Annotated in this window: 405 protein-coding genes, 2 tRNA genes, 1 pseudogene and 1 riboswitch (2 of these 409 cut by a window edge); of the genes and pseudogenes, 220 read left to right on the forward strand and 188 right to left on the reverse strand. The window is 65.8% G+C overall.

Annotated features, from left to right (window positions below):
* Both ACYQ4T_RS00510 and ACYQ4T_RS00515 read left to right on the forward strand, forming a co-directional pair.
* A protein-coding gene (locus ACYQ4T_RS00510) for a GcvT family protein (RefSeq protein ID WP_459849852.1) crosses the window boundary here: on the forward strand, window positions 1-682 show its 3' end. It extends 1754 nt beyond the left edge of the window; the window shows 682 of its 2436 coding nt (coding positions 1755-2436); its start codon lies beyond the left edge, outside the window; its stop codon occupies window positions 680-682.
* 112 nt (window positions 683-794) lie between these two features.
* On the forward strand, window positions 795-1169 hold the full coding sequence (locus ACYQ4T_RS00515; protein ID WP_459849854.1) for a lipocalin-like domain-containing protein: 375 nt from the start codon (window positions 795-797) through the stop codon (window positions 1167-1169).
* Window positions 1170-1454: 285 nt separating this feature from the next.
* Here the strand turns inward: ACYQ4T_RS00515 and ACYQ4T_RS00520 are convergent, their stop codons facing one another.
* Genes ACYQ4T_RS00520 through ACYQ4T_RS00535 form a run of 4 tightly spaced genes read right to left on the reverse strand, consistent with a single transcriptional unit; the run spans window position 1455 to window position 6397 of the window.
* Window positions 1455-1982 (reverse strand): sarcosine oxidase subunit gamma, encoded by a 528-nt coding sequence (locus ACYQ4T_RS00520; RefSeq protein ID WP_459849856.1) that lies wholly within the window; start codon window positions 1980-1982, stop codon window positions 1455-1457.
* Window positions 1975-4905: a sarcosine oxidase subunit alpha family protein gene (locus ACYQ4T_RS00525; RefSeq protein ID WP_459849858.1), complete on the reverse strand. Its 2931-nt coding sequence runs from the start codon at window positions 4903-4905 to the stop codon at window positions 1975-1977. The genes ACYQ4T_RS00520 and ACYQ4T_RS00525 overlap by 8 nt, the downstream gene beginning before the upstream one ends.
* Window positions 4902-5144, reverse strand: a complete 243-nt coding sequence (locus ACYQ4T_RS00530; protein WP_459849860.1) for a sarcosine oxidase subunit delta — start codon at window positions 5142-5144, stop codon at window positions 4902-4904. Before ACYQ4T_RS00530 ends, ACYQ4T_RS00525 begins: the two co-directional genes overlap by 4 nt.
* Window positions 5141-6397 carry a sarcosine oxidase subunit beta family protein gene (locus tag ACYQ4T_RS00535; protein WP_459849862.1) on the reverse strand — a complete coding sequence of 419 codons (1257 nt, stop codon included), beginning with the start codon at window positions 6395-6397 and terminating at the stop codon, window positions 5141-5143. The genes ACYQ4T_RS00530 and ACYQ4T_RS00535 overlap by 4 nt, the downstream gene beginning before the upstream one ends.
* 159 nt (window positions 6398-6556) lie before the next feature.
* On the opposite strand from ACYQ4T_RS00535, the gene ACYQ4T_RS00540 reads away from it, so the two are divergent.
* The 5 genes from ACYQ4T_RS00540 (at window position 6557) to ACYQ4T_RS00560 (ending at window position 12402) form a co-directional block, all read left to right on the forward strand.
* A complete protein-coding gene (locus ACYQ4T_RS00540; RefSeq protein ID WP_459849864.1) occupies window positions 6557-7639 on the forward strand; it encodes an extracellular solute-binding protein in 1083 nt (360 codons plus the stop codon).
* A 92-nt stretch (window positions 7640-7731) separates the two neighbouring features.
* Window positions 7732-9636 carry an ATP-binding protein gene (locus ACYQ4T_RS00545; protein ID WP_459849866.1) on the forward strand — a complete coding sequence of 635 codons (1905 nt, stop codon included), beginning with the start codon at window positions 7732-7734 and terminating at the stop codon, window positions 9634-9636.
* A gap of 183 nt (window positions 9637-9819) precedes the next feature.
* The gene (locus ACYQ4T_RS00550; protein ID WP_459849868.1) at window positions 9820-10464 is read left to right on the forward strand and encodes a response regulator; all 645 of its coding nucleotides are present in this window, start codon (window positions 9820-9822) and stop codon (window positions 10462-10464) included.
* A gap of 283 nt (window positions 10465-10747) precedes the next feature.
* The gene (locus tag ACYQ4T_RS00555; RefSeq protein WP_459849870.1) at window positions 10748-11668 is read left to right on the forward strand and encodes a sensor histidine kinase; all 921 of its coding nucleotides are present in this window, start codon (window positions 10748-10750) and stop codon (window positions 11666-11668) included.
* Between the two features lie 89 nt (window positions 11669-11757).
* Window positions 11758-12402, forward strand: coding sequence for a response regulator transcription factor (locus ACYQ4T_RS00560; RefSeq protein ID WP_459849872.1), 645 nt, complete (start codon window positions 11758-11760; stop codon window positions 12400-12402).
* A gap of 25 nt (window positions 12403-12427) precedes the next feature.
* On the opposite strand, the gene ACYQ4T_RS00565 is transcribed toward ACYQ4T_RS00560, so the two are convergent.
* A complete protein-coding gene (locus ACYQ4T_RS00565) occupies window positions 12428-13294 on the reverse strand; it encodes a nitrilase-related carbon-nitrogen hydrolase (protein WP_459849873.1) in 867 nt (288 codons plus the stop codon).
* Between the two features lie 137 nt (window positions 13295-13431).
* Here ACYQ4T_RS00565 and ACYQ4T_RS00570 point away from each other — a divergent pair, with 137 nt between their 5' ends.
* Window positions 13432-14394 (forward strand): S1C family serine protease, encoded by a 963-nt coding sequence (locus ACYQ4T_RS00570; protein WP_459849875.1) that lies wholly within the window; start codon window positions 13432-13434, stop codon window positions 14392-14394.
* A gap of 145 nt (window positions 14395-14539) precedes the next feature.
* Window positions 14540-14755, forward strand: a complete 216-nt coding sequence (locus ACYQ4T_RS00575; RefSeq protein ID WP_459849877.1) for a con-10 family general stress protein — start codon at window positions 14540-14542, stop codon at window positions 14753-14755.
* 101 nt (window positions 14756-14856) lie between these two features.
* On the opposite strand, the gene ACYQ4T_RS00580 is transcribed toward ACYQ4T_RS00575, so the two are convergent.
* The 3 genes from ACYQ4T_RS00580 to ACYQ4T_RS00590 form a co-directional block, all read right to left on the reverse strand.
* Window positions 14857-15780 carry a carbohydrate ABC transporter permease gene (locus ACYQ4T_RS00580; protein WP_459852008.1) on the reverse strand — a complete coding sequence of 308 codons (924 nt, stop codon included), beginning with the start codon at window positions 15778-15780 and terminating at the stop codon, window positions 14857-14859.
* Window positions 15780-16871 carry a carbohydrate ABC transporter permease gene (locus ACYQ4T_RS00585; protein ID WP_459849879.1) on the reverse strand — a complete coding sequence of 364 codons (1092 nt, stop codon included), beginning with the start codon at window positions 16869-16871 and terminating at the stop codon, window positions 15780-15782. Before ACYQ4T_RS00585 ends, ACYQ4T_RS00580 begins: the two co-directional genes overlap by 1 nt.
* 195 nt (window positions 16872-17066) lie before the next feature.
* Entirely contained in the window at window positions 17067-18716 is a 1650-nt protein-coding gene (locus tag ACYQ4T_RS00590) for a type 2 periplasmic-binding domain-containing protein (protein ID WP_459849881.1), read from the reverse strand.
* Between the two features lie 368 nt (window positions 18717-19084).
* Between ACYQ4T_RS00590 and ACYQ4T_RS00595 the strand changes: the two genes are divergently transcribed.
* The 3 genes from ACYQ4T_RS00595 (at window position 19085) to rbsK (ending at window position 21606) form a co-directional block, all read left to right on the forward strand.
* Window positions 19085-20137 carry an ABC transporter ATP-binding protein gene (locus ACYQ4T_RS00595; protein WP_459849883.1) on the forward strand — a complete coding sequence of 351 codons (1053 nt, stop codon included), beginning with the start codon at window positions 19085-19087 and terminating at the stop codon, window positions 20135-20137.
* Between the two features lie 74 nt (window positions 20138-20211).
* Entirely contained in the window at window positions 20212-20670 is a 459-nt protein-coding gene (locus ACYQ4T_RS00600; RefSeq protein WP_459849884.1) for an RbsD/FucU family protein, read from the forward strand.
* A gap of 9 nt (window positions 20671-20679) precedes the next feature.
* Entirely contained in the window at window positions 20680-21606 is a 927-nt protein-coding gene (rbsK, locus tag ACYQ4T_RS00605; protein ID WP_459849885.1) for a ribokinase, read from the forward strand.
* Window positions 21607-21624: 18 nt separating this feature from the next.
* Here the strand turns inward: rbsK and ACYQ4T_RS00610 are convergent, their stop codons facing one another.
* The 3 genes from ACYQ4T_RS00610 to gnd are packed head-to-tail and all read right to left on the reverse strand — an operon-like array spanning window position 21625 to window position 24937.
* Window positions 21625-22344, reverse strand: coding sequence for a dienelactone hydrolase family protein (locus ACYQ4T_RS00610; RefSeq protein WP_459849887.1), 720 nt, complete (start codon window positions 22342-22344; stop codon window positions 21625-21627).
* Between the two features lie 22 nt (window positions 22345-22366).
* The gene (gene zwf, locus ACYQ4T_RS00615) at window positions 22367-23944 is read right to left on the reverse strand and encodes a glucose-6-phosphate dehydrogenase (RefSeq protein WP_459849889.1); all 1578 of its coding nucleotides are present in this window, start codon (window positions 23942-23944) and stop codon (window positions 22367-22369) included.
* Between the two features lie 9 nt (window positions 23945-23953).
* Window positions 23954-24937: a phosphogluconate dehydrogenase (NAD(+)-dependent, decarboxylating) gene (gene gnd / locus ACYQ4T_RS00620; RefSeq protein WP_459849891.1), complete on the reverse strand. Its 984-nt coding sequence runs from the start codon at window positions 24935-24937 to the stop codon at window positions 23954-23956.
* Window positions 24938-25051: 114 nt separating this feature from the next.
* Between gnd and ACYQ4T_RS00625 the strand changes: the two genes are divergently transcribed.
* The gene (locus tag ACYQ4T_RS00625; RefSeq protein WP_459849892.1) at window positions 25052-25939 is read left to right on the forward strand and encodes an SMP-30/gluconolactonase/LRE family protein; all 888 of its coding nucleotides are present in this window, start codon (window positions 25052-25054) and stop codon (window positions 25937-25939) included.
* Window positions 25940-25942: 3 nt separating this feature from the next.
* On the opposite strand, the gene ACYQ4T_RS00630 is transcribed toward ACYQ4T_RS00625, so the two are convergent.
* The 5 genes from ACYQ4T_RS00630 to ACYQ4T_RS00650 form a co-directional block, all read right to left on the reverse strand.
* Window positions 25943-26116, reverse strand: coding sequence for a hypothetical protein (locus tag ACYQ4T_RS00630; protein WP_459849893.1), 174 nt, complete (start codon window positions 26114-26116; stop codon window positions 25943-25945).
* A 130-nt stretch (window positions 26117-26246) separates the two neighbouring features.
* Window positions 26247-27791 carry a tripartite tricarboxylate transporter permease gene (locus ACYQ4T_RS00635; RefSeq protein ID WP_459849894.1) on the reverse strand — a complete coding sequence of 515 codons (1545 nt, stop codon included), beginning with the start codon at window positions 27789-27791 and terminating at the stop codon, window positions 26247-26249.
* A complete protein-coding gene (locus ACYQ4T_RS00640) occupies window positions 27791-28276 on the reverse strand; it encodes a tripartite tricarboxylate transporter TctB family protein (RefSeq protein WP_459849896.1) in 486 nt (161 codons plus the stop codon). The genes ACYQ4T_RS00635 and ACYQ4T_RS00640 overlap by 1 nt, the downstream gene beginning before the upstream one ends.
* Complete coding sequence (locus tag ACYQ4T_RS00645; protein WP_459849898.1) at window positions 28273-29217, reverse strand: Bug family tripartite tricarboxylate transporter substrate binding protein; 945 nt, start codon at window positions 29215-29217, stop codon at window positions 28273-28275. Before ACYQ4T_RS00645 ends, ACYQ4T_RS00640 begins: the two co-directional genes overlap by 4 nt.
* A gap of 159 nt (window positions 29218-29376) precedes the next feature.
* Complete coding sequence (locus ACYQ4T_RS00650; protein WP_459849900.1) at window positions 29377-30273, reverse strand: DMT family transporter; 897 nt, start codon at window positions 30271-30273, stop codon at window positions 29377-29379.
* Window positions 30274-30488: 215 nt separating this feature from the next.
* Here ACYQ4T_RS00650 and gcvA point away from each other — a divergent pair, with 215 nt between their 5' ends.
* Together gcvA and ACYQ4T_RS00660 are read left to right on the forward strand one after the other, a co-directional pair.
* Window positions 30489-31442 carry a transcriptional regulator GcvA gene (gcvA, locus tag ACYQ4T_RS00655; protein ID WP_459849902.1) on the forward strand — a complete coding sequence of 318 codons (954 nt, stop codon included), beginning with the start codon at window positions 30489-30491 and terminating at the stop codon, window positions 31440-31442.
* A gap of 80 nt (window positions 31443-31522) precedes the next feature.
* A complete protein-coding gene (locus ACYQ4T_RS00660) occupies window positions 31523-32002 on the forward strand; it encodes a CreA family protein (protein WP_459849904.1) in 480 nt (159 codons plus the stop codon).
* Here ACYQ4T_RS00660 and ACYQ4T_RS00665 read toward each other — a convergent pair.
* The 6 genes from ACYQ4T_RS00665 to msrB (ACYQ4T_RS00690) form a co-directional block, all read right to left on the reverse strand.
* The gene (locus ACYQ4T_RS00665) at window positions 31992-32399 is read right to left on the reverse strand and encodes a response regulator (protein WP_459849906.1); all 408 of its coding nucleotides are present in this window, start codon (window positions 32397-32399) and stop codon (window positions 31992-31994) included. The two genes, ACYQ4T_RS00660 and ACYQ4T_RS00665, sit on opposite strands and share 11 nt — an antisense overlap.
* Window positions 32400-32483: 84 nt before the next feature.
* Complete coding sequence (gene msrA / locus ACYQ4T_RS00670; RefSeq protein ID WP_459849908.1) at window positions 32484-33014, reverse strand: peptide-methionine (S)-S-oxide reductase MsrA; 531 nt, start codon at window positions 33012-33014, stop codon at window positions 32484-32486.
* Entirely contained in the window at window positions 33011-33460 is a 450-nt protein-coding gene (msrB, locus tag ACYQ4T_RS00675) for a peptide-methionine (R)-S-oxide reductase MsrB (RefSeq protein WP_459849910.1), read from the reverse strand. Before msrB (ACYQ4T_RS00675) ends, msrA (ACYQ4T_RS00670) begins: the two co-directional genes overlap by 4 nt.
* A gap of 110 nt (window positions 33461-33570) precedes the next feature.
* On the reverse strand, window positions 33571-34542 hold the full coding sequence (locus tag ACYQ4T_RS00680; RefSeq protein ID WP_459849911.1) for a S1C family serine protease: 972 nt from the start codon (window positions 34540-34542) through the stop codon (window positions 33571-33573).
* A 121-nt stretch (window positions 34543-34663) separates the two neighbouring features.
* Complete coding sequence (gene msrA / locus ACYQ4T_RS00685; RefSeq protein WP_459849913.1) at window positions 34664-35392, reverse strand: peptide-methionine (S)-S-oxide reductase MsrA; 729 nt, start codon at window positions 35390-35392, stop codon at window positions 34664-34666.
* Between the two features lie 10 nt (window positions 35393-35402).
* Entirely contained in the window at window positions 35403-35897 is a 495-nt protein-coding gene (gene msrB, locus ACYQ4T_RS00690; RefSeq protein ID WP_459849914.1) for a peptide-methionine (R)-S-oxide reductase MsrB, read from the reverse strand.
* Between the two features lie 270 nt (window positions 35898-36167).
* On the opposite strand from msrB (ACYQ4T_RS00690), the gene ACYQ4T_RS00695 reads away from it, so the two are divergent.
* Window positions 36168-37013, forward strand: a complete 846-nt coding sequence (locus ACYQ4T_RS00695) for a dienelactone hydrolase family protein (protein WP_459849915.1) — start codon at window positions 36168-36170, stop codon at window positions 37011-37013.
* A 100-nt stretch (window positions 37014-37113) separates the two neighbouring features.
* On the opposite strand, the gene ku is transcribed toward ACYQ4T_RS00695, so the two are convergent.
* Window positions 37114-37971, reverse strand: coding sequence for a non-homologous end joining protein Ku (ku, locus tag ACYQ4T_RS00700; protein ID WP_459849916.1), 858 nt, complete (start codon window positions 37969-37971; stop codon window positions 37114-37116).
* 2 nt (window positions 37972-37973) lie between these two features.
* The gene (ligD, locus tag ACYQ4T_RS00705) at window positions 37974-40610 is read right to left on the reverse strand and encodes a DNA ligase D (protein WP_459849917.1); all 2637 of its coding nucleotides are present in this window, start codon (window positions 40608-40610) and stop codon (window positions 37974-37976) included.
* Window positions 40611-40816: 206 nt separating this feature from the next.
* Here ligD and ACYQ4T_RS00710 point away from each other — a divergent pair, with 206 nt between their 5' ends.
* From ACYQ4T_RS00710 to ACYQ4T_RS00725, 4 genes are read left to right on the forward strand one after another with little or no spacing between them, the layout of a single operon-like run.
* The gene (locus ACYQ4T_RS00710) at window positions 40817-41677 is read left to right on the forward strand and encodes an FAD binding domain-containing protein (RefSeq protein ID WP_459849919.1); all 861 of its coding nucleotides are present in this window, start codon (window positions 40817-40819) and stop codon (window positions 41675-41677) included.
* A 2-nt stretch (window positions 41678-41679) separates the two neighbouring features.
* Complete coding sequence (locus ACYQ4T_RS00715; RefSeq protein WP_459849921.1) at window positions 41680-42156, forward strand: (2Fe-2S)-binding protein; 477 nt, start codon at window positions 41680-41682, stop codon at window positions 42154-42156.
* 2 nt (window positions 42157-42158) lie between these two features.
* Window positions 42159-44441, forward strand: coding sequence for a xanthine dehydrogenase family protein molybdopterin-binding subunit (locus tag ACYQ4T_RS00720; RefSeq protein WP_459849923.1), 2283 nt, complete (start codon window positions 42159-42161; stop codon window positions 44439-44441).
* 7 nt (window positions 44442-44448) lie between these two features.
* On the forward strand, window positions 44449-44694 hold the full coding sequence (locus ACYQ4T_RS00725; protein WP_459849925.1) for a MoaD/ThiS family protein: 246 nt from the start codon (window positions 44449-44451) through the stop codon (window positions 44692-44694).
* Between the two features lie 6 nt (window positions 44695-44700).
* On the opposite strand, the gene ACYQ4T_RS00730 is transcribed toward ACYQ4T_RS00725, so the two are convergent.
* From ACYQ4T_RS00730 to ACYQ4T_RS00760, 7 genes are all read right to left on the reverse strand, one after another.
* On the reverse strand, window positions 44701-45981 hold the full coding sequence (locus tag ACYQ4T_RS00730) for a hypothetical protein (protein ID WP_459849927.1): 1281 nt from the start codon (window positions 45979-45981) through the stop codon (window positions 44701-44703).
* A gap of 96 nt (window positions 45982-46077) precedes the next feature.
* Window positions 46078-47193 carry an ABC transporter ATP-binding protein gene (locus ACYQ4T_RS00735; protein WP_459849929.1) on the reverse strand — a complete coding sequence of 372 codons (1116 nt, stop codon included), beginning with the start codon at window positions 47191-47193 and terminating at the stop codon, window positions 46078-46080.
* Window positions 47186-47704 (reverse strand): GNAT family N-acetyltransferase, encoded by a 519-nt coding sequence (locus ACYQ4T_RS00740; protein WP_459852010.1) that lies wholly within the window; start codon window positions 47702-47704, stop codon window positions 47186-47188. The genes ACYQ4T_RS00735 and ACYQ4T_RS00740 overlap by 8 nt, the downstream gene beginning before the upstream one ends.
* 166 nt (window positions 47705-47870) lie before the next feature.
* On the reverse strand, window positions 47871-49226 hold the full coding sequence (locus ACYQ4T_RS00745) for a beta-N-acetylglucosaminidase domain-containing protein (RefSeq protein ID WP_459849931.1): 1356 nt from the start codon (window positions 49224-49226) through the stop codon (window positions 47871-47873).
* Between the two features lie 2 nt (window positions 49227-49228).
* Window positions 49229-50065, reverse strand: coding sequence for a carbohydrate ABC transporter permease (locus ACYQ4T_RS00750; protein WP_459849933.1), 837 nt, complete (start codon window positions 50063-50065; stop codon window positions 49229-49231).
* Between the two features lie 99 nt (window positions 50066-50164).
* On the reverse strand, window positions 50165-51088 hold the full coding sequence (locus tag ACYQ4T_RS00755; RefSeq protein ID WP_459849934.1) for a carbohydrate ABC transporter permease: 924 nt from the start codon (window positions 51086-51088) through the stop codon (window positions 50165-50167).
* Between the two features lie 2 nt (window positions 51089-51090).
* Entirely contained in the window at window positions 51091-52356 is a 1266-nt protein-coding gene (locus ACYQ4T_RS00760; RefSeq protein ID WP_459849936.1) for an ABC transporter substrate-binding protein, read from the reverse strand.
* Window positions 52357-52538: 182 nt separating this feature from the next.
* On the opposite strand from ACYQ4T_RS00760, the gene ACYQ4T_RS00765 reads away from it, so the two are divergent.
* From ACYQ4T_RS00765 to ACYQ4T_RS00805, 9 genes and pseudogenes are all read left to right on the forward strand, one after another.
* The gene (locus ACYQ4T_RS00765; RefSeq protein WP_459849938.1) at window positions 52539-53273 is read left to right on the forward strand and encodes a GntR family transcriptional regulator; all 735 of its coding nucleotides are present in this window, start codon (window positions 52539-52541) and stop codon (window positions 53271-53273) included.
* Window positions 53273-54010, forward strand: coding sequence for an SIS domain-containing protein (locus tag ACYQ4T_RS00770; RefSeq protein ID WP_459849940.1), 738 nt, complete (start codon window positions 53273-53275; stop codon window positions 54008-54010). Before ACYQ4T_RS00765 ends, ACYQ4T_RS00770 begins: the two co-directional genes overlap by 1 nt.
* 449 nt (window positions 54011-54459) lie before the next feature.
* Window positions 54460-54551, forward strand: a tRNA-Pro gene (locus ACYQ4T_RS00775).
* A 141-nt stretch (window positions 54552-54692) separates the two neighbouring features.
* Window positions 54693-54746: pseudogene (locus ACYQ4T_RS00780) on the forward strand (SEC-C metal-binding domain-containing protein); the annotation flags it as partial.
* 81 nt (window positions 54747-54827) lie between these two features.
* Complete coding sequence (locus ACYQ4T_RS00785; RefSeq protein WP_459852012.1) at window positions 54828-56027, forward strand: RtcB family protein; 1200 nt, start codon at window positions 54828-54830, stop codon at window positions 56025-56027.
* Window positions 56028-56092: 65 nt separating this feature from the next.
* Entirely contained in the window at window positions 56093-56434 is a 342-nt protein-coding gene (locus tag ACYQ4T_RS00790; protein WP_459849942.1) for a DUF6717 family protein, read from the forward strand.
* A gap of 204 nt (window positions 56435-56638) precedes the next feature.
* A complete protein-coding gene (gene ahpC, locus ACYQ4T_RS00795; RefSeq protein ID WP_459849943.1) occupies window positions 56639-57202 on the forward strand; it encodes an alkyl hydroperoxide reductase subunit C in 564 nt (187 codons plus the stop codon).
* A gap of 91 nt (window positions 57203-57293) precedes the next feature.
* Window positions 57294-58877 (forward strand): alkyl hydroperoxide reductase subunit F, encoded by a 1584-nt coding sequence (gene ahpF / locus ACYQ4T_RS00800; RefSeq protein ID WP_459849945.1) that lies wholly within the window; start codon window positions 57294-57296, stop codon window positions 58875-58877.
* Window positions 58878-58978: 101 nt separating this feature from the next.
* Complete coding sequence (locus ACYQ4T_RS00805; protein ID WP_459849947.1) at window positions 58979-60055, forward strand: enoyl-CoA hydratase/isomerase family protein; 1077 nt, start codon at window positions 58979-58981, stop codon at window positions 60053-60055.
* On the opposite strand, the gene ACYQ4T_RS00810 is transcribed toward ACYQ4T_RS00805, so the two are convergent.
* From ACYQ4T_RS00810 to ACYQ4T_RS00820, 3 genes are read right to left on the reverse strand one after another with little or no spacing between them, the layout of a single operon-like run.
* On the reverse strand, window positions 60048-60692 hold the full coding sequence (locus ACYQ4T_RS00810; protein WP_459849949.1) for a cysteine hydrolase family protein: 645 nt from the start codon (window positions 60690-60692) through the stop codon (window positions 60048-60050). The two genes, ACYQ4T_RS00805 and ACYQ4T_RS00810, sit on opposite strands and share 8 nt — an antisense overlap.
* A gap of 8 nt (window positions 60693-60700) precedes the next feature.
* Window positions 60701-61855: an amidohydrolase family protein gene (locus ACYQ4T_RS00815; RefSeq protein ID WP_459849951.1), complete on the reverse strand. Its 1155-nt coding sequence runs from the start codon at window positions 61853-61855 to the stop codon at window positions 60701-60703.
* Window positions 61842-63155 (reverse strand): glutamine synthetase family protein, encoded by a 1314-nt coding sequence (locus ACYQ4T_RS00820; RefSeq protein WP_459849953.1) that lies wholly within the window; start codon window positions 63153-63155, stop codon window positions 61842-61844. Before ACYQ4T_RS00820 ends, ACYQ4T_RS00815 begins: the two co-directional genes overlap by 14 nt.
* Before the next feature lie 121 nt (window positions 63156-63276).
* On the opposite strand from ACYQ4T_RS00820, the gene ACYQ4T_RS00825 reads away from it, so the two are divergent.
* On the forward strand, window positions 63277-64038 hold the full coding sequence (locus ACYQ4T_RS00825) for an N-formylglutamate amidohydrolase (RefSeq protein ID WP_459849955.1): 762 nt from the start codon (window positions 63277-63279) through the stop codon (window positions 64036-64038).
* Between the two features lie 27 nt (window positions 64039-64065).
* On the opposite strand, the gene ACYQ4T_RS00830 is transcribed toward ACYQ4T_RS00825, so the two are convergent.
* Window positions 64066-64563 (reverse strand): hypothetical protein, encoded by a 498-nt coding sequence (locus ACYQ4T_RS00830; protein ID WP_459849957.1) that lies wholly within the window; start codon window positions 64561-64563, stop codon window positions 64066-64068.
* Window positions 64564-65041: 478 nt separating this feature from the next.
* On the opposite strand from ACYQ4T_RS00830, the gene ACYQ4T_RS00835 reads away from it, so the two are divergent.
* Window positions 65042-65677 (forward strand): PRC-barrel domain-containing protein, encoded by a 636-nt coding sequence (locus tag ACYQ4T_RS00835; protein ID WP_459849959.1) that lies wholly within the window; start codon window positions 65042-65044, stop codon window positions 65675-65677.
* A 66-nt stretch (window positions 65678-65743) separates the two neighbouring features.
* On the opposite strand, the gene ACYQ4T_RS00840 is transcribed toward ACYQ4T_RS00835, so the two are convergent.
* Complete coding sequence (locus tag ACYQ4T_RS00840) at window positions 65744-67417, reverse strand: methyl-accepting chemotaxis protein (protein WP_459849961.1); 1674 nt, start codon at window positions 67415-67417, stop codon at window positions 65744-65746.
* A gap of 392 nt (window positions 67418-67809) precedes the next feature.
* Here ACYQ4T_RS00840 and ACYQ4T_RS00845 point away from each other — a divergent pair, with 392 nt between their 5' ends.
* The 5 genes from ACYQ4T_RS00845 to ACYQ4T_RS00865 are packed head-to-tail and all read left to right on the forward strand — an operon-like array spanning window position 67810 to window position 73962.
* Window positions 67810-68337 carry a formate dehydrogenase subunit gamma gene (locus ACYQ4T_RS00845; RefSeq protein ID WP_459849963.1) on the forward strand — a complete coding sequence of 176 codons (528 nt, stop codon included), beginning with the start codon at window positions 67810-67812 and terminating at the stop codon, window positions 68335-68337.
* Window positions 68334-69893 carry a formate dehydrogenase beta subunit gene (locus ACYQ4T_RS00850; RefSeq protein WP_459849965.1) on the forward strand — a complete coding sequence of 520 codons (1560 nt, stop codon included), beginning with the start codon at window positions 68334-68336 and terminating at the stop codon, window positions 69891-69893. Before ACYQ4T_RS00845 ends, ACYQ4T_RS00850 begins: the two co-directional genes overlap by 4 nt.
* A gap of 25 nt (window positions 69894-69918) precedes the next feature.
* A complete protein-coding gene (gene fdhF / locus ACYQ4T_RS00855) occupies window positions 69919-72804 on the forward strand; it encodes a formate dehydrogenase subunit alpha (protein ID WP_459849967.1) in 2886 nt (961 codons plus the stop codon).
* Window positions 72801-73691, forward strand: a complete 891-nt coding sequence (gene fdhD / locus ACYQ4T_RS00860; protein ID WP_459849969.1) for a formate dehydrogenase accessory sulfurtransferase FdhD — start codon at window positions 72801-72803, stop codon at window positions 73689-73691. The genes fdhF and fdhD overlap by 4 nt, the downstream gene beginning before the upstream one ends.
* A gap of 16 nt (window positions 73692-73707) precedes the next feature.
* A complete protein-coding gene (locus ACYQ4T_RS00865; protein WP_459849970.1) occupies window positions 73708-73962 on the forward strand; it encodes a formate dehydrogenase subunit delta in 255 nt (84 codons plus the stop codon).
* A gap of 10 nt (window positions 73963-73972) precedes the next feature.
* Here ACYQ4T_RS00865 and ACYQ4T_RS00870 read toward each other — a convergent pair whose 3' ends face one another.
* Genes ACYQ4T_RS00870 through ACYQ4T_RS00880 form a run of 3 tightly spaced genes read right to left on the reverse strand, consistent with a single transcriptional unit; the run spans window position 73973 to window position 75856 of the window.
* On the reverse strand, window positions 73973-74332 hold the full coding sequence (locus ACYQ4T_RS00870) for a carboxymuconolactone decarboxylase family protein (RefSeq protein WP_459849972.1): 360 nt from the start codon (window positions 74330-74332) through the stop codon (window positions 73973-73975).
* 25 nt (window positions 74333-74357) lie between these two features.
* On the reverse strand, window positions 74358-74561 hold the full coding sequence (locus ACYQ4T_RS00875) for a YgaP family membrane protein (protein WP_459849973.1): 204 nt from the start codon (window positions 74559-74561) through the stop codon (window positions 74358-74360).
* Between the two features lie 14 nt (window positions 74562-74575).
* Complete coding sequence (locus tag ACYQ4T_RS00880) at window positions 74576-75856, reverse strand: NAD(P)/FAD-dependent oxidoreductase (RefSeq protein WP_459849975.1); 1281 nt, start codon at window positions 75854-75856, stop codon at window positions 74576-74578.
* A gap of 201 nt (window positions 75857-76057) precedes the next feature.
* Between ACYQ4T_RS00880 and ACYQ4T_RS00885 the strand changes: the two genes are divergently transcribed.
* From ACYQ4T_RS00885 to ACYQ4T_RS00900, 4 genes are read left to right on the forward strand one after another with little or no spacing between them, the layout of a single operon-like run.
* Window positions 76058-76399, forward strand: coding sequence for an ArsR/SmtB family transcription factor (locus tag ACYQ4T_RS00885; RefSeq protein ID WP_459849977.1), 342 nt, complete (start codon window positions 76058-76060; stop codon window positions 76397-76399).
* Window positions 76396-76740: a rhodanese-like domain-containing protein gene (locus ACYQ4T_RS00890; RefSeq protein ID WP_459849979.1), complete on the forward strand. Its 345-nt coding sequence runs from the start codon at window positions 76396-76398 to the stop codon at window positions 76738-76740. The genes ACYQ4T_RS00885 and ACYQ4T_RS00890 overlap by 4 nt, the downstream gene beginning before the upstream one ends.
* Before the next feature lie 9 nt (window positions 76741-76749).
* Window positions 76750-77751, forward strand: a complete 1002-nt coding sequence (locus ACYQ4T_RS00895; protein WP_459849981.1) for an efflux RND transporter periplasmic adaptor subunit — start codon at window positions 76750-76752, stop codon at window positions 77749-77751.
* Entirely contained in the window at window positions 77748-80993 is a 3246-nt protein-coding gene (locus ACYQ4T_RS00900) for an efflux RND transporter permease subunit (protein ID WP_459849983.1), read from the forward strand. Before ACYQ4T_RS00895 ends, ACYQ4T_RS00900 begins: the two co-directional genes overlap by 4 nt.
* Here ACYQ4T_RS00900 and ACYQ4T_RS00905 read toward each other — a convergent pair.
* From ACYQ4T_RS00905 to speB, 3 genes are all read right to left on the reverse strand, one after another.
* Window positions 80990-81466, reverse strand: a complete 477-nt coding sequence (locus ACYQ4T_RS00905) for a hypothetical protein (RefSeq protein WP_459849985.1) — start codon at window positions 81464-81466, stop codon at window positions 80990-80992. The genes ACYQ4T_RS00900 and ACYQ4T_RS00905 overlap by 4 nt on opposite strands.
* Before the next feature lie 83 nt (window positions 81467-81549).
* Complete coding sequence (locus ACYQ4T_RS00910; RefSeq protein WP_459849987.1) at window positions 81550-82410, reverse strand: hypothetical protein; 861 nt, start codon at window positions 82408-82410, stop codon at window positions 81550-81552.
* A 4-nt stretch (window positions 82411-82414) separates the two neighbouring features.
* Complete coding sequence (gene speB / locus ACYQ4T_RS00915) at window positions 82415-83386, reverse strand: agmatinase (protein ID WP_459849989.1); 972 nt, start codon at window positions 83384-83386, stop codon at window positions 82415-82417.
* Between the two features lie 96 nt (window positions 83387-83482).
* On the opposite strand from speB, the gene ACYQ4T_RS00920 reads away from it, so the two are divergent.
* Window positions 83483-83977 carry a hypothetical protein gene (locus ACYQ4T_RS00920; protein ID WP_459849991.1) on the forward strand — a complete coding sequence of 165 codons (495 nt, stop codon included), beginning with the start codon at window positions 83483-83485 and terminating at the stop codon, window positions 83975-83977.
* Window positions 83978-84123: 146 nt separating this feature from the next.
* Window positions 84124-84648 (forward strand): PAS domain-containing protein, encoded by a 525-nt coding sequence (locus tag ACYQ4T_RS00925; protein ID WP_459849993.1) that lies wholly within the window; start codon window positions 84124-84126, stop codon window positions 84646-84648.
* Between the two features lie 3 nt (window positions 84649-84651).
* On the opposite strand, the gene ACYQ4T_RS00930 is transcribed toward ACYQ4T_RS00925, so the two are convergent.
* Window positions 84652-85566, reverse strand: coding sequence for an isocitrate lyase/PEP mutase family protein (locus ACYQ4T_RS00930; RefSeq protein ID WP_459849995.1), 915 nt, complete (start codon window positions 85564-85566; stop codon window positions 84652-84654).
* Between the two features lie 242 nt (window positions 85567-85808).
* Between ACYQ4T_RS00930 and ACYQ4T_RS00935 the strand changes: the two genes are divergently transcribed.
* On the forward strand, window positions 85809-86168 hold the full coding sequence (locus ACYQ4T_RS00935) for a hypothetical protein (RefSeq protein ID WP_459849997.1): 360 nt from the start codon (window positions 85809-85811) through the stop codon (window positions 86166-86168).
* Between the two features lie 78 nt (window positions 86169-86246).
* Window positions 86247-86609 carry a hypothetical protein gene (locus ACYQ4T_RS00940; RefSeq protein ID WP_459849999.1) on the forward strand — a complete coding sequence of 121 codons (363 nt, stop codon included), beginning with the start codon at window positions 86247-86249 and terminating at the stop codon, window positions 86607-86609.
* Between the two features lie 19 nt (window positions 86610-86628).
* Here the strand turns inward: ACYQ4T_RS00940 and ACYQ4T_RS00945 are convergent, their stop codons facing one another.
* Genes ACYQ4T_RS00945 through ACYQ4T_RS00960 form a run of 4 tightly spaced genes read right to left on the reverse strand, consistent with a single transcriptional unit; the run spans window position 86629 to window position 93408 of the window.
* A complete protein-coding gene (locus ACYQ4T_RS00945; protein ID WP_459850001.1) occupies window positions 86629-88746 on the reverse strand; it encodes a hypothetical protein in 2118 nt (705 codons plus the stop codon).
* Between the two features lie 10 nt (window positions 88747-88756).
* Window positions 88757-91492 carry a DUF4159 domain-containing protein gene (locus ACYQ4T_RS00950; RefSeq protein ID WP_459850003.1) on the reverse strand — a complete coding sequence of 912 codons (2736 nt, stop codon included), beginning with the start codon at window positions 91490-91492 and terminating at the stop codon, window positions 88757-88759.
* 22 nt (window positions 91493-91514) lie between these two features.
* Entirely contained in the window at window positions 91515-92429 is a 915-nt protein-coding gene (locus ACYQ4T_RS00955; RefSeq protein WP_459850005.1) for a DUF58 domain-containing protein, read from the reverse strand.
* A 22-nt stretch (window positions 92430-92451) separates the two neighbouring features.
* Window positions 92452-93408, reverse strand: a complete 957-nt coding sequence (locus ACYQ4T_RS00960; RefSeq protein WP_459852014.1) for an AAA family ATPase — start codon at window positions 93406-93408, stop codon at window positions 92452-92454.
* A gap of 239 nt (window positions 93409-93647) precedes the next feature.
* On the opposite strand from ACYQ4T_RS00960, the gene ACYQ4T_RS00965 reads away from it, so the two are divergent.
* From ACYQ4T_RS00965 to ACYQ4T_RS00990, 6 genes are all read left to right on the forward strand, one after another.
* A complete protein-coding gene (locus ACYQ4T_RS00965; RefSeq protein ID WP_459850007.1) occupies window positions 93648-94130 on the forward strand; it encodes a DUF1285 domain-containing protein in 483 nt (160 codons plus the stop codon).
* A gap of 8 nt (window positions 94131-94138) precedes the next feature.
* Window positions 94139-94792, forward strand: a complete 654-nt coding sequence (locus ACYQ4T_RS00970; protein WP_459850009.1) for a CoA pyrophosphatase — start codon at window positions 94139-94141, stop codon at window positions 94790-94792.
* The gene (locus ACYQ4T_RS00975; RefSeq protein WP_459850011.1) at window positions 94789-96009 is read left to right on the forward strand and encodes a CCA tRNA nucleotidyltransferase; all 1221 of its coding nucleotides are present in this window, start codon (window positions 94789-94791) and stop codon (window positions 96007-96009) included. The genes ACYQ4T_RS00970 and ACYQ4T_RS00975 overlap by 4 nt, the downstream gene beginning before the upstream one ends.
* Window positions 96006-96725, forward strand: a complete 720-nt coding sequence (locus ACYQ4T_RS00980; RefSeq protein ID WP_459850013.1) for a hypothetical protein — start codon at window positions 96006-96008, stop codon at window positions 96723-96725. Before ACYQ4T_RS00975 ends, ACYQ4T_RS00980 begins: the two co-directional genes overlap by 4 nt.
* 11 nt (window positions 96726-96736) lie before the next feature.
* Complete coding sequence (locus ACYQ4T_RS00985) at window positions 96737-99118, forward strand: transketolase (RefSeq protein WP_459850015.1); 2382 nt, start codon at window positions 96737-96739, stop codon at window positions 99116-99118.
* Window positions 99119-99354: 236 nt separating this feature from the next.
* The gene (locus ACYQ4T_RS00990) at window positions 99355-101730 is read left to right on the forward strand and encodes a cadherin-like domain-containing protein (protein WP_459850017.1); all 2376 of its coding nucleotides are present in this window, start codon (window positions 99355-99357) and stop codon (window positions 101728-101730) included.
* A 57-nt stretch (window positions 101731-101787) separates the two neighbouring features.
* On the opposite strand, the gene hemF is transcribed toward ACYQ4T_RS00990, so the two are convergent.
* Both hemF and ACYQ4T_RS01000 read right to left on the reverse strand, forming a co-directional pair.
* Window positions 101788-102648, reverse strand: a complete 861-nt coding sequence (gene hemF, locus ACYQ4T_RS00995) for an oxygen-dependent coproporphyrinogen oxidase (RefSeq protein ID WP_459850018.1) — start codon at window positions 102646-102648, stop codon at window positions 101788-101790.
* On the reverse strand, window positions 102645-103118 hold the full coding sequence (locus ACYQ4T_RS01000; RefSeq protein WP_459850020.1) for a tRNA (cytidine(34)-2'-O)-methyltransferase: 474 nt from the start codon (window positions 103116-103118) through the stop codon (window positions 102645-102647). Before ACYQ4T_RS01000 ends, hemF begins: the two co-directional genes overlap by 4 nt.
* Before the next feature lie 304 nt (window positions 103119-103422).
* Between ACYQ4T_RS01000 and petA the strand changes: the two genes are divergently transcribed.
* The 5 genes from petA (at window position 103423) to ACYQ4T_RS01025 (ending at window position 107881) form a co-directional block, all read left to right on the forward strand.
* Window positions 103423-104010, forward strand: a complete 588-nt coding sequence (petA, locus tag ACYQ4T_RS01005) for a ubiquinol-cytochrome c reductase iron-sulfur subunit (protein ID WP_459850022.1) — start codon at window positions 103423-103425, stop codon at window positions 104008-104010.
* A 13-nt stretch (window positions 104011-104023) separates the two neighbouring features.
* A complete protein-coding gene (locus tag ACYQ4T_RS01010; RefSeq protein WP_459850023.1) occupies window positions 104024-105397 on the forward strand; it encodes a cytochrome b in 1374 nt (457 codons plus the stop codon).
* A gap of 4 nt (window positions 105398-105401) precedes the next feature.
* Entirely contained in the window at window positions 105402-106196 is a 795-nt protein-coding gene (locus ACYQ4T_RS01015) for a cytochrome c1 (protein ID WP_459850025.1), read from the forward strand.
* Window positions 106197-106277: 81 nt separating this feature from the next.
* Window positions 106278-107141 (forward strand): VOC family protein, encoded by an 864-nt coding sequence (locus ACYQ4T_RS01020; RefSeq protein ID WP_459850027.1) that lies wholly within the window; start codon window positions 106278-106280, stop codon window positions 107139-107141.
* Entirely contained in the window at window positions 107138-107881 is a 744-nt protein-coding gene (locus ACYQ4T_RS01025) for a class I SAM-dependent methyltransferase (protein ID WP_459850029.1), read from the forward strand. Before ACYQ4T_RS01020 ends, ACYQ4T_RS01025 begins: the two co-directional genes overlap by 4 nt.
* A 3-nt stretch (window positions 107882-107884) precedes the next feature.
* Here the strand turns inward: ACYQ4T_RS01025 and ACYQ4T_RS01030 are convergent, their stop codons facing one another.
* From ACYQ4T_RS01030 to ACYQ4T_RS01040, 3 genes are all read right to left on the reverse strand, one after another.
* The gene (locus tag ACYQ4T_RS01030; protein WP_459850031.1) at window positions 107885-108838 is read right to left on the reverse strand and encodes a DUF4253 domain-containing protein; all 954 of its coding nucleotides are present in this window, start codon (window positions 108836-108838) and stop codon (window positions 107885-107887) included.
* A 17-nt stretch (window positions 108839-108855) separates the two neighbouring features.
* Window positions 108856-109287, reverse strand: coding sequence for a hypothetical protein (locus ACYQ4T_RS01035; protein ID WP_459850033.1), 432 nt, complete (start codon window positions 109285-109287; stop codon window positions 108856-108858).
* A gap of 80 nt (window positions 109288-109367) precedes the next feature.
* Window positions 109368-109961 carry a LysE family translocator gene (locus tag ACYQ4T_RS01040; RefSeq protein ID WP_459850035.1) on the reverse strand — a complete coding sequence of 198 codons (594 nt, stop codon included), beginning with the start codon at window positions 109959-109961 and terminating at the stop codon, window positions 109368-109370.
* A gap of 81 nt (window positions 109962-110042) precedes the next feature.
* On the opposite strand from ACYQ4T_RS01040, the gene ACYQ4T_RS01045 reads away from it, so the two are divergent.
* Window positions 110043-110921, forward strand: coding sequence for a LysR family transcriptional regulator (locus tag ACYQ4T_RS01045; RefSeq protein WP_459850037.1), 879 nt, complete (start codon window positions 110043-110045; stop codon window positions 110919-110921).
* A 139-nt stretch (window positions 110922-111060) separates the two neighbouring features.
* Here ACYQ4T_RS01045 and ychF read toward each other — a convergent pair whose 3' ends face one another.
* The 8 genes from ychF to lgt all read right to left on the reverse strand — a co-directional run bounded on the left by ychF (window position 111061) and on the right by lgt (window position 118807).
* Window positions 111061-112164 (reverse strand): redox-regulated ATPase YchF, encoded by a 1104-nt coding sequence (gene ychF / locus ACYQ4T_RS01050; RefSeq protein ID WP_459850039.1) that lies wholly within the window; start codon window positions 112162-112164, stop codon window positions 111061-111063.
* A gap of 143 nt (window positions 112165-112307) precedes the next feature.
* Window positions 112308-112919, reverse strand: coding sequence for an aminoacyl-tRNA hydrolase (gene pth / locus ACYQ4T_RS01055; RefSeq protein WP_459850040.1), 612 nt, complete (start codon window positions 112917-112919; stop codon window positions 112308-112310).
* Between the two features lie 6 nt (window positions 112920-112925).
* Window positions 112926-113681, reverse strand: coding sequence for a 50S ribosomal protein L25/general stress protein Ctc (locus tag ACYQ4T_RS01060; protein WP_459850042.1), 756 nt, complete (start codon window positions 113679-113681; stop codon window positions 112926-112928).
* A 179-nt stretch (window positions 113682-113860) separates the two neighbouring features.
* Window positions 113861-114793 carry a ribose-phosphate pyrophosphokinase gene (locus ACYQ4T_RS01065; protein WP_395020495.1) on the reverse strand — a complete coding sequence of 311 codons (933 nt, stop codon included), beginning with the start codon at window positions 114791-114793 and terminating at the stop codon, window positions 113861-113863.
* Between the two features lie 209 nt (window positions 114794-115002).
* Window positions 115003-116154 carry a M24 family metallopeptidase gene (locus tag ACYQ4T_RS01070; RefSeq protein WP_459850044.1) on the reverse strand — a complete coding sequence of 384 codons (1152 nt, stop codon included), beginning with the start codon at window positions 116152-116154 and terminating at the stop codon, window positions 115003-115005.
* A 3-nt stretch (window positions 116155-116157) separates the two neighbouring features.
* The gene (gene pgeF, locus ACYQ4T_RS01075) at window positions 116158-116922 is read right to left on the reverse strand and encodes a peptidoglycan editing factor PgeF (protein ID WP_459850046.1); all 765 of its coding nucleotides are present in this window, start codon (window positions 116920-116922) and stop codon (window positions 116158-116160) included.
* Entirely contained in the window at window positions 116919-117995 is a 1077-nt protein-coding gene (locus tag ACYQ4T_RS01080) for a class I SAM-dependent methyltransferase (protein ID WP_459850048.1), read from the reverse strand. Before ACYQ4T_RS01080 ends, pgeF begins: the two co-directional genes overlap by 4 nt.
* Window positions 117992-118807, reverse strand: a complete 816-nt coding sequence (gene lgt, locus ACYQ4T_RS01085) for a prolipoprotein diacylglyceryl transferase (protein ID WP_459850050.1) — start codon at window positions 118805-118807, stop codon at window positions 117992-117994. Before lgt ends, ACYQ4T_RS01080 begins: the two co-directional genes overlap by 4 nt.
* A 128-nt stretch (window positions 118808-118935) precedes the next feature.
* Here lgt and ACYQ4T_RS01090 point away from each other — a divergent pair, with 128 nt between their 5' ends.
* The 3 genes from ACYQ4T_RS01090 to ACYQ4T_RS01100 all read left to right on the forward strand — a co-directional run bounded on the left by ACYQ4T_RS01090 (window position 118936) and on the right by ACYQ4T_RS01100 (window position 120025).
* Window positions 118936-119268, forward strand: a complete 333-nt coding sequence (locus tag ACYQ4T_RS01090) for an accessory factor UbiK family protein (RefSeq protein ID WP_459850052.1) — start codon at window positions 118936-118938, stop codon at window positions 119266-119268.
* A gap of 105 nt (window positions 119269-119373) precedes the next feature.
* Window positions 119374-119634, forward strand: coding sequence for a hypothetical protein (locus ACYQ4T_RS01095; protein ID WP_459850054.1), 261 nt, complete (start codon window positions 119374-119376; stop codon window positions 119632-119634).
* Window positions 119624-120025, forward strand: coding sequence for a hypothetical protein (locus tag ACYQ4T_RS01100; RefSeq protein ID WP_459850056.1), 402 nt, complete (start codon window positions 119624-119626; stop codon window positions 120023-120025). The genes ACYQ4T_RS01095 and ACYQ4T_RS01100 overlap by 11 nt, the downstream gene beginning before the upstream one ends.
* Here ACYQ4T_RS01100 and ACYQ4T_RS01105 read toward each other — a convergent pair.
* Together ACYQ4T_RS01105 and ACYQ4T_RS01110 are read right to left on the reverse strand one after the other, a co-directional pair.
* Window positions 120022-120792, reverse strand: a complete 771-nt coding sequence (locus ACYQ4T_RS01105) for an SDR family NAD(P)-dependent oxidoreductase (protein WP_459850058.1) — start codon at window positions 120790-120792, stop codon at window positions 120022-120024. The genes ACYQ4T_RS01100 and ACYQ4T_RS01105 overlap by 4 nt on opposite strands.
* A 75-nt stretch (window positions 120793-120867) precedes the next feature.
* Window positions 120868-122415, reverse strand: coding sequence for an amino acid permease (locus ACYQ4T_RS01110; protein WP_459850060.1), 1548 nt, complete (start codon window positions 122413-122415; stop codon window positions 120868-120870).
* Between the two features lie 144 nt (window positions 122416-122559).
* Between ACYQ4T_RS01110 and ACYQ4T_RS01115 the strand changes: the two genes are divergently transcribed.
* The 9 genes from ACYQ4T_RS01115 to ACYQ4T_RS01155 all read left to right on the forward strand — a co-directional run bounded on the left by ACYQ4T_RS01115 (window position 122560) and on the right by ACYQ4T_RS01155 (window position 128635).
* Window positions 122560-123417, forward strand: a complete 858-nt coding sequence (locus ACYQ4T_RS01115; protein ID WP_459850062.1) for a LuxR C-terminal-related transcriptional regulator — start codon at window positions 122560-122562, stop codon at window positions 123415-123417.
* Window positions 123418-123680: 263 nt separating this feature from the next.
* The gene (locus ACYQ4T_RS01120) at window positions 123681-124190 is read left to right on the forward strand and encodes a type III secretion system chaperone family protein (RefSeq protein WP_395020484.1); all 510 of its coding nucleotides are present in this window, start codon (window positions 123681-123683) and stop codon (window positions 124188-124190) included.
* A 12-nt stretch (window positions 124191-124202) separates the two neighbouring features.
* Entirely contained in the window at window positions 124203-125057 is an 855-nt protein-coding gene (gene proC, locus ACYQ4T_RS01125) for a pyrroline-5-carboxylate reductase (RefSeq protein WP_459850064.1), read from the forward strand.
* Window positions 125058-125062: 5 nt separating this feature from the next.
* Window positions 125063-125530, forward strand: coding sequence for a YbaK/EbsC family protein (locus ACYQ4T_RS01130; protein WP_459850066.1), 468 nt, complete (start codon window positions 125063-125065; stop codon window positions 125528-125530).
* A gap of 85 nt (window positions 125531-125615) precedes the next feature.
* Window positions 125616-126287: a hypothetical protein gene (locus ACYQ4T_RS01135; protein WP_459850068.1), complete on the forward strand. Its 672-nt coding sequence runs from the start codon at window positions 125616-125618 to the stop codon at window positions 126285-126287.
* 112 nt (window positions 126288-126399) lie between these two features.
* The gene (locus ACYQ4T_RS01140) at window positions 126400-126624 is read left to right on the forward strand and encodes a DUF2934 domain-containing protein (protein ID WP_459850070.1); all 225 of its coding nucleotides are present in this window, start codon (window positions 126400-126402) and stop codon (window positions 126622-126624) included.
* 137 nt (window positions 126625-126761) lie between these two features.
* On the forward strand, window positions 126762-127760 hold the full coding sequence (locus ACYQ4T_RS01145; RefSeq protein WP_459850072.1) for a DUF808 domain-containing protein: 999 nt from the start codon (window positions 126762-126764) through the stop codon (window positions 127758-127760).
* A gap of 67 nt (window positions 127761-127827) precedes the next feature.
* Complete coding sequence (locus ACYQ4T_RS01150) at window positions 127828-128313, forward strand: PAS domain-containing protein (RefSeq protein WP_459850074.1); 486 nt, start codon at window positions 127828-127830, stop codon at window positions 128311-128313.
* A 22-nt stretch (window positions 128314-128335) separates the two neighbouring features.
* The gene (locus tag ACYQ4T_RS01155; protein ID WP_459850076.1) at window positions 128336-128635 is read left to right on the forward strand and encodes a hypothetical protein; all 300 of its coding nucleotides are present in this window, start codon (window positions 128336-128338) and stop codon (window positions 128633-128635) included.
* An 89-nt stretch (window positions 128636-128724) separates the two neighbouring features.
* Here ACYQ4T_RS01155 and ACYQ4T_RS01160 read toward each other — a convergent pair whose 3' ends face one another.
* A complete protein-coding gene (locus ACYQ4T_RS01160; RefSeq protein ID WP_459850078.1) occupies window positions 128725-130803 on the reverse strand; it encodes a VWD domain-containing protein in 2079 nt (692 codons plus the stop codon).
* Between the two features lie 1002 nt (window positions 130804-131805).
* Between ACYQ4T_RS01160 and ACYQ4T_RS01165 the strand changes: the two genes are divergently transcribed.
* From ACYQ4T_RS01165 to ACYQ4T_RS01195, 7 genes are all read left to right on the forward strand, one after another.
* Entirely contained in the window at window positions 131806-132933 is a 1128-nt protein-coding gene (locus tag ACYQ4T_RS01165) for an ABC transporter ATP-binding protein (RefSeq protein ID WP_459850080.1), read from the forward strand.
* A gap of 39 nt (window positions 132934-132972) precedes the next feature.
* Window positions 132973-133779, forward strand: a complete 807-nt coding sequence (locus ACYQ4T_RS01170; RefSeq protein ID WP_459850082.1) for a carbohydrate ABC transporter permease — start codon at window positions 132973-132975, stop codon at window positions 133777-133779.
* Window positions 133776-134687, forward strand: a complete 912-nt coding sequence (locus tag ACYQ4T_RS01175) for a carbohydrate ABC transporter permease (RefSeq protein WP_459850084.1) — start codon at window positions 133776-133778, stop codon at window positions 134685-134687. Before ACYQ4T_RS01170 ends, ACYQ4T_RS01175 begins: the two co-directional genes overlap by 4 nt.
* Window positions 134688-134881: 194 nt before the next feature.
* Window positions 134882-135388 carry a phasin family protein gene (locus ACYQ4T_RS01180; protein WP_459850086.1) on the forward strand — a complete coding sequence of 169 codons (507 nt, stop codon included), beginning with the start codon at window positions 134882-134884 and terminating at the stop codon, window positions 135386-135388.
* Between the two features lie 128 nt (window positions 135389-135516).
* Entirely contained in the window at window positions 135517-135879 is a 363-nt protein-coding gene (locus tag ACYQ4T_RS01185; RefSeq protein ID WP_459850088.1) for a tRNA-binding protein, read from the forward strand.
* A 93-nt stretch (window positions 135880-135972) separates the two neighbouring features.
* The gene (locus tag ACYQ4T_RS01190) at window positions 135973-136743 is read left to right on the forward strand and encodes an Hpt domain-containing protein (RefSeq protein WP_459850090.1); all 771 of its coding nucleotides are present in this window, start codon (window positions 135973-135975) and stop codon (window positions 136741-136743) included.
* 227 nt (window positions 136744-136970) lie between these two features.
* Window positions 136971-138620, forward strand: coding sequence for a calcium-binding protein (locus tag ACYQ4T_RS01195; protein WP_459850092.1), 1650 nt, complete (start codon window positions 136971-136973; stop codon window positions 138618-138620).
* A gap of 6 nt (window positions 138621-138626) precedes the next feature.
* On the opposite strand, the gene ACYQ4T_RS01200 is transcribed toward ACYQ4T_RS01195, so the two are convergent.
* The 3 genes from ACYQ4T_RS01200 to ACYQ4T_RS01210 are packed head-to-tail and all read right to left on the reverse strand — an operon-like array spanning window position 138627 to window position 141185.
* Complete coding sequence (locus tag ACYQ4T_RS01200; protein WP_459850094.1) at window positions 138627-139967, reverse strand: ATP-binding protein; 1341 nt, start codon at window positions 139965-139967, stop codon at window positions 138627-138629.
* Complete coding sequence (locus tag ACYQ4T_RS01205; RefSeq protein ID WP_459850095.1) at window positions 139967-140683, reverse strand: response regulator; 717 nt, start codon at window positions 140681-140683, stop codon at window positions 139967-139969. The genes ACYQ4T_RS01200 and ACYQ4T_RS01205 overlap by 1 nt, the downstream gene beginning before the upstream one ends.
* 10 nt (window positions 140684-140693) lie before the next feature.
* On the reverse strand, window positions 140694-141185 hold the full coding sequence (locus ACYQ4T_RS01210; RefSeq protein WP_459850097.1) for a MarR family winged helix-turn-helix transcriptional regulator: 492 nt from the start codon (window positions 141183-141185) through the stop codon (window positions 140694-140696).
* A gap of 100 nt (window positions 141186-141285) precedes the next feature.
* Between ACYQ4T_RS01210 and ACYQ4T_RS01215 the strand changes: the two genes are divergently transcribed.
* Window positions 141286-142179, forward strand: a complete 894-nt coding sequence (locus ACYQ4T_RS01215) for a branched-chain amino acid aminotransferase (protein WP_459850099.1) — start codon at window positions 141286-141288, stop codon at window positions 142177-142179.
* Window positions 142180-142235: 56 nt separating this feature from the next.
* Here ACYQ4T_RS01215 and ACYQ4T_RS01220 read toward each other — a convergent pair whose 3' ends face one another.
* The 3 genes from ACYQ4T_RS01220 to moaD all read right to left on the reverse strand — a co-directional run bounded on the left by ACYQ4T_RS01220 (window position 142236) and on the right by moaD (window position 143798).
* A complete protein-coding gene (locus ACYQ4T_RS01220; protein WP_459850101.1) occupies window positions 142236-143000 on the reverse strand; it encodes a TerC family protein in 765 nt (254 codons plus the stop codon).
* 80 nt (window positions 143001-143080) lie between these two features.
* A complete protein-coding gene (locus ACYQ4T_RS01225) occupies window positions 143081-143542 on the reverse strand; it encodes a molybdenum cofactor biosynthesis protein MoaE (protein ID WP_459850103.1) in 462 nt (153 codons plus the stop codon).
* Between the two features lie 4 nt (window positions 143543-143546).
* A complete protein-coding gene (gene moaD / locus ACYQ4T_RS01230) occupies window positions 143547-143798 on the reverse strand; it encodes a molybdopterin converting factor subunit 1 (RefSeq protein WP_459850105.1) in 252 nt (83 codons plus the stop codon).
* A gap of 33 nt (window positions 143799-143831) precedes the next feature.
* Between moaD and arsC the strand changes: the two genes are divergently transcribed.
* The 6 genes from arsC (at window position 143832) to ACYQ4T_RS01260 (ending at window position 151864) form a co-directional block, all read left to right on the forward strand.
* The gene (gene arsC, locus ACYQ4T_RS01235; protein ID WP_459850107.1) at window positions 143832-144176 is read left to right on the forward strand and encodes an arsenate reductase (glutaredoxin); all 345 of its coding nucleotides are present in this window, start codon (window positions 143832-143834) and stop codon (window positions 144174-144176) included.
* Window positions 144177-144248: 72 nt separating this feature from the next.
* Window positions 144249-144393: riboswitch (cobalamin riboswitch) on the forward strand.
* A gap of 52 nt (window positions 144394-144445) precedes the next feature.
* Window positions 144446-145012, forward strand: a complete 567-nt coding sequence (gene cobU / locus ACYQ4T_RS01240) for a bifunctional adenosylcobinamide kinase/adenosylcobinamide-phosphate guanylyltransferase (RefSeq protein ID WP_459850109.1) — start codon at window positions 144446-144448, stop codon at window positions 145010-145012.
* 13 nt (window positions 145013-145025) lie between these two features.
* Entirely contained in the window at window positions 145026-146057 is a 1032-nt protein-coding gene (gene cobW / locus ACYQ4T_RS01245; protein ID WP_459850111.1) for a cobalamin biosynthesis protein CobW, read from the forward strand.
* Window position 146058: 1 nt separating this feature from the next.
* A complete protein-coding gene (gene cobN, locus ACYQ4T_RS01250; RefSeq protein WP_459850113.1) occupies window positions 146059-149772 on the forward strand; it encodes a cobaltochelatase subunit CobN in 3714 nt (1237 codons plus the stop codon).
* A complete protein-coding gene (gene cobO, locus ACYQ4T_RS01255; RefSeq protein WP_459850115.1) occupies window positions 149769-150380 on the forward strand; it encodes a cob(I)yrinic acid a,c-diamide adenosyltransferase in 612 nt (203 codons plus the stop codon). Before cobN ends, cobO begins: the two co-directional genes overlap by 4 nt.
* A 2-nt stretch (window positions 150381-150382) precedes the next feature.
* Window positions 150383-151864, forward strand: coding sequence for a cobyric acid synthase (locus ACYQ4T_RS01260; RefSeq protein WP_459850117.1), 1482 nt, complete (start codon window positions 150383-150385; stop codon window positions 151862-151864).
* On the opposite strand, the gene cbiB is transcribed toward ACYQ4T_RS01260, so the two are convergent.
* On the reverse strand, window positions 151851-152837 hold the full coding sequence (gene cbiB / locus ACYQ4T_RS01265; protein WP_459850119.1) for an adenosylcobinamide-phosphate synthase CbiB: 987 nt from the start codon (window positions 152835-152837) through the stop codon (window positions 151851-151853). The two genes, ACYQ4T_RS01260 and cbiB, sit on opposite strands and share 14 nt — an antisense overlap.
* A gap of 73 nt (window positions 152838-152910) precedes the next feature.
* Here cbiB and ACYQ4T_RS01270 point away from each other — a divergent pair, with 73 nt between their 5' ends.
* The 8 genes from ACYQ4T_RS01270 to ACYQ4T_RS01305 all read left to right on the forward strand — a co-directional run bounded on the left by ACYQ4T_RS01270 (window position 152911) and on the right by ACYQ4T_RS01305 (window position 175120).
* Window positions 152911-154131 (forward strand): MFS transporter, encoded by a 1221-nt coding sequence (locus tag ACYQ4T_RS01270; protein WP_459850121.1) that lies wholly within the window; start codon window positions 152911-152913, stop codon window positions 154129-154131.
* A gap of 88 nt (window positions 154132-154219) precedes the next feature.
* Window positions 154220-155062 carry a uroporphyrinogen-III C-methyltransferase gene (gene cobA / locus ACYQ4T_RS01275; RefSeq protein WP_459850122.1) on the forward strand — a complete coding sequence of 281 codons (843 nt, stop codon included), beginning with the start codon at window positions 154220-154222 and terminating at the stop codon, window positions 155060-155062.
* A gap of 4 nt (window positions 155063-155066) precedes the next feature.
* Entirely contained in the window at window positions 155067-156386 is a 1320-nt protein-coding gene (locus tag ACYQ4T_RS01280; RefSeq protein WP_459850124.1) for a cobyrinate a,c-diamide synthase, read from the forward strand.
* 164 nt (window positions 156387-156550) lie between these two features.
* The gene (locus tag ACYQ4T_RS01285) at window positions 156551-157663 is read left to right on the forward strand and encodes an MFS transporter (RefSeq protein WP_459850125.1); all 1113 of its coding nucleotides are present in this window, start codon (window positions 156551-156553) and stop codon (window positions 157661-157663) included.
* Window positions 157664-157889: 226 nt separating this feature from the next.
* Complete coding sequence (locus tag ACYQ4T_RS01290; protein ID WP_459850126.1) at window positions 157890-159191, forward strand: caspase family protein; 1302 nt, start codon at window positions 157890-157892, stop codon at window positions 159189-159191.
* Between the two features lie 85 nt (window positions 159192-159276).
* Window positions 159277-160614 (forward strand): caspase family protein, encoded by a 1338-nt coding sequence (locus tag ACYQ4T_RS01295; protein ID WP_459850128.1) that lies wholly within the window; start codon window positions 159277-159279, stop codon window positions 160612-160614.
* A 404-nt stretch (window positions 160615-161018) separates the two neighbouring features.
* Window positions 161019-167837 (forward strand): choice-of-anchor C family protein, encoded by a 6819-nt coding sequence (locus tag ACYQ4T_RS01300; RefSeq protein WP_459850130.1) that lies wholly within the window; start codon window positions 161019-161021, stop codon window positions 167835-167837.
* Window positions 167838-168190: 353 nt separating this feature from the next.
* On the forward strand, window positions 168191-175120 hold the full coding sequence (locus tag ACYQ4T_RS01305; protein WP_459850132.1) for a VCBS domain-containing protein: 6930 nt from the start codon (window positions 168191-168193) through the stop codon (window positions 175118-175120).
* A 151-nt stretch (window positions 175121-175271) separates the two neighbouring features.
* On the opposite strand, the gene pgmG is transcribed toward ACYQ4T_RS01305, so the two are convergent.
* Both pgmG and ACYQ4T_RS01315 read right to left on the reverse strand, forming a co-directional pair.
* Window positions 175272-176669, reverse strand: coding sequence for a phosphoglucomutase/phosphomannomutase PgmG (pgmG, locus tag ACYQ4T_RS01310; RefSeq protein ID WP_459850133.1), 1398 nt, complete (start codon window positions 176667-176669; stop codon window positions 175272-175274).
* 98 nt (window positions 176670-176767) lie between these two features.
* Window positions 176768-180040: an adenylate/guanylate cyclase domain-containing protein gene (locus tag ACYQ4T_RS01315; protein WP_459850135.1), complete on the reverse strand. Its 3273-nt coding sequence runs from the start codon at window positions 180038-180040 to the stop codon at window positions 176768-176770.
* 171 nt (window positions 180041-180211) lie between these two features.
* Between ACYQ4T_RS01315 and ACYQ4T_RS01320 the strand changes: the two genes are divergently transcribed.
* The gene (locus tag ACYQ4T_RS01320) at window positions 180212-181162 is read left to right on the forward strand and encodes a carbohydrate kinase family protein (RefSeq protein WP_459852016.1); all 951 of its coding nucleotides are present in this window, start codon (window positions 180212-180214) and stop codon (window positions 181160-181162) included.
* On the opposite strand, the gene ACYQ4T_RS01325 is transcribed toward ACYQ4T_RS01320, so the two are convergent.
* The 4 genes from ACYQ4T_RS01325 to ACYQ4T_RS01340 all read right to left on the reverse strand — a co-directional run bounded on the left by ACYQ4T_RS01325 (window position 181159) and on the right by ACYQ4T_RS01340 (window position 184601).
* Window positions 181159-181791 (reverse strand): TetR/AcrR family transcriptional regulator, encoded by a 633-nt coding sequence (locus ACYQ4T_RS01325; RefSeq protein WP_459850137.1) that lies wholly within the window; start codon window positions 181789-181791, stop codon window positions 181159-181161. The genes ACYQ4T_RS01320 and ACYQ4T_RS01325 overlap by 4 nt on opposite strands.
* Before the next feature lie 170 nt (window positions 181792-181961).
* On the reverse strand, window positions 181962-182810 hold the full coding sequence (locus tag ACYQ4T_RS01330) for a fumarylacetoacetate hydrolase family protein (protein WP_459850139.1): 849 nt from the start codon (window positions 182808-182810) through the stop codon (window positions 181962-181964).
* A gap of 13 nt (window positions 182811-182823) precedes the next feature.
* Window positions 182824-183579 carry an SDR family oxidoreductase gene (locus ACYQ4T_RS01335; RefSeq protein WP_459850140.1) on the reverse strand — a complete coding sequence of 252 codons (756 nt, stop codon included), beginning with the start codon at window positions 183577-183579 and terminating at the stop codon, window positions 182824-182826.
* 8 nt (window positions 183580-183587) lie between these two features.
* On the reverse strand, window positions 183588-184601 hold the full coding sequence (locus tag ACYQ4T_RS01340; RefSeq protein WP_459850142.1) for an aldo/keto reductase: 1014 nt from the start codon (window positions 184599-184601) through the stop codon (window positions 183588-183590).
* Between the two features lie 98 nt (window positions 184602-184699).
* On the opposite strand from ACYQ4T_RS01340, the gene ACYQ4T_RS01345 reads away from it, so the two are divergent.
* The 4 genes from ACYQ4T_RS01345 (at window position 184700) to ACYQ4T_RS01360 (ending at window position 189693) form a co-directional block, all read left to right on the forward strand.
* Complete coding sequence (locus ACYQ4T_RS01345; RefSeq protein WP_459850144.1) at window positions 184700-185911, forward strand: fumarylacetoacetate hydrolase family protein; 1212 nt, start codon at window positions 184700-184702, stop codon at window positions 185909-185911.
* Window positions 185908-187038: an NAD(P)/FAD-dependent oxidoreductase gene (locus ACYQ4T_RS01350; RefSeq protein ID WP_459850146.1), complete on the forward strand. Its 1131-nt coding sequence runs from the start codon at window positions 185908-185910 to the stop codon at window positions 187036-187038. The genes ACYQ4T_RS01345 and ACYQ4T_RS01350 overlap by 4 nt, the downstream gene beginning before the upstream one ends.
* Window positions 187039-187049: 11 nt before the next feature.
* Entirely contained in the window at window positions 187050-187814 is a 765-nt protein-coding gene (locus tag ACYQ4T_RS01355) for an SDR family NAD(P)-dependent oxidoreductase (protein WP_459850147.1), read from the forward strand.
* 181 nt (window positions 187815-187995) lie between these two features.
* Entirely contained in the window at window positions 187996-189693 is a 1698-nt protein-coding gene (locus ACYQ4T_RS01360) for an ABC transporter substrate-binding protein (protein ID WP_459850149.1), read from the forward strand.
* 60 nt (window positions 189694-189753) lie between these two features.
* On the opposite strand, the gene ACYQ4T_RS01365 is transcribed toward ACYQ4T_RS01360, so the two are convergent.
* The 6 genes from ACYQ4T_RS01365 to ACYQ4T_RS01390 form a co-directional block, all read right to left on the reverse strand.
* Entirely contained in the window at window positions 189754-190785 is a 1032-nt protein-coding gene (locus ACYQ4T_RS01365; RefSeq protein ID WP_459850151.1) for an isopenicillin N synthase family dioxygenase, read from the reverse strand.
* 55 nt (window positions 190786-190840) lie between these two features.
* Window positions 190841-192952, reverse strand: coding sequence for a dipeptide ABC transporter ATP-binding protein (locus tag ACYQ4T_RS01370; protein WP_459850153.1), 2112 nt, complete (start codon window positions 192950-192952; stop codon window positions 190841-190843).
* Window positions 192953-192960: 8 nt separating this feature from the next.
* Window positions 192961-193833 (reverse strand): ABC transporter permease, encoded by an 873-nt coding sequence (locus ACYQ4T_RS01375; RefSeq protein WP_459850155.1) that lies wholly within the window; start codon window positions 193831-193833, stop codon window positions 192961-192963.
* Window positions 193830-194771 (reverse strand): ABC transporter permease, encoded by a 942-nt coding sequence (locus tag ACYQ4T_RS01380; RefSeq protein ID WP_459850156.1) that lies wholly within the window; start codon window positions 194769-194771, stop codon window positions 193830-193832. The genes ACYQ4T_RS01375 and ACYQ4T_RS01380 overlap by 4 nt, the downstream gene beginning before the upstream one ends.
* 147 nt (window positions 194772-194918) lie before the next feature.
* Window positions 194919-196097: an endo-1,4-beta-xylanase gene (locus ACYQ4T_RS01385; protein ID WP_459850158.1), complete on the reverse strand. Its 1179-nt coding sequence runs from the start codon at window positions 196095-196097 to the stop codon at window positions 194919-194921.
* A complete protein-coding gene (locus ACYQ4T_RS01390) occupies window positions 196094-197521 on the reverse strand; it encodes an O-antigen ligase family protein (protein WP_459850160.1) in 1428 nt (475 codons plus the stop codon). Before ACYQ4T_RS01390 ends, ACYQ4T_RS01385 begins: the two co-directional genes overlap by 4 nt.
* Window positions 197522-197895: 374 nt before the next feature.
* Here ACYQ4T_RS01390 and ACYQ4T_RS01395 point away from each other — a divergent pair, with 374 nt between their 5' ends.
* Genes ACYQ4T_RS01395 through ACYQ4T_RS01410 form a run of 4 tightly spaced genes read left to right on the forward strand, consistent with a single transcriptional unit; the run spans window position 197896 to window position 202863 of the window.
* Window positions 197896-198696, forward strand: coding sequence for a sulfite exporter TauE/SafE family protein (locus tag ACYQ4T_RS01395; protein ID WP_459850162.1), 801 nt, complete (start codon window positions 197896-197898; stop codon window positions 198694-198696).
* 47 nt (window positions 198697-198743) lie between these two features.
* Window positions 198744-199640, forward strand: coding sequence for a sulfate adenylyltransferase subunit CysD (gene cysD, locus ACYQ4T_RS01400; RefSeq protein WP_459852018.1), 897 nt, complete (start codon window positions 198744-198746; stop codon window positions 199638-199640).
* Window positions 199640-201526: a sulfate adenylyltransferase subunit CysN gene (gene cysN / locus ACYQ4T_RS01405; protein ID WP_459850163.1), complete on the forward strand. Its 1887-nt coding sequence runs from the start codon at window positions 199640-199642 to the stop codon at window positions 201524-201526. The genes cysD and cysN overlap by 1 nt, the downstream gene beginning before the upstream one ends.
* Window positions 201523-202863, forward strand: a complete 1341-nt coding sequence (locus ACYQ4T_RS01410) for a nucleotide sugar dehydrogenase (RefSeq protein ID WP_459850165.1) — start codon at window positions 201523-201525, stop codon at window positions 202861-202863. The genes cysN and ACYQ4T_RS01410 overlap by 4 nt, the downstream gene beginning before the upstream one ends.
* A 57-nt stretch (window positions 202864-202920) precedes the next feature.
* On the opposite strand, the gene ACYQ4T_RS01415 is transcribed toward ACYQ4T_RS01410, so the two are convergent.
* Together ACYQ4T_RS01415 and ACYQ4T_RS01420 are read right to left on the reverse strand one after the other, a co-directional pair.
* Window positions 202921-203727 carry a TylF/MycF/NovP-related O-methyltransferase gene (locus tag ACYQ4T_RS01415; RefSeq protein WP_459850167.1) on the reverse strand — a complete coding sequence of 269 codons (807 nt, stop codon included), beginning with the start codon at window positions 203725-203727 and terminating at the stop codon, window positions 202921-202923.
* A 113-nt stretch (window positions 203728-203840) separates the two neighbouring features.
* Window positions 203841-205316, reverse strand: coding sequence for an undecaprenyl-phosphate glucose phosphotransferase (locus ACYQ4T_RS01420; RefSeq protein ID WP_459850169.1), 1476 nt, complete (start codon window positions 205314-205316; stop codon window positions 203841-203843).
* A 509-nt stretch (window positions 205317-205825) separates the two neighbouring features.
* Here ACYQ4T_RS01420 and ACYQ4T_RS01425 point away from each other — a divergent pair.
* Genes ACYQ4T_RS01425 through ACYQ4T_RS01435 form a run of 3 tightly spaced genes read left to right on the forward strand, consistent with a single transcriptional unit; the run spans window position 205826 to window position 209660 of the window.
* A complete protein-coding gene (locus ACYQ4T_RS01425) occupies window positions 205826-206629 on the forward strand; it encodes a polysaccharide biosynthesis/export family protein (RefSeq protein ID WP_459850171.1) in 804 nt (267 codons plus the stop codon).
* A 27-nt stretch (window positions 206630-206656) separates the two neighbouring features.
* Entirely contained in the window at window positions 206657-207883 is a 1227-nt protein-coding gene (locus ACYQ4T_RS01430) for a DUF481 domain-containing protein (RefSeq protein ID WP_459850173.1), read from the forward strand.
* A 1-nt stretch (window position 207884) separates the two neighbouring features.
* Window positions 207885-209660, forward strand: coding sequence for a GumC family protein (locus ACYQ4T_RS01435; RefSeq protein WP_459850174.1), 1776 nt, complete (start codon window positions 207885-207887; stop codon window positions 209658-209660).
* 69 nt (window positions 209661-209729) lie between these two features.
* Here ACYQ4T_RS01435 and ACYQ4T_RS01440 read toward each other — a convergent pair whose 3' ends face one another.
* The 4 genes from ACYQ4T_RS01440 to ACYQ4T_RS01455 form a co-directional block, all read right to left on the reverse strand.
* Window positions 209730-212117: a tetratricopeptide repeat protein gene (locus tag ACYQ4T_RS01440; RefSeq protein ID WP_459850176.1), complete on the reverse strand. Its 2388-nt coding sequence runs from the start codon at window positions 212115-212117 to the stop codon at window positions 209730-209732.
* 235 nt (window positions 212118-212352) lie between these two features.
* Window positions 212353-213846, reverse strand: coding sequence for an undecaprenyl-phosphate glucose phosphotransferase (locus ACYQ4T_RS01445; RefSeq protein WP_459850178.1), 1494 nt, complete (start codon window positions 213844-213846; stop codon window positions 212353-212355).
* 176 nt (window positions 213847-214022) lie between these two features.
* Window positions 214023-215627, reverse strand: coding sequence for an ExeA family protein (locus ACYQ4T_RS01450; RefSeq protein ID WP_459850180.1), 1605 nt, complete (start codon window positions 215625-215627; stop codon window positions 214023-214025).
* A 62-nt stretch (window positions 215628-215689) separates the two neighbouring features.
* The gene (locus ACYQ4T_RS01455; protein ID WP_459850182.1) at window positions 215690-216487 is read right to left on the reverse strand and encodes a CpsD/CapB family tyrosine-protein kinase; all 798 of its coding nucleotides are present in this window, start codon (window positions 216485-216487) and stop codon (window positions 215690-215692) included.
* A gap of 559 nt (window positions 216488-217046) precedes the next feature.
* On the opposite strand from ACYQ4T_RS01455, the gene ACYQ4T_RS01460 reads away from it, so the two are divergent.
* The 3 genes from ACYQ4T_RS01460 to ACYQ4T_RS01470 all read left to right on the forward strand — a co-directional run bounded on the left by ACYQ4T_RS01460 (window position 217047) and on the right by ACYQ4T_RS01470 (window position 219806).
* Window positions 217047-217676 (forward strand): hypothetical protein, encoded by a 630-nt coding sequence (locus ACYQ4T_RS01460; protein ID WP_459850184.1) that lies wholly within the window; start codon window positions 217047-217049, stop codon window positions 217674-217676.
* A 166-nt stretch (window positions 217677-217842) separates the two neighbouring features.
* Window positions 217843-218358 carry a hypothetical protein gene (locus tag ACYQ4T_RS01465; protein WP_459850186.1) on the forward strand — a complete coding sequence of 172 codons (516 nt, stop codon included), beginning with the start codon at window positions 217843-217845 and terminating at the stop codon, window positions 218356-218358.
* Between the two features lie 215 nt (window positions 218359-218573).
* Window positions 218574-219806 (forward strand): acyltransferase family protein, encoded by a 1233-nt coding sequence (locus tag ACYQ4T_RS01470; protein WP_459850188.1) that lies wholly within the window; start codon window positions 218574-218576, stop codon window positions 219804-219806.
* 1 nt (window position 219807) lies between these two features.
* Here the strand turns inward: ACYQ4T_RS01470 and ACYQ4T_RS01475 are convergent, their stop codons facing one another.
* A complete protein-coding gene (locus ACYQ4T_RS01475; protein ID WP_459850189.1) occupies window positions 219808-220812 on the reverse strand; it encodes a sulfotransferase family protein in 1005 nt (334 codons plus the stop codon).
* 474 nt (window positions 220813-221286) lie between these two features.
* On the opposite strand from ACYQ4T_RS01475, the gene ACYQ4T_RS01480 reads away from it, so the two are divergent.
* Together ACYQ4T_RS01480 and ACYQ4T_RS01485 are read left to right on the forward strand one after the other, a co-directional pair.
* Entirely contained in the window at window positions 221287-222654 is a 1368-nt protein-coding gene (locus ACYQ4T_RS01480) for a hypothetical protein (protein ID WP_459850190.1), read from the forward strand.
* Window positions 222651-223709: a glycosyltransferase family 2 protein gene (locus tag ACYQ4T_RS01485; RefSeq protein WP_459850191.1), complete on the forward strand. Its 1059-nt coding sequence runs from the start codon at window positions 222651-222653 to the stop codon at window positions 223707-223709. The genes ACYQ4T_RS01480 and ACYQ4T_RS01485 overlap by 4 nt, the downstream gene beginning before the upstream one ends.
* A gap of 6 nt (window positions 223710-223715) precedes the next feature.
* Here ACYQ4T_RS01485 and ACYQ4T_RS01490 read toward each other — a convergent pair whose 3' ends face one another.
* From ACYQ4T_RS01490 to ACYQ4T_RS01500, 3 genes are all read right to left on the reverse strand, one after another.
* Window positions 223716-224891, reverse strand: coding sequence for an acyltransferase family protein (locus tag ACYQ4T_RS01490; RefSeq protein WP_459850192.1), 1176 nt, complete (start codon window positions 224889-224891; stop codon window positions 223716-223718).
* Between the two features lie 106 nt (window positions 224892-224997).
* A complete protein-coding gene (locus ACYQ4T_RS01495; RefSeq protein ID WP_459850194.1) occupies window positions 224998-225915 on the reverse strand; it encodes a glycoside hydrolase family 16 protein in 918 nt (305 codons plus the stop codon).
* 142 nt (window positions 225916-226057) lie between these two features.
* The gene (locus ACYQ4T_RS01500) at window positions 226058-227041 is read right to left on the reverse strand and encodes an NAD-dependent epimerase/dehydratase family protein (protein ID WP_459850196.1); all 984 of its coding nucleotides are present in this window, start codon (window positions 227039-227041) and stop codon (window positions 226058-226060) included.
* A 366-nt stretch (window positions 227042-227407) separates the two neighbouring features.
* On the opposite strand from ACYQ4T_RS01500, the gene xrtD reads away from it, so the two are divergent.
* Window positions 227408-228976 carry a VPLPA-CTERM-specific exosortase XrtD gene (gene xrtD / locus ACYQ4T_RS01505; RefSeq protein WP_459850197.1) on the forward strand — a complete coding sequence of 523 codons (1569 nt, stop codon included), beginning with the start codon at window positions 227408-227410 and terminating at the stop codon, window positions 228974-228976.
* A gap of 9 nt (window positions 228977-228985) precedes the next feature.
* Here xrtD and ACYQ4T_RS01510 read toward each other — a convergent pair whose 3' ends face one another.
* The gene (locus tag ACYQ4T_RS01510; protein ID WP_459850199.1) at window positions 228986-229891 is read right to left on the reverse strand and encodes a glycoside hydrolase family 16 protein; all 906 of its coding nucleotides are present in this window, start codon (window positions 229889-229891) and stop codon (window positions 228986-228988) included.
* A 201-nt stretch (window positions 229892-230092) separates the two neighbouring features.
* Between ACYQ4T_RS01510 and ACYQ4T_RS01515 the strand changes: the two genes are divergently transcribed.
* On the forward strand, window positions 230093-231133 hold the full coding sequence (locus ACYQ4T_RS01515) for a glycosyltransferase family 2 protein (protein WP_459850201.1): 1041 nt from the start codon (window positions 230093-230095) through the stop codon (window positions 231131-231133).
* Between the two features lie 338 nt (window positions 231134-231471).
* On the opposite strand, the gene ACYQ4T_RS01520 is transcribed toward ACYQ4T_RS01515, so the two are convergent.
* Together ACYQ4T_RS01520 and ACYQ4T_RS01525 are read right to left on the reverse strand one after the other, a co-directional pair.
* On the reverse strand, window positions 231472-232734 hold the full coding sequence (locus tag ACYQ4T_RS01520) for a glycosyltransferase family 4 protein (RefSeq protein ID WP_459850202.1): 1263 nt from the start codon (window positions 232732-232734) through the stop codon (window positions 231472-231474).
* On the reverse strand, window positions 232731-234035 hold the full coding sequence (locus ACYQ4T_RS01525; protein WP_459850204.1) for a UDP-glucose dehydrogenase family protein: 1305 nt from the start codon (window positions 234033-234035) through the stop codon (window positions 232731-232733). The genes ACYQ4T_RS01520 and ACYQ4T_RS01525 overlap by 4 nt, the downstream gene beginning before the upstream one ends.
* 217 nt (window positions 234036-234252) lie before the next feature.
* On the opposite strand from ACYQ4T_RS01525, the gene ACYQ4T_RS01530 reads away from it, so the two are divergent.
* Window positions 234253-235122, forward strand: a complete 870-nt coding sequence (locus ACYQ4T_RS01530; protein WP_459850206.1) for a glycosyltransferase — start codon at window positions 234253-234255, stop codon at window positions 235120-235122.
* A 100-nt stretch (window positions 235123-235222) separates the two neighbouring features.
* Entirely contained in the window at window positions 235223-235759 is a 537-nt protein-coding gene (locus ACYQ4T_RS01535) for a DapH/DapD/GlmU-related protein (RefSeq protein WP_459850208.1), read from the forward strand.
* A gap of 19 nt (window positions 235760-235778) precedes the next feature.
* Here ACYQ4T_RS01535 and ACYQ4T_RS01540 read toward each other — a convergent pair whose 3' ends face one another.
* From ACYQ4T_RS01540 to ACYQ4T_RS01590, 11 genes are all read right to left on the reverse strand, one after another.
* Window positions 235779-236864 carry a glycosyltransferase family protein gene (locus ACYQ4T_RS01540; protein WP_459850210.1) on the reverse strand — a complete coding sequence of 362 codons (1086 nt, stop codon included), beginning with the start codon at window positions 236862-236864 and terminating at the stop codon, window positions 235779-235781.
* A 15-nt stretch (window positions 236865-236879) separates the two neighbouring features.
* Window positions 236880-237482, reverse strand: coding sequence for a class I SAM-dependent methyltransferase (locus tag ACYQ4T_RS01545; RefSeq protein ID WP_459850212.1), 603 nt, complete (start codon window positions 237480-237482; stop codon window positions 236880-236882).
* A gap of 230 nt (window positions 237483-237712) precedes the next feature.
* A complete protein-coding gene (locus ACYQ4T_RS01550) occupies window positions 237713-238456 on the reverse strand; it encodes a class I SAM-dependent methyltransferase (protein WP_459850214.1) in 744 nt (247 codons plus the stop codon).
* 18 nt (window positions 238457-238474) lie between these two features.
* Window positions 238475-239929, reverse strand: a complete 1455-nt coding sequence (locus tag ACYQ4T_RS01555; RefSeq protein ID WP_459850216.1) for a lipopolysaccharide biosynthesis protein — start codon at window positions 239927-239929, stop codon at window positions 238475-238477.
* A gap of 15 nt (window positions 239930-239944) precedes the next feature.
* Entirely contained in the window at window positions 239945-241090 is a 1146-nt protein-coding gene (locus ACYQ4T_RS01560; protein WP_459850218.1) for a glycosyltransferase, read from the reverse strand.
* A gap of 45 nt (window positions 241091-241135) precedes the next feature.
* Window positions 241136-241804, reverse strand: a complete 669-nt coding sequence (locus tag ACYQ4T_RS01565) for a hypothetical protein (RefSeq protein ID WP_459850219.1) — start codon at window positions 241802-241804, stop codon at window positions 241136-241138.
* A 45-nt stretch (window positions 241805-241849) separates the two neighbouring features.
* Window positions 241850-242806, reverse strand: coding sequence for a GDP-L-fucose synthase (fcl, locus tag ACYQ4T_RS01570; protein WP_459850221.1), 957 nt, complete (start codon window positions 242804-242806; stop codon window positions 241850-241852).
* 1 nt (window position 242807) lies between these two features.
* Entirely contained in the window at window positions 242808-243878 is a 1071-nt protein-coding gene (gene gmd, locus ACYQ4T_RS01575; protein ID WP_459850223.1) for a GDP-mannose 4,6-dehydratase, read from the reverse strand.
* A 220-nt stretch (window positions 243879-244098) separates the two neighbouring features.
* Entirely contained in the window at window positions 244099-245307 is a 1209-nt protein-coding gene (locus ACYQ4T_RS01580) for a glycosyltransferase (protein ID WP_459850225.1), read from the reverse strand.
* 29 nt (window positions 245308-245336) lie between these two features.
* Complete coding sequence (locus ACYQ4T_RS01585; RefSeq protein WP_459850227.1) at window positions 245337-246650, reverse strand: Gfo/Idh/MocA family protein; 1314 nt, start codon at window positions 246648-246650, stop codon at window positions 245337-245339.
* Complete coding sequence (locus ACYQ4T_RS01590; protein ID WP_459850229.1) at window positions 246647-247732, reverse strand: Gfo/Idh/MocA family protein; 1086 nt, start codon at window positions 247730-247732, stop codon at window positions 246647-246649. Before ACYQ4T_RS01590 ends, ACYQ4T_RS01585 begins: the two co-directional genes overlap by 4 nt.
* A gap of 509 nt (window positions 247733-248241) precedes the next feature.
* Here ACYQ4T_RS01590 and sciP point away from each other — a divergent pair.
* From sciP to fixJ, 6 genes are all read left to right on the forward strand, one after another.
* Window positions 248242-248601 carry a CtrA inhibitor SciP gene (gene sciP, locus ACYQ4T_RS01595; protein WP_459850231.1) on the forward strand — a complete coding sequence of 120 codons (360 nt, stop codon included), beginning with the start codon at window positions 248242-248244 and terminating at the stop codon, window positions 248599-248601.
* Window positions 248602-248734: 133 nt separating this feature from the next.
* Complete coding sequence (locus ACYQ4T_RS01600; RefSeq protein WP_459850233.1) at window positions 248735-249082, forward strand: hypothetical protein; 348 nt, start codon at window positions 248735-248737, stop codon at window positions 249080-249082.
* 614 nt (window positions 249083-249696) lie between these two features.
* Complete coding sequence (locus ACYQ4T_RS01605; RefSeq protein WP_459850235.1) at window positions 249697-261777, forward strand: VCBS domain-containing protein; 12081 nt, start codon at window positions 249697-249699, stop codon at window positions 261775-261777.
* Window positions 261778-262074: 297 nt separating this feature from the next.
* The gene (locus ACYQ4T_RS01610; RefSeq protein ID WP_459850236.1) at window positions 262075-263211 is read left to right on the forward strand and encodes a helix-turn-helix transcriptional regulator; all 1137 of its coding nucleotides are present in this window, start codon (window positions 262075-262077) and stop codon (window positions 263209-263211) included.
* 95 nt (window positions 263212-263306) lie between these two features.
* A complete protein-coding gene (locus tag ACYQ4T_RS01615) occupies window positions 263307-264491 on the forward strand; it encodes a sensor histidine kinase (protein WP_459850238.1) in 1185 nt (394 codons plus the stop codon).
* Window positions 264478-265083 (forward strand): response regulator FixJ, encoded by a 606-nt coding sequence (gene fixJ / locus ACYQ4T_RS01620; RefSeq protein WP_459850239.1) that lies wholly within the window; start codon window positions 264478-264480, stop codon window positions 265081-265083. Before ACYQ4T_RS01615 ends, fixJ begins: the two co-directional genes overlap by 14 nt.
* Window positions 265084-265097: 14 nt before the next feature.
* Here fixJ and ACYQ4T_RS01625 read toward each other — a convergent pair whose 3' ends face one another.
* Window positions 265098-265499 (reverse strand): response regulator, encoded by a 402-nt coding sequence (locus ACYQ4T_RS01625; protein WP_459850241.1) that lies wholly within the window; start codon window positions 265497-265499, stop codon window positions 265098-265100.
* A gap of 102 nt (window positions 265500-265601) precedes the next feature.
* Window positions 265602-266135, reverse strand: coding sequence for a hemerythrin domain-containing protein (locus ACYQ4T_RS01630; RefSeq protein ID WP_459850242.1), 534 nt, complete (start codon window positions 266133-266135; stop codon window positions 265602-265604).
* Window positions 266136-266586: 451 nt separating this feature from the next.
* On the opposite strand from ACYQ4T_RS01630, the gene ACYQ4T_RS01635 reads away from it, so the two are divergent.
* From ACYQ4T_RS01635 to ACYQ4T_RS01670, 8 genes are read left to right on the forward strand one after another with little or no spacing between them, the layout of a single operon-like run.
* A complete protein-coding gene (locus ACYQ4T_RS01635; protein WP_459850243.1) occupies window positions 266587-267525 on the forward strand; it encodes a ferritin-like domain-containing protein in 939 nt (312 codons plus the stop codon).
* A complete protein-coding gene (locus ACYQ4T_RS01640; RefSeq protein ID WP_459850245.1) occupies window positions 267522-269765 on the forward strand; it encodes a 4Fe-4S binding protein in 2244 nt (747 codons plus the stop codon). Before ACYQ4T_RS01635 ends, ACYQ4T_RS01640 begins: the two co-directional genes overlap by 4 nt.
* Window positions 269762-271693 (forward strand): TAT-dependent nitrous-oxide reductase, encoded by a 1932-nt coding sequence (gene nosZ, locus ACYQ4T_RS01645; protein WP_459850247.1) that lies wholly within the window; start codon window positions 269762-269764, stop codon window positions 271691-271693. The genes ACYQ4T_RS01640 and nosZ overlap by 4 nt, the downstream gene beginning before the upstream one ends.
* A gap of 2 nt (window positions 271694-271695) precedes the next feature.
* Window positions 271696-272982: a nitrous oxide reductase family maturation protein NosD gene (locus ACYQ4T_RS01650; RefSeq protein ID WP_459850249.1), complete on the forward strand. Its 1287-nt coding sequence runs from the start codon at window positions 271696-271698 to the stop codon at window positions 272980-272982.
* Window positions 272979-273896, forward strand: coding sequence for an ABC transporter ATP-binding protein (locus ACYQ4T_RS01655; protein ID WP_459850251.1), 918 nt, complete (start codon window positions 272979-272981; stop codon window positions 273894-273896). The genes ACYQ4T_RS01650 and ACYQ4T_RS01655 overlap by 4 nt, the downstream gene beginning before the upstream one ends.
* Complete coding sequence (locus ACYQ4T_RS01660) at window positions 273893-274717, forward strand: ABC transporter permease subunit (protein ID WP_459850253.1); 825 nt, start codon at window positions 273893-273895, stop codon at window positions 274715-274717. The genes ACYQ4T_RS01655 and ACYQ4T_RS01660 overlap by 4 nt, the downstream gene beginning before the upstream one ends.
* The gene (locus ACYQ4T_RS01665; RefSeq protein ID WP_459850255.1) at window positions 274714-275211 is read left to right on the forward strand and encodes a nitrous oxide reductase accessory protein NosL; all 498 of its coding nucleotides are present in this window, start codon (window positions 274714-274716) and stop codon (window positions 275209-275211) included. The genes ACYQ4T_RS01660 and ACYQ4T_RS01665 overlap by 4 nt, the downstream gene beginning before the upstream one ends.
* Before the next feature lie 8 nt (window positions 275212-275219).
* Window positions 275220-276221 carry an FAD:protein FMN transferase gene (locus ACYQ4T_RS01670; RefSeq protein WP_459850257.1) on the forward strand — a complete coding sequence of 334 codons (1002 nt, stop codon included), beginning with the start codon at window positions 275220-275222 and terminating at the stop codon, window positions 276219-276221.
* Window positions 276222-276224: 3 nt separating this feature from the next.
* Here the strand turns inward: ACYQ4T_RS01670 and ACYQ4T_RS01675 are convergent, their stop codons facing one another.
* The 3 genes from ACYQ4T_RS01675 to ACYQ4T_RS01685 are packed head-to-tail and all read right to left on the reverse strand — an operon-like array spanning window position 276225 to window position 277982.
* Window positions 276225-276905, reverse strand: coding sequence for a B3/B4 domain-containing protein (locus ACYQ4T_RS01675; RefSeq protein ID WP_459850259.1), 681 nt, complete (start codon window positions 276903-276905; stop codon window positions 276225-276227).
* A gap of 20 nt (window positions 276906-276925) precedes the next feature.
* Window positions 276926-277351, reverse strand: a complete 426-nt coding sequence (locus ACYQ4T_RS01680; protein WP_459850261.1) for an EamA family transporter — start codon at window positions 277349-277351, stop codon at window positions 276926-276928.
* Between the two features lie 25 nt (window positions 277352-277376).
* Window positions 277377-277982 carry a helix-turn-helix domain-containing protein gene (locus ACYQ4T_RS01685; RefSeq protein ID WP_459850263.1) on the reverse strand — a complete coding sequence of 202 codons (606 nt, stop codon included), beginning with the start codon at window positions 277980-277982 and terminating at the stop codon, window positions 277377-277379.
* A gap of 82 nt (window positions 277983-278064) precedes the next feature.
* Between ACYQ4T_RS01685 and ACYQ4T_RS01690 the strand changes: the two genes are divergently transcribed.
* Together ACYQ4T_RS01690 and ACYQ4T_RS01695 are read left to right on the forward strand one after the other, a co-directional pair.
* Window positions 278065-278706, forward strand: a complete 642-nt coding sequence (locus ACYQ4T_RS01690; protein WP_459850265.1) for an FMN-binding negative transcriptional regulator — start codon at window positions 278065-278067, stop codon at window positions 278704-278706.
* 143 nt (window positions 278707-278849) lie between these two features.
* Entirely contained in the window at window positions 278850-279440 is a 591-nt protein-coding gene (locus ACYQ4T_RS01695) for a hypothetical protein (protein ID WP_459850267.1), read from the forward strand.
* A 118-nt stretch (window positions 279441-279558) separates the two neighbouring features.
* Here ACYQ4T_RS01695 and ACYQ4T_RS01700 read toward each other — a convergent pair.
* A tRNA-Val gene (locus ACYQ4T_RS01700) sits at window positions 279559-279633 on the reverse strand.
* Between the two features lie 259 nt (window positions 279634-279892).
* Here ACYQ4T_RS01700 and ACYQ4T_RS01705 point away from each other — a divergent pair.
* Window positions 279893-280693 (forward strand): DUF3108 domain-containing protein, encoded by an 801-nt coding sequence (locus ACYQ4T_RS01705; protein ID WP_459850268.1) that lies wholly within the window; start codon window positions 279893-279895, stop codon window positions 280691-280693.
* Between the two features lie 10 nt (window positions 280694-280703).
* On the opposite strand, the gene ACYQ4T_RS01710 is transcribed toward ACYQ4T_RS01705, so the two are convergent.
* The gene (locus ACYQ4T_RS01710; protein WP_459850269.1) at window positions 280704-281264 is read right to left on the reverse strand and encodes a hypothetical protein; all 561 of its coding nucleotides are present in this window, start codon (window positions 281262-281264) and stop codon (window positions 280704-280706) included.
* A 129-nt stretch (window positions 281265-281393) separates the two neighbouring features.
* Window positions 281394-282056, reverse strand: a complete 663-nt coding sequence (gene gph, locus ACYQ4T_RS01715) for a phosphoglycolate phosphatase (RefSeq protein ID WP_459850271.1) — start codon at window positions 282054-282056, stop codon at window positions 281394-281396.
* A 113-nt stretch (window positions 282057-282169) separates the two neighbouring features.
* Between gph and glmU the strand changes: the two genes are divergently transcribed.
* Both glmU and glmS read left to right on the forward strand, forming a co-directional pair.
* Window positions 282170-283516 (forward strand): bifunctional UDP-N-acetylglucosamine diphosphorylase/glucosamine-1-phosphate N-acetyltransferase GlmU, encoded by a 1347-nt coding sequence (gene glmU / locus ACYQ4T_RS01720; RefSeq protein WP_459850273.1) that lies wholly within the window; start codon window positions 282170-282172, stop codon window positions 283514-283516.
* A 20-nt stretch (window positions 283517-283536) separates the two neighbouring features.
* On the forward strand, window positions 283537-285357 hold the full coding sequence (gene glmS, locus ACYQ4T_RS01725) for a glutamine--fructose-6-phosphate transaminase (isomerizing) (protein WP_459850275.1): 1821 nt from the start codon (window positions 283537-283539) through the stop codon (window positions 285355-285357).
* On the opposite strand, the gene ACYQ4T_RS01730 is transcribed toward glmS, so the two are convergent.
* Window positions 285358-285852 (reverse strand): hypothetical protein, encoded by a 495-nt coding sequence (locus ACYQ4T_RS01730; protein ID WP_459850277.1) that lies wholly within the window; start codon window positions 285850-285852, stop codon window positions 285358-285360.
* Between the two features lie 40 nt (window positions 285853-285892).
* Here ACYQ4T_RS01730 and ACYQ4T_RS01735 point away from each other — a divergent pair, with 40 nt between their 5' ends.
* Window positions 285893-286768, forward strand: a complete 876-nt coding sequence (locus ACYQ4T_RS01735) for a fatty acid desaturase (protein ID WP_459850278.1) — start codon at window positions 285893-285895, stop codon at window positions 286766-286768.
* A 60-nt stretch (window positions 286769-286828) separates the two neighbouring features.
* On the forward strand, window positions 286829-288751 hold the full coding sequence (locus tag ACYQ4T_RS01740; RefSeq protein WP_459850280.1) for an alpha/beta fold hydrolase: 1923 nt from the start codon (window positions 286829-286831) through the stop codon (window positions 288749-288751).
* Here ACYQ4T_RS01740 and ACYQ4T_RS01745 read toward each other — a convergent pair.
* Both ACYQ4T_RS01745 and ACYQ4T_RS01750 read right to left on the reverse strand, forming a co-directional pair.
* A complete protein-coding gene (locus ACYQ4T_RS01745) occupies window positions 288748-289209 on the reverse strand; it encodes a hypothetical protein (RefSeq protein ID WP_459850282.1) in 462 nt (153 codons plus the stop codon). The two genes, ACYQ4T_RS01740 and ACYQ4T_RS01745, sit on opposite strands and share 4 nt — an antisense overlap.
* 4 nt (window positions 289210-289213) lie before the next feature.
* Window positions 289214-289756 carry a hypothetical protein gene (locus ACYQ4T_RS01750; RefSeq protein ID WP_459850284.1) on the reverse strand — a complete coding sequence of 181 codons (543 nt, stop codon included), beginning with the start codon at window positions 289754-289756 and terminating at the stop codon, window positions 289214-289216.
* A 220-nt stretch (window positions 289757-289976) separates the two neighbouring features.
* Between ACYQ4T_RS01750 and ACYQ4T_RS01755 the strand changes: the two genes are divergently transcribed.
* The 6 genes from ACYQ4T_RS01755 to ACYQ4T_RS01780 all read left to right on the forward strand — a co-directional run bounded on the left by ACYQ4T_RS01755 (window position 289977) and on the right by ACYQ4T_RS01780 (window position 295553).
* Window positions 289977-290447 (forward strand): Lrp/AsnC family transcriptional regulator, encoded by a 471-nt coding sequence (locus ACYQ4T_RS01755; protein WP_459850286.1) that lies wholly within the window; start codon window positions 289977-289979, stop codon window positions 290445-290447.
* Window positions 290444-291091 (forward strand): LysE family translocator, encoded by a 648-nt coding sequence (locus tag ACYQ4T_RS01760; protein WP_459850288.1) that lies wholly within the window; start codon window positions 290444-290446, stop codon window positions 291089-291091. The genes ACYQ4T_RS01755 and ACYQ4T_RS01760 overlap by 4 nt, the downstream gene beginning before the upstream one ends.
* Window positions 291092-291150: 59 nt before the next feature.
* Window positions 291151-291438: an Asp-tRNA(Asn)/Glu-tRNA(Gln) amidotransferase subunit GatC gene (gene gatC / locus ACYQ4T_RS01765; protein WP_459850290.1), complete on the forward strand. Its 288-nt coding sequence runs from the start codon at window positions 291151-291153 to the stop codon at window positions 291436-291438.
* On the forward strand, window positions 291438-292910 hold the full coding sequence (gene gatA / locus ACYQ4T_RS01770) for an Asp-tRNA(Asn)/Glu-tRNA(Gln) amidotransferase subunit GatA (protein WP_459850292.1): 1473 nt from the start codon (window positions 291438-291440) through the stop codon (window positions 292908-292910). Before gatC ends, gatA begins: the two co-directional genes overlap by 1 nt.
* Window positions 292910-294385 (forward strand): Asp-tRNA(Asn)/Glu-tRNA(Gln) amidotransferase subunit GatB, encoded by a 1476-nt coding sequence (gene gatB / locus ACYQ4T_RS01775; protein WP_459850294.1) that lies wholly within the window; start codon window positions 292910-292912, stop codon window positions 294383-294385. Before gatA ends, gatB begins: the two co-directional genes overlap by 1 nt.
* Window positions 294386-294566: 181 nt before the next feature.
* On the forward strand, window positions 294567-295553 hold the full coding sequence (locus ACYQ4T_RS01780; RefSeq protein ID WP_459850296.1) for an aldo/keto reductase: 987 nt from the start codon (window positions 294567-294569) through the stop codon (window positions 295551-295553).
* A 103-nt stretch (window positions 295554-295656) separates the two neighbouring features.
* On the opposite strand, the gene ACYQ4T_RS01785 is transcribed toward ACYQ4T_RS01780, so the two are convergent.
* From ACYQ4T_RS01785 to ACYQ4T_RS01795, 3 genes are all read right to left on the reverse strand, one after another.
* On the reverse strand, window positions 295657-295944 hold the full coding sequence (locus ACYQ4T_RS01785) for a GIY-YIG nuclease family protein (protein ID WP_459850298.1): 288 nt from the start codon (window positions 295942-295944) through the stop codon (window positions 295657-295659).
* Between the two features lie 79 nt (window positions 295945-296023).
* Complete coding sequence (locus tag ACYQ4T_RS01790) at window positions 296024-296398, reverse strand: hypothetical protein (protein ID WP_459850299.1); 375 nt, start codon at window positions 296396-296398, stop codon at window positions 296024-296026.
* A 74-nt stretch (window positions 296399-296472) separates the two neighbouring features.
* Window positions 296473-297486, reverse strand: coding sequence for a LacI family DNA-binding transcriptional regulator (locus ACYQ4T_RS01795; RefSeq protein ID WP_459850301.1), 1014 nt, complete (start codon window positions 297484-297486; stop codon window positions 296473-296475).
* A 116-nt stretch (window positions 297487-297602) separates the two neighbouring features.
* Here ACYQ4T_RS01795 and ACYQ4T_RS01800 point away from each other — a divergent pair, with 116 nt between their 5' ends.
* The 12 genes from ACYQ4T_RS01800 (at window position 297603) to ACYQ4T_RS01855 (ending at window position 309783) form a co-directional block, all read left to right on the forward strand.
* Window positions 297603-298463, forward strand: coding sequence for a phytanoyl-CoA dioxygenase family protein (locus ACYQ4T_RS01800; protein ID WP_459850302.1), 861 nt, complete (start codon window positions 297603-297605; stop codon window positions 298461-298463).
* A 25-nt stretch (window positions 298464-298488) separates the two neighbouring features.
* Window positions 298489-299268, forward strand: a complete 780-nt coding sequence (locus ACYQ4T_RS01805) for an SDR family oxidoreductase (RefSeq protein ID WP_459850304.1) — start codon at window positions 298489-298491, stop codon at window positions 299266-299268.
* Between the two features lie 83 nt (window positions 299269-299351).
* Window positions 299352-300083 (forward strand): ArsR/SmtB family transcription factor, encoded by a 732-nt coding sequence (locus tag ACYQ4T_RS01810; protein WP_459850306.1) that lies wholly within the window; start codon window positions 299352-299354, stop codon window positions 300081-300083.
* A 95-nt stretch (window positions 300084-300178) separates the two neighbouring features.
* The gene (locus ACYQ4T_RS01815) at window positions 300179-301165 is read left to right on the forward strand and encodes a sterol desaturase family protein (protein ID WP_459850308.1); all 987 of its coding nucleotides are present in this window, start codon (window positions 300179-300181) and stop codon (window positions 301163-301165) included.
* On the forward strand, window positions 301162-301986 hold the full coding sequence (locus ACYQ4T_RS01820; RefSeq protein WP_459850310.1) for a creatininase family protein: 825 nt from the start codon (window positions 301162-301164) through the stop codon (window positions 301984-301986). Before ACYQ4T_RS01815 ends, ACYQ4T_RS01820 begins: the two co-directional genes overlap by 4 nt.
* Before the next feature lie 121 nt (window positions 301987-302107).
* Window positions 302108-302434, forward strand: coding sequence for a hypothetical protein (locus ACYQ4T_RS01825; protein ID WP_459850312.1), 327 nt, complete (start codon window positions 302108-302110; stop codon window positions 302432-302434).
* 22 nt (window positions 302435-302456) lie between these two features.
* Window positions 302457-302816, forward strand: a complete 360-nt coding sequence (locus tag ACYQ4T_RS01830; RefSeq protein ID WP_459850314.1) for a hypothetical protein — start codon at window positions 302457-302459, stop codon at window positions 302814-302816.
* Between the two features lie 237 nt (window positions 302817-303053).
* Entirely contained in the window at window positions 303054-303779 is a 726-nt protein-coding gene (locus ACYQ4T_RS01835) for a hypothetical protein (protein ID WP_459850316.1), read from the forward strand.
* Window positions 303780-303803: 24 nt separating this feature from the next.
* Complete coding sequence (locus tag ACYQ4T_RS01840) at window positions 303804-305489, forward strand: methyl-accepting chemotaxis protein (RefSeq protein ID WP_459850319.1); 1686 nt, start codon at window positions 303804-303806, stop codon at window positions 305487-305489.
* Between the two features lie 216 nt (window positions 305490-305705).
* Entirely contained in the window at window positions 305706-308864 is a 3159-nt protein-coding gene (gene putA, locus ACYQ4T_RS01845) for a bifunctional proline dehydrogenase/L-glutamate gamma-semialdehyde dehydrogenase PutA (protein WP_459850321.1), read from the forward strand.
* A gap of 29 nt (window positions 308865-308893) precedes the next feature.
* Window positions 308894-309262 (forward strand): hypothetical protein, encoded by a 369-nt coding sequence (locus ACYQ4T_RS01850; RefSeq protein ID WP_459850323.1) that lies wholly within the window; start codon window positions 308894-308896, stop codon window positions 309260-309262.
* A complete protein-coding gene (locus tag ACYQ4T_RS01855; protein ID WP_459850325.1) occupies window positions 309259-309783 on the forward strand; it encodes a YceI family protein in 525 nt (174 codons plus the stop codon). The genes ACYQ4T_RS01850 and ACYQ4T_RS01855 overlap by 4 nt, the downstream gene beginning before the upstream one ends.
* On the opposite strand, the gene ACYQ4T_RS01860 is transcribed toward ACYQ4T_RS01855, so the two are convergent.
* From ACYQ4T_RS01860 to ACYQ4T_RS01870, 3 genes are read right to left on the reverse strand one after another with little or no spacing between them, the layout of a single operon-like run.
* A complete protein-coding gene (locus ACYQ4T_RS01860) occupies window positions 309784-310578 on the reverse strand; it encodes an ABC transporter ATP-binding protein (RefSeq protein WP_459850327.1) in 795 nt (264 codons plus the stop codon). It lies immediately after the preceding gene.
* Complete coding sequence (locus ACYQ4T_RS01865) at window positions 310575-311477, reverse strand: ABC transporter permease (RefSeq protein WP_459850329.1); 903 nt, start codon at window positions 311475-311477, stop codon at window positions 310575-310577. The genes ACYQ4T_RS01860 and ACYQ4T_RS01865 overlap by 4 nt, the downstream gene beginning before the upstream one ends.
* A 41-nt stretch (window positions 311478-311518) precedes the next feature.
* On the reverse strand, window positions 311519-312493 hold the full coding sequence (locus ACYQ4T_RS01870) for an ABC transporter substrate-binding protein (RefSeq protein ID WP_459850331.1): 975 nt from the start codon (window positions 312491-312493) through the stop codon (window positions 311519-311521).
* Between the two features lie 159 nt (window positions 312494-312652).
* Between ACYQ4T_RS01870 and ACYQ4T_RS01875 the strand changes: the two genes are divergently transcribed.
* Both ACYQ4T_RS01875 and ACYQ4T_RS01880 read left to right on the forward strand, forming a co-directional pair.
* The gene (locus ACYQ4T_RS01875) at window positions 312653-314740 is read left to right on the forward strand and encodes an oxidoreductase (RefSeq protein ID WP_459850333.1); all 2088 of its coding nucleotides are present in this window, start codon (window positions 312653-312655) and stop codon (window positions 314738-314740) included.
* Between the two features lie 6 nt (window positions 314741-314746).
* Window positions 314747-315382, forward strand: coding sequence for a DUF1194 domain-containing protein (locus tag ACYQ4T_RS01880; protein ID WP_459850334.1), 636 nt, complete (start codon window positions 314747-314749; stop codon window positions 315380-315382).
* A 79-nt stretch (window positions 315383-315461) separates the two neighbouring features.
* Here ACYQ4T_RS01880 and ACYQ4T_RS01885 read toward each other — a convergent pair whose 3' ends face one another.
* The 9 genes from ACYQ4T_RS01885 to ACYQ4T_RS01925 form a co-directional block, all read right to left on the reverse strand.
* Window positions 315462-316643: an iron-containing alcohol dehydrogenase gene (locus ACYQ4T_RS01885; protein WP_459850336.1), complete on the reverse strand. Its 1182-nt coding sequence runs from the start codon at window positions 316641-316643 to the stop codon at window positions 315462-315464.
* 69 nt (window positions 316644-316712) lie between these two features.
* Entirely contained in the window at window positions 316713-317300 is a 588-nt protein-coding gene (locus tag ACYQ4T_RS01890; RefSeq protein WP_459850339.1) for a DUF1287 domain-containing protein, read from the reverse strand.
* Between the two features lie 40 nt (window positions 317301-317340).
* Complete coding sequence (locus tag ACYQ4T_RS01895; protein ID WP_459850341.1) at window positions 317341-318765, reverse strand: FGGY family carbohydrate kinase; 1425 nt, start codon at window positions 318763-318765, stop codon at window positions 317341-317343.
* Window positions 318762-319982 (reverse strand): FAD-dependent oxidoreductase, encoded by a 1221-nt coding sequence (locus ACYQ4T_RS01900; protein ID WP_459850343.1) that lies wholly within the window; start codon window positions 319980-319982, stop codon window positions 318762-318764. The genes ACYQ4T_RS01895 and ACYQ4T_RS01900 overlap by 4 nt, the downstream gene beginning before the upstream one ends.
* Entirely contained in the window at window positions 319979-321328 is a 1350-nt protein-coding gene (locus ACYQ4T_RS01905; RefSeq protein WP_459850345.1) for an FAD-dependent oxidoreductase, read from the reverse strand. The genes ACYQ4T_RS01900 and ACYQ4T_RS01905 overlap by 4 nt, the downstream gene beginning before the upstream one ends.
* 16 nt (window positions 321329-321344) lie before the next feature.
* Window positions 321345-322736, reverse strand: a complete 1392-nt coding sequence (locus ACYQ4T_RS01910; protein WP_459850347.1) for an aldehyde dehydrogenase family protein — start codon at window positions 322734-322736, stop codon at window positions 321345-321347.
* Between the two features lie 21 nt (window positions 322737-322757).
* Complete coding sequence (locus tag ACYQ4T_RS01915; RefSeq protein ID WP_459850349.1) at window positions 322758-324131, reverse strand: glutamine synthetase family protein; 1374 nt, start codon at window positions 324129-324131, stop codon at window positions 322758-322760.
* 149 nt (window positions 324132-324280) lie between these two features.
* Entirely contained in the window at window positions 324281-325834 is a 1554-nt protein-coding gene (locus ACYQ4T_RS01920) for an amino acid permease (RefSeq protein ID WP_459850351.1), read from the reverse strand.
* 234 nt (window positions 325835-326068) lie between these two features.
* On the reverse strand, window positions 326069-327046 hold the full coding sequence (locus tag ACYQ4T_RS01925; protein ID WP_459850353.1) for a LysR family transcriptional regulator: 978 nt from the start codon (window positions 327044-327046) through the stop codon (window positions 326069-326071).
* A 91-nt stretch (window positions 327047-327137) separates the two neighbouring features.
* Between ACYQ4T_RS01925 and ACYQ4T_RS01930 the strand changes: the two genes are divergently transcribed.
* The 3 genes from ACYQ4T_RS01930 to ACYQ4T_RS01940 are packed head-to-tail and all read left to right on the forward strand — an operon-like array spanning window position 327138 to window position 329803.
* Window positions 327138-328598 carry a 4-hydroxyphenylacetate 3-hydroxylase family protein gene (locus ACYQ4T_RS01930; RefSeq protein ID WP_459850355.1) on the forward strand — a complete coding sequence of 487 codons (1461 nt, stop codon included), beginning with the start codon at window positions 327138-327140 and terminating at the stop codon, window positions 328596-328598.
* The gene (locus tag ACYQ4T_RS01935) at window positions 328599-329123 is read left to right on the forward strand and encodes a RidA family protein (RefSeq protein ID WP_459850357.1); all 525 of its coding nucleotides are present in this window, start codon (window positions 328599-328601) and stop codon (window positions 329121-329123) included. It begins immediately after the preceding gene.
* Window positions 329120-329803, forward strand: a complete 684-nt coding sequence (locus ACYQ4T_RS01940) for a DUF1028 domain-containing protein (RefSeq protein WP_459850359.1) — start codon at window positions 329120-329122, stop codon at window positions 329801-329803. The genes ACYQ4T_RS01935 and ACYQ4T_RS01940 overlap by 4 nt, the downstream gene beginning before the upstream one ends.
* On the opposite strand, the gene ACYQ4T_RS01945 is transcribed toward ACYQ4T_RS01940, so the two are convergent.
* A complete protein-coding gene (locus ACYQ4T_RS01945) occupies window positions 329800-330777 on the reverse strand; it encodes a DMT family transporter (RefSeq protein WP_459850361.1) in 978 nt (325 codons plus the stop codon). The genes ACYQ4T_RS01940 and ACYQ4T_RS01945 overlap by 4 nt on opposite strands.
* 73 nt (window positions 330778-330850) lie before the next feature.
* On the opposite strand from ACYQ4T_RS01945, the gene ACYQ4T_RS01950 reads away from it, so the two are divergent.
* From ACYQ4T_RS01950 to ACYQ4T_RS01965, 4 genes are all read left to right on the forward strand, one after another.
* Window positions 330851-332914, forward strand: a complete 2064-nt coding sequence (locus tag ACYQ4T_RS01950; protein WP_459850363.1) for a molybdopterin oxidoreductase family protein — start codon at window positions 330851-330853, stop codon at window positions 332912-332914.
* Between the two features lie 69 nt (window positions 332915-332983).
* Window positions 332984-333808, forward strand: a complete 825-nt coding sequence (locus ACYQ4T_RS01955; protein ID WP_459850365.1) for a division plane positioning ATPase MipZ — start codon at window positions 332984-332986, stop codon at window positions 333806-333808.
* A 64-nt stretch (window positions 333809-333872) separates the two neighbouring features.
* A complete protein-coding gene (gene galU / locus ACYQ4T_RS01960; RefSeq protein ID WP_459850367.1) occupies window positions 333873-334757 on the forward strand; it encodes a UTP--glucose-1-phosphate uridylyltransferase GalU in 885 nt (294 codons plus the stop codon).
* Window positions 334758-334817: 60 nt separating this feature from the next.
* Window positions 334818-336233 carry a pyridoxal phosphate-dependent decarboxylase family protein gene (locus ACYQ4T_RS01965; RefSeq protein WP_459850368.1) on the forward strand — a complete coding sequence of 472 codons (1416 nt, stop codon included), beginning with the start codon at window positions 334818-334820 and terminating at the stop codon, window positions 336231-336233.
* A gap of 38 nt (window positions 336234-336271) precedes the next feature.
* Here ACYQ4T_RS01965 and ACYQ4T_RS01970 read toward each other — a convergent pair whose 3' ends face one another.
* Window positions 336272-336715: a MarR family winged helix-turn-helix transcriptional regulator gene (locus tag ACYQ4T_RS01970; protein ID WP_459850369.1), complete on the reverse strand. Its 444-nt coding sequence runs from the start codon at window positions 336713-336715 to the stop codon at window positions 336272-336274.
* Between the two features lie 70 nt (window positions 336716-336785).
* On the opposite strand from ACYQ4T_RS01970, the gene ACYQ4T_RS01975 reads away from it, so the two are divergent.
* The 3 genes from ACYQ4T_RS01975 to mak are packed head-to-tail and all read left to right on the forward strand — an operon-like array spanning window position 336786 to window position 339887.
* Window positions 336786-337943 carry a homogentisate 1,2-dioxygenase gene (locus tag ACYQ4T_RS01975; protein ID WP_459850371.1) on the forward strand — a complete coding sequence of 386 codons (1158 nt, stop codon included), beginning with the start codon at window positions 336786-336788 and terminating at the stop codon, window positions 337941-337943.
* Complete coding sequence (locus ACYQ4T_RS01980) at window positions 337940-338950, forward strand: fumarylacetoacetate hydrolase family protein (protein WP_459850372.1); 1011 nt, start codon at window positions 337940-337942, stop codon at window positions 338948-338950. Before ACYQ4T_RS01975 ends, ACYQ4T_RS01980 begins: the two co-directional genes overlap by 4 nt.
* 25 nt (window positions 338951-338975) lie before the next feature.
* Window positions 338976-339887 (forward strand): fructokinase, encoded by a 912-nt coding sequence (gene mak / locus ACYQ4T_RS01985; RefSeq protein WP_459850374.1) that lies wholly within the window; start codon window positions 338976-338978, stop codon window positions 339885-339887.
* On the opposite strand, the gene ACYQ4T_RS01990 is transcribed toward mak, so the two are convergent.
* Genes ACYQ4T_RS01990 through ACYQ4T_RS02005 form a run of 4 tightly spaced genes read right to left on the reverse strand, consistent with a single transcriptional unit; the run spans window position 339781 to window position 343242 of the window.
* The gene (locus ACYQ4T_RS01990) at window positions 339781-340824 is read right to left on the reverse strand and encodes a branched-chain amino acid ABC transporter permease (protein WP_459850376.1); all 1044 of its coding nucleotides are present in this window, start codon (window positions 340822-340824) and stop codon (window positions 339781-339783) included. The genes mak and ACYQ4T_RS01990 overlap by 107 nt on opposite strands.
* 2 nt (window positions 340825-340826) lie before the next feature.
* Window positions 340827-341738 carry a branched-chain amino acid ABC transporter permease gene (locus tag ACYQ4T_RS01995; protein ID WP_459850377.1) on the reverse strand — a complete coding sequence of 304 codons (912 nt, stop codon included), beginning with the start codon at window positions 341736-341738 and terminating at the stop codon, window positions 340827-340829.
* Window positions 341735-342475 (reverse strand): ABC transporter ATP-binding protein, encoded by a 741-nt coding sequence (locus tag ACYQ4T_RS02000; RefSeq protein ID WP_459850379.1) that lies wholly within the window; start codon window positions 342473-342475, stop codon window positions 341735-341737. Before ACYQ4T_RS02000 ends, ACYQ4T_RS01995 begins: the two co-directional genes overlap by 4 nt.
* Window positions 342472-343242 (reverse strand): ABC transporter ATP-binding protein, encoded by a 771-nt coding sequence (locus ACYQ4T_RS02005; RefSeq protein ID WP_459850381.1) that lies wholly within the window; start codon window positions 343240-343242, stop codon window positions 342472-342474. The genes ACYQ4T_RS02000 and ACYQ4T_RS02005 overlap by 4 nt, the downstream gene beginning before the upstream one ends.
* Window positions 343243-343371: 129 nt before the next feature.
* Between ACYQ4T_RS02005 and ACYQ4T_RS02010 the strand changes: the two genes are divergently transcribed.
* The 8 genes from ACYQ4T_RS02010 to ACYQ4T_RS02045 all read left to right on the forward strand — a co-directional run bounded on the left by ACYQ4T_RS02010 (window position 343372) and on the right by ACYQ4T_RS02045 (window position 353977).
* On the forward strand, window positions 343372-343749 hold the full coding sequence (locus ACYQ4T_RS02010; RefSeq protein ID WP_459850382.1) for a TIGR04076 family protein: 378 nt from the start codon (window positions 343372-343374) through the stop codon (window positions 343747-343749).
* Window positions 343749-344798: an aldo/keto reductase gene (locus ACYQ4T_RS02015; protein WP_459850384.1), complete on the forward strand. Its 1050-nt coding sequence runs from the start codon at window positions 343749-343751 to the stop codon at window positions 344796-344798. Before ACYQ4T_RS02010 ends, ACYQ4T_RS02015 begins: the two co-directional genes overlap by 1 nt.
* Window positions 344795-345214, forward strand: coding sequence for a DUF4440 domain-containing protein (locus ACYQ4T_RS02020; RefSeq protein ID WP_459850385.1), 420 nt, complete (start codon window positions 344795-344797; stop codon window positions 345212-345214). The genes ACYQ4T_RS02015 and ACYQ4T_RS02020 overlap by 4 nt, the downstream gene beginning before the upstream one ends.
* A gap of 31 nt (window positions 345215-345245) precedes the next feature.
* The gene (locus ACYQ4T_RS02025; protein ID WP_459850387.1) at window positions 345246-346511 is read left to right on the forward strand and encodes an ABC transporter substrate-binding protein; all 1266 of its coding nucleotides are present in this window, start codon (window positions 345246-345248) and stop codon (window positions 346509-346511) included.
* A gap of 156 nt (window positions 346512-346667) precedes the next feature.
* Window positions 346668-348140 (forward strand): aldo/keto reductase, encoded by a 1473-nt coding sequence (locus ACYQ4T_RS02030; RefSeq protein WP_459850388.1) that lies wholly within the window; start codon window positions 346668-346670, stop codon window positions 348138-348140.
* Between the two features lie 175 nt (window positions 348141-348315).
* Window positions 348316-349566 (forward strand): efflux RND transporter periplasmic adaptor subunit, encoded by a 1251-nt coding sequence (locus tag ACYQ4T_RS02035; protein WP_459850390.1) that lies wholly within the window; start codon window positions 348316-348318, stop codon window positions 349564-349566.
* 28 nt (window positions 349567-349594) lie between these two features.
* Window positions 349595-352780 carry an efflux RND transporter permease subunit gene (locus tag ACYQ4T_RS02040; protein ID WP_459850391.1) on the forward strand — a complete coding sequence of 1062 codons (3186 nt, stop codon included), beginning with the start codon at window positions 349595-349597 and terminating at the stop codon, window positions 352778-352780.
* A 60-nt stretch (window positions 352781-352840) separates the two neighbouring features.
* Complete coding sequence (locus tag ACYQ4T_RS02045; protein ID WP_459850392.1) at window positions 352841-353977, forward strand: Gfo/Idh/MocA family protein; 1137 nt, start codon at window positions 352841-352843, stop codon at window positions 353975-353977.
* Window positions 353978-354005: 28 nt separating this feature from the next.
* Here the strand turns inward: ACYQ4T_RS02045 and rhaI are convergent, their stop codons facing one another.
* The 4 genes from rhaI to ACYQ4T_RS02065 all read right to left on the reverse strand — a co-directional run bounded on the left by rhaI (window position 354006) and on the right by ACYQ4T_RS02065 (window position 359008).
* Window positions 354006-355304 (reverse strand): L-rhamnose catabolism isomerase, encoded by a 1299-nt coding sequence (gene rhaI, locus ACYQ4T_RS02050; RefSeq protein ID WP_459850394.1) that lies wholly within the window; start codon window positions 355302-355304, stop codon window positions 354006-354008.
* 35 nt (window positions 355305-355339) lie between these two features.
* Window positions 355340-356032, reverse strand: a complete 693-nt coding sequence (locus ACYQ4T_RS02055; RefSeq protein ID WP_459850395.1) for a hypothetical protein — start codon at window positions 356030-356032, stop codon at window positions 355340-355342.
* Window positions 356029-356781 carry a FecR family protein gene (locus ACYQ4T_RS02060; protein ID WP_459850396.1) on the reverse strand — a complete coding sequence of 251 codons (753 nt, stop codon included), beginning with the start codon at window positions 356779-356781 and terminating at the stop codon, window positions 356029-356031. Before ACYQ4T_RS02060 ends, ACYQ4T_RS02055 begins: the two co-directional genes overlap by 4 nt.
* 154 nt (window positions 356782-356935) lie before the next feature.
* Window positions 356936-359008, reverse strand: a complete 2073-nt coding sequence (locus ACYQ4T_RS02065) for a bifunctional rhamnulose-1-phosphate aldolase/short-chain dehydrogenase (RefSeq protein WP_459850397.1) — start codon at window positions 359006-359008, stop codon at window positions 356936-356938.
* A 154-nt stretch (window positions 359009-359162) separates the two neighbouring features.
* Here ACYQ4T_RS02065 and ACYQ4T_RS02070 point away from each other — a divergent pair, with 154 nt between their 5' ends.
* From ACYQ4T_RS02070 to ACYQ4T_RS02100, 7 genes are all read left to right on the forward strand, one after another.
* Window positions 359163-360011 carry a DeoR/GlpR family DNA-binding transcription regulator gene (locus ACYQ4T_RS02070; RefSeq protein WP_459850398.1) on the forward strand — a complete coding sequence of 283 codons (849 nt, stop codon included), beginning with the start codon at window positions 359163-359165 and terminating at the stop codon, window positions 360009-360011.
* Between the two features lie 103 nt (window positions 360012-360114).
* On the forward strand, window positions 360115-361458 hold the full coding sequence (locus tag ACYQ4T_RS02075; protein WP_459850400.1) for an FGGY-family carbohydrate kinase: 1344 nt from the start codon (window positions 360115-360117) through the stop codon (window positions 361456-361458).
* Window positions 361455-362984 (forward strand): sugar ABC transporter ATP-binding protein, encoded by a 1530-nt coding sequence (locus ACYQ4T_RS02080; protein WP_459850401.1) that lies wholly within the window; start codon window positions 361455-361457, stop codon window positions 362982-362984. Before ACYQ4T_RS02075 ends, ACYQ4T_RS02080 begins: the two co-directional genes overlap by 4 nt.
* Complete coding sequence (locus ACYQ4T_RS02085; RefSeq protein ID WP_459850402.1) at window positions 362981-363961, forward strand: ABC transporter permease; 981 nt, start codon at window positions 362981-362983, stop codon at window positions 363959-363961. Before ACYQ4T_RS02080 ends, ACYQ4T_RS02085 begins: the two co-directional genes overlap by 4 nt.
* Before the next feature lie 2 nt (window positions 363962-363963).
* The gene (locus tag ACYQ4T_RS02090) at window positions 363964-364914 is read left to right on the forward strand and encodes an ABC transporter permease (RefSeq protein WP_459850403.1); all 951 of its coding nucleotides are present in this window, start codon (window positions 363964-363966) and stop codon (window positions 364912-364914) included.
* A 60-nt stretch (window positions 364915-364974) separates the two neighbouring features.
* The gene (locus ACYQ4T_RS02095; protein WP_459850405.1) at window positions 364975-366087 is read left to right on the forward strand and encodes an autoinducer 2 ABC transporter substrate-binding protein; all 1113 of its coding nucleotides are present in this window, start codon (window positions 364975-364977) and stop codon (window positions 366085-366087) included.
* Window positions 366088-366207: 120 nt separating this feature from the next.
* Window positions 366208-367368, forward strand: a complete 1161-nt coding sequence (locus ACYQ4T_RS02100; RefSeq protein WP_459850406.1) for a mandelate racemase/muconate lactonizing enzyme family protein — start codon at window positions 366208-366210, stop codon at window positions 367366-367368.
* Window positions 367369-367441: 73 nt separating this feature from the next.
* Here ACYQ4T_RS02100 and ACYQ4T_RS02105 read toward each other — a convergent pair whose 3' ends face one another.
* A complete protein-coding gene (locus tag ACYQ4T_RS02105; RefSeq protein ID WP_459850408.1) occupies window positions 367442-368002 on the reverse strand; it encodes a hypothetical protein in 561 nt (186 codons plus the stop codon).
* A 299-nt stretch (window positions 368003-368301) separates the two neighbouring features.
* Here ACYQ4T_RS02105 and ACYQ4T_RS02110 point away from each other — a divergent pair, with 299 nt between their 5' ends.
* The 3 genes from ACYQ4T_RS02110 to ACYQ4T_RS02120 are packed head-to-tail and all read left to right on the forward strand — an operon-like array spanning window position 368302 to window position 369988.
* Window positions 368302-368826, forward strand: a complete 525-nt coding sequence (locus tag ACYQ4T_RS02110) for a phage tail protein (RefSeq protein WP_459850409.1) — start codon at window positions 368302-368304, stop codon at window positions 368824-368826.
* A gap of 30 nt (window positions 368827-368856) precedes the next feature.
* Window positions 368857-369390 (forward strand): phage tail protein, encoded by a 534-nt coding sequence (locus ACYQ4T_RS02115; protein ID WP_459850411.1) that lies wholly within the window; start codon window positions 368857-368859, stop codon window positions 369388-369390.
* Window positions 369391-369448: 58 nt separating this feature from the next.
* Window positions 369449-369988, forward strand: a complete 540-nt coding sequence (locus ACYQ4T_RS02120) for a phage tail protein (protein WP_459850413.1) — start codon at window positions 369449-369451, stop codon at window positions 369986-369988.
* Window positions 369989-370069: 81 nt separating this feature from the next.
* Here the strand turns inward: ACYQ4T_RS02120 and ACYQ4T_RS02125 are convergent, their stop codons facing one another.
* Window positions 370070-371443 carry a D-alanyl-D-alanine carboxypeptidase gene (locus ACYQ4T_RS02125; protein WP_459850414.1) on the reverse strand — a complete coding sequence of 458 codons (1374 nt, stop codon included), beginning with the start codon at window positions 371441-371443 and terminating at the stop codon, window positions 370070-370072.
* A 230-nt stretch (window positions 371444-371673) separates the two neighbouring features.
* Between ACYQ4T_RS02125 and ACYQ4T_RS02130 the strand changes: the two genes are divergently transcribed.
* The 9 genes from ACYQ4T_RS02130 to ACYQ4T_RS02170 all read left to right on the forward strand — a co-directional run bounded on the left by ACYQ4T_RS02130 (window position 371674) and on the right by ACYQ4T_RS02170 (window position 377904).
* On the forward strand, window positions 371674-372402 hold the full coding sequence (locus ACYQ4T_RS02130; RefSeq protein ID WP_459850416.1) for a hypothetical protein: 729 nt from the start codon (window positions 371674-371676) through the stop codon (window positions 372400-372402).
* A 245-nt stretch (window positions 372403-372647) separates the two neighbouring features.
* Window positions 372648-373013 carry an ATP-dependent Clp protease adapter ClpS gene (gene clpS / locus ACYQ4T_RS02135; protein ID WP_459850418.1) on the forward strand — a complete coding sequence of 122 codons (366 nt, stop codon included), beginning with the start codon at window positions 372648-372650 and terminating at the stop codon, window positions 373011-373013.
* A 58-nt stretch (window positions 373014-373071) separates the two neighbouring features.
* A complete protein-coding gene (gene clpA / locus ACYQ4T_RS02140; protein WP_459850419.1) occupies window positions 373072-375393 on the forward strand; it encodes an ATP-dependent Clp protease ATP-binding subunit ClpA in 2322 nt (773 codons plus the stop codon).
* Window positions 375394-375396: 3 nt separating this feature from the next.
* On the forward strand, window positions 375397-375519 hold the full coding sequence (locus ACYQ4T_RS02145; protein WP_459850421.1) for a hypothetical protein: 123 nt from the start codon (window positions 375397-375399) through the stop codon (window positions 375517-375519).
* A 245-nt stretch (window positions 375520-375764) separates the two neighbouring features.
* Window positions 375765-376064, forward strand: a complete 300-nt coding sequence (locus tag ACYQ4T_RS02150) for a hypothetical protein (protein ID WP_459850423.1) — start codon at window positions 375765-375767, stop codon at window positions 376062-376064.
* 77 nt (window positions 376065-376141) lie between these two features.
* Window positions 376142-376756 carry a hypothetical protein gene (locus ACYQ4T_RS02155; protein ID WP_459850425.1) on the forward strand — a complete coding sequence of 205 codons (615 nt, stop codon included), beginning with the start codon at window positions 376142-376144 and terminating at the stop codon, window positions 376754-376756.
* Window positions 376757-377113 carry a hypothetical protein gene (locus ACYQ4T_RS02160; RefSeq protein WP_459850427.1) on the forward strand — a complete coding sequence of 119 codons (357 nt, stop codon included), beginning with the start codon at window positions 376757-376759 and terminating at the stop codon, window positions 377111-377113. It begins immediately after the preceding gene.
* Window positions 377114-377159: 46 nt separating this feature from the next.
* Window positions 377160-377474: a hypothetical protein gene (locus ACYQ4T_RS02165; RefSeq protein WP_459850429.1), complete on the forward strand. Its 315-nt coding sequence runs from the start codon at window positions 377160-377162 to the stop codon at window positions 377472-377474.
* A gap of 67 nt (window positions 377475-377541) precedes the next feature.
* Window positions 377542-377904 (forward strand): hypothetical protein, encoded by a 363-nt coding sequence (locus ACYQ4T_RS02170; RefSeq protein WP_459850430.1) that lies wholly within the window; start codon window positions 377542-377544, stop codon window positions 377902-377904.
* A gap of 254 nt (window positions 377905-378158) precedes the next feature.
* On the opposite strand, the gene ACYQ4T_RS02175 is transcribed toward ACYQ4T_RS02170, so the two are convergent.
* The 4 genes from ACYQ4T_RS02175 to ACYQ4T_RS02190 form a co-directional block, all read right to left on the reverse strand.
* The gene (locus tag ACYQ4T_RS02175) at window positions 378159-378983 is read right to left on the reverse strand and encodes a class I SAM-dependent methyltransferase (protein WP_459850431.1); all 825 of its coding nucleotides are present in this window, start codon (window positions 378981-378983) and stop codon (window positions 378159-378161) included.
* Between the two features lie 123 nt (window positions 378984-379106).
* The gene (locus ACYQ4T_RS02180) at window positions 379107-380267 is read right to left on the reverse strand and encodes a GNAT family N-acetyltransferase (protein ID WP_459850433.1); all 1161 of its coding nucleotides are present in this window, start codon (window positions 380265-380267) and stop codon (window positions 379107-379109) included.
* A 151-nt stretch (window positions 380268-380418) separates the two neighbouring features.
* On the reverse strand, window positions 380419-380883 hold the full coding sequence (locus tag ACYQ4T_RS02185; protein ID WP_459850434.1) for a RidA family protein: 465 nt from the start codon (window positions 380881-380883) through the stop codon (window positions 380419-380421).
* Between the two features lie 71 nt (window positions 380884-380954).
* Window positions 380955-381833 carry a DMT family transporter gene (locus tag ACYQ4T_RS02190; protein WP_459850436.1) on the reverse strand — a complete coding sequence of 293 codons (879 nt, stop codon included), beginning with the start codon at window positions 381831-381833 and terminating at the stop codon, window positions 380955-380957.
* Between the two features lie 105 nt (window positions 381834-381938).
* Between ACYQ4T_RS02190 and ACYQ4T_RS02195 the strand changes: the two genes are divergently transcribed.
* A complete protein-coding gene (locus tag ACYQ4T_RS02195; RefSeq protein ID WP_459850437.1) occupies window positions 381939-382616 on the forward strand; it encodes a helix-turn-helix transcriptional regulator in 678 nt (225 codons plus the stop codon).
* On the opposite strand, the gene ACYQ4T_RS02200 is transcribed toward ACYQ4T_RS02195, so the two are convergent.
* The gene (locus ACYQ4T_RS02200) at window positions 382613-383263 is read right to left on the reverse strand and encodes a response regulator transcription factor (RefSeq protein WP_459850439.1); all 651 of its coding nucleotides are present in this window, start codon (window positions 383261-383263) and stop codon (window positions 382613-382615) included. The genes ACYQ4T_RS02195 and ACYQ4T_RS02200 overlap by 4 nt on opposite strands.
* A gap of 195 nt (window positions 383264-383458) precedes the next feature.
* Between ACYQ4T_RS02200 and ACYQ4T_RS02205 the strand changes: the two genes are divergently transcribed.
* The 3 genes from ACYQ4T_RS02205 to sucD are packed head-to-tail and all read left to right on the forward strand — an operon-like array spanning window position 383459 to window position 386763.
* Window positions 383459-384652, forward strand: a complete 1194-nt coding sequence (locus tag ACYQ4T_RS02205; protein ID WP_459850441.1) for an aminotransferase class V-fold PLP-dependent enzyme — start codon at window positions 383459-383461, stop codon at window positions 384650-384652.
* 25 nt (window positions 384653-384677) lie between these two features.
* A complete protein-coding gene (locus tag ACYQ4T_RS02210; protein ID WP_459850443.1) occupies window positions 384678-385871 on the forward strand; it encodes a malate--CoA ligase subunit beta in 1194 nt (397 codons plus the stop codon).
* A 1-nt stretch (window position 385872) separates the two neighbouring features.
* On the forward strand, window positions 385873-386763 hold the full coding sequence (gene sucD / locus ACYQ4T_RS02215; protein ID WP_459850445.1) for a succinate--CoA ligase subunit alpha: 891 nt from the start codon (window positions 385873-385875) through the stop codon (window positions 386761-386763).
* Between the two features lie 120 nt (window positions 386764-386883).
* Here the strand turns inward: sucD and ACYQ4T_RS02220 are convergent, their stop codons facing one another.
* Both ACYQ4T_RS02220 and amaB read right to left on the reverse strand, forming a co-directional pair.
* Window positions 386884-387636 (reverse strand): copper homeostasis protein CutC, encoded by a 753-nt coding sequence (locus tag ACYQ4T_RS02220; RefSeq protein ID WP_459850447.1) that lies wholly within the window; start codon window positions 387634-387636, stop codon window positions 386884-386886.
* Window positions 387629-389176 (reverse strand): L-piperidine-6-carboxylate dehydrogenase, encoded by a 1548-nt coding sequence (amaB, locus tag ACYQ4T_RS02225; protein WP_459850449.1) that lies wholly within the window; start codon window positions 389174-389176, stop codon window positions 387629-387631. Before amaB ends, ACYQ4T_RS02220 begins: the two co-directional genes overlap by 8 nt.
* A 217-nt stretch (window positions 389177-389393) precedes the next feature.
* Here amaB and ACYQ4T_RS02230 point away from each other — a divergent pair, with 217 nt between their 5' ends.
* Window positions 389394-389654 (forward strand): DUF3303 domain-containing protein, encoded by a 261-nt coding sequence (locus ACYQ4T_RS02230; protein WP_459852020.1) that lies wholly within the window; start codon window positions 389394-389396, stop codon window positions 389652-389654.
* 16 nt (window positions 389655-389670) lie between these two features.
* Here the strand turns inward: ACYQ4T_RS02230 and ACYQ4T_RS02235 are convergent, their stop codons facing one another.
* The 16 genes from ACYQ4T_RS02235 to ACYQ4T_RS02310 all read right to left on the reverse strand — a co-directional run bounded on the left by ACYQ4T_RS02235 (window position 389671) and on the right by ACYQ4T_RS02310 (window position 405613).
* Window positions 389671-390657, reverse strand: coding sequence for an inorganic phosphate transporter (locus tag ACYQ4T_RS02235; protein ID WP_459850451.1), 987 nt, complete (start codon window positions 390655-390657; stop codon window positions 389671-389673).
* 25 nt (window positions 390658-390682) lie between these two features.
* A complete protein-coding gene (locus ACYQ4T_RS02240; protein WP_459850453.1) occupies window positions 390683-391318 on the reverse strand; it encodes a DUF47 domain-containing protein in 636 nt (211 codons plus the stop codon).
* A 60-nt stretch (window positions 391319-391378) separates the two neighbouring features.
* On the reverse strand, window positions 391379-391567 hold the full coding sequence (locus tag ACYQ4T_RS02245; RefSeq protein WP_459850455.1) for a hypothetical protein: 189 nt from the start codon (window positions 391565-391567) through the stop codon (window positions 391379-391381).
* Window positions 391568-391569: 2 nt separating this feature from the next.
* Window positions 391570-392358, reverse strand: coding sequence for a S1 family peptidase (locus ACYQ4T_RS02250; RefSeq protein ID WP_459850457.1), 789 nt, complete (start codon window positions 392356-392358; stop codon window positions 391570-391572).
* 189 nt (window positions 392359-392547) lie between these two features.
* Window positions 392548-393354 (reverse strand): putative RNA methyltransferase, encoded by an 807-nt coding sequence (locus ACYQ4T_RS02255; RefSeq protein ID WP_459850459.1) that lies wholly within the window; start codon window positions 393352-393354, stop codon window positions 392548-392550.
* 5 nt (window positions 393355-393359) lie between these two features.
* Complete coding sequence (locus tag ACYQ4T_RS02260) at window positions 393360-393890, reverse strand: YciI family protein (protein ID WP_459850461.1); 531 nt, start codon at window positions 393888-393890, stop codon at window positions 393360-393362.
* Window positions 393891-393895: 5 nt separating this feature from the next.
* Window positions 393896-394831 (reverse strand): SMP-30/gluconolactonase/LRE family protein, encoded by a 936-nt coding sequence (locus ACYQ4T_RS02265; protein ID WP_459850463.1) that lies wholly within the window; start codon window positions 394829-394831, stop codon window positions 393896-393898.
* 86 nt (window positions 394832-394917) lie between these two features.
* On the reverse strand, window positions 394918-395784 hold the full coding sequence (locus tag ACYQ4T_RS02270) for a FecR family protein (RefSeq protein ID WP_459850465.1): 867 nt from the start codon (window positions 395782-395784) through the stop codon (window positions 394918-394920).
* Between the two features lie 101 nt (window positions 395785-395885).
* The gene (gene aac(3) / locus ACYQ4T_RS02275) at window positions 395886-396698 is read right to left on the reverse strand and encodes an aminoglycoside 3-N-acetyltransferase (protein WP_459850467.1); all 813 of its coding nucleotides are present in this window, start codon (window positions 396696-396698) and stop codon (window positions 395886-395888) included.
* A gap of 12 nt (window positions 396699-396710) precedes the next feature.
* Window positions 396711-397469 carry a S1 family peptidase gene (locus ACYQ4T_RS02280; RefSeq protein WP_459850469.1) on the reverse strand — a complete coding sequence of 253 codons (759 nt, stop codon included), beginning with the start codon at window positions 397467-397469 and terminating at the stop codon, window positions 396711-396713.
* A gap of 128 nt (window positions 397470-397597) precedes the next feature.
* Window positions 397598-398368: a hypothetical protein gene (locus tag ACYQ4T_RS02285; protein ID WP_459850470.1), complete on the reverse strand. Its 771-nt coding sequence runs from the start codon at window positions 398366-398368 to the stop codon at window positions 397598-397600.
* A gap of 169 nt (window positions 398369-398537) precedes the next feature.
* Window positions 398538-399095 carry an isochorismatase family protein gene (locus tag ACYQ4T_RS02290; RefSeq protein WP_459850472.1) on the reverse strand — a complete coding sequence of 186 codons (558 nt, stop codon included), beginning with the start codon at window positions 399093-399095 and terminating at the stop codon, window positions 398538-398540.
* Window positions 399096-399119: 24 nt separating this feature from the next.
* Complete coding sequence (locus ACYQ4T_RS02295; RefSeq protein ID WP_459850474.1) at window positions 399120-399503, reverse strand: hypothetical protein; 384 nt, start codon at window positions 399501-399503, stop codon at window positions 399120-399122.
* Between the two features lie 92 nt (window positions 399504-399595).
* On the reverse strand, window positions 399596-400513 hold the full coding sequence (locus ACYQ4T_RS02300) for a diacylglycerol/lipid kinase family protein (RefSeq protein ID WP_459850476.1): 918 nt from the start codon (window positions 400511-400513) through the stop codon (window positions 399596-399598).
* A 189-nt stretch (window positions 400514-400702) separates the two neighbouring features.
* Window positions 400703-404413, reverse strand: a complete 3711-nt coding sequence (locus tag ACYQ4T_RS02305) for a vitamin B12-dependent ribonucleotide reductase (protein ID WP_459850478.1) — start codon at window positions 404411-404413, stop codon at window positions 400703-400705.
* 309 nt (window positions 404414-404722) lie between these two features.
* Complete coding sequence (locus tag ACYQ4T_RS02310; protein WP_459852022.1) at window positions 404723-405613, reverse strand: DMT family transporter; 891 nt, start codon at window positions 405611-405613, stop codon at window positions 404723-404725.
* 54 nt (window positions 405614-405667) lie between these two features.
* On the opposite strand from ACYQ4T_RS02310, the gene ACYQ4T_RS02315 reads away from it, so the two are divergent.
* The 5 genes from ACYQ4T_RS02315 (at window position 405668) to ACYQ4T_RS02335 (ending at window position 407924) form a co-directional block, all read left to right on the forward strand.
* Complete coding sequence (locus tag ACYQ4T_RS02315; protein ID WP_459850480.1) at window positions 405668-406144, forward strand: GNAT family N-acetyltransferase; 477 nt, start codon at window positions 405668-405670, stop codon at window positions 406142-406144.
* Window positions 406145-406208: 64 nt separating this feature from the next.
* Window positions 406209-406604 (forward strand): NADH:ubiquinone oxidoreductase subunit NDUFA12, encoded by a 396-nt coding sequence (locus ACYQ4T_RS02320; RefSeq protein ID WP_459850482.1) that lies wholly within the window; start codon window positions 406209-406211, stop codon window positions 406602-406604.
* A gap of 86 nt (window positions 406605-406690) precedes the next feature.
* Window positions 406691-407158: an MlaD family protein gene (locus tag ACYQ4T_RS02325; protein WP_459850484.1), complete on the forward strand. Its 468-nt coding sequence runs from the start codon at window positions 406691-406693 to the stop codon at window positions 407156-407158.
* A 50-nt stretch (window positions 407159-407208) separates the two neighbouring features.
* Window positions 407209-407451: a hypothetical protein gene (locus ACYQ4T_RS02330; protein ID WP_459850486.1), complete on the forward strand. Its 243-nt coding sequence runs from the start codon at window positions 407209-407211 to the stop codon at window positions 407449-407451.
* Window positions 407448-407924 carry a DUF2155 domain-containing protein gene (locus ACYQ4T_RS02335; protein ID WP_459850487.1) on the forward strand — a complete coding sequence of 159 codons (477 nt, stop codon included), beginning with the start codon at window positions 407448-407450 and terminating at the stop codon, window positions 407922-407924. Before ACYQ4T_RS02330 ends, ACYQ4T_RS02335 begins: the two co-directional genes overlap by 4 nt.
* Window positions 407925-407927: 3 nt before the next feature.
* Here the strand turns inward: ACYQ4T_RS02335 and aat are convergent, their stop codons facing one another.
* The 6 genes from aat to ACYQ4T_RS02365 form a co-directional block, all read right to left on the reverse strand.
* Entirely contained in the window at window positions 407928-408584 is a 657-nt protein-coding gene (aat, locus tag ACYQ4T_RS02340) for a leucyl/phenylalanyl-tRNA--protein transferase (RefSeq protein WP_459850489.1), read from the reverse strand.
* 303 nt (window positions 408585-408887) lie between these two features.
* Window positions 408888-410231: an acetyl-CoA carboxylase biotin carboxylase subunit gene (gene accC / locus ACYQ4T_RS02345; protein ID WP_459850490.1), complete on the reverse strand. Its 1344-nt coding sequence runs from the start codon at window positions 410229-410231 to the stop codon at window positions 408888-408890.
* A 4-nt stretch (window positions 410232-410235) separates the two neighbouring features.
* Window positions 410236-410688, reverse strand: coding sequence for an acetyl-CoA carboxylase biotin carboxyl carrier protein (gene accB, locus ACYQ4T_RS02350; RefSeq protein ID WP_459850492.1), 453 nt, complete (start codon window positions 410686-410688; stop codon window positions 410236-410238).
* Window positions 410685-411206: a type II 3-dehydroquinate dehydratase gene (aroQ, locus tag ACYQ4T_RS02355; RefSeq protein ID WP_459850494.1), complete on the reverse strand. Its 522-nt coding sequence runs from the start codon at window positions 411204-411206 to the stop codon at window positions 410685-410687. The genes accB and aroQ overlap by 4 nt, the downstream gene beginning before the upstream one ends.
* Window positions 411207-411397: 191 nt before the next feature.
* A complete protein-coding gene (locus ACYQ4T_RS02360) occupies window positions 411398-412144 on the reverse strand; it encodes a DsbA family protein (RefSeq protein ID WP_459850496.1) in 747 nt (248 codons plus the stop codon).
* A 24-nt stretch (window positions 412145-412168) separates the two neighbouring features.
* Entirely contained in the window at window positions 412169-413533 is a 1365-nt protein-coding gene (locus tag ACYQ4T_RS02365; RefSeq protein WP_459850498.1) for a M48 family metalloprotease, read from the reverse strand.
* A 159-nt stretch (window positions 413534-413692) separates the two neighbouring features.
* Between ACYQ4T_RS02365 and ACYQ4T_RS02370 the strand changes: the two genes are divergently transcribed.
* Together ACYQ4T_RS02370 and ACYQ4T_RS02375 are read left to right on the forward strand one after the other, a co-directional pair.
* Window positions 413693-415417: a gamma-glutamyltransferase gene (locus ACYQ4T_RS02370; RefSeq protein ID WP_459850500.1), complete on the forward strand. Its 1725-nt coding sequence runs from the start codon at window positions 413693-413695 to the stop codon at window positions 415415-415417.
* A gap of 70 nt (window positions 415418-415487) precedes the next feature.
* Entirely contained in the window at window positions 415488-416624 is a 1137-nt protein-coding gene (locus ACYQ4T_RS02375; RefSeq protein ID WP_459852024.1) for a pyridoxal phosphate-dependent aminotransferase, read from the forward strand.
* 293 nt (window positions 416625-416917) lie between these two features.
* On the opposite strand, the gene ACYQ4T_RS02380 is transcribed toward ACYQ4T_RS02375, so the two are convergent.
* The 6 genes from ACYQ4T_RS02380 to ACYQ4T_RS02405 all read right to left on the reverse strand — a co-directional run bounded on the left by ACYQ4T_RS02380 (window position 416918) and on the right by ACYQ4T_RS02405 (window position 425536).
* Window positions 416918-418795 carry a UvrD-helicase domain-containing protein gene (locus tag ACYQ4T_RS02380; RefSeq protein ID WP_459850502.1) on the reverse strand — a complete coding sequence of 626 codons (1878 nt, stop codon included), beginning with the start codon at window positions 418793-418795 and terminating at the stop codon, window positions 416918-416920.
* Window positions 418792-421104 (reverse strand): AAA family ATPase, encoded by a 2313-nt coding sequence (locus ACYQ4T_RS02385; protein WP_459850504.1) that lies wholly within the window; start codon window positions 421102-421104, stop codon window positions 418792-418794. The genes ACYQ4T_RS02380 and ACYQ4T_RS02385 overlap by 4 nt, the downstream gene beginning before the upstream one ends.
* 69 nt (window positions 421105-421173) lie before the next feature.
* Window positions 421174-421359, reverse strand: a complete 186-nt coding sequence (locus ACYQ4T_RS02390) for a hypothetical protein (protein WP_459850505.1) — start codon at window positions 421357-421359, stop codon at window positions 421174-421176.
* 661 nt (window positions 421360-422020) lie between these two features.
* Window positions 422021-423235, reverse strand: coding sequence for a Bcr/CflA family multidrug efflux MFS transporter (locus ACYQ4T_RS02395; RefSeq protein WP_459850507.1), 1215 nt, complete (start codon window positions 423233-423235; stop codon window positions 422021-422023).
* 10 nt (window positions 423236-423245) lie between these two features.
* Window positions 423246-424235: a UDP-glucose 4-epimerase GalE gene (galE, locus tag ACYQ4T_RS02400; protein WP_459850509.1), complete on the reverse strand. Its 990-nt coding sequence runs from the start codon at window positions 424233-424235 to the stop codon at window positions 423246-423248.
* Window positions 424232-425536 carry a UDP-glucose dehydrogenase family protein gene (locus ACYQ4T_RS02405; RefSeq protein WP_459850511.1) on the reverse strand — a complete coding sequence of 435 codons (1305 nt, stop codon included), beginning with the start codon at window positions 425534-425536 and terminating at the stop codon, window positions 424232-424234. Before ACYQ4T_RS02405 ends, galE begins: the two co-directional genes overlap by 4 nt.
* A 181-nt stretch (window positions 425537-425717) precedes the next feature.
* Here ACYQ4T_RS02405 and ACYQ4T_RS02410 point away from each other — a divergent pair, with 181 nt between their 5' ends.
* The 7 genes from ACYQ4T_RS02410 (at window position 425718) to ACYQ4T_RS02440 (ending at window position 432139) form a co-directional block, all read left to right on the forward strand.
* Window positions 425718-426785 (forward strand): 2OG-Fe(II) oxygenase, encoded by a 1068-nt coding sequence (locus ACYQ4T_RS02410; RefSeq protein ID WP_459850512.1) that lies wholly within the window; start codon window positions 425718-425720, stop codon window positions 426783-426785.
* A gap of 36 nt (window positions 426786-426821) precedes the next feature.
* A complete protein-coding gene (locus tag ACYQ4T_RS02415) occupies window positions 426822-427250 on the forward strand; it encodes a bacteriohemerythrin (protein ID WP_459850513.1) in 429 nt (142 codons plus the stop codon).
* Between the two features lie 62 nt (window positions 427251-427312).
* Window positions 427313-428875: a trimethylamine methyltransferase family protein gene (locus ACYQ4T_RS02420; RefSeq protein ID WP_459850515.1), complete on the forward strand. Its 1563-nt coding sequence runs from the start codon at window positions 427313-427315 to the stop codon at window positions 428873-428875.
* 7 nt (window positions 428876-428882) lie between these two features.
* Window positions 428883-429818: a LysR family transcriptional regulator gene (locus ACYQ4T_RS02425; protein WP_459850517.1), complete on the forward strand. Its 936-nt coding sequence runs from the start codon at window positions 428883-428885 to the stop codon at window positions 429816-429818.
* Window positions 429819-429944: 126 nt separating this feature from the next.
* Window positions 429945-430655, forward strand: a complete 711-nt coding sequence (locus ACYQ4T_RS02430; protein ID WP_459850518.1) for an SDR family NAD(P)-dependent oxidoreductase — start codon at window positions 429945-429947, stop codon at window positions 430653-430655.
* 24 nt (window positions 430656-430679) lie between these two features.
* Complete coding sequence (locus tag ACYQ4T_RS02435; RefSeq protein WP_459850520.1) at window positions 430680-430916, forward strand: tautomerase family protein; 237 nt, start codon at window positions 430680-430682, stop codon at window positions 430914-430916.
* Window positions 430917-430972: 56 nt separating this feature from the next.
* Window positions 430973-432139 carry a YbfB/YjiJ family MFS transporter gene (locus ACYQ4T_RS02440; RefSeq protein ID WP_459850521.1) on the forward strand — a complete coding sequence of 389 codons (1167 nt, stop codon included), beginning with the start codon at window positions 430973-430975 and terminating at the stop codon, window positions 432137-432139.
* Between the two features lie 3 nt (window positions 432140-432142).
* Here ACYQ4T_RS02440 and ACYQ4T_RS02445 read toward each other — a convergent pair whose 3' ends face one another.
* The 6 genes from ACYQ4T_RS02445 to ACYQ4T_RS02470 all read right to left on the reverse strand — a co-directional run bounded on the left by ACYQ4T_RS02445 (window position 432143) and on the right by ACYQ4T_RS02470 (window position 438520).
* On the reverse strand, window positions 432143-433093 hold the full coding sequence (locus ACYQ4T_RS02445) for a dihydrodipicolinate synthase family protein (RefSeq protein WP_459850523.1): 951 nt from the start codon (window positions 433091-433093) through the stop codon (window positions 432143-432145).
* A gap of 160 nt (window positions 433094-433253) precedes the next feature.
* Entirely contained in the window at window positions 433254-434879 is a 1626-nt protein-coding gene (locus ACYQ4T_RS02450; RefSeq protein WP_459850525.1) for a GMC family oxidoreductase, read from the reverse strand.
* Between the two features lie 32 nt (window positions 434880-434911).
* Window positions 434912-435916 (reverse strand): ABC transporter substrate-binding protein, encoded by a 1005-nt coding sequence (locus tag ACYQ4T_RS02455; RefSeq protein WP_459850527.1) that lies wholly within the window; start codon window positions 435914-435916, stop codon window positions 434912-434914.
* Window positions 435917-435941: 25 nt separating this feature from the next.
* Window positions 435942-436727 (reverse strand): ABC transporter permease, encoded by a 786-nt coding sequence (locus ACYQ4T_RS02460; RefSeq protein WP_459850529.1) that lies wholly within the window; start codon window positions 436725-436727, stop codon window positions 435942-435944.
* Entirely contained in the window at window positions 436727-437575 is an 849-nt protein-coding gene (locus ACYQ4T_RS02465) for an ABC transporter ATP-binding protein (protein ID WP_459850531.1), read from the reverse strand. The genes ACYQ4T_RS02460 and ACYQ4T_RS02465 overlap by 1 nt, the downstream gene beginning before the upstream one ends.
* A 168-nt stretch (window positions 437576-437743) precedes the next feature.
* Window positions 437744-438520 (reverse strand): FadR/GntR family transcriptional regulator, encoded by a 777-nt coding sequence (locus tag ACYQ4T_RS02470; protein WP_459850532.1) that lies wholly within the window; start codon window positions 438518-438520, stop codon window positions 437744-437746.
* A 218-nt stretch (window positions 438521-438738) separates the two neighbouring features.
* On the opposite strand from ACYQ4T_RS02470, the gene ACYQ4T_RS02475 reads away from it, so the two are divergent.
* The 10 genes from ACYQ4T_RS02475 to pldA all read left to right on the forward strand — a co-directional run bounded on the left by ACYQ4T_RS02475 (window position 438739) and on the right by pldA (window position 448673).
* Window positions 438739-439881, forward strand: coding sequence for a cupin domain-containing protein (locus ACYQ4T_RS02475; RefSeq protein WP_459850534.1), 1143 nt, complete (start codon window positions 438739-438741; stop codon window positions 439879-439881).
* Window positions 439882-439889: 8 nt separating this feature from the next.
* Complete coding sequence (locus tag ACYQ4T_RS02480; RefSeq protein ID WP_459850535.1) at window positions 439890-441017, forward strand: LVIVD repeat-containing protein; 1128 nt, start codon at window positions 439890-439892, stop codon at window positions 441015-441017.
* A gap of 20 nt (window positions 441018-441037) precedes the next feature.
* Window positions 441038-441418, forward strand: coding sequence for a RidA family protein (locus ACYQ4T_RS02485; RefSeq protein ID WP_459850537.1), 381 nt, complete (start codon window positions 441038-441040; stop codon window positions 441416-441418).
* A 52-nt stretch (window positions 441419-441470) separates the two neighbouring features.
* Window positions 441471-442073 (forward strand): glutathione S-transferase family protein, encoded by a 603-nt coding sequence (locus ACYQ4T_RS02490; RefSeq protein WP_459850539.1) that lies wholly within the window; start codon window positions 441471-441473, stop codon window positions 442071-442073.
* Between the two features lie 7 nt (window positions 442074-442080).
* On the forward strand, window positions 442081-442995 hold the full coding sequence (locus ACYQ4T_RS02495; RefSeq protein WP_459850541.1) for a 3-hydroxyacyl-CoA dehydrogenase NAD-binding domain-containing protein: 915 nt from the start codon (window positions 442081-442083) through the stop codon (window positions 442993-442995).
* A gap of 121 nt (window positions 442996-443116) precedes the next feature.
* Window positions 443117-444163 carry a putative B6 ABC transporter substrate-binding protein gene (locus ACYQ4T_RS02500; protein WP_459850543.1) on the forward strand — a complete coding sequence of 349 codons (1047 nt, stop codon included), beginning with the start codon at window positions 443117-443119 and terminating at the stop codon, window positions 444161-444163.
* Window positions 444164-444225: 62 nt separating this feature from the next.
* Window positions 444226-445821 (forward strand): putative B6 ABC transporter ATP-binding protein, encoded by a 1596-nt coding sequence (locus tag ACYQ4T_RS02505; RefSeq protein WP_459850545.1) that lies wholly within the window; start codon window positions 444226-444228, stop codon window positions 445819-445821.
* Window positions 445818-446897: a putative B6 ABC transporter permease subunit 2 gene (locus ACYQ4T_RS02510; protein ID WP_459850547.1), complete on the forward strand. Its 1080-nt coding sequence runs from the start codon at window positions 445818-445820 to the stop codon at window positions 446895-446897. The genes ACYQ4T_RS02505 and ACYQ4T_RS02510 overlap by 4 nt, the downstream gene beginning before the upstream one ends.
* A 2-nt stretch (window positions 446898-446899) precedes the next feature.
* A complete protein-coding gene (locus ACYQ4T_RS02515; RefSeq protein ID WP_459850549.1) occupies window positions 446900-447838 on the forward strand; it encodes a putative B6 ABC transporter permease subunit 1 in 939 nt (312 codons plus the stop codon).
* Between the two features lie 28 nt (window positions 447839-447866).
* Entirely contained in the window at window positions 447867-448673 is an 807-nt protein-coding gene (pldA, locus tag ACYQ4T_RS02520) for a 4-pyridoxolactonase (protein ID WP_459850551.1), read from the forward strand.
* Between the two features lie 102 nt (window positions 448674-448775).
* Here pldA and pldH read toward each other — a convergent pair whose 3' ends face one another.
* Both pldH and ppaT read right to left on the reverse strand, forming a co-directional pair.
* A complete protein-coding gene (gene pldH, locus ACYQ4T_RS02525; protein WP_459850553.1) occupies window positions 448776-449516 on the reverse strand; it encodes a pyridoxal 4-dehydrogenase, SDR-type in 741 nt (246 codons plus the stop codon).
* A gap of 31 nt (window positions 449517-449547) precedes the next feature.
* Window positions 449548-450747 (reverse strand): pyridoxamine--pyruvate transaminase, encoded by a 1200-nt coding sequence (gene ppaT, locus ACYQ4T_RS02530; RefSeq protein ID WP_459850555.1) that lies wholly within the window; start codon window positions 450745-450747, stop codon window positions 449548-449550.
* 145 nt (window positions 450748-450892) lie between these two features.
* Here ppaT and ACYQ4T_RS02535 point away from each other — a divergent pair, with 145 nt between their 5' ends.
* Entirely contained in the window at window positions 450893-452455 is a 1563-nt protein-coding gene (locus tag ACYQ4T_RS02535) for a GMC family oxidoreductase (RefSeq protein WP_459850557.1), read from the forward strand.
* Window positions 452452-452889 (forward strand): hypothetical protein, encoded by a 438-nt coding sequence (locus ACYQ4T_RS02540; protein ID WP_459850559.1) that lies wholly within the window; start codon window positions 452452-452454, stop codon window positions 452887-452889. The genes ACYQ4T_RS02535 and ACYQ4T_RS02540 overlap by 4 nt, the downstream gene beginning before the upstream one ends.
* Here the strand turns inward: ACYQ4T_RS02540 and ACYQ4T_RS02545 are convergent, their stop codons facing one another.
* Window positions 452890-453043, reverse strand: partial view of an amino acid ABC transporter ATP-binding protein gene (locus tag ACYQ4T_RS02545; protein WP_459850561.1) — the end only. The gene runs 659 nt beyond the window's last position; only the last 154 of its 813 coding nucleotides appear in the window; its start codon lies beyond the right edge, outside the window; its stop codon occupies window positions 452890-452892.

Raw genomic sequence — 453043 nt, forward strand, 5'->3', positions numbered from 1 at the left:
CGCCGGGCCGAAGTCGCGCGACGTGCTGCAGGCGATGACCGACGAGGACGTCTCCAACGCCGCCTTCAAGTTCATGGACCACCGGTCGATGGATATCGGCAACGTCCCGGCGCTGATCAACCGCGTCACTTATACCGGCGACCTCGGCTACGAAATCTGGGTGGCGCCGGAATATCAGCGGCGGCTCTACCAGGCGATCATGAAGGCCGGCAAGCCGCATGGCATCGTCAATTTCGGCATGCGGGCGCTGCTGTCGATGCGCCTGGAGAAGAACTTCCCGACCTGGTATCGCGAGCTGCGGCCGATCTATGGCGTGTTCGAGGCCGGGCTCGACCGCTTCATCGACCTTAGCAAGAACGATTTCATCGGCCGCGAGGCCGCGACCGAGGAGAAGCGCAACGGCGGCAAACTGCGCCGGGTCTCGATGATCGTGGACGCCGGCGATTGCGACGTGCTCGGCGACGAGCCGATCTGGCACCAGGGCAAGGTGGTCGGCTGGGTCACCTCCGGCGGCTACGCGCATTATGTCGACAAGTCGATGGCGCAAGGATATGTGCCGAAGGAGCTTGCCGGCGAAACCGGGCAGGGCGCCTTCGAGATCGAGATCATCGGCGAGAATCGCAAGGCCACCATCATCATCGACCCGCCGTTCGACCCCGAGGGGAAGAGGATGCGGTCGTAGCAACAGTCGCAGAGAAATCGACATCCCCGGGCTTGACCCGGGGATCTCTCTCCACGCGGCACCAGATGGCCGGGTCAAGCCCGGCCATGACGAGACAGGAGGAGGCGGCGTCATGACCTCGATAAACAATCTCATCGGCACCTGGCGTGTCGTCTCCTTCACGCGCTTCAACAAGGATGGCGTCGCCGGCCAGCCGCTCGGCGCCGAGCCGACCGGCTATGCGGTGTTCGATGCGACCGGGCATGCCTTCATTCAGCTCGGCCGCAGCCCGAACGACGGGGGCTTTCCCGACGAGATCGCGAAATCGCTGATGTGCTATTTCGGCCCCTATTCAGTCAGCGGCGACAAGGTCAGCGTGACGGTCGAGTCCAGCAACATGGCCGACTATCTCGGCAGCGTGCAGGAGCGGAAGTTCGAGGTCGCCGGCGACACGATGACCATCGGTACGCCCGGCAAGTATCAGGCGAAGCTCAGTCGGGTGCTTTGATCTTCCCGCCGACACGGACGCCCCGCCGCTATTCTCTCACCGGAAGTATCTGACTCCACGAGAGTCTGGGCGGTCGTCTGCGTCGGTCCGAGGCCGTGTTTTGTCTGCGTCCGGTCTGCGATGCAGTGCAGCATAAACGCCCAGTGATCGGCGGCGGGTCGGAATCCGTCCATGCACTGTACATGCAAGCCCGCAAAGAGCTTCGCCGCAGCTGGCCGGCGATTCACACACTATTATATATGGATTGAGCCCGAAAGCCAAGCCCCAACGCCGGCCATCAGCGCGTCACTTGAATTCGAGCGCGGCGTCCTCGAGCCATTCCCAGACATCCAGCGCGAAGGTCCGCATCGCGTAGAGCTCGAAGCGCCGCGGCGCGGTGCAGTGGAGCAGAACCGGCGTGTGATGCAGGCCGGTCATCGCGAACCTGCCCGGCGTGAAGACGCTCTCGTGCAGGTCGGTCGGAATGCCCTTCCTGAGCACGTCGCGCGCGGCGCGGCCTTCGATCGAGATCCGGGTGCGGCTGGAGGAGAGCGGGGTGACGACGGCACTCCCCGCCAGCTTCGCCGCGAGAGCGTCGTTGGCGGGGCCCACGAACCAGAAGCTCTGCGGACCGGTGCGGAAGATGGTGCGGCCGTTGCTCTCGATCGCCTGATCGTTGGCTTGCGGCAGGGCGCCGGCGATCGCGGCAACATCCGCTTCGAAACCGCCGAACCCCGCGACCTGGGTGAGGGTGAAGTCGCGCACCTCGCCAAGCGTCAGAGCCGCCCAGGCGAAGGGATGCGCGGTGGCGAGCGCGGATCGCTTCTCAAGCATGGAGGCGCTTCCCTTCGGGGTCGATGAAATGCGGGCTGACGATCCGCGCGCGTGTCAGCTCATTCTTCAAGGGGAAGGCACAGACGATTTCTTCCCCGATATGCTTCTGGCCGCCGTTGTACAGCGCCAGCGCGATGGTCTTCTGCAATTCCACCGACCAGGTGACCGAGGTGATGTAGCCGCGGCCATGGCCCTTGATCTCGTCATCCTTGGCGAAGAGGATCGCGCCGCCGCGCAGCCGCTTTTCCGGCTCCAAGAGCTCGAGGCCGACCAGGCTCCAGCGCTCCGGCGCCTGGTAGAGCGGGCGCTGCCGGAGTTCCTTGCCGATATAGGGCTTCTCCTTGGCCGCCATCTTGCCGAGGCCGAGGTCGTCCAGCGTGTTGCGATGGTCGAGCTCGAGGCCGGCGACATGGCCCTTCTCGATGCGCAGGCTGGCCAGCGCCTCGAGGCCGTAAGGCTTCAGCCCGAGCGGCGCGCCGGTCTTCAGGAAATGCTCCCAGAGCGCGATGGCGAAATCCGCCGGCAGGTGCACCTCATAGGCCAGCTCGCCGGAGAAGGAGAGGCGCAGCAAACGGATTGGTGCGCCTTCGAAGCTGAAGTCGAGGCAGCCCATGTAGGGCAGCTTCGCGTCCGAGACATCGACGCCAGGGAAGGCGCGCTCGAGGGCGGCCCGCGATTTCGGCCCGGAGATCGCCATGCCGGCCCATTCGTCTGTCAGCGAGGCGACATGGACCTTCAAGTCGGTCCATTGGGTCTGCAGCAGGTATTCGAGCCAGGACATGACCTCGCCGGCCTGGGCCGTGGTCGTGGTCATGTAGAACTGGGTCTCGGAGATGCGCGTGGTGGTGCCGTCGTCGAGCACCACGCCGTCGTCGTTCAGCATCACGCCGTAGCGCGCCTTGCCGACGGGGAGCTTGGCGAAGCCGTTGACATAGACGCGGTTGAGGAACTCGGCGGCATCCGGTCCCTGCACGTCGATCTTGCCGAGGGTGGAGACGTCGGAGATGCCGACGCCGCGCCGCACCAGCTCCATCTCCTTGACGTAAGCCGTCTCCGGCGTATCGCCGGCCCAGGTGTAATACCAGGCGCGCTTCCACAAGCCCGCATCGATGAACACGCCGCCATTGGCCGCGTGCCAGTCGTGCAGCGGCGAGCGCCGGGTCGGGCGGAAATGGCCGCCGATGGTGCGGCCGGCGATGGCACCCAGGGAGACGCCGGTATAGGGCGGGCGGAAGGTGGTGGTGCCGGCCCGCTCCAGCGGCAGGCCGCGGAGTTCCGCCATCTCGGCCAGCGCGATGATGTTCGAGGTCTTGCCCTGGTCGGTGCCCATGCCGAGCGTGGTGTAGCGCTTCAGATGCTCTACCGAGTGATAGCCTTCCTGATGCGCGTTCTTGATGTCCTTGGCCGTCACGTCGTTCTGGAAATCGACGAAGGCCTTGCCCTTCCGTTTGGGTGGCATCCAGGTCGGTACGATCGCGTAGGGGCGGTCTTCACCGGCCGCTGCGGGCAGCATATGCGGCGCAATGCCGGCGGCCTTGGCGCCGGCTTCCATGCCTTCTCGGATCGCGGCGTTGAGGCCGAAGGTGCCGAGGACCGCGCCAGCGCCAAAATGACTGGGTGCAAAGCCGCCCGGCACGAAGCCGACGACGCCCGCGTCATAGCGCGGCTTGATTCCGTTATGGCTGGTCAGATGCACGACCGGCGACCAGCCGCCGGAGACGCCGACCACGTCGCAGGTGACGGTGCGCTCTTCCGCGCCTTGCAGCACGGCATGCAGGGTGCCTTTGCCCTTCACATCGACCACCGAAGTACCGGCCAGGATCTCGATGTCCTTGCGGCGCATGAGATCGGCGGCGACGGTCGCTCGGCTGTCGGCGACGATGACCTCGATGCCCTGGGCTGCGAGGTCGAAGGCGGCGGCATAGGCGGTGTCGTTGTTGGTCGCGATCACGGCGCGACCCGCGGGCGCGACGCCGAAGCGGTTCAGATAGGTGCGCACGGCGGAGGCCAGCATGACGCCCGGCCGATCGTTGTTGGCGAAGACCAGCGGCCGCTCGATGGCGCCGGTGGCAAAGACGATCGCCTTGGCCTGCAGCATGGTCAGCACCTGCCGCGCCTGGCCCTTGGCGGGATCGGGCTGCCGGTGATCGCGGCGCTCGACCAGCACGACCAGGTTGTCGTCATAGAGGCCGATGGCACTGGTATGCGTCAGCGCGCGGATGTTCGCGACCTGCTCAATCTCGGCAAGGCGTGCGCTCAGCCATTCCGCCTGCGCGGGATCGGACAGCAACCCGCCGCCGAGTGCGGAATCCTGCTCGACCAGCACCACGCGCGCACCGTCGCGGGCGGCGCTCAACGCCGCGGCGATTCCGGCGGCGCCCGAGCCGATCACCAGCACTTCGCAGAAATCGAAGCGGGTCTCGTAGCGGTCCGGATCGGCGGCTTCGGTCGCCGCACCCAGACCGGCGGCGCGGCGGATGAAGGGTTCGTAGAACATCCAGGCGCCCTTGGTCGGGCCCATGAAGGTCTTGTAGTAGAAGCCCGACTGGAAGAGCGGAGCCGCCAATTGGTTGACCGCCATGACGTCGAGCTCGACCGAGGGCCATGCATTTTGGGTCCGCGCCGTCAGCCCCTCGGTGAGATCGACCACGGTGCCGGGGATGTTGGCTTCGGTGCGCGCGCCGTCATGCAAGGTGAAGAGCGCGTTGGGCTCCTCGACGCCGGCGGACATGATGCCGCGCGGGCGGTGATACTTGAAGCTGCGGCCGAGCAGGGTGACGTCGTTCGCCAGCAGCGCCGAGCCGAGCGTGTCGCCCGCGAAGCCCTGGTAGGACTTGCCGTCGAGCGTGAAGCCGACCGGCTGGGTGCGGTCGATGCGTCCGCCGCCCAATAATTTGTCGGGGGGGAGGCGCCGGAAGGTCACTTGGCCTCTCCCACTTCATTCGTCGCGGTGTTTCGCGAGAGCGTGAACCAGCGCCGGCAGCCGAGCACATGCTGCCAGTATTCCCGGTGCGGGCCCTTCGGGTTGTCGAACAGGAAATAGTAATCGTGCCAGGCCTTGAGATCGCCGCTGCCGTGTTTCGGGCGCTGCTTCGAGGCGTCGCCGCCGTAGCGGAACTCCGAATAGTCGCGCAAGCCGCAATGGGGGCAGGGGAGTCTCATTGCTTATAAGTCCAGTTGCCGATGCCGAACTCGTCGAGCTCATTGCCCTGCTCGAAGCGGTCGAGGCTGAAGTCGCGGTTCAGCTCATGCGGCTCGTCATGGGCGATGGTGTGGGCAAAGGTCCAGCCGGAGGCCGGCGTCGCCTTGAAGCCCTGGTAGCACCAGCCGCCGTTGAGATAGAGATTCTTGACCGGCGTCTTGCAGATGAACGGGCTGCCGTCCGGGGTCATGTCCTGGATGCCGCCCCAATGCCGCAGCAGGCGAACCCTTGAGGCGAATGGCATGAGCGAGACGGCGCATTCGGCGACGTCGCGGATCTTCGCGAACTGGCCGCGCTGGGTATAGGTGTTGAAGCCGTCGATATGCCCGCCGAAGACCAGGCCGCCCTTGTCCGATTGCGAAAGATAGAACAGCTCGGCGCCCCAGGAGACGACGTGATGCACGATCGGTTTGATCGGCTCGGTCACGAAGGCTTGCAGAATATGACTCTCGACCGGCAGCCTGAGCCCGGCCATTTTCGCCACATGCGAGGTATGGCCGGCGACGGCGATCGCGACCTTGCCCGCATGGATGCGGCCGCGCGAGGTCTCGACCCCGGTCACTTGGCCGTTCTCGATCGAAAAGCCGGTGACTTCGCAATTCTCGATGATGTCGACGCCGGCCATATCGGCGGAGCGGGCATAGCCCCAGGCCACCGCATCGTGCCGCGCGGTGCCGGCGCGCGGCTGGTGGATCGCGCCGCAGATCGGCCAGCGCGCCTCCTTCGAATAGTCGAGATAGGGGAGGAGCTTCATCACCTCGCCGCGGTCGAGGAGCTCGGCGTCGATGCCGTTCAACCGCATGATGTTGCCGCGGCGGGCGAAGACATCCATCTGCACCGGGCTGATCGCCAGCACGACCTGGCCGCGCTGCGAGACCATGCAGTTGAAGTTGAGGTCGTGGCTGAGGCCCTCCCAGAGCTTCAGCGAATGCTCGAAAAAGCCGGTATTGGCGCCCATCATGTAGTTGGAGCGGATGATGGTGGTGTTCCGCCCGACATTGCCGGAGCCGATATAGGAACGCTCCAGGATCGCGACATTGCGGATGCCGTGATTCTTGGCGAGGTAATGGGCGGTCGCGAGGCCATGCCCGCCGCCGCCGACGATCACGACATCGTAGCTGCGTTTCGGCTCGGGCGAACGCCAGGCGCGCGGCCAGGGCAGGTCGGGATCGAGCGCGTGACGGAGGAGGGAAAAGGCGGAATACCTGGACACGGACCGGAAGGTATCAGACCGAAACGGTCGCAAACAACAGGCGCCGCGTGGTATTGTCGCGCGCGTTCATTCCTTTTTTTCATGCACCTTTTGAAACCTCCTGGCTGAATGTCCCATCGCGCGCTGATCGTTGCCCTGGTTGTCCCATTGGCCGTCCTGATGACGGCTTTCCAGAATCCCGTCCTGGCCCAGCAGAAGCTGGTCAAGCTCTATGCCTGGAACGGCTACCTGAGCCCGACCGTGCTCGAGTCGTTCTCGCGCGCGACCGGGACCAAGACGATGGTCGAGACCTATGAGACCCCGAGCGAGGCGGCGACCAAGCTGGCCGGCGGCAATACCGGCTATGACATCGTCGTCTTGAAGGCCGTGCCGCAGCTTTCCCAGGCGATCCAGGCGGGCAAGTTCCAGCCGCTGGATGCCGCCCGGCTGCCGGCGCTGGCCGGGCAGGACCCGGCCCTGACCAAGCTCCTCAGCAGCGCGGATTTTCCGACCGCTTCCGCCGGGATCTACCTCTGGGGCACCATCGGCCTGGCGTTCCGCACCGACCTGGTCAAGAAGCGGGCGGAGGACGCGCCGCTCAATTCCTATGCGTTGCTGTTCGATCCGCGCTTCGCCAAGAAGCTGCAGGGCTGCGGCATCGGACTGATCGACGACCCGATGGTGGTGTTGCCGATGGCCTTGCGCTACCTCGGCCTCGATCCCAACAAGGCCACGGAGCCGGAATGGGAGCGCGCCGCCGCGGTGGTGCAGAAGATCCGTCCCTATGTGCGGACCCTGGATTCGGCCAACCTGGTGAGCGGCCTCACGGCCAAGAAGCTCTGCCTCGCCACCGAATGGAACGGCGACGCCGTGCAGGCGGCCAACAAGCTCAAAGCCTCCGAGCCCGCGCCGAAAGCCGGCCAGGTGCCGGCGGTCATCGACTATGTGGTGCCACGGGAGGGCGGACTGGCCTTCATCGACGCCTTCGCCATCCCCAAGGATGCGCCGCATCCCGACGCCGCCTATGCCTTCCTCAACCACCTGCTGCAGCCGAAGATGATCGCCACCACGGCCGGCGAGATGGGCTACGCCAATGCCCAACCGGGCAGCTATGGTGCGGTCTATGCGCCGCTGGCGGCGGATGCGCGGATCTTTCCGACCGACGCGGTGAAGGCGAAGCTCACCCTGGTGAAGCCGCTGGCGCCCGAGCTGCAGCTGCTGGTCGATCAGCTCTGGGCGCAGATCAAGGCCGGCAGCCAGTAGGCCGCTGCTGCATATCCCGTTGCGATAGCGCCCAACTCGCCCTTGGTCTAGAATTCCCCAGGTGACCGAGGGAGTGACGGACACTGGTTGCCTTGCGGGAAAAGAGCACCGAAGCCGCCGAGCCGCGTCGCGGGATCGGCAGCCTGGTGCCGCGCCTGCTGCGGGGGCGTTCGGGGATCGGGCTTCGCCTGCTGGCCGTCGTGGTGCTGTTCAGCTCGGCCGTCACCCTGGTGCTGACCTCGATCGAGTTCTACCTGGATTACCGGCGCGGGGTCGACGCGGTCGACGCGCGCCTGGATGAGATCGGTGCGGGCTATACCGGCGCGTTGGCCGAGGGGCTCTGGAACGTCGACGCGCGCCAGATCCAGGCCGAGCTCGACGGCATCCTGCGCCTGCCCACCATCACCCATGCCGAGGTATCCGAGAGCGGCGTCGCCGCCTCTCCCCTGCGGATCGAGGCCGGACAGCGCGATTCCGGCGATGTGAAGACGCGCGAGTTTCCCATCATCTATCAGGTCGGCGGCACGCCGCGCCAGATCGGCACGCTGACCGTCGAAGCCAGCCTCAGCGACGTCCGCCAGGAGCTCATTCAGCGGCTGCTGGTGGTCGGCGTCGCCCAGGGCGCCAAGACCTTCATCGTCTCGGCGTTCATCCTGTTCATCGTGCATCAGCTGATCACCCGGCACCTGCAACGGATCGCCGCCTTCCTGCGTGGCTTGCGCGTCGACCATCCGCTGCAGACACTGCGGCTGCAGCGTGCCGCGCCGCCGGTGCCGGACGAGCTCGACGAAGTGACCCAGGCGATCAACACGGCCTCGGCCGATCTCGGCGCGGCCTACGAGGAGCTGCGCAAGGCCAACGCGCAGCTGAAGTCGGACATCGCCGCGCGGCGAGCCGCCGAGGACGCGCTCCAGGTCAGCGAGCAGCGCATGCGCGACTATGCCGAGACCGCCTATGACTGGTTCTGGGAAACCGATGTCGAGCACCGCTTCAGCGTGGTTCCCGCCGCGCTGTCGGATTGGGGGATCAATCCGGCCGCGCGGATCGGCAAGGGCCGGTGGGACTTCGCCACCGACATCGAGGAAGAGCCGGAGAAATGGCGGCAGCATTTTGAGATCCTGAAGGCACGCAAGCCCTTCCGCGATTTCCGCTACCGGACAAAGCGCGCCGACGGCACGGATGTCTGGGTGACCACCAGCGGCAAGCCGATCTTCGACGCGGAGGGCAAGTTTCTCGGCTATCGCGGCGTCAGCAGCGACATCACGCCGACGGTGCGGGCCGAGGCGGCTTTGCGCCGAGCCCAGGCGGCGCAGCTCTCGCTGCAGGCGCAGAAGATAGAAGCCGAGGAGGAGCGCCTGCGCCTGCTGCAGCGGATGATCGCCGCCCAGGAGCAGGAGCGGCTCAGGATCACCCGCGATCTCCACGACCAGACCGGCCAGGACCTGACCGGGCTTTCGCTCGGCTTGAAGAGCCTGGAGCCGGTGCTTGCCGACGAGCGCGGCCATGCGACCTTGCGCTGGCTGCAGGCGCTGACCGCGCAGATCGGCAGCAACCTGCACCGCACCGCCTGGGAACTGCGCCCGACCGCGCTCAACGACCTCGGGCTGCTGCGGGCGCTGGAGACCTATACCGGCGACTGGAGCGAGCGGTTCGGCATCCGGGTCGACTACCATGCCGGCGACCTCACCCGCCGCTTTGCCGATGACGTCGAGACCACGGTCTATCGCATCGTGCAGGAAAGCCTGACCAACGTGCTGCGCCACGCCGCGGCCAGCACGGTCAGCCTGGTGCTGGAACTGCATGACGGCACGCTGCAGGTGATCATCGAGGATGACGGCCGCGGCTTCGACGTCGAAGCGGTGGCGGCCCAGGGGCGGCTCGGCCTGCCGGGGATCGCCGAGCGGCTGGCCGTCGTCGGCGGCACGCTGTCGATCGACAGCAGCCCCGGCGCCGGCACGACGCTCTACATCCGCATCCCGGTGGCCGAATCGGCCTGAACGGCGCGCCGGGAAATCCCTTACAGCCGCGCAAGGTTTCGCCCGTCTATCGCTTGGCGGCGGCCGCTCCTTATCCTCATACCAAGATCCGTCGAGACGATAGACGCCGCGTGCCGGAGCCGGCGCCGCAAGCCCCCACCGACGGGAGGATGAAGACTTTGACCGCCTTCAACGGCAGCTAGCATGGCCAAGATCCGCGTCGTCCTGGCGGATGATCACCCGGTCGTTCTCGCCGGCATGAAAGCGCTGATCGATGCTTCCCCCGATATCGAGGTAGCCGGCGAGTCGAACAACGGGGCTGCGGCCTTGCAGGTGCTGAATGCCAAGGCGCCGGACATCGCGATCATCGACATCTCGATGCCGGAGATGGGCGGCATCACGCTCGCCAACCGGATCGCGCAGGATCATGCGGCGACCAAGGTGCTGGTGCTGACCGCCCAGGAGGACCGCGCCTATGTGCAGCAGCTGCTGAGCGCCGGCGCCCGCGGTTACGTGCTGAAGCGCTCGGCCGCCGACGAGCTCATCCGCGCGATCCGCACGGTCCATGCGGGCGGCGTCTACATCGACCCCGCGATCGCCGACAAGATGCTCGCCAAGAGGAACGCCGCCGAACCCGCCGCGCAGGGCATCGTGCTCAGCGAGCGCGAGGAGGAGGTGCTGAAGCTCGCGGCCCGGGGTTGGACCAACCGCGAGGCCGCCGAGAAGCTCGGTATCAGCGTGAAGACGGTCGAGACCTACAAGGCGCGCGCGGCCGAGAAACTCGACCTGCGGACCCGCGCCGAGGTCGTCCGCTACGGCAAGAGCCGCGGCTGGCTCGACGAAGCCTAGAGCCCAAACTCAAAACACGCCCTCTCCATCTTTGGTCGGTCGACCCTCCTCCTTTGGTCGGAGCGATTCGCGGCCCGAGGCGCGGTCGCGTGCCGTCTCGGGTATCGGCAGTTGTGGCGTGCCAGGATTTCACGGGCAGGCTTCCGGGTATTCTCCGTCTGGCTGGCCTGGGTATGCCCGCCTAACCTCGATGGTATCGATCAGGCTGCAGAGTGCCCGAGGTCTAACTTCGTTGCGATGCCGGTTGGCCCGCCATGATGGCGGAGACGATGGATGCCCAGAGATGCACGACACATTCCTTCCAAGGCGCAGCCGGATTCCGGCGCGCACGACCTCGCCGGGCAACGGCATGTCCGCCGCCGCTTCCTGGACCCAGGTCATGCACGCGTCCATGCGCAATGCCGGGCTGCCTGATCCCATGACCGAGGTTTTCACGCGCCAGCAGAAGGATCTGAAGCACGCCCTCGACCGCGCCGAGTTCGCCGAGCGGATCAAGTCGAACTTCCTCGCCCACATGTCGCATGAATTCCGCACGCCGCTGAACGCCATCATCGGCTTCTCGGCGCTGATCCGGAGCGGCGGCGCCGTGGACCCGCAGCGGGTGAAGGAATATGCCGGCGCGATCGAGCTCGCCGGACACCAGCTCTGCACCATGCTGAGCGGGATCCTCGAGCTCGCGGCGTTGGACACCGAGCAGGTCGCGCTGGCCGAGGACGTCATCGATCTCAACGCCATGCTCGGCTGCTGCATCGAGAATATCCGGCGCCAGGCCGCCGGCGCGGTCTCGGTCTCGGCCGATATCCCGGCGGACCTGCCGCGGCTGCGCGGCGACCGTCGCCGGATGCGGCAGGTCTTCGACCAGATCCTCTCCAACGCGGTCAAGTTCACGCCGACCGAGGGCGCGGTCCGCGTCTCGGTCGATTTCACCACGCATCTGGTGATCACGATCGCCGATACCGGGATCGGCATGGCGCCGGCGGAACTGGACAGGGCCATGAAGGCGTTCGAGTGCGTCGATGGCTTGCGGGCGCGCCTGCATGGCGGGGCCGGGATCGGGCTGCCGCTGGCCGCCCGCCTGGTCGAGCTGCATGACGGCGCGCTGTCGGTCGAAACGGCGCCCGGCCTCGGCACCAAGGTCTTGATCGCGCTGCCGATGGAGCGGCTGCTGCCGGCGGACCAGGACGGCGCATCGCGGGAGCCTTGAACCGGCCGCTTGGGCCTTTGGCCTAGGATTGCCTTCGGCTGCGGCTCCGATGTTAAATGAGCCGAGGCAGCTCGGGGCGGGACAACAACATGCCGAGGATCCGCGTCGCTCTGGCGGATGATCACCCGGTGGTTCTCGCGGGGGTGAAGGCGCTCATCCAGGCGGCGCCGGAAATGGAGCTGGTCGGCGAGGCCGCCGACGGCCATGCCGCCCTGGCGCTGATCCTGGAAGCGAAGCCGGATGTGGTCGTCATGGACATCTCGATGCCGGGCCTCTCCGGCCTCGACCTGGTGCAGCGCGTCGGCGGCGAGCGCGACGCGGCCAAGATCCTGGTCCTCACCGTTCACGAGGACCGCGCCTATGTGCAGAAGGTGTTGAGCGCGGGCGCCCGCGGCTATCTCCTGAAGCGCTCCGCCGCCGAGGAAATGGTGCGGGCGATCCGCGCGGTCCATGGCGGCGGGCTCTATGTCGATCCCGTGATCGCCGGCAAGTTCGTCCAGGCCGATGCCGGCCGGGGTGCAGCGGGCGAAGGCCTCGCCCTCAGCGAGCGGGAGGAGGCGGTGCTGAAGCTCGCCGCCCAGGGCCACACCAACAAGGAGGCCGCGGCCCGCCTGGGCTTGAGCATCAAGACCGTCGAAAGCTACAAGTCGCGCGCGATGGAGAAGCTCGGCCTGAAGACCCGCGCCGAGATCGTCCGCTACGGCCTCGCCCGCGACTGGCTGGGCGAGGCCTAGATCCCGCCCGCTCACTCCACCCTGGTTACTCTATGCGAGTCAGCGGCCCGTAGGTCTCCGGCCGGCGGTCGCGGAAGAACTGCCAGGTGTTCCTGACCTCGCGGATCAGGTCCCAGTTCATGTCATGGACGATGAGCTCGTCCTTGTCCCTGCTGGCAATGGCCTCGATCTGGCCCCGCGGGTTGACGAAATAGCTCTGGCCGTAGAACTCGCCGATATTCCAGGGCGCTTCCTTGCCCACCCGGTTGACCGCGCCGATATAGCAGCCGTTGGCCACCGCCGAAGCCGGCTGCTCCAGCTTCCAGAGATGCTCGGACAATCCCGCGACCGTGGCCGAGGGATTGACGATGTATTCGGCGCCGTTCAGGGCCAGCGCGCGCCAGCCTTCGGGGAAATGCCGGTCGTAGCAGATATAGACGCCGAGCTTGCAGTAGCGGGTCTTGTAGACCGGGTATTCGGTGTTGCCCGGCTTGAAGAAGAACTTCTCCCAGAAGCCGGCGACCTGCGGGATATGGGTCTTGCGGGTCTTGCCGAGGTAGGCACCGTCGGCGTCGATCACCGCGGCGGTGTTGTAATAGACGCCGGTCATCGCCTCCTCGTAGATCGGCACCACGATCACCATCTGGTGTTTCCGGGCGAGCTCCTGCATCAGCCGGGTGGTCGGGCCGTCGGGGATCGCCTCGGCGGCGGCATACCATTTGGCATCCTGGCTCGGGCAGAAATAGGGCTGGGTGAAGACCTCCTGGAAGCAGAGCACCTGCACGCCCTTTTTGCCCGCTTGCTCGATCAGCGGCAGATGCGCGTCCAGCATCGCCTTGCGGATCTCCTCCGGCGATTGGTCGGTGGAGGCCTTGAGGCTCATCTGGATGAGCCCGCCGCGGACGGTGGTCATGATCTCCCTCCCCATTGGAAATGGCGGCAAGCTTGGCCCGATCGGGCGGTTGCGGCAAGTGCAGTGCTGGCCCCGCCCATAGGCCGGACCTGGGGCGCGGGCTTGCGGCGGCCCGTTTCGACGCCCATCTAACCGTCATGCCCTACGATTCATTTGAACATGTCGGGTCCCGCCCTGATGAGGAACTGGACCCCTATTCGGCCCGGGTTTCCAGGACCTTCGAGACGGTCGGGCCCGCGGTCGTGCATATCCTCGCCCATCCCGGAGAGAAGAGCCGGGGCGGCACCGGCTCCGGCGTGCTGTTCGCGCCGGACGGCTATCTGCTGACCAATTCCCATGTGGTGAGCGGGGCGGCGAAGCTGTCCGGGAGCCTGACCGACGGGCGGCAGTTCGACGCCCAGCTGATCGGCGACGATCCGGCGACCGATCTCGCCGTCCTGCGGCTGCAGGGTGCCGGCCTGCCGCATGCCAGCTTCGGCAGCTCCGGCCGGCTCAAGGTCGGGCAACTGGTGATCGCGATCGGCAATCCGCTGGGCTTCCAGGCGACGGTCACCGCCGGCATCGTCAGCGCCCTCGGCCGGACGCTGCGGAGCCCGAGCGGGCGGCTGATCGAAAGCGTGATCCAGACCGACGCGCCTTTGAACCCCGGCAATTCCGGCGGCGCGCTGGCCGACGGCAACGGCCGGGTGGTCGGCATCAACACGGCGATGATCGGCCGCGCGCAAGGCCTGTGCTTCGCGATCGGCATCGACACCGCGATTGACGTGACCACGCGGCTGATGAAGGACGGCCGGGTGCGCCGCAGTCGGTTGGGCTTGAGCGCGCAGACCATCATGCTGGATGCGCGGCTGGCGCGACGCCTGCGCCGCGCCGAGGGCTCGGGCGTGCAGATTCTGGAAGTGCAATCCGGCGGCCCGGCGGCGGAAGCGGGCCTCAGCAAGGGCGACGTCATTCTCGATTTCGCCGGCAGCCCGGTCTTCACGGTGGATGACCTGCACCGGCTGCTGACCGCCGAGATCGCCGGCCGCTCGACGCCGCTCACGGCGATTCACGGCGCGGAGATCCGGACCGTCGCGCTGAAACCGGTACTCGACGCTTAGCGCAACGCGCTGTTCGCTCCGAGAATTTTCGGAGATTGGGCGGCCAATTTTCTGTCTCGCAAACCGGAACAATGCCGGATGGCCTTCATTTGGTTAAGAGCGGCGGACAACGTCGCTTGTCAGAACCCGAGTGAAGGAGAGTTGGATGGCGCAGACAGGAGGACGTGGTTTCGCCTCGATGGATGAAGACAAGCAACGCGCAATCGCAGCGAAGGGCGGCCATGAGAGCGGCGGCAACTTCCGCAACGATCCGCAGCGCGCAGCCGCAGCCGGCCACAAGGGCGGCCAAGTGAGCGGCGGCAACTTCAAGTTCAACCGCGAGCGGGCTGCCGAAGCCGGCCGGAAGGGTGGCCTGCGCTAGCGCAGCCGACGAGGTTCCACGCCGACCACCACCATCATCAGAGGAGGCGTGATCAGCGGAAGCGGAGAGGCCCATCCTCTCCGCTTTCTGCTTTCTGTCGTCTACTTCCCGGCGCCGGCGGTCAGGCCCTTGATGATGTAGCGCTCGAGCACGATGCCGATCACCACCAGCGGCGCGATCGCCGAGGTGGCGAGGGCCGCCATCGCCCACCAGCTGATGCCTTGCGATCCGGTCTGGCTGGCGACCATGACCGGCAGGGTCTTGGCATTGGTGCCGGTCAGCAGGGCGGCGAAGAAATATTCGTTCCAGCAGAGGATCAGCGAGAGGATGAAGGCCGCGACCATGCCGGGGAGCGCGATCGGCATCACGATCCGGAAGAACACGCCCCAGACCGAGAGGCCGTCGACCTGCGCCGCCTCGTCGAGCTCGACCGGGATGGTGTCGAACTGGTCGCGCATGATCCAGATGACGATCGGCAGCACCGTCAATGTATAGAGCAGGATGATGCCGATCCTTGTGTCGAGCAGCGCCAGCTCTTTGTAGAGAACGAGGAAGGGCAGGGCGAGCACGACCGGCGGCAGGATCAGCTGGGAGAGGAAGAAGAAGGAGATGTCCTTGTTCCGCATCCAGAGAAATTTGTACTGGAAGCGGGAGAGGCCGTAGGCGGCCAGCGAGCCGATCAGCACCGCCAGCAGCGAGGCGCCGACCGAGGCGAAGATGCTGTTCAGGAAGCGGCCGAGGAATTCGTCGCGCACGGTCGAGACCTGGTTGATCGTGTCCGGCGAGAGGCCGAGCGAGCGCCAGCCGATCCAGGCCGGCTGGAAATCGACGAAGGGCACGATGTTGCCCTGGGTCACGTCGCGCGCGGTCTTGAAGGTCGTGGTGATGGTCCAATAGACCGGGAACAGCGAGACGAAGGCCCAGAAGATGAGCGCGGCATAGATGCCGAAGCGTCCCAGCAGGCGCTTGTTGCGCTGGGCCGGCGTCTCGGCGGCGCCTTGGTAAGTCATCTCCGCGGCGGTCATCACGTCACCTTCTTCATGTGCTTGCTGACGAAGTTCAGCAGCAAGGTGACGAAGATGATGATCAGCACCAGGTAGAACATCGCCAGCATGGTGCCGTAGCCCACGTTCGAGCGGTCGCGGTACTGTCGGAAGATGTAGCTGGAGACGGTGTCGGTGGCGCCGCCGGGGCCGCCATAGGTCATGTTGATGACGATGTCGGCGAGTTTCAGCTTGAAGATGATCCTCAAGATCACCGCGGTCGCCGATACCGGGAGCATCAGCGGGAAGGTGATCTTCCAGAACGACTGCCAGGGCGTCGCGCCATCGACCCTTGCTGCTTCCTGCACGTCCTTCGGCATCGCCTGCAGGCCGGCCAGCAGCAGGATCATGATGAAGGGGATCGAGACCCAGGCATCCAGCGCCTCGATGCTGAAGCTCGCGGCCCAGCCCGAGCCGAAGAAGTTGGGCTGGCTCCAGCCGAGTTCCTTCGCGAGCCGGGCGAGCGGGCCGAAGCGGACCTCCATCAGCGACTTGCCCACCATCCAGGAGACGGCGACCGGGCTCAGCATGAAGGGGATCAGGAAGGCGACGCGCCAGAACTTGCGGGCGCGGATCTCGGCGTTCAGCAGCAGCGCCAAGCCGAAGGCGATCGCATACTCGACGAACACCATGATCACGTAGAAGACCATGTTGCCGAGCGCCTTCCAGTAGAAGGCGTCGTGGAACAGCTCGACCAGGTTGTCGATGCCGTTGAAGCGCCGGCCCTCGAAAGAGGAGAGGTTCCAGTCGGTGAAGGCGATGTAGAGGCCGAAGAAGGTCGGGAAGATCACCACCGCGACGGTGTAGAGCGCCGCCGGCAGCACGAACAGCGCGCGCTGCCCGGCCTCGCCTCGGATCATCACCTGCGCTGCCCCGAGCGCGATCGCCCAGACGATGTAGGCGTAGAGGGTGGGGCGCCAGGTCTCGAACTGCAGCGGGCCGCTGCCGGCGGCGTCCAGCGCCTGCAGCAGCACTACAAGGCCGAGGAGCAGCGTCGCGCCCCAGATCAGCGCGCGGCCGGCGGCCTTGCGCCCGGGCGCGATCGGATCGGTGAAGGTTTCGGCGCTCGCCATCAAGAAAGTCTCACGAGAACTGGAGGCATATCGTCATGCCCGGGCTTGACCCGGGCATCTGGTTCCGCCTGGCGCTAGATTGCCGGGTCAAGCCCGGCAATGACGACATAATTGACTCTAGATAAACGATCGGCCGGTGACGCCGCAAGCGCCACCGGCCGATACGATCCCTCTATCGACAAGGAAGACAGCGAACTACATGCCAAGCGAGGCCTTGTAGAGCGCCACCTGCTTGTCCCGGCCGATCTGGTCGGTGATCTTCTCCCAGGCCGCCGCGATGTTGTCGGCGCCCTGCTGGACCGGCACCTGGCCGGCGAAGATCTTCTGCAGCTCGTCCTCGGCGACGTTGTAGTACTGGAAGATGCCGGGGATGCGCGGCTCGATCGCGGCATTCGGGTGGTTGTAGGAGTCTCTCTCCGAGTTGAGGTAGCTGGTGATGAAGCCCTCGTCGTAGCCGGCCGCCATCCATTCCTGAACGTTGAAGTGGCTCTTGCGGTAGGGCTGGAAGCCGGAGGGATAGGCCGCGCACCAGAGCGACAGGTCCTTGCCGCCGAGATGGGCCGCCGCCGACCAGGCTGCCTTCTGCTTCTTGGAATCGCTGTCCACACGCGCCATCACATACACGCCCCAGCCGATATAGGCCATGTTGGGCGCGTAGTTCGGGCCGCTGGCGAGCTTGTCCCACTGGCCGGTCTTGGCGTTGTAAACGTCGTCCGAACCGGGCAGGATCGAGAAGCCGACCACGTCGCCGATGACCGAGGAGTCGCTGGTCTTGGCATTGGAACCGACATCGCCCCACCAGGAGACCATGCCGCCGACGCCGGCCAGGAACTGCTGGAAGGCGGTGGTGCCGGGATCGGCGTTGATCTGGTCGGCGGGCTCGAACGGCAGTACGTCCACGACGTCCTGGATCGCGCGGACCCAGGCCGGGTTGTTGATTCGGGGCTTCATCGTATCGACGTCGAACAGCCAGGCCTTGTCCTCCGGGTGCTTGGCATAGGCCGTGGCGCGCGAGCCGAGGAAGTAGAAGCCGTAGCCACCCCAGCCCTTGCAGGGATCGAGGTAGCCGAAGGCATCCTGGCCGCCGACCTGCTTGCCCTTGAGGAACTTGGTGACCGCCTGGACTTGCTGCCAGGTCTTGGGCACGCCCCATTCGCCCTGGCCGCCGCTCTCCTTCCACTGCTTCGCGAGATCGGCGTCGCTGAAATAGTCGGTGCGGTAGTTGAAGTTGTGGCAGTCGCCGTCGCAGGAGATGCGATAGGTCTTGCCGTCCCAGGTGCCGACCGGGGCCTTCAGGTAATCGACATAGTCGTCCATGTCGATCTGCTGCTTGACCCAGTCCGGCATCACCGAAGCGAGACCCTTGCCGCAGACATCGCCCTCGAACGGCGCGCCCATCTCGATGATGTCGAAATCGATCGTTCCGGTCGCAACCGACTGGAGGAGACGGGGGCTATAATCGGCCTGCGCGAGATCGATCCAGGTGATCTTGGCGCCAGTATAGGCCTCCCAGGGCTTCAGGAAGCCGCGATAGAGGAAGTTATGCTGGTTCTGGTTGTTCAGGCCCATGAACGTGAGCTCGACGCCCTTGAACTCGCCTTCCTTGACCGACTCCTTGGTGGCGCCCAGGCACATCTCGCCGACCTTCTGCCAATCGGCATCCGTGGGCGAGCCCTTGCCGACGCCGGGAATCTTCAGGAGATCGGCGCGGAAGTCGGCGCGCGCATCCTTCGGGAATCCACCGAGCGTGGTGGCGCCGGCGGCCAGCGCGGTCGCCCCGGCCATGCCCTTCAGCACCTGCCGGCGGCTCGCCTGCATGGCGAGTTCATAGATATGGCTTTTCATCGACGTCATCCTCCCCGGAAGAAATTCTGTTTTCGTGTTCCGCAGATCGCCGAGCTTTTTGGGCGCCCAGTCTTTATCGCGGGTCGAGACCACAAACGGAAATCGAGCGCTTCGGTCGAAACGCTCTGGTTATTCGCGATCCAGCCCTTTTTGGCCCATAAAATCGGTTTAAGCGGCCGTAGGAGTATTGAAGCAGTTGCGCAGAGTGTCAATAAACTCTCTATTCATCGGCAAAGAACATGGGCGTCTAACGCAGTTGCGAAATGAACCAATTGGGAGGAGGCCGGTGGGTCGGTTCCGGATAGACTTCGGCCCAGCGGTCGGGTAGTTCAGGTTTCAAATCAATCGATAGCGTATGGGGAGCGAGAATGGCCCAGGTAACCATCCGAGACGTGCGCAAGACCTTCGGCGCCGTCGATGTGATCCACGGCGTGGACCTCGACATCGCCGACGGCGAGTTCGTCGTGCTGGTCGGTCCCTCGGGCTGCGGCAAGTCCACGCTGCTCAGGATGATCGCCGGCCTCGAGACCATCAGCGCCGGAACGATCCAGATCGGCGACCGGGTGGTCAATCACCTGCCGCCGGCGCAGCGCGACATCGCGATGGTGTTCCAGAATTATGCGCTCTATCCGCATATGACGGTGGCCGACAACATGGCCTTCGCGCTGAAGCTCCGGAAGACCGACCAGAAGACGGTCGACGACCGGGTGCAGAAGGCGGCCGAGATCCTGGGGTTGAAGCCATATCTTAGCCGCTATCCGCGCCAGCTTTCCGGCGGCCAGCGCCAGCGCGTCGCCATGGGCCGCGCCATCGTGCGCGACCCGCAGGTGTTCCTGTTCGACGAGCCGCTCTCCAACCTCGATGCGAAGCTGCGGGTGCAGATGCGCACCGAGATCAAGGAGCTGCACCAGCGGCTGAAGACCACCACCATCTTCGTGACCCACGACCAGATCGAGGCCATGACCATGGCCGACCGGATCGTGGTCATGCATGACGGCATCATCGAGCAGATCGGCACGCCGCTGGAGCTCTATGACAGCCCGCGCAATCTGTTCGTCGCCGGCTTCATCGGTTCGCCGGCGATGAACTTCCTGAAAGGCGCGGCCAAGGGCGACGGCTCGGTCGAGGTCGGCGGCACACGCCTGCCGGTGGCGGGCAAGCACACGGTCGCCGACGGCCAGCCGGTGGTCTACGGCATCCGCCCGGAGCACCTCGAGCTCGCGCAGGACGGCTTCCCGGCAAAGGTGGCCGTGGTCGAGCCGACCGGCTCGGAGACCATGGTGGTCGTGCGCGTGGGCGAGGAGGAAGTGGTCGCCCTGTTCCGTGAGCGCCATCAATTCGCGCCCGGCCAGACCGTGCATCTCCGGCCGCGGGTCGAGCAGGTGCATCTGTTCGACAGCCAGTCGGGGCAAAGGGTCTAGCGCCTTTAGATGAAACAACGAGTGTGCGGGTGCGGCCAACTCGATCCAGCCAACGAAGACCAAAGGGGAGTCTGATGCTGAAGGGGATCCATCCGCTGTTGAACGCGGACGTGCTTTATGCGCTGCGTGCCATGGGCCATGGCGACTATCTGGTCCTGTCCGACACCAACTTTCCGTCGGACTCGATCGCGCGCCAAACCACGCTCGGCACGCTGCTGCGCATGGATAACTGCACCTCCGCAGAGGCTGCCGCCGCGGTGCTCTCCGTGATGCCGCTCGACAGCTTCATCGACGATGCGGCCGGCCGCATGGAAGTCGTGGGTAAGCCGAAGGAGATCCCGGCGGTGCAGAAGGAAGTGCAGAAGGCGATCGACGCCGCCGAAGGCAAGTCCTGGCCGCTGGTCGGCATCGAGCGTTTCGCCTTCTATGAGAAGGCCAAGAGCGCCTATTGCGTGATCCAGACCGGCGAGCGCCGCTTCTACGGCTGCTTCATCCTGACCAAGGGTGTGATCTCGCCGGACGTGAAGTACTAGCGCGCGACCATGTCCGGCAATTCCATCGTTATCCTCGGCGTCTTCGTCGCCGACACCGCCTATCGCGCGCCGCGGGCGCCGCGCATGGGCGAGACCATCCTCGGGACCAGCTTCGCGCTGGGGCCGGGCGGCAAGGGCTCGAACCAGGCGGTTGCGGCGGCCAAGGCCGGCGGCAACGTCACCTTCATCACCAAGCTCGGCAAGGATCCCTTCGCCGACATGGCGCTCGCCACCTGGAAGGCGGCGGGGGTGAAGCCGGCGGTGACGCAGATGAGCGACAGCTACACCGGTGCGGCCTATATCTTCATCGAGGAATCAACCGGCAACAACGCGATCATCGTCTGCCCGGGTGCAGCGACCACGATCGGCGCCGCCGACATGGACGCGCGGCGAGACCTGATCGCCTCGGCCAAGGTCTTCGTGACCCAGCTGGAGCAGCCGATGCCGGCCGCGGTCCGGGCGTTGGAGATCGCCCGCGGCGGCGGCGCGATCACGATCCTCAACCCGGCGCCAGCCGCACCGCTCGAGGACAAGGTCTTCGCCTTGTGCGACTACGTGACCCCGAACGAGACCGAGACCGAGGAGCTGACCGGCATCAAAGTCAACTCCGAGGACAGCGCCCGCAGGGCCGCCGATGCCCTGTTGAAGAAGGGCGCCAAGGCCGCGATCATCACGCTCGGTGAAATGGGCGCGCTCTACCACACCACGGCCAAGTCGGAGCTGGTGCCGGCGTTCAAGGTAGCGCCGGTGGTCGAGACCACAGGCGCCGGCGATGCCTTCAACGGCGGCTTCGCGGCGGCCCTGGCCCGCGGCATGGAGCCGCTCCAGGCCGTGCGCTTCGGCTGCGCCACGGCGGGAATCTCGGTCACCCGGCCCGGCACGGCGCCCTCGATGCCGACCCTCGCCGAGGTCGAGCTGGTGCTGAAGACGAAATAGCGCCTCAGGCCACCAAGCTCAGGCCATCAGGGTTGCGGTGAACAGTTCCTGCATCGAGGCCCAGCTCGCCTTGTCGGCGGCCTCGGAATAGCGCATCACCGGGTTGTTGCGCCGGTCGGCCTCGATGTTGGTGAAGCTGTGCACCACGCCGCCGTAGAGATGCATCTGCCAGTCGACTCCGCCATTGCGCATCTCCTCCTCGAAGGCGTTGCGCTCCTCCGGCTTGATGAGGGGATCGTCGGCGCCGATGCAGACCAGGATCCGGCCGCGATAGGCCTTGGCATCACTCTTCGGCGCCGTGGTCGAAAGCCCGCTGTGGAAGCCGACCACCGCCATGAGGTCGGCGCCGGAACGCGCCAGCTCCAGCGACATGGTTCCGCCGAAGCAGAAGCCGATCGAGGCCGTGCGGTCTTCCAGCACTTCCTCGCGCGCCTTCAGCATCTTCAAGGCGGCGAGGCCGCGCGCCCGCATCCGCTTGGTGTCGGCATAGAGCGGCTTCAGGAGGCCTAGCGCCTCGCCGAGATCCTCCACCAGCCGGCCAGCGCCATGGATATCGCAGGCGAGCGCCGCATAGCCGAGCTTCGCCAGGCCTTCGGCGCGATGCCGGGCATGATCGCCGAGCCCGAAGGCTTCGGGGAAGACCAGCACGCCCGGTTTCGGCTCGGTGCCGGCCTCGACGAAGAGCTCGCTCTTGAAATGGAGGCCGTCAGCCTCGTAGGTCACGGTCTCGGTTCGCATCGTCTCTCTCCAGCAGGATCCATCAGTCGCGCAATTCCGGCGGCAGCTCGACCGGGCGCCAGGCATGGCCGTTGCGCTCGAGCAGTTCGTCGGCGGCGGCCGGTCCCTGGCTGCCGGAAGGGTAGGTCGCGATCGGCCCTTCATCCGCGGCCCAGGCGTCGAGCAGAGGCTGCACGATTCGCCAGGCCTGCTCCACGGTATCGGCGCGCATGAACAGCGTCGGATCGCCGATCATCACGTCATAGAGCAGGGTCTCGTAGCCGACATTGGGCTCGCGCGGAAACCAGTCGTTGTAGTGGAAATCCATCTTCACCGCGGCGAGCTCGACCACCGGGCCGGGGCGCTTCACCTCGAACTGCAGCGAGATGCCTTCGTCCGGCTGGATCCGCAGCACCAGCCAGTTCGGCCGGAGCCCGCAATGCGGCATGTCGACGAAGGGCGCGGCCGGCGCCTGCTTGAAGCGGATCGCAATCTCGGTCTTGCGGTCGGAGAGATGCTTGCCGGTGCGGATGTAGAAGGGCACGCCGGCCCAGCGCCAGTTATCGACCTCGAGCTGCATGGCGACATAGGTCTCGACCTTGGAATCGGGCGCGACGTCCGGTTCCTTGCGGTAGGCGACCGCCGTCTCGCCGTTGACCTTGCCGCCGGAATACTGGCCGCGCACGGCATGCTCCGGCGTCACCGGGCGGATCGCGGCGAGCACCTCGGTCTTCTTGTTGCGGATCGAGGCGGCGTCGAAGCGCGCCGGCGGCTCCATGGCGACCAGGGACAGCAGCGACAGCACATGGTTCGGCATCATGTCCCGCAAGGCACCCGTCGCTTCGTAGAACTTGCCGCGCTTCTCGACGCCGACCGTCTCCGCCGCGGTGATCTGCACGTGGTCGACCCGGTCGCGGTTCCAGATCGGCTCGAACAGCCCGTTGGCGAAGCGGAAGGCCATGATGTTCTGCACCGTCTCCTTGCCGAGATAGTGGTCGATGCGGAAGACCTGGTTCTCCTTCAGGGTCTGCAGGATGTGGTCGTTGAGCGCGCGCGCCGAATCGACGCTGTTGCCGAATGGCTTCTCGATGACCACCCGGCGCCAGTAGCGCTTGCCCTCACCCTCGAGATTCTGGATCGTCAGCCCCGCTTCGCCCAGCCGCTCGACGATGGTCGCGAAGAAGCGGTCGGCAACCGCGAGGTAGAAGATCGCGTTGCCCTTGGTGCCGTGCTGCGCCTCGACCTCATTCAAGGCGACGCCTATCTTGTCGTAGAGCGCCGGGTCCTTGAGGTCGCCGCGCAGATACTGCATCTTCGCCGCCAGCCGTTCCCACGCCGCGTCATCGATCTCGCCGATCCGCGGATGCGCCGCCTTCAAGCCGGCATGGAGGTCGTTGCGCCAGCTCTCGGTCGAGCGGTCGGCGGTGCCGAGGCCGATCAGCGCGAAATTCTCCGGCAGCAGCCTGGTCTGCGCGAGATTGTAGAGTGCCGGCATCAGCAGGCGGTGCGTGAGGTCGCCGCCGGCGCCGAAGATCACCATGGCGCAGGGGTCGGCGGGATCGGGGACGCGGCGCGGCGGCGCATCGACCCGGGCGGTCGGCTTCTTGTGCATCTCGTTCATGCGGCGCGCCTATTTCTTCGGCCGTTCGAGATGCCCGCCGAAGCCGAAGCGCATCGCCGAGAGCAGCTTCTCGCCGAAGGTATGCTCCTGGCGCGAGCGGAAGCGGGCGAACAGCGAAGCCGCCAGCACCTCGGCCGGCACCGCTTCCTCGATCGCCGCCTCGATGGTCCAGCGGCCCTCGCCGGAATCCTGGACGAAGCCGGAGAAGCCGTCGAGCGCCGGGTCCTTCAGCAAGGCCGCGGCACTCAGGTCCAGCAGCCATGAAGTGACTACGCTGCCGCGCCGCCAGACCTCGGAAATGTCGGCGAGGTTCAGCTCCATCCGCTCGGCCTCGGGCAGGTCCTTGGAGTTCTTGTTGCGCAAGATGTCGAAGCCCTCGGCGAAGGCCTGCATCATCCCGTATTCGATGCCGTTGTGGATCATCTTCACGAAATGCCCCGCGCCCGCAGGACCGGCATGGATATAGCCGCGCTCAGCCTGGCTGGGCTCGCCTTCGCGGCCGAGCGTGCGCGGCACCTCGCCGATGCCGGGGGCCAGCGCCGACCAGATCGGGTCGAGATGCTGCACCACGTCCTTCTCGCCGCCGATCATCATGCAATAGCCGCGTTCCAGGCCCCAGACGCCGCCGGATGTGCCGCAGTCGATGTAGCGGATGCCTTTCTCGGCCAGCGCCTTCGCGCGGCGGAGATCGTCTTTGTAATAGGAATTGCCGCCGTCGATGATGATGTCGCCGGGTTGCATCAGTGCGGCGAGGCGGTTGACGGTGTCCTCGGTGATCTGGCCGGCCGGCAGCATGACCCAGACCGCGCGCGGCTTCTGCCTCAGGCCCTTGACCAGGGCTTCGAGCGAATCCGTGCCGACGGCGCCTTCCTTGGCCAGCGCGTCGCGGGTTTCCGTCTTGGTGTCGAACACCACGCATTGGTGTCCGGCGCGCATCAGGCGGCGGGCGATGTTGCCGCCCATATTGCCGAGGCCGATCAAGCCGAGTTCCATGGATGATCCTCATTGCAGGGGAAGCCCGCACGTTAGCCCGATGCGATCGGCGCTGGCAATTTTCCCGCCGCGCCCTAAGCTGTCGGCCCACCGCAAATCCCTCAGGAACAAAAGATGACAGCCTCGGTCGTGATCAGCGCCCCCGCCTTGTTCGGCACGCACCAGAACAAGCTGGGGGAAAGCCCTGTTTGGGACGCGGATAAGGGCCGGCTGCTCTGGTGCGACATCACCGAGGGCCTCATTCTCGCCGCCGATCCGAAAGGTGCGGTCACCGAGCGCTGGAGCTTTCCCGGCAAAGTCGGATCTTTCGGAATCTGCGCCAGCGGGCGGCTGGTGGTCGGCGTGGCGCGCGCCGTCTATTTCTTCAACACGGCCGACGGGAAGCTCACGCCGCTGGTCGCGCTCGACCATGAGCCGGCGGTCAATCGCCTGAACGACGGCAAGATTGGGCCCGACGGCGCCTATTGGGTCGGCACCATGGACGACCGGCCGGTGCGCGAGGCACAGGGCACGCTCTATCGCATCACCGCCGACGGCAAGGCCGAGATCAAGCTGAGCGGCATGACCGTGCCCAACGGCCTCGCCTGGGGCCCGGGCGGCACGGTGATGTATCACTCGGATTCGCGCGGCCGCTGGATCGATGCCTATGACTTCGCGCCGGCGACCGGCGCCTGGTCGAACCGCCGCCGCATCGTCGCCGAGATCGCCGAGGAAGCCGGCCGCCCGGATGGCGGCGCCTGCGACGTCGAAGGCTGCTACTGGAGCGCCGGCGTCTCCGCCGGCCTGCTCAATCGCTTCAGCCCCGAAGGGAAGCTGCTCGAGACCGTGACGCTGCCGTTCCCGGCCGCGACCATGCCCTGCTTCGGCGGCGAGGACATGAAGACCATGTTCGTCACCAGCCACGCCGACGGCAACGCGGCGTCGCACCCGCAATCCGGCCGCCTCGCCGTGCTGCGCCTGGCGGTCGCCGGCGTGCCGGTCGGCAAGTTCGCCGACCGCTAGGATCTAGCGGAAGCGCCAGACCCGGGTCGTGGTCCGGGAATTGGCGGGGCGAATGACCCAATGACCGAGGTTGGCGACAGCGGGTGCCGTTGCCAGTCCCGTCGCGGGCCGGACCTGCGACAGGTAATGCACCTCCAGCCCCGATTTGGAGGCTTTGAGGCGCTTGATGATCCGCATGGAATGCTCCGTGAACGGGTCGCCGGGATCGGCGGCCGCCCCTAAAGCTGGGATGTCGCACCCGCAGGATTCAAGGTGGTTCAGGAAGCTGACCTGTAAAGACGGCGTGAGGATCGCGGCCTCCAGCTCGCTAGTCCTCGTCGGTCGCGATCTGCTCCAGCAGCCTGGCCTTGCCCCGGGCGCGCAGATAAAGCGGCACCACGACCGCGGCGGCGGCGAGGAGCCAGAGCAGGATCGCGATCCAGGAATGGAACAGGGCCAGCCAGTCGCCCTGGCTGATCTGCAAGGCCTGGCGCAGGCTCTTCTCCGCCATCGGCCCGAGGATCAGGCCGACCACCACCGGCGCGATCGGATAATGGAAGCGGCGGAGCACATAGCCGAGAATGCCGAAGGCCAACAGCAGGCCGAGCCCGAAGGAGACCGGGACAGGCCCGAGCATCGCCGTCGAGCCATCGGCGCCGATCGTGCCCAGGGTCGCGAACAGCAGGATGCCGGCATAGAGCCAGGGCTGCGGGATGGTGAGCAGCTTCACCCAGAGCCCGATCAGCGGCAGGTTCAGGACCAGCAGCATCAGGTTCGCGACCAGCAGGCTGGCGATCAGGCCCCAGACCAGCGGCGCGTTGGTGGCGAAGAGCAGGGGCCCCGGCTGCAGCCCGAATTGCTGGAAGCCCGCCAGCATGATCGCCGCCGTCGCCGTCGTCGGCAGGCCGAGCGTCAGCAGCGGCACCAGGGTGCCGGCGGCGGAAGCGTTGTTGGCGGCCTCCGGCCCGGCCACGCCTTCGATGGCACCCTTGCCGAATTCCTGCGGGTCCTTGGCGAAATGCTTCTCGACCGAATAGGAGAGGAAGCTCGAGACATCGGCGCCGCCGGCGGGCATGGCGCCGATCGGAAAGCCGATCGCGGTGCCGCGCAGCCAGGACTTCCAGGACCGCTTCCAGTCCGAGCGATTCATCCAGACCGAGCCCTTGATCGCCTCGATCTTGCCGTCGCTCATGCGGTGCTGCGCCACCACCGCCAGCGCCTCGCCGACCGCGAACAGGGCCACCGCGAGCGTGGTTACCGAGATCCCGTCGAGCAGGTTCGGCAGGCCCATGCTGAGCCGCGCCTGGCCGGTGAGCTGGTCGATGCCGATCAGCCCGAGCGTCAAGCCGATCACCAGCGAGGTGAGACCGCGCAAGGTGGATTCGCCGAATGCCGCCGAGACGGTCATGAAGGCCAGCAGCATCAGCGCGAAATATTCCGACGGCCCGAACTTGAGGGCGAACTGCACCACCGAGGGCGCGATGAAGGCGAGTCCCAGCGTCGCCAGCAATCCGGCGATGAAGGATCCGATCGCCGCGGTTGCCAGCGCCGGCCCGCCGCGGCCCTGCTTGGCCATCTGGTTGCCGTCGATCGCGGTGATGATCGAGGCGCTCTCGCCCGGCGTGTTCAAGAGGATCGAGGTGGTCGAGCCGCCATACATGCCGCCGTAGTAGATGCCGGCGAACATGATCAGCGAACCCGCCGGATCGAGCTTGTAGGTCACGGGGAGCAGCAGCGCCACGGTCAGCGCCGGGCCGATCCCCGGCAGCACGCCGACCGCGGTGCCGAGCGTGACGCCGATCAGCGCGAACAGCAGATGCGACGGCTGGAACGCGGTCTGCAATCCCTGCCACAGCAGCTCGAAGGTCTCCATCAGAACAGCTTCTCGAGCGGGCCGGCGGGAAGCGTCAGCTGCAGTCCCTTGGCGAAAATGAACCAGACCACGAAGGAGAGGACGATGCCGATCGGGATCGTCATCCAGAGCGGACCGCGGCCGAAGCCGCGTGCCGCTGCCGCGAACAGCAGCCCGGTCGCGATCGAGAAGCCGACGGTCTTCATGGTCAGCAGTTGCACCGCCAGCCCGCCGACCAGCCAGAGCATCGGCGGGATGTCCTGCTTCTGCCGCTTCGGGAACGTGCCGCGGATTCCCGCGACCGCGGTGCACACACCCAACACCGCCAGCGCGCCCGCCATGATGAAGGGCACCGCCCGGGCGCCCACCGGGGAATAGCCCATCGTGGTCGGCTGATGCAGGGTCGCCCAGCCGACCGCTGCGCCGGCCAGCACCAGGATCGCCGCGATGACGAGGACCGCCCGGTCGGGTCCCGACCGGGCGGTCTCCTTGCTATCCGCGCTCACTTGACGAGGCCGATGTCCTTCAGGATCGCGCCGGTCGCCTCGACATCCTTCTTCAGCTGCGCCGAGAAGGCATCGCCGGCGAGATAGGTGTTGGCCCAGCCCTTGTCGGCCAAGGTCTTCTGCCAGGCCGGCGAGTTCACCATCTTCTCAATATCCGCGGTGATCGCCGCCTTCTGCTCGGCGCTGATGCCGGGCGCCGCCGCGACCATGCGCCAGTTCTGGATCGAGACATCGACGCCGGATTCCTTGAAGGTCGGGGCGTCGATACCGGCGACCCGCTCGTCCGAGGAGATGCCGATCAGCCGCAGCGCCCCCGCCTTGATCTGCTCGGCGAACTCGCCGTAGCCGGAGATGCCGACGGTGACCTGGTTGCCGAGGATCGCCGCCAGCGCTTCGCCGCCGCCGGAGAAGGCGACGTAGTTGACCTTGGTCGGATCGACGCCGACGGCTTTGGCGATCAGGCCCGCGGTGATGTGGTCGGTGCCACCGGCCGAGCCGCCGCCCCAGGAGACCGAGCCGGGATCGGCCTTCAGCTTCTCGACCAGGCCATTCATGTCCTTGATCTCGGAAGCGGCCGGCACGACGATGGCCTCATACTCGCCGGTCAAACGCGCGATCGGCGTGACCTGGTCGAGGGTCACCGGCGAATTGTTGGTGAGGATCGCGCCCACCATCACGTAGCCGCCGACGATCAGCTGCGAAGGATCGCCGCTGGTCTGGTTGACGAATTGCGCGAGGCCGATCGTGCCGCCGGCGCCGGGAACGTTGGTCACCTGCACGCTGGGCGAGATGCCGCCGTCCTGCAACGCCGCCTGCATGGCGCGGGCGGTCTGGTCCCAGCCGCCGCCCGGCGCCGCCGGGGCCATGATCTTGTAGTCTTCAGCCTGCGCCGGCAGGGCGAAAGCGGCGGCCAGTAGAGCTGCAGCGAAGAAATTTCTCACGAAGCTCCTCCCAAAATGACGCCCGCCGTCATCGCGGCAGGTCTGATTGCACGGACGGCGACCCGTCACGCTGTCAGCATTTTGTCAACTCGCGGATGGGGTCGCAAGGCTTTGGGGCCGTGCGGCAGCCGACGGAAACTCCGACTTTCGTCGGTGTCGTCAGGCCTTCTCCGCGCTGAGCACGGTTTGCGGCAGTCGCTCGCCGCGCGCGAGCCAGACTCCCGCCAGGCAGAGCAGCAGGCCGGCCCAGGTGTAGAGCGACATCGGCTCGCCGAACATCGCCCAGGCCCAGACCAGGGTCACCGGCGGGGTCAGGTAGATCAGGCTGCTGGTCCGCACTGTCCCTGAGCGCATCAGGCAGAGATAGTAGAAGCCATAGCCGCCCAAGGTGGAGAACAGGATCGCCCAGCCGACCGCGCCGGCGAAATGCCAGCTCGGCTCCGGCCAGAATACGCCCTGGTACAGCGCCACCGGCACGAACAGCACCGCCGTCACCGTGGTCTGCATGGCCAGCGCGGGGCCGAGATCCGAACCGTCCCACTTCGCCTTGGCGATGAGGGTGGTGACGACCATCGCCGCCATCGAGGCGAAGCTGCAGAGATAGCCGAGCAGCTGGTCGCTCCCCGTGAGGCCACCGACCGAGAACAACACGCCGACGAAGCCGATGGCGAGGCCGATCCACTGGATCCTGATGACGCGTTCGCCGAGCAGCGGCCCGGCCAGCACCGCGGCGGCCAGCGGCTGCAGCGCGGAGATGAGCGCGCCGGTTCCGGCGGGGAGGCCGAGGTTGATCGCCTGGATGCCGAGCCCGACGCAGGCGAACATGCCGATCACGCCAAGCAGGCTGTGCAGCGCGACCCAGCGCCAGGTGACGCCGCGGCTAAACGCGGCAATGAGGAACGGCGAGAACAGCAGCGCCACGCCGACGAAGCGCCAGAGCAGCACCCGCACGATCGATCCGGTATCCGCGGCGATGATCGCGCCGACATAGCCGGAGCTCCAGGCCAGGATCAGCCCGATCTGGAACACCAGCAAGGGAACGCGTGAAAACGGCATCGCGGACTTCAAGGCGCAAAAAAGGAGAGCGACCGCGCCAGGAGCCGATCGCTCTCCCAAGAGGTTGAGCAGCTGCAAGACTGCGATGCCGCGCCGGCGACTTCAAACGAATCCTTTTTGCAGGTGCCATGAATGCGATTTGGGCTCGAAGGCGCCGCTCTTCTGCGCCGCAAGCATTGCTGCTAGGTTCAGCCGCGCGGCAAAACGGTGAGAGCATGAGTCGGCCGATACGGGGATTTGGCGCGCTGCCTTCTTTCGCGGCGGCGGCGCGCTGGCAGAGCTTCACGGCGGCGGCCGACGAGCTCGGCGTGACGCAGGCGGCGGTCAGCCACCAGATCCGCGAGCTCGAGGAGCAGCTCGGCGTGAAGCTGTTCCACCGCACCGCCCGCGCGGTCCGGCTCACCGCCTCGGGCGAGATCCTGAAGAAGGCGGTCGATGGCGCCTTAGAGGACATCGCCGAGGCGATGGCCCAGCTGAAGCCCACCAAGCCGAGCCTCCGGGTCAGCGTCGCGCCGTCCTTCGCCTCGAAATGGCTGGTGCCGCGGCTCGATCGCTTCCTCGCCCAGGTGCCGGAGATCGACGTCTTCATCGACGTCCAGAACCGGATCGTCGAGCTCTCGGGCCGCGAGCACCATGTCGCAATCCAGTTCGGCGTCGGCACCTTTCCGGACTATCAGGTCGACCGGCTGGGCGACGAATATATCGTGCCGGTCTGCAGCCCGGCCTTGCTGCAGGGCGTGCGCCGCAAGCCCGACCCGCGCGAGCTGCTGCGCCACACCCTGCTGGAGGTGGATTGGCATTCCCAGGGCGCCAACTGGCCGAACTGGGAGACCTGGCTCGACGCCGCGAACCTCAAAGGCGTGCGGCGCGGACGCACCGTGCGCTTCGTCCATTCCGCGCTGGCGATCCAGGCGGCGATCGAGGGCCAGGGCATCGCGCTCGGCGATTCCACCCTGATCGGCGACGACCTCGCGGCCGGGCGCCTGATCAAGCCGTTCGACCTGGTGCTGCGCGGGCCGAAGCAGTTCGCCTATTTCCTGGTGAGCCGCCGCGGCCTCGCCAAGGGCTCGATCGAGGCGCAGTTCCGCGACTGGCTGCTGCGCGAGATCGCCGCGCCGCCCGCGGTCAAGCGCGGGCCTGGTTCCCGGTCGCGGAAACCGCGGCGATGATCTCTGCCTCTGGTCAGGACGCCGGCGGCACCTATCTATGTCGGCAACCACCCGACGCCATTTCGCCAAGGAGTCCCCGCGTGACCGCACACCGCCTGTCTTTCCTATTCGCCATCCTCGGCATGGCCCTGCTGATGGGTGCCGGTTCGGCCGCTGCGCAGGAGCGGATCGGCGCGACTTCGACCACCTTCCGCTGGGTCGGGCCGAACGACAAGGTGGTGGTGGACCGCTATGACGATCCCAAGGTGGAGAATGCCGCCTGCTACATCAGCCGCGCCGAGACCGGCGGCATCAGCGGGGCGGTGGGCCTGGCCGAGGACCCGAGCCGCTTCTCGATCGCCTGCCGCGCGGTCGGGCCGCTCAGGATCATCGGCAAGATCGACGAGAGCGAGGACGGCGAGGTGGTGTTCTCCGAGCGCACCTCGGCGGTCTTCAAGTCGCTGCAGGTGACGCGCTTCCACGACAGGACCAAGAACGTCCTGGTCTATCTCGTCACCTCGACCAAGATCGTCGAAGGCTCGCCCTTCAACTCGATCTCGGTGGTGCCGCTCAATCAGTAGCGCGCAAGGGTGCCGCTTCGAGGCAGCGGTCGATGGTGTCGACCAGATAGGCGGCGCTGAACGGCTTCTCAATCGTCGCACTGGCGCCGAGTTTCGCCGCCTGCGCCAGCACGTCGAAGCCGGCGCGACCGCCGGAGATGGCGATGATCGGCAGGTCGGAATTCCGGGCGCGAACCTGCTCGATCAGGGCAAAGCCGTCGCCGCCGCCGGCAAAGAAGATGTCGGTGACGATGATGTCGGGCCGGGATTCGGAGAAAGCGCGCAGCGCCGCATCGACGCTCTCGACCGGCTCCACCGTGTAGCCGGATGCGCCGAGGTAACGGACCATCACGCTCATGATGGCCTTGTCATCCTCGACGAACAGCACGCGCGGATTTGGGTCGGGTCTCGGATTCATTGATGCGTAAAGGCTCCACGACTTTCGCCACTATAGAGGAGGGGGCGGAAGCCGTGGAACCGCTTTTCGGCGGCCGTCGCGGACCTACTGCGCGGCCTGGGTCTTTTTCCGCTCGGGCAGCTTCCAGTCGGGGCGGATGAAGTGGCAGGTATAGCCGCTGGGATAGCGCTCCAGGTAGTCCTGGTGCTCGGGCTCGGCTTCCCAGAACGGTCCCACCGGGGCCACCTCGGTCACCACCTTGCCCGGCCAGAGGCCCGAGGCGTTGACGTCGGCTATGGTATCGTCGGCGACCTGCTTCTGCTCCGGGCTGGTGTAGTAGATCGCCGAGCGGTAGCTGGTGCCGCGGTCATTGCCCTGGCGGTTGAGCGTGGTCGGGTCATGGATCTGGAAGAAGAATTCCAGCAGCCGCCGGAAGCTGGTCTTCGCCGGATCAAAGACGATCTCGATCGCCTCGGCATGGCTGCCGTGGTTGCGGTAGGTGGCATTGGGCACGTCGCCGCCGGTATAGCCGACCCGCGTGCCGATGATACCCTCCTGGCGGCGGATGAGATCCTGCATGCCCCAGAAGCAGCCGCCGGCCAGAACCGCGCGTTCAGTCTTTCCAAGGTTGGTCATCGCACTTCCTCCACCTGGTTGAGATAGGCCCCGTAGCCCTCCGCCTCCATCCGGTCGCGATGGATGAAGCGCAGCGAAGCCGAATTGATGCAGTAGCGCAAGCCGCCGCGATCCCTAGGCCCGTCGTTGAAGACATGGCCAAGATGGCTGTCGCCGTGCTTGGAGCGCACCTCGGTTCGCACCATGCCATGGGTGGTGTCGCTGAGCTCCTGCACATTGGCCGGCTCGATCGGCTTGGTGAAGCTCGGCCAGCCGCAATGGGAATCGAACTTGTCCGCCGAGGCGAACAGCGGCTCGCCCGAGACGATATCCACATAGATTCCGGGTTCTTTATTGTGCAGCAGCGGTCCGGTCCCGGGATATTCGGTTCCGCTCTGCTGGGTCACCCGGTACTGCTCCGGGGTCAGTTTCGCAACGGCTTCCGCCGTCTTCCGGTATTCGGGCATGGATGGCTCCGAGGCTTGGGGTTCGCAAGATCATATGGCGCGCAGCCGGCCGGGGCGCAATGACCGATAGGTAGTACGCCGGGGACAAAGAAAGGTTACAGCGCGCCGTCCTAGTGCAGCTTCGGCGCCCGCATCATCTTCGCCCGGTCCACCGATTTCAGCGTGACGTCGAAGGTTACGCCGCGGCTCTTCAGGGTCAGCGGCACGTCCACCCCGGCGGTGCCCAGGGCCCAGAGCTTGTGGTAGAGCTCGAACAGGGTCGTCACCGCCTCACCCTTGACCGCGAGGATGACGTCGCCGACCTTGAGCTCGGCCTTGTCGGCGGGGCCTTTCGACGCCAGGCCGGCGACCACCACGTTGCCGTCGATCTCCGTCGCGTAGAGCCCGAGCCAGGGCCGGGCCGGTTTGTTGACGCGGCCATAGGCCGTCAAATCCGGCAGCGCCGGCTTCAGGAGGTCGATCGGCACCATCATGTTGAGATGGCGGGCCTTGCTGTTTGCGGCGCTGCTTTCGACCTGCAGCGAGCCGATGCCGATCAGGTCGCCCTGCTCCGAGATCAGCGCGGTGCCGCCCCAATTGGGGTGGGCGGGCGCCACGAAGAAGGCTTCGTCCAATGCGTATTCCCAATAGCCGGCGAAGGGCTCGCGGGCGATCAGGTTGCCGGCCAGCGAATGCGCGCGGCCGCCGGCGCCGCCGGTGACGACGCGGCTGCCGAGCTCGGTCGTTGCGGAGCTGCCGAGCTTGAGCGCCGGCAGGTCGAGCCGGCCGAGCGGCTGCACCAGGCCGAAGCCGGTCTCGTAATCGACGCCGAGCACATGGCCCTCGATCGCACTGCCGCCGTTGCGGTGGATCCAGACCGTCTCGGCCTCCATGACCAGGTAGCCGATGGTCAGGACCAGCCCGTTCTCGATCACGACGCCGTTGCCGGCGCGCTCGGTGCCGAGCGGCTCCGCCGTGAAGGCGTTGGCCGGCACCAGGGAATGCAGGCCGACCACCGCGTTGAGCGTGCGGTCGAGATCGAAAGCGTAGTCCGCGGGCTGCGGCTGCGCCGCGGCCGGGATCTTGTCTTCAGTGAGTGCCATGAACCCATGCCATATTGAAGCGGACGCCGGCAGCATATCACGTTGCCGGCGTCAAAATATGGTCAGCGGGCGGCGCGGCGGCAAGAGCCCGATGATTGCGGGCCGGGCGCGGTGGCTGAGATCACTGCCCCGCCATCACCAGCACCGGCTGCTCGCGCCAACGTTCGGGGTAGAGCCGCTCAAGGTCGCGGACCTTCGGCAGGTCGTTGATCACGATATAGGGCTGGTTCGGGTGCAGGGTCAGGTAGTCCTGGTGATAATCCTCGGCCGGATAGAAGGCCTTGCCTTCCTCGATCGTGGTGACGATGTCGTTGCCGAAGACCTTCGCCTCGTTCAGTTGCTTGATATAGGCCGCCGCGACCCTCGCCTGCTCGGGGCTGGCCGGGAAGATGGTCGAGCGGTATTGCGGCCCCATATCCGGACCCTGGTAGTTCAACTGCGTCGGGTCATGCGCCACCGAGAAGTAGATCTGCAGCAGGGCGCCATAGCTGATCTGGTGCGGGTCGTAGGTCACCTGCACCGATTCCGCATGGCCGGTCTCGCCGCTGCCCACCATCGCGTATTGCGCCGTCTCCGCGGCGCCGCCGGCATAGCCGGAGACCGCCCTGGTGACGCCTGCGACATGCTGGAACACACCCTGCACGCCCCAGAAGCAGCCACCCGCGAAGACCGCGGTCTCGGTCGCGACCGGCGACGCGCTGGCATCCACGTCGATGAGCGGCGCAGGTATCACCTTCGCTTCCTCGGCGCTGGATGGCGTCCCCTTCAGGCCGAGGGCCGCGGCGGCGATCGCGCCTGTCAGGAGCAGCACGGCGCCGGTCTGCGGCAGCAGCTTCTTCCAATGGGTCATCGTCGTTCTCCTAGGCGGCTGTCGGCGTGAAGGTCATAGCGACACCGTTCATGCAGTAGCGCAAGCCGGTCGGCGGCGGCCCGTCGTCGAAGACATGGCCGAGATGGCCGCCGCATTGCGCGCAGTGGACCGCGGTCCGCACCATCATGAAGCTGGTGTCGCTGGTTTCCCCGACCGCATGGTCGAGCGGCTTCCAGAAACTCGGCCAGCCGGTGCCGCTGTCGAACTTGGTCTCCGAGGCGAAGAGCTCGAGGCCGCAGCCGGCGCAGCCAAAGACGCCCTGGCGATGCTCCTCCAGCAGCGGGCTGGTGAAGGGCCGCTCGGTGCCCTCCTGGCGCAGCACGGCGTATTGCTCGGCGCTCAGCCGCGCCCGCCATTCGGCGTCGCTGTGCATGACCGCGAAGATCTCCTCGGCCTGCGGTGCGCCGGGCCGCAGGAAACGGTGCGCCGCCAGGGCCGCCGCGCCAAACACGCCGCCCGTCAGAAGCCATCGCCGGCTGAGCATGGGGAATTCTCCGATCCGTTTGGTGTCGCAGACAATTCGATCTTCGAGCGCACTTGGTTTCGCCTGCAGCGGCCCGTGCATCGGAGGCCGCGCCATTTGGAACCGTCGGGCTCTAACCACATGTTTCCGAAGGCGTGCCGGCGTTACCCGACCAATGCGCCGATTGATTTCATGGCGATGTCGAATCTCCCCATCACGCCAATGTGTTCGGTAGTTCGCGCCGCGCTTGGCAAGATACCTGTCTTCAGGGAATTTGTGGGAGTGCCGAGGATGAAGCAGACCATCATCGACCTCTATGACCGCTACACCCATGGTCATATCAGCCGCCGCAGCTTTCTCGATCGCTTGGCCGTGCTCGCCGGCGGCACGGCTGCGGCCTCCGCCATACTGCCGCTGCTGCAGAACAACTACGCGCTGGCGGAGACCGTCCCGGAGAGCGACAGCCGGATCAAGACCGAGACCGTCACCACCGCCGGCATCAGCACCTATGTCGCGAAACCCGCGACTGGCGACAAGTTCCCGACCGTGGTGGTGATCCACGAGAACCGCGGCCTCAACCCACATATCAAGGACGTGACCCGCCGGCTCGCCACCGAAGGCTATCTCGCGGTCGGCGTCGATATGCTGACTCCGCTGGGCGGCACCCCGGCGGACGAAGAGAAGGCGCGCGAGCTGATCGGCCAGCTGAAGCCCGAGGACGTCGCCGCGCAGTTGACTGCCGTGGTCGCCGCGGTGCGGGCCCGCCCGGATTCCAACGGCAAGGTCGGCGCGGTCGGCTTCTGCTGGGGTGGCGCGGCGACGAACAATCTCGCGGTCGCCGACCCGACACTCAACGCCGCCGTCGCCTATTACGGCCGCCAGCCGAGCGACGACAAGGCCGCGGCGATCCAGGCGCCGCTGCTGCTGCATTATGCCGGCATCGACGAGAACGTGAACAAGGGCATCGCGGGCTATGAAGCGGCGCTGAAGGCCAACGGCAAGAGCTTCGAGCTGCATATGTATGAAGGCGCCAACCACGCCTTCAACAACGACACCAACGAAGCCCGCTACAACAAAGACGCAGCCGACCTCGCCTGGGGCAGGACGTTGGCGTTCTTGAAGAAGAACCTGGGGTAGAAGGTTCGGCGAGAGACCCGCGGGTCAAGCCCGCGGGTGACGAATCTATCCAACTTCGTCATGCCCGGGCTTGGCCCGGGCATCTTTCCTCGGAGGCACCTCAAGCCCGCTTGCGCTGCGCCGTCTTCTTCGCCGCCGCCTTGGGCGCAGCCTTCTTGGCCGCGGCCTTGCCGCCGCCCTTCTCGGCGGCGACGCTGGCCTTCAGGGCTTCGAACAGGTTGACCACGTTGGAGGGCCGCTCGACCTCGGTGGGCGCGGTTATCTTCTTGCCCTTCATCTTGGCTTCGACCATGTCGCGGAGCGCGGCCTGGTAGCGGTCCTCGAACATCTTCAGGTCGAACTCACCCTCCATCCGCTCGACCAGGGTCTCGGCCAGGGCGAGGTTCTGCTTGTCGACCTTCACGTCCTTGATGTCGTCGAAGATTTCTTCCGGCAGGCGCACCTCGTCCGGATCGTGCAAGGTCACCAGCATGAAGCCCTTGCCGCGCGGCTGCACCATCACGGGATGCTCGCGCCGCGCCAGGACCAGGCGGCCGATCCCGACCACTTCCTTGGCTTTCAGTGCCTCACGAATGGTCGCGAAGATGTCGAGGCCGCTCTTGTCGTCCGGCTCGACGATGTACGGATTCTCCAGGAACAGCGGATCGACGTCGGCCGCCGGCACCACGCGCTCGATGGTGATGATCTCGGAGCTCTCGATCTTCAGCGCCTCGATCTCCTCGGGCTCGACCTTGACGTATTTACCCTTCTCGAACTCGTAGCCCATGATGGTCTCGTCGCGCTCGACCACCTTGCCGGTCTCGGCATCGATCATCTGCTGTCTGAGGCGGTTGCCGGTCTTCTTGTTCAGCTTGTGGAAGCGGATGTTCGAACTGCTGGTGGTGGCCGGCGTCAACCGCACCGGGCAGCTCACCAGAGCGAGACGCAAGTGCCCCCGCCACGTCGGTCTCAGCGCCATCGTTATCTCCCTCGACTCTTCTTCATGCGTTCCAGCGCGGTCTGCAGCGGCTTGGCACTCTTCGCATAGTCGCTCCAGGCCCTCGACTTCTTCAAGGCGGTCCAGGCCGTCTCGATCGTGTATTTCTTCGGGTCGAGCCCGGCCTTCACCTGCGGCCAATTGAGCGGCATCGCGACGGTCGCCCCCTCGCGCGCCCGGGTCGAGAGCGGTGCGACCGCGGTCGACATCCGGTCATTGCGCAGATAGTCCAGGAAGATCCGGCCCTTCCGCTTCGCCTTTGCCATGTTGACCACGTACTTGTCCGGTGCGTCGGCGGCGATCCGCTCGCAGAGCTCGCGGCAGAAGTCCTTCGCCTCCGGCCAGGTGACCTTGGTCTTGCCGGGCGCCAGGGGCACCACGACATGGAGGCCCTTGCCGCCGGTGGTCTTGCAGAAGGGCACCAGGCCCAGGGCCTCCAGCCATTCCTTGAACACCTTGGTCGCGGCGATGACCTCGGCGAAGTCGACATCCGGCCCCGGATCGAGGTCGAAGACCAGCCGCCCCGGCCGGTCCGGCTGGTCGGGCAGGCAGTTCCAGGGATGCAGCTCCAGCCCGCCGATCTGGGCTGCGGCGACCAGGCCCTCGACCCGGTTGATGACGACATAGGGCTTCCGGTCGCCGGAAACCTTCATCTCATCGATCAGTTTCGATTGGCCCATCATGGAATGGCGCTGAAAGAACTGCTCCTTCTTATAGCCGTCCGGCGCCCGGACGATGGAGCAGGGGATGCCCTTGATATGCGGCAGCAGCCAGGCGCCGACCTCCTCATAATAATGAGCCAGGTCCAGCTTGGTGACGCCAGGCCACATCTCCTTGTTCGGATTGCTGATCTTGACGCCCATGACTTCCGGCTTGCCGCTGGCCTTCCCGGTGGTTCTCTTGGACGTCGAACGGGGCTGGGGCATTTCGACATCCACCTCCTCGGGGTCGGCGGGTTTTTCGGCTTTGACTTCTACCGCGGGCTTGTCGGTCCGGAGGTCCTTAAAGGCGGCCTGGCGGACCATGCCGTCGGCGGTCCAGTTGGCGAACTCGATCTCGGCCACCAGCTCCGGCTTCACCCAGTTGATGCCGCTGGCATAGCGCGGCGCATTGGGCCCGGTGAACGGGCTCTGGTCGGTCTTCAGAGCCCGGATCTTCGGCAGGACGCGCTTTACCTTTGCGGCGCTGTAGCCGGTCCCCACTTTCCCGACATAGACCAGCTTGCCGCCCTTGCGGACACCGACCAGCAGCGAGCGGAGATGGGTCTGGTCGCCCCACCAGGCGCCGATCACCACCTCATGCCCGGGCCGCGCCTTGGATTTCACCCAGCCATGGCCGCGGCCGCCGCGATAGGGCGCGTTGGCGCGCTTCGAGATCAGCCCCTCGAGGCCCAGCTTCACGACCTGGTCCCAGACCGCCTTGCCATTACCCTCGACGTGATCGACATACTTGATGACGCCCGCGGCAGCGCCCTTCAATCCGGCCATTTCGTCCTTCAGCCGTGCCTTGCGTTCGAGCTGGCTCTCCTTGCGCAGGTCTTCACCGGCGATGAACAGGGCATCGAAGGCGAAGAAGATCAGCCGATCGGTCTTGCCGTCCGACAGCGCGGCCTGCAGCGCGGAGAAATTCGAAGCGCCACTCTCCTCGAGGGCACAGACCTCGCCGTCATAGATGCCGTCGCGCAAGCCCGCGGCCGCGGCTTCGGCGATTTCCGGAAACTTGTCGGTCCAGTCGAGGCCCTTGCGGGTGCGCAGCCGCGCCTCGCCGTCCTCGACCCGAAGCTGCATGCGATAGCCGTCGAACTTCAACTCGTGGATCCAGCCCTCGCCGCCCGGCGGATGGTCGATCACCTGCGCCAGCTGCGGCTCGACGAAATCCGGCATAGCTCCCGCTCGCCGCTTCGGCGCCGCCTTCGCGATCTTCTTCCTGAGCGCCTTCTCTTCCTTCTGATGCGAGCTGTCCCAGACCGCGGCGGCGGTGATCTTCAAGGCCTGGGTCTTCTTCAGCATGAAGGGCTTGGGCGCCTTGCCCTTGCCGGCGGCGATCTGCTCCAGCTTGCGGCCGGAGGCGATCGACTTGTCCAGCGCCAGCAGCTTCTCGGCGCCGCCTTCCTTGGCGTATTTGTCGCGGTGCTTGATCAAGAGCCAATTGGTGCGCTTGCCGCCGGTCCGGTCGAACTTCATCCGCACCAGCACCCAGGAGCCTTTCAGCCGCTCGCCGTCGAGCGTGAACTTGAAGTCGCCCTTCTTGATCATTTCTTCTGGCGACTTGTCGCCTTCCGGCGCCCAATAGCCGCGGTCCCAGAGCTGGACCGTGCCGCCGCCATACTGGCCCTTGGGGATAATCCCTTCGAAATCGCCGTATTCCAGCGGGTGGTCCTCGGTCTCGACCGCGAGGCGCTTGTCGGCCGGATCGTTGGAAGGCCCGCGGGTCACCGCCCAGGACTTGAAGACCCCGTCCAGCTCCAGCCGGAAGTCATAGTGCAGTCGGGTCGCGGCATGCTTCTGGATCACGTAGCGCAGCCGGTTCGACTTCGCGACCAGGCCCTCCGAGCCGCTCGGCTCGGCGGTTTTTTCGAAGTCCCGCATCTCGCGGTATTTCGTGAGCTTTTTCTGGGCCATGGACCGGATTTTGCGCGTTTCGAACCGAAATCAACCGGCTAAGGAAGCCTCGGTTGCCGCGACTTGTCCACAGGCCCCGGTCCAGGCCTTGGCCGAACCATTGCGAATGGGGCGCAGTTTCATGGAGCCACAATAGGTTGGGCTCTTGTGCTTAAGGTCCGGGAAGGTTTAGATCGGGACCGTTCCAAGGGAGTGGGAATGAAAAAATGAGATATGAGCGTCCGACCACGTTGCAGGCCGCATCGCAGCTGCTTGCCAAAGAAAAGGGCTCGGCCTACGTGCTGGCCGGCGGCACCGACCTCTTGGTCCGCCTCCGCACCGGCTTCATCGAGCCGGACCTGATCGTCGATATCAAGCGCATCGCCAGCACCAGGACCATCGCGAAGACCGCGACCGGCTTCAAGATCGGCGCGGCGGTGACCGGCGCCGAGCTGGGCGAGAATGCCGCCCTGAAGAAGGCCTGGCCCGGCGTGGTCGAGGCGGCGAACCTGATCGGCTCCAAGCAGGTCCAGGGCCGCTGCACCATGACCGGCAATCTCTGCAATGCCTCGCCGGCCGCCGACAGCGTCCCGGCCCTGGTCGCCGCGGCTGCCAAGGTGGTGATCGCCGGCCCGAAGGGCAAGCGGACGATCCCCGTCGAGCAGGTGCCGGTCGGACCCGGCAAGACCTCGCTGAAGAAGGGCGAGATCATCGAATCGATCCTGCTCCCGAAGCGGCCGCCGAAGTCCGGCGACGCCTATCTCCGCTTCATCCCCCGCACCGAGATGGACATCGCGGTGGTCGGCGTCGGGGTGAGCCTCACGTTGGATGCCAAGGGCGTGGTCAAGGCCGCGCGCGTGTCGCTCGGCGCGGTGGCGCCGACCGTGCTCCTGGTGCCGGAAGCCGCCAAGGCGATCATCGGCACGAAATTGGACGCCAAGGCGTTGGACGCGCTGGCCGCGGCCTGCTCGGCGGCCTGCAAGCCGATCGACGACAAGCGCGGCACCAAGGACTATCGCATCAAGGTGGCCGGCGTGCTGGCGAAGCGCGCGGCCAAGATCGCGCAGCAACGCGCGGGAGGGAAGTAAGAATGTCTGCCGTCAAAGTCTCCACCACGATCAACGGCGATCCCGTCGATTATGTCTGCGAGCCGGATGAGACCCTGCTCGACGTGCTGCGCAACCGCTTGGGCCTGACCGGCGCCAAGGAAGGCTGCAGCACCGGCGATTGCGGCGCCTGCAGCGTCACCATCGACGGTCGCCTGACCTGCTCCTGCCTGGTGCTCGGCGCCGAGGCCGACGGCCACAAGATCGATACGATCGAAGGCATGGCGCAGGGCGACAAGCTGCATCCCTTGCAGAAGAAGTTCATCGAGCATGCGGCACTCCAGTGCGGCATCTGCACGCCAGGCTTCCTGGTCGCCGCGAAGTCGCTGCTCGACCACAACCCGAAACCGACCGAGACCGAAGTCCGTTTCGCCCTGGCCGGCAATCTCTGCCGCTGCACGGGCTATGACAAGATCGTGCGCGCCGTGATGGATACGGCCGCCGAAATGCGGAGGGCCTGAACATGCCGCTCGATCACGCTGAATCCCAGACCCGCAAGTACAAAGTCGTCGGCACGCGGCCGAACCGGCCGGACGGTGTCGACAAGGTCACCGGCCGCGCCAAGTTCGGTGCCGATGCCGTGGCTCCGGGCATGCTGGTCGGGCGCATCCTGCGCTCGCCGCATGCTCATGCCAGGATCAAGAGCATCGACGCCTCCAAGGCGCTGAAGCTCGCCGGTGTCAAAGCCGTCGTCACCGCCGCCGACCTGCCGGACAAGACCGACGGCGACGCGATGCTCTATGACGTGCTGGTCAACGTCATGGCGCGCGAGAAGGCGCTCTACGAGGGCCATGCGGTCGCCGCGGTCGCCGCGACCAGCGCCTCGATCGCCAAGCAGGCGCTGAAGCTCATCAAGGTCGACTACGAGGTGCTGCCGCACGTCACCGACGTCGATGAGGCGATGAAGCCCAATGCGCCGCTGCTCTATCCGAAGATGATCACCGACGGCATGGATCCGAAGCCGAAGAAGCCCTCCAACATCGTGCGCCGCTACGAGTTCGGCCATGGCGATGTCGAGGCCGGCTTCAAGAAGGCCGACATCATCCTCGAGCGCAGCTTCAAGACCGAGGCGACGCATCAGGGCTATATCGAGCCGCATGCCTGCCTGGCCAATGTCGGTCCCGACGGCCAGGGCGAGCTCTGGGTCTGCACCCAGGGCCATTTCATGGTGCGTGACACCTGTGCGCGCCTGCTCGGCATGGACTTCTCCAAGCTGCGCGTCACCGCCTCCGAGATCGGCGGCGGCTTCGGCGGCAAGACCACGGTCTTCATCGAGCCGATCGCACTGGCGCTGTCACGCAAGGCGAACCGGCCGGTCAAGGTGGTGATGAGCCGCGAGGAAGTCTTCAAGGCCACCGGCCCCACCTCCAGCTCGTCGATCGACGTGAAGATCGGCTGCACCAAGGACGGCCGCATCGTGGCCGGCGACGCCACGCTCCGCTACCAGGGCGGTGCCTTCGCCGGCTCGCCGGTGGAGTTCGGCGCGATGACCGCCTTCGCGCAATACGATCTCGAAAACGTCCGCGCGGTCGGTTTCGACGTGGTCTGCAACCGGCCGAAGCAGGCGGCGTATCGGGCACCCGGTGCGCCGATGGCCAATTTCGCGGTCGAGAGCGTGATCGAGGAGCTGGCGCATAAGGTGGGCATGGAGCCGATCGACTTCCGCATCAAGAATGCGGCGCGCGAAGGCACCCATTCCTCCTACGGCCCGACCTATGGCCCGATCGGATTGCTGGCGACCTTGCAGAAGGCCCGCGAGCATCCGCATTTCAAGGCGCCCTTGGGCAAGAACCAGGGACGCGGCATGGCCTGCGGCTTCTGGTTCAACTTCGGCGGCCAGTCCTGCGTCACCATGAACATCGGTGTCGACGGGACCGTGGGCGTGACGGTGGGCTCGCCGGACATCGGCGGCTCGCGCGCGTCGATGTGCCTGATGACCGCGGAAGAGCTCGGCATTCCTTATGACAAGGTGCGCGCGGTGGTCGCCGACACCGGCACGCTCGGCTACAACGACGTGACCGACGGCAGCCGCACCACCTTCGCCACGGGCATGGCCTGCATCCTGGCCGCGCGCGACGCGATCAAGAAGCTCTGCGCCCGCGCGGCGCAGATCTGGGGCATCCCGGAGGACGCGGTCACCTGGGAGAACGGGCATGCGAAGCCCGCCGGCGGCAATGCCGGCAACTTCCCACCGATGTCCTTGAAGGAGATCGCGGCCCAGGCGCCCTCCACGGGCGGCCCGATCGCCGGCCACCACGAGTACAGCGCCGATGGTGCGGGCGTCAGCTTCGCCACGCATATCTGCGACAGCGAAGTCGATCCCGAGACCGGCTTCACCAAGATCCTGCGCTACACCGTGCTGCAGGACGCGGGCAAGGCGGTGCATCCCTCCTACGTCGAAGGCCAGTTCCAGGGCGGTGCCGTGCAGGGCATCGGCTGGGCCCTGAACGAGGAATATATCTACGGCAAGGACGGGCGGTTGCAGAATGCGGGTTTCCTCGACTACCGCATCCCGGTCTGTTCGGACCTGCCGATGATCGACACCGTCATCCTGGAAATCCCGAACCCAGGCCATCCCTATGGCGTCCGCGGCGTCGGCGAGACCTCGATCGTCCCGCCGCTCGCCGCCGTCGCCAACTCGGTCTCGGCCGCGGTCGGGGTGCGGATGTGCGAAACGCCGATCTCTCCGCCGAAGCTGCTCGCGGCTCTGGAGAAGCAGGCGGCGATGAAGAAGGCGGCGGAGTAACTGCCGAGTGGCCAAGGTCATCGTCTGGAGCTCGCTGAAACCCCATACGGGCGGCGAATCCAACCTCGAGATCGAGGCCACGAATGTGAAGGACCTGCTGGCCCGGCTAGGCGAGACCTATCCGGGCCTGCAGCCCCAATTGAAGCGCGGCGTCTCGGTCTCGGTCGACGGCATCATCTTCCGCGACGGCTGGCTCACCCCCTTGAAACCCGACAGCGAAGTCATCCTGCTGCCGAAGATGCAAGGCGGCTGACCCGCGCTACTTCGTCACGCAAGCCGGTCTTGGGGCCAGAGCCCACTTCTCGAAATCCCGGAGCGTCTGGTCCAGCACAGCGGCTTGCATTGTCGCGCTATGGGTCGTGGCCGCGGATATTTCGGCGGCCTCGACCCGGCCGAGCAGCCACTTCAAGTCGTTCCGTATCGAAGTCCCGACACCTCTCATCTCGCGTGCCAGCGGGCGGCCCTCGCGCAGCCTGATCTCCAGAGCGGCCTGTTTCGCCGCCTTATCGGCCTCATCCTTCGCCTTGGCGAGATCGGACCGCGCCGGGGCAGTCGCGATCGCCCATTCCACAGCCCGGTCGTGGCACTGCGCAAGTTGGTCCATGGCCATCTGAAGACGTGCTGCGGCCTTGAGGAAGAAGGCGTCGGAATACGCATCCCCTGGCGGCCAGCGACCGATGTGGCCGAGTTGATCCATGAAGTCACGCAGCGTGTCTCCAACCGACATCATCACCGGTTCGATCGCGCCGAGGGGGTCGTCGGGATCGTCCGCAACGTTGCGCTCGCCCTGGTTCATAGCGTCGCGCAGGCGGTCGACCTTCAGGAACGCCTTCACCAACTGATCGAGCCCTGGATCCTTGGCTATCTTCACCGAGGCGCTGAGTTCCTGCATCCCCGCGCCCAGGCTGCAGTCGGCGTGATAGGCGATTGCGTCCTTGACCGCCATCTCGATCGAATACTCCTCGCCGCCTTGGGGCTGCCGTTTCTGCAGGATCCCCTCGTAGTCGGTCTGGCGCCGGGACTGGATCCCTTCGAACACGATCGCCAGGAGCTGCGCATGCAGGTAATCCTGGTTGAATTCAGCACGCAGTCCGCTCGTGCTTGCGACGATGCCGGTTAGGCTCTGCGGCGCGCCGCCGGAAAGCAGCTCGCCTGCGTCCGTCGGGGCGAGCGCGCCGGCATTGAACTCGCGTGACGCCATCTGTTGCTGATACTCGAGACAAAGCTGGTTGGAAGCGCCGATCAGGCGTTCTTGGATCTGGTCACGCGCCGCCGCTTGCGCCTCGGGCGGCTTACCGTCGCTGATCGCGTGATATCGCTGGAAAGCCAAGTCGATCCGCTGCCCCTCGTCGAGCGTCGTGCCGTTCGCGCTGAACAATGGAGTGGTCCCGGCCGGATCGAGGAGGGCGACCAGATCAATCGGTTTGAACTCGGATTGAAACGGATGTGTCGCGGGCTCCTTCGACCAGGAGGAGCAGCCCGAGATGAGGGCGGAGAGGCTTGCTGCCGCCGGATATGCCGAAAATCGCACCGTGGACATACCGCCCTCCTTCAAGCTGTTCGACAACCGTAGGTTATGGTTGCGGAGGATGCAATGAGGTCGAAGTCCGCGCGTTGCGGGTCGGTATTGGGGAATCTAGGCGAGCGGATCGACCGAGCGGGTCAGCGCGCGCTCTTCGGCATCGAACACATGCACATGCTGCTCCGGGAGGCCGAGCGAGACGACATCGCCCCGCTTCAGCCGGGTCGCTCCGTCGGTGCGCATGACGATTGGCTCTTTCGTCTCGGCGCTATCGAGGTAGAGCAAGGTCGAATCGCCGAAGCGTTCGACATTGAGGATGCCGGCGGGGAGCGCGTCGCCGAACGTCACATGCTCCGGCCGAATGCCGAGGGTCACGGCATCGCCGGTCCTGACCCCGTCAGCGCAGACCGACGCGGCGACGCGCAGGCCGGATCCCGTTTCTGCAACCAAGCGATCGAAGAAGACCTCGACCACGCGCGCGGCAATGAAATTCATCCGCGGCGCGCCGATGAATCCGGCGACGAACAGCGTCTTCGGATGATGATAGAGCTCCATCGGCGGGCCGACCTGGGCGAGGCTGCCCTCGCGGGCGATCCGCTCGCCGCTGTTCAAGAGCACGATCTTGTCGGCGAGCGTCATGGCCTCGACCTGGTCATGGGTCACGTAAATCATGCTGCGGCCGGTATCCTGGTGCAGCCTGGCGATCTGCAACCGGGTATGCACCCGCAAGGCCGCGTCCAGGTTGGAGAGCGGCTCGTCGAACAGGAAGACCTGCGGATCGCGCAGCATGGCCCGGCCGATGGCGACGCGCTGGCGCTGGCCGCCGGAGAGCGCGCGCGGGTGCCGATCCAGCAGCGCGTCCAGCTCCAGGTCCTTGGCGACCGCCAGCACCTTGGCATCGCGCTCCGCTTTCGCCGCGCCGCGGACCTTGAGGCCGAAGCCGAGATTCTCCGCAACGGTCATATGCGGGAACAGCGCATAGGTCTGGAACACCAGGGCGGCGCCGCGCCTGGCCGGCGGGATGTCGTTGGCGCGCCGGCCGCCGATCCGGATCTCGCCCGCGGTGATGCTCTCGAGCCCGGCGACCATGCGGAGCAAGGTGGACTTGCCGCAGCCGGACGGGCCGACGAAGACGCAGAACTCGCCCTCCGCGATGGTCAGCGAGACGTCGCGCACCACCGGCCCCTGGCCGAAGTCCTTCGCCACCTTGTCGAACACGATCTCAGCCATGCAGCACCATGCCGGCGAGCGAATCGTTGGGCTCGATGTCGGCGAGGCTGCGCGCCATGAAATAGGTGTGCCGCGGCAGGTCGGGGGACGCCACGTGGTGAAAACCGAGCTTGTGATAGAAGGCCTGGCCGCCGGCGTTGCTGGGGGCGACGGAAAGGTGCAGGCCCTCGGCGCCGCGCGCGGCCATGCGGGCCATCAGGAACTGCATCATGCGGCGGCCGAAGCCGTGGCCGCGGGCCTCCGGCAGCAGGTCGATATGGGCATGGGCCGGAAAGGCGTGCAGCGCCGGCGGGTAGATGAAATCGGGCACGTGGATCAACCGCCGCACCCAGTCGCTGTCATGCCAGCTGGCGAGATCGTTGCCCGGGTTGCGCACGGCGTTGCGCAAGGGCTTCAGCCACTCTTCCTCGCAGCGCGCGTTGAAACCGGGTGTGTCCAGCGTCCCCAGCAGATAGCCGACGAATCCCGAGGGTCCCTCGAGGGTGAAGGCGAGATCCGGCTCCAGGACCACATAGGGGCCGACGTAATACTTGCCGAGCAGGGTCGGGTCGTCGTGGAGCTTCGTGCCGTCCTTGCCGGAATCTCCGGTCTTCAGGCAGACCGCGTAGAGGCCCGGCAGGTCGGCGCGCCGCGCCGGGCGCAGGCGATAGGCGTTGCGGCCGGTCCGCATGGTCGATTCAGAGGGCATGATTGAGATTGCCGTCGCGATCGCGGGGCAGCAAGGCTTGCAGCTCGGCCGCGAGGCCTTGGCGATAGGTGTTGGGCAGGCGGCCCGCTTCCGGGAAGGCGCTGTTCGCCGCCGGGCCGCTCGCCAGCCAGGCGAGATATTGCGTGAGGGTGTGCAGTTCCTCCCGCACTTCCCAGAGATGCGGCTGGAAGGTGTAGAAGAGGTCGCGGTTCTCGAGCTCGGTCATGCGGTCGAACAAGGACACGACGCGATCGTGATAGGCGCTGATCCGCGCCTGCCCTTCGCGCCAGGCGCGGGTTTCGGTGTTGGGCCATGCCTCGGTCAGCAGCGCACGGGCGGTCGCGACGATGGCCTCGGATTGCGGCCCGGCGCGAAACGGCTGATAGAGCAGGTCGATCAGCAGCGCCACTTCCTCCAGCTTCAGCGTCTCGCCGCCGGGGCTGTAGGCCAGGCGAAACCGATCCTGCCAGGCGCGCGCCGCGGCATCGGTTGCCGTGTTCTCCTCGTAGGCCGCGTCCTTGAGGAAAGCGCCGGTCGTGTGCACCGGCACGAAGTTGGCCTCGAGCTCGTTGTTCGGGTTGGTGATGAAGCCGGCGATCTCGTCGCGGATCGCCGACTCGCGCCCGCCCAGCGGCCCGGCATGGGTGCGGCGGATGTCGTAGTCGTTGGCGTGGAAGTTCTCCCAGATCACCGGCTTGCGGCGCAGCACCTTGGCCAGGCTGCGCAGCGAATCGGCGGTGATCCCCGGCGAGATGATCTCCGGCCCGGTCCAGCAGATGTCGATCTTTTTGCAGAGTTCGGCGCCGAGGGTCTGGAGGTAGGGCGACCGCTCGGGATCGCCGCCGGCCATCCGGCCGCAATACTCGGTCGGGCAGAAGAACAGCCGGGTGCCGTTTCTGGCGCAGAGATAGGCCCAGGCGGCGTTGGCGATGTGGCATTGCGCCGACGCAAACGAGGGAAACTGTGCCGCATCTTCCGGCCGGAGCTGGCTGGGGATGTCGTCGTAGAGCAAAGCGAAATGGGTGAGGCCGAGGGCGATGAACTGGTCGAGACGCCGCAGCAGATGCGCGAGCTCGGCAGGATCGCTGTAGGTGATGTCGAGGCAGGGCGCCAGCGCCGCCATCATGGTGAGGCCGCGTGCCTTGGTCGCTTCGACCAGGCGGGCGAGGGCGGCCATCTCGGCATCGGTATAGGGCTCGCGCCAGCGGGCGCGCAGCTTCACGTCGTCCTTCGGCGCATAGACATAGAGGTTCATGCCCGCAGCCTTGATCCAGTCCATCATCTCGATGCGCTGGGCCTCGCTCCAGGGGCGGCCGTAGAAGCCTTCGATGACGCCGCTGATCATGCCTATTCGGCTCTCGCTGCGGTGAGGCCGCGGATCACATGCCGCTGGCTGACGAAGTAGAAGATCATGATCGGAACCGTGGTGATGGTGAGGGCGGCGAAGACCAGGGCATAGTTGGTGGAATGGAATCCGCTGAAGCGCACGATGCCGGCGGGCAGGGTGCGGCTCGCATCGTCGCTGATGAACAGCAGCGCGAACATCAGCTCGTTCCAGATGTTGATGGTGTTGAGGATGGCGGTGGTGATCACCGCCGGCTTCACCATCGGCAAGATGACGGACCAGAAAACCTGGAAGGCGTTGGCGCCCTCCAGCCGGGCCGCTTCTTCCATCTCCCGCTTCACAGTCTTGAAGTAGCCGGTCATCAGATAGAGCGTGATCGAAAGCGCCCAGGCGGCATTGGCGAAGATCAGCGCCCAGAGCGTGTTCAGGAGTCCCATGTCGCGGAGCTGGGTGAAGAGCGCGATCGCGACCGCCGGGGGCGGCAGGAGCAGGCCGATCAGGAAGACGCGGTAGAGTGCGCGGCGGCCCGGGAACTCCAGCCGCGCGAAGGCATAGGCGGCCAGCGTTGCGGCACAGGCGCAGAGCGCAACCGCGCCGACGGTGACGATGATGCTGTTCAGATAGAGGCCGCCGAGCCCGCCGTCTTCCCAAGCCTTGGCGAGATTCTCCCATTGCCAGGTCTCGGGAAGCGCATAGGGCTTGCGGAAGATCTCGCGGTTGGTCTTCAGCGCGGAATAGGTCATCCAGACCGCTGGAAAGCACATGCCGGCGACGACGACGGCGCCGATGCCGAACTGCAGCCATTCCTGGGGTCTGCGCGGTGGTCGGGACGCTTTCATTCAGTCGTCATTGCCGGGCTTGACCCGGCAATCTCGCGCGCCACGGAGCCAGATGCCCGGGCCAAGCCCGGGCATGACGATCTAAGTTTGCGGGATGCCTTAATACTCGACCGCATGGCTCCGCTCGGCAAACCGCAGATAGAGGAGGGAGACCAGGGAGACCACCACGGTCAGGATCACCGTCAAGGCGATGCCATAGCCGAGCTGGTCGCTGTCGAAGCCCATCTTCACGATCCAGGTGACCGGCACCTCGGTCGCGTTGTAGGGCTGGCCGTTGGTCATGGTGAAGAAGAGGTCGAATCCGGCGAAGCCGCCGGTGACCGCCAGCAGCACGCAGATCAGCACATTCTGCTTCAAGAGCGGCAGGGTGATGCCGAAGAACTGGCGGATCGGCCCGGCGCCTTCCAGGGTCGCGGCCTCGTAGAGGCTGCGCGGGATGCGGCGAAGGGCGGCGAAGAACAGGATCATGTAGAAGCCGGCGAACTTCCAGCCCGAGACCAGCATCACGCAAACAAGGGCGGTGGCCGGCTGCGACAGCCAGGGCTGCGCGAGATCGCCGAGGCCCATGCCCTTCAGCATCGCGTTGACGAGGCCGGTGCGGTAGTCGAAGACGAAGGTCCAGAGCACGCCCGCCGCCGACATCGACAGCACAACCGGCGAGAAGAACAGCCCGCGCAACAGCGCGAAGCCCGGCCGGTCGCTGTTCAGCAGCACCGCCATGATCAGGCCGAAGCTCACCTCGAAGACCAGGGTGCCGAGGATGTAGAGCGTCACATGGAGGTAGGAGGCGAGGTGGATGTCGTCCTGGAAGGCGCGGGCGAAGTTCGCGAATCCGACCCAGCGCGGGGTGCCGATTCCGTCCCAATCGGTCAGCGAATAGTAGAGCGACGAGGCGAGCGGCAGCAGCACGAAGATCGCATAAAGCGTGAGCGCCGGGATCACGAAGAGGATATTCGCGATCCCGGCGCCCTCCCCCGGTCTTCCCCCACCGAGTCCGTCCTTTTGCGCGGCCACTCCTGCCACGATTACTTCATCGCCTTCACATGCTCGTCGAGCCAGATGAGCGCGTCCTTGGGCGACTTCTCGCCCCCGGCCACATAGGCGGCCGCCTGGTAATAGGATTCCGCCACGGCGACCGGATAGGTCGTGTCCGGCGGCGGCACCAGGCTGCCGGCAGAGGCCAGCATGTCGGCCATCTGCTTGGTCTTGTCATCGAGCTTGGCCTGCTCCATGGCGCCCTTGACCGAGCTGAAGCTGCCGGCCTCGGCCCATTTCACCTGGTTCTCGAGCTGGGTGAAGAACTTCAGGAAGGCGATCGCCTCCTTGGGATGCGCGCTCTTGGCATGGACCGCGAAGCCGGTGGCGGTGCCGATCACGCTGTCCTTGGTCGGGTTGGCGGGATCGATCAGCGGCGTGTTGAAGGCGCCGTAGTCGAAGTCCTTCTCCGCCATCTCGTTGGCCGACGGCACCAGCCAGGAGCCGATCGGATGCATGGCGGCGGCTTCCTGGAAGAAGGTGCTCATGGCCGGATCGGCGCCCAATCCGGCGATGTCCTTGTTGAAGGCGCCGGCCTTGCGCAAGTCGTCGATCAGGGTCAGCGCCTTCTCGAAGCCCGGCTGGCTGAACGGCTCTTTCAGCTCGAAAGCCGCGGTGTAATGCGCCGGCTCGACCACGCGCGAGGCGATATGCGAGGCCCAGTTGCCGAGCGGCCAGAGCTCCTGGTTGCCGACCACGATCGGCGTCTCGCCTTTCTCGGCGAGGGTCTTCACCACCGCCATGAACTCGTCCCAGGTCGCCGGCGCCTTCACGCCGTCCGCGGCGAAGATCTTCTTGTTGAACCAGATGACGTTGGTGACATCGAGGGTCATCGGCACCAGATAGGCCTTGCCCTCGTAGAGCATGCCCATCGACGGCGACCAGACCGAGGGCAGGAACGTGTCCTTCCAGCCGCCTTCGTTCAGCTCGGCGGTGATATCCTTGGCGAAGCCTTCCTTGGCGTCGCGCTGCATCGGGAAGCCGGCCCATTGGAAATAGATGTCGGGCGGAGAGTCGCTCTTCAGCTGGGTGATCAGGCCGGTGTCGGAATACTGGTCGTCGTCGAACACGACCTGCTTCACCTTGATCTCCGGATTGGCCTTCTCGAAATCGGCGATGATCCCGTCCAGCACCTCCTTCTGGGTGCCGCCGGTGATCGAATGGGTGATGCGGATCTCGACCGGTTCCGCGAAAGCTGCAGACGCATAGGCCACGGCCGCGATGAGGCCGCCCAGCAATCCTGTCCGCAAGACCATGACCCAGCCTCCTTGCCGTTCCGGTATCTGAAATTGGTATGTTTTGGGTATGGTATTGGAGTTTTCGCGGCCCGTCCAGCCGCTAAAATGCGGCAATTTCACACATGACCGAAATCATACCACGGTTGCGCCAGAGGGTCCGTCCGCTTATGCTCGGCGCCCTGGGAGTTATGAAGAATCGCATGAGTCTGGTCACCGAATTGCGCCAGCGTCTCCATCGCCAGCGCGGGCCCCTCGGCCTGCGGCTGACCAATGCGCTCACCTCGGCGATCGAGGACGACCTGATCGCGGCCGGCGAGGCGCTGCCGCCGGAACGCGAGCTGGCCGAGGACCTCGGCGTCTCGCGCTCCACTTTGCGGCAATGCCTGGAACAACTGGCCGAGAGCGGATTCATCGAGACGCGACGCGGCGCCGGGCATTTCGTGGCCCGGCGGATCCTGAAGCCCGTGACGCGCCTCACCGGCTTCACCGACGACATGGTGAGCCGCGGCATTCAGCCGGTCTCGAGGATCCTCGAGAAGACCATCATGCCGGTGCCGCCGGACACCGCCTTCCGCACCGCCTTGCCCTTGGGCACGCCGGTCTTCCTGCTGGTGCGCCTCAGGCTCGCCGGCGACGAGATCCTGGCCTATGAGCGCTCGATCGTGCCGGTGACCTCGGTCGGCGAGGATTATGACGGCACGGGCTCGCTCTACGGCCGGATGGACAAGCATGGCGGCCGGCCGAAGCGGATCCTGCAGAGCATGCGCGCGGTCGAGGCAGGGCCGGAGATTGCCGACCATCTGAAGGTGAAGCCAAGTACTGCGGTGCTGATGATCCGCCGCATCGGCTATGGCAGCCACGGCGTCGCGGTCGAGGACGCGATCTCCTGGTATCGCGGCGACCGCTACGACTATGTCGCGGAGATCAACGGCTGATGAGCCTGATCGAGACCTATCGCGACAAGGTGGTGGGCGTGCTCGACCGGCTGGTGGTCGAGCAGCGCGGCGCACTTGAGACTGCCCAGGCCTGGGTTGCGGAAACGCTGCGCGCCGACGGCCTGGTCTACGCCACCGGGAGCGGCCACTCGCATCTGATCGCCGCCGAGGTGTTCTACCGCGCCGGCGGCATCGCGCCGCTGCAGGCGATCTTCGACCCGCCGCTGATGCTGCACGAGGGCGCCCAGCGCTCGACCCAGCTGGAGCGGATCGAGGGCTATGCAGCCAGCGTGCTGGCCGCCTATCACATTGGCCCGAAGGACATCCTCTTCATCATCTCCAATTCCGGCCGCAATGCCTTTCCGGTGGAAGCGGCCCTCTATGCCAAGTCGCGCGGCACCCGGACCGTCGCGATCACCTCGATGGACCATGCCGGCAAGGTCACCTCCCGCCACAGCAGCGGCCGCAGCCTGCATGACGTCGCCGATCTGGTGATCGACAACACGGTGGCGCAGGGCGATGCCAGCCTGGAGATCGCCGGCACCGATCTCCGCATGGGCCCGCTCTCGACCATCGCCGGCGCCTTCATCATGAACGTGATCATGGCGGGCGCGGTCGAGCAGCTGGCGGCGCAAGGCGTCGCGGTCGATGTCTACAAGAGCGCCAATCTCGACAACGGCGACAGCGGCGCCGGCGCGATCGTCGAACGCTGGCGCGGCCGCATCAAGGGACTCTAGCGCCCGCGCTCCCGTCCTGAACTGCAATGCCGCTTGACGCGACGAAGCGACAGGCGTACATGATCGCCCTCCCGCAGCGGTTGCGGGTGAAGATTCAGAACCGAGAGAGAAGAGAATGCTGTTCGCGCAACTTCATGCAGAGCCAAGGATGGCGCCGGCGAAAGCCGCGACCGTCGACGCTCGCATTTTGCGCGCGCCGCGGCTGGAGAATCCCGCGATGGCGGGCTTGGAGGGTGCGATGACGCGCTAGAGCGTCGCCGCATAAGGGTCCATCTGGACCCCGCCGAGCTCCGCAGCAAGCGGAGACTCAGGCGGGGTTTTTTATTGCCTGAAACGCAACCTTGGATAGCAAGGTTGCGAAGGAAAGCGCTCGGCCTTCGCACCGCCGCGCGTGGAGCCGCGCCCGGCCCGTCACCCTCAGGACGGGCCGGGTGGGGACGTCGAGATGACGGGGTGTAGCTCAGTCAGGACGAGAGCGCCCGGTTCGGATCCGGGAGGTCCGCCAATGGACCACGGGGTTCAAGTCCTAGCACCCCGACCAAAGTGGAAGCGATGGAGGAGAAGATGAGACGGAAAGAGCGAGCGGTTCCACTCGAACCGATGAGCAAGCGCCGGAGGGGGTTTTAACTCCGAGACGCACGTCAAACGCGGGGACCGGATCGTCCACGGCGACAAGGAGCTCATGGAGAAGCTCGGCCGCAACGATCCTTGCCCCTGCGGCTCCGGCCGCCGGTTTCAAGGCCTGCTGCCTGAAATCGCGCCGGTTTCATCGAACGTGACTATTATGTCCGGTAAGTGTTCCCGGAAGGAGGGGACCATGTCTGCCCAGTACGACTACCTGAAGACCGACGGCAAGCCGATCAAGGCTTGGACCAAGGGCGTGCTGATCGAGGATGCGGCCCGGCGCCAGGTCGAGAATGTGGCGCGGCTGCCGTTCATCTATAAGCACGTTGCGGTGATGCCCGACGTCCATTTCGGGCGCGGCGCCACGGTCGGCAGCGTGATTCCGACCAAGGGTGCCATCATCCCGGCCGCGGTCGGGGTCGATATCGGCTGCGGCATGTGCGCGGTGAAGACCAGCCTCACCAGCCATGACCTGCCGGAGACGTTGAAGCCGTTGCGCTCCGCCATCGAGAAGGCGGTGCCGGTCGGGTTCGGCGACTATGGCGACCATGTGCCGAAGGCGTCGGAGAAGGCCTGGTTCCAGCGGCTGAAGCAGCGCTACGACCTGCTGCAGCAGAAGTACCCGGCGGTCTCCACCAAGAACAGCCCGGCGCGCCAGCTCGGCACGCTCGGCGGCGGCAACCATTTCATCGAGGTCTGCCTCGACGAGACGGATGCCGTCTGGGTGATGCTGCATTCCGGTTCGCGCGGCGTCGGGAACCGGATCGGCCAGCACTTCATCGCCGCGGCCAAGGCCGAGATGGAGCGGCTGTTCATCTCGCTGCCGGATCGCGACCTCGCGTATCTGGCGGAGGGGTCGGTCCTGTTCGCGGACTATGTCGATGCGGTTTCCTGGGCGCAGGGCTATGCGCACCTGAACCGCGCCGTCATGCTGGAGCGGGTCCTGGAGGTGATGAAGGCGTCGTTCAAGGACTTCGCCACCAGCGATGTCGCGGTGAACTGCCATCACAACTACATCGCCCAGGAGGTCCATTTCGGCGACAAGGTCTGGGTGACGCGCAAGGGTGCGGTCTCGGCGCAGTCCGGCGAGCTCGGGATCATCCCGGGCTCGATGGGGGCGAAGAGCTTCATCGTGCGCGGCAAGGGCAACGCCGAGAGCTTCTGCTCCTGCTCGCATGGGGCGGGACGGAAGATGTCGCGGGGCGCGGCCAAGGAACACTTTTCCCTGGCCGACCACGCGGAGGCCACCGCGCATGTCGAGTGCCGGAAGGACACCGGCGTCATCGACGAGACGCCGGGCGCCTACAAGGACATCGACGCCGTGATGGCGGCGCAGAGCGACCTGGTCGAGATCGTCGCCACGCTCCGCCAGGTGGTCTGCGTGAAGGGGTGAGACGGCGGCCGGTCCGGGAGACCCGGGCCGGCTGCCTCGCCTGCCGACGAACCGAGGAAACTGCCATGAACGCGATCAACATCATTGCGCCTTACCGTCATCTCGGCATGTGGGTGTTCGACGATCCCAAGGTCGGTTTGGTGCAGGAGCCGTTCGTCTCCGGCGCCGACACCATGATCGATCGCGTCGTCGCCGACCTCCCCGATGCGGCGCATGGCTTCTTGCTGGTTTTTTCCGCCGGTCCGTTTCCGGGATATCAGTTGAAGCTGGACTGGCGCCGCGCCGAAAGCGACGGCAACTGGTACCATGCGCCGGCCCTCGACCTGGAGGGTTGGCTTTGCCCGGCGCTGTTTCGCTATTTCGAGGCGGCGCCGCCGGAAATCTATGTGCAAGTGCGGCCGCGCTGACGGCGGCGGCGTGGAGGCGATCCAGCACCGTCCGGATCTGCGCGCCAAGTCCCTGAAACTCCGAGAGGATTCTATGATCGATTACATCGATCATAATGGCCACTTTTATCCATTTTACCAATGTTGAAATAATTCTATTTTGCATCTGCGAGGGCGCTTTGCCTTCGAACCTGCCTTCATTTCAAACCCTAGGGAAATTGCCAAATGTCTCTTGTGAATACCAAGGTTAAGCCGTTCAAGGCGCAGGCTTTCAAGAACGGGAAGTTCGTCGAAGTGACCGAAGCGAGCCTCGCCGGCAAGTGGGCCGTGTTCTTCTTCTATCCGGCCGATTTTACCTTCGTCTGCCCGACCGAACTCGGCGACGTGGCCGATCATTATGCCGAGCTGCAGAAGATGGGCGTCGAGGTCTACTCGGTCTCGACCGATACCCATTTCACCCACAAGGCCTGGCATGACGCGTCGGACACGATCGCCAAGGTCCAGTACTACATGATCGGCGACCCGACCCATGAGATCAGCACCAATTTCGAGGTGCTGCGTCCGGGCCAGGGCCTCGCCGACCGCGCGACCTTCATCATCGACCCGCAGGGCGTGATCCAGACCGTGGAAGTCACCGCCGAAGGCATCGGCCGCGATGCCAGCGACCTGCTCCGCAAGATCAAGGCCGCGCAGTATGTCGCGGCGCATCCGGGCGAGGTCTGCCCGGCGAAGTGGAAGGAAGGCGCCAAGACCCTGGCCCCCTCCCTCGAACTGGTCGGCAAGATCTAAGCCGCCTGCCTGGAACCGGCCTTCCCCTTCGCGGGGAAGGCCGCGTGCCTGAACGCCAAGAACCAAGAAAACTGATCGCCGGAGAAGACAGATGCTCGACGACACGATGAAGACGCAGCTGAAGGGCTACCTGGAGCGCGTGACGCGCCCGATCGAGATCGCCGCGCACGTCGATGGCGGCGAAAATTCGCGCGAGATGATGGCGCTGCTCAACGACATCGTCCCGCTCTCCGACAAGATCACCTTGACCGAGCATCGCGCCGCCGACAACGAGCGTGCGCCGTCCTTCTCGCTCTCGAGCCCGGGTCAGGCGATCCATCTTACTTTCGCCGGCCTGCCGATGGGCCATGAATTCACCTCGCTGGTGCTGGCGCTGCTGCAGGTCGGCGGCTATCCGCCGAAGGTCGAGCAGGCGCTGATCGAGCAGATCAAAGGGCTCGACGGCGACTTCACCTTCGAGACCTATTTCTCGCAGTCCTGCCAGAACTGCCCGGACGTGGTGCAGGCATTGAACCTGATGGCGGTGCTCAATCCCAATATCAAGCACGTCGCCATCGACGGCGCGCTGTTCCAGGGCGAGGTCGAATCCCGCCAGGTCATGTCGGTGCCGACCGTCTATCTGAACGGCGAGGTGTTCGGCCAGGGCCGGATGGATGCCGAGCAGATCGTCGCCAAGCTCGATACCGGCGCCAACGACCGCGCGGCCGAGCGCATCAAGACCATGGCGGCCTTCGACGTGCTGGTGGTCGGCGGCGGTCCGGCCGGCGCCGCGGCGGCGGTCTATGCCGCGCGCAAGGGCATCCGCACCGGCGTCGCCGCCGAGCGTTTCGGCGGCCAGGTGCTCGACACGATGGGGATCGAGAACTTCATCTCCGTGCCCTATACCGAAGGCCCGAAGCTGGCCGCGGCACTCGAGCAGCATGTGAAGGGCTATGACGTCGAGGTGATGAATCTTCAGCGTGCGGTAAATCTCGTTCCGGGTGACCTGGTCGAAGTGCAGCTCGCCAACGGCGCGTCGCTGCACTCCAAGACCGTGATCCTCTCGACCGGCGCCCGCTGGCGGCAGATGGGCGTGCCGGGCGAGGAGGCTTATCGCAACAAGGGCGTCGCCTATTGCCCGCATTGCGACGGCCCGCTGTTCAAGGGCAAGCGCGTGGCGGTGATCGGCGGCGGCAATTCCGGCGTCGAGGCGGCGATCGACCTCGCCGGCATCGTCGCCCATGTGACCTTGATCGAGTTCGACGCCAAGCTCCGGGCCGACGACGTCCTGCAGCGCAAATTGCGCAGCCTGCCCAACGTCACCGTCATCGTCTCGGCGAAGACCACCGAGGTGCTGGGCGACGGCCAGAAGGTGACCGGGTTGGTCTACGAAGACCGGGCCGGCGGCGAGGTGCACAGAATCGCGCTCGAAGGCATCTTCGTGCAGATCGGCCTGCTGCCCAACACCGAATGGCTGAAAGGCATCGTGGATCTCTCGCCGCGCGGCGAGATCGTCGTCGACGACCGCGGCCAGACCTCGGTGCCGGGCGTGTTCGCCGCGGGTGACTGCACGACGGTGCCCTATAAGCAGATCGTCATCGCCATGGGCCAGGGCTCGACCGCGGCGCTCGCCGCCTTCGATCACCTGATCCGCAGTTCGGCCCCGGCGGAAAGGGCCGAAGCCAAGGTGGCCTGAAGAACGCCGGGGCGCAACGCGCGTCCCGGCGTCCTCCTTTCCCCTTCGCGCGTCTTCCGCTATGACCCTGCCCGGGCATGACTGAAGCGAGCGCGATTCCTATGACGACGGTTCCGACCACCAGCGAAATTGCCGCGACGATCGAAGGCCGCTTGGGCGTGATCGTCCTCGACCGGCCGAAAGCGCTGAACGCACTCACCCTCGGAATGGTCCAGGCGCTGGAGATCGTGCTGAACGACTGGGCGGAAGACCCGGCGGTGGATGCGGTCCTGATCCGGAGCAGTTCGGAACGTGCCTTCTGCTCCGGCGGCGACGTCCGCGCGATCGGCATTCTGCCCGATCCCGCGGCCCGCGAGGCCCTGGGCCGCGCCTTCTTCGCGACCGAATATCGCGTCAACCACCGCATCAATACTTTCCCGAAGCCGTTCATCGCGCTTCTGAGCGGCGTCGCCATGGGCGGCGGTCTCGGCCTCTCGGTGCACGGCTCGCACCGCGTCGCCAGCGAGACCCTGCGCATGGCGATGCCGGAGACCGTGCTCGGCCTCTTTCCCGACGTGGGCGGCGCCTGGTTCCTCAACCGCTGCCCCGGCGCGATCGGCCGCTATCTCGCCTTGACGGGCCAGCATATCGGCACCGCCGATGCGCTCGCCGCCGGCCTCGCCACGCATCATGTCCCGGCGGCGGCGTTCGACGCGCTGATCGCGGCCCTGGTCGCGGCGCCGAGCCTCGACCCTGCGGCGGTCGATGCCGTCATCGCCGCGCATCAAGCCGAGGCCGGCACGGGTGCGCTGGCCGCGCGCCAGGCGGAGATCGACCGGCTGTTCTCCGGCGCGGACCTCGATGCCGTGATCGCTGCCGTCGACCAAGCCGCATCCGGCGCGGACTGGATCGCCGAGGCGCAGGCCGTGCTGCACCACGCCTCGCCGACCAGCCTGCGCGCCACCTGGCGCCGCATGGTCGATGCGCGCGGCCAGGACATCGCGCGCGTCCTCACTGACGACTACCGCATGGCGGTGCGAATCGTCGCCGGCCACGATTTCCCCGAGGGCGTGCGCGCGATCTTCGTGGACAAGGACCGCAACCCGCATTGGCGCCCGGCGACCCTGGAGGCGGTGACGGCGGCCGAGATCGACGCGCTGCTGGCGCCGCTACCCGGCGGCGAGCTCGCGCTCAGCTGAGTTCTGCGATCACCTGGTCGGTGGTGCGCTGGCGGCAATAGCCTTTGATCGCGCGGATCGAGAAGTCGTGGCGCTCCTGGGTGTAGGTTGCGCAGGCGTCGGTCACTTGCGTGACGAGATAGCCGAGGTCGCAGGCGTCGCGAATGGCACTCTCGACGCATTGGTCGGTGACGATCCCGCTGAGGATCAGCTGCTTCACCCCGAGATTGCGCAGGATATAGTCGATATGGGTGGAGACGAAGACGCTGCTCGAGGTCTTCGGCAGCCAGATCTCGTCGCCCTGCGGCGCCAGTTCGTCGATCACCTTGCCGTCCCAGGAGCCTTTCGGCACGTGGAAGCCGGTGATCTTATAGTCGAGGCTGCGGTCGCGGCCGTCCAGGGTCAGGCTCTCGATCGTGGTATACATGACCTCGACCCGGGCCTTGCGCGCCGCGGCTTGCAGGCGCTGCATGTTGGGAACGACCCGGGTTTCGAGCTGCCGGAAATACCAGCCGCATTTCTTCTCGAACTCCTCTTTCGACATCTCCTTGAACTCGGCGCCGTTGCGCTTGGCGGCGAAATTCTGGACGTCGATGAAGAGCAAAGCCGCCTGCTTGGCGACGATCGGGACTTCGCGGGAGAGGGATTCGGCGGTCATGGTCACGCTCACGTGTTCAATGGATAGATGCGGCGCGCATTCTCATACGCGACCAGCCGGACCAACTCCTCCGCGTCCTTCAGGGAGCAGAAGTCCTCGCGCAGCCAGCGGTCGAGCACCTGCTGCAGGCCGCGGCGGAACAGCAAGGCGCCGAGATAATAGAGCTCGCTCAGGCCGAAGGCGTCGCTGCTGTAGAGGAATTTCGAGAACTTGCCCATCTCCAGGGCCTCGCCCAGGATGTCGCGCGACATCGGCGCGGCGTAATTCAGGATCACGCCGACGTCGTAATAGACGTTCTGGAAGACTTCCGAGAGCCAGGCCGCCTCGCGCTGGAACGGGTAGTTGTGGAGGAGCGTGATCGGCACTTCCCACTTCTCCATGGCGGCGATGAAGTCGGTGAAATGCGTCGGGTCGCAGGCATGCATGTAGACGTCGGGATCGCCGAAGCCGACATGGACCTGCATCGGGAATTTGCGCTGCCGGCAGAGCTCGCCGCCGAGCCAGAGCCCATGCCGCACGATGGTGGGGTCTTCCAGCCGCCACTTCCCGGCGAAGGAAGCGGCCGCGAACCAGCGGTCGGCGGCACTCACGACCTCCGCGGCGGACGGTGCGGTCTGGTCGATCTTGAAAGTGCAGCGATAGGCGACGATGGTCTTCAACCCGACTGCGCCCTGCGCGCGCTCGGCCAGGCGATCGGCGAAGGCCTGCGGGAAGGCAGCACCGGAGCCGCAGCTCTGCGCGACTTCCTCGGCGACCGCTTCGATCCGCACCACTTCATGCGCCGGGCGGCCGGCGGATTCCGCCATGCCGGGAACGTCCAATATCTCGCTGCTCCTGAGGCCGGTATCGACCAGCAGCGAGTCCAACCCGCTGGCGCGCAGGAAGCGCCGGTTGACCTCCGTCGCGCCGAGCGCCTGGCGGCGCTCGACATAGGCTTCGGCCGGGCAGGAAGGTTCCAGATCCAGCACCGGCGCGCAGAAGCGGCGGATCGCGAGGCCGAGCGGTTTCTGGAACTCGGTCGTTCCCGGCGCCGGCGGGCGATAGCTTTCCGAGAACAGCGCCTGGAAGCGCTTGAAGTCGAGATCCGCCGGCGAGACGCCGTGGCAGTGGTGGTCGATCAGCGGCGTGGCGACAGCCCCCGCCAAGGCGTCAGTATGCGTCATGATAGCGCCTGCAAATTTCTGCGGGATCGACGCCGGAGAACATCTCGATCTCCTTGCGTTTCACCAAGGTGTAGGACTCGTACATCACCGGCGGCAGCCAGGCCTTGGCAACCGGATCGGCCTCGAGCGCGTCCAGCGCTTCCGCGAGGCTCGAGGGCAGCGGCACGACGCCGAGTGCCGCGCGTTCCGCGTCGGTGAGCTCTGCCGGGTCCTTGTCCAAGGCGGCGGGGAGCGGCAGCTTCGCGCGGATGCCTTCGAGCCCGGCGCGGACCAGACCGCCGATCACCATATAAGGACTGGCGGTACCGTCGGGTGCCCGGAGCTCCATGTTGAAGGCGCGGCCTCGTCTCTTCGGATCGCGCTCGGGCGAGGGGCAGATGCGGACCGCGGCCTCGCGGTTCTGGATGCCGAAGCTGGCATAGCCGCAGCTCCAATGATGCGGCCCGAGCCGGTAATAGGAGACCGGGCTCGGCGCCACCAGGGCGCAGAGCGCCGGCATATGCTTCACCACGCCGGCGATGAAATGCTGCGCTGCTTGTGAGGCGCCGCCGATGCCGTTGGGATCATAGGCGGCGTTGTTGCCCTGGCTGTCCAGGAAGCTGAAATGCACATGCGCGCCGTTGCCGACGGCATTGGGCGCCGGCTTCGGCGTGAAGCTGGCGCGATAGCCGCGCCGGCGCGCGGCCTCGCGGATCACCTCGCGGGTGATGATGGCCCGGTCGCCGGCCTGTGCGCCGACCCCCGGCGCACAGGAGACTTCGAACTGGCGCGAGCCATATTCCGGCTCGACGGTCTCGACGCCGCTGTCGGCCTGTTGCAGCGCATGGGTCAGCTCCTTCACGAAGGGCGCCACCATGCGCACCGCTTCGAGCGAGAAGGGAGTCATCTCCGGCAGGCTGGGTCCGCTCAGCAGGAATTCATGCTCGAAGGAGGCGATGAACTTGAGGCCGGTCTCGCGCTCGAAATCGGCCAGCGCCTTCAGCATGAAGCCGCGGGTGCAGCAATCCCAGTTGCTGCCGTCGGACATCTTCGAATCGCAGAGGAAGAAGTGGAAGGCGGGCGCATCGTCCCAGATGTCGATCCGCGTCTCGGTGTCCTTGACCGGGGTCTGGCGCACTTCCAGCATCGGGCCCCAGGGATTGGGCGCGATGTCGTCGAACGGCGTCAGCGCCTGGCCGGCGACCGCCCAGCCGAGGCCGTATTCCATGCGCTTGGCGACGTCGGTCGCCGGCACGCCCCGGCAGCGCGTCACGCCGACATAGTCGCTCCAGGCCAGATAGACGACCTCGCCTTCACCCATGCTTCCCCCGGCGGTGCCAATTCTCCCGGCCGCATGATTGCCGAACGGGGGATTCAATCAAAGCAGAATCCTGTAAGCTCCCCGAACCAATTGCAGCCGATCCGAGGATTCCAAGCGCATCATGTCTCATCCTGCCTCCGCCCCGGTGCCGTTTCCGCCCTTCGTCGCCAAGCCGGGCGATTACAACCGCGGCCTGGTCGTGATCTGCGACCATGCCAGCTTCGCAATCCCGCCCGAGCTCAAGGGGCTCGGCCTTTCCGCCGCGGATCTCAAACGCCACATCGCCTGGGATATCGGCGCGGCCGAGGTGGCGATCATCCTGGCGGCGCGGTTCCGGCTGCCGGCGGTATTCGGCGGCGTCTCGCGGCTGGTGATCGACTGCAACCGCGATCCGGCCGACAAGGCCTCGATCCCCGCCAAGGTCGACGGCACGCCGATCCCGGGGAACGCGAACCTCAAGCTCTGGGACCGGGCCGAACGGATGTCGCGCTGGTTCCAGCCCTACCACAACGCGGTCGAGGAGATGATGACCGCGGCGCTGGCGAGCGCGAAGGACCCGGTCCTGCTCTCGGTGCATTCGATGACGCCGCAGCTCAACGGCGAAGCAAGGCCCTGGCCGATCGCGCTCTCGTCGCATGAGGACCGGCGGCTCACGACCCCGATGCTCGCGGCTTTGCGGAGACGCACCGAGCTGCCGATCGGCGACAACCAGCCCTATGCGCTCGATCCGGCGGAGGATTACAGCGTCCCGCACCACGCCATGCGTCGCGGGCTGCGGCACCTGCAGGTCGAGTTCCGCCAGGACCTGATCGCCGAAACCCCCGGCGCGGTGCAATGGGCGAAGGTGTTCGGCGACGCCCTGGGCGAGGTGCTGGGGCTTTAGGCCGCGAACCTGTCGGGGCGGCTCTCTTCAGCGGCCCGGAAAGGCCAGGATCTGTGCCGGCGGACGCGGCGCCGGCAGCGCCGGCAGGAGGTCCTCCGCGGTCACCGTGATCCGCATTCCCGGCAAGGTCAGCGTCAACGCCGGCGTGGCACCGGAGCGCAGCGCCTCGAGTTCCGCCGAGGCGAGCTGGAGCGCATCGCCTTGGCCCGGCAGGTCGGTCAGCGCAAGGACACCATTGCCCTGCAGCGTCGCGGTCATCGGCATGCAGGCGGTGCGGCGGATTTCGAGCTCGCCGCGGCGCCAGCTCTCCCGGGCCGGGGCAATCCACTCGACCAGGCCGTAGATCTCGACGCCGAGCGCAGCGCGCTGCGGCTGCTGGGCGCGATGCGCCGCCAGGCTGGCGACGCCGAGCGGCAGGGCTTGAGCGGCGGCCAGCTTCGGCGCGGCTTTCTTGGCCGGGCTCTTCTTGGCCGTCGACTTCTTCGCGGTTCGCTTTTGGGGGAGTCGTGCGCGGGTAGCGTGCATCGGTTCCCGTCTCTCCTCGAGTCTCTCAGGCGCGGACGGGAAGCGAGTTGGGCGCCGCGCCGCGCACCATCTCGCAATCGCTATATGCGGCCATGCTTCCCGCGCTGCAAGAGTTTTTTTGCCACTGCAGCGTCCTCAAGTGTGCGTGATCGCACAAACTTGCATTGCGCGTTTCGCCGCCGCGGAATGTGGCGATAAAGCGGCGATCGCCCAGGCTCGGGAACCCAGGCGCATAGCCCCGGTTGACATCTGGCATCGGCCGCGGCGAAGCGGGGCGTGCTCGCGACGCGGACATGGTCGTTGCATGTCCATCGCGGCTTCGTGAGCGCCGGGGCTGATCTCCATCCTCGGAACAGTTTCAACCGGCGAGCCTTGTTCCAACAGCGCGGCCTCCTGGGGCGAGCCCTCTGCGGCGGGTTCCGGGAGCAAGCCCCGAGTGTTTGTCTGGGGCGCCGCAACGCCATAAAGGAGACAGGAAATGATGAAGCGCCTGTTAATGACGACCGCAGCGGCATCGCTTCTGGCGATCGGCGCGAGCGCCTATGCGCAGGACAATACCGGCGCCGCGGGCCAGAGCCAGCAGCCGCCGGTGGTCACGCCGCCGGCCTCCAACGAGAGCGGCGCCACCACCGACATGAACAACCCGGCTTCGTCGCCGGCCGCCGACCCGGCAGCTCCAGCGCCGGCGGCTGAAGCCGCTCCGGCCAACCCGCCGCCCAGCGACGCGGTGATTTCGGCCCAGAGCGACGGCGAGGTCACTGCCGACCAGATCATCGGCATGACCGTCTACAACGCCGAGGGTGAGAAGGTCGGCACCGTGCACGACATCCTGCTCGACAAGGAGGGAAAGGCGACCGGCGTCGTTCTCTCGGTCGGCGGCGTGCTCGGCGTCGGCGCCAAGTCGGTCGGCTTGACGTGGAAGGAAATCGACGTGAAGCCGGACCAGCAGCAGGTCCAGATCTCCTACACCAAGGACCAGCTGGAGGCGGCTCCGGACTTCAAGACCACGGGGCAGATCAACTCCGAGATGAATGCCCAGCAGCCGGCTGCGGCCCCGGCGCCGACTCCGGCCCCAGCCCCAGCCCCCGCGGGCGGCAACTCGACCAACCCGTAAACGCAGTAAGCAAAGACCGGCGGCGAGGTGACTCGCCGCCGGTTTTTCTTGGCGTCCGCCAATCGGCTAGGCGGCGCGCACCACCTCAATGAAGCGGCTGAGTTCGCCGCGCAGCAGCTCGGCCTGGTGCGACAGCTCCTCGGCGGAGCCGAGCACCTGGCTGGCCGCGGCCCCGGTGTCGTTGGCGGCCTGGCTGACGCTGACGATGTTCTCGGTCACCTCCGACGTGCCCTGAGCCGCCTGCTGGACGTTGCGGGCGATCTCTCTCGTCGCGGCGGTCTGCTCCTCGACCGCGGCGGCGATGGTGCCGGAGATGGTGCTGATCGAGCGGATGGTCTCGCCGATGCCGCTGATGGCGGCCACCGAATGCTGGGTGGCGTTCTGGACCGCGGCGATCTGGGTGCTGATCTCCTCGGTCGCCTTGCCGGTCTGGGTGGCGAGCGTCTTGACCTCCGAGGCGACCACGGCGAAGCCTTTGCCGGCCTCGCCGGCCCGGGCCGCCTCGATCGTCGCGTTGAGGGCGAGGAGGTTGGTCTGGCTGGCGATCTCCTCAATCAGGCGCACCACGTCGCCGATCTTCTGGGCGGCGCTGGCCAGCCCCGACACCTGGCTGTTGGTGGTTTCGGCCTGGTTGACTGCCTTCGCGGCGACGTCGTTGGACTGGGTGATCTGGCGGGAGATCTCATCGACCGACAGCGACAGCTCCTCTGCCGCGGCGGCCACGGTCTGGACGCTGGTCGCCGCCTCGTTCGAAGCCGAGGCGACCGCTTGAGCCTGCTTGTTGGTTTCCTCGGCGGTCGAGGACATGGACTGGGCGGAGCCGCGAAGCTCGGTTGCCGCCGACGCCACCGTCTTCACGATGCCGCCGACCGCCGCCTCGAACTGGTCGGCGAGGCGCGCCATGTCGGCCTTGCGCTGGGCAGCGGCTTCCGCCTTTTGCCGCTCCTGCTCCAGGCGCAGGCGCTCGGCCTCGACCATGCTGTCCTTGAAGACCCGGACCGCCTGAGACATTTCGCCGATCTCGTCCCGGCGCTCGGTGCCGGGGATCTCGGTACTCATGTCGCCGCGCGAGAGCCGGCCCATCGCGGCGGTCATGGCCTTCACAGGCCGGACGATCGCGCGGGCGAGCAGAAGGGCGATCGCCAGGCCGAGCACGATGGCGATGCCGCTCAGAATCATCGAATGCAGCGCGCCGGCGGCCCCGCGGGCGTCGAAGACGACGTCGCTTTGCTGGGCGTCGGCGATCTGGAGATCGCGGAATTTCTGCATGGCGGCGGCGAAGGCGGCGGCCTGCTCGTCGATCTTGCCGTCGAGGTCGCGCATTTCCGGGGTCAGCTCGGCCGTGGCCTTCAGCTTCGGCAGCATTTCGTCTTCGAAGGTGGTGACCAGCTCGTCGTGCGCGGTCTTGGCCTCGGCCATGGCCGCTTTCTCCGCCTCGGTGTTGGCCGTGGCGCCGACGCGCGCGAGATCCTGGGCCGCCTCCGCCTTTTTGTCGGCCCAGTCCTTGGCCGTCTGGTCGAGGGCCCGGTTGATCTCGGCATCGGCGATGATCTGGTACATCTCCGCGCCCAAAGCCGCCGCTTCCGTGGCCTCGACCGCCTTCTGATAGCTGGTCGCGCCCTCGTCCTGCATGCCGCGCATGTCGTCGATGGTCCACAGGGCCGTGCCCGCCAGCAGGAGAATGAGCGCGATGTTGGCGATGGATCCGCCGGAGAGCTTCGCGGAAATGGTGAGGTTCATGATCGGTCCCTTCTTCGTAGGCTGTAAAACCTACGGGCAAGACGTTTGACTTAGGTTAATTTCCCCCGGAGACCGGCCATGAGATTTCCGCTCTCATCCTTGAGATTGATTCGGGCCTGTAACCAGAAATTTCGGGGCTTCCGGATGGCATAAGCGCCCGGAAATTCCTATTTGTTAACCAGTCGCGGTGCAGATTCCCCGGAAGGGAGCGGTCTTGGCGGGACCGGCGGCGTTCGTGTCGCGCTCGGCCAAGTGCCGGAACGAAGGCGTCGGTTAGACTGGCTGCGACGCCCTTTGATAAATTTCATTTATCAAGCGATCGATGGGAGAATCTTGACCGCAAGCCTTTGCAGGTTCACGATTTTTCCCCGGAACACGGGAGTATCGGACGGATGACCACTGCCGGTCAGAGCGACGCCAAACTGGCCCCCAAAAGTTCAACATGGGATGCCGCCGAGGCCCGCCAGATTATCGAAACCTATCGCGGCCTCGACGGCGCCCTGATGCCGATCCTGCACGCCTTGCAGGAGCGGTTCGGCTATGTCGATGACGCCGCGGTGCCCGACCTTTCCGAGATGCTCAATCTGAGCCGCGCCGAAGTGCATGGCGTCATCACCTTCTACCACGACTTCCGCCGCACCCCGCCGGCCCGGCATGCGCTGCATATCTGCAGAGCGGAGGCCTGCCAGTCGGTGGGCGCCCGCGCGCTGGAAGCCCATGTGAAGAAGAAGCTGGGCGTCGACTACCACCATCAGACTCCCGACGGCCGCTGGTCGCTGGGTGCCATCTACTGCCTCGGCAACTGTGCGTGTGGTCCCTCGGCGCTGATCGACGGCGAGACCGTCGGCCGCCTCACGCCGGAGAAGCTCGACGCGCTGATGCGCGAGGCCGAAGCCGGTCGCCGGGAGGCCGCGGAATGAGCGCCGTGAAGGTCTATGTCCCGGGCGATTCCTCTGCCGTCGCCGTCGGCGCCAACCGGGTCGCCCAGGCGATCGAGCGCCTCGCCCGCGAGAAGAATCGCGAGATCGAGATCGTGCGCAACGGCTCGCGCGGCCTTTATTGGCTGGAGCCGATGGTCGAGGTGGCGACGCCGCAAGGCCGCATCGCCTATGGCCCGGTTTCTCCCGGCGACCTCGCCGGCCTGTTCGACGCCGATTTCCTGAGCGGCGGCGCACACGGTCTCTGCCTCGGCCGGCCCGAAGAGATCCCGTTCCTGAAGAACCAGGAGCGGCTGATGTTCGCCCGCTGCGGCATCACCGACCCGCTCTCGATCGAGGAATACCGCGCCAACAACGGCTATCGCGGTCTCGCCAAGGCGCTGCAGATGCAGCGCGCCGAGATCGTCGCCGAAGTGACGGAATCGGGCCTGCGCGGCCGCGGCGGGGCCGGCTTCCCGACCGGCATCAAGTGGAACACCGTCCTCAAGGCCGAGGCGGACCGGAAATACATCGTCTGCAACGCCGACGAGGGCGACAGCGGCACCTTCGCCGACCGCATGATCATGGAAGGCGATCCCTTCCTGCTGATCGAAGGCATGACCATCGCCGGCGTCGCCACCGGCGCGACCAAGGGCTTCATCTACATCCGCTCGGAATATCCCGACGCCTTCCGCCAGATGGGCCGGGCGATCGAGATCGCGCGCAATGCCGGCTATCTCGGCCCGAACGTGCTGGGTTCCGGCAAGGCCTTCGACCTCGAGACGCGGCTGGGCGCCGGCGCCTATATCTGCGGCGAGGAGACCTCGCTGCTGGAGAGCCTGGAAGGCAAGCGGGGCGTGATCCGCCCGAAGCCGCCGCTCCCGGCGCTCAAAGGCCTGTTCGGCAAGCCGACCGTCATCAACAACGTGCTCTCCTTCACCTCCGTGCCCGTCATCATCGACGACGGCGCCGCCTTCTATAAGAATTACGGCATGGGCCGCTCGCGCGGCACCCAGCCGTTCCAGCTCGCCGGCAACATCCGCCAGGGCGGCCTGGTCGAGAAGGCCTTCGGCGTCACGTTGAAGGAGCTGGTCTATGACTTCGGCGGCGGCACCCTGAGCGGCCGTCCGGTTCGCGCGGTCCAGGTCGGCGGCCCCTTGGGCGCCTATCTCCGCGGCGACCAGCTCGACATCCCGATGGACTACGAAGCCTTCGCCGCGGTGAAGGCGATGCTCGGCCACGGCGGCTTGGTCGTGTTCGACGACAGCGTGGACATGGCCCAGCAGGCGCGCTTCGCCATGGAATTCTGCGCCGTCGAATCCTGCGGCAAGTGCACGCCCTGCCGCATCGGCTCGACCCGCGGCGTCGAGGTGATCGACCGGATCATCGCCGGCTCCAACCGCGAGAAGAACCTGCAGCTGCTCGACGACCTCTGCGAGACCATGGTCGACGGCTCGCTGTGTGCGCTGGGCGGCCTGACACCGTTCCCGGTGCAAAGCGCCATCCGCAACTTCCCCGAAGATTTCGACAAACCCAGCCGCAAGGCCGCCGCCGAGTAAAGCGGTCGAGGCAAGGAAAGCCCCCATGAACGCACCCGTCGCCAACCCGATCATCGCTCCCGAGCCTCTCACGCTCATCAAGGAGCCGGATTACGGCACGCCCGAGCGAGTCTCCGAGAAGACGGTGACGCTGGAGATCGACGGCATCGTGGTCTCGGTGCCGGAAGGCACTTCGGTGATGCGCGCCGCCGCCGAGATGGGCTTCCAGATCCCGAAGCTCTGCGCTACCGATTCGATCGAGCCGTTCGGCTCCTGCCGTCTCTGCCTGGTGGAGATCGAAGGTCGCCGCGGGACCCCGGCCTCCTGCACCACGCCGGCCGAGAACGGCATGAAGGTGAAGACCCAGACGCCGAAGCTCGCCAAGCTCCGTCGCAACGTCATGGAGCTCTATATCTCCGACCATCCGCTCGACTGCCTGACCTGCGCCGCGAATGGAGATTGCGAGCTGCAGGACATGGCGGGCGCGGTGGGCCTGCGCGAAGTCCGCTATGGCTATGAGGGCGCGAACCATCTGGATGCGGTGAAGGACGAAACCAACCCCTATTTCACCTTCGATCCCTCGAAATGCATCGTCTGCTCGCGTTGTGTGCGGGCCTGCGAGGAAGTGCAGGGCACTTTCGCGCTGACCATCGACGGCCGCGGCTTCGCCAGCCATGTGGCGGCGAGCCAGGACGAGGATTTCCTCGCCTCCGAATGCGTCTCCTGCGGCGCCTGCGTCCAGGCCTGCCCGACCGCAACCCTGATCGAGAAGAGCGTCATTGAGGCCGGTCAGCCGGAGCACAGCGTCGTTACCACCTGTGCCTATTGCGGCGTCGGCTGCTCCTTCAAGGCCGAGATGCGCGGCACCGAGGTGGTGCGCATGATGCCCTACAAGGACGGTGGCGCGAACCACGGCCATTCCTGCGTCAAGGGCCGCTTCGCCTGGGGCTATGCCACCCACAAGGATCGCATCACCAAGCCGATGATCCGCGCCAAGATCACCGATCCCTGGCAGGAAGTCTCCTGGGAGCAGGCGATCAGCCACGCCGCCTCCGAGTTCAAGCGCATCCAGGCGAAATACGGCCGCGGTGCGGTGGGCGGCATCACCTCGTCGCGCTGCACCAACGAAGAGACCTACCTGGTCCAGAAGCTGGTCCGCGCCGCCTTCGGCAACAACAACGTCGATACCTGCGCCCGGGTCTGCCATTCGCCGACCGGCTACGGCCTCGGCACCACGCTCGGCACCTCGGCCGGCACCCAGACCTTCGACAGCGTCATGGAAGCCGACGTCATCCTGGTCATGGGCGCCAACCCGACCGACGCGCATCCGGTGTTCGGCAGCCGCATGAAGAAGCGGATCCGACAAGGTGCCCGCCTGATCGTCATCGATCCGCGCCGCATCGACCTGGTGAAGGACGCCCATGTCGAGGCCGACTACCACCTGGCGCTCCGTCCCGGCACCAATGTCGCCATCGTCAATGCGCTGGCGCATGTGATCGCGACCGAGGGCCTGATCAACGAGGCCTATGTGAAGGAGCGCTGCGAGCCGGCCGACTTCGAGCTCTGGCGCGCCTTCGTCTCGGAAGAGCGCAACTCGCCGGAAGCGACCGAGCATCTGACCGGCGTGCCGGCGGCCGACGTGCGCGCCGCGGCGCGGCTCTATGCCACCGGCGGCAACGCGGCGATCTACTACGGCCTCGGCGTCACCGAGCACAGCCAGGGCTCGACCGCCGTGATCGGCATCGCCAACCTCGCCATGGCGACCGGCAATATCGGCCGCATGGGCGTCGGCGTGAACCCGCTCAGGGGCCAGAACAACGTGCAGGGCTCCTGCGACATGGGCTCCTTCCCGCACGAATTCTCCGGCTACCGCCACGTCTCCAACGACGCGGTCCGGGAGAGCTTCGAATCGCTCTGGGGCGTGAAGCTCGAGAGCGAGCCGGGTTTGCGCATTCCCAACATGCTCGACGCCGCGATCGACGGCAGCTTCAAGGGCATCTACATCCAGGGTGAGGACATCGCCCAGTCCGACCCGGACATCAAGCACGTGACCGGCGGCCTCGAGGCGATGGAATGCGTCGTCGTGCAGGACCTGTTCCTGAACGAGACCGCGAACTTCGCGCACGTGTTCCTGCCGGGCACCACCTTCCTGGAGAAAGACGGCACCTTCACCAATGCCGAGCGCCGCATCAACCTGGTGCGCAAGGCCACCCCGCCGGTGCCGGGCTATGCCGACTGGGAAGTGACCATGCTGCTCAGCAACGCGCTGGGCTATCCGATGAACTACAAGCACCCCTCTGAGATCATGGACGAGATCGCGGCGATGACCCCGACCTTCAAGAACGTCTCGTTCAAGAAGATCGAGGAGATGGGCTCGGTGCAGTGGCCCTGCAACGACGCGGCGCCCGACGGCACGCCGATCATGCATATCGGCAAGTTCGTGCGCGGCAAGGGCCGCTTCGTGCTGACCGAATACGTGCCGACCGACGAGAAGAGCACGGCGAAATTCCCGCTGCTCTTGACCACCGGCCGCATCCTCTCGCAGTACAACGTCGGCGCCCAGACCCGGCGCACCGGCAACATCGCCTGGCATGACGAAGACGTGCTGGAGATCCACCCGCACGACGCCGAGCAGCGCGGCATCCATGACGGCGACATCGTCTCCGTGATGAGCCGCGCCGGCGAGACCGCGCTGGCGGCGCTGATCTCCGACCGCATGCAGCCGGGCGTGGTCTACACCACCTTCCACCATTTCGGCAGCGGCGTGAACGTGGTCACCACCGATTTCTCCGACTGGGCCACCAATTGCCCGGAATACAAGGTGACCGCGGTCGAGGTGCGTCCGACCAACCGTCCGTCCGAGTGGCAGCTGAAATACGCCAAGCTGCGCGACGACACCCGCCAGATCGCGGGCAAGACCGCGGCGGAATGACCGCCGCTCAGTCATTGAAGCGCGGGCCTCTGGAAACAAGCGCGACCGCTTCGCCTTCCCCTTGTGGGGAGAGCGAGGCGGCGAAGCTGCAAAAGCCGATTGCGGAAGCCGGCTATCAGTTGCTGCGCCGCGACGGCACCAGCGAAGCCCATGACGAGCCGGTGGCCGAGGAAGTCCCGGTCGCCATGGTCTACAACGGGTTGAGCCATGTCGTCATGATGGCGAGCCCGACCGACCTCGAGGATTTCGCGCTCGGCTTCTCGCTGACCGAGGGGATCATCGAATCCAAATCCGAGTTCGGCGGCTGCGAGATCGCGCGGGCCGGCGAGGGCATCGAGGCCAGGATCGAGATCAGTTCCCGCGCCTTCTTCCGCCTGAAGGAGCACCGTCGCGCGCTGCAGGGCCGAACGGGCTGCGGCCTTTGTGGCGTCGAGAGCCTGGACCAGGCGCTGCGTGACCTGCCGAAATTGAGTTCCGAGCTCCGTGTCAACCCGCAGGCGGTCCACCGCGCGCTCGACGCGCTGCCCGCCCTGCAGGGACTGAACCGCATCACCCATGCGCTGCACGCCGCCGCCTTCTGCGCGCCGGACGGCAGGATCGTCGGCGTGCGCGAGGATGTCGGCCGGCACAACGCCTTTGACAAGCTGATCGGCGCGCTGGCCAAGGACGGCGTCGATTGCGGCCAGGGATTTGCCATCATTACCAGCCGCTGCTCCTTCGAGATGGCGCAGAAGGCGATCTCCGCGGGCATCCCGGTGCTGGCCGCGGTCTCCGCGCCGACCCATCTTGCCATCAGGCTCGCCCGGCGCTACGACCTCACGCTGCTGGCGCTCGCGCGTGCGGACAGCATGAAGCTCTTCGCCGGCACTCGCCGGATCCAACCCTGAACCGACGGTCAGAAAAATGAAATCCACCGGCGAGAAGCTGGTCTACATGGCCAATCAGATCGGCGACTTCTTCAAGAGCTATCCGCACGACCAGGCGGTGAAGGGGATCAAGGAGCATATCGAGAAGTTCTGGGATCCCCGGATGCTGCACCAGATCTACGCGATTATGAAGCAGCCGGATCACGGCTTGAAGCCGAACTCCCTCGAGGCGCTCAAGATCCTGGAGGAGGAAGAGACGCACGCCCATTCCGACGTGGAAGCAAGCGGCTGACTTCCAGCGGCTACTCCGCCGCCTGCTTCTTGGCACTGAACTGATCGTAAGCCTCGACCGCCTGGGCCGCGTACATCACGCTCGGACCGGCGCCCATGTAGACCGCCATGCCCATCGTCTCCATCACTTCGTCGCGCGTGGCGCCCTGCTTGAGCGCGGCCTCGGCGTGGAAGGCGACGCAACCGTCGCAGCGGATCGCGACCGCGATGCCGAGCGCGATCAGCTCCTTGGTCTTGGTGTCGAGTGCCTTCGGTTCCAGCGCCGCCTTGGCCAGGGCCGAGAAGGCCTTCATCGGCTCGGGCGCGCCGGCCCGAAGCTCGCGGATCGCCTGCGAGAGGTCGGTCGTCATCTTCGGCCAGTCGTGATTCATGATCGGGCTCCTGCCGTGCGCGGGATCAGCGGAAGGCCTGGCCGGGCTTCACCCCCAGTGCCTTGAAGATCTTCGCCGCCGGGCAGAAGCCGGTGAAGCCGGCCTGCAGCATGTTGGCGCCGACGAAGGCGGTCAGCCAGAACCAGTAAGGACTCACCCAGAGGCCGAGGGCGAGGCTCGCCAGCACCATCACGCCGGCGAAAGAGAGGACGGCATTGTCGATCTTCATGTCTAAGCTCCTTATTACTCGGCGGGTTCTTTCAGTTTGCGGATCTTCAGCGTGTCGAGCAGGAAACGCTCGTAGAACGGATCGCTCTCGCCGCGACGGATCTTCCGGAGAAAGTATTTCTCGAAGCCGACCTTGGCGAGATGCACCCAGTCGCCCTTGGCCGACCAGTTGAGGTTGCGGGGCGGGATCTGCGGCTGGGCCACGAACACCACGCCGCCGTCGCCGAAGTCGGCGAGGCAGAAGGCGTTCCAGGTGGCCTGGGACTTCGGTTCGGTGCCGCGCAGCAGGGCGCCGATGTTGTGCGCCGTCGCGGTCACCATGGATTCGATCATGAACCCGGTCTTCGGCACGCCAACCGGGACCGGCGTCGGCCCGATCGGCGGGATGGCGACGCAGACGCCGATCGAGAAGATGTTGCGGAAGGTCGGGTTGCGCTGGTGCTTGTCCACCAGGATGAAGCCGCGCGGGTTGGTGAGATTCTCAATGCCGCGCACCGCCTCGACGCCGCGGAAGGCGGGCAGCATCATGGAATAGGCGAAGGGCAGTTCGTGGGTCTTCTTGAGCGCGCCGTCTTCGCCGAGCTCCTCGACCGTCATCTTGCCCTCGGCGACTTCCTTCACCTTGGCGTTGGTGACCCACTTGATGTGCCGTTCGCGGAACTCGCTCTCCAGCAGCCCCTTGGTGTCGCCGACCCCGTCGAGCCCGAGATGGCCGATATAGGGTTCCGAGGTGACGAAGGTCATCGGCACGCGGTCGCGCAGCTTCCGCTTCCGGAGCTCGGTTTCCAGGATCAGGATGAACTCATAGGCCGGCCCGAAGCAGGAGGCACCTTGTACCGCGCCGACCACGATCGGCCCGGGATTGGCGGCGAGCTTGTCGAAGGCTGCCTTGGCAGCGACCGCGTGGTCGACATGGCAGACCGACTGGGTGAAGCCCTTGGGGCCGAGGCCGGGGATCTCGTCGAAGGCGAGCTCGGGGCCGGTCGCGATGATGAGATAGTCGTAGGCGACCGATTGGCCGTCCATCAGCTCGACGCGGTTCTCGGCGGGATGCACCTTCTTCGCGCCGGTGCCGAGATAACGGATCTTCTTCTTCGCCATCACCTCGGGAAGCGCGACCTCGATCGACTCGCGGTCGCGCCAGCCGACCGCGACCCAGGGGTTCGAGGGCACGAAGTGATAGGTGTCGCCTTGGCCGATCAGGGTCAGGTGATCCTCCTTCCGGAGCTTGGCATTCATCTCGAAGGCCATCAGCGTTCCGCTGAGGCCGGCTCCGAGCACTACGATCTCCGCCATGGCATTCCCTCCAGGGATTTCCGGCGGCTTCTCGGCCGCCTTTGATTTCTCGCAACGATGCGACGCGCGGACCTTGCGATCCTCGGCGCCGCCGCCACCGGCCGCCTTGACCCTGCGCAAAACCGCGCAGGACGCTTTCGGCTCTTGACGATATATACGTATTATCGTAGATACGCAAATATGAAAGTAGATATCGAAACGATGCGAAATGCCGCAGGGGCGGCCAGCGAGCTCCTGAAGGCGCTGGCCAACCCGCACCGGCTGATGATCGTCTGTCAGTTGATCGAGGGCCCGCGCTCGGTCGGCCAGCTGGCGGAGTTCCTGGGCATCCGCGATTCGACGGTATCCCAGCACCTGGCGCTGCTACGGCGCGACGGCCTGCTCTCCGCGACCCGGGACGGCCAGACCATCTGGTACGCGATCAGCAGCCCGGAGGCCAAGGCGCTGCTGGAAACCTTGTATCGGCTCTATTGCGCCCCTTCGCCGCTCTGCGCGCCGGAAGGGAAACCGACCCCGAAGACCAAGAGGAGCACCCGGAAATGAGCAAGATCCACGACCTCACCCCGGTCGAAGTCGCAGCCCGCATGAAGATCGGCGGCGTCGAGGTGATCGATGTGCGCGAGCCCGGCGAGTATGCTGCCGAGCGCATCCACGGCGCGCTGCTGTTTCCGCTGTCGAGCTTCGACCCGCACGCCTTGCCGAAGAATGTCGATCTCATCTTCCAATGCGGCACCGGCAAGCGCTCGGCCATGGCGGTCGCGCGCTGCCAGGCCGCTGGCCTGAAGCACACCGCGCACCTCGCCGGCGGCCTGCAGGCCTGGAAGGCCGAGGGCCTGCCGACCATCAGCATCGACCCCGCGACCGGCAAGCCGCGGGAGAAATAGAGGCATCCGATGCGTCCGCTCCACATCGCCGCGCTGACCGCCTTTGCGCTCGCGCTCGGCTTCGCCGGCCGCGCCTTCGCGGCCGAGACCTTCACGGTCCAGCCGGTGACGTTGACGGACGAGAAGGCGGTCTTCGCCACGGTCGAAAGCGTCAACGTCGTGCCGGCGCGCGCCCGGATCGGCGGCACCATCGCCGAGCTGACCGTGAAACAGGGCGACCGGGTCGAGCGCGGCCAGGTGATCGGCAGCGTCGGCGACGAGAAGCTGGTCTTGCAGCTGCGCGCGCTCGATGCGCAGATCGCCGGGCTGAAGGCGCAGCTCGCCCAGGCCCAGATCGATCTCGAGCGGGCACAGCGGATCTACAAGACGGGTGCGATTCCGAAGCAGCAACTCGACCAGGCGCAGACCAACGTCGATGTGGCCAGCAACAGCCTCAAGGCCCAGACCGGCCAGCGGGCGGTGGTCGAGCAGCAGCTCGCCGAGGGCCAGGTTCTGGCGCCCTCCGCGGGGCGCGTGCTGACCGTCCCGGTGACGGCGGGCAGCGTCATCCTGGCGGGCGAGCCGCTCGCCACCATCGCCGAGCAGGATTTCGTGCTGCGGATCCGCGTGCCGGAGCGCCATGCGCGCTTCCTCAAGGCCGGCGATCCGATCCGCCTGGACGGCGAGGCGACCGGCCTGGCGCAGACCGACCGGGGCACGATCAGCCTGGTCTATCCCGAGATCGAGGACGGGCGCGTGGTCGCCGACGCCAAGGTCCAGGGCCTCAGCGACTATTTCGTCGGCGAACGTATCCGCGTCTGGGTCTCCGGCGGCGAGCGCCGGACCTTCGTCGTGCCGGCGGCCTTCATCGTCACCCGCTTCGGCACGGACTACGTGACCCTGCAGCAGGCGGACGGCAAGACCATCGACGTGCCGGTGCAGCGCGGCCGCGAAACGGCACTGCCCGACCTGCCGCAGGGCGTCGAGATTCTCTCCGGCATCGCCGCGGGTGACGTGCTGGTGCAGCCGTGAAGCTCGGGTTTTCCGGCCTGCTCACCCGGGCCTCGATCCGCTCGCCGCTGACGCCGCTCTTCCTGCTGGCCGCGCTGGCGGCCGGACTGATCGCGCTGCTCACCATCCCGCGCGAGGAGGAGCCGCAGATCAGCGTGCCGATGGTCGATATCCTGGTTCAGGCGGACGGTCTCAAGGGCCCGGACGCGGTCGAGCTCGTCACCAAGCCACTGGAAGAGATCGTCAAGAGCATCAACGGCGTCGAGCATGTCTACAGCCAGACGGTCGACGACCGGGTGATGGTGACGGCGCGCTTCCTGGTTGGCACCAGCGAGGATGACGCGATCCTCCGGGTGCATGAGAAGATCCGCGCCAACTACGACAAGATCCCGAACGGAATCCCTGAGCCGCTGATCGTCGGCCACGGCATCAACGACGTCGCGATCGTCGTGCTGACGCTGGCGCCGAAGGCCGAAGCGGCGGCGCGCTGGACCGCCAAGGACCTCTACGAGGTCGCCGACCAGCTGCGCGCCGAGCTCGTCAAGACCGACAATGTCGGCCTCACCTATATCGTCGGCGGCGATGCGCAGCAGATCCGGGTCGAGCCCGATCCCGAGAAGCTGGCGCTCTACGGCGTCACCCTGCAGCAGCTGATCGCCAAGGTGCAGGGCGCCAACCGCTCGTTCCTCGCGGGCGGGGTGCGCGAGGCGGGTACCACCTTCTCGGTCGCTGCCGGGCAGACCCTCGGCGGCGTGCCGGATATCGGCCTGCTGCTGGTCACCACCCGCGACGGCCGCCCGGTCTATGTGCGCGATCTCGCCGCCGTGGTGGTGGGGCCGAGCCCGCAGGAGCATCGGGTCTGGAACCTTGCGCCCGGCGCCAAGACTGCCGACGGGAGCTGGGCGCCGGTGCCGGCGGTCAGCCTCGCGATCGCCAAGCGCGCCGGCGCCAATGCGGTCGTGGTGGCACGCGACATCGTGGCCCGGGCCGAGACCCTGCAGGGCCGGCTGATCCCGGCCGACCTCCAGGTCGAGGTCACGCGCGACTACGGCAAGACCGCCGACGACAAGGCGAACGAACTGCTGTTCCACCTCGGGCTGGCCACGGTCTCGATCGTGGTGCTGATCGCACTCGCCATCGGCTGGCGGGAGGCGCTGGTGACGCTGATCGTCATCCCGACCACCATCCTACTGACTTTGTTCGCCGCCAACCTCATGGGCTACACCATCAACCGGGTGAGCCTGTTCGCCCTGATCTTCTCGATCGGCATCCTGGTCGATGACGCGATCGTCGTGGTCGAGAACATCGCCCGGCATTGGGCGATGGGCGATGGGCGGACCCGCCTGCAAGCCGCGATCGAGGCGGTGGCCGAGGTCGGCAACCCAACCATCGTCGCGACCTTGACGGTGATCGCCGCACTGCTGCCGATGCTGTTCGTCTCCGGCCTGATGGGCCCCTACATGGCGCCGATCCCGGCCAATGCCTCGGCGGCCATGCTGTTCTCCTTCGTGGTCGCCATGGTGGTGGCGCCCTGGCTGATGCTGAACCTGGCCCCGCACAAGGCGGCCAACGCGGCCGCCGCCAATACCAACCACCATCACGCCGTCGGCCGCCTCGGAAACCTCTATCTCAAGGTGGCGCGGCCGATCGTGCGCTCGCGCGCCACCGCCTGGGCCTTCCTGCTCTCGGTCGGGTTTGCGACCATCGCGGTCTGCGTGCTGTTCGCCACCAAGGACGTGACGGTGAAGCTGCTGCCCTTCGACAACAAGTCGGAGCTCTCGGTGGTGCTCGACCTGCCGGAAGGCGCCAGCCTTGAGGATACCGAGCGCCTGCTGCTGCAGGCCGCGCGCATCGTCGAGACCACGCCGGAGCTGCGCTCGATCCAGGCCTATGCCGGCACGGCGGCGCCGTTCAACTTCAACGGCCTGGTGCGGCACAGCTATTCTCGCCGCCTGCCCGAGCAAGGCGAGCTGCAGATCAACCTCGCCGACAAGGCAGAGCGCGACCGCACCAGCCATGCGATCGCCCTCGACATCCGCAAACAGCTCCAGGCGCTGCAGCTTCCTGCCGGCACCGCGCTCAAGGTGGTCGAGGTGCCGCCGGGACCGCCGGTGCTGGCGACGCTGCTGGCCGAGGTCTACGGGCCCGACGCCGCGACCCGCCGCGCGGTGATGGCCAAGCTGAAAGCTATCTTCGCCTCGGTCCCCTACATCGTCGATATCGACGATTCGGTCGGCGCGCCCCGGCCGCGGCTGCGGATCGCCATCGACCAGGACCAGCTCGAATTCTTCGGGGTCGAGCAGAGCGACGTATACGACACGATCCACGCGCTGCTGGGCGGCGTCACGGTCGGCTACTCGCACCGCGGCGAGGGCCGCAACCCGATCGAGATCGCGGTGCGCCTGCCGAAGCGCGCGCTCGCCTGGGACGCGCAGCTCGCCTCGACGCCGGTCCCCGCCAATGCGCAGCCCGGCAACAAGGCGGTGGTGGAACTGGGCGACGTGGTGCATGTGACAGAGGAGCAGGGGTCGCCCGCCATCTTCCGCCGCGACGGCCATTTCGCCGACATGGTGCAGGCCGAGCTCGCCGGCCAGTTCGAAGCGCCGATCTACGGCATGCTCGCGGTCAACCAGCTGGTCGATGAGGCCGACTGGGGCGACCTGCCGAAGCCGACGATCTCGATTCATGGTCAGCCGCTCGATGAATCGAAGCCGAGCCTGCTCTGGGACGGCGAATGGGAGATCACCTACGTGACCTTCCGCGACATGGGGGCCGCGTTCGGCGTCGCCATCCTCGGCATCTACATCCTGGTCGTGGCGCAGTTCAGGAGCTTCCGCCTGCCGCTGGTGATCCTGACGCCGATCCCGCTGACCCTGATCGGCATCCTGCTCGGCCACTGGCTGCTGGGTGCCGCCTTCACCGCGACCTCGATGATCGGTTTCATCGCCTTGGCCGGCATCATCGTCCGCAACTCGATCCTGCTGGTCGATTTCATCCGGCACGGCGCCGGGGCCGGCAAGACCCTGCGCGAGGTTATCCTCGAAGCCGGGGCGGTGCGCTTCAAGCCGATCCTGTTGACGGCGCTGGCGGCGATGATCGGCGCCGCGACGATCCTGCTCGACCCGATCTTCCAGGGCCTGGCGATCTCGCTGCTGTTCGGCCTCGCCTCATCGACCCTGCTGACCGTCCTGGTGATCCCGGCGATCTACGTCGTGCTGCGCGACGCCGACCAGCCGCTGGCGAAGCCGGCCGAGCCGGCCTAGCAGGGCAGCAGCACGCGGGTGCCGTGGATCTGGCAGAACCAGGCATCGCCCGGCCGGACGATCTGCATGTACTGCGCGACGGTCTTGAAGTCCTGCACCAGGCCGGCCTTGGCATCGGCGCTCAACCGGTCGCCGATATTCTGCTCGAGATTGGCCGCAAGTTGGGTGATCTGCACGGCGGTCGCGTCGGCGGCAGCGCGGTGCGCGGAGTCCCGCGCCATGGTCACCCCATTGGGATCATTCAGGGCGGCGCGGACTTCGGCCACCTTGGCCTTGTCCTGGTCGGGCGCCGACGAGGGCGGGGCGATATTTGTCGTGGCCGAGATCAGTTCGTTGAAATCGGCGACCAGCTCGGCGGCCGGGTCGGCCTTGGCCAGCGCCCGATCCAGCTCCGGCAGCCCTTGCGCCAGCGCGCCCTGACCGATTATCAGCGCGGCGATCGCCGCCACGCCCAGCAGTATCCGCTTCTGCATCAAATCCTCCATCACGATCGCCGGCCGTTAAGATTTCGCCCGCGCTGCAGTGTAGAACACCGAAGCGGGCCATTGGATGCGCCTTATCCGCTCACCCGCACCAGAACCGCGGAAGCGTCGTCGCTGCGCTTGTAGCGCGGGAACTGCAGCCCCTTGGGGTCGATGTCGCGCTCGATGCGGCGGATCTCGGCCAGCAGCGGCCCGAGCCCGTCCCGTTCCGCCCGCTCCATCAGCGCTGCCGCGCTGTGCAGCGCGTAATTGTCCACGATATCCGCGAATCCGTCGCTGCAAAGCAGGCCGAGCACAGGCATCCGCACCGCGGGCAACTCGATCCGGACATGGTCGCCGGCTTCCGGGTGGATGCCGAGGGTCCAGACCCCGCCTTCGGTGTTGTGCCTTGCCCGCGAGGCACGGAGCGCGGCGAGCGTCTCGGCGTCGCGAAAGCCCTCGCCCCCGGCATCGAGACCGCCGAGCCGGTTGAGCGCCATCCGCGCGCTGCTCTGCTCGCCGGAGCGGCCGGCGCGCAACCCGCTGTGCCGGGTGAGCATTCCGGCGCCGTCGCGCAGGAACAAGGTGCAGTCGCCCAGGCCCGCGCTCTCCAACCCAGCTTCGGTCAGGCGCAGCGACTGGAAACTGGCGCTCGGGTGGCGATAACGTTCGACATTCGGTTCGGCCGCGGCGAAGAATCGCGCGCGTGCCGCGGCGCTGAGATCGCGCACGACATCCCGCAGCGAACGATCCGGTGCCAGCTCAGCCGCCAGGCGCTGACGCGCCCATTCGGCGATCCAGGCGGCGTCGCTGGCCGGCGGCGCGATGACGGGATCGCCCAGCATCGTGGCGCCGTCGATCACGTAGGCGGCGGTTTCATTCCAACCGATGCGGTCTTCGTTCTCGCCGCCGGGCTTGGCCGGATCGCTCAGCGAGTCGAGGACTTCGAGCCGCACCGGGCTAGCGCTTCAGCTTCCCGGCGACCTTGCGGTTGCGCATCAGGCAGATCATGTCGACGGCGATATGGGCGGCGGCCAGCGCCGTAATCTCGGCATGGTCGAAGGGCGGCGAGACCTCGACCACGTCCATGCCGCAGATGTCGAGATCGCCGAAGCCGCGCAGGATCGCCAGCGCCTGAGCGCTGGAGAGGCCGCCGGAGACCGGCGTACCGGTGCCGGGCGCGAAAGCCGGATCCAGGCAGTCGATGTCGAAGGTGAGATAGGCGGTATGCTCGCCGACCACCCGCATCACCTCCTCGATCACCGCCTTGGTGCCGTGCTCGTGCACCCATTGGGCGTCGAGGATGCGGATCCCCATGAAATCGTCGTTCCAGGTGCGGATGCCGATCTGCACCGAGCGCTTGGGATCGATCAGCCCTTCCTTCACCGCCTTGTAGAACATGGTGCCGTGGTTGAGCGTGCCCGGGCTGTCATCCGCCCAGGTGTCGCAATGGGCGTCGAAATGGATGAGCGAGAGCGGCTTGCCGAACTTCTCGACATGCGCCTTGAGCAGCGGATAGGTGATGAAGTGATCGCCGCCGAGGGTCAGCATGCGGGCGCCGCTGGCGAGGATCTTGCGCGCATGGTTGGTGATCGCGTCGGGAATGGTCAGCGGGTTGTGCACGTCGAGGAAGCAGTCGCCGTAATCGCTGACCGCGAGATCCTGGAACGGATCGAAGCCCCAGGGATAGGGGAAGAGCGAGGCGACTTCGGCCGAGGCGGCGCGGATGCCGTTCGGCCCGAGGCGCGCGCCCGGCCGGTCGGTGACGGCGAGGTCGAAAGGCACGCCGCTCACCACCAGGTCGGCGCCGGAGAGGTCCTTGGTGAAGCTGCGGCGCATGAAGGAGAGCACGCCGCCGAAGGTCATCTCGTAGTTGGAGCCCAGCAGGCCCTTGCGCTGGATGGCGCCGTCGCCCTGGAAATCGTTGCTCATGGTCCCTCGATCCTTAAGGCAGCCCGGAACCCCCGGGACGATCGAGGCCGGATGCTATAGTTTCGCCGCGTCTTTTGCCATGGATTCGACGGATCGATGAAACTCCGGACCCGCATCGCCGGCAGCATCCTGATCGCGCTGCTGATTCTGATCGGCAGCGCGATTGTGACGATTCGCCTGCTGGCGCCGCCGGCCAGCCCCGACTTCGTCGACTTCACCGAGCTGAAACGCAGCCCCACCGGCAGCGACGCGCTCGCCTGCGCACCGGGCCTTTGCTCCACGAAGGTCGACCTCGTGCTGGCGCCGGTACCGCTCTCCGCCGCCGCGCTCGTCGAAAGAATCAAGGCGCTGCCGCGCCTCGAGCCGCGCACGGAAATCGTCGCCGCGGACGACGCGTCGCTCCGCTATGTGCTGGAGCAGCGCTCGGCCGTATTCAACTTCGCCGACACGATCAACATCGCGCTGCAGCCGCTCGATGCCAGCCACACGGCGCTCGTCCTCTACAGCCGCGCGCCGCAGGGGTCGGGCGATGTCCATATGAAGCGGGTGCAGCGCTGGCTCGACCGGCTCGGCGTCGCCGCCGTCGGCTAGCCGGCGGAAATTGAGCGGAAGGGGACGTTCCGTCTCATTCAGTGGCCTCTCGGCCGTTCTCTATCACCAGTTGTTAACAATCTTGGCGGAGACTCGGGTTCGACGCCATCCTGTGGCCACAACGCCCGAGTAAACGACGTCGAGCCATGGCCGACCGTCCCTATCACGATTTCGAACGCGCCGAACAAGCACAGAGCGAGAAGGCCCGGAAGCTGTTCGAGTATTGGCAGCGGCTGAAGCGCAACGGCCGGCCCGCGCCGCGCACCGCCTTCGATCCGACCGAAGTGCCGGCGCTGCTCTCTTCGCTGCTGCTCGGCGACATCGAGGCCGATCCGTTCCGGGTGTTCTTCCGGCTGGTCGGCACCAAGGTCGCCGCCTTCTCGCGGCTGGATTTCTCCGGCCGCTATCTCGACGCCCTGGACTACAAGGGGCGCGATTCGATCGAATGGCTGGAATGCTATCGCCGCATCCATGCAACGCAGAACGGCATCATCGGCTTCAACCGGGTGACCTGGCCGGACGAGGCGCCGATGGAATACGAGTTCGCGCTGCTGCCGCTCGAGCGCGACGGCGATCCTGCCGGCAGTTTCATTGCCATCGAAGTCTATGACTCGCTCGATCCGAACCTGATCGAGGACATGCCGGAAGTCCGGGTCTTTCCGAAGGGTTGAGTTCTATTCCGGCCGCGCGTCGGGTTCCGCCACGCGCTCCAGCAGGTCGCGGGCGAAGGCTTCGCAGCCCCGCTCGAACTCGCGCAGCCCGGCAAGCCCGACGATCTCGTGGAAGGCGGAGAAGCTCGACATGTCCTTCTGCAGGCTGGCCGTCTCGCCGGTCGCCTTCAGCGCGCCGTAGAATTTCGCCAGCGCATGGGCGATCACATAGGTCGCGGCGACCGGGAAGGCGACCACGGCATAGCCGATCTCCTGCAGGGCTTCGGCCGAGAGCAGGGGCGTCTTGCCGCCCTCGACGTTGTTCGCCATGCAGGGGGCCGGGACCTCGGAGCAGACCCGCGACATCTCATCGACGGTCAGCGGGGCCTCGACGAAGATGAGATCGGCGCCGGCCTCGCGGTAGATCTGCGCCCGCTCGATCGCGGCCTCGAGTCCCTCGGTCGCGCGGGCATCGGTGCGGGCCATGATGACAAGATCGTGATCCGTCCGGGCGTCCAGTGCCGCTTTCAGTTTCGCCACCATCTCGGCGACCGGAATGACGCGTTTCCCATCCATATGGCCGCAGCGTTTCGGCGCCACCTGGTCCTCGATGAACAGCGCGGCAACCCCGGCGCGTTCGAAGGCGCGCACCGTCCGGGCCACATTGATCGCATTGCCGTAGCCGGTATCGGCATCGGCCAGGATCGGCAGCCGGGTCGCATCGCCGAGTCGCGCGTACATCTCCGCCATCTCGGTCATGGAAAGCTGGGCGATGTCCGGCGCCCCCAGGAGACTTGCCGTCGCCGCATAGCCGCCGCAGGTCACGGCCGAAAAACCGGCGGCCTCCGCCAGCCGGGCGGAGAGCGCGTCATGGACGCCCGGCAGGACCAGAATCTCGTCGGCTTCGACCAGCTGCCGAAACAGGGTGGTGCGGCGCATGGGGACCTCGCTCGGGCGTTCCTTTAACGGATATCCCCAAGGATAACCCAGCGGCGCGCCCGACCGCGATGGAACGTCTTCGGGCTTGGTCCGTTAATGGATTGCCCCGGGATTGGGGTTGGGGGTGACGAAGGGCTTAGTTGCGTTGCGCAGCGAAATCCTGTTGAATTGTGGTATCGCTTGGCTCTCGGCCCCCCACCCGGCGAGGTCATTTGGGGAACATCCATAAAAGAGGCACAAAAATGCTGAAATCGAGCTTTATCGCCCTGTCCGCGGCTGGAATGCTGACCGGCGTCACCCTCGGCATGAGCGGACCCGCGATGGCCCAGGACATGGCGGCCACCTGGACCAAGTACCAGGAAGCGGTGCGCGTCGCGGAGCTCTGCCGCTACATGAAGCATGACGCGTCGCAGTGGGCGAAGATGGGCCCCTATATCGACGCCAAGGTCAATCATGAGATCGGCGGCGGCCAGCGCCTGACCTTGATCGAAGAGGCGAAGAGCGGCGCCTGGAAGGCCGCGCGCGTGAAGGGCTGCGAGAGCGACGATGCCAAGACCCTGCTCTCGCTCTATGACGCGGAGCTCGCGCCGCTGGCGAAGTAGTCGCTTTCGCGACGCCAGACCGATTGATTTGAGCGCCGGTCCCGGCAACGGGGCCGGCGCTGCCTTTTGGGGAGCAGCATGCGGCTTTTCGCCGGCGCCGGACTCGGCATCCTTTGCACCATTTCAACGGCCATGGCGGCGTCGATGACCAACGACATGGATCTGGTCTACGGCCGCTATCAGATGGCGATCTATGCCGCCCAACTTTGCCGCGGCGTTCCCGACAACGACGCGGTCTGGCGCAGGTGGGGGAGCTATCTGGACGCCAAGACCAACCACGAACTCGGCGCCGGCGAGCGCCTCTCGCTGATCGAGGGCGTGAAACGCGACGTCACCTACCTGGTGCGGCGCCAGGGCTGCGACAGCCCCTCGGTGAAGGACCTGCTGGCCCTCTACGACGCGGAGCTGGCGGGGTTGGTGAAGTCGCTCGTTGAGCCTTGAGACCGATCAGAGAGCGGCGCTACCGCCCCTCGCGCTTCCAGGCCAGCAGCACCGCGCCGAGCGAGAGCAGCAGCGCCGCCCAGGCCGGGATCAGCGGCGACTGGTCGATGCCGGTCACCACGTAATCCTGGTTCTGCTTCAACCCGAACCAGCCGCGGCCCGCCCGCTCGGACTTGGCCGAGACCTGGCGCAAGGTCGGCCAGCCGGCCGCCTCGTAGACCTGCACGCCGCCGCCGGTCGCGGAGATGAGCTGCGCCATCGGCTCGGCGCTGGCGCGCGGGTCGCGGTATTCCAGCGAGTTGAGCGCACCTGACGCCGCGAACGCCTCCTTCTGGCCGTCGGTCACGCGGTAAAGGCCCTGGTCCGGCGCCGGCATCTCGGCGGTGGCCTTGCCATGGCCGATATCGCCGAGCTTCAGCTTGGTCACCTTGCCGTCGGGCGCGGTGGCGTCGACCGTCGCCGGCTGGGCGCCGAGGCTGCGGCGCTGCACTTCCAGCTTGCCGTCGATCACGGTGGCGCGGAGATCCTCTTCCTCGAGATCCGGTTCCTGCATCAGCCAGTGGCCGATGCGGCGAATGAGCTCGGCCTGCGGCCCGCCGCCCTCGAAGCCCTTGGACCAGAGCCAGAGCTGGTCGGAGAAGAGCTCGGCGACCCGGCCCTTGCCGATCCGGTCCAGGACCAGCAGCGGCAGACCGTCGGCGCCGTTCATCAGCGTGTTGCCGCCGCGGGTGGTCGCCACGATCTGGCGGAACCAGCGGCCCCATTTCTGCTGGTCGGAGTCATTCTTGATGAGGTCGGCGGTCACCGGATGGCGCTTGCCGAGCTCGGTCAGGCTCGGTTTGTAGCCGCGGGTGATGATATCGCCGGTCGGCGCCGCCGAGAAGATCTCCTGCAGCGGCGTACGGTAGAGGCTGAACTGGCCGGCCGAGCTGGGACCGGCGGATTCCAGCACCGCGCCGCCGTTCTTCACGTAGTCGACGATGTGGAAGAAATACTCTTCCGGCAGGATCCCCAGATGCTGGAACCGGTCGAAGATGATCAGGTCGAACTGCTTCAGCTTGGTGTCGAACAGCTCGTCGATCGGGAAGGAGATCAGCGCCAGCTCGTTGATCGGCGTCGCATCCTGCTTGTTGGGCGGCCGCAGGATGGTGAAGTGGATGAGATCGACCGACGGATCCGACTTCAGGAGATTCCGCCAGACCCGCTCGCCGGGATAAGGCTCGCCGGAGATCAGCAGCACCTTCAGCCGGTCGCGCACGCCGTTGACCGAGAGCACGGCGGTGTTGTTGGCCTTGGTGATCTCCTGCGGTCCGTCTTCCGCGGTGATCTCGAACACGGTCTGTCCGCCATGCTCGAGCGGGAGCTGCAGGGTCTGCTCCTGGCCGACCGGCACCGAGACCGGCGGCAGCGCCTGGCCGTCGCGGCGGATCGTGACCTGCGCCGTGCCGCCGCCGTCGCTGCCGAGATCGTCGACCGTGAACTTCATCTCGACCGGCTTGCCCACCAGGCCGAAGCTCGGCGCCTCGGTCAGCATCAGGCGGCGGTCGCCCCGCTTCGGATCGCCGGTCATCAGCAGGTGGATCGGCGCGTCGAAGCCGAGCGCCGCCTTGGCGCCCCCCTGGCCATTGGCGTCGTCGGCGGCGATGGCGGGCAGGTCATGCACCTGGCCGTCGCTGATGGTGATGACGCCGGCCAGGCGGCGCAGCGGCACGTCGGCCAGGCCGCGCTGCAGCACGCCCATCAGCTCGGTACCCTTCTCGGCGGTATCCGGGCCGCCGCCGCCTTCGATCACCCGCACCTCGAGATCGGGCAGCAGGGCCAGCTGGCGCTTCACCTCGTTGAGCGCGTCGTTGGTCTCGCGGGCGCGATTGCCGAGATTCTGGCTGGGCGAGCGGTCGACCAGCACGACCGCGATATCCTTCTGGTAGTTGCGCTGCTCCTCGACCAGCGACGGGTCGAGCAGGGCGAAGACCAGCAGCAGGCCGGCGACCACGCGCCACGTGGTGCCGCGCGCACGGCGCGCCAGCGCGAACAGGATCAGCCCGCCGTAGAGCACGCCCAGCGCGATCAGCAGCGCCCAGGGCAGGATCGGGTTGAGCGCGATCGAATAGGCGCCGATGGTGATCAGGTCGTTCATCGGCGCACCATCATTGTCCGAGGCGCTCCAGAATCGCCGGCACGTGGACCTGGTCCGACTTGTAGTTGCCGGTCATCGCATACATCACGATGTTGACGCCGAAGCGGTAGGCCATCTCGCGCTGCCGCTCGCCGCCAGGCGTCACCGCATAGAGCGGCTGGCCGTAATCGTCGATCGCCCAGGCGCTGGCGTAGTCGTTGCTGCCGACCACCACGGTGGAGACGCCGTCGTTGATCCGACTGTTGCCGGATTCGACCCAGAGCGAGCCGCCGATCCAGCGGCCGGGGAAATCCTTCAGGAGATAGAAGGCGCGGGTCAGCACATGATCGGCCGGAACCGGCACCAGCGGCGGAATGTCCATGCCCTGGGTCAGCTCCTGCAGGCGCATCGCGCCCGGCCCCATGCTGCCGGCGAGGCCCGAGACGTTCTGGTCGGCGGTGTCGAAGAAGATCAGCCCGCCGCCCGCCAGATACTTGTTCAGCCGGTCGATGGCTGCCGGCGATGGCTGGCGCTGGCTGCCGCTGATCGGCCAGTAGAGCAGCGGATAGAAGGTGAGGTCGTCGGTCTCGAGGTCCACGCCGACCGGGTCGCCGACATCGGCCGAGGTTCGCTGCAGCAGCACCTCGGTCAAGCCCTTCAACCCGGCGCGGCTGGTGGCATCGACCTCGGGCGCGCCGGTGCGTACGTAGGCGAGATGCGCGGCATCGGTCGCCGCTATGATCTGCTCGTCGCTCTCCTGGGGCTGCGCCTGGACGTCGGGCGCGGCGGCGAGCATGACCGCGAGCAGAACGGCGGCGGCGCCGGCGGCACCGCGCAGGCTCGGCCGCAGCAGCAGGCCGCGCAAGGCCAGCGCGATCAGCAGGTCGCCAATCAGCAGCAGGAAAGCGGCGGCCAGCAGCCAGGGCTTGAAGTCGATGGTATGCGCGCGCGTGAGCGGCTGCGCGGCGATGCCGAGCGGCTTCAGGGCCTTCACCGCGCCGCTCAGGTTGAACGCGAGCCGCGCCTTGCGCTCGCCGTAGAAGCCCGGCGGATGCTGCGGCCCGATCTTGGCATTGTTGAGATCCTTGCCCGAGATCGGCAGCACGCCTGCCGGCACGCCGGCGAGGCGGCCGAAGCCGTCCAGCAGCGCGACCGGCGGTAGCGGCTTCTGCGCATCGACATCGGCGGCGGGAGCGCCGGCGGCAAGATCGACCAGCCGGTCCAGCATCTGCACGAACAGGCCCGAAAGCGCGAGGTCCGACCATTCCGCATTGGCGCTGACATGGAAGAGGACGAGATAGCCTTGCCCGGTCTTGGCACCGGTCACCAGCGGCGTGCCGTCGGCAAGACGCGCCCAGGTCTTGGAGCCGAGATCGATCGCCGGCTCGGCCAGGACCTGGCGCTGGACATGGATGTCCTTGGGCACCGCGAGGCCGGCGAAGGGCGAGCTCGACGGGAAGTCATCCAGCGTCGTCGGTTGCGACCAGGAGAGCGCGCCGCCCAGGATCCGGTCGCCTTGCCGCAGCCGCGCCGGGACCAGGGTGTCGTCCGGCGTGGAAGAGAGGCGCTCGCCCGCGAAGCGTACCAGCATGCCGCCGCGCTCGACCCATTTCTGCAGGCTGGCGCGGTTCTCCGGCGAGAGCGCGGTCTGGTCGGGCAGGATGATCATCGAGATCGGCTGCGCTGTCAGCGTCGCGAGATCGCCGATCCGGACCTCGTTGTTCGGGGCGAGGGCGCGCTGGATGTAATAGAGCTCGCCCAGCAGCGGCTGGCTGCCGAGCGTCGCGTTGTCGGTGACGACGCCGATCGGCTTGCGCCCGCCGGCATCGTCGAGCAGGGCGACCGACCCCGCCGACTGCCCGCCTTCCAGCGTGAGCTGGCTGGCGCGGCTCCGCAGCTCGATCGGCAGATCGACATTGGCCGACGCCACGAGGTCGGGCGCCTTGAAGTCCACCGTCACCAAACCCAGGCTGTGGTTCTCGCGGTCGAGCACGCGGACATTGACCCGCTGCGGTGCGCCCGCGACCGTGCGCATGGCGCGCAAGGTGATGCCCTGCGGGCGGAGCTCCGGTTCCTGCAACAGGATCGGCACCGCGCCCGGTCCGTCATCCATCACCTGCACCTGGCCGCGCTGTGCCAAACCGTCCTGCAGCGCGCGGTCGTTCGCCGGATTCGCATCGGCGAGCCCGTCGCTCAGCCAGATGGTGTTGAGGTCCTTGGCGAAATCGGCCGCCTTCAGCAGCTCGAGCGCCTTGGCGCGATCGACCGGCCAGGGCGAGGGCTGCAATGCCGCCAATTGTGCCGCGGCCTGATCCGCCGAGAGCAGCGAGATCGGGCGCAGCTGGCCGTTGGGCTGCGGCGCGGTGGTGAGCAGAATGACGCCGCGGTTCTCGCGCTCGGCCTCGGCGATCAGCTCCTGACCGAAGGCCTGGCGCTCGCCCCAGCCCGGGCCCGAGGCCCAGCCGTCGTCCAGCACCAGCATGAGCGGGCCCGAGCGCGGGAAGGGTTGTGCCGCGTTCCACAGCGGATGCGAGAGGCCGACGATCAGCAGCGCCGCGATCGCGAGGCGCAGCAGGATCAGCCACCAGGGCGTCCGGTGCGGCGTCTCTTCCTTCGGCAGCAGGCCGAAGAGGAGTCGAATGGCGGGGAAGGCGATACGCTTCGGCGCCGGTGGCGTGAGGCGCAGCAGCCACCACAGCACCGGCAAGGCGGCGAGCCCGACCAGCAGCCAGGGCGAGACGAAGGCGAGGCCGCCCAAGCCTAACATGACAGAGACCCCAGCATGCCCGTCATGCCCGGAACCTCTTATCGGCCGCGAGCCATTGATAGAGCGCCAGCAAGGCCGGTGCGCCGGGCGCATCGGTCACGTGAGTCGAGAAGCTCCACCCCGCATGGCGCGCCAGGGTGCGCAGCGCTTCGCGATGCGCGTCGAGCTTGTTCAGATACTGGTCGCGGATCGACTCGACCCGGCTCATCAGCAGTTCGCCTTCGCGTTCCAGACCCTTGAACCGCACCCGGCCGAGGAAGGGCATCGCGACTTCGGCGGGGTCAAGCACCTGCAGCAGATGGCCGCGCACGTCGCGCGCGGCGAAACGCTCGATCAGCGCTCGGAATTCCTCGATCGGCTGCAGGAAGTCGCTGATCATCACCGCATGCGCATGCGCGGGCAGGAGCACCGGCGGCGGCAGGCTGCGCTCGCTTTCGGCATTGTCCTGCGCCACTTGGCTGCGGTGCTGCAGCCGGTCGGCGAGGCGCTCGGCGACGGCGCGGCCGGAGATCGGCGGCTCGGGATCGCCGAGCAGCGCGACGCGTTCTCCCGCGCGCGCCAGCACATTCGAGAGCGCCAGCAACAGCACCAGGGAACGCTCGGCCTTGGTCGGCAGGTCCTTCTTGCTGGCATAGTCCATCGAGGGCGAGAGATCGCACCAGAGATAGACCGTCTGCGCCGCCGACCATTCCATTTGCCGGAGATAGATCTTGTCGGACTTGGCAGACTGGCGCCAATCGAGCTGCTTCAGCTCGTCGCCCGGATAATAGGGGCGGTGCTGCCAGAAGACATCGCCGCTGCCGACCCGGCGCCGCCCGTGCACGCCTTGCGTGACGGTAGCGGCGATGCGCTCGGCCGCGATCAAGAGCGGCGGCAGGCGGCCGGCGATTGCCGCTGATTCCGCCTTTGCCCGATCTGCCGTGATCGCCACTGACATTCCTTTGAAACCGAAGCCCCGATCAGCCGAGCAGGCCGACGAGCTTGTCGATGACCGCCGCCAGCGTCACGCCTTCGGCGCGCGCGCTGTAGGTGAGGGCGATGCGATGCCGCAGCACCGGATGCGCCAGCGCCACCACGTCGTCGATCGACGGGCTGAGGCGCCCCTGCAGCAGCGCGCGGGCGCGGGTCGCCAGCATCAGCGCCTGGCCGGCGCGCGGTCCCGGACCCCAGGCGAGATGCTTGGTGACGTCGGCCAGCTCGCCTTCGCCGGAACGGCCGGCACGCACCATCTTCAGAATCGCGTCCAGCACCTTGTCGCCGACGGGGATGCGCCGCACGATGCGCTGCGCCTTCATGAGCTCGTCGCCGTTCATCACCGCCTGCGGCTCCTGGTCCGCAGACCCGGTGGTGACGATCAGCATCTGCCGCTCGGCCGCGAGCGCTGGATAGTCGACGTCGATCTGCAGCAGGAAGCGGTCGAGCTGCGCCTCGGGCAGGGGATAGGTGCCTTCCTGTTCCAGCGGGTTCTGCGTCGCCAGCACATGGAAGGGCTGCGGCAGCTGGTGGGTCTGCCCGGCGACCGAGACCCGGTGCTCCTGCATCGCCTGCAGCAGCGCCGACTGGGTGCGCGGGCTGGCGCGGTTGATTTCGTCCGCCATCAGCAATTGGCAGAACACCGGGCCGGGGATGAAGCGGAAGGAACGGCGGCCGGATTCGCCCTCTTCGAGCACTTCCGAGCCGATGATGTCGGCCGGCATGAGGTCCGGCGTGCACTGCACCCGGCGGGTGTCGAGGCCGAGCACGCGGCCCAGGCAATCGACCAGCTTGGTCTTGGCCAGGCCGGGGACGCCGATCAAGAGGACATGGCCGCCGGCCAGGATCGAGATCAGCGATTGCTCGACGGTCTGCTCCTGTCCGAATATGACCTGGCCGATGTTGCGGCGCACCGCCTCCAGGCGTTTGTGGATCTGCTCCATTTCGCCGGCGAGGTCGGGGCTGGGCTGGGCTCCGGCTGCGGGTGATAACGGGGTCGCGCCGATGCTATTCTCCGTGATCGCCACCTGGGACATCCTTGGCTGTTGAAGCTTTGATAATGCAGCGTAATCCTACATCCGGCGGCCTGTCCATTTGGTTGTGCCCGAGGGCCTTGTGGGCCCCGCACACGGATGGGCCGGCTGACGGCGGCCGTTCCACCAACGCAGCCGATTTCTCCCAGTTGCCGAGCTGTGGGGACTTCGACATGCGAATCGCAAGCGACGGGACCTGGTTCTATCGGGGCTCGCCGATCGGACGGAAACCGCTGGTGAAGCTATTCTCCACGGTATTGCGGCGGGAAAATGGCGAGTTCTGGCTGGTGACGCCGGTCGAGCGCGGCCGCATCCTGGTGGACGACGCACCCTTCGTCGCCGTCGAGGTCGATGCCGTGGGCGAGGGGCCGGAGCGGCGTCTCACCTTTCGCACCAATGTCGATGACATTGTGACAGCCGACGAGTCGCATCCGATTCGTGTCGATCACGATCCGGCGAGCGGCGCGCCGCGGCCCTATATTACGGTGCGCAATGGGCTGGAGGCACGGATCCTGCGCCCGGTCTATTATCACCTGGTCGAATTGGGGGAATTCCGGACCGGCGACGGCGCCGAGCAGCTCGGCGTCTGGAGCTGCGGTCGCTTCTTCCCGCTGGGGCGGATCGACGCCTAATATCCGACATGCAACGCAGCGAAGTGATCCAACGCCTCGGGCAGGCGGCGCCCGGCATCCGTTCCGCACCCGGTACCACGCCGCCGGCGCCGCGCGTCTTCGACGTGGCGGCGCAGGCGCAACGCGGCGACCATGATCTCAATCCCGGCATGCACCCGGAACGCGCCCTGACCGCGGCCGCGGTTCTCGTTCCTTTGATCGACCGGGCAGACGGCCTCACCGTGCTGCTGACCAAGCGCACCGATCACCTCCACGACCATGCCGGCCAGGTCAGCTTTCCCGGCGGCCGAGTCGATCCCGAGGACCGCGATGCCGCCGCCGCCGCCTTGCGCGAGGCGAAGGAAGAGGTCGGGCTCGACCCGCAGCGCGTAGACCTGGTTGGGAGACTCGACACCTATGTGACCCGCACCGGCTTCGAGGTCATCCCTTGGGTCGGCCTGGTGATGCCGCCCATCGCCCTGGTGCCCGATCCCTTCGAGGTCGCCGAGGTCTTCGAGGTGCCGCTGGGCTTCTTCCTCGACGCCGGCAACCGCCGCACCGAGAGCCGGGTCTGGCAAGGGAAGGAGCGTTTCTTCTACGTCTATCCCTGGCCTGGCTATTACATCTGGGGCGCCACCGCCGGGATGCTCTCCAATCTCGCCGAGGTCCTGCGCGCGTCATGACCGCGACCCTCGGCACCTTCCCGCAGGACTGGATGACGGCCGGCCCGGCGCACAAGGTCTACCAGGCGCTGGAGCGCGCGGGCGGCGCCCCGCGTTTCGTCGGCGGCTGCGTGCGCGACGGCTTGCTCGGGCGCAAGATCCGCGACATCGACATCGCGACGCCGCTGGAACCGGCCGCCGTCATGAAGGCCGCCGAGGCCGCCGGCTTGAAACACGCGCCGACCGGGATCGACCACGGCACGGTGACGGTGATCGCCGACCATGTCGGCATCGAGGTGACGACACTCCGCCGCGACGTCGAGACCTTCGGCCGCCATGCGACGGTCGCCTTCACCGACGACTGGCGCGCGGACGCGGCGCGCCGCGATCTCACCATGAACGCGCTCTCGGCTGACGCCGGCGGCCAAGTCTACGACTATTTCGATGGGCTGGCCGATATGAAGGCCGGCCGGGTGCGCTTCGTTGGCTCAGCCGAGGACCGGATGCGCGAGGATTACTTGCGCATCCTGCGCTATTTCCGCTTCCACGCCGATTATGCGAGCGGCGGCTTCGATCCGCCGGCGCTCGCCGCCGCGCGCGCGCTGAAGGCCGAGTTGAAATCGCTTTCCGGCGAACGCCTCCGCCAGGAGACCTTGAAGCTGCTGGTGGCGCGGCGCGGGGTCGAGACCTGGCGCGCCATGCTCTCCGAGGGGATCGTCGCGGCCTTCCTGCCGCAAGCGACCACGATCGACCGCCTGGCCAAGGTCGCGGTGCTCGAATCCCGTCTGAAAATCCCGCAGGATCCGGTGCGCCGGCTGGCGGCGCTCACCGTGACCGGCGCCGGGCCCGCCGCCGCCGAGACCCTGAAGCTCTCCAATGCCGACCGTGACCGCGTCGTCGCGATCAGCGCCGCGCGCCCCGAATTCGCCATGGGCGATGCGCACCTGGTGCGGCGAGAGATCTACGGCCTCGGCAACGCGCTGGCGCTCGACCTGCTGCTCACCGATTGGGCCGAGCCGGAAGTCGATGCGCAGCGCGCCTTCGAAATCGTCCGCGACTGGCCGCGCCCGGAACTGCCGGTCAAGGGCCGCGACGTCTCGGCCCTCGGCGTGCCGAAGGGACCGGAGATCGGCCGCCTGCTGAAGGACCTGGAAGACTGGTGGATCGCCGGCGACTTCGCCGCCGATCGCGCGCAATGCATCGCGGAATTGAAGCGCCGCATCGGGGGAAAGAAATGAAACGGCTTTGGGCGTTGGCCCTGCTCCTTCTGCCGCAAGCGGCACTGGCGGATGACGGGGTGCTCGCGCGGGTGCCGGAAGCGCAGCGTCTCATCAAAGAGGTCGTGTTGGACCCGGCGATCCAGAAGATCACCATCGTCACCGCCAGGGACCTCGCCCGCGAGCCGAAGCTCCCGGCCGACGAGGCGAAGTACCGGAAGTTCTACGAGGAGGCCGGCGTCTACATGGCCTATCCGCTCGACGTGAAGCTGAAGGCCGACCAGGGCTTTCAGGTCCTGCGCTGCGATTCCGGCGGCAGCAACGATCCGCAATGCGTGTTCTCGGCCTTGCAAGACCCCGAGAAAGAAGGGGTGGCAATCCCAGGACTGCTCTTCGTGATCCCGGGCGACGGCTGCGTTTACAGCAGCGGCCATACCAACAACATGTTCTCCGCCCGCGCCCTGCACTGCCTGAAGGACGGCAAGCTGCAGCCGGTCGCACAGCCCTTCGCCTATGCCGGCTTCCAGTCCAAGGCGCTGCGCTCGCTGACGCTCTATGCGGACAAAGAGAAATCGGGCATCGTCACCACGATTGCGCCCGGCGGTTTCGTCGAGGTGGTGCTGCAGGACGGTGATTTCTTCCTCCTGCGCGACGGCTTCGGCCTCACCGGCTGGGCGGCGCTGGAGCAGGGCCAGCAGGCGACCGATATCGAGGGCTTCTTCTACAACGGCGATTGAAGGGGACAGGCGTGGCAGACGATCTCTTGGGCGAACTCGAGAAGAAGATTCTCTGGCTCGCCGCCTGGACCATCCACAACGCCAACCATATCCGCGAGAACGCGGATGGGATGAAGGTCGGCGGGCACCAGGCCTCCTCGGCCTCGCTCGCGACCATCATGGCGGCGCTCTACTTCGAGGTGCTGCGGCCGGAGGACCGGGTCGCGGTGAAGCCACATGCCTCGCCGATCTTCCACGCGATCCAGTATCTCCTCGGCAAGCAGACCCGCGAGAAGCTCGAGCAGTTCCGCGGCTACAAGGGCGCGCAGAGCTATCCCTCGCGCACCAAGGATACCGACGACGTCGATTTCTCCACCGGCTCGGTGGGTCTCGGCGTCGCGCAGACTCTCTTCTCCTCGATCGTGCAGGACTATGTGAAGGCCAAGGGCTGGGCGAAGGGCCGCCGCGAGGGCCGCATGATCGCGCTGGTCGGCGATGCCGAGCTCGACGAGGGCAATATCTTCGAAGCCCTGCTCGAAGGCTGGAAGCAGGGCCTGCGGAACACCTGGTGGATCGTCGATTACAATCGCCAATCCCTCGACGCCAACGTGCGCGAGGGTCTCTGGCAGCGCTTCGAGGAGATCTTCAAGACCTTCGGCTGGGACGTCGTTATCCTCAAATATGGCACGCTGCTCGAAGCCGCTTTCCAGGAGCCCGGCGGCGAGCGCCTGCGCGAATGGATCGACCGCTGCCCGAACCAGCTCTATTCGGCACTCACCTTCCAGGGCGGCGCCGGCTGGCGCAAACGCCTGGAGGACGAGCTCGGCGACCAGGGCGAGGTCACGCGCCTGATCGCCAAACGCTCCGACGCGGAGCTCGCGGCTTTGATGACCAATCTCGCCGGTCATGACCGGCCGAGCCTGCTCAGAGCCTTCGCCGAAGCCTCCAAGCATGATCGACCGACCTGCTTCATCGCCTACACCATCAAGGGCTTCGGCCTGCCGCTCGCGGGCCACAAGGACAACCATTCGGGCCTGATGACTCCGGCGCAGATGGAGAACTTCCGCACCGCCATGAACGTGCGCGAAGGCCATGAATGGGATCGCTTCGAAGGCCTCACCGCCTCGCATGCGGTGTTGCAGGCCTATCTCGACCGCACGCCCTTCGCGCAAGGCGGCGACCGCCGGCTCAGCAGCGCCGCCGTGCCGGTGCCGGAATTCGCCATCGCCGCGCAGCCTGTCACATCGACGCAAATGGGCTTCGGCCAGATCCTGAACGAGATCGGCCGCGAGGAGACGCCGCTCAGCCAGCGGATCGTCACCACCGCGCCGGACGTGACCGTCTCGACCAATCTCGGTCCCTGGGTCAACCGCCGCGGCTTGTTCGCCCGCGCCAACATGGCCGACACCTTCCGCGAGGAGCGCATCGCCTCGGCGCAGAAATGGGAGTTCGGGCCCTCGGGCCAGCATCTCGAGCTCGGCATCGCAGAGATGAATCTCTTCATCATGCTCTCGGCGCTCGGGCTCTCGCATTCGATCAACGGCGAGCGCTTGATCCCGATCGGCACGCTCTACGATCCCTTCATCAGCCGTGGCCTCGATGCCTTGAACTACGCCTGCTATCAGGATGCGCGCTTCATCCTGGTGGCGACACCGTCGGGCGTTACCTTGGCGCCCGAAGGCGGCGCGCATCAGTCGATCGGAACGCCGCTGATCGGCCTGGCGCAGGATGGCCTGGCGGCGTTCGAGCCGGCCTTCGTCGACGAGCTCGCGGTGATCATGAAATGGGCCTTCGCCTATATCCAGCGCGGCGGCGAGGGCGATCCCGACGAGCGCAACTGGCTGCGCGACGAGACCGGCGGCTCGGTCTATCTGCGCCTTTCAACCCGCCAGATCGAGCAGCCGACCCGGGCGATGACGCCCGACCTCGAGCGCGCGATCATCGATGGCGGCTATTGGCTGCGCGAGCCGGGGCCGAATTGCAGCGCGGTCATCGCCTATACCGGCGCGGTCGCACCGGAGGCGATCGAGGCAGTCGGGCGGATGGGCGAAGCCTGGCGCGACATCGGACTCCTGGCCGTGACATCGGCCGACCGTCTCAATGCCGGCTGGTCGGCCGCAGTGCGCGCGCGCCAGCGCGGGTTGCGCCACGCCGAATCGCATATCGAGCGCCTGCTGAAGGGCGTGCCCTCATACGCGGCCTTCGTCACCGTGATGGACGGGCATCCGGCGACGCTGTCCTGGCTCGGCGGCGTCTACGGCCATCGCGTGCATCCGCTGGGCGTCGAGCATTTCGGCCAGACCGGTACGGTCGCCGATCTCTATCGGCATTTCGGCATCGATTCGGGTTCGATCCGAAGCGCCGCCGAGCGGATTTCCAGCGACCAGAGGCTGCACTTCAAGCTCGTCCGGTGACCGATGCGGCAAAATCGCCGCAAAACTTCCTAAAATGCAAACGCTCACACTGAGGTGTGAACAAGCCTATCGGGGAAGCGGAGTCAAGTCCCCCAATTCGCTTCTGGTGTAAGCCCCGCGCGCTTTAAATTGACCTCTGTCAGGGGCGCGATCGATCCATCGATAAGGCGCTCTCATCTAAGGGTGAGTGGTGCGCCGCCCGCATACGGCCGCCGGTTTCAGCTGGAGGCTTTCGCATGGACAACGATCTGATTTTCGAGACCGAGACGAGCGATATGTTGGCCGGCTCGGCCACCGGCGACACACAGATCGCAGCCGTCCCATCCAGCGGGACGCCCTATGCCGATGCCCTGGTGCGCCCGTTCGACGCTGCCCAGGTGGTGATCCCCCAGGGCGAAAACATCGTCCGCATACCGGTGGCGCCGGGCGAGGTGGTGCAACTCCCGTTCCCCGCCGACGCGCAGTTCCTGGCGCGGATCGACAACGGCAACCTCGCGATCAAGGTCGGTGACGTCACCGTCATCCTGCAGGGCTATGTCGAAGCCGCCGGCCAGGCCGCGCCGGTGATCGAGGCCGCCAACGGCCAAACGCTCGACATCGCGACCATCCTCGCCTCGACCGACCCCAACATCGACATCCAGACCGCGGCCGGTCCGGCTGCCGGCCCGCAGGGGCAGGGCGCCGACAACACCGGCGGGTTCTTCTCGCTATTCGGTCCGGGCGGCGGGCTCGGCGGGTTCCAGGGCGCCGGCGCCCAGGACGGCACCGATGGCCTCGGCGGCGGCACCGTCGACCAGACCGGCACGCTGTTCAAGCTGTTCGGCCTCGCGCCGCTCAATGTCGCGCCGCTGACGAGCGACGACGCCTACAGCACCGACGAGGATGTGAAGCTCACCGTTCCCGCCGGCACCGGCGTCCTGAGCAACGACACCGATCCGGACGGCGACCCGCTGACGGTCACCGCCTTCACCCAGGGGGCGCATGGCAGCGTCGTGGTCAATCCCGACGGCAGCTTCACCTACACCCCGGACAAGGACTACAACGGCCCCGACAGCTTCACCTACGACGCCAGCGACGGCAAAGGCGGCACCACCACCGCGACCGTCAGCATCACCGTCAACCCGGTGAACGACGACCCGGTTGCGAACAACGACAGCTACCTCGCGATCAAGGATATGCCGCTGGTGGTGACCGCTGCCAACGGCGTCCTCAAGAACGACACCGACGTGGATGGCGACGCGCTGACGGCGTCGAAGGTCACGGATCCGGCCCATGGCACGGTGACCGTCAATGCCGACGGCAGCTTCACCTACACGCCGAATGCCGGCTACTTCGGCAAGGACTCCTTCACCTACGAGGCGGATGACGGCAACGGCGGCACCAGCACGGCGACGGTGAATCTCTATGTCGACGCCCTGCCGGAATGGACCACCGGCTTCTTCAAGACCAACTTCAACGAGGATACCCCGAACCACGGGGCGGAGCTGAACTGGGTCATCGCCGATCCCGATGACACCAAGTTCACGATCACGGTGGACCCGGACACGCTGCCGGATGGCGTGAGCTACGACCCGGTCCTCAAGAAGCTGCAGTTCGACACCGTCGGCAAGTACGACTATCTCTCGCCCGGCGAGATGGCGAGCTTCACCATCAAGTTCACCATCACCGACGAGCACGGCGGCACCAGCGGCAAGGACGTGGTCCTGGAGATCACCGGCAAGGCCGACGCGGTGGATGCGGTCAACGACGTCGTGCTCACCAATGTCGGCGAGAACGGGGCCTTCACCATTCCGGAATGGGCGGTGCTCGCCAACGACAAGGATGCCAGCACCGAGGACGTCTCGGACGCCACCAGCGGCACCGGATACTCGACGCTCACCCATGTCTTCGGCGCGGGCCAGGATGGCACCATCGAATTCAAGGACAATGCCACCCTCGGCGGCAGCTTCGACTACACCGTTACCGACGGCAGCAAGGCGACGGCCACAGTCAACAACCAGGACGGCGGCGATCTCACCGGCACCACGGCCCATGAGATCATCGTCAGCGGCGGCGCCGGCGACAAGATCGACGGCAAGGGCGGCAAGGACCTGATCTTCGGCGGCGACGGCGACGACACCGTGATCTACCACAACGGCGACGTCGTGCAGGGCGGCGGCGATTCGATCGCCAAGAGCAACGACCTCGCCACCGCCGCCACCCGCGGCGACGTCTTCGCCAGCGATCACAACGTCAACTTCGTCACCACCAACCTCACGCATTTCGACGGCATCGAGACCATCTCGACGGCGGCCGCCGACGGCGGCGCGGGCGCGCAAAAGGTGACCATCGGCGCGTCGCAGGTGAATGCGCTCTCCGACCACACGATCACGCCGGGCGGCCTGTTCACCAGCGAGAAGGATGCGGTTCGCATCGACGGCGACGCCGTGGACCAGCTCTATCTCTCGATCAGCAAGGACGGCGGTAGCTGGACTGATACCGGCGTCGACGTGAACGGTTATCACGTCTTCGCCCACGAGACGACCGGCGGCGACCCGACCACGACCGACGCCTATGTCATGGTCCAGGCCGCCAATGTCGCCAACGTCCACCTGAACCAGGACGCGCCGTAAGGCCGGCGACCTCGACGGCTTGCATCATCCCCGCGCCGCGAGGCGCGGGGATTTTGTTTACGGCCAGATCACTTCCGGCGGCAGGGACATCAAGATCGCTTCCGTATTGCCGCCGGTCTTCAGCCCGAACAAAGTGCCGCGGTCGTAGATCAGGTTGAACTCGACATAGCGGCCGCGCTTGATCAGCAACGCGTGGCGTTGCTCCGGCGTCCAAGGCTGCTGCATGTGCCGGCGCACGATCTTCGGATAGGCCGCGAGGAAGGCCTCGCCGACCGCCTTGGTGAGGCCGAGATCGGCCTGCCAAAATCCGGTGTTGAGGTTGTCGTAGAAGATGCCGCCGACCCCGCGCGGCTCGTCGCGATGCGGCAGGTAGAAATATTCGTCGCACCATTTCTTGAAGCGCGGATAGTCGCCCGCCGGGCTGGCTTCGCAGGCGCCTTTGAGCGCGGCGTGGAATGCGGCCGTGTCTTCCGCATCGGGAAAGGTCGGCGTCAAATCCGCGCCGCCGCCGAACCAGGCGGTCGAGGTCACGATATGCCGCGTGTTCATATGCACCGCCGGCACCAGCGGCGAATGCATATGCGCGACCAGGCTGATGCCGCTCGCCCAGAACTTCCCATCGCCCGAAGCACCGGGGATCGACTTGCGGAACTCCGGGCTGAAGGTGCCGTGCACGGTCGAGATGTTGACGCCCACTTTCTCGAACACGCGGCCGCGCATGATCGACATCTCGCCGCCGCCGCCTTCGCCCGCTTCCGGGTCGGGTCGCGTCCATTGCTTGCGCTCGAATCGCCCGGCCGGGCGATCGCTACCCGTCAGCTCGTCTTCCAGCCTTTCGAACTCTTTGCAGATGCCGTCGCGCAGGGCCCGAAACCAGCCCGCCGCCTGTTCGCGGTGATCGCCCGGATATTCGCTCATGATGCCCTGCGCGCCGTCTTAGTTTCGCGGAGTTGCCGCATCGCCTCGCCGGCCACGATCGCCGCCGCCATGGCGACGTTGAGGCTGCGCAAGCCCGGCCGCATCGGGATGACCAGCCGCGCATCGGCCGCCGCGGCCACCTCGGCCGGCACGCCGCTGCTCTCCCGCCCGACCAGCAGCGTGTCCTCGGGGCCGAAGGCGAAATCGGTATAGGCGCGCTCGCCCTTGGTGGTCAGCAGCACCAGCCTTCCGCTCGCATCGTTTCGCGACTCGAGATAGCTCTCCCAGGACGGGTGTCGGGCGATCTCCACCTGGTCGATATAGTCCATGCCCGCCCGTCGCATCCGCTTGTCGTCGAAGACGAAGCCGGCCGGCAGGATGACATCGACGCTGAGGCCGAAACAGGCGGCCAGCCGCAACATGGCGCCGGTGTTCTGCGGGATATCCGGCTGGTAGAGGGCAAGCCGCATGGGGGGTCCTTGTTGGGGCGGTTCGGGGCGCGATACCCCCTGGAAGTGGGAGAATGCCGCGCTTTGCAACCCGTCGGATTTCCTTTATACCCATGCCCGGGATCGGCGGGGAAGCGACCGGTTCCGCCTGCCTGAGTGGTTGATATTGCTAGCGATTTCTGCGGCGCTTTGTCGCAAATCCCGCGGCCATCCGGCGGTCGGACCGATGTTATAACCCTTCCAGATCTTTGGGTTTTTTGCAGGCCCGCACCGGTCGGCGTTTCGCCGTCATCGGCGATGCGGGTTCGGGACGAGGGCAGTGCATATGGCGGATCACGCGCAATCGGCGCAGGGCGCGGGTGGGACGCGCCGCGACTTCCTTTATCTGATGTCGGCATCGGCCGCGGCCTTCGGTGGCCTCGCGGTCGCCTGGCCCTTCATCAGCAGCTTGAACCCGTCGGGCGACGTGCTGGCCCTGTCCTCGATCGAGGTCGATATCTCCGGCGTCCAGGTCGGGCAGGCGATCACCGTCAAGTGGCGCGGCAAGCCGGTCTTCATCCGCCACCGCACCCCGGAGGAGATCGCCGCCGCGAAGAAGGACGACCCCGAGGTCGATCCCGCCAACCCGAAGACCATCCTTTCCAACCCGGCCGGCCTCAAGGATCCGCAGACCGACGCCAGCCGTGTCCAGAAGCCGGAATGGCTGATCCTGGTCGGCGTTTGCACCCACTTGGGCTGCGTGCCGCTGGGGCAGAAGGCGTCGGACCCGCGCGGCGAATACGGCGGCTGGTACTGCCCCTGCCACGGCTCGCAATACGACACGTCGGGCCGCATCCGGAAGGGCCCAGCGCCCCTCGACCTCGAAGTGCCGCTCTACGCTTTCACCAACGACACCAACGTGAAGATCGGCTGAGGGGACAGCGAACATGGCCGCCGTTTTCAAGAACCCCGTCATTCGCTGGATCGACCATCGCCTGCCGGTCTTCTCCTACCTGCAGCACGAGGCGAACGACTATCCGACCCCGAAGAACCTGAGCTATTGGTGGAATTTCGGCTCGATCGCCGGCTTCATGCTGATGGTCATGATCGCGACCGGCATCTTCCTCGCGATGCAATACACGCCGCACGTCGACCATGCCTTCAACTCGGTCGAGCGCATCATGCGCGACGTCAATTATGGATGGATGCTGCGCTATCTCCATATGAACGGCGCCTCGATGTTCTTCATCGCGGTCTATATCCACATCTTCCGCGGCATCTACTACGGATCCTACAAGGCGCCGCGCGAGCTGCTCTGGATCATCGGCGTGCTGATCCTGCTGCTCATGATGGCGACCGCCTTCATGGGCTATGTGCTGCCCTGGGGCCAGATGAGCTTCTGGGGCGCCACCGTCATCACCAACCTGTTCTCGGCGATACCGGTGGTCGGCGACAGCATCGTGACCCTGCTCTGGGGCGGCTTCGCGGTCGACAACCCGACCCTGAACCGCTTCTTCTCGCTGCACTATCTGCTGCCCTTCGTGATCCTGGGCGTAGTGGTGGTGCACGTGCTCGCGCTGCACCGCTTCGGCTCGAACAACCCGACCGGCATCGACATGAAGGGCCCGCAGGACTCGATCCCGTTCCACCCGTATTACACGGTGAAGGACATGTACGGGCTCGGCGTCTTCATGCTGTTCTATGCCTTCTGGGTGTTCTACGCGCCGATGGCGCTGGGCGACCCCGACAACTTCATCCCGGCGAATCCGCTCTCGACCCCGCAGCATATCGTCCCGGAATGGTACTTCCTGCCGTTCTACGCGATCCTGCGCTCGATCCCGGACAAGCTCACCGGCGTGCTCGCCATGGGCGCCTCGATCGCGGTGCTGTTCGTCCTGCCCTGGCTCGACCGCTCGCCGGTGCGCTCGGGCGCCTATCGGCCGGCCTTCAAGCGCTTCTTCTGGACCCTGGTCTTCGTCTGCGCGATCCTGATGTTCTGCGGCAAGTACGCGCCGGCGAACTTCTGGCGGCCGCTGGAGTTCACCATCGTGACGCCGGAAATCCAGGCGGCAGAGGGGCAGGTCGAATCGGTCGAGGCGCTCTGGCCGGTCAGCTTCGCGGGCGGCCACTTCGGCATCCAGATCATTTTCCTGGGACAGATCGCGACCGTCTACTATTTCGCCTTTTTCCTGGTGATCCTGCCGCTGCTCTCGATCTTCGAGCGCACGAAGCCGCTGCCGCTGTCGATCAGCCAGGCGGTACTGGAGGGCAAGAGCGAAGGCGCGTTGCAGCAACCGGCTGCGGCGAAGGGGAAGGCGTAAGATCATGAAGAAGCGTTCGATCCTTCTGAACGGCATGGCCGTCGTCGCGGCGGTGGTTGCCGTCCTCTTCATCGCCGCCTCGCCGCACGAGGAAATTGAGGTCGAGAAGGGGAACTGGTCGTTCCAGGGCTTCTTCGGCAAGTTCGACCAGGCGCAGTTGAAGCGCGGCTTCCAGGTCTACAAGGACGTCTGCTCGGCCTGCCACTCGATGAACCTGCTCGCCTATCGCAACCTTGAGACCATCGGGTTCTCCGAGGACGAGGTGAAGGAGATCGCGGCCTCGGTGCAGGTGATGGACGGGCCGAACGACGCCGGCGAGATGTTCGAGCGGCCGGGCAAGCCGTCGGATGCCTTCAAGGCGCCGTTCCCCAACGAGCAGGCCGCGCGTGCCGCCAACAACGGCGCGCTGCCGCCCGACCTCTCGCTGATCGCCCGCTCGCGCGCCGGCAAGGGCTTCCTCGGCTATGAGGGCGCCGACTACATCCATGGCATCCTGACGGGCTACAAGGAGCCGCCCGCCGACTTCAAGCTGCAGGAAGGGATGAACTATAACGAGGGCTTCATCGGCCATCAGATCGCGATGCCGCAGCCGATCTCCGACGGCGCCGTGACCTATGCCGACGGCGCGCCGAACGATCTCGAGCACCTGTCCGAAGACGTCGCCGTCTTCCTCACCTGGGCCGGAGAGCCGAACCTGGAATCGCGGCATCTCACGGGCCTGAAGGCGGTGCTGTTCCTGGTCGTGTTCACGCTGCTGTTCTACGCGGCCAAGCGGAAGATCTGGTCGAGAATCCACTGACCGGCCGGCGTTGCCCGTGCCATTGTTCCAGCCGCCCCCGATGCCGGACTGCTTCGGGGGCGGTTTCTTTTTGGGGGAAGCATGAAGTTCGATCATGCCGCTGACGTCATCACCGGCATCGATCACACGCTGGTCGGCGTGCGCGACCTCGAGGCGGCGCGCGGCGCCTGGGAAACGCTCGGTTTCACCTGCACCCCGCGCGGCCGCCATATCGGCTGGGGCACCGGCAACTACTGCATCATGCTGGAGAGCGGCTATATCGAACTCCTGGGGGTGGTCGATCCCAGCCAGTTCCTAAACAACCTGGACGGCTTCCTGAAGAAGCGCGAAGGCTTGATGGGCGTTGCCTTCGGTACCGACAACCCGCGCGAATGCGCCGAGGCGCTGAAAGACTCGGGCGTCGTCTTCGAAGGGCCGAAGGGCTTGAAGCGCAAGCTGGAGCTGCCCGAGGGCGAGGTGCTGCCGGAATTCGAGCTGCTCTATCTCGACCGCGAGACGACGCCCGGCCTCAACGCCTTCATCACCCATCATTTGACGCCGGGCCTGATCCGCCGTCCCGAATGGCTGCGCCATGCCAACCGCGCGCGGCGGCTGATCTCGGTCACGGTGGTGACCGAGGACCCGGTCCGCACCGTGATCGGCTACCTGCCGCTGTTCGGTCCCGACCGGATCCAGGTCTCCGACGCGATGACCGTGGTCGATACCGGTGCCGGCGCTTTGCGCTTCGTGACCCCGAAGTCGCTGCGCACGCTCTACGACGCGCTGCTGCCGCTGCCCGAGCATGATACGCCTTGGGTCGCCGCGATGAAGATCGAGGTCGCCGACAAGGCCCGCTGCCGCGATTTCCTCAAGGACCGCCACGTGCCGGTGGAGAAGACCGGCAAGGGCTGCCTGGTTCCGCCCGAAGTCGCCAACGGCTGCATCATCGAGTTCGTGCAGTTGTGAGCGACCACTACAACCAGCCGGAGCTCGCCGCCCTCTACGACGACGAGAATGTCTGGGACGCGAGCTCCGACTTCTACCGCGACCTCGCCTTGCGCAGCGGCGCGAAGACCTTGCTGGATCTCGGCTGCGGCACCGGCCTGCTGACCCGCGGCATCCTGCAGGCGATCGGCGGCAGCGGCGTCGGCGTGGATCCGGCGACTCCCATGCTGGACGTCGCCCGCCGCAAGACCCGCGACGAGCGGGTGGAATGGCGGGAGGGCGACGCACGCAGCGTCCGCCTCGACCGCAAATTCGACCTGGTCATCATGACCGGGAATGCCTTCCAGGCCTTTCTCAGCGATGCCGACCAGGTCGCCTTGTTCCGCACCGCCGCCGCGCATCTCGCGCCGGGCGGCCGGTTCGCCTTCGAGAGCCGCAACCCGGCGAAGCGGGAATGGTTGGAATGGGGACCGGACCAGTCTTTCCGTGTACAGGAGACCGTCGCATACGGCCCGGTCGAGATCTGGAACGACGCCCGCATGAATCCCGATCGCATCCTCGATGTCGAGGAGCATTACCGCATCCTCTCAAGCGGCAAGCGTCTGCGTTCGGATTTCCGGCTGCGCTTCTCTTCGACGGAGGAGATCTGGGACGCCATGATGCCGGCCGCCCTCGCGGTCGAGCATTGCTACGGCGACTACGCCTGCCAGCCCTTCACCCCGGACGCGCGCGAGATCGTCATCGTCGCGCGGCTGCCGTAGCGGCTAGTCCCACCAGAAGTACCACCAATCGCTCGCCATCAGCGCCGCGGCCAGGGCGGAAAGGTCGCCGGCACCCTGTTCCACCAGATCGTTGCAGTAGAGATACTGGCCCTGCGCGAGCGCCAGCGCTTCCTCGCGGCTCTTCGGCGGGCGGGCGCCGCGCAGGTTCAGCGTATCGAAGCTCATGCCGACCAGCTCGACACCGTAACAATCCCGCCACTGCCGGAACGCGGCGACGTGGAATTCCGGCGGCGGGCAGGCGTTCCAGGCGCCCCAGTTGAGATAGGCCGGGATCTCGGTCCAGTCCGAGGTCGGGATCAAGGCGATCGATACCACCGGCAGCGGTGCGCGGAGATCGGTCGCGACCGACAGCCCGGGCATTTCCGGCGCTTCCGCGGGCCATTTGCCGAGCGGGGCCACGGGCTCCCGATAGACCGTGTCCGGCGTGAGCTCGATCGTTGGTTTCTTCTTCTTGGCTTCCGCGATGGCGGCCATCGCCTTGTGCCACTGCGCCTCGTTATAGGCGCGCAGGTCCTCGGGAAAGCGAATGCCGGCGGCTGCCGACAGGATCTCCTGGGCCGGGCGCGGTCCCGGCCATGCTTCCGTCGCCGGCTCGAGCATTTGCATCATCGTGACGATCGAATCTTCGTCGCCGATGACGACCGGGGTCCCTTTGCCGGACCGCTTCAGCTCTTCCCAGCGGGCTTCGGCCTCAGCCCCGGGGCATTCGACCCGCGGATAAGGAAAACTCGCCAGAGCCAGTCGTCGCCATTCCTCGGCGCGGCGCTTCAATTCTTCTGGCGACGGCAATGCATTGTCTCCCGTGGCGCGATCAATCCGGTACCCCGCGGCGGCGATCGCGGCAAGGCCGGTGAGCAGCATTTCCCGTCGTCGCATGCAGAACGCCGCTGAAGGTTGCCAGGTGCCAGGGTATGCGGGAAGCGCGGCCCTGAACAAGCGCCGGAGGATGAAGCCTAGATTGGGTCGAACTGCGAGACCGAAGAGCTCGTGATCCGGCAGCGCGATCCGGCGATGACCTTCTCGACCGCAGCCTGGACCTCGCGCACCGTCTCGTCCTCGACGGCGTCATTGGCTTTATGCACCGCGATGAAGAGTTCCTGGCCGTAAGTTGACATGCGCACATCGACCGGCTGCGGGCCGTACCAGAACGAAGCGGGAGCCTTGTTCGGGACTCGGATGTTGAGCACCAGGCCCTCGGCGTCCTCGTGGAACGGCTGCACCGGCCGGCCGACCAGCCGCGAGATTCCCTCGGCATCGCGCCGCAACTCGGCGCGCAATTCGGCATCGGTCATCGGCGGACAGGCGATGTGGTTCTGCACGCTGTAGACATTGCCGAGCACGCTGCAGCCGCCCAGCAGGCCGGCGCCCAGCGCCAGGGGAATCATCGCTCTGCGCATCGCACCACGGATGAAGGAGAGGCTGCAGCCGGACGAACCTCGATTATGCTGCGGGCGCCGCGCCCGGTCTAGGCGAGCGCCGGGACCGCGGCGGCGAGAATCGTCGCGGCGAAGCCGATATTCATCGCCCGTTCGACCCGCGGCGGCAGGCTGGCGCGATGCAGCAGCGCGCCCAGCAGCACCCAGGCGATATCGACGACCAGAATCACGCCGACGATCAGCGCCCACTTCAGCACGGCGTCCGCCGCAGTCCCGCCGCCGACCAAAGTGGTCGAAGCCATCAGCGAGGCGAAGGCGAGATAGGCCTTGGGGTTGGTGATGCCCAGCAAGAACCCGCCCAGGGGTGAGGGCGAGACGGCGGCTTCGCCCGCCGCCGCGACCGGCGCCGAGCCGATCTTCCAGGCGAGCCAGATAAGATAAAGCACCGCCGCGACCGTCGCCGCCTTCAGCAGCACCGGGAAGGCGGCCAGCAGCGAGAACAGCCCGGCGGCGCTGATCCCCGCGGCCAAGGCGAGCCCCACTTGCAGCCCGGCGTAATAGCGCAGCCCCGCGCGCAAGCCTCCGCCGCGTGTCACCGCGAGCAAGGCCGCGATGCCGGGGCCCGGCGAGCCCAACAAAGCCACCGCCGCCACCAGGAAAAGACCGATCGCCGTCCAGTTCATCGCAGCTCCCCGTTCGATGCCGGGGGTTGAATAGCCTCGCGATCTCCATTAGAAAAACGAATTGTTCTGAATGATCCTATTATGGGTCTTAATATGGAAGCCTTGCGCGACATCGACGTGCGGCTGCTCCGCGCCTTTGTGGCGGTCGCGGATACCGGACGCATGACCACCGCCGCCCGAGTGGTGAACCTCAGCCAGGGTGCGGTCAGCCAGCAGATCAAGCGGCTGGAGACATTGTTCGACTGCCTGCTGTTCCGCCGCGACGCGGATCTCATGCGCTTGACCCGCGAGGGCGAGCGGCTGATGGTGCGGGCGCAGCGCCTGATCGCGCTCAACGACGAGATCGTCAACGAGATGCGCGCGGCGGAATTCTCCGGCGAGGTACGGCTCGGTGTGCCGCATGACCTCGTCGCCATGCTGATGCCGCCGATCCTGCGCGTCTTCCGCCAGGCCCATCCCAACGTGCTGGTGACCCTGGTCAGCGACACCAGCAAGAGCCTGGCCGCCCAGCTGCTCGACGGCGCGATCGATCTCACCCTGCTCACGGAATCGAAGCTCGGCGCCCGCGATCACCGCCTGCTGACCGACCGACTGGTCTGGGTCGGCGCCAAGGGCGGCGATGCGCAGAGCCGGCGCCCCCTGCCGGTGGCGCTCGGCAACGAGACCTGCGCCTTCCGTGCCTCGGCGGTGCAGGCCTTGACCAAGGCCGGGATCGAATGGCGGGCGATCTGCCAGGTGGGCAGCCTCGAGCCGGTCTTCGCCACGCTGGAAGCCGACATGGCGATCGCGGCTTTCTTGTCGCGTACCGTGCCGGAGCGGCTCGACGTGATTGACGATGGCAGCTTGCCGAAGCTCTCGCAGCACCTGATCAGCCTGCGAACGTCACCGAGCGGCATGAGCCCGGTCGCGCAGGAATTGGCGCGCCACATCCGAGAAGGCTTCGAGCGGCGGTATGCGTAGCTTCCAAGCTCGTCATGCCCGGGCCCCGTCCGCGAATGCGGACATGCGCTCCCGTGGACCCGGGCATCTGTCTCCGGGAAGTGCTCGAAGCGACCGCACGAGACCCGCGGATCAAGTCCGCGGGTGACGGTGCTGAAAATCAGACGTTGAACCTGAAATTGAAGATGTCGCCGTCCTGCACGACGTATTCCTTGCCCTCGGCCCGCATCTTGCCGGCTTCCTTGGCGGCGGTCTCGCCGCCGCAGGCGATGAAATCCTCGTAGGCGATGGTCTCGGCGCGGATGAAGCCGCGCTCGAAATCGGTGTGGATGACGCCGGCCGCTTCCGGCGCCTTCGCCCCGCGCCGCACGGTCCAGGCATGCGCCTCCTTCGGACCGACGGTGAAGAAGGTGATGAGGTCGAGGAGCTGGTAGCCGGCACGGATGACGCGGCTGAGGCCTGTCTCCTTGAGGCCGAGGGTCGAGAGGAACTCCGCCTGTTCCGCGGCATCGGTCAGCTGCGCCACTTCGGCCTCGATCGCGGCGGAGATCACCACGGTCGGTGCGCCCTGCGCCTTGGCCCAGGTGGCGACCTTCTCGGAAAGCGCATTGCCGGTCGCGGCCGCGCCCTCATCGACGTTGCAGGCATAGAGCACCGGCTTGCCGGTCAGCAGCTGCATCTGCTTCAGGACCGGCCGCTGCTCGGGGGTCAGGTTGGGGATGATGCTGCGGGCGGGCTTGCCGGCGCGCAAGGCTTCCAGCGCCGGCGTCATGACGTCGAGCAGCGCCTTCGCTTCCTTGTCGCCGCCCTTGGCCTTCTTGGCGGCGGCGTCCGCGCGCTTCTCCAGGCCTTCGAGGTCGGCCAGCATCAGCTCGGTCTCGACCGTCTCGGCGTCGCGGATGGGATCGACCGAACCTTCGACATGCGTGACCTCGCCCTCGAAGCAGCGCAGCACATGCACGATGGCATCGACCTCGCGGATGTTGGCGAGGAACTGGTTGCCGAGGCCTTCGCCCTTGGAGGCGCCGCGCACCAGGCCGGCGATATCGACGAATTCCAGCTGGGTGGCGATGATCTTCGCCGACTTCGCCGCCACGGCGAGCTTGTCCAGCCGCTCATCGGGCACCGCGACCCGCCCGACATTGGGCTCGATGGTGCAGAAGGGGTAATTCGCGGCCTGGGCGGCGGCGGTCGAGGTGAGCGCGTTGAACAGGGTCGACTTGCCGACATTCGGCAGGCCGACGATGCCGCAGTTGAAACCCATCGTCGTGAAGTCCCGGGAAAGCTTGAACAAATGCGCGGAACGCCGGGATCAAGCGACCCGCCGCGCGCCGCGCGGTGATGACAGAAAGCGGCCGCTCTGTCCAGGCGCGGCAAACCGGCGCCGTCCGGAACAAAACGGGGCCGCTAGGCTTCGGCCTTGGGATCCGCAGGGTTCTTCTTAGGGGGTGGCGGGTTGACGGCCAGGTTGACCTTGTTCATGAAGCGGCCGTCATCGCCGGCGATCATCAGCGGGATCGCCTCCGCGACGGCATCGAGCATCGCCTGGACCGTGGCTTGCTCTTCCTTGAAGAAGTCCATCAACACGTAGGACTTCACCAGCTCCTTCTGGCCGGGGTGATCGACCCCCATCCGGACCCGCCAGTAATCCGCGCCGATATGCGCGTCGATCGAGCGGATGCCGTTATGCCCGCCGGCGCCGCCACCGCGCTTCACCCGCACCTTGCCGAGCGGGAGATCGATCTCGTCATAGAGGACGATGATGTCCGCGGGTTGCAGCTTGTAGAAGGTCATGGCGGCCTGCACCGCGCGGCCGGAATCGTTCATGAAGGTCTGCGGGGCGAGCGCCAGGACCTTCTCGCCGTCGATCGTGCCCTCGGCGGTGAGTCCGTGGAAGCGCTCGCGGATCGCGGAAAAAGAATGGCGGCGGACAATCGAGTCCACCGCCATGAAACCGATATTGTGGCGGTTGCCGGCGTAGCGCGGGCCAGGATTGCCCAGGCCGACCAGCAACCGCATGCAATACTACTTCTTCGCAGCCGGGGCCTTCGCGGCCGGAGCCGCAGCCTTGCCGCCGGCAGCACCCGCGGCCGGAGCCGCAGCGCCGGCAGCCGGAGCCGCGCCACCCGCGGCCGGAGCCGCAGCACCGGCAGCCGGAGCCGCGGCAGCCGCAGCGGCCTTTTCCGCCGCTTCCTGCTGCTCGGCCTTGAGGCCGGTCGGGGCGCCGATCGAAACCACCGTGAAGTCGCGTTCACGCACGGCCAGCTGCGCATTCTCCGGCAGCTTCACCGCGTGGATGTGGATCGAGCCGCCGATCTCGAGGCCGGTCAGATCGACCTCGATCGCCTGCGGGATCGCTTCCGGCGAGCAGATGAACTCGATTTCGTGGCGCACGATGTTCAGCACGCCGCCGCGCTTGATGCCCGGGCTGGCGGCTTCGTTGCGCACCACCACCGGCACGTTGACATGCACCTTGGTGTCCTTGCCGATGCGCTGGAAGTCCACATGCAGGGTGCGATCCGTGACGGGATCAAACTGCACGTCGCGCGGCAGCACGCGATGCTTGGTGCCCTTCACGTCGACGTCGAGCAGGGTCGCGTAAAAGGTTTTCTTGTGGATGTGGCGGTCGATCTCCTTCGGGTCCAACGAGATCAGCGTCGGCTCCTTCTTGTCGCCATAGATGACGGCGGGGACACGACCGTTACGACGGGATTCACGGGCGGCCCCCTTTCCGGCGCGGTCGCGGAGTTCCGCGGTCACGCTTTCGATTGCTGCGGCCATGAGTTTCTCCTTCAGGCTTCGCAATACCCCCACGCGAACCATTCGCGTGAAGACCGGTGGCCTCCAGGGGTGCCGACCGGATTTTCAATCCCACCAAACTCTGTACTCTTCCTTTAATCGGCACGTGGGGTTGGTGGGGCGGCCACGTGCCGATTATTCAAATAACTGCGCGCGAATTTCTAATCAAAAAGCGAGCTGACCGATTTCTCGCCGCTGATCCGGGACATCGCCTCGGCCAGCAGCGGCGCGATCGAAAGCTGGCGCACGGTCTGCGAGACGCGCACCGCCTCGGTCGCCTGGATGCTGTCGGTGATCACCAGGCTCTGCAGCGGCGAGGCCGAGACGCGGGCCACCGCGCCGCCGGAGAGCACGCCATGCGTGGTGTAGGCGGAAACCGACTCGGCGCCGGCTTCCTTCAATGCGACCGCGGCATTGCAGAGCGTGCCGGCGGAATCGACGATGTCATCGACCAGGATGCACCGGGTGCCGGCGACTTCGCCGATGATGTGCATGACTTCGGAGACGCCGGCGCGCTCGCGGCGCTTGTCGATGATGGCGAGATCGGCGTCGAGCCTTTTCGCGATCGCGCGGGCGCGCACCACGCCGCCGACATCGGGGCTCACGATGGTCAGGTTGTTGCCCGGGAAGCGCTCCTTGATGTCCTTGATCAGGACCGGCGCGGCAAACAGGTTGTCGGTCGGGATGTCGAAGAAGCCCTGGATCTGCCCGGCATGGAGATCGACGGTCAGCACGCGATCCGCACCGGCAGTGGTGATGAGATTGGCGACCAGCTTGGCCGAGATCGGCGTGCGCGGGCCGGACTTCCGGTCCTGGCGGGCATAGCCGTAATAGGGAACGACCGCGGTGATGCGGCGGGCGGAGCTGCGCTTCAGCGCGTCGAGGATGACCAGCAGCTCCATCAGGTTGTCGTTGGTCGGGAAGGAGGTCGGCTGCACGACGAACATGTCCTCGCCGCGCACGTTCTCCTGGATCTCCACGAAGACTTCCATGTCGGAGAAGCGCCGGATGCTGGCATTCACCAGCGGCAAGTTCAGATAGGCAGAGATCGCCTCGGCCAGAGGCCGATTGCTGTTGCCCGTCAGGATCTTCATCTCTGCCTCTAGTGCGCGCGCCGAACCCGCATTTCGCTTTCCCGCAGCGGCGGCTCAAGAGCCGGCCGGTGGGCGTCAAACCCGTAGATTCCGCAGGGGCGAAAAGCGCGCGGAATTTAACAGCGGCATGACGGCCGGGCAAGGGTGAAGAATCCAGGCCGTTCGAGATGTATCTATTTGGAAATATTAAATAAAGTTGAACCCATGCATCAGCGGACGACGAGCCCTGTGGATCGTTTCGACAGAACCTCGGCCGCGCCCTCCGTCACCAGCACGGTCTGGCCGGAGGTCATGGCGAGGCCGGCTTCGCTGTCGAAGATGATCAGGTGGATGAAATAGACCTGCCCCGGCGCCGCGGGTTCGGGGTTGCCGTGGTAGAACATCGGCCAATCCATCCAGTTCGGCGCATAGACGGCGCCCAGGCTGTAGCCGGTCGCATTCATCCGGTGCTTGGCATAGCCGGCGGCGTCCAGCACGCGGGCATGGGCGTCGAACACCTCGCCGATCGGGCGGCCGGGCTTCAGCGCCGCCTTGCAGGCTTCCAGCGCATCGACCGCGACCTTGTGCATCTCGACCTGGCGCGCCGGCGGCTTGCCGATCGGGATCGTGCGCATCAGGCAGGAATGGTAGTGGCGATAGACGCCGGCGAATTCCAGCGTCAGCTGGTCCTGTTTCTCCAGCCTGCGCCGGCCGGTCTTGTAGCGGCAGAGCAGGGCGTCGTTGCCCGAGCCGATGATGAACTCGTTGGCCGGATCATCGCCGCCGCCGCGGATGATCGCCGACTGCATGGCCGCGAGGATGTCGCCCTCGTCGGCGCCGGGTGCTGCGATCCGATGCGCCTCGTCGAGCGCCAGATCGCAGAGCTCGGCTGCCTTGCGCACATAGGCGATCTCGGCCGGGCTCTTCACCAGGCGCTGGCGGCTGACCAGGTCCGAGGCATCGATCAAGGTCGCGAAGCCGTCGAACGCCGCCTGCAGCCGCATACCGTTGCGCGCGGTCAGGCCATAGGCCTCCCATTCGACGCCGAGCTGCTTGCCGCTGCAGCCGAAGCTCTTGAGGATTTCGCGGAGCTCGGTGGCCGGGCTCGCCTCCGGTCCATCGACCCAGATGCGGATGTCCTGGATATCCGAGGTGTGCTGCGCCTGCCGGAGATCGGGGGCGCGGGTCAGCAGCATCACCCGGCCGTCGGCGCCGAGATAGAGGCACTGGAAAAAGACATAGCCGAAGGTGTCGTAGCCGGTCAGGTAGTACATGCTCTCCTGCCGGAACATCAGCAGCCCGTCGAGGCCGCGCTTCTGCAGCGCCGCGATCGAGGCCGCGCGGCGCCTGCTGAGTTCTTCCTTGCTGAAATGCAGGGCCATGATTCAAACCAATCCGATGAGGGAGATCTGCCGGCCGTAATCCGGCTCTTTGGCCAGCGTGGTGCGGCGATAGCTGAAGAAGTCGTCAGCCTCGGCGCAGGTGTCGTGGCCGGCGCGGGCGACGCTCTCGAGGCCGAGCCCCCGCAGCTCCTGTTCGACGAAGCCGACCAGGTCGAACATGAAATGCCGGCAGCGCGCCGAGGTGGTGAAGAAGCGCGCATTGCCACGATCGCGGTCGATGAAAGCTTGCGGAAATTCCGGCCCGACCTCGTAGGATTTCTGCGCGATCGCCGGGCCGATGCCGGCCTGGATCCGCGCGCGCACGGCGCCGAGGCGCTCCATTGCGGCGATGGTCTCCTGCAGCACGCCGCCGATGGCGCCCTTCCAGCCGGCATGCGCGGCGCCGATCACGCCCGCTTCCGGATCGGCGAACAGCACCGGCACGCAGTCGGCGGTCAGGATGCCGAGGCTCTTGCCCCGCGTCTTCGTGACCAGCCCGTCCACCTGCGGGCGCTGCGTCTCGTCCCAAGCCTCGTCCACGACCGCGACCTTGGCGCTGTGCACCTGGTAGGCGGTGGAGAGCGAGTCCGGCGCGAGTCCGGCGTTGCGCAGGGCCCGCGCGCGGTTCTCGACCACCGCGGCCTGGTCGTCCTTGGAGCCGAGGCCGCAATTCAGCGAGGCATAGAGCCCGTCGCTGACACCGCCGCGCCGGGTGAGGAAGCCATGGCGAATGCCGCGCAGGCCCTTGAGGTTGGGAAGCTCGATCATAATCCCGCCGGTTGCGGTGCGTCTGGCGAGGTCAGAGCCAGCACTTTGAAGAGACTGCCCATTCCATCCGCACCGATCAAGCGCTCGAGCGCCGCATCGATCTCCGCGCATTCCGCGGCGTCGCTCTTGGCCTTCAGCGTCTGGGTGCGCAAGCCGATGCCGAGTTCCTGCAGGAAGTCGCCCTGCGTCTTCGGGCCATGGGTTGCGGCGCCCGCCTCGCGCGCGACCGCGGCCAAAGCGGCGAAGTCGACATGCGCGGTCAGGTCGGCGCAGCCCGGATCGATCAGGGGATCGTGGTAGCGATGCTGCTTCAAGGCCTGCAGCGAATCGCCGAGCCCGCTCTGCATCGGGCCGTAGTCGATGATCAGGGCGGCGCCGGGGTTGCGCGCGAAGCGGCGGCCGAGGGCGGCGGCGAGGCGCAGGCCCGCGGGCGAGATCTCGGCGATTTCGCCCAGCGTCGCCTTGCCGTGCTCCGGGCGCAGCAGGATCCGCTCCGAACCGGGATTGGCCTCGCCGAAGACGAAAACCTCGTCCTTCAGCGTGACGACGCGCTCCTGCCAGCCGGCCCTGGTCATGACGAACTGATGGATCGGCAGGGCGTCCCAGAACTCGTTGGCGACCAGGATCATCGGGCCGGGCGGCAGCGTGTCGAAGCTCTTGTGCCATTGCGGCCGGTAACCCTGCAGCGCCGCTTTCTGCGCGGCGATCAGCGTGGCGTTGATCTCGACCAGGTGCAGGTCGGCGGCGGCGAGGAAGTCGGGCGCAACCCGCGCGGCCCGCAGCGCATCGGCCATCAGGGTGCCGCGGCCGGGGCCGAGCTCGGCCAGGATGAAGGGCGAGGGCTTGCCCATCCGCGACCATAGATCGACGCACCAGAGGCCGATCATCTCGCCGAACATCTGGCTGACTTCCGGCGCGGTGGTGAAATCGCCGCGGCTGCCCAACGGGTCGCGCTCGGCATAGTAGGCGCCCAGCGACAGCTCCATGAACTCGGCGACCGTGACATGGCCCCGCGCGGCGATGCGCCGGCGCAGCTCGTGCGCGATGACGTTTCCGGTGACCGCCTGCGTCACCGGCCGGGAGTCGGTTGGGGCGGGCTGGCCGCGGGGCGCGGCGCAACCGGCTTCGCGCGCCAGACCAGATAGACGCCGAGGAGGAACATCGGCAGGCTCAGCCATTGGCCCCAGGTGATCGCGGTCGAGAGCGCCACTTCCGGCTCGCGGAACTGCTCGCCGACAATGCGCGCGATCGAATAGCCGATCAGAAAGGCGCCGGAGAGGGTACCGATCTTGGTACGGACAGTCTCGCGCCGCGCCAGCAGGAACATCGCGATGAACAGCAGCACGCCTTCGAATGCCGCTTCGTAGAGCTGGCTCGGGTGACGCGGCAGCGGGCCGGCGCCGGGGAAGATGATGCCCCAGGGCACGTCGGTGGTGCGGCCCCAGAGCTCGCCGTTGATGAAGTTGGCGATGCGGCCGAGCAAGAGGCCGATCGGCGTCGCCGCGGCGATCGGGTCGGCGACGGCGAAGAACGGCAGCTTCTTCGACCGGGCATAGAGGAACATGGCGAGGATCACGCCGATGAGGCCGCCATGGAAGGCCATGCCGCCCTTCCAGATCTGGAAGATCTCCAACGGATGGGCGAAGTAGTAGCGCGGCTCCCAGAGCAGCACCTGGCCGAATCGCCCGCCGAGGATGATGCCGATGGTGCACCAGGTCACCAGGTCGTCGCAGTTGTCGCGGGAGAGCAGGCGCGGCGGCTTCGACACCAGCCAGAGCACGTAGCGCCAGGCCAGCACGATGCCGGCGATATAGGCGAGGGCGTACCAGCGGATCTCCAGCGGGCCGATCGCGATGGCGACCGGATCGAAATTCGGAAAGTTCATCTGCGCTTCGATCTCTGCTTGGTGACCGCGGCGGCCGGGTTGGCTAATCTCGTTGTCGGCGTTATATCGGGCGGAAGGAACCGGAGCAAGTTTGGCTCGCTTTCGTTCTCTTGCAGAGAGGCTTAGAGATGCAGACCGACAATCGATTGCTGGACGACATGGCGAAGGCGGCGAGCGGCGCCCTGGGTTCGCTGGCGGGCCTGCGTCATGAAATCGAAATGCGGGTACAGCAGCAGCTGGAGCGGCTGCTCGGCCGGATGAACCTGGTCAGCCGGGAAGAGTTCGAGACCATGAAATCCGTGGCCCAGGCCGCCCGCGAGCAGCAGATCAAGCTGGAGCGCCGCTTGGCCGAGATCGAGGGCCGGCTCGGCATCGCCGCCGCGCCGTCATCCGTGACGGCGGAAGCTGCCCCGGAACCCGGCGTCACAGCGCCGCAGGACGACCTCGCCAAGCCGGACTGAGCCCGCCTCAAAGCGTCATCCGTGGGCTTGACCCGCGGATCTCGGGCCGAGTTCGCGCGGTTGCACTTTCGCATCCAGTATGGTACATATGTACCAAGATAGCAGATGGCGGACATGGACATCGAGCGGGTTCAAACCGGGGTCAGGATCGAGAAGCGGCTGCTGAAGGTGCTGAAGGCCCTGGCGGAGCTGAAGGATCTCTCCTTGGGCGACCTGCTCGAGGGCGTCTGCCTGCATGCCCTCGACGGCAAGGTGCCGTTCGAGAAGGAGACCTTGAAGCAGATCAAGGAGCTGAAGCGGATCTACGGCCTGAGCCTCACCGCCGCAGACAGCCACACGCTCAAGGAAATCGGCGATGCCCGATAGAATCCTAGACGATGATGACTTCCTCGAGGCCTTCAGCACCGGCGCCTTGCCGCTCGGCGACTTCGATCACCGGGCCCATGTGCGCGCCGGCTATCTCTATGTCACGCGGCATGGGCTGGGCCTGGCGATCGCGCGGTTCGGCCAGGACCTCCGGGCCTTCGCCGCGGCGCATGACAAGAACGGCCTCTACCACGAGACCATCACCGTCGCCTTCCTGGCCCTGATCAACGAGCGGATCGCCCTCGGCGGCGATCGCGGCTGGGATGGCTTCGCCGCCGCCAATCCCGATCTCTTCCAGAAGGACAGCCTCGCGCCCTTCTATGCCCCGGAAGAGCTCGCCTCAGCCGACGCCCGCCGCGTCTTCAAGCTGCCGCGGCGGCACGTCGCCTAGACGGCGGTGAAGCCGTTATCGACGAAGAGCTGGGCGCCGTTGACGAAGCTCGCCTCGTCGCTCAGCAGAAACAGCGCGGCGCTCGCCACTTCCTCCGGCTCGCACATCCGGCCTTGCTGCGCCTTCAGCGCCGCTTCCGAGGCGTCGACGCCATATTTCGTCAGCGCGTCCACTTCCCGCATGCCATGCGGCGTCTTGATGAAGCCGGGGCAGACCGCGTTGCAGCGGATCCCCTGGTCGCGATACTCGACCGCGATCGCGCGGGCGAACATGTGCACGGCACCCTTGGTGGTGTCGTAGAGCACCTCCATCGGCGTCGCCGCGACGGCGGAGATCGACGAGGTGCAGACGATGGCGCCCTTGCCGGCGGCAAGCATCCCCGGCAGCACCGCCTGGGTCATCAGGAACATCGAGCGCACGTTGACGTTCATCAGCCAGTCGTATTCCGCCTCGGTGGTTTCTAGGAAGGGCTTCACCACGATCGAGCCCGCATGGTTGAAGAGCACGCTGGGCGGGCCGAAGGCTTCCGTCGCCTTGGCGACCGCGGCCTTGACCGCATCGGCTTTGCTCACATCGGCCTCGGCGAAGACTGCCGCGCCGCCGCCGGCGCGGATCTCGGTGGCCAGCTTCTCGCCGAGCTCGGCCTGGCGATCGACGATCGCGACCTTGGCGCCCTCGGCCGCGAACAGCCGCGCCGCCGCCGCGCCGCAGCCGCTGGCGCCGCCTGAGATCAAGGTGCTTCGTCCGGCGAGGCGCTTGCCGCTCATGGGCTTTCTCCGAGCTTGTCCGAAAAAATCCGCCGGCCGGCGAAGGGGTGCCGGCCGGCGGAGTCGCAGTGAAGGTCAGACCTTGGTGGTTTCGCCGACGGCACTTTCGGCGGCGCGGATCGCGGCCTCGCGCTTGGCGATCTCCTCGCCGATCGGCGGGCCCTGGAAGCGGCGGCGTTCGAAGCCGAACCAGACCAGCGCGGTCAGCAGCAGGAAGCCGAGGGTGATCCACAGCGCCTTGTCGTTCGGCGGCTGGATGCCGGCGATGAAGATCAGCACCATGGAGATGATCGAGAGCACGGCGAAGAAGCGGTACCAGTTGCCGATGTCCCAGGGCCCCATCTGGGTCCAGGTCTTCCTGTAGGCGATCAGGCCGAGCGTGATCGGCACGGTGAAGGAGAGGAACAGGAAGATCACCGTCACCGAGACGATCGTGGTGTAGAGCGAGGTATAGGCGGTGAACAACACGGCGAGCGCGGCGCCGGTCCAGATCGCCGCCACCGGCGTGCGGTATTTCGGGCTCACCGTCTTCAGGTAGCCGGACCCCGGCAGGCCGCCGTCGCGGGCGAAGGCGAAGATCATCCGCGAGACCGAGGTGACGGTCGCCAGCCCGCAGAGATATTGCGCCACCAGGATGACGACATAGAGCGCCAGCTTCAGCCCCGCCGGCAAAGTGACACTCATGGTCCAGAAGAACACATTCCAGCCCTGGCCCGCGGCCTCGTCCATGTTCGGGATGGCGATCACCACCGCGATCAGGAACAGCCAGCCGAACACGCCGGACCACCAGACCGAGCCGACCATCGCCCGCGGCACGTTATGCGCGGCCTTGACCGTCTCCTCCGAAGTATGAGCCGAGGCGTCGTAGCCCGTGATGGTGTAGATCGGCAGCAACAGGCCCAGCAGGAACAGGAAGCCGGTGCTGTCGGTCTGCGGCCAGACCCCGCCGCCGGCATCGCCGCTGTAGTTGCTGAAGGTCCAGAGCCGGCTGAAGTCGTAGCTTGGCGCGAAGGCGAAGAGTGCGACGGCGAGCGCGATCGAGCCGAAGAAGATCAGATAGCCGCTGAAATCGGTGAGGATGCTGGTCAGCCGGATGCCGAGATGGTTGATCAGCGCCTGGCTCGCCGTGATGACGATCATGAAGGTCAGCTGCTCGGTATAGGTCATCTCGAGGCCGAGCATCGGGCCGAAGGCGCCGTAGAAGAAGGTCCAGGTGCCGACGTTGATCGCGCCGAGCACGGTCACCAGCCCCAGGAGGTTGAGCCAGGCGGTCAGCCAGCCGGAGCCGCGGTTGCCGAGGATCGAGCCCCAGTGATAGAGGCCGCCGGCGGTCGGGTAGGCGGAGGAGATCTGCGCCAGGGCGACCGCGAACACGCCGGAGATGAAGACGCCCAGCGGCCAGCCGAGGCCGATCGCGGCGCCGCCGACGCCGGAGATTCCCTGGCCCAAGGAATTGATACCGCCCGACAGGATGCAGATGATCGAGAAGCTGATCGCGAAGTTGGAAAACCGACTCATGCGGCGTTCCAATTCCTGTGCGTAACCCATGGAATGGAGGACCTTCACGTCCTCGCGCTTGTCGCTCTCGGTATAGCCGGCGCCGCCGGTCGGTTGCGTCGTCATCTTGCCCCCACTGTCGCATGGGCGAATCTGCTCAGGATTCGCCTCTGGAATAACCCTGTGGGGCGACGTTGCGGCGGGTGTCATCGACTGGCAATATCCCAAAGGGGCTACCCGCGAGGGGGATACCGCCCAAAGGGATATCGAATGACGGCCGCTCTTGCCGGGATCGTCGATCCCGCCGCGCTTTCCGAACGGGTCGCCGGCTGGCAGAGCCATGCCGCGGCGATCATCGACGCGATCGACGACCCGAAGCTCCCCGAAATTCTCGACCGCAGCCTCGAGCGCCTGGTGCCCTACGATATCTCCGTCGTGTTCGCCTATCCGGACGAGGCCGAGCCGCTCTATCTGCATGACGGGTTTCGCGGCCACGCGCCGGGGGCGGCGCTCGACGCCTATCTGAAGGGCGCCTATCTGCTGGACCCCTTCTTCACCGCCTGCGTGAAACGGGTCCCGCCGGGCCTCTACCGGATGCGCGACCTCGCCCCCGACCATTTCTTCGAGGGCGAATACTTCAATTCCTGGGAGGTGCATCCCTGCATCTCGATGGAATCCGGATCTCTGGCCGAGGAGATCGGCTTCATGGCCCCGCTCCCCGACGGCTTCATGGCGACCTATTCCTTGATGCGCAGCAACGGCAACCGGCCGTTCAGCGACGACGAGATCGCGGTCCTGAAGATGGTGGAGCCGGTGGTCCGGGCGGCGATGACCCGGCATTGGCGGCACCTCCGCCACCGGCCGGAGGCGGGAAGGGCGCCGGCCTGGTCGACGCGGGGTCAACTGATGGAACTCGCCTTCGAGCGCTTCGGCCAGGCGGTGCTTTCGCCCCGGGAGCAGATGGTGGTGCAGCTGATCCTGCGCGGCCATTCGGCCCATTCGATCGCCCGCAGCCTGGAAATCGCCGAGGGCACGGTGAAGAATCACCGCAAGAGCATCTACGCCAAGCTCGGCATTTCCAGCCAGCAGGAGCTGTTCTCGCAGTTCATCCGCTCGATGCTCCAGTAGGAGTCGACGCCGCGTCGACGCGGAACAAAACAGAATCAAGCGGAGTCGACGCCGCCGAAGCGTCACATGAGCGCGTCGTCGTAACGTCTAAAACCCGCGCCAAATCTCGCTCTTGTTAAATTGTCTTAAAAGGACTCTTGCGTGGGAGTCTTTTATTTGCGACTCTAAATCTGGTGGGAAGTCACAAAATTACCATCAAATCCTGGGGTCGAGCGCCCCACCAGCGCCGATTCCCCGGTGGCCGACGCATGGAGGGCGCTTAGATGACTGCCACGCTCCGAACCGAGTCGACCCCGATCCCGACATCCAATCCCCTCGACGTCATGGAAGAGCTCGTCAGCGCCAATGAATGGCGTTACGACCGCTCGAATGACGAGGAGATGATCGTCGAGATCGCCGGTCAATGGTGCGAATACCGGATGTTCTTCGTCTGGCAAGCCGATCTCGGCGCCATGTATTTCTCCAGCCTGTTCGACCTCAAAGTCCCGGCCAACAAGAAACGCGAAGCCGCCGAGCTCTTGTCGATGATCAACGAGCGGCTCTGGCTCGGCCATTTCGATCTCTGCTCGGAAGAGAGCGCGCCGATGTTCCGTCACACCATCCTGCTGCGCGGGACCGGTGGCGTCGCGGTCGAGCAGCTCGAGGACCTGATGGAGGCGGCACTCTGCGAGTGCGAGCGCTACTATCCGGCCTTCCAGTTCGTGATCTGGGGTGGCAAGCGCCCGGAAGAGGCGATGCAGGCGGCGATGCTGGAGACTGTCGGCGAAGCCTGATAGCTTCTCTGCATGACGGATGCTCAGCGGCAAGACCGCGGTAAACCATTGGGCTTGCCGGGACCTCTGGTCCTGGTCGGTTGCGGCAAGATGGGCGGCGCCTTGCTGCGCGGCTGGCTGGCGCGTGGCGCTGATGCGAGGCTGGTCACCGCGATCGACATCAACCCGGTCGGCCTCGACGACGTCCGGGCACAGGGCGTCACCATCCTCACCAGGGCGGCGGATCTGCCGGCCGGGTTGAAGCCGGCCTTGCTGCTCCTGGCGGTGAAGCCGCAATTCATGGACGACGCGCTGCCCGATTATCGGAAATTTGTCGGGCCGGATGCCACCTTCCTCTCGATCGCGGCCGGCAAGACCCTCGCCTATTTCAAGGACCGGCTGGGGACGGAGGCGGAGATCGTGCGCTCGATGCCGAACACGCCGGCGGCGGTCGGGCGCGGGGTCAGCGTGATCTACCGCGATCCCCAGGTCCGCGCCGAGCGGATGGCGCTCTGCGGCGAATTGCTGAAAGCTGTCGGCACGGTCGAATGGGTCGACCGCGAGGACCTGTTGAACGCGGTGACGGCGCTTTCGGGCGGCGGGCCGGCCTACACCTTCCTGCTGATCGAATGCCTGGCCGAGGCCGGCCGCGAAGCAGGACTCCCGGCCGAGATGGCGATGCGCCTCGCCCGCGAGACCGTCTCGGGCTCGGGCGAGCTGGCGCGGCTCTCGGAAGAGAGTGCGGCGCAGCTGCGCATCAACGTAACCAGCCCGAAGGGCACCACGCTGGAAGCCTTGAACGTTCTGATGGCGCCGGACGGCCTGCAGCCCCTGATGACCAAGGCGATCGCCGCGGCGACCCGGCGCTCCCGTGAACTCGCGCAATAATCCTCATGGACAGTGTCGATCGCGTCCGCCAAGCGCTGGCCGAGCTGGGGCTCGCCACCGAGATCAAGGAATTCTCCGCCTCGACCCGGACCTCGGCCGATGCCGCGGCGGCGATCGGCTGCTCGGTCGCGCAGATCGCGAAGTCGCTGGTGTTCCGCGCCAAGCCTTCCGGCCGCGCCATCCTGGTGATGGCGAGCGGCGCCAACCGCGTCGATGAGAAGAAGCTGGCCGCGGCACTCGGCGAATCCATCGGCAAGGCCGATGCCGAGTTCGTCCGGGCGGAGACCGGCTTTGCCATCGGCGGCGTCTCGCCGGTGGGCCACGGCATCCGGCTGAAGACCTTCATCGACGAAGACCTGATGGCCTTGTCGGAGATCTGGGCGGCCGCCGGTTCGCCGCATTCCGTCTTTAGGCTGACACCGCATGACCTGCAGCGGGTCACGCAGGGCCAAATTCTCGCCTTGAAGGCCTGATAAGCCGCTCCCGGCCTTGATGCAGAACAAGCGCGGGGCCATAGTTTCTACAAGGCATATCGATTCACGCTTGGGAGGCTCGGACATGGCGAAACGGGCTGGAGCGAAGAAGGCGGCGCGAAAGTCGGCACCGCCGAGGAGATCCGCCGGACCCGCGCGCGCCGCCGGCGGCGACTCCGCGGCGGCCTTGCGGCGGGCGCTGCTGAAATTGGTCGAGACCCAGGGCTGGATCGACCTCTCCTTCGCCGAGATCGCCGAGCAGGCCGGCGTGCCGATCGCCGAGGCGCATCGGGTCTATCCCAGCAAGACCGCGGTGCTGCTCGGGCTGACGCGCGCGATCGACGAGCGGATCCTGACCAGCCTCGACAGCGATCCGCTGGAAGGCACGCCGAAGGACCGGCTGTTCGACATCATCATGCGGCGCTTCGACATCCTGAAAGGCGACCGCGAAGCCTATCGCCGGCTGATGCGGCAATTGCCGGCAACGCCCGACAGCTTCGCCGCCTTGCTCTGCCAGCTTCGCCGCTCGCTCGCGCTCACCCTGGAAGCGGCGGGGATCAGCGCCAGCGGCCTGAAAGGCGCGCTGCGGTTGAAAGGTCTGCTCGCGATCTATCTCGCCGGCCTGCGCGCCTTCGCGCAGGACGAGAGCGAGGACCTTGCGAAGACCATGGCCGAGATTGACAAGCGCCTCGGCCAGGCGGAGCGGCTCTCCGGCATGCTCCATCGCCGGCGCCAGGGCGACCCCGCGGCGGCGTAGCAACGACCCGGCGCGGCGGCCCGGGCTCACACGCAAGCGACTCTGCGCTGCCGGAACGGTCTTCGCCGGTCATCGTTGATTCGTCGGCACTGGCTTGCTGACGAGGTCAGAGATGGACTGGAACCGGGAAGAAGAGATCTGCAAGCGCGCGACCAGGATCTGGGAAGACGCGGGCAAGCCCGAGGGACGAGACCGGGCACATTGGGCGCAGGCTGCGCGCGAGGTGGACGCGGCCCGCAACCCCGTGGGCAACGGTCAAGGCGATGCCCAGGCCGACGACCCGAAAAACGAGATGAACTCTCCCGACGGAAGCGCCAAGGGCGATCGCCGTCGCTAGTCCGCCGGCCACCGGGCTGACGATTCGACTCGGTGCCGCCTCCTGTCGTGGCAAAGCCGCCGCAGCTTGACTAAGCTCGGTGGGACCACCCCCGGACTCGCCCGAACCGGGGTCCAGCCCAGAACAGGAGCATTTCCTTGAGCATCGGCCTCATTGCCCTTCTCGACGATGTGGCGAGCATCGCCAAGGCCGCGGCGGCGTCGTTGGACGACATCGCCGGACAGGCGGCCAAGGCGGGAACCAAGGCGGCGGGCGTCGTGATCGACGACACCGCGGTCACGCCGCGCTATCTGACGAATTTCGCCGCCTCGCGCGAGCTGCCGGTCGTCGGCAAGATCGCTCTCGGTTCGCTCAAGAACAAGCTGCTCTTCCTGCTGCCGGCCGCGCTGGCGCTGACCTTGCTCCTCCCGCAGGCCATCATGCCCCTGCTGATGCTGGGCGCGCTCTACCTCTGCTACGAAGGGGCGGAGAAGGTCTACGAATCCCTGTTCCCGCACGCCGCCCACGAGCACGAGGCCGCCTTGGAGTCGATCGCGGACGACGCGCAATCCTTCGAGGACCAGAAGGTCGCGAGCGCCATCAAGACCGACTTCATCCTCTCGGCCGAAATCATGACCATCACGCTCGGCGCCGTTCCGGACGCCGGGTTTTGGACGCAGGCGACGGTGCTGGCCGTCGTCGGCGTCGCGATCACGGTCGCGGTCTACGGCGTGGTCGCCATCATCGTGAAGGCCGACGACGTGGGTCTCGCGCTGGCGCAGGTCCGAGGCCCGCTCGGCGCACCGGTGAGAGTGTTCGGTCGCGCCCTGGTCCGGTTCATGCCGCATTTCCTGCGCCTGCTCGGCATCCTCGGCACCGCGGCGATGATCTGGGTCGGCGGCGGAATCCTGCTGCATGGCCTCGAGGCCTATGGCTGGTCATGGCCGAGCCACCTGCTGCACGATGCCGGCGCCGCCGCCGCCGCGCAAGCGATCCCTGCGATCGGCGCCTTCCTCGCCTGGCTGGTCCAGGCCGCTGGCGCCGGCGTCATCGGCCTCTGCATCGGCTTATTCGCGATCCCGATCATGAGCCACTTCCTCTCCCCGCTATGGCGGACCCTGAAGGCACGCTTGCGCCGCTTGCGCGGGAAGAGTTAGCGCCACCCGTCGTGTTTCAGCCCGTGGATTTGCCAGTGCAGCAAGCCCCATCGTATACGCTACCGACATGGCCAAGATCGAAGTCAAGCTGATGTCGCCGCAGCCCGAAAGCCTGGAATCTTACAATCCTCGCTTGGCGCGGCTCCTCGACTACTGGATCAGGAAATGCGACGGACGGCCCATGCCGTCGCGTGCCGATATCGAACCGCTGGAGATGCGCGAATGGCTTGGCAATCTTCTGCTGGCGGAGTTCTTCGGCGGGGTCGAGCATTATCGGGTTCGGCTTGACGGTTCGAACCTCATTGGCTACGGCGGAAAAGACCGCACCGGCAAAGGCTCGGAGGTTTTGACTTCCGCCGAAGAACGCAATTTGATCGTCACCCAATACAAGCCGGTGCTCGACACGGCGCAGCCGGCCTATTTCGAGACCCAGTTTCTCAACAGCGAAGGTCGCTTTCTTCGCGAGCAAAAGCTTCTGCTGCCGCTATCCGATGACGGCAGCTTGGTAAACATGGTGCTGGCGGGTATCTACTACAGGAACCTCCGCGCGTGATACGCAGGGCGATGGAAAACCGATGACAGCGGATTCAGACGAAGAATATCCCCTCGGCTTCAACGCCGGCCGCGCCTGGGCTGAGGCCTCGGATGACCAGGGGGCCGTCGAAAACGTCGAGACCTTCACTTACGACGCCGGAGTCTCCTTCGAGGAATTGCTGGCGCTCTACAAGCGCTGCATCGACCCCGAGGGCATTCTCGTGGAAGACGATATCCTCGACGGCTTCGAGGCCGATGGCCGCATGCTGACCAGCGAATACCTCTTCGGCTTCATCGACGGCGTGCAGGCCGCGATCAAGGCAGCGAAGGGGCTGTCGTAGCGCCAAGCTGCATGGGCATGACGCGCCGGCTGCGACCCCGCCGAGCGAGCGGGGCGTTTAAACGGCACAGCGGTGCGCCGGAGGGCGCGTCACTGCACCCTCCGGATCCCGATCGCAAAGACCGAGATCCTCGCGGGATCGGGCGTATTGAAGTCGTGCGAGCGCGCCGTCCATCCATTGGCCGTGGGATAGGAGTCGGTCATGAGGCTGCCCGCCTGCGTGGTGCCGATCGCCAGTGCGCCGCCGCCGATGACGCTGTAACCCGCCGGCAATACCGCGGTGGCCTCCGCGCCGGCTGCGGGCGCTGGTGAATTGGCAATCACCTGGACGATGTCGAACTGAGCGCCGCTCTGTGTCTGCGGCACCATCCCGATCACGTAAGCAGTGACCGTCGCCGGATCGGAGACCTCGTGGTCCTTGCTGGCCGCGAACCAGGTGTTCTTCGGATTTCCGTCGTTGGGATAGCTGGCGATCAGGATGTTTCCCGCGCCGTTATAGGCGACCTTGGCGCCGCCGCCGGTCACCACGAATGGCGGCGGCAGGATCGGCGAGATGGCGGCGGGGTGCGGGGCGACCGCGCTGGTCATCGACATCGTGGAAATCGCCAACAGTCCATCCGGGTCATAGATGCCGATCGCATAGACCTCCAGTGTCGCGATACTCGGAATGAGGTGGTCCTTCGCGACGCCATTCCAGCACTGGCCTTCGGGATAGCTCGCAGTCAGGAAATTCTGCCCAGCGGCCGTGGCGACACGGGCGCCGCCGCCCAGCAAGCGATAGCCCTGCGGCACGCAGACTTGCGCGGCCGGATGCTGGGCCGGCTGAGACGTCGCCTGGAACGTCTTCACCGTGCCGAACTGATCGGCTGCAGGCGTTGGAGCGTTGGCGACGGCCGTCTGGATGCCGGCGAACAGGTCTTGAGCGGGCTGCGGGGTCCAGGCGGTTGCGAACGCGCCGGGAGTCTGAACCGCCTGGCCGCTTGGCGTGATGAATTCGTTCGCGGGGTTGCCGTCGAAATTGCCGCAGAGGCCGTGGACCTTGCCGCTTGCGCTCGGCGGCAGGGAAATCGACACATTGGCGGCCCAGCCCTCAGTTGTCTTCGAGTTGTGCACGATCTTGACGATGCTTCCATCGCTCGCCGTGATATCGGCGCGTCCGCCAATGCTGGCGTTCGGTTGCTTCGCGCTCGCAGTCACTGCCGCTGAATCGCCGGAGACCTGCTTCAATCCGTTGGTATCGAACACATAGACCGTTTGGCCGAAACGCATTGCGATCCCGGCAACCGCGGCCGCCTCTGCACTGGAGATGTAAGGTGCGGTTCGCACCTGGATCGACAAGTCATCCGATTCCACCAGGCTGAAGGTTCCGAAGCTGCGCGCGATATCGAACTTAAGATTGTCGAAGGTCACCGTATGCCCCAGCCCATTCAGCTGGCAGACGCGCGGTTGATCGGGCGCTTGAGGCGCAGCGGGAATGGGAGTGGGAGTCGCAGCAGCGGGCGCAGAGGGTGTATTGATGACCGGCAAGGCGGCGGCGACTGCCGGAAGGACGCCGGCGAAAAGGTCTTGGGCAGGTTGCGGGGCCCAGGCGGTTGCCAAGGCGCTGGGGTCCTGGACCGCCTGTCCGGTCGGTGTGGCGAAGTCGTTGGCGGGAACCGCGTCGAAATTGCCGCAGAGGCCGCGGACCTTGCCGCTTGCTTCCGGTGGAAGCGAAACAACCAGGTTGATGGCCCATCCCTGGTTGGTCTTGGAGTTGTGCGCGAGATTGACCTTGCTGCCGTCAGTCGTTGTGATCTTCGCGCTTCCCGCCACGTCGTAGGTTGAAGCCTTTCCGGACGCACTGATGCCCGCGGCATCACCGGACACCTGCTTCAATCCGTTGGTGTCGAAGAGGTAGACGGTCTGCCCGAACCGCATGGCGACCTTAGCTACGGCGGCGGCCTGCGCATTGAGAACCGAAGGTGCGGTGCTCACCTGGATCGACAGGGCATCGGATTCGATCAGGCTGAATGTTCCGAAGCTGCGGGTGATATCGTAAGCCTTATTGTCGAAAGTCACCATGTGACCCAACCCGGCGAGCTGGCATACTCGCGCTGTCTGTGCGTGGGCAACGCCAGCGGAACCGGCGCATGCAAGCAGCACAGCGGTGATCAAGCGGAACGCTTTCATTGTCTTTCCCCCCATGCCGAGCTGCTGCGCCGTGCGCGCATCGTGGCAGCATCGTTATGACCTAAGGCCCCCTGCGATGACCTCTGCCATCGATACGCGAGCAGTCTGCGCTATCGCCGGCGCGCGGTAAAGCAATCGCGGCGCTTTGCTGCTTATTCTGCAGTCAGACGCGGGGCGTGGAGGAAGCAGCCATACCAGGATGTGCGCCCCACTGCTGATTGAGCGATCGGGAGCCCGGCCCTGTTTGCCATCCCCGAACGCGACAAAGCGCAATCCCCCATCGTCGGGGATCGAATTGAACACATGCCTAGACCAGGGCTTGCATGTCATGCAGCGGCGAAACTGAATTCACCGCGATCGAAGATCGCCCCTCTTGTTTGCGCGCTTCCTACCTGCTGACGGCTTCCAGCGCCTTCGTTGCGCGGGCGATCTCTGGATCGCACGTTTCATTCGGCCCTCTTCCCGGGAGGATATCCTCTAACCGGACAGATCGTGGGCTACTTCCTACACCAGATAGATCGTGGGTCACCTCCATGCTGCTTGCGCCGATGTTTGTGAGAGCGCGCAAAATGCACTATAATCTTTTTCGCAACGGCTGATCGGAAGACGGCCGCTTGCGCCGGTGAATTTCCATTTCTTGCCTCCAAATTGGTGCGGAACCTTTACAGGGCCTTTACGCCAGCCGGATACAGCCGGCCGCGGCCGCGCGGGAGATAATGCTGCAATAGCTTGGAGTTGGCGGGGCTTTCGCCGCGGGAGCGTAAAGGTGCGACGGAATCGCTCCAAGCGGCTCCGGCCATCGCGCTTCATGCGACGGCGCTGTTTGACATCGCGAGCTCACTGCTGGGCCGCAGGCACGACCAGCCCGTGCGGCGCGGCTTGTCGCGCGATCGATGCTCTGCCGCCCCGAATCGCGCGACGCCGCGTTTTATTGCACACGCTGGGGTGCGATGCGATGATATTGCCGAAGAAACACAGTGATTCGGCAGTGGAATTGGGTCGTTGGCGTCAATCGCGCTTCAGGATGTCTCCAAGAATTACGGCAAGGTCGCTGCCCTCGCGGAGGTGACGCTGCAGGTCGATGACGGCGCGTTCATGGTTGTCCTGGCACCTTCGGGCGCCGGCAAGTCGACTCTGCTGCGCCTGATCGCCGGCCTGGAGAGTCCGAGCAGCGGCGAGGTCTTCATCGGCGATCAGATGGTCAACGACGTCGCGCCGAAGGATCGCAACCTGGCGATCGTCTTCCAGTCCTACGCGCTCTATCCGCATCTCTCGGTCGGACAGAACCTCGCCTTCGGCCTGAAGATGCACAAGGCGCCGCGCGCGGAGATCGAGAAGCGGGTGCGCCGGATCGCCGAGATGCTCGACCTCGCCCAGCATCTCGACCGGAACCCCGCGCGTCTCTCGGGCGGCGAGCAGCAGCGCGTCGCCCTCGGCCGGGCGCTGGTGCGCGATCCGGTCGCCTTCTTGTTCGACGAGCCACTGGCCAGCCTCGATCCGCAGTTCCGCAACGAGATGCGCCTCGAGCTGGTGAAGCTTCACCGCAGCCTGGGGCGCACCATGGTCTATGCGACTCATGACCAGGTGGAGGCCATGACCATGGGCGAGCGGATCTGCATCTTGCGCAAAGGCCGGGTCGAGCAGGTCGGCACGCCGCTGGAACTCTACCGCAGCCCGGTCAACGTCTTCGTCGCCGGGCAGCTCGCCAGCCCGGCGATGAATCTCGTGCCCTGCCATATCATGACCGCCGACGGGACCAAGCGCGAGGACGGCGCGCTGTTCGTCGAGGCGGGCCATGTGCGCCTGCGCGTGCCGACGCCCTACACCCCGGCCTATCGCACCTATAATGCGCAGGAGGCGATCTTCGGCCTGCGGCCCGAGGATGTGCATGCGGAGCCCAGCGATCCCGGCTGGCAGGCGATCGACGTCGAGGTGGTGGCGCTGGAGACCCGCGGCGCCGAGGTGGTGTTGATCGCCGCCATCCCCGGATTGGAGGGCTTCGATTTCGCCGCGCGGCTCGGACGCCATTACCGCGCGCCGATCGGCAGCATGCAGCGGCTCTATCTCGATCTCGCGCAGATGCATCTGTTCGACCCGCGCACCACCATGGCGGTGCCGCGGGATATGTAAGAGGTCCGGAGTGATCATGGATATCGTGCGGATCCTGCGATGAAGCGGCGCGGCAACCTCATCGCTCATGCGGTGCTGACGGCCTGCGCGCTGTGGATTGCGCTGCCGCTGCTTTGGGTCTTGCGCAACAGCTTCGTGCCGGAGGCACAGAGCACCAGCCTCGACCTGCCCACGGCCTTCACGCTCGAGAATTATGTGCAGCTGCTGGTGGAGGACCGGTTCTGGCGCGCCGCGGCGAACAGCCTCGCGGCGGCGGCGCTCTCGACGCTGCTGGCCTTTCCCTTCGCCGCGACGCTCGGCTATGCGCTGGCGCGCTATCGCAGCACGGGTCAGGTCGGACGGTTCATGCTGCTGTTGCTCCAGCTGCTGCCGCCGATCGCCATGGTGCTGCCGGTGGTCGCGCTGTTCCTGGTCGTCGACTTCACCGATCCGCTCGTTGGATTGGTGATCGCCTATGCCGCCGTCAACCTGCCGTTCCTCACCTGGGTCCTGATCGGCTTCTTCGAGCGGGTGCCGGTCGAGCTCGAATGGGCGGCGATGTCCGACGGCGCCACCGCCTGGGGTGCCTTCTGGCGGATTGCCTTGCCGGTCGCGCGGCGGGGGCTGGCGGTCGCCGCCCTGTCGGGCTTCATCCTGGCCTGGAACGAGTTTCTGTTCGCGCTGGTGCTGACCGACGGCGACACGGCCACCATCCCGGTCGCGCTCACCAACCTGCAGTCGCGGGCCGAGGTGCCGGTCGCGGAACTTTCCGCCGGCATCGTGCTCGGCGTCCTGCCGATGCTCGCGGTCTTGGCGCTGCTGCGCCACCACCTGATCCACGGCCGCACCTACGGAGCCATCCGGTGACGGAATCGGCAGCGAATCCGAAGCCGAAGCAGCCGCGGCGGCCGCGCAACCGCTGGCGGGCGACCGGGTGGAAATTCGCGGCGCCCGGGCTTTCGATGATCGCCCTCGTCCTCGGCCTGCCGCTGGTCTATGCGGTGCTGCTGAGCATCTCCTCGTTCAACCTGCTCAACCCGGTCCTCGAACCCTTCGTCGGCCTGGCGAATTTCGAGACCTTGCTGGTGGATCCCTATTTCTGGCACTCGCTCGCGATCTCGTTCGAATACACCGTGGCGACCGTGACCGGCGCCTTCGGCCTCGGCCTCCTGATCGCCGTGCTGCTGACAAGGGTGGTGCGGCTGAAGGCGGTCTACTTCGCCATCCTCACCGTGCCGGTGGCTTTGGCGCCGGTCAGTGCCGGGCTGATCTGGCACATGCTGCTGGGGCCGCAACGCGGCATCGTCAATCAACTGATCGGTCTTGCCGGGCTTCCGGTGCCGGATTGGCTGGGCGATCCCGACCTCGCGCTCTGGACCCTGGTCTTCGTCGAGCTCTGGCAGCAGGTCGCCTTCGTGGTGCTGATCCTCTCGGCCGGCCTCGCCGCGCTGCCGCGCCGGCCCTATGAGGCGGCCGAGGTGGACGGGGCGGGACGGTGGCAGCAATTCTGGTACTTGACGCTGCCGCTGCTGCGGCCGGTCGCGGCGGTCGCGATCGTCATCCAGCTGATCAACGTGACCCGCGCCTATGACCTTGTCTATGTGCTGACCCGCGGCGGCCCGGACATGGCGACCGATCTGCTGAGCATCTACACCTATCGCCAGGCGTTCCTCGGGTTGAGCCTCCACGACGGGGCGGCGGCCTCATTTGTATTACTAATGATGGTCCTGGCTCTGAGTGTCATCCTCTTCCGGTTAGTCATCCGCCGGGCCTAGGATTCGGAGATCCCCGGCCTCTGGAATGACCCGGGACCTTCATCTAAGTGTCAGATAAATAATGGTAATATTGCGGGCCTGTTGCGACGCAACAAAGCCCTTGATTTTTCTGCTGCATTGCACCATGTTCTTCGTAATTGTGCACTGCACAATGAAGGCACGAGCAGATGAAATCCCCCAGGAGGAAAGCCCCCATGGCCAAGACCAACACCGCCGAGACCAACGATTTCTTCAAGCCGGACTACTTCAAGGTTCCGGATTTCGGTCAGTTCCAGGCCGACTTCAACCGCTGGGTCAGCGACTTCTCGAAGTCGTTCGCCAACGGCAAGGCCCCGACCGTCGATATGGAGACGCTGTTCGCGTCCCAGCGCAAGAACTTCGAGGCGTTCCAGAACGCCAACCAGCTCGCGTTCGACGGCGTGAAGGCCGTTGCCGCCCGCCAGGCCGAACTCGCCCGCGAAGCGGTCGAGCAGTTCTCCAGCCTGGCCAAGGAGCTTTCGGCTCCGGCCAGCGTCGAAGAGAAGCTGGTGAAGCAGGCTGAGCTCGCCAAGTCGGCGTTCGAGCAGTCTGTCGCCACCATGCGCGAGATGAGCGACACCCTGACCAAGTCGAACACCCAGGCGATCAACGTCGTCTCGAAGCGCGTCGCCGACAGCTTCGACGAAGTGAAGACCGCCTTCGCCAAGACCGCGAAGAAGTAATCTCGCTTCGGCCGGCTCGGATTTAGAGCCGCGATCGATCGATTGAAGGCCGTCCCCCGGAAACGGGTGGGCGGCCTTCTCATTTTGCTCTAACGTCCGGCCCGAACACCAGGCAAGAGAGCGAGACCATGGCTGCGGAAGCGGGCGGCGTGACGGCGCCGATCACCTACGAAGATTTCTTGAAGGTCGATATCCGGGTGGGTGTAATCGTGGCCGCCGAACCCTATCCCGAGGCGCGCAAGCCCGCCTTCAAGCTCGCGGTCGATTTCGGTCCGGGGATCGGGGTCAAGCGCAGCTCCGCCCAGATCACCAAGCACTACAGCCTGGAAAGCCTGGTTGGGAAACAAGTCGCGGCGGTGGTGAATTTCCCGCCCAAGCAGATCGGCAAGTTCATTTCCGAGGTGCTGGTCCTGGGATTCCCGGACGGCGAAGGCGGCGTGGTCATGATCGCGCCGACCCAGAACGTGCCGATCGGCGGCCGCCTGTTCTAGGACCGCCGGGCGCGCTGCCCCGTAGAAGCTTTTTTAACGAAGCCCCGCCCAAACTGCGGGCTGCTGCGGCAATCTTCGGGAATGGAAATCGACATGCGTGGCCTTGGGAGCGGCGCCTATGCGGGCGCCACGGCGGATATGGTGGCCGGACTGCTGGCCGAGTTCCTCGGCGAAGCCCAGGAACGCGCCGCCGACCTGGTCCAACGCCTGCCGAAAGGCGACTGCCTGCCGGATCTGCGCCGCTTCATCTTCGATCTGGCCGGCCAGGCCCGGAATTTCGGCCTCTCGATGCTGGAGACGGTGGCCGACCAGGCGCAGAACTACCTGACCGCCATCGTCACGCTCGACGACCGGGCGATCGACGATCTCGGGGCCTACCTTGATGTGATCCAGGATCTCCTCAGCGGCAAAAAGGCGGAGGAGGGCGACATCCGCCAGATGGTGCGCGGCCTCCCGGTCCGCCGCGGCGTCGAGATCGACGAGGCGCCGGAAGCGCGCGACATCGAGGTGGTCCTGGTGATGACCCCGGGCACGCAACAGACCTTCGTCGAGCGCGAGCTGCGCGCCTGCGGCTACCGCGCCACCGCCATTCCCGACACGCTGAAGGCCCTGGCCTATGCCACCCGGGCGAAGCCGGACATGATGATCGTCTCCGCGGTCATGCCGCAGCTCTCCGGCATCGACCTGGCGCTCGCCTTGTCGGCGATCCCGGCGACCCGGAACATCCCGGTGGCCGTCATCACCAGCCTCAACGCCGACGATCCGCAGCTGAAGGTGCTGCCGCCCAGCGTCTGCCTGATCCGCAAGACCAGCGCCTTTGGCGACGATCTCACCAAGGCCTTGCAGCAAGGCTTCCTGCTCTAGCCGCATATCGACGTGCAGTGAAGGCGGATTTCCCGCCGTTCCGCCGTCCGCGGGAACTGTGACCACCGGCACAGGCCGGTCTCTCTGCGCCGATTCCATCGGACAGCAACGAACCTGACAGACTGCGCTCCCGACCGACCTCAGGACGGCGTGGCGCGCGGCGGTCGCAATCGACCGCACAGCTCTGACGCGCGTGGAACGCCGGCACTCTCTGAGAGGAGGTCGCCATGGCGAATTTCACGACCAGTCCCAACAGCGGCGTCGATTTCAACAACTTCGACATCGACGACCTGGTCGGCAGCTTCCTGTTCGTCGCCAACGCGACGACCTGGCGGACCGGCCCCAGCAACCTCGATCCCAGCACCTATGTCGAGGTCCAGGGCGTCGGCCTCACCTACAGCAACGGCGTGCTCACCGGCGGCACGATCACCACCATCACCAGCATCGTCACCGGGGCTTTCGACTTCCAGATTGCCAACCTGTCGCTGTCGGCGGCCAGCTTCAACGCCTATCGCTTGGCAGGCGACTCCCAAGGCTTCTTGAGTGCCGTCTTGAACGGCGACGACACGATCACCGGCTCCAATCAGGACGACACCCTGATGGGTTATGCCGGGAACGACAAGCTCAACGGCAACAACGGCGACGACTACCTCGACGGCGGGACCGGCAGCGACACGATGACCGGCGGCAAGGGCGACGACGTCTACGTGATCGACAGCCTGACCGACGTCATTGTGGAGACCGGTGGCGACGCGGGTGACGCTGTTCTGGCGACTATCGATGTCAACCTGGACCTCAAGGCCTTCGACGGCATCGAAGACGTGATGCTGCTCGGCGCGGCCGATCTCTCGATCGCGGGCGATGCCGCCTGGAATACGCTGTGGGGAAATGCCGGCAACAACACGATCGCCGGCAAGGCCGGCAATGACGATATCTGGGGCGGTGCCGGCAACGACGTCATCGACGGGGGCATCGGCGCCGATTACCTCTTGGGCGGCACGGGCGACGACACCTATTATGTCGATAACCCCGGCGATGTCGTCAGCGAGACGCTGGGCTTGAAAGAGGGCGGCGGGGTCGACTTGGTGATCAGCACCAAGGACTTCTCGCTGCCGGCCTATGTCGAGAACCTGACCCTGAGCGGCGGCGCGCTGAACGGGACCGGCAATTCCCTCGCCAATGTGCTGATCGGCAATACCAAGGACAACACGCTCGACGGCGGAACCGGCTACGACACCATGATCGGCGGCGATGGCAACGACACCTACATGGTGAACAATTCGAAGGATGCCGTGGTCGAGACCAGCACCGGCGGGACCTACGACACGGTCTTGAGCGAGTCCTTCGCCTATACGCTTCCGGATTATGTCGAGAACCTGACCCTGCGTGGCAATGCCGGCATCAGCGGCACCGGGAACGACCTGCACAACGAGATCATCGGCAACAAGGGCGCCAACACGATCGATGGCGGGGCGGGGGACGACTGGCTCCGCGGCGGCGACGGCGCGGATACATTGATCGGCGGCGACGGCGACGACTGGATGCGCGGCGAGGCCGGCAACGACACGATCGACACCAGCGCCGGCAACGACGTGGTCTCCTATACCAGCAAGCTCGACGGCTTCGACATCATCCTGGGCTTCGACGGCGACGCAACCGGAGGCCAGGACTACCTCGACCTCAATGTCTATTTCGAAGCGCTGGGGGTCGATCTCGAAGACCGTGCCGGGCGCGTCGGTCTGGTCGATAACGGCGCCGTGGTCGACGTCTGGATCGACACCGACGGCAACAAGTTCCTCGACACCAAGATCGCGGAAGTTCACACCACCGACACCCTCAAGGTCGGCGAGGACGTCGCCGTCAACGTGCTGTTCTGAGCGCGCCTAGCTCGGCAGCCGGAGCACCGCGCGCAACCCGCCGAGCGGTGAGTCGTGCAGGGTGATCTCGCCGCCATGGGTGCGGACGATGTCGCGCGCGATGGCGAGTCCCAGGCCGGTGCCGCCGGTCTCGGGATTGCGCGAGGATTCGAGGCGGAAGAACGGGCGGAACACGTCCTCGCGCTGGGCCTTGGGAATGCCCGGCCCGTTGTCGTCGACGATGACATCGACGCCATGGCCGCGGCTGCGCATCGAGACCTCGATCCGATCGGCGTAGCGGCGGGCATTGCCGATGACATTGGCCAGTGCGCGCCGCAACGCGTCGCGACGCAGCGGCAGCATGATCTTCTGCGTCGGCGCGGCGAGCGCGATGGCGGCACCCTCGCGGCGGGCATCGTTGACCGCATCGGTGACCAGCTCGACCAGATCGGCATCGACCGCGCGCTCGGTGCCTTCCCCCCTGGCAAAGGCGAGATAGCCGCCGATCATGCGCTCCATCTCGTCGACGTCCTTCTTCAGGTCAGCGACCTCGGGATTGCCGCCCATCAAGGCCAGCTGCAGCTTCATCCGGGTCAACGGCGTGCGCAGATCGTGGCTGACGCCGGCCAGCATCTCGGTGCGCTGCGAGATCTGGCGGCGGATGCGGTCGCGCATCAGGTTGAAGGCATGGCCGGCGAGCTCGACCTCGTTGGCGCCGCTGGGGTGGAAGTCGCGGATCTCGCGGCCGCGGCCGAAGTCATCGGCGACCTGGGCCAGCCGCTTGATCGGCCGCACCTGGTTGCGCATGAAGATGGTGGCGAAGGCGAGCAAGGCCAACGACGTGCCGACCATCCAGAGGAAGAAGAGATAGGTGGTCGAGCTGAACAGGCGCCGGCGCCTGACCTGCGCCTGCATCACGCCCTCGGCCAGCTGCACGTGGATTTCGATGTAGTTGCGCTGCGAGCGACTGTCGATCAGGAAGGGCCGCTTCAGCGCATCCTCCAAGGCCTTGGAGAGCGAGCGGTCGACCAGGTTCTGCCGGGTGATGGTCGGGTCGTTGGGCAGGATCTCGCCCGGCTTGAACACCAGCTTCACGTCCATCATGTCCTTGGCGATGGCGAAGACCTGCTGCGCCTGCCGGAGATCGATCGGGTGCGGCAACTGGCGGATCACATAGGCGATGTCGCCGGCGACGCTCTGCGCGAGCCGCCTTGTCACCGTGTCCCAATGGCTGGTGTAGAAGACCCAGGCCGAGATCGCCTGCAGCAAAATCACCGGCGTCACGATGATGATGATCGAGCGGCCGAGCAAAGTCCGCGGCATCAGCCGCTCCACTGCCGCCACGAACTCGCGTGCCTGGCCCAGCATCAGTCTGGCTGCAGCAGATAGCCGCGGCCGCGCACGGTCTGCAGGTAGCGCGGGAAGCGCGGATCGACCTCGATCTTGCGGCGGAGGCGCGTGACCTGCACATCGACCTGCCGGCTGCCACCAGCTTCCGTTGCGGTCGCCTCGTCGGTCTCGGGGCCGGAGGAGGAGGTGAGCTCGTCGCGGCTGACGACCTCGCCGGCCCGGTTGCACAGCTCGGCGAGGAGGTCGGTCTCCGCCTCGGTCAGATAGACCGGCTCCTCGCCGCGGAACAGGCGCCGGCGATCGAGCTCGAACAGGAACTCGCCGAACTTAATCACCCGCCGCTGCGGTGCTGCGCGCGGCGCGGTGCGGGCGCGCTTCAGGATCGACTGGATTCGGAGCACCAGCTCCTTCGGCTCGAAAGGCTTGGTGAGATAGTCGTCGGCGCCGGTTTCGAACCCGGCGATGCGATCCTCGGTCTCACTGCGGGCGGTCAGCAGCAGGATCGGCACGTCACTCTCGGCGCGCAGGCTGACCGTGAGCTCGAGCCCGTTCTCGCCCGGCATCATGATGTCCAGCACCAGGAGGTCGAAGGCGAGGCTCTTCATCTTGTCGCGGGCATCGGCGGCATCGTTTGCCGTCACCACGTTGAAGCCCTGCTCGGAGAGGAATCGCGCGGTGAGATCGCGGATCCGGCGATCGTCATCGACGACGAGGATATGGGGCTGGTCGCTCATGCCCGCTATTCTACCGCCGGGCTTGCGGATTGAACCGTTCGCGATCGGATTCGTTGATCAGGCCGATGAGCACCTTGCGGAAGCCCTCGACCGCCTCGGCGCCGGCGCTGCGATAGGCCTTGGCGACCAGCGCGCGCTGCTCCTCGGTCAACTTCCTTTCGAGTTCGGCGCCGCGGTCGGTCAGGCTCAAGAGTCGCTGCCGCCGATCGGTCGAGCCCGGGCGCTGGATGATGAAGCCCTGGCGCACCAACTGGCTCAAGACGCGGGAGAGGCTCTGCTTGGTGATCTTCAAAATGTCGAGGAGTTCCGAAACCGTCATACCTGGGTTGCGTCCGACGAAATAGATCACCCGGTGATGCGCCCGGCCGAAGCCGTATTGCAGCAAGGTCTCGTCCGCTTTCGCCGTGAAGTCCCTGTAGGCGAAGAACAAAAGTTCGATCCCCTGGCGCAGGTCGTCGTCCCGGAGGAACAGCAGATTCAGCGGCGATTTCACTTCAGCCATTTTATGTCAGCACTGTTGACTTATTTTTCCGAAGCTTTTAAATTCGGCCCAGATACGATGCTTTTATAACCTGAGAAGCCTGACCGGAGGAAACCTTACCATGAGCCTGGTCCCCTATGACGATCGCGACGGCGAGATCTGGTACGACGGCAAGTTCGTGCCCTGGCGCGAAGCGAAGGTCCATGTCCTGACCCACGGCTTGCACTATGCCTCCTGCGTGTTTGAAGGCGAGCGCGCCTATGGCGGCAAGGTCTTCAAGTCCAAGGAGCATTCGGAGCGGCTGCACAAGTCGGCAGATATCCTCGGCTTCAAGATTCCCTATTCGGTGCAGGAGCTGGTCGCGGCGAAGGAAGAGCTGATCCGCCGCGCCGGGCTGGTCGATTGCTACGTCCGGCCGCTGGCCTGGCGCGGCAGCGAGATGATGGGCGTCGCCGCGCAGCAGAACACGATCCACTGCGCGATCGCGATGTGGCAATGGCCCGCCTATTTCTCGCCGGAGCTGCTGGAGAAGGGCATCCGCTTGAAATGGGCGAAGTACCAGCGCCCGGCGCCGAACACGGCACCGACCGCTTCCAAGGCCGCCGGTCTCTACATGATCTGCACGATCTCGAAGCACGAGGCCGAGGCGGAAGGCTATCAGGACGCGATGATGATCGACTATCGCGGACAACTTGCCGAGGCCACGGGCGCCAATGTCTTCCTGGTGCAGAACGGCGAAGTGCACACGCCGACGCCGGACTGCTTCCTGAACGGCATCACCCGGCAGACCGTGATGGATCTCGCCCGCCGCCGCCAGCTGAAGGTGGTCGAGCGCGCGATCATGCCGGACGAGCTTGCCAAGACCGAGGAGGTCTTCCTGGTCGGCACCGCCGCGGAAGTGACGCCCGTCGGCCAGGTCGGCGACTACAAGTTCAAGGTCGGCCCGGTCACCCGCCAGCTGCGCGAGGACTATCTGAAGGAAGTGCGCGCGCATCAGAACAGCGCGGCGGCTTAAGCGGTCCGTACAAAGTCAAACCCCGCTCCCTCGGGCCGAGGGAGCGGGGTTTTCTTTTAGGCGGCTGCCCGCTTTTTCGCCGCTTCCTTGCGGGCGCGGGCCCAGAGGTTCAATCCCTCGACGCCGGCCGAGAAGGCGATGGCGAAGTAGAGGTAGCCCTTCGGGATGTGGAAGTGCAGGCCTTCGCCGAGCAGCGCCACGCCGATCAGCAGCAGGAAGGCGAGGCAGAGCATCTTCACCGAAGGATGCTTGTCCACGAAATCGCCGACCGCATTCGCTGCCGCGATCATCACGATCATCGCCGTCACGACCGCGGCCACCATCACCTCCAGGTGATCCGACATGCCGACCGCGGTGATGACGCTGTCCAGCGAGAAGACGATGTCCAGGATCGCGATCTGCACCACGGCAGATGCGAGGGTGAGATAGGTCTTCTTCTCCCCTTCTTCCTCGTGCGCGACGTCGATGTTGTGGTGGATCTCTGTGGTGGACTTCGCCAGCAGGAACAAGCCACCGCCCAGCAGGATGATGTCGCGCCAGGAGAGGTCGTACGTGTTCTCCGGCCCGAACCAGTCGACGGTCAGGATCGGCTCTTTCAGTCCGGCTACCCAGGAGATCGAGGCCAGCAGCGCCAACCGTGTCAGCAGCGCCAAGGCAAGGCCGAGACGCCGGGCCAGCCGCTGTTTGTCCGGCGAGACGCGCCCGGCGACGATCTGCACGAAGAGCAGATTGTCGATGCCGAGGACGATCTCGAGGGCCGCAAGCGTAACGAAACTGAGGATGACGGCAGGATCCGTCAAAAGCTGCATGGTGTCGGACATGGGAAGCGGTCGCCCCGGTCGGCCGTTTCAGGGATAGGAGAATTGGCGGTTTGTCAGGAAGATTTCAAGCTGTGAGGCGGCTACTTCTTGAGCCAGGCCGCCTTGCGGGCGTCGTCGCTGGTCTTCGCCTCGACCCAGCGGGCGCCTTCGGGGCCGTCTTCCAGCTTCCAGAACGGTGCCTCGGTCTTCAGCCAGTCGATCAGGAAGGCGCAGGATTCCAGCGCCGCCTCGCGGTGGCTGGAGGCGGTCGCGACCAGCACGATCCGGTCGCCCGGCTCCAGCCGCCCGTAGCGGTGGATGATCAGCGTCGCCGACAAGGGCCAGCGGCGCTGCGCCTCCGCCTCGATTTCGGCAAGGCGCTTCTCGGTCATGCCGGGGTAGTGCTCAAGCGTCATTGAGCTCGCGGCGCCGGAGCCTGCGGGTGCGATGTCGCGCACTAGGCCGACGAAGCTCGCGACCCCGCCGACCTGGTGATTTCCGGCCGCGAGCTTTTGGAGCTCGGCGCCGATGTCGAAATCCTGCGTCTGGACCCGGACGGTCACGACTTCAGCCGCCGGTCACCGGCGGGAACAAGGCGACCTCGTCGCCGGCTTTGACCGGATGGCTGAGGCCGACATAGTCCTGGTTGACCGCGACCTTCACGGCCTTGCGCTCCTTGAGCGCGGTCGCGTAATTGGGGCCGAGGCTCTCCAGCCAGTCGAGCAGCTGCCCGACCTCTTTCACATGGGCGGGAACGTCGAGGGTTTCTTCGGCCTTGCCGATCTTCTGGCGGAGCCAGGCGAAATAAAGCAGCTTCATGATCTCTACTTAATAAGGGCGCGAGGAAGGTCCATGGCCGTCACCATCTACCATAACCCGAATTGCAGCACCTCCAAGAAGGTGCTGGGCTGGCTGAAGGAAAAGGGCCACGCGCCGAAGGTGGTCGAATACCTGAAGACCCCACTGGACGAAGCGGGAATCAAGTCCCTGCTGAAGAAGCTGAAACTGGGGCCGCGCGACATTCTCCGCAAGAAAGGCGAGGCCTTCGAGGCCCTGAAACTGACCGACAAGACCAGCGATGAAGCTCTGATCAAGGCCATGGCCAAGACCCCGGTCCTGATCGAGCGGCCGATCGTGGTCGGGCCCAAGGGCGCGGTCGTCGCCCGGCCGCCGGAACGGGTCTGGGAGACGGTTTGAACCCGTTAACCTCCACGGCGGATTTTGCTGCACCGCCCCGGGCTTCCTGCTAGTTTCCGGCCGTTCGCAGGGAGGGAAGCCGGTCCGATGCCGGCGCTGCCCCCGCAACTGTAGGATTGCGCCTGGACCTTCGCGTTCGGGCAACGGACCCGGAGAAAGCCACTGGCCCTGTTCTGGCCGGGAAGGCGCGGGTTCCGGCGGTCGAGCCAGGAGACCTCGGCGAACGCTCTTTATAACGGTCGGCGCCTCGGCGGGAGGAGCGCAACACCTTGTCGAAGTCTCAACCATCCAGTCTGTCGCTGGGCGTGTCCGGGCTGATCACGCCCTTGCCGCCGGTAACCCTGGTCCTGGGCGGGGCGCGCTCTGGAAAGAGCCGCTATGCCGAAGGCCTGGTCGATCGCCATCCCGGGCGCCGCACCTATCTCGCCACCGCGGAGGTGCTGGACGACGAGATGGCGGCGCGGGTGAAGACGCATCGCGAGCGCCGGGATTCGGATTGGAAGACCGTCGAGGAGCCGCTCGACCTCGCCGGTGCCTTGAAGGCCGAAACGGAACAGGGAGCGGCGGTTCTGGTGGATTGCCTGACGCTCTGGCTCGGCAATCTGCTGGGGCAGGAGCGGAATGTCGATGCCGAGATCGACGGCTTGATCGCCGCGCTCGGCCAGTGCGGCGGACCGGTGGTCTTCGTCTCGAACGAAGTCGGGCAGGGGATCGTACCGGACAATGCGCTGGCCCGGCGCTTCCGCGACCTCGCCGGCATCCTGCATCAACGTTTGGCGGAGAAGGCGGATCACGTCGTTTTCGTGACCGCCGGTCTCCCGATGAAACTGAAGTGAGAAGAGAAGTCTGATGACGACCAAGATTCCCGCGACCATCGTGACCGGCTTCCTCGGCGCCGGAAAGACCAGCCTGATCCAGAACCTGCTGCGCAATGCGCGCGGGCGGCGCATCGCGCTGATCATCAACGAGTTCGGCGAGCTCGGGGTCGATGGCGAGATCGTCAAGGGCTGCGGCATCGAGGATTGCCCGGAAGAGAATATCGTCGAGCTGGCCAACGGCTGCATCTGCTGCACCGTCGCCGACGATTTCCTGCCGACCATCACCGCGCTCCTGGACCGGCCGCAGCCGCCGGAGCATATCGTGATCGAGACCTCGGGCCTCGCATTGCCTAAGCCGCTGATCCGCGCCTTCAACTGGCCGGAAGTCCGGACGCGGGTGACGGTGGATGGCGTGATCGCGGTGGTCGATGGCCCGGCCGCGGCGGCCGGCCGCTTCGCGGACAATCCGGAAGCGGTCGCGGCGCAGCGCGCCGCCGACGAATCTTTCGACCACGAGAGTCCGCTGGCGGAACTCTTCGAGGACCAGATCAACAGCGCCGATCTCATCATCCTCAACAAGAACGACCAGATGTCGCCGGACGATCGCACGGCGGCGAAGGACGTGATCGACCGCGAGATGAAGCGGAAGGCGAAGCTAGTTCTCTCCAGCTACGGTGCGATCGACCCCGACGTGCTGCTGGGCCTCGGTGCCGCGGCGGAGGACGACCTCGACACCCGCTTCTCGCACCACGAGCTCGAAGGCGAGGATCACGACCACGACGAGTTCGAGAGCTTCCAGATCGACATGCCGATTTTGAAGACACCCGATGAGCTGCTGGCACGCCTGAAGCCCGCGATCGCGACCCATGACATCCTGCGCGTGAAGGGCTTCCTCGACGTGGCGGGGCGCGACATGCGCCTGGTGCTGCAAGGCGTCGGCGGCCGCATCCAGCATTACTATGACCGCGCCTGGGGCTCGGACGAGGCCCGCAGGGGCCGGCTGGTGGTGATCGGCCTCAAAGGTCTCGACCGCGCGGCGATCGAAGCGGCGGTCAAGGGCTGAGATGCATCTCCTCGCGGCCAAGCCGGGCGAGATTTCCGACGGATCAGGCGCGATCGACCTCGGCCAGACGCCGGGTGAGATCGTCATTCTCTCCGCGGCGGATACCGAGCTCGCCTGCCTCGCCGCCGCCTATGCCGCGCTGCCGGAACCGAAGCCGAGCCTGCGGCTCGCCAATCTGCTGCTGCTGCAGCACCATCTCTCGGTCGATGCCTATGTCGAGAACATCATCGGGCATGCCAAGCTGGTGATCGTGCGGCTGATCGGCGGGCGGCGCTACTGGCCCTATGGGCTGGAAGAGATCTCCGCGACCTGCCGCGACAACAACATTCCGCTCGCGGTGCTGCCAGGCGACGATCAGCCGGATCCCGAGCTTGCCGATTTCACCACGTTGGACACCCAAGTAGCGCATCGGCTCTGGCGCTACTTCACCGAAGGCGGGATCGAGAATGCGCAGCAGGCGTTGCTGCATGCGGCGGGCCTGATCGGCCGCGCTACCGAATGGCTGGAGCCGCGGCCGCTGCTCAAAGCCGGTCTCTATTGGCCGGGCGAGGCCGTGACCAGCCTGGCCGATCTCAAGCGGCACTGGCACGCCGGCCGGCCGGTTGCGGCGATCGTGTTCTACCGCGCGCTGATGCAAGCCGGTACCTTGAAGCCGATTGACGCGCTGATCGCGGAGCTGGGCCGGCGTGACATCAACCTCCTGCCGATCTTCGTCAACAGTCTCAAAGACGCCGTCGCCGCCGATCTCATCGGCGCTTTGTTTGCAGAGGCGAAGCCCGACCTGGTGTTGAACGCAACCGGCTTCGCGGTCTCGCAACCCGGCGGGGATTTTGCGACGTCCTTCGACGTTGCCGACTGCCCGGTGCTGCAGGTTGTGCTCTCCAGCGGCAGCGCTTCCGATTGGGAACAGAACACCCGCGGCCTCTCGCCACGCGATCTCGCCATGCAGGCCGCCCTGCCGGAGCTCGACGGCCGCATCCTGACGCGCGCGATCTCCTTCAAGGCGGCGGCGCGCTACGATGCCGCGACCCAGTGCAACATCGTGGCGCCCGAACCGATCCAGGACCGCGTCGCTTTCGTGGTCGACCTCGCCGAGCGCTGGATCCGCTTGCGGAAGAAAGCGGCGGGCGAGCGCACCGTCGCCGTGGTGCTGGCCAACTACCCGAACCGCGACGGCCGGATCGGCAACGGCGTCGGCCTCGACACGCCGGCCGGCACGGTCAATCTCCTGCGCGCGATGCGGCGCGCCGGCTATGCGATCGCGGATATCCCGGCCGACGGCGATGCTCTGATCACGCGCCTGCTGGACAAGCGCGCGGCTTCGGCCCGGCTCGGCGTCGCCGAGTATCGGGAATTCTTTGCGACCCTGCCGGCCGCGATCCGCCATGCGGTCATTGCACGCTGGGGCCAGCCGGAAAGCGACCCGCATTGCGACGATGGTCATTTCGCCTTGCCGTTGCAGGGCTTCGGCGCGACCCTGATCGGCATCCAACCGGCGCGCGGCTACCATATCGATCCGGTCTCCAGCTATCACGACCCCGATCTCGTGCCGCCGCATGCCTATTTCGCCTTCTACGCCTATCTGCGCGACGTCGCCGGCGTCGATGCCATCGTCAACATGGGCAAGCACGGCAATCTGGAATGGCTGCCGGGCAAGTCGCTGGCGCTTTCCGCCGCCTGCTATCCCGAAGCGGTGATGGGGCCGGTGCCGCTGATCTATCCCTTCATCGTGAACGATCCGGGCGAGGGCACCCAGGCGAAACGCAGGAGCAGTGCCGTCATCATCGATCACCTGACGCCGCCGCTGACTCGGGCCGAAAGCTACGGCCCACTGAGCGAATTGGAGACGTTGGTCGACGAATACTACGAGGCGTCGCAGGTCGATCCGCGGCGCTGCGCGGTGCTGAAGGGGAAGATCGTCGATCTGGCCCAGGCCAGCGGCCTCGCCGCCGATTGCGGCATCGTTCGCGAAGACGATACCGAGGCGGCGCTGATCAAGCTCGACAACCATCTCTGCGAGCTGAAGGAGTTGCAGATCCGCGACGGGCTGCACATCTTCGGCGAATCGCCGAAAGGCTCACAGCTTGCCGACCTGCTGGTGGCGCTGACCCGGCTGCCGCGGAAGTCCGGTCGAGACGGCGACGCCTCGCTGCTGCGGGCGCTGGCCATGGATCTCGGTCTCGATTTCGATCCGCTCGATGCGAAGATGGGCGAGCGCTGGACCGGCCCGCGCCCCGCCATTGTGGCCGCGGCCTCGGACACGCCGTGGCGCACGATCGGCGATGCAGTCGAACGGCTGGAACTGCTGGCCTCGAAACTCACCGCAGGCACTTTGCGCGCCGAGGCGGGCTGGACCCGCAGCCGCGCGGTGCTGGACTTCATCAACGCCGAGCTTCGACCCTCGGTGGCGGCTTGCGGCGACGCCGAGCTCGCCGCGGTGCTGACCGGTCTCGACGGCCGCTTCGTGAAGCCGGGTCCCTCCGGCGCGCCGACCCGCGGCCGGCTCGACATGCTCCCCACGGGCCGCAACTTCTTCTCGGTCGATACCCGCGCGGTGCCGACGCCGACCGCCTGGACCCTGGGCTGGAAGTCGGCAGCACTGTTACTCGAGCGCCACCGCCAGGAACATGGCGCCTGGCCGAAGTCGCTGGTGCTCTCAGCCTGGGGCACCGCCAACATGCGAACCGGCGGCGACGATATCGCCCAGGCGCTGGCACTGATGGGCGTGCAGCCGCGCTGGGATGCCGGTGCTTCGGGCCGGGTCGCCGGTTTTGAGATCATGCCGCTCTCCGTGCTCGATCGGCCGCGGGTCGACGTGACTCTGCGGGTCTCGGGCTTCTTTCGCGACGCCTTCCCGGCGCAGATCGATCTCTTCGACAGCGCGGCGCGCGCCGTGGCCGCGCTGGACGAACCGGATTCGCAAAACCCGCTCGCGGCCCGCAACCGCGCCGAACGCGCCGCACTCATCGCCAAGGGAGCCAGCGAAGCCGAGGCGGAGCAGCGTGCCGGCTATCGCATCTTCGGGTCAAAGCCGGGTGCCTACGGTGCGGGCTTGCAGGCGCTGATCGACGAGAAGGGCTGGAGCGACGGCGGCGATCTCGCGCGCGCCTATCTCGCCTGGGGCGGCTATGCCTATGGCGCCGGTGTCTCCGGCGCCGCCGAGGGCCGCATGTTCGAGACCCGCTTGGCGCAGGTGGATGCCGTCCTGCACAACCAGGACAACCGCGAGCATGATCTCCTCGACAGCGACGACTATTACCAGTTCGAAGGCGGGCTGGCGGCGACGGTGCAGCACCTGACCGGCCGCAAGGCGGTGGTCTGGCACAACGACCATTCGCGGCCCGAGACGCCGCAGATCCGCAGCCTCGACCAGGAGATCGCCCGCGTGGTGCGCGCCCGCGTGGTCAACCCGAAATGGATCGCCGGCGTGATGCGCCATGGCTACAAGGGCGCCTTCGAGATGGCGGCGACGGTCGATTACTTGTTCGCCTTCGCCGCTACGGCGGACTGCGTCGCCGACCATCATTTCGATGCGGTGTTCGAAGCCTATCTGCTGGACGATGCCGTGCGCGATTTCATTGCCGCACATAATCCGGCCGCATTAAAGGAAATCGCCGACCGCCTGCAGGAAGCGCAGGCGCGGGGCTTGTGGAAGTCGCGCCACAATTCCGCGCATCAGCGCCTGGCCGCCTGGTCTAAAGGAGAAGCCGCATGAGTATGGAAGAAGACGTCAACAAACGCGCCAACGAGAAATCCGCGCGGCGCCAGGAGGCGCGGCAGAAGATGATGGCGGAGAAGACCCGCGAGAAGGGCCTGATTATCGTCCATACCGGCAAGGGCAAAGGCAAGTCGACCGCGGCCTTCGGCATGGTAATGCGCTGCGTCGGCCACGGCATGAAGGTCGGCGTGGTGCAGTTCATCAAGGGCAAATGGGAAACCGGCGAGCGCAGCGTGCTGGAGCGCTTTCCAGATTTGTGCGAGATCAAGGCGCTGGGCGAGGGTTTCACCTGGAACACCCAGGATCGCGCCCGCGACATCGCCCATGCCACCGAGGCCTGGGCCGAGGTGAAGCGCATGATGGCCGATCCCAGCTTCGCCTTCGTGCTGGCCGACGAGATCAACATCGCTCTGCGCTACGATTATCTGCCGATTGCCGATGTGGTCGCCGCGCTGAAGGAGAAGCGCCCGGATCTCCACGTCTGCCTCACCGGCCGCAATGCCAAGGATGAAATCGTGGCGCTGGCCGACTTGGTGACGGAGATGGAGATGGTGAAGCATCCTTTCCGCGACGGTGTGAAGGCGCAGAGGGGCATCGAGTTCTAGCCATGACTCAGCCGGCCGCGGTCATGTTCCAGGGCACCGGGTCCGATGTCGGCAAATCGCTGATCGTCGCCGGGCTCTGCCGAGCCTATGCGCGCAAGGGGCTGAAGGTGCGTCCGTTCAAGCCGCAGAACATGTCGAACAACGCAGCGGTGACGGCGGACGGCGGCGAGATCGGCCGCGCCCAGGCTCTGCAAGCGCGGGCCTGCGGAATTCCGCCGAGCAAGCATATGAACCCGGTGCTGCTGAAGCCGCAGGGCGAGACCGGTGCCCAGGTGATCGTGCAGGGCCAGGTCTTCGGCAATGCCAAGGCGGCGGACTACCAGCGGCTGAAGCCCCAGCTCCTCGCCAAGGTGCTGGAAAGTTATCGCACTTTGCGCGCCGAAGCCGATCTGGTGCTGGTCGAGGGCGCCGGTTCTCCCGCCGAGATCAACCTGCGCCAGGGCGACATCGCCAACATGGGCTTCGCGCTCAGCGCCGGCGTGCCGGTGGTGCTGGTCGGCGACATCGACCGCGGCGGCGTCATCGCCAGCCTGGTCGGCACCAAGGCGCTGCTGGCGCCGGCGGAAGCGGCGCGGGTCAAGGGTTTCCTCATCAACAAGTTCCGCGGCGATCTTGCGCTCTTCACCGACGGCGTGAAGGCCATCGCCGAGAAGACCGGCTTCCCTTCATTGGGCGTCGTGCCCTGGTTCGACGGCGCCCGCGATCTCCCCGCCGAGGACAGCGTTGCGCTCGACGGCGCGCATCCGGGCTATGGCGCGCGGGCCGGCGCAGCGATCAAGGTCGTGGTGCCGCAGCTGCCGCGCATCTCCAATTTCGACGACCTCGACCCGCTGCGCGCGGAGCCGGGGGTCTCGGTCGAGTTCGTGACGCCGGAACGGGCGCTGCCTGGCGATGCCGATCTCGTCATCCTGCCGGGCTCCAAGGCGACGCTCGTCGATCTCATCGCGCTCCGCCAAGCCGGCTGGGACATCGACCTGAAGGCGCATGTCCGCCGCGGCGGCCGGGTGTTGGGCCTCTGCGGTGGCTATCAGATGCTGGGGATGCGGGTCGCCGATCCGGAGAATATCGAAGGTCCGATCGGCGAGCTGCCGGGCCTCGGTCTCCTCAACGTGAAGACCACGCTAACCCCGAAGAAGAAGCTGGTCGAGATCGCCGGCAGGGACCTCGCGACCGGTGCCGCGGTGCGCGGCTACGAGATGCATGTCGGTGAGACTATTGGCGGCGACTGCGACCGTCCGATGCTGGATCTCGCTGGCCGTCCGGACGGCGCGATCTCGGCCGATGGCCGGGTGATGGGATGTTACCTGCATGGCATCTTCGCCGATGATGAATTCCGCCGCGCCTACTTGAAGACGCTGAAGCCGGACTTCGCCTCCGATCTCAACTTCGAGGCGCGGGTCGATGCCACGCTCGACGCGCTGGCCGACCACCTGGAACGGCATGTCGCGGTCGATCGGATCCTGGATATCGCTAATGCGCGATGACGGCCACCGCCGCCACGCCGATTCCAAGCAGCAGGCAGGCGCGGAGGTAGAGCCGCAGCGCCTGCCAGATATCCGGCGCATCGAGGATCCTGCGGCCGCTCGCGTTGGTCCAGGGCTCGTCGCTCGGGACGCCGTGATAGGCGCGCGGCCCGTTGAGCGCGAAGCCGAGCGCGCCGGCCAGCGCCGCCTCAGGCCAGCCGGCATTGGGCGAGCGATGGCGCCGCGCATCGCGCAGCGTGACGGCGAAGGCCTGTGTTCCATCCGCGCCGGGCAGCAGCAGCGCGCCGAGCATCATCAGCAAGGCGGAGAGCCGCGCCGCCGGCCAGTTCACCAGATCGTCGAGTCGCGCCGCCGCCCAGCCGAAATCCCGGTGCCGCGGCGAGCGGTGGCCGATCATGCTGTCGGCGGTGTTGATCGCCTTGTAGGCGACGAGCCCCGGCAGGCCGAGCAGCAGCGCCCAGAAGGCCGGGGCCACCACCGCGTCGGAGAAATTCTCGGCGAGCGATTCGATGGCGGCACGGCTCACGCCGGCGCGGTTCAGGCGGTTGGGATCGCGGCCGACGATCTTCGCGACGGCGAGGCGCCCGCCTTCGAGTCCGGAAACTTCGATCGCCCGCGCCACATCGGCGACATGGCCGTAGAGGCTGCGCTGGGCGATCAGCGCGCTCATCACCATGCCGAGCCACAGCCCGCCCAGCGGCAGCGCGAGCAGCAGCGCCTGGATGACGCCGCCGAGGGCCAAGGCGGCGGCGACCAGCACGACCACCAGCACGATGCCGGCATTGCGGCGGCGGCGCGGCGCATCGCCTTCGCGGTTGAAGTTGCGGTCGGCCCAGCCGATGGCATTGCCGATCACGACGACCGGGTGTGGCAGCTTGCGGTAAAGCGCCACCGGGTCGCCATACCAGGCGTCGATCACGAGCGCGATCAGCAGGCTGAGGGGCTCAGACCATTCGAGCCAGGATTCAAGCATCGGCACCACTCCGGGAATCGGCGGCGATCCTGCCCGACTTTGCGCCGGCGTCAAGTGAAGGCCGGCTGAGCCCATGGTGGCCGGCTGGCCCCGTGACTTTCGCGCGCTGATGGCGGCCTTCGCGGTCTCGAGCATCGGCACCAAGGTGGCGCGCGAGGCGGTGCCGCTGACGGCGGTGCTGGTGCTGCAGGCTGGCCCCGGTGCCCTCAGTCTGCTCGGGGTGGCGGCAACCTTGCCGGTGTTGGTGCTCGGCCTCTTCGCCGGGGTCTGGGTCGATCGCTGGCGGCGGCGGCCGCTGATGATCGCCGCCGACCTGCTGCGCTTCGCCGCGGTCGTTTCGGTCCCGATCGCGGCCTGGTGCGGACTGCTCACCATGGGGCAGCTGTTGCTGGTGGTGACCGCGGTCGCGGCCTTGTCGCTGCTCTTCACCGCCGCCGATGCGGCCTACCTGCCGTCTCTGGTCGCGCCGGGCCGCCTGACCCAGGCGAATGCCGCGCGGGAGACCATCGACGCCACAGCCGAGATCGTCGGCCCGCCGATGGGTGGCCTGCTGGTCCAGCTGCTGACCGCGCCCGCGGCCTTGCTGATCGACGCGATCTCCTATCTGGCCTCCGCGCTGTTCCTGTTGCGCATGAAGCATGTTGAGCCGGCCGCGCCCGCTCCGACGACCCGTCGCCGTGTCCTGCAGGAGATCGCCGAGGGTCTCGGCGCGCTGTGGCGGGATCCAATCCTGCGGCCCTTGCTGCTGGCGCGCGCGATTCGCACCTTCTTCGGGGGCATGGTGGGGCCGTTCTACGTGCTCTATGTCGTGCGGCAGCTCGGCGTGTCGCCGGCCATGATGGGCATCCTGATCGCTTGCGGCGGTGTCGCGGCCCTGGCCGGCGCCGCCTCGGTGCCCTGGCTGAATGCGCGGGTGCCGGCGGGGCCGGGGCTGATCGGCGCTTTCGCGATCAAGACCGTCGGGCTTGCCATGCTGCCGCTCGCCGGGCTGATGCCGGCGCTGCTGCTGCCGCTGCTGGTCCTGCAACAGTTGCTGCAGGATTCCGTCACCAGCTGGTTCGCGGTCAACGAACGGACCTTGCGCCAGAAGCGCGTCCCCAACGCGCAGCTCGGCCGCGTGGCCGCCACCATCGCCGTCGTCAATGACGGTCCAGTCCCGTTGGGCGCGCTGATCGCCGGGCTGCTGGTGCAGGTGGCCAGCCTGGATGCGGTGCTCTGGATCGGGGTTGCGGGCTATGCCCTGTCGCCGCTGCTGGCGCTGCTGTCGCCGGTGCGGCGGCTGCGCAGCATCTGAGCCCGGTCTGGAGCCATGACGCTATTGCTGAGGTCGGTGTCCAAAACGGACTAGCCGGAGGTGCCCCGATCGGCTCTAAGATCGCCCCATGGAACGGATTTTGGCGCAACTTCCGGATCTGGAACTGGGCTGGGTCTGGCTGACCGGGGCCGGCCCCGGTGCGACCGGGCTGCTGACCCTGCTGGCGGTCAAGGGGCTCGCCCAGGCCGATGTCGTGGTCTATGACGCCCTGGTCGACCAGTCGATCCTCGATCTCGCCAAGCCGGGCGCCAAACTGGAATATGCCGGCAAGCGCGGCGGCAAGCCTTCGGCCAGGCAGCCCGACATTTCGCTCCGCCTGGTGCAGCTCGCCCGCGAGGGCAAGCGGGTGCTGCGGCTGAAGGGCGGCGATCCCTTCGTCTTCGGCCGCGGCGGCGAGGAGGCGATGTCGCTGGTCGAGGCCGGGGTTCCGTTCCGCATCGTCCCCGGCATCAGCGCCGGCATCGGCGGCCTCGCCTATGCCGGCATCCCGGTCACCCATCGCGACGTCAATTCGGCGGTGGCCTTCGTCACCGGCCATGACGCGACGGGCGCGGTGCCGGATTCGGTCGACTGGGCCTCGCTGGCCAAGGGCGCGCCGGTCATCGTGATCTACATGGCGCTGAAGCATATCGCGCTGATCGCCGACCGCCTGCTCGCCGGCGGTCGCGCGCCGCACGAGCCGGTCGCCGTCGTCGCGAATGCGACTACCGAACAGCAGCGCGTGCTCGAGACCACGCTCGGCACCTGCGCCCGTGATGTCGCCGAGAGCGGCATCGAGCCGCCGGCCATGGTCGTGGTCGGGCAGGTGGTGCGCCTGCGCGCGGCTTTGGACTGGCTGGGCGCCATCGGCGGCCGCAGCCTGCAAGCCGACCCGCTCGGCACCCGCCATCACGACCAGACCGGCTCATAGGATCATGCAAGCGCGCGGCCTGATCATCGCGGCGCCCGCCTCGGGCAGCGGCAAGACAACGATCACGCTCTCGCTGCTGACCTTGCTCAGGCAGAACGGCGTCGCCGTCTCCAGCGCCAAGGTCGGGCCCGACTATATCGACCCCGCCTTCCACCAGGCGGCGACCGGGCGGCCCTGTTTCAATCTCGATTCCTGGGCGATGCGGCCGGAGACTTTGCGCGGCCTGCTGGCGGCGGCGGCGGAAGATTCCGCGCTGACCATCGTCGAAGGCGTCATGGGGCTGTTCGACGGCGCCGAGCCCGGTCCAGGCGGCGCCACGGGATCCACGGCGGATCTCGCGCGGCTGTTCGACCTGCCGATCCTGCTGGTGATGAACGTGAAGGGGCAGGCGGCGACTGCCGGCGCCGTGCTCGCCGGCCTCGCGCATTATCGACCGGGGGTCAGGATCGCCGGCGTCGTCTTCAACAATGTCGGCGGGCCGGTGCATCGCCGGATCCTCGCGCAGGCGGCCGAAGAGGTCGGCATTCCGGCGCTCGGTTTCCTGCCGCGCATCGCCGCCCTGGCGATGCCGGAACGCCATCTCGGCTTGAGACAGGCCGGCGAGATCGCCGATATCGGCGCCTTCCTCGCCGCCGCGGCCGCGGCCATCGCCCCGCATGTCGATCTTGCTCGGTTGACGGAACTCGCCGCGCCGATTGCCACCGGATCGGCGCCGGAGGCGCTCGGCATCCCGCCGCTCGGCCAAAGGATCGCGGTCGCGCAGGACATCGCCTTCGCCTTCGCCTATCCGGCCCAGCTCGAAACCTGGCGGCGGCAGGGTGCGACGCTCTCCTTCTTCTCGCCGCTGGCCGATGAAGCACCGGATGCAAAAGCGGACGCGGTCTTTCTGCCGGGCGGCTATCCGGAACTGCATGCCGGCAGACTGGCGGGGAATGCCGCCTATCAAGCCGGGCTCCGCGCGGCGGCGGCGCGCGGCGCCGCGGTCTATGGCGAATGCGGCGGCTACATGGTTCTGGGCGAGAGCCTCACCGATGCCGAGGGTATTGCGCATCCGATGGCCGGCCTGCTGCCGGTCGCGACCAGCTTTGCCAAGCCGCAGCTCCACCTCGGCTATCGGCAGGCCCGTTTGCTGGAGGCCGGACCCCTTGGCCTGCGCGATGCGGGTTTTGCCGGCCACGAATTCCACTATGCCACGGTCGAGCGGGAAGCCGGCGACGCCGCGCTGTTCCAGGCCAAGGATGCGCGCGGCAACGAACTCGCGGCGATGGGTCGGCGGCAGGGCCGCGTCATGGGCTCATTCCTTCATATCATCAGCCCGGCTTGATGCATTTCCCCGGGCGCGCCGCTATGATGCGCGCCGGTTGCCCAAGTCTCCTTCCGCAGTTCCCTTTCATGCCTGCCGAACCCGAAGCGTCGACGAATCCCGCGGCATCCGCCGCGCCGTCGTCCGTGGCCCCGCGCCGTTGGCCGAAGCCCGGACCCGGACTGATGGCCGCGCTGTTTCTTTCGGATTCGCTTGCGCGCGCCTTGCTGGCGCCGGTCATGCCGCTGGAATCGCTGCGGCACTTCGGCACCGAACGCAATGCCAGCCTCATGGTCGCGGCCGCGGGCATCATGGGCGTGGTCGCGACCTTCGCGATCCCGGCCTTGGTCCAACGCTGGCGGCCGCGGCGGGTCTATCTCGGCGCCATCGCCTTGCTGGTGATCGCGCCCGCGGCGATGGCGGTGGACGGGCTGCTCGGTTTTTCCGCCGGCTGGTTCCTGCGCTCGATCTCCGCGGCGAGTTTGCTCACGCTGCTCAATCTCTACATCGCCGCCTTCATCCCCAAAAAGCAGCTGGCAAAGTCGGAGCCGTTGCGGGTGTTCGCGTCGGGCGCCGCCTGGGTCGCCGGACCCTGGATCGGGGTGCGGCTCTACACCATCGATCCGCTGCTGGTGTTCGGGATTTCCGGTGGCTTCGCCCTGGCGCTGTTCGGCTTCTTTCTGTGGCTTAGACTTGAAGCGCCGACCGGGATCTCCAGCCGCAATCCCCTGAAGAATCTGCGCCGCTATTTCTCGCAACCTCGGCTTGCCTTGGCCTGGTTCATCAATTTCGGCCGCGAGATGTGGTGGGTCATGATGTTCAACTACGGCCCCTGGTATCTTGAGGAGCAGGGCTTCCCGAAGACCGCGGCCGGCGACCTGCAGTCCAGCTGCACCGCCTTGCTGTTCCTCACCCTTGGCCTCGGTTGGCTCGCGCGCAAGACCGGGCTCCGGTATTTCATCTGCGTTTCGTTCCTGATCATCGGCGCCGCGACGGCGGTCGCGGGCTTTGCCGGCGGCAACCCGACCCTGGCCTGGGCCGCCTTGCTGGGCTCGGCCCTGGGCGCGGTCTCGCTGGATTCCGTGGCCGCGGTGACCTTCCTGCGTGCGGTCCGCTCCTGGGAGCGACCACAGATGTCCACCGTCTTCAGCATCTATCGCGACGCCGCCAGCGTCATTCCGCCGGCGGTCTTCTCGATCCTGCTGACGCTGTTTCCCCTGCCTTCGGTGTTCATCGCGACCGCGGTGTTCGCCTTTTTCTGCAGCCTGCTGGCCTTGTTCCTGCCCCGCAGCATGTGAACGCGCGGGGTCAATTCGGCCAGACGACGCTTGTATCGGTCCGCAGCACGAGATTCTGGCGCTGCGCAGCGCGTGCGTCGCCGATTGTGGACCCCAACACAAAGAGGTGTGGTGATCGAGCGCACATCTGCCGGGCCTCACATGGACAAGAATCCGGGTCAGGCGTAATTTTATGTGTGTTGGGTGCCGCCAAATGTTGCGGGCGCCTCGGGGTTGGAGGACTACCATGATCGGCAGGATTCACGCGGTTGCCGCGGCATTTTGCCTTTTGGCCGCCACGTCCTTTTCCGCACAAGCCGAACCGCGCTTCGCGCTGGTTGTCGGCAATTCCAATTACGGATCGGAGATCGGCAAGCTGCCGAACCCGGTCAACGATGCCGGGGTGATGGCCCAGGCGCTGCAGCAGACCGGCTTCCAGGTCACCAAGGTGACCGACGTGGACCAGAAGAAGCTGAAGCGCGCCATCATCGAGTTCGGCGACAAGCTGACCGCCGCCGGCCAGAACGCGACGGCGCTGTTCTTCTACGCCGGCCACGGTGTCCAGGTTAAAGGCATGAACTACCTGATCCCGATCGGCGCGGATATCGGCAAGGAATCCGACGTCGGGCTCGAAGCGGTCTCGGCGGACGACGTGCTGCAGCAGATGGAATATGCCGGCGCAAGGGTCAGCATCGTGATCCTGGACGCCTGCCGCAACAACCCGATGTCGCGGGGCTTCCGCTCGGTCACCCGCGGCCTGGCGCCGATGCAGGCGGCACAGGGCTCGTTCATCGCCTATTCAACCTCGCCGGGCTCGGTGGCGGCGGATGGCGCCGGCGGCAACAGCCCCTATACCAGCGCCTTGGCCAAGACCATCGTCCAGCCGGGCATCGGCATCGAGGATGCCTTCCGTACCGTCCGCACCCAGGTGATGGCGGCGACCAAGGACGCGCAGGTGCCGTGGGATTCGTCCTCGCTGACCGCGCCGTTCTTCTTCAAGCCGTCGCAGTTCAACACCGCCTCGCAAGCGGCGCCGGCTCCGGCCGAAGCGCCGAAGGCCGCCGTGAACACGTCGGCGCCCGCCAATATCGAAATCGAGAAGGCGGTGTGGGACGGGATCAAGGACAGCAAGCAGGCCAGCGACTTCCAGGCCTATCTCGACCAGTATCCGAACGGCATCTTCGCGCAGGTCGCCAAGAGCCGCGTGGCTTCGCTCGGCGCCGGCGCACCGCGAGAGCAGCCGGCGCTGCCGGCCGTGGAACCGGCCGCGGTGGCGATCCCGGCGCCTGAGCCTGCGCCTGCGCCCGTCCCCGCACCGGAGATCCAGGAAGCCAGCACCACCGACGCGCCTCAGGCCGAGGCGGTCGCCGCCGAGCCGGCGAGCGATCAGATGCTCCGCGATTCACGCGGCGTGGATTGCAAGGTCAAGGATCTGTCCCGGTCCGAATCCGACCTTGCGAAGTGCAAGTCGATCTTGCGCGGCGGCGGTAGCGGCGGCGGCTCCCAGAGCGGCGGCTCGCGCTCCACTGGCAGCCAGGGTTGGAAGTGACGCGGCGCGCGGCCAGGAAAGCATGACGCTCGGCGCTCGCCACGCGACGGCGGGCGCCCGCAGCGCCGAGTAGAAGGAGGATAGGGTGATCAGGATCCTTTCGGTCGTCGCGGGTCTTTGCCTCCTTATGTCCGCCGTCACGACGGCACAGGCCGAGCCGCGCGTCGCGCTGGTGATCGGGAATTCAAACTACGGTTCCGAGATGGGCAAGCTGCCCAATCCGATCAACGATGCCAACCTGGTCGCGCAGGCGCTGCAGAAGACGGGCTTCTCGGTCGTCAAGGTGACCGATGTGGACCAGAAGAGGCTGAAGCGGGCGATCATCGAGTTCGGCGACAAGCTGACCGCGGCCGGGCCCGAAACCACCGCCTTGTTCTTCTACGCCGGCCACGGCGTCCAGGTGAAAGGCATGAACTACTTGGTGCCGGTCGGCGCGGATATCGGCAAGGAGTCCGACGTCGGTCTCGAAGCGGTCTCCGCCGACGAAGTCTTGCAGCAGATGGAATATGCCGGGGCGCGGGTGAACATCGTGATCCTCGACGCCTGTCGCAACAATCCCTTGGCGCGCGGCTTCCGATCGGCCAGCCGCGGCTTGGCACCGATGGACGCGACCCGCGGCACCTTTATCGCCTATTCGACCTCGCCCGGCGACGTGGCGGCGGACGGCGACGGCAAGAACAGCCCCTACAGCGCCGCCCTGGCGAAGACCATCGTCCAGCCGGGCATCGGGATCGAGGAAGCGTTCCGCGACGTCCGCGCCCAGGTCATGGCCGCCACCGGCGAGAAGCAGGTGCCGTGGGATTCGTCGTCGCTGACGGCGCCCTTCTACTTCTCGCCCGGGGCCAACAAGCCGGCGGCGGCCACCGCCGCGCCCGCCGCTTCCAGCCTGGAGGCAGAGAAGGCGGTCTGGGACGGCATTAAGGACAGCAAGCAGGCCAGCGACTATCAGGCCTATCTCGACCAGTACCCGAACGGCGTCTTTGCCGGGGTCGCGAAGAGCCGTCTCGCCGCTCTGGGCGGCACGGTGGCCCCGGCGGCCGCGCCCGCGCCGGCAGCCCCCTCCGGAGCCAAGTCGGCGGCCGAGAAGGCGGCCTGGGATGCGATCAGCACCAGCAAGCAGGCCAGCGATTACCAGGCTTATTTGCAGCAGTACCCGCAGGGGACCTACGCGCCGCTGGCGCGCAGCCGCCTCGCGGAGCTCAATCGCGCTACGCCGGTCGCGCCGGCGGAGCCGCAAGCCGCTCCGGTCGCCGTTCCTGCCAGCCAACCGGCCGAGGAAAGCTCCGGCGGCATCTTCGATTCGGGTCAGAAGGTTGAGTATGACTCGCGGGGAATCGATTGCCGGATCATGGACGCCAACCGCAGCGACAGCGAGTGCAAGAACACCAAGAAGCCGAAGAAGGCCAACAAGCCAAGGGACTAAGCTGCGGAAAAGACGCCATAGTGCGCTTCGCTGGATGCTCGCGCAGCGGGAAAATCTTCCGCCCCAAGGCGGCCCTTGGCCGAGTGGATTACATAATTAAATCAATAAGTTAAAACAACAGATACCTGCCCAAGGTAGAAATCCTGCATTTTACTCAATATTCCTGAAAAATCGGCATTAACTCATACCCCGCTGTGGGATTCCTTACCGCAGCAAGATTGTGGGCTTTCTGGAGCCATGGTCTCGTATTCCCACGCACTGAAGTCAGGGTGGGGTCGGGTGAACCCTCGACGAAGTGCATCGAGCCACGTCAGGGGGTTGCTATGGCGAACGACAGCACGAATTCCGGCGTTTCTTCTTCCGCCGAAGATACAACGCTTCACAGCGAGAATTATTTCACGGACATGCAGGGCGAAGACGCGTTCTTCGGCCCCGAGCAGCTGGCGCAGGCCACCCCCACCGAGAAGGTGGCTGTGCCGCAGGGCCAGAATGTCATTCGCGTCCAGGTCAACCCCGGCGAAATCATCGAGCTGAGCTCGCCCTTCGATCCGGGCGCCACCTTGCTGGCCCGGGAAGGCGACGGCAACCTCGCGATCCGCGTTGGCGACGTCACGGTGATCCTGCAAGGCTATGTCGATGCCAACCAGCAGGCGCCGGTCGTGATCCAGACCTCCGACGGCCAGCCGATCGACATCGCGACCCTGCTCGCTTCGACCGACCCCACCATCGACATCCAGACCGCGGCAGGCCCCGGCGAGCCCGGTCCACAGGGCCAAGGCGCCGACAACACCGGCGCGCTGCTCTCGCAGCTGCAAGGCGGCAACGGCCTCAGCGGCCTGAACGCCGTCGGCGCGCAGGACGGCACGTCGCTCAAATACGGCCTGATCGACAACTCGATCAACCTCGACCGCGAGGATGCCCTGCTGCTGGCCGGGGTCACCCCGTTCCCGGGCGTGCAGGAGCCGTTCCTGCGCGATCCGTTCAAGACCGACGACGGCAGCTGGAACAGCTTCGCGGACTTCCTCAGCGACTACACCGACTACATCAACGGGCATAAGGACGACACCGACAAGCAGGGCAATCCGACGCCCGGCGGCTGGGCCGACTTCACCGGCACCCAGGCGAACACCGACGATGCGGACGGCTTCCTCGGCGTGACCACTTACACCGTCACGGTTCCCCATACCTCCGAAACGCCGGAGCTGCTGGATTTCTGGAACACCAACGCCTTCTTCGCCGACCCGCTCAACATTCCGAGTTCCAACGGTGAGCAGCTGGAAGCGCGCTATCTCCAGAACAGCAGCGAAACGAACACGATTCTGCTGGTGCGTCCGAGCGACGGCGCCATCGTCATGGTGTTTCATATCATCGAGACGGAACCCAGCACCGGCGACTTCCATGTCCAGGTCATCCTGGTCAATCGCCTCGATCATCCCGAGCAGGGCCAGGACGTGCTCAACGTCGAGTTCAGCACCCGGATTCTGATCGAGAACATGGAGGAACAGCCGCCGGAGCAGCAACAGCAGCAGTCCGAGTATGAAGGACCGTATTGCGAGGAACCGCAGTACAAGGACGGCCCGGACAGCTCGGTCAAAATCCTGGATGACATCCCGGAGGCGCACGGCGCCACCTACGCGAGCTTCCTGCACGCCACCAGCTACAAGGATGCGCTGTCCTGCCTGGCGGCCTTCACCGGCGGCCATATCAGCGATTTCGTCCTCACCACCGACGGCGGCCATGTCGATGAGGACTACATCTTCGGCGGCAACCACGACAAGGACAACGCCAACGGCCCGGACAGCGACCCGGCGCGCGGCGACGAGTTCGGCGACAAGTTCGTGGTCGGCATCCTCGACATCAACTTCGGCGCCGACGGCCCCTCGGGCAAGATCCCCGATCCGTCGAAGCCCGGCATCGGCGACATCCTGTTCGGCCCGAAGGAGCCCGCGCTGACGGTCGCGCTCTGCGAGGGCGACACGTTCCCGGGTGTCACCTCCGGCGGCCATGAGCTCAAGGTCCTGGAGAAGACGACGTCGCTGTTCGGCGTCGAGATCCTGCAGGTCGGCTATTGCGATTACAGCGATAACGCCAAGGGCAAGGGCAACGACGTCGTCGTCTTCACCCTGGTGCTGCAGGCCAATCCGAACCTGCCGCTGTTCGGCGCCTTCGCCTTCGAAATCTGCGGCCCGATCGACCACCCGCTCGGCACCACCGCGGAGACCACGCTTCCGCTCAACATCCCGATCATCGCGACCGATGACGACGGCGACCATCCGCTCGACGACGTCAACATCACCATCCTGGTGAACGACGACGCGCCGATGATCAAGGACGTCGAGTATATCAGCCAGAAGGGCGGCATTCCCTGCGAGGACGACTCCGGCACGATGACCCTGACCGGCGGCGGCGGGAACTCCGGCTATATCATCAAGTCGAACGAGTACGGCCAGGTCGACGAGGACTGGCTGCAGTCCGGCAAGGGCGGCAAAGACGGCAAGGACACCGACACGACCTTCACCCTCACCTCGTACAGCGGCGGCACCAACGGCAACCGGGACGAGGACGGCAACGGCCACAACAACGCCGGCAAGGACGGCGACGAATACGGCAAGACCAGCGTCAAGGGCGAGATCGACGTCAAGTTCGGCGGCGACGGCCCGGCCGACTGCGATCCCTTCTCCTTCAAGGGCGCGGCGGATCTCGACACCAGCGATCCGCAGAACCTGCCGGTCTTCAAGGACGCCGACGGCAACAGCTTCAAGTCGGGCGGCCATGACCTGGTCGTGCTCGACGCCGGCGCCGGCTATCTCGAGGTCGGCTACATGGTCAACGAGGGCACGAGCGAGGAGCCCTTCTGGCGCTCGACCACCATCTTCACCATGCAGATCAACGACCAGGGCTGTTTCGACTTCTGCCTGGAAGGCCCGATCGACCACACCGGCCAGAACGAGCAGACCCTGCCGATCCTGTTTGACGTGCTGGTCACCGACAACGACGGCGATTCCGAGAATGTGACGCTCGAAATCAAGGTCAACGACGACAAGCCGGAGATCGGCATCTGCTACACCAGCGGCCTCGAGATCGACATCAAGCGCGAGGTCGATATCGACGGTCTCAGCCTCTCGGGTGCCGGCGGCAACAGCGGCATCTTCCACTCCGAGCAATACGGGCGGGTGGACGAGGACTGGCTGAAGGGCGCCTCCGGCAACAGCTATGTCGGCAACCAGGACCAGGATGCCGAGGGCTGCAAGAACTCCAATGAAGACGGCGACAAGCCCGGCAAGACCAAGGTCTGCGGCGAGATCGACTACAGCTACGGCGGCGACGGCGCGGGCAAGGACGAGCATGGCCTCGGCCTGTTCGCCTACACTGTCGGCCAGGTCTTCAAGGACGGCGACGGCACCGGCAACAGCTTCACGACCGGCGGCATTCAGCTGGTCGTGCTCGAGGCGAGCGAAGGCTTCGTGCGGGTCGGCATCAAGGGCCCGGAGGTGGAAGAGGACGTCCAGGAGAATACTCTCGACTCCAACGACACCACCATCTTTACCTTCGAGTTCAACGAGTACACCGGCAAGTTCGAGTTCAACCTCTACGGCCCGATCGACCACCACGAGACCGGTGACGGCGTCGAGACCGACCAGCTGGTCAGCTTCGACCTCGGCACCATCACCGACGGCGACGGCGACACCGCCGACGCGGTCGTCAACATCAAGGTCAACGACGACAAGCCCGAGCTCGCGATCACCTATTTCAACAACCTCGAGCACGACTTCGTCCTCGATGAAACTCAGACCGGCTTCGCGGCGCTCTCGGGCGGCGGCGGCAACTCAGTCACCCACGACTACGGGCATCTGGACGAGGACTGGCTGAAGGGCGGCTTCGGCAACAGCCTCACCTACACCGGCAACCAGGACCAGGACTCCGACGGGGGCCCGGGCGACGACATCGGCAAGAGCCAGGTCTGCGGCCAGGTCACCGTCAACTTCGGCGGCGACGGCCCGGCCGACGGCTCCGAGCAATTCGGTCTTCCGCTCTTCAACATTCCTGACTTCCCCGATCCGCTTCCCGGCAGTCCGACGGCGCAGCAGATCGTGGACCAGATCGCGGCCTACAACGCGACCATCCCGGCGTTCAAGAACGCCGACGGCAGCACCGTCTCCTCGGGTGGCGTGGAATTGCAGGTCCTCGTCTCAGAGAGTGGGCATCTGCAGGTGGGCACCCCGGCTTACTTCACGATCATCGATGATGTTCTCACCCTCGTTCCCGCAAAGGTCACCTTCGACCTCTACTTCAGCCCGGAGACCGGCAAGTTCGATCTGCAGCTCTTCGGCCCGATCGATCACCATGAGACCGGCGACGGCGTCGAGAGCAACCAGCTGCTCACCTTCGACCTCGGCGACGCCACCGACGGCGACGGCGACACGGTCGACGTGGTCATCCAGGTCAAGGTCAACGACGACCGGCCGGAAGTCGCGATCAGCTATCACAACCAGAACCCCGGCGAGATCGACGTGCTCAAGATCGGTTCGGGCGACACGATCGGCAAGATCGACGAGGATTGGCTGAAAGGCGGCAACGAGGACCGGGCAATCGATACCCCGCTACCTTTCTCGATCGGCGGGTTCGAAGCGCCGGCCACGGCACCCTACCAGACCTTCGAATCCGGCGAGACCTTCTCCGGCTGGACCGTCGGCGGCGCCGGCGTGAACGTCATCAACGGTTACTGGCCCGCCCATGAGGGCAGCAACAGCGTCGATATGAACGACGACGGGCCGGGATCGCTGTCCACGGTTCTCACTGGCTTGGTGGCCGGCAAGGAGTACGCCGTCACCTTCGACCTGTCGGGCAACCCGGAGATCCAGCAAGGCGTCAAAGAGCTGCAGGTCGATGTGGGCTCCGGCCCCACGTCCTACAGCGTCGATACCACCGGCTGGGCGACCGACTTCTCGAACATGCAGTGGACGACCTTCACCTTCACCTTCACCGCGACCAGCGACACCCAGACCCTGACCTTCACCAGCCTGGCTTCCGGCCCCTGCGGCCCCGTGCTGGACAATGTGAAGCTGAGCCAGCTCGGCCAGAGCAATGCCGGCGAGAACGGCGACGATACCGGCGGCACCTTCTTGTGCGGCGAGATCGCCATGAACTTCGGCGGCGACGGGCCGGGCGATTCCTCCCTGGGGCTGGGGACCTATACCGACCCGGACCCGGATGTCGATGGCGACTATCCGGCCTTCGTGAACGGCAATGACAAGGACGGCAACCCGCTGCCGACGCCGACCTCCGCCGGGCACGACTTGGTGGTGCTGGAGTCCAGCGCGACCAAGTTGGTCGTTGGCTACCTCACCGAGGTGCGGGGAACCGAAGCGGTGACCACCGGCGTCACCGAGCCGGGCCAAGTGGAGGTCTTCACACTGACCCTCAACACCGAGACCGGCAAGTTCGAGTTCCATCTGTGCCAGCCGCTCGATCATCCGACGGCCGGCACCGAGGACGATATCCAGCTTGCCTTCACGGCGGGCTGGATCGAGGACAACGACGGCGACCACCAGGACGCGGTGATCCGGATCGACGTCGACGACGACACGCCGGAAGTCGGCGTCGAGTACTCCAACAATGCCGGTTATTATTCGACCACCGTCGGCCTGGTGGACGAGGACCATGTGCTCAGCGGCGCCGGCAACACGGACGCCGATGGCGCCGGCACCGGCGGCGACACCGACGGCAAGGGCGCGGTCTTCTTCGACCTGACCGCGGGCGGCTTCGGCGCCGACGGGCCGGGCGGCTCCCAGCCCATCGGCTTCACCGCCCAGGAAAACGACACGATCACCGTCAAGGACGACAACGGGGATCTGCACACCCTCACGACCGCCGACGGCCACACCGTTCTGGTCCATATTGATCCAGACACCGGCTCGGGCTCCACGGTTCTCACTGGCTACTTCAACAGCAACGGGGACGTCGGCTTTGTTCCTGACGACCCCGACGTTCCAGACGACACCCCGTCGGTGATCGTGTTCACGCTCTCCTTCTATCAGCCCAACATGAGCGGCCAGTTCAACCTCCGCGAGGCGCTGGCGCACCCGACCGGCAACACCGAGGACAACCTGTTCTTGAGCTTCGGCATCAAGACCGGGGCCTCCGACGGCGACGGCGATCCGGCGATCGCCCATATCAACATCCAGGTCAACGACGACGGGCCGCAGGCGGTCGCCGATGAGGATGCGAACAGCACCTATGCCGGCAACGTCCTGGACAACGACAAGAAGGGCGCGGACGGCGCGACGGTCACGGCTGCGTTCACCATCACCGACGGCGACAGGTTTGGGGATAGCAACGGCGACATCGAGATCCGGGGCTCCCTGGGTCTCCTCGTGCTGCACGCCAACGGTTCTTGGACCTACGCGCCCGATGCGAACAACGCCGGCGGCCTTGACGTGTTTCAGTACACTTTGACGGACGGCGACGGCGATACCTCGAACGCCACGCTGTCGATCACCGTGGAGCCGACGGCGACCCTGCTCCGCGTGTCCGACCTGAGCACGATCCACACCGACTTCGACCTGACGCTCTCGGTGACGAAGGATACCGACGCCACCAAGAACAAGGGCTATCACGACGGCGACGACGTGAAGCTCACCGACACCAGCACCGGCCTGTTCGGCACGGGCATCGGTGCCGGCCATGAGCTGAAGACCGGCAGCGGCGACGATCTGATCTTCGGCGGCATGGGCGGCGACCATATCTACGGTCGGGCCGGCCACGACGCCCAGTCGGGCGGCGACGGCAATGACGTGTTCCACGGTGTCGATGCCGCGGATCTCGACGGCAGCCACACGCTGGACGGCATCCACAGCATCGACGGCGGCAAGGGCTTCGACACGGTCGAGCTCGGGGGGCTCGCGACCTTCGACTCCGACCAGGCCCAGGCGATCGCCAACGTGGAGGCGCTGGACTTCAGCGGTGGCACTGGGACCAAGGCGACGTTGAGCTACGATGCCGCCTACGGCATCACCGAGGTCGGCGGGCTTCATACCCTCACGATCAACGGCGACGCCGGCTCGGACACCGTCGAACTGACCTCCAGCAGCGGCAAGAGCTGGACCTTCGACGGCACCTTCCTCGGCTACGACATCTATCATGCCGGCAGCGGCGCGGCCTTCAGCGGTGGCGATACGGTCACCGTCTCGGTCGAGCAGGGAGTCGCCGTCACCACTTCATGACGTGACTTGCCATCACAATAGTATGCGTTAGACTAAGCGGTGAGGCGGCACACATAATAATGTGCCGCCTCTCTGCTTAGAGGATAGAAAACAGGGGCTTAGCGTTGTATCGGGGCGGCGAAAGCTCACATTTTCGGGGGATTTAGATCAATTGCCGGGTATCCACCGGGTGATTTAGATCGAATTTTCTTGAAAATTCGATACACCTTACAACTCCGTGTGCAGGTTTAAGCCGACCCTGCATTGTAGGGTTACCGCCAATATGTTCTTCTCTCGGACAGGTCGCGCCCGGGCTGGGATGAGGATCGGGGCTCGGGTACCGCGGCACCAAGTTTTCTCAAAAGGGGTCAAAAATGGCCAACGACGCCAGCAACCATCCGACCAACTCGTCTGACGCCGACATGAACGTCGCGGGCGATCACGCGGAGTTCGATGCCGTTCAGCTCGCCCAGGCCAACGCGCCGGCGCAGCAGCCCCAGCAGCCGCAGAAGACGGCGGCGATCCCGGCCGTGCCCAACGGCACCGTCCAGGTGGAAATTCCGCAGGGCGAGAAGGTGGTCCGCGTCGCGGTCGCCAACGGCGAGACCGTGATCCTGCCGGCGCCCTTCGACGACCAGGCCGCGTTGGCCGCGAAGGAAGGCAACGGCAACCTCGCGATCCGGGTCGGCGACATCACCGTCCTGCTCGAGGGCTATCAGCAGACCGTGGATGCCTCGGGCAACCCGACCGTCACGCTGAAGGACCCGCAGGGCGATGTGATCGACATCGCCGTGGTCCTGGCCAGCACCGACCCCAACCTCGACATCGAGACCGCCGCCGGCGGCGACGCCGCGGGCGCCCAGGGCGCCGACAACACCGGCGCGCTGCTGAGCCAGTTCGGTCTCGGTGCCGGCCTCGGCGGCTTGAATGCGGTCGGCGTGCTCGACGCGACCGCGCTGCAGTACAAGCTGATCGACAACGCCATCCGGCTCGAGCGCGGCGACCTGCTCGAGCCGAGCCAGCCGCTGGACATCAAGGTCAGCGGTCCAAAGGACATCCTGAGCCAGTCGCACCTTCGCGACCCGATCGTCACCATCAACGACTACAGCAGCAGCCCGACCTACGACGAGTTCATCAACGGCAACGGCAAGGCCCCCGCTTGGGATAACCACTTTGGCGACTTCGACGGCACCGACCCGCTCGATGCCTCCGCCATGCACACGACCGGCGAGGTCGTGGTCGATCCGCACAATGATTCGACCGTTGACGTCACCCTCGACCCGAGCGGCCTCGTGGCCCAGGGCCTGACCTCGAACGGCGTGCCGCTGGTCTATGTGCTGTCGGCGGACGGCACCACGATCTTCGGCTTCCGCGGCGACGGCACCGGCGGCACCGACGGCGCGCTGGTCCTGGTGGTCCATGTCCAGGACACCGGCACCAAGAACGATGACGGCACCACGCACTTCGCGGTCGACTACTACCTGGTCAACCGCCTGGACGACCTGGCGGGCGACAGCAACGGCGGCGAGGATGCGACCCATCTCGACGTCGTCTTCGACGTCACCACCAGCGCCGACCAGACCGGTTCGGCCTCCAGCACGGTCACCTACAAGGACGACGCGCCGATCGCGGCCGACGACACCGACAGCGTTGCCAACTTCCTGACCACCGACGGCAACGTGGTGACCGGCCTCGGCACGACCAACGACGATCCGAACAAGCTTTCGGACCTGGGCGGCGCCGACGGCTCGACCGTCACCGGCCTGGCCGGCAAGAACGGCACCGACACCGATGCCAGCGACAAGCTCACCGTGAAGGGCGAGTACGGCACGCTGGTGATGAACGCGGACGGCACCTACACCTACACCCGCGACAATGGCGACCCGACCGTCGACAAGGACGGCAAGACGATCACGCTGCAGGACAAGTTCACCTACACGCTGACCGACGACGACGGCGACAAGACCACCGCCAACCTGACCATCGACATCCGCGACAACCCGGTCATCGTCACCCCGCCGCCCCCGCCGGGCGGTGGCGACAACCCGATCGATCTCAACAAGAGCGGCACCGCGGTCTTCGAATCCGGCCTGCCCGACGGCTCCAAGTCGGCCGACGACACCGAGACCACCAAGGGCTCGGTGAAGGTCGACGCCAAGGACGGCGTCCAGACCGTCACCATCGACGGCACCGTGATCAAGCTCGACGGCACGTCGACCACGATCAGCGGCAAGCATGGCGACATCACCGTCACCTGGGACGATGCCAACAAAGAGATCGACTACACCTACACCCTGACGGACAACGACCCGACCCACAGCCAGCCGGGCAACGACGTCAACCCGGGCGAGGACTTCAAGATCGAAGTCACCGACAAGGACGGCGACAAGGGCAACGGCGACATCAAGATCGTCATCGTCGATGACGTGCCGCAGGCGCGCAACGACGTCGACACGCTCGCCATCGGCGAGACCAGCCAGAGCGGCAACGTGATCACCGGCGACGGCACCACCGGCGGCAAGGGCGGTGCAGGCGCAGATACGCTCGGCGCCGACGGCGCGACCGTCTCGGCGGTCACCGGCTTCAACGGCTCAGCCGACAACGACGCCAGCAACGGCCTCAACGTCGACGGCCAGTACGGCAAGCTGACCCTGAACGCCGACGGCAGCTACACCTACACCCGCAATGCCGGCTCGCCGGGCGGCGTCACCGATACCTTCACCTACACCTTGAAGGACGCCGACGGCGACATCTCCCAAGCGACGCTGACCATCAACGTCGGCGACGACAAGCCGACCATCGATGCGCCGACCGCCGACGGAGCGACCAAGGTCTACGAAAAGGGCCTGCCGCTGGGTTCGGGCGAGCTCGCCGACGGCAATTCCGGCAACAACAGCGACACCTCGGAAACCGTCAAGGGCACCATCAACTACACCGAGGGCGACGCCCCGGCGGCCATCACCATCACCGACAAGAACGGCGTTGCCGTGACCGTGGCCGCGGGTGCGACCATTCTCGGCGCCGACGGCACGCTGGTCATCAACTCGGTGGGCGGCGGCAAGATCGACTACACCTACACGCTGACCACCAACACCAGCGGCGACAACACCACCGACACCTTCAAGCTGTCGATCACCGACAAGGACGGCGACAACGACACCGACGACCTGGTGATCAAGATCGTCGATGACCAGCCCGATGCGAAGAACGACACCGACAGCGTCGGTGCCGGCATGTCCACCGACGGCAACGTGATCACCGGCGCCAACACGACCTCCGGCGCGGCCGGCGCGGACGTGAAGGGTGCGGACGGCGCGTCCGTCTCGCAGGTGGTCGGCCAGACCACCGATGCCGACCCGGCCGGTGGCGGCTTCACCGTGCAGGGCCAGTACGGCAAGCTGGTCATGCAGGCCGACGGCAGCTACACCTACACCCGCGACAGCGACGCCCCGACGCTCGACAAGGACGGCAAGGTCGTCACCCTGACCGACACCTTCACCTACACCCTGAAGGACGGCGATGGCGACACCGACCCTGCGACCCTGGTGGTCACGATCAAGGACAGCGACATCAAGATCCTCGATCTGACCCCGAAGGCCAGCGGCGGCGACACCAAGGTCGAGGAAGACGGCCTGTCCGCGGCCCGCGGCGCCGGCGAATCCGCCGGCAGCGACGGGTCCGGCCCGGTCACCGGCAACGGCACCTTCACGATCAACTCGCCGGACGGCGTGCAGAGCCTGATGGTCGACGGCAAGGCCGTGATCACCAACGGCGTCTTCTCGGCGATCACGATCGACACCGCGCTCGGCAACAAGCTCAACATCACGGGCTACGACGCCAACACCGGCACGGTCACCTACAATTATGTGCTGCTGGACAACGAGCAGCACGCGGCGGGCGCCGGCAACAACAGCCTCTATGAGGACTTCTCGGTCATCGTCACCGACAAGGACGGCGACAGCGCGAGCGACACGCTCAGCGTGAACATCGTCGATGACGTTCCGGACGCGAAAAATGACACCGACTCGATCGCCTCGGGCGGCACCTCGACCGACGGCAACGTCATCACCGGCGAGGGCACGACCGGCGGCAAGGGCGGTGCGGGCGCGGACGTGCAGGGCGCCGACGGCGCCAAGGTCTCCGGTGTCACCGGCTTCAACGGCTCGGCGGACAACGACGCCAGCAACGGCCTGGAAGTGCAGGGCCAGTACGGCAAGCTGACCATGAATGCCGACGGCACCTATACTTACACCCGCGACGCGGGCTCGCCGGGCGGCGTCACCGACACCTTCACTTACACCTTGAAGGACGGCGACGGCGATACCGACACGGCGACGCTGACCATCAACGTCGGCGACGACCGGCCGACCGTCGATGCGCCGGACTCCGACGGCATGACCAAGGTCTACGAGAAGGGTCTGCCTCAAGGTTCGGGCGAGACCGCCGACGGCAACTCCGCCAACGACAGCGACAAGTCGGAGAAGGTCTCCGGCACGATCACCTACACCGAGGGCGATGCCCCGGCCGCGATCACCATCCAGGGCAAGGACGGCCCGGTAGCCGTGACCGTGGGGGCGACCATCGTCGGTGCCGACGGCACGCTCGTCATCACCTCGGTGGGCGGCGGCAACATCGGCTACACCTACACGCTGACCACCAACACCAGCGGCGACGCGACCACCGACAACTTCAAGGTCTCGATCACCGACAAGGACGGCGACAACGCCACCGACGACCTGATCATCAAGATCGTCGATGACACGCCGACCGCGCGTCCGGACACCGATCTGGTCAGCAACGACACCAACAAGGCGGAAGGCAACGTCATCACCGGCGCCGGCACCACGTCCGGCGCGGTCGGGGCCGACACCAAGGGCGCGGACGGCGCGTCGGTCAGCAAGCTCGAGGGCTTCAACGGCTCGGTCGACACCACCGCGAACAACGGCCTGACCGTCACCGGTCAGTACGGTACGCTCACCATGAATGCGGACGGGACCTACACCTACACCCGCTTCAACGGCGACCCGCTGAAGGCGACCGAGACCTTCACCTACACCCTCACCGACGGCGACGGCGACCCCAGCGTCACCACGCTGAAGGTCACGATCAACGACGAAGGGTGCAACATCACCGACCTGACCCCGAAGGCCAACGGCGGCGACGCCCTGGTTGACGAGGGTGCTCTCCTGGCCAGCCGCGGCGCGGGGGAATCCGCGGGCAGCGACGGCCTGGGTTCGACCAAGGGTGACGGCGACTTCACCATCAACGCGCCGGACGGGGTGCAGAACCTCACGGTCGACGGCCATGCCGTGATCACCAATGGCACCTTCGCGGCGACCTCCTGGACCACTGCCTTCGGCAACACCATCTCGATCACCAACTACGACGCCAACACGGGCAAGGTCTCGTACAACTACACGCTCAACGACAACGAGACCCATCAGTCGGGCAACGGCCAGAACAGCCTCTATGAGGACTTCAACGTCAGCCTGACCGACAAGGACGGCGACACCGCCAGCGGCACCCTCAGCGTCAACATCGTCGATGACGTGGCGGTGGCTGTGAACGGCGCGAAGTCGATGACCGGCACGGACGCCAAGTACAACGTCCTGCTGATCATGGATGTCTCGGGCTCGATGGCCGATCCTTCGGGCGTCAACGGCCTCACCCGGCTGCAGCTCGAAGGCCAGAGCATCATCAACCTGCTCAACGCCTATGCGGCGTCGGGCCAGACGATGGTGCAGATTGCGACCTTCAGCTCCGATGCCAACGTGCCGAACCCGGGCGGCTGGATGACCGTCGCGGACGCGATCGTGCTGGTGAACCAGATCGTGGCCAACGGCCCGCAGCAGGCGACCGACTATCACGACGCCATCGCCGCAGGCCTGCAGGCCTACAACACCGACGGCAAGATCGTCGGCGCCACCAACGTCGCCTACTTCTTCTCCGACGGTAAGCCGAACGAGCCGGACGAGAGCACCGGCCCGCTCACCTCGAGCGAGATCACGAACTGGCAGAACTTCGTCGATCAGAACGACATCAAGTCCTATGCCATCGGCCTCGGCACCGACACCGTCAAGTCGACGCTCGATCCGATCGCCTATGACGGCTCGGTCAATCCGCCGGTCAATACCGACGCGGTCATCGTCACCGACCTGAACAACCTGGCGTCGGTGATCAACTCCACACTGCCGACGCCGCAGGCCGGCGACATCGTCAGCTCGCTGGGCGGCGCCTTCGGCGCCGATGGCGGCCACGTCGCCACCATCGTCATCAACGGCGTGACCTACACCTACGCCCAGGCGGTGGCCGCGAATGCCGCGCATGAGCTGACGATCGCCACGGCGGGCGGCAGCTTCAAGATCGACTTCGACGACGGCAAGTACACCTACACGCCGGACTTTACGAAGACCCAGTCGAACCTCGACATCGGCTTCACGCTGATCGACAACGACGGCGACACCGCCGGCGCGACCCTGAAGCTGCTGGCGCCGCTGGCCCAGTTCGCGATGCCGGTCGAGCCGACGGTGGCGACCACGACCAACGTGTTCGGCACCGGCAACTACAACGCGCCGGCCGGCACCAACAACGCCGACCATATCCGGGACTGGACTTCCGGCGGCAACGAGAACGACGTCCACAACTCGACCATCAACGGCCAGAACGGCAATGACTGGATCGAGGCGGGCGCCGGCAACGACACCGTCCTCGGCGGCACCGGCCTGGACAAGATCCTGGGCGGCGCCGGCAACGACAATCTGCAGGGTCAGACCGGCAACGACTGGCTCGACGGCGGCTCCGGCAACGACCATCTCCAGGGCGGTGCCGATACCGACACGATGATCGGCGGCGCCGGCAGCGACAAGATGGACGGCGGCGACGGCAGCGACTACTTCAAGAACGTCGATACCGCCGACCTCGACGGCACCAACACGCTCGATGGCACCCACAGCATCGACGGCGGCGCCGGCAGCGACTACGTGGACCTCAGCGGTCTCGCCAGCTTCGGCTCGGCCCAGGCGGCCCGGATCGAGAATGTCGAGGCGCTGAGCTTCACCGGCGGCGGTGCGACCGCGGTCACGCTGGACTACAACTCGGTCCTCAACATGACCGATGCCAACAACAACCTGGTGATCCACGGCGACCAGGGCAGCGACACCGTCGCTCTGTCCGGCGGGTTCACCAAGATCGGCACCGACGTGACGGCGAATGACGGTGTGCACTACGACGTGTTCCAGGCCGGCGTCGGCGCCAGCCAGGTGACCGTGTTCGTCGATCACAACCTCAACGCCACCGCCACCTAACGGCGACCGGCTGCGAAACGAGAAGGGCGCCTCCCGCGGGAGGCGCCCTTTTCATTTTCCCATTTCGTCATCCCCGGGCTTGACCCGGGGATCTGCCTCAAGCGGCACGAGATCCTCGGATCGAGTCCGGGGATGACGTGTTGCTGGCGGGCTACCCCGCGAAGGCGACGCCGTGCTTCTGGAGCCGCGCCTTCAGGTCGCTCTTCAGCCCGGCCAGCACCTTCTCGTCCGGGGCCTCCGCTCTCGCCACCAGCACCGCCTGGGTGTTGGAGGCACGCAGCAGCCACCAGCCGCCGTCCTTGCTGATCCGGATCCCATCCACGTCGTTGAAGTCGGCGCCCTCCTTGCGGAGCTCGCCGGCGAGGTCGGAGACGATCGCGAACTTCTTGTCGTCGGGGCAGGGGATGCGGATTTCCGGGGTGTTCACCAGCGTCGGCAACTGGTCACGGAGCTCGGTCAGCGACTTGCCCGACCGCGCCACGGCACGCAGGAGCCGCACCGCGCCGTAGAGCGCGTCGTCGAAGCCGTAATACTCGTCGGCGAAGAAGATGTGGCCGCTCATCTCGCCCGCGAGCGGCGACTTGGTCTCCGCCATCTTCACCTTGATCAGCGAATGGCCGGTCTTCCACATCAGCGGCTTGCCGCCCATCTTGGCGATCTCGTCGAACAGCGCCTGGCTCGCCTTCACGTCGGCGATGATGGTCGAGCCAGGATGCTTGGCGAGCACGTCGCGGCCCAGGATCGCCAGCAGCTGGTCGCCCCAGATGATCCGGCCCTTGGCGTCGATCGCGCCGATCCGGTCGCCGTCGCCGTCGAAGGCGATGCCGATGTCGAGCTTCTCCTTGGCCACCAGTTCCTGCAGGTGGTGCAGGTTCTCGGGCTCGGTCGGATCCGGATGGTGGTTGGGGAAGGTGCCGTCGATCTGCTCGAACAGGATCTTGTGGGTGCCGGGCAGAATCTTCACGAGCCGCGCCATGATCTCGCCGGCGGCGCCGTTGCCGGCATCCCAGCCCACCTTCAACTTGGAGACGTCGGTGCCGCCGAGCGCCGCGGCCAGCTTCCTGGTATAGGCCTCGCGGACGTCGTTGCTCTCCTCGCCGCCGCTGCCGCTGGCGTAGTCGCCCGCGGCCGCCAGCTTGCCGATGTCCTTGATCATCTCGCCATAGACCGGCTTCCCGGCGATCACCATCTTGAAGCCGTTATGGGTCGGCGGATTGTGCGAGCCCGTGACCATGATGCCGGCATCGACCGGCAGCTCGGCGGCGGCGTAATAGAGCATTGGCGTCGGCCCGACCCCGACCCGGACGGCGCTGGCGCCCGTCGACCTGATTCCGGCGACCAGGGCCGCTTCCAGCTCCGGCGAGCTCATCCGGCCGTCGCGGCCCACCGCGATCTTCGGCGCGGTCCTGCTCGTCTTCCGCGCGGTCATGGTCGCGAAGGCCTTGCCGATCGCCTCGGCATCGGCGGCGCTGAGCGTTTCGCCCACAATGCCGCGGATGTCGTATTCGCGCAGGATCGAGGCGTGGAACGGGTGGCCTTTCGGCATCATGTTTTCTCCGGAAATGGTGCGGTGCAAAAATCTAGTGGAATCCCAGCAGGAATGCCAGGGAAGCCGCGAAGTTCCGGAAGGTCGGGGCGGTTGGCGGGTCAGGCCGGCGCCAGGTCGAAGCCGGGTCCGAAGCCGGCATTCCGCGCGGTCTCCAGGAGCGCCCGCAGCTTCTCCGTGGTGCCGCGGTCGTCCGGCTGCCGGCCGAGCTCCATATAGATGCGCGCCCGCTCGATCAGCAGCTCGACGAAGGGCAGCGGCTCGGCCGCGGTATACTGGTTGAGCCGGCCGATCTGGCGCTCGACCTCGGCCCAGTCCTGATGCAGCAGCCCCCAGTCGATCGCGAACAGGCGGAACCAGATGTGGTTGTGCGAAAGCCCGGTCTGCCGCAGCAGCTCTTCGCCGCGCGCCAGTGCCGCCCGTTGCCGCTCTGGATCGCGCTCGACGCAGGCGGCGATGCCGCAGACGATCGCGCCGCAGAAGCCGGGCCCGGTCTCCTCGGCGATCTCCATGGCCTCGCGCACCGCCGCCTCGGCCTCGTCATGCCGCCCCTGGGCATGCCGGACCTGGGCGAGCAGCGGCAGCTGGATCGACACATAGCGCTTGGCGCCGAGCGCGCGCGCCATCTCGATGCCCTTGATGACGACCGGCTCCAGCTCGGCCCAGCGTCCGAGCAGTGCGAAGGCCACCGCGCGGCATTCGGTGGCGAACATCTCGCCGAAGCGGTCGCCGATTTCCATCGCGACCTGCCGCGCGCCATCGACCAGCGCAAAGGCCTTCTCGAAGTCGAGGGTGTAGAAGGCAGTGTTGCCGGCCATCGCCTGGTTCGGCCAGACGATGCGCAGCAGGTTGTTCTCGCGCGCGAGCTCGACCGTGCGCATGAACTGCTCGGACGCGCTCTTGAACCGGCCCTGCATGTAATAGGCATCGCCGAGCCCGCTCCTGGCGCGGGCGTTCCATTCCGGCAGCCCGGCGCGCTCGGCGGCGGCCAGCGCGCGGCTGTGCTCGGCCAGGCATTCATCCGCAGCCCCCAGCGCGAAATGCAGGTTGCCGCGCAGGTAGCAGATCTCGGAAAGCAAGGCAGGGTCGTCCAGGCCGGCGGCGATCGGCTCGGCGGCGGCGAGGCTCTCCATCGCCTGCGGGATCGCCGCCAGCATCCGGTCCGAGGCGGCGAGGCCGATCAGCCCGCGGCAGCGCGCATGCGGCGTCTCGGATTCCGCCAGCACGGCAAAGGCGGCGCGCGCCGCCTTGCCAAGGCCGATGTCCAGCGCATAGCGCCCGACCGCCGGCGCCAGGGTGCCGCGATCGTCCGCCGTCTTTGCAATTTCCAGTCCGCGCTCGGCCAGCCGCAGCGCGCGATCGACGCGATAGGCTGCCGCCTCCGCCTCGGCCGCGGCAAGATAGGCGCGCGCCGCCGCCGGGTCGTCGGCCCGGTCCAGATGCTCAGCATGGAGCGCCGCGTCGCGCTCCTTGAACAAGGCGGCCGCCGCCTGGTGCAGGGCGGATCGCCGCTCGCGGGTCAGCGAGGCATAGGCGCCGTCGCGGATCAGGGCATGGGCGAACAGCAGCCCGCTGCCTTCCGGCCGCACCAATTGCCGGCGCAGCAATTCGCCGGGATCGTAGCCCTGCTGGTTGATCAGGCCGGCCAGGTCCGCGATCTCGAAGCGCTGGCCGAGGATCGAGGCGGCCTGCAAAGCCTGCCGGTCCTTGGGCGGCAGCTGGTCCAACCGCGCCAGCACCACCGACTGCAGCGATTCCGGCAGCCGCTTGGGATCGGCGGCGCCGCGCAGCAGTTGCTCCAGGAACAGCGGATTGCCCTCGGCCCGCTCGATGCAGCGCCGCGCGAAATCGTCGAAGTCGACGCGGAGCGCATGCGCCATGCTCTCGGCATCGGCGGCGCCCAGCGGCGACAGATCGATGATGGTCAGGTGCCCGCGGCGCAATCCGGCGCGGAAGGTCGCATCGAACGGATCGCCTTCGACCCGTGTCGTCATCGCCAGCATCAGCGCCGCGCTGCCGGACGCCTCGACCAGGGCGGTCACATGGCCGCGCACGACCGGGTCGGACCAATGCACGTCCTCGATCAGGATGTAGAGCGGCCGTGCCTCGGCAAGCTGCGTCGCGAGCCGCGCGAGCACTTCGCTCTTGCCGCGGTTCCGGTTGGCGTTGCTCATCGCCTCATAGGTGGCATGCAGATCCTCCGGCTGGGGCAGGTCGAGGAGATCGCGCAGAAAGAGCAGGGCGGAGACGTCGAGTCCGGTCTCGGCAAGTCTTCGCTCGACGTCACCGTCATCTCCTGCGACGGCTTCGAGAAGGCCTGCGGCGAGCACGCGTTCGACGCTGCGCTCGCGCGACGCGCCGAAATCCAGCACCAGCGCCTTCAGCGCGCGGAAACCGCGGGCCGAGGCGCGGTTGACCAATTCCTCCGACAGCCGCGACTTGCCGATGCCCGGCTCGCCGCGCAGCACGATCGCGGCACCGGTCTTGGTGGTCGCGACAGAATCGATGAGGGCACTCGCCTGTGCCAGCTCGGCGCGCCGCCCGACCATCGGCCGGGATACGCTCTTCGCCGCCGATGTGTCTTTCATTTTCGCGGTCAGGCGGAAGGTCTCGACCGGCTTGGCGATGCCCTTGTAGGTGAGCGGCCCGAGCGAGGTCATCTCCAGGCTGCCGGCGGCGATCGCATGCTCCGAGCCCTGGCGCACGGTGGCGGAGACCAGGGTCTCGCCGGCTTGGGCGCGGTCCATCAGCCGCGCGGCCAGATTCACCGCGTCGCCGATCACCGTATAGGCGCTGTGCGCCGCGCTGCCGAGGCCGCTCGCCACCACCTCGCCGGTGGCGACGCCGATATGCACCTGGAGATCCTGCCCGACCTTGGCCGAGATCGCCGGCATTGCCTCGTGGATCGCCAGCGCCGCCAGGGCCGCGCGTTCGGCATCGTTGCCATGGGCGACGGGTGCTCCGAACAGCGCCATGACGGAATCGCCGATATGCTTGTCGATCCGCCCGCCAAACCGCACCACCACCGCATCGACGGTCTCGAAGAACTGCGCCAGCAGCCGGTGCGTATCCTCGGGATCGAGCCGCCCGGAGAGATTGGTGTAGCCGCAGATATCGACGAACATGATGGTGACCGGCCGGATCTCGCCCACCGGCATGTCGGCCTTCGGGGCTTCGGCAGCCGGTTCGGGCTTCGCTGCCGCCGGCACCGGCGCCGCGGCTGCGCCCAACGGCTTGCCGCAGCCGCCGCAGAACCGGTCGTCGGCCGCGTTCTCGAAGCCGCAGGCGGGGCAGGGCGCAGGCAGGGGCTGACCGCAGGCGGCACAGAAACGGCGGCCCGCGCGGTTCTCGGTCTTGCACCCGGGACAAAGCATGTCGCCGCCCCCCAAAAGGCCTCACCGATCAACGACCGGCGCCCCACCGCCATTCCCCAGGAGAACCCATGGGAGGTCGATCGGACCATGGGCGGTGGGCGTGGTCAATGCGCTCACTTCCTGTTATGACCGACGCCCGAAAGGTTACAGGCCGAATACCGAGGAATCGTGATGATCGTCTCATGCGGCGAAGCCCTGATCGACTTCATGCCGATCGAGCACGAGGGCGCACCGGCCTATCGGCCCTTTCCGGGCGGCTCGCCCTTCAACGTCGCGATCGGCCTCGGGCGGCTCGGCGCCCCGTCGGGATTCTTGAGCCGGATATCGACCGATTTCTTCGGCGATCTCCTGTTGCGGACCCTGCGCGACAACGGCGTGGATACCCGCTATGTGAAGCGTGCCGCAGATCCCAGCATGCTGGCCTTCGTCAGCCATCGACCCGAGGGCGAGCCGCAATATGCCTTCTTCGCCAACGGCGCCGCCGATCGCTGCATCACTGAGCATGATCTGCCCGCCGCTCTCGGCGATGAGGTGGCCTGCCTGCATCTCGGCCTCGGCGCGATCTCGACCTTGGCGGAGCCGGCGGCCACCACCTTCGAGACCTTGCTGAAACGGGAGTCGAAACGCCGGGTGCTGGCGATCGATCCCAACGTCCGGCCAAACCTGATCAAGGATCGCGACGCGGCGCGGGCACGCCTGGAATCCTGGGTCTCGCTTTGCGACATCGTGAAGGTGAGCCGCGCCGATTTCGACTGGCTCTATCCTGACCGCAGCATCGAGGACTCCGCCGCCGCCTGGCGCGACCTCGGCCCAAAGTTGGTGGTGATGACCCTGGGCGCCGACGGCGCCATGGCCCTGCTCGATGGAACCAAGGTCGCGGTACCCGGCCGCAAGATCGGCGTGGTCGACACCGTCGGCGCCGGCGACAGCTTCCATTCGGCCTTGCTGGCGGGGCTGAACGAACGCGGCCTGCTCACGCGCGATGGCCTGAACAAGCTTGATGTCGGCGTGTTGAAGATCCTGCTCGACCAGGCGGTCGCCGCTGCCGCCATCACCTGCAGCCGCGCCGGCGCCAACCCGCCGACCAAGCGCGAACTGGAAGCCTCGCTGGGGCCGGCCTAATTCCGCTTCTTCGGCACCGTCCGCAGCCCGTCCATCAACAGCCCGACCAGCCGACGCGATCGTTCGCGCCAGTCCGGCGAGTCCGGCGCGCTATAGAGTCCGAACAAGACCTGGAGCAGGTCGGAGCTCTGGATATCCTTGCGGATGAGCCCGGCCTCGGCGGCGGCGTCGACCAGCCGCTGCATGGTCTGCGGCACGGCGCCCGATACCCGCGCGAACAAGGTCGAGTTGCTGGCGTAGAGCACCTTCAGGCTGTCGGACATGCCGCGCTTGGCGGCGATATAGCCGACGAAGCGCAACATCCACTGTTCCAGCGCCACGTCCGGCGCCTCGCGCTTCTGCAATTCGTCGGCGGCATCGATCAGCTGCTCGACCTCGCGGCCGTAGACCACTTCGACTAGGTGCTCGCGGGTTGGGAAATGGCGATAGAGCGTGCCGATGCCGACCCCGGCCTGGCGCGCGATATCCTCCAGCGAGGCCTTGGTGCCGTGCTCGGCGAAGGCGGGGGCGGCGGCCTCGATCAGCTTGTCGCGGTTCCGGCGGGCATCGGCGCGCAACTCGCCGGCCGCCGCCGGCGGCTTGGTTCCTGCCGGGGCGCGACCCGATTTTGCCTTCTTCTTCGCCGTCACGGTGGCGCCCCTGCTGCGTTCCCCTTGCCTCAAACTGTTACCCGAGGCGAAGGCGCCGCGCCACGCGAATGCGACGACGCAATCGTCTCATATTAAGGCATTGATATATATTGAGTTTTAGGATCGTGCCCCCGCCCGGGAATGGGCGGGGGTGCGGTTGCCGCCGTCGGTTACTTCGCGGCGACGGTCTTCTGCTGCTGCTCGCCGAGGCCCTTGATGCCAAGGCGCATGGTCTGGCCGGCCTTGAGGTAGATCGGGTTCGGCTTCTGGCCCATGCCGACGCCCGGCGGCGTACCGGTCGAGATCACGTCGCCCGGCTGCAGGCTCATGAACTGCGAGAGATAGGAGACCAGGAATGGCACCTTGTAGACCATCGTCTTGGTGCTGCCGTTCTGGTAGCGCTTGCCGTTCACCTCGAGCCACATGTCGAGATTGTTGAAGTCCTTCACCTCGTCCTGGGTGACCAGCCAGGGGCCGATCGGGCCGAAGGTGTCGCAGCCCTTGCCCTTGTCCCACTGGCCGGAGCGCTCGATCTGAAACTCGCGCTCGGAGACGTCGTTGATCACGCAGAATCCCGCGACATGCTTCATCGCGTCCTTCTCGGAGACGTATTTCGCCTCGGTGCCGATCACCACGCCGAGCTCGACTTCCCAATCTGTCTTCTTCGACTTGCGCGGGATCTCGACATTGTCGTTGGGGCCGCAGACCGCGCTGATCGCCTTCATGAACAAGACCGGCTCCGGCGGCACGGTGAGGCCGGATTCCGCGGCATGATCGGCGTAGTTCAGGCCGATGCAGAGGAACTTGCCGATCGAGCCGACGCAGGGCCCGATCCGCGGGTTGCCGCGCACCGCCGGCAGCTTGGCGGGATCGAGCCTGGCCAGCTTCTTCAGCGCGGCGGGGCTCAGCGTCTTGCCGCTGATGTCGTCCACATGCTTGGAAAGATCGCGGATCTTGCCATTGGCATCGAGCAGGCCGGGCTTCTCCTTGCCCTTCGGTCCATAGCGCAGCAGTTTCACAGGGGTTTCTCCTTTAATTGGTCCAGCCGCCGTCGATCACGTTGATCGTGCCGGTCGTGTAAGCCGATTCATCGGATGCGAGATAGACCGCGAGCATGGCGATCTCCTCGGGCGTCCCCACGCGGCCGATCGGCTGGCGAGCGGTGAAGGCCTTGCGCACCTCCTCGGTGTCGACGCCTTGTGCTTTGCCTTGGGCCGCGAGCCGCTCGTCGAGCGAGGGCGATTGCACGGTGCCGGGGCAGATCGCGTTGCAGCGGATGCCCTTGGCGACATAGTCGGCAGCCACCGCCTTGGTCAGGCCGATGGTCGCCGCCTTGCTGGCGCCGTAGACAAAGCGGTTGGGCACGCCTTTGACGCTCGAGGCGACCGACGACATGTTGACGATAGAGCCCTTGCCGGCGGCCAGCATGCCCGGCAGGAAGGCGCGGATCATGCGGAAGGCGGCCTTGGCGTTCAGGTTGAAGGCGAAGTCCCAGTCGGCTTCGGTCGCTTCCATGATATTGCCGGCATGCACCACTCCGGCGCAATTGAACAGCACGTCGATGGTGCCGGTCGCCTTGCCGAAGGCCTCGATCGCACCCGCATCAAGGACGTCGAGCTTGGCGACGGTGATTCCCTCGACCTCGGTCTTGAGACTTTCGAGCGTCGCCATGTTGATGTCGGTCGCGATCACCTTCGCGCCTTCGCGCGCAAACGCGATCGCGCTCGCCCGTCCGATGCCCTGGCCTGCGGCGGTGATGACCGCGCGCTTCCCTGCCAATCTTGCCATGCTTTCTCCTAAGGTGTCGGTGCGTCTTGCCGCATGAGGCCCGCGCTCTTCAGGTCGCTCCAGAGCGCCTTCGGGATCGGCGTGCGGAAAAGGTCGAGATTGCGTTTCAGCTCATCCACGCTGCGCGAGCCCGGAATGACCGAGCAAACGCTGGGATGGGTCAGCGGGAATTGCAGGGCGGCGGCGGGCAGGGCGACATTGTGATCGGCGCAGACCTTCTCGATCTTCGCCACCTTGTCTAGGATCGTCTGCGGCGCCGGCTTGTAGTCGTAGTGCACGCCGGGCTTGGCGCCGGTAGCGAGGATGCCGGAGTTGAACGGCCCGCCGATGACGATCGTGGTGCCGCGCTTCTGGCACTCGGGCAGAAAGGAGGTCAGCGCTTCCTGCTCGAGGAGCGTGTAGCGGCCGGCCAGCAGGAAGACATCGAAATCGCCGTAGTCCATCGCCTCCATGCAGACCTGCCACTCGTTGACGCCCATGCCGAGCGCACCGATCTTGCCCGCCGCCCTGAGCTCGGTCAGCGCCTTATACCCTCCTTCCATGGCGGCCTTCAGATGCTTGGCGTGGTTTTCGCCATGATCGCCGACGCCGAGATCGTGCATCAGCAGGATGTCGATCTTGTTGAGCCCCAGGCGCTGCAGACTGTCCTCGAAGGAGCGCATCATCCCATCGTAGCCGTAGTCGAACTCCGGCTCGAAGGGCAAAGGCTCCTTCCAGAGATCGTTCGGGTCATAAGACGTGACGCGCGGCCGAAGCAGGCGCCCGACCTTGGTCGAGAGCACGAAGTCCTCGCGCCTGTGCTTCCGGAGCGCGTTGCCGAAATAATGCTCGCTGAGGCCGTAGCCGTAGAACGGCGCGGTGTCGTAGTAGCGGATGCCGTTCGCCCAGGCGAAATCCATGACCGCCTCGGCCTGCGGCCACGGGGTCGGCGCGCGGTGGCCACCCAAAGGCGCGCCGCCTTGACCGAACACGGTGACCTTGAGCTGGGTGCGGCCGATCGGCCGGCTCTCGAACTGGCTCATCTTGTTTTACCGGAAAACTGACCCTGACAATTGCCGTACAATATGAAAAGGTCTCCCCCAAATAAAGCCCGGTTTTCGGGGTCTCGGAAGGGAATAGGATGACGAATACGGCGACCAATCCTGGTGCAAGATTGGGCGGGCTTTCCGCCGCGGAGGTCCTGCCGTCCGATGCCGACCGTGCGACCCTGGTCGGCCGCATCTGGGACCCGGCGGTGGGCGGCCCGACGCCGGTCCTGATCCGCCGCGGCCGGGCGATCGACATCAGCCGCGTCGCGCCCACCTTGAGCGCCCTTTTCGAGATCGATCATGTCGCCACGATCCTGCAGGCCGCCGCCGGTTTGCCGGAGATCGCCTCGGTCGAGGCGCTGATCGCCAACAGCGACGAGCGCCAGCGCGACCCGATGCAGCCCTGGCTGATCGCTCCCTGCGACCTCCAGGCGGTGAAGGCGGCCGGCGTCACCTTCGTGGCCTCCATGCTGGAGCGGGTGATCGAGGAGCAGGCGCGCGGCGACTGGACCAAGGCCGAGGAGATCCGCAAACGCATCACCGGCATCATCGGCGACAACCTCGCCACCGTGAAGCCGGGCTCGCCCGAGGCGCAGAAGGTGAAGGACGTGCTGCTCGCCGCCGGCGCCTGGTCGCAATATCTCGAGGTCGGCATCGGCCCCGACGCCGAGATCTTCACCAAATGCCCGGCGATGGCCTCGGTGGGCCTCGGCGCCGATATCGGCCTGCATCCGAAATCGCAGTGGAGCAACCCGGAGCCGGAAGTCGTGCTCGCCTCGAACAGCCGCGGCGAGGTTGTCGGCGTGACGCTCGGCAACGACGTGAACCTGCGCGACTTCGAAGGCCGCTCGGCCTTGCTGCTCGGCAAGGCCAAGGACAACAACGCCTCCTCGGCGATCGGACCCTTCGTGCGGCTGTTCGATAGCGGCTTCAGCATCGATGATGCGCGCCAGGCCGTCATTACGGTGAAGGTGGTCGGCACCGACGGTTTCGTGATGGAAGGCTCCAGCAGCATGGCGAAGATCAGCCGCGATCCGCTGGACCTCGCCGGCCAGGCGCTGAACGCCACGCATCAGTATCCCGACGGCTTCATGCTGTTCTGCGGCACCATGTTCGCGCCGGTGCAGGACCGAGAGAAGCCGGACATGGGCTTCACCCATCATGTCGGCGATGCGGTCAGCATCTCCTCGCCGAAGCTCGGCACCTTGTGGAACCGGGTCGATCACTCCGACAAGATCGCGCCCTGGAGCTTCGGCATCAACGCGCTGATGCGCAATCTCGTGCACCGGCAGTTGCTCGGATGACGGAAAGCGTCGACGCAGTCGTCGTCGGCGCCGGGGTCATCGGCCTCGCGATCGCCCGCCGCCTGGCGCTGGAAGGGCGCGAGGTCATCGTGCTGGAACGGCATGATGCGATCGGCAGCGAGACCAGCTCGCGCAATTCCGAGGTCATCCACGCCGGCATCTACAACCTGCCGCGGCGCCTGAAGACCACGCTCTGCGTCGCCGGCCGGGCGATGCTCTATCGCTATTGTGTCGAGCACGGCGTCCCGCATGCGCGGCTCGGCAAGCTGATCGTTGCCACCGAGCCGGCGGAGATCCCGAAACTCGCCAAGATCAAGGAGCAGGGCGAGCTCAACGGCGTCGATGACCTGGTCTGGCTGACCGGCGACGCCGCCATGGCGCTGGAGCCGCAGCTGGTCTGCGTCGCCGCCGTGCTCTCGCCCTCGACCGGGATCATCGACGCCCATCAGCTGATGCTGGCGCTGGAAGGCGACCTCGATGACGCGGGTGGTTTCGTCGTGCTGAAGGCGCCGGTCGTGGCCGGCGAATTGCGCAACGACGGGATCCGTCTTTCCGTCGGTGGCGCGGAGCCGATGCAGCTCCAGGCCCGAACCGTGATCAATGCGGCCGGCCTCGGCGCGATGGATCTGGCGCGGGCCTTGAAGGGCCTGCCGCCGCAGCATGCGGCGCCGCTCTGGTTCGCCAAGGGCAACTATTTCCGCCTCACCCGCAAGGCGCCGTTCAGCCGGTTGATCTACCCGATCCCGGTGCCGGGCGGGCTCGGCACGCATATGACCCTCGATCTCGCCGGGCGCGCGCGCTTCGGGCCCGATGTCGAATGGGTGGGCGGCCTGGATTACACGGTCGATCCCAGGCGCGGCGACAGCTTCTACGCGGACATCCGCCGCTATTGGCCCGACCTGCCGGACGGTGCGCTGGCGCCGGATTATGCCGGCATCCGCCCGAAGCTCGGGCCCGCGGGTTCGCCGATTCTCGATTTCCGCATCGAGGGTCCGGCGCAGCATGGCATGCCGGGCCTGGTCAATCTGTTCGGCATCGAATCGCCCGGGCTGACGTCCTGCCTCGCGATCGCCGAGCATGTCGCCGGCCTTATCGGTGAGAGTGAACGGATCCAAAGACGCGCATAGGGGGAGCATCCATGAAATTCTTCGATCTCAAGGGCAAAGTCGCGATCGTGACCGGCGGCAACGGCGGCATCGGTCTCGGCATGGCGAAGGGCCTGGCCCAGGCCGGCGCCAAGATCGCGATCGCCGCGCAGAACGAAGCGAAAGCCAAGGGCGCCATTGCCCAGATCGAGAAGCTCGGTTCTGAAGCGACCTTCTTCAAGTTCGACGCCGGCAGCGAGAACGATTGCCGCAAGATGATCGCGGCAGTCGCGGCCAAGCTCGGGCGCATCGACATTCTGGTGAACTGCTCCGGCATCGCGATCCGCAAGCGCCCGGAGACCTATACCGATGCCGAGTGGCACAAGGTGATGAACATCAACTTGACCGGCGTCTTCGCCTGCTGCCAGGCGGTCTACCCCGAGATGAAGAAGGTTGGCGGCGGCAAGATCATCAACATCGGCTCCTTGATGTCGGTGTTCGGCGGGCCGCTCAGCCTGCCCTACGCCGCCAGCAAGGGCGCTGTCGTGCAGATCACCAAGTCCCTGGCCGTCGCCTGGGCCAAGGACAACATTCAGGTGAACGTTATCCTGCCCGGCTGGTTCGACACCGAGCTCACCGTGGCGGCGCGGGAGCAGATGGAAGGACTGGACGAGAAGGTCCACACCCGAACCCCGGCCGGCCGCTGGGGCCGACCCGACGAGTTTGCGGGACTCGCGGTTTTCCTGGCCAGCGAGGCCTCCAGCTACGTCACCGGCTCGGCGATCACCATCGACGGCGGCTACTCGGTGGCGGGCTAAGCCGATTGGTTCGGGACGAGATTAACTTATGCGCCGAAGTCATCTTGATATGTCATTTTGCTATCGAATTTTCGGCGCTTGTGGCCCGAAAGCCAGGGTTTAAGCTGACACCGGCCGGATGACGCGAAGGCCAACTTCGCGCAGCCGGAGTTCATGTGAAGCGTGAAGAGGGAGGCATAAAATGGCTTATCGGAATGATCCGGATCGCCATCATCCAGCGATTCCGGGATTGGTCGAGCAGTTGGAACAGCGCCGCATCGACCGCCGCGAGTTTTTGCGGACGGTCACTCTGCTCGGCATGGCGGCGCCCTTGGCCTATTCGATTGCCGGGAAGGTGCTGGGCGAGCCGATGATCGGCCAGGCCAAGGCAGCCACGCCGACCAAAGGTGGCATTGTCAAGATCGGTGCCCGCGTGCCGGCCGTGGACAATCCGGCGACCTTCTCCTGGGTCTACGATTCCAACATCGTCCGCCAGGCGAACGACTACCTGACCCGAACCGGCGGCGACAATGTCACCCGCCCGATGCTCTGCGAGCAGTGGGAGGCCAGCGAGGACCTGAAAACTTGGACCCTCCATCTGCGCAAGGACGTCAAGTGGTCGGACGGCGACGCCTTCGTGTCCGAGCACGTGATCTGGAACATCCAGCGCTGGCTCGATCCGGCCGTCGGCTCCTCGGTGCTCGGCCTGTTCAAGGGCTTCCTGCTCAAGGACAAGGATACCGGCGAGAAGGACGACAAGGGCAATCCCAAGATGACCACCGAACTCTGGGATGCCAACGCCATCGAGAAGAAGGACGATCACACGATCGTCATCCACGGACAGTCCAGCCTGCTGGCGATGCCGGAAAACCTGTTCCACTACCCGGCCTTGATCCTGCACCCGAAGGACGGCGGCAAGTGGGGCCTCGGTTCGCTTGGTACCGGCGCCTTCGAGCCCACCGAGATCGAGGTTGGCAAGAAGGTCGTGTTGAAGGCCCGCAAGTCCTACTGGCGCGATGGCCCCTATCTCGAGCAGGTCGAGTTCCACGATCTCGGCGACGATCCGGCGACCAAGCTCAATGCCCTGTCTTCGAAGCAGGTCGACGGTCTCTATGACCCCGACATCAAGATCTATGAGCAGTGCAAGAAGATGGAGCATATCGAGGTGCACGAAGTGACCACCGCGCAGACCGCGGTCGCACGCATGCATGTCGACAAGGCGCCGTTCGACAATCCGAAGGTGCGCAAGGCCATGCGCATGGCGATCAACCCGGAAGCCGTGCTGAAGATCGCGCATCGCGGCCTCGGCGCTCCGGGCGAGAGCCATCACGTGGCTCCGGTGCATCCGGAATACGTGAAGACCGCCTTCAAGTACAACGATCCGGAAGGCGCCAAAGCGCTGCTCGCGGAAGCCGGGCATCCGGACGGCATCGAAGTCACCCTGCAGTGCAAGAAGGACCCCGATTGGGAGCCGACCGCCTGCCAGGCGATGGTGCAGATGTGGGCCAAGGCCGGCATCAAGGTGAAACTCGAAGTCCTGCCGTCCGCGAACTACTGGGACGTCTGGACCACCGTGCCGTTCGGCTTCACCACCTGGACCCATCGTCCACTGGGCGTGATGGTGTTGGGCCTCGCCTATCGCACCGGCGTCGCCTGGAACGAAAGTGCTTATTCAAATCCGAAGTTCGACGAGCTCATCACCAAAGCCGAGGGCATTCTCGACGTCGAGAAGCGCAAGGTTGTGATGAAGGAAATCGAAGAGCTGATGGACGAGGATGGCCCGATCGTGCTCCCGCTGTGGCGCGCGGTGTTCCAGCCGTTCGACAAGCGGATCAAGGGCTTCACGCCGCATCCGACCGACTACTACTTTGCCGAAGAGTGGCATCTGGAAAACGCCTGATAGGCATTCCTGGTTATAGGCAGAGCGGCGGCCTGGGATACCGGGCCGCCGTTTTTGTAGTTAATACGCCGAGCCCGGGCCGTTGGCGCGCAGTTCTTCCGGCGTCAGCAGGTCGGCGTAATGCGCCCGGGCAACGTCCGGGTGGGAGCGGATGCGGCTCTTCAGGTAGTTGCGGCCAACTTCCTTGAACAGCGGGTTCATTGGATCCTGCGTCACGCCCCCCGCTTCGGTGGCGAGGTGTGGCGGCAAGTCGAGTACCGGGACCGTCGCGTCGAGCTTGGCGCCGAGGAAGAAGGCGACGGAGAGACGCTCCTCGCCGGCCGGCGGGCTGACGACGCGGTGCATGGTCGCCTTGAGATAGCCATTCGAGGCCATCTCCAGCAGCTCGCCGATGTTGATGACGAAGGTGCCGGGCTTGGGCGGCGCCGCGATCCAGCCGCCCGGCGTCTCGACCTCGAGCCCGCGCGCCGTGTCCTGCAGCAGCACGGTGACGAAGCCGCTGTCCTTATGCGCGCCGACGCCCTGGGTCTCCTCGCCCGCGTCGCGGCCGGGATAGCGGATGATCTTGATCCGCTGGTTCGGCAAGTCGCTGTAGATCGGCGCGAAGACGTCCTCCGGCTGGTCGAGCGCCGCGGCGAACGCCTGGATCAGCCGGATCGAGAGCGCGGTCGCCTCGTCCTGCCAGCGAAGCATCGCCGCGCGGAAGCCCGGCACCGCCTCCGGCCACTGGTTCGGGCCCTGCAGCCGCGACCAGGCGGGCAGGCCGGCATCGCGGGGCAGGCTGGGGCGCTCGGCGGCGAGGTCGAATTGCTCCCGCCAGTCGGGCTTGCCGCGGGTCAGCTCCCAGCCGGGCCGGTTGTAGCCGCGGAAATGCGGCGAATGCACCATCTCGACCTTGAGCTTCTCGGCCTCGGGCAAGGCAAAGAACCGGCGCGAGGCGTCGAGCACGGCCTGGGGCACGGTTTCCGGCACGCCATGGCCGGTCACGTAGAAGAAGCCGATCTCGCGGGCGGTCCGGCGCAGCTCGGCCAGGAAGGCCCCGCGGTCGGGTCCGGCGAAACGGCGAAGATCGAGGGTCGGCAGCTCTTTCATGCGGGCAGGATTAACCGGCGGCGCCCCTCGGCCAAGCGAAAAAAACGTGCTTGCGTCAGAAGGCCAATCGCTCCACGGCCTTCAGCTCTTCGAGCGGGATATGGCAGGCGATGCGATGGCCACTTTCGGTGCGCTGGTCGGGCGGGACTTGCTCGTCGCAGATCGGGCCGACCTTCCGGTGGCAGCGGGTGGCGAACGGACAGCCCTTGGGCCGCTCGGTCGGGCTAGGGATGGCGCCTTCGAGAATGATGCGGTCGCGCTTCACATCCGGATCGGCGATCGGCACCGCCGACATCAGCGCCTCGGTATAGGGGTGATAGGGCGGCGCGAAGACGTCGGCGACCTTGCCGAACTCCATCACCTTGCCGAGATACATGACCGCGACATGGTCGGCGAGATAGCGCACCACCGAAAGATCATGCGAGATGAACAGCATGGTGGAGCCGCGTTTCTGCTGGATGTCGACCAGCAGGTTGATGATCGCCGCCTGCACCGAGACGTCGAGCGCCGAGACCGGTTCGTCGGCCAGGATCAGTTCCGGCTCGCCGGCGAGCGCGCGGGCGATGGCGACACGCTGCTTCTGGCCGCCGGAAAGCTGGCGCGGCTTCCTATCGGCGAACTCGGTCGGCAGGTTGACGGTCTGCAGCAGCGCCTCGGTCTCTTCCCGCGCCTGGCGGGCGCTGATGCCCCTAAGCTTGCGGATCGCGCGGGAGAGCACGTAGCCGATGCTGTGGCTGGGATTGAGCGTGCTGTCGGGATTCTGGAACACCATCTGGATCGCGCGCTTGGTTGCTGCGTCGCGCGCCTCGACCGGCGTCTTGCCGATCTCGGTGCCGGCGAGTTGCACGCTGCCACCGGTGGATTGCTCGATCCCGGTCAGGACCTTCGCGAAGGTCGACTTGCCGCAGCCGGATTCACCGACGATGGCCAGCGTGGTGCCGCGCCCGGCCTCGAGATCAATACCGTCCACCGCATGGACCTCGTAGCCGCCCCCGCCGAAGACGCCGGCCGATTGATGATAGGCCTTCTCCAGATGGCCGATCCGCAGCATGGGCTCCGCCGCGGCCGGATCGCCGGCCTGGTTGGCGTTGGCCGCGGTGGGACGGCTGTGCCGCGGCAGCTCGCGGGTGCGCACGCATTTCACGCGGTGCAGGCCGGTCTCGCCGTAGAACTGGGTCTCGATCGGCCTCGCGGTGCAGCGGCCGGGCTCGACATAGACGCAGCGCGGCGCAAAGACACAGCCTTTCGGTCGCGCCAGGATCGGCGGCACCTGGCCGGGGATCGCCGAGAGCGGGCTACTCCGCTTGTCCGCGTTCAGGCTCGGGATCGCATTCAGCAGGCCGCGGGTATAGGGATGGCTGGGATCGCGGAATACTTCGGTGATCGGGCCTTCCTCGACCAGCTCGCCGGCATACATGACGCCAATGCGGTCGCAGACCCGCACCACGGTGCCGAGGTTGTGGCTGATGAAGACGATCGCGGTGTTGTGCTTGCGCCGCAAGGTCGCGACGAGATCCAGCACCGCCGCTTCCACCGTCACGTCGAGCCCGGTGGTGGGCTCGTCCATCACCAGCAACGAAGGCTCAGCCATCAGCGCCATGGCGATCACCACGCGCTGCTGCTGGCCGCCGGAGAGTTGGTGCGGGTAGCGGTCGAAGATCGCCTCGGGATCGGGCAGTTTCACCTCGGCCAGCATGGTGAGGGCGCGCTGGCGGGCCTCTGCCTCGGTGGCGCCGGAATGGATCAGCGGGACTTCCATCAGCTGCCGACCGATGGGAATGACCGGATTGAGGCTGCTCATCGGGTCCTGGTAGACCATGGCCATGCGGCTGCCGCGGATCTGCCGCAGCTCCGCGTCCGACATCTTGCCCATGTCGCGGCCTTCGAACAGGATCTGGCCGCCGGAGAGGCGCCCCGCGCCGCCGAGATAGCGCATGATGGCGTAGGCCAGCGTCGACTTGCCGCAACCGGATTCGCCGACCAGCCCCAAGGCCTCGCCCTCGTGAAGGGTCAGGCTGACATTGGGTACGACCTTGAGCTCGCCCGCTCGCACCAGGTAGGAGATGCCGACGTTCCTGAGCTCGAGGATCGGCTTCGGCTTGACCAGCCGCGGCCCTGGCGGGGTTTGGGAAGATTCCTGAACGGCGCGGGCGGCAGGTCCGGTCATCCCAGGCCTCAATCTCGCAGGCTGATTTCGCGGATGCCGTCGGCCAGCAGGCTGAACCCAACCACCAGCGAGGAGATCGCCAGCGCGGGGAACAACGACATATGCGGGTAGATGGTCATCATCGCATAGGTGTCTTTCACCATGCCACCCCAATCGGGATCCGGCGGCGGCAAGCCGAGCCCCAGGAAGCCGAGAACGCCGATAGTAATCGTAGTGTAGCCCATGCGCAGGCAGGCATCGACGATCAGCGGGCCGCGGGCATTGGGCAGGATTTCCGCCAGCATGATATAGAATGGCGACTCGCCCCGCATCTTGGCCGCGGCGACGTAATCGTGCTCGCGCAGCTCGAGGGTCATGCCACGAACGATGCGGACGATCTGCGGGGTCGCGATGAAGACCACGGCCATGATGATGTTCGCCGCCGAGGGCCCCAGGCGCATGATGACGATGATGTAGAGGATGATCGCCGGGAAGGAGAGAATGATGTCGGCGATCCGGTTGATCACCTGATCGACCCAGCCGCGGTAATAGCCCGCGAGCAGGCCCAGCACGCAGCCCAGGGCATAGGCGATGACCACGGCGATCGGCGCCACGATCAGCACGGTGCGCGAGCCCCAGATGATGCGGGAGAGAATATCGCGGCCCTGGTTGTCAGTTCCGAGCCAATTGACTGCCGTGGGGGTGGGATCGATCAGCGCATCCATGTTGCTTTCGTTCGGGTCATGCGGCGCGACCCAGGGTGCCATGATCGCCACCAGCACCCAGAACAGCACCAGGAAGGCGCCGATCATGCCGACCGGAGATTCCCTCAGCAGCCGGATCCGGGCCCAGCTGCGCCGCGCGAAACCCGGCCGCGCGGGCCGTGCAGTCGTGGCCGTCATGCGAAGCGGATCCGGGGATTGAGATACATGTAGCCGAGGTCGCCGACGATCTGGGTCATGACGGTGACGAAGACGGCAAACAGCGAGGCCGCTTCCACTACCGCGATGTCCTGCGCCAGCGCCGCCTCCAGCAGCATACGGCCGAAGCCGGGATAGGCGAACACCGCCTCGACGACGACGACGCCGGTAATCAAGTAATTAATCTGCAGCAGGATCACGGTGAAGGGCGCGATCATCGCGTTCCTGAGCGCGTGTTTCAGGATCACCTGCCTGAAGGTGAGGCCTTTCAGGATCGCGGTGCGGATATAGGGCTTGGTCATCACCTCGACCATCGATGCGCGGACCATGCGCACGACATAGCCGAGGTCATAGAGCACCATCACCGCAACAGGCAGCACAAGCTGGGCGGCGATCGACCATTGCCCGCCGGATTCCAGCGGCGAGGTACCGGGCAGGACGCCGAGCCAGATCACGAAGATGCTGGCGAGGAAGACGCCCGAGGCGAACTCGGGTACCGAGGTGGTGACGATGCTGGCGACCGAGATGGTGCGGTCGAGCTTCGAGCCCTCGCGCATGCCTGCGGCGATGCCGAAGACGATGGAGCACACGACGATGATGACGAAGGCGACGGTGGCCAGCAGCAGCGTGTTGCCGAGCCGGTCCCAGATGATGTTGTTGACCTCGGTCTTGTACAGCGTCGACGTGCCGAGATCGCCGGAGAGCGTGTTGCCGAGCCACTCGAAGTAGCGTTCGTGCACCGGGCGGTTGAGGCCCATCCGCTCGGTCAGCTGATCGACCTGGTCCTGGGTGGCGAAGGGTCCCAGCACCTTGCGCGCGACCTGGCCCGGCGTGAACTCGAAGGCAGCGAATACCAGGACGGAAACCGCCAGCATGGTGAAGATCAGCGATAGGAGACGCTTGCCGAGAAACGCCAGCATTCCGGTCGATCTGCCCCTGTTTTCATGGCCTTCGCCGGTTTTCCGGCGGCTTTTATGGCGTCACTAGAACAGGAATTTTGCCGGATTTCCAGGAGATTGCATGAAACTCCGATGAGAAATCAGGCTGCCGGCATTCCCTGGCGGTGCTCAGGGCAGAAGCGCCAGCGGCGTGCTCCGCGCAGGCGCGGCATTGAGCGCATCGACGAGCGCCTGATAGACCGGCTTGGGCGCGAGATCGTCGTCGAACAGCTGCGCGCGCGAGCGCAGTCCGTCCTTGCGGCGCATACCGGAATCCTCGATCCAGTTGTAGCGATCGGAAAGGCCCCAGGTGTTGATCATCGCGACAGCGGGATGCGGCAGCACCACCGCCAGAAATTCCTGCACTGCCGCGGCGGCACCCTGGTCGCGGGCGGCAATGTCGGCAGGCAGGCGCCGGTCGACGACATCGAGCTCGGTGATGAATACCTTGAGACCGAGTGACGCCACGTCGTCGAGGAACTTGCCCAGGACTTCAGGCGTGAACTTGAGCCAGCCCGGCTCCAGATGCGACTGGATGCCGAGCGCATGGATCGGCACCTTGGCGTCGAGCAGGCGGCGCAGCTGCCCGAGCGTCTTTTCGCGGCGATAGTCCTGGGAATCGACGTCGTATTCGACGGCATCCTGGTTGAGGCAGAGCAGCGACTTGGGATCGGCCTCGTGTGCCGCCTTGAAGGCAATGTCGAGATAGCGCGGGCCCATGAGGTCGTAGAGCGGACCCTTGCGCAACCCATCCTCGGCGGCCTCGTCGCCGTCGGTGATCGCCTCGTTCACCACGTCCCAGGAGATGACGCGCCCGGCATAGCGGCCGGCGACCTTGTGAATGTGGTCGGTGATGAAGGGCTCGGCGTTGCTTGCATCGACCGTCTGCGCGAACCACTTGGGCATGACGCTGGACCACAGCAGGCAATGGCCGCGGAAGGCCATGCCGTTCTTCGTGGCATAGTCCAGCAGCATGTCGGCGGCGTCGAAATCCCAGGTGTCGGGCCGGGGCCGCGTGTTCGGCATCTTGACCTCGTACTCGGTCGTCAGCATCCGGCATTCATGCTTGAAGAGCGCCGAATAGGATTCGTCATTGCCGACCCTGAACGGACCGTTCTCCGGAATGAGCCCGCGCGAGCAGGCGCCGAACAGAATGTTCTTCGAAGCCGCAATGTCGCCGAGACCCGGCCGCGTCGCCAAGCCCGGCGGCGGCGTGTCAGCGCCGGCGCAGCCTGGCCCGATCGCCACGGCCGCGGCGGAGGCGGCCAGAAAGCTGCGGCGTCCGATCGCGTTGCTGTATCGGCTCATTTCGACTCCGTCGTCTTGTTCAATGTGAATGTGCTCCAACGCCGCGCCGTCGGGCGGACGGCGGGGCGACTCGCCGCCTGATATTTCCAGAGCGCGAAGCAGCAGAACAGCAGGGCGAATTCCCAATTGTCGCTGATCCGCAGCAGGCTGGATTCGACCATGTTGAGGATGGCGAAGGTGACGGCGAAGACCAGCATGTGCAGTACCCAGGGGGCGCTTTCGTCGCTGAGTTTCTGCGCCGCGCCGATGATCAGGCGCAGCAGGATCAGGGTGCCCAGCACCGCCCCCGGAATTCCGAGCTCGACCGCGAGATTGAGATAGCCGTTATGGGCATGGGGTGCCGGCCAGCCGACAATCCCGACCAGCCGGAGGTAGTCGGGATTCTCCGGGATGAAATAGGTGTTGAAGCCCCAGCCGAAGATCGGCCGGCTCGGAATCACATGATCCAGCACGACGATCCAGATCGGCACCCGGCCAGTCAAGGTCGCGTCCTTGCCCACCAGTGCGGTGAACTGGTCGGGCAGCAGGAGGGCGGCGACCAGCACCGCGGCCGCGACCACGAACATGGTGAAGAAGATCAAGCCGCGCAGCCGCTGTGCCTTCCGCAGCACGTGGATGAAGAGATAGGTCGCGAGCGTGAGCGCGATCAGCAGCGCCGAGGTTGCGGAGTGGCTCTTGTAGGCGACAAAGATGCCGAACAGGATGATCGGGCCGAACAGCCAGCGCTTCTCGCGCTCGACATACCAGCGCCAGGCGAAGATCTGGGTGTTGGCGAGCGTCGCGAAGCCGAGCACGTTCTTGTGGCCGAGGATTCCCGACCAGTCGCCGCCGAGCTTCTCGCCCTCGGCGAGGTTGGCCCATTTCAGCGCCTCCCAGCTGTCCTTCATCACGCCGACATTGGGGAGGAATACGGCGACCGCGGCCGAAGCGACGATGGTCCAGAAATAGGCCCAGCCGGAGAGCTTGATCGCGGTCGCCGGATCGAAGCGGGTGGCGGCATAGAGCGCGACCAGCAGCGGCGCATAGAACAGGATCAGCCGCCGTACGGTGAGGTCCGCATCGAGCGACCAGGCGACCGAGGCGGTGGCCCAGGCCATGAAGATCCAGATCAGCTTGCTGCTGGCCAGCACCGGCATCACCTCACGCCGCCGCATCCAGAGCAGCAGGCCGACCCCGACCAGAACTATCATGTAGAGGCTGGTGTTCAGCGGGTTGTGCTGGGGCCCGCCATTGGGGTCGGTGGTCCGCCCGAGGTTGGAAAGGCCGAGGAAGACCGCAACCGAAAAGATCACAAAGCCGCCCTCGATCAACCCTGCGCGCCCGGAATCCACAGTTCGGCCTTGGATAATCGGGCGTCGTTTGCGGAAGGCAAGACCCTCGCGCGTGGTGGGTTGTTCCGGCGGCGCGCCAGCTTGATCGGTCATGGCATCGTTCCCGGGTGGGGGGCGAAGAACTGCGTAAATTCAAGGCGATCCGGACTATAGCGGGCTCTGGCGCCGCTGTCGAAACACGCCGGCCTGATGAACCAAACGAGCCTTGGACCGTTCCTCCGACGCCGGCATGCGCCCCTAACGACTAAACCTTGCCGTCCGCAAGTTTGTATGGCTAGGCGTGCTGCGGTGCAATATAACGAGATTCCGTTGGACAAAAACCTGATCGATCCTGAAGTTCTTGCGCAAGGCGGGTCTCGAAATGGCTGATCACCATTGTACAGAATTGACCGCACCGGCGCTCGGCAGGCACCGACTTGGTGCGCATCGCGGCATCTTGCGAGCAGCCGAGCCGGTATAGCCAAGCAATGGATTTTCCGTCGGATATCAGCCCACTCTATGTGGCGTCGGGATTCTTTGTCGGGCTGCTGGTGGGCCTGACCGGGGTCGGCGGCGGATCGCTGATGACTCCGGTCTTGATCCTGCTCTTCGGGGTTGCCCCGGGCGCGGCGGTCGGCACCGATCTGCTTTACGCCTGCGTCACCAAGACCGGCGGTGTTCTGGTTCACGGCCTGAACGGTACCGTGGACTGGCCGGTGGTCCGCCGGTTGTGTCTCGGCAGCCTGCCGGCATCGGCGCTGACCCTGCTGATGCTCTATTACCTCGACATGGATGGCGCCGCGGGCAACACGCTTTTCGTCTCCACGCTCGGCATTGCCCTGATGCTCACGGCGCTGGCCCTGGTCTTCCGCCGGCGATTCACGGCGTTCTACACGGACCGCATCGGTGTCCTGCCGGAGCGCCTCCTCTTCCGGCTCACGGTAGTCGTGGGTATTGTGCTCGGCGTGCTGGTCTCCATTTCATCGGTCGGGGCGGGGGCGCTGGGCGCCACCGCTCTGATCCTGCTGTATCCTGAACTGCCCGCTTCGAAGATCACCGGTTCCGACATCGCCCATGCCGTGCCGCTCACCCTGGTGGCCGGCCTCGGACACTTGATGCTCGGCACCATCGACCTCATGCTCCTGGCCGCCCTGCTGCTGGGTTCGCTTCCGGGAATTGTCCTCGGCTCCGCCCTGGTCATGAAGATCCCGGAGCGGATCCTGCGCCTGACGCTCGCCGCGGTGCTCGCTCTCGTGGCCGCCCGATTGCTGGGGTCGGTGATATCTTGAGAACCTCGTTTGCTGAAAAGGATGAAAATTTGTCGAATCGCCGCACCATGGTTTCGCACTTGCAGCGTCTCGAGGCCGAGAGCATCCACATCATGCGCGAGGTGGCGGCGGAGTTCCGCAACCCTGTGATGCTGTATTCGATCGGCAAGGATTCGTCGGTCATGCTGCATCTCGCCATGAAGGCCTTCTATCCCTCCAAGCCGCCCTTTCCGCTGCTCCATGTCGACACGACCTGGAAGTTCCGGGAAATGATCAGCTTCCGCGACGATACCGCCAAGCGTCTCGGCCTCGACCTCCTGGTCCACGTGAACGAGGAAGGCGTGAAGCGCGGGATCAACCCGTTCGATTCCGGCTCCTCGCTCCACACCCAGGTGATGAAGACCGAGGCTCTGAAGCAGGCGCTCGACAAATGGGGGTTCGATGCGGCTTTCGGCGGCGCCCGGCGCGACGAGGAGAAGTCCCGTGCCAAGGAGCGCATCTTCTCCTTCCGCACCGCCGCTCATGCCTGGGATCCGAAGAACCAGCGGCCCGAGCTCTGGAGGGTCTACAACACGCGGATCAACAAGGGCGAATCGATCCGGGTCTTCCCGCTCTCCAACTGGACCGAGCTCGACATATGGCAGTACATCCTGATGGAGCAGATTCCGATCGTCCCGCTTTACTTCGCCAAACATCGGCCGGTGGTTGAGCGCGACGGCATGCTGATGATGGTCGATGACGACCGCATGAAGTTGAAGGCGGGCGAGAAGGTCGAGCAGCGCCTGGTGCGCTTTCGCACCCTTGGCTGCTATCCGCTGACCGGCGCGATCGAATCCCCGGCGGCCAGCTTGGAGGACATCGTGACCGAGATGTTCACCGCGACCACCTCGGAGCGGCAGGGCCGCCTCATCGACCACGACGAGAAGTCCTCGATGGAGAAGAAGAAGAAGGAGGGCTATTTCTGATGTCGGCCGTCGAACAGGATCTCAAGGCTTATCTAGCGGCCCAGGAGAAGAAGTCCTTCCTGCGGTTCCTGACCTGCGGCTCGGTCGATGACGGCAAGTCGACCCTGATCGGGCGGCTGCTCTACGACACCAAGCTGCTGTTCGAAGACCAGCTCGCGGCCTTGGAGAAGGACTCCAAGAAGCACGGCACCACCGGCGACGACATCGATTTCGCGCTGCTGGTGGATGGACTGGAGGCCGAGCGCGAGCAGGGCATCACCATCGACGTCGCCTATCGCTTCTTCGCCACCGACAAGCGGAAGTTCATCGTCGCCGATACGCCGGGCCATGAGCAATACACCCGTAACATGGCGACCGGCGCCTCCAACTCCGATCTCGCGGTCATCCTGATCGACGCGCGCAAGGGCGTCCTCACCCAGACCCGGCGGCATGCCTATATCGTGTCGCTGCTCGGCATCCGGCATGTGGTTCTGGCGGTCAACAAGATCGATCTCGTCGATTTCTCCGAGCCGGTGTTTCGCACCATCGTCGAGGAGTTCGCGACCTTCGCCAGGAATCTCGGCTTCGCCAGCGTGACGCCGATTCCGCTCTCGGCCCGTTTCGGCGACAACGTAATCGCCAAGAGCCCGCAGATGCCCTGGTTCGAGGGGCCCGCCTTGCTGCCCTATATCGAATCGATCGATGTCAGTGCCGCCACTGCCGACAAACCGTTCCGGATGCCGGTGCAATGGGTCAACCGGCCCAACCTCGATTTCCGCGGCTTCTCCGGCACGATCGTCAGCGGCCGGGTGCGGCCGGGCGACGTGATCGTGGTCGCGAAATCGGGCCGGACCAGCAGCGTGACGCGGATCGTGACGCTCGATGGCGATGTGACCGAGGCGGTGGCGGGTGAGGCGGTGACACTCACACTCGCCGACGAGATCGATATCTCCCGGGGCGATGTGCTGGCGGCTGCTTCGGCGCGACCCGAGGTCACCGACCAGTTCGCGGCGCATCTCCTGTGGATGTCGGAAGAGGAGATGCTGCCCGGCCGACCCTACATGCTGAAGCTGGGGCCTGCGATGGTACCGGCGCAGATCACCGATCTCAAATACAAGACCGACGTCAACACGCTGGCCCACAACGCCGGCAAGACGCTGCACCTTAACGAGGTCGGCTACGCCAATATTTCGGTGACCCAGCCACTGGCCTTCGACGCCTATCGCGAGAATCGCGACATGGGCGGTTTCATCCTGATCGACCGGTTCAGCAACACCACCGTCGGCGCCGGCATGATCGATTTCGGCCTGCGGCGCGCGACCAACGTGCACTGGCAGGCGCTGGATGTCTCGAAGACCGCGCGCGCCGGCCTCAAGGGCCAAAAGCCGGTCATCCTCTGGTTCACCGGGCTTTCCGGTTCGGGCAAGTCCACCATCGCCAATCTGGTGGAGCGCGCGCTGTTCGCCGAGGGCAAGCACACCTACATGCTCGACGGCGACAACGTGCGGCACGGCCTGAACCGCGATCTCGGCTTCACCGATGCCGACCGCGTCGAGAACATCCGCCGGGTCGCCGAAGCGGCCAAGCTGTTCGTCGATGCCGGAACGATCGTGCTGGTCTCTTTCATCTCGCCGTTCCGCTCCGAGCGCCGGATGGCGCGCGAGCTGGTGGAGGCGGGCGAGTTCATCGAGATCTTCGTCGATACGCCGATCGAGATCTGCATGCAGCGCGACCCGAAGGGCCTCTATCAGAAGGCCAAGGCGGGGGCGATCAAGAACTTCACCGGCATCGACAGCCCCTATGAGGCGCCGGAGCGTCCCGAGCTCACGGTCAAGACCGAGGAGGCGGATCCCGCGACCCACGCCGCCGCGATCGTGGCCTACTTGAAAGAGGCCGGATACGTATGAGCCGCCGTGCCGCGACCACCGATCTCGCCGGACGGATCGCGGCGAAGACCGCCAAGATCGGCATCATCGGCCTGGGCTATGTCGGGCTGCCCTTGGCCTGTCTCTTCGCCGAGAAGGGCTTCAAGGTCACCGGCTTCGACATCGACCCGAACAAGATCGCGGTGCTGAACGCCGGGCGCAGTTACATCAAGCATATCCCGGCGAGCCGCATCCGCCCGCTGGTGAAGGCCGGCAAGCTAGTCGCCAGCGCCGACTTCTCGGGCCTGCGTCAGATGGATGCGATCATCATCTGCGTGCCTACGCCACTCACCAAATTCCGCGAGCCCGACCTGCGCTTCATCGTCACCACCGGGCAATCGGTCGCGCGGTATCTCCGGAAAGGCCAGATCGTGGTGCTGGAATCCAGCACCTATCCCGGCACCACGGGCGAGGTACTGAAGCCGATCCTGGAGCGCAGCGGGTTGAAGTCGGGTCGCGACTTCCATCTCGCCTATTCGCCCGAGCGCGAGGATCCCGGCAACGAGACCTACGGCACCGCCGCCATTCCCAAGGTGATCGGCGGCGACGGCGCCAAGGCGCTGAAACTCGCGAAGCAGCTTTATGACGGCGTGGTGGTGAAGACCGTGCCGGTCTCCTCGCCGGAGACGGCGGAGGCGATCAAGCTCACCGAGAACATCTTCCGCGCCGTCAACATCGCCATGGTCAACGAGCTCAAGGTGATCTTCGACGCGATGGGCATCGACGTCTGGGAGGTGATCGAGGCGGCGAAGACCAAGCCGTTCGGCTACATGCCCTTCTACCCTGGGCCGGGTCTCGGCGGCCATTGCATCCCGATCGACCCCTTCTACCTGACCTGGAAGGCGCGCGAGTTCGGCATCAACACCCGGTTCATCGAGCTCGCCGGCGAGATCAACACGCTGATGCCGCGCTACGTCGTCGGGCGTCTCGCGGAAGCCTTGAGCGCCCATGCCGGCCGCGCCTTGAAGAAAGCGAAGATCCTGATGATCGGCCTCGCCTACAAGAAGAACGTCGATGACATGCGCGAGAGCCCCTCGTTGACGCTGATCGGCATGCTGGAGCAGGCGGGAGCCTCGGTCGAATACCACGACCCGTTCATTCAAAGGGTGAAGCCGTCGCGCGAGCACGGGCATCTGACCGACCGTCGCTCGGTGGCGCTCACGGCCAAGCGAATCGCCGCAGCGGATGCGGTGCTGATCGTGACCGATCATGACAACGTCGACTACAAGCTGATCGGCAAGCATGCTCGGCTGGTGATCGATACCCGCAATGCCATGGAAAAGCACAAGGCGCCCGGTCGCCGGATCGTGAAGGCGTGATGCAGGGGCGTCGCATCGATAAGTTAGGACCGATCTGACTCTCAACTCCAGGATCGATTACCGCGGCTTCATCCAAAGGCCCTGGCCGGTCGGCAGCGACAGAATCTCGATCTCCTTCTGCTTGGCGAACACGTCCCAGGCGCGCTTCTGGTGGATGTGCGGCGCCCAGCCGTAGTCGTCGAGCAGCACGAAGCCGCCGGGGGAGAGCTTGGGCCAGAGCCATTCGGCAGCAGCGATCTCTGGCTCGACCACGTTCATGTCGATCGAAGCGAAAGCGAATTTCTGCGAAGTCACCTCGCCCAGCGTGTCGGGGACACGGCCGCGGATGAGCTTCGCATTCGGCCAGCGCGCAAACTTTCGCTGCACCATGGCGAAGAGGCTGTCGCCGCCCTGGTACTTCGCGTTCATGCCGGCGACTCCGAGCTTGCGCTCGGAATCGGTGATCTGCTCCTCGGGGATGCCGGCGAAAGTGTCCAGCAGGTAATAGGTCCGGTCGGCGCGCTTCGCGAAATCTAGATAGGTCATGATGGCGCCGGAGACGATCCCGGTGTTGACGCCGCATTCGATGAAATCGCCGGGAAGCTGCGCTGCCTGGACCGCCACCCAGAGCGCCATATGCACGCGCCATTCGAGATGCCGGCCCTGCGGCCCGTCCGTCATCCCGAACGCATAGGCGGCGGCGAACTTCGGATCCTTGATGAACTCGCAATTGTGCTGGGTGGCGAGCCCGTCGGTGTTGTAGGTGAGCGGGCCCTGGACCAGCATGCGGCCGTCCGGCAGGGGGAACTTCAGATCGATCTTGACGGGAAACTGCAGGGACTGCTCGACCACGGGATCCACCTCACTGCCGGTCGCCGCGCTCAAGACGGCGTGCTCGGGATGATAGCGGATTCGGCCGCTGCCGAAATCCCCGCCGAAAAACCGTTTGTTGTGAGTCGATTAGCCGCTCGAATCGGGGCCTAGCCGCGAGCCCACGCTCAGTAGGCGTTGCGGCCGGAGAAGCAGACGAAGGCGGTGCGCCAGAGGATCTTGATGTCGAGCCAGAGCGACCAGTGGTCGATGTAGTAGAGATCGAGATCGACGCGCGCCTTCAGCTGGTCCGGCGTGTCCACCGCGCCCCGATAGCCGTTGACCTGCGCGAGCCCGGTGATGCCCGGCTTCACCCGGTGCCGGAAGCTGTATTCCGAGACGATCTCATAGTGTTTCTTGTCGCCGATCAACATGTGCGGCGTGTGCGGGCGCGGACCGACCAGCGACATCTCCCCGCGCAGCACATTCATGAGCTGCGGCAATTCGTCGAGACTGGTTTTGCGCAGGAAGGCGCCGATGCGCGTCACCCGCGGGTCACCGCGCTTGGTCTGCTTTGCGCCCTTCGGATCGGCGAGGTCGCAATACATGGTGCGGAACTTGTAGACGTCGAACAGCCGGTCGCCGAGACCCTGGCGACGCTGGCGGAAGAAGATCGGACCCTGGCTGTCGAACCGGATGATGAGCGCGATCAGCACCAGCAGCGGCGAAAGGAAGATCAAGGCTGCCGATGCCGCGGCAAAGTCGATCGCGGTCTTGATCAACCGCTGCGGCTCTCGGATCGGCCGGTGCGCCAGCGAATGCAGCTTCAGGCCCGCCATTTCCGCAGTTTCCTGATCGGCGGCGTTGAAGCCCATCAGGTCGGGGGCGAGCACGATGTCTACGGGCAGGACGCGCAGGCTGCGGAGCAAGTCCAAGAGGCGCGCTTCCGCCGAATGGGGCAGGGCGATGACGACCTTGTCGAAGGCGGCGGACTTGTAGAGCTCCACCAAATCGGCGGTGCTGCCGCGGATCTGATGCGCGACGCTGGAGTTCAGCGTGCGGCGGCTGTCGCGGTCGTCGAACACGCCGATGATCTCAAACAAACCGGGTGCGGTCAGCTCCACCCATTTGATCAATCGCGCGGCAGACTCGCCGGCACCGATGATGGCGACGCGCTGGCGGGCGAGGATGCGGCCGCTCAGCATCGGCCGCAGCAGCTGGAAGAAGCCGTGCGCCACGACCGTCGCCGACATCGCTATCAGCTCGAACCACAGCAGCCAGGAAATCAGGTGATGCACCTCGGTCTCGGCGCTGCGCACGAACACGAGGCTCATCGCGAGCGGAAACAGCAGCGGCAGGCCGGTGCAGACGATCATCCGCGGCATGCGCGAGAGCGCGGTGGTGTGCAGCAGCAGCAGCGGGTCGTGGACCTTCAGCGACCGGCAGAAGCCGAGGAAGATGATGCAGGCCATGCCTGCGATGCCAAGCGCCATCAGACGATAGATGTCGGCCGCGGGAACAGCGGCGACGATCCAGGCCAGCACCCCCGCGCCGATGAACAGAGCGAGATCGATCGCCAGGCTGATATAGCTGAGCTGTTGCGGCTGCAGGCGGGCGGTCGGCGCGCGTTTGGCGACGGGTGATGCCAGTCCTAGGAGTTCCAACTTCCGACTTGGACTACGCATATCCATCAAATTCTGCCCCGACGAAGAAGCCCCCGGCCGCTGCGGAAGGAGAATCCGCTGCCACGGCTGGCAGATCCGCTTTCGAATTTATTCCAAACTTTAGGTCATTTATCTGCATCAGCGGGCGGAAAACCGGTGAATTTGCTACCACGATCTTGTGATTAACCATCTAATTCCGGGCCTTCGCCGCGGCGTGGTGCGCAACCCGTTCTGGTTGAGAAATGAATACCACGAATATCGTAGCACGGACCGGCGCGATCACGCGTGACTGAGCCCGAATCCGGGCGGCAAAAACGCAACCTTCCCGGCGCGTTGCGCATTTACGGGGAGCCCGCGACTAGCGGTCCGGGCAGTTCCAGCAACATTCCGTTGCCTGCCGCCCCGAGTTCGATTGGCCCATTAACCAAATCACAACAGGACATGATTAACGCTTGGTATTTGGCTGTATCATCAAGCAAATTTAGATTATTTTGCCTGCGATAACACCGGTGTGCATCGAACTTGGCGGTCGTGGACGACGGGTCGAAAACGGGAAGAAAAAAATGAAACGGCTCCTCAGAGGTATTGCGTTAATCGTGGCCGCGGCCGCCTTGACGGCCGGATCGGCCATCGCACAGGAATCTTCACCCGCCGCGGCGACTTTGCCGGTCACGACGGTGCCTGCGGGGGCAACGCCCGCGGCGACGCCAGCGGCACCGCCGGCGGCCCCGGCCGAGCCCGCGACGGTAGAGCCGGCCACCGCTGAACCCGGTATCGCGCAGGCGGCCCCACAACCGCTCTATCGCATCAACGGCGGCGACACGATCCACATCTCGGTCTACGGCGAGCGCGATCTCGACCGTGACGTCGCGGTCGAGCCGGACGGCGGCATCGCCTTTCCGCTGGTGGGGAACATCAATGCACGCGGTCTGACGCTCAGCGAACTGTCGAAGAAGATCGCCGACGCGCTCCGCGCCGGCAACATGCTGCCGAACGTGACCGATCCGGAAGTTACCGTCTCGCTAGTCAAGAGTTCGGGCAATTCTTTCTCGGTGATCGGCCAGGTGAAGCAGCCCGGTACCTTCGTGACCGACACGCAGGTCGATGTGATGCAGGCCCTGAGCCTGGCCGGCGGCCTGACGCCGTTTGCCAGCAAGAGCCGGATCATCGTGCTGCGCCGCGACAGCGGCGGGGTGCAGACCAAGATTCCGTTCGACTATTCCAGTGTCGAGGACGGAGAAAAGCTCAACATGAACATCCAACTGCAGGGCGGCGACGTGGTGGTCGTGCCGCAGGCAGGCCTGGGTTTCTGATCGATAATTTTGCTTCGGGGGAGTGCTATGGCCATCGGTGGGCGGGGACTGCGCGGGGTGAATCGCGCCCTCGCGCTGGCATTCGGGCTGCTGCTTGGCAGCCTGTGTATGTGCTTTGAGACAGGAACCGCCTTGGCTCAGGAATGGACGTTCGAATCCGCCTTGTCCCAGCGGATGGGTTACAATAGCAACCTGCTGCTGCAGCCCAACGACGAGATCAGCACTTTCAGCTCCCAGACCATACCGGAGTTCACGCTGTCGCGGACCAGCCCGACCTCCAGCATCTCTCTGCAGGGCCTGTTCGAGTTCAACGAGTACATCAACCACTCCGATCTCAATTCCGCCGATCAGTTCGCCCGGTTGAACCTGTCGAAGGCCCTGAGCGAACGCAGCAAGGTCAGCTTCCGTGGCGCCTTCGACCGGGACACGACGCTGGAATCGGATCAGGAAGCCACCGACCAGTTCGTCAATGATTCGATCCGGCTGTATCGCTGGGACGCCAATCCGTCCTGGGACTACCTGCTGTCGCCGATCGACCGTCTGAACGTTTCCGCGCGATACCTGCGCACCACCTACGACTCACCCGAAAAGACCGATTACCAGGACTACGGCCCGACGGTCAGCTACTCCCACGACCTGAGTGAGCTGGCTTCGATCACTGCCAGCCTGAACTATTCGCGTTTCGAGCCCGATCAGAACGACAACGAGGGCCTGGACGGCGATACCACGAATAGCCAGGACACCTATGGCGGACTGTTCGGCTACGACTATCATCCGACCGAGAGGTTCACGATCGGCGGTGCGGCCGGTCTCAACTACAACGTCACCCATCGCCAGGGCGGGAGCGACCAGGACAGCATCGGCTACCGCTTCCAGTTCAACATGAACTACCAGATCAACGATCAGACCAACGCCCAAGTGACGCTGTCGCGCGACACCGAACCGACCGGCGACGGCGAGGAGCGGACGCGCAACCGTGGCTCGGTCAACCTGTCGTATCAGATGACCGAGCTCACGTCGTTCTCGCTGAATACCAGCTACGTCGACGACCAAGAGACGCAGTCGGAAAATGGCGTGGCGCGCTACCTGACAGTCCGGCCGGCCGTCAACTGGAACATCACCGAGGATCTCAAGTTCCAGGCGTCCTATCAATTCCGCTACAAGAACGTCGAATCGGGCGGATCCGCCTATGACAATGCGGCGTTTATCACGCTTCGCTACGCACTTCCCGACCTCAACTGGAGTGGATTCTAGAATGGCCATCGTCCAATCCGGGCCATTGGGTTTCGACGGCGACAATCTGCTGGCCAACATCAATGTCCTGCACACCTTGCGGCGCAGGAAATGGATCGGCGTCGCGGTCGGCTTCGTCGCTTTTTCCTGCGCCCTGACGATTGCGCTGATTTGGCCCCCGACCTACCAATCGACCGCGACCATCCTGATCGAAGAGCCGGACGTTCCGAGCGACCTGGTCAAGTCGACAGTCTCGACCTACGCCGACCAGCGTCTGCAGGTCATCGAGCAGCGCGTGATGACCAACCAGAATCTCGGCGAGATCATCGATCGGTTCGGTCTCTACCAGGCGGCGCTGGCGACCACGCCGCGTTCGGAACTCATCAACCTCCTGCGCAGCAAGATCGACCTTGCCGTGCTGAGCGCTGATTTCGTCAGCAGCGCACGCAACAGCAACCAGCCGCAGGCGACGATCGCCTTCACGGTCTCTTACGAGGACCGGAATCCGCGCGTCGCCCAGCAGGTGGCGAGCCGGCTGACCGACCTTTATCTCGCGGAGAACGTCCAGACCCGGACCGAAAAGGCGGCGGGCACGACCGAGTTCCTGACCCAGCAGTCGCTGAAGCTCTATCAGGATGTCGAGGACGCCGAGAAGCGGCTGACCGAGTTCAAGACCAAGAACTCCAGCACGCTGCCCGAGCAGATCGACACCAACATGCGGATCCTGGAGCAGTTGCAGAGCCAGCTGCTGCAGAACCGCAGCACCCTTGAGCAGCTGACCGAGAAGCGCGCCTTCCTGCAGGGGCAACTCGGCCAGATCAGCCCATACATGCCGATGACTGCCGGCGGGACGCCGGCGACGCCGCAAGCCCAGCTGATGGCGCTGGAGCTTCAGTATATCGATCTCTCGGCGCGGTACGGCCCCAAGCACCCGCAGGTGGTTCACCTGAAGAAGCAGATCGACTCGCTGAAGGCCGAGGTCGGCACCAGCGACGAGCCGACCTCAACCCAGGCGCGCCTGTCCCAACTGCAGGCTCAGCTGTCGGAAGCATTGCAGCGTTACGGCGAGAAGCATCCTGATGTGCAGAAGCTGCGCAAGCAGCTCGAAGATCTCAAGGCCGAGATCGGCAAGGAGCCCAGCGTCTCGATGCTTTCGACGCCGAAAGGGCCGCCCGACAACCCGATGTACATCCAGATGCAGAACCAGCTCGGCGAATCCACCGCGCTGATGCAAGGCCTGCAGATGGAGACTGCGGCGCTGCAGGCCAAGATCGATGACATGCAACAGCGCGTGCTCCAGACCCAGGCAATGTCCGGCCAGTACAATTCCCTGCGGCAGCAATACGATGCTGCTGTGAAGCGCTATCAGGATTTCAAGGACAAGGAAGCGGATGCCCAGGTTGCCCAGAGCATGGAGCAACAGAGCAAGAGCGAGACCTTCTCCGTGATCGAGGCGCCGGAATTTCCGGAGCTCCCGATCAAGCCGAACCGGAAGGTGCTGCTGTTGGCGGGCCTCGCGATGTCGGTTCTGCTCGCCGCCGGCGCCATGCTGGCCCTGGAGATGCTCGATTCGAAGGTCTACGAACCGCGCGGCCTGGAGCGTGTGTTCGGCGAAGTGCCGCTTGCGACGGTTCCCTACATCACCACGCCGCGGGAACGTACCAACCGTTGGGTGAAGATCGCGGCGGCGGTCCTCGCCGTCATCGCGGCTGTCGCCGGCGCGCTGGTGGCGCTCGATGCGTTCGTGATGCCGCTCGACGTGCTTTGGGCGGCGCTGCAGACCCGCATCAATCCGTAGGACGTCTCGGCCAGGATGGTCAGGCGGGTCGGTCGATCGTGCCCCCGCCGACCCCTGGCGCGTCTCGCCTTACTTCAAAGTCGCGGACACCTCTTGGGCCTCGTCCTGGCCGCGATAGTCCGGCTTGCCCGCCAAGGCCAGCGAGAAGGCGGCCTGCGCCTTTGTGGTCAGTCCCTTCCCCTTGAGCGCCATTCCGTAGTGGAACTGCATCTGCTGATTGTCCGGCATCAGTGAGGTTGCGCGCGCCAGCAGGATGGCGGCATCGTCGAAGTTGCCCTGGCGGACCAGCACCCAACCCAGCGTGTCCAGCAGCACGGCGTTGTCGGAGCCTCTGAACTTCTCGGTGAGCTGTCGCGCCCGATCCAGCAGCGGCGCATCGGCCGGCCACACATCGGCGATCAGAGCGGCGAGATTGTTGGCCGCCACCGCATCGTCCGGCCACTTCGTCAGAATCTTTTCATAGCTCGCTTTAGCCGCCTGGAAATTCCCCGACGTGTCGTAGGCAATCGCGGCGACCAGCGCCATGCCGCGGTCATTGGGGAATTTCTGCGCCGCGACCTCGGCGATCTTCACGACCTCGTCGTTCTTGCGCTGCCGTGAGAGCAGCTGCACCAGGCTGACATAGGGCTCGGTCGAATCCGGCTTCGCTGCCACGGCCTGCCGCAGCAGCTTTTCCGCCTCGTCAGGCTTGCCGGCCTGCATGCGGACCGCCGCCAGCAGCACCATCGACTTCGCGTCGCCGGGATCCTTGACGATGCGATCGGCGAGCAGCTTCTCCGCAAGCTCGGGCTTGCCGGACCGCATGTAGGCGGCGACCAGCAGCGGCCCGGTCTTCTCGAACGGCTCGCCGCCTTCCGTCGCCAGGGTCAGCTCCGTGATCGCCGTCGCGAAGTCACTGCGCGCCATGGCGGACTGGGCGACGATCCGGTGGCCGACAGCAGCCGTCGCGGGGTCGGTGATCAGGGTCTCCGCCAGCGCCTCGCCCTTGTCCGGAGCGCCGGTCCGCACCAGGAACTCCGCCTTCTGCACCTTGAGCTCGGGCGCGTTGGGACGCAGCGCGATCGCCACGTCGAGATGCTGCAATGCCTCGTCCGGAGCCTTGGCGGCCAGCAGGCTGGCCAGCCGCAGCCGCGTGTCGACGTCGTTCGGCGCGAGCCGCGTGATGTTGCGCAGCGCGTCGATGGCGAGAACGGTGTCGCCGGTCGCTTCATAGGCCTTCGAGAGCAGGACCAGGGAGGCGACCGAGTTCAGGTCCTTGTGCAGCACCGACTTAGCATCGGCGATGACGGCGTCGTATTTTCCGGCGTTGAGCTCGAGTCCGCCGCGCAGCAGCAGGGCCGGCTCGTTCTGCGGATCATCCTTCAGGATGGCCTCGATCTGCGCCAGGGCCTCGTCCGGCTTGCCCTGCAGGGCCGTGAGGCGCGCCAGCTCGACCTTGGCCCGAAGTCGGTCATTGGCATTCGCGCCGTTCTGCTCGAGATCGTGCATCAGCGCGGTCGCTTCGTCGAACTTCCTGGCCTGGACATAGAGCTGCTCCAGCAGCAGCACATATTTCGGCGCCAGCTTGGTCTGTTCGGCGAGCACCTTGATCTGCTTGATCGCCTCGTCGAGGCTCCGCTTCTGAACCAGGAAGCCGGCATAGGCGGCGATCAAGGCGTCGTTGTCGGCATTGGCCTCGAGCGCCTGCTTGAAGATCGTCTCCGCCTCCCCGAGCTGGTCGACCAGCGCCAGCTGATTGGCAAGGTCGATGACGTAGTTCGGGTTCTTGGGGTCGATCTCGTGCATCTGGCGCAGCACGGTGACGACCTCGGCGGTCTTCTTCTGGTCGAACAGGACCTTCAGCTTGACCAGCAGCAGGTCGGTGCTCTTCGCATTGTTGGCCAAGCCCTGCTCGACGGTCGCAAGCGCCGCGTCGAGATCGCCGCCGCGCGCCTGCCGGCCGGCAAGGACGACCAGGGCATCGACATTCTTCGGGTCGATTGCCAGCGCGGCGCGCGCTTCCTTCTCGGCCTCGGGGAGCTTGCCTTCCAGCAGCGAGGCGGCCGCCATCAAGGTATGTCCCTCGGGCTTGTCCGGGGCGTTGGCGAGGATCTGCTTCGCGTATCGCTTGGTGCCGTCGACATTGCCGCCCAACAGGGCGTACTGGCCGGCCTTGCGATTGGCGTCGAAATTTTTCGGATCGGCGTCGGCGACCTTCTGGAAGGCGGCGGCCGCGGCGTCGCGCTTCTCCTGCTTCTCGGCGATCAGCCCCAGGTAGTATTGCGGTTCCAGATTGGCCGGCTGGATCTGCAGGGCGTTTCTGAACTCGATCGCGGCCTTGGCGAGGTCGCCGCTGTCATAGAGCGCCTTGCCGTTGGCGATGTATTTGGCCTCGAGGTCCTTCGGCGAATCGCAGCCGCCCAAACAAAGCAGTGCGGCGATACCAACCACGCCGGCACAGCGGAACAGCATCCGCATCGTCAAGTGCTCCCGGAAACCGCGCGTTCACTACTACCAGGCTACGCGCCGACCGCCGCAACATCCCATCGAATCGACTCTAATTCGAGAGTAAAATACCGGTCGAATCACACGATGGTGGGGGAGCGTGCGGGCGGTATGTTGCGCACGTTCCGGTAATGCGATCACGGGCCGAACCTAGCCCAAAAGCGGCAATGGCGGAGCCTCTGAAAGCGCCCCGCTGCGGCCGATGTTCCTAGTATGCGTTCACGCCGCGCAAGCAGATCGCCGCCGTGCGGAACATGATCTTGATGTCCAGCCACAGCGACCAATGGTCGATATAGTAGAGGTCGTAGTCGATGCGCGCCCGCAGATGCTCGGGCGTGTCGATGGCGCCGCGATAGCCGTTCACCTGCGCCAGGCCGGTGATCCCCGGCTTCACCCGGTGACGAAAGCTGTATTCGTCCACCAGGTCGAAGATCTGCTTGTCGCCGATCAGCATGTGCGGCGTGTGCGGGCGGGGCCCGACCAGGGACATTTCTCCGCGCAGCACGTTCAGCAACTGCGGCAGCTCGTCGATGCTGGTGCGGCGCAGCCAGGCGCCGATCCTAGTCACCCGCGGATCGTCGCGCTGGGTCTGCCGTCGCCCGCGGGTATCGCCTTGATCCGCATGCATCGTGCGGAACTTGTAGACCTGGAACAGGCTGTCGCCGAGACCCTGGCGCGACTGCCGGAACAGAATCGGGCCGCGGCTGTCGAGCCGGATCGCCAGTGCCACCATCAGCAGCAGCGGCGACAGGAACAGCAATGCCAGCCCCGAAAGCAGACGATCGATAGCGCCCTTCACCAGGCGCTGCGATTCGCGGATCGGGCGATCGGTCAGCTTGTAAAGTTTCAGCCCGGCAATCTCCGACTGCCCCTGGTTGGCCGAGCGGAAGCCGATGAGATCCGGCGCCAGAGCGATATCGACCGGCAGCTGACGGAGCCTGCGCAGCAGATGCAGCAGGCGGTCTTCCGCCGAATGCGGCAAAGCGATCACGATCCTGTCGAACGGCGTGCTCTTGTAGAGCTCGATCAGGTCGGCCGTGTTGCCGCGCACCAACGGCGCGAGATGGCTGTCCACGAGCCGCTCGCGGCTCCGGTCGTCGAAGATGCCGATGACCTCAACCAGGCGCGGCTCGGTGACTTCGAGCCAGCGAATCAGGCGGCCGGCGGTTTCGCCGGAGCCGACCACCGCGACCCGTTGCGCCACGACCAGCCGCTTGCTGGCCCCGGCGAGCCCACCGAACAGGACGGTTCGTGAGACGACCGCAAAGGAAGCCGCCGCCACCGCGCTGTAGCCGAGCCAGGTGGCGAGTCGATCGACATTGGGGTCGCCATGCCCGACGAACGGTGCGCAAACCAACATGGTGATCGCCGGCGGCGCGCCGAAGCAGGCGACAGCTTTCAGGAAATGGGTCGCGACTGAGGTGCGCGCAAGAACCCGCGGCTCATGCAGGCGTGTCAGCAGGCACGCGCCGGCGAACAACGCCATCAGCAAGGCGCCGATGAAGATCTGCGCGACACGATAGAGATCGGACGGGTCCTCGCCCATCGACAGCGCCACGGCGACGATCGCGATCACGAACAGTGAGAAATCGGTAGCGACGCCGAGAAGCCGGACATTCTGCGGCGAGAAACCGCGGACACGGCCGCCTGCCGTCGTTCTGCCGAAATCGCCAGCATGAACGGCGGGGTTGTTGAGTTCCATCGAGACGGCTCCCGTTGGTCAGTGTTCCCCTGGAACTTCTTCTAGACCCCTGACCGTCCGCAGTTCTTTTGAGGAAGCGAAGTTTGCCATGATCAATCCCAGTCCTTACGCCGGGCCTGTCCTTGCGCCGGGAATGTCGTCCACATTCCTGTCGCAGTTCGAGTTCATCCCGAATTTCAAGAGTTGTGCCCGATACTCCGACGCCACCAGGAACGCCGTGGCAGCGTTCCGGTTCCATGTTCTTTTGCAGGAATCGGAGCGCCCAGTCGCCGCTCGTTGATCGACGGCCATGGCATTGGATCAACGACCGGTTTCCCGCTTTCTTCCGGCGCATGAGATTGATTCGGAGCAAGTTCCGCGCGCAGCGGAGTGGCGCTCGTGTTGCGGGGCGCTTCGAGGTAGGGCTCGCCGCGCTCCGGTGGGGAAATCAACGACGTCGCACGCGGCGCCGGAACGACATGGTTGTGTGCGTTGTGCGAAGAATCATTCATCTCGCGCGTCAGCAGCAATTCTTCGTCATCGTCAACTTCGCGGAAGAAATACGGATTGGAACGCGAAGCTGTTCCCAGCGGCGCTTGCCTGGGAGCTTGCATCGGTGGTGCTTCGCGCATCGACGCGTCCGGCGTCGAAGCCTCGCGTGAAGGGCGCTTCTGGATGTGCGTTTCGCGCCGAGGTGTTTCCCTCAGCAGCACCTGCTGGATGGCCGCTTCCTCGACGGGCAACTGGTGGGCAGCGATCGGCGCGAGCTGGCTGGACGAGCGACGGGCGGGCGAAGCGTCGCTCGCCTCCGGCTGCTCCGGAATCGGGGCGACCAGGTCGGACATCGGAGACGTCGGGACCGCGCCCGGCGGTTCAGCGTTGCGCTCGACGGCCTCGGCCGGCGCCCCGCTTGCGGCCGCACCGAGATTGGCGAGCTTCATGATCTCGGCCCGGACCGCCGGATCATCCACCGGCACCGCCTGAGCAAATGGCGCGATGCCGCTCAGCTGCCGGTCGGACACCACGCGGAAGACGAGATCCTCGCCGATCACCGGCTTCTCGTCGGCAAAGCCATAGACCAGCGCCATGTCGCAGATCGAATTGATCAGGCGCGGGATGCCGCCCGAGAAATACTGCACGGCGCCCATCGCCATCTCAGTGAACAGCGGCCGGTCGGAGCCGGCCACCTTCACCCGATGCTCGATGTAGCGGCGCGTCTCCGCATAGGGCAGCGGGGTCAGGTGATGCGAGACCGCGATTCGCTGCGCGAACTGCGAGAGCTCCGGTCGCCGCAGCTTCTCGAGCAGCTCCGGCTGCCCGACCAGGACGACTTGCAGCAGCAGATCCTTGCCGGAATTGATATTGGACAGGAGCCGCAGCTCCTCGAGGACCTCGATCGACAGGTTCTGCGCCTCGTCGACGATCAGGATGCATTGCCGGCCCGCACCGTATTCGGCGATCAGGTACTCCATCAGCTCCTGATAGGTCTCGGCCGGATGTGTGCCGCTCGGCTTCTGGCCGAACGACGTCATCGCCCAGGCCGCAATGTCCTTCAACGCGTGGTGAGTGTTGGAGATGAGACCGACGGTGAAGTCGCGGCCGACCCGGCCGAGGAATGCCCGTACCAGCGTGGTCTTGCCCGAGCCGATCTCGCCGGTGATGACGCAGAAGCCGGCCTGGCCGGTCAGGCTGTATTCGAGCAGGCTGAGGCCGACCGCATGGCGGCTGCTCAAGAACAGGAACTCCGGGTCTGGCAGCAGACTGAACGGCTTGTTCTTCAGATTGAAGAAGGCTTCGTACATCTCTCGTCCATACAACGCTTACTCGGATCGGACCGGCGTGAAGCCGATCCGCGGCACTGATGTCAACGCGATCCGTTCAGCAAGGTCCCGATGATCTGGTAGTTGCGCAGGAGGTCGGCCGCCCGGTCGAGTTCGGTCTTGGTTGTATGGCCGCTCCGCGCGACGAACAGCACGCCTTCGACATTGGGCAGGAAGCCAAGCGTCTCGCCGGAGTCCAACAGCGGCGGGGTATCGAAGATGATGATGCGGTCGTGATAGCGGTTGCGCAATTCGCGCACCAGCGCCGCCATGCGCGGCGAGCTGATCAATTCCGCGGATTCGCCCTTGGAGACGCAGGCCGGCAGCACCACCAGGCGGCGCATGCCCGGATTGACCAGGCAATCCTTGATGTCGCATTCGCCGTGCAGGTAGTTCTCGATGCCCTTGGCCGGCGTGAGGCCGAACTTGCGGTGAATGCTGGGCTCGCGGAGATTGAGGTCGACCAGCAGCACGGTCTGGTTCACGTCGAGCGCGATCGAGATCGCGAGATTGGCTGCCGTCGTGGTGGCGCCGTCGCCGTGGCTGGCGCTGGTCACGGCGATCGTGCTGATGTCGAGTTTCTTCATCCGCTGCAGCACCTGCGCGCGCAGCACGCGATAGACGTCAGCCACCGGGTTGCGCAGATCGTCGGCCACCAGACGCTCCTCCGATGTCTTGCGGGCATTCGTGGGCAGTACCGCGGTCTCGGTGTAGTCCGGCATGACGCCGTGCACCGAGGCCTGCGTATTCGGCCGCCGCGCGGAATCGTTCGGCGCACTGGAACTGCGATGACCCGACCGCATCTCCCGGGCGCGGGCCAAGGCTTTTTCGATATGTTCCATCAGCGTGTCCCCACTATAGCAACCGTCGGAGTTGGGCTCGGGTCCCGGATGTTACTCACGTGCCCCGCGACGGTTCCATTCGGTCGGATGGCTGACCGCTCGGTCTGCGCGAACCCGCCCGCTGTTTATGCTGCAACCGCGAAATCGTTCCCACATTAGCGGAGCGGCCCGGCATTGGTAAGCGGATTTCCGCCAGCCCCTTATCAACCACTGGGGGAATTCTAGGGACTGCCTCGCGGGCCGCCAATCCGGAACCCGCAGATCAACCACACCATCGTATATTGGTTGCTTAATATTTGGTAAAATTCCACCTTTCGCAGTTGCACAAGAGGCGGGATTTTGGTCCAGTGGAAACAGGCCGAATCCGCGGACTTTCGCACCGGTTATTTCGTTGTAAAGCGGGGCTCCCAGCAATCTCTAAGACCAATCGTTAACTATGTGTCGCACTTGCGGAATGCCTAAAATACACGGAACATTCCGCTGAAATTCGAGGAAGGTCGCTTGGCCGCCGCTTCCCGGGGCTGAGTTTGAGTTTTGTGGGTAGGAATCAGAGGAATAGATGAATCGTTTGCTGATGTCGGTGCTGTTCTTTGCGGCGGTCGCGCTCGGTGCGATGCCGGCAGAGGCGGTCACCATCACCTACAGCACCAGCGGCAGCAACGCTGAAGTCTTCCTCACGCCGACCAGCAGCGGCGACATCTCCGGTCCGAACAGCGACTTCAATCTCAGCGAAGTGCTGGATTTCGGCGATACCAGCAATGGCCACTACGGCCAAGCCTACACCTTCGTTCCGTTCACCGTGACCAAGTCGATGACGCTGAACGCAACCGTGACCGATCTCGCGGTGTCGGATCCGGGCGCCAAGCCGCTCGACTGGCTGACGCTGAGCCTGTTCACTTACACTGGCAGCAAGTACACGAACTGCGGCGCCAGCGCGCTTTGCACCCTGCAGGCCTATGACTCCGACCCGCCGGCGGCCTCGATCGTGGCCGGTCTGGTTGCGGGGACGCAGTATCTGCTGAAGATCGGCTTCGGCCTGTGTGGCTGCTCGGGCGACTATGCCGGCATCAATCTGTCCGTGACCACCACGCCGATCCCGCCGGCCATCCTGATGTTCCTGAGTGCGCTGCTCGGCACGGGCGTCATGATCTGGCGCCGCCAGCGGGGGATGGCGTCGACTGCGGTTTAATCGCTAAGGCCTTGGGGCGATTGAAATTCCCGAGGCAAGGTTCCGAATCCGAGTTTCGCACCCGAATACGGGAACTTTTTCTTGTTACGCTGCGTTCGGGTCTGGTAAATTTTAAGTTAAAGGCGTCGGAAGGCGGCCGTGGCCGCTCGCTCTACAGGAGGCTTTCGTGAAGCGCATTATGTTGGCTTTGGTGTTTGCGGTGTTGGCGTTCGCCACGTCGCAGGTTTCGGCCAAGGCCGCGACCATCGATCTCGGCGATGTCACAGACTCGTCGAATGCCTCCTTTGGCGGCGCGCTGGGCTTCTTCCTGCCACCCACCGTGATCTCCGACGACATCAAGTTCACGGTGACGAACCCGTCCTTCGTCAGCGGCACCATCAACAACATCGACATCAGCTTCGGGCCCTTCACGCTGCTGGGCATCAACGGCTTCACGGCGACCTTCCTCGGCAACCCCCTGACCCTGGCGCCGGACGGCAGCTTCTCGATCGCCGGCATCCTCGCTGCGGGCGACTATCTGATCCATATCGCCGGTACGACGTCAGGCTTTTTCGGCGGCGCCTATTTCGCCGAGGTCGCGGCGGCGACGGCACCGATCCCGGGTGCGCTCCTGCTCTTCGTCACCGCGATCGGCGGCATGGGCTTCATCGGACTGCGGCGTCGCCGCAGCACTGAAGTCTAACAAGCTTCGAATTCGGATATCAGGCCCCCGGTCGAAAGACCGGGGGTTTTGCTTTTCGGGTGAATTGAGAATTTCACCTTATGCGCAGCCTCTCACAAATCCGTGGAACTTCGGCGAAGGCTTGGCCTGTCGACATCGCGCCGCGGAAGAATTCTCCGCTGCGCTGCCGTGGTCCATGGTAGGAACTCGGATCGAGGCTCGTACAGGCGATTTGGATGACAGATTTGACGTGGCAGCCTCCCGTTCCGTCGCCAGCCCAGGAGAACCCGGCCGGCGCTCCGGCCGCTTCCGGCGAAAGTCAAGGTGGCGATCCCAGCAGCGGTCGGGCCGAGCGCGCCAGCGCCGAGCGCGTGTTGAATGCGCGGGGAAAGAAGAATCCGCATATCCAGGGCGCCCGCGGCCTGTTCTGCCTCTTCGTGTTCTTCTATCACGTCCATCATTCCGGGGCCGGGACGATCCCCGTGCTCGCGTCGGGCGTGCCCAACTTCCTACTCAATACGCTGGAGCATGGCGTCGAGCTGTTCTTCGGCATCAGCGGCATCGTGATCCTGGGCAGCTTGCTGCGGACACGAAACTCGGCCCTGTTCATGTGGGACAGGATCACGCGGCTGTTTCCGGTGCTCTGGGCGAGCACGATAGCGACGATCACCGTTCAGCTGGCGATGGGGATGGCTTTCCCCGAGCCGTCGCGGATCATCGGATCCTTCCTGGCGGCTCCTCCGTTCTTCGGCATCGATGCGATCAATCCGATCGCCTGGACCCTGGCATACGAGATGATGCTGTACTGGTTCTGCGCGCTTGCTTGGCTGCTGCGCGGAAGCAAGGTGGGGATCGCGATGCTCGCGGTCATTGCCTGCGGGCTGCTGATCTATTACCCGAGGACGTTGATGATGCTGTCGGGCGCCATCGTCTTCTATCGCTTCTTGAAGCCGTCGCGCATCGATCGGATCGCCCGGTTTCCGCTGCTGTTTCTTATCGCCTTCCTGGTCGGGACGCGTTTGCTCGTCGATGCCGCCGGTGATCATGTGGAGGCGCTCGCGCCGCTCGAGTTTCCCTTGCTTAAGGGACTCCTGCTGCAGGCCGGGTTGATCCTGGTCGCGGCACTCGGTGGAATAGCGCTGATCGGGATCACCAAGGGATATGGCCTGCTGGGCAAGCTGCTCGGCTCGCCAACATTCGTCTGGCTGGGCGCCATCAGCTACAGCTTCTATCTATGGCACATTCCGATCCTGGCCGGCGTGAAGCGGATGCTCTACGCGTTTGATCTCGGTCGCCAGGAGTACAGCCAGGCACTCCTTTTCGTCATCTCACTGCCGATAGCCCTCGCAGTGGCGACGGTCAGCTACAAGCTGTTTGAAATTCGCGTCACCGGCATGTTGCGCAGGCTGTTTCCGAAACTGGGCCATCCGCCGGTCCCCGCAACCTTGCCGACTTCGGCAAAACTCTAGGTTAGGCCTCCGCGAGGCCCAGCGGGCGGTCGGCTCCTGGAACTGCACGTCCAGTCCAGTGGCCCAGGTCTTCGTTCACCAGTCGGCTCAGCGCGGACACATCGGCGGCGAAGACTTCCGTCCAGCGCTCGAGGTCTTCCTGGCCGAGCTTGGGCGGCGTCGCGTCGGAGTAATAGAGCTTCTTGAAGCTGGCTTTGACGCCGGGTGGAAGCGTCCGCGAAACCCAGCCCTTGATACCGCTCTCGAACAGCAGGCGGTTGAGAGTGGGGAACGCCGCCAGCCCGGCTTCATTCAGGCGCGGCACCCCAAACTGCGCTTCCAGTCCCAGGAAGCCGCAGAGCTCTCGGGCTACGCCGTCGATATCGCGGCCCGGCCGGTCGATCGCGGCGATGAATATCCGCTCACGCGGGAATGCCTCCAGGAAGCGCGCGACCTGCGCTGCATACATTCCAGCGTAGACATAACGCTCGAACAGCTTGAACTCGCCGCGTTGGTAGCGCTCGAGGTCGGCAGCCATTTCCTGGGCAAACGAGCCCTTCGCCAAGCCGATTTTGCGGTTCATTTGGTATTCGGAGAAAGCGCGACGCACGGGGTGCCGCAATAGGATGACGATGCGAGCGTCGGGGCTGAACGCGGCGATCTCCCGGGCAGCGGTCTGGGAATAGAGATAGGTCGTCGAGGCTTCCGCTACATATCGACTGTCTCCATCGCCGGGAAACAGCGCGAGGTATTCGTCACGGTCCCGGATCCACTGCTGGCCCATGAAGCCGCGAATCTGCGGCAGGCTGGAGAACTCGGGGTGTTGATAGAGATCGGTGCAAAAGTGGTGCGGCTCTTTCTGCCGACACATATGCACGCCATCGACCGATGCCAGGAATTGCGCGATGGACGTGGTCGCCGCCTTCATCGCACCCACAATGAACAGGTTTGGCCGCATCGAGTAACTGACAACCATCACGGATGAAAAACGACGAATCGCAGAGCCTGCCGCGATTTGCAATGCCAATAAATGTGCGATCGCGCCGGTCTGTTCCGGGCTGCGGCAAAATTGGCGACGTCTATTTGTATTATGAAATCAAAGGCTGGCCCCCGCTGCCGCGACTTCGAGCCTCAATCCCCTCCCGGCGTCGGCAAACCAATGCCGGCGGCCATTCCAGGACGAGATGTGCCACGATAATGTAAGGAGCGTGCTCGATTTCTACTGCGATACTTGCCGGGATCGGGCAGCATAACTTCTTGATGTTGCCGGAAAAATTGCCCGTTCAGCTTCACAAGACGGCATGCGCTGGCTATCGTGCGCCGACCGCTTCGCCGCAGGATCCGACGACAAGCCGCGCGGGCCTACGAGTTTGCAGCTTTTGGAACCACCACCGCCCCATTCTGTTTTCAGCCACCCGCCTTGCCCGCGCCCTTCGGTTTGTTCGCACGATGCCCGAGACTGCCATGATGCCAGGATCCACCGACCAGCCAGGGTGTCGCATTGACTGAGACCCTGCAGCAGGCTGGATTGCGTTCAGCCGGGAATGTGCCACGCAGCCATGCGAGCGCTCCAAGCCAGGTGCGCGCACCGCGGATTCCCGCCATCCTGCGCTTCACCATCATCCTCGCCTTGGCGAGCACCCTGATGCTCGGTCGGTTCCAGCTGAATATCGGCAGCTACTTTCTGAGCGTCGGCCTGATTGCCCAGTACCTCGTCGTCCTGGTCCTGCTGCTCCTGGGCCTCGCCCGGATCGATCCGATGCGGATGTTCCTGTTCATCGGCTGCGCCGGCGTCGCCCTGGTCAGCTGGGTCGTCAATGCCGAGATCGCTTCGAGTTCCTCCGTTCTCCTGATCGTCGCCGCCTACCTTGTCTTCGTGTTCGTGGCGCGCAGCACCGACCGGACGCAATACATCGCAAGGTGGACCCTTGGCGTCTTTCTCAATCTCATGTTGTTCTGCGCGATCGCCGGGATCGCACAGTTCTTCCTGCAGTTCGTGGTGAAGTGGCCCTGGCTGTTCAATTTCACCGACTACATTCCGGAGATGTTCCGCGGCGGGGTCGGTTACAACACCGTCATTCGCGTCAGCGGCCATTTCACCAAATCTAACGGCTTCTTCTTCGTCGAGCCCTCTCGGTTTTCCCAGGTCCTGGCGCTGGCGCTGCTCTGCGAACTCGCTCTGCATCCGAAGTGGCGCTGGATCCGGCTGGCGACACTCGGGCTCGCCATCCTCCTGTCCTATTCGGGGACCGGGTTGTTGACCTTGGGAGTCGGCCTGCTGTTTCCGCTCGGCCCGAGAACGGTGATGCGGCTCATCATCATGCTGCTCGGCGGCGCCTTCGTCTTCTTCGTCTTCGGCGACGCGCTGAATTTGTCTGTTACCGCCGGCCGGGTCGGCGAATTCACATCGGTCGGCTCGAGCGGTTTCGCCCGCTTCGTGGCGCCATTCCTATTCGTTCGCGACTATATCGATTCGACGCCCTGGTCCCTGCTGATTGGGCATGGACCTGGTTCGATCTTCAAGGTCATCGCATCCAGCGACGTGGGCTATGAGGTCGCCGGCCCGACCTGGGCGAAGCTCGCCACGGAATACGGCGTGCTCGGCTTTGCCGCATTCACCGGCCTGATCCTCTATACGATGGTTGGGTCACGTGTCCCGACGGAGTTGCGCGTCGGCATCATATTCGGCTGGTTCATCCTGTGGGGCGGGGTGCTGCTCGCGCCCGACGTCACAGCGCTCTTTTACATCCTGGTCGCCCTCTGGCCGAGACAGTATGGCCCGGTGCGGGCTCCGCTTCCGCCGCCTGTGCCGCACGCCGGGAACTTCTCGAGCGCGGATAATATACGGCCGGCGGGGAGGTTGCGATGACCGAGCCGACGATCTCGCTCTCGGTCATCATCGCCAACTACAACTACGCGGAGTATGTGGGACTGGCGATCGAAAGCGCGCTCGCGATCGATTGGCCGGACGTGGAAGTCATCGTCGTTGACGACGGCTCCACCGATGATTCTCGGTCGGTCATCGAGCGGTTCGGCGACCGGATCACCGCGATCTTCCAGCCGAACGCCGGTCAGGTCGCCGCGCGCAACGTGGGCTTTGCCCGCTCTCGCGGCGATGCCGTCATCTTGCTCGACTCCGATGACGTGCTTCACCCTTCGATCATGCGGGCGGCAGCCCGGGTATGGCATCGCGGCGTCAGCAAGGTTCAGTTCCGCATGCGGGTCATCGATGCCGAAGGTAGGCCCAGCGGCTCGCTGTTTCCCCAGTATACGGCCCAAGCGGCGGATCCGACCAAGGTCCGGCGCTGGGCACTGGCCACCGGCTCGTATCCGACGCCGCCGTGCTCGGGAAATCTCTTCTCCAGGGCCTGTCTCGCAGCGATCTTTCCGCTCGACGAATCCTGCGGCAAGGCCCCGGACACCTGCTGCATTGCCGCCGCGCCGTTCCTCGGCGACGTCGTCACGGTCGACCAGCCTTTGGTGGATTACCGGGTGCATGGGCGCAACGACGGGGCGGTGACGGAACTCGACGAGAGCCGCTTTGGCTGGCAGACGGGCAACGCGATCCGGCGGTTCGAGTATGCGCAACGCATCGCCGCCAAGGCGGGCTTTGCGATACCCGACAGCGCGAGGCACCTCGCCTTCCCGCAATTGCGGTTTCGGATCGCATCTTATCGGCTGGCGCCCGAACGCCATCCGATTGAAGGCGATTCCACCCTGCACGCGCTTCGCGACATCGTCCGCGCGGCGATGACGCCCCAAGGGGCGCCGCTGCCGACCGTGCTGGCGACGGCCGCCTGGGGTTTCCTGGTGCTGCTCGCGCCGCGCGCGATTGCCAAGGCGCTGATCCACTGGCGCCTCAGTCCTGGCGCGCGGCCTCCCGCGCTGCGCAGCGCGCTTTCCGCGATCGGCATCGTGAGATAAGCCAGATTACTGGAGACGCAATCGGTTCTTTAGCCACCGGCCGACCCTGTGATAGTGGCTCTCGAAGAGAAGGTAGAAAACGAAGGCGACGGCATGGGCTGCGACAATGGCGGTCAACGCCGAGCCGAGCGAAGCCGACATCTTTTCACGAAAGAAAATGAGAACGGTGTTGTGCACGAGATATAGCGAATAGCTGTAGCCGGCGAGGAAGCCGAACCCCTTTTCCACAAACCATGCACGTCGGTGCAGTGCATTGACGATCAGGAATCCGCCGAAGAGAATCAGGGCGATCAAGAAGCCCTGCTGGAACTCATAGATTGCGAAGCCGGCCTTCAGGACGCGTCCCGCCAGGCACAACCCGCCGAAAGCAACCAGGATCAGGCCGGCTGCCATGGATCGCGACCGGATGACGGTCGCCCCGAGCCAGAGCCAGGCCGCCAGCGAGCCCAGGATCCAGATGAGGCTGAGATCCCCGGCGCCTCCGGCGAAGGCGTTCCAGAGGAAGATGGGCAGCGCGACTCCCAGCAGCGCGAGCTTCACCAGACCCAAAGACTCCCTGCGGAGGAACGTGAAGAAGAAGGCCGCGAAGACGACGTATGTCCAGAACTCGATCGGAATGGTCCAGAACGGTTCTGCCGTGTTGTAAGCGCGCGGATAGAAGTCGGCGATGTTCGCGACGTGGCTGGCGGCCTGAAGGACCGGGTAGTCGTTGAGCAAGAACAGGTTCGCCAAGAACGCAATCGGGCCGGTATTCACGCCGAGAGGGTCGGCGCGCGGCAGGTCGAAGATGCCGTTTAGAATTGCGACGCAGATCAGGATCGGCACGAACGGCACGAATATGCGTGCGCAACGATCGATCATGAAGGAAAGGAACTGCGGTTCCGCGCGCTTCCATCTTCTGCAGGCGGCCATCGTGATGAGGAAGCCCGACAGCAAGAAGAACAGCGTCACGCCAATGCCCCCGAGCGGCGTCGGCGGCGCGAGTTCGAACAGAACCAGGGAATGGCCCAGTAGCACGAGATTTGTCGCGACGACGCGGACGAAATCGAGATAGCAGGCACCATTCGGGGTGATGAGATCCGAACTCTTGAGCGCGTCTTTGAGAGATTCGTCTCGGACAGCCTGGGTCGTGTCGCTGCGAGTGACAAAGGGCTTGTCCTGGAGCTGGTCCACGCTGCTCATTCTCTGTTGCCCACCCCAACGCTGCAGCCGAGAACCGACATGCCGAAGGAATCACCTGGCCTGGCGGCCGGGCAGGACTTCAAGCGCCGACGTCGTTCCCGGCCGGTCACTTGGGCGCGTACTCACTTCTGCCGCATGTTTCCTGACCCGGGGTGTCCCCCGACCGCTTGCAGACGCGGACGTAATCCACCTGAAGCGATGCCGGGAATGCGGCGTTGTCGATCCCGCCCTTGCCGGCCCATTGCCCGCCGACGGCGAGGTTGATCAGGATATGCGCCGGTCCCGCCTTGCGCCCGTCATTGTAGACCCATTTGTATTTCCGCTGCCACAGCTTCTTCCCGTCCAGGTAGGCGGTGACGGTGTCGTCCTCCTCCCAAAGCAGTCCGAATACGTGCCAGTCCTTGGTCAAATCCTCCTTCGCGTTGTAGAAGGTCCACCGCTGATCGAAGTCCGGGTCGCGATAGATCCAGTCGCCGCCCTGGACACCCTTCTTGGTCATGGCGACGTTGGAATGCACCATATTGGGGTGCTCGGTGGTGCCATTCTGAACGAACTCCATGATGTCGATCTCCGGCGGCCAGTTCAGCTTGCCGTTTTCGTCATAGTCGGAGTTGAGCCAGAAGGCGGGCCACAAGCCTCGGCCCTTCGGCATCTTGATTCGCGCTTCGAAGTAGCCGTAGCGGAAGGTCTGCCGTGACCGGATCATCCCCGACGGATAGAGGCCCTTCGAGTTCGGCTGCTTGGCCACCAGGTTCAAAATGCCGTCCTCGACCACGTGGTTGCCGTCATCTCCATAGCGCTGCTGCTCGTTCTTCAGGTGATCCAGCTTGCCGTCCTTGTAGATATATCGCGTATACCATTTGGAGCGATCGAGGCTGGAGCCGCTGAAGTCGTCCTCGAAAGTGATCACCCACCCCGAGGCGAGAGCGGGTTGCGCAGGGATGGCGGCGGAGGTCATCAGGGTTGTCGCGACCGCAAGAAGAGCGAATCCAAGGCGACGATAGCGATGCAAGGCTTCAGGCATTTTCACTCCTCAGGCTCGGGGCGTGCGGCCGTCCGATTCACCATTGCAACGGCCCGCTGGGCTGTCAACGTGGGCCGCATCGTTAAGGAAGTCGGGGCACCGCAGCACTCCACCGAAGTGAAGCCGCCGAGACTTGGTTCCATCAATCGAAGTCCGTGGCGGTCGATTTCGCGCGCCAGTCTTGTAGCGACGTTCCGAGGTCGAAGCCGTAAGGGAAGCCGGCCTCGACCAGTCGTCGCGGCATGATATTGGTCGAGTTCAGCAGCTTGGCGATGCGCGGCCGATTGACCGTGTTCCGGTACCCCAGCGCGTTCAGGATCTCGAAGCCGAACGCGCCCAGCATCATGAACCAGGACGGGGCCAGCAGACGCGGCATCTTGTAGCCCGCGACCTTGCAGAAGGCGGCGCAGATCTGCTCCGTGGTGTAGCGATCGGGATAGGCGAAGTTATAGGTCACCACCGCGCTGTTCCGCTGCCGCATGAACAGCATCGAGGAGATCAGGTCCTCGACATAGCCGCAGGCCTTGATGGTGTCGCGCCGGCCCGGATAGATGAACCGGCCCTTGGCCAGCAGCCGCGCGAGGCGGGTGAAGTTGCCGCGCTCGTGCTGCCCGTAGATCACCGCCGGACGGACGATCGTGATCCGCCGCTCGCCGGATTCCGCCTGCCAAAGCCGATGGACGTTCTCGGAAAGCAGCTTCGAGCGGCCGTAGGCACTGTTGGGTTCGAGCGGTGAATCCTCATCCTTCTGCTGCTCGCAGGGGCCGTAGACCGAGATCGAGCTGGTGAAGACAATGTTCTCGGCGCCGGTCTCGGTCGCAAAGCGGCAGACATGGGTGGCGCCGTGAAGGTTGGTCCAATAATACTCCCAGTCCTCATGCCCTGGCGTGGTGTGGACGGCGGCCAGGTTGAAAATGTCCGCCGGACCCGCGCCGCAGAGGTCCGGGGGAACCGGCTGCCGGACGTCATGCGTCAGGTAATGGACGCCGGCAACCTCGAAGCGCGGCTTCGCGATGTCAACGCTGTAGAGCCGGTCGTAACGCCCGTCACGCGCCAGCCGTGCCAGGAGATGCGAGCCGATGAAACCGGCCCCGCCGAATACGATCGCCTTCGAGATGCCTGCCATTGCGTGCCGTCGACCTCTTGTTGCGCGGGAAATGGCCCCGACTCTGGATCATTTGCACCTCCCGGAAATTTCTGCGGCAACCGCCGCTTGGCCGATGGTGGTTAACACCACCGGCGGGCCAGTCCGAAGCGCAACGGGCTGGGCGACCCGAAAATAGAGGAAAGCCGTGACGATTGGAAAGTGTCAGCGGGCCCTCCGGCGCAGATGACCACCGGAACCATCACAAGTGGGTGCGCCGGTGCCGGAGAAACGGCCGAAAATCATGGTTGTTCCCGACCCCATCCGCTAACATGCGGCGCAGTTCGCGCCAGAGGCCGACTGCCGGGAGAGACGATCATTTTCGACACCCAGAGGATGCCCCGGCAGATGCCGGGAATTGGCCCCGGGCTGCAGCTGGCGCCCGCAATCCGCTATGGGTTGCTTCCGGCGATCGTCCTGCTGCTCGGTGGGTACATCTTCTGGAGCCCGCTCTCGACCATCGTGCGGATCTGGACGACGTCGGAGGAATACAACTACGGCCCCATCATCCCCGTGCTGGCGGCGGTGATGCTGGCGCGCGATCTGCGGCGCTCCGGTGCCGGCGACGGTCCGGGCTGGACCGGGGTCGGGCTGCTGGTCATCGGCCTCATCTTCGGCATGTTCGGCAAGGTCGCCGCCTTCGTCTACCTGGCCGAGATCGGCATCTTCTTCTTCCTGGTCGGCCTGTTCGCCGCCGTGGCCGGCGACGCGCGCGCCCGCTCGGTCTGGCCGGGGCTGCTCTACCTTGGCTTCGGCATCCCGCTGGCGCGACTGCTCCAGGCCAATCTCTCGGCGCAGCTGCAGCTCATCTCCTCGCAGATCGGCGCCGGCACCATCCGCTTGTTCGGCATCCCGGTATTCCTCGACGGCAACGTCATCGATCTCGGCGCGATCCAGCTGGAAGTCGCCGATGCCTGCAGCGGTCTTCGCTACCTGTTCCCGCTGGCGAGCTTCGGCTTCCTCTGCGCCTATATCTACAAGGGGCCGGCCTGGCAGCGGGTGCTGATCCTCTGCAGCACGGTGCCGATCACGATCCTGCTGAACTCTCTGCGGATCGGCGTCACCGGCATCCTGGTCGACCGTTTCGGCATCGAGGCCGCCCAGGGATTCTTCCATGACTTCGAAGGCTGGCTGATCTTCTGCGGCTGCGTGGCCATCCTGTTCCTGGAGATCAAGCTGCTCTGCCTGTTGGGCGGCGGCAACCGGTCGCTGCTGCACCGGCTCGATTTCTCCTGGCCGCCCGCAGCGCCGAAGGCCGCGCCCCAGGGCGGCGCATCCAAGACGGCGATCGCCGCGCTGGTCGCGACATTGGTGACCGCGGCGGTCTTTCCGGTCCTGAAGCTGCCCGATGCGAGCGCCCCGGCCCGCGCCGAGTTCAGCCGTTTCCCGCGCAACATCGATCAATGGTCGGGGATCGATCTGCCGGTCGATCAGGTGGCACTCGACTCGCTGAAGCCGACGGATTATCTCAGCGTCAACTACGTCGATCTGGCGCAGAAGAGCGCGGTCGCGCTCTGGGTCGCGTATTATTCGACCCAGGAGATCGGCGAGGCGATCCATTCGCCGCGCATCTGCATCCCGGCGGGCGGCTGGCAGATCAGCGAGATCCGCCCCATCACCGTTGATCTCAAGGACGGCGCCGCGCCGCTCACCACCAACCGCGCGATCATCAAGAAGGGCAACGAGAAGGCGCTGGTCTATTACTGGTTCCAGGGCCGCGGCCGGACCGAAGCCAACGAGTTCGCGGTGAAGCTGCATCTGATGGGCGACGCCGTGCTGCGGCAGCGGACCGACGGCGCCCTGGTGCGGCTGGTGACCCCGATCCTCGAGACCGAGCCGAGCGAGGCGAGCGAGCAGCGGCTGCTTTCATTCCTCACCCAGTTGCGGCCGCAGCTCACGCCCTATCTGCCGGACTGAAGCTCCGCATCATTTGGGCGTATAGGGGCTGCCGGCACAGCGCTTCGCGCTCACCGCCGCCGACCGCTGGCAGACGATCACATAGTCGATCTGCAAACCCGCGGGGAGCGCGGCGTCGTCGACGCCGTTGAGCCCGGCCCAGGGGCCGCCGACGGCGAGGTTCAACAGGATATGCGCCGGACCGGCGGCGACGGCGTCGCTGTAGACCCAGCGATAGGTCCGCACCCAGAGCTTCCTGCCGTCGAGAAACACCGTGACCGTGTCCGGCTCCCAGAGCAGGCCGTAGACATGCCAGTCCTTCGACATGTCCAAGGGGGCGTTGTAGAAGCCCCAGCGGGGCTCGAAGTTGACGTCGTTGTAGATCAGCGTGCCGCCCTGGGCGGTCGGATTCTCGACGGCGACGGCGGAATGCACCATGTTCGGGCGCTCGGTCGTGCCGTTGAAGGCATATTCCATGATGTCGATCTCCGGCGGCCAGTCCAGCCGGCCGTTCGGGCCGTAGTCGGAGTTCAGCCAGAAGGCGGGGAACAGCCCGCGGCCGCTGGGCAGCTTGATCCGGGCTTCGAAATAGCCGTAGCGGAAGGTCTGGCGCGACCGGATCATGCCGGACTCATAGGCGACCGCGCGGCCGTCGTCATAGACCTTGGTCGCCACCAGATGCAGGATGCCGTTGGCGACGATGTGGTGGTCGCCGTCGCGATAGACCTGCTGGTCCTGGTTCAGGCGGTCCTGCGTGCCGTCCTTGTAGATGAAGCGCGTGTACCAGGTGTTGCGGTCGAGCGCGGTGCCGTCGAAATATTCCCGGAACACCGGCTTCCAGCCCGCCGCGCGCGCCGGCGGGCAAGCCGCAAGGCCGCCGATAAGCAGCAGCAGGCCCAGAACCCGGCCGCAGCGGACGATCGACGCACGCCCCATGTCATGAACCCCGAATTTTGCTAAGCATCCCCAACATCGGAACGGCGGAAGCCGGCGGTGGTTCCGATGCGGGGCCGAGGGACTGGACCCGGCGCTTGCGCTGTGGCCTGATCCCGCGTTCCCGAAGCGAAGGCGGAAACCTATTCCGCGGGAAACGACACTCCAGGATGACGATCGCATGACAGTGGAAGAGCAATGCCCGTGAATCTATCGAGCGCCGACCTCCGACCGGATGTTGATGAAGATGCCGCGCCGCGCGGCCAGCCGCGGGTGGTCGTGGTGATCCCGACGTTGAACGAGGAGCGGACCATCCGCGCGCTGATCGGCATCCTGCGTTCCGAGCGGCTCGATCCCGAGCGTACCCGCTTCGTGGTGGCGGACGGCGGGAGCACCGACCGGACCCGCGCGATCGTCGCCGAGCTGATGGCCGAGGCGAGCGACCTCATGCTGATCGAGAATCCGCAGCGGATCCAGTCGGCCGGCATCAACCGGGTGGCGCGGGAGCTCGCCGAGGAGTGGGACGTCCTGGTCCGCTGCGACGCCCATGCCGGCTACCCGGCGCATTTCGTGCCGATGCTGCTGGAGAGCCTCGCCCGCAGCGGCGCGGATTCGGTGGTGGTGCCGATGGATTCGATCGGCGATACCTGCCTGCAGCGGGCGGTGGCCTGGGTCTCCAACACCCCGGTCGGCACCGGCGGCTCCCGGCACCGCGCCGGGACCAAGAGCGGCTTCGTCGATCACGGCCATCACGCCGCCTTCGCCGCGGCGATGTACCGCCGGCTCGGCGGCTATGACGAGACCTTCAGCCACAACGAGGACGCGGAGTTCGACTGCCGCCTGCGCAAGGCGGGCGGGCGGATCTATCTCGATGCCGAGATCCGCATCGACTATCACCCGCGCGGCAGTTTCGGGGCCTTGTGGCGGCAGTATTTCAACTACGGCCGCGGCCGCGCCCGCACCGTGCTGCGGCATCCGGATTCGTTGCGGCTGCGCCAGGCCGCGGTGCCGGGCCACGTGCTGCTGTTCCTGGCCAGCCTGGCCGCGCTCCCGTTCACGCCGCTCGGCTGGGCCTGGCCGGCGGTCTATGCCGCGATCCTCAGTGCCACCTCGCTGGCGCTGGCGGCCAAACACCGCTCGGCCTGCGGGCTGCTCGCCGGGCCGGCCGCGGCGATCATGCATTTCGCCTGGGCGCTGGGCTTCCTCGGCACCTGCCTCAGGGCGGCGTTCACCCGGCAGCGCTGACCCGGACAACCCCCGCCTCTTGAAGCCTGGTCAGATAGGCCTATCTATCTGAAATAATACAACAAATTCCAAAAACCGGACCCTGATGGGGGCGCAGAATCCTGAATCCGTCCGGGTCCTGTCCGGGTTGGCGGCGGCGGCGTGTGCCTTTGCCGTCCGGGTCCTGTCCGGGTTGGCGGCGGCGGCGCGTGCCTTTGCCGTCCGGGTCCTGTCCGGGTTGGCGGCGGCCAAGATTTTTCCGCTGTCTGCGTCCGGTCTGCGTGGGCTTGGCGAGAGTCACCCGCAAGCCCGATTGTACCCGATCCGTTCCAGGCCGTCCATCGGCCGGGCCCGGCGGTTCAGCGCGCGGCGGGGGCGGCCAGGATCTCGGCGTAGAATTCGCGATACTGCCGGGCGACCTCCGTATCGGCGAAGCGGGCTTCGGCGCTTTGCCGACAGGCGGCCCGCGCCGGCTCGCCGGTCCGCGCCAGCACGGCGGCGATGGCGCGCGCCAGCGCGTCCACGTCGCCGGCCGGGGCGAGCGCGCCGCAGCTCTGGTCGCGCACCAGGTCCGGCATGCCGCCGATCTCGAAGGCGACGCAGGGCGTGCCGCAGGCCAGCGCCTCGACCAGGGTGTTCGGCAGGTTGTCCTGCAGCGAGGGCGCCACGAAGACGTCGGCCGCCGAATAGATCAAGGCCATGGCGAGATCGTCGCCGAACTGCCCGAGGTAATGCACCGGCAGGCCGAGGTCGATCGGCTGCTGGGGCGCCCGCGCCCCGAACACCAGGAGCTCGGTGCCCGGGCCGCCATCGGGATCGCGGGCCAGGGCCTGCAGCGCCGGCACCAGGAGATGAAAGCCCTTGCGGCGGTCGGTGGTGCTGGCCATCGCGCCGAACAGCACCAGCCGCTTGTCCTGCGGCAGGTTGAGCGCGCGCCGGGCCTCGCGGCGGTCCAGCGGCTTGTAGAGATCGAGGTCGATGCCGTTGGAGATCACGCGGCAGGGCATGCGGGAGAACAGCAAACTCGCCTTGGCACGCTCGGCCAGCCAGCGGCTCGGACTCACCAGGTGGAAGGTCCTGCCGCCCCAGGCGCGGCGCTTGCGCCGGAACACCCAGGCATCGAGATCGGGGCCGCTGTCGGTGGCGGCGCGCGAGGCCGGCGTGTAGCCGTCGTTGGCGCGCGGCCGGCCGGCGATGTCCTCGTAATGCTCGGCGCCGGAGAAGGGCCACATATCGTGCATGGTCCAGACGATCGGCTTCCGGATCGCCGCGATCTCGCCGATGCTGAGCGTCGCGGCGGCGACCCAATGCAGGTTGACGAGATCGGCATCGCTGGCATTGAGCCAGCGCGCGAGGCCGGAACCGAACAGGCCCAGCGAATGGAACACCGTGTTGGCGCTGCGCTGGCGGGAGAGGATCTTCGCCTCCGCCCGGCCGCCCAGCACCGCGCGAATTCGGCCGGCCATGCCGAGCGGCGCGATCACCGAGGGATCGTCCAGCTTCTTGTGGATGACGGCCATGCGGCTGTCGATGCCGATCTTGCGCTGGCCGAGATGGATCCGATGGGCCGCGCGGGCCGCGCCGCCGTCATGGGCGGTGGAGTTGACGTGGATGACCTTCACGCCGTCCTGCCGAGGCTGGAATAACGGAAGCCGGCGGCCTGCATCTCGGCCGGGCGGTAGATGTTGCGCAGGTCGATGAACACCGGCGCTTTGAGGAGCGCCTTCACCCGGTCGAGGTCGAGGCTGCGGTAGCTGTTCCACTCGGTCAGGATCACCAGCGCGTCGGCGCCGTCGATCGCCTCATAGGGGTCGTTGCGGTAGTCGAGGTCGGGCAGCTGCTTCTTCGCCTCCGCCATGCCCTCGGGATCATGGGCGCGGATCTGGATGCCGCGCTGCTGCAGCAAAGGCAGGATGGTGACGCTGGCCGCCTCGCGCATGTCGTCGGTGTTCGGCTTGAAGGTGAGGCCGAGCACCGCCACGGTCTTGCCTTCCGGCTTCTCGCCGAGCGCCGCGACGATCCGCTCGGCCATCCGGGTCTTGCGTTCCTCGTTGAAGTCGAGCGTCGCCTCGATCAGCGAGAGCGGGGCGCCGGCCTCGCGCGCGGTCTGAATGAGGGCGCGGGTGTCCTTGGGGAAGCAGGAGCCGCCGAAGCCGGGCGAGGGATGCAGGAACTTGCCGCCGATCCGGCCGTCCAGCCCGATGCCGCGCGCGACGTCATGCACGTCGGCGCCGACCTGCTCGCAGAGATCGGCGATCTGGTTGATGAAGGTGATCTTCATCGCCAGGAAGGCGTTGGCGGAATATTTGATGAGCTCGGCCGTCTCCAGCCGGGTGAAGACGATCGGCGTGTCGATCAGGAACAGCGGGCGGTAGATCTGCCGCATGATCTCCTTGGCGCGCTCGCCGTCGGTGCCGATCACCACGCGGTCCGGCCGCATGAAGTCGTTGATCGCCGCGCCCTCGCGCAGGAACTCCGGGTTGGAGGCGACGTCGAACTCGGCCTTCGGGTTGGTCTCGCGGACGATCTTCTCGACCTGCCGCCCGGTGCCGACCGGCACCGTCGACTTGGTGACGATGACCGCATAGTCCTGGAGGTGCTCGGCGATCTGCTTCGCCGCGCTGTAGACATAGGTCATGTCGGCATGGCCGTCGCCGCGCCGGCTCGGCGTGCCGACCGCGATGAAGATCGCCTGGGCGCCGGCGATCGCGGCGATCTCGGTGGAGAAGCTGAGCCGTTTCGCCGCGGCGTTGCGTTCGACCAGGTCGTTGAGGCCGGGCTCGTAGATCGGGATCTCGCCCTGCTTCAGCCGCGCGATCTTGCCGGCATCCATGTCGATGCAGACCACCTGGTGGCCGAACTCGGAGAGGCAGGCGCCGGACACCAGGCCGACATATCCGCTACCAATGACCGCTATCTTCATAGTATGGCTATCTCTGGAACTTGCGCGGCGTTCGCCGATTTGAAACGGGCCGAAATTGCCCCCGGGGCCGAATGCCGCGCAAGGTAGCGGGCTTTCCGCCCACAGGCAACGCATAGGGTCGAGGAGCGCTGGAGATCTCGTTGATAGGCTCAGGTTGCCGCGGCGGACGCAGGGAACCTTCTCGGGGTTCGGCCGTTCTCTCCGATCGATTCATCCGATGATTGTTACAGTTTACATCCCGACGCGGAACCGCCAGGCCCTGGTCGAGCGCGCCGTCAACTCGGTCCTGCGGCAGGATCACCGCGAGATCGAGCTGATCGTGGTGGACGACGGCTCGACCGACGCGACGCCGGCCTATCTCAAGGCCGCCGCCGCCGCCGATCCCCGCATGGTCGCCCTGTTCAACGACAAGCCGATGGGCGCGCCGGTCGCGCGCAATCGCGCGATCGCGCAGGCCAAGGGCGCGTTCGTCACCGGGCTGGACGACGACGACGCCTTTGCCGAGAACCGCATCAGCAGCTTCATCGCGGCCTGGAACGACTACGCCGCGCGCGGCATCACGCCGTCCGGCCTCTATTCGCACGCGGTGGCGATGCGCGCCGGGACCGAGAGCCTGTGGAAGCGGCCGCCCTCGGCGCAATACCAGGATCTCTTCCGCCTCAACGTCGTCGGCAACCAGCTGTTCGCGCCACGCGCGCATTATCTCGGCGTCGGCATGTTCGACGAGCTGCTGCCGGCCTGGCAGGACCTCGATCTCTTCATCCGCATCCTGCTGAAATACGGCCCCGCCTATCTCGCCGACGCGCCGAGCTATCTCTACGACGACGAGGACCGCGGCGACCGCATCTCCTCGAAGGCGGAGCGGATCCGCAAGGCCTATGCGCGGATCTCGGCCAAGCATCGCGACCTCGACCCGCGGCTGAACCTCGCGCTGTTCATGCAGATCTTCCAGGACGGCTACGACATCTGGCCGGACTGGCACGATCTCACCCATGTGCTGGGCAGCCGCCCGACCAAGGGCCAGGCCAAGCGCATCATCCTGAAATACTTGCGGGCGAAGATGCCGAGGCGGCGGCGGTACGACTAGATTCGATTGGCGAACGGCGGTTTGCGGGGATGCGAAGCTGCGCTTGCGGGGGAACGTAGACGCGATAGAGTAAGCTTCTCCACAACGCGGGGTTAGTGTGGTGCTCTTCAAGATGCTGGGGAAGATCAGGCGTCGATTTCGGGTGATTCTGGCTCGGTGGCGTGCGCCAGGTTTCGTTGTTCTCGGTTCAAACTGCAACATCGACCTGAGTGTTCATTTCGGCCGAGAAGGCGGGCAAGTGGCGATCGGCGACGATGTCATGATCGCCCGGTATGGAGAGATTACCGCTCCGGCGAGTATCGGAAATGGCACATTCATCAATCGCTCGGTCTATATGCGAGCGGAGACCTCGATCGGGTCAAAGTGCGCAATCGGCCCGTTCGTGAAATTTCTCACTGACACGCACGAGATCGGGCCACCGGATCGGCGCGCTGGAAAACGAGTGGTGCGGCCGATCCGCCTTGGCGACGGTGTCTGGATCGGTGCAGGGACAATCGTCATTGGTGGCGTCACGATCGGCAACGGTGCCGTGATCGGCGCCGGTTCCGTGGTGACGAAAGACGTCCCGGCTGACTGCATCTATGCCGGCAATCCGGCCAGGCTCATTCGGCCTATCGTTGAGGGCCAACAATCCTGAGCGTCTAAGCCGAGTTCCGTCAGAGGGCCGCCGGCGTGCCGTCTGTCGGCGGTGAGTTGGGCAGTGTCCTTCCCGTGAGATGGCGGGCCAGTACCGCGAGGCTACGGTCGCGCATCGTCTTGACGCGCGTGGCGGCGACCTCGGCGTCGAGCGGCGGCGGTGTCGCCTTCAGGAGCTGCGCGGCGGCGGCTTCGGAATCGCGGAACGGGATCGCGACGGTCGGGTGCTCGAGATGCCGCGCCAGCTTCTCCAGATAGGAGCCGGCGCGGACGATCACCGGAACGCCGAGTTGCACGGCGCGGCCCAGGATGCCGGAGGCCTGATCGTGGATCGGGTTGTAGCAGGACCAGATCAGGGCGGCGTGGCGGTAGAGATGGCGGATCTCCTCGTCCTCCATGCGGCGGTCGATCAGCAATCCGCCGGCTTCGGCAAAGGCGTCGGCGGCGTTGCGGGATTCCGCGTTCACCTTGCCGGCGGAGACGAAGAGATAGCGCGCGCGGATCTCGGGCGAATGGCGCCAGATCTCGACGAAGGCATCGAAGCCCTTGCGCAGCTCGACCTGGCCCAGCGACAGCACCACCTGCCGGCCCTGCGCCGCCGCCGCGATCTCATCGTCCAGCGCCGGGAAGGCGTCGGCCGGCGGCATGCCGAAGAAATGCAGGTCCCAGAGCTGCGGGTCGTAGAGCCAGTCGCTCGCAACCTGGCCGAGGCGGCGGTCGATGTCGAAGGGCAGGATGATGAGCACCGAAGTGCGCGGCAGCCGCGACGCGACGGCGAAGACCAGCCGCTTGAACGGCGCGCGCGCCTTGCCGAGGAAGCACTGCCCCGGCCGGAAGAACAGCCCCACCGTCCGCGGCCCGCCCAGCGCCGCGCGCAAGGCGGAACGCATGAACACGGTCCAGTGGTCGTCGATCGCGGCGTAGAACAGGGTGGCGCCAGGCGCCGGGTTCTCAGCCTCCAGCGCGATGCCGAGGGCCTGGAGCTCGGCGGTCAGCAGGCGACGGTATTCGGAATAATGCCCGACGTCGCGCACCGCGATCCAATGCGCGGCGGAGTGGGGTGGGGCGGGCGTGTTGGCTGCGGGTGGCTTCGGATCAACTTTCATCAGGCTCTGCAATTGTCAAGCAAGCGTCGCGAGGAACACCTTCTCGCCGCGCTGGATGCTGTATCGGGAAACGTCGGGTTCGATCGCCGTGAACTCGGTCAAGGCAAATTCGGCGTCACGCACACGATCCCGGAAGTCGCGCCCATAGTATCGGACATGGTCCGACTGGCCGAAGTAAAGCTCACGCTCGGCCGCTGAGGTCGCGTTGGGGTTTTCGTAGGTCATGTCCCAGCCCTCGACGATCGGGACCATGAGGATCGCCATGCCGTTCGGCCGAAGAATCCGCCGCAATTCGCGGAGCGCCTTCCGGTCGTCGACATGCTCGAGGACGTGAGAACAGACGATCAGGCTGAAGGATTGGTCCGGCTCGGCGATGTTTTCAATGTTCCGCACGACATCGGCCTTGCCGGCCTCGATGTCTGCAGTGACGTATTCGGTTGCCAGCTTCGAAAGAAAGCCGACCACGGCCGGCTCCGGTGCGAAGTGAATCGCGCGCCCGCGCGGAATCGACCCGCCCGACCGGTCAGCCCACAACTTCAAAAGCCGATGCCTCTCCAGGGATGCGCATTTCGGGCATTGCGCATCGCGCCGCGGCGGATCGCCGAATTGCTGGAACACGCCGTGATAGCCACATATCGGGCACTCTCGGGGATGCGTGCCGCGAACGGGTGCATCCATGCCCGCGAGGCGCTTCAGCCTCCTCCGGATGCGCTTGGTAAGACTTCTTGACCCAGGCGTTGCGTTCATAGCAGCTCCGCTCGTCCGTCAGTCCATCATTCCTCCATCCAGAGTACGGTGCGCGGCGACAACGGCCAACCACTTTCGAGAGGAAAGGGCACACAGTCCCTTCAGTGGGGTGCATTGTCATTTGGTTTTGAAGCAACCAGCACGTAACCGAGCGGACACGACTGCTGCGTCCGCCTCGAGATATTGGGAAACGGCGGACACCGAAGAAGGGCGCGCGCCACGCCATGCAGCACCCTTGCGATAGATTGGGGCGGCCGGATCATCTTAAGAGCAAGATCCGCCATGACTTCAGGGCCTCCGCCGGTGCTGAAGAGCTCGACAACCTCAAGCGAATTGAGGGTGCAATAGCGCCGCAGACTGAACTCCGTGTGCCGGAGGTAGTCATGCGGGGCCTCATGAATCCAATACAGGAACGGAACCCCAAGAATCAGTTTGCCGCCAGGCGCGCAGACCCGCGCCACCTCTGAGAAGAAGGTTTCCGGGCTATGCAGGTGTTCAAGGACATCGGTCGATATGACTGTGTCGAATGAATCACTCGGAATGCCGGCCCATTCGCGATTGAGATCCACATAGCTGTCACAGAAGCTTACATCATGCAGGCTACTGCCCCAGTCTATGCAAGTGATGCTCGTCGATCGGCTGCGATACATCTCATAAAGCGGCGCAGGACCGCAGCCGACGTCTATCACGCGACCGCGGCAATGGGCGGCTATGGTGCGTCCGTAGGCAGCAGCGAGCAGATCTCCGGTGATCCACGACGTGGGATGGATCCCATTGCGAGAGGCCGCCCAGCCGTCGCCCTTCTTCAGGAACTTGGTTGGAACCCATCTATCTTCATTCTGCATGCGGCATCCATCCGTCGTTCATGCGATTCTGGCTTTGAGAAATGGGCGCACCAGTTCCCGCGCGAAAACGACCAGAAGCACGAAATACAATGCGGCGCCAGCCGGCACCAGGATCAAAAGTTGGATCAGCGGCGAAAAGCCATCGAGCCAGCCAAGGTCAATCGGAAGCCATGTTGCAATCCCAATCGCAACGGAAAAGATGGTCTGTTTCCAGATTGCGCGAAGTAGAGACAGCAGGCTCTGCTGAACCAGCTTAAGCGTGACGTGGAGCGTGGTGATTGCAATCGTCGAGGTGGCAAAGAAATAGCCCGTGGCAACGCCGACGATGCCGAAACGGACACTGGCAAAAAACACGACGAGATAGACGGCCGTGTTGATGAAGCCGAGGTTTCGCAGCATCCTTGTCTTGCCGAGCGAGATGAGTACAACGCCCACGTTCGCCCCAATTGCCTGGACGTAACCGACAGGCCCGAACCAGCTGAGAACGTCAACGACACGGAGCCAGTTGTCTCCAAGAAGAATGGCGACCACGGGCTGACGTAGGCCCCACAACAGGGCCATCGCCGGGCCGGTTCCCAGTGCAATGAGTGAAAGCGTCTTTATGAAGTGTGTGCCGATCGTGGAGGGCTGGTCTTGTCGTTCACTATAGAGCGGAAGCAAGACACGGTTGGACACGCTGCCCAAGAACTGGAGAGGTGCGGTAATAAACCGATATGCCATGGAGTAGAGGGCGAGATCCGCTGCGCCAAGGAAACGGCCAATGAGCATGTTGTCGGCATTGCGCGCGAAGTAATTGACCGTGTTGAACGTAACCAGATGACCGGTGAACGCCCATATCCGTCGCATCTCATCCAACGACCATCGACGCTGAGGACGCACGTCCGATGAGAGCCAAAGCATGCCGACCTGTAAGCCGCTTCCCACCGCTTGTTGGATGACCAAGCTGTACACGCCCAATCCATTGATGGCAGCAGCCACGCCGGCGGCCAAGCCCAATGAGGCGGCGCTCAATTCGATCAGGCAAAGGCGCCTTAGCCGGCCGTTCCGTTGCAGGAGCGCCAAGGGCACGGTGCCGACCGATGAAGCCGGGAACACCGCGGAAAGCGCGATCAGCACGCTCTGCAGACGAGGTTCGGCGAATGCCAAAGCGGCCAGTGGCGAGATGGCGATGAGAATGGCGCACAACCCGATACCAACGAAGACGTTGAGCCAGAACACCGTGTTGACGAGTTCCTGAGTGAGTTCCTTGCGCTGGATGAGCGCCGCCGATGTGCCCATATCCTGCAACAGCATGGCGAAGGTCGTGAACAGTGCAGCCATCGCCAGCAGACCGAAGTCCGACACCGGCAACAGCCTCGTCATGATTGCGATGCTGCCGAACTGGATCGCTACCTTTCCGACCTGCGCAAGGGTAGCCCAGCTGACGCGAGAGGCTAGGGCGCCGAAACGTCGATCGAGGAAGCTACCAGACATAATACATCGAGGCCGTCACATCACGCCGGCGGGGTTGATACGGCCAAGCTGGGCCGCCTCGTCATAGTATGTCTCGAGAATCTTGGTTCTCTCGACTATGTCAAACTTCTCTCTAACCCACTGTGCAGCGGCTCGCCCCATCTCATCGCAGCGATCCGGATCGGAGAGAAGGTCGCTGTAAGCTCGGGCAAGAGCATGTTGGTCGGTGGGCGTTATCGCAAATCCTGTAACGCCATCCATGATCGCTTCCCGGGTCCCGGTGACGTTGGAAGTCACGACGGGAATGCCACATGCCTGAGCTTCCAGGAGGACCAGGCCAAATCCTTCGTAGTCGCCGTTCGTCGCGTCGCGGCTCGGCATCGTAAATAAGCGCCCGCTTCGGATCACTTCCAGCAGCGCGGGGTGGGGAAGGGCGCCGTAGCTGACGATTCCCCCGATCTCGGCTTTGGCAGCCTCTACCAGGGGCCGCAGAGGCCCATCCCCAACTATGTGAAGCTCGGCTTCGGGAATGGTCTTCCGCACTTCCGCATAGGCGGCGAGTACCTTGTCGATGCCCTTCTTCTCGTAGAGGCGCCCAGCATAGACGATACGCATCGGCTTCTGGCGTGCGGGCGTGAACCTGGTCTCCGGTATCGGGATTCCGAGATAGTGAACCTTCATGTTCGCGCGGGAATAGCCCCGCTCGAGGGCGCGGTCACGCAAGTATTCCGAGACGGGAAGCACGGCGGCAGATTTCGTCGTGAGCGCCTTACGCCGGTATCGAATGAATTGGGTTCGGATGCTCTGCCACGGTGTCCGCAGTCCGACATCATATCCATGGAGAGTAACGACAAGCGGAACGCCGGCAGCCCTGGCATAGGGGAGGATGAGAGCGGCATTGTCCGCGAAGTGCGCGTGTATCAGCGCAGGCTTGATGTCCGCAATCGTCCGCGCCATTTTTTGCGAGCGGCCAAGATAGAATTCGAGCTTCTCCCAGCGCGATGGATAGCGATCGGGGTAGAGGATCACGGATGGAAAACTGAAGTCGGTAATACCCTTGTCCCGTATCAGGCCGACCAGGGTCGGCCGGTAGCGCTTAAGGTGCGCGCAATGAGCCGCTATGAAGGTCTGCGACAGGGGCAAAACCTCGTTCGTGAAGACCATCACGCGCCTGTCGCTCAAGACGGTCGTCTCCAACCGAACGCGTCTTGATGATGCGTTTGGCTTTCACGAGCCACGAGGCTGGATTTCATAGAAGTAGAAGTCGGCGAAAGAAGTATGGTCGCGATCGTTCTCATCGTAGGGATAACGGTTCTTGACCATGCGCAAGAGGCGCCAGTTGGGCTCGTTCTGCTCGACCCAGGCGGTGAAGTTCCTGTGCCGCACGTGTTCCGCCGACCAAGCCTTGTCCATGTTGCTGGAATAGATGGCGACGAAACGGGTGCTGGCGCCGAACAAGGAACGCATATACTGGTCGAAGACGGCATCTTCGACCAAGTGATAGATGACGTCGAGCGAGAGCGTGAGCTCGGCCTTGAATCCGGCCGGCAATTCGCTGGTCAGGATGAAGCGTTTGGTGGGATCGTTGGCATACAGCTGCCGGCAGAGTTCCACCGCGGTCGTAGAAACATCGATGCCGACATATTGCGGATAGCTGGCCAGCTGCAACTGCGCGCCGTCCCCGCTGCCGAACTCGGCAACGCTGCCGATGTTCTGCTCTTTGACGAAGGTGTTCAGGATCTCGGCTTTGAACTCCGCAAGCCGGTTGTAGGAGCCCGCGCCGGAATTGCCGCCCGAAGCATAGCGAGACTCCCAATAGTTCCGCGAGCCTTCGAACTTGGGCTTAAAGATCGCTCGGTAGACCTTCTTGAGGGGGGCGCGCAAAGCTTGCAACAATTTAGGAGCTCCTCTTCAGGCTCAAACGGTACGACAACTCGACCTTCACGCCGCCCTCGACGTCGCTTCGAGGAAGGCGCGATAGGCATCCTCGATCCCCTCGCGCAGGCCGATCCGCGGCTGCCAGCCGAGGGCGCGGAGCTTCGCGGCGCTCATCAGCTTCCGCGGCGTGCCGTCCGGCTTGGAGAGGTCGTGCCGGATCCCGCCCTTGAAGCCGACGATCTCGCAGACCAGCTGGGTCAGCTCCAGGATGGTGATGTCCTCGCCCGAGCCGACATTCACATGGCCGTCGCCGGAATAGACCTTCATCAGGTGGACGCAGGCATCGGCGCAGTCATCGACATGCAGGAACTCGCGGCGCGGCGCGCCGGTGCCCCAGACCACGATCTCCTTGTCGCCGCGCTGCTTGGCCTCGTGCGCCTTGCGGATCAGCGCCGGCATCACATGGCTGGAGTTGAGGTCGAAATTGTCGCCCGGCCCGTAGAGATTGGTCGGCATGGCGGAGACATAGTCGCTGCCGTGCTGGCGGCGGTAGGCCTGGCAGAGCTTGATGCCGGCGATCTTGGCGATCGCGTACCACTCGTTGGTCGGCTCCAAGGGGCCGGTCAGCAGCGCCTCCTCGGTGATCGGCTGCGGCGCCAGCTTCGGGTAGATGCAGCTGGAGCCCAGGAACATCAGCTTCTCGACCCCGGTCGCGAAGGCGGCGCCGATGATGTTGGTCTCGATCAGCAGGTTGTCGTAGAGGAAGTCGGCGGGATAGGTGTCGTTGGCCAGGATGCCGCCGACCTTGGCGGCGGCCAGGAACACCGCCTGGGGCTGGGCCTGCGCCATCCAGGCCTCGACCGAGGCCTGGCGCTTCAGGTCCACCTGGTCGCGGCCGACGGTCAGGAGCTCGCAATGCTCGGCTTTGAGCCGGCGCGCGATCGCCGATCCCACCATGCCGCGATGGCCGGCGACCCAGACGCGCTTGCCGGCCAGCGAATAGGGGCTGCCGACACTCATGCTAGGCGCCCTTCATGATCGGCGCCGAGGCCATCACCTTCAGATCCTCGCGCACCATCTCCGCGACCAGCTGGTCGAGCTTGATCTCGTGTTTCCAGCCGAGCTTCTCCCGGGCCTTGCGCGGGTCGCCGATCAGGAGGTCCACTTCGGTCGGGCGGAAATAGCGCGGGTCGATCTCGACCAGGGTCTTGCCGGTCTTGGCGCAGAGGCCCTTCTCGGCGACGCCGCTGCCCTTCCATTCGATCGTGGTGCCGACCTCGGCGAAGGCCTTCTCGACGAAGGAGCGCACGGTGTGGGTCTCGCCGGTCGCCAGCACGTAGTCGTCCGGCTGGTCCTGCTGCAGCATCAGCCACATGCCCTTCACGTATTCCTTGGCATGGCCCCAGTCGCGCTTGGAATCGAGGTTGCCGAGATAGAGCTTGTCCTGGCGCTCGAGATGGATCGCCGCGACCGCCCGGGTGATCTTGCGGGTGACGAAGGTCTCGCCGCGGATCGGGCTCTCGTGGTTGAACAGGATGCCGTTCGAGGCGTGCATGCCGTAGGCCTCGCGGTAGTTGACCGTGATCCAGTAGCCGTAGAGCTTCGCCGCGGCATAGGGCGAGCGCGGGTAGAAGGGCGTGGTCTCGCTCTGCGGCACTTCCTGGACCTTGCCGTAGAGCTCCGAGGTCGAGGCCTGGTAGAAGCGCGACTTGTTGGTGAGGCCGAGCAGGCGGATCGCCTCCAGCAGGCGCAGCGTGCCGATCGCGTCGGCGTTGGCGGTGTATTCCGGGGTCTCGAAGCTGACCTGCACATGGGATTGTGCGGCGAGGTTGTAGATCTCGTCCGGCTGGGTCTCCTGCACCACGCGGATGATGTTGGTGGAATCCACCATGTCGCCGTAATGCAGGAAGAACTGCGGGTTGGTCTCGTGCGGGTCCTGGTAGATATGCTCGATCCGCCCGGTGTTGAAGGAGGACGAGCGCCGCTTGATGCCGTGGACGACATAGCCCTTGCTGAGCAGCAGCTCGGCGAGATAAGCGCCGTCCTGGCCGGTGGCACCGGTGATCAGGGCAACCTTGCGGTTGTCGGCCATGGACTTCCTACTCCAATGATGCGGCGTCTGGCGCCAGATGGTTCGATCCGGCAAGGGCCGGCCGCGCGGGTGTCGCCCGGCTCATGTTGCAGTGCAGTATACTATTTTTCTTTTTCCAAAAAGGAAGGGAGAATCTCGAAAAAAGGACAGCGCAGCGTGGTTTCCGGACGCGAAAGGCGGCAACCAAACTCGCCGGACCGGCAATTCGTTCCTTGGCGGGCTACCGGGCGGGCAGCGGCGGCAGGCCGCCGGCCAGCCGCGCCAGCGCGTCGGCGAATTTCCGGCCGTTGCCGTCCCAGTCATAGACGTTCTGGACCGCGTCGTAGCAGGCGGCCTGCATGCGGTTGAGGGCGGGGAAGTCGTCGATCAGCCGCAGCACCGCGCCGACCAGGTCCGGCGCCGACTTTTCCGTGACGATGTTGGCGAGGGCGGCCGGCGGCAGGCCCTCGAACGAGCCTTCCAGCGCCGCGATCGGCATGCGGCCGAAGAGATAGTCGAGCACCTTCAGCTTGAAGCCGCCGCCGACCGCCTCGATGATCAGGCCGAGCCGGGCGTTGCGGAGCTCGGCGGCGAGGTCGTCCACGAAGCCGAGGAAACGCGTCGCCTTGAGGCGCGGCGTCCAGTCGGCGCGGAATTTCTCATCGACATCGCCGATGATGTCGAACTGGATGCCGTGCTGCTGGAAGACGCCGTCGGCGACCGCGAGGAACTCGGCGACGTTGATCTGCTTGGCGATCCAGCGCACCGAGCCCAGCATGACCACGCGCCGCGGCACCGCGGCGTCGATGGTCCGCGCGGCGGCGCGGTAACCGCCGAAGCCCGGCGGCAGGACCAGCCCCGGCTTCTGCGGGCACCAGGCGAGAATGTCGGCGCGGTCCTTCTCGGTCAGGGCGACCAGCAGGTCGCAGGCCTCGACCATGCGGCGCTCCAGGCGGCCGATCTTCGCGGAATTGAGCTTGACCGCCAGCTTGCGGGCCGGCGAGCCCTTGAAGCCGGCGGCGATGTCGCGCGCCACCTGTTCCTCGAAGTTATGCGCGACATAGACGATCGGCAGCTTCGCGCCGAGTTCGCGCAAGGTGTCGAGCGCCCAGCCCGATCCGTAATAGTCGAGCACGATCGCTTCGGGTTTGGTCTCGCGAATGAGCGCCGCCAGTTTCTCGCGCAAGGCCGGCGGCGAGAAGCGCGCGGCGGCCAGCGGCAGCGGGCTCGCGAGGGCGCTCAAAGTGCCGCGCTCGGGGGCGGCGACCGGATGCCAGCGCGGCGCCCGCGGGTCGCCGGCATGCGCGGCCGGCACCGGGCCGTCGGCCATGCCGACGACATGGAGCTCGACGCCGGCGCGGGCGACCGCCTGGGCCAGCTCCGCGGAATAGACGCGGTCGCCGGCCTGCATCGGATAAGGAATGTGTTTGCAGACCCAGAGTACGGACAATTGTCGATCCATGGAGAGGAGGGCGGGACTCAGCGCCGATGCAGCTTCTCGACCACGCGGGCCATCAGCTTCTCGAGCCTGTGCGGACGGTAGGAAGCGGCATAGTCGCGCCGGCCGGAGATCGCATCCGGCAGCGGCGTCAAGGGCTTGAAGCTGGTCTGGGGCACGGTCGCGATGCCGTTGGTCCCGGCGCCCTGGATCAGCAGGGTGAGCTCGTTGAGATGCAGCAGGAAGTCCGGCGGCATCGGCTGCGGCCGGCCTTCGCCCATGGCCCGCATCATCTCGGCGATGCCGAGCAGCTTGTCCTGGGCGTAGATCTCGCGCCGGCGCAGCCAGCTCACGAACCGATGCTTCAGCGAGCGGCCGACGCCGCGCTCGGCCTCGACCGCATGCGACTTCCAGCGCCGCACCAAGGGCTGCCGCCGCCCGCCGATCCCGAGCGCCCGGCCGATCAGCGGCTGGTTGCGCGCGGTATAGGCCTTGCGCGCCGCCAGGCTGACCCGCGAGAAGCGCTCCAGGTGCACCGGCGACTGGTCGTGGAAGGTGTTGTCGAGCACGATCTCGCCCTGCTCGCCGATGATCCGCAGCCGGTGGTCGCGCGGCGCCACCCAGGAACAGGTGATGCGCGCCGCCACCCCGTTGGCGAAGTTGAGGCAGGCGACCGAGAAATCCGGGGTGTCGGCGGGGGAGAGCGGCGTCTCGGTCTTGCGCTCGATCAGCGCCTTGGAGAAGGCGGTCACCGAGAGCGCCGGGCCGAACATCGCGCAGATCCAGACCAGGTGATAGCCGACATGCTCGACGGTGCAGCCCTCCTGCAGCTCCTCGGCATAGGGGAACGGCGCCCCGGTCGGGCTCTGCACGGTCTCGAGCCGCATCAGATGCGCCGGGTTGTCGTCCATCTCGGCATAGATCAGCACCGGCTTGCCGATCGCGTTGTCGCGCAGCGCCTTCCAGGCCGTGGAGATCGCATCCGAATAGAGGTTGCAGGGCGCCCCGGTCAGCACCAGGCCGCGCGCCTCGGCCAGCGCGAACAATTCCCGCGTCTGCTCGAGGCTCTTGGTGGTGGGCTTCTCGGAATAGACATGCTTGCCGGCTTCGAGCGCCTGCTTGATGACGTCGTAATGCGCATGGATGCTGGTGAGGTTGACCACGACCTCGACCTCGGGATCCGCCAGCAGCGCCGCGTAGCTCGGGTAGACCTTGAAGCCGTAATGCTGCGACACCACGGCGGCGCGCCGCGCGTCGATGTCGTAGACCCCGCGGATCTCGATCTCGGGATAGGCCCAGCGCGTCCGCATGTAGATGTCGAACACATAGCCGCAGCCGACAAACGCGATCTTCACGCCGCGCCGCTCCCGGCCTGCTGGCCCCGGATGGCGGCGCGGATCCGGTCCACCGTCTCGGCGACGGCGATGCTGTCGTCGAGCGGCATGGCCGCGCTCTCGACCGCGCCCTGCGCGATGCAGGCGCGCACCTCGTCCGCCTCGTAGTGATAGCCGTTGCCGGCATAGTGAAAGCTGTGCGCCTTCCCGCGGCCGCGGCTCGACCGCCCCATCACCTGGGCGATCCGGTGCACCAGGCCGTACTGCTTCAAGCGTGCCTTCCAGCCGAACTGCGCCTGCTCGGGCTTGAGCGGTGCCTCCTGGACGATGTCGAGCCCATAGGGCCGCACCACCGAGCCCCGCACGGCGATCATGCCGTCGCTGCCGAGCACCTGGAACGCGTCGGGTGCCCAGGCGCGCGAACTCACGAAATAGGAGCCGATGACGCCGCCGGGATAGCGCAGCTGGAAGGCGGCGTCCTCATCGACGCCGGTCGCGCCGATGGTGCCGATCGCCTGGACCAGCGTCGGCGACCCGAACAGCCATTGGCCGAGCGAAAGCGGATAGGCGGCGAGATGCGCGAGCGCGCCGCCGCCGGTCTTCGGGTTGAACATGCCGCTCGCCGGATCGGGGATTTGGGAGCTGCCGAAATTTCCGGCGACCAGGCGCACCTCGCCGACCGCGCCGGCCGCGACCTTCTCCTTGAGCGCGCGTCCGGCCGGGAGGAAGCGCGTCCACATCGCTTCCATGGCGAAGATGGAACGGGTGCGCGCCGCCTCGGCGATGCGGGCTGCGTCTGCGGCGGAAGAGGCAAAGGGCTTCTCGACCAGCACCGGAATTCCCGCTTCGAGGCAGAGCAGCGCATGGGCGGCGTGCTCGGAGGGCGGGGTGGCAATATAGATCGCGTCCACGCCGCCCGCCTTGGCGGCTTCGTGATAGCCGCCGATCGCCCGCCCGATCCCGAGCTGCCGCGCGAAATGCTCCGCCCGTTCCCGGGTGCGGGATGCGATGAACGATACCTCGGCGTCATGCGCCACGGCGAGGCCCGCAACGAACTTGGCCGAGATGGCACCGGTGCCGAAAATCCCCCAACGGAATGGCATTACGCGTCTCGAATTGGAGCAGAGGTGAAGGTCGTCCGGCGCCTTGCCGAAACTGCGTCGCGTGCTCCTTCGATCATAGAGTCGGGCTGTTTCCGATTTGCTGTTGAGCCCTGCGCGAGCACCTGCCCCACCCATAACCAACCGGCACAGCCGAAGCAAGGCAGCTTCACACCCAGGCGTTTCAATCTGGTGTTAAACGCGCGACCCAAGCGCGGGGTCCGGAGCGAACTGTAACATCGGCGCCACCCTGCAAGGTTGGGCGCGGGCGCGCCGTCCCGCAAAGTGGAGACATTGTGATTTCAGCGCAGAGTCACACCAAAATGAGAGAACCGTAGCAAGTTGGCGGGCATCTTTCGCGCCTGCACAGCAACTGTTCGCTGGGTTTGTGACATAATCCTCCAACCGCTGAGCCACTGTTCGACGACGGGGGCGCGGAGGGCAGTGGAAGTCGGGGCGACTGCGGTGGAAACCGTGCGCGCCGGCCGTGATCTGAACACACCGGTATTAGAATGACGAATCCCGAGGCTGAACTGGGAGCGATCGCGTGCGCTCCGGGAACGAAGAGTCATGACCAGACGGTCGGCGACGAAGCCGCCGCCAAGGTGTCGCGTCGGCGCAAGCCGATCAAGATCGACGAATTGCCGCCGCCGGGCATCACGCGCTGGGTCATCCATCGCAAGGCGCAGGTGGTGGCCGCAGTCCAGGCCGGGGCGCTCAGCCTCGAGGAAGTCTGCGAGCGCTACTCGGTTTCCGTCGAGGAGTTCCAGAGCTGGCAGAAGACTCTGCAGCAGCATGGCGTCTACGGACTTCGCACCACGCGATCGCAGATCTATCGCTCGGGTGCAACCAAGGGAAACGGCAAGGGATAGCCCCGGTTCCCTAGATTTCTCGCCGCCGCCGCGGCTTCCCGTCGCCACTTTCCGCTTGAAGCCGAGCCGAGGCCGGCCGCAGAATCAATAGCTAATCTGCGTGCTTCGCCGAGGTCGAAACATGAGATCCCGATTGTCGTGGCTGACCGCTCTGGTCTGCGGGGCGATGCTGGCGAGTGCCATGCCCGCATCCGCAAAGACCGTGTCGATGCGACCGCTGTCGCGCAGCGCGGTCGACACCGCCTGCGCGCGGGCGGGTGGCACGGCCTACGGCATCCGTGACACCGACGCTGAATACGGCTGCAGGGCACGGGACAGTTCGGTCACCTGCTCGCCGGACGGCACATGCTTCGGCTACGTTCCCGACCTGGCCCGCTTGCCGAGCAATTCGCTGGATGCCGTCCTCGGGATCTCCATCAGCGGCAAGCCCATCAAGATCGGACCGGTCGACGACCGGATCACGCCGCTGGCGCAACCCTGAGCGGGGACGCCGAAGTGCGGCTTGGCGCCTGCGCGCCGCACGGCCCAAGACGCTGCCAGCCGGTGGTCGGGATTCGAACCCTCGACGGCGCTGGCCCGAATCTCTCGTTCGCCTCGGCTGATGAAACGACCCAGCGCGACTGCCACTGGCAACTGGGCCGCGAGCCATAGCGCAATCGTCCAAAGCATCTTTTTTTCCGCCCCGCTGTTGGCGATGGACAAAAAGATAACCCGAGTAACTTGATCGACAAGCGAGTTTAAATTTTTCACTCGCAAGCATTCCTCCGGTCCTGCGCCTGGGTTCTGGAATTTACCAAGCATTTCGGTGGATCAGCCCCTCATGGACCCGCGCGCGGGAGCAACCGCAAAGGGTGTCAGCGGCGCGACTCTGCCTGGGTCGGCCTCTCCGATGCGAAATTTGAGCAGCGCAAAAGGTTAAAATCCTGGAATATTTCCAAATAATTTCAAGGTTAATAGTTAAAATCTCGCTCAAATGGGTGATGGACCGCACCATTAATCGTGGAATCAATACCTGTAAGCAGCGGGCCGGGTGGCCCGGGGTCAGTCACCCCGGCGGCTGTTGCAATCAACAACGTGCAATACAGGGGCATTGTCATGACCAAGGCGACCATCACCGGCAGCGGCTCCGGCTTCACCAAAGAAGACGGCGCGCTCACCTCCAGCGGCAAGCTGACGGTAAACGACCCGGACGCCGGCGAGAACCAACCGATCGTCACGACGAATGCGCTCAGCGCCGGGGGCTACGGCACCTGGTCGATCGATATCTTCGGGAACTGGAGCTACAAGCTCAACAATTCGCACCCAGCGGTGCAGGCGCTCGGCCTCGGCGACAAGCTGGTCGACACCTTTACCGTGACCAGCGCCGACGGCAGCGCCACCAAGACCATTGCCATCACGATCAACGGCACCAACGATCTCGCCTCGATCGGCGGCCAGACCACGGGCAGCGTCGCCGAGGATATCGACCCGATCGCCACCGGCACCCTCACGGTCTTCGACAAGGACCAGGGCGAGAACCAGGCGGTGGCGGCGACCGACAAAGATTCGACGATGGGCTACGGCACCTATTCGATCGATACCTCCGGCCAGTGGACCTACACGCTCGACAGCAGCGATGCCGCGGTCAAGAGCTTGGGCGCCGGCGAGAAGCTGACCGACAGCTTTACCGTCAAGAGCGAGGACGGCACCGCCAGCAAGGTCGTCACCATCACGATCAACGGCACCAACGACGTCGCGACCATCGACGGGAAGGATTCCGGCGACGTCACCGAGGACGGCACCCTGTCCGCGAGCGGCACGCTGGATGTCCATGACGTGGACAACGGCCAGGAGCACACCGTCGCCGTGACCAACCAAGCGGCGAGCTACGGCACCTGGTCGGTCAACGCCAACGGCGAATGGACCTATAACCTCGACAATGCGAACACTGCCGTGCAGGCGTTGCAAGCCGGGCAGACGCTGACCGACAAGTTCACCGTGACCAGCGTCGACGGCACCGGCACCAAGGAAGTCAGCATCACCATCCACGGCGCCGACGATTCGACGGTCTTCAGCGGCGACACCACCGGCATCGTCCAGGAAGACGTTACGCTCGGTGCCACCGGCACGCTGCACGTCTCCGACAGCAACCCGGCGGAAGAGGGCACGCAAGCGGCTTCGGGCAACGCCACCTACGGCTCCTGGTCGATCAACACCGAGGGCGAGTGGAGCTACTCGCTCGACAACGGCAATCCCGCGGTCCAGGCGCTTGGCGCCGGCAAGCAGGCGATCGACAGCTTCGACGTCGTCAGCACGGATGGTTCCACCACCCAAACGGTGACCATCACCATCAACGGAACCAATGACGCGGCGACCTACGTCTCCTCGACTTTCGCGAAGGCCGTGAAGGAAGACGGCGTGCAGACCACCGGCGGCACGGTCACCTTCAGCGATCCCGATGCCGGCGAGTCCGGCGCAGCCGCGATGAGCGGGCAGGCGGCCAGCTACGGCACCTGGTCGGTCAATGCCAGCGGCCAGTGGAGCTACACGCTCAACAACAGCCAACCCAGCGTGCAGGCGCTCGGCGTCAACCAGACGCTGACCGACAAGTTCACCATCACCAGCATTGACGGCACCGCCAGCAAGGAAGTCAGCGTTACCATCAACGGCACCAACGACCTGGCCACGATGAGCGGCCAGACCACCGGCAGCGTCGCCGAAGATTCCGGCGACATCGTGACCGGGATCCTCAACGTCAACGACAAGGACAACGGCCAGAACCACACCAAGGCGGCATCCGGCGTCGCGACCTACGGCTCGTGGTCGGTGGACGGTTCCGGGCAATGGAGCTACGACCTTGACGACACCAAGGCGGCGGTCAACAGCCTGGCACCGGGCGAGAAGCTGACCGACAGCTTCACCGTAAAGAGCGAGGACGGCACCGCCAGCAAGCTGGTGACGGTCACCATCAACGGCGCCAATGACGCACCGGACGCGCAGGCAGCCTCGTTCTCCGGCGATGAAGGCACCAAGATCACCGGGCAGGTGACCGCGATCGATCCCGACAACGGCGACACCCAGACCTTCAGCCTGGCCAGCGGCGGCGGCGCCCTGCACGGCACCGTCGTGGTCAATGCCGACGGCACCTTCGAGTACAAGGCCACCGACGAGAACTACAACGGCCCGGATTCCTTCACCTACGAAGTGACGGACAAGTACGGCGCCAAGGACACCGCCACCGTTTCGCTCACGGTCGATCCGGTCAACGACGACCCGGACACGCCGGTCGACAACAACCCGGCCGACAACGCCATCTATGCCGGCGCGACCGCCGGGACCGCGGTCGGCATCACGGTGCATGCCAATGACATCGACGGCGACACGGTGACCTATTCGCTGAGCGACGACGCGGGCGGCAGGTTCACCATCGACGCCAACACCGGCGTCATCACGGTGGCGACCGGTGCCACCATCGAGGAAGACTCGTACTCCGTCACGGCGGTCGCCGACGACGGCCATGGCGGCACCTCGCAGCAGACCTTCGCCATCAATGCCGGCCCGCTGGTGGTCGATTGGACCGGCGCCACCGGTGCCTTCACCACCATCCAGGACGCAGTCGATTATGCGGCGACCCTCAATGGCCCGATCCGGATCGTCGTCCAGGACGGCGAATATGCGGAGCAGGTGCAGATCGGCGGTGCGGCACTCGACGGCTTGACCATCGAGGCCGCCCCCGGCGCCACGGTCACGGTCGTGCCGCCGACCGGCGCCTGGGAGGTGACGGCGATCTCGCCGACCTCCGGCCGTGAATATGACGGCCTGATCACAGTCATCGATGCCGACGGCGTCACCCTGAAGGGCATGACCGTCGACGGACAGCAGTTGGGCGATTCCGCGCACCTGGTGGGCAGCGTGAATCCGACCATGGCCGGCATCGTCTTCGTGAACGCGACCGGCGGCTCGATCGACGGCATGACTGTCACCGGCATCCGCGAGAACGAGGCGAACTTCGGAAACCAGCGCAACGTCGGCATCGCCGTGCTGAACAGCGATCCCTCGCCCGGCGCTCCCAATACGCCGTCCGCAAGCGAGGCGGCGTCGCTCAACACCATCGAGATCAAGGACACGACGGTCACCGACTTCCAGAAGACCGGCATTCAGATCTCCTACGCCAACGTCGACATCCACGACAACACCGTGACCGGCGCCGGCCTGCACGCGGTGCAGGCGCAGAACGGCATCCAGGTCAACGGTTCGACCGGCCAGGTGAACGACAACGAGGTCAGCGGCGTGAGCTATGGCGGAACCGCCTGGGCGGCCTCCGGCATCCTGACCTTCGAGAACCGCGATCTCGAGATCGACGGCAACACGGTGACCGCGACGCCCGGTTCCAGCACCATCGGAATCGCGGCCGAGGATTCCATCGGCACCACCATCACCAACAACAAGCTCGACGGCGCCGAATATCCGATCGACGTCGAGGACTATCCCTCCAGCTGGGGCTATCCGGATCCGCTGGGCGGCGGCACCTATGATCTCAGCAGCAACGAGATCGTCAACACCACGTCGGGCGCCTACTTTGAGGCCGACGCGGCGTCCACCGAGGCGTTCAACGTCATCGGCACCACAAAGGGCGACACCATCATCACCGGCGCGGCGGCCGACACGATTGACGGCGGCGACGGCGACGACACGCTCGACGGCGGCGCCGGCAACGACAACATGACCGGCGGCAAGGGCGACGATACCTTCACCGTCGACGAGACCGACGACGCCGTGCACGAGGGCAGCGGCGCCGGGAGCGGCACCGACACCGTCATCAGCTACGCCACCGACTACAAGCTCAGCGACAATGTCGAGAAGCTCACCCTGGCCGAAGGCAAGGACAGCCAGACCATCGACTTCGACACGCCGGCCTACACGCCGGGCGCGATCACGAACGGCGAGAACGGCTGGAAAGTGGTCGGCCCGAACCCGGGTGGCGGCGTCGAGGCCGGTGACGCCGAGCACGGCAACGTCTACCGCATCGCCAACGATCCTTCGAACGGCGCCTTTGGCGGCCCCTACACCCCGGAGCTGTCGGTCAAAGCCGGTGAACTCGGGGTGGGCGCCGACACCAATCGGATTGCCTATACCCTGAACTTCAAGCCGGCGAGCGAGACGCCGGACGGGTCGCGCGTGGAGATCGACTTCGCCAACGCGGCGGGCACCGATCGCCAGAACTTCATGGCCCTGGAATTCACCGCAGACGGACTCCGTCTGGTGGTCAACGAGCCCACGACTACGCCCGACGTCTGGAGCGAGAACACCTTCGCCTTCGACACCGGCAACCGCATGCTGGCCGACAACATCGACCCCAGCATCTGGCACAACATCCAGGTGGTGCTGACCGCGAACGACGGAGCGAGCAACGACGTCGTCGAGATCTATCTCGACGGCAACCTGGTCGGCACCAGCACCAGCTTCGAGAACTATCGCGACTTCCACGTCGCGACCGAGGATCACGACACCAATGCCGCCGACAACCTGATCGACCGCCTGATCTTCCGGGTCGGCGAAGCGAGCGGCAACAGCTTCCCGCAGGACGGCGCCGGTGGTTCCCGGGCCGGCTTCCTGATCGACAACATCCACACGGCGGCGGGTGCCGCCCTCAACGGCGAGGGCAATGACGGCGCCAACGAGATCACCGGCAACAGCCTCGGCAACAAGCTCGTCGGCAACGGCGGCGATGACACGATCGATGCCGGCGGCGGCGCCGATACGATCACCGGCGGCAAGGGCTTCGATGCCATCGACGGCGGTGCCGACCACGACACCGCGGTGTTCAGCGGCAACTTCGCCGACTACGACATCTCGACGTCGGCGGGTTCGATCGTGGTTGCTGATAGCGTCGCCGGTCGCGACGATACCGACACGCTGACCAACGTCGAGGGCCTCAAATTCGCCGACACCACCGTTCTGATCGTCGACCAGAGCGGCGAGTTCGGCGAGTACCAGACGATCCAGTCGGCGGTGGATGCGGCCGGCAGCATCAGCGGACACGTCACCGTGCTGGTGATGAACGGCAACTATGCCGAGAACGTGGTGATCGGCCGGTCCGATCTCGCGCTGGTCTCGGAAGCCGGCAAGGACGGTCCGAGTGGGACGACGATCACCGGCATCCCGGCCAGCGGCGAGCTCGGCACCATCCAGCTCCTGCCGGGCGCCGACAACGTGACCATCGGCGGCATCGGCCAGGGCTTCACGATCATCGGCTTCGACAGCGTGCCCGGCATCGAGGCGGGTGCGATCTACCTGCAGGGCGATCACGACGGGGTCGTGATCCAGGGCAACAACGTGGTCGCCAACGGGGATTCGGGCCTGACCTCCGAGTTCGCGGCCGCGAACACCAACATGCTGATCGACAGCAACGAGTTCTCCGGCCAGACCTTCAATGGCCTGGAACCCGGCGGGATCGGCTTCGGCAACCAGTTCACCGACCCCAATGTCCCGCGCCAGCTGGTGGTGCTCGGAAACGGCGGCGGCGCCGGCGAATCGGCGTCGCAACACATCACCTTCTCCAACAACCTGGTGAGCGGCACGACCGGCGGCATCAGCTCGGTCGACCATACAACGCCGCAGGGCAACACCCTGGTGACCATCGACGCCTCGCATTCGGTGATCGACGGCAACACCTTCACCGGCGATACCGGCGGCACGGGCTACGCGCTCCGCGCCCGCCGCGACGACACCGAGATCACCGACAACAAGCTGGACGAAACCACCGGCGGCAGCAGCACCGGCATCCTGGTGCAGAACTCCAAGGTGTCCGGCACGCTGATTGACGACTATTTCAACGGCAACAGCTTCACCGGCGGCAGCGGCGACGCGAAGATCCTCAGCATGACCCCGGGCGCCGACACGCTCGACGGCGGCAGCGGAAACGACCTGCTCTCCGGCAGCGGCGGCGACGACACCATCAACGGCAACGGCGGCAACGACACGCTGCTCGGCGGCACCGGCGGCGACGCCATGGCCGGCGGCGACGGCAACGACACCTATTCGGTCGACAATATCGGCGACGCCGTCACCGAGGCGGCCGGCGAGGGCACCGCCGACATCGTCTACAGCACGATCGACTACACGCTGACGGCGAATGTCGAGAACCTGACCCTGGTCGACGGCCCGACCGCCAGCCAGAACATCACCTTCGAGGATTATGCGACCGGCAAGATCGCCGACGGCCAGAACGGCTGGAAAATCGCTGATCCCGCGGTCAACCAGTCGGTCGTGGACACCGGCGAGCTCGACCATGGCAAGGCGTTCCAGATCGTCAACAACCCAACCAGCGGCGGCTTCGGCACCTTCACGCCGGAGCTCGCGGTCAAGGTCGGCGAGGCGGGTATTCCCGGCGCCACCAACGGCACCATGACCTACTCGCTGGACATCAAGCCGGTGGCGGAAACGGCCGGCGACGGCTCACGGGTGGAGATCGATTTCGCCAACGCGGCGGGCACCGATCGCGAGAACTTCCTGGTGTTCGAGAACACCGCGAGTGGGATCCGGGTCGCGGTGAACGCGCCCACCAAGGACGGCGACTGGGCCAGCAACGACTTCAGCTTCGAGAACGGCAACCAGACGCTGATCGACGGTCTGAACCCCAGCGAATGGCACAACATCCAGCTGGTGCTGCAGGCCAATCCCGGCGGCGACAATGACGTGATCGAGGTCTATGTGGACGGCGTCCATGTCGGCACCACCACGACCTTCGAGAACTACCGCGACTTTCAGGCGCCGGGCACCGGCGATGCCGGCCACGACGCCAACGCGGCCGCTAACCTGATCGACCGGCTGATCTTCCGGGTCGGCGATCCGGGCAACAACTCGCCGGACGCGACCCATCAGGGCTTCCTGATCGACAACATCCAGACCAGCACCGGCGCCATCCACGCGACCGGCAACGACCTCGGCAACATCATCACCGGCAACAGCGCCGACAACATCATCGAGGGCAAGGGCGGCAACGACACGATCGACGGCAAGGCCGGCCACGACACGGCCGTCTTCTCCGGGGATCTCGCGGAGTACACGTTCACCTCTTCAGGCGGTGTCCTGACGGTGCAGGACAACGTCCCGGCCCGCGACGCCACGGACACGGTGAAGGTCGAGGCGCTTCAGTTCAGCGGCGACGGCGCGCATGTGCTGGTCGTGGGCGAGGGCGGCTACGCGACGATCCAGGCGGCGATCGATGCGGCCTCGGCCGGCGACACCATCCTGGTCAACGGCGGCACCTACCATGAGAACGTGAACGTCAACGAGTCAGTCACGATCATCGGCGTCGGAAACGTGGTGATCGAGGGCTCGTTCCGCACCGACAACCCGTCGATCCCGTCCGGCACGACGGTCGGCGACTGGCTGGAGAGCGCCACCGCCTACAACGGCAACTCGGGCAGCGGCGTCACCATCAACGCCGACGATGTCACGCTGCAGAACCTGACGATCACCACCTTCCTGACCGGCATCAAGCTCAACGCCAATGACGGCCTGACCTTGAACAACGTGACCGTCGATGACTCGGTCCGCGGCATCTACAAGGAGAGCGGTCCGTCCAACGTCACGAACTTCGAGATGAACGGCGGTGCCCTCACCAACAGCTACCAGGGCATCGTCATCAACGCCGCCAACCCGTCGGTCGATACGCCGGGCGACGGCTCGTTCGACAACGTCACCATCAATGGGACCCTGTTCGAGCACCTGACCGAGAAGGGCATCTACGCCGAGCAGCTCAGCAATGCGCTGATCCAGGGCGTGACCATGAACGATGTCGGCGAGTACGGCCGCGGCCCGGCCTTCGGCGGCAACGGCACCTTCGGCAACGGCATCGACATCAACCTGAAGTACGAGGCGTTCAGCAACATCACGATCCAGAACGCGACGCTGACGAATGTCGGCCATAGCTACGGCAACGACGCGGTGCCGGACGCGACCGGTGCGGCGATCGTGGTCAAGGCCCGGGACGATGCCCCGGCCTATGCCAGCCCGGCGGCGTCCCTGACCGGCGTGCTGATCGAAGGCGGCTCGATCAACGGTACTTCGACCGGTATCCGCATCGGCGAGCCCGGCAAGAACAACTCCGGCCCGAGCGGTGTGGTCGTGGACGGCGTCAACATCACCAATGCGACGTCCGGCGAGTACGACAACCGGACCCAGTCCGTCCTGGACGTGACGCTGACCACCGACCACATCGTCGATGCCTCGGCGATCGCGACCGGCAGCATCGTCTTCCACGGGAGCGGAGACGCCGACCAGATCACCGGCGGCGGCGGCAACGACACCCTGCATGGCAACGGCGGTGACGATACCCTCACCTACAAGGTCGGCGGCGGCAACGACATCGTGGATGGCGGCGCCGATACCGACACGCTGGTCGTCACCAACGGCGGCGCTGCGCCGACGACCTTCGATGTGACGGCGTCGGGGGCCGATCCAGTCCATATCGCCATCACCGGCGGCAAGACGGTCGACGCCAGCAATGTCGAGGAGCTGACCTTCAACCTCGGCTCCGGCGGCGATAGCGTGAACGTCGGCAACCTCAACGGGACGTCGGTCCTGCCGAGCACCATCACCGTCAACGGCGGCGACGGCGCCGATACGGTCAATGCCGACGCGGTCTCCGCCGGGAATCCGGTGGGCGTCGTGTTCAGCGGCGGTAAGGGCGATGACATCTTCACCAGCGGCGCCGGCGACGACACGTTCACCGGCGGCGCCGACCACGACGTAGCCGTCTACAGCGGCACGCTCGCCAGCCTCTCGTTCCAGTTCAACGGCACGGGACCGACCCAGACCCTGACCGTCACCTCGACGGCGGGCGACGGCGCCGACACGCTGAGCGGCGTCGAGCGGATCGACGTCGGCGCGACCCATGTGCTGATCGTGGGCGCGGGCGGCTACGCCACCATCCAGGCGGCGATCGATGCCGCTGCGGCCGGCGACACCATCCTGGTCGGCCCGGGCACCTACAACGAGAACGTCAACGTGGACAAGTCGGTGACCATCCAGGGCTCCGGCGACGACACGGTGATCCAGGGCGACTTCCGCACGGACAACAGCATCCCGGGCGGGACCACGGTGGCCGAATGGCTGGAAACCGCCGCGTCCTACACCGGCGCGGCCGGCAGCGGCGTGACCATCGCCGCCGACAACGTGACCTTGCAGAACCTGAAGATCACCGGGTTCAACCAGGGAATCGAGCTCGGCAGCAATGACGGCCTGACGGTCAGCGGCGTCGATATCTCGGAATCCGTGGTCGGCATCCGCAAGGGCACGGCCGCGGTGGTGACGGGCTTCGACCTCGAAGGCGGCTCCATCACCGACAGCTATCACGGCATCGCGATCTATGCCGCGAGCAACGGCGCCGGCGATTTCAGCGGCGTCACCATCACCGGCACGCACTTCGAGAACCTGACCGAGAAGGGCATCTATGCCGAACAGCTGAGCGACGCCGTGATCGACGGCGTCTCGATGGAGAATGTCGGCGAGTTCGGCCGCGGTCCGGCCTTCGGCGCCCCCCAGGTCGGCCAGTTCGGCTCCGGCATCGACATCAACCTGAAATACGAGAACTACTCGAACATCGAGATCAAGAACTTCGACCTGCACAACACCGGCCACAGCTTCGGCAACGACGCCACGGCCGACAACACCGGCGGCGCCATCCTGGTGAAGGCCCGCGACGACGCGCCATCCTACGCAAGCCCGGCGGGGCACCTGACCGGCGTCTCGATCCATGACGGCGTGATCGACGGCACCGGCGTCGGCATCCGCACCGGCGAGCCCGCCAAGGGCAACGCCGAGCCGGCGCTGACCATCAACAACGTGGAGATCAGCAGCGCCGATATCGCGCAATACGACAACCAGACCCACTCCGTCACCACCGTGACCCTGACCGGCGGCGACGACACGGCGGTGGCGGCGGCGGGATCGATCGGCGCGTTCCACTTCAACGCCGGCGACGGCGCGGACGACGTCACCGGCGGCGGCGGCGACGACCGGCTGACCGGCGGCAAGGGTGATGACACCCTGACCGGCGGCGGCGGCGGCGACACCGCGGTGTTCAGCGGCAGCATGGCCAACTACACCATCACCTGGGACGGCCAGACCGCGACCGTGCACGACAACGTCGGCACCGACGGCACCGACACGATCGTCGGCGTCGGCAAGCTGCAGTTCGCCGACCACGCCGCGATCCTGGTCGGGCACGGCGCGGATGCCGAATACGCGACCATCCAGTCGGGCGTGAACGCCGCCCAGGAAGGTGACGCCGTGCTGGTCGGCACCGGCATCTATGCCGAGGACGTGGTGGTCAACGGCAAGGCGATCACCATCGACGGCGCGGGCCGCGGCGTCACCAACACCGAGATCGACGGCACCATCACGGTCTCCGGACTGGTGGACGGTGCCGCCAGGGTGGCGGACCTGATCCTGGATGCGACCGGCAAGCAGGTCGGCATCAACGTGACGGCCAACTCGACGGGCTTCGCCGGCAGCTTCACTCTGGACAACGTCCTGGTGGAGAATTCGCAGACCAACGGCCTGGCCTATATCCGCCAGGGCAACGGCTCGACGCCGACCCTGACCGACACGCTGGGCGAGATCACCATCGAGAACAGCGAGTTCGCGAACAACGCCACCACCGACTTCGGCGGCGGCGGGCGCGGCGATGTGCTGATCTTCGGCTACAACCAGGATCTGACGATCGACAATGTCAGCATCCATGATGCCGGTGCGGCGGCGCAGAAGGCGATCCAGCTGCGCGGCCTGCAGAGCCCGGGCGACGTGACGAATGTCGGCCCCTACCAGTCGGGCGGCAACGTCACGCTGAACGGCATCACGGTGACCGGCAGCTATCTGCAGGACGCGATCGCCATCTACCGCTACGCCGACTTCAACGACTTCAACGCCACGAACGTCTCGCTGACGGCCGCGGCGCCCTGGGGTCTCATCAACCTCGACGAGGTCGGCGGCGGCGGCATCGACCTGCAGGGCATCGGCGGGGCGAATTCCGCGCTCGGCGGCCTCTTCGCCCATGTCCATGACTTGCCGACCGACGACCAGATCTTCGGCACCGATGGCCACGACATCTTCGAGGCCAGCGGCGGCAAGGACACGTTCCACGGCAACGGCGGGGACGACACCTTCCTGATCAACGATCCGGCCAACCATCCGGCCGGCGAGACGATCGACGGCGGTGCCGACGTCGACACCATCCTGTTCACCGACACGACGGATGGCCACCTGCTGACCCTGCACAACGTCACCAACGTCGAGCATGTGACGATCGCCAACGCCCTCGGCGTCACCACCGGCACCGGGAAGCTCGACATCGACGCCAGCAGCCTGACCACCGATGTCACGCTCACCGGCAACGACGGCGACAACAAGCTGACCGGCGGATCGGGCAACGACCATCTGGTCGGCAACGGCGGCAACGACACGCTGGACGGCGGCGCCGGCGACGATACCCTGACCGGGGGTGACGGCAACGACTACTACTTCGTCGATAGCAGCGCCGATTCCGTGGTCGAGCAGGCGGGCAAGGGGACCGACACGGTGGAGAGCTCAGCCTCCAGCTACACACTGTCCAGCGACGTCGAGAACCTGGTGCTCAGCATGGCGGCCGGCAACATCGACGGAACCGGCAACGGTGATGCAAACACGATCACCGGCAACAACGGCGCCAACACCATCGACGGCGGCGGCGGTTCCGACACCCTGTACGGCGGCGGCGGCGTGGACCACCTGATCGGCAACCTCGGCATCGACAAGCTCGAGGGCGGCGCTGGCGACGACCATCTTCAGGGCGGCAGCGGGGCCGACACGCTCACCGGCGGCGCCGATGACGACACGCTGGAGGGCGGGGCCGGTCCGGACACGTTCCGCTTCGACTCCTTCGTCGACGGCCACGACACGATCGTGGATTTCGACGGGGAAAACGACAACCTGTCGTTCAAGGCGTCGCTGGATCTCAATAACAACGGGATCATCGACGAGCTGCAGGCGCAGATCTCGTCGATCGACGACCAGGGAGACAGCGGCGACGTGGTGGTGCACTTCTCGGCGGGTGGCTCGATCACCTTCGCCGGACTGGGCAGCACGGCGACGCCCACCACCGACATCGCCCAGCTGGTCGCGGATCCGTCGCAGATCCAGACCCACAGCTAAGTCGCGAAATGAGGGTGGTCCCGGAAACGGGGCCACCCGGCGGCTTCGGTGCGATCGTGGCAGCCGACCGGCACAAGATGTGGCGGTCGGTTGCCGCGTTTCGGCCCAGCGATCGACGTCAAGCCAACCGTTTCAGCTGATGAAATCCACCAGGCCGGCATAGCATTGCTCACACCGGATTGGTGACATTTTAAGAAAATACTATCGGACCATTGACTCGCCTTGAAGCGCCCTGGCAACTTTTGCGTAAGTTTCCGGCATCCAAAGGCCGGTGGGGAACAGGGGAGCCGCAGGGGGATGGATCCGGGACAATTCTCGACGCTCCTTGCCGCGCTCTACGACGCCTCCGTTGACCCGGCGGGCTGGACGGCCGTGGCCGACCTTGCGGCTCGGACATTCGAGAGCGCGAGCTGCCTGCTGCAGGTGCAGAACCGCGGCAACGGGTCGGGCCAGATCCTGGGCCACACCAGCAATTTCACGGCGGCGAGGATTTCCGCCTACAGCGAGTACTATTATGCGCATGATCTCTGGGCCACCCGCGCCATGGAGTTGGGCGTGGGAAGAGCCGTGCTCGGCAGCGAGCTCGTCCCGGAGCCGGAAATCTTCGCCACCGAACTCTACAACGACTGGCTTCGGCCGACCGGGATCTTCGACCTGGTCGGCGGCTCGGTCGCCTTGGCCGCCGGCGATGTCGGCCTGGTCGGCGTCCATCGGCCGCAGGACGCGGCGCGCTTCGATGGCGCCGACCGCGACTGGATGGCACATTTCCTCGAGCATTTCGGCCGGGCGGTCGACCTGCAGAGCCGGCTGGGCCAGGTCGAGCATCGACTGAGCGTCACGCTGGACGCGCTGGAGCGGCTGGATGTCGGCGTTCTCGTCGTCAACATGCGGGCAAAGGTCGTGTATGCGAGCCCGTCCGCCGAAGCGCATCTGCGGCAGCGCTCGGGGATCGTGCTGCACCATAAGGTGCTGACCCTTGCCGACCCCAGCCGCGATTCCGAGCTCAAGCGGCTGATCCAGGGCGCAAGCCTCGGCGCGGTGGGCAAGTCGATCAGCACCGGCGGCCTGATCACGGTGCCCCGGCGCGATGCCACGGCGCTCACGCTGCTCGTTTGCCCGCTATCGCCGAGTTTCCTTGGCAAGGGCGCGACCGAGCCGGTGGCCATGATCTTCATCGGCGACACCGAATCGCGCCGCCGACCGCCCCAGGCCGTTCTCGCCAAGCTCTATGGTTTCAGCGCAGCCGAAGGCCAGCTCGCCAGCGCGCTGCTGGCGGGCGACTGCATCCAGGATTATGCAAGGCACACCGGCGTCAGCATCAACACCGCGCGCTCGCAGCTGAAGAGCATCTTCGCCAAGACCGGCCATGCGCGTCAGTCGGCCCTGATCCGGGACCTCGCGAACAATCCCGTGCTGCGGATGATGCAATCGTAAGCTGACGCGGCGCACCCATCGCCCTCGGCTCGGGGTTTGGCGCAGCGGGACGCATTGGCTATAATCGCCTCGAACCCAAGGCCGAAGAGAACAGCGTGGCGGAACGCGATCGAAGCGGGGACGTCGAGGGAATCGAGCAAAGTGCCCTCTTGGAGCGCGAAGCGCGTCTCCAATCCATCCTGGAGACGGCGCCCGATGCCATCATCGTCATCGACGAGACCGGAACCATCGAATCCTACAGTGCTGCCGCCGAGCGGCTGTTCGGCTTCCTTGCCGCGGAAGCCATCGGCAGCAACATCACCATCCTGATGCCGCCGCCCTACCGCGACCGCCACAATGGCTATCTCGAGAACTATCGCCGGACCGGCGAACGCCGGGTGATCGGGATCGGGCGGGTGGTGGTCGGCCAGCGCAAGGACGGCACGACCTTCCCGATGGAACTGGCGGTCGGCGAGGTCGATGCCAACGGCCGCCGGCTGTTCACCGGCTTCATCCGCGACCTGACGGAGCGGCAGCTGACCGAGAACCGGATGCAGGAACTCCAAGCGGAGCTGCTCCACATGTCGCGGCTCAGCGATGTCGGCCAGATGGCCTCGGCGATCGCGCACGAGATCAACCAGCCCCTGACCGCCGTGCTCAACTACGTCCAGGCGGCACGGCGGATCCTCGAGGACGCCAACATGAACATGCCGCCCAAGGCGACCGACGCGATGGACAAGGCCGCCGCCCAGGCGGCGCGGGCGAGCGACATCATCCGCAATCTCCGCAGCTTCATCCAGAAGGGCGAGAGCGAGCGCAGGCTCGAAGACCTCAACAAGGTGGTGGCCGAGGCGATCGCGCTCGGGCTGGTCGGGGTCAAGGAAACCGGAATTTCGGTCCATCTCGAGCTCAGCGGCGAGCCGCTGCCGGCTTTCGTCGACAAGGTGCAGATCCAGCAGGTGGTCTTCAATCTGGTCCGCAACAGCATCGAGGCGATGACGGAAGCCGGGCCGCCCGGCCGCTTGCGGGTGACGACCGGACTTTGCCATGGGCCGATCGACGCGCGGATGGTCGAAGTCGTGGTCGCGGATTCCGGACCTGGACTGGCGCCGGAAATTCAGTCACAGCTGTTCCAGCCGTTCATGACCACCAAGGAAAAGGGCATGGGACTGGGCTTGTCGATCTGTCACTCGATCGTCGAATCGCATGGCGGGCGGATCGTCGCCGAATCCGCCGGCGAACGCGGCGTCAGCTTCCGTTTCACGATTCCATCGGCGGAGCCGGACGATGACGGCGAATAGGCTGGTCTTCGTGGTCGATGACGACGAAGCCGTCCGTGACTCGCTCCAGCTCCTGCTGGAGGCGAATGGACATCAGGTCCAGGTGTTCGAAGCCGCACTGCGCGCGCTCGAGGCCTGCGCCGGCGCGGCGCCGGGCTGCATCATCACTGACATTCGCATGCCGGAGATGGACGGGCTGGAGTTCCAGGAGCGGCTGGCCAGGACGCAGCGCGACGTTCCGGTCATCATCATCACCGGCCACGCCGACGTTCCCCTCGCCGTGCGGGCGATGAAGGCCGGCGCCGTGGATTTCATAGAAAAGCCGTTCTCCCACGAAACCATCCTCGCCAGCATCGCGGCGGCCATGGCGCGATCGACCGCCGATATCGATCCGGCGGTGCAGGCGCGGCTCGATGCGCTGACGCCCCGCGAACGCGAGGTGTTGGAGCTGCTGGTGGTCGGTCATCCGAACAAGGTGATCGGCTACCGTCTCGATATCAGCCCGCGGACGGTCGAGATTCACCGCGCGCGCGTGCTGGACAAGATGAAGGCGCGCAGCCTGCCTGAGCTGGTGCGGATTGCCATGCGGGCCGGGGTCAATCCGGCCTCATAGCAACCGCTCTCGGACTACGGCGTGGCTTCGCGCGGCGCCAGGCGTTGCCGGCGTGACTGAAGCGCGTTCCTGATGGTGAAAGTCAGGATCGATTCCTTGACCGGGCGTTCCAGATAGGCGAAGGCCCCGGCGCGGATTGCAGCCGCCCTCGCCGCCGGTTCAGCTCGGCCGACCAGGAAGACGACCGGCAAATGGAGACCGCTCTCATTGAGGGCGCCGGTCAGCTCAAGCCCCTCCTCGACATGCCGGTTGAAGCCGAGCACGAGACATCCGGCTCGGCTGAAGTTGTCGTCGCAGGGCATGCCGGCGATGGTCCGGAAGTCCTCGACCTCGAATCCATTCGACTCAAGCAGCACCTTGATTGAGTCGCGCACGACATCGTCCTGCTCGATGAGGTAGATAGGCTGTTTGGCCATGCCGATCCAGAACGCATAGCGGCCGCGCCGCGGCCGATTGCAGCCAAGTTGGGCCCTGGGCGCCGGTTCGAGTATCCGGTATTCCCCGTACATGGCGGAGGTCTAGAAGGCGACCTTCACGATCCGCTCGTGGAGCGACCGGTAGTGGCGCTCCACCGCGTTCCCGAACAGCGGATCATAGCCCTTCGTCAGTCCGTCGAATTCCCGCCAGTCTTCATCGTCGAACATCGCGAGCAACCGGGGAAAGAAGCGCTCTTCCTCGAACTCCATATGCTCGCGGGAATGCGTGAGGTAATCGTCGGCGAGCTCGCGGAACAGCGCGCGCGGCACTTCGATGTCGTGCTCGACATTGTGCAAGGCGGCGGCGAACCGGTGCGTGAGCTGCGCCAGCTGTTGGTGGCCGGCGGTTAGGCCTCCGACCAGGGCCTTGGACGGCGGATCGCGCTCCAGCAGCCGGCGCAGCAGGCGTTCCTCCCGGGGATGATGGATCAGGTCGGGGTAGTTGAGCGCATAGTCGACGATTTGCCGCATCAGATCGAAATCCTGGTGTTCGGCTTCCAGCTCCTCTTCGAGGACGCGCAGCAGCTGGCGCATGTTGCGATGATCGATCTGCAATTGTTCGAGGATGGCGGGCATAGCGGCTCTCCGCGATCAATTCAGTGCATACATCCAGAATCATTGCGCCATCCGCAGGCCTGCAGCGGTCTCGCCGGCGCCATCCCGACAGGGTGAGGCATCGGTACGCCCGCGACTATCAGGGCAACCCCTTATGCGACCGCTCCTCCTTCGCGGCGGCGTAAGGGGAATTCCGAATACTCCCCGCGGCGCTGCGGTGCCACTAACTCAACCAGCCATCCGGACAGCCAGGGACTCGCAGCATGATGGACGTTCAGGAACCCGCACAGAGTTCGGATCCGGTCGCCGTTCGCGCACGCAGCAACGCATCGGTTCATCGCAGATGGCGCGCGCCGCTGCCGCCGTTGACGCGTCGCAAAATGGTTATGGTTAACCGCTAGAATCGCAGGGTTGATGTGCTAGGGTCTTTCCATCGGTACGCGATAGATCGAAGCAGCGCGGGGACGGCGCCATGGTTCTCGTAACGACGACCCAACAGGTTCTGGCGATCGCCGACGCTCTCGAGCGCGCGGCCGTCAGGCGGTACGAGGCGCTGGGCGCCTGCATGCGTCGCGTGGGGCATGCGGAACTGGCCCGCATCTTCGAGGCTCTGGCGCAGGAAGAGCGGCAGCATGTCGAGAGCGTCGAGCACTTGATGCAGACCTCGGCATCGTCCGGATCGACCGGCGACATCGCCGGCCTCGCGCTGCCGGAGACCTTCGAGATCGGCGACGCGGCCGTTGCCGCGCGGTTGACGCCATACACGGCGCTGAGCATTGCCGTCCGCGGCGAGGAACAGGCCTTCTCCTTCTGGACCTATGTGGCCAGCGAGGCGGCCAACGGTGAGGTTCGCGGCCAGGCCGAGGCGATGGCGCGACAGGAGCTGGTCCATGCCGCGAAGCTCCGCCACGCGCGTCGACAAGCGTATCATGCGGAGCGGCAGGGTCGGCAACCGGAAGCCACCGATGCGCTCGACGACGGCGCCATGCAGAGCTTCGTCGCACGCCAGGAGCGCGAGACCGCGGCCGCGCTGCGCGCAGCTACCCAGCCGCTCGAAGGCCAGGTCGATCCCCGCCTGTTGCAACAAATCCGCGGCTTTGCCGCGAGCATCTCCGCCTCGGCCGACGAGGCGGCGATGGGATCCGCTGCGCTCATCCAGCGCGCCGCTGCGGTGGGTCCGGTAGGCATCCTGTTCGAGGCTGCCGGAAGCGTGGAGAAGCTGATCGAGCAATATCTGGTCCTGCTGCGGCGGAGCGAGCATGCGCGCGGACAGGAAGAGGTGAGCGGTCGCTGTGAGAAGGCGACGGCGATGGTCGCCGCCCTGAACGACTGTCTCTATGCCCTGGAGCCAAGCTTGACCGAGCTCGCGCATCAGGCGCCTTCCGTCCGCCAAATGGAGGCGCGTCCATGATGATCGCGCGTGTCCTGCTGGCGATGCTCATCGCGCTGCTGTTCGCGGGATCCGCGGCGGCAGAGAGTCGCCTGCAGGAGTTCCTCGGCAAGGTGCAACCCTCGGAGCTGGTGGAGGGGGCCGATCGCTTCGGCCCGGTCGAAGGGACGCCGGCGACCGCGCCGATCTTCAAGGGCAACCAGCTGCTCGGCTTCGTCTATCTCAACTCGGATATCGTCGATTCGACCGGCTATTCGGGCAAGCCGATCCGGATCCTGGTGGCGCTGGACCCGAGCGGCAAGATCCTCGGCGGGAAGCTCGTCGAGCATCACGAGCCGATCGTGCTGGTCGGCATTCCCGAGGCGAAGATCCGCGCGGTGATCGACCACTTCCGGGGTACCGACGTGCACGCGGCTGCCGCCGGCGGCACCGGCGTGCAAGCGCCCGACATCGTCAGCGGCGCGACAGTGACGGTCCTGGTCATCGGCGACAGCATCATTCGCTCGGCCATCAAGGTCGTGCAGGCCAAGGGCCTCGGCACCGCCGCCGGGGCGGCGGCTGCGTCCGCGCCGCCGGAGATCGTGACGATCGATCCCGACAAGAATGCAATCGAAGACTGGCAGACCTTGGTCGGCGACGGGTCGGTCCGGCGCCTGCGGATCTCGATCGGCGACATCAACAAGGCCTATCAGGAATCCGGCAACGCCGAAGCCGCCGGCCGGCCCGAACCGGGCAACCCCGATGCCACCTTCATCGATCTCTACGTCGCGCCGGCCACGATTCCCACCGTGGGACGCAGCCTGCTGGGCGATGCCGCCTATACGCAGATGATGCAAAGCCTTGCACCGGGCCAGCAGGCGATCCTGGTGATGGGCGAAGGCCGCTATTCCTTCAAGGGATCGGGCTATGTCCGTGGCGGCATCTTCGATCGCATCGAGGTCGTCCAGGACCTCGAGAGCGTCCGCTTTCACGACAAGAACCATACCCGGATCGGCGCGATTGCCGCGGCCGGCGCGCCGGCCTTCAAGGAAATCGGCCTGTTCGCGATCCCGGCCAAGACGCAATTCGATCCCGCCAAGCCCTGGCAGCTGAAGCTGCTGGTGCAGCGCGCCACCGGCGCGCTGCAGAAGGCGTTCCTGATGTTCGACCTGCGCTACCTGCCGCCGGAGAAATACCTGAAGCGCAGCCAGGCGCCGGTCGTCGTCGCCGAGACGCCGGCCAATCCGGAAGCGCCCGCGCCGGCCGCAGAGGGCGCGCCGCCCGCACCATCCGCGGCGCCGGCGCTCACCGGCGAGACTCCCCTCTGGCAGCGGATCTGGACGCAGCGCTGGCTGCAGGTCGGCGTGCTGCTGGTCGCCATCGGTGTCTTGACCGCGATCTTCTTCTTCCAGGACTGGCTGGTGCGCCGTCCGAAACTCTTCGCCAAGGTGCGCACCGGCTTCCTGCTGTTCACCCTGGTCTGGCTCGGCTGGATGGTCCACGCCCAGCCGTCTGTGGTCAACGTCCTCACCTTCGCCAACGCGCTCATCACGGAGTTCAAGTGGGACTATTTCCTGATGGACCCGCTGCTGTTCATCCTGTGGTGCAGCATCGCCGGGGCGCTGCTGTTCTGGGGACGCGGGCCGTTCTGCGGCTGGCTCTGTCCGTTCGGCGCGCTGCAGGAGCTGACCAACAAGGTGGCGCGCCGCTTGAAGGTGCCGCAGATCAGCGTGCCTTGGGCCGTCCATGAGCGGCTATGGCCGATCAAATACCTGATCTTCCTCGGCCTGTTCGGCGTCTCGCTCTATTCGCTGACGCTCGGCGAGCAGCTTTCCGAGGTCGAGCCGTTCAAGACGGCGATCGTGCTGCGCTTCATGCGCGACTGGCCCTTCGTGCTGTTCGCCGTGGCGCTGGTCGGCGCCGGGCTCTTCATCGAGCGCTTCTTCTGCCGCTACCTGTGTCCGCTTGGCGGCGCGCTGGCGATTCCCGGGCGGATGCGCATGTTCGATTGGCTGAAGCGCTACCGCGAATGCGGCAATCCCTGCCAGCGCTGCGCCATCGAATGTCCGGTTCAGGCGATCCGGCCGGAAGGCCAGATCAACGTCAACGAATGCATCTACTGCATGCACTGCCAGCTGCTTTACTGGGACGATCACAAATGCCCGGTGATGATCCAGCGCCGCCTGAAGCGCGAGAAGCGTTTGGCGACGACCTCTCCATCCATGTTGCCCGCGAACGCGGGAAAGGCCAGCCCAAGTCGAAAAACGGAGGTGACACCATGACTGAACGCAACGACGACCAACCGAAATTCACCCGAAGGAACATGCTCACCGGTCCGGCGCGGCTCGCCGCGCTCGCGGGAGTCGGCGGCCTGGCTGGCGGAACCGCGCTGGGAACCCTCGGCCATGGCTTCTCTCGACCCGCATCCGCGCAGGAGGGCGGGCAGAGTGCAAATGTCGAGCCGGGCCAGCTCGACGAGTACTACGTGTTCTTCAGCTCCGGACAGAGCGGAGAGCTGCGCATCATCGGCCTGCCGTCCATGCGCGAGCTGATGCGCGTGCCGGTCTTCAACCGCTGCAGCGCCACCGGCTGGGGCCTGACCAACGAAAGCCGGAAGATCCTGACCGAAGGCCTGCTGCCGGAGACCGTGGAATTCCTGAAGAACCGCGGCGGGACCTACGTCAACGGCGATCTCCATCACCCGCATATGAGCTTCACCGACGGCACCTATGACGGCCGCTATATCTTCGTCAACGACAAGGCGAATACCCGCGTCGCGCGGATCCGCTGCGATGTGATGAAGGTTGACAAGATCATTCAGCTGCCGAACCAGTCCACAGTGCACGGCCTCCGAGTGCAGAAATACCCGAAAACCGGCTACGTCTTCTGCAACGGCGAGGATCGGGTGCCGATTCCGAACGACGGCAAGATCCTGGACGATCCCAAGCAGTATCATTCGATGTTCTCGGCGGTCGACGGCGAGACCATGAAGGTCGCCTGGCAGGTGATCGTCACCGGCAACCTCGACAATGTCGATGCCGACTACCAGGGCAAGTACTGCTTCGCCACCTGCTACAATTCCGAGGAAGGCGTAACGCTCGCCGAGATGACGGCCAAGGAGCAAGACTGGATCGTGGTCTTCAACCTGAAGCGCATCGAGGAAGCGGTGAAGAAGGGCGACTTCAAGGAGATGGGCGGCGTGCCGGTGCTCGACGGCCAGCAGGGTTCGCCCTATACCCGCTACATCCCGGTCCCCAACAATCCGCACGGCATCAACACCGCGCCGGACGGGCAGCATGTCGTCATCAACGGCAAGCTCTCGCCCACCGTCTCGATCATGGACGTGACCAAGCTCGACGATCTGTTCGACGACAAGATCCAGCCGCGGGACGTGATCGTCGGCGAGCCGGAACTCGGCCTCGGGCCTCTCCACACCGCCTATGACGGCCGCGGCAACGCCTACACCACGCTGTTCCTGGACAGCCAGATCTGCAAATGGAACATCGAGAAGGCCAAGCAGGCCTATGCCGGGCAGAAGGTGGATCCCATCATCCAGAAGCTCGACGTCCACTACCAGCCCGGCCACAACCACTCGTCCATGGGTCAGACCAAGGAGGCGGACGGCAAATGGCTGATCAGCCTCAACAAGTTCTCCAAGGACCGCTTCCTGAACGTCGGCCCGCTGAAGCCGGAGAACGACCAGCTGATCGATATTTCCGGCGACGAGATGAAGCTGGTGCATGACGGGCCGAGCTTCGCCGAGCCGCACGACGCCACGATCGTGCACCGCTCGAAGGTCAACCCCATTCACATCTGGAAGCGGGACGACCCGATGTGGGAGGAGGCCCGGAACCAGGCCAAGAAGGACAACATCGACCTCGATACCGCGGCCGACGTGGTCCGCGACGGCAACAAGGTGCGGGTCTACATGTACTCGATCGCGCCGACCTTCAGCCTGGAGAACTTCACCGTCAAGCAGGGCGATGAAGTGACGGTCTACGTCACCAACATGGACGACGTGGAGGACCTGACGCACGGCTTTACCATCAACAACTATGGCATCGCCATGGAGATCGGGCCGCAGGCGACCTCGTCGGTGACCTTCACCGCCGACAAGGCCGGCGTCTACTGGTACTACTGCCAGTGGTTCTGCCACGCCATGCATATGGAGATGCAGGGTCGCATGTTCGTCGAGCCGAAGACCGCCTGAGCATGACGGGAAGGGCGTACCTGCGTGGCGTCATCCCGGCGGCGGTCGTTGCCGCCGGGGTGGCCTGCGCCTCGATCGCCGCGGCGGGCACGGTCGAGATCGCACCTGGCGCTTCGCTCCAGGCTGCGATCGACCGGGCCGCGCCGGGCGACGTGCTTCGCCTGGGACCGGGCGAGTACAAAGGTCCAGTCACCATCGCCAAGCCCCTGACCTTGGAAGGCGCGGCGGGAACGACCATCGCGGGCAACGGCACCGGCAAGGTGCTGGTCGCCGACGCGCCGGGGATCGTCCTGCGCAATCTCGAAGTGCGCGGCTCCGGATCGCGGCTCGACGAGCAGGATTCGGGAATCTTTCTGACGCGCAACGCGACGGGCGCGCTGGTGGAGCACAACCGGATCATCGGCAATCTGGTCGGAGTCTACGTGCTGGGCGCGGGCGATAGCGTCGTCCGCGGCAATGTGATCGAAGGGCGCCAGAACCTGCACATGAACGAGGACGGCAACGGTATCAATATCTGGAACGCTCCCGGCGCCCAGGTGCTCGGCAACGACATCCGCTACGGCCGGGACGGCATCTATGTGATCTCGAGTCGGAATAATTTGTTCCGGGGCAACCGGATGCGGGACCTGCGCTATGCGGTCCACTACATGTACACCAACGACAGCGAGGTCTCCGGCAATCTCTCGCTCGGCAACCATGCGGGCTTCGTCATCATGTATTCGGACCGCCTGAAGGTCGCCGGCAACCTCAGCCTCGGCGACCGCGACAAGGGCCTGTTCCTCAACACCGCCAACAGCTCGGACATCGGCGAGAACACGGTGCGGCCCGGCCCGGAGAAATGCGTGTTCATCTATGCGGCGAACAAGAACTGGTTCCACGACAACTGGTTCGAGGGTTGCGACATCGGGATCCACTTCACCGCCGGCTCGGAGCGCAATCGCATCGCCGGCAATGCCTTCGTCGGCAACAGGACCCAGGTGAAGTATGTCGGGACGCGGGTGCTCGACTGGTCCGACAAGGGCCACGGCAACTATTGGAGCGACAATCCGGCCTTCGACCTCAACGGCGACGGGGTCGCCGACACCGCCTACAAGCCGAACGACATGGTGGACGAGATTCTTTGGGTCAACCCGAATGCCAAGATGTTGCTAAACAGCCCCGCCGTGCAGGTGGTGCGCTGGGCCCAGGCCCAGTTTCCGGCGCTCTATCCCGGCGGCGTCGTGGACAGTGCGCCGCTGATGGCGCCGCCCCGCATCACGGCGCCGATCTGGGCGGGAGACGCGCGATGAGCGCCATCGAGCTCAAGTCGGTGCGCAAGCAGTATGGACCGTCGGTGGCGGTCGAGGATGTCAGCCTGGACCTGCCCGAGGGGCAGACGGTGGCGCTGGTCGGCCATAACGGCGCCGGCAAGACGACGCTGTTCAAGCTGATGCTGGGCCTGGTTCGCCCGACCGCGGGCGTGGTCCGCGTGCTCGGCGAGGATCCCGGCACCGCCGCCGGGCGCGATGCGCGGATGAACATCGGCTACCTGCCGGAGCATGTCGTGTTTTCGGGTGCGCTGACCGGCCGGGAGATGCTGCGCTTCTACGCGTCGCTGAAGGGCCGCTCGGCGCGCGAATGCGACGCCTTGCTGGAGCAGGTCGGCCTCGGCGCGGCGCGGAACAAGCGGGTCAACACCTATTCGAAAGGCATGCGCCAGCGTCTGGGCCTCGCCCAGGCCCTGCTGGGCGAGCCGCGGCTGCTGTTCCTCGACGAGCCGACGACCGGCCTCGATCCCCTGGTCAGGCAGGGTTTCTACGATCTGGTCGGCGAACTGCGCGGTCGCGGCGTCACGGCGCTGCTCTCCTCGCATGCCTTGAGCGAACTCGAGGCGCGGATCGACCATGTCGTCATCCTGCACCACGGCAAGGTCCTGGTTTCGGGGACCCTGGATGCGCTGCGGCAGCTGGCGGGCCTGCCGATCCAGGTCGAGCTGGCCGTGACCGAAGCCTTCGACGCGCAGGATCTCGCGCGGCTCGACGGCCTTACGATCGCCGGCGGCGGCTTGAACGGCCACCGCTCGCTGGTCTGTGCCGCGGAGCACAAGCTGGAATTGCTGCGCCGAGTCGCGGCCATGCCGCAGGTGACCGACATTTCCATCGTCGAGCCGAGCCTGGACCAGATCTATGCGCATTTCCTGAATGACCAGGAGAGCCGGGCATGAGGGCCATCCGCGCCATCGCCAAGAAGGAGATTCTCGACGGCATCCGTAACCGCTGGATCGTGGCGACGACGCTGCTGCTCGCGGCGCTGGCCTTGACCCTGACCTTCCTCGGCAGCGCGCCCACCGGCACGGTCGGCGCCAGCCCGCTGGCGGTCACCCTGGTCAGCCTCTCCAGTCTCTCCATCCTGCTGCTGCCGTTGATCGCGCTGCTGCTCTCCTATGACGCGATCTGCGGCGAGTTCGAGCGCGGCACGATGCTGCTGCTGCTGAGCTATCCGGTCTCGCGCTCCAATCTGATCCTCGGCAAGTTCGTCGGGCATCTTTCGATCCTCGGCTTCGCGACCGTGATCGGCTACGGCTCGGCGGCGATCGCCCTCGGCGCCACCGGCGCGGACCTTTCGGGCTGGCAGTCCTTCCTGTCCATGATCGGCAGCTCGGTGCTGCTCGGCTCGGCCTTCCTGGCCTTGGGCTATCTGGTCAGCGCCTCGGTCGCGGATCGCGGGGCGGCCGGGGGCTTGGCGATCGGCATCTGGCTGCTCTTCGTCCTCATCTACGACATGGCGCTGCTCGGGCTGCTGGTGGTCGACCAGGGCAAGGTGATCACGGCGCCGGTGCTGAATGCGCTGCTGCTGTTCAACCCGGCCGACGCCTATCGCGTCCTCAACCTCACCGGCATCGGCGGCGTCAGCCAGTTCACCGGCATGGCCGGCGTCAGCCAGGACGCGGCACTGCCCGCGGCCGGCCTGCTGCTGGCCTTGCTGCTCTGGACCCTGGTGCCTCTGGCCATCACCACGTTCGTCTTGCGAAGGAGGCAAGTATGAGAGCCTTCCGGAAACTGGCGCTCGCCGCGCTGCTGATCCTGGCGGCCTGCTCGAAGCAGGAAGAGGCGATCCCGGCGCCGCATGCGATGGCGGCGGACGCCACCGGCTATTACTGCGGCATGCTCCTGACCGAGCATGGCGGCCCGAAGGGCCAGATCCTGCTGCGCGGCACCGACACGCCGGTCTGGTTCACCTCGGTCAGGGACACCATCAACTTCCTGCGCCTGCCGGAGGAACCCAAGGATATCGGCGCGATCTATGTCAGCGACATGGCCAAGGCGCCGAGCTGGGACGACCCGGGCGGCGAGAATTGGATCGCGGCCAGCGACGCGGTCTATGTCGTCGGCAGCGACCGGCAGGGGGCGATGGGCGGGGCGGAGGCGGTGCCGTTCGGCGCCAAGGACGCGGCCGCGGCATTCGCGTCGGCGCATGGCGGCAAGGTCGTGAGCTTCGAGGAGGCGAGAGCCGCCTTGGCTGAAACCTTAAACCAATAGAGGGCGCCATGCGATCGAAGGTCAATCGCCGCCGCTTCATCCGCATCGCCGCCGCCACCGCCTCCTGCGGCTTGGCCGGCGCGGGCGCCCGCGCTCTTGCAGCCGAGCCGGCCGCGGCGAGCTGGCGCGGCATCGCCATGGGCAGTCTCGCCAGCATCGAGGTCCGGCATTCGGATCCGGCCCGGGCGCAGGCGCTGGTGGCCGCCGCGATCGAGGAGCTGGAGCGGCTCGAATCGATCATGAGCCTCTATCGCCCGCAATCCGCGCTCTCCGCGCTCAACCGCGATGGCATCTTGCGCGATCCGCCGCTCGATCTGGTCCGGATTTTGACCGAGGCGCAGCGTTTCGGCCGCTTGAGCGAAGGCAGGTTCGACGTGACCGTCCAGCCGCTTTGGACCGTCTATGCAGACCATTTCCGGCAACCTGGCGCCGACCCCAAGGGACCCGCGGCGGACCTGATCCGCAAAGCCGCGGCGCGCGTCGACTACCGGGCGATCGATCTCGATCCCGATGAGATCCGCTTCGCCCGCCCCGGCATGCAGGTGACCTTGAACGGCATCGCCCAGGGCTACATCACCGATCGGATCGCCGACTTCTTCCGTGGCGAGGGGTTGGACCATGCCTTGGTGGACCTCGGCGAGATCTTCGCGGTCGGCGGGCGCGACAGCGGTCGTCCCTGGACCGCCGGCATCGAGAATCCGCTGAACCGGGACGCACTTCTCGCCGACGTGCCGCTGGTCGATGCCGCGCTGGCGACCTCGGGCGGCTATGGCTTCCGCTTCGACCCGGCGGGACATTTCCACCACATCTTCGACCCCGCGACCGGTGCCTGTCCGCAGCGCTACGCGAGCGTCTCCGTCGTCGCCGGCAACGCGACCGCCGCCGACGCGCTGGCGACCGCCGCGACCCTGCTGGCCCCGGATGCGCTCGAGCGGATGCTGCGGCAAGCCGGTGCCGCGCGTGCGTTGATCGTCGATGCCGAGGGCCGGCAGCGCTGGCTGGCGGCCTGAAGATCAGGACGCCGTTATCAGGCTCATTTCGATCCGCGCCGTCGGCGACATCTCGCGCAAGCCCGCGACCAGCTTGTCGCCGGCTTCCTGGAGTGCGGCGACCGGCATCGGCGCGAGGCTCTCCAGGATGAACCACATCCGCCGTGCATCCGGGGCGAGCCGGGTGCGAACGCCTTGCCGCCAGTTCCAGCGGCGACAGGTGACGCCTTGGACGTCGCGCCAGACCACCTCGCCCGGTTCGGGCGCTTCGACGGCGGGCATGCCATCCTTCATCGTGTCGAAGGCTTCCGATCCGTCGGCAATGGTGAGTCGCGGCGGTCCGGCGTAAGCGTCGAGATTCTCGCCGCCCACCGGGATCGCGTATTGCAGGCTGATCGCGTTGTAGAGATCGACCACCGGATTGACGCGCGGCAGCGCGTTGTCGCGCAGGAAGCGCTTGCGCAAGGCTTCGGCGGAGCAGGGAGTGCGTTGCGGCTTGGCGCCGAACTTCTGGAAGGCCTGAGCCCAGGCGGCCAGGTGTGCCGGCCCCCAGCTTGGCTCGTTCCGGGCGACGGCATCGTAGGCCTCCTGCAACGCCTGATCCGCCACGCCGTCGCGCAGCTTTTCGCCGACCTCCATGACGATGCTGACGGCCTTGAAATCCGGTGCGAGGCTTGCCACGCGCGGGTCGATGCTGGGTGTCATGTTCAGGCTCATGTTCGATGTTAGCGATGGATAACGACAAGCCAGGTCCCGGCGACCGCCAGCCCCAGTCCCAGGATCTGCCACGCGTTCAGGCTTTCGCGGAACAGCAGAAGCCCGGTGACGGCCAGCAGCACCACCGTCGCCGTGCTGGCGACGCTGAAGGCAAGGCCGACCGACCAGCCTTGGCGATAGACAAGCAGATAGCCGATCTCGATCCCGACGACCGAGGCCGCCAGCAGCACGACCGGCCAGCTCAACAGCGGCTTCAGGTCGCTCATGGCCAGCGGTCTGGCCCCGACCGTGGCAAGGCCGAGGCAGGAGACGGTGGCGATGGCATAGACCACCGCCAGCAGCAGGAACGGCCTGGTCCCGGCGGGCAGGGCCTTCTGCGCGAAATGATAGAGGACCTGCGACAGGATCGCGATCGTGATGCTCAGCGTGTACATAGGCGGCTTCTATGCTCTGGGCGCGTCATGCTTTCGGCGCGGTCTCGTAGACCACCATCGAGAAGCGAACCTTCTTCTTGCCGTGGCAGACATAGGCGTGGGCGCAGTCGGTCCGCGCCACCGCCGAGGATCCGGCGCCCACCAGATGGCTGCGGCCATCGACCTCCAGCGCCAAGGTGCCTTCGATGACGTGGAGCAGCTCCTGCGTGCCGGCGGGATGAGGCCGGGCCTCGAACCGCTCTCCGGGCAACAGGCTCCAGTCCCAGAGCTCCAGCATGTCCGGCCCCTCCGACCCCACCAGCAGGGTCGCCGTGCCGCCCTTGGGTCCCTGCCAGAGCACCGGCGCGGTGCCCGGCGCTATGATCCGGACCGACCGATTGGGACCATCCTCGGCGCTCACCAGGTCGGCGACGGAGACGCGCAGCGCGGCCGCCAGCTTGCACAAGGTCGAGATGCTGGGGTTGGCGCGGCCCTGCTCGATCTGAACCAGCATGCCCTTGCTGATGTCGCTGCGGGCCGCCAGCTCGTCGAAGGTGAGCTGGCTGCCTTTGCGCAAGGCGCCGACCCGGCGCGCGATCGCCTCGTTCATGGCATCGCCGGTTTCGCAGGGCTGGGGCTCGACTTGGGTCAAGATCTCGCCTAGTCATTATATTGACTGATTGGGTCAATATAATTATGGTCGCCGGCGACTGTCAACGGCCCAGGGAGTGATCATGTACGTTCCGGCGCATTTCGAAGCACCCCGTGCCGAGGTGCTGCACGATCTCATCGAAAAGGCCCCGCTCGGCATCCTGTTCACCAACGGGCGGAGCGGAATGGACGCCAACCACATCCCGTTTCATCTGAGCCGGGACGAGGGCCCGTCCGGCACCCTGCATTGCCACGTCGCGCGCGCCAACCCGGTCTGGCAGGACATCGCCACGGGCGATGCGGTGCTGGTCGTGTTCCGGGCGGCCGACGCCTACATCTCGCCCAACTGGTATCCGAGCAAGCGGGAAACCAAGAAACAGGTGCCGACCTGGAATTATCTGGTCGCGCACGCCCACGGACGCGCGACCATTCGCGATGACGAGCGCTATGTGCGCGGCGTGATCGCCCGGCTGACCAAGACCCATGAAGCCCCGCAAGCCAATCCGTGGAAGATGAGCGACAGCCCCCGGGAATTCATCGACATGATGGCGAAGAACATCGTCGGCATCGAAGTCGAGATCACCAGGCTGGTCGGCAAGCTCAAGCTCAGCCAGAACAAGGAGGCGCGCGATATCCTCGAAGCCGGCGAGACCCTGAAACGCCGCGGCCACGCCGAGATCGGCGACGCGATGCTCGCCTTCGGCACGGAGAAGTCCAGGTCGTGAGAGCCGCCTGGATTGCCGGCGGAGCCGATGGTGAACCCGCCCCCCTGCTTTCGTTCAGGTTCTTTGAGCGAGATCAAGGGTAAGGGTTGGATCCCTTCGTTAAGATAGTGCCGAACCGTACGCAATACTGACGGATGGCACCAATGCGACTCCTAAGTCAGCTGCTTATTGCACTGTGCTTGATTGTCGCCACGGCCTCCGCCGCTCTGGCCAGTTCCGTGTCGCTGTCTATTGCGTTCTTCGCGACAGATTTCGAGAGCGTGAACGGCGCCTCCCGCGCCCCCGTCTCTCCCGTTACAGGGACGTTCCATGTGACGTTCGATCCTGCGCAGGCGTATCACGACGAGACGAACGGTATAGATGCGACCGCACTCAATATTAGCGTCGGGAGTCCGCTCGCATTCGACTACAATGTCCTTTCTCATGCACTCATCATCGGTGGCCTGAATGCGACGACAAGAGGGGTTGCCTATGGCACCGATGACTTCATCTTCGAGGTCCTCTTATACCCGCCGCATTACGCCTTCCATTTCATGTACAGCACCGCATCAACTGAAGACTCCTTCTATCCGAACCGGCTGCATGGAAGTGTCACCCAAACTCCGATCCCTGCCGCACTGCCGCTGTTCGCGTCGGCTCTCGGTGTGCTCTGTATTGTCGGCTGGCATCGCAAGCAATTTTGCTTCTCCTGTCCGAGGAATCGGACAGTGGCATGGTGGCCAGTTTTTTTCTGAACAAGCATCGAACCGACTGCACGGATTCAGGTGCCGGTTCCTGCCGTGTTCTGCCGGATAGAGCCGGAAAAGCGAACGCCGCTGACGTGATGAAACCCGCATAAAATAAGGGGGCCGATGGTGGGTGCGACAGGGATTGAACCTGTGACCCCTACCGTGTGAAGGTAGTGCTCTCCCGCTGAGCTACGCACCCGGGACCGACCGCGCTCTCCCGCGAGCAACAACCGGGGAGGCGAGTGGAAGGCGGGTTGTTTAACCGCCACGCTTCCGCCTGTCAAACGGTCCGGGGCAAACCAGCCCGCAGCCGGTCAAAGCCGTGTGAGCCGCGCGGCAAAGGAACGCCCCGGCCCAGGCGGCGGTTGACCGTCAGCCTGTCGGCAGCCCAAATGTTCAGTATTCCTTGCGGGGCCCGGTGCCGCACCGGTCCGGATGGCTTTTCCAAAGGACTTTCAATGGCTTGGATCTTTCGTCGAGTCGCCTGTCTGGCCCTGGCCCTGGCCGCTCTGCCGCTCAGCGGCGCGGCGGCGAAACCGGTCACCCTGACCTATCTCGGCTATCTCGCCGGCTTCCCGGTCCTGCAGATGACTGCCCAGGCCGACCTGCCGGTCGGCGCCAACGGTGCGGTCACCGACGGGGTCTATGGTCTCAACGCCAATATCGTCACCCAGGGGTCGCTGGCGACGCTCTATCCCTACCGGATGACGGTCTCGGCCAACGGCCGGATGGCGGTGGCGCAGGCCAAGCCGACCCAGTTCCATTCCGAAGGCCAGATCCTGTCGAAGACCGAGAGCGTGACGCTGACCTATCTCAAGAACGGCAAGGTCGACATCAAGGCCGTGCCGCTCACCCGCCAGGCGCAGCAGGCCGCCGCGCAAGGGACCGCCGACGGCACGATCGATCCGGCGAGCCTGGTCCTCGCGGTCATCGCCAACTACGCGCAGAGGGACACCTGCACCGCGCGCTACCAGCTGTTCGACGGCGTGCGACGTTACGATCTCAGCGTGACGGAGGTCGGCGCCGGCAATGTGCAGATGTACAAGCGGTCCTACTATCAGGGTCCGGCCACCGCCTGCCAGGCGACGCCGCAGCTGATCCAGGGCTTCTCCCAGATGGCGGTGCAATCCCAGCTCTATCCGGAATCGGCCAAGATCTGGATCGCCAACGCCGTGCCGGGCATGCCCGCCGTGCCGGTCCGCATCTACACCCAGAATGCCCTGGGCGAGATGGTGTTCGACCTGATCGGCGTGCAGTAGCCCGGAAGCTTCAGGCGTTCGCGACGCGGCGGCGGCGCAGCCAGCGGAAGCCGCCGAGGCTGCCGAGGCCGGTCCCGAACATCAACATGGCCGCGGGGATCGGCGTGGTCGCGATCGGCGCCGCGGCGAAGCTGCCCGAGAAGGTGAACCCGTCGAACCGCTCCACGCCCGGCGCGGTGAGCAGGGTCACGTAAGCCTGAAGGATGTACTTGCCGGGATTGAGCAGGATATCCGGCGCGGTTAGGCTGACGATGGCGGTCGGTGAGACGTAGAGCGAAGGATGGCTGCACGAACCGGAGGTGCAATCCAGCACGCTCAGTTCGAGGACGAGTTCCGGGCTACCGTTGTACTGGTCGTCCTGCAGCGTGAAATTCACCAGTTTCGTCGGCGCGGCGAGGTCGATCGGCAGGACGGTGTAGGTGTTCACAATGCCGGTGCCGTCGATCGCGCCGAGCAGCGAGAAGCTGTCACCCGCCTGATAGGGCGTGTAGGTAATGGCAAAGGACTTGCCCGGCAGGCAGCCCGCAGCCAAGGCCAGTCCCGCGACCAACGCGAACACGAACCGCTTCATGTGATCCCCCGAAGAGCGACGTTGTCTTGCCGTCTGTATGCGGCGGATCTTGCGCATGCGCAAGCAGCGACGCGGTTAATCCAGTCCAGATGCGAACCGATCCGCGCTTCCTGACAAAATCCTGACGATTCAGAGCCGCGCGAGCGCCGCGGGCAGCTCACTGAAACGCGTGAGCTTCACGTCCGCGTCTTCCGCCGGATTGCCGTAGTCGGACGGGATCAGGATCGCGGTGACCGAAGCCGCGCGGGCGCACAGCACATCGTTGGCGCTGTCGCCGATCATCACCGCGCTCGAAGCCGCGCCGCCGAGCCCCGCGATCGCCGCCAGCAGTGGCTCGGGATCCGGCTTGCGCTTGGGCAAGGAGTCGCCGCCGATCACCGCGCCGAAGAAACGGTCGAGCTTCAGCGCCCTCAGGATCCGCTGCGTCGGGTCGTAGGGCTTGTTGGTGCAGACCCCCAGCTCGTGCCCCTGCGCCGACAGAAGCTCCAAGGTCGCCTCGACCTCGGGATAGGCGCGGGTCTGGTCGATCAGGCAATCGCGATAGAGCGCCAGGAACCGCTTCAGCGCCGCCGGCCGGTCGGCATCGCCGAGGCCGGAAGCGGCAAGGCCGCGCTCGACCAACACCCCCGCGCCGTCGCCGACCATCGATCGGACGGTGGCTTCGGCCAGGGCCGGCTTGCCCATCTCCGCCAGCAGTCCATTGAGCGCGGTGGCGAGATCCGGCGCGCTGTCCACCAGAGTGCCGTCGAGATCGAAGATCAGGTGCCGGGCACCCGCAATCCTATCGGTCATATTTCCGCCGTCTTCCGCTTCTATCACGGCGGGGGATATGGCATTTTGCCGGGCATCGCAAGGCTCTGGGCCATGCGGTTTCGTCGGGGTCTTCGTCCCAAGGGATTCGAAAGATGGGTGAAATCGCCGCCATCGTGCTGGCAGCGGGGAAGGGCACGCGGATGAAGTCCGCCCTGCCGAAGGTGCTGCACCGGATCGCCGGGCGCAGCATGGTCGGCCATGTGCTGGACAATCTGGCGGCCTTGAAGGTCGCGAAGACCGCGGTGGTGATCGCCCCCGGCATGGATGCGGTCAGCAGGGAAGTGGCGCCGCATGCCGTCACGATCCAGCAGGAGCAGCTCGGCACCGCCGATGCCACCAAGGCTGCCCGGGACGTGATCGGCAAGGTCGACGGCACCGTGCTGGTCCTGTTCGGCGATTCGCCCTTCGTCACCGCCCAGACCATCGGCCGCATGGTGGCGCGCCGTGAAGCAGCGGACCGGCCCGCCGTGGTGGTGCTCGGCATGCGGCCCAAGGATCCCACCGGCTACGGCCGGCTCGTCACCGACGCGGCCGGCAATCTCTCCGCCATCGTCGAGCATCGCGATGCCGACGCGACGCAGCTTGCGATCGGCCTCTGCAATTCCGGCGTCATGGCGATCGACGGCGCCCGGCTCTGGGAGCTGATCGACGCGATCGGCAACAACAACGCGAAGCAGGAATACTACCTTACCGACATCGTCGGCGTGGCGCGCCAGCGCGGCCTCAACGCCGTGGTGGTCGAGGCGCCGGCTGACGAGCTCATCGGCATCAACAGCCGTGCCGAACTGGCCGCGGCCGAAGCGCTCTGCCAGCAGCGCCTGAGGGCGCGCGCCTTCGAAAACGGCGTCACCATGACCGATCCTGCTTCGGTCTTTCTCTGCGCCGACACGCGGCTCGGCCAGGACGTGACCATCGGCCCCAATGTCGTGTTCGGCCCCGGCGTCAGCGTCGCCGACAATGTCGAGATCCGCGCCTTCTGCCATATCGAGGGCGCCGCGATCGAGAGCGGCGCCATCATCGGCCCCTATGCCCGGCTGCGGCCGGGCTCGAAGATTGGCCGCGACGCCCATGTCGGCAATTTCGTCGAGACCAAGAACGCCGTGCTGGGCAAGGGCGCCAAGGCCAATCACCTCACTTATCTCGGCGACGCCGAGGTGGGGGCGAAGGCGAATATCGGCGCCGGCACAATCACCTGCAATTACGACGGTTTCCTCAAGGAGAAGACTGTGATCGGCGAAGGCGCCTTCATCGGCTCCAACTCGTCTCTCGTGGCGCCGGTCACGATCGGCGCCGGCGCCATCGTCGCGGCCGGCAGCGTCATCACCCGCGACGTCGAGCCGGATGCGCTCTCGGTCGCGCGGGGCGCGCAGACGGACAAGCCCGGCTGGGCGGCGAAATTCCGCGCCGCGCGCGAAGCCTTCAAGAAATCCCGAACTTAGAATCCTGGAGCTGATCTGGCATGTGCGGCATCGTCGGCATCATCGGCAAAGCGGAAGTGGCGCCGCTGCTCTACGACGGCTTGAAGCGCCTGGAATACCGCGGCTATGACTCCGCCGGCATCGCGACATTGGTCGACGGCAAGATCGAGCGCCGCCGCGCCGAGGGCAAGCTCGGCAATCTCGAGGCGCGGCTCAAGGCGGCGCCCTTGCCCGGCGTCATCGGCATCGCCCATACCCGCTGGGCGACGCACGGGCGGCCCAACGAGACCAATGCCCATCCGCACGCGACCGAACGCGTGGCGCTGGTGCACAACGGCATCATCGAGAATTTCCAGGAGCTGCGCGACGAGCTCGCCGCCGCCGGCCGCAAGTTCGAGACCGAGACCGACACCGAGGCGGTGGCGCATCTCCTGACCCATTATCTCAACCAGGGCCTCGATCCGGAGGCCGCGATGGCGAAGATGATGCCGCGGCTGCACGGCGCCTTCTCCCTCGCGATCCTGATCGCCGACCGGCCGGACATCATGATCGGCGCGCGGCGCGGCAGCCCGCTCGCGGTCGGCTATGGCGACGGCGAGATGTATCTGGGCTCCGACGCGATGGCGCTGGCGCCCTACACCGACCGCATCTGCTATCTGCACGAGGACGACTGGGTCATCATCTCGCGCGACACCGCCACGATCTACAACGACGGCCGCCGCGTGAACCGCGAGGTCAAGAAGACCGCGCTCTCCGGCGCGCTCATCGGCAAGGGCAACCACGCCCATTTCATGATGAAGGAGATCGCCGAGCAGCCGGCGGTGATCGGCGACACGCTGCATGCCTTCGTCAACCCGCTGAAGCGCCGGGTCGAGCTGCCGCCGCTCCCGATCGATCTGGCCAAGATCTCGAAGCTCACGATCGTCGCCTGTGGTACCGCCTATCTCGCCGGTTTCGTCGCCAAATACTGGCTGGAGCGGATCGCGCGCCTGCCGGTCGAGCTCGACGTTGCCTCGGAATTCCGCTACCGCGAAGCGCCGATGGACAAGGACGGCGCGACGCTGGTCATCTCGCAATCCGGCGAGACCGCCGACACCTTGGCGGCGCTGAAATACGCCAAGGCCCAGGGCCAGAAGGTGATCGCTGTCCTCAACGTGCCGGAGAGCACGATCGGCCGCGAATCCGACGCGGTGCTGCACACGCTGGCCGGCCCGGAGATCGGCGTCGCCTCGACCAAGGCCTTCACCACGCAGCTGGTGGTGCTGGCGGCGCTGGCGATCGCGACCGCGCGTGCCCGCGGTGCCATCGACGAAAAGCGCGAGGCCGAGCTCTCGACCGCGCTGACCGAAGTCCCCGCCCGGGCCGCCGAGGTGCTGAACCACGACGCCCGCTTGAAGGAGATCGCGCTCAAGGTCGCCGAATGCCGCGACGTTCTCTTCCTCGGCCGCGGCACCAGCTATCCGATCGCGCTCGAGGGTGCCTTGAAGCTGAAGGAGATCTCCTACATTCACGCCGAAGGCTATGCCGCCGGTGAGATGAAGCACGGGCCGATCGCGCTGATCGACGACAGCGTGCCGGTGATCGTGGTCGCCCCCAGCGACGATCTCTTCGAGAAGACCGCCAGCAACCTCCAGGAAGTCCGCGCCCGCGGCGGCCGCGTGATCTTCTTCTCCGACAAGCCCGGCATCGCCAAATTGGGCGACAAGGCGATGGCGGCGATCGAGCTCCCGACCGTCGATCCTTTCGTCGCCCCGATCCTCTACGCCATCCCGGTGCAATTGCTCGCCTACCACGCCGCGGTCGCCAAGGGCACCGATGTCGACCAGCCGCGCAACCTGGCGAAGAGCGTCACGGTGGAGTGATCAGGCCGCAGGACGTTTGTCGCAGTTGTTTTTGGCTTTGCTTTGCAAGCCCAGAGGATCACCCGGTAGTGGTGGCTCGGCGATTGCGATGTCTTTAAAGCTGCTGCTCTGGTCGAAGCGCAAGATGAGCCCGCCGTCGTCCCGGCGATAGGTTGATGCGCAGTGTTCTTTCACATAGCTCGGCGCGTCATACGCGAAACAGGTCTTCTGGCCTTCGATGCGCCAGCGACCAACTTTTATGGCACCCTTATCGCTATAGATCGCGATTCCATTCGCGCAGTAGTATTCGGCCCAAGAGTCGCCACCGAGTGTAGGCCCGGTTAAGGTGTTCTTGGCGAAGAGTGATCGCAACTCGGCCGGATCGACAAGCAATCGGCCCGGGGCAGTTTCTTGTGCTGTTGCCCAGCCGTGGCTGAGCAGAGGACCCGCAACCGTGATCGCCACAGCGGCCAACTTCAAAAGAGACAAACGTCGCTGAAGTGAATTGTCGCCCATGACGCCATCATTAGCAGATCACGATCTGAGCGACTACCCCGTGAGCGCAGCGATGCGGCAGCACTGGAGTAAGCGGTCTGATGCGCCCGGCCTCACCCATCTCGCCGGCCATCTCTGCGTTCTTGGTGTGACCGGCGCCGGCATCTGGCTGACGCGCGAGACGTTCTGGATCTGGCCGGCGATGTGGCTGCACGGCATCATCCTCATCTTCCTCTTCACGCCGCTGCATGAATGCATCCACCGCACCGCCTTCAAGACCCGCGCGCTGAACGAAGGCGTCTCTTTCATCTTCGGCGTGCTCATCCTCCTGCCTCGGGAATATTTCCGCGCCTTCCATTTCGCGCATCATCGCTTCACCCAGGATCCGGCCAAGGATCCCGAGCTCGCCGCGCCCAAGCCGGCCAATCTCCTTCAATGGTTCTGGCATGTGAGCGGCATGCCCTATTGGATCGCGCAAGTCCGCGGCACGATCGCCCATGCGCTCGGCCGCGCCCCGGAGAGCTTCTACAAAGATGAGCGCCAGCGTCACGCCGTGATCCTCGAGGCGCGGGTCGTGCTCGCACTCTATGCCGCCGTGCTCATCGCCTCACTTGCGACCGGCAGCAGCGTCGCGCTGATCTATTGGGTCATTCCAGCGCTGCTCGGCCAGCCGGCTCTGCGGCTCTACCTGATGGCCGAGCACGGCCTCTGCCCGCTGGTGCCGGACATGCTGGAAAACACCCGCACCACCTACACCAACGGCCTGATGCGCGCGCTGGCCTGGAACATGCCCTATCACGCCGAGCATCACGCCTATCCCGCGGTGCCGTTCCACCGCCTGCCCGAGGTCAACCGCGCGATCGCCGGGCGGCTCAAGGTCACCGCGCCCGGCTATATCGACGTGCAGCGGCAGATCCTGCAGTCCTATCGGCGCTGACTTGCCGCGGCCATCCCCGCTGTCTAGCCTGTCGCGTCGGTCCAACGCTTCAGGTTCCTCATGCCGTTCCGGACAATTGGATTTGCCCTCGCGCTGCTGCTGGCGCTTCCGTCCGCAGCCTCGGCCGCCGACGGCTTGCGCGCGGCGGTCAGCCGGCTCGGCGGCAAGGATTGCCCGGACAGCGCGCTCACCTGCGTCGATCTTGCCGTGCCGGTCGATCGCAGCCGACCGGGAACCAACCGGACGATCATGGTCCGGTTCGCGGTCAGCTTCGCCAGCAGTAAGAGCAAAGGCGTCCTGTTCTATGCCGTGGGCGGGCCGGGCGGCAGCGGCCTGGCGGTCGCGGACAGTTACCTGGCCAGTTTCGACAAGCGCCTCTCGGAAGAGATGGACGTCGTGTTCTTCGACCAGCGCGGCGTCGGTCCGTTGAACGGCATCGCCTGCCCGAAGGCCGGGCTCGCCTTCGACAGCACGACCTTCGCGCTCGACCGGCCGGAGGAGGCGGTCGCCGCGGCGAAGCGCTTCGCCGAATCCTGCGCGGCCGAGACGCCCCATGCCGAGCTCTTGCCGCATCTGTCGACCGACGACGCGGTCCAGGATCTCGAGGAGTTCCGCAAGGCGATCGGCAATCCCAGGATCTGGCTCTACGGCGAGAGCTATGGCACGCAGTTCGCGCAGGTCTATGCCGCGCGCTATCCGCAGGCCTTGAGCGGACTGATCCTCGACGGCGTGGTCGATCTCACCCGCGATGCAAGGGCCTTCTACGGCGGCGACGTGCGCGCCGCCGAGAAGCTGCTGGCGAAGACCTTCGCCGCCTGCGACGCCGCGGCCGAATGCCATGCCGATATGGGCGCGGCGGCCGGCCAGGTCTACGACGCATTGGCCGCGAAGCTGGCGGCGTCACCGCAGCCCGTAGACTATCCGCTGGCCAGTGGCCGCTTCGCTAGGCGTGACATGACCCTGGCGGTTCTCGAGACCAATGCCTTCTATGCGCTCTACGGCACCGACAGCCGCATGAGCTTCCTGCGCGCCCTGGCCGCGTCGACCAAGGGCAACTTCGTGCCGCTGCTGCGGCTCGGCTATGACAATCTCGGCGTCGATCCGGAGATCGCCGAGCCGGCCGACGATCCCACCTGGTATGGCGGCGCCTATTACGGCATCACCTGTCCCGACTACGGCGATGCCGGCCAGGACCCGGTGCGGCAGACGCAGGAGATCCTCGACGAGGCGCGCGCGCTGGCGCCGGAGGCGCCGCGCCTCATCCGCGACTTCTATGCCGAGCGGCTGGCCTGCAGCTTCTGGCCGGTGCCGGGACGCGCGGAGCGGCCCGCCGCCTTCGCCGGCGGCGATTACCCGACCCTGGTGCTGAATTCCGACAGCGATCCCGCGACGCCGGTCGACAACGGCTATGCGGTCTTCGATCGCGCGAAGAACGCCTATATGGTGACGATGCAGGGCGGACCGCATGTGATCTGGGGCCGCGGCCTCGCCTGTCCGGACCGCATCGTCTTCGGCCTGCTGCTGGACGGCCGCAAGCCGGAGAAGCGCGAGCAGCTCTGCCGCCAAGACTTCCTCGACGCCTATGTGCCGCTGACCGCGGCCCAGACCGGCGACGCCTTCGGCCTCGCCCAGGCGATCGAGGCCGAGCTCGCGCAATCGCGCGACCTCGCCAACTGGGACGCCTATAGCGAGCTCACCTTCGGCTGCGACTTCGGCGGCACGCTGACCGTCAATGCCGCGCGCAGCGGCGTCGAGTACAGCTTCGAATCCTGCGCCTTCTGGCCGGGACTCAAAGTCAGCGGCAGCGGCGTCGCGATCGATGCCGACGACGGCACGCGGCCAGATGGCCTCACCCTCGACTTGAACATCTCCGGCGGGCACAGGGGCGCCATCGTCTATCGCCATGACAGCACGACCGAGGCGCGCAGCCTCAGCGGGACGTTCGACGGCAAGGACGCCTCGACGCCGCGCCCCCTGCCTTAGACCGAGGGCTCCAGCGCGCAGCCATGCAGCGCGCGCTCTTCGAGATGGTGGGGATCGCCCGGCTCCGGCGGGCCGCTCAGGAAGGTCAGCGGCCGGCCGGCATCATCGGTGCCGCTGAAGGCGAGCGCGCCGTCGGACCGGCCGAACATGTCGAAGCAGCGCGGTAGCTGATAGTCGTTGTACTCGTAGGCGAAGCAGACCTTGCCACCCTGGGTCCACCATTTGCCGAGATTGATGCCGCCGAACTCGTAGAGGCTGCGTCCGGTGTCGCAATAGAACTCGGCCCAGCTCTCGCCGGTCTCCTTCAGCACGCCGCTCAAGGTGTTGCCGGCCATCCGGCTGGTGATCTCGGCGGGACTGGTGATCGGTTCCCCCAGCGGCTGCGCATCATCGGCCGCCGCCGGCAAGGCTATCAGCAGCAGGGCGGCGACGGCCGCGGCGCGCGTCGCCCGCGGCATGGCATCAGACCCCGACGCAGGGACTCTTTTCGCCGATCGCCAGGTTGGCGGTGTTGCCATGCTCGACCTTCAGGCTGAACGAGGCGAGGTAGGTGGAGCCGTCGTCGGAGATCGCGACGAACTGCACGCTGCCGTCCGGCCGCACGAACAGGATGAAGCAGTTCGACGCGCCGTTGCGATAATTGGGATAGGCGTAGCAGACCTGCCCATCCTGCACCCACCACTTGCCGGGATAGGTGCAGCCCTTCTCCCAATAGGCGGTGCGGCCGTCGGCCAGGTGGTATTCGATCCAGTTCTCGCCGTCGTAGTAGCGGCCGTAGATGGTGAGCTCGTCCAGCTTCGACCGGATGGCGTCGGGATCGGTCACTTCGACCGCGTCGGTGGCGAGGTCGCCGGGCAATCCGTTCGGCGCCGCGGCCGGAGGCGGTGCGCCCTCCGGCCCGAAATCGCCATCCGCGAAGGCCAGAACCGGACCCAGCACCTGCACGCCCATCGCCAAGGCCACCGCGAAGGCGGCCGATCGAACCAAACCTGAAGAGAACGTCACCCGGGTCAGCTCCTGGGGCCAAGACGGAATCATTATGTCCTTGAATCTATTGACCCGGCGGTGATCCGGGTCAAGCCGCGCGATGCGCGGCCGCGAAAATACCGCATTCTCCGACCGCCAATGTCGCTGGGATGCGACAACCTGTTGCAACACCGCAATTTATTCGATGACAGCCGGGCTTTTGCCGCTATTGTTCGGCCGAAAGATGCGCGGGGAGGGAATGCTGGACGATATCGATCGCGTGCTGCTGCAGATCCTGCAGCGAGACGGTCAGGTCTCCTATGCCGAGCTGGGTTCGAATGTCGGGCTCTCGGCCTCGGCCGTCAACGACCGGCTGAAGCGCCTCAAGGCCAAGGGCATCCTGAAGCGGATCACCGCCGAAGTATCGCCGGCGGCGCTCGGCCGCGAGTTCCTGGTCTTCATCCTGATCGAGCTCGGCGACTTGAAACAGGAGCCCGAGTTCCTGAAGCGGATGCGGGAACGGCCCGAAGTGCTCGAATGCCACCACGTCGCGGGCGACTACTCCTATCTGCTGAAACTGCGGCTGACCGGCACCGGGCATCTGGAGCGATTCCTCTCGGAGCAGGTTAAATCGATCGACGGCATCCAGCGCACCCATTCCATCATCGCGCTCTCCTCCGCCAAGGAGACCCGCGAGATCGACACCTCGGTACCCAGCAGCGGTCAATGATCGAACACCTTCTTGCGAACATCTGGATGCTCGTGAAGGGCGCCGGCATCGGCTTCGCCGTCGCTGCCCCGGTCGGCCCGATCGGCATGCTCTGCATCCGCACCACCCTGGAGCGCGGCCGGATCGCCGGCTTCGCCGCCGGCCTGGGCGCCGCGGTCGCCGATGCGATCTACGGCGCGATCGGCGTGCTCGGCGTGACGGCGATCAGCGGCGTCATCGAAGCCCAGCGCTTCTGGCTGGAGCTCGGCGGCGGCATCTTCGTGATCGGCTTCGGCATCCATCTCGGGCTGACCAAGCCCAATATCCAGAACGGCACCGACGAAATTCCGATCAGCCTCTGGGCCGATTTCGTGAAGACCCTGGTGCTGACGCTCGCCAACCCGGCGACCATCCTGACCTTCATGGCGATTTTCGCCGGCGTGCCCGGCGCCGGCGCCGCCAGCATGTCGGCGGTCCCGATCATCGTGCTGGGCGTGCTCCTGGGCTCGGCCGCCTGGTGGCTGTTCCTGAGCCAGGGGGTGGGCGTCATCCGGCACAAGATCTCCGAGCAGGCCCTGACCTGGATGAACTGGGCGGCAGGCGCCTTGCTGGTGGCCTTCGGCGTCTACACGCTCGGCCATCTGCTCTTGCAATGGCCGGCTTGATCTGCGATTTTCCGGCCCGATTTTCCGCGATTTTCCTTGAGAAATTAGAGCTTTCAGCCATGTCCCTCGACCAGAAGCAGGTGAAGCATATCGCGACCTTGGCGCGCATCCGCGTGGAGGACGCCGAGCTGCCCGGCCTCGTCAACGAGTTGAACGGCATCATGACCTGGATCGAGCAGCTGAACGAGGTCGACGTGACCGGCGTCGAGCCGATGGCCGGGGTGCAGAGCCGCGACCTGCCGCGCCGCGCCGACGTGATCGATGACGGCGGCGATCCGGAAAAGGTGCTGAAGAACGCGCCCGACGCCACGCATGGCTTCTTCGTCGTGCCGAAGGTGGTCGAATAATGACCGACCTCAACCACCTCACCATCGCCGGTGCGCTCGACGGGTTGGCCAAGAAGGAGTTCACCGCCTTCGAGCTGACCATGGCCTGCCTCGCACAGATGGAGCAGCACCGCGACCTCAACGCCTTCATCACCGAGACCAAGGAACGGGCGCTGGCCATGGCGATGGCCTCCGACGTCCGCCGCGCCAGCGGCCAGAAGCTGGGTTCCATGGAGGGCGTGCCGCTCGCGATCAAGGACCTCTTTTGCACCGAAGGCGTGCTGACCACCGCCGGCTCGCACATCCTGGACGGCTTCCACCCGACCTATGAATCGACCGTCTCCGCCAATCTCTGGAAGCAGGGCGCGGTGATGCTGGGCAAGGTGAACATGGACGAGTTCGCCATGGGCTCCAGCAACGGCACCTCCTATCACGGCCCGGTCACCAATCCCTGGCGCCGCAAAGGCGACAACACGCGGCTGGTGCCCGGCGGTTCCTCCGGCGGCTCGGCGACTGCGGTCGCGGCGCGCATGGCGCTGGCGGCGACCGGCACCGATACCGGCGGCTCGATCCGCCAGCCCGCCGCCTTCACCGGCATCGTCGGCCTGAAGCCGACCTATGGCCGCTGCTCACGCTGGGGCATCGTCGCCTTCGCCTCGTCGCTCGACCAGGCGGGGCCCATGTGCCGCACCGTCGAGGACACCGCGATCATGCTGGGCGCGATGGCCGGCCACGATCCGAAGGATTCGACCTCGGTCGATATCCCGGTGCCCGATTACCGCAAGGCGGTCGAGGGCGGGGTCAAGGGCCTCAAGGTCGGCGTGCCGAAGGAATATCGCCTCGACGGCCTTTCGCCGGAGATCGCGAAGCTCTGGGACCAGGGCGTCGCCTGGCTGAAGGAGCAGGGTGCGGAGATCAAGGAGATCACCCTCCCGCATACCAAATACGCGCTGCCGGTCTATTACATCATCGCCCCGGCCGAGGCCTCGTCCAACCTCGCGCGCTATGACGGCGTGCGCTTCGGCCTGCGCGTGCCGGGCGAAAGCCTCGATGACATGTACGAGCTCACGAGAGCGGCCGGCTTCGGCAAGGAAGTGCGCCGCCGCGTCATGATCGGCACCTACGTGCTCTCCGCCGGCTATTACGACGCCTATTATCTCCGGGCGCAGCGCATCCGCGCGCTGATCCTCAAGGACTTCACCGACGCCTTCAAGGATGTGGATGTGGTGCTGACCCCGTCCACGCCCAGCGCCGCCTTCGGCCTCGAGGAGAAGTTCGACGATCCGGTGGCGATGTATCTGAACGACGTCTTCACCGTGACCGTGAACCTCGCCGGCCTGCCCGGTATCTCGGTGCCGGCCGGCCTCGACAGCCGCGGCCTGCCGCTCGGCCTGCAGCTGATCGGCCGCGCCTTTGACGAAGAGACGGTGCTGCGCGCCGGCCGCGCCATCGAGCGCGCCGCGAACTTCACCGCGAAGCCGGAGGGCTTCTAATGAGAGACATCCCTGTCGACGAGAAGAACCTGATCGAAGGCAAGACCGGCAAGTGGGAGGTCATCCTCGGCCTCGAGGTCCATGCCCAGGTGATCTCGAAGTCGAAGCTGTTCTCCGGCGCCGCCACCGCCTTCGGCGCCGAGCCCAACACCCAGGTCAGCCTGGTCGATGCCGGATTCCCCGGCATGCTGCCGGTGATCAACGAGGTCTGCATCGAGCAGGCGGTGAAGACCGGCCTCGGTCTCAATGCCAAGATCAACCTGAAATCGGTGTTCGACCGGAAGAACTATTTCTACGCCGATCTGCCGGCCGGCTATCAGATCAGCCAGTACACCCAGCCGATCGTCGGCGAGGGCACCATCATCCTCGACCTGCCCGAGGGCCGGCGGCGCGAGGTCGGCATCACCCGGCTGCATCTCGAGCAGGACGCCGGCAAGAGCCTGCACGACCAGCACCCGACCAAGACCTATGTCGACCTGAACCGCGCCGGCGTCGCGCTGATGGAGATCGTCTCCGAGCCCGACATGCGCAACTCGGAAGAGGCCGCCGCCTACTTGCGCAAGCTGCGCTCGATCCTGCGCTATCTCGGCACCTGCGACGGCAATATGGACGAAGGTTCCATGCGCTGCGACGTCAACGTCTCGGTGCGCAGGCCCGGCAGCGAGTTGGGCACGCGCTGCGAGATCAAGAACGTGAACTCGATCCGCTTCGTCGCCGCCGCGATCGAATACGAGGCGCGCCGCCAGATCGAGGTGATCGAGGAGGGCGGCACGATCAAGCAGGAGACCCGCCTCTGGGACACCAACAAGGGCGTCACGCGCTCGATGCGCTCGAAGGAGCATGCGCATGACTACCGCTATTTCCCGGATCCCGACCTGCTGCCGCTGAAGCTAGACGCCGCCTGGGTCGAATCGCTGAAGCAGCATCTGCCGGAACTCCCGGATCCGAAGCGTGCCCGCTTCATCCAGGAGTTCGGGCTCTCGGACTACGACGCCGGTGTGCTGGTCGCGGAGAAGGAAACCGCCGACTATTACGAACAGGCCGCGAAAGGCCGCGATCCGAAGCTCACCGCCAACTGGGTGATCTCGGAACTGTTCGGTGTGCTGAACAAGTCCGGCAAGGCGATCACCGAGAGCCCGATCTCGGCGCAGCATCTGGGCGAGCTGGTCGGCCTCATCCAGGACAACACCATCTCCGGCCGCATCGCCAAGGACGTCTTCGCCGCGATGTACGAGACCGGCAAGGCGCCGGCTGCGATCGTCGAGGAGAAGGGCCTGAAGCAGGTGACCGACACCGGCGCGATCGACACCGCGATCGACGACATCCTGGCGAAGAACGCCGACAAGGTCGCCGAATACCGTTCGGGCAAGGACAAGCTGTTCGGCTTCTTCGTCGGCCAGGTGATGAAGGCGACCGGCGGCAAGGCCAACCCGGCGATGCTCAACGAACGCCTGAAGGCGAAGCTCAGCGGCTGACGCCGCGGCTCGTCTGATGCTTCTCAAGCCGCGGCAAGCCCCTCACCCCAGCCCTCTCCCTACTGGAGAGGGAGGTTTCTGAAGGCTGCTGCAACAGCGTTCCCTCGCCCGTAGGGAGAGGGACAGGGTGAGGGCCTTGAAGCTGCGTGAGGCCTCGCCGGCACAATACAAGGAGCCCCCGATGCAAAAGCGCAACCTCGGCAAACTCGAAGTCTCCGCGATCGGCCTCGGCTGCATGGGCCTCTCGCACGCCTATGGCCCGGCCGTGGAGAAGAGCGCGGGCATCGCCTTCCTGCGCGCCGCGGTGGAGCGCGGCGTCACCCTGTTCGACACGGCGGAAATCTACGGCCCCTTCACCAACGAGGAGCTGGTCGGCGAAGCCCTGGCGCCGGTACGCGGCCAGGTCGCGATCGCGACCAAGTTCGGCTTCAACCCCGACCCGAAGACCGGCAAGGGCCAAGGCCTGAACAGCCGTCCCGAGCACATCCGCGCGGTGGTCGAGGCCTCGCTGAAGCGCCTGCGGACCGACGTGATCGATCTCCTCTACCAGCACCGCGTCGATCCCAATGTACCGATCGAGGACGTCGCCGGCGCGGTGAAGGACCTTATCGCGGCCGGCAAGGTCAAGCATTTCGGCCTCTCCGAGGCCGGCGCCAACACCATCCGTCGCGCCCATGCGGTCCAGCCGGTCAGCGCGTTGCAGAGCGAATATTCGCTGTGGTGGCGCGAACCGGAAGAATCCGTGTTCCCGACCCTGGAGGAGCTCGGCATCGGCTTCGTGCCGTTCAGTCCGCTGGGCCGCGGCTTCCTGGTCGGCTCGGTCGATGCCAACACCAGCTTCAGCGCGGGCGATTTCCGCAACACCCTGCCGCGCTTCTCCGCCGAGGCGCGCAAGGCCAACCAGGGGATCGCCGACAAGGTCGCCGAACTCGCGAAAGCCAAGCGCGTGACGCCGGCGCAGATCGCGCTGGCCTGGATCCTGGCGCGCAAGCCCTGGATCGTGCCAATCCCCGGCACCACCAAGCTGCACCGGCTGGAGGAGAATGTCGGCGCCGCTGCGGTCTCGCTTTTGTCCGCGGACTTGGCCGAGATCGACCTGGCCGTGGCCGCCATCCCGGTCCAGGGCGACCGCTATGCCGAGGCGATGCAGAAGCAAATCGACCGGTAAGGCGCTTACTCTCCGTCTGCTCTAAACTTAGCTCGTCATGGTCCGCGAAGGCGGACCATCCACGAGTTTGCATCCACCGTAAGAGAGCAAGCTTGCCAACCCGCTATCCCGGCAGCCAATCAAAGAGATCGTCCCATTCCGCATTATCCTTGTTGATCAGCCGCACCTTCCAAGCGCGGTTCCAAGTCTTCAATCGCTTTTCCCGAGCTATGGCCAGCGGCATGGTGGCATGTGCTTCAACATAGACCAGACGATGTAATCGGTATTCCTGGGTAAACTCACTGCCGACACCACGCCGATGATCAAAGCAGCGCCGCGCCAAATTGGCGGTTACGCCGATGTACAGCGTCCCATTCTTGCAGTTTGTCATGATGTAGACCCAAGCAGTCATTTATCTCGACCAAACTCGTGGATGGTCCGCCTTCGCGGACCATGACGATTCAAGCGAGTGAGCGGGGAAGAGAGTTGCGTCACCCGCCCGGGTAATAGCCCATCCGCCGCACCCGCGGCTTCGGCTCGCGCAAGAGCTGGGTGTTCAGCACCGGCTGGTAGCGCGCGACCAGGTCGCGCTCCTGCACGCGCCGCACCCGTGGCCCGTCGGCGTTGAGATTGACCAGCACATGGGTGCAGCCCAGGCGCTGTGCCGCCGGCCATTGGGTGTGCGTCCGCATGCGGGAGAGCAGGTTCGCCGTCTCGCCGATATAGACGATCTGCCAGGCGCCATTCTCGTCAAGATGCGCAAAGGCGTAGTTCGCCGGATCGGGATGCCAGCCGGACTCGGCGAAGGGGTAGGGGGTGAAGAAGTATTCGATCCCGGAAGCTCCGGTCAGAAAGACACCGCTCATCGCGTCTCTCCTCGTGTTCAATGTTCCCTATATGTTCCATATCGCGAGGCCGAGTCAATCCGAGTCTGAGAGCGTCAGAGATTGTAGGGCGTCACCACCATGGCGCGGCTCGGCTGGCTGGAATGATGGCTCTCGATGCGGCGGTGGTGGAACAGGATCGCACGCAGGGCGTCGCGCGCATCGGCGACCAGGTCGTGGTCGATGATCGCGTCGATCCGGCCCGCCTGCAGCAGCGCGCGGTTCTCGTCGTCCAGGTCGTGCCCGATATAGGCGAGCACCGGGCGCGCCGCATCGTCGAAGGCCTGCAGGATGCCGCGGTTGCCGCCGCCCATGCTGTAGACCGCGACGATGTCGCGCCGTTCCTTCAGGCATTGCGCCACCTGGCGCCGGGTCTCGCGATCCAGGCCGAAGGTGCCGCTCACCTCGACCACGGCGTGCTTCGGGAAGCGCTCGCGCATCAGCGCGCGGAAGCCGACCTCGCGCTCTTCCTCGCCCTGGAAGTTGTGGCTGCCGAGATGGGCGATTACCGCGCCTTTTCGGTCGCCGAGCAGGCGCCCGAGCAGGAAGGCCGCGGTGCGTCCCGCCGCGCGGTTGTCCATCCCGACATAAGCGAGACGCTGCGCGCGCGGCAGGTCCGTCACCAGCGTCACCACCGGCACGCCGTTCGCCGTCAGGCGGTTGACCGCCTCGGCGATCTCCGGTTCGTCCGAGGCCTTGAGGATGATCCCGCCCGGCCGGTCCGCGGCGCGCGCCTCGATCAGCTTCACGAGCTTCGCCGGCGCGATATCCTCGTGCAGGTGGAAGCGCGCCGAGACCCGGAAGGGATCGAGATCGGCCATCGCCCGCTCGACCGCTTCCTGCACCAGCGACGTGAAGCGCCGCGGCGAATGCATGATGACATCGACATAGAGATTCCAGCCGATCGCCAGCGAGGCCGCGGCGCGCCGCTCCAGCTCCGAAATTGCGTGCTCCACGCGGAGCCTGGTCTGCGCATGCACGCCCGGCCGCTCGTTCAGCACGCGATCCACCGTCGCGGTGCTGATGCCGGCCTGGGCGGCGATCTGCTTCACCGTGAAGCGCTGCGGCATCCCCCGTGGTCCCATGGCCTGTTGATGGCTTTTTGATGTGATCTTGATCTATTCCTGATGCGTCGCGGGTGTCAAACTCCCACGCGAATAAGAAGCCTTCGCGGGAGTGAAACAGCATGGACGGCGGGACTGCCAACGGTCCGGTACCCAGCACGCAACAGGTTCAGGCCTGGGTCGATGAGTTGCTGCACGGCAAGGGCTATTTCACCCTGCCGCAGGTCTTCACCCCGGCGGAGATCGCCGAGGCGCGGGCGATCATCATGGAGGAATCCGACCGCGGCGTGGACAAGGTCACCCACTTCCAGGGGCAGAACAAGGACAAGCTGCACCTGCAGCGCCGGGTGTGGAACCTGCTGAACAAGGGCGACATCTTCATCACCATGCTGAAGCGCGAGCCGATCGTCTCGATCGTGAAGGCCTTTCTCGGCGACGAGTTCATCCTGGGCTCGATCGCCGCCAACCGGCTGCTGCCGGGTGGGCCGGGCCAGGAGCTGCATGTCGATTACCCCTATTGGGACATCTACAAGCGCTCGAGCTTCCCGACCAACATCAATCCCTCCTTCCCGATGAACCTGCAGGCGACCATCCTGCTCGACGACTTCACCGCGGAGAACGGCGCCACCGCAATCGTGCCGCACACCCAGAAGCTCGGCCGCTATCCCGACGAGCCGGCCAAACTGCCGCCGGAGACCGAGCGCATGACGGGCAAGGCGGGCGACGTCGCGGTCTTCTACGGCCTCTGCTGGCATTGCGCGATGCCGAACAACAGCAATTCCGATCGCACCGGCCTGCTGATCGAATATCTGCCGAAATTCGTGAAGCCGCTGGAGGACCAGCTCGCCGGCGTGCGCAAGGAAGTGATCGAGAAGGGTGGCGACTTCATCCGCCAGCTGGTCGGCCTCGCCTATCCCTATCCGCAGGTGCTCGACAAAGCCGCGGGCGGGAACCAGGAAGGCTACTTCTCACAAAAATACTGAAGGCCGAAGAAGAACCGGGGGCAGCATGCGCAATTCGGAAACCCGTGCCGTCATCACCGGCGGCACGCAAGGTCTCGGTCTCGCCATCGCCAGGCGGCTGGCCGCTGAGGGCGCCAAGAGCATCGTCATCAGCGGCCGCAACTTCGAGAAGGGCGAGGCGGCCGCCAAGATGATCTCCGGCCTGGGCACGCCCTGCGAGTTCGTGAAGGCGGATATGAGCAACCCCGGGGATGCGAAGCGCCTGATCGCCGCGGCGATCGACACCTTCGGCAGTGTGAATGCCCTGGTGAACTCCGCCGCCGAGACCAGCCGCGGCACCTTGCTCGACACCAGCCTCGAGACCTGGGACAAGCATTTCAACACCAACGCCCGCGGCCCCTTCCTCACCATGCAGGGTGTGGTGAAGCATCTGATCGAGACCGGCAAACCGGGGAGCATCGTCAACATCCTCTCGATGGTGATCTACGTCGGGCAGTCCTACCTCACGCCCTATTCGGCGTCGAAGGCGGCGCTGGCCAATCTCACCCGCAACACCGCGAATGCCTATGCGACCAAGCGGATCCGCTGCAACGGCATCAATGTCGGCTGGATGGACACGCCGCAGGAAGACCAGACCCAGAGGAAATTCCACGACCGGCCGGAAGGCTGGCTGAAGGATGTCGAGGCTCAGCAGCCGATGGGCCAGCTGGTGAAGCCGGACCAGCTCGCCGGCCTGGTCGCCTATATGCTGAGCCCGGAATCCGGCGTCATGACCGGCGCGCTGGTCGACTACGACCAGAACGTCGCCGGCCGCTATCCGGAATAGACCCGCGAACAGGCAGAGACGTTTCGGCTCCGGCCGAAATGTTGCTGCGTGACTCGCGAGGGGCGCGGGCCTATCCTTCATCCATGAACAAGTCCATGCCCTCCGGCGCCGCGATGGCGGAGATCGCCGCCTTGGTCGGCGATCCGGCGCGCGCCAACATGCTGACGGCCTTGCTCGGCGGGCAGTCGCTCTCCGCCAGCGACCTCGCCTGGCATGCCGGCGTCACGCCGCAGACCGCCAGCGGGCATCTCGCGCGCATGCAGACCGCGCGGCTCGTTACGGTGCAGGCGCTGGGCCGGCACCGCTTTTACAAGCTGGCTTCGTCGAAGGTGGCCTCGATGCTGGAGACGATCTACCAGGTCGCCGGCGATCAGCCGCAGCCGCGTCGTCGCCTGCCCTCCACTGTCGACACCGCGATGCGCGAGGCCCGCACCTGCTACGACCACCTCGCCGGCGAGCTTGGCGTCGCGGTTGCCGAGGCTTTGGTCGAACGGCGCTTCCTCGTCCTCGACGACGACGCTGGCGTCGTCACCAGGCGCGGCCGCGGCTTCTTCGCTGATTTCGGCATCGACCTCGAGGCGATCGGCCGGCAGCGCCGCTGCTTCTGCAAGATCTGCATCGACCTGACCGAGCGGCGGCCCCATGTCGCGGGTGCCGTCGGCGCCGCCTTCTGCACCCGCTGCTTCGACCTCGGCTGGATCCTACGGGTCAAGGACAGCCGCGCCGTCTCGCTGACGCGCAAGGGACTGGCCGGTTTCCGCGACAGCCTCGGCATCGCACTGCCGGTCTCGGAACTGCGGCGCCGCGCCGCATAGTGTGCGGACTGGCCGAAGGTTAACGGATCCTTAGGCCTCAGACCCTATTGGAATGGGCTATACTGCTCGCGCTTCCGAAGCTTCGAGGCGGAATTTTGGACGGCATCTGGCAGAGACTCTGGGACGCGTTGCGCGATCCCTTCCGTTATCCGGTCGATTTCAACGAGCGGATCTTCATCGGCTACCTGGCGACCTCCCTGATCCTGGCGGTCGGCGTCTATGTCTATCTGCGCCGCCACAAGCCCGATGTGGTGCAGCACGGCCTGTTCGCCTTCCTGTTCCCGAAGCAGATCTACCTGCACAAGTCGGCGATCGCCGATTACAAGTTCTTCCTGGTCGATCGCATCGTCTTCGCGCTGATGGCGCCGCTGGCACTGGTCTTCGTCGCCCCGGTGACCGACCTGACCGAAGCCGCGCTCACCCGCACGCTCGGTCCGCTTGCCGATCCCTGGAATGCCGGCGCGCTCTGGGTGCTGGGGCTCTCGATGGTGAGCCAGATCGTGCTCAACGATTTCCTGCTGTTCTACATGCACTACATCTTCCACAAGATCCCGAGCCTTTGGGAATTCCACAAGGTGCACCACTCGGCCGAGGTCATGACGCCCCTGACCGCCTATCGCATGCACCCGGTCGAAGTCGTCTTCAACATGAACGTGACCGCGCTCTTCACCGGGCTGCTCATGGGCCTGTTCGGCTACATGACCGACGGCGGCCGGCCGGGCTTCACCATCCTCGGCATCAACGCGATCCTGTTCGCCTTCTATGTGGTCGGCTTCAACCTGCGGCATTCCCATGTCCCGCTCGGCTACGGCTCGATCCTCAGTCAGGTTTTCGTCAGCCCGTGGATGCATCAGGTCCATCACAGCCGCGAGGCGCGGCACCTGGACATGAACATGGGCTTCATCTTTTCCTTCTGGGACCGCGTCTTCGGCACGCTCTATGTGCCGAACAAGGACGAGGCGGATTACGCGCTCGGCCTCACCACCGGCGAGCACGTGCATTTCCACGGCGTGCTGGCCATGTATTTCCGCCCCTTCGCCAATCTCGCGCGCCGCTGGCTCAAACCCGCGAAGACCGCGTGATCCGGGCGCGCCGGTTCCTCCTTCTCCTCGGCTTCCTCGTCTCCGGTCTCTGCGGGCCGGTGCGCGCCGCCGATCCCGGCGCGAATTCCGTGATGATCGAGGACCTGACCTGGACCGAGATCAAGGCGCGGATGGAGGCGGGGGCCACCACCATCATCCTGCCGACCGGCGGCACCGAGCAGAACGGCCCGCATATGGTCCTGGGCAAGCACAACGTGATCGTCCGCTATACCGCGGCCGAGATCGCGCGGCGCCTGGGCAAGACCCTGGTCGCGCCGGTCCTCGCCTATGTGCCGGAAGGGAGCTGGGATCCGCCGCAAGGCCATATGCGCTTTCCCGGCAGCATCAGCCTGCCGGACGGGGTCTATGAGAGCGTGCTCGAATCCACGGTACGCAGCTTCGCCGCCGAAGGCTTCAAGACCATCCTCTTCCTCGGCGATTCCGGCCCCAACCAGCGGCCCCAGGCGGCGGTGGCGAAGCGGCTCGACGCCGAGCTCAAGCCGAAGGGTGTCCGTGTCTTTCAGGTCGGGGACTACTACGCCCGGAACGGCCAGGAGGAATGGCTGAAATCCCAGGGCTTCAGCGCGGCCGAGATCGGCGTCCACGCCGCCCTGATCGACACCGCCCAGTTGATGGCGATCGACCCGGAGGGGATACGCATGGCCCTGCTCGGGTCCAGCGCCGGCAACCCCGATGGGAGTAAAAACGGGGTCATCGGCGATCCCGCCAAGGCCACGCCGGCGCTGGGCCGGAAGCTCCTGGAGCTCAAAATCGAGGCCGCGGTTCGGCAAATCCGACAGGAACTTGCTGCAATTCCCTGATTCCAGGGCCAGAATCGCCATTGTCGGCGGGGTGCTTCCTGCGTAAAATGCGCCATCAACCGATCCGCGAGCGGGGGAAGCGATGCGGGCTGCGTTAACACTTTGCGTCCTGGGCACGTCCGTGCTCCTGGCAAGCTGTGCCGGGCGCGAGCCCAATCCGACGCCCGTCGCCTGGGTCTATGACAAGTACTACACCTGCCAGGACATCCGGGAGGAGAAGGACCGGATCGCCGAAGCCATGCGTGATCGGAACGTCGAGCAGGCTTCGCTCGAATCCCGCGACAACGACCTGATGGCGCGGACCATTCCGTTCCTGGCGCCGGGCGTGGCGGCGATTGAGGAGACCAGCGTCAGCGGCAAGGCGAAGACGCCGCAGGAAGTCGAGAACGACGCGCTGCTGGAACGGGACAAACATCTCGATGGCATGGCCGCCGATCGCGGCTGCTGAAACCAGGGTTCGGGGAAGAACGATGCGGATCAGTGCAAAACGGGTCTTCGGCGGCGCGGCGGTGCTCACGCTCGCGGCGATGCTCGGCGCCTGCGCCGGCCGCCCGGCGGCGCCCGTCCAGGTCAACCAGGCCGGCGACGCCGACAAGTCCTGCCACGCGCTCCTGAAGGAGCTGAACGACAACCAGTATTACATGGCGCGGCTGGTGCGGGAGAGCAACCACGTGCGGGCCGGCAATGCCGACGTCGTGGCGGGCGACGCCTTCTTCTTCCCGCCGGTCCTGGTCGCCTATGACGAGGGCAAGGCGCAGAACATCGAGCTCCGCACCTACCAGGAGCGGAACAAGAAACTCACCCAGCTCGCTGTGGATAAGGACTGCTGACCTCAGTCGGAGGCGGAACAGGTTCCTGACATTGTCGGGAAAATCCCTCGTCGGGACCATGTTCAGTATTGATTTATCTCGTTTCTTTTCAAGTAGTCCCAGAAACCGGTCCAAATTTAATCACTTCTTAGGCTTCGCTCCCTAGCTTCACAGAGGAACGCCGTCTTCGCTGCGGCGGCTGACTGTGAAAAGGGATCGGGGCAAACCATGGACTCTCGCTCGGCTGCGTCGCGGCCAATGACCAAAACAAGCCTGTACTTCGTGCCGCTGGCCCTCCTGCTCTCGGCGGTGCCTGCTCTCGCACAGGATGCCCCGGCGGCACCGACCCCGCCGGCCCCGGCCGTAGAGGCCGCGCCTGCCGCCGAGGCTGCCCCGGCGCCCGCACCGGCGGCAGCGGCCCCGACCGAGACCGCTTCCAAGCCGGCCGCGCCCGATCCCGCCAAGCTGATCACGCCGGATGTCGTCGCTGCGGTGAAGAAGCTGCTGGCGCAGCCGGTCACCACGATCTCGATCGGCGCCAGCAACGATGCCCATGCCAAGATCGACCAGGCCGGGATCGACGCGCTCGACAACGAATGGAAGGCCGAGGCCAAGGCCGAGAAGCAGCCGCTCATTGCCGAGATGCTCTCCAGCCCGCTTTCCAACTATCTGCTCTATCTCCAGGCCCGATCGGCCGGCCTTTATACCGAGATGTTCGTGATGGACGACAAGGGCCTCAACGTCGGCCAGAGCTCGGTGACCTCTGACTACTGGCAGGGCGACGAAGGGAAGTTCCAGAAGACCTTCCAGGTCGGTCCCGACGCCGTCTTCATCGACGAAGCGGAGTTCAACGACGACGACAAGACCTGGCGCGCCCAGGTGAACTTCACCGTGGTCGATCCGCAATCCGGCAAGCCGATCGGCGCCGCGACCATCGAAATGAACCTCACTGAACTCGAGCGCCGCCAGGCGCAGTCGCTCTAGGCGCCGATACGGAGAACTGAAGTCATGAACGCGTTCCAGAATATGAAGCTCTCCGGCAAGCTCGGCGTCTGCTTCGCGGCGATCCTGGTGGTGATCATTGCCGTCGGCGTGGTCAGCTCCCTGCAGAACCGCATCATCCGCAGCGCCAGCGAGCAGGCCCGGCAGACCGCGGAAGACGGCGTGCTGCTGCAGAACGTCACCGAGCGGGTGACCGCGCTGCAATGGGCGATCGGCGAGATGCTGATCACCGGCAGCGCCACCTACAAGCAGGCCTATCTCGCCGGCATCGCCGGTTACGAAGACGCGCTGGCCAAGGCCAAGGAAGCGGTTGCCGGCGACGCAACGCTGAGCCAGGCGCTGAGCGACGCCGAAACCGCGATCGCCGACTGGCGCAAGAACACCGCCGACCGGCAGGTGGCGCTGATGGAGCATCCTTCGACCGTCAACGAGGCCCGCGCCATCGAGCTGACCGGCGTCGGCGCGCGCCTCAATGAGGCGCTGCAGAAGTTCTCCGGCCAGGTCCACGCCTATCAGAACTCGCTGTCCGACCAGCGCTTCGCCGAGCAGCAGTCGGCCATCAGCCTGACTTTGACGGCGACCCTCATCGGCGCCGCCATCAGCCTGGTGATCGCCGTGCTCTCCGGTGTGGCGCTCTCGCGCGGCGTCGCCAAGCCGATCATCAGCCTCAACGGCTCGATGCAGAGCCTGGCGCAGGGCAACCTGCTGACCGAGGTTCCGGTGAACGGGCGCACCGACGAGGTCGGCCAGATGGCGAAGACCGTGCTGGTCTTCAAGGAAAGCATGGTGCGGAACGAGGAGATGCGCCGGGCGCAGGAAGCCGAGCAGCGCGACCGCGAGCAGCGCGCCGAGCACATGATGAACCTGACCCGCGCCTTCGACGAGCAGGTGAAGGGCATGGTGGAGGGGCTCGCCAGCGCCGCCCGCGGCATGGAGCGGACCGCAGTCGACCTCACCAAGACCGCGGATGTCTCCGCGGCCGAGTCCCAGACCGTCGCCGCCGCCGCTCAGGAGGCGCAGGCCGGCGTCGAGACCGTGGCTTCGGCTTCGGAAGAGCTCTCGGCCTCGATCTCCGAGATCAGCCGCCAGGTCACCAACCAGGCCAATCTGGCGCAGACCTCGGTCAACGCCATCGAGCTCACCACCCGGAACGTCACTGAGCTCAGCGAGGCCTCGCAGAAGATCGGCGAGGTGGTGCGTCTCATCAACGAGATCGCCGAGCAGACCAACCTGCTGGCACTGAACGCCACGATCGAGGCCGCGCGCGCCGGCGAGGCGGGCAAGGGCTTCGCCGTGGTCGCGAGCGAGGTGAAGAACCTCGCCAATCAGACCGCCAAGGCGACCGAGGAGATCGGCGCCCAGGTCGGCGGCATTCAGGCCACGACCAAGGGCACGGTCGACAGCATCGCCGCGGTCGGTGGCCAGGTGCGGCAGATGAACGACATCTCCTCCGCGGTGGCTGCGGCGGTCGAGGAGCAGAACGCCGCGACCCAGGAAATTTCGCGCAACGTCCAGCAGGCCTCGGAAGGCACCAAAGGCGTCACCCACTCCATCGAAGTGGTCAGCGCCGAAGTCGCCAAGACCCGTGCCGCCGCCCAGTCGGTCATGGAAGCCGCCAAGCAGATGCTCGGCGAATCCGAGGGCCTGAAGACCTATATCGACAGCTTCTTGAACGAAGTGCGGGCGGTCTGAGCGGAGCGCTCAACCCTCCCCCTGAACAGGGGAGGGCTTTCCGCCGAGCCACTGCACCGATCTTCTCCTTCCCCCTTCAGGGGGAAGGCCGGGATGGCGGCGCGTGCAGCCTGAGCACTCAGAGATCCAGCGCCCGGCATCTCCACCCCTTGACCGCCCCCGAAATCAGCGGCAAACCAACTCCGCTGATCCTTTGCCACGTTCTTTGGCGGTCCCATGATTCTCGATCAGGATCCGGCTGAGCCCGGTCCGCTGCGCCGCAACTTGCGGGCGCTCTACCGTGCCGACGAAGCGCAAGTCGTCGAGCAGCTCCTGAAAGAGGCGGAGCTTCCGCCCGAGATGCAGGACCGCGTCGCTGCCCGCGCCCGCAAGCTGGTGGATTCGGTCCGTGCCAACCGGGTCGGCGCCGGCGGCATCGATGCCTTCATGCATGCCTACGAGCTCTCCAGCCGCGAGGGCGTGGTGCTGATGTGCCTCGCCGAGGCGTTGCTCAGGATTCCGGATGCCGAGACCGCCAACCAGCTGATCCGCGACAAGCTGCGCGAAGCCGATTTCGGCCAGCACCTGGGCGAGTCGGACTCGCTCTTCGTCAACGCCTCGACCTGGGCGCTGATGCTGACCGGACGCGTCCTCAAGCTCGACCAGGGCGACACCGACCTCCGCGGCATCCTGAAGCGCCTCGTTACCCGCAGCGGCGAGCCGGTGATCCGCCAGGGCGTCACCCAGGCGATGAAGATCCTCGGTCGCCAGTTCGTCATGGGCCGCACCATCGACGAGGCGTTGGAACGCGCCGAGGCGACCGAGGCCAGGGGCTATCGCTATTCCTACGATATGCTGGGCGAGGCCGCACGCACCGCCGCCGACGCCAAGCGCTATTTCGACGCCTATGAGAAGGCGATCCAGGCGATCGGCAAGGCCTCCGCCGGCAAGGGTCCGATCAAGGGTCCCGGCATCTCGATCAAGCTCTCGGCCCTGCACCCGCGCTACGAGTTCGCACAGCGGCATCGCGTCATGACCGAGCTGGTGCCGCGCATCGTCACGCTCGCCCAATCGGCCAAGCGATTCGACATTGGCTTCACCATCGATGCCGAGGAGGCGGATCGCCTCGACCTCTCGCTCGACGTGATCGAGGCGGTCTCCGCCGACCCGAGCCTGGTGGGCTGGAACGGCTTCGGCCTCGCGATCCAGGGCTATCAGAAGCGCTGTTCGGCGCTGATCGACTGGCTGGGCGACATGGCGCGCCGGCACAAGCGCCGGCTGATGGTGCGCCTGGTGAAGGGCGCCTATTGGGACAGCGAGATCAAGAACTCCCAGGAGCGCGGCCTGCCGGGCTATCCGGTCTTCACCCGCAAGGCTTCGACCGATGTCTCCTATCTCGCCTGCGCGAAGAAGCTGCTGGCCGCACCGGATGCCTTCTTCCCGCAGTTCGCCACCCACAACGCGCACAGCCTCTCCGCCGTGATCGAGATGGCGGGCGGCGAGGTCGCCGCGCGCGACAAGCTGGAGTTCCAGCGCCTGCACGGCATGGGCGAGCCGCTCTATGAGCAGGTGGTACCCGAAGACACAATGGGCATCGCCGCGCGCATCTACGCGCCGGTCGGTTCCCATGAGGACCTGCTGGCCTACCTCGTCCGCCGCCTCTTGGAGAACGGCGCCAATACCTCCTTCGTCAACCGCATCGTCGATGAGAAGGCGCCGCTGGACGAGATCGTCGCCGATCCCATCACCAAGGTCCGCAAGCTCGCGCAAAAGCCGCACCCCCGCATCCCGCAGCCTTCCGGTATCTACGGCGCCGAGCGCCGCAATTCCCGGGGCATCGACCTCACCGATCTCGATGCCTTGGCGCCGCTGAAGGCGGAGGTCGAATCCGCCGCCGAACGTCATTGGAAGACCGCGCCGATCATCGGCGGTTATCCGACCGGCGGCGAAGGCGACGCCGTGCTCAATCCGGCCGATCTCCGCCAGACCGTCGGCCGGGTGGTCAATGCCACGGCCAAGGATGTCGACAACGCGATCTCCCGGGCACAACGCGCCTTCCCGGACTGGGCGGCGACCCCGGCCCAGGAACGCGCCGCCTGCCTCGACCGCGCCGCCGACCTGCTGGAGGCGGAGCGGGGGGCGGTAATGGCGCTCTGCATCCGCGAGGCCGGCAAGACCGTGATGGATGCCATCGCGGAACTGCGCGAGGCCGTGGACTTCTGCCGCTACTACGCCGCGCGCTGCCGCGAGGATTTCGGCGCGCCGATGCTGATGCCGGGACCGACCGGCGAGCGCAACCAGCTGGCACTGCATGGCCGCGGCGTCTTCGCCTGCATCAGCCCCTGGAACTTCCCGCTGGCGATCTTCACGGGCCAGGTGACCGCGGCGCTCGCCGCCGGCAATTGCGTCATCGCCAAGCCGGCCGAGCAGACCCCTTTGATTGCCGGGCTCGCGGTCGCGATCCTGCACCGCGCCGGCATCCCCGGCGACGTGCTGCATCTCCTGCCCGGCGACGGCGCGACCGTGGGCGCGGCGCTGGTGGCCGATCCCAGGATCGCCGGCGTCGCCTTCACCGGCTCGACCGAGACCGCGCGCGCGATCAACCGCGTGCTCGCCGCCAAGGACGGCCCGATCGTCCCGCTGATCGCCGAGACCGGCGGCCAGAATGCGCTGATCGTGGACTCATCCGCGCTGCCGGAGCAGGTGGTGCGCGACACCGTCGTCTCCGGCTTCCAGAGCGCCGGCCAGCGCTGCTCGGCCTTGCGCGTGCTGTTCGTGCAGCAGGACATCGCGCCGAAGCTGACCGAGATGCTGGCGGGCGCGATGGCCGAGCTGAAGATCGGCGATCCCGCCTTGCTCTCGACCGATGTCGGCCCGGTGATCGACAAGGACGCGAAGGAGATGCTGGAGAAGCACGCCGCCCGCATGGCGCGCGAAGGCCAGCTGATCCACGAGACCAGGCTCAGCGCCGATTGCCAGCTCGGCTACTTCTTCGCCCCGCGCGCCTACAAGATCGATTCCCTGAAGCGCCTCGAGCGCGAGGTATTCGGCCCGATCCTGCATGTGATCGCCTATGCGGGCGACCGCCTGGACGAGGTGATCGCGGCGATCAACAACACCGGCTACGGCCTCACCCTCGGCATCCACACCCGCATCGACAGCCGCGCCGAGCATATCGTCAGCCGGCTGCGGGTCGGCAACGCCTATGTGAACCGCAACATGATCGGCGCGGTGGTCGGCGTGCAGCCCTTCGGCGGCGAAGGCCTCTCCGGCACCGGCCCCAAGGCCGGCGGCCCGCACTATTTGCACCGTTTCGCGACCGAGCGTACCCTCTCGGTGGACACGACGGCGTCCGGGGGCAATGCGTCACTGCTCAGTCTCAACGAGGAGACCTGACGCAAGTCGCCTGATCGCGGGGGGAGATCATGCGTCGACCGATGGTGGTGCTCTTGCTGGGCGCGGCCGCTCAAGCCTGCTCGACTCCGACGACGTCGGGCTCCGGCGCGGAGCGCGAAGGCCGGTTCGCGAAGGCATCGATGCATCTCGGGACCTGCACGGCGATGGGCGCCCATGTCCGAAACCCGGATCTTTACCTCGCCATCGGCGGCGGAGAGGGTGACTATTCCATCCTGGCGTCCCGCACCAAGGATGGGTCGCCCATATGGGCCATCAGCATGGACGATGCCGGCGCCGACAGCTCGACCGTCCGGCTGCGGGGATCGGGCGCCAGTGCTGCCGAGCTGGAAGAGATATGGCGCGTTGTCGAGTTCTGCGAAACCTACGAGCCCGGATGAACCGGCGCGGCTTCCTCAGCATTGTCGCTGGGATCGGCGTCTGCGCCGGGCTGGACCGCGCGTTGGGGGCTGAACCGGAGATGTCCTTCGCCGACTGGGTGAACACGCTCTATGTCGGCGCGCTGGCCCTGCGCGAAGCGGCGGAGGCGGGGGCCGGCGCCGATCTCACCGATCGGGAGCTGCAGGGCCTGTTCTCGCCGGAGGTCCAGGCGATGCGCGATGCTGTCGCCGACCGGGCGCTGCCGCCGAGCGAACCCGATGGCCCGATCCTGCACATCCTGTTCGGCTGGGGTGCTCTGCCCAAGCGGAAGATCGAGATCCGCGCGGTGAAGCCCGACGGCGCGACCAAGGCGAAGATCGATCTCACCATCAACGGCAGCCCGCGCCCGCTGGTCCTGACCGGCTTCTACTACGAGCCGGGCAAGACCTGGCAGATCGACGACATCGACTACGGCGAAGGCGGCCCCGACCGCACCTTGCGCGGGCGCCTGGAGCGGATGAAGAGCTGGCCGAAGCGCTGACTACCCCAGCAGCAGGCTGTCGTCGGCCAGGGTCTCGCCGCGCTGCCGGGCGAACAGGGCCAGCAGGTCCGGGACGTCGAGGCCCTGGCGCGCCGCGCCGGCCACGTCGAGCACCACGCGGCCCTCGTGCAGCATCAGGGTGCGCGTGCCATAGTCCAGTGCTTGCCGCATCGAATGCGTGACCATCAGCGTGGTGAGCTTCTGGTCCTCGACGATCTGCCGCGTGAGGTCGAGCACGAACTCCGCTGTCTTCGGGTCGAGCGCCGCGGTGTGCTCATCGAGCAGCAGGATCTTCATCGGCTGAAGGGTGGCCATCAGCAGGCTCACCGCCTGCCGCTGCCCGCCGGAGAGCAGGCCCATGCGGTCGCCCAGGCGGTTCTCCAGGCCGAGACCCAGGCGGCGCAGCTGGTCGCGGAAGGCGTCGCGCCGGCCGCGACCGACCGCGAGGCCGAGGCCGCGGCGCGTGCCGCGCGCGGCCGCCAGCGCCAGGTTCTCCTCGATGCTGAGATCGGCACAGCTTCCGGCCAGCGGATCCTGGAACACCCGGGCGACCAGCGCGGCGCGGCGCGGCGCCGGCCAGCCGGTCACGTCCTGTCCGTCGATGATCACGCGGCCCGCATTCACGGCGGCATCGCCGGTCAGCACGTTCAGCAAGGTCGACTTGCCGGCGCCGTTGGAGCCGATCACGGTGACGAACTCGCCTTCCGGGATCTTGAGGTCGAGCCCCCGCAAGGCCGGCGTCTCCATCGGCGTGCCGCGGTTGAAGGTGACCGCGATGTTCTCGGCCGCGATCACGGCTTCCGCCTTCCGGCGACGAGCGCGCGCAAGGGATTGCGGGCACCCGGCAGGATCAGCGCCACCGCGACCAGCAGCGCCGTCACCAGGTTGAGGTCGGACGCGCTCAGGCCCAGGAACGAGGCGTTGAGCGCCAGCGCCACCGCCAGGCGATAGAGCACCGAGCCTGCGATGCAGCCCAGGATCCAGACCGTGAGCGAGCGGGCGCCGAAGATCGCCTCGCCGAGGATCACCGCGGCGAGGCCGACGACGATCGTGCCGGTGCCGATGGTCACGTCGGCGAAGCCGTTCATCTGCGCGAACAAGGCGCCGGCCAGTGCCACCAGCGCGTTGCTGATCGCCATGCCGATATAGGTCGTCATCTTGGTGTCGATGCCCTGGGCCCGCGCCATCCGCGGGTTGCTGCCGGTCGCCCGCATCGAAAGGCCATAGGCGGAGTGCAGGAAGCGGGTCAGCAGGACGCCGACGACCAGCAGCACCACGCCGGCCAGCAGCGGCTTCAGATAAAGGTTGGCGAGGCCCAGGCCCTGGAACGGCGTCAGGATCGTGTCGGTGCCGAGCAGCGCCACGTTGGGCCGGCCCATGATCCGCAGGTTGATGGAATAGAGCGCGATCATGGTGAGGATGCTGGCGAGCAGATGCAGGATGCCGAAGCGCAGGTTCAGGAAGGCCGTCACCAGGCCCGCGCCCGCGCCCGCGGCGATCGCGACCGCCGTGGCGGCAAAGGGATCGACGCCGGCGACGATCAGGGTTGCCGCAACCGACGCGCCCAGCGGAAAGCTGCCATCGACGGTGAGGTCGGGGAAGTTGAGGACCCGGAACGACAGGAACACGCCGAGCGCAACCAGGCCGAAGACCAGCCCGATCTCGACCGCACCGAGGAAGGCAACGAGACTCATGCGGAAGCTGCGGCCGGGTGCCGAACCCGGCCGCCTCGATTCTACTTCACGACTTCCTTGGCGCTTGCGACCAGGGCGTCGGGCAAGGTCACGCCCATCTTCTCGGCCGCGCCGGGATTGACGAAGAGCTGGGTGATCTCGATGCCCTGTACGGCGATGTCGCCGGGCTTCTCGCCCTTGAGGATGCGCGCGACGATCTTGCCGGTCTGCCGGCCGACGTCGTAGTAGTCGAAGCCGATCGCCGCGATCGCGCCGCGCTTCACCGAATCGGTGTCGCCGGCGAAGACCGGGAGCTTGTTGTCGACACCGACGCCGATCACCGCCTCCAGCGCCGAGACGATGGTGTTGTCGGTCGGGACGTAGATCACGTCGACCTTGCCGACCAGGCTCTGCGCCGCCGCCTGCACGTCCGACGACTTCGGTGCCGGCGCCTCGACGACTTCCATGCCCATGCTCGCGGCTTTCTCCTTGACCAGGCCGACCAGGGTCACGGCATTGGCCTCGCCGGGATTGAAGGGCACGCCGATCTTCTTGGCGCTGGGCACGACCTGGTGGATGAGATCGATCTGCTTGCCGATCGGCGAGAGGTCGCTCATGCCGGTCACATTGCCGCCGGGCTTCTCGAGATTGCCGATCAGCTTGGCGCCGAGCGGGTCGGTCACGGCGGTGAACACGACCGGGATGTCGGTGGTCGCACTGATGACCGCCTGCGCCGACGGCGTCGAGATCGGCACGATCACGCTCGGGCTCTCGCCGACGAACTTCTGCGCGATCTGCACGGCGGTGCCGGGATTGCCCTGGGCGCTCTCATAGATGAACTTGAGGTTCTTGCCCTCCTCGTAGCCGGCGGCCTTCAATTCGTCGCGGACGCCGTCGCGGGCGGCGTCCAGCGCCGGATGCTCGACGATGGCGGTGACGGCCACGAAGGCGTCTTCGGCGAAAGCCGGCGTGCCGAGGGCGAAAGCGCCCAGCAGGAAGCCCGCGCTGGCGAGCAGAGAACGACGCGAAAACGACATGGAAATCCTCCCCGAAAGCTTGTTTTGCGGATCATGCAATAGCAGCCGTATCCAGGGCGTCAAGAGGGCGGCGGCGCTGCGAAACCGCGCATCCGGAGCATGCTCGCCGGGCCGATCCGGACGGCTATAATGCGGGCCGCCTCGCACTGAAGGAAGCCCATGCCCCGCGACCCGCGTTTCGACCCGCTCTTCGCGCCGCTCCGGATCGGCCCGGTCACCGCGCCCAACCGCTTCTACCAGGTGCCGCATTGCACCGGCATGGGCTACACCATGCCGCAGACCCTGGCCGCCATGCGCGCGGTCAAGGCGGAAGGCGGCTGGGGCACGGTCTGCACCGAATACTGCTCGATCCACCCGACCGCCGACGACCACCCGTCACCTTTCGCCTCGCTCTGGGATGCGGGCGACGTCGCCAATCTGGCGGTGCTGGCGGAAGGCGTGCATGCCCATGGCAGCCTCTGCGGCGTCGAGCTCTGGCACGGCGGCCTGCGCTCGGCCAACCTGCTCTCGCGCCAGACTCCCATCGGCCCCAACAGCCTGCCGGCCGACAAGGCCCCGCTGCAGGCGCGGCGCATGGACCTCGCCGACATCCGCGACTACCGCCGCGCCCACCGTGCCGCGGCTTTGCGCGCAAAGGAGGCCGACGCCGATCTCGTCTATGTCTATGCCAGCCACACCTATCTGCTCTCGCAATTCCTCGACCGCCGCATCAACCGCACGATCGAGGGCTATAGCGGGTCGATCGAGAACCGGGTCCGCATCATCCGCGAGCTGATCGACGAGACCAAGGAAGCGGTCGGCGATGCTCTGGCCGTGGCGATCCGCATCGAGGTCGATGCCGAGGCGACGCCGGGTGCCGATCCCGACGGCGAGCGCCGCGCCGTCTTCGAGCTCCTGAAGGACGGCCCCGATCTCTTCGACGTCACCATCACCGACTATTCGCAGGAGATGGGCGTCTCGCGCTTCGTGCGCGAGGCCTCGCTGGAGCCGCTGATCGCCCATGTCCGCAGCATCGTGCGGAAGCCGGTGGTCAGCGTCGGCCGCTTCACCGCGCCGGAGACCATGCTCAGCCAGTTGAAGCGCGGCATCGTCGATCTGATCGGCGCCGCGCGGCCCTCGATCGCCGATCCCTTCCTGCCGAAGAAGATTGCCGAAGGGCGGCCCGACGACATTCGCGAATGCATCGGCTGCAACATCTGCTATGCCTGCGACATCCAGGGCGTGCCGCTCCGCTGCACCCAGAACCCGACCATGGGCGAGGAATGGCGCCGCGACTGGCATCCCGAGCGCATGCCGCGCGCGCAGAACAGCGAACGCGTCCTGGTGGTCGGCGCCGGTCCGGCCGGGCTCGAAGCGGCGCTCACCCTGAGCAAGCGCGGGCACCAGGTGACCTTGGCGGAAGCGCGCCGCGATCTCGGCGGCCGCGTGACCTTGGAGAGCAAGCTGCCGGGTCTGGGCGAATGGGCGCGGGTGCGCGACTATCGCCAATACCAGCTCTCGAAGTTCGACAGCGTCGAGATCTTCCGCGAAAGCCGCCTCTCCGCGACCGACATCCGCGAGCTCTCGCCGCGCCATGTCCTACTGGCGACGGGCAGCCATTGGCGCGCCGACGCGATGGGCCACACCTTTCCCGCCGGCAATCCCGAACTGGATTCCTCCATCACCTTGACCCCCGACGACCTGATGGCCGGCAAGCGCCCAGCCGACAAGACCAAACCGGTCATCGTCTTCGACGACGACCACTATCTAATGGCGGCTGTGCTCGCGGAGCTGTTGGCGGGCGAGGGCTATGCCGTCACCTATGTGACGACCGCCGGCGTGGTCGGCTTCTGGAGCCGCTTCACCATGGAGCAGGCGCGCAGCCAGGCGCGGTTGATCGAGGTCGGCGTGCAGATCGTCGTCAGCCATTCGGTCGATGTCGTGGCCGGCGGTCAAGCGACGCTCTCCTGCGTCTTCTCCGGCAAGCGGCGGGAACTTCCCTGCGGCGCCTTCGTGCCGGTGACTTCGCGCGAGCCCGATGACGCGCTCTGGCATGCATTGCAATCGGATGCTGCCGCGAATGCCGCCGCTGGCATTGCCGGCATCCAGCGGATCGGCGACTGCAAAGCGCCAGGCCTGATCGCCCATGCGGTCTATGACGGCCACCGCACGGCGCGGCGTATCGACGGCGACCAGGCGACGGCCGAGGACCTTCCGGAAGAGCCGCCGTTCCGCCGTGATCGAGTGGTCATAACCGCCGTGCTATGATCCGGCATGGCCGCGCCGGACCCTTCGCAGAAAGTCGACCTCGCTTTGGTGCTGGCGGTCGATTGCTCGAGCAGCGTCGACCCGGTCGAGTTCCGGATTCAGATGGAAGGCATCGCCGCAGCGCTCCGGCATCCCGCCCTGCAGGACGCCATCGCCGCCGGCCGGGAGCATTGCATCGCCTTGACCTTGGTCCTGTGGTCGGGCGCGCGCTCGCAGTCGATCGCGATGCCCTGGCAACTGCTTGCGACCGAAGCGGATCTCGAAGCCGCCGCCGCCGTGATCGCCGGCGCCGAGCGGGAATGGCAGGCAGGCGGCACCGCCCTGGCGATCGCGATCGACTTTGCCGCCGGCTTGCTCACGGCCTTGCCCTTCGCCGCCAAGCGCCGGGTGATCGACGTCTCCGGCGACGGCATCGACAACGTCACCGGCATGACCGAGGCGGCCCGCGACCGCGCGGTGGCGCAAGGGATCACCATCAACGGCCTGCCGATCACCAAGGGTTCGCAGCTGCTGCCGATCTACTACAAGGCCCGGGTGATCGGCGGGCGCGATGCCTTCGTCCAGCCCGCGCCGGATCTGGAGGCCTTCCCCGCCGCCATCCTGCGCAAGCTGCTGCGCGAGATTGGCAACCCGCTGTCCTGAAGGGCGGTGCGTATCGGTTTTGTTCCAGCCGTAAAGCGCCGGTCGCGATCCGTGAAGTATCGCGACCGGCGCGGTGAGCTTACGCCGCCAGGGTACCGTTCAAGCCGGCGACGAAGATTTTGCCGAGCTCGGCGGCGCCGACCTTGATCGGGTTGCCGCCGGCGGAGGGATCGGCCTCGGCGGCCTTGGCGACCTCGTCCACGCGCTTGTCGTCGACCCCGATCTCGCGGAGCGTGTGCGGGATGCTGATCTCCTTGCGGAGCTGCAGCACCCAGTCCATCACCGCCTTGAAGCCGGGGTTCGGCAGGCCGAGGAAGCGGGCGAGACGGGTCATCCGCTCGTCGATGGCCTTGCGGTTGAAGTCGAGCACATAGGGCATGACCACCGCATTGGTGAGGCCGTGATGGGTGTTGTAGAGCGCGCCCAGCGGGTGGCTGATCGCATGCATGCCGCCGAGGCCCTTCTGGAAGGCGGTGGCGCCCATCGAGGCCGCCGCCATCATGTTGGCGCGGGCGACCAGGTTCTTGCCGTCCTTCACCGCGGCCGGGAGGTTCTCCGCGACCAGGCGCATGCCTTCGAGCGCGATGCCGTCCGCCAGCGGGTGATAGCCCGGCGCGCAATAGGCTTCCAGGCAATGCGACAGCGCGTCCATGCCGGTCGCCGCGGTGATGTGCGGCGGCAGGCCCACGGTCAGCTCCGGATCGTCGATCACGATGGAGGGCAGCATCTTCGGGTGGAAGATGATCTTCTTCACATGGGTGCTCTCGTCGGTGATGACCGAGGCACGGCCGACTTCCGACCCGGTGCCCGAGGTGGTCGGCACCGCGATGATCGGTGCGATGCCGGCGGCGTTCACGCGGGTCCACCAGTCGCCGATATCCTCGAAATCCCAGATCGGCCGGGTCTGGCCGACCATCAGCGCCACCGCCTTGGCGGCATCCAGCGCCGAGCCGCCGCCGAAGGCGATGACGCCGTCATGGCCGCCGGCCTTGTAGACCTTCACCCCGTCATCGACATTCTTGCCGATCGGGTTGCCCTGGACCTCGGAATAGAGACCGGTCGGGATGCCGGCGGCCTCGTTGGCGGCGAGCGCGTTCTTGATCATCGGCAGGCCGGCCAGGCCGGGATCGGTGATCAGCAACGGCCGCTTCAGCCCCAGCGCCTTGCAATGGTCCGGCAGTTCCTTGATCCGGCCCACGCCGAACTTCACGGAGGTGGGGTAGTTCCAGTTGCCTTTGAGGGCGGCGGCGTCGGTCGTCATGTGGGGCAGGTCCTGAAGGGTTGGATCGAAAAACGGCGGCATTCTAGCCGCTTGGCCTGCCGTTGGAAGCTAATTCGGGCTTGGAAACCAGCGGAAATGGCCGGTGATCGGATAGGCGGTCAGCATGTCCTCTTCCTCAGCTCCGCCGCCGATGTTGTGGATGACCAGCGGCCGGCCAAAGACAGGGTCGCTGCGGTCCGAGACGATCCCGATATGCGGCAAATTGCCCGGCAGCATCCAGGTCACGATGTCGCCGGCCCGGTAGTTGCCCAAGGGGTCGTCACCAGGCTCGACCGCCATGCCGCGCCGCTTGAAATAGGTCGCAAGGTTAGGGACTCTTCGATGATCGATATTCGCATCCGGCCGCGCCAGGCCCCAGGCCTGCGGATAGAGCCCGAAGTTCCGCCGCATGTCCTCGTGCACCAACTGCTGCAGGTCGATGCCCTGGCCGCGGAAGGCCCGGATCACCACGTCGGTGCAGACGCCGCGCTCGATCGGCACGTCGCCCATGGGGTAGGCGAGCTTCTCATAGCGCGGGTCGTAGATGAGCGTGCGCCCGATCTGGTCCCGCGCCGCCGCGACCAAGTCCAAGGCGGGATCGGCCTGGGCGGGCCAAGCCAACAACAGCACGAATGCCGCGATCCACCACCGGAACATGGCGCCAGCATCGCGGCAGAGTCGGGCAATTCTGCGGCGGCTATGCGCGCCAATTGCGGCAGCGCTCGACCGCATCGGCGAAGCGGTTCACGAGCGACCGATCTAAGGGTGCCGCCTCGACCAGGGTGCCGGGTTGCTGCGGCGGTAGATTATCGATCGTCGCCAGCCCGGCACCGATCAGCGCGAACATCGCGCAGCCCAGCCCGGTCAGTTCCAGGCTGGCCGGAATCGTCAAATGCCGCCCCAGCGCCTTCGCCAGGAAGCCGCGGAAGTAGGCGTTGTTGGCGAGGCCGCCGTCGATCGAGAGCTTCGCCGCGATGGGCTGCAGCCCGTCCATCGCCGCGATCACCTGCGCGGCGCGCAAGGCGACGCCTTCCAGCACCGACTGAACCAGATCGCGCTTGGACGTTTCCAGCCCCATGCCGAGCCAGAGCCCCGCGGCGCTGCGATCCCAATAGGGGCAGCCGAGGCCCGAGAGCGCCGGCACGAAGGCGAGGCCGCGCTCGATCGCGCAGCCGTCGAAGGCGTCGATCTCGCTGAACTCCGCGAACAGGCCGAGCTCCTTCGCCCAGTTCAGCGCCGAGGCGGCGTTGTAGACGCCGCCGTCGATCGCGTAGGTGCAGGGCGCATCGCCGAGCTTCCAGGCGATGGTCGGCAGCAAGCCGGTCTTGGGATCTTTGAGCGGCCTCGGTCCCGCGATGGCGAGCGCAAACGCACCGGTGCCGAAGGTGATCTTGGCATCGCCCGGCTTGCGGCAGCCATGGCCGAAGAGCGCGGCCTGCTGGTCCACCATGCTGGCGGTCACCGGCAGGCCGTCGATCGCGCCGAAATCGCCGGCGGTCGCGCGGATCTCCGGCAGGCATTCGATCGGCACGCCGAACAGCGCGGCCAGTTGCGGGTCCCATTGCAGGGTCTCGAGATTCATCAGGCTGGTGCGCGAGGCGGTGGTGACATCGGTGGCGAAGACACCCGCCAGCCGGTCGAGGAAGAAGGCGTCGCTGGTGCCGAGCCTGAGCCGCCCCTCGCGCCGCAAGCTCTTCGCCTCATCGACATGGTCCAGGATCCAGCGCAGCTTCGCCGCCGAGAAATAGGGATCGAGCGGCAGGCCGGCGCGCGTCAGGGTCGTTTCTTCGTGACCGGCCGCCTTCAGCCGCTCGATCTCGGCATGGGTGCGCGCGTCCTGCCAGACGATGGCCCTGTGGATCGGCCGCTTGGTCTTTGCGTCCCAGGCGACCACGGTCTCGCCCTGGTTGGCGATGCCGACGCCTGTCGCGCCGGCCTTATGCTGCGCGATCAGTTTCGCGACGTTGCCGACCAGCTCTTCCGGGTCATGCTCGACCCAGCCGGATTGCGGATAGAATTGCTGGTGGTCGATGGTTTCGCCGGAGCGGAAGCTGCCGTCGCTCTCCAGCCTATGCACGCCCGATCCGGTCGTGCCCTGGTCGATGGCGATGACCGCCGTCATGCTTCCGGCTCCAATGCAACGGTGATGCTCTTGAAGGCCTGCAGGCCCTTGGGCGAGACCGGCCAGGGGATGCGGCGCTCGGGCAGCGCATCGATCTTGCGCAGGGAGATGATCGTATCGTCACCCCGCACCACCAGATCGCCGCGGGTCGCTGCGCGGGCGCGGCCGTAGAACAGCAGCTCCGGATCGATCGGATCGGCCGCGACCAGGCGCTGCGGATAGACATAGGACAGCGCGCCCGCGGCATGGACCGGAATGCCGGTCTGCGCCGGCTGGAGTCGCCCGAGCAGGGTCGCGGCGATGATGCGCCCCGCCGCAGAGCCCTCGCGCCAGCATTGGCCCGCGGTCTCGATCCCACGCAACAGATTGCCTGCGGCGAAATAGACGGGGTCGGAGCAGCGCCAGAACTGGTCGATCACCGGTCCCTTTGTGCCGGGATCGACGGCGAGATGACTGCCGGCGAGCAGGGCATTCTCCGGCCGGAACTTGCCGGTGAGGACCACGCCGTCGCAGTCCAGCCGTTCCGGGCCGTTGCCGCGGTCGACTTCGACGCCCTCGACTTGTCCATGGCCGAGGATGCGCAGCAGCGCCGTGTTCAGCAGCACCGGCACGCCGAAGGCGAGGCGCGCGATCCAATCGCCCGGTCGGCGGGCGGTGATGCGGGGGCCGGCTTCGATCATGGCGGCGGGCCGCACCTTCACGTGGCGCAAGGTCATCAGGGCCGAGAAGGCGACCAGCTCGGAACCCACGATCACCGGTCGCTCGAACGGCTTCTTGCCGTGGAGATAGACGAATTGCTGCAAGGCGCCGGTGTTCATGACGCCCCAGGGCCGGGCGCCGGAGACAAGGCGGGCGCTGCGCGGTGTCTCCCGCGCGCCCATCGCCAGCAGCACGGCGCGGCCCCTCCAGGTCTGCGGACCTTCGGCGCCGGTGGTCTGGATGATGCCGCCGGATTCCAGACGCAACGCAGTGACGCCGAGCTTCAACTCCGCGCCGCTTGCGGTCTCGGCCAGATGCCGTGCATAGCCGGGGCCGGTCATCAGCTTGCGGAACTCGTTCCAGCCGAAGCCGAGATGGCCGCAATGCCGCGGGATGCCGCCGGCGGTCGGCTCGCGATCCAGCACCGTGATCTTGCCGACATGGTGCCGCGCCAGTTCCGCCGCGGCGGCAAGACCCGCGGGGCCGGCACCGAGGATGATGACGTCGCGCTCGATCACGGCTCGATCTTCCCGGCGGCGATCGCCGCGACATTGGCGCTGCAATAGAAGCCCTGGCAGCGTCCCATCATCGCCCGGGTGCGGCGCTTCAAGCCGCCAATGTCGCCCGCGGGCAGCGGGCCGGTGAGGGCGGCCTCGATCTCGCCGCGGGTCACCCATTCGCAATGGCAGACGATCTCGCCGCCGATCTGATAGGGGCGCGGCCGCTCCTCGCAGAGATTGGGCACGGGAGTCCAGATCGGCGCCGCTTCTTCCATCGGGTGGAAATGCCGGGCGACCAGATCGGCGACATGGCCGGCGATGCCGAGCGAGGACGTGAGGCCGGTCGAGCGGATGCCGCCGACGCTGATCCAGCGCCGTTCCGGCTGCGCCTCGATCTGGTAGTCCTTGAACTGCGTCGCCGGCCGCAAGCCGGCATAGACCGCGTTGACGCCGACCTCGGCGAGGCCGGGCAGCATCTCCTTGCCCTTCTCGATCAGCATCGCCAGCATCTTCTCATCGACTTCGGCGAGATCGCGCTCCTCCTGGTCCTCGGCGGTGGGGCCGACCAGCAGGTTGCCGAAGGCGGTCTTGCAGATGACGATGCCCTTGGTGCGCTCGGTCGGCACCGGCAGGATGATCGACTTCACCAGATTGGCCGCGGGCTTGTCGAAGACCACGAACTGGCCCTTGCGCGGAGTCACCTTGAACGGGCTCGTGCGGCAGATCGCCTCGACGCGGTCGCCGTGGTTGCCGGCGGCGTTGATCACCAGCCGCGCCGTGATCCGCCCGCGCTCGGTGGCGAGCGACCAGGCACCGTCGAAGCTGCCGCCGGAAACCGTGCAGCCGCGCCGGATCCGCCCGCCATGGGCCAGACCCTGCAGCGCGTAGGCCAGCGGCGCCGACCAGGGGTCGATGATATGCTCGCCCGGCACCAGCACGGCGCCCAGGGCATGCGCTGCGAGTTGCGGTTCGCGCCGGCGCAGCTCCGGCGCCGAGATCTCGGTTACGTCGGTGACACCGTTCTGATGCGCTTGCGCGACGATCGCCGGAAGTTTTGCGCGCTGCTCCTCGCTCCAGGCCACCACCAGGGCGCCGGTCTCGACCAGCGGCAGGTTCAGGCGGTTGCGGATCGCGTTGTATTCGCGGTAGCCGGCCTGCATGCAGGCGACTTCCAGGGAGCCTGGCGGCGCGTCGAAGCCGGTGTGCAGGATGGCGCTGTTGCCCTTGCTGGCGCCCGACAGGATGTCGTCGCCCTTCTCCAGCAGCAGCGGCTTCAGCCCGGCCAGCGCCAGGCGCCGGAAGATGGCGCAGCCGACCACGCCGCCGCCGATGACGACGACGTCGGCGCGGTCGAACTCCGCCATGATACCGGGCCCGGGGCTAGATCTGGGTCCGGAGGTGGAAGGACTTCGGCCGGGTCAGCATCTCGTAGCCGACGCGCGAGAGCGTGGCGCCGCGCCCGGAATCCTTGACGCCGACCCAGGCCAGCGCCGGATCGAGATAGTCGCAGCGATTCATGTAGACCGTGCCGGTCTCGAGCTGATGGCCGATCTTCTTCGCCGCTGCCTCGTCCATGGTCCAGAGCGCCGCGGTCAGGCCGAACTTGCTGTCGTTCATCAGCGTGATGGCCTCGTCGTCGGACCTCACTTTCATGATGCCGATGACCGGACCGAAGCTCTCCTCGGACATGACCGACATCTTGTGATCGACGTTGACCAGCACCTGCGGCGCCAGATAGGGCGTGCCGGGCTTGTTCGCCGCGAACGCCTTTTCGTCGATCAGCGCCTTGGCGCCGGCGCGCACCGCATCGGCGATCTGGCCGCGCACGAACTCCGCAGCGGAGGTCCGCACCATCGGTCCAAGGTTGGTGTCCTTGTCCAGCGGGTTGCCGAGCTTGTACTTGCGGGTCAAATCCGCGAAGCCCTCGACGAACTTGTCGTAGAGGCTTTCGTGAACGTAGATGCGCTCGATTGCGCAGCAGCACTGGCCGGAATTGAACATCGCGCCATCGACCAGGTTCTCGACCGCATGCGCGAGGTTCGCGTCGGCGCGGACATAGGCCGGATCCTTGCCGCCGAGCTCGAGGCCCATCCCCATGAACTTGCCGAGCGCCGCCTGCTGCACCGCATGGCCGCCGGCGACCGACCCGGTGAAGTTGACGTAAGCCGTTTCCGGCGCCGCGATCACCTTCGCGGTGTCCTCATGCGTCAGCACCAGGTGCTGGAAGATGCCCTTGGGCAGGCCGGCGGCGTCGAACGCCTCCTGGAACCGCTCGGCGCAAAGCGGGGTCTGCGCCGAATGCTTCAGCACCACTGCGTTGCCGGCCATCAGCGCCGGGACCACGCCATTCACGGACGTGAGATAGGGATAGTTCCAGGGCGCCACGATAAAGACAACGCCCAAAGGCTCGCGGTGGATGAAGCGGGTGAAGCCCGCCTTGTCCCTGGCCTCGATATCGGCCAGCGCTTCCGGCGCGATCTGGATCATGTAGCGCGCGCGTTCCTCGAAGCCGCGCATCTCGCCCGGGCTCTGGCTGATCGGCCGGCCCATCTGCCGGGTGATCTCCTCGGCCATCGCGTCCTTGTGGGTGAGGAAGATGTCGACCGCCTTGGAGATCAGCTTGCCGCGCTCGGCGACCGGCACCTGCTTCCAGGCGCGCTGCGCCTCGACCGCGGCCTGCAGGGTCGCGGCGATTTCCTGCGGCGTGGCGTAAGGCCGCTCGACATAGACCGAGTTGTCGACCGGGGTGATGGTCTTCTGGGTGGCGGGCATGGTTGTCGTCGTCTCCAGTTCTCAAATGATCTCGAAATACCGCGCAAGCTCCCAATCGGTGATCGCCTTGCGGAACTCGCGCTCTTCCCATTCGCGGGTGGCGGCGTGGTGCTCGACGAAGTCCTTGCCGAACAGCTCCTCGGCGGCCTTCGACTTCCTGAGGCGCTGCGCCGCTTCCCAAAGGGTGCGCGGCAGGTCGAGCTTGGCCGGGTGCTTCTGGTCGTAGGAATTGCCGACGATCGGCGCCATCGGCTCGATCTTGTTCTCGATGCCGTAGAGGCCGGAGCCGATCGCGGCCGCCAAGGCGATGTAGGGATTGCAGTCGGCGGCGGCGATCCGGTACTCGACCCGCTGCGACTTCTCCGAGCCCGGGATCACGCGCAAGGCACAGGTGCGGTTCTCGACGCCCCAGGTCGCGTTGGTCGGCGCCCAGAAGCCGGGAATGAGCCGCGAGTAGGAGTTGACGGTGCTCGCGACCATCGAGAGCAGCTCGGGCATCAGCATCTGCTGCCCGCCGATGAACCAGCGCATCTTCTGCGAGATGTTGTGCTCCTTCTTCGGGTCGTGGAAGACGGTCTTGCCGTCCTTGCCCTTCAAGGAGACGTGGATGTGGCCGGACTGGCCGGGCCAGTTGTTCGACCACTTGGCCATGAAGGTCGCCATCATGCCGCGGCGCTGGGCGATCACCTTCATGATGGTCTTGAACAGCGCGCCGCGGTCGGCGGCTTCCAGCGCCTTGTCGACGGTGATCGCGGCTTCGAGCACGCCGGGCCCGGTCTCGGTGTGCAGGCCCTCGATCGGCATCCGCATCTTCTCGCAGGTGTCGAGGATCTCGTGATAGAGCTCGGCCCAGACGGTGTTGCGGATCACCGAGTACCCGAACCAGCCCGGCGTCATCGGCGTCAGGTCCTTGTAGTTCTTCTGCCGGACGCTCTCCGGCGTCTCGTCGAACATGAAGAACTCGAACTCGAGCGCGGAATAGACGTCGAAGCCCATCTTGCTCGCGCGATCCAGCACCCGGCGCAAGGTGCCGCGCGGGCAGACTGCCTCCGCCTTGCCGGTGAACTCGGCGAGGAAGAACAGCATGTTCCCCTCCATCGGCAGCTCGCGGCAGGAGGACGGGATCAGCTTCACCCAGGCATCCGGGTATGCGGTATGCCAGCCGGTATACTTCACATTGTCGAACAGCTGGTCGTGGCTGTCCCAGCCGAGCACCACGTCGCAGAAGCCGAAGCCGTTCTCGAGGGCAGAGAGGAACTTCGCCTTCGACATGTACTTGCCGCGCAGGATCGCGTCGCCGTCGAACACGCCGACTTTGACATGGGTCAGGCCGCGTTCCTCGACGATCTTCTTGGCGTCCGCGACGCTCTTTACTTGTTCCGGCTTCAACGGCATTTGGATCAGCCCCCGCTGCTCTTTTGAAAGTTTCTTGAAGGAAGGGCGCTACCTTAGCCAGTGGCGCGCAAAGCCGCCACAGATTCCCGCAAAGAAAAAGGGGAGGCAGTTGCCTGCCTCCCCGATCATCGATATCCGGCTTGTATGGGTCAGCCGGCGCCGCCGAGTGCGGCTTCTTCCTTGGCGATCTCGGCCTGGCGCTTGGCCACGGCCTCAGGCGTCAGCGGCGGACCGGCGAAGCGGTTCCGCTCGAAGGCGAACCAGACGACGACCAGCAGCACGACGACTACGGCCAGAAAGTAACCGACCAGCTGGTACGGCGGCTGGAAGCCGACGAAGGCAAGGATCAGGCCGCCGATGACGGCGAGGACGGCAACCAGCTTCGAGGCGCCGCCGAGATTAAACGGCCCCTTCTTGGTCCATGATTTGCCTTCGGCGAGGATGCCTGCGGCAATCGGCATGACGTAGGACACGTAGAGGAAGACCGCGCAGCCCGAGGCGAGGATGATGTAGGCTTGCGAATTTGCGCCGCAGGCCCAACCCAGCACCATGCACAGCAGGGAACCGACGATGATCGCATTGCCTGGTGTGCGGTATCGCGGGCTGACCTGACGCAGGAACTTCGAGGCGCCCGGAATGCCGCCGTCGCGCGAAAAGGCGTAGATCATCCGCGAGAGCGAGGTCATGCCGGCGAGAGCGCAGAGGAAGTTCGACAGCACGATACCCACGCCGATCAGTTCCTTGACGATGTCCGGCATCGTGCTGGCCCCCAGCACGTAGGCGAACACCGACCAGCCCTTCGATGCGCCTTCATCGATGCTCGGCATGGCCAGCAGGATGGCGACGACCAGGAACCAGCCGAACAGGCCGGACCAAAACACCGAGGTGATCATGCCCTTCGGCACCGAACGCTGCGCATCGCGGGTCTCTTCCGAAGTATGTCCGGACGCGTCGAAGCCCGTGATCGTGTAGCAGACGTGCAGCAGGCCGAGGATGAAGGCGAAGAACAGGCTGCCGGAGAGCGGCCAGGTGCCCGCACCCGGGTCGCCGGTGTAGTTCTTGAACTCGACCAGGCGCGAGAAGTCCAGCGGCACCGGCGAGCCGGCGACCAGACCGATGATGATGACCACCGAGACGACGAAGATCAGGTAGCCGGCGAAATCGGTGAGGATGGTGGTCGCCTTGATGCCCACAAAGTTCAGGATCGCCTGCACGACGGTGATCAGGATGACGCCGACAGTGAGCGCGGTTGGCGAGAACGGGTCCGGCGCACCGCCGAGGATCGGCACGTAGACGAGGTCGTGAAACAGCAACACGACGCCGTAGTTCACCGAGGAGACGACGAACAGCAGACCGATGAGGTTGATCCAAGCCGCTCCCCAGCCCCAGCCTTTGCCGCCGAGAATCGAGGCCCAATGGTAGATGCCGCCCGCGGTCGGATAGGCCGAGGCGATCTGCCCCATGGCGGCGGCAACAATCAGCGCGAACACCGCGCCGACGATCCAGCCGATGCCGATCGACCCGCCGCCGGCCGCGCCGAGCGCCACGGTGTAGGCGCCGATGCCGCCCGCCAGGATGCAGATGATCGAGAACGAAATCGCGAAATTCTGGAACACGCCCATGCGCCGGGAGAGTTCCTGGGCATAGCCCATACTGTGGAGGACCTTTACGTCCTCATCGTGATGTTGATCTTGAGCCGACATAATAGTCCCCTTCCCTGTAACCCATGTCGCGACAGTTCCCCCGCCCCGTTATGGGCGGGTCTTTTCGAGCCATTTCTTGTGGATGGTCGCGAATTCCCCCGAATGTCGGCGGCCTCCGCTTCCCCCTTCGGCCCTGCCTCGACTGCGACCCTCGGTCGCTTTACGAACGAAATTATGCCGTTCCGTTAAGAGAGTGTAAAGGCGCAGCCCTGTCAGAAACCTTACACAACAGATCTATATGGTTGATAAATAATCGATATTTTGGAACCTAAAATCTGCCGCGAGGCTTTCCCGCAGTCGCCCCGACTCACCCTGCTCTTGTCGGAGCTCGTCGCGCGCGACCGCCGCGAAGGCTTCCGAGCGGCGGGTCGGGCGGATTCGCGCGAGCCTGAGCAGGCCGAGCGATTGCGGGCGGACCTTGTCCTTGACCGGTCGATAGACGACGGCGCGGCCGTCGAGGGTCTGCGCGCTCGCGGGGCGCGAATGCATCACCGCGAAGCCGTCACCCGACGCCACCAGCCCGCGCAGGGTCTCGAAGCTCCGGGTCTCCTGGGCGATGCGGGGGCGCAGGCCGCGTGACGAGAAGACCGAGAGGAAATAGTCGCGGCTCTGGGGCAGGTTCAGCAGCACCATGGGATACTGGTTGAGCTGCTCCAGCGACACCTCCTTCTCGCGGGCGAGGCGGTGGTTCTTGGCCAGCACCGCGTGCAGCGGCATCGCCACCAGCGGCTCGAAGGCGAGGTCCTCGGTGAGGTTGAGGTCATAGGTGAGGGCGAGCTCGAACTGGCCGGCCGAGAGACCGTCGACTACGCCCTGGACGTGATGCTCATGCAGCGTGATGGCGATGGCGGGATGCGCCGCGGCGAAGGCGCGGATCACCCGCGGCATCACGATCGGCGCGAAGGTCTGGAAGCAGCCGACATGGAGCTCGCCCTCCATCGCCTGGCCGAGGCCGACCGCGCCCTGGCGCAGTTCCTCGGCATGGTCGAGCAGGCTGCGCGCGTCCTTGAACAGCCGCGCGCCGGCGGGGGTGAGGCTGAGGCCCTGGGCATGGTGGCGGATGAAGAGATCGACCTTGAAGCGGTCCTCGAGCTCGGCAATCGCCGCCGAGACGGAGGGCTGGGAGATGTTCAGCCGCCGGCCGGCCTCGGTGATGCTGCCGGTCTCGGCCACCGCCACGAAGTAGCGGATCTGCTTCAGGGTAAAGCTCATAGATAAATCCGATCCCAACGACAGGATTAAAAGAATTTCCCTCTGAAGGGACGAATGTCAATCTGGATCGGGATATCAGGGGGAGCCAGCCATGCTGAGAACCGGTGCGGATTACCGCGACAGCCTGAAGGACGGGCGGCAGGTCTGGATGAACGGCGAGCGGGTGAAGGACGTGACGTCCCATCCCGCCTTCAAGCCGATCGTCGATATCCGGGCCCGGATCTACGACATGGCCCATGAAGACAAGTTCAAGCCGGTGATGGCCTATCGCGAGGGCAACCAGGAGAACTGCATCGGCTACAAGCTGCCGCATACGCGCGAGGACTGGGAGGCGAAGCGCCGCTCGATCGACGCGGTGATGCGGGAGATCAACGGCTATGCGGTGCGGGTCGGCGACGAGACCGTCGGCGAGATGTGGTCGCTCTACGACGGCCGCGATGTCCTGAACGAGGTCGATCCGCAATTCTCCGCCAACATCACCCATCATATCGATCGGGTGCTCAACACCGACATCTTCCATGTCTCGGCCAACACCGACCCCAAGGGCGACCGTTCAAAACGCCCCCAGGACCAGGACCCGGACATGCTGCTGCACCTGGTCAAGGAGACCGACAAGGGCATCATCGTCCGCGGCGCCAAATACGAGACCGCGGCCGCCTATGCCAACCAGGCCTTCGTCAAGCCGACCATCGCCAATTGGGGCGACGACAAGCTCTCGGATTATGCGCTGGGCTTCATCTGCGACATGGGCGCGCCCGGGCTGAAGCATATCTGCCGCACCGGCTTCGCCGGCCGCGGCAAGGCCGCGGATTACCCGCTCTCCAACCGCTGCGACGAGGTCGATACCTTGCTGGTGTTCGACGACGTGCTGGTGCCCTGGGAGAATGTGCTCTTCTACCGCCACACCCGCGCGGCGGCCTATATCCGAGGCACCTTGCACCGCTACAGCGCCTATCCCTATACGCTGCGCCTGCTCTACATCGCGGATCTCATGCTGGGCGCCGCGGCCTTCAACGCCAAGCAAACCGGGCTCGACGTGCAGCAGGCGGTGCGCGAGAAGCTCGCCTTGCTGGTGCAATACCGCGAGACCATCAACGCGCATCTCCTCGCCTGTATCGCGCTGGCGCAGCCAAGCCCGGGCGGGTTGCTGATGCCAAACCCGTCAATGCTCTATACCGGGCGCTATTACGCGATCAATCAGCTGCCCGCCATGATGCATGTGGCGCGCGAGCTCTGCGGCGGCCAGATCTGCGTGACGCCGGACAAAGCCGCCTTCGCCGATCCCGAGATCAGCAAATGGCTCGACAAATACTATTCGGTCAACGAGCATTGGCAGGCGGAAGACCGCCGCCGGCTGCTGGCCTTCGCGCGCGACCTGCTGAATTCCGACCGCGCCGGGCATATGCTGACCTTCGAGCTGTTCGCTCAGTCGCCGCCTTATGCGCATCTGAACGCGATCTACATGAATTACGATGTCAAGGACGCGCTCAACTACGTCAAGGATTGCGCGGGCCTTTCCGACCGCGTCATGGAGCAATGGAGAAAACGCTAAATGGCCTATAGCCACGTCCGCCTGCGGAAGTTCAACACCGCCAGGACCTACCCCGAGCAGAAGCTCGACAACGACCTCTCGATGTCGGTCCGCGCCGGCAATTTCGTCTTCCTGCGCGGCCAGGTCGGCCAGGCGCTGGACGGCCGGAACGTCGGCACCGGCGACGCCGCGGCCCAGACCGAGCAGGCGATGGCGAACGTGAAGCAGCTCCTGGAAGAGCAGGGCGCGAAGCTCGCCGATATCTGCAAGATCGTGATCTATCTCACCGATCCGCGCTATCGCGAGGCGGTCTACCGCGTGATCGGCAAGTGGCTGAAGGGCGTCTACCCGGTCTCGACCGGCCTGGTGATCCAGGCCTTGGCCCGGCCGGAATGGGTGGTCGAGGTCGATGTCTTCGCGGTCATCCCCGACAGCCGCTTGAAATCCATCCCCGAACCGGCGGAACATCTGCAGTGGAAGGACACGGCGGACGCCGCCGACAAGAAGTCTTCCAAGAGCAAGGGCAAGCGGAAGAAATCGAAATGACCTTCTCGATCGCGGGGCGTTGTTCCCGCACCGGCATGTTCGGCATCGCGATCTCGACCTCGTCGATCGCGGTGGCCGCGCGCTGTCCCTGGGCCCGCGCCAAGGTGGGCGCGGTCTCGACCCAGAACGTGACCGATCCGCGGCTCGGGCCGAAGGGGCTCGATCTGCTGCAGCAGGGCCTGCCGGCGCCCGATGCGATGAAGCAGCTGATCGCGCATGCGCCGCACAGCGAATACCGCCAGGTCACCATGATCGACACGGAGGGCCGCACCGCGGTCTGGAGCGGCGCCAAGGTGCTCGGCACCCACGGCGCCGCCGAGGGCAAGAACTGCGTCGCGGCCGGCAACCTGCTGCAGAATCCCGGCGTGCCGCGGGCGATGGTCAAGGCCTTCGAAGGCGAGACCGAGATGACTCTGCCGGAGCGGCTGCTGGTGGCGCTGGAAGAGGCGGTGGTCGCCGGCGGCGAGGCCGGCCCGGTGCATTCGGCGGCCCTGCTGGTGATGGACCAGCAGCCCTGGGCCCTGGTCGACCTGAGGGTCGATTGGGCCGACGAGAATCCGATCGGCGGTGTGCGCAAGCTCTGGGAGGCCTATCGCCCGCAGATGCAGGATTACGTCACCCGGGCGCTCGACCCCTCCGCGGCGCCGAGCTACGGCGTGCCGGGCGACCCGGGCCGCTAGGCCCGCTTCTTCTTCTCCCCGCGCTTCAGGATGTAGAGGCAGCTCGCGACCACGATCGCGGCGCCGATCATCATGGGCAGGGTGAGCACGTCCTGCCAGAAGATCCAGCCGATCGCCGTCGCCCAGATCAGGCCGGTATAGTCGAGCGGCGCCACCAGCGACGCTTGCCCGTAGCGGAAGGCCTGGTTCAGGCAGAACTGCCCGGCGGTGCCCATGATGCCGACCGCGATGAACAGCAGCGCGTCATGCAGGTTCGGCGTGATCCAGTAGAAGGGCATCGCGCAGCCCAGCACCACGACCACGACCAGCGAGTAGTAGAAGAGGATGGTGTGGCTGGGCTCGCTGGTCGACAGCTGGCGCGAGGAAACCTGCGTCGCCGCCCAGAGCGCGGCGGAGATCAGCGCCAGGATCGAGCCCAGCTCCGGCGGCGCCGAGCTCGGGTTGGTGAGCAGCTGAAGAATGCCTTCGGGATCGAGGCCCTTGGTGCTGGGCTGCGCGATCAGGATCACGCCGACGAAGCCGACGATGACTGCACTCCAGCGCCGGATGCCGACATGCTCCTTCAGCATCGGGATCGAGATGATGGTGACGAAGATCGGCGAGGCGAGGCCGATGCAGACCGCGGTCGGCAGCGGCACCAGCTTCAGCGCCAGGTAGAAGCAGAGCATGGTGAGGAGATTGCAGGCCGAGCGGATGAGGTGGCCGCCGATGCGCCGGGTCTTCAGGCTGCCGAGTCCGTGGCCGCTGCCGGCGGCGAAAGCCAGCATCATGCACAAGCCCAGCGAGTATCGCAGGAAGGCGATCTGGCCGACCGTGTAGCCGTCCGCCAGCCACTTCACCAAGCCGTCCATCGAGGTCAGCAGGAAGGCCTGGGCCAGCATATAGACGACGGCCCGGCCCGGCTGGTTGCGCAAAGCCGGTCGGGCAGGCCCCGGTTCGGGGGTGCCGACGTCCACGGTCGATTGTTGGGTCACGTTGCCAGCAGACCTGCTGAAAGGGTAGTGTTGGCCGAATTATGCAATTCCGCCGGGAGCTTGGCTAGATCTCATGCCGCTCGATTTCGTCCATTCCGCCTGCCCGCATGACTGCCCGTCGACCTGCGCGCTCGAAGTCGAGCGGCTGGCTCCGGATCGCATCGGCCGCGTGCGGGGCGCCTCCGAGAATCCTTACACCGCCGGCGTCATCTGCGCGAAGGTCGCGCGCTATGCCGAGCGCCAGCATCACCCGGACCGGCTGGCCCAACCTTTGCGGCGCGTTGGCCCCAAGGGTGGCGGGCGCGACGCCTTCCGGCCGATCTCCTGGGACGATGCGCTGGACGAGATCGCGGAGCAATTCGTCGCGGCCGAGCAGAAATACGATTCGACCGCGGTCTGGCCGTATTTCTACGCCGGCACCATGGGCCTGGTGCAGCGCGACGGCATCCATCGCCTGCGCCATGCCAAACGCTATTCGCTGGAGAAGGAGACGATCTGCGTCGCGCTCTCCGATGCCGGCTGGATGGCCGGCGTCGGCGTCATGCGCGGCGTCGATTCCCGCGAGATCGACGAATCCGACCTGATCGTGGTCTGGGGCGGCAATCCGGTCGCGACCCAGGTCAACGTGATGACCCACATCTCGCGCGCCCGCAAGAACCGCGGTGCCAAGCTGGTGGTGATCGATCCCTATCGCACCGGCACCGCCGAGGCGGCCGATACCCACCTGATGTTGAAGCCCGGCACCGACGGCGCGCTCGCCGCCGCGGTCATCCATGTGCTGTTCGCGGAAGGCTTCGCCGACCGTGATTACATGGCGAAGTATGCCGACGACCCGGCGGGCCTCGAAGCGCATGTGCGGTCGAAGACGCCGGAATGGGCGGAAGGCGTCACCGGCGTGCCGGCCGAGGAGATCCGGAAGTTCGCGCGGCTCTACGGCAGCACCCAGCGCGCCTATATCCGCGTCGGCTATGGCTTCTCACGCAGCCGCAACGGCGCCGGCAGCCTGCATGCCGTGACCTGCCTGCCGACCGTGACCGGCGCCTGGCAATACAAGGGCGGTGGCGCGCTCTATTCCAACCGCTCGATCTATCACCTGGACAATTCGCTGATCATCGGCGCGGAGATGAAGGATCCTGGCGTCCGCGCCCTCGACCAGTCGCGGATCGGCGCGGTGCTGACCGGCGACAAGCGCGATCTCGGCGATGGCCCGCCGGTCGCGGCGCTGCTGATCCAGAACACCAACCCCATGGTGGTCTGCCCGGACCTCAAGAAGGTGCACCAGGGCTTTGCCCGCGAGGACCTGTTCGTTGCCGTGCATGAGCAGTTCATGACCGAGACCGCGGCGGTCGCGGATATCGTGCTGCCGGCCACCACCTTCCTGGAGCATGACGACATCTACCGCGCCAGCGGCCACAGCTTCCTGCAGGTGACCAGGAAGGTGGTCGAGCCCTATGCCGAGGCGCGGCCCAACCATTATGTGATCTGCGAGCTCGCCAGGCGCCTGGGCTGCACCCAGCCCGGCTTCTTCATGAGCGAGTGGGAGCTGATCGACGACATGCTGAAGAAGTCGGGCTGGCCCGGCGCCGACGCGCTCTATGCCAAGCATTGGCATGACTGCATGCCGGCATTCGAGACCGCGCATTTCCTCGACGGCTTCGGCCATGCCGACAAGAAGTTCCACTTCCATGCCAACTGGGCCAAGCTCGGCAGCGATGTGCAGGGCATGGCGGACCTGCCGGATTTCTCTCCGGTGATCGACGCGGCCAACGACGACCATCCCTTCCGGCTGGTCGCGGCCCCGGCGCGGCAGTTCCTGAACTCGACCTTCACCGAGACGCCGGGCTCGCGCGGCCGCGAGCGGCGGCCGACCTTGCTGCTGCATCCGCAGGATGCGCAGAAGCTCGGCATCGCTGAAGGCGGCAAGGTCGAGGTCGGCAACAGGCAGGCGACGATCTCGCTGCATGCCGGGTTGTTCGACGGGCTGCAGCGCGGCGTGGTGGTGATCGAGAGCATCTGGCCCAACGCGGACTTCCCCGGCGGGCTCGGCGTCAATGCGCTGACCAGTGCCGAGCCGGGCAAGCCCGGCGGCGGCGCGGTGTTCCACGACACGGCGGTCTGGGTTCGGTCCGCCGCCTGACCATGCGTATGCATCATGGAGAGTGAGCGGCCGGGGGAGTTGGCCACGCAAATCCTATCGGGGGATAGCATGAGCGCGAAGCCTTACATCATCGTCGTCGGCAACGAGAAGGGCGGGTCGGGCAAATCGACCGTCGCCATGCATGTGATCGTGGCGCTGCTGCTGGACGGGTATGACGTCGGGTCGATCGATCTCGATTCCCGGCAGGGGACGCTGACCCGCTATTTCGAGAACCGGCAGCACACGGCGGAGGGTCTGCCGAAGAAGCTGCCGCTGCCCGAGCATGTCTCGATCGCCCGCAGCAAGGCCACCTCCGTCACGGAAGCGACGGAAGAGGAGGCCGAGGCGCTCGACTTGGCGCTGAAGCAGCTCGGCAAGATGGATTTCATCGTCATCGACACGCCGGGCAGCGACAGCACCCTGTCGCGCCGGGCGCATATCCTGGCCGACACGCTGATCACGCCCTTGAACGACAGTTTCCTCGATCTCGACGTGCTGGGGCGGGTGGACAAGACCGGCAAGCGCGTGACCCGGCCCAGCATCTATGCCGAGATGGTGTGGGACCAGAGGAAGCGCCGGGCGGCGGCCGGCGGCAAGCCGATCGACTGGGTGGTGTTGCGCAACCGCCTCACCACGCTGGACGCCCGCAACAAGCGGGAGATCGCCCGGCTGCTGGGCGAGCTTTCCAAGCGGATCGGCTTCCGGATCGTCCCCGGCTTCACCGAGCGGGTGATTTTCCGCGAGCTTTTCCCGCGCGGGCTGACCCTGCTGGACCTGACCAAGGTCGAAAGCGGGATTGAATTGGCCATGTCGCATGTCGCCGCACGCCAGGAAATTCGCGAGCTTGTCACCGCCCTGAAACTGCCGGGAACCCGCAAGGCGAAGCGGAGTTGATGACGGCACGGGATTGTGTCACCAATCCCTTCAGTCTCCCCCAAGCTTCGAGGACCCATCCATCATGCGAAAGCCTGTGCGCAAGGCCATCTTCCCGGTCGGCGGTCTCGGCACGCGTTTCCTGCCCGCCACCAAGGCGATGCCGAAGGAAATGCTGCCGGTCGTGGACAAGCCGCTGATCCAATACGCGGTCGAAGAGGCCCGCGCCGCCGGGATCGAGGAATTGATCTTCGTCACCGGCCGCGGCAAGAGCGCGATCGAGGACCATTTCGACTATTCCTATGAATTGCAGGACACGCTGAAAGCGCGCGGCAAGAAGGCCGACCTGAAGATCGTCGAAAGCCTGCTGCCGACCCCCGGCAACATCACCTATACCCGCCAGCAGGAGCCGCGCGGTCTCGGCCATGCGGTCTGGTGCGCCCGCCACCTGGTCGGGGGCGAGCCGTTCGCCGTGCTGCTGGCCGACGACCTGGTGCAGGCCGAGGTCCCGTGCCTCAAGCAGATGGTCGAGGTCTACAACAAGCTCGGCGGCAACCTGGTCGCGGTGATGGACGTGCCGCGCGAGCATACCGACCGCTACGGCATCCTGAAGACTGGCGGCGAGAGCCGCGGTGTCGTGGAAGCGCTCGGCCTGGTGGAGAAGCCGAAGCCGGACGTCGCACCCTCCACGCTCTCGATCATCGGCCGCTACATCCTGCAGCCGGAAGTGATGGACCATCTCGGCGCCCAGGAGCCGGGTGCCGGCGGCGAGATCCAGCTGACCGACGCCATGGCCAAGATGACCGGACGCGGCCGCTTCCATGGGCTGCGCTTCAAGGGCAAGCGGTTCGATTGCGGCGACAAGGTCGGCTGGCTCGAAGCCAACATGGCCTATGCCATCGCCCACCCGCAGATCGGCAAGGCCTCGAAGCAGAGCGTGCTCGATGCCGCCGCGGCGCTGAAGAACTGAGTTGGTTGCTGCCTTTCACGCTCTCCCCTAGCATGCGCGCCATGCGAGGGGAGAGCGTGCATGACGCCCGAAGAATTCCGTAAGGAAGCCCATCGGCTGGTCGACTGGATCGCCGATTATCGCGCCGGTGTGGCGAAACGTCCGGTGATGGCGCGGGTGAAGCCGGGCGAAATCCGCGACCGGCTGCCGAAGGCGCCGCCGCAGCAGCCGGAATCCTTCGACGCGATCTTTGCCGATCTCGAGCCGCTGATCGCCGCAGGCACCTCGCATTTCCAGCACCCGCGCTTCTTCGGTTATTTTCCCGCCAACAGCGATCTCGCCTCGGTGCTCGGCGACTATCTGAGCACCGGCCTGGGCGTCATCGGCCTTTCCTGGCAGGCCAGCCCGGCGCTGACCGAGATCGAAGAGGTGATGCTCGACTGGCTCCGCCAGATGTGCGGCCTTGGCGACAGCTGGCGCGGCGTCATCCAGGACACCGCCTCGACCAGCACGCTGGTCGCGCTGATCTCGGCGCGCGAGAAGGCCACCAACTATTCCCTGGCCAAGGAAGGGCTGCAGGCCGAGGCCGCGCCGCTCATCGTCTACGTCTCCGGCCATGCGCATTCCTCGGTGGACAAGGCGGCGACCCTGGCCGGCTTCGGCGCGGCGAATATTCGCCATGTCGCGGTCGATCCGGATTTTGCGATCAAGCCGGATGCCCTGCGTGCGGCGATCGCACAGGACCTCGCCGCAGGGCTGACGCCCTGCGCCATCGTCGCCACCGTCGGCACCACCACGACCACCGCGATCGACCCGCTCAAAGCCATCGGCGCCATCGCCAGGGAGTTCGGGCTCTGGCTGCATGTCGATGCGGCGATGGCCGGCTCGGCGATGATCCTGCCGGAATGCCGCTGGATGTTCGAAGGGATCGAGGCCGCGGACTCGCTGATCCTGAACCCGCACAAATGGCTCGGCGCTGCCTTCGACTGCTCGACCTACTATGTGCAGGACCCGGAGCATCTCGTCCGCGTGATGAGCACCAACCCGAGCTACCTCCAGACCAAGGTCGATGGCGCGGTCACCAGTTACCGCGACTGGAGCATTCCGCTCGGCCGCCGCTTCCGGGCGCTCAAGCTCTGGTTCCTGCTGCGCAGCAACGGCGTCGCTGCCCTGCAGGCACGGCTGCGGCGCGACATCAGCAATGCGCAATGGCTCGCTGACGAAGTCAGGAAGACGCCGGGCTGGCAGGTGCTGGCGCCGGTCCATCTGCAGACCGTCTGCATCCGCCACGAGCCGGCCGGCCTCTCCGGCGACGCTCTGGACAAGCACACGCTCGCCTGGGCCGACGCCGTCAACCAATCCGGCGGTGCCTATGTGACGCCGGCGACGCTGGAGGGGCGCTGGATGGTCCGGGTCTCGATCGGCGCCATCCCGACCGAACGCGAAGACGTGGCTGCGCTGTGGCAGCTGGCGCAGGATTGTGCGGCGGCGCGTTAGTCTCGGCACGCATCACGCTTGAGGTGCGACTGAAGGCTCTATCCGCCGAGCTTATTCAGCAACCGCTCGATCGCGCTCTCCAGCGCGTGCCGCTCCGTCGCGCTGAGATCATCCAGCAGATGCCGCGCAAACGTGGCCGCCTTTGGCGCGAGATCATCATAGGCGGCCCTGCCTTTGGGCGTCAGCGACAAAGGCTCCTCGCGCCGGTCCTCATCGCTCCCCGCACGGTGCACGAATCCCAGGCGCTCCAGCTCGGCCACGGCGCGGCTGACCTTGGTCTTGTGCATCCGGCTGTGGGCGGCGATCGCCTTGGCGGTGATCGGGGCGTATTGGCCCAGATGGGCCAGGACCCGCCATTCCGGAACGGCCAGGCCATATTTGTCCTTATAGAGGCGGGACAAGGCCCGGCTGACCGCCTCCGCCAGGATGTCCAGGCGGTAGGGCAGGAAGCGGTCCAGATCCAACGTGGCGGGCTTGACCATTGGGTGCATCTGCAACTATATTAGTTGCAAGTGTAACCATATCGGGCCGGATTGTCCAGCGGAGGACGGCATGAGCAGCGCGAAATACATCGCCTTCCCCAGGGTCGAGGGCCTCGCCTCGCGCCAGGCCCATGCCGATCTGCCGGAAGGCACCTTCGAGCGCGAACTCGGCAAGGAGGGCTTCTTCGGCCCGGCGACACACATGTATCACCGCCACGCGCCGACCGGCTGGCGGCACTGGGAAGGACCGTTGCGCCCGCGTGCCTACGATCTCACCGCCATCAACCAGACCGGCGCCTCACCCTGGGATGCGAAGCTGGTCCTCGGCAATGCATCGGTGAAGATGCGGCAATGGCGCTTCTCCGGTCGGATGGATCACCTGGTGCGCAACGCCGACGGCGACGAGCTCTTGTTCGTGCACGAGGGTGCGGGCGCGCTCTATTGCGACTACGGGCATCTGCCGTTCACCACCGGCGACTATATCGTGCTGCCGCGCTCGACCATGTGGCGGATCGAGACCACGGCGCCGGTCACCATGCTCCTCTTCGAATGCAGCAACGGCTCGATCCGCACGCCCGAACGCGGCTCGGTCGGCCGACACGCGGTCTATGACGAGGCGATGCTGGAGACGCCGCGGATCGACGACGCCTTCAAGGCGCAATACGACGAGCGGGAATGGTCGGTCGTGGTGAAGCGCCGCGACCTCCTTTCGACCGTGACCTATCCGTTCAACCCGCTGGATGCTGTGGGCTGGCATGGCGACCTGGCGCCGGTTCGCCTCAACATCGCCGACATCCGGCCGCTGATGAGTCACCGCTATCACCTGCCGCCTTCGGCGCACACCACCTGGGTCGGCAACCGCTTCGTGATCTGCACCTTCGTGCCGCGGCCGTTCGAGACTGATCCCGGTGCCTTGAAGGTGCCGTTCTTCCACAACAACGACGATTACGACGAGGTGATCTTCTACCACGCCGGCGATTTCTTCAGCCGCGACAACATCAAGCCCGGCGTCATCACCTGGCACCCCTGCGGCTTTACCCACGGGCCCCATCCGAAGGCCTTGCAACGCATGTACGAGGCGGCGAAGCCCGCGACCGACGAATATGCCGTGATGCTGGACACCCGCGATGCTTTGGATGTCGGGCCGGAGATGGACGCGGTCGAGATGCGCGCCTATGCGGAAAGCTGGATGACCCCGGAACCAGTGAAGGCGCCGAAACGCAAATGAAGCTCGCAACCCTCCGCGCCGGTTCGCGCGACGGACAGCTGGTTGTCGTCTCGCGCGATCTCACCCGCTGTCTCTCGGTCATGCCGATCGCGACGCTGCAATCGGCCCTCGATGAATGGGACGCGGTCAATGCCAGTTTGCGGACGTATTCCGACCGGGTGAACGCGAGCGACAAGGGCACCGCGCCCTTCGATCCGCAGAACTGCCTCTCGCCCTTGCCGCGCGCCTATCAATGGGCGGACGGCTCGGCCTATGTGAACCACGTGGCGCTGGTGCGTCAGGCGCGCGGCGCGGAAATGCCGGCGAGCTTCTGGACCGATCCCTTGATGTATCAGGGCGGCTCGGATTCCTTCCTCGCGCCGCACGAACCGATCCGCGGCGACGAAAGCTGGGGCATCGACTTGGAGGCTGAAATCGCCGTCGTCACCGGCGACGTGCCGATGGGCGCATCCACCGAAGCCGCGGCGAAGGCGATCCGGCTGGTGATGCTGGTGAACGACATCTCGCTGCGGAACCTCATCCCCGGCGAGCTCGCCAAGGGCTTCGGCTTCTTCCAGTCGAAGCCGAGCTCGGCCTTCTCGCCGGTGGCGGTGACTCCGGATGAACTGGGCGAAGCCTGGGATGGCGGGCGCCTGCATCTGCCGTTGCTCTCGTCGCTGAACGGCAAAGCGTTAGGCAAGCCGAATGCCGGCATCGACATGACCTTCGACTTCCCGGCCCTGATCGCCCACGCGGCGAAGACCCGCCCGCTGGCGGCGGGGACCATCATCGGGTCCGGTACGGTCTCCAACCGGGGCACCGACGGCGGGCCGGGGAAGCCGGTGGACGAGGGCGGGGTCGGCTATTCCTGCATCGCCGAGCAGCGGGTGGTGGAAACCATCCGGACCGGTGCGGCGAAGACCCCGTTCCTGAAATCCGGCGACCGGGTGCGGGTCGAGATGCTGGACACCGACGGGGTTTCGATCTTCGGCGCGATCGACCAGGCGGTGGAAGCGTCTTCCCGCTGACCGCGCGTCGCGCTATACCGCGACCATGAGCGACAAAATCCGCATCGGCATCGATCTCGGCGGCACCAAGATCGAGGTCCTGGCCATCGATCGCGACGGCAAGGAGCTGGCGCGCCACCGCGTGCCGACACCGCGCCATGACTATGCAGGCTCGATCACGCTGATGGCCGAGCTGGTCGCGCGGCTGGAAAGCGAGACCGGCAAGAGCGGCACCGTCGGCGTCGCCATTCCCGGTTCGATCTCCGCGATCACCGGCCTGATCAAGAACGCCAACTCGGTCTGGCTGAACGGCAAGCCGCTTGACAAGGATCTCTCGGCGGCGATGGATCGCGAAGTCCGCTGCGTCAACGACGCCAACTGCCTCGCCGTCTCCGAGGCGACCGACGGCGCAGGGGCGGGTGCTGCGGTGGTGTTTGCCGCGATCCTCGGCACCGGCACCGGCGCAGGCATTGCCTTTCGCGGCCGGGTGCATAACGGCCCCAACGGCGTCGCCGGCGAATGGGGCCACAATCCGTTGCCCTGGCCGAGTGTTGACGAGTATCCGGGACCGGCCTGCTATTGCGGCAAGCATGGCTGCCTCGAAACCTGGATCTCCGGCAGCGGTCTCGAGGCCGACTATGAACGGACCACCGGCACGCGACGCACCGGCCGCGAGATTCTGGCGCTCACCGCTAACGGCGACGCGCTAGCGGAGGCGGCGGTGCAACGCTACGAAAGCCGCCTCACCCGCGGTCTCGCCCATGTGATCAACGTGCTGGACCCCGATGTGATCGTGCTCGGCGGCGGCATGTCGCGGATCGCGCGCCTCTACCCGGCGCTGAACGCGAATCTCAAGGACTATGTCTTCGGCAAGGAGTTCGCGACGCCGATCCGCCCCGCCTTGCACGGCGATTCCAGCGGCGTCCGGGGCGCTGCCTGGCTCTGGCCGAAGGACTAGGATCGAGGTGGCGGGAGACCGTCACCTCTTCACCGAAGATCCCGCGCGGGCGCAGCAGCAGGATCGCCGCCATGATCACGCCGATCGCAACGATCTGCAAAGCGGCGGCGCGGGCCTGCTGCTCGGGTGGGAAGATCTCGGTCATCGCGGCACCCGAGGCACTCCACAGCGCCCAGACCACGACGGCGCCGATCACCGCACCCTTGTTGTTGCCGGAGCCGCCGATGATCAGCATCGCCCAGGTCTGGAAGGTGATCGCGGAAAGGTAATTCTCCGGCGCGATGAAGCCGATGAAATGGCCCTGCACCGCGCCGGCGAGGCCCATCACCGCGCTGCCCAGCACGAAGGCCTGCAGGCGGAAGAGGTTCGCATTCTTGCCGATCGCCCGCGCCGCGGTCTCGTCCTCGCGGATCGCCCGCAGCACCCGGCCCCAGGGGCTGCGCACCAGCCGCTCCAGGGCGAGGAAGACCACCAGGGTGACCGCGGCGACCAAGGCGAGGTTGGCGAGATTGAAGACGAGCGGATTCTCCGCGAGGGGGTTGAAGGGCCGCGGGATGAAGGCGATGCCGAAGGGCCCGCCGGTGACGCTTTGGGCGTTCAAGGCGAAGAGCTGGATCACGATGGCGATGCCGAAGGTGGTGATCGCGAGATAGTCGGCGCGGAGGCGGAGCGTGATCGCGCCGATGACTGCGGCGGCGAGCCCTGAGCCGATCATGGCGCCGATCCAGCCCACCGCGATGGGCAGGCCATAGCCGCCCCAATGCTCGCCGGCGGGCGTGGTCAGCATGGCGGAGATGTAGGCGCCGATGGCGACGAAGCCGGCAACGCCGACATTGAAGAGGCCGGTCTGGCCCCATTGCAGGTTGAGGCCGAGGCAGATCAGCGCATAGGAGAGCGCGGTCGTGAGGAAGAAGGAGAGATAGGCGACGACTTCCATCGTCAGCCCTCCGGCTTGCCGAAGAGACCGGCCGGGCGCACCAGCAGCACGGCGATCAGCAGCAGGAAGGCGACCGCGGCGCGATACTCGGCACCGACGAACTGCACCGCCATGGATTCGGCCAGGCCGACGATCAATCCGCCGACGACCGCGCCGGGCACGCTGCCGATGCCGCCGAGGATCGCCGCCGCGAACATCGGCAGCAGCAGGTCGAAGCCCATATGCGGGCGGATCTGCACGGTGATCCCGGCGACGATACCGGAGGCGCAGGCGAGCGCGCCGCCGATCAGCCAGGTCTTGCGGATGACGCCGGCGACGTCGATCCCGGCGACTGCGGCAAGGCTCGGATTCTCGCTGACCGCGCGCATCGAGCGGCCGATCGTGGTCCGCGTTATCAAGAGGTGCATGCCGACAACCAGGATCAGCGTGAGGCCCAGCATCAGCATCTGGTCCGGCGTCACCCGGATGCCGAAGCCGATCGGCATGGCGATCTGCAGCTCGCGGCTGAAATATTGCGGCTCCGCGGTGAAGATAAACTCGAGCAGCGCGCGCAAGGCCATGGAGGCGCCGAAGCTCGCCATCACCAGCACGATCGCATTGCCGTGCTTGCGCAGCCTGGCGAACAGCAGCCAGTCGAGCGCCAAGGCGAGGCATCCGGTGAAGCCCATGGCGACCAGGCCGGCAATCAGCACTGCCCAGCCAATCGAGAAGGGGCCGACCGGCGCCAGCTCCATGCCGACGCCGAGCCCGATCAGGCCGGCGATCACCAGCGCGGCATAGGCGCCCCAGGCGATGAACTCGCCATGCACGAAATTCGCGAAGCCGAGGATGGAATAGGTGAGGGTGACACCGATGGCGCCCAAGCCCACCATCGCCCCGATCAGCAATCCGTCGGCCAGGAACTGGAGATTCATGATGCCGGACTCGCCGGTGCCACCGGATCGCCGCCGAAATAGAGATGCGCGATGATTGGATCTTCGCGCAGGATCGCGGCCGGCCCGTCGTGCCGGTTGCGGCCCTCCGCCAGGACATAGGCGCGGTCGGCCAGCGCCAACGCCGCGCGGACGCTCTGTTCGACCAGCAGGATCGCGACGCCGGAATCCCGCACCCGCTTCAAGGTCTCGAAGACATCCGCCGCGACCTTGGGCGAGAGGCCGGCCGAGGGTTCGTCCAGCATCAGCACCTTAGGCTCGACCAGCAGCGCCCGGGCGACGGCCAGCATCTGCCGCTGCCCACCGGAGAGACGCCCGGCGGTCAGTGACTTGCGCGCGGCGAGGGCGGGGAACATCTCGTACATTGCGGCGACCCGATCGGCCCGGCGGGTCTTGGGCAGGATCGCCGCGGCGAGCTTCAAGTTGTCGTCGATCGACATCGCGCCGAAGACATTCTCGGTCTGCGGCACGAAGCCGAGGCCGCGGCGGATCAGGAGATGCGGCCGCAGCCGCGTGATCTCCTGATCGCCGAGCCAGACCTGGCCCGACGACATTGGCACGAGCCCGGCCACCGCCTTGATCAGGGTCGACTTGCCGGCGCCGTTGGGGCCGAGCAGGGCGACGATCTCCTGCGCGTTGAGCTCGAAGCCGACGCCGTTCAGGATCGGCAGGTCCGGCTCATAGCCGGCGACGATGCCTGCGGCGCGCAGCACGCTCATGCCCCCATCGCCTTCGCAGGGGCCCCGAGATAGGCGTCGATCACCCGCGGGTCGCGGGTGACCTCGCGTGGACTCCCTTCGCAGAGCAGGCGGCCCTCCACCATCACCAGCGCGCGGCTGCACAGCCGCGTCACCATGTCCATGTTGTGCTCGATGATGAGGAACGTGACGCCCGTGGCGTTGATCGCGTGGATGCGGTCGATGATGGTCTCCAGCAGGCTGGGATTGACGCCGGCCGCCGGCTCGTCGAGCAGGATCAGCTTGGGATCGGCCATCAGGATACGCGCGAGCTCCAGCAGCTTGCGCTGGCCGCCGGAGAGCACGCGCGCCGGCTCGCGCGCAAGGCGGGTGAGCGTCACGAAGTCGAGCAGCCGCATCGCCTTCTCAACGTTGAGCCGCTCCTGCTCGCGCACCGTCTTGCCCGGCAGCCAGTTCATGAGGATGCGCTCGCCGGCCTGGCCGCGCGCGGCCGTCAGCATGTTCTCCAGCACGCTCATCTGTCCGAACAGGCGCGGGATCTGGAAAGTGCGCCCCAGGCCGAGCTCGAGCCGGCGATGCGCGGCGAGGTCGTCGATGCGGCGGCCGTTCAGCAGGACTGTGCCGGCGCTCGGCTTCAGGCTGCCGGCCAGGAGGTTGAACATCGTGGTCTTGCCGGCGCCGTTGGGGCCGATCAGGCCGGCGATCTCGCCTTGCCGGACCTGCAGCGAGACGGCATCGACGGCGGCGACGCCGCCGAAATGTTTGGATACGGATCGGGTCTCCAGCATGTCCCGGTCGTCAAGTTCTAAAAGACATGCGGCAACGGCGCTTGTGCTTGAAAGTTACGGGGTTTTCCCGCTTGATGGCGCCACGTTAGTCGGGCGGTTTCGGCCGCGCAAGGTCAATCGGGGCGATCCATGGCCGCGTCGAAAAAGCCGCGCAAACCAAGCGTGGATGAGAGCTTCGAGCTCTACGATCTGAAGGTGGAAGTGACGGCGCCGAAGGGCGGCAAGATCTATTGCGGCGCCAAGCCGGGGGATTATTTCGAGCTCAAGGGCGAGATGCTGCACCTGCCGCCGGGCCAGGGCTTCTCCATTTATTCCCTGGGCGCGCTCTTGCCCTTGCTGGCGGCGAAGCAGCGCCCGGTCGATGCCCATGACTGGATGGCGACCGACGCGGAGGTGGCCTGTCCCGACCCGAACTGCTCGACCCGTTTCAAGATCACGCGGACCGGCAAGCGCAAATTCCAGCACAGCGCGACCACCGCCGTGAAGCTGCAGAAGAAGGCTGGTTGATGGAAACGCGCGAGATCCGGCCCGGCTATCGCATCACCCGCATCATCCGCGGCGGCTGGCAGCTGGCCGGCGGCCATGGCGATGTGGAGCGCGATGCGGCGATCGGCGACCTGGTGGCCTCGGCGGAGGCGGGGATCCTGACCTTCGACTGCGCCGACATCTATACCGGGGTCGAGGAGCTGATCGGCGCCGCGCGCCGCGCCTATGCGGACCGGCACGGCGCCGCGGCGCTGCGGGCGATCAAGGTGCACACCAAGTTCGTCCCCGATCTCGCGCATCTCCATGAGGTGGACCGGATCTACGTCCGCACCATCGTCGAGCGCTCGCTGCGCCGGTTGGGCATGGAGCGGCTGGACCTGGTGCAGTTCCACTGGTGGGATTATGCGGTGCCGGGCTGTCTCGATGCCGCGCGCTGGCTCGAAGAGCTGCGCGAAGAAGGCAAGATCGACCTGATCGGCGGCACCAATTTCGACACGGACCATACCGAAAAGCTGGTCGCGTCGGGCGTGCCGCTCGCCACGATGCAAGTGCAGTATTCCCTGCTCGACGCGCGTCCCGAGCATGCGCTGGTCGCCGCCGCGCGCCGGCACAACATCCATCTGCTGGTCTACGGCACGGTAGCGGGCGGCTTTCTCGGCGATCGCTGGCTGGGTGAGAAGGAGCCGGAAGCCCCGCTGGAGAATCGCTCGCTCACCAAATACAAGCTGATCATCGACGATTTCGGCGGCTGGGATCTGTTCCAGGCATTGCTCAAGGCGCTCCGCCATGTCGCCGATCGGCACGGCGTCGATATCGCGACCATCGCCAGCCGTTACATGCTGGACCTGCCGCAGGTGGCCGCGGTGATCGTCGGCGCGCGCAACCGTGCGCATCTCTTCGCCAATCTCAAGATCGCATCCGTGAAGCTCAGCGATGCCGATCGCGCCGAGATCGGCGCCGTCCTCGCCCAACGCCAGGGCCCGGAAGGCGACACCTTCGAGCTGGAGCGCGACCGCGAGGGCCGGCACGGCCGGATCATGAAATACAATCTGAGCAAGGTGGCATCATGAGCGAACGGCTGGTCGATCTGGCGATCCGCGAATGCGTCGAGCTGCACGAGTTCTTCCTCGCCTGGCTCCGCCCCCACAACGGAACCAAATTGGACCCGGCAAGGTTCGAGCGTGCCTTCGATCCCGGGTTCCGCTTGGTGGGACCGGATGGCGGCGTGCGCGACCGCGCGGCGATCGTCGGCTGGCTGCATGACCTGAGGGAAGGCCGCGGCGCCGATTTTCGCATGGAGGTCTCGGATTTCCGCGCGGTGTGGCAGGAAGGCGACGCCATATTGCTGGAATATGTCGAGACACAGTATCTTCAGGGCAAGACAACCCAGCGGCAATCCACGGCTTTGCTGAAACGGGCGCAAGCTGCGCCTATCGGGATCGTCTGGGTGCATCTGCAGGAGACCTGGCTGCAGGCGGCCGCATAAACCAACCGGGTCTTTCAAGGGGGCTTTCAAAATGTTCGGGAAGAGGATTCTTTTCACCGCGACCGCTGCAGCGGCTTTGCTGGCGGGCGCGCATATGGCATCGGCCTGCGAGGTCACCGTCGGCCTGGTGATGGAGCTGACCGGCCCGGCCGGCGCCTATGGCCAAGCCGGCACCAAGTCGGTGGAGATGGCGTTCCGCGACATCAACGATGCGGGCGGCGTCGCCGGCGGTTGCAAGCTGGTCACCGACACGCGGGATTCCCAGAGCCAGGGCAATGTCGCGGTCGATGCCGCGACCCAACTGGTGCAGGTGAAGAAGGTGCCGGTGATCATCGGCGGCATCATCTCCTCGGTCTCGATCCCGATCCTCACCTCGGTGACCGCGCCGGCCAAGGTGGTGCAGGTCTCGCCGGCCTCGTCCTCGCCGACGCTGACCCAGCTCGCGCGCGACGGCAAGACCAACGGCGTCTTCTTCCGCACCATCACCTCGGACGCGCTGCAGGGCGTCGCCTCGGCCAAGTACGCGCTGGACCAGGGCCTGAAGAAGCTCTCGATTATCCATGTGAACGACGACTTCGGCGCCAACATGGTGGCCGAGTTCACCAAGGCCTATAAGGCGCTGGGCGGCGAGATCGTCTCCGACACGCCCTACAACGCCAAGCAGGCGAGCTATCAGCCGGAAGTCACCAAGGCGATGGAGGGCTCGCCGGACGGGCTCTACCTGGTCGCGACCCCGGTCGATGGCGCCACCATCGCGCGGCAATGGGTCAGCCAGGGCGGCCCGCAGAAGTTCCTGCTGAACGACGGCATGAACAGCGAGGACTTCATCAAGGCGGTGGGTGCGAAGTATCTCGAGAACGCCTACGGCACCTCGTCGGGCACCGACACCACCGCCTCGACCGACTATTTCAACGCCAACTATAAGGCCTTCTCCGACATCGATCCGGGTGCGCCCGCGGCGGTGCAGGGCTATGACGCCGGCGCCATCGTCGGCCTCGCCATCGCCCAGGCCGGCAAGGCGGAATCCGCGGCGATCCAGGATTCGATCCGCAAAGTGCTGGATCCCAAGGGCACCGTCATCCATGCCGGCAAGGAGGAGTTCGCCAAGGCCCTGGCCCTGATCAAGGAAGGCAAGCCGATCAAGTATGAAGGCGTGATCGGCCCCGTCACCTTCGACCAGTATGGCGACATCACCGGCCCCTTCCGCCTGTGGAAGATCACCAACGGCGAAGTCGCCACCGTCGGCCAGATGTCGGCGGCCGATGTCGACGCCATCAAGGCGAAGATGGGGAATTGAAGCCGTCGCGGCCGAACTGATGCAGTCATTGCGTGGCTCCCCCGCCTCACCTCCCCCGAAGTCGGGGGAGGGAGAGGGCAGACGCGATGCGCCCCTCCCCCGGCTTCGGGGGAGGGTGGGTGGGGGAGCCACAAACTCGCTGCCTGTTGCTTGCCAATGACCAAGATCCCCGACCACACCGAACTCGCCCCCGGCCTCACCATCAGCCGCGTCGTGACGGGTCTCTGGCAGGTCGCGGATATGGAGCGGGGCGGCAAGGCGCTGGATCTCGACGCCGCGGCCGCGGCGCTCGGAGACTACGCGGCGGCCGGCTTCGACACCTTCGACATGGCCGACCATTACGGCAGCGCCGAGGACATCGCCGGTCGGTTCAATCAGGGCGTCGCCGCAGGCAAGTACAGACCGGCCGCGGTCTTCACCAAATGGTGCCCGACGCCCGGCGAGATGACGCCGGAGGTGGTGCGCGCAGGGGTCCAGCGCAGCATGCACCGGCTGAAGACCGATCGCATCGATCTCCTGCAGCTGCATTGGTGGGTGTTCGAGCATCCGGCCTATCTCGATGCCATGCGCGAGCTGAAGAAGATGCAGGCCGAGGGCAAGATCGGCCATCTCGGCCTCACCAATTTCGACACCGACCATCTGCACCTGCTGGCGAAGCAGGGCTACCGGATCGCCACCAACCAGGTCTGCTTCTCGCTGCTCGACCGCCGCGCCGGCGAGGAGATGACGGATTTCTGCCTCGCCAACGGCGTGAAGCTGCTGGCCTATGGCACGCTCGCGGGCGGGTTGCTGACCGAGAAATGGCTGGGCAGACCCGAGCCGGCGGTCAGCGACATCAAGGACTGGAGCAAGATGAAGTATGCGCGTTTCGTCGCCCAGATCGGCGGCTGGAACGTGCTGCAGGGAATCCTCGAGGCGCTGGCGAAGGTCGCGCGGAAGCACGGCGTCTCGATCGCCAATGTCGCGACCCGCTGGGTGCTGGAGCAGCCGGCGGTCGGCGCCATCATCGTCGGGGCGCGGCTGGGCGAGAGCGAGCACCGTGCCGACAACCTGAAGCTCTTTTCCTTCGCGCTCGATGCCGAGGACAAGCGGGTGATCGACGCCGCCTTGGACGAGACCAGCCGGATCCCCGGCGATTGCGGCCAGGAATACCGGCGGCCGCCTTATCTCACCGCCTCGGGCGACCTCAGCCATCATCTGAGCGAGCTGCCCAAGGCCTATACCGCCGTCCCGGTGCCCGACCGGCCACATCGGCTCCGGGTCGATACCGGCAGCGTCTGGGAATCGCTCGCGGGCTACAGCCGTGCCGTGCGGGTCGGCGACCGCATCCTGGTCAGCGGCACCACGGCGACGCACAGCGCCGGCGAAGTCGTCTGCAAGGGCGATCCGCGCGGGCAGACCGTCTACATCCTGGATAAGATTGCCGCCAGCATCGCGGCCTTGGGCGGCAGCCTCGAGGACGTGGTGCGAACGCGCATCCTGCTGCGCGACATCGCGCAATGGGAGCCGGTCTCGCGGGTCCATGGCCGCTATTTCGGCGACATCCGGCCGGCCAATACTTTGGTATCGGTCGCCGGCCTGGTCGGCGATTATGACGTCGAGATCGAAGCGGAAGCCATCATCCGCTGATGCGCTAAGACCCTTGCCGAAGTAGGCTTACAGACAGCGGCACTCTTGAACTCGGGTGCCGGCGCGCCGATTTCCTCTCGCACCTCCAGGGCCGTTCCGAAAGAAAGTGTGGGATTTCTTGGCCAAAATCGTTTTAGGATCGGCGATCCTCATCCGCTCTGCAGGACGCTGACGCATGACGGACCAACCTCCCGCATCGACTGCCGCGCCGCCTGAACCGGTCCAGCCGGCACCTGCTTCCAAAAGCGGGCGCTGGATCCTGACCTGCCTCGTCCTCGGCGCCGTCGTGTTCGGCGGCGGCTACTGGTACTTCCAGCATTACCAGGCGCCGCCGCAGCAGGCGCAGGCCGCGCCGCCGCCGATTCTCCCCGTCACGGTGTCGAAACCGCGGGTCGAGACCATCACCGAATGGGACGAGTTCACCGGCCAGTTCGAAGCGGTGGATTCGGTCGAGATCCGCGCCCGCGTCAGCGGCTATCTCGACAAGATCGGTTTCGAGGACGGGCAGATGGTCAAGAAGGGCGACCTGCTCTTCGTGATCGATCCCCGGCCGTTCGAGATCGCACTGAAGTCGGCGCAATCCTCGCTGGCCTCGGCCAATGCGCGGGTGGCGCTGGCCAAGCAGCAACTGGGCCGCGCCGAGACTTTGAAGCAGAAGGACTTCACCTCCCAGGCGACGCTCGACCAGCGCCAGCAGGAGGCGGTCAGCGCCGCCGCGGACGCCCAGGTCGCCCAATCCGCCATCAACGCGGCCCAGCTCAATCTCGACTTCACCCGGATCGAGGCGCCGCTCGACGGCCGCATTGGCCGGCACGAGGTCAGCCTCGGCAACCTGATCATGGGCGGCGACGGCGGCGAGACCACGCTCCTGACCACGATCGTGTCGCTGGACCCGATCCGCCTGGTCTTCGACATGAGCGAGTCCGACTACCTCGCCTATCAGCGCCGCGAGCAGGAAGGGAAGATGGAATCCAAGCGCGAGAGCCTTCCGGTCGAGGCGCATCTGATGGACGAGAAGGATTGGACGCTCAAGGGCAAGATGGACTTCGTCGATAATCAGGTCGATCGCAGCTCCGGCACGATCCGCGCCCGCGCGGTCTTCCCCAATCCGGGCATGCTGATCACCCCGGGCCAGTTCGGGCGGATCCGCATCACCGGCTCCGAGCCGCATGAAGCGATCCTCATTCCCGATGCCGCGATCGTCTCCGACCAGTCGAAGAAGATCGTCATGACGGTCGAGGCCAATGGCAAGGTCGTGCCCAAGGTGATCCGCCCCGGCCCGAACTACCAGGGTCTGCGCATCGTCCGGGACGGCCTCTCGAAGGACGACGTCATCATCATCGACGGCTTGCTGCGCGCCCGCGCCGGCGCCACGGTGAAGCCGGAGCCGGGCAAGATCGAGTTCCCGGCCCAGCTTGAGAACTGAGCCCGAGAACTAAGGCGGGGCGGACCCCTTGAAGTTTTCCCATTTCTTCATCGACCGGCCGATCTTCGCGACCGTCATCGCGGTCTTCATCACCCTGATCGGCGGCTTTGCCTATTTCACGCTGCCGGTCGCGCAATATCCCGAGATTGCACCGCCCACCATCGAGATCCGCGCCAGCTATCCCGGCGCCTCGGCCGAGGTCGTCTCCAACACGGTGGCAACGCCGCTCGAGCAGGAGATCAAAGGCGTCGAGAACATGCTCTATCTCCAGTCGCAGGCGACCGGCGACGGCAACCTGGTCATCACCGCGACCTTCCGGCTCGGCACCAATCTCGACACCGCCCAGGTCCTGGTGCAGAACCGCGTCTCGGCCGCCGAGCCGCGCCTGCCGGAAGAGGTGCGCCAGATCGGCGTCACCGTGCGCAAGAACTCGCCCGACCTCATGATGGTGATCCATCTCTCCTCGCCGGACAATTCGCGCGACCAGCTCTACATGTCGAACTACGCGACCTTGAACATCAAGGACGTGCTGTCGCGGCTGGACGGTGTCGGCGATGTGCGGAACTTCGGCGCCCGCGACTATTCGATGCGCATCTGGCTAGATCCGGAGAAGATCGCCGCCCGCAACATGACCGCCGGCGACGTCATCCAGGCGCTGCGGCAGCAGAACGTGCAGGTCGCCGCCGGCAGCCTCAACCAGCCGCCGGTGCCGAAGCCCGGCGATTTCCAACTCGCGATCGAGACCCTGGGGCGTCTGGACGATCCCCGCCAGTTCCGCAACATCGTCGTGAAATCCGAGCCCAACGGCCAGGTGACGCGCCTCGAAGACGTCGCCAAGGTCGAGCTCGGCGCGCAGGATTACAGCGCCAACGGCTATCTCGACCGGCGTCCGGCGGTGCCGCTGCTGCTGTTCCAGCGCCCCGGCTCCAACGCCCTCGAGACCGCCGATCGCATCATCAACACCATGGCGACACTCGCCAAGGATTTCCCGCCGGGCCTCACCTACAGCATCGTCTACAACCCGACGGAGTTCATCGCGGAATCCGTCCGTGAGGTGATCAAGACCATCTTCGAGGCGGTCGGTCTGGTGGTCGTGGTCGTGATTCTGTTCCTGCAGACCTGGCGCGCTTCGATCGTGCCGATCGCCGCCATCCCGATCTCGCTGGTCGGCACCTTCATCGTGCTGGCCGGCCTCGGCTATTCGCTCAACAACCTTTCCCTGTTCGGGCTGGTGCTGGCGGTCGGCATCGTGGTGGATGACGCGATCGTCGTGGTCGAGAACGTGGAGCGCAACTTGAGGCTCGGCATGAGCCCGCGCGAGGCCAGCCGGCGCACCATGGAGGAGGTCGGCGGCGCGCTGATCGCCATCGCCCTCACCTTGATCGCGGTCTTCGTGCCGGCGGCCTTTCTCTCCGGCATTTCCGGGCAGTTCTTTCGGCAATTCGCCGTCACCATCGCCGCCGCCACGGCGATCTCCTGCCTGGTATCGCTGACCCTCAGCCCGGCACTTTGTGCGCTGCTGTTCAAGCCGCATGACGCGCATCCGAAGCGCAAAGCCCTGCCGGCCCGGGTGATCGGCGGCTTCTTCGGCGGCTTCAATTTCGCGTTCGAAAAGCTCTCCAGCGGCTATGGCGCGATGACCCGGCGCCTGATCCGCGTCGCCGCGCTGGTTCTGGTGGTCTATGCCGGACTGATCGCGCTGACCGGCTGGCAGTTCGAGCGGGCGCCAACCGGCTTCATCCCGCAGCAGGACCAGGGCTATCTGATCACCGTGCTGCAGTTGCCGCCGGGCGCGTCGCTGGAGCGCACCGATGCGGTGGTGAAGAAGGCGATCGACATCATTCTGGCGACGCCGGGTGTCGCGCATGTGGTGCCGTTCTCCGGCTTCGATGCCGCGACTTTCACCAACGCGCCCAATGCCGGCGCGATCTTCGTGCCGCTAAAGCCGTTCCACGAGCGCGCCGAACAGGGCCTGAGCGCCGAGCATATACTCGGCGAATTGCGCATGCGCCTGGGCGCCATCCAGGAGGCCTTCTCCATCGTCATTCCGCCGCCGCCGGTACGCGGCATCGGCAATGCCGGCGGTTTCAAGATGATGATCCAGGACAAGCGCGGCCGCGGATTGGTGGCCTTGGAAGCCGCGGTGCAGGACATGGCCGGCGCCGCCAACCAGACGCAAGGCCTGACCGGCGTGTTCTCGCTGTTCAACACCCGGACGCCGAAGGTCTATGCCGACATCGACCGCGCGCGTGCCGAGATGCTGGGCGTCACCGCCGACCAGGTATTCGAGGCGCTGGAGGTCTATGTCGGCTCGACCTTCGTCAACGAGTTCAACGATCTCGGCCGCACCTATCGGGTGATCGCCCAGGCCGACGGCAGTTTCCGCCAGAACCTGCACGACATCGCGAACTTGAAGACCCGCAACAGCCAAGGCGAGATGGTGCCCTTGGGCTCGGTCGCCGCGTTCCGCGACATGACCGGGCCCTATCGCGTGCCGCGCTACAATCTCTATCCGGCGGCCGAGCTGCAGGGCAACACGGCGCCCGGCTTCTCGGCGGGCTACGGCCTCGCCGCGATGGAGAAGCTCGCCGCCGAGCGACTGCCCGAAGGCTTCGGCTTCGAATGGACCGAGCTCGCCTTCCAGCAGAAGCAGGCCGGCAACACCGCGATCCTGGTCTTCGGCGCCGCGGTCATCTTCGTCTTCCTGGTGCTGGCGGCGCAGTATGAGAGTTGGGCGCTGCCGCTATCCGTGGTGCTGATCGTGCCGATGTGTCTCTTGGCCGCGGTCACCGGCCTGCTGCTGCGCGGGATCGAAGTCAACATCCTGGCCCAGGTCGGCTTCGTGGTGCTCATTGGCTTGGCGGCCAAGAACGCGATCCTCATCGTCGAATTCGCCAAGCAGGCGGAGGAGGAGGGCGCCAACCGCTTCGACGCCGCGGTGCAGGCGGCCACCACCCGGCTGCGGCCGATCCTGATGACGTCCTTCGCCTTCATCCTCGGCGTGCTGCCGCTGGTGATCGCGACCGGCGCCGGCGCCGAGATGCGGCGCTCGCTGGGCACCGCGGTCTTCTACGGTATGCTCGGCGTCACGGTCTTCGGCCTCATTTTCACCCCGGTCTTCTACGTCGCGGTCCGCTGGCTGGCCGGCCTCCGCGGCAGGAAGCCGGCGAAGCCGCAGAAGCCGCTCGCCCCCGGGATCCACCACGCCGAATAACCCCTGGCATCCGCCTCTCCCCTGATTAGAATGGCCGCGGGATCAGAACAGGGGACCATCATGGCGGATAAGATCGGCGTCGCAGTCGTCGGCTGCGGTTTCTTCGCGCAGAATCACCTGAATGCCTGGCGCGATCTGGCCAAGGACGGCGTCGAGCTGATCGCGGTCTGCGACATCGACGCGGAAAAGGCCAAGGCGGCGGCGAAGAACTTCAACGTGCCGCGCTGGTACACCGATCTCGACGAACTGCTTAAGAAAGAGAAGCCGGGCCTGATCGACATCGTGACCCGGGTCGAGACCCACCGCGAGCAGGTGCTGAAGACCGTCGCAAAGAAGATCCCGACCATCGTGCAGAAGCCCTTCGGCTTCAACCTTGCCGACTGCCGGGCCATGACCTTGGCCGCCAAGAAGGCCGGCGTGTTCCTGGCGGTGCATGAGAACTTCCGCTTCCAGGCCCCCCTGCGCCGGATCACCGAGCTGCTGCGCCAAGGTGTGATCGGCACGCCCAGCTGGGGCCGGGTCAGTTTCCGCACCGACTACGACATCTACAAGGGCCAGCCCTATCTGCTGAACGAGACCCGCTTTGTCATCAATGACCTCGGCGTCCATGTCTGCGACCTGGCACGCGCCTATCTCGGCGAGGTCGAGCACGTCCTCTGCGAGACCCAGCGCCGCAACTCGAAGGCCAAGGGCGAAGACACCGCCACCATGATGATGAAGCACGTGAACGGCGCGGTCTCGATGGTGGAATGCACCTACGGCGCCCATCGCCTGCCCGACATCTTCCCGCAGACCCTGATCGAGCTCGAAGGCCCGAAGGGCGCCATCATCCTCTACAAGAACTTCGACCTCGAGATCATGGTGGGCGGCAAGATCACCAAGGAACATGCCGACGCCGAGGTGTTGCACTGGGCCGCGCGGCCCTGGCACATCATCCAGGAAAGCGTGCTCGCCACCAACGCGCATATCCTGAACGCCCTGCGCAGCGGCAAGCCCGCGGATGTCTCGGCCGAGGACAACTTCAAGACGTTTGCGTGCTGCGAGGCGGCCTACAAATCCGCCGCGACCGGCAAGGCGGTGGCGCTGGAACCGCTGGCGGTGAAGGGCAAGGCAAAGCGGACCGCGAAGAAAGCGCCGGCGAAGAAGAAGTCCGCGGTCAAGAAACAGCCCGCGATGCGCGCGCGTTCGAAGAAGTGATCGGTCGAAGATTCCCTCCGCGGAGGACTCAGACAATCCCCGCCGACTGCTTCGCCTGGGCCGGCCGCTCGTTCGCCTTGTGCCGCCGATAACCCGACCAGCGATAGACACCCAAAGGATCGATCGCAGCGCCGCCGCGGTGCCGCGCCATGCCGAGGATCGGCGAGACGTCGGTGTTGAAGGCGGCCTTCAGCGTATCCAAGGCCATCAGCGCGTCGTTCTCGGCCTGCGCCTGTTCCAGCCGCGCGCGGTCGATGAGGCAAGCCTGGGCATAGCGGCGCTGCAGCTCCATGGCGCTCGCCATCAGGCTCTCGACCGGATCGGTCACGTTGTGCGACTGGTCGAGCATGTAGGCCGGCGCCACGTCGAGCGCGCCGCGGTCGGCGGCATCGACCAGCTCGTTGAACACCAGGAACAGCTGGAACGGGTTGACCGAGCCGGCGTCGAGATCGTCGTCGCCATACTTGCTGTCGTTGAAATGGAAGCCGCCGAGCTTGCCGAACTGGATCAGCCGCGCGACGATCTGCTCGATGTTGGTGTTGGGCGCATGGTGCCCGAGATCGACCAGGCAGCGCGCCTTCGGGCCCAACTGGGTGGCGGCCCAGTAGTTGGTGCCCCAGTCGGAGATCACCGTCGAATAGAAGGCGGGCTCGAACATCTTGTGCTCGATGAAGACCTGCCAGTCCTCCGGCAGGGCGGCGTAGATCGCCTTCATGCTCTCGAGATAACGCTCCAGCGCCCGCGCGAAATGCTGCTGCCCGGCGAAGTTGGACCCGTCGCTGATCCAGACCGTGAGCGCCTTCGAGCCCAGCACCTTGCCGAGCTCGATGCATTCGACATTGTGCGCGACCGCGTGCGCTCGGGTCGCGGCATCGGTATGGGTCAGACTGCCGAACTTGTAGGAATGCTTCTGCTCGGCCTGGTCCTGGAAGGTGTTCGAGTTGACCGCGTCGAAGCCCAGCCCCAGTTCGTCGCCGAGCTGCTTCACTGCATGCACGTCCTTGTTCTTGTCCCAGGGGAAATGCAGCGAGACGGTCGGCGTCGCGCGTGTGAGCTTCTGGATGGTCGCGCAGTCTTCCAGCTTGTCGAACACGTTGCGCGGCTCGCCGACTCCGGCGAAGCGGGCGAAGCGCGTGCCGCCGGTGCCGACACCCCAGCTCGGGATCGCGACGCCGAAACCGGCAACGGCCCTGGCGATGGTCTCGATGTCGGTGCCGCTCCGGGCCAGGCGGCGGGCAAGGGCGTCGTAGTCCTCATTCAGCGCCGGGAGGAGCTTCGCGTTCTGCTCGGCGATGTCCGTCGCGGAAATCCGATATGTGCCGGTCATGTTTTCCTCCCGTCTTGGCGTTGGCCGTCTCGGCGCTATTTGATTCGCTCGTACCAGTCATAGGCCCAGCCGTCGAGCGCATCGATGACGGCGCGCTTGGCCGGCTCTTCCATGGCCTTCGTCGTCCAGTCCGCCGGAGTCCAGACCTTGGCGGGCGTGTTCGCCGGCAGCAGGAGATCCGGGGTCCAAAGGTATTCGACAGAGTAGCGCTGGTTGCTGTTGAGCAGCCGCGCGAATCGCGCGCCCAGCATGACGACCGGAACGAACAGTCCGTGCTGCTTGCCGTACTTGGCGATGGCGGCGTTGCCGGGTTCGACATCGCCGGCCAGGCCCAGGCTCAGGGGCCGCAGATGCCAGCAGTCGAGCCGGCTGCCGCTGTTCTCCTTCACCACGGAATCGAAGTAGCCGTCGTCCTCGCAGAGGCGGAAGGGCGTGAACCAGTCCTCCTGCCGCTTCTTGATCTGGACCCAGATCCGCACCACGCGGTCGATGGTCTTGCCGGCGCGCGAGACCAGGATCTCCTGGTACATCGGGAAGTTGGGATAGCGCGGGTTGGGAATCACGATACTGTCGATCACTTCCCACTGGCCCGGCGGCAGCGGCACCCTGACCGACTTGAAGCTCTCGAAATCCTCCACGGTCGTCGCGTTCGCCGCAGGGCTCCATGCGCCACACGCCAGCAGTGCCAGCGAGACCAGCATCGCTGGGATGCGGAAACGGCCGGTCATTTGAGACCTCCGCCCGGGCTCTCCTGGTTGGTTTCGGTGGCGAGGGCGGACGCCTTGGCCGCAAGCGCCGCAACGCCGTCGATCGCCGCAGCCGGAAGGACATTGGCGGGCGGCGCCTCCAGAGCCAGCTTGGTGACCATCGCGGCGACCGCGGCCTGTATGCCGGCCGAGGGCGGCTGCGGCGGGCTGGGCGGTCCGGATTGCGCGTCGATCCTCGAGGCCAATCCCGCGGCGACGTCGACCGACGCACCGCTCAGGTTCGAGAAGGTCGCAATGCCATCCTCGACATAGATGACGGTCGCCCCATCCGGCTCGGTGAGGAGGTTGAACACCGTTCCGCGGACGCCGACGGTTGCCGTCGCCGAGCGGGTTCGATAGCCGTCGCGCGGCATCGTTCCGGTGACCAGTCGAAGCACGCCCTGCGCCAGCGTCACTGTCATGGACGGCTTGCGGCCGGCTGCGGGGACGACGAACTCGTCCAGCGTCACCCTGGAATTGGAGCCGACCGAAAGCACCGTGGAGTCGATGAATCTCGCCTGCGCTGCGCTGTGCTCGCCGGCGGCGATCACCTCCTGGAACAGCAGGGCATCGCCGACCCTCAACGGCGCCGGCTTGGCGCCGATTTCCCCCATGACATTCCGAACCACGACCGTCGCCTGTCCGATCGTGGGCTGATCCTGGGCCGCGGCGGCGCTCGCCTGCAGCAGCAGCGCCGCGAGCCCGAGAACGGGAATACGCAAGAGCAACATCGGCCACCTCCCGCATGAGGCGAGCCGGCCGGTAGCGGCGACAGGCCCGACCCTGTTGCCGGTCTCCCCCAAGCCGAGCTTACCATGGCGGCCCGGGCCGGGGAGGTGCGCGGCCGGTCGTGCGATGACCGGTCGCATACCTCTTCGCACCGTCTCAGCGGGTGAACGACACCGCATTCCCGGCGTCCACATTCAGGATATTGCCGGTCGATTTCGGCGCCTCGGTGCAGAAGAACTTCACCGCCGCGGCGATGTCCTCGGGATAGACCGAGAGCTTCAGCAGCGAGCGCTGGCGGTAATGCTCCTCGAGCTGGCCCTGCTCGATTTTGTAGGCTTCGGCGCGTTCCTTCAACCAGTCGCCGGTCCAGATCGTGGAGCCGCGCAGCACCGCATCCGGATTGACCACGTTGACCCGGATCCCGTCCGGCGCGCCTTCCAGCGCCAGGCAGCGTGCCAGATGCACTTCGGCGGCCTTGGCGGTGCAATAGGCCGAGGCGCCGGGCGAGGCCGCCATCGCGTTCTTCGAGGCGATGAAGACGATGCCGCCGCCGATCTTCTGCTTCTTCAAGAGGCGGAAGGCCTCGCGGCTGACCAGGAAATAGCCGGTGGCGAGCACCGAGATATTCTTGTTCCAGAGCTCGATCGAGGTGTCCTCGACCGGTGCCGAGGAGGCGATGCCGGCATTGGAGACCAATATGTCGATCCCGCCGAACTGCCGGGCGGCAGCGGCGAAGGCGTCGATCACCGACTTCTCCTCGGTCACATCGACCGTGATGCCCCAGACCCGGTCCTTGCCATGCTTGGATCCGAACTCCTTGACCGTGCCGTCGAGCCGGCTTTGGTCGATATCGACCAAGGCCACGCAGGCCCCCTCGCCGAGCAAGGCCTCGGCGGTGGCGCGGCCGATGCCGCCGGCGCCGCCGGTGATGAAGGCGACCCGGCCGGCGAGGCTCTTTGGTTTCGGCATGCGCTGCAGCTTCGCTTCCTCCAGCAGCCAGTATTCGATGTCGAAGGCCTCCTGCTCATCGAGGCCGACATATCTGTCCACACCGCTGGCGCCGCGCATCACGTTGATCGCGTTCACGTAGAACTCGCCGGCGATGCGTGCCGTCGCCTTGTCGGTGGCGAAGGTGATCATGCCGACGCCCGGCACCAGGAAGACGATCGGGTTGGGGTCGCGCAGCTTCGGGCTGTTCGCCCGCTTGCAGCGCTCGTAATAGGCCGTGTACTCGGCGCGATAGGCTTCCAGCGCCTGGTCGAGATTGCCGATCGCCTTGCCGTCGAACTGCAGCACCAGCGGGCGGATCTTGGTGCGCAGGAAGTGATCGGGGCAGGAGGTGCCGAGCGCCGCGAGGGCTTCGAGGTCCTTGGCGCAGACGAATTCCAGCACCTCCGGTGAGTCGTTGAAATGCCCGACCTTGGGCTGCTTCGCCGAGATCTTGCCGCGGATGAGCGGCATCAGCTCGGACGCGATGCGCTGCCGCTCCGAGACCGCGAGCGGCGCCCGGACGGCACCGCCGAACAGCGTTTTGCCGGCCAGCTTCTGCTTCAGCCAGGCGTCGGCCTTGCGGATGATGCGCAGGGTCTGGTCGTAGCAATCCTTCGAGGTGTCGCCCCAGGTGAAGACGCCGTGGCCCGCCAGCACGATGCCCTTCAGCGCCGGGTTCTTCACCGCCATTTCGCCCAGTTTCAGGCCGAGGTCGAAGCCGGGACGCTGCCAGGGCAGCCAGCCCATCTCCGCGCCGAAGATTTCCGCGGTCAATTCCCGGCTGCGCGCCGCGGCGGCGATGGCGATCACCGCGTCGGGATGCATGTGGTCGACATGCGCCTTGGGGATGAAGGCATGCAGCGGCGTGTCGATGCTGGCGGCGCGCGGATTCATGTTGAAAGTGCAGTGGGAGAGATAGGCCACCATCTCGTCCTCGTGCGCCAGGCCGCGATAGAGCTTCTTCAAATGCTCGAGCTTCTCGAGATAGAGCGTCGAGAAGCCGTCGAGCTTCATGCTGCCGAGATCGCCGCCCGAGCCCTTTACCCAGAGCACGGTCACATCTTCACCGGTCAGCGGATCCTTGGCCGGGATCTTCGCCGAGGTGTTGCCGCCGCCGTAGTTGGTAACCCGGAGATCGGCACCGAGCAGGTTCGAGCGATAGAGCAGCAGTTCCGGCTCGCCCATCCCCGCGGCCTTGCTGTCGTCCCAAAGCGAAGGAATGCCCTCGATCGTGTCCACGGCGCCGCTCCATCAATTCGTCAAAATCGCTCATCCAGCCTCTGCGGACGAGCGGGCCCGTCGCTTCGAATAGGCCTCTCCGGCGGCTTGGTCAACGCCTTCTAATCATTTTGCATCGCAGCGAGGGTTTGCTGCGACGCAAAATGATTTGTGCATGAGCAAATTTGAACAATTCGATTTGACGCGGCCCGGCGCTTCCCTGTATTCGGGATCGATGCTGCAGCGGCAACGCCATCACATGATCTGCGAGATCGTCGCGACCCAGGGTTACGCGACGGTGCCGGATTTGATGACCCGGCTGGAGGCCTCGCGCGCGACTGTCGCCCGCGACATCCAGGAACTGGCGCTCGCGGGTCGGATCCGGAAGGTCCGGGGCGGCGCCGAAGCAATGCACGGCGCGCCCGCGCTCGATGAGCCGAAGTTCGATGCCAGCCAGCTGCGGAACCGCGAGCGGAAGCGGGCGATCGCGCGCGCCGCGGCGGAGCTCTGCCAGTCCGGCGAATCCATCATCATGGACGGCGGCACCACGGTCTTCGCCATGACCGAGTTCATCGCCGGCCGCGACCTCGAAGTGCTGACCAATTCCTTCCCGATCGCCGAAGTCCTGATGAAGCGCGGCCGGGGGCGGGTGATCCTGCCCGGCGGCGAGGTGTTCCGCGAGCAGGGCCTGATCCTCTCGCCCTTCGAGGACGACACAATCGAGCGTTTCATCGCCTCGAAGATCTTCATCGGCGCCCGGGCGATCACCCAGCACGGGCTGATGCAGACCGATCCGCTGCTGATCCGAGCCGAGCAGAAGCTGATCCGCCAGGCCGAGCAGATGATCGTGCTGACCGACAGCAGCAAGTTTTCGAACCGCGGCAGTCTCATTCTCTGTCCGCTGGAGCGGATCCACACCATCGTCACCGACGACGGCGTCGAGAGCGGCACGCATAAGATGCTGACCGATGCCGGAATCAGAGTCATCGTCGCACATCCATTGCAGACGGCGTCGGTCGCGTAACGGCGCGACCGGCCGAACGAACAAAGACACCGGTGAACAGGGGGCCGGACCAGATGAAGTTTCTCGCTGCGACCGCCATCAACGCGCGCTGAAGCATCGGCGCATGGCGATCGTCGTCTTCGACATCGGCAAGACCAACCTGAAGCTCTCCCTGGTCGAAGGGGGCGCCATCCGGCACGCGCTGTCGCAGCCCAACGTCAACCTGCCCGGCCCGCCCTATTTGCATTTCGACACCGAGGCGACCTGGGCCTTCTTGCTGAAGGGTCTCAATAAGCTCGCCGCGATGGCGAAGATCACCGACATCGTGCCGGTCGCCCATGGCGCCGCCGGCGTGCTGGTGGATGCGCAGGGCGATCTCGCGCTGCCGATGCTGGACTACGAGCATCCGATCCAGGACGACGGCTATGATGCGGTCGCTTCGCCCTTCTCCGAGACCTTCACGCCGAAGATGGCGAACGGCCTGGTCTTCGGCCGCCAGCTCTATTGGCAGAAGCAGAATTTCCCGGAGGGCTTCGCGCGGATCAAATGGATCTTCGGCCATCCGCAATACTGGGCCTTCCGCCTGACCGGCCAGGCCTGGAGCGAGGTCACGTCGCTCGGCTGCCATGGCGGACTCTGGCGCCCCGTGGAAGCGACGTTCAGCAGCTTCACCGAGAAGATGGGCTGGACCCATCTCTTCCCGCCGCTCCGCAAGGCGAGCGACGTCGCCGGTCCGCTCACGCCCGAGGTGCTGCGCCAGACCGGGCTGCCGTCAGATTGCCGGGTGCGGGTGGGCATCCATGACAGCAACGCTTCCTTCCTGCGCCACCGCATGACGCGGCCGATGCCCTTCGCGGTGGCCTCGACCGGAACCTGGGTCGTGTGCATGGCGGCGGGCGCGGATCCCCGGCAAATGCCGGAGAACCGCAACTGCCTCTCCAATGTCGATGCGCTCGGCACGCCGGTGCCCTGCTGCAATTTCATGGGCGGCCGCGAGTTCCAGCGCCTGACCAAGGGCCTCACCGGCTGCGTCACGACCATGGATGACGTCGCCGCGGTGGTGGAGCAGGGCTCGATCCTGGTCCCGCCTCTGGGCGACGACGGCGGGCCGTTCGACGGCAACCCTCTGGGCGGCCCCGCCGGCACGCCGACCCGGACCGACGAGCAGGCGGTGGCTCGGGCCAGTGTCTATCTCGCGCTGATGACCGACTATTGCTTCGATCTGCTGCAGGCCAAAGGCCCGGTGATCGTCGAGGGCAGCCTCACCGGCAACCATGCCTATCTCAACGCGCTGGCCTGCCTGCGCAAGGATAACGGCGTGCTGGTCTCGAGCGACGCGACCGGCACGGTCAGCGGCGCGGTTCTTCTGGCCGGCGCGAGCATTCCGGACGAGCCCGAACCGGTGGAGCCGATCGACCTGCCGATGGCGGAATACAAGCAGGCCTGGCGCGAGGCGCTCCCCGCATGACCAACCTGCTCGAAGTCTCCGGCGTCTCGAAATCCTTCGGCCCCGTTAGGGTGCTGAAGGAGATCAGCTTCGACGTCCGCCCCGGCGAGGTTCACGCGCTCCTGGGCGAGAACGGCGCCGGCAAGTCCACGCTGATCAAGATCGTCGCCGGCGTCATTCTCGCCGACGAGGGCGAGGTCAAGCTGGAAGGCAAGCCGGTGCGCTTCGCCAGCCCGCGCGAGGCGGCGGCCCAGGGCATCGCCACGGTCTACCAGGAGCTGCTGCTGTTCCCGGACCTGACCGTCGCGGAGAACATCTATCTCGGCCATGCGCCGAAGACCAAGTGGGGAACGCTGGACTGGAACGCGATGCGGGCCGGTGCCCGCGCCCTGCTGGACTCGCTCGACAGCCCCGATCTCGACGTCGATACCACCGTCGGCAAGCTCTCGGTCGCCAATCGGCAGCGCGTCGAGATCGCCAAGGCGCTGTCCCAGAACGCCAAGCTGGTCATCATGGACGAGCCGACCGCGGCCCTCGCCGATGCGGACGCGCGGCGGCTGATGGAAGTGGTGAAGCGGCTGCGCGACCGCGGCGTCGGCATCATCTATGTCTCGCACCGGCTGCCGGAGATCTTCGCTCTGGCCGACCGCGTGACGGTGCTGCGCGACGGCACCTATGTCGGCACCAGGCCGATCGGCGAAGTGACCGAAGGCGACCTGGTCTCCATGATGGTCGGCCGCGCCATCGACCATCTGTTCCCCAAGGTCGATACCACCCCAGGCGAGACCATCCTCGAAGTGAAGAACCTCTCCTACCGTAACGTGGTGCAGGACATCAGCTTCACCTTGCGCGCGGGCGAGATCGTCGGCATCGCCGGCCTGGTCGGCTCAGGCCGCACCGAAACGGCGCTCACCATCTTCGGCATCACCCCGGCGACCTCCGGCGAGATTCTGATCGACGGCAGGCCGGTCACCATCTCCAGTCCCGACGACGCGCGGCGCCTCAAGATCGCCTATGTGCCGGAGGATCGCGGATCGCAAGGCCTCATTCGGCCGCAGACCGTGCGCGAGAATGTCTCGCTGGCCATCCTCGACCGCATCGCCAAGGCCTTCGTGGTCGATCGCGGCCGCGAGGGCAGCCTGGCGAAGAAATCCATCGAGCGTTTCGGCATCCGCACCCGCGGGCCGGAGCAGCGGGTGAAGCAGCTCTCCGGCGGCAACCAGCAGAAGGTGGTGCTGGCGAAATGGGTCGCGACCGAGCCCCGCGTGCTGATCATGGACGAGCCCACCCGCGGCATCGATGTCGGCGCCAAGGCGGAGATCCACGCGCTGATGAGCCGTCTCGCGGGGCAAGGCCTCGCGGTGCTGATGATCTCCAGCGAATTGCCCGAGGTGCTCGGCATGAGCGACCGGGTGCTGGTCATGCGCGGCGGCCGGATCGTCGGTGAGTTCGACCGCAAGGACGCGACACCGGACACCGTGGGCGCGGCGATGACCGCGGCCAAGAGCGGCCATAGCCTCGAATCAGCAGGAGCGGCGGCGTCATGACGGCGGCACAGAATACGATGGGCGCCGTGCCGGTCCGCCGCTGGAAGTCGGTTTTCGAATCCTACGGCCAGGAGCTGGTCATCCTGGTCGCGCTGATCGTGCTGTTTGTCGGCGTCGGGCTCTACAACCCGCGCTTCATCAGCACCAACAACCTGACCAGCATGTTCGTCGGCAACGCCTATATCGCCATCGCGGCCATCGGCATGTCGATGGTGATCATCTCCGGCAATATCGACGTCTCGGTCGGGTCGCTGATCGGCGTGCTCGGCACCATCGCCGGCACCATGGCGGTCAACGGCTACCCGGTCATCCTCTGCTGGCTGGTGCCGATCGCCATCGGCATGGTGATCAATGCCGGGGTCGGGGTGCTGGTCGCCTATGTGAAGATCCCGTCGATCGTGGTGACGCTCGGCATGCTCTCGATCCTGAAGGGCGGGCTCATCAGCGTCACCGGCGGTGCCTGGATCAGCGGCATGCCGCCGGAGTTCATGATCGCCCAGTTCCGCCTGTTCGGGATTCCGTCCTCGGTCTATTTCATGGTGGTGCTGACCGTGCTCGCGGCGCTCTGGATGAAATACTCGGTGTTCGGCCGCACCATCTACGCGATCGGCGGTAACCCGGAGGCGGCACGGGTCAGCGGCATCCGCATGCAGTCCTCGGTGGTCGGGATCTTCACCATCCATGGCATGTTCGCCGGGATCGCCGCGATCCTGTTCGCGACCCAGCTCCAGGTCATCCAATCGACCGTGCCGCCAAACCTCGAACTCACCGTCATCACCGCCTCGGTCGTCGGCGGCGTGAGCATCCTCGGCGGCACCGGCACGGTGATCGGCGCGACCCTGGCCGCGATCCTGTTCGCCGCGATCGGCTCGTCGCTGGTCTTCCTCAATGTCTCCGCCTATTGGCTGCGCGCGGTGCAGGGCCTGATGATCCTCGCCACCGTGCTGGCCGACATGGCCCGGCGCAGGAGGATCTGAGCATGGCGACGATGGTGATGAACCGCGTGCTGCGCCATGAATCGATCCTCGGCGTGCTGCTGATCGCGGCCCTGGTCGTGCTCGCCGCGCAGTCGGAGCATTTCTGGACCGCCGACAACCTCTTGAACCAGGGCCGCCTGATGGCCGAGGTCGGGTTGATCGCCTTGCCGATGACCTTCGTCATCGTGACCGGCGGCATCGACCTCTCGGTCGGCTCGATCTTCGGCCTCTCCGCCATCCTGCTCGGCGTCTTCTGGCAGAATATGGGCATGCCCCTCCCGGTGGCGATGCTCTGCGCCGTTCTGGTCGGCGCGATCGCAGGCTTGGGCAACGGCCTCATCATCACCCGCTTCAAGGTGCCGCCCTTGATCGCGACCCTCGCGACCCTGGCGCTCTATCGCGGATTGGCGGAAGGCATCAGCCAGGCCCGCTCGGTGCGCGGCTATCCGGAATGGTTCTTCGTGCTGGGGCAGGGCGAGGTGCTGGGCGTGCCAACCCAGCTCTGGCTGCTGGTCGTCTGCTTCGTGATCGCCGCCTTCATCTTGGGGCTGACCACCTTCGGCCGCACCACCTATGCGATCGGCTCCAACGAAGTCGCCGCGCGCTTCTCCGGCCTGAAAGTCGATCGCGCCAAGCTGCTGATCTACGGCGCCTCCGGCCTCATCTCCGGATTGGCCGCGGTGATTTTCGTCAGCCGGGTCTCGACCACGCGTTCGGACATGGGCACCGGCTACGAGCTGGACGTGATCACCGCCGTGGTGCTCGGCGGCACCTCGATCTTCGGCGGACGTGGCACCATCATCGGCACCGCCTTGGGCCTCATCCTGATGCAGGCCCTGAAGAACGGCCTGGCGCTTTCGGGCGTCAAGGGCGACGGAACGATCGTGGTGATCGGGGCGGTGCTGATCGCCGCGATCCTGGTCGGCAATCTCTTGAGTCGCGACGATAACTAACGGGAGGAAGGCGTGGCCGCCGTCTCAAAATCCACGCCACACATGAGGAGGAAGAAAGCGATGCGTAAGACTCTGCTTCTGACCGCCGCCCTCGGGCTCTGCCTGGGCTTCGGCGCCGCCGCGATGGCGGATTCGGCCTGGACCGGCGGCGACAACCTGCCGACCAATCCGCTCGCCTGCGACAACACGCCGGGTGAAGCGGCGGCGAAGCCCTATGACGGCGGCGCGCCGACCGGCGCGCCTGACCTGAAGGGCAAGAAGATCACCGTGGTCGACGTGCCGAAGCTGATCGGCATCGGCTACTTCAACGCGACCTCCAAGGGCATCGCCGACGCGGCGGCGGAGCTCGGCAACGTCGAGGCCAAGACCGATGGCCCGACCCAGGCCAACATCGACCAGCAGATCTCCTTCATTGACAACTACATCACCAGCGGCGTCAACGGCATCCTGTTCGCCGCCAACGATCCGGTGGCGATCGCGCCGGTCCTGAAGAAGGCGCTCTCCAAGGGCATTCACGTGGTCGGCTACGACGCCAACTCGCAGCCCGACGCCCGCGAGTGGTTCGTGAACCAGGCGGAGTTCAACGGCATCGCCAAGGCGCTGATCGACGACATGGCCAAGGAGATCGGCGAGGAGGGCCAGTTCGCCATCGTCACCTCGACCTTCACCACGCCGAACCAGGCGCGCTGGATCGCCGAGATGGGCGCCTACCAGGCGAAGTGCCACCCGAAGATGAAGTGGCTGGAGACCGTGGAGGCCCAGGAGGACAACAACCTCTCCTTCAACCAGGCGACCACGCTGATCAACAAATACGGCGATGACCTGAAGGGCATCTTCGGCATGACCAGCGTCGCGACCCCGGCCTCCGCGGAAGCCGTCACCCAGGCCGGCAAGTGCGGCAAGATCGCGGTGGTCGGCCTCGCCACGCCGAACGCGATGAAGCCCTATGTGGAGAAGGACTGCGTGAAGTCGGTCGTGCTCTGGAACCCGGTCGACCTCGGCTATGCCGCGATGCACGTGCTCCGCGCCGTGGTCGACGGCACGCTGCAGCCGGGTGCCAAGTCGGTGAAGGCCGGCAAGCTCGGTGACCTCCAGATCATCAATGGCAGCGAAGTGCTGCTCGGCGCGCCGACCACCTTCACCAAGGAGAACATCGGCAACTTCGACTTCTAGTCCCCAAGACCAAGCCTCAAACCTGCGGCAGCCCTCCTCCGGAAACGGAGGAGGGCTTTTTCTATGCCCCTATTTCCGCTTAAGGTCTCCGCCGGGGACCATCATCAGAGAGTTTCAGACGTGAATACGCCAAGCGCGGTGAAGATCCGCAAGATCGTGTCGGTGCCGCTCCTCGGCGAGAGCCCGAAAGGCGGCTGGTCGAGCGAGATCCGGCCAGAGGACTCCGTTCACACGCTGGTTGCCGTGCATACCGATGCCGGCATCACCGGCTATGGCAGCGCCTTCACCAATGGCGGCCTGGTCGCCGCCGCGCTGAAGGTGCTTGAACCGATCTTCACCGGCGAGAACGCCCTGGAACCCGAGCGCGTCACCGAGGCCCTGCACCAGAACACATTCTGGATGGGCCGCGGCGGCACCTTGACCCACGCGATCAGCGCCATCGACATCGCGCTCTGGGACATCCTCGGCAAGGTCACCGGCCAGCCGGTCGGGCGCTTGCTCGGCGGCACCTATCGCCGGCGCGTGCAGCCCTATTGCTCGCTGCTCATGGAACAGCCCGATCTGATGCGCGAGGTCGTCGCCAAATACCGCGCGCTCGGCTTCCGCGCCTTCAAGATCGGCTGGGGCCCGTTCGGCCGCGCCCAGGACGCGAAGCTCGACGAGGCGATCGTGAAAGCCGCGCGCGAAGCGGCGGGTTCGGACGCGAAGCTCTTCGTCGATGCCGGCGCCAGCGACGCCTATTGGCCGCATGGCTTGAAATGGGCCTTGCGCACCGCGGACATGCTCGATGCCTACGGCATCGGCTGGTTCGAGGAAGCGGTGAAGCCCGACGCGATCGACGATTTCTGCGAGCTGCGGCGCCGCAGCCCGGTGCCGATCGCCGGCGGCGAAGTGCTGACAAGGCGCCAGAGCTTCATGCCCTGGCTGCAGCGCGGCGCCTTCGACATCGTGCAGCCCGACGTCACCAAGGTCGGCGGCATCAGCGAGCAGCGCCGCATCGCCTGGCTCGCCTATGATCTCGGCATCAAATACGTCGGCCATGGCTGGAACACGGCGCTCGGCGTCGCCGCCGACCTGCAGCTCGCCGCGGCAATGCCCGACACCGACCTGGTCGAGTTCATCGGCGGCAGCCCCTACGTGGACGGCATCCTCGAGCAGCCCTTCGCGCTCGATGCCGAGGCGAATCTGGAGATCCCGCAGCTTCCCGGCCTCGGTGTCGCGCTCGATCGCGAGAAGCTCGCGCGCTACACGCCCGATCCGGCGCCGCTCTTCGCGGCGTGATCGAGTCGCCCAAGAAAGACGGCGCGGACCACAAGGCCCGCGCCGTTTCATCTCGAGGGAGCGGGCTTCGCCGCTAGGCGTCGGCCACGGAATGCCGGCGGCGCCAGCCGACCCAGCCCATTCCGGCCAAGGCCGAGAGGAACAGCGGCAGCGCCGCCGGGATCGGCGTGGTGGCGATCGGTATCGCGCTGACCGTGAGGGTGGTCGGCGTCGCCAGCGCGGCGTTGGTGAGGAAGTCGAAGTTGAAGTGAAACACGCCGGGCGTGAAGACCGGCGCGCTCAACAGACCACTGTAAATCTGGTCGCCGGCGAGATCGACGATCGAGCCCACCTCCGTCAGCGGATCCGGCGTCGTGGAGATCCGCAGGCCTCCGGAACCGAAGCCCAGCGTCGACGAATAGAAGACCAGCAGGAGCGGGTCGACGCCCGGCACGCCTGAGAAGAAAGTGTAGCCGTCCGCGTTCGACGACCCGTTGGGCGACGGATTGCTGTCCAGCGTCCAGCTCGCGGTGTAGTCGCCGGTCAGCGAGAAAAAGAGCGTGCTGGCCTCGGCGCGCGGAGCGACGGTGAGCGCGGCCAGCGCGAGCGCCGCCAGGATCGCGACCTTACGGAACCCTGTCTTGAGCAAAATCATGCTTCTCTCCCAGGTTGCCGGGTGTTTCGGCCACAATGCCACGGGGCCGGGCGATACACAACCAGGAATCGATATTGATGTAGATCAGCGCAGCGCCGCCCGCAGCTTAATCACTCCGTCTCAGGCTCACAATTTCGCCGCGGAATCCCCCGCAACGCCATCGCCCGCGCCGCTTCAGGGTCGCAACATTACAACCCAAGGTCATATACCTGTCATTGAATCGCGACGCGTGTTGCGCCAGAATGATCGTGTAGGTTGAGCGTCGACGATCATTGCAGCAATCGACAAGCGGAGGTGCCATGCCGTCCGAACCGGTCCTGGGGCAGATCATGCCCACGGCGTTCAACATCGTGCCGCGCGGTTGGGCGCGGTGCGATGGCAGCCTTCTCGGCATCCAGCAGAACCAGGCGTTGTTCTCCTTGTTCGGGACGCGCTTTGGCGGCGACGGCGTGCAGACCTTCGGTCTGCCTGATCTCCGCGGCCGGGGCGTGCTCGGCGCGGCTTCCGCTGCGGTGATGGGCGCGCAGAACGGCACCACGACGGTGACGCTGACGAGCGCACAGGTGCCGGCCCATGCCCATGCTCTGCTCGGATCGACCACCGCGGGCACCGGGCGCGGCGCCAGTCCGGCGGACCATGTCTTCGGCGTGAACAAGTCCGCCGGCGACCAGAAGATCTTCGGCGGGGCGGGCGGCGAAGTCGCGCTCGCCGTCGGCACCAACGTGGTCCCGAATGCCGGCGACCAGCCCCATAACAACATGCAGCCTTACCTGGTGATCAACTACCTGGTCGCGCTGCAGGGTACCTATCCGTCACGGAACTGAGCGCGTTACCGGATCCCGGGGAGGGGGAACATGGCCGACCAATTCATTGGAGAAATCCGGCTTTTCGCCTTTCCGCGCGTCCCCATCGGCTGGGCCGCCTGCGATGGCAGCCTGCTGGGGATCGCGCAGTACCAGGCGCTCTACTCGCTGCTCGGAACCACCTATGGCGGCGACGGCGTCACCACCTTCGCGCTGCCGGATCTGCGCGGCCGGGTCCCGATTCATTCCGGCAAGTCGAACCAGGGCAACATCTATGTGCTCGGCCAGCTGGCCGGCGAGGAGGCCCATTCCTTGACAGGCCAGGAGCTCGCGGCCCACAGCCACGCCCTGCTTTCGAGCTCGATCCCAGGCACCACCGAGACGCCCGGACCGACGGTGCATCTCGCGACCTCCAGTGTCGATGCCAAGACGCTCTACGCGCCGCCCGCGAGCATCGCCGGCTACGACACCATGGCCGACTGCGTCAAGCCGGACGGCTTGGGCCAGCCGCATGACAACATGATGCCGACGCTGATCATGAGCTTCTGCATCGCGACCGAGGGCATCTTCCCCTCCCCCGGCTGAAGCCGGGACGAAGCGGCGCGCTTGCCCCGGAACCGGAGCACCTTACCAGGAGGCTGAGATGTCCGAGCAATATATTGGCGAGATCATCGCGGTGGGCTTCTACTACGGATCCGGCTTCAACAACAGCTGGGCGGCGTGCGACGGCAGCCTGCTGCCGATCCAGCGCTACACGGCCTTGTTCTCGCTGATCGGCACCTACTACGGCGGCAACGGGACCACCAATTTCGCGCTGCCCAACCTGAACGGAAGCGTGGCCGCGTCGCAGGGACAGGGGCGAGGCCTCACCCAGCGTGATCTCGGCGAGCAGATCGGCGCCGATCAGGTGACGCTGCGGCACGATGAGATGCCGGCGCACCTCCACAAGCTCCGGCTCGGCCAGGCGGGCGGCGCCAATGCCACGCCGGGGCCGGGATCGCCCGGCACGACCGCGGCGATCAATCCGCAGTTCAACGGCTTCGTCGCCGGCCCGGGCAACGTCGAGTTCGCGCCGACGGCGATCCTGCCCACCGCCCCGGCGCAGCCGCATCCGAACGATCAGCCGACCACCGGCCTCTGGTATCTGATCGCGCTCGAGGGAATCTTTCCGTCCTTTAACTGAAGCGGCGCAGCCGGCGCTTCAAAGCAAAACGGCGCGGACCGATCAGGCCCGCGCCGTTTATGATTTCTCGACTTGAAGCGATCAGTTCGCCTTGGCGAGCCCGTCGTCGGTGGCGAAGACCATGCAGTCGGTCTTCTTCGCCTTCAGCTGCGCGCAGGCCTTCTCGGCATCGGCCTTGGTCAAGCCGGTGACCCGGGCGCGGTAGAGCTTGCCCTGCTCGTCGATCGCAATCCTGGAATCGGCGAAAATCTCCGGCAGCGAACGGGTGGCGCGGACCGCGGCCTTCTGGGCCGGGGCATATTGCGCATAGGCGCCGACCTGCACGCCGTAGCCGGTATTGCCGGAGCGCCAGACATTCTCGATCGCCTGTGAATCCGGCGCCGCGGCGTCGGCGAATTGCAGCTGCAGGCCGCTGCCGGGCTTCAGGATCGGCAACAGCGGGTCGCCGCTGCTGATGCTGGCCGGCATGATCGCGGCATCGTCTCCGTCCTCGCCCGAGGCGACCGCCGGCTCCGGGGCATCCGGCACCATCGCGGCGGCGACCAGGGCGGCCGGCACCGAGACCGGCGCCGCTGCAACCACCACGGCCGGCGCCTTGGCGGGACCCGCCGAGTTCGGCGCGGAGAGCGCCAGCATCGTGCCGTTGCCCTTGGGCGTCTTGAAGCCCTTGTTCATCATCGCGACCATCTGCTTGTCGCGGAGGTAAGGGGTGGAGCCGCCCAGCACCACGCCCACCAGGCGGCGGCCGTTCTGCTCGGCGGAGGAAACCAGGTTGAAGCCGGAAGCGCGGATATAGCCGGTCTTGATGCCGTCGGCGCCGTTGAGCTTGTTCAGCACGCGATTGTGACCGGCATATTGCACGCCGCGATAGCTGAACCGCTCGGCGGCGAAGTAGTGATAATACTCTGGGAAGTCGCGCAGCAGCGCCACGCCGAGGATGGCTTGATCGCGCGCGGTGGTGCGCTGCTCCGGATTGGGCAGGCCGTTGGCATTGCGATAGGTGGTGTTCTTCATGCCGAGCGCGCGCGCCGTCTGGGTCATCTTCTTGGCGAAGGCCCATTCGCTGCCGGCGATCTCTTCGGCGATCGCGGTCGCCGCGTCGTTGGCGGAGCGCACCACCACCGCGAGGATCGCGGTCTCGACCTTGATCTTGGCGCCGGCGGAAACCGCGAGATTGGTCGCGTCCTGCGAGGCGGCATGATCGGAGAAGGTGATCGAATCGGTGAGCTTGATCTGCCCATGCTTCAGGGCATCGAACAGCAGGTAGAGCGTCATCATCTTGGTGAGCGACGCCGGATAGGTGGAGACGTCGGCATTGCTGGAAGAGATGATCTCGCCGGTGACCGCATCGACCATGATCGACGACGCCACGGGTTTGGCGAAAGCTTGGCCGGACAGAGACACCACGGCGAGGAGCAGCCCGGCAAACAGCCAGGCGAGGCCACGAATCGGCAAGGCTTTTCCGCTCGTTACGCGGCGCGGCTCATCCGCCATGACAAGTACCCCGACTATATTCTGGTATTCCCTCAATGATGACCCAATTCTAAGGAAAACCATTAACCTTGTCTATAGCCCGGACGGGGTTTAGGACTGGTAAAGAACCGAAAGATTCAGCTTTTTCATCGAGGTAGAGGATGGCGGCCGGAAGCGAAACGTACTTAAGAAGGGCGGCGCGGATCGTCGTCTTGTCACTTTTCGGACTCCTGGCCGGCTGCGCCTATCATGGCGATTCCGCCTCGGACCTTAACAATCCGGCGGTCCAGAAATTCACCTGGTTCAGCTTCCTGGACGGCAGCGACATCCGCGAGACCTGTTCCGCGCTCGGCCCGAACGCCCCGGCCCGATACCGGCTGGTCTACAACGGGCAGTATGAGAAGCAGCTGCGGATCTACGAGATCGAGACCCAGCCCCCCAGCGGAGCGAATCTGCCGACTGGCGGCGCCAGCCTGCGCGCCCGCACCAAAGGCGGCACCAACCTGGCCAATTGGTGGATCCAGGACAGCGCCGACCTGCTGGCGCCCTGGCGCTGGCGCGAGTCGACGGCGGCGCTGAGCCCCGAGGAAATGGCGCAATTTCATAAGGCTTTGACCGAGTCGGGCTTCGGTTCCGGCGCGCCGCAGGGGCTGCGGCTGCCGTCCCAGGACTTCTATTGGGTCGCTTCCGGCTGCGAGGCCGGCCGGTTTCATTTCTACGCCTGGCGCGCCAAGCGCGGAAACCTGGACGCCGCCCGGTTCCAGGATTTCCTGCTGCGCCATGACGGCACCGGCCTCGCCTTCCGCAAGCCTTACGTGCTCAGCATCGAGGAAAGCTCCGCCTACCGCCCCGCCGGCGGCAATAATGGGCGCAATCCCAGCACCAATTTCACCGTTGAGGTCCATGGCGAAGGGATCGGCGGCCTTATCAACGCATTTTGATGGGAGGCGGTGGCGGTGCCCCGGCCCGTGGCCGGAATCCCCGCCCGGCCATGATCTTGAGGCGATGCGACATTTGGGACGCGGGTTCGGCACGGGTGGACAGTCGGGCGGTACTGGAACGGCCGCGCATCAACCCCCATTTAACCGAATGTATGCTTCCCATATTATAGTGTCGAAGCGACCCGGCCGGCCGCCGTCCGATCTTCTGGACGGGAACCGGTCGTAAGATGGAATGCGGGATCAGGATGGATCGGCGGATTTTGGCCAGCGGCGACGACAACGACGGCGAGAACGGCAAGGGCGGCGGCAACGGCCGGCCCAACACCGGCACCATCGTCAAGGCGCGGCCGAAGACCAAGAAGCCGTCGATGTACCGGGTCCTGCTCCTGAACGATGATTACACGCCGATGGAATTCGTCGTGCACGTGCTGGAACGTTTTTTCGGCAAGAGCCGCGAACAGGCCACCGAGATCATGCTGCACGTGCATCACAGGGGCGTCGGGGTCTGCGGCGTATACACGTACGAAGTGGCGGAAACCAAAGTGGCACAAACGATCGAGTTCGCGCGTCGCCATCAGCACCCGCTCCAATGTACCATGGAGAAGGAATAGGCCGGCTCGGATCAATCAACTGATCCCCGTCCGGTGAGTAGGAAAGGAATGACGCCCGATGCTCTCGCCGACGCTGGAACAAACCCTCCACCGCGCCCTCGCTTACGCCAATGAGCGCCGGCACGACTACGCGACGCTGGAGCATCTCCTGCTCGCGCTCGCCGACGACCAGGACTCCATCGCCGTCATGCGCGCCTGCAATCTCGACATCGAGAAGCTGAAGCGCGAGCTGACCGACTATATCGACAACCAGCTCTCCAACATCGTCGGCAAGCACCACAACGAAGCCAAGCCCACCGCCGGCTTCCAGCGCGTGCTGCAGCGCGCCGCGATCCATGTCCAGTCCTCCGGCCGCGAGGAGGTGACCGGCGCCAACCTGCTGGTCGCCCTGTTCTCCGAGCGCGAGAGCCATGCCGTCTATTTCCTGCAGGAGCAGGAGATGACGCGCCTCGACGCCGTCAACTACATCAGCCACGGCATCGCCAAGGTGCCGGGCCGCACCGAGCAGCGCCGCGTGCGCGGCGCCAACGGCCCGGGTGGCGGCGGCGACGGCGAGAATCCCGAGGCGCAGGCGAAGAGCGGCTCGGAAGCGCTCGAGGCCTATTGCGTCAACCTCAACCAGAAGGCCAAGAACGGCAAGATCGACCCGCTGATCGGCCGCGAGTCGGAGGTGAACCGCACCATCCAGGTGCTCTGCCGCCGTACCAAGAACAACCCGCTCTATGTCGGCGATCCCGGCGTCGGCAAGACCGCCATTGCCGAGGGCCTCGCGCGCCGCATCATCAACGGCGACGTGCCGGAGGTGCTGAAGAGCTGCACCATCTTCGCGCTCGACATGGGCGCCTTGCTGGCCGGCACCCGCTACCGCGGCGACTTCGAGGAGCGCCTGAAGGCGGTGGTGAAGGAGCTCGAGGCCACCGAGGGCGCCGTGCTGTTCATCGACGAGATCCACACCGTGATCGGCGCCGGCGCCACCTCCGGCGGCTCGATGGATGCCTCCAACCTGCTGAAGCCGGCGCTGCAGTCGGGCCAGCTGAAATGCATCGGCTCCACGACCTATAAGGAATACCGCCAGCATTTCGAGAAGGACCGCGCATTGGTCCGCCGCTTCCAGAAGATCGACGTCAACGAGCCCTCGCAAGAGGACGCGGTGAAGATCCTGCGCGGCTTGAAGCCCTATTACGAGAAGCACCACAAGGTGCGCTACACCAACGAGGCGATCCGCGCCGCCGTTGAGTTGTCTGCACGCTACATCGGCGACCGCAAGCTGCCCGACAAGGCGATCGACATCATCGACGAGGTCGGCGCCGCGCAGATGCTGCTGCCGGAATCGAAGCGCAAGAAGACCATCGCGGTGAAGGACGTCGAGGCGGTGGTGGCCATGATCGCCCGCATCCCACCCAAGACCGTCACCAAGGACGACAAGGCGACCCTGAAGAACCTCGACCGCGATCTCCGCACCATGGTGTTCGGCCAGGACGCGGCGATCGACGCGCTCTGCGCCTCGATCAAGCTCGCCCGGGCGGGACTTCGCGAGCCGGAGAAGCCGATCGGCGCCTATCTCTTCTCGGGTCCGACCGGCGTCGGCAAGACCGAGGTCGCCAAGCAGCTCGCCCGTTCGATGGGCATCGAGCTGGTGCGCTTCGACATGTCGGAATACATGGAGCGGCACACCGTTTCCCGTTTGATCGGTGCGCCGCCGGGCTATGTCGGCTTCGACCAGGGCGGCTTGCTGACCGATGCGATCGACCAGCATCCGCACGCCGTGCTGCTGCTGGACGAGATCGAGAAGGCGCATCCCGACCTCTTCAACATCCTCTTGCAGGTGATGGACCACGGGAAGCTCACCGACCACAACGGCAAGTCGGTCGATTTCCGCAACGTCATCCTGATCATGACCACGAATGCGGGTGCGGCGGCCATGTCCAAGGCGGCGATCGGCTTCGGCCGTGACAAGCGCGAGGGCGAGGACCAGGCGGAGATCGAGCGGCTGTTCGCGCCGGAGTTCCGCAACCGTCTCGACGCGGTGATACAGTTCGCCAACCTGCCGGCCGAGATCGTGGCCCAGGTGGTGGACAAGTTCATCATCCAGCTCGAGACCCAGCTCGCCGACCGCAACGTCACGATCGAGCTCAGTGAAGAGGCGCGGAAGTGGCTGGCCTCGAAGGGCTTCGACCCGCTCTATGGCGCGCGGCCTCTGGCCCGCGTGATCCAGGAGAACGTGAAGAAGCCCCTGGCCGAGGAACTCCTGTTCGGCAAGCTCGAGAAGGGCGGCACTGTCCGCGTCGATCTCGACAAGGAGATCGACAAGCTGGTCTTCAAGATCGTGGAATCGAAGTCCAGCCCGCAGGAAGAAACCGTCGACACGGTGGACGCCTAAGCGATGTCGACCGCGATCCTCATCGCTATCCTGACCGGCACCGCCGCGGCCGCCATCGCCGCGGCGGCCCTGCCGAAACCGCAGCCGCGGCGGGTCCCGGCCAGGGCGCGCAAGGGCAAGCGCTAGCATCCGGCCCAAGCTGGCAAGTCACGCTGTGGCCCTCAACTCGCTCGTCATCCCAAGCCTTGGGCTTGGGATCCACGAGTTTCTCTCCATATACGCCGGGCCCAGCCGATCCAAACTCGTGGATGCCAAGGCCAAAGCCTTGGCATGACTGGGTCTGCAGGTGTGCGCTCAGTCCAGATTCCCGCCGATTGAGCGGCAGCCGCCGCTCTGCTACTTTGAGTCAGGTGACCCGGAGAGAGAGAGCAATGGCCGACGCGGCGCATTCTGCTGGCAATCACGAACTCGCCGACGAGATCACCCCGGCAATGCGCCGCAAGCTCAGGCGCGATGCGCGACTTCAGTCTCTTTCCGCCGGAATGCTGATGCTGTCTACCGGGATATTCGCGCCCCAACGTCCTCTCGGCGATTTCGTGCAGTGGGCTGTGTATGTCAATCTCGCCCTGGCCGTGATGCTTTTTGGCTGCGCCTTGTTCTATCCGGGTTATCTGATCGAACAGGAGGTCCGCTACCGCCGCCGGCACGGCAAGTGGCGCTGGGAGCGCTGAGCGCCCCTAACCTTGCCGCCGATTGAGCGCCAAGCGGGGCTTTGCTACCCTCAGCTGGGTAGATCGGAGGGCCGGAAATGGCATTCGAACCAGCATCTCAAGAGCGGACGCAACGCGTCCCCGCTGCAGAGCGACAGGCCGGGCAACAAGAGCAGACGTTCATTTGGCGCCTGGCGGTTGCCAGTGTGTTGGGCGGCCTAGGCTGGTCTATGCGGTCCGGAGGAACCATCGCCGCGTTGACCGGAAGCGCGTTGGTCCTGGCCGGCAGCTTCATCGTGTTGAAAGCCGTACGCCGGAGCGAGTCAATTCTGCCGGTGAAATGGCAGTCGAAGTTCGACTCTGTAGGCGACTCTTTGAACGCGCATGTTGTGCGATTCTCCGAGCGCCATATCGAGCCCGGACTTCTCGCGGAGATAGCCCCTGATATGCGCGATCGCCTGCATGAAGAGGGCCGACAACTGGTGTTCACCGCCCCCTTGGCAACGATTGGCATGCTGGCCATCGTCAACTTCCTGATGGTGCGTACAGAAACCGGCGGCTTTTTCTATGGCGGGCATGATCTGGTGCTTTGGTCGGTCAGTCTGATTCTGCTGGTGTTGGTGTTGCTGACTCTTCCTCAGACCTTGCGGGTGCCGCTCGATCGGGAGGTCCAATTCCGCCGCCAGCACGGCAAGTGGCGCTGGGAGCGTTGAATGACGACGGACTCATTCGATCGGACAGCGGCTTCAAGCGACGACCCGGCGCTGATCGCGGAGATCGCACCGCCGATGCTGGAAAACCTCAAGCGGACAGGGCAACTGGTGGGATCGCTCTGTGCGATGATCATCGTGATTGCCGTTTCGAACTTCCAGCTCTCGGAAGCCGACAAAGCCGCGATCTCATCCGCGCTGCATCTCGGTCGAGGCTCCATCGATCGCTTAGGGGATTTCAGCTTTATCTTCAGCCTTCTCGGGAGCTTCATCGTTCTGCCGTGGTACTTCGAGGTGCGCACCGTCAAGCACGAGCTTTCGTACCGCCGCCAGCACGGCAAATGGCGCTGGGAGCGCTGATCTGGTGATCTTTAGATCTCGTGCATTTCGCCTCCGCCCGACTGCGATGTCCTTCGACGATGTTCTCGTCGCCGAGATGCCGGAGCTGAATCGCACAAAACTAGAATTCAGCGGCTGGAGCCTGGGATTGGCGATCGGACTGCTGCTTCTATTGCTCCTTGCCAGCTTGGACTACTACGGTTCGGCTCTCCTGGTCGGGACCTTTGCCACGGACGTCATCTGGCCGAGGCTCATCGGGCATTTGCTCGTCTTCTTTGCCTTTCTCAGCCTGCTCATTCTTCCGAGCATTTTGAAGCGATGGGCTGTGCGACGCGAAGTGACCTTCCGCCGCCTGCACGGCAAGTGGCGCTGGGATCGCTAGATGCCGCCGATTGAGTCGGCTCCACTGCCTTGCTAGCCTCAGTCTTTCATCCAAGGGCGCACGACCGATGACCGAGCCAGCCTTGGGCGCCAATGCGCGCCTCTCCGACTTCTCGGCTGACCAGGAGCTGCTGGCGGAGATTCCGGCCGGGATCGGCGACCTGCTGCACGACCGGGCCCGGGAGCGCTATTTCCGCCGCGTCTGGCAGATGGTAGGCATCGTCGCGCTGGTCGCGGTTGTGGTGCTGGTCATGCCGTCGCCAGCCCTCAGCCCGACCGAGCAGCTGGTCGGCGCGCTGGTCGGCTTGGGCATCCTCGGCTATCTAGCCTGGGGCTTCACCTGGGCCTGGCCGGAACGCTGGGAGCACCAGTTGCTGCTCGAGGAAATCGAGCACCGCCGCCGCAACGGCAAATGGCGCTGGGAGCGGTGAGGAGACCCCTCTCCCCCCGTGGGAGAGGGTTGCGCAGGCTTAGCGAGCGCGAGCGAGCTTAGCCGTAGCTGGGTGAGGGGGCGCGTGCCGCAAGGCACGCAGCGCGGCAGAGCTCTGACGAGCGCGCGCACCTGCCGGTGCGCACCCCTCATCCAACTTCGGCTAGGCTCGCCTGCGTCTCGCCAAGCCTCCGTATCCTTCTCCCACAAGGGGAGAAGGGTGTGCTCAGAAATGCGCCGCCGCCCGCACGGTGACTACTTCTTCATCACCACGACTTCCAGATACTCGCTCTGGATCACCAGGGTGCCGTCCTTGGCGCTGTTGAAGCGGTCCATCAGCGCGAGGATGTCGGCTTCGAGCGCCTGCTGCTTCGAGGCATCGAGCGCCGCGAAGGCCTTGTGCACGGGGCCGTAGAAGGTGCGGAAGATCTCCAGCATGTGCATCGGCGACTTGTAGCGGAAGGCGAAATGCCGGCCGGTCGCACTGATGCCGGCAGCACCCGCGAACAGCATTTCGAGATGGGCGCGGTTGCCCCAGAGCGCCGGCGACTTCACGCCCGCTGCCGGCGGCACGTGCTGGCCGAAGGTCTTGAACAGCTGGCCGATGAAGCTTTCCGGCGTCCAGTTGGCCATGCCGATCTTGCCGCCGGGCTTCGCGACCCGCAGCATCTCGCGCGCCGCCTGTTCCTGGTTGGGGGTGAACATGACGCCGAAAGTCGAGAGCACGGTGTCGAAGCTCGCATCCTTGAAGGGCAGGTCCTCGGCATCGGCTTCCTGGAACTTCACCGGCAGGCGCTCGGCCATGGCGCGTTCCTTGCCGCGCTCCAGCAGCGAACCGACATAATCGGTCGAGGTGACATCGGCGAAGCGGCGCGCCGCGGCCAGGGTCGCGTTGCCGTTGCCGGCGGCGACGTCCAGCACCTTCTGCGTGCTCCGGAGATCGACCGCCTCGCAGAGCATCTCGCCGACGATCTGCAAGGTGGTGCCGATGATGGCGTAATCGCCGGAGCCCCAGGCCATCTGCTGCTTCGCCTTCACGGCGGCAAGGTCGGGCATCGGGACGGCGGTCTGCATGTTCATGGGTGGTCTCCTCCAGGTTCATGTCGATGAAGCCACAGGAGGCCTTGCGTGACCGGAAACGTCCAGTGACGGAAGTCACCAATTCTATGCTTGAGAATGTGGAATTTACAACAAACGGGGCGATCAACAGCCCGATTTGCGGAATGGGCTGAACTCGGCGAGCCCGGCGATCTCCTGCCGGATCACCCGCCGCTCGCGCTCGAGGAAGTCCGCCACCGCGGCGCGGAAGCTGCGTTCGGCGATCCAATGTGCCGAATGCGTCGCGACCGGCAGATAGCCGCGCTGGATCTTGTGCTCGCCCTGGGCGCCGGCCTCGACCCGCTTGAGCTGGTGTTCGATCGCGTAGTCGATCGCCTGGTAATAGCAGAGCTCGAAATGCAGGAACTTGTATTCCTCGAGGCAGCCCCAGTTGCGGCCGTACAGACAATCGCTGCCTTTGAGGTTGAGCGCGCCCGCCACCGGGTCGCCGTCCTTCTCGGCGAACATCAGCACGACATTCTCCGGCATGCTTTGCCCCAGCAGGTCGAAGAAGCGCCGCGTCAGATAGGGCCGGCCCCATTTCCGTCCGCCGGTATCCATGTAGAAGGCGAAGAAGGCATCCCAATGCCGCGGCGTGATCTCGGCGCCGCTCAGCGCGCGGATGGTGAGGCCGTATTCCTTCACCTGATCGCGCTCCTTGCGGATCGATTTCCGTTTGCGCGACGAAAGCGCGCCGAGGAAATCGTCGAAGCTCGCATAGCCCGGATTGTCGAAGTGATACTGCACGCCGATCCGGTGCAGGAAGCCGGCCTCGCCCATCGCGGCCGCCTCATCTTCCGTGCAGAAGGTGACATGCAGCGAGGAAAGCTGCGACTGCTCGGCGACCGAGCGCAGCGCGCCGATCAGCGCCTCGCGTACATCTGCGTCACCGCCGCGCGCGAGCAGCCGCGGCCCCGGCACCGGCGTGAAGGGCACGGCGACCTGCAGCTTCGGGTAATACTGCCCGCCGGCGCGCTCATAGGCGTCGGCCCAGCCATGGTCGAAGATATATTCGCCCTGGGAATGACCCTTCACATACATCGGCGCCGCCGCCTGGACCGCGCCGGTCCCGTCGTTGAGGACCAAGTGCTGCGGCAGCCAGCCGGTCTTGCGCCCGACCGAGCCCGAATCCTCCAAGGCTTTGAGGAAGGCGTGGCGCAGGAAGGGATTGTCGCCTCCCGCGCAGGCATCCCAGTCCGCGGCCGGGACGGCGTCGATGCGGTCGATGACGTTGGCGGTGAGCTGTCGGGGAGCGGACGCGTGCATGCCGCGTCTAATGTGGGCCGCCCCGCGCTCTATGGCAAGGCGGCCCGACCTTCCAATACGTCATGCCCGGGCTTGACCCGGGCATCTTCCTCCGGCGCGAACTCGGAGGGAGACCCGCGGGTCAAGCCCGCGGGTGACGACGAAAGGAACGTTACTCGATCTCGAAGATCGCCTCGACCTCGCAGGCGACGTTGAGCGGCAGCACGTTGACGCCGACCGCCGAGCGCGCGTGCTTGCCGGCATCGCCGAACACCTCGACCATCAGGTCCGACACACCATTCGCGACCTTCGGCTGGTCGGTGAACTCCGAGACCGAGTTCACGAAGCAGGTGAGCTTCAAGACCCGCTTCACCTTGTCGAGATCGCCGATCGCGGCCTTGACCTGGGCGATCACGTTGAGGCCGCAGAGCCGCGCCGCCTTCTGCCCGTCCTCGACACTGAACTCCTTGCCGAGCTTGCCCTGGTACTTGAACTCGCCGTTCAGGACCGTGACCTGGCCCGAGGTGTAGACGGTCTTGCCCGAGACGACGACGGGCACGTAGTTGGCGACCGGGGCGGCCGCCTTGGGCAGCTCGATCTTCAGTTCGGCGAGGCGGGCCTCGATCTTGCCGGGCATGGGTGTCTCCTTGGTCCCAGATGGTAAGCGGCCGGCAGCATAGCCGCCGGCCCTGGCCCGTCAAAGCCGGATTACGCCGTGTTCGGCTGCACCCGCGACCTCTGGCCGAAGGCGATGTTGGCCAGTACGGCGCCGAGCACCAGGGCGCCGCCGAGGATCGTGGCCCGGCCCGGCGTCTCGGCGAAAGCGAGCCACACCCAGATCGGGGCCAGCGGTGCATCCAGCGCGGTGATGAGCGCGGTCTCGACGGCCGGGAGCAGCCGGGCGCCCAGGGTGAACAGCACGATTCCGATCGCCGAGTTCACCAGCCCGAACAAGGCGAGCTGGAAGAGCTGCTCCGAGGGCGGGAGGACGGGTGCGATCATAGGCCAGGCGGCCGCGGAACTCAGGATCGCGGAAAGGCAGGCCGCCGCCATGATCGGAATGTCGCGATACCGGCGCGAGATCACCATCATCGCTGCGAGGCCGACGGTCATCAGCAGCGCGAGGAAATCGCCCAGCAGCGATCCTTCGCCGCCGCCCAAGCCCACCATCACCGCGACGCCGATCAGCGCGACGCAGCTGGCGGCGATCGAGACCAGGGTCGGCCGCTCGCGCATCAGCAGGAAGGCGAGGGCGGCCGCGACGAAGGGCGCGATGCAATAGATGATCGCCACATGCGCGACCGTGGTCAGCGTCAGCGCGGTGATATAGGCGGTCATGCCCGCGCCCGAGATGATGGCGAACAGCCAGCCCGGCCCGCGCAGCCGGCCGAACTGCCGCCAGGCGTCCCGCCCGTCCTTCACCAGCATGAAGGCGAAGATTCCGATCGCCGCGAACACGCCGCGCCAGAACAGCAAGGTCCAGTTGTCGAGCGGGATCAGCCGGGTGAAGTAGCCGGCCGTGCTCCAGGCAACCGCCGCCCCGGTGACCAGGATGAGGCCGAGCCGATATTGTGTTTGTGGATTCATGCCGTCCCGCCCCTGGAAACACCTGCGATCTCCCGTCGTAACCAATCACTGCTGACATCTGTGTGTCAGCAGACCTGCTATGGTTTTCCGCGAAGGAGAGGCGCCATGGGCCGGTCCAACCGCATGTTTGAGGTGATCCAGGTCTTGCGCGGCGCGCGCAAGCCGCTGACAGCTCAGGCCATCGCCGAGCGGCTGGAGGTGCACCAGCGCACCATCTACCGCGACGTCGCGGCCTTGCAGGCGATGCGCATCCCGATCGAGGGCGAGGCGGGGATCGGCTACATCATGCGTCGCGGCTTCGACCTGCCGCCGCTGATGTTCGACGCCGACGAGGTCGAGGCGATCGTGGTCGGCCTGGCCCTGCTGCGTCGGACCGGCGATGCCGGGCTGCAACGCGCCGCGGCCAGCGTCGGCACCAAGATCGCCGAGGTCCTGCCGCAGGAGAGCGAGCAGAGCCTCGACACGCGTATGCTGCATGTCTCGACCTGGGGCGCCTCGGTGCCGGGCATCGACATGAAGGCGGTGCGCCGTGCGATCCGCGAGGAGCGCAAGCTGCGCCTGGGCTATCTCGACGCCGGCAACCAGCCGACCCAGCGCGTGGTGCGGCCGATTGCGCTGGTCTATTACGTCGAGGTCGCGGTGCTCGCCGCCTGGTGCGAGTTGCGCGACGACTTCCGCCACTTCCGCGTCGACCGCATCGCGTCGCTGAAGCCGCTCAGCGACCGCTTCGTCGGTGACGGCAACGGGCTGCGCGCGCTCTGGGAGCAGACCAAGCCGGTCTAGCGCGTTCCCCCAGTCGAGTAATAGAACGCGATCGCCTGGGCGCGGCTGTTGACGCCGAGCTTGTCGTAGAGATTGCGCAGGTGGAACTTCACCGTGTTGACCGAGATATCGAGCTCGGCGGCGAGATCCTTGTTGGCGAGGCCGCGCGCCAAGGCTGAAAGCAGCGCGCGCTCGCGCGAGGTCAGCTCCGCCTTCGGGTCATGGTTGAGCGCGCGCACGTCGATGAAGGGAAACACCATCTGCCCCTGCGCCACGGCATAGGCGACGTCGATCAGCTGTTGCGGCAGGTTGCTGCGGGCGCAGAATCCGGCGGCGCCCGCCGCCATCGCCTTCCGGACCAGGTCCATGTCGCCCTCCGGCCCGTAGACCAGCACCCGCGGCGCATTCGGCCGGCCGCGCAGATTTTCCAGCAGCCGCTCGCCGCCCAGGGTCGGCAGGCTCCAGTCCACCACGCCAATTCTTGTCGGGACCCGTCCCATCATCTCCAGGAAGGCCTCGGCGCTGGACAGCGTGGCGACCAGGGTGAAGCGCGAATCGCGCTCGAACAGATCCGAGAGGGCCGAGAGCATCAGCGGGTTGTTGTCCGCCAAAGCGACGCTGATCGGGCCCGCCGGGCTGGAAGCAACGCCTGAAACCGGTGCAGCCATCGATAATACCTATCCCTTTGGATAGGAGGCTATCTCATCCTAATGATGGAAACAATCCAAAAGTATGGGATTTGACCCACCCTAAAGGGTCATGAAGGATGGGGCTTTCGAGCGTTGTGGAGAGAAACCTACCCGAGCAGACTTGCCCGAATTAAAACAAGCTGGAGCGATCCGGCATTCATGGAGGAGGGCGTCATGGCAGGTATGCGGGGTCTCTTTATTCCAGGCCCGACCAATGTCCCGGATCGCGTGCGCCGCGCCATGGACATCCCGATGGAAGACCAGCGCGCCCCGGACCTGCCGGAGTTCACGCTCCCCCTGTTCCAGGACGTGAAGAAGATCTTCAAGTCGGAATCCGGCCAGGTCTTCCTGTTCCCCGCCTCGGGCACCGGCGGCTGGGAAGCGGCGCTCACCAACACGCTCTCGCCGGGCGACAAGGTCCTGGCCGCGCGCTTCGGCCAGTTCTCCCATCTCTGGATCGACATGTGCCAGCGCCTCGGCCTCGAGGTCGAGCTGGTCGATGTCGAATGGGGCGAGGGCGTGCCGGTCGAGACCTTTTCCGAGATCCTCGCCGCCGATACCGGCCGCAAGATCAAGGCGGTGCTCGCCTGCCACAACGAGACCGCGACGGGTGTGACCAGCGACATCGCCGGCGTGCGCCGGGCGTTGAACGAGACCCGGCACCCGGCTTTGCTGTTCGTCGATGGCGTCAGCTCGATCGCCAGCATCGATTTCCGCATGGATGAATGGGCCGTCGATATCGCGGTCTGCGGCTCGCAGAAGGGCTTCATGCTGCCCGGTGGCCTCGCCATCCTCTGCGTCAGCCCGAAGGCGCTGGAAGCGGCGAAGTCGGCGAAGCTGCACCGCTGCTACTTCGACTTCGCCGACATGATCCGCACCAACAAGGACGGCTTCTTCCCCTACACGCCGCCGATGCAGCTGATCCGCGGCTTGCGCACCTCGGTCGACCTGCTGCTGGCCGAGGGCCTCGAGAACGTGTTCGCGCGCCATCATCGCCTGGGCGAGGGCGTGCGCCGCGCGGTCTCGGCCTGGAACATGAAGCTCTGCGCCAAGGAGAAGCGCTGGCAGTCGGACACGGTCAGCGCGATCCAGCTCACCGAAGGCTTCGACTCCAACAACCTCATCCGCCATGCCTATCGTCGCTACGGCCTTTCGCTCGGCATGGGCCTGGCGAAGCTCAACGGCAAGGTCTTCCGCATCGGCCATCTCGGCGACTTGAACGAGCTCATGGTCCTGAGTGCGCTGGGCGGGGTCGAGCTGGCGCTGCGCGATGTCGGCGTGCCGATCAAGGCCGGCAGCGGCGTCGGCGCCGCGGTCGACTATTTCCATCAGCAAGGCGTCACGCTCAATGCGGCCGCCGCCGAATAATAATAAAGAGTCAGGGGCAGGAAAAATGGACATCCACGAATACCAGGCCAAGGAAATCCTGGCCGGCTACGGCGTCCCGGTCCCGCGCGGGGGCCTGGCCTATAGCCCGGAGCAGGCGGCCTATCGCGCCCGCGAGATCGGGGGCAACAAATGGGTGGTGAAGGCCCAGGTCCATACCGGCGGCCGCGGCAAGGCCGGCGGCGTCAAGGTCTGCAGCAACGAGCACGAAGTCTATGACGCCGCCGACGAGATGTTCGGCAAGCGCCTGGTGACGCACCAGACCGGCCCCGAGGGCAAGATAGTCTACCGCGTCTATGTCGAGGGCGCGGTCAATATCCTGAAGGAGATCTATCTCGGCTTCGTGCTGGATCGCAAGACCGAGCGCGTGATGGTGGTCGCTTCGGCCGCGGGCGGCATGGAGATCGAGGATATCGCCGCCGACAAGCCGGACTCCCTCATCCGCAGCGTGGTGGAGCCCGCCGTCGGCATGCAGGCCTTCCAGGCCCGCGAGATCGCCTTCGGCCTCGGCATCCCGGCTGAGCATGTGCAGAAGGCCGTGTCGCTGATCATGGGCTGCTACAAGGCGCTGGAAAGTCTCGACGCCAGCATGGTGGAGATCAACCCGCTGGTGATCACCGATGACGGCGTCATCGCCCTCGACGCCAAGATGACCTTCGACGACAACGCGCTGTTCCGTCACCCCAGCGTCGCCGAGCTCCGCGACAAATCGCAGGAGGACTCGCGCGAGACCCGCGCCGCGGATCGCGGCCTCTCTTACGTCGGCCTCACCGGCAATATCGGCTGCATCGTCAACGGCGCCGGCCTGGCGATGGCCACGATGGACATGATCAAGCTCGCCGGCGGCGAGCCGGCGAACTTCCTCGATATCGGCGGTGGTGCGACGCCGGATCGCGTCGCGAAGGCGTTCCGGCTGGTGATGTCGGACGACAACGTGCAGGCGATCCTGGTCAACATCTTCGCCGGCATCAACCGCTGCGACTGGGTGGCCGAGGGCATCGTGCAGGCGCTGGAGAAGAATCCGGTGCATGTGCCCTTGGTCGTGCGCCTGGCCGGCACGCATGTGGAGGAGGGCCGGCGCATCCTCGCGCGCAGCGGCCTGCCGATCATCCGCGCCAACACCCTGGCCGAGGCGGCGGAACGCGCCGTGCAGGCCTGGAAGAACGACGTCTCACTCAAGCAGCCGAAGGCGGTGGCGTAACATGACTGTGCTCCTCGACCGCAACACGCCGGTGATCGTTCAAGGCATCACCGGCCGCATCGGCAGCTTCCACACCAAGGAGATGAAGGAATACGGCACCAACGTCGTCGGCGGTGTCACGCCCGGCAAGGGCGGCCATACCGAGCAGGGCGTGCCGGTCTTCAACACCGTGAAGGAAGCGGTGGAGAAGACGGGGGCGACCGCCTCGATCGTCTTCGTGCCGCCGCCGTTCGCCGCGGACTCGATCATGGAGGCGGCTGATGCCGGCATCCGGCTCTGCGTCGCCATCACCGACGGCATTCCCTCCCAGGACATGATCCAGGTGAAGCGCTACATGCGCCGCTATCGTGCCGAGAACCGCATGACCCTGGTCGGCCCGAACTGCGCCGGCGTCATCAGCCCGGGCAAGGCCCTGCTCGGCATCATGCCGGGCCATATCTACCAGCCGGGCCATGTCGGCGTGGTCGGCCGCTCGGGCACATTGGGCTACGAAGCCGCGGCGCAGATGAAGGAGCTCGGCATCGGCGTCTCGACCTCGGTCGGCATCGGCGGCGATCCGATCAACGGCAGTTCGTTCCGCGACATCCTCGAGCTGTTCGAGAAGGACCCGGAGACCCATGCCGTGGTGATGATCGGCGAGATCGGCGGCCCGCAGGAGGCGGAGGCCGCGGAATACGTCCGCGACCATATGTCCAAGCCGGTCATCGCCTATGTCGCCGGATTGTCGGCGCCGAAGGGCCGCAAGATGGGCCATGCCGGCGCGATCATCTCGGCCTTCGGCGAGAGCGCCAGCGAGAAGGTGGAGATCCTGCGCGAGGTCGGCGTCACCATCTCGCCGACGCCGGCGGAAATCGGTTCGACCGTGCAAGCGGTCCTCAGGAAGGCGGCGTAGGGGGCTACGCTCGCTGACGCCCCGTTCCGGGTCCCGCAATCTCCAGAGCGTGGGAACCGGAGCGGGGCTCTTTTTTCTTGATCGTCAAGCCCGGCAATGACGACGTGACGGTGCGTTGCTCTACCCGCCGCGCGCCGCGGCGATGGTCGCCCGCACCAGGTCCGGATCGGTCACGGTGGTGGAGTATTCGCGGTCGAGCTCGGTGCCGCCCATGCCGACCGAGGGATTCCGGTATTGCATGCCGCTCGGCGTGGACTTCAAAGCGGCGAAGTGAAACTCCGTGCCGCCGGTCTCCTGCACCACCCGCGCAATGTTGTCGGGCGCCAGCGCGCCGCAGGCCATGACGATGATCCGCCCGGCGGCCTGGGCATTGAGCTTCTTCAGCAGCGGGATCGCCTCGACCGCCGTCGACTTCTGCCCGCTGGTCAGCACGCGCTGGACGCCGCAGCGGATCAGGGCCTCCAGCGCCTCTTCCGGATCGCGGGTCATGTCGAAGGCGCGGTGGCAGGTGACGCTCAGCGGCTGTGCCGCTTCGATCAGCGCCCGCATCCGCGCTTCGTCGATCCGGCCGTCCTCGGTCAGGCAGCCGATCACGATGCCGGCGGCGTTCATCCGCGCGATCTCCCGCGCGTCGTCCAGCATGCTGGCGAACTCGGCATCGCTGTAGAGGAAGTCGCCGCCGCGCGGCCGCAGGATCACATGGATCGGCTTCCAGCAGAGCTTCAAGGCGGCGCGGATCGTGCCGAAGCTCGGCGTGAGCCCCCCTTCCAGCAGGCTGGCGCAGAGCTCGATGCGGTCGCCGCCGCCTTCCTGGGCCGCGACCGCGCCATCGACGCCTTCGACGCAGATCTCGAACAGCGGGGTCTTATTCAACGTCGAACTTCACGCCCTGGGCCAGCGGCAGCTGCTTGCCGTAGTTGATGGTGTTGGTCGCCCTGCGCATGTAGGCCTTCCAGGAATCCGAGCCCGCCTCGCGGCCGCCGCCGGTCTCCTTCTCGCCGCCGAAGGCGCCGCCGATTTCCGCACCGGAAGGCCCGATGTTGACATTGGCGATGCCGCAATCCGAGCCCGCCGCCGAGAGGAAGCGCTCGGCCTCGCCGAGGTCGCGGGTGAAGATCGAGGAGGAGAGGCCCTGCGGCACGCCGTTGTGCAAGGCGAGCACCGCGTCGAAGTCCTCGTACTTCATCACATAGAGGATCGGCGCGAAGGTCTCCTGCTCGACCGGCCCCACCTGCTTCGGCATCTCGACCAAAGCCGGGTGGACGTAATAGGCGTTGGGGAAGGCGTCGGCAGCGGCGCGGCCGCCGCCATGCACCTTGCCGCCGGCGGCCTTGGCGTCGCTGAGCGCGCGCTCCATGCCCTGGTAGGCGCGCTGGTCGATCAGCGGGCCGATCAGCGTTCCCGCTTGAAGCGGGTTGCCGATGGTGACCGAGCCATAGGCCTTGACCAGGCGCGGGACCAGCTTGTCATAGACGCTGCTGTGCACGAACAGGCGGCGGAGCGTGGTGCAGCGCTGGCCGGCGGTGCCCATCGCGGCGAAGGCGACGCCGCGCAGGGTGAGATCGAGATCGGCCGAGGGGCAGACGATGCCGGCATTGTTGCCGCCGAGCTCGAGGATCGCGCGGGCGAAGCGCGCCGCGAGCTTCGGCGCCACCGCCTTGCCCATGGCGGTCGAGCCCGTGGCGGAGAGGATCGCGACCTTCGGGTGATCGACCAGGATCTCGCCGATGGCGCGGTCGCCGATCAGCAGCGATGCCAGGTTCGCGGGGGCGCTGTTGCCGGTTTCGGTGAAGCGGGCGACGGCGCGCTCGAACAGCGCGGTGACGGCGATGGCGGTGAGCGGGGTCTTCTCCGAGGGCTTCCAGATGCAGCTGTTGCCGCAGATCAGCGCGATGGCGGAGTTCCAGGACCAGACCGCCACGGGGAAGTTGAAGGCGGTGATGATGCCGGTAACACCCAAGGGGTGCCAGGTCTCCATCATGCGATGGTTCGGGCGCTCGGTGGCGATGGTGAGGCCGAAGATCTGGCGCGAGAGGCCGACCGCGTAGTCGCAGATGTCGATCATCTCCTGGACCTCGCCCAGGCCCTCGCTCTCGATCTTGCCGACCTCGATCGAGACCAGGCGGCCGAGGGCGTGCTTATGGGCGCGCAGCTCCTCGCCCAGCAGCCGGACCAGCTCGCCGCGTTTCGGCGCCGGCACCTCGCGCCAGGCCAGGAAGGCCTGGTGGCTGGCCTCGACGGTCTTCTTGGCCTCGGCCGGGCTGGCGACATGCACCCTGGCGATCTCCTCGCCGGTGATCGGCGAGTGGACCGCCATGCTGCCGCCGCTATAGTGCTCGCGGGGAATCCCCAGGCTCTGCAGCAGGGTATCGGTCTCGGCAGCGATCTTCGGGGCGGTCATCTGGGCGGCCATGATTGGCTCCTCGCAAGGTGAGTTTGGCGGTGTCCTAGCCCATTTCCGCCCATTGTCCAACCGTCACCCGCGCCTCTCCCGTCGTCACCCGCGCCCCCGGACTTGATCCGGGGGTTGACCCGCGGGTCTCTATCCGCTGCGATCTCCTGCACGAGATCCCCGGGTCAAGCCCGGGGATGACGAGATAAAAATCTGAAGGGAAAACACCTTGCAGTTCATGGTGATCGAGCATTTCCGGAACCAGGATGCGAAGGCGGTTTACGCGCGGTTCCGGGAGAAAGGCCGGCTGATGCCCGACGGCGTCAGCTTCGTCGCAAGCTGGGTCACCGCCGATCTCGGCCGCTGCTTCCAGGTGATGGAATGCGACGACGTGACCCTGCTGCAGCGCTGGGTCGCCGAATGGGCCGACCTGGTGGAGTTCGAAATCCTGCCGGTGGTCCCGGGCAAGGAGACGGCGGCGGCTCTAAGCCCTGCCTGACTGGGGGTATTAACCTTTAGCCGAAGAGCGCCGCGATCTCATAGAAGATCCCGCCGACCAAAGCCGCCGCCGGCAGGGTGATCACCCAGGCGACCACGATGTTGCTGGCGGTGCCCCAGCGCACGGCGGAGGTCCGGCGCATGGCGCCGACGCCGACCACCGCGCCGATGATGGTATGGGTGGTCGAGACCGGGATGCCGAGCCAGGTCGCGCCGAACAACGCCATGGCCCCGCCGGTCTCGGCGCAGAAGCCCTGGATCGGCTTCAGGTCGGTGATCTTCGAGCCGACCGTCTTCACGATGCGCCAGCCGCCGCTCAAGGTGCCGAGTCCCATCGCCGCCTGGCAGGTGATCACCACCCAGAACGGGACATGGAAGCCCTCCGGCATATAGCCCTGCGAATAGAGCAGGATCGCGATGATGCCCATGGTCTTCTGCGCGTCGTTGCCGCCATGGCCGAGGCTGAACAGCGAGGACGAGACGAATTGCAGCACCCGGAAGCGGCGGTCCGCGGCGAAGGGCGTCGCGCGCACCGAGGCCCAGGACGAGAGGATCACCAGCACGCCGGCGAGGCAGAGGCCGATCAGCGGCGAGAGCACGATGAACAGCGCGACGGTGCCGAGCCCGCTCCAGATCACCGCGCCGAACCCCGCCTTGGCGATTCCGGCGCCGACCAGGCCGCCGATCAGCGCGTGGCTGCTCGAGGATGGAATGCCGTAGATCCAGGTCAGGACGTTCCAGAAGATCGCGCCGATCAGGGCGCCGAAGATCACCTGCGGATCGACGATCTGGGCGTCGATGATGCCCTTGCCCATGGTGTCGGCGACATGCAGGCCGAACACCAGGAAGGCGATGAAGTTGAAGAACGCCGCCCAGAACACCGCGAAGACCGGCGACAGCACCCGGGTCGAGACGATGGTCGCGATCGAGTTCGCCGCGTCGTGCAGCCCGTTCAGGAAATCGAAGGCGAGCGCGATGACGATCAGCCCGATCAGGAGATGCATGGAGATCATGCGCGCAGGCCCGGGCTCAGACGTGCTCGACGACGATGCCGGCGATGACGTCGGTCACGTCCTCGCAGCGATCGACCACGGCCTCGATCAGCTCATAGACCCGCTCGCCGATCAGCTTGTCGCCGGCCGGATCGGATCCGGCGAACAGGGCCTTCATGCCGCGTTGCAGGAGCTCGTCGGCCTCGCTCTCGGCGGCGCGGACCTTCTGCTGCATCTCGCGGAACACCGCCTCGTTGCGGCCGATCGCGCTCAAGGCCGGCATGGCGTCGCGGATCGCCGTGCTGGCGCGCACCGCGCAATCGGCCATGCCGATCATCTCCGGCGTATAGGCGACTTTGTAGAGTCCCAGACGCCGCGCCGCATCCTTCATGATGTCGATCACGTCGTCGAGGGTGGTGATGAGCTCCAGCACCTCGGAGCGGTCGAACGGGGTGATGAAGCTCCGGTGCACGGCATGCACCGTCTCCTTGGTGATGTCGTCCGCCGCGTCCTCCAGGCGGAACAGTTCCTTGCAATGCGCGTCGTAGTCGGTGCCGGAGAGGATCTTGCGGAATTCCTCCGCGCCCTGGACCACGATCGCGGAATGGCGGCAGAAGCGCTCGACGAAGCGCTCGTCGCGCGGCATCAGCTTGCGAAACAGCCTCAGCACCATGGTGCGTCCCCCGGGCCCACTACGTCCTGGAGGCAGCATAGCCGCAAATTCGGATTTGTGTCAGTTCTGTTGCAGGGTTTTTACAGTGGCCGCGATGGTGATGACCAAGGCCACCACCGCCATCAGCAGCAGGCCGGGTGAAAGGCCGCGGCGCGGCTTCTCCGACTTGGGCCGCTCCGGACCCTGCACGATCCGATGGATCGACTGGATGATCTCCTTGAACGTCGGCTCCGGCTGCTTCGGCGTCATGCTCAGCCGCCCTTGGCCAGGGTTTCGGCGATCCAGTCGCGGTAGCTGTGGACCGGCGTCATGAAGGAGTTCTCGAACAGGCATTCGCCCACCGGGCCGGCGGAGACCGCGTTCATGATCCCGGTCAAGGCGTAGCGGCCGCTCATGTCCTTGCGCATGATCGGGCCGCCGGAATCGCCGTCGCAGGGCCAGGCGTCCATCAGCGGCTTCAGCGCCACCTCGCGCGGCGTGTCGTAGCCGGCGGCGGCGATCGAGGCCTTGCGCGCCGTGCCGGTGGAGCGCGACCGGTTGGCGATGCTGCGTCCGTAGCCCACGAACACGAACTGCTGGCCGTCGGTGAAATCCTCGCTGGCATCGAAGGGCATGATCACCGTCGGGTATTCATGCGCGGCGAGGAAGATGATGGCGATGTCGCCGATGTTGAACTTGTCTTCCTCGTCCTTGTAATCCGGATGGATCACCGTCTTGGTCGCGGCGACCTTGTGCACGTCCCCGATCTTCAGGTCGAACACCACGCTGACGCTCTTGACCTCGCCGGAGACGCAATGCGCCGCCGTCAGCACGGCCCGGGGCGTGATCAGGATGCCGGTGCAGGCGCCGGGGCGATCGTATTTGTCCGCGGGCACGACGCCGACGATGGCCCGGGCATAGGCCTCGGCTCCGGTCACCGGCTTGCCGTTGATGATGGCGCGGGCGGGCGCGGTGGAAACGACGAACAGGAGCAGCAGGAAGGCGAGGGATGCGGCAATGGCTTTGGCGGGCGTTCGGACCTTGGCGGTCCGCTCAGGCATGGACATCGAGGCTCGGTCCCCAGGTGCGAATACGGCGCAGTTTAGTGCAGGCGATAAGCCCAGGTCGAGAGTGACCTGCCGATGGCTCTCACCCGCTTCCCTCCCCCGAGATCGGGGGAGGGTGGGGAGGGGGTTGATGCAGCTGGAGCGTATGCAGGCTTACGCACCGGTAGATCCAGTGCGGATTGTCTAGGGCTTCCGCGCGATCAGCAGCTCGATGTCGAAGCTGACGTTGCGGCTGGCTTCCGGCGGCAGGGTCTCGAGCCGGGCATGGCGGGCGTTCGGGCCCATCAGGATGACATTGGCGATCTCCGCGGCGTCGAGCAGCGCTCCGGTGCGCAGGCGCCGATGGCTGGGGGCGCTGATCGCCGCGGCGATCCCGGCGGCATAGGTCTCGGTCTTGGCATCGCCCTGGTCGATCAGGCCGAATTCCCGGCGCAGCTCGATCAGGTGGTCGGGCCCGGGATAGGCGACCGCGAGCGTGCCGCCCGGCCGCAGCACCCGCGCCGCTTCCGCGAAGTTCTTCGGCGCGAAGATGCTGAGCACGAGATCCGCGCAAGCATCGCGCAGCGGCCAGTCGCGCCAGATGTCGGCGACGGCGAAACCGGACTTGGGATAGCGCCTGGCGGCATAGGCGCAGGCCGCCTTCGAGACGTCGATGCCGGTGCCGGCATGATCGCCGGTCGCGAGCCGCTGCAGGTGATGGGCCGTGCCGCAGCCGGCATCGAGGATCGCGCCGCCGCCCGGCGGCAGCGCGGCGCGGATCGCATCGGTGACGCCGTCGAAATGGCCCTTGGCCAGGAAGGCATCGCGGCGCGCCAGCTGCTGTGCATCGTCGCCGCCCTCGGCCGGCGCCGCGCCATGGCCGGTCAGCAGGTTGACATAGCCGGCGCGGGCCAGATCGAAACTATGCCGCTGCGGGCAGCGCAACGTCCGCTCGACCAGCGTGAGGTCGGCGCGGCAGACCGGGCAGCGGAAGAGATCGAACTTCGACATCAACTTCAGTGCCGGCCGCCGATGCGCCAGCGGTGGATCTCAGCCGGCGCCCCGCCGAGCAGGGCGGCGACCGCCTCGCGTGAGGGCGCCTGCAGGATTGCGGCGAAGCCTTGCCGCTCCGTGCCGTCGAGCGCGAGCGTGCCGCCATAGACTGCGGCGCGGTCGCCGAGCCGGGTCGCGAGATCGGGGGTCGCGGCGGCAGGGCCGAGCACCAGGAACAGCGGATCGTCGTTCGCCGGCTTGAAATCGCGCATGCTGCGGCCGAGCCGGTCATGCCAGCGGCGGATCATCACCTCGCCGTAGACGCCGGCACGGTAGAACGGTTCCTGATAGGCAAAGGCCTCGGCCGCCGCGACGTCGTCGAGGCGGACGATATGCAGGCTGCCGGTATGTTCCGCACCGTCGTCGCTCAAGGTCGGGCCGCGCGTCAGCAACCGCTCCGCATAGCCGTCCATGTAGGACCAATGCGCCTCGACATGGTGCTCGAGCAATACGCCCACGGTCGGCTTGTCGCGGCAATAGACCAGGAAGTCCAAGGCGCTCAGCCTTCGACCGGGGCGTAAGCGAGGGCGAGGCCGGGCCGCGCCCAGGGCATCTCGATCAGCGTCCCGGCGCTCGAACCGGTTATGTATGCCGTCTTCCGGTCCGCGCCGCCGAAGCAGATGTTGGTGGTGACGACGTCGCCGGTCGACACCTGCTCGACCAGCTTGCCCGCGGGGCTGACGACGGTGATGCAGCCGGAGACGATGGTGGCGATGCAGACGTTGCCGGATTCCTCGACCGCGAGGCTGTCGAAGCGCTGATAGCCGCCGGCGCCGAAGAGGATGCGCCCGCCATGCGGCGCGAAGCTCGCGGGATCGCGCTTCGGCTTGCCGGGCGCTTCGAGGTCGAAGGCCCAGAGCCTCCCGGTCTCGGTCTCCGCCACATAGGCCGTCTTGCCGTCGGGCGAGAGGCCGACGCCGTTGGGCGTGATCAGCGGATAGGCGACCTCGACGATCTTCGAGCCGTCGGCCAGCGCGTAATAGAGCCCGCCGTTGACCCGGTGGCGCGGGAAGAACTTGCCGTAATCGGTGAAGTAGAAGCCGCCCTGGTCGTCGAACACCAGGTCGTTCGGCCCGACGAGATTATGCTCGCCGCAGCGGCTGTAGAGGATGCGGCGCTCCTGCGTCTTCGGATCGAAACGCTCGATCCAGCCGCCGGCATAGCCTTCCGGCGTGCCCGGCCTCACCCGGTTGCCGCCGTCCGGCGCCTTGGTGAACAGGAACCCGCCGTTGTTGCAGACGTAGAGCGCACCGTCGGGTCCCCAGGCGAGCCCGTTCGGCCCGCCGGGCAGCTCGGCCAGAATGCCGGCCTTGCCGTCCTTCACCCGGGTGATCGTGCGGCGCTCGATCTCGACCAGGATGATCGAGCCGTCCTTGTCGACGACCGGGCCTTCGGGAAATTGCAGGTTGGCGGCGAGGATCTTGGGGGCGGGCATTGGGGGACTCGTGAAATGCGGACAACCGCCGCGATCCTAACGGTCTGATGCCCACCTGGATAGTTCGCCGAACCGGCGCGAAGGGCTCACTTATTCCCTTTGCCGCCGCCCTTTCCACCGCCGCCGTTGCCACCGCCGCCGTTGCCGCCACCACCGCTGTTGCCACCACCACCGCCACCACCGCTGTTGCCACCGGCATTGCCGCCGCCTTTGCCCTTGCCGCCGCCCTTGCCGCCGCCGCCGGTGGAGCCGCTCGAACCGTCGCTCGAATCGCCGCCCGATCCGTCCGGTCCGGCGTCGGTGGTGAAGTTCTCGATCATGGCGGCGGCTTGCGCGACGCTGACTTCGGGGATCGGCTCGTTGAGGCCGAACTGCTGGAGATCGCCGAGGAAGGCCAGGCTGCCGAGCTCGGTATCGGTCTGCCCCTGGCCCGGCGCCAGCGTGGTGGTTTCGCCGGTGAAATTGTTGGTGGCCTCCACCAATCCTTCATGCACCACGACGTCGGTCCGGCCGCTCGGGCGCACGTGGACGGTGACGTCGGTGCCGCGCAGGGTCATCGTGGCGGTCGGCGTGCGGATGACGGTGCTGCCCTTCGGCATGGCGCCGGTCGCGAAGCGCAGCGTGCCGACCGAGATGTCGAGGAGCGCATTGCCTTTGAGCGCGTCGATGTCGAACACGAAATCGTCGACCAGGACCTTGGTGCTCGATCCCAGCGCCAGGCCCGACCCGTCGATGAAGCGGACCAGCGCCCGGCTCTCGGCCAGGGTCTCCAGCGCTTCCGCGAACATGACGTGGTCGCCCTTGCGCTTGACCGCCTGGTCCTGCTGCGGCGGCGTGCCGTAGACCGAGCGTTGGACCTGCTCCATCGCCGCGACCGGCACCGGGTCGGCGACCGACGGCACCGGGCAGCCGAGCAGGCCCGCCACAACCAGGTATGCGATCCGCTTGCGCATGGGTCCCCTCCCGCGACAGGGGAATCCCCGGACAACGAACGATCCAGGAGGATATTCCCTGCGCGGGACGGATAATCGACCTGGCGGCTTGCGCGAGCCCTTCAGGACCGGCCCGCCACCCGCTCCATCCAGGCAACGGCAAACGGCACGATCGCGGCGGCATCCACCAGCACGCTGTCCGCCGCGCCGACCTTGCCTCGGCTCCCGGCGCCGGTCGCGAGGTAGTCGGTGACGATGCGTTCGATGAAGTTCTCCGGCAGCCCGGGCACGCAGGGCGCGCTGGTGTCGAATTCCTCGATCATCCGCCAGACGGTGCCCTGCGGCGTCGCCAACGGCACCTCGACCCGGATCACCCGCTTGCCCGGCAGCCGCGCCAGGTGCTCGGCATGGTGCAGCAGGGTCATGCTGTCGAGCGGCGCGCCCAGCATCAGCACCTTGCCGCCGATCTCGACCAGCCGCGCCAGCGGCGTGCCGGGGCCGTAGCCGTAGTCGAGCGGATGGTCGGCGGTCAGCCAGTCCGCCAGCCGCCCGAGCGCCGCCACCGAGGCGCCGGGATTGCCGCTGCGCCGCGCACCGGGCGTCGTCCGCAGGAATTCCGGCAGGCTGCCGTTCTGCCGCGCGGCGCGCGTGCGCGCCGGATCGAAGGGCAGCACATGGGGGCGCCATTCGGGCAGCGTGCGCCCTTCGGCGTCGACCAGGCTCTCCCAATCCGCCTCCCAGTCGAGATAGGCCAGCAGCGTGCCGTCGGCCCCGACCGCCGCCCGCAGCGCTGCGATGACGCTGTCGGGTCCGCCCAGCACCCGGCCGATGCTGTGGCAGGCGGCATGCACCATCACGCTGTCGCCCGGCGCGATGCCGAGCCGTGCCAGGTCGCGCGTGAGATCCGCGGCGCTGAGGAAGGCCTGTCCCGGCACGGGGCGCGCGCGCTACTGCGTCTCGCCCATCCGGGCTTCGATCCAGGAGGCGTAGGTGTGGATCGGCACCATGTAGGAGGCGGGCAGGCATTCGCCGCGCGGGCCGGTGCCGACCGCGCTCATGACGCCGGCGATCGCATAGTTGCCCTTCCAGTCCTTGCGCAGCACCGGGCCGCCGGAATCGCCGCTGCAGACCCAGGCATCGCCGAGCGGTTCCAGCGTGACCTCGCCGGGCCGGTCATCCCCGGTCGCGGCGAAGGCCGCCTTGCGCATGACGCCCGCCGAGCGCCGGCGCAAGGGATCGCTGCGACCGATGCCGACGATGGTGAATTGCTGCCCGGTGCTGAAGGTGAGGTCGCTGTCGAGCGGGACCGTCTTGGTCGGAAAGTCGTAGGCCGGCAGATAGAGAATGGCCAGGTCGTTCGCGGCGCTCTCCGGCGTCTCGGTGAAGACGAAGTCGGGATGGACCACGCTGCGCGACACGGTGACCTTGCGCGTGCCGGTGATGGTGAGATCGAACACCACGTCGATCGACTTGGTGTCGTGGACGCAATGCGCGGCGGTCAGCACGATCCGCGGCGAGAGCAGCGTGCCGGTGCATTCGCCATGCCGGTCCTCGTCCGTGGTCAGCAGCAGCCCGACCACGGCCGGCGCGTACCATTCCTGCCCGGTCACCGGCTTGCCGTTGATGATGGCGCCGGCCGGCCTGCTGCCGAGCAGCGCTGCCAGCAGCAGGAGAGCGGGGGTGGCGAGGCGGCTCCGATGCGTCATGGCCGGGATGTTAAGCGCAGCGCGCCGCCTCGCGCCAGGGGGTAGACGCGGGCCGGACAGCTGGTGCGGTCGAAAAAGAAAAGGCCGCGCGCGGCGGCCTTTTCTCCGGTGCAGAGGGTTCTCTGCGTTCAGGCTTGCTGCCGCCGGCGGCGCGCGAACCAGCCGAGGCCGGCGAGCGCGCTGACGAACAGCGGCAGCGTCGCCGGGATCGGCGTGACCGCGCTGGCGGTGAAGTCGAACGCCAGGTTGAGCCCGGTCAGCGATCCGAAATCCGAGCCCGGCGGTAACCCGGCGGTCTTGGCGAAGGTCAGTGTCAGCAGGTCGCCGGCGTTGACGGAGACCGGCCCACCGGTTGCGCCTCCTGCGCCGGAGCGGTTGGAGTTCTGCGCCGTCGAGGTTACCCAGTTGAGGACGGTCGCACCCAGGCTGAACTCCACATTGTTCGAGCGCGTGACGCTGGAATGCGCATACCAGACGTCGAAGACCAGGTTGTCGATGATGCCCGCCACGGGGGCGGTCCAGGCGATCGTCAGGTCGCTGCCGCTGTTGGGCGTGTGAATGACGACGTCGCCGGTCAGGAAGTCCCCGTCCGTGAGACCGGCTTGCGAGCCATCCTTGCCCGCCACGAAGGCGAACGGGTTGTCGCTGTTGAGATTGGTGCCGGTGCCGAAGAATGCCCCGGGAATGGCGGGCTCCAGATGGTTGCCGTTGCTGCCCACCGCGGCCTGGGTCGGCAGGGTGGTGCCGCCGTTATAGGTGATCGACCAGGGACTCCCCAGGCTGTTGGCGCTGCTGAAATCCGCCGCCAGATCATAGGTCGCCGCCTGGGCGACCGCGGAAGCGAGGAAAGCGCCGAGCGCCAGACCGGCCACGGCAAAAGCCACACGCATCTTCATCATTCGCCCCCCAGGAAGCGCAACGTCACAAACGAGACGTCACAAACGACCGCCATGCGTAGACAGAAATCCTACGCCGGCATGCCGCGGCGGGGCAGGGAAAATATGGTTAAAATAATTCGAAAATGTGGTTTGGGGCCGAATGCCCTGAAATGCCCTTCCGCCAAGGCCCCTAGGCGCCGCCGAAATCCACGTCCGCGGTCTTCGCCGTGCCGGCTTTTCGCCCCGGCGCCGTGTGGTGGGCCCAATAAAGATTGGTGTGGGCGATGACCTGCTCGGGCGGCGGCGCGCCCCATTCCGTCAGATCTTCGGTGGTATGGCCATCGCTCACCAGCAGCACGTCATAGCCCCGGGTGCAGGCGCCGTGGATGGTGCAGCGGATGCAGGCATCGGTCTGCGCCCCGGCCACCACCAGCCGTCCGACCCCGAGCCCCGACAGCACGGTTTCGAGCGCGGTTTCCTCGAAGGAATCGCCATGGGCCTTCTCGACCAAGGGCTCGCCGGCGGCGGGCTTGAGTTCCGGCACCAGCGGCCAGCCGGCGTTGCCCTTGCCGCCGTCCACCTCCAGATCCTGGACCCAGACCACCGGAATCCGCCGCGCCCGCGCCCGCTCGACCAGCGCGGCGATATTGGCGACGACGGCGTCGCGCGCATGCGCCTTGGCGACGACCGCAATCTGCATGTCGATCACCAGCAGCGCGGTGTTCGGGCGGTTGGGAAGCGTGGTCATGGCATCTGCTCCAACGCTCACCCGTCATTGCTTCCAGGACGCAATGTCGCGGCAATTGTCGATCAGGAAGTCGGGCCGAACCACGATCTGATGCAAGAAGGCATCGAACAGGTAGCCGTTTGCATTCTCGACATTGCGGGTGATCTGCTCGTATCTCAGCGAGCCGGGCGCCGAGCCGGCCAGCGCGGCACTGATCTCGGGCTTGAGCGCTTCTGAGACCGGAACGCAGCCGCTCTGGTCGCCGCGTGCCACCGGGCTGCTCATGAAGCGGGTGGTACAGCGGTTCAAGAGCTCTTCCAAGGCCTCGCAATAGGCGGCACCGGGATCGGTGTTTGGAACTGCCGACGCGCATCCGGCGATGGTGGCGACAAGAAGAAGGTGGATGAATTTCCGCGCGACCGCCTGCATGCCTTCCCCCAACGCATCTGCCGCAACTCTACCATCGGCGTGGCGCAGAGATCAAAAACACATCGCGCGCACCGGCCGCCTGACGCGCGATGCTACCGTGGAAACACCAGCCGGGCCGCTTGCGGCGTGATGGTCGCCACGGCCGGGGTATGGCCGATGAAGTCGCCGTCGCATTGAAACGCCGCGCCGTCCGGCTGCAGGATCTCGATCCGCGTCGCCGTGAGGATGCGATAGCCGGGCGCCTTGGGCAGGAAGCCCAGCATCAGCGCCAGGCCGTAGACGGCGACGAAAAAACGGCTGCCATGCCCGAACAGGCAGACCTGCAGGTCGGCGGTCTCCAGCCGCGCCGCCGGGGCGCAGACGAACTTGCCGCCATAGTAATGGGCGTTGGCGATCACCACGGAAGCCGCCTCGAAGGGAACGCCGTCGACCCGCAGCTGGAAGCGCGGGAAGTTGCCGCGGATCATCTGCTGCAGGCTGGCGAGCACATAGGCGCCCTTGCCGATCGCGCGCTTCAGCCGGGACGACACCGTCGCCACCACTTGCGCATCGAAACCGACCCCGGCCATCAGCAGGAATTTGTGGCCGTTGATGTCGCCCAGGCTGACCCGACGCGGCTCGCCATGGACGATGGTCCGCGCGATCCCGCCGGCGTTGAGGCCGAGGCCGATCTCAGCGGCGAGCACATTGGCCGTCCCGCGCGGAACGATCGCGACCGGCGGCGACTGCGGGGTGAGGCCGTTGAACACCTCGTTGATCGTGCCATCGCCGCCGGAGACGACAATCCGGTCGTACTCGGATGCCGACACCTGCGCCGCCAGTTCCCGCGCATGGCCGCGATGCGTTGTGTGGTGGATGACGAATCGGCAGCCCATCTGCTCCAGCTGCGCCAGGACCTTGCGCAGCCTGCCGCCGCGGCGACCCGAAATCGGATTGTGGATGACGAAAGCCCGGCAGGTCCCCGCCTCAAAGGCAGGGGACGCGCTCTGCGATCGTTCAAGCGGCTGCATGGTCGAGTTGATGGCCGACCTCCTTCAGGTTGCGCAAAGAAATAATCTTGGCGCAAAGGGCTATAGCCGTCACGCCGGAAATCGGCCCGCTGAGCCGCCCCCCAAAGCGCCGCAGCCCGAAAGCACATCGGGCCCCCGGATCGCTCCGGGAGCCCGATGCTGGGGCCTTCGACTAAGGACTTAGGGGTCTTAGCTGCAGCCGCTCGTGGAACCGCAGGTGTTGCACTTCATGCAGGTGCCGTTCCGGACCAGCGTGAAGTTGCCGCATTCGCCGCAGGAATCGCCCTCGTAGCCCTTGACGCGGGCTTCGCGGATCTTGGCGATGCGGTCATCGACGGCCTTGGCGACGGTCTGGCCGATGATGGCGCTTTCCGCCGAGGTCATCGCGGCTTCGACCGCGATCTGCACGCCGGCCGAGACCGGGGCGCCGTTGCGCTCCATCATCACCGCTTCGTGGTGCTCGTGATGCTCCTGGGCGAGCGCGGTGTTGCCGACATTGCGGAACAGGACGAGGTTCGAGCGGACGAAGCCCGAGGACGCGATCTTCTTCACCACTTCCAGGCCGCGATCCGACTTCTCGTTCTCACGCACCGCGGTCTCGCGCTCGCCCGAGCCCATGGCGTCGAAGTCGAGATCGTCCGGCTTCACATGGGCGAGGTCGTTGCGGCCGAGATAGGAGACCGCGAGCTCCCGGAAGATGTAGTCCAGGATCGAGGTCGCCATCTTGATCACGTCATTGCCCTCGACGATGCCATTGGGCTCGAAGCGGGTGAAGGTGAAGGCCTCGACATACTCTTCCAGCGGCACGCCGTATTGCAGGCCGATCGAGATCGCGATCGCAAAGTTGTTCATCAGTGAGCGGAAGGCGGCGCCTTCCTTGTGCATGTCGATGAAGATCTCGCCCAGCTTGCCGTTCTCGTATTCGCCGGTGCGGATATACACCTTGTGGCCGCCGACGATCGCCTTCTGGGTATAGCCCTTGCGGCGTTCCGGCAGGCGGGCGCGCTCGTTCTCCGCCACCTTCTCGACCACGCGCTCGATCACCCGTTCCACGATCCGCTCGGCGACCATCGGGGCGCGGGCGGCGGGATTGGCTTCGATCACGTCCTCGACCGTGTCCTCGTCGCCCAGCACCGAGGAGGCGAGCGGCTGCGAGAGCTTGGAGCCGTCGCGATAAAGCGCGTTGGCCTTCACGCCCAGGCGCCAGCTGAGCATGTAGGCGTCCTTGCAGGCCTCGACCGAGCTGCGGTTCGGCATGTTGATGGTCTTGGAGATGGCGCCGGAGATGAAGCTCTGCGCCGCCGCCATGATGCGGATATGGCTCTCGACCGAGAGATAGCGCTTGCCGATCTTGCCGCAGGGATTGGCGCAATCGAACACCGGCAGGTGCTCGTCCTTCAGGAAGGGGGCACCTTCCAGGGTCATCGCGCCGCAAGCAAAGGTGTTGGCGGCTTCGTAATCGGCCTTGCTGAATCCGAGCACGCTCAGCATGTCGAAGGTCGGCTCGTTCAGTTCGGCCTCGGTGAAGCCGAGCGCATCGCGGCAGAAGCCTTCGCCGAGCGTGTATTTGTTGAAGATGAAGCGGATGTCGAAGGCGGTGGCGACCGCCTTCTCGACCGCGTCCAGGGCGACGTCGGTGAAGCCCTTGGCCTTCAGCGTCTGGTGGTTGATGCCCGGTGCGCCGCGCAAGGTGGCGTGGCCGACCACATAGCGCACCATCTCTTCGATCTCGCTGGGCTGATAGCCGAGCGTCTTCAGCGCGTCCGGGACGCAGCGGTTGATGATCTTGAAATAGCCGCCGCCGGCGAGCTTCTTGTACTTCACCAGCGCGAAGTCGGGCTCGATGCCGGTGGTGTCGCAATCCATCACCAGGCCGATCGTGCCGGTCGGCGCGATCACCGTGGCTTGCGCGTTGCGATAGCCATGCTGCTCGCCCAGTTCCAGCGCCTTGTCCCAGGCGCGCTTGGCGGCCTCGACCAGGCGCTGGTCGGGGCAGTTGGCGCTGTCGAGCGGCACCGGCGGGACCGAAAGACCCTCGTAGCCGGAAGTCTCGCCATAAGCCGCGCGGCGGTGGTTGCGGATGACGCGCAGCATATGCTGGGCGTTCTTCTGATAGCTCGGGAAGGCGCCGAGCTCGCCCGCCATCTCCGCCGAGGTCGCGTAGGAGACGCCGGTCATGATCGCGGTCAGCGCCGCGGTCAGCGCGCGGCCCTGGTCGCTGTCATAGCCGATGCCCATCTCCATCAGCAGGCCGCCGATATTGGCGTAGCCGAGGCCGAGCGTGCGGAATTCGTAAGAGAGTTGCGCGATTTCCTTGGACGGGAACTGCGCCATCAAGACCGAGATCTCGAGCACCACGGTCCAGAGCCGGGTCGCATGCTCATAGGCGGCGATGTCGAAGCCAGCCTCGTTCTTGAAGGTCATCAGGTTCATGGACGCCAGGTTGCAGGCCGTGTCGTCCAGGAACATGTATTCCGAGCAGGGATTGCTGGCGTTGATGCGGCCGGATTCCGGGCAGGTATGCCATTCGTTGATCGTGGTGTCGAACTGGACTCCCGGATCCGCGGAGGCCCAGGCGGCGAAGCCGATCTTCTCCCAGAGGTCGCGGGCCTTGAGCGTCTTGTGGACCTTGTCGTCGGTGCGGCGAATGAGGTTCCAGTCGCCGTCGTTCACCACAGCCTGGATGAAGTCGTTGGAGACGCGGACCGAGTTGTTGGAATTCTGGCCGGAAACGGTGAGATAGGCCTCGCTGTCCCAATCGGTGTCGTAGGTCTTGAACTCGATCTGGCGATAGCCCTGCTCGGCGAAATGGATGACGCGCTGGATGTAGTTCTCCGAGACGGTGGCCTTGCGCGCCTCGCGGATCGCCGCTTTCAGCGCCGGATTCTGCTTCGGGTCGAAGCGGCCTTCGCCTTCGCCGGCATGGGCTGCCTGCATCACGCGGTTGAGATGCAGGTTGCAGAGCGCGGAGCCGGAGACCATGGCGGCCACCTTCTGCTCCTCGGTGACCTTCCAGTTGATGTAGGTCTCGATGTCGGGATGGTCGAGATCGACGGTGACCATCTTCGCGGCGCGGCGGGTGGTGCCGCCCGACTTGATGGCGCCGGCAGCGCGGTCGCCGATCTTCAGGAAGGACATCAGGCCGGAGGAACGGCCGCCGCCCGAAAGCCGCTCGCCGTCGCCGCGCAGCTTGGAGAAGTTGGAGCCGGTGCCGGAGCCGTACTTGAAGAGGCGCGCCTCGCGGACCCAGAGGTCCATGATGCCGCCTTCGTTGACGAGATCATCGGAGACCGACTGGATGAAGCAGGCATGCGGCTGCGGGTGCTCGTAGGCGGATGCCGACGCGGTCAACTCGCCCGATTTGAAATCGACGTAGTAGTGGCCTTGGCTCGGACCATCGATGCCATAGGCCCAATGCAGGCCGGTGTTGAACCACTGCGGCGAGTTCGGCGCGGCCATCTGCTTGGCCAGCATGAACCGCATCTCGTCGTAAAAGGCTTTCGCATCGGCTTCTGAATCGAAATAGCCGCCCTTCCAGCCCCAATAGGTCCAGGTGCCGGCCAGGCGATCGAACACCTGCTTGGCGCTCTTCTCGCCCGTGGTGCGCTCGTTCGCCGGCAGCTTGATCAGCGCTTCGCGGTCGGCTTCCTGGCGGAACAGCCATTCCGGGACATCGGCTTCCACCACGGGGCGGAGCCGGGTCGGGACTCCCGCCTTGCGGAAATACTTCTGCGCCAGGACGTCGCTCGCCACCTGCGACCAGTCGGCGGGGACTTCGATCCCGTCCAGCTTGAACACCACCGATCCGTCGGGATTGCGAATCTCGCTGGTGGTCTGCTGGAAGTTGATCTCCGCGTAAGGCGACTGATCGGCTTTGGTGAAACGGCGTTCAATGCGCATGTTCAGACCCCTGCTGCACTCGTGGTCACGATGTCGAAACGGTGGTTAACCGCTAGCCCCGAAGAGAATCCCCCTCCCTCTGCAGAAATCGCTTCAGCAAAGTGATCGAAGGGGTTGATGTGGCGCGCTATTACTGGTGACCCAGCCGGCGCCTACCGCCAGATATTGCGTCCGGGTTACGGTGAGGTGCAACGGAGAAATTTCTAGATTTGGCGATCTTTGATGTTGACGCCCCTAGATATTGTGCTCCCCCGCGAAAATAGCCGCGTCGCTGAATCTCACGGGAAAGAAAGCCGCGAAAAAGGCCGATCAGGCTTCTGACTTGGCGCCGCGGAGCGCGGAAAAACACAAGGCTGCCAACATGATAGCGACGCCCAACCATTGCAGGGGCAGGAGCGCCTCGCCGCGCCAGAGCACGGCGACGAAGATCGTGATGACCGGCTCGAGGTTCAGCATGACCGCGGCCTGGCTCGGCGGCAGGTATTTGAGCGCGCCGAACATGAATCCGAGGCCGAGGATGTAGCAGAAGATGACCGCGCCGATCATCGCCCAGCCGAAGCCGGTCGCCGGCCAGGCGACGCCGCCGGCGAGCGCCAGGAAGGCGCCGAGCGCCAGGGCGCCCCAGAGATTGGTCCAGATGTTGACGGTCAGGCTGTCCACGCCCTCGAGGTAGGGGCCGCTGAAGGTCAGGTTGCCGGCGATCCCCAAGGCCGCCATCAGCACCAAGGCGATGCCGCGCCAGTCGATGTCGTCGGTCTCGAGCCCCACCGCCATCACCAGGCCGGTGAAGGCGACCAGCAAGGCCAACGCCTTGGGCAGCCGGATCCGCTCGCGGCCGGAAACCGCGGCCAGCAGTCCCACCAGCAGCGGAAAGCTGTAGAGCAGCACCACCGCCAGGCTCACCTTGATGAAATAGACCGAGGAGAGATAGCCGACCGACATCAAGAGGATGCCGAGCCCCATCGGGAAGCTGGCGATGAAGGTCCGCCGCGGCAGCTTCAAGGAGCGGCGCTGCAGCGATTGATAAACCGCCACCACCAGGATGAAGGCGACCGAGCGCGCCTCGACCACGGTCAAGGGATTCGAGCCCGCCTCATAGGCAAACTTCGAGAAAGTGGTGATCAGGCTGAAGAAGGTGGCGCAGAGCAGGATCAGCGTCAGGCCGATCGCATAGCGGTGCTGGTTGTCGGTACTCAGGATTCCCCTCCGGAAAGGCGGCTGACTATCGCAAGCCGGTTCCGCTACTGTCCAGCGATGCCGGAAACGATCGTCATCCGTCCCGCCGCGCCCAGCGAAGCGGCCGTGCTGCTCGACGTCATGCGCCGGGCCTTCGCCGAATACCGCGGCGTGCTCGTCCCGGAATCGAGCGTCTTCGTGGAAACGCCGGAATTGATCGCGCAGAAGCTGGCCGGCGGCGGCGGCTTCCTGGTGCTGCAGGACGACCGGCCGGTCGGCTGCATCATCGCCGAGGACAAGGACGGGCACGGCTATCTCGGCCGCCTCGCGGTCGATCCGACCCTCCGCCGGCAGGGCCTGGCGCGGCGGCTGATGCGGACGGGGGAGGGCTTCGTCCAGGCCCGCGGCCACAAGCTCTGCGAGGTCCAGGTGCGGATCGCGCTCGCCGGGAACATCGCCTTGTTCCAGTCGCTGGGCTACCGCGAAACCGACCGCCGCAGCCACCCCGGCTATGCCCAGCCGACCTATCTGGTGATGGAAAAATCCCTGGAATGACGGGTATTTGCGGGGCTTCGGCGGGGTTCCGGCTGCCTTGCCTCAGAGGGGCGCGCTGGCTATAGTGCGGCCGATTTCAGGCCGGTTCTCAACCTTTCGGAGTCCCATGTCGTTCGGCACTTGGCTTTTCACCCGTCTGCACGGCGCGCTGGTCGGGACGGATGCTTACGGCAACCGCTACTACATTGACCGCCGGACCAAGGGCGAGAAGCGGGAGCGCCGCTGGGTCATGTACAAGGGCGCGCCCGAGGCGAGCAAGGTTCCCCCGGAATGGCATGCCTGGCTGCATTCGAACCTGGCCGAGCCGCCGGTGCAGGGCACCGCGCCCAAGGCCTGGCAGAAGCCGCATATTCCGAATCTGACCGGCACCGGCCAGGCCTATCTGCCGCCGGGCCATACCTTGATGGGCGGGCATCGCGCCAAGGCGACCGGCGACTACGAGCCCTGGACGCCGGCTTGAGTCCAAGGGGCCTGTTTTAAACCAGATGCGACGAGCAGCGCCGATCCGGGGTGAGGCGGCGCGCTCTTGATGGGGAGAGCCTGAAGATGCAGCGCAATGTGCTGGAAACCGTGATGGGCGCCGTCGTGCTGCTGGCCGCGGCGGCCTTCCTGTTCATCGTCTACAACGCCTCCGGCGTGAAGCAGGCGAGCAACGGCTATCACCTCATCATGCGCCTCGACCAGGGCGGCTCGATCACCCCGGGCACCGACGTGCGCGCCGCCGGCGTCAAGGTCGGCACCGTGGTGAAGCAGGAATTCGATGCCAAGAATTTCCAGGCGGTGATCACCCTCGACATCGCCGGCGACGTCCAGCTCGACACCGAGACCGCCGCGAACGTCGATCAGGACGGCCTGCTCGGCAATCCTTATGTCAACCTGCAGCTGGGCGGCGGCGACGAGTTCCTGAAGGACGGCGACACCTTCCGCCACGCGACCGGCGCCTTGAGCCTCAACAAGCTCATCGGCATGGCGCTCTCCGGCGGCGACAAGAAGAGCGAAGACCAGATCCAATAGGGATGCCCCGGGCTCTTGCCGGAGCCCCGACGGCTGCTAACATATGAGCCATGGCGACAAGCGAGACCGACGATCAGGGCTTCAGCCCGCCCACCTGGAAACAGCCGGACGGCAAGCCGGTCTCCTGCCTTGAAAAAATCAAAGTCTTGAACCAGAACCTCGAGGAGATCCGCGGCCTCGCCCAGGACGCCCTGGAAGACGCGGTCTTGATGGGTTGCGACGAGGCGCAGATCCGCGCCGTGTTCAACGACATGCTCGAAGGCCTGAAGAACCCCTACCGAAAGCCGAAATGAGTCTGACCCGGTTCTCTCTCGCGGCGGCGACGCTGGCGCTGCTGCCAATGGTGTTTTCTGGTCCGGCTGCCGCGATTCCCATGGACACCGTGCTCTTGCAGGGCCTGGACAAGATCACCGCTCGGGTCTCGGAGATCAAGGTGCCGGTCGGCGGCACCGTCAGCTTCGGCGCGCTGCAGATCACCGCGCGGGCCTGCGACAAGCACCCGCCGGAAGAAGCGCCGGAAGCCGCCGCCTTCCTCGAAGTGGTCGAGGTGAAGCCGGACGAGAAGCCGGTGCAGCGTTTCTCGGGCTGGATGTTCGCCTCGAGCCCGGCGCTCTCGGCCCTGGAACACCCGGTCTACGACCTGATCGTGCTCGACTGCGTGAATGCCGACGGCAGCACCGGCGAACCGCCCGCCGCCGACCCCGCCGCGCCGGCCGGGGATAAAGACAAGAAGCCGGCCGCGCCCGCGGAACCCGCGCCGCAGTAGCCGCTACTTCTTCCCGATCAGCGCTTCGAGCGCTTCCGGGTCCATGTCGATGGAGAAATGCGCCTGCCGCGCCAGGGCCGAAGTCAGGCGCTTGCGATAATCCTCGCGCGGGATTTCCAGCGCGCCGAAGCCGGAGAGATGCTTGGTGACGAACTGGGTGTCGAGCAGGCCGTAATTGCCCTGCCGCAGCCGGGCGACCAGGTGCACCAGCGCCACCTTGCTGGCATCGGTCGCGGTCGAGAACATGCTTTCGCCGAAGAAGGCGCCGCCCAGCGAGATTCCATAGAGCCCGCCGACCAGCTTGCCCTCGAACCAGGTCTCGACGCTGTGGGCATGGCCCATGCGGTAGAGCTGGCAGCAGAGGTCGAAGATGGTCTGGTTGATCCAGGTCTGGCGGCGGCCCGGCGCCGGCGCGGCGCAGGCCTCGACCACCTCTTCGAACCGGGTGTCGCAGGTGACGGTGAAGGGCCCGTTGCGGATGGTCTTTCTGAGGCTGTGCGAGACATGGAAGGAATCCAGCGGGATGATGCCGCGCGCCTCGGGGTCGATCCAGTAGAGCTCGGGATCGTTGCGCGCCTCGGCCATCGGGAAAATGCCGATGGCATAGGCCCGGAGCAGCATTTCCGCGGTGATCTTGGCCGGCTTCGCCCTGTTCGACATCGATTCCGATCGGTGTCCACGCCATTCCGTTATGGGAAGGCTATCACCGCCATGCGCCCGCTGGCCACCCGGAATGAGTCGTCCTGGCTCCAAATCACACAGGCTTGACAGCGGAATGTGACGAGTCGCGAGGCTTGTGCTGCACTCGCTCAAATTCGCGCCAAATAGAAGAGCCCGTCACTCGCCACAGCCTCTTCAATAGAGTTCCTTCCCCAAGATGGGGGGCTAGGTAGGGGGTTGATGCAGCCGTGATGATGCAGGAAGAAGCGCCGAACGACGATCCAGCGCCCTCAGCGCCGAGAATCAAATCTCGCCGGCGACGAACTTCTCCAGCCAGCGGATATCATAGGCGCCGTTGATGAAATCCGGCGCCGCGATGATGCGGCTGTGCAGCGGCGTGTTGGTCTTGATGCCGCCGATCACCATCTCCTCGAGCGCGCGGCGGAGCCGCATCAGGCATTCGTTGCGGCTGCGCCCGTGCACCACCAGCTTGGCGACCAGGCTGTCGTAGTTCGGCGGCACGCGATAGCCGGAATAGAGCGCGGAATCGACCCGCACGCCCAGGCCCCCGGCCGGGTGATAGTCGGTGACGCGGCCGGGCGAAGGCAGGAAGGTCTCCGGATCCTCGGCGTTGAGCCGGCACTCGATCGCATGGCCGTTGATCACCACGTCCTCCTGGGTGAAGGACAGCGGCGCGCCGGCGGCGACGCGGATCTGCTCGCGCACCAGGTCGATGCCGGTGATCATCTCGGTCACCGGATGCTCGATCTGCAGCCTTGTGTTCATCTCGATGAAGTAGAACTCGCCGTCCTGGAACAGGAACTCGATGGTGCCGGCCGACTTGTAGCCCATCGACTTCATCGCATCGGCGGCGATCTTGCCGATCTTGGCCCGCTGCGCCGCGTTCAAGGCGGGCGAGGGCGCTTCTTCCAGCACCTTTTGATGGCGGCGTTGCAGCGAGCAGTCGCGCTCGCCGAGATGCACCACGTTGCCGTGGCTGTCGCCGATGATCTGGATCTCGATATGCCGCGGGTGGGAGAGATACTTCTCCATATAGACCGCGTCGTTGCCGAATGCCGCCTTGGCTTCGGTGCGCGCCATGGAATAGGCGGCCATCAGGTCGGCCTCGGAGGTTGCGACCCGCATGCCCTTGCCGCCGCCGCCGGCCGCCGCCTTGATCAGCACCGGATAGCCGGTCTCCTCGGCGATGCGTTTCGCTTCCGCCTCGCCGCTGATCTCGCCGTCGGAGCCCGGGACCACCGGGATGCCGAAGCGCTTGGCCGCGTCCTTGGCCTGCACCTTGTCGCCCATGATGACCAGATGCTCGGGGCTGGGGCCGATGAAGGTGATGCCGTGCTCCTCGACCATCTGGGCGAAGGCGGCGTTCTCCGAGAGGAAGCCGATGCCGGGATGGATCGCGTCGGCGCCGGTGATGGTGGCGGCGGAGATGATCGCCGCCATGTTGAGATAGGAGTCGCGCGAGGCCGGCGGCCCGATGCAGACACTCTCGTCGGCCAGGCGCACGTTCATCGCCTCGGCGTCGGCGGTCGAATGCACGGCGACGGTGCGGATGCCCATCTCGCGGCAGGCGCGATGGATGCGAAGCGCGATCTCGCCGCGGTTGGCGATCAGGACCTTTTCGAACATTCTTCTACTGGATGATCATCATGGCTTCGCCGAACTCGACCGGCTGGCCGTCGGCGATCAGGATGTCCTTCACGGTGCCGGAGACCGGCGCCTGGATCGGGTTCATCACCTTCATCGCCTCGATGATCAGCACGGTCTGGCCCTTGTTCACGCGGTCGCCCGCCTTCACGAAGGGCGCCGCACCCGGCTCGGGCGCGAGATAGGCGGTGCCGACCATCGGCGAGGTCAAGGCGCCCGCGGGCACGCCGCCGCCGGATGCCGGCGCCGCCGCCGGTGCGGCGGGCGCGGCTGCGGCGGGCGCGGCAGCCGCGACCGGAAACTGCACGGCGCCGGCGGCGCCGCTGTTGACGCGGATGCGCTTGCCCTCGCTCTCGAACTCGATCTCGCTGAGACCGGTATCCTTCAAGAGCCCGGCCAGTTTCCGGACCAGGGCTTCATCGACGTCGAACTTGCTCATGCACGCCTCTTCTTGGACTTGGGGCCTTTGGACTCAGGCTTGGCCGCCTTCAGGATGTTCGCGCCCAGGATTCCCGCAAGGGCATCGACCGCCAGCACGTAGCCCTGCGGGCCGAGCCCGACGATCACGCCGGCGGCCGCGCTGCTGACGAAGGAATGATGCCGGAAGCTCTCGCGGCGGTGGATGTTGGAGAGATGCACCTCGATCACCGGCAGCTCGGTGAAGATCAGCGCATCCAGGAGCGCCACCGAAGTGTGGCTGAGGCCCCCCGGGTTGATGATGATGGCCCGGGCGCTGTCGCGCGCCTCCTGGGCCCAGGTGACCAGATGGCCTTCATGGTTGGACTGGCGGAAGTCCACGCTGAGCCCGAATTCCTTCGCCCGCGCGACCACCGAAGCCGCGATATCGTCCAGCGTGGCGCGGCCATAGATCTCCGGCTGCCGCTGCCCCAGCAGATTGAGGTTCGGCCCGTTCAGCACCAGCAGATCGGTGGTTTCGCGTTTTGCGGATTTCGCCAAGAATCGCTCGCCCAATTTTAGGTCAGAAAGAATCGGTCAGGGACGCCCGAAACGGGCTTGTCGCCCGGGCCCTTATAGCCAGCGCTTGGAGGGATCGCAACAAAACCGGCCTTTTGCCCCGGGCAGGACGCCGCCGCCTTCGGGCAAAAGCCGGAAATCGCTGGAGAATCCGGCGCCCGCGCCGGGCCGGGTCAGCTGCCGCGGGCCTTCTTGATCAGGTCTTTCAGCTGTTCCAGCGGCACCGCGCCTTCGACCACCTGGTCGCCGATGATGAAGGTCGGGGTCGCGCCGATGTCCAGCGTCTTGGCCAGGTCATGGTTGGCCGAGATCGCCGGCTTGATCTTGTCGCTCTGCATGTCGGCTTCGAGCTTCTCGGGGTCGAGCCCGACCTTGGCGGCGATGCTCTTGATCACCTCCATGTCGAACGGGCCGCGATGCTCCATCAGCGCCTGGTGGAATTCCCAATACTTGCCCTGGCCGACCGAGGCGAGCGCCGCCTGCGAGGCGAGGATGGAATCCTGGCCGAGGATCGGGAACTCCTTCATCACCAGCCGGACACCCTTGTCCTCCTCGATCAGCTTCTGCAGCGGCGAGGCGACCGCCTTGCAATAGGGGCAGTGGTAATCGAAGAACTCGACCACGGTCACGTCGCCCATCGGGTTGCCGGCGACCGGCGTCGCCGGGTCGTTGAACAGGGCGTCCTTGTTCTGGAGCACCGCCTGGGTCTGGGCGTCGGCCTTGCTCTGCTCTTCCTTGGCCTGCAATTCCTGGATCGCCTCGCGGATCACCTCGGGATTCTTCAGCAGGTAATCGTGGACGATCTTTTCGATCTCGGTCTTCTGCTCGGGTGTCATGCCGGGATTGGTGCCGGTCTCCTGCGCGGCAGCGAGCGGGGTCAGCAGCAGGAGCGCCAGCAGGGCGCTGAACAAGGTCTTCATCTGGGGTCCTTCATCGGAAAAAACTCACTCGTCGTCCTCGCCTTCCGCGCCACCGGTGGCGGAGATGATGTCGTCGGCCTGCAGCGCGCCGCGCGAGCCGGCGGGCAGCCCTTTCAGCGCGTGGCGGGCCCAGGCGCGGGCTTCCTTCTTGTCGCCCCGGGCCATGGCTTCCTGGGCCTGGGCGAGCGCGGACATCGGCACGTTGTCGTCCCGGCCATAGGCGATGGCGAGCAGCCGCCAGACCTCGGGATCCTTGGCCTGCATCGCCGCGGCGAATTCCAGGTTCTGGATCGCCGGCTTCACATAGCGCGGGTCCTCGGTCTCGAGCTCGGCCTGGCCGAGCTCCTGGCGCAGCAGCGCCTCGCGCGGCTGCAGCTCGACGGCGCGGTGGTAGAGCTGGACGGCGTCGGCGACCCGGCCGTTCTGGAACAGGATCTGCGCCTTCTGCTCGATATAGAAGGCATCGTCCGGCGATTCTTTCAGCAGGCTGTCCATCAGGGTCAGGGCATCGTTCATCCGGCTGACGCGGAAGAAGGCGATCGCGCGGGCATAGCGCGCCGGCTGCGAGGTGTCGCTCGGCGGATAGGCCAGCATCACCTGGTTCAGCGGCCACAGGAAGCCCTTGAGCTTGGCCAGCATGCGCTGGTGCCGCTCCACCAGCTGCGGCGAATCATGGGCGTCGCTGTAGGGCGACTGGTCGACATGCGCCTGCACGGAATCGACGCGGTCGCGGGTCAGCGGATGGGTCTGCAGATAGGGATCCTGACGCTCGGTGTTCAGCGAGATCTGGTCCTCGAGCTTCTCGAAGAACTGCAGCATGCCGCGCGAGGACTGGTGCGTCTCGTCCAGGAACTTCATGCCCGCCTGGTCGGCCGAGGCTTCCTGGGTGCGGCTGTATTTCAGGACGTCGCGCAACGCCATGCCCTGGCCCAGCACCATCGTGCCGGCGCCGACCCCCGGATTGCCGGTGGCGATGCCGGCGGCGGCGCCGGCCAGCATGGCCAGGATGCTCTGGATCGTCGCGTTGCGCATCTCGTCCTGGATCCGCACCAGGTGGCCGCCGGCGATATGGCCGGTTTCGTGCGCGATCACGCCGATCACCTGGTTCGGGTTGTCGGCCCGCATCAGCAGCCCGGTGTTGATGTACATGTTCATCCCGCCCGCGACGAAGGCGTTGATCCGGTTGTCGTTGACCAGATGCACCTGGATCGCGGAGGCGTCGAGCCCGGCGGCCTTGAAGATCGGGTCGGCATAGGCGCGGATGGTCGCTTCGATCTCGGCGTCGCGGATCAGGCCCACGCCCTGGGCCGCGGCGGGAAGCGCGGTGACCAGCGTCGCCACCACGGCCGCTGCAAGCCAGCTGGCGCGGCGAAGCAGTCGGTTGATCAAATCCTGGGTCCTTCTCTATGCTCGCCCCGGCTCGAGCGGCTGCCTCCAAGAACGGCGGCGGTTCGGGCGGGTTGCAGCCGCGGGCCCTCGCTGAGCCGGTGGATTGAAGCCGAGCCGCTGAACCGCGGGTGCAAAACCGATCCCTGGGGAGAGCAGAACATGCCTAGCGCCTATCATACTTTACCGGTGCGATCCAGGGTCGCCCCGGCCCCGCCGAAACCCCGCGACGAAGGGCGCAAATCCGGAGATTTCGGCGGCTTTGTCAGGTTCAACGCCCGGGCCAAGGCGATCCTGCTCGGCGCCGCTTTGCTGCCGGCGCTGGCGGCCTGCGGCGGGGGACCCGTCGCCCGGACCACGGTCAACTCGAACGACAAGCTGCAATCCACCCGCGCCCAGGGCAATCCGGAAAACGTCGGCCCCTTCGGCGACAGCTGGTGGCAATCCGACATGCGCGGCGGCGCGGTGGTGGACGAGCCGCGCGCCGCCCTGGTCGCCCGCGACGTGCTGGCCAATGGCGGCAACGCCGCCGATGCCGCGGTCGCGGCCTATTTCGCGCTCGCCGTCACCCTGCCTTCGGCGGCGGGCTTGGGCGGCGGCGGCGTCTGCCTGGTGCATGACGCCGAGAAGGAGACCACCGACGTCTTCGACTTCCTGCCGCGCGCGGCCAAGGGCGGGCTGGTCGCGGTGCCGGGCAACGTCCGCGGCATGGCGGCGATCAACGCGCGCTACGGCAAGCTGCCCTGGCCGCAGCTGGTGACGCCGGGCGCCAACCTCGCCGGCACCGGCACGGCGATCAGCCGGGCGCTGGGGACCGAGCTGCAGGCGGCCGGATCACGTCTCGGTGAGGACCCGCAGATGGCGGCGATCTTCACCAAGGACGGCGTGCCGCGCGGCGAGACCGACAACCTGCGCCAGGTCGACCTCGGCGCCGCGCTGGAGCGGATCCGGGTCGGCGGCATCAACGAGTTCTACAGCGGCCAGCTCGGCCGCAACCTCGCCGAGGCCGCGCAGTCGATCGGGGCGCCCTTGACCATCGAGGACCTGCGCGCGTCGAAGACGGTGGTCTACCCGCCGGCGGCGATCGACGTCGGCGAGCAGCAGCTGTTCTTCCCGGCACCGCCCGCTGCCGGCGGCGTGCTCGCCGCGCAGATGGTCGAGGCGCTGGGCGACATCGACGCTTCCAACCCCGCCGAGGTCGCCAAGGCGATCAACGGCCTGATCGCCGATCGGCAGGGCTGGATGAAGCCCGGCGGCGATGCGACCAAGGCGGTGGCGGAACTGACGGCGTCCGATCACCTCGACGCCGCGATGAATGCCCGGCTCGACGCGCCGGGCGCCGCCATGCAGGAGAATCCCTCGGCGACCGGGCTCGTCACCATGGACGCGGACGGGCAAGGCGTTGCCTGCGAGTTCACCATGAACGCGCCCTTCGGCTCGGCGCGGATCGCGCCCGGCACCGGCATCATCCTGGCGCCGGCGCCGAACGACCGCGGCGCCGGCTTCAGCGCCCTGGGGCCGATCATGCAGGCCAGCAACCACAGCGGCCGGCTCTACTTCCTGGCGGCGGGCGGCGGCGGCGCGCCGGCGGCCATCGCCAAGGCGCTGCTGTTCCACGCGGTCGCCCGCGACGATCTGGCGATCGACAAGGCGATGGGCGACGGCCGGCTGTTCGCCGACGGCGCCGGCACGGTCTATCTCGAGGACAAGCTCGCCGGCGCGCAGGGCGGCGTCTCCGGCGCCGGCTTCAAGGTCGAGCATGCCGAGAAGCTCGGCCGGGTGAACGCGATCTGGTGCCCGAAGAGCACGCCCGACACGCCCGACAGCTGCCAGCTCCGCAACGACTTCCGCGGCAGCGGCCTCACCACCACCGTCAACAACCAATGAGTCCGCGCCCGTGAAACCCGGCGCGCCGCCGAAGATCTCGAAACGCTCGGCGATCGATCCCTTCATCGTCATGGATGTGATGCGCGCCGCCGGCGACTATGCGCGCCGCGCCGCGGCGGAGAATCTGCCCGAGGTGCTGCATCTCGAGGTCGGCCAGCCGAGCACGCCGGCGCCGCGCCGCGCGCGCGAGGCGGCCGCCGCGGCGCTGGAGGCGGGGCCGCTCGGCTATACCGAGGCGCTGGGCCAGCTCGAGCTCCGGCAGCGGATCGCCAAACACTATGCCGACTTCTACGGCTGCGCGCTCCCCGTCGAGCGGATCGCCGCCACCACCGGCTCCTCGGGCGGCTTCCTGCTGGCCTTCCTCGCCGCCTTCGATCCCGGCGACCGCGTGGCGCTGGCCAGCCCCGGCTATCCCTGCTACCGGCAGATCCTCTCGGTGCTCGGCATCGAGCCGGTGCTGATCGAGACCCAGCCCGAAACCAAGTTCCAGCCGACCCCGGCATTGCTCGACAAGCGCATCGCCGATGGGGGCCGGATCGACGGCCTGATCCTCGCCTCGCCGTCGAACCCGGTAGGCGCCATGGTCACGCCGGCGGAGCTTGAGGCGCTGGCCCAGTGGTGCGACGCCCATGGCGTGCGCCTGATCTCGGACGAGATCTACCACGGCGTCACCTACGGGATGCAGGCGGCGACCGCGGCGCAGTTCAGCGATCATGCGATCGTCATCAACAGCTTCTCGAAATATTTCTCGATGACCGGCTGGCGTTTGGGCTGGCTCGGCCTCCCGCCGGACCTGATGCGCCCGGTCGAGCGCCTGGCGCAGAACCTCTTCATCTCCCCGCCGGCGGTCAGCCAGGCCGCCGGCCTCGGCGCCTTCGACGCGATCGACGAGCTCGACGCCAACGTCCGCCGCTACGCCGAGAACCGCGCGCTGCTGCTCGAAGAACTGCCGAAAGCCGGCTTCACCAGGCTCACGGTCCCCGACGGCGCCTTCTACCTCTACGCCGACGTCGCGGATTTCACGTCGGACAGCCTCGACTTCTCCAAGCGCATGCTGGCGGAGACCGGCATCGCCGCCACGCCAGGCCTGGATTTCGACCCCGCGCGCGGCGCCCACTTCATGCGCTTCTCCTTCGCCGGCGCCACCGCCGACATGGCGGAAGCCGCGCGGCGCCTGAAGGCCTGGCACAACAAGGCGCGGAGGTAGGGGACCCTCGGTTCCGGACAGCGCGCAAAGGCTCTCGCCTTCTTCCCGCCCCCAAGATGGGGGCGGGCGAGGGTGGGGGTTGATGCAGCCGTGATCTTTCAGAGCGTGACCGAACGAAGATCCAGCGCGCATCAAACCGCGGCGACAAGAAACGCAACTCCCGACAAGGCGAAGCCGACCCCCGGGTCGCACGAACCCGGGGGCTCAGCTGGGCCTGTCCACCGAAGCCTTGGCGAAGGTGGATGAGGGGGCGCGCACCGGCAGGTGCGCAGCGCGCGAGCGCTAAGTCAGCTTTAGGCGCCATCGACTTCCTGTTCGGAGAACCAGCCTTTACTGACGACATGCATTTTTGCCGCCAGTGGCTGATCGGTGTACATAATCAGCGCTAGGCTCTTCTTTGCTCGGCTACAAGTTACGTACAGCAATCTACGCGTCCGATCGATTGAGTTGTCTTTACCCTCACCCGCAAGCTCGGTATCTCTCGCCGAGAGTGGTTCGACCCCGAACAACTTATTGTATGAAAACATAAAGCCGCGCTCTTCTTCCTTGTCGATGACGACAAGAACCCTATCGAATTCGAGTCCTTTGACCCCTTGGTGCGTGTCAAAGGAAGCCGCTCCGCTCACGTAGTGCTTGTAAATGGGAATTTGATCGAACGGCGCCTCCAGCAGCCCTTCCAAAGCCCGCAGACGTTCTGGTAACGGATCATGTACTTCGTCGTCCGCCTGCTCCGAAACAGAGGAGGATCTCAAGGCTACAAGGGGCTGCCATACGTCTGGAATTTCGAAAAGGCCCGTCGCAGAGATGCTATCAAGCACCTCGCCGCATGAAGGAACTCGGTCATTCCAGAGTAACATCAGAGCCGCGACGGCATCTCGCGCTTTCTTCAGCGCTTCTCCCTCGGGAGTAGCTTTCAAAACATCGGGAGATACGAGTGGACTACGCTTCAGCACAATTCTAGCCACTGCGAATTTGTCGTCATGCTGTTCGGCCTCGACGAGTGGAAGAATGACTTCAGAGAAAAAGCTTACAGCGGGTAACGTGCCTTCAATGACACCAGTTCGCCAACTGTCGACCAACATTAAGGGTGTCAGGACAGCTTCAAAACCAAGGCGTTTAGCAGCCATGTGATGCTCTAGGGTCAGAATTTTGCACCGATCTCGTGTTCGCCAATCCTCGTCCTTCGTGATATCCGCCATTAATCCCCGAACTGACTCCTCCGTCGCCTGACGGTCGGCGCTATTGGGGCGCAGAAAAAGCCGTACAGTCCCATCGATAGCATCGCTACGTGGAGCCTGGTCACGAGCATCAGCGTCCGATCTAATTTTATTGATGAGCTGAATGACGCGATTTGGGCATCTATGATTTAGCTTCTTGATAGGCGTAGCCCAGGTGTCAGGAATATCCTTCTCAATATTGTCTTTTCCATCTTGGTAGATGCGCTGCATCACATCGCCGATTAGGCCCAAGCAAAATCGACCCTCATGGAGTCGCGCTGTCGCTAGAAGTGCGTCAACAAGGTCTTTGTTTGTGTCTTGGCTCTCGTCGATCAGCAATAAAGGAAAGCGACCGATCAAGATAGACTGCATGAGCGGTTTAGAGCTGATGAAGTTTGCGCAGATCGAAATCACCTCGTGGTGGTTAAGCGAGTTCGGCTCTCTGTTCTCGCCGGTTGGGCTGTATGCAAACTTCTTTATCGAGCTTAAGCGCGCGAGCCTCTTCGAGGACGAAGCGATCTTGGCTTGACGCGCTATAGAAGCTTTGCCCCCGCGGCCCTTTTTTTCCTCTTCATTCAGCTTCTCGATTCTGGCTCGAAGAATTTCCCGAAGTGCTTCGCGAATGTCATGAGTAAGCCCGTTGATAAGCTCCCAAGCGAAACTATGAATTGTAGAAACATTAAACAGCGGATTTGAAGCAATTCGGCGCTGAATCTCGTCCGCGGCTGCGTTCGTGTACGTAATTACTCCGATACGCTGCCCTCGCAGTCGGAAGTGGTCGGCTTGGTTAGCACGAACATGATTTAAGGCCTGAACCAGTGTCTTTGTCTTCCCAGAGCCAGCGCCAGCATAGAGAAAGAAGCTCCGAGGTTTCTTCGGATCCAAGTAGCCCGCGATTTCCTTGTCGACGTGATCATCGGTCGCGAAATTATTGTTAGCGGTTTCTGTTATCATGCCGCTGCCTTCTTCGCTTCAGATTCCTTGGTTGTCGCAACACCGAGATCTTTATGCTGCTTTCTGAGTTGCCCAGATAGCCAAAGCAAAGCCTCCTTGATGTAAACCGGTGGCTTAATGGCTTTGGGATCTTCGATCTCTAAGAGATCGAGCGCGAACTCTGCCTTGGTGATTGAATCTACGTCCTTAAAGAGTGCCGTGCTTAACGAGGCAATGTCAGGGCTATCGGTAATCGACGTTTTGAAACGCTTGAACGGTCCCGCCTTCGTACTTGCTGCGAAGTAAGCAAGGTTCGTAAGAACTAAAGCATCCTCAAAGGTATTTGAGAGCGCTTCCACCGAAGCTCCCCTGAATTCAACGGTTATAGGAGACTGGTAAGCCACGCGCATAGAGAAGCCTTGCTCTTCATATGGGCGAACCTTGTCCTCCGCCTTCATATCTAGAAGAAAGTCGAGATCGTCTTTCTCAGGCCACCATTTCGCCAGCGTTGCATTCCTGGACTTCAGTTTAGAAGCCCTAAGGGGTACCGCTTTGTCGCCTCCTTCTGTCTTAGCGTCTAAATCAGTGATTATAAGAGTCGTCAGCCCCAACTTCTCAATGAGCAGGCGAAAACGGTGCGCGTGGCTGCCGCCTAAAGGAAGCCATGTGACGTAACTATCCGCGACAACCTTCAGATCTTCATCATGCGCAATGAAATGAGGGCAGAGTATTTCCTCCGCTACGCCTTCGACTAGAACCGCCGCATCGGCGAATAATAGATCGCAATGCGTAACCCGCAAGTAACGCGCAACGAAGCGCTTGGTATTGTCTGCTGGTTCGAAGACTCGACTCAAATCTACTACGCAGGAAGTTGGCACGCTCTTCTGCTTTGAAGGAAGGCGTCGGAAGTACCTGAGCTCGTCAAACTCACACTCATTCGCTACATGACTAGAGTGTGTGCTAATCAACAACTGAGTAGTTAGTTCTTGATTGTCTTTCAGCTCGGGACGCTTGCGAAGTATGCCAAAGGCGTTTCGAATGAACACTTGTTGAACTTGCGTATGCAAATGCGCTTCTGGTTCTTCAATGAGAACGAGGTGCAAGGGGGCAAGTCGGTCTTCCGTCTCCGGGGTCGCCTTCGGCGTTGCTTTCCCGAGGCGTAGCCAAGAATCGCGAAAGCTCATCAGACGAAACACCATTGAGATCAGGTTTTGATAACCCAACCCGTTAGAGTCTTCAGGAAGGCTCAAGTTGATCTTGTTTGTGCCGTCCTCCATCTGAACCATGTACTGAACTGCTGCTTCATGATTCAGACCATCCACCGGTCTAAGGCGGGTAGATATCTGTAGCTGGGGATCAGTCACCCCGGGATATCCAAGCCCTTGCATCTCATCTAAAGACGGCTGAAATCCTGCCTTCAATCGATCGTCAAAGGCGTGTTGAGCGCTCTCGATTGCTTTGAGGGCGAGCAAGTCTTGAGGCCCTGGGTTTTCGTATGGATCGAGATGCTGATTCCAGTATTGGCGGAATTGATTAGACAACTTGCGCGTACCTGGTGCGCCGAGGTTATAATTGTCGTCATCGTCCTTAGAGTTTCCAGCCTGGCCAAAGCCGCGTTGCGCGCCAACTTCATTGATCTTGATTAGACCCTTTAAGGGGTCTCCTTCTATTGGCGTCGCATCTGAAGAAAGTGCTTGCGGTTGCGCAATGCCGTGTCTTGGTTCGACTGCTTTCGTAGGATCTAAGATATACGCTTTGACTTCGAAGGTCCGATTCAACCGTCTTAACAAGTATTCCGTTAGGCTTCGTGGCCAGAGTTGGATCGCGTCAATTGCGGTGCCTTCCTTTCCCTTTTCTTCGTCGCTGAGCTGCGTCTTCAGTGCGTGTTCCCGCGCGGCGAGATAGTCCGCCTGAAGAGCGAACGCATCGCGCGGCTCAAACCGCAGCCGGACGCCCAGCAAGCCTCCTTCCCATTCCAAGGTTGGGATAATTTTCTGAACCAGATGCGCTTGTGGCTTTGGGACTTGGAGCCATAAGTCAACGAACGGAACCACAGAGGACCAGTCTGGAGCAGGCAGTTCCGCCGCCGCCGTCTTGGAGGCCTCCCAGGATTTCCCCATGGCATCGATTTGAGGCCAATGCGACAGAGTGAAGTCAGTCAGAGAGAAATTTCGCCGTTCACCCTCCAGGAGGAAGTATCTGAGGGCGACCATCGCCGAAGTCTTGCCGCTATTGTTCGCGCCGACGAACACCGTTCGTTTCTCTGCGATTCCAATGCGGACGCCCAGGAGCTTTCTAAAGTTTCCGATCTCGACAAAATCTATGTGCATGACTATCCCCCGATAGCAAAACGGGCGCTCCCACAACCCAACGCGCGCCTGTATCAATAGCATTATGCTTTATGGGTTTATAACATAGGCATCTGGTAAATCATAACGGGTGGTTCTGGCGGCTTCGAGAAGCTGGGCGAGGCCGCAAAGATGCCACCGAAAAGTCTGATGCGCATGTTCGGTCCGCGCGGCAATCCCACTGCCAGTAACCTCTTCAGCATCCTCGCTCATCTGCAGCGCCGCGACCGCGTCCATCTGCAGATCCGCCGCGGCAAGTGACGAATTCGCTACCAGGACAAATCTGAACCCGCGCACTTCGGCACCGGACAAGCGACGCCGCTTGTGGTACAATCCGCAGGCTGTTTGAGATCGTGAACCCAGCCTCGAAAGCCGCCGTCGGACGAGGCGCCTTCGCCAGGAGGCCGCGCTTCGATCGCACCGGCGCGCCCCGCGACTTTCACTTTGCATAGACAGTGCATGTACGAAACGAGGGATCGCCTTCGCCGGCTCGGCGCATTGCTGCACCTGCAACACAGACCCGACGCAGACAGGAGAAAATTTGCGCCGACCCACGCGCCGCGCGGCAACCCGGACCCAACCCGGACAGAATTGAGATTCGGCGGCGCCGTCCGCTCTCACCTGCATAGACAGTGCATGTACGAAACGCGGGATCGCCTTCGCCGGCTCGGCGCATTGCTGCAGCTGCAACACAGACCCGACGCAGACAGGAGAAAATTTCTGCCGACCCCTGCGCCGCGCGGCAACCCGGACCCAACCCGGACAGAATTGAGATTCGGCGGCGCGTCCGCTTGCGGGAAACATCTGCATCGTCAACAGCTTGCCGCGGTTTGCCGCCCGCCGGAACGCCCAACCCATCCGGGTCGACCGGGATGCGCCGCCGCGGCCGGCGTCTGCGTTACGCCTTCTCCACCCGCTTCACCACGAAGCGGTTGATCAGCAGCGAAAGCAGGCTGAAGCCGGCCATCACGCCGATCATCGGCAGGGCGGTGTCGTCGAACTTGGTCAGCCAGGAGAGCAGGCCGGAGCTCAGGGCGGCCAGCACGAATTGCAGCACGCCCAGCATCGCCGAGGCCGCACCCGCATTGGCGGCGAAGGGGCCCATGGCGAGGCCGGTGGTGTTCGGGATCACGAAGCCCATGGTCGCGATCCAGACGAAGAGCGGCAGCAGGATGCCGAACAGCCCGCCGATCCCGGCGAGGACGTCGATCACGAAGACCGCGGCGGCGGCGATCTGGATCAGCAGGGCGGTCAGCAGCACGCGCTCCGGCGAGCTGCGCCGCTGCGCCACGACATTGATTTGGGAGGCGACGATGAAGCCGACCGCGTTGATGCCGAAGACCGCGCTGAAATAATAGTCGGGATAGCCGTAGACATTGACGATCACGAAGGGCAGGCCGGCGATATAGGCGAAGGTCCCCGCCATCATCGTGCCGCCGGTCAGCGCATAGCCGACGAAGTTGCGATGGGTGAACAGCCGCCAATAGCCGACGATGACGGATTCGAGACGCAGCGGCCGCACATGCTCAGGTCTCAGCGATTCCGGCATGCGGACGAAGATCAGGACCATGGAAAGGATGCCGATCGCGGTCAGCAGCCAGAAGATCTCGCGCCAGCCGAACCAGACCAGCACGCCGCTGCCGATCATCGGCGCCAGGATCGGGCCGACGCCGAACACCAGCAGCACCCGGGAATAGACCCGGATCGCATCGGCGCCGGAGAAGAGGTCGCGCACCATGGCGCGCGCCACCACCGTGCCGGCGCAGCCGCCGGCCGATTGCAGGAAGCGCAGCGCGATCAGGGTCTCGATGTTGGGCGCCAGCGCGCAGCCGATCGAGGCGGCGATGTAGATCGCCAGGCCGAAATAGAGCGGCGGCTTGCGTCCGAAGCGGTCGGCGATCGGGCCGTAGAAGGCCTGGCCGATGGCAAAGCCGGCGAAGTAGGTGGGGAGCGTCAGCTGCGCCTGCGCGTCGGTGGCGCCGAGGCTGGCGGCGATGAAGGGCAAGGCCGGCAGATACATGTCGATCGCCAGCGGGGCGATCAGACTGAGCACGGCAAGGATGAGGACGAGCTCGGCGTGGCGCAGCCGCGCTTTCTGGGCAGGATCGGACATGCGGGTGATCTTAGGCGGCCGGGAGTGGTTTCCGATGCCAGTTTATTGCAGACCCGACCATACTTTCGATGCTGGTCTCGGCCGCGCGCCAGCCGAGTTCGCGTTCCGCCTTGGCCGGCGAGGCGTAGAGCTGCGGTGCGTCGCCCTCGCGGCGGGGCTCTTCCTTGACCGGCACCGGCTTGCCCGCCAGCTTGCCGACCGCGGCCAGCACCTCGCGCACCGAGACGCCGATCCCCGTGCCGAGATTGAAGGCATGCGCCCCGGACCGGGTCTCGAGCAGCGCCAGGGCTTTCAAATGCGCCGCGGCCAGGTCCTCGACATGGATATAGTCGCGCAGGCAAGTGCCGTCCGGCGTCGGATAGTCGGTGCCGAACAGCGAGAGCGGCCCGCCTGCGCCGAGCGCCGCCTTGATCGCCAGCGGGATCAGGTGCGATTCCGGCTCATGCGCCTCGCCGACCTCGCCGTCCTTGTCGGCGCCGCAGGCGTTGAAGTAGCGCAGCATGACGACGTCGATCTCGCCGGCAGCGGCGAGGTCGGCGAACAGGTTCTCGGCCGCAAGCTTGGTCCGGCCGTAGACGTTGACCGGCAGCCGCGACGCGTCCTCCTCGATCGGCATTCGCTCCGGCATGCCGTAGACCGCGCAGGTCGAGGAGAAGACCAGCTTGCGCAAGCCGCATTGCCGCATGGCATGGCTGAGCGAGAGTGCGCCGTTGACGTTGACGTCGTAATAGTCGAAGGGCTGCTTGGCCGAGGCGCCGACCAGCGACAGCGCCGCGAAATGCAGCACCGCGGTTGCGCGATAGCGCCGCAGCACGGTCTCGACCCGGAAGCCGTCGCGCACGTCGCCTTCCTCCAGCGGCCCCCATTTCACCGCCCAGCGGTGGCCGGTCGCGAGGTTGTCGAAGGCGACCGGCAGGAAGCCGGCGCGGTCGAGCGCCTTGCAGACATGGCTGCCGACATAGCCGGCACCGCCGGTGACCAGGACGGCCGGTTTCGTCATGCGGTCCTGCCGAGGCTGGAATAATGGAAGCCCGCGGCCTGCATCTCGGCCGGGCGGTAGATGTTGCGCAGGTCGATGAACACCGGCGCTTTGAGGAGCGCCTTCACCCGGTCGAGGTCGAGGCTGCGGTAGCTGTTCCACTCGGTCAGGATCACCAGCGCGTCGGCGCCGTCGATCGCCTCATAGGGGTCGTTGCGGTAGTCGAGGTCGGGCAGCTGCTTCTTCGCCTCCGCCATGCCCTCGGGATCATGGGCGCGGATCTGGATGCCGCGCTGCTGCAGCAAAGGCAGGATGGTGACGCTGGCCGCCTCGCGCATGTCGTCGGTGTTCGGCTTGAAGGTGAGGCCGAGCACCGCCACGGTCTTGCCTTCCGGCTTCTCGCCGAGCGCCGCGACGATCCGCTCGGCCATCCGGGTCTTGCGTTCCTCGTTGAAGTCGAGCGTCGCCTCGATCAGCGAGAGCGGGGCGCCGGCCTCGCGCGCGGTCTGAATGAGGGCGCGGGTGTCCTTGGGGAAGCAGGAGCCGCCGAAGCCGGGCGAGGGATGCAGGAACTTGCCGCCGATCCGGCCGTCCAGCCCGATGCCGCGCGCGACGTCATGCACGTCGGCGCCGACCTGCTCGCAGAGATCGGCGATCTGGTTGATGAAGGTGATCTTCATCGCCAGGAAGGCGTTGGCGGAATATTTGATGAGCTCGGCCGTCTCCAGCCGGGTGAAGACGATCGGCGTGTCGATCAGGAACAGCGGGCGGTAGATCTGCCGCATGATCTCCTTGGCGCGCTCGCCGTCGGTGCCGATCACCACGCGGTCCGGCCGCATGAAGTCGTTGATCGCCGCGCCCTCGCGCAGGAACTCCGGGTTGGAGGCGACGTCGAACTCGGCCTTCGGGTTGGTCTCGCGGACGATCTTCTCGACCTGCCGCCCGGTGCCGACCGGCACCGTCGACTTGGTGACGATGACCGCATAGTCCTGGAGGTGCTCGGCGATCTGCTTCGCCGCGCTGTAGACATAGGTCATGTCGGCATGGCCGTCGCCGCGCCGGCTCGGCGTGCCGACCGCGATGAAGATCGCCTGGGCGCCGGCGATCGCGGCGATCTCGGTGGAGAAGCTGAGCCGTTTCGCCGCGGCGTTGCGCTCCACCAGGTCGTTGAGGCCGGGCTCGTAGATCGGGATCTCGCCCTGCTTCAGCCGCGCGATCTTGCCGGCATCCAGGTCGATGCAGACCACCTGGTGGCCGAACTCGGAAAGGCAGGCGCCGGACACCAGGCCGACATATCCGCTACCAATGACGGCAATCTTCATAGTATTGAGATCTTTCGAAAATCCGCGGTATCGCGGGCGCAGGCGCCGCATGCTATCGGGTGGCCGCCGCCCGGATCAAGCGTCGTTTTTCGCGGGTGCAGCAAAGTTCCGACCGCTCCAAACGCCGGGGATCGGTTATAGTTGCAGGCCGGCCCCGGCGCGGCGTGAAGATGAGGTCGAGATGAACGATTTGGCGAGGGAAGCGGGGCATTCTTACGACCGCGCCAAGGGCTTCCTGCCGCCGGTCGAGCTCGCCCCGGGCGATCGCTTCCCCAATTTCGTGCTGCCCGACCAGAGCGGCGCCGCGCGCGCCTTCCTCGAGCGCGCCAAGGGCAACCGCATGCTGATCGTCGGCGACAGCGACGATGCCGGGCTGAAGGCCTTGGCGCAGGCCGGCCTGACTGAGCTCGGCTTCGATTGTCTGGCTCTGGTCGCCGAAGCGCCGGAGGCGGCCGCGCGGCGGGCCCAGGGGCTCGGCATCGGCTTTCCCCTGCTGGGCGATTCGGCCGGCAAGATCCGCGAGGCCTTGCGCAAGATGCTGGGCTTCGGCCCGCGCGGCAGCTTCGCGGTGCTGCTCGATCCGAACCAGCGCGTCACCGCCGCGCTGGTCGATCTCGATGGCGCCGCCCTGGTCGGCGCCGCGATCGCGCGCGCCCGCGCGACGCCGCCGGCGCCCGCTGCCGGGCAATATCTCCAAGGTGTGGCGCCGGTCCTCATCGTGCCCGACGTGCTGACGCCGGAGCAGTGCCGCGCGCTGATCGACCGCTGGGAGACCCTCGGCAGCGAGGAAGGCGAGGTCGCGTCCATCGTGAAGGGCGAGGAGAAGCGCCGGGTCCACAAGGACATCAAGTCGCGCCGCGACCACCGCATCATGGACGAGACCGTGCTGCAGGAGCTGAATGCGCTGGTCGGCCGGCGCATCAGCCCGGAGCTCAGCAAGGCCTTCGGCTTCACCCGGTTCCGCTTCGATCGCTTCGTCGTCACCTGCTACGATGCCGAGCGCGGCGACTACTTCCGCCGCCATCGCGACAACCAGACGCCGGGTACCGCCGACCGGCGCTTTGCGCTGACGCTGAACCTCAACACCGGAGAATACGAGGGCGGCGGCCTCACCTTTCCGGAATATGGCCCGCATCGCTACGATCCGCCGGCGGGCGGCGCGATCCTGTTCTCCTGCTCGCTGCTGCACGAGGCCCTGCCGATCACCAAAGGGCGGCGTTTCACCCTGCTGAATTTTCTGCGAAGCTGAACGCCCGCTATCCGTTTTCCGGTGGGGGCCGGAGCGATGACAGACGAGACCATATCGCCGATCACCTGGATGGACGTGCTGGAGACCGGCGTTGCGGAGCTAGACGCGCAGCACCGCGGACTGATCAACCAATGCAACCTCCTGATCGCGCGGATGCAGGGCAGCGGTCCCTGGGCCGAGGTCGTGGCGGTCGCGCGCGAGTTGGCGCTGAGCTGCCACGCGCATTTCCGCACCGAGGAAGCGCTGCTCGATCAGCACGATTTCCCACGGCTCGACCGGCACAAGGCGCAGCACCGCGAGTTGGAGCGCCGTTTCAACGAGCTGGTCGGATTCCTGTCCGGTGTCGATGGCTCGAGCGACGCGCACCGCAGGGCGGCGCTGACGGTGCGCGGCACCCTGATCGATATTCTTTTCCGGCACGACCTCGATTACAAATCGCACCTGCAACACGCGACCGGCCGCTGAGGCGGATTGGCGGCGCCCCGCCGCCGCTCTAGACTCCCGGCAACGAGAACAGGGAGTGGATCATGGCCGACTTGGAAACCGCCCCGGCGCCGGCGCCGGGGCGCAGCCGCGGCGGACGGCAATCGCGACAGGCGCAGCGCGGCGGCGCGCGGGCGCAGCCGATCATCGCCGGCATCGACCGGCAGATCCCGACCTTCGACCTGCTGGGCGAGGAAGGCCTGCTGCGGATCGAGGCCGGGATCGACACCATCCTGAAGGAAGTCGGCATCGACTTCCGCGGTGACGACCGTTGCCTGGAGCTCTGGCGCGATGCCGGCGCCGACGTGCAGGGCGAGCGGGTGCGCTTCGAGCCCGGCCTGGTGCGCGGCATCATCGCCCGCACCGCGCCGAAGCGCTTCACCCATCATGCGCGCAACCCGGCGCGCTCGGTCGAGATCGGCGAGACGCATCTCGTCTTCTCGCCGGCCTATGGCTCGCCCTTCGTCCATGATCTCGAGAACGGCCGGCGCTATGGCGCGCTCGAGGATTTCCGCAACTTCGTGAAGCTCGCCTATATGTCGCCCTGGCTGCACCATTCCGGCGGCACGGTCTGCGAGCCCACCGACCTGCCGGTCAACAAACGGCATCTCGACATGGTCTACAGCCATCTCAAATATTCCGACAAGCCCTTCATGGGCGGCGTCACCGCGGAGGAGCGCGCCGAGGATTCGATCGAGCTCGCCCGCATCGCCTTCGGCACCGACTTCGTCGACAAGAACTGCGTCATCATGGGGAATATCAACGCCAATTCCCCGCTGGTCTATGACGGCACGATGTCGAGGGCCTTGCGCGCCTATGCCCGCGCCAACCAATGCGCGGTGGTGGTGCCCTTCATCCTCGGGGGCGCCATGGGCCCGGTGACCAATGCCGGCGCCATCGCCCAATCAATGGCCGAGGCCATGGTCGGCGTGGCGCTGACCCAGCTCGAGCGCCCGGGCGCCCCGGTCGTGCTCGGCAATTTCCTGAGCTCGACCTCGCTGAAATCCGGCTCGCCCACCTTCGGCACCCCGGAGCCGGCCCTGGGCTCGCTGGTGGTCGGGCAGCTCACGCGCCGGCTCGGCGTGCCGCTGCGCTGCTCCGGGGCCTTCACCGCCTCGAAGGCGGCGGACGCCCAGGCGATGCAGGAGAGCGCGGTCTCGATGCTGGCCGCGATCCAATGCGGCGCGCATTTCATCCTGCATTCCGCCGGCTGGCTCGAAGGCGGCCTGGTCATGTCCTATGAGAAGTTCGTGATGGACGCCGATTTCTGCGCCGCCATGCATACCTATCTCCGCGGACTGCCGGTCGATGACAATGCGCTGGCGCTCGACGCCTTCCGTGAGGTGGGTCCGGGCAAGCATTTCTTCGGCTGCCAGCACACCTTGAAGAACTACGAGACCGCGTTCTGGGATTCCGCCATCGCCGACAACAATTCCTTCGAGCAATGGCGCGACGCCGGCGAGAAGACCGCGACCCAGCGCGCGAGCGAGAAATGCAAGGCCATGCTACGGAGCTACGAGGCGCCGCCGATCGACCCGGCGGTGGACGAGGCGCTGCAGGACTTCATCGCCCGCAAGAAGGCCGCGGTCGGCGACATGTGGCACTGACCTCTCGATGGACCGTATCGAGGCGATGAAAGTGTTCATCGCGGCGTTGGACGAGGGCAGCCTCGCCGGCGCGGGGCGGCGGCTCGGCCGCTCGCCGGCCGCGGTCAGCCGCGCGATCGCCTATCTCGAGAACCACGTCGGCGCCGAGCTGCTGCACCGCACGACCCGGACGTTGAAACTGAGCGAGATCGGCCAGGGCTATGCCGAAGCCTGCCGCCGCGTGCTCACCGAGCTCGAGACCGCCGATCTCGCCGCGGCGGGCGAGCATGCGGCGCCGACGGGCACGCTCACCATCACCGCGCCGCCGATCGGCGGCGAGGAAGTGCTGCGCCCGGTGATCGATGCCTTCCTCGAGGCGTATCCGGCGCTCTCAGTCCACCTGGTGCTGCTGAACCGCGCCGCCAATCTGGTCGAGGAGGGGATAGACATCGCGCTGCGCATCCTCGATCTGCCGGATTCCAGCCTGGTGGCGGTGCGGATCGGCGGTGACGTGAAGCAGGTGGTGGTCGCATCGCCACGCTATCTCGCGCAGCATCCGCGCATCGACGCGCCGGCCGATCTCGCCAAGCATCGCATCATCACCACCGGCGACGAGGGCCGCGACCGCTGGGTGTTCCCGCCGGCCAAGGGCAGCACGGTGCCGCGTGCCGTGCATTTCAAGCCGCGGCTGATCGTCAACAGCGTGCGCGGCGCGCTGGGCGCGGCGGTGGCCGGGGTCGGCGTCACCCGGCTCCTGACCTACCACGTGGCCGAGCGGGTCAAGGACGGCTCGTTGAAGCTGATCCTGCGTAACGCCGAGCCGCCGGCCCGGCCGGTCCACCTGGTCATGCCGGAGGGCCGCCAGTCGGTGCCGAAGGTCCGGGCCTTCCTCGACTTCGCCGCACCCCGCTTGAAGGCTGAATTTGCGCGGCTTTCCGCCGAAGCGCTGGCTCTGAAGCGCTGATCCATTATTCCGTTTATCGGCAGAGTGCCTGCCGCCGGTCGCCAATTCTGCCGCGCGGCGGAATGCGCAAATCTCTCCCCATCGGCCGGCGCAATCCCGCAGCCCGCCCAAACCAGGAGAGAAACCATGAGCAACGAGAAGAAGGTGGCCATCATCACCGGGGCTTCGCAGGGCATCGGTGCCGGCCTGGTGAAGGCCTATCGCGACCGCGGCTATCGCGTGGTGGCGACCTCGCGCTCGATCAAGCCGACCAATGACAACGATGTGGTCGCGGTCGCCGGCGACATCGCCGATCCCAAGACCGCCAAGGAAGTCGTCGATACCGCCATCGCGCGCTTCGGCCGGCTCGACACCCTGGTCAACAATGCCGGCGTCTTCATCGGCAAGCCGTTCACCGAATACACGGCGGAAGACTTCAACGCCAAAATCGCGACCAACGTCGCCGGCTTTTTCCACATCACCCAGCGCGCCGCCACTGAGATGCTGAAGCAGGGTTCGGGCCATATCGTCAGCATCACCACCAGCCTGACCGATCAGGCATCTTCCAAGGTGCCGACAGCGCTCGCCAACCTGACCAAGGGCGGCATCAACTCCGCGACCAAGGCTTTGGCGATCGAATACGCCACCAAGGGCGTGCGCGTGAACGCGGTCTCGCCCGGGATCATCAAGACCCCGATGCATGCGCCGGAGACGCACGCTTTCCTCGACGACCTGCATCCGATGAAGCACATGGGCGAGGTGAAGGACATCACCGACGCGGTCCTCTATCTGGAATCCGCCGCCTTCGTCACCGGCGAGATCCTGCATGTCGATGGCGGCCAGAGCGCCGGCAACTGAGCGTGAGATAAAGGAGAGCGCGCCATGCCGATCGTCAACATCCAGGTCACCCGCGAAAGCCCGACGCCGGGCGAGAGATCGGTGACCGCCGAGGAGAAGGCCAAGCTCATCGCCGGCGTCAGCCAGCTCCTGCTCGACGTGCTGAACAAGCCGCTGGACTCCACCTTCGTCGTGATCGAAGAGGTCGAGCTGGAGAACTGGGGCTGGGGCGGATTGCCGGTCCCGGAGTATCGCAAGCGGCGCGCCAAAGGCAGGAGTTAGCGCATCAACCCGGGAGCCGTTGAAGGGCGGCTCTCGGCATTTTAAGTGAGAGTTCAATGTCGCGATTACCCGTCCGCACAGAATGGCATCCCACCTTGGCCGGCCTCTCGGGAAGTCTCGTCGGCATCGGCCTCGCGCGCTTCGCCTATACGCCGTTGCTGCCGGCGATCATCGCGGCCGGATGGTTCAATCCGGCGAATGCCGCCTATCTCGGCGCGGCCAACCTCGCCGGCTATCTGGCGGGTGCCTTGCTGGGCGGCACGCTCGCCGCGCGTACCTCGACTGTCGCGACCTTGCGGGCGATGATGGTCCTCGCGACGCTCGCCTTCTTTGCCGTCGCCTGGCCGCTCGACTTCGCCTGGTTTTTTGGCTGGCGCTTTGCCTCGGGTTTTGCCGGTGGTGGAATCATGGTATTGGGCGCGACCTCGATCCTGCCGCATGTGTCGCCGTCGCGCCGCGGCCTGGTCAGTGGTGCGATCTTCATGGGCGTCGGCCTCGGCATTGCGGCGTCGGGCACCTTGGTACCACTACTGCTGCGCCAGGGACTGACCGAAACCTGGACCGGCCTCGGCGTGGTCTCGGCAGTCCTCACCGCGCTCTCCTGGAACGGCTGGCCGAAGCGTGCCGCGCCGGTGGCCGAGCAACACTACGGACACCGGCCGCACCCCAGCTTGACCTTGCGCGCACTCTATCTTGAATACGCACTGAATGCGGTTGGCTTGGTGCCGCATATGATCTTTCTCGTGGACTACGTCGCGCGCGGACGGGGCGAAGGTCTGGAAACCGGCGCCTTCTATTGGGTGCTGTTCGGCCTTGGCGCGATCGTCGGGCCGCTGTCGGGCGGCTTCGTCGCCGACCGTATCGGCTTCCGCTTGGCGCTGCGTCTTGCCTTCGTGCTCCAGGCGCTTGCGGTGGTCGTACCCGTGTTCGGGCCGAGCGAGATCGCGTTGATGCTGTCGAGCCTGGTGGTCGGCGCCTTCACGCCGGGTATTGTCGCGATCGTGCTGGGCCGCATCCACGAACTGCTGACGCATGCGCCGGCACAGCAGAAGGTCGCATGGAGCAAGGCCACCACCGCCTTCGCCGTGCTGCAAGCCGTCGCGGCCTACGGCATGTCCTATGTCTTCGCGCGGACCGGCGGGCACTATGAAACCCTGTTCGCGATCGCCACGGGCGCTCTGATTTTGGCACTGCTGATCGATCTTATCGCCGCGCGGCGCTAAGTCTTACTTCGCAACCACCCCCGGGACGCCGCTCGCCAGCATCATCGCCCTGGCCTTCTCGCGATAAAGCGGGCGCACGTCGCGGGTCGGCGGTCGACAGCGGCTGGAATCCAGGCCAATGAGCTCCATGCAGAGCTTGTCGAGATAGCCGTCGCCGCTGGTGAAGCCTTTCTCGATCTCGACCCAGAGGTGATAGAAAGGCATCGCCTCCTGGACCATCATGCGCTGCACCTCGCCGTAGTCCTGCGCGTCCAGGCGGTCGAGCAGCTTGATGCCCCATTCCGGCCAGTAGTTGCACAAGTGCACCTCAAAGGCGCGCCCCCCCATCATATGGCTCATGGTGAAGAGCAGGTTGTTGTCGATGATGGTGAGCTTCTCGGCGAAATGCGAGACCGCGCTCTCGAACTCCATCGCGTCGGTGCGCGGCGTCGCCCATTTCAGGCCGACGACATTCGGGATCTCGGAAAGCTTGTCCACCATGCCGAAGGAGATGCCGGCGCTGGTCCAGAAGGTGTTGTAGACGATGATGCCGATATCGGCGGCCTCGGCCGCGGCGACCACGTATTCATAGAAGTCGCCCTCGGTATGGGCGAAGTAGAAGGGGCAGGAGACCTGGATGAAGCTGCAGCCGGCTTCCTGCGCGGTCCTGGCAAGGCGCTGCAGCTCGCGGGTGCTCGTTGTCTGCGCGCCCATCGCCACTGGCACGCGGCCATCGGCTTCGGCAACCACGGCTTCGGCCACCAGCTTGCGTTCGTCGAAGCTCATGGTCGAGAAGTCGCCGGCGGCGCCCCCGGCCAGCAGCACTGCGTTCTGCGCGTTGATGCCGCGCGACAGCAGGAATTGCACATGGCGGCGGATGGCGCGGGTATCCACCTCAAGGTCCGGATCGCGGAACATGGTGGGCACGGTGATGTAGCAGCCTTCCAGGCTCTTCTTCAGCTTCTCACGATCCATGATGCCGCCGGGGTTCGAGCGTTGATCGCTCTACTATCCGGCGCTGGCGCGGATTTATTTGACGATGCGCGACAAGGAATTGACGCGGGCGGCCTTCCACATTCAGTCACCCGCGGACTTGATCCGCGGGTCTTTTTTCCGACAGCACCAGACCCGCGGGTCAAGCCCGCAGGTGACGGTTTTTGATGATGTCCGCCGCCTTCTCCGCCGCCATGATCACCGCGGCGTTGATGTTGCCGGTCGGGAGATCCGGCAGGACCGAGGCATCGACCACCCGGAGCGCCTCGACGCCGCGCAGTCTGAGCGCGGTATCGACCACCGCCATGGGGTCGCTGTCGGCGCCCATCTTGCAGGTGCCGAGCGGGTGATGGACGGTGATCGAGGTCTTCCTGATATGCTCGTCGATCGCCGCGTCCGAGCTCTTGTCGCTGCCGGGGAAGAACTCCCTTGCAATGAACGGCGCCATCGACTTCTGCGCGGCCACGTCCCGGGCCAGCTTCACGCCGGCGCGCATCGCCTTCCAATCCGCATCGGTAGAGAGGAAGCGCTGCAGGATCCGGGGATGCGCCTCGGGATCGGTCGAGCGCAAGCTGACCTGGCCGCGGCTTTCCGGATGCAGCATGACGATGCGACAGGCGAAGCCGTCGGCGAACGGCTGCTTGAACGGCTTCATATAGGGCCAGGCGCCCAAGGGTGCCGCGGTCAGCAGGAACTGGATGTCCGGCAGCTTCAGGTCGTCGCGGCTCTTGAGAAACGCGGTGATGCCGCCCGGCACATCCGATGCGAAGCCCTTGCCGAAGAGATAGGCCTTGCCGAGCTCGCGGGCGATGCGGTCAAAGCGCATCATGTTGAAGAACGGACTCTTCTCCTTGCGGTGATACATCAGGATCGTCGAAACATGATCCTGCAGGTTCTTGCCGACGCCGGGCAAAGCCACCCTCACCGGAATATCGTGCGCCTTGAGCTCCGCCGGATCGCCGATGCCGGAGAGATTGAGGATCTGCGGCGTGTTGATGACGCCGCCGGCCAGGATCACCTCGCGCTCGGCCCGCGCCTTGTGCACGACGCCGTGCTGCCGGTATTCGATTCCGACCGCACGCTTGCCTTCCATCAGCACCTGCAGCGCCAGCGCATTCACCTGGATCTCGACGCCGCCGCGCTTCATCGCCGGCCGCAGATAGGCGTTGGCGGTGCTGGCGCGCTTGCCGTTCTTGATGGTCATCTGCAGGCGGCCGAAGCCGTCTTGCTGCGCGCCATTATAGTCGTCGGTCCAGGCATGGCCTGCGGCCTTGCCGGCCTCGGCGAAGGCGCCCAAGAGTGGGTCCTCGTAATGGCAGAACTGGGTGCCGAGCGGGCCCTCCCCGCCGCGATAGGCATCGCCGCCGCCTTCCCAGCTTTCCTGCTTCTTGAAATAGGGCAGGATTTCGTCAAAGGACCAGCCCTTGGCGCCATCCGCCGCCCAGCGGTCGTAGTCGCCGCGATTGCCGCGCACATAGGCCATGGCGTTGGTGGAGGAACAGCCGCCGACCACCTTGCCGCGGGCGCATTCGACCGCGCGGCCGCCGACGCTCTCCTCGGGCTCGCAGAAATAGCCCCAGTCGTGCAGCCGGTTGACCAGGATCTTGCCCCAGCCCAAGGGAATGTGGATCCAGGGGTCGCGGTCCCAATCGCCGGCTTCGAGGAGAAGGACAGTGACGTCCTTCTCCTCGGTGAGGCGATGGGCCAGGACGCAGCCGGCCGAACCGGCGCCGACGATCACGTAGTCGTAGCTCTTCTCGTTCTGCATCGGCGTGATCGTCCCCCGGTCTGCGCTAAAGCCTACTGCTTGAGAAAATCGTCGGTGAAGACATCCTTGGTCTCGACCGGCGCTTTCAGCAAGCCCTGTTGCTTCAACACGTCCAGGGTCTGCTGCCAGCGCGCCTCGGTCATGGTGCCGAGACCATTCGCCTTGGTCTCGTCGCTGTTGAAGGTGGAGGCGATGTCGGCTTCGAGCTGCTCGACCAGGACATCCTGCTTGCTGGCATATTCCGGCACCGCCTTGGCGATCGTGGCGGCGGCCGCCTTCGGATCGGCGATCACATCCTGGAAGGCATGCAGATAGGCGGCCATGAAGCGCTTGGCGAGATCCGGCTTCTCCTGGACGATCTTCTCCGAGGTGAAGACACCCGAGCCATAGACCGGCCAGCCATAGTCGGCGCCGAGCAGGATCGAGAGCGAGCCCTTGCCGCCGGCCTTGGCCTCGAGCTCCGGCACCTCGGCGTCGATATAGCCCGGCACCGCATCGACCTTGCCCAGCAGCAGGTAGTTCTCATAGGGCGGCGAGACCGTGCTCTTGGTGACGTCGGCCTCGCTCATGCCGTTGGCGGCGAGCAAGGCCTTGAAGAAGACATAGGTCGAGCCGGCCGGGTGGATGCCGATGTTCCAGCCCTTGAGGTCGGTCACCTTGGTGAGCGGCTTCTTTTTCGCAAGCGAGATCATGGCCAGCGGGCTGTGCTGGTTCACCGCGGCGATCGCGACCACCGGCAGGCCTTGCGAGCGCGAGACCGCGAGCGTCGGCAGGTCGCCGAAGCCGAAATCCGCGTTGCCGTTCGCGACCAGCCTCAAGGCGTCGGGCGTGCCGGTGCCCTTGCGGATCGCGGTGACGTTGATGCCGTTCTCCTTGAAATAGCCCTTCTCCTGCGCCACGAAGAACATCGCGTGGTTGCCGCGCGGGACCCAGTCGAGCTGCACGCTCACCTCGTCTTCCGCCATCGCTTGGGATCCGGCGAATAGTGCCGCCAGGGAGAGAAGACCGCCGGAAATCAGGCCACGAAACTGCATCATCGCCTCCTTACGCATGTTGTTGTGTTCAGTGCTGGTGAGCCGGGTCGAATTTCGGCGCCCAGGGCGTCACCGCACGCTCCAGGAGCTCGATCAGGTAATAGAAAACGACGCCGACCACCGAGATCACAATCAAGGCCGCGAAGACCAGCGGCGTGTCGAGCTGGGTGGAGGCGAACTGGATCATGTAGCCGAGGCCGGCCGAGGCGCCGGCGAACTCGCCGACGATGGCACCGATCACGCTCAAGGTGATCGCGATCTTCATGCCGGCCATCAGATGCGGCAGCGCGTTCGGGATCCGCACCCGAAACAGGATGTCGTTGTCCTTGGCGCCGACGGAGCGCATCAGCGCGATTAGTCCCGGCTCGACCGACTGCAGCCCCGCCAGCATGTCGAGGGTCACCGGGAAGAAGGCGATGACCACGATCAGGATCACCTTGGGCGAGAGGTCATAGCCGAACCAGAGGATGAAGATCGGCGCCAGTGCCACCTTGGGTACCGTCTGGAACAGCACGATGATCGGGTAGAGCGCGCGCCCGAGCAGGCCGAAGCGCACGATCAGCATCGCCAGCGCGGCGCCGACCAGGGTCGCCAGGATGAAGCCGACCAGCACCTCCTTGGCCGTGACCAGCGTGGCTTCGGCGAGCAGGCTTGCGTTCTGCGCCAGCGACAGCGCGATGGCCGAGGGCGCCGGCACGACGAAGACCTCGACCTGGAATAGGTGGATCGCCCCTTCCCAGGCCGCGAGCAGGATGATGCCGAGGATGAGGCTGGGCGCGACGTCGAGAATGCGGAATTGCGACGGCCTCTGCATCAGGCGGCGCCCCGGTTGGCGGCGCGGCGGGGCGCCTGGCTGTGGCCATGGCTCGCCAGCAGATGCTCGCGCAACACCGCCTCGGTCTCGCGGAAGCGCACATCCTCGAAGCTGCGCGCATCACGGGGATAAGGCAGGGGAACGGTCACCCGCTCGATGATCCGCGCCGGCCTGGCGCCCATCACATGCACGTCGCTGCAGAGCAGCACCGCCTCGTCGATCGAATGGGTGACCAGCACGACGGTCTTCTGCGTCCGCTCCCAGATCTCGAGCAGCAGGTAGCTCATCTCCTCGCGGGTGATCGCGTCCAGCGCCCCGAACGGCTCGTCCAGCAGCAGGATCTCCGGCGACAGCGTGAGCGCGCGGGCGATCGCCACCCGCTGCTTCATCCCGCCCGAAAGCTGGCGCGGCAGCTTGTCTTCGGCTCCCGCCAACCCGACCAAGCGGAGATTCTCTTGCGCCCGCGCGCGGATCTCGGCGCGACCAAGCTCGGGTGCCGCCAGCGAAAGCAGGAAGCCGGCATTGTCGAGCGCGGATTTCCAGGGCAGCAAGGTCGCATCCTGCAGCACCATGCCGACCTGGCGGCGGCGCGCAGCTTCGGCCGGCGTGGTGCCGCCGACCCTGATGGTTCCGCCGGTCGGCGCGACCAATCCGGCGATGGCTTTCAACAAGGTGCTCTTGCCGCAGCCCGAGGGCCCAATCAGCGACACGATGGCCCCGCGCGGGACCTTCAGGGTGACGTGTTCGATGACATTGGTTCCGCCCGGGAAGGCGGTGGAACCGGGATAGCCGAGGGCCAGGCCTTCGGCGGAAATCAGGATGTCCGTTGCTCGTTGCTCAGCAACCACGCCACTCACCAACCCTGGGGATGCGGCCTTGGTCGGCTCGATGGTTCAAGCCTGGCCGACTATTGGTTCGGCGACTTGCTGCGCCTTATGACGGAAGCTGTAACATGCGAACCAATAGCCCGCAAGTTGGCGCGGCGCGCGGCGGCGCCGAATCCGGCGAATGGTGCGCTATTGCTGCACGGTCGCGGCGGGGAAGGCGTGCTCGTAGATATAGCGCTGCACGTCGGAGAGATGGCGCTGCATCAGGCTCTCGGCTTTCTCGCCCTGGCGCGCGGCGATCGCCGCCGAAATCTCCTGGTGGAAATCGGCGTAGACCGACTGGCGCTTGAAGCAATGCGCGTTCTCGCCGAGCCGCCGCCAGCCGGAATCGCGTTGGCTGGCATGCAGGGTGTCGAACACCGCGAGAAAGAGCGCGTTTCGCGCGACCTCGGCGATGGTGCGGTGGAAGCGCATGTCGGCTTCCTCGTAATGCACCGAATCCGGCGCGGCGCGGGTCTCGCCGGCGATCGCGACCAGCTTGTCGATCTCGGCCTGGGAGGCGCGGAAAGCCGCCAGCCGCGCCATCACCGGCTCGATTGCGAGCCGCACCTCGATCACTTCCAGCGGGTTGGTGTGGTCCAGGATGTTGGCGAAGGCCGGGTTGGAGCGGAGATCGATGCCGGCCCCGCGGATCGCGGAGCCCACCGCGCGCACCAGCGCCGGGCCGGACTCCTTGCCGACGTCGCCCGCGTGACCGTTAGCGCCGTTGATGAAAGTGCCGCGACCCTGGTGCCGCGATATCCGGCCTTCGCGCTCGAGTACTTCAAGCGCGCGGCGCAAGGAGCGGCGGCCGACGCCGAGCTCGCTGGCCAGCGAGCGTTCCGGCGGCATGCGGCCGCCGGTGCTGAACTCGGCGCTGGCAATCAATTGCCGGAGCTTGGTGAGCGTGTGGTCGGTGCGCTCCATGGCGTATCCCTTGCTGTCCGCAAGCTGCGGTCGGTGAAACCATTCGTGGCACGAACGATACCATGATCTTCCAGCGGCAACAATCCACCGCACCAATCACCCGCGCGAATGGACTCTCGTTGACGGTGACGGTGAGAAATGGTTACGATCGCTGCCAAGGAATTGCGCACCAATCGGCGATTGGTTCGCGACAAGAATGGCGTCAAGGGTGGGCGGCAATGCAATCGAGCAAGGCGAAAGAGCACAATCTCCAGGCCGCGTTGGACCAGCTGCACGCGGATGTCTATGCCAGCAACATGGCGCCCTATTGGGTGGTCGACCGGACCAAGCTCCATGACGAAGACACCCAGGTCATGGACAAGCGCAAGGCGATCCCGTTCCTGTGGACCTATAAGGACCAGATTGAACCGCTGCTGCACCGCTCGGCCGAATTGATCACGACCGAGACCTCGGAGCGCCGTTCATTGGTTCTGGTCAACCCGGGCCTGGCGCCGAGCCGCGCCACCACCACCACCATGTACGTCGCCTACCGGCTGAACGATCCGCGCGAGATCATGCCGCCGCACCGGCATTCGCCGAACGCGATCCGCCTCGGCCTCACCGGAAAGTCGAACTTCACCGGCGTCGAGGGCGAGAACATCACCTTCGGCCCGGGGGATCTCGTCCTCACGCCGCACGACACCTGGCATAACCACGGCAACCGGGGCGACGACAACGCGATCAACCTCTCGGTCCTCGACCTGCCGCTCGTGGAAGCCCTTAACTCGATGTATTTCGAGCACGACTACACCGAGGAAGAAGAGGGCGTGAAGATCAAGAAGAAGATGCAGTCGCAGCGCTTCCCGGACGATTACTCGCAGCAGGTCTACGGCTCGGGCGGCTTGCTGCCGCGCTTCGTCTCGCATCACCGCGGCGCCGGCACGGCTTCGCCGATGTATGTCTATCGCTACGACATGATGCGCGAGGCGCTGGAGCGCTTCAAGGATTGGGACGGCGATCCCCATGAAGCGATCATGATCGAGTATGTCGACCCGACGACCGGCCAGGGCATCTTCAAGACCATCACCTTCTTCATGCAGATGCTGCGGCCGGGCGAGAAGACTCTGCCGCTGAAGCAGAGCGCCAGCCTGGTGGTCTCGCCCTTCGAGGGCAGCGGCCACTCGATGGTCGGCTCGAAGAAGATCGAGTGGAACCCCTTCGACACTTTCGTGGTGCCGGGCGGCTATTGGGCCGAGCATGTGAACACGTCGGACAAGCCGGCAATCCTGTTCGTCGCCAGCGACGAACCCACGCTGAAGGCGCTCTCCTTCTACCAGAAGCACGGCAAGAACAAACAAGGCGACATCGTAAAGCTCGCCTAGAAGAGATCATGGCAAAAGCGAAGAATACCAAGCTGCTCGCCAATTTCGACTGCCCGGGCGGCGGTCAGGTCTGGGTCGAGGGAAACTATCTTTTCGTCGGCCACATGCGGCAGCCGACCGGCACTACCATTGTCGACATCTCGGACCCGCGGAAACCGAAGACCGTGGCCAAAGTCGAGGTGCCGGAAGGCTGGCATTCGCACAAGGTGCGCGTCGCCAACGGCATCATGATCGTCAACCACGAGAAGCAGGGCCCGGCCGGCGATCTCGGCTTCGGCGGGGGCTTGGGCATCTACGATGTCTCGAATCCCGCGGCGCCGAAGCACATCACCAACTGGCGCACCCATGGCAAAGGCGTGCACCGTTTCGACTTCGACGGCCGCTACGCCTATATTTCGCCGACCGCCGAAGGCTATGTCGGCAATATCGCGATGATCCTCGACTTGAAGGACCCGGCGAATCCGCAGGAAGTCGGGCGCTGGTGGATCCCCGGCCAGTGGACCGCGGGCGGCGAGGAATATCCCTGGGAGAACTGGACGCCCCCGCGCTGCCATCACCCGATGCGCCGCGGCGACCGGCTCTATGTCTCCTATTGGCACCACGGCTATTACATCCTCGACATCGAGGACATGTCGAAGCCGAAGCTGATCGCCGGCGGCAACACTTCGCCGGCCTTTCCGCACCCGACCCATACCTGCCTACCGATCCCGGAGCCCCTGAAGGGCCGCAAGATCATGGTGGTGGCGGACGAGGACGTGGCGAAGCTCTGGCCGGCCGCGCCGGCCTTCACCTGGATCTACGACATCACCAACGAGCATTGCCCGATCCCAATCGCGACCTGGCAGGTCGAGGGCCTGGACAAGGACGGCACGCCGCAGCCACCGATGATGGGCTGCCATCAGCCCTCCGAGCGGTTCAAGGGGACCATCATCCCCTTCGCCTGGTTCGCCCAGGGCCTGCGCATCCTCGACATCGCCGATCCCTTCGCGCCGAAGGAGATCGCCTTCTACGAGCCGGACGCGCCGCAAGGCCATGAATTGTCTTCATCCAATGATGTGACTATCGACGACCGCGGAATCTGCTATCTGATAGACCGGCAACGCGGCGTCGATATCATCGAGACGTCAGTGCTCTAGAAAGATTGTCGGGGGACATTTTGGCCAGCAACATCACACCGATCGGCAAGAAGAACCCGAACCTGCCGTTCCATCCGGCGGTCCGCGCCGGCGACTTCATCTATGTCTCGGGCCAGGTTGCCAAGGACGAGAAGGGCAACATGTGCGTCGGCAATATCGAGGACGAGACGCGCTGGACCCTGGAGGCCATCAAGCGCATCCTCGCTTTGGAAGGCGCCGACCTCTCGGACGTGGTGAAGATCACCACCTATCTCGAGGATGCCCGCGACTTCGGCCGCTACAACGGGGTGTTCAAGGAGTATTTCCCGGAGGGGAACGTGTCGCGCACGACCGTGGAGGCGCGCGCCGTGATCAGCTGCAAGATCGAGATGGATGCCGTCGCCTACAAACCGAAAGCTTAACCAATAACGGCGGCGCAAAACGCCGCCTCAAAGATCGCCCAGGGAGAGACCTATGTTGAGAGTTCTTGGCCGCGCCACTTCCGGCAACGTGCAGAAGGTCCTGTTCTATCTCGAGGAGACCGGCACGCCCTATTCGCGCGAGGATTATGGCCGCCAGTTCAACAACACCGGCGGCGACTACCTGAAGCTCAATCCGAACGGCAAGGTGCCGACCCTGGTCGACGGCGACGCGGTGATCTGGGAGTCGCACACCATCCTGCGCTACCTCGCGTCCAAGGGGGGCAAGACCGATCTCTACCCGACCGACCTGGTGGCGCGGACCCAGGTCGAGCGCTGGATGGACTGGCTGCTGGCCTCGGTAAACTACCAGTATGTCCAGGTGTTCAAGGATTCGAAGAAGGCCGAGAACGAGCGCGCGCCGACCTTCGCGGCGGACGCCAAGGAACTCGGCGCCCAGCTCGCGATACTCGACCAGGCGATCGCCGGCAAGAATTTCGTGACTGGCAACAGCCTGACCCTGGCCGACATCGCCATGGGCCCGGTGTTGCACCGCTGCCTCGATTTCCCGATCGAGCTCCCGACGCTGGCCAATCTCCGCGCCTGGCGCGACCGGCTGAAGGAGAAGGCCTCCTTCAAAAAGGCGACGGCGGGCTGATCCAGCGATGAGCAAAGCCGCCGTCATCGGTCTCGGCACCATGGGCCCCGGCATCGCCGCGACCCTGGCGCGCGCCGGCTACGAGGTCCGGGCTTTCGACGCCGATGCCGGCCAGCGCACCAAGGCCAAGGCCGGTTTCGACATCGCGACCACGGTGCTGGGCGCGCTCGGCGTGCCCGAGCAGCCGCAGGGCTCCATCACCGTCGCCGAGACCCTGACCGAAGCGGTCTCCGGCGCCGACCTAGCCATCGAGAACGTCTCGGAGAAGCTCGACGTCAAGATTGCGGTGTTCCGCGAAATCGAAGCCGCGGTCGCCAAGGATTGCATCATCGCCTCCGACACCTCGGGCATCCCGATCACCAAGATCCAGGAAGGTGTGTCGACGCCGGCGCGCGTGATCGGCATGCACTGGTCGAACCCGCCGCACATCATCCCGATGATCGAGGTGATCCCCGGCGCCCAGACCGATCCGAAGATCACCGCCGCGATGACCGCGATCGTCAAGCGGATCGGCCATCTGCCGGTGCTGATCAAGAAGGACGTGCCGGGCTTCGTCGAGAACCGCGTGCTCTATTCGATCATGCGCGAATGCGTCGATCTGGTGGAGCAGGGCGTGATCGAGCCGGAGGCGCTGGACACCTGCGTCTCCTGGGGCATCGGCTACAAGCTGGCGGTGGTGGGGCCGATGGCGCTCTTGGACATGGCCGGGCTCGACATCTACCAGGCGGTCAGCAGCTACTTGAACAAGGAACTCTGCACCCGCAGCGACACCGCCGGCTATGTCACCGAGAAGACCAGCCAAGGCAAGCTCGGCATGAAGACTGGCGGCGGCATCTTCGACTACACCCCGGAAAAGATCGATGCGCTCCGCGCCGACCGCGCGAAGAAGCTGGTCGCGGTCCGCAAGGCTTTGGGGGTTTAAGGGAGACATGGAGATCGCGCCACCATGACGAGGGCTGCGCGGCGCGGATAACGGGCGAGACCAAGCGCAGCAGAAATAAGCGTGCGTTACAATGAAACGAGGGAAATGAGGAGGCTTGACCATGAACAGGATTTCAAGACGGTTGATGACGGCGACCGCCATCGCCGCCGTGCTGGCGACCGGCGCCTTTGGGACGATCGGCGCCCAGGCGGCCGACGTGAAGAAGATCGCCGTGATGACGCCGGAAGACCCGACCGATTACGGCTGGAACCAGCAGGGTTACGACGCGGCCAAGGCAGTCGCGGAGAAGTTCGGCCTGGAGTTCATGCCGGCGACGGGCCTCGGCTACGGCGACGTGCACCCGCAGGCGCGCGAGCTGGCCGATGACGGCGCCAGCCTGATCATCGCCCATGCCTCCGGCTACAACACCGCGGTGCCGGAAGTCGGCGCCGAGAAGAAGGTGCCGGTCGCGATCGTCGACAAGGAAGGTGCGGGCGTCCCGGGTGTCCTCGCCGACTACACGCTCTCCGGCCATGAAGGCGCCTATATGGCGGGCGCGCTCGCGGTGAAGATGTCGAAGTCCAAGACCGTCGGCATCGTCGTCTCGGGCGAGCCGCCGTCCTGGAACTCGCAATCGGCTGCCTTCGCCAATGGCGTCAAGGCGACCGATCCCAGCGTGAAGATCCTCTACGCCGTGATCGGCCCGGCCGCCTATGCTGACGCCGCCGGCGGCAAGCGCGTCACCGAGCAGCTGATCGGTGCCGGCGCCGACGTGATCTTCGGCCAGGGCGACGGCGCCAGCTTCGGCATGCTGCAGGCGGTCGAGACGGCGAAGAACAAGACCTGGTTCATCGACGTGATCGGCGACAAGACCAAGATCGACAAGGGCAACCTCTTGTCCTCCGTGGTCTGGGACATGGTCCCGGTCTACACCCAGATGGTCGAGGACCTGAAGGCCGACAAGTTCGGCACGCATGAATATGCGATCAGCCTGAAGGACAACTCGGTCGCGCTGCTGCACACCAAGCATATTCCGGACGATGTCTGGAAGTCGCTCGAGGATCTGCGCGCGAAGATCATCGACGGCAGCGTGAAGGTCGATCGCATCGAGGACGCACAGAAGGTGCGCGCCCTGATGAGCTCGGTCGATCCGGGGCCGGCGCAGTAAGCAGCGAGTCTGTTGCGAAGGGCCACGCCGTCATCCGGCGTGGCCCGACGCAGTCTTGCATCATGAACCAAACTTCAGCGGTCGTTCCAGCGGTCGTCTCCGTCCGCAACGTCACCAAGCGATTCCCGGGTGTGGTCGCCAACGCCGACGTCTCGCTCGATTTCAACGCGGGCGAGGTCCACGTTCTCCTGGGCGAGAACGGGGCCGGCAAGTCCACCCTGATCGGCATGCTGGCCGGCATGCAGCAGCCCGACGAAGGCGAGATCCTGATCGGCGGCAGCGCTGTGAAGATCGCCTCGCCGCGGCACAGCCTGGAGCTCGGCATCGGCACGGTGTTCCAGCATGTGCTGCTGGTGCCGAGCCTTACCGTGATCGAGAACCTGATGCTGGGCGGCAACTGGTGGCAGCGCCTCGCGCGCAGCGTCGCGCTGAAACGGTTCCAGGAATTGTCCGGCCTGCTCGGGGTGCAGATCGACCCTGATGCGCAAGTCGGCCGACTTTCACTCGGCGAGCAACAGCAGGTCGAGATCATGCGCGCGCTCTGGCGCGGCGAGAAGGTGCTGATCCTCGACGAGCCGACCTCGATGCTCACCCCCCAGGGCGTGCAGGATCTCGGCGCGGTGATGAAGCGGCTGCGCGACAAGGGCGTCGCCCTGATCCTGATCACCCACAAACTTGTCGAAGCCTACGCCTTCGGCGACCGCATCTCGGTGCTGCGCCTGGGCCGGATGGTCGGCGACATCCCGCCCGAGCGCCTGAAGGCGATGACCGAAAAGCAAGTGACCGACACCGTCATCCAGATGATGTTCGGCACCGCCGATTCCCATGCCCGCGATGCCGAGATCCTGACCGGCCGCGGCCGCGCCGCCCACAAGGACCGCGCGGTCGACCGCGCCGGGCCCGCGTGCCTGCAACTGCGCGAGATCGGTACCGAGGCCGAGCGTGGCGCCTGTCCGCTGCGCAACGTGAGCTTCGACCTCTGGCCCGGCGAGGTGCTCGGCATCGCCGGGGTCGATGGCAATGGCCAGAAACATCTCGCCGAGGTGCTCGCCGGCCAGCGTCGCGCCAGCGGCGGCAGGATCACCGTCGGCGGTACCGATGTCACCGCCGACGGTGTGCCGGAGCGCCGCCGCCATGGCGTCCGTTACGTGACCGACGAACGGCTGGGCGAGGGCACGGTCGGCGCCTTCTCGGTCGCGACCAACCTGGTGCTGAAGGAGATCGGCAGCTCGCCATTCTGGAAGCGCGGCATCAGCGATTGGGGCCTGATCCACGACCATGCCCGCACCGAGATCCAGCGCAACGACATCCGCACGCCCTCGGAGAAGACTCCGGTCGGGCGGCTCTCCGGCGGCAACATCCAGAAGGTGCTGCTGGCCCGAGAATTGAACGCCGAAGCCAGCATCGCCGTCTTCAACAAGCCGACCTATGGCCTCGATCTGCAGAACACCCGCCTCGCCCATGACCGCATTCTCGCCAGCGCCGGGAGCGGCATGGCCATCGTGGTGATCTCGACCGATCTCGACGAGCTGCTCGAGCTCTCCGACCGGATCGCGGTCATGTACCAGGGGCATCTCGCCGGCATCGTCGAGAACGGACCCGATGTCGAGCGCAAGGTCGGCCTGTTGATGACCGGTGCCAAGGCGGAGGCCGCATGAGCGCCGAAGTGAATACTCTGCCTGGCCAACTCCCCGGCGGCGACCGGTTGAAGGAGATCGCTGCCACCATCGCCCGGGTGCTGATTCCGGTGCTGCTCGCGCTGGTCATGGGCGGCATCATCCTGCTGATCCTCGGCAAGGACCCGCTGGCCTATTACGGCTATGTCGCCAAGCGCGGGCTGCTGACCTGGGGCGGCTTGCAGGAAACCTTCACCCGCATGGCGCCGCTGCTCCTGATCGGCGCGGGCCTGATCGTCGCCTTCCGCGCCGGCATCTGGAACCTGGGCGGCGACGGCCAGTTCCTGTTGGCGGCGGTGATCACATCGGCCACCGCGCCGGCTTTGGTCGGGACGCTCCCAGACATCATCGTCCTGCCGCTCTGCATGCTGCTCTCGATCGCGACCGGCGCGCTCTGGTCGGTGATCCCGGCGCTGTTGAAGGCCCGCTACGGCATCAACGAGATCATCACCTCGATGATGATGAGCTTCCTCGGCGTGAGCTTCGCGAATGTGCTGATCAAGCTGATCTTCTGGGATCCCGCCACCACCGTGCCGCAGACCCGCACGCTCCCGGTCGAGGATCGCCTGCCGCGGCTCGGCGACAGCACGATTCACTGCGGCATCCTGATCGCGGTCGCGGTCATCATCCTCGTCCACCTGATGATGACCCGCACCGCCTTCGGCCTGAAGCTGCAGGTGGTCGGCGCCAATCCGGCCGCCGCCGTGCATGCGGGCTTGAACGTCGCCTGGCTCACCATGGCCACATTCGCGCTGAGTGCGGGGCTGATCGGCCTCGGCGGCTCGGTCGAGATCCTCGGCGTGTTCGGCACCGTGCGCGCCGACTGGAACCCGGCCTACGGCCTGTTGGTGGTGCCGCTGGTCTTCCTGGCGCGGTTCAACGGCTTCGGCACCATCGGCTTCGTGTTCTTCTTCTCGGCCTTGATGATCGGCGGCGACAGCGCCGCGCGGCGCATCGGCGTGCCCAACCATTTCGTGCTGGTGCTGGTCGCCCTGCTGCTGATCTTCCTGGCCGTGGTCGAATACCTCGACCACATCCGCCGCAAGAAGGCGCGCTGACCATGGAAGGCCTGCTCACCCAACCCTTCCTGACCGCACTTCTGTTCGGTGCCGTGACCGCGGGCGTGCCTTTGCTGCTGGCGGGGCTCGGCGAGCAGATTTCCGAGAAGGCCGGCGTGCTCAACATTGGCATCGAAGGCATGATGCTGTTCGGCGCCTATACCGGCTTCGTCGCCGCCTACTACACCGGTTCCTTCACCTTGGGCTTCATCGGCGGCGGGCTCGGCGGCGCCGTGGTGGCCTTGATCGTAATGCTGCTCTGCATCCGCTTCGGCCTGAACCAGATCGTGATCGGCATCGCCGTCACCATCGGCTTCGAGGGCCTGACCGCCTTGCTGCATTACTTCCAGTTCAGCCGCACCTATCCGCGGCTCGATGCGGCCCCCTTGCTGAGCCTCCCGGGCGTGAGTGCCATTCCGGTGATCGGGCCCGGTCTCTTCAACCACAATGCCGTGGTCTATCTGGCGGTGATCCTGGTCATCGTCCTCACCTGGATGTTCCGCTCGACCTATGTCGGCCTCAACCTCGAAGCCGCGGGCAACAAGCCGGCGGCGCTCGATGCCGCCGGGGTCAGCGTCATCAAGACGCGCGCCATGGCGGTGCTCTCGACCGGATTCCTGGCCGGGCTGGGCGGCGCCTATATGGCCAATGTCGGCGCCGGCCTGTTCGTGCCGATGATGACCGGCGGCGCCGGCTTCATCGGGATCGTGCTGGCGATGCTGGCGCGGGGACGGCCGGTCTGGGTGCTGCTGGGCGCGGCGCTGTTCGGCGCCAGCCTCTCCATGACCACGGCGCTCCAGGTCGCGGGGGTCAACGTGCCGACCGATGTCGTGCAGATGTTGCCCTTCGCCATGGTGATGCTGGTTCTGGTAATCTTCGCGCGGCACAGCGTGCTGCCGCCGGCGCTCGGATTGCCTTATGTGCGTGGCGACCGCGGCTGACGGAGTAAAAGGGAAGGGAGGCCCAATCATGTCCGACACGAAAGTCTACCTGCTCGACGGCGGAACCCTGGTGATCGACGGGTTCCACGCCTTCTGGAACCGCGGCCCGGGCGGCGAGCTCCGCTTCCCCTGCTATTCGGTCGTGGTCGACCACCCGGACGGCCGCTACATGTTCGACACCGGCTACGACTTCGACCATGTGATGCGGGTGCTGCCTTTCGAGAAGCCGATCCAGGACAAGGCGCAGACCATCCCCGGCCAGCTCGCGGCCATCGGCATGAAGACCAGTGACATCAACTACGTCATCAACTCGCACTATCACTTCGACCATTGCGGCGGGAACAAGCACCTGCACGAGGCCTGCACCATCTGCCACGCCAAGGAGCTGGAGCAGAGCGCCAACTGCCAGCCCTTCGAGCATCTGGGCTACTCGGATCTCACCTTCTCGCCCGAGATCATGAAGCAGAAGAACATCCAGCTGCCGCCGGATCCGGCGCTCGACATGTACACGCCGAAATTCCAGACCCTGACCGGCGACCAGGAGATCGCGAAAGGCGTCTGGCTGTTCGAGACGCCGGGGCATACGGCCGGCCATTACAGCATGATGGTCGAGCTCAAGAACCGGCGCCCGATGCTGTTCACGGCGGATGCCTGCTACAGCAAGAAGAACATGGACATGATGTGCATCTCGAGCTTCCACCTCGATCCCGTCGGAAGCCTGAACTCGATGAAGCGCTTGAAGGCGCTGGCCGAGCAGCACGACGCCGAGCTCTTCTACTCGCACGATCTCGAGAGCTTCAAGACCTACCAGACCGGCCCGGCATTCTATTCTTGAACTGAGAGTCCGTCATCCGCGGGCTTGACCCGCGGATCTCGTGCCGGCATTTCTCCCGGAGAAAGACCCGCGGGTCAAGCCCGCGGGTGACGGCTTTTCAAACTACCACCGCGCCATGCCGGCATCGACATTGAGCGCCTGACCGGTGATCCAATGCGCTTCCTCCGACGCCAGGAACGCGACCGCCGGCACGATGTCCGCCGGTACGCCCTTGCCCTTGATCGCCTGCAGCATGTCGACGAACCCAAAGGCGTCCTTGTGCGGCGTGGTCTGCACGCCCTCAGTGTCGGTCAGGCCCGGCATCACGGTGTTGCAGGTAATCTTGTAGCCGCCGAGCTCGGTCGCGAGCGCCCGGGTGAAGGAGAAGACGCCGCCCTTGGTCGCGACGTAATGCGCCATGTTCGGCGTGCCGGCCAGGATCGAGTTCGAGCCGAAATTGACGATGCGGCCGTAGTTGTTCTTGCGCATCAGGTCCGAGCCGGCCTTGCACATGAGGAAGAGGCCGTCGAAATTGACCCGCGCCACCCGGCGCCATTCCTCGAACGTGAGCTCGTCCCATTTCACGAAGGGAACGATCGCCGCGACATTGACCAGCACGTCGAGCTTGCCGGCCTTGGCGGCGACGCCGTCGAACAAGGCCTTCACCGAGGCGGGATCGCCGATATCGGTCTGCTGGCCGTAGGACTTGCCGCCGATCTCTTTTGCTGTGGCCTCGGCACCCTTTCCGTTGATGTCGGCGGTGATCACCGTGGCGCCCTCCTGGCCCAGGCGCAAGGCCACCGCCTTGCCCATGCCCTGCGCCGCGCCGCTGACCACGGCCACCCGGCCTTCGAAACGTTTCATTTCAGTCCCCTCTGTCTTGGTGTTTTCGGTCTCAGCCCTTGGCGATGACGGCGAGCGCCGCCTCGACCCCGGCGCCGACATCGACCTTCTTGCCTAGCTTGCGGAGTGCGCCGCCGAAAGCCGTCACCGCGACGGTCGCATAGACCGGCTCCGCCACTGGGCCCATATGGCCGATGCGGATCAGCTTGCCCTTGGTCTGGTCGCGGCCGCTGGAGAAGACCACGCCGAAGCCTTCACGCGACGCGGCGATGATGTCGCTGTCCTTCAGCCCTGCCGGCACCGTGACGGCGGTGCAGGTCGGCGAGGCGATCGCCTCGGACTTGGCCCAGAGCGCAAGCCCCATGGCCTTGATGCCGGCGCGGGTCGCGCGTGCCGTCAGGGCATGGCGATGCCAGACCTGCTCGGCGCCTTCCTCTAGATAATGGTCGAGCGCCGCGTCGAGCCCGTTGATGTCGGCGATCGAGGGCGTGAAGGGGAAGGGCTTGTCCTTGCTCCAGGCATCCTTCCAGTCGGAGAGGCTCAGGATCGAGGCGAAGGGCGCCTTCGGATTCTTCTTGATATGCTTCCAGGCCCGGTCGCTGACCGCCATCATGGTGACGCCGGGCGCGCCGCCGAGGCATTTGCCGGGGCCGGTGATGAAGACGTCGGCGAAACAGTCATCCGGGTGAATGTCCATGCCGCCGAAGGAGGAGACGGCATCGACGATCAGCAGCGCGTCATTGTCGCGCACGATCTTGCCGATTTCGCGGGCCGGGTTGATGGTGCCGGACGGCGTGTCGTGATGCACCAGGGAGACGACCTTGATGTCCGGCCGCTTCTTGAACGCGGCCTTCACCGCGGCCGGATCGATCGATTCGTTGAACGGAACCTCGATCTCGACCATTTCCTTGTGATAGCGCGCCGACCAGTAGCCGAAGCCCTTGCCGTAGACGCCCGAGGCCAGGTTCAGCACCACGTCGCTGGGCGAGATCAGCGAAGCGGCGGTCGCCTCGATCGCCGGCGCCGGCTCGCATTGCAGGATCAGGGCGGGCGCCCGGGTCCGCATCGCCTTGGCCGCCTTCTTCGCCAGGTCCTCGTAGAACTGCTGGAACCACGGGTCGTAGTCGTATTGCAGCGGCCGCGCCATTGCCTGCAGGATCCGCGGATAGGCCGCGACCGGTCCCGCCGAAAGCGTGATAACCGGTTCTCTCAGCGCGCCGGTCTTCGACCGCGCCGTCGTCTTCTTCGCCATGGTGGTTCGAGCCTTCCCCTCTTTGGTTCGTCGCGGTTTGAGCTTTGGTCTCATCCGCAATCGCACGCATCATTGAATGATAGACTGGCGCCCTAAAAAGTGAAAACACTATCCGCGCGTTTCATCACGATTGGTCCCAGCCGCAATGCCGCAGCCTCCGGAGAATTGGTTCGACGTCCTGATCATTGGTTCCGGAACGGCAGGCGCGGTCCTCGCCTCACGCTTGAGCGAAGACCCGGCCATCAAGGTCGGTCTGGTCGAGGCCGGCGGCGCGTCGGAAGATCCGCGCATCGCCGACCCGCGCGCATGGCCCTTGCTGCAGGGGAGCGCGGTCGATTGGGGCTATCGAACCCAGCCGCAGCGCCATGCCGCGAGCCGCGTCTTCGACTGGCCGCGCGGCAAGGTGATCGGCGGCTCGACCGCAATCAACGCCATGGCCCATGTGCGCGGCCATGCCGACGACTTCGCCGCCTGGAACTGCGCCGGTTGGGACTTCGCCGACCTGATGCCCTATTTCCTGAAGTCGGAAACCTACACGCCGGGCGCTTCGCCCCATCACGGCGACAGCGGACCGCTGCATCTCATCCGCCCGCGCAACCCGCATGCAATCACCACGGCCTATATGGCGGCGGGAGAAGCGTTGGGCTTCGCGCCGACCGCGGATCACAACGGCCCGCAGATGACCGGCCCTTGCACCAACACGCTCACCATCAAGGACGGCAAGCGCCAAACCATCGCCGACGCCTATCTGACGCCGGCGCTGGCGCGGCCCAATCTCACCCTGCTGCCCTGGACCGAAGTGCAGTCGCTGATCGTCCAGCGTGGCCGCTGCAGCGGCATCCTCGCCAGGACCCGGGACGGCGCGGTCACGCTGCGGACCGATCGCGTGATCCTCGCGGCGGGCGCGCTGGCATCACCTTGCCTGCTGATGCGTTCCGGCATCGGGCCCGCCGACGACTTGAAGGCGCTCGGCATCCCGGTCGCGGCCGATCTGCCGGGCGTCGGGCGTAACCTGCACGACCATCTGCTCTCCGGCGGCAATATCTATCGCGCCAAACGCCCGGTGCCGCCCTCGCAATATCAGAACTCGGAATCGCTGATGTACCTGCCGCGCAACGGCGCGAAAGGGGCACCGGAACTGGTGCTCGCCTGCGTCATCGCCCCGGTCGCGACCGAGCAGTTCACGGCACCGCCCTTCGGCGAGGCCTATACGCTCATGTTCGGCTTCACCCACCCGCAGAGCCGCGGCACCATCCGCCTCGCCTCGGCCGACCCGAAGGCGCCGCCCTTGATCGATCCCAACTATCTGGCCGAGGCCTACGACCGCGACTGCTATCTCGACGCCCTTGAGACGGCCCGCGCCGTCGGCGCCGCCGCAGCTTTGTCCGAGTGGCGCGGCGAGGAAGTGCTGCCCGGCCCCGGCGTCACCGACAAGGCGGCGAAGCGCGATTTCCTGGAGAAGGCCGCCTTCACCCACCATCATCCGGTCGGAACCTGTCGCATGGGCGCCGGTCAGGACGCCGTGGTCGATTTGGAGATGAAGGTGCAGGGCATCGACGGCCTCTCGGTCTGCGACGCCTCGGTCATCCCGACCATCACCACCGGCCCGGTCAACGCCGCCATCGTCGCGATGGCGGAGCGTTTGAGCGATCTGCTCAAGGGCAAGCCGCCATTCAAACCCCTCCTGCCGCAAGGGTTCGCGGCATGAAGCGGTTTATATCGTTGCTGGCGGCGATCCCCCTGGCGGCCGGATGCTCTGGTGTCGAGGTGGAGAAATCCGCAGATCACGAAGTGCGGATCTTCGTCTTCAACGCGGGGACGAAGCCGCTGCAATGCATGGTGAAGTTCGGCCATTGGGTGGATCGCGACCTCGGCATCGTGACCGCAACCGGCGTCGCGGTTACGGTGCAGCAGCAGCCGGAGGACGGCGCGCTCTACGTCCTGCGCGAAGATGGGCTCCGCCGCATGATGGTGGAAAACATCTTCTGCGCCAAGGAAGACGACTGGCAGGCGACCGTCGGACAGATGGATCTCGCGATGGTGCGGCGTGAGCGCCCGAGCGAAATCCGGGTGAGCTGCGCACTGCCGCTGGAAGGCGGGCGCGTCACCTGCGATGAACCCAGGCTCACTTACGCGAAGTAGCTAGCGCAGGATGCGCGCCAGGAAGGCCTTGCTGCGCTCGGAGGCGGGGGCGGTGAAGAACTGCGCCGGGTCGGTGTCCTCGATGATCCGGCCTTCGTCCATCATCACCACCCGGTCGGCAACCTCGCGAGCGAAACCCATCTCATGGGTGACC

This window comes from Dongia sp. agr-C8 (genome assembly GCF_054658695.1).

Excerpts from the sequence above, each read along its gene's own strand:
- ACYQ4T_RS01290 (WP_459850126.1), top strand. The coding sequence starts at position 157,890 with ATGATCGGCAGGATTCACGCGGTTGCCGCGGCATTTTGCCTTTTGGCC.
- ACYQ4T_RS00805 (WP_459849947.1), top strand. The coding sequence starts at position 58,979 with ATGACGACGGTTCCGACCACCAGCGAAATTGCCGCGACGATCGAAGGC.
- ACYQ4T_RS00710 (WP_459849919.1), top strand. The coding sequence starts at position 40,817 with ATGAGATATGAGCGTCCGACCACGTTGCAGGCCGCATCGCAGCTGCTT.
- ACYQ4T_RS01740 (WP_459850280.1), top strand. The coding sequence starts at position 286,829 with ATGCCGTTCCGGACAATTGGATTTGCCCTCGCGCTGCTGCTGGCGCTT.
- ACYQ4T_RS01800 (WP_459850302.1), top strand. The coding sequence starts at position 297,603 with ATGGACGGCGGGACTGCCAACGGTCCGGTACCCAGCACGCAACAGGTT.
- ACYQ4T_RS01680 (WP_459850261.1), bottom strand. The coding sequence starts at position 277,351 with ATGTACACGCTGAGCATCACGATCGCGATCCTGTCGCAGGTCCTCTAT.
- ACYQ4T_RS02440 (WP_459850521.1), top strand. The coding sequence starts at position 430,973 with ATGTCGCGATTACCCGTCCGCACAGAATGGCATCCCACCTTGGCCGGC.
- ACYQ4T_RS00580 (WP_459852008.1), bottom strand. The coding sequence starts at position 15,780 with ATGACCGCCGCGGAGATGACTTACCAAGGCGCCGCCGAGACGCCGGCC.
- ACYQ4T_RS00980 (WP_459850013.1), top strand. The coding sequence starts at position 96,006 with ATGAAACGGCTTTGGGCGTTGGCCCTGCTCCTTCTGCCGCAAGCGGCA.
- sucD (WP_459850445.1), top strand. The coding sequence starts at position 385,873 with ATGACTGTGCTCCTCGACCGCAACACGCCGGTGATCGTTCAAGGCATC.
- ACYQ4T_RS01390 (WP_459850160.1), bottom strand. The coding sequence starts at position 197,521 with ATGACCGATCAAGCTGGCGCGCCGCCGGAACAACCCACCACGCGCGAG.
- ACYQ4T_RS00760 (WP_459849936.1), bottom strand. The coding sequence starts at position 52,356 with ATGGTCTTGCGGACAGGATTGCTGGGCGGCCTCATCGCGGCCGTGGCC.
- ACYQ4T_RS02505 (WP_459850545.1), top strand. The coding sequence starts at position 444,226 with ATGAACCAAACTTCAGCGGTCGTTCCAGCGGTCGTCTCCGTCCGCAAC.
- ACYQ4T_RS00635 (WP_459849894.1), bottom strand. The coding sequence starts at position 27,791 with ATGGAGACCTTCGAGCTGCTGTGGCAGGGATTGCAGACCGCGTTCCAG.
- ACYQ4T_RS01905 (WP_459850345.1), bottom strand. The coding sequence starts at position 321,328 with ATGGCGGAGTTCGACCGCGCCGACGTCGTCGTCATCGGCGGCGGCGTG.
- ACYQ4T_RS02080 (WP_459850401.1), top strand. The coding sequence starts at position 361,455 with ATGACCAACCTGCTCGAAGTCTCCGGCGTCTCGAAATCCTTCGGCCCC.
- ACYQ4T_RS02370 (WP_459850500.1), top strand. The coding sequence starts at position 413,693 with ATGCCTAGCGCCTATCATACTTTACCGGTGCGATCCAGGGTCGCCCCG.
- ACYQ4T_RS00920 (WP_459849991.1), top strand. The coding sequence starts at position 83,483 with ATGAAACTCCGGACCCGCATCGCCGGCAGCATCCTGATCGCGCTGCTG.
- ppaT (WP_459850555.1), bottom strand. The coding sequence starts at position 450,747 with ATGGCGAAGAAGACGACGGCGCGGTCGAAGACCGGCGCGCTGAGAGAA.
- ACYQ4T_RS00925 (WP_459849993.1), top strand. The coding sequence starts at position 84,124 with ATGGCCGACCGTCCCTATCACGATTTCGAACGCGCCGAACAAGCACAG.
- ychF (WP_459850039.1), bottom strand. The coding sequence starts at position 112,164 with ATGGGTTTCAACTGCGGCATCGTCGGCCTGCCGAATGTCGGCAAGTCG.
- ACYQ4T_RS01705 (WP_459850268.1), top strand. The coding sequence starts at position 279,893 with ATGGCTTGGATCTTTCGTCGAGTCGCCTGTCTGGCCCTGGCCCTGGCC.
- ACYQ4T_RS02250 (WP_459850457.1), bottom strand. The coding sequence starts at position 392,358 with ATGCCTGAGCGGACCGCCAAGGTCCGAACGCCCGCCAAAGCCATTGCC.
- ACYQ4T_RS01660 (WP_459850253.1), top strand. The coding sequence starts at position 273,893 with ATGAGGGCCATCCGCGCCATCGCCAAGAAGGAGATTCTCGACGGCATC.
- ACYQ4T_RS01795 (WP_459850301.1), bottom strand. The coding sequence starts at position 297,486 with ATGCCGCAGCGCTTCACGGTGAAGCAGATCGCCGCCCAGGCCGGCATC.
- ACYQ4T_RS01755 (WP_459850286.1), top strand. The coding sequence starts at position 289,977 with ATGCTGGACGATATCGATCGCGTGCTGCTGCAGATCCTGCAGCGAGAC.
- gcvA (WP_459849902.1), top strand. The coding sequence starts at position 30,489 with ATGAGTCGGCCGATACGGGGATTTGGCGCGCTGCCTTCTTTCGCGGCG.
- ACYQ4T_RS02120 (WP_459850413.1), top strand. The coding sequence starts at position 369,449 with ATGTCCGAGCAATATATTGGCGAGATCATCGCGGTGGGCTTCTACTAC.
- ACYQ4T_RS02155 (WP_459850425.1), top strand. The coding sequence starts at position 376,142 with ATGGCATTCGAACCAGCATCTCAAGAGCGGACGCAACGCGTCCCCGCT.
- moaD (WP_459850105.1), bottom strand. The coding sequence starts at position 143,798 with ATGAAGCTGCTTTATTTCGCCTGGCTCCGCCAGAAGATCGGCAAGGCC.
- ACYQ4T_RS01840 (WP_459850319.1), top strand. The coding sequence starts at position 303,804 with ATGAACGCGTTCCAGAATATGAAGCTCTCCGGCAAGCTCGGCGTCTGC.
- ACYQ4T_RS00590 (WP_459849881.1), bottom strand. The coding sequence starts at position 18,716 with ATGAAAAGCCATATCTATGAACTCGCCATGCAGGCGAGCCGCCGGCAG.
- ACYQ4T_RS00865 (WP_459849970.1), top strand. The coding sequence starts at position 73,708 with ATGAAATCCACCGGCGAGAAGCTGGTCTACATGGCCAATCAGATCGGC.
- accB (WP_459850492.1), bottom strand. The coding sequence starts at position 410,688 with ATGAGCAAGTTCGACGTCGATGAAGCCCTGGTCCGGAAACTGGCCGGG.
- ACYQ4T_RS01015 (WP_459850025.1), top strand. The coding sequence starts at position 105,402 with ATGAAGAAGCGTTCGATCCTTCTGAACGGCATGGCCGTCGTCGCGGCG.
- ACYQ4T_RS00650 (WP_459849900.1), bottom strand. The coding sequence starts at position 30,273 with ATGCCGTTTTCACGCGTTCCCTTGCTGGTGTTCCAGATCGGGCTGATC.
- accC (WP_459850490.1), bottom strand. The coding sequence starts at position 410,231 with ATGTTCGAAAAGGTCCTGATCGCCAACCGCGGCGAGATCGCGCTTCGC.
- ACYQ4T_RS01090 (WP_459850052.1), top strand. The coding sequence starts at position 118,936 with ATGCAGACCGACAATCGATTGCTGGACGACATGGCGAAGGCGGCGAGC.
- ACYQ4T_RS02205 (WP_459850441.1), top strand. The coding sequence starts at position 383,459 with ATGGCAGGTATGCGGGGTCTCTTTATTCCAGGCCCGACCAATGTCCCG.
- ACYQ4T_RS01625 (WP_459850241.1), bottom strand. The coding sequence starts at position 265,499 with ATGGCCAAACAGCCTATCTACCTCATCGAGCAGGACGATGTCGTGCGC.
- ACYQ4T_RS00975 (WP_459850011.1), top strand. The coding sequence starts at position 94,789 with ATGACCGCGACCCTCGGCACCTTCCCGCAGGACTGGATGACGGCCGGC.
- ACYQ4T_RS02390 (WP_459850505.1), bottom strand. The coding sequence starts at position 421,359 with ATGGACGCGGTCGCGGCGCTGCAGATGAGCGAGGATGCTGAAGAGGTT.
- ACYQ4T_RS01525 (WP_459850204.1), bottom strand. The coding sequence starts at position 234,035 with ATGAAGATAGCGGTCATTGGTAGCGGATATGTCGGCCTGGTGTCCGGC.
- ACYQ4T_RS02110 (WP_459850409.1), top strand. The coding sequence starts at position 368,302 with ATGCCGTCCGAACCGGTCCTGGGGCAGATCATGCCCACGGCGTTCAAC.
- ACYQ4T_RS02185 (WP_459850434.1), bottom strand. The coding sequence starts at position 380,883 with ATGCCCGGCAAGATCGAGGCCCGCCTCGCCGAACTGAAGATCGAGCTG.
- ACYQ4T_RS01965 (WP_459850368.1), top strand. The coding sequence starts at position 334,818 with ATGACGCCCGAAGAATTCCGTAAGGAAGCCCATCGGCTGGTCGACTGG.
- ACYQ4T_RS01095 (WP_459850054.1), top strand. The coding sequence starts at position 119,374 with ATGGCGGACATGGACATCGAGCGGGTTCAAACCGGGGTCAGGATCGAG.
- fdhF (WP_459849967.1), top strand. The coding sequence starts at position 69,919 with ATGAACGCACCCGTCGCCAACCCGATCATCGCTCCCGAGCCTCTCACG.
- ACYQ4T_RS02445 (WP_459850523.1), bottom strand. The coding sequence starts at position 433,093 with ATGGATCGTGAGAAGCTGAAGAAGAGCCTGGAAGGCTGCTACATCACC.
- ACYQ4T_RS01980 (WP_459850372.1), top strand. The coding sequence starts at position 337,940 with ATGAAGCTCGCAACCCTCCGCGCCGGTTCGCGCGACGGACAGCTGGTT.
- ACYQ4T_RS00520 (WP_459849856.1), bottom strand. The coding sequence starts at position 1,982 with ATGCTTGAGAAGCGATCCGCGCTCGCCACCGCGCATCCCTTCGCCTGG.
- ahpC (WP_459849943.1), top strand. The coding sequence starts at position 56,639 with ATGTCTCTTGTGAATACCAAGGTTAAGCCGTTCAAGGCGCAGGCTTTC.
- ACYQ4T_RS00870 (WP_459849972.1), bottom strand. The coding sequence starts at position 74,332 with ATGAATCACGACTGGCCGAAGATGACGACCGACCTCTCGCAGGCGATC.
- ACYQ4T_RS00625 (WP_459849892.1), top strand. The coding sequence starts at position 25,052 with ATGACAGCCTCGGTCGTGATCAGCGCCCCCGCCTTGTTCGGCACGCAC.
- ACYQ4T_RS00610 (WP_459849887.1), bottom strand. The coding sequence starts at position 22,344 with ATGCGAACCGAGACCGTGACCTACGAGGCTGACGGCCTCCATTTCAAG.
- ACYQ4T_RS02180 (WP_459850433.1), bottom strand. The coding sequence starts at position 380,267 with ATGCACGCGTCCGCTCCCCGACAGCTCACCGCCAACGTCATCGACCGC.
- ACYQ4T_RS02000 (WP_459850379.1), bottom strand. The coding sequence starts at position 342,475 with ATGAGCGTGCTGCGCGCCGCAGGCATCGTCGCCGGCTATGAGCCGGAC.
- ACYQ4T_RS01805 (WP_459850304.1), top strand. The coding sequence starts at position 298,489 with ATGCGCAATTCGGAAACCCGTGCCGTCATCACCGGCGGCACGCAAGGT.
- ACYQ4T_RS00830 (WP_459849957.1), bottom strand. The coding sequence starts at position 64,563 with ATGCACGCTACCCGCGCACGACTCCCCCAAAAGCGAACCGCGAAGAAG.
- ACYQ4T_RS01955 (WP_459850365.1), top strand. The coding sequence starts at position 332,984 with ATGAGCGCGAAGCCTTACATCATCGTCGTCGGCAACGAGAAGGGCGGG.
- ACYQ4T_RS02255 (WP_459850459.1), bottom strand. The coding sequence starts at position 393,354 with ATGTCGAAGTTCGATCTCTTCCGCTGCCCGGTCTGCCGCGCCGACCTC.
- ACYQ4T_RS02430 (WP_459850518.1), top strand. The coding sequence starts at position 429,945 with ATGAGCAACGAGAAGAAGGTGGCCATCATCACCGGGGCTTCGCAGGGC.
- ACYQ4T_RS00815 (WP_459849951.1), bottom strand. The coding sequence starts at position 61,855 with ATGACGCATACTGACGCCTTGGCGGGGGCTGTCGCCACGCCGCTGATC.
- fdhD (WP_459849969.1), top strand. The coding sequence starts at position 72,801 with ATGACCGCCGCTCAGTCATTGAAGCGCGGGCCTCTGGAAACAAGCGCG.
- ACYQ4T_RS02540 (WP_459850559.1), top strand. The coding sequence starts at position 452,452 with ATGAAGCGGTTTATATCGTTGCTGGCGGCGATCCCCCTGGCGGCCGGA.
- ACYQ4T_RS00680 (WP_459849911.1), bottom strand. The coding sequence starts at position 34,542 with ATGGCACTCACTGAAGACAAGATCCCGGCCGCGGCGCAGCCGCAGCCC.
- ACYQ4T_RS01940 (WP_459850359.1), top strand. The coding sequence starts at position 329,120 with ATGACCTTCTCGATCGCGGGGCGTTGTTCCCGCACCGGCATGTTCGGC.
- ACYQ4T_RS01115 (WP_459850062.1), top strand. The coding sequence starts at position 122,560 with ATGACGGCCGCTCTTGCCGGGATCGTCGATCCCGCCGCGCTTTCCGAA.
- ACYQ4T_RS01140 (WP_459850070.1), top strand. The coding sequence starts at position 126,400 with ATGGACTGGAACCGGGAAGAAGAGATCTGCAAGCGCGCGACCAGGATC.
- ACYQ4T_RS01345 (WP_459850144.1), top strand. The coding sequence starts at position 184,700 with ATGACGAATACGGCGACCAATCCTGGTGCAAGATTGGGCGGGCTTTCC.
- ACYQ4T_RS00905 (WP_459849985.1), bottom strand. The coding sequence starts at position 81,466 with ATGCAGAAGCGGATACTGCTGGGCGTGGCGGCGATCGCCGCGCTGATA.
- ACYQ4T_RS00745 (WP_459849931.1), bottom strand. The coding sequence starts at position 49,226 with ATGATCAGCGGCGTCATCGAAGGCTTCTACGGCCGCCCCTGGAGCGAG.
- ACYQ4T_RS02230 (WP_459852020.1), top strand. The coding sequence starts at position 389,394 with ATGGTGATCGAGCATTTCCGGAACCAGGATGCGAAGGCGGTTTACGCG.
- ACYQ4T_RS02415 (WP_459850513.1), top strand. The coding sequence starts at position 426,822 with ATGACAGACGAGACCATATCGCCGATCACCTGGATGGACGTGCTGGAG.
- ACYQ4T_RS02380 (WP_459850502.1), bottom strand. The coding sequence starts at position 418,795 with ATGATAACAGAAACCGCTAACAATAATTTCGCGACCGATGATCACGTC.
- gph (WP_459850271.1), bottom strand. The coding sequence starts at position 282,056 with ATGACCGATAGGATTGCGGGTGCCCGGCACCTGATCTTCGATCTCGAC.
- ACYQ4T_RS00730 (WP_459849927.1), bottom strand. The coding sequence starts at position 45,981 with ATGTCCACGGTGCGATTTTCGGCATATCCGGCGGCAGCAAGCCTCTCC.
- rbsK (WP_459849885.1), top strand. The coding sequence starts at position 20,680 with ATGTCCGGCAATTCCATCGTTATCCTCGGCGTCTTCGTCGCCGACACC.
- ACYQ4T_RS01185 (WP_459850088.1), top strand. The coding sequence starts at position 135,517 with ATGGCTGCGGAAGCGGGCGGCGTGACGGCGCCGATCACCTACGAAGAT.
- ACYQ4T_RS01855 (WP_459850325.1), top strand. The coding sequence starts at position 309,259 with ATGAACCGGCGCGGCTTCCTCAGCATTGTCGCTGGGATCGGCGTCTGC.
- msrB (WP_459849910.1), bottom strand. The coding sequence starts at position 33,460 with ATGCCCGAATACCGGAAGACGGCGGAAGCCGTTGCGAAACTGACCCCG.
- ACYQ4T_RS01975 (WP_459850371.1), top strand. The coding sequence starts at position 336,786 with ATGAGCAGCGCGAAATACATCGCCTTCCCCAGGGTCGAGGGCCTCGCC.
- ACYQ4T_RS01300 (WP_459850130.1), top strand. The coding sequence starts at position 161,019 with ATGCAGGGCGAAGACGCGTTCTTCGGCCCCGAGCAGCTGGCGCAGGCC.
- ACYQ4T_RS01445 (WP_459850178.1), bottom strand. The coding sequence starts at position 213,846 with ATGGAACTCAACAACCCCGCCGTTCATGCTGGCGATTTCGGCAGAACG.
- ACYQ4T_RS02035 (WP_459850390.1), top strand. The coding sequence starts at position 348,316 with ATGACGGACCAACCTCCCGCATCGACTGCCGCGCCGCCTGAACCGGTC.
- ACYQ4T_RS02395 (WP_459850507.1), bottom strand. The coding sequence starts at position 423,235 with ATGTCCGATCCTGCCCAGAAAGCGCGGCTGCGCCACGCCGAGCTCGTC.
- ACYQ4T_RS02405 (WP_459850511.1), bottom strand. The coding sequence starts at position 425,536 with ATGAAGATTGCCGTCATTGGTAGCGGATATGTCGGCCTGGTGTCCGGC.
- pth (WP_459850040.1), bottom strand. The coding sequence starts at position 112,919 with ATGCGGTTGCTGGTCGGCCTGGGCAATCCTGGCCCGCGCTACGCCGGC.
- pgmG (WP_459850133.1), bottom strand. The coding sequence starts at position 176,669 with ATGATGCCGAAAGGCCACCCGTTCCACGCCTCGATCCTGCGCGAATAC.
- ACYQ4T_RS02450 (WP_459850525.1), bottom strand. The coding sequence starts at position 434,879 with ATGCAGAACGAGAAGAGCTACGACTACGTGATCGTCGGCGCCGGTTCG.
- ACYQ4T_RS01065 (WP_395020495.1), bottom strand. The coding sequence starts at position 114,793 with ATGAAGATCCTGACGGGCAACAGCAATCGGCCTCTGGCCGAGGCGATC.
- clpA (WP_459850419.1), top strand. The coding sequence starts at position 373,072 with ATGCTCTCGCCGACGCTGGAACAAACCCTCCACCGCGCCCTCGCTTAC.
- ACYQ4T_RS00720 (WP_459849923.1), top strand. The coding sequence starts at position 42,159 with ATGCCGCTCGATCACGCTGAATCCCAGACCCGCAAGTACAAAGTCGTC.
- ACYQ4T_RS02150 (WP_459850423.1), top strand. The coding sequence starts at position 375,765 with ATGGCCGACGCGGCGCATTCTGCTGGCAATCACGAACTCGCCGACGAG.
- ACYQ4T_RS02270 (WP_459850465.1), bottom strand. The coding sequence starts at position 395,784 with ATGCGCAAGCGGATCGCATACCTGGTTGTGGCGGGCCTGCTCGGCTGC.
- ACYQ4T_RS01380 (WP_459850156.1), bottom strand. The coding sequence starts at position 194,771 with ATGCTGGCGTTTCTCGGCAAGCGTCTCCTATCGCTGATCTTCACCATG.
- ACYQ4T_RS01785 (WP_459850298.1), bottom strand. The coding sequence starts at position 295,944 with ATGACTGCTTGGGTCTACATCATGACAAACTGCAAGAATGGGACGCTG.
- ACYQ4T_RS00960 (WP_459852014.1), bottom strand. The coding sequence starts at position 93,408 with ATGGAGCAGATCCACAAACGCCTGGAGGCGGTGCGCCGCAACATCGGC.
- cysD (WP_459852018.1), top strand. The coding sequence starts at position 198,744 with ATGGTTTCGCACTTGCAGCGTCTCGAGGCCGAGAGCATCCACATCATG.
- cysN (WP_459850163.1), top strand. The coding sequence starts at position 199,640 with ATGTCGGCCGTCGAACAGGATCTCAAGGCTTATCTAGCGGCCCAGGAG.
- ACYQ4T_RS02055 (WP_459850395.1), bottom strand. The coding sequence starts at position 356,032 with ATGACCGGCCGTTTCCGCATCCCAGCGATGCTGGTCTCGCTGGCACTG.
- ACYQ4T_RS00940 (WP_459849999.1), top strand. The coding sequence starts at position 86,247 with ATGCGGCTTTTCGCCGGCGCCGGACTCGGCATCCTTTGCACCATTTCA.
- ACYQ4T_RS02360 (WP_459850496.1), bottom strand. The coding sequence starts at position 412,144 with ATGAAGACCTTGTTCAGCGCCCTGCTGGCGCTCCTGCTGCTGACCCCG.
- ACYQ4T_RS00585 (WP_459849879.1), bottom strand. The coding sequence starts at position 16,871 with ATGGCGAGCGCCGAAACCTTCACCGATCCGATCGCGCCCGGGCGCAAG.
- rhaI (WP_459850394.1), bottom strand. The coding sequence starts at position 355,304 with ATGACCGGCACATATCGGATTTCCGCGACGGACATCGCCGAGCAGAAC.
- ACYQ4T_RS02235 (WP_459850451.1), bottom strand. The coding sequence starts at position 390,657 with ATGCATCTCCTGATCGGGCTGATCGTCATCGCGCTCGCCTTCGATTTC.
- ACYQ4T_RS02025 (WP_459850387.1), top strand. The coding sequence starts at position 345,246 with ATGTTCGGGAAGAGGATTCTTTTCACCGCGACCGCTGCAGCGGCTTTG.
- ACYQ4T_RS01485 (WP_459850191.1), top strand. The coding sequence starts at position 222,651 with ATGACCGAGCCGACGATCTCGCTCTCGGTCATCATCGCCAACTACAAC.
- ACYQ4T_RS01925 (WP_459850353.1), bottom strand. The coding sequence starts at position 327,046 with ATGAGCTTTACCCTGAAGCAGATCCGCTACTTCGTGGCGGTGGCCGAG.
- ACYQ4T_RS01635 (WP_459850243.1), top strand. The coding sequence starts at position 266,587 with ATGGTTCTCGTAACGACGACCCAACAGGTTCTGGCGATCGCCGACGCT.
- ACYQ4T_RS01460 (WP_459850184.1), top strand. The coding sequence starts at position 217,047 with ATGAATCGTTTGCTGATGTCGGTGCTGTTCTTTGCGGCGGTCGCGCTC.
- ACYQ4T_RS00785 (WP_459852012.1), top strand. The coding sequence starts at position 54,828 with ATGTCTGCCCAGTACGACTACCTGAAGACCGACGGCAAGCCGATCAAG.
- ACYQ4T_RS02170 (WP_459850430.1), top strand. The coding sequence starts at position 377,542 with ATGACCGAGCCAGCCTTGGGCGCCAATGCGCGCCTCTCCGACTTCTCG.
- galU (WP_459850367.1), top strand. The coding sequence starts at position 333,873 with ATGCGAAAGCCTGTGCGCAAGGCCATCTTCCCGGTCGGCGGTCTCGGC.
- ACYQ4T_RS02385 (WP_459850504.1), bottom strand. The coding sequence starts at position 421,104 with ATGCACATAGATTTTGTCGAGATCGGAAACTTTAGAAAGCTCCTGGGC.
- ACYQ4T_RS02510 (WP_459850547.1), top strand. The coding sequence starts at position 445,818 with ATGAGCGCCGAAGTGAATACTCTGCCTGGCCAACTCCCCGGCGGCGAC.
- ACYQ4T_RS01190 (WP_459850090.1), top strand. The coding sequence starts at position 135,973 with ATGCGTGGCCTTGGGAGCGGCGCCTATGCGGGCGCCACGGCGGATATG.
- msrB (WP_459849914.1), bottom strand. The coding sequence starts at position 35,897 with ATGCTCAGCCGGCGATGGCTTCTGACGGGCGGCGTGTTTGGCGCGGCG.
- ACYQ4T_RS01130 (WP_459850066.1), top strand. The coding sequence starts at position 125,063 with ATGGACAGTGTCGATCGCGTCCGCCAAGCGCTGGCCGAGCTGGGGCTC.
- ACYQ4T_RS01430 (WP_459850173.1), top strand. The coding sequence starts at position 206,657 with ATGGCCATCGGTGGGCGGGGACTGCGCGGGGTGAATCGCGCCCTCGCG.
- ACYQ4T_RS01555 (WP_459850216.1), bottom strand. The coding sequence starts at position 239,929 with ATGTCTGGTAGCTTCCTCGATCGACGTTTCGGCGCCCTAGCCTCTCGC.
- speB (WP_459849989.1), bottom strand. The coding sequence starts at position 83,386 with ATGAGCAACGATTTCCAGGGCGACGGCGCCATCCAGCGCAAGGGCCTG.
- ACYQ4T_RS00565 (WP_459849873.1), bottom strand. The coding sequence starts at position 13,294 with ATGACCACCGTCCGCGGCGGGCTCATCCAGATGAGCCTCAAGGCCTCC.
- ACYQ4T_RS02165 (WP_459850429.1), top strand. The coding sequence starts at position 377,160 with ATGTCCTTCGACGATGTTCTCGTCGCCGAGATGCCGGAGCTGAATCGC.
- ACYQ4T_RS02325 (WP_459850484.1), top strand. The coding sequence starts at position 406,691 with ATGCAGCGCAATGTGCTGGAAACCGTGATGGGCGCCGTCGTGCTGCTG.
- ACYQ4T_RS02010 (WP_459850382.1), top strand. The coding sequence starts at position 343,372 with ATGGCCGCGTCGAAAAAGCCGCGCAAACCAAGCGTGGATGAGAGCTTC.
- ACYQ4T_RS00825 (WP_459849955.1), top strand. The coding sequence starts at position 63,277 with ATGTCTCATCCTGCCTCCGCCCCGGTGCCGTTTCCGCCCTTCGTCGCC.
- ACYQ4T_RS01110 (WP_459850060.1), bottom strand. The coding sequence starts at position 122,415 with ATGACGACGCAACCGACCGGCGGCGCCGGCTATACCGAGAGCGACAAG.
- ACYQ4T_RS02015 (WP_459850384.1), top strand. The coding sequence starts at position 343,749 with ATGGAAACGCGCGAGATCCGGCCCGGCTATCGCATCACCCGCATCATC.
- ACYQ4T_RS01970 (WP_459850369.1), bottom strand. The coding sequence starts at position 336,715 with ATGGTCAAGCCCGCCACGTTGGATCTGGACCGCTTCCTGCCCTACCGC.
- cobO (WP_459850115.1), top strand. The coding sequence starts at position 149,769 with ATGAGTATGGAAGAAGACGTCAACAAACGCGCCAACGAGAAATCCGCG.
- galE (WP_459850509.1), bottom strand. The coding sequence starts at position 424,235 with ATGACGAAACCGGCCGTCCTGGTCACCGGCGGTGCCGGCTATGTCGGC.
- cobN (WP_459850113.1), top strand. The coding sequence starts at position 146,059 with ATGCATCTCCTCGCGGCCAAGCCGGGCGAGATTTCCGACGGATCAGGC.
- ACYQ4T_RS00930 (WP_459849995.1), bottom strand. The coding sequence starts at position 85,566 with ATGCGCCGCACCACCCTGTTTCGGCAGCTGGTCGAAGCCGACGAGATT.
- ACYQ4T_RS01315 (WP_459850135.1), bottom strand. The coding sequence starts at position 180,040 with ATGCTTTGTCCCGGGTGCAAGACCGAGAACCGCGCGGGCCGCCGTTTC.
- glmU (WP_459850273.1), top strand. The coding sequence starts at position 282,170 with ATGGGTGAAATCGCCGCCATCGTGCTGGCAGCGGGGAAGGGCACGCGG.
- ACYQ4T_RS01035 (WP_459850033.1), bottom strand. The coding sequence starts at position 109,287 with ATGATTCCCCTGGCGCTGGGCGCCGGCCTGCTGGGCGGCTGCAGCGTG.
- ACYQ4T_RS00530 (WP_459849860.1), bottom strand. The coding sequence starts at position 5,144 with ATGAGACTCCCCTGCCCCCATTGCGGCTTGCGCGACTATTCGGAGTTC.
- ACYQ4T_RS00810 (WP_459849949.1), bottom strand. The coding sequence starts at position 60,692 with ATGACCGCCGAATCCCTCTCCCGCGAAGTCCCGATCGTCGCCAAGCAG.
- ACYQ4T_RS00835 (WP_459849959.1), top strand. The coding sequence starts at position 65,042 with ATGATGAAGCGCCTGTTAATGACGACCGCAGCGGCATCGCTTCTGGCG.
- ACYQ4T_RS02285 (WP_459850470.1), bottom strand. The coding sequence starts at position 398,368 with ATGATGAAGATGCGTGTGGCTTTTGCCGTGGCCGGTCTGGCGCTCGGC.
- ACYQ4T_RS01365 (WP_459850151.1), bottom strand. The coding sequence starts at position 190,785 with ATGAAAGAGCTGCCGACCCTCGATCTTCGCCGTTTCGCCGGACCCGAC.
- ACYQ4T_RS02145 (WP_459850421.1), top strand. The coding sequence starts at position 375,397 with ATGTCGACCGCGATCCTCATCGCTATCCTGACCGGCACCGCCGCGGCC.
- ACYQ4T_RS02535 (WP_459850557.1), top strand. The coding sequence starts at position 450,893 with ATGCCGCAGCCTCCGGAGAATTGGTTCGACGTCCTGATCATTGGTTCC.
- ACYQ4T_RS02210 (WP_459850443.1), top strand. The coding sequence starts at position 384,678 with ATGGACATCCACGAATACCAGGCCAAGGAAATCCTGGCCGGCTACGGC.
- ACYQ4T_RS00955 (WP_459850005.1), bottom strand. The coding sequence starts at position 92,429 with ATGTCAGTGGCGATCACGGCAGATCGGGCAAAGGCGGAATCAGCGGCA.
- ACYQ4T_RS02455 (WP_459850527.1), bottom strand. The coding sequence starts at position 435,916 with ATGATGCAGTTTCGTGGCCTGATTTCCGGCGGTCTTCTCTCCCTGGCG.
- ACYQ4T_RS00570 (WP_459849875.1), top strand. The coding sequence starts at position 13,432 with ATGCCCTACGATTCATTTGAACATGTCGGGTCCCGCCCTGATGAGGAA.
- ACYQ4T_RS02315 (WP_459850480.1), top strand. The coding sequence starts at position 405,668 with ATGCCGGAAACGATCGTCATCCGTCCCGCCGCGCCCAGCGAAGCGGCC.
- ACYQ4T_RS01640 (WP_459850245.1), top strand. The coding sequence starts at position 267,522 with ATGATGATCGCGCGTGTCCTGCTGGCGATGCTCATCGCGCTGCTGTTC.
- amaB (WP_459850449.1), bottom strand. The coding sequence starts at position 389,176 with ATGGCCGCCCAGATGACCGCCCCGAAGATCGCTGCCGAGACCGATACC.
- ACYQ4T_RS01385 (WP_459850158.1), bottom strand. The coding sequence starts at position 196,097 with ATGAGCCGATACAGCAACGCGATCGGACGCCGCAGCTTTCTGGCCGCC.
- ACYQ4T_RS02330 (WP_459850486.1), top strand. The coding sequence starts at position 407,209 with ATGGCGACAAGCGAGACCGACGATCAGGGCTTCAGCCCGCCCACCTGG.
- ACYQ4T_RS00845 (WP_459849963.1), top strand. The coding sequence starts at position 67,810 with ATGACCACTGCCGGTCAGAGCGACGCCAAACTGGCCCCCAAAAGTTCA.
- ACYQ4T_RS01675 (WP_459850259.1), bottom strand. The coding sequence starts at position 276,905 with ATGACACCCAGCATCGACCCGCGCGTGGCAAGCCTCGCACCGGATTTC.
- hemF (WP_459850018.1), bottom strand. The coding sequence starts at position 102,648 with ATGAGCGAATATCCGGGCGATCACCGCGAACAGGCGGCGGGCTGGTTT.
- ACYQ4T_RS00595 (WP_459849883.1), top strand. The coding sequence starts at position 19,085 with ATGGCCCAGGTAACCATCCGAGACGTGCGCAAGACCTTCGGCGCCGTC.
- ACYQ4T_RS02480 (WP_459850535.1), top strand. The coding sequence starts at position 439,890 with ATGGCAAAAGCGAAGAATACCAAGCTGCTCGCCAATTTCGACTGCCCG.
- ACYQ4T_RS02090 (WP_459850403.1), top strand. The coding sequence starts at position 363,964 with ATGGCGACGATGGTGATGAACCGCGTGCTGCGCCATGAATCGATCCTC.
- ACYQ4T_RS00875 (WP_459849973.1), bottom strand. The coding sequence starts at position 74,561 with ATGAAGATCGACAATGCCGTCCTCTCTTTCGCCGGCGTGATGGTGCTG.
- ACYQ4T_RS01435 (WP_459850174.1), top strand. The coding sequence starts at position 207,885 with ATGGCCATCGTCCAATCCGGGCCATTGGGTTTCGACGGCGACAATCTG.
- lgt (WP_459850050.1), bottom strand. The coding sequence starts at position 118,807 with ATGAACTTTCCGAATTTCGATCCGGTCGCCATCGCGATCGGCCCGCTG.
- ACYQ4T_RS02115 (WP_459850411.1), top strand. The coding sequence starts at position 368,857 with ATGGCCGACCAATTCATTGGAGAAATCCGGCTTTTCGCCTTTCCGCGC.
- ACYQ4T_RS00715 (WP_459849921.1), top strand. The coding sequence starts at position 41,680 with ATGTCTGCCGTCAAAGTCTCCACCACGATCAACGGCGATCCCGTCGAT.
- ACYQ4T_RS01210 (WP_459850097.1), bottom strand. The coding sequence starts at position 141,185 with ATGGCTGAAGTGAAATCGCCGCTGAATCTGCTGTTCCTCCGGGACGAC.
- ACYQ4T_RS01060 (WP_459850042.1), bottom strand. The coding sequence starts at position 113,681 with ATGGCCGCAGCAATCGAAAGCGTGACCGCGGAACTCCGCGACCGCGCC.
- ACYQ4T_RS01215 (WP_459850099.1), top strand. The coding sequence starts at position 141,286 with ATGAGCCTGGTCCCCTATGACGATCGCGACGGCGAGATCTGGTACGAC.
- ACYQ4T_RS01850 (WP_459850323.1), top strand. The coding sequence starts at position 308,894 with ATGCGTCGACCGATGGTGGTGCTCTTGCTGGGCGCGGCCGCTCAAGCC.
- ACYQ4T_RS01695 (WP_459850267.1), top strand. The coding sequence starts at position 278,850 with ATGCGACTCCTAAGTCAGCTGCTTATTGCACTGTGCTTGATTGTCGCC.
- ACYQ4T_RS00735 (WP_459849929.1), bottom strand. The coding sequence starts at position 47,193 with ATGGCTGAGATCGTGTTCGACAAGGTGGCGAAGGACTTCGGCCAGGGG.
- ACYQ4T_RS00990 (WP_459850017.1), top strand. The coding sequence starts at position 99,355 with ATGGACAACGATCTGATTTTCGAGACCGAGACGAGCGATATGTTGGCC.
- ACYQ4T_RS01395 (WP_459850162.1), top strand. The coding sequence starts at position 197,896 with ATGGATTTTCCGTCGGATATCAGCCCACTCTATGTGGCGTCGGGATTC.
- ACYQ4T_RS02460 (WP_459850529.1), bottom strand. The coding sequence starts at position 436,727 with ATGCAGAGGCCGTCGCAATTCCGCATTCTCGACGTCGCGCCCAGCCTC.
- ACYQ4T_RS01830 (WP_459850314.1), top strand. The coding sequence starts at position 302,457 with ATGCGGATCAGTGCAAAACGGGTCTTCGGCGGCGCGGCGGTGCTCACG.
- ACYQ4T_RS01895 (WP_459850341.1), bottom strand. The coding sequence starts at position 318,765 with ATGACGGCGGTCATCGCCATCGACCAGGGCACGACCGGATCGGGCGTG.
- ACYQ4T_RS01990 (WP_459850376.1), bottom strand. The coding sequence starts at position 340,824 with ATGGAAGTCGTCGCCTATCTCTCCTTCTTCCTCACGACCGCGCTCTCC.
- ACYQ4T_RS02295 (WP_459850474.1), bottom strand. The coding sequence starts at position 399,503 with ATGCAGGCGGTCGCGCGGAAATTCATCCACCTTCTTCTTGTCGCCACC.
- ACYQ4T_RS02105 (WP_459850408.1), bottom strand. The coding sequence starts at position 368,002 with ATGATTTTGCTCAAGACAGGGTTCCGTAAGGTCGCGATCCTGGCGGCG.
- ACYQ4T_RS01205 (WP_459850095.1), bottom strand. The coding sequence starts at position 140,683 with ATGAGCGACCAGCCCCATATCCTCGTCGTCGATGACGATCGCCGGATC.
- gatA (WP_459850292.1), top strand. The coding sequence starts at position 291,438 with ATGACCGACCTCAACCACCTCACCATCGCCGGTGCGCTCGACGGGTTG.
- cobW (WP_459850111.1), top strand. The coding sequence starts at position 145,026 with ATGACGACCAAGATTCCCGCGACCATCGTGACCGGCTTCCTCGGCGCC.
- ACYQ4T_RS02085 (WP_459850402.1), top strand. The coding sequence starts at position 362,981 with ATGACGGCGGCACAGAATACGATGGGCGCCGTGCCGGTCCGCCGCTGG.
- ACYQ4T_RS01120 (WP_395020484.1), top strand. The coding sequence starts at position 123,681 with ATGACTGCCACGCTCCGAACCGAGTCGACCCCGATCCCGACATCCAAT.
- ACYQ4T_RS00885 (WP_459849977.1), top strand. The coding sequence starts at position 76,058 with ATGCGAAATGCCGCAGGGGCGGCCAGCGAGCTCCTGAAGGCGCTGGCC.
- xrtD (WP_459850197.1), top strand. The coding sequence starts at position 227,408 with ATGCCGGGAATTGGCCCCGGGCTGCAGCTGGCGCCCGCAATCCGCTAT.
- ACYQ4T_RS02375 (WP_459852024.1), top strand. The coding sequence starts at position 415,488 with ATGGATGTGATGCGCGCCGCCGGCGACTATGCGCGCCGCGCCGCGGCG.
- ACYQ4T_RS00750 (WP_459849933.1), bottom strand. The coding sequence starts at position 50,065 with ATGAAAGCGTCCCGACCACCGCGCAGACCCCAGGAATGGCTGCAGTTC.
- ACYQ4T_RS02280 (WP_459850469.1), bottom strand. The coding sequence starts at position 397,469 with ATGACGCATCGGAGCCGCCTCGCCACCCCCGCTCTCCTGCTGCTGGCA.
- ACYQ4T_RS01355 (WP_459850147.1), top strand. The coding sequence starts at position 187,050 with ATGAAATTCTTCGATCTCAAGGGCAAAGTCGCGATCGTGACCGGCGGC.
- ACYQ4T_RS01045 (WP_459850037.1), top strand. The coding sequence starts at position 110,043 with ATGGGTCTTAATATGGAAGCCTTGCGCGACATCGACGTGCGGCTGCTC.
- ACYQ4T_RS01915 (WP_459850349.1), bottom strand. The coding sequence starts at position 324,131 with ATGCCGTTGAAGCCGGAACAAGTAAAGAGCGTCGCGGACGCCAAGAAG.
- ACYQ4T_RS01200 (WP_459850094.1), bottom strand. The coding sequence starts at position 139,967 with ATGCTGGGCCAGGCACGCGAGTTCGTGGCGGCAGTGGAGCGGCTGATG.
- ACYQ4T_RS01340 (WP_459850142.1), bottom strand. The coding sequence starts at position 184,601 with ATGAGCCAGTTCGAGAGCCGGCCGATCGGCCGCACCCAGCTCAAGGTC.
- ACYQ4T_RS02020 (WP_459850385.1), top strand. The coding sequence starts at position 344,795 with ATGAGCGAACGGCTGGTCGATCTGGCGATCCGCGAATGCGTCGAGCTG.
- ACYQ4T_RS01220 (WP_459850101.1), bottom strand. The coding sequence starts at position 143,000 with ATGTCCGACACCATGCAGCTTTTGACGGATCCTGCCGTCATCCTCAGT.
- ACYQ4T_RS00600 (WP_459849884.1), top strand. The coding sequence starts at position 20,212 with ATGCTGAAGGGGATCCATCCGCTGTTGAACGCGGACGTGCTTTATGCG.
- ACYQ4T_RS02075 (WP_459850400.1), top strand. The coding sequence starts at position 360,115 with ATGGCGATCGTCGTCTTCGACATCGGCAAGACCAACCTGAAGCTCTCC.
- ACYQ4T_RS01650 (WP_459850249.1), top strand. The coding sequence starts at position 271,696 with ATGACGGGAAGGGCGTACCTGCGTGGCGTCATCCCGGCGGCGGTCGTT.
- ACYQ4T_RS01935 (WP_459850357.1), top strand. The coding sequence starts at position 328,599 with ATGGCCTATAGCCACGTCCGCCTGCGGAAGTTCAACACCGCCAGGACC.
- mak (WP_459850374.1), top strand. The coding sequence starts at position 338,976 with ATGAGCGACAAAATCCGCATCGGCATCGATCTCGGCGGCACCAAGATC.
- ACYQ4T_RS01040 (WP_459850035.1), bottom strand. The coding sequence starts at position 109,961 with ATGAACTGGACGGCGATCGGTCTTTTCCTGGTGGCGGCGGTGGCTTTG.
- ACYQ4T_RS02305 (WP_459850478.1), bottom strand. The coding sequence starts at position 404,413 with ATGCGCATTGAACGCCGTTTCACCAAAGCCGATCAGTCGCCTTACGCG.
- ACYQ4T_RS00890 (WP_459849979.1), top strand. The coding sequence starts at position 76,396 with ATGAGCAAGATCCACGACCTCACCCCGGTCGAAGTCGCAGCCCGCATG.
- ACYQ4T_RS01000 (WP_459850020.1), bottom strand. The coding sequence starts at position 103,118 with ATGCGGCTTGCCCTCTACCAGCCGGATATCCCGCAGAACACCGGCGCC.
- ACYQ4T_RS02190 (WP_459850436.1), bottom strand. The coding sequence starts at position 381,833 with ATGAATCCACAAACACAATATCGGCTCGGCCTCATCCTGGTCACCGGG.
- ACYQ4T_RS02475 (WP_459850534.1), top strand. The coding sequence starts at position 438,739 with ATGCAATCGAGCAAGGCGAAAGAGCACAATCTCCAGGCCGCGTTGGAC.
- ACYQ4T_RS01890 (WP_459850339.1), bottom strand. The coding sequence starts at position 317,300 with ATGTTCCGGTGGTGGATCGCGGCATTCGTGCTGTTGTTGGCTTGGCCC.
- ACYQ4T_RS01670 (WP_459850257.1), top strand. The coding sequence starts at position 275,220 with ATGCGATCGAAGGTCAATCGCCGCCGCTTCATCCGCATCGCCGCCGCC.
- ligD (WP_459849917.1), bottom strand. The coding sequence starts at position 40,610 with ATGGCCCAGAAAAAGCTCACGAAATACCGCGAGATGCGGGACTTCGAA.
- ACYQ4T_RS01745 (WP_459850282.1), bottom strand. The coding sequence starts at position 289,209 with ATGCCGCGGGCGACGCGCGCCGCGGCCGTCGCCGCCCTGCTGCTGATA.
- zwf (WP_459849889.1), bottom strand. The coding sequence starts at position 23,944 with ATGAACGAGATGCACAAGAAGCCGACCGCCCGGGTCGATGCGCCGCCG.
- ACYQ4T_RS01350 (WP_459850146.1), top strand. The coding sequence starts at position 185,908 with ATGACGGAAAGCGTCGACGCAGTCGTCGTCGGCGCCGGGGTCATCGGC.
- ACYQ4T_RS00765 (WP_459849938.1), top strand. The coding sequence starts at position 52,539 with ATGAGTCTGGTCACCGAATTGCGCCAGCGTCTCCATCGCCAGCGCGGG.
- ACYQ4T_RS02470 (WP_459850532.1), bottom strand. The coding sequence starts at position 438,520 with ATGGAGCGCACCGACCACACGCTCACCAAGCTCCGGCAATTGATTGCC.
- ACYQ4T_RS01500 (WP_459850196.1), bottom strand. The coding sequence starts at position 227,041 with ATGGCAGGCATCTCGAAGGCGATCGTATTCGGCGGGGCCGGTTTCATC.
- ACYQ4T_RS01440 (WP_459850176.1), bottom strand. The coding sequence starts at position 212,117 with ATGCGGATGCTGTTCCGCTGTGCCGGCGTGGTTGGTATCGCCGCACTG.
- ACYQ4T_RS01665 (WP_459850255.1), top strand. The coding sequence starts at position 274,714 with ATGAGAGCCTTCCGGAAACTGGCGCTCGCCGCGCTGCTGATCCTGGCG.
- ACYQ4T_RS02495 (WP_459850541.1), top strand. The coding sequence starts at position 442,081 with ATGAGCAAAGCCGCCGTCATCGGTCTCGGCACCATGGGCCCCGGCATC.
- ACYQ4T_RS01730 (WP_459850277.1), bottom strand. The coding sequence starts at position 285,852 with ATGGGCGACAATTCACTTCAGCGACGTTTGTCTCTTTTGAAGTTGGCC.
- ACYQ4T_RS02265 (WP_459850463.1), bottom strand. The coding sequence starts at position 394,831 with ATGCCCGCCCCCAAGATCCTCGCCGCCAACCTGCAATTTCCCGAAGGC.
- nosZ (WP_459850247.1), top strand. The coding sequence starts at position 269,762 with ATGACTGAACGCAACGACGACCAACCGAAATTCACCCGAAGGAACATG.
- ACYQ4T_RS01950 (WP_459850363.1), top strand. The coding sequence starts at position 330,851 with ATGCCGCTCGATTTCGTCCATTCCGCCTGCCCGCATGACTGCCCGTCG.
- ahpF (WP_459849945.1), top strand. The coding sequence starts at position 57,294 with ATGCTCGACGACACGATGAAGACGCAGCTGAAGGGCTACCTGGAGCGC.
- ACYQ4T_RS01810 (WP_459850306.1), top strand. The coding sequence starts at position 299,352 with ATGAACAAGTCCATGCCCTCCGGCGCCGCGATGGCGGAGATCGCCGCC.
- ACYQ4T_RS01375 (WP_459850155.1), bottom strand. The coding sequence starts at position 193,833 with ATGACGGCCACGACTGCACGGCCCGCGCGGCCGGGTTTCGCGCGGCGC.
- ACYQ4T_RS02420 (WP_459850515.1), top strand. The coding sequence starts at position 427,313 with ATGGCCGACTTGGAAACCGCCCCGGCGCCGGCGCCGGGGCGCAGCCGC.
- ACYQ4T_RS01160 (WP_459850078.1), bottom strand. The coding sequence starts at position 130,803 with ATGAAAGCGTTCCGCTTGATCACCGCTGTGCTGCTTGCATGCGCCGGT.
- ACYQ4T_RS01155 (WP_459850076.1), top strand. The coding sequence starts at position 128,336 with ATGACAGCGGATTCAGACGAAGAATATCCCCTCGGCTTCAACGCCGGC.
- ACYQ4T_RS01260 (WP_459850117.1), top strand. The coding sequence starts at position 150,383 with ATGACTCAGCCGGCCGCGGTCATGTTCCAGGGCACCGGGTCCGATGTC.
- ACYQ4T_RS00515 (WP_459849854.1), top strand. The coding sequence starts at position 795 with ATGACCTCGATAAACAATCTCATCGGCACCTGGCGTGTCGTCTCCTTC.
- ACYQ4T_RS02030 (WP_459850388.1), top strand. The coding sequence starts at position 346,668 with ATGACCAAGATCCCCGACCACACCGAACTCGCCCCCGGCCTCACCATC.
- ACYQ4T_RS02425 (WP_459850517.1), top strand. The coding sequence starts at position 428,883 with ATGGACCGTATCGAGGCGATGAAAGTGTTCATCGCGGCGTTGGACGAG.
- ACYQ4T_RS02175 (WP_459850431.1), bottom strand. The coding sequence starts at position 378,983 with ATGAACATGCAGACCGCCGTCCCGATGCCCGACCTTGCCGCCGTGAAG.
- ACYQ4T_RS02515 (WP_459850549.1), top strand. The coding sequence starts at position 446,900 with ATGGAAGGCCTGCTCACCCAACCCTTCCTGACCGCACTTCTGTTCGGT.
- ACYQ4T_RS01370 (WP_459850153.1), bottom strand. The coding sequence starts at position 192,952 with ATGACCGGACCTGCCGCCCGCGCCGTTCAGGAATCTTCCCAAACCCCG.
- ACYQ4T_RS02045 (WP_459850392.1), top strand. The coding sequence starts at position 352,841 with ATGGCGGATAAGATCGGCGTCGCAGTCGTCGGCTGCGGTTTCTTCGCG.
- pldH (WP_459850553.1), bottom strand. The coding sequence starts at position 449,516 with ATGAAACGTTTCGAAGGCCGGGTGGCCGTGGTCAGCGGCGCGGCGCAG.
- ACYQ4T_RS01780 (WP_459850296.1), top strand. The coding sequence starts at position 294,567 with ATGCAAAAGCGCAACCTCGGCAAACTCGAAGTCTCCGCGATCGGCCTC.
- ACYQ4T_RS02070 (WP_459850398.1), top strand. The coding sequence starts at position 359,163 with ATGAGCAAATTTGAACAATTCGATTTGACGCGGCCCGGCGCTTCCCTG.
- ACYQ4T_RS00555 (WP_459849870.1), top strand. The coding sequence starts at position 10,748 with ATGCACGACACATTCCTTCCAAGGCGCAGCCGGATTCCGGCGCGCACG.
- fcl (WP_459850221.1), bottom strand. The coding sequence starts at position 242,806 with ATGAGTGTCGGCAGCCCCTATTCGCTGGCCGGCAAGCGCGTCTGGGTC.
- ACYQ4T_RS01490 (WP_459850192.1), bottom strand. The coding sequence starts at position 224,891 with ATGAGCAGCGTGGACCAGCTCCAGGACAAGCCCTTTGTCACTCGCAGC.
- ACYQ4T_RS01195 (WP_459850092.1), top strand. The coding sequence starts at position 136,971 with ATGGCGAATTTCACGACCAGTCCCAACAGCGGCGTCGATTTCAACAAC.
- ACYQ4T_RS00630 (WP_459849893.1), bottom strand. The coding sequence starts at position 26,116 with ATGCGGATCATCAAGCGCCTCAAAGCCTCCAAATCGGGGCTGGAGGTG.
- ACYQ4T_RS01320 (WP_459852016.1), top strand. The coding sequence starts at position 180,212 with ATGATCGTCTCATGCGGCGAAGCCCTGATCGACTTCATGCCGATCGAG.
- ACYQ4T_RS00950 (WP_459850003.1), bottom strand. The coding sequence starts at position 91,492 with ATGTTAGGCTTGGGCGGCCTCGCCTTCGTCTCGCCCTGGCTGCTGGTC.
- gnd (WP_459849891.1), bottom strand. The coding sequence starts at position 24,937 with ATGGAACTCGGCTTGATCGGCCTCGGCAATATGGGCGGCAACATCGCC.
- ACYQ4T_RS02160 (WP_459850427.1), top strand. The coding sequence starts at position 376,757 with ATGACGACGGACTCATTCGATCGGACAGCGGCTTCAAGCGACGACCCG.
- ACYQ4T_RS01360 (WP_459850149.1), top strand. The coding sequence starts at position 187,996 with ATGGCTTATCGGAATGATCCGGATCGCCATCATCCAGCGATTCCGGGA.
- ACYQ4T_RS02005 (WP_459850381.1), bottom strand. The coding sequence starts at position 343,242 with ATGCTGGAGACCCGATCCGTATCCAAACATTTCGGCGGCGTCGCCGCC.
- ACYQ4T_RS01470 (WP_459850188.1), top strand. The coding sequence starts at position 218,574 with ATGACAGATTTGACGTGGCAGCCTCCCGTTCCGTCGCCAGCCCAGGAG.
- ACYQ4T_RS01280 (WP_459850124.1), top strand. The coding sequence starts at position 155,067 with ATGCAAGCGCGCGGCCTGATCATCGCGGCGCCCGCCTCGGGCAGCGGC.
- ACYQ4T_RS02245 (WP_459850455.1), bottom strand. The coding sequence starts at position 391,567 with ATGACGCCGAAGCAGCCGGAGCCGACGTTCAAGGAGATCATCCAGTCG.
- ACYQ4T_RS01710 (WP_459850269.1), bottom strand. The coding sequence starts at position 281,264 with ATGAAGCGGTTCGTGTTCGCGTTGGTCGCGGGACTGGCCTTGGCTGCG.
- ACYQ4T_RS01510 (WP_459850199.1), bottom strand. The coding sequence starts at position 229,891 with ATGGGGCGTGCGTCGATCGTCCGCTGCGGCCGGGTTCTGGGCCTGCTG.
- gatB (WP_459850294.1), top strand. The coding sequence starts at position 292,910 with ATGAGAGACATCCCTGTCGACGAGAAGAACCTGATCGAAGGCAAGACC.
- ACYQ4T_RS00665 (WP_459849906.1), bottom strand. The coding sequence starts at position 32,399 with ATGAATCCGAGACCCGACCCAAATCCGCGCGTGCTGTTCGTCGAGGAT.
- proC (WP_459850064.1), top strand. The coding sequence starts at position 124,203 with ATGACGGATGCTCAGCGGCAAGACCGCGGTAAACCATTGGGCTTGCCG.
- ACYQ4T_RS01450 (WP_459850180.1), bottom strand. The coding sequence starts at position 215,627 with ATGTACGAAGCCTTCTTCAATCTGAAGAACAAGCCGTTCAGTCTGCTG.
- ACYQ4T_RS00695 (WP_459849915.1), top strand. The coding sequence starts at position 36,168 with ATGAAGCAGACCATCATCGACCTCTATGACCGCTACACCCATGGTCAT.
- ACYQ4T_RS02435 (WP_459850520.1), top strand. The coding sequence starts at position 430,680 with ATGCCGATCGTCAACATCCAGGTCACCCGCGAAAGCCCGACGCCGGGC.
- ACYQ4T_RS01930 (WP_459850355.1), top strand. The coding sequence starts at position 327,138 with ATGCTGAGAACCGGTGCGGATTACCGCGACAGCCTGAAGGACGGGCGG.
- ACYQ4T_RS00575 (WP_459849877.1), top strand. The coding sequence starts at position 14,540 with ATGGCGCAGACAGGAGGACGTGGTTTCGCCTCGATGGATGAAGACAAG.
- msrA (WP_459849913.1), bottom strand. The coding sequence starts at position 35,392 with ATGACCCATTGGAAGAAGCTGCTGCCGCAGACCGGCGCCGTGCTGCTC.
- ACYQ4T_RS01530 (WP_459850206.1), top strand. The coding sequence starts at position 234,253 with ATGATTGTTACAGTTTACATCCCGACGCGGAACCGCCAGGCCCTGGTC.
- ACYQ4T_RS01285 (WP_459850125.1), top strand. The coding sequence starts at position 156,551 with ATGGCCGCGCTGTTTCTTTCGGATTCGCTTGCGCGCGCCTTGCTGGCG.
- ACYQ4T_RS01150 (WP_459850074.1), top strand. The coding sequence starts at position 127,828 with ATGGCCAAGATCGAAGTCAAGCTGATGTCGCCGCAGCCCGAAAGCCTG.
- ACYQ4T_RS02300 (WP_459850476.1), bottom strand. The coding sequence starts at position 400,513 with ATGCAGCCGCTTGAACGATCGCAGAGCGCGTCCCCTGCCTTTGAGGCG.
- ACYQ4T_RS01020 (WP_459850027.1), top strand. The coding sequence starts at position 106,278 with ATGAAGTTCGATCATGCCGCTGACGTCATCACCGGCATCGATCACACG.
- ACYQ4T_RS01610 (WP_459850236.1), top strand. The coding sequence starts at position 262,075 with ATGGATCCGGGACAATTCTCGACGCTCCTTGCCGCGCTCTACGACGCC.
- aat (WP_459850489.1), bottom strand. The coding sequence starts at position 408,584 with ATGTCGAACAGGGCGAAGCCGGCCAAGATCACCGCGGAAATGCTGCTC.
- ACYQ4T_RS01135 (WP_459850068.1), top strand. The coding sequence starts at position 125,616 with ATGGCGAAACGGGCTGGAGCGAAGAAGGCGGCGCGAAAGTCGGCACCG.
- ACYQ4T_RS01550 (WP_459850214.1), bottom strand. The coding sequence starts at position 238,456 with ATGCAGAATGAAGATAGATGGGTTCCAACCAAGTTCCTGAAGAAGGGC.
- ku (WP_459849916.1), bottom strand. The coding sequence starts at position 37,971 with ATGGCGCTGAGACCGACGTGGCGGGGGCACTTGCGTCTCGCTCTGGTG.
- ACYQ4T_RS01910 (WP_459850347.1), bottom strand. The coding sequence starts at position 322,736 with ATGCCCGCCACCCAGAAGACCATCACCCCGGTCGACAACTCGGTCTAT.
- ACYQ4T_RS01170 (WP_459850082.1), top strand. The coding sequence starts at position 132,973 with ATGAAGCGGCGCGGCAACCTCATCGCTCATGCGGTGCTGACGGCCTGC.
- ACYQ4T_RS00790 (WP_459849942.1), top strand. The coding sequence starts at position 56,093 with ATGAACGCGATCAACATCATTGCGCCTTACCGTCATCTCGGCATGTGG.
- gatC (WP_459850290.1), top strand. The coding sequence starts at position 291,151 with ATGTCCCTCGACCAGAAGCAGGTGAAGCATATCGCGACCTTGGCGCGC.
- ACYQ4T_RS00970 (WP_459850009.1), top strand. The coding sequence starts at position 94,139 with ATGCAACGCAGCGAAGTGATCCAACGCCTCGGGCAGGCGGCGCCCGGC.
- ACYQ4T_RS01870 (WP_459850331.1), bottom strand. The coding sequence starts at position 312,493 with ATGTCGTTTTCGCGTCGTTCTCTGCTCGCCAGCGCGGGCTTCCTGCTG.
- cobA (WP_459850122.1), top strand. The coding sequence starts at position 154,220 with ATGGAACGGATTTTGGCGCAACTTCCGGATCTGGAACTGGGCTGGGTC.
- ACYQ4T_RS00840 (WP_459849961.1), bottom strand. The coding sequence starts at position 67,417 with ATGAACCTCACCATTTCCGCGAAGCTCTCCGGCGGATCCATCGCCAAC.
- pgeF (WP_459850046.1), bottom strand. The coding sequence starts at position 116,922 with ATGATCGAGCTTCCCAACCTCAAGGGCCTGCGCGGCATTCGCCATGGC.
- clpS (WP_459850418.1), top strand. The coding sequence starts at position 372,648 with ATGGATCGGCGGATTTTGGCCAGCGGCGACGACAACGACGGCGAGAAC.
- ACYQ4T_RS02195 (WP_459850437.1), top strand. The coding sequence starts at position 381,939 with ATGGGCCGGTCCAACCGCATGTTTGAGGTGATCCAGGTCTTGCGCGGC.
- ACYQ4T_RS02290 (WP_459850472.1), bottom strand. The coding sequence starts at position 399,095 with ATGACCACGCTTCCCAACCGCCCGAACACCGCGCTGCTGGTGATCGAC.
- ACYQ4T_RS01100 (WP_459850056.1), top strand. The coding sequence starts at position 119,624 with ATGCCCGATAGAATCCTAGACGATGATGACTTCCTCGAGGCCTTCAGC.
- gmd (WP_459850223.1), bottom strand. The coding sequence starts at position 243,878 with ATGGCCGACAACCGCAAGGTTGCCCTGATCACCGGTGCCACCGGCCAG.
- ACYQ4T_RS01880 (WP_459850334.1), top strand. The coding sequence starts at position 314,747 with ATGGCCGCGCCGGACCCTTCGCAGAAAGTCGACCTCGCTTTGGTGCTG.
- ACYQ4T_RS02410 (WP_459850512.1), top strand. The coding sequence starts at position 425,718 with ATGAACGATTTGGCGAGGGAAGCGGGGCATTCTTACGACCGCGCCAAG.
- arsC (WP_459850107.1), top strand. The coding sequence starts at position 143,832 with ATGGCCGTCACCATCTACCATAACCCGAATTGCAGCACCTCCAAGAAG.
- ACYQ4T_RS01335 (WP_459850140.1), bottom strand. The coding sequence starts at position 183,579 with ATGGCAAGATTGGCAGGGAAGCGCGCGGTCATCACCGCCGCAGGCCAG.
- ACYQ4T_RS02060 (WP_459850396.1), bottom strand. The coding sequence starts at position 356,781 with ATGTTGCTCTTGCGTATTCCCGTTCTCGGGCTCGCGGCGCTGCTGCTG.
- ACYQ4T_RS00850 (WP_459849965.1), top strand. The coding sequence starts at position 68,334 with ATGAGCGCCGTGAAGGTCTATGTCCCGGGCGATTCCTCTGCCGTCGCC.
- ACYQ4T_RS01865 (WP_459850329.1), bottom strand. The coding sequence starts at position 311,477 with ATGAGTCTCGTTGCCTTCCTCGGTGCGGTCGAGATCGGGCTGGTCTTC.
- ACYQ4T_RS01995 (WP_459850377.1), bottom strand. The coding sequence starts at position 341,738 with ATGAATCTCCAGTTCCTGGCCGACGGATTGCTGATCGGGGCGATGGTG.
- ACYQ4T_RS01875 (WP_459850333.1), top strand. The coding sequence starts at position 312,653 with ATGCCCCGCGACCCGCGTTTCGACCCGCTCTTCGCGCCGCTCCGGATC.
- ACYQ4T_RS01835 (WP_459850316.1), top strand. The coding sequence starts at position 303,054 with ATGACCAAAACAAGCCTGTACTTCGTGCCGCTGGCCCTCCTGCTCTCG.
- ACYQ4T_RS00820 (WP_459849953.1), bottom strand. The coding sequence starts at position 63,155 with ATGGGTGAAGGCGAGGTCGTCTATCTGGCCTGGAGCGACTATGTCGGC.
- putA (WP_459850321.1), top strand. The coding sequence starts at position 305,706 with ATGATTCTCGATCAGGATCCGGCTGAGCCCGGTCCGCTGCGCCGCAAC.
- ACYQ4T_RS01605 (WP_459850235.1), top strand. The coding sequence starts at position 249,697 with ATGACCAAGGCGACCATCACCGGCAGCGGCTCCGGCTTCACCAAAGAA.
- ACYQ4T_RS01105 (WP_459850058.1), bottom strand. The coding sequence starts at position 120,792 with ATGAGCGGCAAGCGCCTCGCCGGACGAAGCACCTTGATCTCAGGCGGC.
- ACYQ4T_RS01790 (WP_459850299.1), bottom strand. The coding sequence starts at position 296,398 with ATGAGCGGTGTCTTTCTGACCGGAGCTTCCGGGATCGAATACTTCTTC.
- ACYQ4T_RS01070 (WP_459850044.1), bottom strand. The coding sequence starts at position 116,154 with ATGGCCCTGCATTTCAGCAAGGAAGAACTCAGCAGGCGCCGCGCGGCC.
- ACYQ4T_RS01760 (WP_459850288.1), top strand. The coding sequence starts at position 290,444 with ATGATCGAACACCTTCTTGCGAACATCTGGATGCTCGTGAAGGGCGCC.
- ACYQ4T_RS01010 (WP_459850023.1), top strand. The coding sequence starts at position 104,024 with ATGGCCGCCGTTTTCAAGAACCCCGTCATTCGCTGGATCGACCATCGC.
- ACYQ4T_RS02335 (WP_459850487.1), top strand. The coding sequence starts at position 407,448 with ATGAGTCTGACCCGGTTCTCTCTCGCGGCGGCGACGCTGGCGCTGCTG.
- ACYQ4T_RS01180 (WP_459850086.1), top strand. The coding sequence starts at position 134,882 with ATGGCCAAGACCAACACCGCCGAGACCAACGATTTCTTCAAGCCGGAC.
- cbiB (WP_459850119.1), bottom strand. The coding sequence starts at position 152,837 with ATGCTTGAATCCTGGCTCGAATGGTCTGAGCCCCTCAGCCTGCTGATC.
- ACYQ4T_RS01455 (WP_459850182.1), bottom strand. The coding sequence starts at position 216,487 with ATGGAACATATCGAAAAAGCCTTGGCCCGCGCCCGGGAGATGCGGTCG.
- fixJ (WP_459850239.1), top strand. The coding sequence starts at position 264,478 with ATGACGGCGAATAGGCTGGTCTTCGTGGTCGATGACGACGAAGCCGTC.
- ACYQ4T_RS01920 (WP_459850351.1), bottom strand. The coding sequence starts at position 325,834 with ATGTCGGCTCAAGATCAACATCACGATGAGGACGTAAAGGTCCTCCAC.
- glmS (WP_459850275.1), top strand. The coding sequence starts at position 283,537 with ATGTGCGGCATCGTCGGCATCATCGGCAAAGCGGAAGTGGCGCCGCTG.
- ACYQ4T_RS01590 (WP_459850229.1), bottom strand. The coding sequence starts at position 247,732 with ATGCCATTCCGTTGGGGGATTTTCGGCACCGGTGCCATCTCGGCCAAG.
- ACYQ4T_RS00560 (WP_459849872.1), top strand. The coding sequence starts at position 11,758 with ATGCCGAGGATCCGCGTCGCTCTGGCGGATGATCACCCGGTGGTTCTC.
- ACYQ4T_RS01690 (WP_459850265.1), top strand. The coding sequence starts at position 278,065 with ATGTACGTTCCGGCGCATTTCGAAGCACCCCGTGCCGAGGTGCTGCAC.
- ACYQ4T_RS02490 (WP_459850539.1), top strand. The coding sequence starts at position 441,471 with ATGTTGAGAGTTCTTGGCCGCGCCACTTCCGGCAACGTGCAGAAGGTC.
- ACYQ4T_RS00540 (WP_459849864.1), top strand. The coding sequence starts at position 6,557 with ATGACGGCTTTCCAGAATCCCGTCCTGGCCCAGCAGAAGCTGGTCAAG.
- ACYQ4T_RS01885 (WP_459850336.1), bottom strand. The coding sequence starts at position 316,643 with ATGACGACCGACGCCGCCGCCCTCAAAGGCAACTGGAACTACCCCACC.
- ACYQ4T_RS00945 (WP_459850001.1), bottom strand. The coding sequence starts at position 88,746 with ATGAACGACCTGATCACCATCGGCGCCTATTCGATCGCGCTCAACCCG.
- ACYQ4T_RS02500 (WP_459850543.1), top strand. The coding sequence starts at position 443,117 with ATGAACAGGATTTCAAGACGGTTGATGACGGCGACCGCCATCGCCGCC.
- ACYQ4T_RS01270 (WP_459850121.1), top strand. The coding sequence starts at position 152,911 with ATGGTGGCCGGCTGGCCCCGTGACTTTCGCGCGCTGATGGCGGCCTTC.
- ACYQ4T_RS02240 (WP_459850453.1), bottom strand. The coding sequence starts at position 391,318 with ATGGTGCTGAGGCTGTTTCGCAAGCTGATGCCGCGCGACGAGCGCTTC.
- ACYQ4T_RS00770 (WP_459849940.1), top strand. The coding sequence starts at position 53,273 with ATGAGCCTGATCGAGACCTATCGCGACAAGGTGGTGGGCGTGCTCGAC.
- ACYQ4T_RS00895 (WP_459849981.1), top strand. The coding sequence starts at position 76,750 with ATGCGTCCGCTCCACATCGCCGCGCTGACCGCCTTTGCGCTCGCGCTC.
- ACYQ4T_RS01540 (WP_459850210.1), bottom strand. The coding sequence starts at position 236,864 with ATGAAAGTTGATCCGAAGCCACCCGCAGCCAACACGCCCGCCCCACCC.
- petA (WP_459850022.1), top strand. The coding sequence starts at position 103,423 with ATGGCGGATCACGCGCAATCGGCGCAGGGCGCGGGTGGGACGCGCCGC.
- ACYQ4T_RS01410 (WP_459850165.1), top strand. The coding sequence starts at position 201,523 with ATGAGCCGCCGTGCCGCGACCACCGATCTCGCCGGACGGATCGCGGCG.
- ACYQ4T_RS02095 (WP_459850405.1), top strand. The coding sequence starts at position 364,975 with ATGCGTAAGACTCTGCTTCTGACCGCCGCCCTCGGGCTCTGCCTGGGC.
- ACYQ4T_RS01630 (WP_459850242.1), bottom strand. The coding sequence starts at position 266,135 with ATGCCCGCCATCCTCGAACAATTGCAGATCGATCATCGCAACATGCGC.
- ACYQ4T_RS00935 (WP_459849997.1), top strand. The coding sequence starts at position 85,809 with ATGCTGAAATCGAGCTTTATCGCCCTGTCCGCGGCTGGAATGCTGACC.
- ACYQ4T_RS01305 (WP_459850132.1), top strand. The coding sequence starts at position 168,191 with ATGGCCAACGACGCCAGCAACCATCCGACCAACTCGTCTGACGCCGAC.
- pldA (WP_459850551.1), top strand. The coding sequence starts at position 447,867 with ATGTCCGACACGAAAGTCTACCTGCTCGACGGCGGAACCCTGGTGATC.
- ACYQ4T_RS00550 (WP_459849868.1), top strand. The coding sequence starts at position 9,820 with ATGGCCAAGATCCGCGTCGTCCTGGCGGATGATCACCCGGTCGTTCTC.
- ACYQ4T_RS01655 (WP_459850251.1), top strand. The coding sequence starts at position 272,979 with ATGAGCGCCATCGAGCTCAAGTCGGTGCGCAAGCAGTATGGACCGTCG.
- msrA (WP_459849908.1), bottom strand. The coding sequence starts at position 33,014 with ATGACCAACCTTGGAAAGACTGAACGCGCGGTTCTGGCCGGCGGCTGC.
- ACYQ4T_RS00880 (WP_459849975.1), bottom strand. The coding sequence starts at position 75,856 with ATGGCGGAGATCGTAGTGCTCGGAGCCGGCCTCAGCGGAACGCTGATG.
- ACYQ4T_RS01495 (WP_459850194.1), bottom strand. The coding sequence starts at position 225,915 with ATGCCTGAAGCCTTGCATCGCTATCGTCGCCTTGGATTCGCTCTTCTT.
- ACYQ4T_RS02200 (WP_459850439.1), bottom strand. The coding sequence starts at position 383,263 with ATGGCTGCACCGGTTTCAGGCGTTGCTTCCAGCCCGGCGGGCCCGATC.
- sciP (WP_459850231.1), top strand. The coding sequence starts at position 248,242 with ATGACGAATCCCGAGGCTGAACTGGGAGCGATCGCGTGCGCTCCGGGA.